The 451,148-nt window shown below is 59.8% G+C and carries 431 protein-coding genes, 2 tRNA genes, 2 other RNA genes, 2 pseudogenes and 2 riboswitches (2 of these 439 running past the window's edge); of the genes and pseudogenes, 247 read left to right on the top strand and 190 right to left on the bottom strand.

Annotated elements, in window-relative coordinates:
- A protein-coding gene (locus ACXHXG_RS09675; RefSeq protein WP_104823793.1) for a formate--tetrahydrofolate ligase crosses the window boundary here: on the top strand, positions 1–678 show its end. It extends 1,002 nt beyond the left edge of the window; only the last 678 of its 1,680 coding nucleotides appear in the window; the start codon falls outside the window, past its left edge; its stop codon occupies positions 676–678.
- A 56-nt stretch (positions 679–734) separates the two neighbouring features.
- Here the strand turns inward: ACXHXG_RS09675 and ACXHXG_RS09670 are convergent, their stop codons facing one another.
- Entirely contained in the window at positions 735–1,571 is an 837-nt protein-coding gene (locus ACXHXG_RS09670; RefSeq protein ID WP_457899149.1) for an extensin-like domain-containing protein, read from the bottom strand.
- Positions 1,572–1,850: 279 nt separating this feature from the next.
- On the opposite strand from ACXHXG_RS09670, the gene ACXHXG_RS09665 reads away from it, so the two are divergent.
- Positions 1,851–4,073, top strand: coding sequence for a TonB-dependent hemoglobin/transferrin/lactoferrin family receptor (locus ACXHXG_RS09665; RefSeq protein WP_457899148.1), 2,223 nt, complete (start codon positions 1,851–1,853; stop codon positions 4,071–4,073).
- Between the two features lie 94 nt (positions 4,074–4,167).
- Here ACXHXG_RS09665 and ACXHXG_RS09660 read toward each other — a convergent pair whose 3' ends face one another.
- A complete protein-coding gene (locus tag ACXHXG_RS09660) occupies positions 4,168–4,995 on the bottom strand; it encodes a helix-turn-helix transcriptional regulator (RefSeq protein WP_283046711.1) in 828 nt (275 codons plus the stop codon).
- Positions 4,996–5,093: 98 nt separating this feature from the next.
- Between ACXHXG_RS09660 and ACXHXG_RS09655 the strand changes: the two genes are divergently transcribed.
- The 4 genes from ACXHXG_RS09655 (at position 5,094) to ACXHXG_RS09640 (ending at position 11,164) form a co-directional block, all read left to right on the top strand.
- The gene (locus tag ACXHXG_RS09655) at positions 5,094–5,990 is read left to right on the top strand and encodes an SDR family oxidoreductase (protein WP_457899147.1); all 897 of its coding nucleotides are present in this window, start codon (positions 5,094–5,096) and stop codon (positions 5,988–5,990) included.
- Between the two features lie 374 nt (positions 5,991–6,364).
- On the top strand, positions 6,365–7,888 hold the full coding sequence (locus ACXHXG_RS09650; protein WP_457899146.1) for an ABC-F family ATP-binding cassette domain-containing protein: 1,524 nt from the start codon (positions 6,365–6,367) through the stop codon (positions 7,886–7,888).
- Between the two features lie 252 nt (positions 7,889–8,140).
- Complete coding sequence (locus tag ACXHXG_RS09645) at positions 8,141–10,330, top strand: anthranilate synthase (RefSeq protein ID WP_260303081.1); 2,190 nt, start codon at positions 8,141–8,143, stop codon at positions 10,328–10,330.
- A 129-nt stretch (positions 10,331–10,459) separates the two neighbouring features.
- Positions 10,460–11,164 (top strand): TIGR02117 family protein, encoded by a 705-nt coding sequence (locus ACXHXG_RS09640; protein ID WP_457899145.1) that lies wholly within the window; start codon positions 10,460–10,462, stop codon positions 11,162–11,164.
- Positions 11,165–11,170: 6 nt separating this feature from the next.
- Here the strand turns inward: ACXHXG_RS09640 and bluB are convergent, their stop codons facing one another.
- A complete protein-coding gene (gene bluB / locus ACXHXG_RS09635) occupies positions 11,171–11,929 on the bottom strand; it encodes a 5,6-dimethylbenzimidazole synthase (protein ID WP_283046705.1) in 759 nt (252 codons plus the stop codon).
- A 363-nt stretch (positions 11,930–12,292) separates the two neighbouring features.
- Between bluB and ACXHXG_RS09630 the strand changes: the two genes are divergently transcribed.
- Positions 12,293–13,207, top strand: coding sequence for a cation diffusion facilitator family transporter (locus tag ACXHXG_RS09630; protein WP_457899144.1), 915 nt, complete (start codon positions 12,293–12,295; stop codon positions 13,205–13,207).
- 1 nt (position 13,208) lies between these two features.
- Entirely contained in the window at positions 13,209–13,673 is a 465-nt protein-coding gene (queF, locus tag ACXHXG_RS09625; protein ID WP_104823784.1) for a preQ(1) synthase, read from the top strand.
- Between the two features lie 58 nt (positions 13,674–13,731).
- Here the strand turns inward: queF and ACXHXG_RS09620 are convergent, their stop codons facing one another.
- Positions 13,732–14,517 carry a DUF2076 domain-containing protein gene (locus ACXHXG_RS09620; protein WP_457899143.1) on the bottom strand — a complete coding sequence of 262 codons (786 nt, stop codon included), beginning with the start codon at positions 14,515–14,517 and terminating at the stop codon, positions 13,732–13,734.
- A 231-nt stretch (positions 14,518–14,748) separates the two neighbouring features.
- Here ACXHXG_RS09620 and ACXHXG_RS09615 point away from each other — a divergent pair, with 231 nt between their 5' ends.
- Positions 14,749–15,336 (top strand): ATP-dependent Clp protease proteolytic subunit, encoded by a 588-nt coding sequence (locus ACXHXG_RS09615; protein WP_104823783.1) that lies wholly within the window; start codon positions 14,749–14,751, stop codon positions 15,334–15,336.
- 72 nt (positions 15,337–15,408) lie between these two features.
- On the opposite strand, the gene ACXHXG_RS09610 is transcribed toward ACXHXG_RS09615, so the two are convergent.
- On the bottom strand, positions 15,409–15,792 hold the full coding sequence (locus ACXHXG_RS09610) for a YciI family protein (RefSeq protein ID WP_457899142.1): 384 nt from the start codon (positions 15,790–15,792) through the stop codon (positions 15,409–15,411).
- Between the two features lie 305 nt (positions 15,793–16,097).
- Here ACXHXG_RS09610 and ACXHXG_RS09605 point away from each other — a divergent pair, with 305 nt between their 5' ends.
- From ACXHXG_RS09605 to ACXHXG_RS09590, 4 genes are all read left to right on the top strand, one after another.
- A complete protein-coding gene (locus tag ACXHXG_RS09605) occupies positions 16,098–17,282 on the top strand; it encodes a benzoate/H(+) symporter BenE family transporter (RefSeq protein WP_457899141.1) in 1,185 nt (394 codons plus the stop codon).
- Positions 17,283–17,611: 329 nt separating this feature from the next.
- A complete protein-coding gene (leuA, locus tag ACXHXG_RS09600) occupies positions 17,612–19,324 on the top strand; it encodes a 2-isopropylmalate synthase (protein ID WP_104823779.1) in 1,713 nt (570 codons plus the stop codon).
- Positions 19,325–19,628: 304 nt separating this feature from the next.
- The gene (locus tag ACXHXG_RS09595) at positions 19,629–20,345 is read left to right on the top strand and encodes a nitroreductase (protein WP_457899140.1); all 717 of its coding nucleotides are present in this window, start codon (positions 19,629–19,631) and stop codon (positions 20,343–20,345) included.
- Between the two features lie 105 nt (positions 20,346–20,450).
- Positions 20,451–20,855, top strand: a complete 405-nt coding sequence (locus ACXHXG_RS09590; protein WP_457899503.1) for a cupin domain-containing protein — start codon at positions 20,451–20,453, stop codon at positions 20,853–20,855.
- A gap of 135 nt (positions 20,856–20,990) precedes the next feature.
- Here the strand turns inward: ACXHXG_RS09590 and ACXHXG_RS09585 are convergent, their stop codons facing one another.
- Complete coding sequence (locus ACXHXG_RS09585) at positions 20,991–22,823, bottom strand: ABC transporter ATP-binding protein (protein WP_457899139.1); 1,833 nt, start codon at positions 22,821–22,823, stop codon at positions 20,991–20,993.
- A 308-nt stretch (positions 22,824–23,131) separates the two neighbouring features.
- Here ACXHXG_RS09585 and ACXHXG_RS09580 point away from each other — a divergent pair, with 308 nt between their 5' ends.
- Positions 23,132–23,536 (top strand): hypothetical protein, encoded by a 405-nt coding sequence (locus tag ACXHXG_RS09580; RefSeq protein WP_283046689.1) that lies wholly within the window; start codon positions 23,132–23,134, stop codon positions 23,534–23,536.
- Between the two features lie 51 nt (positions 23,537–23,587).
- Here ACXHXG_RS09580 and ACXHXG_RS09575 read toward each other — a convergent pair whose 3' ends face one another.
- The 5 genes from ACXHXG_RS09575 to ACXHXG_RS09555 all read right to left on the bottom strand — a co-directional run bounded on the left by ACXHXG_RS09575 (position 23,588) and on the right by ACXHXG_RS09555 (position 27,044).
- Positions 23,588–23,791, bottom strand: coding sequence for a hypothetical protein (locus ACXHXG_RS09575; protein ID WP_104823775.1), 204 nt, complete (start codon positions 23,789–23,791; stop codon positions 23,588–23,590).
- A 107-nt stretch (positions 23,792–23,898) separates the two neighbouring features.
- Positions 23,899–24,717 (bottom strand): anti-sigma factor family protein, encoded by an 819-nt coding sequence (locus tag ACXHXG_RS09570; protein WP_457899138.1) that lies wholly within the window; start codon positions 24,715–24,717, stop codon positions 23,899–23,901.
- 20 nt (positions 24,718–24,737) lie between these two features.
- On the bottom strand, positions 24,738–25,253 hold the full coding sequence (locus tag ACXHXG_RS09565) for an RNA polymerase sigma factor (RefSeq protein WP_457899137.1): 516 nt from the start codon (positions 25,251–25,253) through the stop codon (positions 24,738–24,740).
- Positions 25,254–25,462: 209 nt separating this feature from the next.
- Positions 25,463–26,029, bottom strand: coding sequence for a tetratricopeptide repeat protein (locus ACXHXG_RS09560; RefSeq protein ID WP_104823772.1), 567 nt, complete (start codon positions 26,027–26,029; stop codon positions 25,463–25,465).
- 97 nt (positions 26,030–26,126) lie between these two features.
- On the bottom strand, positions 26,127–27,044 hold the full coding sequence (locus ACXHXG_RS09555) for a metallophosphoesterase family protein (protein ID WP_245463868.1): 918 nt from the start codon (positions 27,042–27,044) through the stop codon (positions 26,127–26,129).
- 68 nt (positions 27,045–27,112) lie between these two features.
- On the opposite strand from ACXHXG_RS09555, the gene ACXHXG_RS09550 reads away from it, so the two are divergent.
- Positions 27,113–27,604, top strand: coding sequence for an NUDIX domain-containing protein (locus tag ACXHXG_RS09550; protein WP_457899136.1), 492 nt, complete (start codon positions 27,113–27,115; stop codon positions 27,602–27,604).
- A 7-nt stretch (positions 27,605–27,611) separates the two neighbouring features.
- On the opposite strand, the gene ACXHXG_RS09545 is transcribed toward ACXHXG_RS09550, so the two are convergent.
- Complete coding sequence (locus tag ACXHXG_RS09545; RefSeq protein WP_457899135.1) at positions 27,612–28,601, bottom strand: glutathione S-transferase family protein; 990 nt, start codon at positions 28,599–28,601, stop codon at positions 27,612–27,614.
- Positions 28,602–28,931: 330 nt separating this feature from the next.
- Here ACXHXG_RS09545 and ACXHXG_RS09540 point away from each other — a divergent pair, with 330 nt between their 5' ends.
- Entirely contained in the window at positions 28,932–29,504 is a 573-nt protein-coding gene (locus ACXHXG_RS09540; protein WP_457899502.1) for a GNAT family N-acetyltransferase, read from the top strand.
- Positions 29,505–29,540: 36 nt separating this feature from the next.
- Here the strand turns inward: ACXHXG_RS09540 and ACXHXG_RS09535 are convergent, their stop codons facing one another.
- Genes ACXHXG_RS09535 through ACXHXG_RS09515 form a run of 5 tightly spaced genes read right to left on the bottom strand, consistent with a single transcriptional unit; the run spans position 29,541 to position 36,829 of the window.
- On the bottom strand, positions 29,541–29,966 hold the full coding sequence (locus ACXHXG_RS09535; protein WP_457899134.1) for a GNAT family N-acetyltransferase: 426 nt from the start codon (positions 29,964–29,966) through the stop codon (positions 29,541–29,543).
- 6 nt (positions 29,967–29,972) lie between these two features.
- Positions 29,973–32,045 (bottom strand): hypothetical protein, encoded by a 2,073-nt coding sequence (locus tag ACXHXG_RS09530; protein ID WP_457899133.1) that lies wholly within the window; start codon positions 32,043–32,045, stop codon positions 29,973–29,975.
- A 1-nt stretch (position 32,046) separates the two neighbouring features.
- The gene (locus ACXHXG_RS09525; RefSeq protein WP_457899132.1) at positions 32,047–34,872 is read right to left on the bottom strand and encodes a DUF4159 domain-containing protein; all 2,826 of its coding nucleotides are present in this window, start codon (positions 34,870–34,872) and stop codon (positions 32,047–32,049) included.
- Positions 34,869–35,789: a DUF58 domain-containing protein gene (locus ACXHXG_RS09520; protein ID WP_457899131.1), complete on the bottom strand. Its 921-nt coding sequence runs from the start codon at positions 35,787–35,789 to the stop codon at positions 34,869–34,871. The genes ACXHXG_RS09525 and ACXHXG_RS09520 overlap by 4 nt, the downstream gene beginning before the upstream one ends.
- A 26-nt stretch (positions 35,790–35,815) precedes the next feature.
- Positions 35,816–36,829, bottom strand: a complete 1,014-nt coding sequence (locus ACXHXG_RS09515) for an AAA family ATPase (RefSeq protein WP_457899130.1) — start codon at positions 36,827–36,829, stop codon at positions 35,816–35,818.
- Positions 36,830–36,997: 168 nt separating this feature from the next.
- On the opposite strand from ACXHXG_RS09515, the gene ACXHXG_RS09510 reads away from it, so the two are divergent.
- From ACXHXG_RS09510 to ACXHXG_RS09500, 3 genes are read left to right on the top strand one after another with little or no spacing between them, the layout of a single operon-like run.
- The gene (locus tag ACXHXG_RS09510; RefSeq protein WP_104823764.1) at positions 36,998–37,621 is read left to right on the top strand and encodes a DUF1285 domain-containing protein; all 624 of its coding nucleotides are present in this window, start codon (positions 36,998–37,000) and stop codon (positions 37,619–37,621) included.
- Positions 37,618–38,253: an NUDIX hydrolase gene (locus ACXHXG_RS09505; protein ID WP_285167858.1), complete on the top strand. Its 636-nt coding sequence runs from the start codon at positions 37,618–37,620 to the stop codon at positions 38,251–38,253. The genes ACXHXG_RS09510 and ACXHXG_RS09505 overlap by 4 nt, the downstream gene beginning before the upstream one ends.
- Positions 38,250–39,506, top strand: a complete 1,257-nt coding sequence (locus ACXHXG_RS09500) for a CCA tRNA nucleotidyltransferase (protein WP_457899129.1) — start codon at positions 38,250–38,252, stop codon at positions 39,504–39,506. The genes ACXHXG_RS09505 and ACXHXG_RS09500 overlap by 4 nt, the downstream gene beginning before the upstream one ends.
- Before the next feature lie 10 nt (positions 39,507–39,516).
- Here ACXHXG_RS09500 and ACXHXG_RS09495 read toward each other — a convergent pair whose 3' ends face one another.
- From ACXHXG_RS09495 to hemF, 3 genes are all read right to left on the bottom strand, one after another.
- Positions 39,517–39,702, bottom strand: a complete 186-nt coding sequence (locus tag ACXHXG_RS09495; protein WP_104825157.1) for a DUF1059 domain-containing protein — start codon at positions 39,700–39,702, stop codon at positions 39,517–39,519.
- A gap of 136 nt (positions 39,703–39,838) precedes the next feature.
- Positions 39,839–40,117, bottom strand: coding sequence for a hypothetical protein (locus tag ACXHXG_RS09490; RefSeq protein WP_104823761.1), 279 nt, complete (start codon positions 40,115–40,117; stop codon positions 39,839–39,841).
- A gap of 89 nt (positions 40,118–40,206) precedes the next feature.
- Entirely contained in the window at positions 40,207–41,118 is a 912-nt protein-coding gene (gene hemF, locus ACXHXG_RS09485; protein WP_457899128.1) for an oxygen-dependent coproporphyrinogen oxidase, read from the bottom strand.
- Positions 41,119–41,289: 171 nt separating this feature from the next.
- Here hemF and ACXHXG_RS09480 point away from each other — a divergent pair, with 171 nt between their 5' ends.
- Positions 41,290–41,547: a hypothetical protein gene (locus tag ACXHXG_RS09480; protein WP_104823759.1), complete on the top strand. Its 258-nt coding sequence runs from the start codon at positions 41,290–41,292 to the stop codon at positions 41,545–41,547.
- A gap of 2 nt (positions 41,548–41,549) precedes the next feature.
- On the opposite strand, the gene ACXHXG_RS09475 is transcribed toward ACXHXG_RS09480, so the two are convergent.
- The 4 genes from ACXHXG_RS09475 to ACXHXG_RS09460 all read right to left on the bottom strand — a co-directional run bounded on the left by ACXHXG_RS09475 (position 41,550) and on the right by ACXHXG_RS09460 (position 45,718).
- The gene (locus tag ACXHXG_RS09475; protein WP_457899127.1) at positions 41,550–41,960 is read right to left on the bottom strand and encodes a VOC family protein; all 411 of its coding nucleotides are present in this window, start codon (positions 41,958–41,960) and stop codon (positions 41,550–41,552) included.
- Positions 41,961–42,118: 158 nt separating this feature from the next.
- Positions 42,119–43,762 carry a Na/Pi cotransporter family protein gene (locus tag ACXHXG_RS09470; protein ID WP_457899126.1) on the bottom strand — a complete coding sequence of 548 codons (1,644 nt, stop codon included), beginning with the start codon at positions 43,760–43,762 and terminating at the stop codon, positions 42,119–42,121.
- A gap of 211 nt (positions 43,763–43,973) precedes the next feature.
- Entirely contained in the window at positions 43,974–45,140 is a 1,167-nt protein-coding gene (locus ACXHXG_RS09465) for a hypothetical protein (protein ID WP_457899125.1), read from the bottom strand.
- Between the two features lie 116 nt (positions 45,141–45,256).
- Positions 45,257–45,718, bottom strand: a complete 462-nt coding sequence (locus ACXHXG_RS09460) for a tRNA (cytidine(34)-2'-O)-methyltransferase (protein ID WP_457899501.1) — start codon at positions 45,716–45,718, stop codon at positions 45,257–45,259.
- Between the two features lie 397 nt (positions 45,719–46,115).
- Between ACXHXG_RS09460 and ACXHXG_RS09455 the strand changes: the two genes are divergently transcribed.
- Positions 46,116–47,969 (top strand): ABC transporter ATP-binding protein, encoded by a 1,854-nt coding sequence (locus ACXHXG_RS09455; RefSeq protein ID WP_104823754.1) that lies wholly within the window; start codon positions 46,116–46,118, stop codon positions 47,967–47,969.
- Positions 47,970–48,422: 453 nt separating this feature from the next.
- A complete protein-coding gene (locus ACXHXG_RS09450; RefSeq protein WP_285167863.1) occupies positions 48,423–50,285 on the top strand; it encodes an ABC transporter ATP-binding protein in 1,863 nt (620 codons plus the stop codon).
- Between the two features lie 55 nt (positions 50,286–50,340).
- On the opposite strand, the gene ACXHXG_RS09445 is transcribed toward ACXHXG_RS09450, so the two are convergent.
- Positions 50,341–51,288, bottom strand: coding sequence for an endonuclease/exonuclease/phosphatase family protein (locus ACXHXG_RS09445; protein WP_104825156.1), 948 nt, complete (start codon positions 51,286–51,288; stop codon positions 50,341–50,343).
- 469 nt (positions 51,289–51,757) lie between these two features.
- Here ACXHXG_RS09445 and petA point away from each other — a divergent pair, with 469 nt between their 5' ends.
- The 4 genes from petA (at position 51,758) to ACXHXG_RS09425 (ending at position 55,179) form a co-directional block, all read left to right on the top strand.
- On the top strand, positions 51,758–52,336 hold the full coding sequence (petA, locus tag ACXHXG_RS09440) for a ubiquinol-cytochrome c reductase iron-sulfur subunit (RefSeq protein ID WP_104823752.1): 579 nt from the start codon (positions 51,758–51,760) through the stop codon (positions 52,334–52,336).
- Positions 52,337–52,350: 14 nt separating this feature from the next.
- A complete protein-coding gene (locus ACXHXG_RS09435) occupies positions 52,351–53,625 on the top strand; it encodes a cytochrome b (protein ID WP_104823751.1) in 1,275 nt (424 codons plus the stop codon).
- Positions 53,626–53,650: 25 nt separating this feature from the next.
- Entirely contained in the window at positions 53,651–54,517 is an 867-nt protein-coding gene (locus ACXHXG_RS09430) for a cytochrome c1 (protein ID WP_104823750.1), read from the top strand.
- Between the two features lie 119 nt (positions 54,518–54,636).
- Positions 54,637–55,179, top strand: coding sequence for an adenine phosphoribosyltransferase (locus tag ACXHXG_RS09425; protein WP_104823749.1), 543 nt, complete (start codon positions 54,637–54,639; stop codon positions 55,177–55,179).
- A gap of 40 nt (positions 55,180–55,219) precedes the next feature.
- Here ACXHXG_RS09425 and ACXHXG_RS09420 read toward each other — a convergent pair whose 3' ends face one another.
- Entirely contained in the window at positions 55,220–55,687 is a 468-nt protein-coding gene (locus ACXHXG_RS09420; protein WP_457899124.1) for a MaoC family dehydratase, read from the bottom strand.
- Entirely contained in the window at positions 55,684–56,148 is a 465-nt protein-coding gene (locus ACXHXG_RS09415) for a MaoC family dehydratase (protein WP_457899123.1), read from the bottom strand. The genes ACXHXG_RS09420 and ACXHXG_RS09415 overlap by 4 nt, the downstream gene beginning before the upstream one ends.
- 177 nt (positions 56,149–56,325) lie before the next feature.
- On the opposite strand from ACXHXG_RS09415, the gene ACXHXG_RS09410 reads away from it, so the two are divergent.
- Complete coding sequence (locus tag ACXHXG_RS09410; RefSeq protein ID WP_457899122.1) at positions 56,326–57,450, top strand: hypothetical protein; 1,125 nt, start codon at positions 56,326–56,328, stop codon at positions 57,448–57,450.
- A gap of 21 nt (positions 57,451–57,471) precedes the next feature.
- On the opposite strand, the gene ychF is transcribed toward ACXHXG_RS09410, so the two are convergent.
- Positions 57,472–58,575, bottom strand: a complete 1,104-nt coding sequence (gene ychF, locus ACXHXG_RS09405) for a redox-regulated ATPase YchF (protein ID WP_285167865.1) — start codon at positions 58,573–58,575, stop codon at positions 57,472–57,474.
- 293 nt (positions 58,576–58,868) lie between these two features.
- Between ychF and clpS the strand changes: the two genes are divergently transcribed.
- On the top strand, positions 58,869–59,180 hold the full coding sequence (gene clpS, locus ACXHXG_RS09400; RefSeq protein ID WP_104823745.1) for an ATP-dependent Clp protease adapter ClpS: 312 nt from the start codon (positions 58,869–58,871) through the stop codon (positions 59,178–59,180).
- Positions 59,181–59,195: 15 nt separating this feature from the next.
- Here the strand turns inward: clpS and ACXHXG_RS09395 are convergent, their stop codons facing one another.
- The 5 genes from ACXHXG_RS09395 to ACXHXG_RS09375 all read right to left on the bottom strand — a co-directional run bounded on the left by ACXHXG_RS09395 (position 59,196) and on the right by ACXHXG_RS09375 (position 64,445).
- Entirely contained in the window at positions 59,196–59,675 is a 480-nt protein-coding gene (locus ACXHXG_RS09395) for a GNAT family N-acetyltransferase (protein WP_104823744.1), read from the bottom strand.
- Position 59,676: 1 nt separating this feature from the next.
- Positions 59,677–60,393 carry an aminoacyl-tRNA hydrolase gene (gene pth, locus ACXHXG_RS09390; RefSeq protein WP_457899121.1) on the bottom strand — a complete coding sequence of 239 codons (717 nt, stop codon included), beginning with the start codon at positions 60,391–60,393 and terminating at the stop codon, positions 59,677–59,679.
- A gap of 75 nt (positions 60,394–60,468) precedes the next feature.
- Positions 60,469–61,200: a substrate-binding periplasmic protein gene (locus tag ACXHXG_RS09385; protein ID WP_457899120.1), complete on the bottom strand. Its 732-nt coding sequence runs from the start codon at positions 61,198–61,200 to the stop codon at positions 60,469–60,471.
- Between the two features lie 15 nt (positions 61,201–61,215).
- The gene (locus tag ACXHXG_RS09380) at positions 61,216–63,582 is read right to left on the bottom strand and encodes an EAL domain-containing protein (RefSeq protein ID WP_104823741.1); all 2,367 of its coding nucleotides are present in this window, start codon (positions 63,580–63,582) and stop codon (positions 61,216–61,218) included.
- A gap of 245 nt (positions 63,583–63,827) precedes the next feature.
- On the bottom strand, positions 63,828–64,445 hold the full coding sequence (locus ACXHXG_RS09375; protein ID WP_283046637.1) for a 50S ribosomal protein L25/general stress protein Ctc: 618 nt from the start codon (positions 64,443–64,445) through the stop codon (positions 63,828–63,830).
- Between the two features lie 295 nt (positions 64,446–64,740).
- Between ACXHXG_RS09375 and ACXHXG_RS09370 the strand changes: the two genes are divergently transcribed.
- The 3 genes from ACXHXG_RS09370 (at position 64,741) to ACXHXG_RS09360 (ending at position 69,012) form a co-directional block, all read left to right on the top strand.
- Positions 64,741–66,183 (top strand): hypothetical protein, encoded by a 1,443-nt coding sequence (locus ACXHXG_RS09370; RefSeq protein WP_457899119.1) that lies wholly within the window; start codon positions 64,741–64,743, stop codon positions 66,181–66,183.
- Between the two features lie 113 nt (positions 66,184–66,296).
- Entirely contained in the window at positions 66,297–67,751 is a 1,455-nt protein-coding gene (locus ACXHXG_RS09365; protein ID WP_457899118.1) for a hypothetical protein, read from the top strand.
- Between the two features lie 25 nt (positions 67,752–67,776).
- Positions 67,777–69,012, top strand: coding sequence for an MFS transporter (locus tag ACXHXG_RS09360; protein WP_457899117.1), 1,236 nt, complete (start codon positions 67,777–67,779; stop codon positions 69,010–69,012).
- A gap of 120 nt (positions 69,013–69,132) precedes the next feature.
- Here ACXHXG_RS09360 and ACXHXG_RS09355 read toward each other — a convergent pair whose 3' ends face one another.
- The 6 genes from ACXHXG_RS09355 to lgt all read right to left on the bottom strand — a co-directional run bounded on the left by ACXHXG_RS09355 (position 69,133) and on the right by lgt (position 75,248).
- A complete protein-coding gene (locus ACXHXG_RS09355; protein WP_104823736.1) occupies positions 69,133–70,065 on the bottom strand; it encodes a ribose-phosphate pyrophosphokinase in 933 nt (310 codons plus the stop codon).
- A gap of 105 nt (positions 70,066–70,170) precedes the next feature.
- Positions 70,171–71,067 carry a hypothetical protein gene (locus ACXHXG_RS09350; protein WP_457899116.1) on the bottom strand — a complete coding sequence of 299 codons (897 nt, stop codon included), beginning with the start codon at positions 71,065–71,067 and terminating at the stop codon, positions 70,171–70,173.
- A gap of 55 nt (positions 71,068–71,122) precedes the next feature.
- On the bottom strand, positions 71,123–72,274 hold the full coding sequence (locus ACXHXG_RS09345; RefSeq protein ID WP_104823734.1) for a M24 family metallopeptidase: 1,152 nt from the start codon (positions 72,272–72,274) through the stop codon (positions 71,123–71,125).
- Position 72,275: 1 nt separating this feature from the next.
- Positions 72,276–73,058 (bottom strand): peptidoglycan editing factor PgeF, encoded by a 783-nt coding sequence (pgeF, locus tag ACXHXG_RS09340; protein ID WP_457899115.1) that lies wholly within the window; start codon positions 73,056–73,058, stop codon positions 72,276–72,278.
- 126 nt (positions 73,059–73,184) lie between these two features.
- Positions 73,185–74,282 carry a class I SAM-dependent methyltransferase gene (locus ACXHXG_RS09335; RefSeq protein WP_457899114.1) on the bottom strand — a complete coding sequence of 366 codons (1,098 nt, stop codon included), beginning with the start codon at positions 74,280–74,282 and terminating at the stop codon, positions 73,185–73,187.
- 78 nt (positions 74,283–74,360) lie between these two features.
- The gene (gene lgt / locus ACXHXG_RS09330; protein ID WP_104823732.1) at positions 74,361–75,248 is read right to left on the bottom strand and encodes a prolipoprotein diacylglyceryl transferase; all 888 of its coding nucleotides are present in this window, start codon (positions 75,246–75,248) and stop codon (positions 74,361–74,363) included.
- Between the two features lie 264 nt (positions 75,249–75,512).
- Between lgt and ACXHXG_RS09325 the strand changes: the two genes are divergently transcribed.
- The 4 genes from ACXHXG_RS09325 (at position 75,513) to ACXHXG_RS09310 (ending at position 77,868) form a co-directional block, all read left to right on the top strand.
- Positions 75,513–75,773, top strand: a complete 261-nt coding sequence (locus ACXHXG_RS09325; RefSeq protein ID WP_104825153.1) for an accessory factor UbiK family protein — start codon at positions 75,513–75,515, stop codon at positions 75,771–75,773.
- 391 nt (positions 75,774–76,164) lie between these two features.
- Positions 76,165–76,665: a type III secretion system chaperone family protein gene (locus tag ACXHXG_RS09320; protein WP_104823731.1), complete on the top strand. Its 501-nt coding sequence runs from the start codon at positions 76,165–76,167 to the stop codon at positions 76,663–76,665.
- A gap of 1 nt (position 76,666) precedes the next feature.
- Positions 76,667–77,506: a pyrroline-5-carboxylate reductase gene (gene proC, locus ACXHXG_RS09315; RefSeq protein WP_104823730.1), complete on the top strand. Its 840-nt coding sequence runs from the start codon at positions 76,667–76,669 to the stop codon at positions 77,504–77,506.
- Between the two features lie 20 nt (positions 77,507–77,526).
- On the top strand, positions 77,527–77,868 hold the full coding sequence (locus ACXHXG_RS09310) for a tRNA-binding protein (RefSeq protein WP_457899113.1): 342 nt from the start codon (positions 77,527–77,529) through the stop codon (positions 77,866–77,868).
- 35 nt (positions 77,869–77,903) lie between these two features.
- On the opposite strand, the gene ACXHXG_RS09305 is transcribed toward ACXHXG_RS09310, so the two are convergent.
- From ACXHXG_RS09305 to ACXHXG_RS09290, 4 genes are all read right to left on the bottom strand, one after another.
- On the bottom strand, positions 77,904–78,485 hold the full coding sequence (locus ACXHXG_RS09305) for a DUF1349 domain-containing protein (protein ID WP_104823729.1): 582 nt from the start codon (positions 78,483–78,485) through the stop codon (positions 77,904–77,906).
- Between the two features lie 21 nt (positions 78,486–78,506).
- The gene (locus tag ACXHXG_RS09300; RefSeq protein WP_104823728.1) at positions 78,507–79,886 is read right to left on the bottom strand and encodes an ATP-binding protein; all 1,380 of its coding nucleotides are present in this window, start codon (positions 79,884–79,886) and stop codon (positions 78,507–78,509) included.
- A gap of 25 nt (positions 79,887–79,911) precedes the next feature.
- Entirely contained in the window at positions 79,912–80,613 is a 702-nt protein-coding gene (locus ACXHXG_RS09295) for a response regulator (protein ID WP_104823727.1), read from the bottom strand.
- Between the two features lie 89 nt (positions 80,614–80,702).
- Positions 80,703–81,179: a MarR family winged helix-turn-helix transcriptional regulator gene (locus ACXHXG_RS09290; RefSeq protein WP_104823726.1), complete on the bottom strand. Its 477-nt coding sequence runs from the start codon at positions 81,177–81,179 to the stop codon at positions 80,703–80,705.
- 257 nt (positions 81,180–81,436) lie between these two features.
- Between ACXHXG_RS09290 and ACXHXG_RS09285 the strand changes: the two genes are divergently transcribed.
- Positions 81,437–82,327, top strand: coding sequence for a branched-chain amino acid aminotransferase (locus tag ACXHXG_RS09285; RefSeq protein ID WP_104823725.1), 891 nt, complete (start codon positions 81,437–81,439; stop codon positions 82,325–82,327).
- Between the two features lie 72 nt (positions 82,328–82,399).
- On the opposite strand, the gene ACXHXG_RS09280 is transcribed toward ACXHXG_RS09285, so the two are convergent.
- Together ACXHXG_RS09280 and ACXHXG_RS09275 are read right to left on the bottom strand one after the other, a co-directional pair.
- On the bottom strand, positions 82,400–82,660 hold the full coding sequence (locus tag ACXHXG_RS09280; protein ID WP_104823724.1) for a hypothetical protein: 261 nt from the start codon (positions 82,658–82,660) through the stop codon (positions 82,400–82,402).
- Positions 82,661–82,905: 245 nt separating this feature from the next.
- Positions 82,906–83,523 carry a DUF1236 domain-containing protein gene (locus ACXHXG_RS09275; RefSeq protein WP_457899112.1) on the bottom strand — a complete coding sequence of 206 codons (618 nt, stop codon included), beginning with the start codon at positions 83,521–83,523 and terminating at the stop codon, positions 82,906–82,908.
- A gap of 174 nt (positions 83,524–83,697) precedes the next feature.
- Between ACXHXG_RS09275 and ACXHXG_RS09270 the strand changes: the two genes are divergently transcribed.
- On the top strand, positions 83,698–84,336 hold the full coding sequence (locus tag ACXHXG_RS09270) for an MBL fold metallo-hydrolase (protein ID WP_457899500.1): 639 nt from the start codon (positions 83,698–83,700) through the stop codon (positions 84,334–84,336).
- Positions 84,337–84,399: 63 nt separating this feature from the next.
- Here ACXHXG_RS09270 and ACXHXG_RS09265 read toward each other — a convergent pair whose 3' ends face one another.
- The 6 genes from ACXHXG_RS09265 to ACXHXG_RS09240 form a co-directional block, all read right to left on the bottom strand.
- Positions 84,400–84,831, bottom strand: a complete 432-nt coding sequence (locus tag ACXHXG_RS09265; RefSeq protein ID WP_104823722.1) for a BA14K family protein — start codon at positions 84,829–84,831, stop codon at positions 84,400–84,402.
- A gap of 146 nt (positions 84,832–84,977) precedes the next feature.
- Entirely contained in the window at positions 84,978–85,193 is a 216-nt protein-coding gene (locus ACXHXG_RS09260; protein ID WP_004116423.1) for a cold-shock protein, read from the bottom strand.
- 499 nt (positions 85,194–85,692) lie between these two features.
- Positions 85,693–86,583, bottom strand: coding sequence for a DMT family transporter (locus ACXHXG_RS09255; RefSeq protein WP_457899111.1), 891 nt, complete (start codon positions 86,581–86,583; stop codon positions 85,693–85,695).
- Between the two features lie 94 nt (positions 86,584–86,677).
- Entirely contained in the window at positions 86,678–87,769 is a 1,092-nt protein-coding gene (locus ACXHXG_RS09250; RefSeq protein WP_457899499.1) for a PQQ-dependent sugar dehydrogenase, read from the bottom strand.
- 123 nt (positions 87,770–87,892) lie between these two features.
- Positions 87,893–88,567: a class GN sortase gene (locus ACXHXG_RS09245; RefSeq protein ID WP_457899110.1), complete on the bottom strand. Its 675-nt coding sequence runs from the start codon at positions 88,565–88,567 to the stop codon at positions 87,893–87,895.
- 4 nt (positions 88,568–88,571) lie between these two features.
- Positions 88,572–90,974, bottom strand: a complete 2,403-nt coding sequence (locus tag ACXHXG_RS09240) for a marine proteobacterial sortase target protein (protein WP_457899109.1) — start codon at positions 90,972–90,974, stop codon at positions 88,572–88,574.
- 457 nt (positions 90,975–91,431) lie between these two features.
- On the opposite strand from ACXHXG_RS09240, the gene ACXHXG_RS09235 reads away from it, so the two are divergent.
- Positions 91,432–92,634: a pyridoxal phosphate-dependent aminotransferase gene (locus tag ACXHXG_RS09235; RefSeq protein ID WP_457899108.1), complete on the top strand. Its 1,203-nt coding sequence runs from the start codon at positions 91,432–91,434 to the stop codon at positions 92,632–92,634.
- Positions 92,635–92,774: 140 nt separating this feature from the next.
- On the opposite strand, the gene ACXHXG_RS09230 is transcribed toward ACXHXG_RS09235, so the two are convergent.
- On the bottom strand, positions 92,775–93,872 hold the full coding sequence (locus ACXHXG_RS09230; protein WP_457899107.1) for a calcium:cation antiporter: 1,098 nt from the start codon (positions 93,870–93,872) through the stop codon (positions 92,775–92,777).
- 231 nt (positions 93,873–94,103) lie between these two features.
- Here ACXHXG_RS09230 and ACXHXG_RS09225 point away from each other — a divergent pair, with 231 nt between their 5' ends.
- Positions 94,104–94,385 (top strand): DUF2188 domain-containing protein, encoded by a 282-nt coding sequence (locus ACXHXG_RS09225; protein ID WP_104823716.1) that lies wholly within the window; start codon positions 94,104–94,106, stop codon positions 94,383–94,385.
- A gap of 71 nt (positions 94,386–94,456) precedes the next feature.
- Here the strand turns inward: ACXHXG_RS09225 and ACXHXG_RS09220 are convergent.
- A pseudogene (locus ACXHXG_RS09220) lies at positions 94,457–95,369 on the bottom strand (LysR family transcriptional regulator).
- Positions 95,370–95,459: 90 nt separating this feature from the next.
- Between ACXHXG_RS09220 and ACXHXG_RS09215 the strand changes: the two are divergent.
- The gene (locus ACXHXG_RS09215; RefSeq protein ID WP_457899106.1) at positions 95,460–96,434 is read left to right on the top strand and encodes an NAD-dependent epimerase/dehydratase family protein; all 975 of its coding nucleotides are present in this window, start codon (positions 95,460–95,462) and stop codon (positions 96,432–96,434) included.
- A gap of 9 nt (positions 96,435–96,443) precedes the next feature.
- On the opposite strand, the gene ACXHXG_RS09210 is transcribed toward ACXHXG_RS09215, so the two are convergent.
- The 6 genes from ACXHXG_RS09210 to trxB all read right to left on the bottom strand — a co-directional run bounded on the left by ACXHXG_RS09210 (position 96,444) and on the right by trxB (position 102,403).
- Entirely contained in the window at positions 96,444–97,244 is an 801-nt protein-coding gene (locus ACXHXG_RS09210; RefSeq protein WP_457899105.1) for an aminoglycoside phosphotransferase family protein, read from the bottom strand.
- Between the two features lie 80 nt (positions 97,245–97,324).
- On the bottom strand, positions 97,325–98,437 hold the full coding sequence (locus tag ACXHXG_RS09205; RefSeq protein ID WP_457899104.1) for an alkene reductase: 1,113 nt from the start codon (positions 98,435–98,437) through the stop codon (positions 97,325–97,327).
- Positions 98,438–98,483: 46 nt separating this feature from the next.
- Positions 98,484–99,650 (bottom strand): MFS transporter, encoded by a 1,167-nt coding sequence (locus ACXHXG_RS09200; protein WP_457899103.1) that lies wholly within the window; start codon positions 99,648–99,650, stop codon positions 98,484–98,486.
- 1 nt (position 99,651) lies between these two features.
- Entirely contained in the window at positions 99,652–99,945 is a 294-nt protein-coding gene (locus ACXHXG_RS09195) for an ArsR/SmtB family transcription factor (RefSeq protein WP_104823710.1), read from the bottom strand.
- 563 nt (positions 99,946–100,508) lie between these two features.
- Positions 100,509–101,405 (bottom strand): LysR family transcriptional regulator VtlR, encoded by an 897-nt coding sequence (locus ACXHXG_RS09190; RefSeq protein ID WP_104823709.1) that lies wholly within the window; start codon positions 101,403–101,405, stop codon positions 100,509–100,511.
- 23 nt (positions 101,406–101,428) lie between these two features.
- A complete protein-coding gene (gene trxB / locus ACXHXG_RS09185) occupies positions 101,429–102,403 on the bottom strand; it encodes a thioredoxin-disulfide reductase (RefSeq protein ID WP_283046558.1) in 975 nt (324 codons plus the stop codon).
- A gap of 241 nt (positions 102,404–102,644) precedes the next feature.
- Here trxB and ACXHXG_RS09180 point away from each other — a divergent pair, with 241 nt between their 5' ends.
- Genes ACXHXG_RS09180 through ACXHXG_RS09170 form a run of 3 tightly spaced genes read left to right on the top strand, consistent with a single transcriptional unit; the run spans position 102,645 to position 104,957 of the window.
- Complete coding sequence (locus tag ACXHXG_RS09180; RefSeq protein ID WP_104823707.1) at positions 102,645–103,112, top strand: Lrp/AsnC family transcriptional regulator; 468 nt, start codon at positions 102,645–102,647, stop codon at positions 103,110–103,112.
- Between the two features lie 3 nt (positions 103,113–103,115).
- Positions 103,116–104,024, top strand: coding sequence for a glycosyl transferase (locus ACXHXG_RS09175; protein WP_457899102.1), 909 nt, complete (start codon positions 103,116–103,118; stop codon positions 104,022–104,024).
- 18 nt (positions 104,025–104,042) lie between these two features.
- On the top strand, positions 104,043–104,957 hold the full coding sequence (locus tag ACXHXG_RS09170; RefSeq protein WP_457899101.1) for a glycosyltransferase family 92 protein: 915 nt from the start codon (positions 104,043–104,045) through the stop codon (positions 104,955–104,957).
- Between the two features lie 9 nt (positions 104,958–104,966).
- Here the strand turns inward: ACXHXG_RS09170 and ACXHXG_RS09165 are convergent, their stop codons facing one another.
- From ACXHXG_RS09165 to ACXHXG_RS09145, 5 genes are all read right to left on the bottom strand, one after another.
- On the bottom strand, positions 104,967–106,046 hold the full coding sequence (locus tag ACXHXG_RS09165; RefSeq protein WP_457899100.1) for a glycosyltransferase family 4 protein: 1,080 nt from the start codon (positions 106,044–106,046) through the stop codon (positions 104,967–104,969).
- A gap of 6 nt (positions 106,047–106,052) precedes the next feature.
- The gene (greA, locus tag ACXHXG_RS09160) at positions 106,053–106,529 is read right to left on the bottom strand and encodes a transcription elongation factor GreA (RefSeq protein WP_028751624.1); all 477 of its coding nucleotides are present in this window, start codon (positions 106,527–106,529) and stop codon (positions 106,053–106,055) included.
- A 417-nt stretch (positions 106,530–106,946) separates the two neighbouring features.
- A complete protein-coding gene (gene carB, locus ACXHXG_RS09155) occupies positions 106,947–110,432 on the bottom strand; it encodes a carbamoyl-phosphate synthase large subunit (protein WP_104823703.1) in 3,486 nt (1,161 codons plus the stop codon).
- Positions 110,433–110,666: 234 nt separating this feature from the next.
- Entirely contained in the window at positions 110,667–111,836 is a 1,170-nt protein-coding gene (locus ACXHXG_RS09150; RefSeq protein ID WP_457899099.1) for a glutathionylspermidine synthase family protein, read from the bottom strand.
- A gap of 12 nt (positions 111,837–111,848) precedes the next feature.
- Positions 111,849–112,439 (bottom strand): DUF1190 domain-containing protein, encoded by a 591-nt coding sequence (locus ACXHXG_RS09145; RefSeq protein ID WP_158704479.1) that lies wholly within the window; start codon positions 112,437–112,439, stop codon positions 111,849–111,851.
- Between the two features lie 346 nt (positions 112,440–112,785).
- On the opposite strand from ACXHXG_RS09145, the gene ypfJ reads away from it, so the two are divergent.
- Positions 112,786–113,706, top strand: a complete 921-nt coding sequence (gene ypfJ, locus ACXHXG_RS09140; protein WP_104823700.1) for a KPN_02809 family neutral zinc metallopeptidase — start codon at positions 112,786–112,788, stop codon at positions 113,704–113,706.
- A gap of 40 nt (positions 113,707–113,746) precedes the next feature.
- Here ypfJ and ACXHXG_RS09135 read toward each other — a convergent pair whose 3' ends face one another.
- Positions 113,747–114,739, bottom strand: a complete 993-nt coding sequence (locus ACXHXG_RS09135; RefSeq protein WP_457899098.1) for an aldo/keto reductase — start codon at positions 114,737–114,739, stop codon at positions 113,747–113,749.
- Positions 114,740–114,854: 115 nt separating this feature from the next.
- Between ACXHXG_RS09135 and ACXHXG_RS09130 the strand changes: the two genes are divergently transcribed.
- The 4 genes from ACXHXG_RS09130 to ACXHXG_RS09115 all read left to right on the top strand — a co-directional run bounded on the left by ACXHXG_RS09130 (position 114,855) and on the right by ACXHXG_RS09115 (position 119,399).
- Positions 114,855–115,766 carry a LysR family transcriptional regulator gene (locus ACXHXG_RS09130; RefSeq protein ID WP_457899097.1) on the top strand — a complete coding sequence of 304 codons (912 nt, stop codon included), beginning with the start codon at positions 114,855–114,857 and terminating at the stop codon, positions 115,764–115,766.
- A 164-nt stretch (positions 115,767–115,930) separates the two neighbouring features.
- Entirely contained in the window at positions 115,931–117,187 is a 1,257-nt protein-coding gene (locus ACXHXG_RS09125; RefSeq protein ID WP_457899096.1) for a TCR/Tet family MFS transporter, read from the top strand.
- 145 nt (positions 117,188–117,332) lie between these two features.
- The gene (locus tag ACXHXG_RS09120; RefSeq protein ID WP_457899095.1) at positions 117,333–118,730 is read left to right on the top strand and encodes an MATE family efflux transporter; all 1,398 of its coding nucleotides are present in this window, start codon (positions 117,333–117,335) and stop codon (positions 118,728–118,730) included.
- A 96-nt stretch (positions 118,731–118,826) separates the two neighbouring features.
- Positions 118,827–119,399, top strand: coding sequence for an EVE domain-containing protein (locus tag ACXHXG_RS09115; RefSeq protein ID WP_104823695.1), 573 nt, complete (start codon positions 118,827–118,829; stop codon positions 119,397–119,399).
- Positions 119,400–119,501: 102 nt separating this feature from the next.
- Here the strand turns inward: ACXHXG_RS09115 and carA are convergent, their stop codons facing one another.
- Positions 119,502–120,710 (bottom strand): glutamine-hydrolyzing carbamoyl-phosphate synthase small subunit, encoded by a 1,209-nt coding sequence (carA, locus tag ACXHXG_RS09110; RefSeq protein WP_457899094.1) that lies wholly within the window; start codon positions 120,708–120,710, stop codon positions 119,502–119,504.
- Positions 120,711–121,018: 308 nt separating this feature from the next.
- On the opposite strand from carA, the gene ACXHXG_RS09105 reads away from it, so the two are divergent.
- The gene (locus tag ACXHXG_RS09105) at positions 121,019–121,471 is read left to right on the top strand and encodes a GatB/YqeY domain-containing protein (RefSeq protein ID WP_457899093.1); all 453 of its coding nucleotides are present in this window, start codon (positions 121,019–121,021) and stop codon (positions 121,469–121,471) included.
- Here ACXHXG_RS09105 and ACXHXG_RS09100 read toward each other — a convergent pair.
- Both ACXHXG_RS09100 and ACXHXG_RS09095 read right to left on the bottom strand, forming a co-directional pair.
- Positions 121,452–122,354, bottom strand: a complete 903-nt coding sequence (locus tag ACXHXG_RS09100) for a hypothetical protein (protein WP_457899092.1) — start codon at positions 122,352–122,354, stop codon at positions 121,452–121,454. The genes ACXHXG_RS09105 and ACXHXG_RS09100 overlap by 20 nt on opposite strands.
- Before the next feature lie 347 nt (positions 122,355–122,701).
- Positions 122,702–122,944: a hypothetical protein gene (locus ACXHXG_RS09095; RefSeq protein WP_457899091.1), complete on the bottom strand. Its 243-nt coding sequence runs from the start codon at positions 122,942–122,944 to the stop codon at positions 122,702–122,704.
- A 571-nt stretch (positions 122,945–123,515) separates the two neighbouring features.
- Here ACXHXG_RS09095 and dnaG point away from each other — a divergent pair.
- Both dnaG and recQ read left to right on the top strand, forming a co-directional pair.
- On the top strand, positions 123,516–125,507 hold the full coding sequence (gene dnaG / locus ACXHXG_RS09090; protein ID WP_457899090.1) for a DNA primase: 1,992 nt from the start codon (positions 123,516–123,518) through the stop codon (positions 125,505–125,507).
- Positions 125,508–125,514: 7 nt separating this feature from the next.
- Positions 125,515–127,395, top strand: a complete 1,881-nt coding sequence (recQ, locus tag ACXHXG_RS09085) for a DNA helicase RecQ (RefSeq protein ID WP_457899089.1) — start codon at positions 125,515–125,517, stop codon at positions 127,393–127,395.
- A 20-nt stretch (positions 127,396–127,415) separates the two neighbouring features.
- Here the strand turns inward: recQ and ACXHXG_RS09080 are convergent, their stop codons facing one another.
- Complete coding sequence (locus ACXHXG_RS09080; RefSeq protein ID WP_457899088.1) at positions 127,416–128,186, bottom strand: SDR family oxidoreductase; 771 nt, start codon at positions 128,184–128,186, stop codon at positions 127,416–127,418.
- A gap of 221 nt (positions 128,187–128,407) precedes the next feature.
- Between ACXHXG_RS09080 and ACXHXG_RS09075 the strand changes: the two genes are divergently transcribed.
- From ACXHXG_RS09075 to ACXHXG_RS09025, 11 genes are all read left to right on the top strand, one after another.
- A complete protein-coding gene (locus ACXHXG_RS09075) occupies positions 128,408–129,595 on the top strand; it encodes a glycine C-acetyltransferase (protein ID WP_457899087.1) in 1,188 nt (395 codons plus the stop codon).
- Positions 129,596–129,616: 21 nt separating this feature from the next.
- Positions 129,617–130,654, top strand: coding sequence for an L-threonine 3-dehydrogenase (gene tdh / locus ACXHXG_RS09070; RefSeq protein WP_457899086.1), 1,038 nt, complete (start codon positions 129,617–129,619; stop codon positions 130,652–130,654).
- 446 nt (positions 130,655–131,100) lie between these two features.
- Entirely contained in the window at positions 131,101–133,164 is a 2,064-nt protein-coding gene (gene rpoD / locus ACXHXG_RS09065; protein ID WP_104823686.1) for an RNA polymerase sigma factor RpoD, read from the top strand.
- A gap of 375 nt (positions 133,165–133,539) precedes the next feature.
- Positions 133,540–135,186, top strand: a complete 1,647-nt coding sequence (locus ACXHXG_RS09060; RefSeq protein WP_457899085.1) for a DUF930 domain-containing protein — start codon at positions 133,540–133,542, stop codon at positions 135,184–135,186.
- Between the two features lie 123 nt (positions 135,187–135,309).
- Entirely contained in the window at positions 135,310–136,293 is a 984-nt protein-coding gene (locus tag ACXHXG_RS09055; protein WP_457899084.1) for a DMT family transporter, read from the top strand.
- A gap of 257 nt (positions 136,294–136,550) precedes the next feature.
- Complete coding sequence (locus tag ACXHXG_RS09050) at positions 136,551–136,844, top strand: GYD domain-containing protein (RefSeq protein WP_104823683.1); 294 nt, start codon at positions 136,551–136,553, stop codon at positions 136,842–136,844.
- A gap of 167 nt (positions 136,845–137,011) precedes the next feature.
- Positions 137,012–137,668, top strand: coding sequence for a glutathione S-transferase family protein (locus tag ACXHXG_RS09045; RefSeq protein ID WP_457899083.1), 657 nt, complete (start codon positions 137,012–137,014; stop codon positions 137,666–137,668).
- Complete coding sequence (locus tag ACXHXG_RS09040; RefSeq protein ID WP_457899082.1) at positions 137,665–138,474, top strand: AraC family transcriptional regulator; 810 nt, start codon at positions 137,665–137,667, stop codon at positions 138,472–138,474. The genes ACXHXG_RS09045 and ACXHXG_RS09040 overlap by 4 nt, the downstream gene beginning before the upstream one ends.
- 84 nt (positions 138,475–138,558) lie before the next feature.
- Positions 138,559–139,251: a B3/B4 domain-containing protein gene (locus ACXHXG_RS09035; RefSeq protein ID WP_104823680.1), complete on the top strand. Its 693-nt coding sequence runs from the start codon at positions 138,559–138,561 to the stop codon at positions 139,249–139,251.
- Positions 139,252–139,396: 145 nt separating this feature from the next.
- Positions 139,397–140,626 carry an MFS transporter gene (locus ACXHXG_RS09030; protein ID WP_457899081.1) on the top strand — a complete coding sequence of 410 codons (1,230 nt, stop codon included), beginning with the start codon at positions 139,397–139,399 and terminating at the stop codon, positions 140,624–140,626.
- 345 nt (positions 140,627–140,971) lie between these two features.
- Positions 140,972–141,898: a LysR substrate-binding domain-containing protein gene (locus ACXHXG_RS09025; RefSeq protein WP_457899080.1), complete on the top strand. Its 927-nt coding sequence runs from the start codon at positions 140,972–140,974 to the stop codon at positions 141,896–141,898.
- 12 nt (positions 141,899–141,910) lie between these two features.
- Here ACXHXG_RS09025 and ACXHXG_RS09020 read toward each other — a convergent pair whose 3' ends face one another.
- A complete protein-coding gene (locus ACXHXG_RS09020; RefSeq protein WP_457899079.1) occupies positions 141,911–142,303 on the bottom strand; it encodes a GNAT family N-acetyltransferase in 393 nt (130 codons plus the stop codon).
- Between the two features lie 180 nt (positions 142,304–142,483).
- Here ACXHXG_RS09020 and ACXHXG_RS09015 point away from each other — a divergent pair, with 180 nt between their 5' ends.
- The 4 genes from ACXHXG_RS09015 to ACXHXG_RS09000 all read left to right on the top strand — a co-directional run bounded on the left by ACXHXG_RS09015 (position 142,484) and on the right by ACXHXG_RS09000 (position 144,423).
- Entirely contained in the window at positions 142,484–142,837 is a 354-nt protein-coding gene (locus ACXHXG_RS09015) for a DUF1428 domain-containing protein (RefSeq protein ID WP_457899078.1), read from the top strand.
- A gap of 87 nt (positions 142,838–142,924) precedes the next feature.
- Positions 142,925–143,362 carry a secondary thiamine-phosphate synthase enzyme YjbQ gene (locus ACXHXG_RS09010; RefSeq protein ID WP_457899077.1) on the top strand — a complete coding sequence of 146 codons (438 nt, stop codon included), beginning with the start codon at positions 142,925–142,927 and terminating at the stop codon, positions 143,360–143,362.
- A gap of 165 nt (positions 143,363–143,527) precedes the next feature.
- The gene (locus tag ACXHXG_RS09005) at positions 143,528–143,821 is read left to right on the top strand and encodes a hypothetical protein (RefSeq protein ID WP_457899076.1); all 294 of its coding nucleotides are present in this window, start codon (positions 143,528–143,530) and stop codon (positions 143,819–143,821) included.
- 263 nt (positions 143,822–144,084) lie between these two features.
- Complete coding sequence (locus tag ACXHXG_RS09000; RefSeq protein WP_283051171.1) at positions 144,085–144,423, top strand: hypothetical protein; 339 nt, start codon at positions 144,085–144,087, stop codon at positions 144,421–144,423.
- Between the two features lie 127 nt (positions 144,424–144,550).
- Here ACXHXG_RS09000 and ACXHXG_RS08995 read toward each other — a convergent pair whose 3' ends face one another.
- On the bottom strand, positions 144,551–145,291 hold the full coding sequence (locus ACXHXG_RS08995; protein ID WP_457899075.1) for an SIMPL domain-containing protein: 741 nt from the start codon (positions 145,289–145,291) through the stop codon (positions 144,551–144,553).
- A 165-nt stretch (positions 145,292–145,456) separates the two neighbouring features.
- Here ACXHXG_RS08995 and ACXHXG_RS08990 point away from each other — a divergent pair.
- A tRNA-Ile gene (locus ACXHXG_RS08990) sits at positions 145,457–145,532 on the top strand.
- 1,231 nt (positions 145,533–146,763) lie between these two features.
- Here ACXHXG_RS08990 and ACXHXG_RS08985 read toward each other — a convergent pair.
- From ACXHXG_RS08985 to ACXHXG_RS08975, 3 genes are all read right to left on the bottom strand, one after another.
- Positions 146,764–147,669: an MBL fold metallo-hydrolase gene (locus tag ACXHXG_RS08985; protein ID WP_457899074.1), complete on the bottom strand. Its 906-nt coding sequence runs from the start codon at positions 147,667–147,669 to the stop codon at positions 146,764–146,766.
- A gap of 127 nt (positions 147,670–147,796) precedes the next feature.
- Positions 147,797–148,405 carry an NAD(P)-dependent oxidoreductase gene (locus tag ACXHXG_RS08980; RefSeq protein ID WP_457899073.1) on the bottom strand — a complete coding sequence of 203 codons (609 nt, stop codon included), beginning with the start codon at positions 148,403–148,405 and terminating at the stop codon, positions 147,797–147,799.
- Between the two features lie 27 nt (positions 148,406–148,432).
- A complete protein-coding gene (locus ACXHXG_RS08975) occupies positions 148,433–149,101 on the bottom strand; it encodes a DsbA family protein (protein ID WP_457899072.1) in 669 nt (222 codons plus the stop codon).
- A 94-nt stretch (positions 149,102–149,195) separates the two neighbouring features.
- On the opposite strand from ACXHXG_RS08975, the gene ACXHXG_RS08970 reads away from it, so the two are divergent.
- The 5 genes from ACXHXG_RS08970 (at position 149,196) to ACXHXG_RS08950 (ending at position 154,747) form a co-directional block, all read left to right on the top strand.
- Positions 149,196–150,104: a LysR family transcriptional regulator gene (locus tag ACXHXG_RS08970; protein ID WP_457899071.1), complete on the top strand. Its 909-nt coding sequence runs from the start codon at positions 149,196–149,198 to the stop codon at positions 150,102–150,104.
- A gap of 851 nt (positions 150,105–150,955) precedes the next feature.
- Positions 150,956–152,563: a bifunctional AfsR/SARP family transcriptional regulator/alpha/beta hydrolase gene (locus tag ACXHXG_RS08965; RefSeq protein ID WP_457899070.1), complete on the top strand. Its 1,608-nt coding sequence runs from the start codon at positions 150,956–150,958 to the stop codon at positions 152,561–152,563.
- A gap of 178 nt (positions 152,564–152,741) precedes the next feature.
- Positions 152,742–153,581 (top strand): alpha/beta fold hydrolase, encoded by an 840-nt coding sequence (locus ACXHXG_RS08960; protein WP_457899069.1) that lies wholly within the window; start codon positions 152,742–152,744, stop codon positions 153,579–153,581.
- 84 nt (positions 153,582–153,665) lie between these two features.
- A complete protein-coding gene (locus ACXHXG_RS08955; RefSeq protein WP_457899068.1) occupies positions 153,666–154,064 on the top strand; it encodes a hypothetical protein in 399 nt (132 codons plus the stop codon).
- Between the two features lie 212 nt (positions 154,065–154,276).
- On the top strand, positions 154,277–154,747 hold the full coding sequence (locus ACXHXG_RS08950; protein WP_457899067.1) for an MEKHLA domain-containing protein: 471 nt from the start codon (positions 154,277–154,279) through the stop codon (positions 154,745–154,747).
- Positions 154,748–154,797: 50 nt separating this feature from the next.
- On the opposite strand, the gene ACXHXG_RS08945 is transcribed toward ACXHXG_RS08950, so the two are convergent.
- From ACXHXG_RS08945 to ACXHXG_RS08935, 3 genes are all read right to left on the bottom strand, one after another.
- On the bottom strand, positions 154,798–155,178 hold the full coding sequence (locus ACXHXG_RS08945; RefSeq protein WP_457899066.1) for a hypothetical protein: 381 nt from the start codon (positions 155,176–155,178) through the stop codon (positions 154,798–154,800).
- Between the two features lie 2 nt (positions 155,179–155,180).
- Positions 155,181–155,513: a hypothetical protein gene (locus tag ACXHXG_RS08940; protein ID WP_457899065.1), complete on the bottom strand. Its 333-nt coding sequence runs from the start codon at positions 155,511–155,513 to the stop codon at positions 155,181–155,183.
- Positions 155,514–155,803: 290 nt separating this feature from the next.
- A complete protein-coding gene (locus ACXHXG_RS08935; RefSeq protein ID WP_283051153.1) occupies positions 155,804–156,595 on the bottom strand; it encodes a S24 family peptidase in 792 nt (263 codons plus the stop codon).
- Between the two features lie 162 nt (positions 156,596–156,757).
- Here ACXHXG_RS08935 and ACXHXG_RS08930 point away from each other — a divergent pair, with 162 nt between their 5' ends.
- The 5 genes from ACXHXG_RS08930 to ACXHXG_RS08910 all read left to right on the top strand — a co-directional run bounded on the left by ACXHXG_RS08930 (position 156,758) and on the right by ACXHXG_RS08910 (position 159,790).
- Positions 156,758–156,961 carry a hypothetical protein gene (locus ACXHXG_RS08930; protein ID WP_457899498.1) on the top strand — a complete coding sequence of 68 codons (204 nt, stop codon included), beginning with the start codon at positions 156,758–156,760 and terminating at the stop codon, positions 156,959–156,961.
- Positions 156,958–157,206 carry a hypothetical protein gene (locus tag ACXHXG_RS08925; RefSeq protein ID WP_457899064.1) on the top strand — a complete coding sequence of 83 codons (249 nt, stop codon included), beginning with the start codon at positions 156,958–156,960 and terminating at the stop codon, positions 157,204–157,206. The genes ACXHXG_RS08930 and ACXHXG_RS08925 overlap by 4 nt, the downstream gene beginning before the upstream one ends.
- 88 nt (positions 157,207–157,294) lie before the next feature.
- The gene (locus ACXHXG_RS08920) at positions 157,295–157,459 is read left to right on the top strand and encodes a hypothetical protein (protein WP_457899063.1); all 165 of its coding nucleotides are present in this window, start codon (positions 157,295–157,297) and stop codon (positions 157,457–157,459) included.
- Positions 157,460–157,764: 305 nt separating this feature from the next.
- Positions 157,765–158,853, top strand: a complete 1,089-nt coding sequence (locus tag ACXHXG_RS08915) for an NAD(P)H-dependent flavin oxidoreductase (RefSeq protein WP_104823623.1) — start codon at positions 157,765–157,767, stop codon at positions 158,851–158,853.
- Between the two features lie 76 nt (positions 158,854–158,929).
- Positions 158,930–159,790 (top strand): sugar phosphate isomerase/epimerase family protein, encoded by an 861-nt coding sequence (locus ACXHXG_RS08910; protein WP_457899062.1) that lies wholly within the window; start codon positions 158,930–158,932, stop codon positions 159,788–159,790.
- 141 nt (positions 159,791–159,931) lie between these two features.
- Here ACXHXG_RS08910 and ACXHXG_RS08905 read toward each other — a convergent pair whose 3' ends face one another.
- From ACXHXG_RS08905 to ACXHXG_RS08895, 3 genes are all read right to left on the bottom strand, one after another.
- Entirely contained in the window at positions 159,932–160,138 is a 207-nt protein-coding gene (locus tag ACXHXG_RS08905) for a hypothetical protein (RefSeq protein WP_104823621.1), read from the bottom strand.
- Positions 160,139–160,440: 302 nt separating this feature from the next.
- Positions 160,441–160,737, bottom strand: coding sequence for a hypothetical protein (locus ACXHXG_RS08900; RefSeq protein ID WP_104823620.1), 297 nt, complete (start codon positions 160,735–160,737; stop codon positions 160,441–160,443).
- A gap of 134 nt (positions 160,738–160,871) precedes the next feature.
- Positions 160,872–161,843: a polysaccharide lyase family 20 protein gene (locus ACXHXG_RS08895; protein ID WP_104823619.1), complete on the bottom strand. Its 972-nt coding sequence runs from the start codon at positions 161,841–161,843 to the stop codon at positions 160,872–160,874.
- Between the two features lie 220 nt (positions 161,844–162,063).
- Here ACXHXG_RS08895 and ACXHXG_RS08890 point away from each other — a divergent pair, with 220 nt between their 5' ends.
- Positions 162,064–162,552: a heme-degrading domain-containing protein gene (locus ACXHXG_RS08890; protein ID WP_457899061.1), complete on the top strand. Its 489-nt coding sequence runs from the start codon at positions 162,064–162,066 to the stop codon at positions 162,550–162,552.
- Positions 162,553–162,595: 43 nt separating this feature from the next.
- On the opposite strand, the gene ACXHXG_RS08885 is transcribed toward ACXHXG_RS08890, so the two are convergent.
- Complete coding sequence (locus tag ACXHXG_RS08885; RefSeq protein WP_457899060.1) at positions 162,596–163,852, bottom strand: AGE family epimerase/isomerase; 1,257 nt, start codon at positions 163,850–163,852, stop codon at positions 162,596–162,598.
- A gap of 267 nt (positions 163,853–164,119) precedes the next feature.
- On the opposite strand from ACXHXG_RS08885, the gene metH reads away from it, so the two are divergent.
- Positions 164,120–167,896: a methionine synthase gene (gene metH / locus ACXHXG_RS08880; RefSeq protein WP_457899059.1), complete on the top strand. Its 3,777-nt coding sequence runs from the start codon at positions 164,120–164,122 to the stop codon at positions 167,894–167,896.
- A 58-nt stretch (positions 167,897–167,954) separates the two neighbouring features.
- Here metH and ACXHXG_RS08875 read toward each other — a convergent pair whose 3' ends face one another.
- Both ACXHXG_RS08875 and ACXHXG_RS08870 read right to left on the bottom strand, forming a co-directional pair.
- Positions 167,955–168,719 (bottom strand): GntR family transcriptional regulator, encoded by a 765-nt coding sequence (locus ACXHXG_RS08875; RefSeq protein WP_457899058.1) that lies wholly within the window; start codon positions 168,717–168,719, stop codon positions 167,955–167,957.
- Positions 168,716–169,600, bottom strand: coding sequence for a glucosamine kinase nucleotide-binding domain-containing protein (locus ACXHXG_RS08870; protein WP_457899057.1), 885 nt, complete (start codon positions 169,598–169,600; stop codon positions 168,716–168,718). The genes ACXHXG_RS08875 and ACXHXG_RS08870 overlap by 4 nt, the downstream gene beginning before the upstream one ends.
- A gap of 551 nt (positions 169,601–170,151) precedes the next feature.
- On the opposite strand from ACXHXG_RS08870, the gene ACXHXG_RS08865 reads away from it, so the two are divergent.
- From ACXHXG_RS08865 to phnF, 7 genes are all read left to right on the top strand, one after another.
- Positions 170,152–171,411, top strand: coding sequence for an ABC transporter substrate-binding protein (locus ACXHXG_RS08865; RefSeq protein ID WP_104823613.1), 1,260 nt, complete (start codon positions 170,152–170,154; stop codon positions 171,409–171,411).
- Positions 171,412–171,715: 304 nt separating this feature from the next.
- A complete protein-coding gene (locus ACXHXG_RS08860) occupies positions 171,716–172,669 on the top strand; it encodes a carbohydrate ABC transporter permease (protein ID WP_104823612.1) in 954 nt (317 codons plus the stop codon).
- 12 nt (positions 172,670–172,681) lie between these two features.
- Entirely contained in the window at positions 172,682–173,521 is an 840-nt protein-coding gene (locus tag ACXHXG_RS08855; protein WP_104823611.1) for a carbohydrate ABC transporter permease, read from the top strand.
- Positions 173,518–174,582, top strand: coding sequence for a Gfo/Idh/MocA family protein (locus tag ACXHXG_RS08850; RefSeq protein WP_457899056.1), 1,065 nt, complete (start codon positions 173,518–173,520; stop codon positions 174,580–174,582). The genes ACXHXG_RS08855 and ACXHXG_RS08850 overlap by 4 nt, the downstream gene beginning before the upstream one ends.
- Positions 174,583–174,595: 13 nt before the next feature.
- Entirely contained in the window at positions 174,596–175,600 is a 1,005-nt protein-coding gene (locus ACXHXG_RS08845; RefSeq protein WP_283051099.1) for an ABC transporter ATP-binding protein, read from the top strand.
- A gap of 163 nt (positions 175,601–175,763) precedes the next feature.
- Positions 175,764–176,450: a class I SAM-dependent methyltransferase gene (locus tag ACXHXG_RS08840; protein ID WP_457899055.1), complete on the top strand. Its 687-nt coding sequence runs from the start codon at positions 175,764–175,766 to the stop codon at positions 176,448–176,450.
- A gap of 1 nt (position 176,451) precedes the next feature.
- Positions 176,452–177,180 carry a phosphonate metabolism transcriptional regulator PhnF gene (phnF, locus tag ACXHXG_RS08835; RefSeq protein ID WP_457899054.1) on the top strand — a complete coding sequence of 243 codons (729 nt, stop codon included), beginning with the start codon at positions 176,452–176,454 and terminating at the stop codon, positions 177,178–177,180.
- A gap of 5 nt (positions 177,181–177,185) precedes the next feature.
- Here the strand turns inward: phnF and ACXHXG_RS08830 are convergent, their stop codons facing one another.
- The 7 genes from ACXHXG_RS08830 to ACXHXG_RS08800 all read right to left on the bottom strand — a co-directional run bounded on the left by ACXHXG_RS08830 (position 177,186) and on the right by ACXHXG_RS08800 (position 183,382).
- On the bottom strand, positions 177,186–177,536 hold the full coding sequence (locus ACXHXG_RS08830; protein WP_104825143.1) for a VOC family protein: 351 nt from the start codon (positions 177,534–177,536) through the stop codon (positions 177,186–177,188).
- 57 nt (positions 177,537–177,593) lie between these two features.
- On the bottom strand, positions 177,594–178,070 hold the full coding sequence (locus ACXHXG_RS08825; RefSeq protein WP_104823606.1) for a 6,7-dimethyl-8-ribityllumazine synthase: 477 nt from the start codon (positions 178,068–178,070) through the stop codon (positions 177,594–177,596).
- A 90-nt stretch (positions 178,071–178,160) separates the two neighbouring features.
- Positions 178,161–178,308: riboswitch (FMN riboswitch) on the bottom strand.
- Between the two features lie 90 nt (positions 178,309–178,398).
- Positions 178,399–179,460 (bottom strand): ABC transporter ATP-binding protein, encoded by a 1,062-nt coding sequence (locus tag ACXHXG_RS08820; RefSeq protein ID WP_104823605.1) that lies wholly within the window; start codon positions 179,458–179,460, stop codon positions 178,399–178,401.
- 11 nt (positions 179,461–179,471) lie between these two features.
- On the bottom strand, positions 179,472–180,260 hold the full coding sequence (locus ACXHXG_RS08815; RefSeq protein WP_104823604.1) for an ABC transporter permease: 789 nt from the start codon (positions 180,258–180,260) through the stop codon (positions 179,472–179,474).
- Complete coding sequence (locus ACXHXG_RS08810; RefSeq protein WP_104823603.1) at positions 180,257–181,150, bottom strand: ABC transporter permease; 894 nt, start codon at positions 181,148–181,150, stop codon at positions 180,257–180,259. The genes ACXHXG_RS08815 and ACXHXG_RS08810 overlap by 4 nt, the downstream gene beginning before the upstream one ends.
- A 71-nt stretch (positions 181,151–181,221) precedes the next feature.
- Positions 181,222–182,325, bottom strand: coding sequence for an ABC transporter substrate-binding protein (locus ACXHXG_RS08805; RefSeq protein WP_104823602.1), 1,104 nt, complete (start codon positions 182,323–182,325; stop codon positions 181,222–181,224).
- Positions 182,326–182,509: 184 nt separating this feature from the next.
- Positions 182,510–183,382, bottom strand: coding sequence for a MurR/RpiR family transcriptional regulator (locus ACXHXG_RS08800; protein ID WP_283051089.1), 873 nt, complete (start codon positions 183,380–183,382; stop codon positions 182,510–182,512).
- Between the two features lie 176 nt (positions 183,383–183,558).
- Between ACXHXG_RS08800 and ACXHXG_RS08795 the strand changes: the two genes are divergently transcribed.
- The 6 genes from ACXHXG_RS08795 to ACXHXG_RS08770 all read left to right on the top strand — a co-directional run bounded on the left by ACXHXG_RS08795 (position 183,559) and on the right by ACXHXG_RS08770 (position 191,235).
- Complete coding sequence (locus ACXHXG_RS08795) at positions 183,559–184,329, top strand: N-formylglutamate amidohydrolase (RefSeq protein ID WP_457899053.1); 771 nt, start codon at positions 183,559–183,561, stop codon at positions 184,327–184,329.
- A 130-nt stretch (positions 184,330–184,459) separates the two neighbouring features.
- Positions 184,460–186,031: an amino acid permease gene (locus ACXHXG_RS08790; protein ID WP_104823599.1), complete on the top strand. Its 1,572-nt coding sequence runs from the start codon at positions 184,460–184,462 to the stop codon at positions 186,029–186,031.
- 149 nt (positions 186,032–186,180) lie between these two features.
- A complete protein-coding gene (locus tag ACXHXG_RS08785) occupies positions 186,181–187,551 on the top strand; it encodes a glutamine synthetase family protein (RefSeq protein WP_457899052.1) in 1,371 nt (456 codons plus the stop codon).
- Between the two features lie 161 nt (positions 187,552–187,712).
- Positions 187,713–189,098, top strand: a complete 1,386-nt coding sequence (locus ACXHXG_RS08780; RefSeq protein WP_457899051.1) for an aldehyde dehydrogenase family protein — start codon at positions 187,713–187,715, stop codon at positions 189,096–189,098.
- Entirely contained in the window at positions 189,095–190,243 is a 1,149-nt protein-coding gene (locus tag ACXHXG_RS08775) for an iron-containing alcohol dehydrogenase (RefSeq protein WP_104823596.1), read from the top strand. The genes ACXHXG_RS08780 and ACXHXG_RS08775 overlap by 4 nt, the downstream gene beginning before the upstream one ends.
- Positions 190,244–190,521: 278 nt before the next feature.
- A complete protein-coding gene (locus ACXHXG_RS08770; RefSeq protein WP_457899050.1) occupies positions 190,522–191,235 on the top strand; it encodes an AAA family ATPase in 714 nt (237 codons plus the stop codon).
- A 67-nt stretch (positions 191,236–191,302) separates the two neighbouring features.
- Here ACXHXG_RS08770 and ACXHXG_RS08765 read toward each other — a convergent pair whose 3' ends face one another.
- Complete coding sequence (locus tag ACXHXG_RS08765) at positions 191,303–192,754, bottom strand: L,D-transpeptidase (RefSeq protein WP_260303960.1); 1,452 nt, start codon at positions 192,752–192,754, stop codon at positions 191,303–191,305.
- Positions 192,755–192,977: 223 nt separating this feature from the next.
- Between ACXHXG_RS08765 and ACXHXG_RS08760 the strand changes: the two genes are divergently transcribed.
- The 3 genes from ACXHXG_RS08760 to ACXHXG_RS08750 all read left to right on the top strand — a co-directional run bounded on the left by ACXHXG_RS08760 (position 192,978) and on the right by ACXHXG_RS08750 (position 194,667).
- Positions 192,978–193,817 (top strand): DUF4432 family protein, encoded by an 840-nt coding sequence (locus ACXHXG_RS08760; protein ID WP_457899049.1) that lies wholly within the window; start codon positions 192,978–192,980, stop codon positions 193,815–193,817.
- 73 nt (positions 193,818–193,890) lie between these two features.
- Positions 193,891–194,229 (top strand): protein tyrosine phosphatase family protein, encoded by a 339-nt coding sequence (locus ACXHXG_RS08755; RefSeq protein ID WP_457899048.1) that lies wholly within the window; start codon positions 193,891–193,893, stop codon positions 194,227–194,229.
- A gap of 93 nt (positions 194,230–194,322) precedes the next feature.
- Positions 194,323–194,667 (top strand): RidA family protein, encoded by a 345-nt coding sequence (locus ACXHXG_RS08750; protein ID WP_104823592.1) that lies wholly within the window; start codon positions 194,323–194,325, stop codon positions 194,665–194,667.
- A gap of 41 nt (positions 194,668–194,708) precedes the next feature.
- Here the strand turns inward: ACXHXG_RS08750 and ACXHXG_RS08745 are convergent, their stop codons facing one another.
- The 3 genes from ACXHXG_RS08745 to ACXHXG_RS08735 form a co-directional block, all read right to left on the bottom strand.
- Positions 194,709–196,367, bottom strand: coding sequence for a thiamine pyrophosphate-binding protein (locus ACXHXG_RS08745; RefSeq protein WP_457899047.1), 1,659 nt, complete (start codon positions 196,365–196,367; stop codon positions 194,709–194,711).
- Positions 196,364–197,566 carry a succinate--glutarate CoA-transferase gene (gene caiB, locus ACXHXG_RS08740; RefSeq protein ID WP_457899046.1) on the bottom strand — a complete coding sequence of 401 codons (1,203 nt, stop codon included), beginning with the start codon at positions 197,564–197,566 and terminating at the stop codon, positions 196,364–196,366. The genes ACXHXG_RS08745 and caiB overlap by 4 nt, the downstream gene beginning before the upstream one ends.
- Before the next feature lie 161 nt (positions 197,567–197,727).
- Entirely contained in the window at positions 197,728–198,660 is a 933-nt protein-coding gene (locus tag ACXHXG_RS08735) for an alpha/beta hydrolase (protein ID WP_457899497.1), read from the bottom strand.
- A 170-nt stretch (positions 198,661–198,830) separates the two neighbouring features.
- Here ACXHXG_RS08735 and ACXHXG_RS08730 point away from each other — a divergent pair, with 170 nt between their 5' ends.
- The 5 genes from ACXHXG_RS08730 to ACXHXG_RS08710 all read left to right on the top strand — a co-directional run bounded on the left by ACXHXG_RS08730 (position 198,831) and on the right by ACXHXG_RS08710 (position 204,842).
- Positions 198,831–199,580, top strand: a complete 750-nt coding sequence (locus ACXHXG_RS08730) for a ribonuclease T2 family protein (protein WP_104823589.1) — start codon at positions 198,831–198,833, stop codon at positions 199,578–199,580.
- A 124-nt stretch (positions 199,581–199,704) separates the two neighbouring features.
- The gene (gene ettA, locus ACXHXG_RS08725) at positions 199,705–201,354 is read left to right on the top strand and encodes an energy-dependent translational throttle protein EttA (protein WP_104823588.1); all 1,650 of its coding nucleotides are present in this window, start codon (positions 199,705–199,707) and stop codon (positions 201,352–201,354) included.
- Between the two features lie 193 nt (positions 201,355–201,547).
- The gene (locus ACXHXG_RS08720; RefSeq protein WP_457899045.1) at positions 201,548–202,573 is read left to right on the top strand and encodes an ArsR/SmtB family transcription factor; all 1,026 of its coding nucleotides are present in this window, start codon (positions 201,548–201,550) and stop codon (positions 202,571–202,573) included.
- A gap of 1 nt (position 202,574) precedes the next feature.
- Complete coding sequence (metF, locus tag ACXHXG_RS08715; RefSeq protein ID WP_283051048.1) at positions 202,575–203,477, top strand: methylenetetrahydrofolate reductase [NAD(P)H]; 903 nt, start codon at positions 202,575–202,577, stop codon at positions 203,475–203,477.
- 474 nt (positions 203,478–203,951) lie between these two features.
- A complete protein-coding gene (locus ACXHXG_RS08710) occupies positions 203,952–204,842 on the top strand; it encodes a hypothetical protein (protein WP_457899044.1) in 891 nt (296 codons plus the stop codon).
- Here the strand turns inward: ACXHXG_RS08710 and ACXHXG_RS08705 are convergent.
- From ACXHXG_RS08705 to ACXHXG_RS08685, 5 genes are all read right to left on the bottom strand, one after another.
- Positions 204,837–205,763, bottom strand: a complete 927-nt coding sequence (locus ACXHXG_RS08705; protein WP_283051044.1) for a DMT family transporter — start codon at positions 205,761–205,763, stop codon at positions 204,837–204,839. The genes ACXHXG_RS08710 and ACXHXG_RS08705 overlap by 6 nt on opposite strands.
- A gap of 165 nt (positions 205,764–205,928) precedes the next feature.
- Entirely contained in the window at positions 205,929–207,173 is a 1,245-nt protein-coding gene (locus ACXHXG_RS08700) for a lytic murein transglycosylase (RefSeq protein WP_104823584.1), read from the bottom strand.
- 79 nt (positions 207,174–207,252) lie between these two features.
- Positions 207,253–208,044, bottom strand: coding sequence for a glycoside hydrolase family 25 protein (locus ACXHXG_RS08695; RefSeq protein ID WP_104823583.1), 792 nt, complete (start codon positions 208,042–208,044; stop codon positions 207,253–207,255).
- 219 nt (positions 208,045–208,263) lie between these two features.
- Positions 208,264–208,938, bottom strand: a complete 675-nt coding sequence (locus tag ACXHXG_RS08690) for a class I SAM-dependent methyltransferase (protein WP_457899043.1) — start codon at positions 208,936–208,938, stop codon at positions 208,264–208,266.
- Positions 208,935–210,182 (bottom strand): BtaA family protein, encoded by a 1,248-nt coding sequence (locus tag ACXHXG_RS08685; protein WP_457899042.1) that lies wholly within the window; start codon positions 210,180–210,182, stop codon positions 208,935–208,937. Before ACXHXG_RS08685 ends, ACXHXG_RS08690 begins: the two co-directional genes overlap by 4 nt.
- 191 nt (positions 210,183–210,373) lie before the next feature.
- Here ACXHXG_RS08685 and ACXHXG_RS08680 point away from each other — a divergent pair, with 191 nt between their 5' ends.
- Complete coding sequence (locus ACXHXG_RS08680) at positions 210,374–211,786, top strand: serine hydrolase domain-containing protein (protein ID WP_457899041.1); 1,413 nt, start codon at positions 210,374–210,376, stop codon at positions 211,784–211,786.
- Between the two features lie 10 nt (positions 211,787–211,796).
- Here the strand turns inward: ACXHXG_RS08680 and ACXHXG_RS08675 are convergent, their stop codons facing one another.
- The 3 genes from ACXHXG_RS08675 to ACXHXG_RS08665 form a co-directional block, all read right to left on the bottom strand.
- Positions 211,797–212,954 carry a transglycosylase SLT domain-containing protein gene (locus ACXHXG_RS08675; RefSeq protein WP_457899040.1) on the bottom strand — a complete coding sequence of 386 codons (1,158 nt, stop codon included), beginning with the start codon at positions 212,952–212,954 and terminating at the stop codon, positions 211,797–211,799.
- A 114-nt stretch (positions 212,955–213,068) separates the two neighbouring features.
- Positions 213,069–213,704 carry a LysE family translocator gene (locus ACXHXG_RS08670; protein ID WP_457899039.1) on the bottom strand — a complete coding sequence of 212 codons (636 nt, stop codon included), beginning with the start codon at positions 213,702–213,704 and terminating at the stop codon, positions 213,069–213,071.
- A 59-nt stretch (positions 213,705–213,763) separates the two neighbouring features.
- Positions 213,764–214,975, bottom strand: a complete 1,212-nt coding sequence (locus tag ACXHXG_RS08665) for a pyrophosphate--fructose-6-phosphate 1-phosphotransferase (protein WP_283051031.1) — start codon at positions 214,973–214,975, stop codon at positions 213,764–213,766.
- Between the two features lie 284 nt (positions 214,976–215,259).
- Between ACXHXG_RS08665 and ACXHXG_RS08660 the strand changes: the two genes are divergently transcribed.
- From ACXHXG_RS08660 to murB, 17 genes are all read left to right on the top strand, one after another.
- The gene (locus tag ACXHXG_RS08660) at positions 215,260–215,970 is read left to right on the top strand and encodes a J domain-containing protein (protein WP_283051029.1); all 711 of its coding nucleotides are present in this window, start codon (positions 215,260–215,262) and stop codon (positions 215,968–215,970) included.
- The gene (locus tag ACXHXG_RS08655) at positions 215,967–216,728 is read left to right on the top strand and encodes an N-acetylmuramoyl-L-alanine amidase (RefSeq protein WP_104823575.1); all 762 of its coding nucleotides are present in this window, start codon (positions 215,967–215,969) and stop codon (positions 216,726–216,728) included. Before ACXHXG_RS08660 ends, ACXHXG_RS08655 begins: the two co-directional genes overlap by 4 nt.
- 266 nt (positions 216,729–216,994) lie before the next feature.
- Complete coding sequence (locus ACXHXG_RS08650) at positions 216,995–217,552, top strand: lytic transglycosylase domain-containing protein (RefSeq protein WP_283051026.1); 558 nt, start codon at positions 216,995–216,997, stop codon at positions 217,550–217,552.
- Between the two features lie 82 nt (positions 217,553–217,634).
- Positions 217,635–218,828, top strand: a complete 1,194-nt coding sequence (locus tag ACXHXG_RS08645; protein WP_457899038.1) for an NAD(P)/FAD-dependent oxidoreductase — start codon at positions 217,635–217,637, stop codon at positions 218,826–218,828.
- Between the two features lie 67 nt (positions 218,829–218,895).
- Positions 218,896–219,295: RNase P RNA component class A (gene rnpB, locus ACXHXG_RS08640), an RNA gene on the top strand.
- Positions 219,296–219,727: 432 nt separating this feature from the next.
- Complete coding sequence (mraZ, locus tag ACXHXG_RS08635) at positions 219,728–220,168, top strand: division/cell wall cluster transcriptional repressor MraZ (RefSeq protein ID WP_457899037.1); 441 nt, start codon at positions 219,728–219,730, stop codon at positions 220,166–220,168.
- Positions 220,169–220,182: 14 nt separating this feature from the next.
- Positions 220,183–221,208 (top strand): 16S rRNA (cytosine(1402)-N(4))-methyltransferase RsmH, encoded by a 1,026-nt coding sequence (rsmH, locus tag ACXHXG_RS08630; RefSeq protein ID WP_457899036.1) that lies wholly within the window; start codon positions 220,183–220,185, stop codon positions 221,206–221,208.
- Position 221,209: 1 nt separating this feature from the next.
- Positions 221,210–221,755, top strand: coding sequence for a cell division protein FtsL (gene ftsL / locus ACXHXG_RS08625; protein ID WP_457899035.1), 546 nt, complete (start codon positions 221,210–221,212; stop codon positions 221,753–221,755).
- Positions 221,755–223,506, top strand: coding sequence for a peptidoglycan D,D-transpeptidase FtsI family protein (locus tag ACXHXG_RS08620; protein WP_104823569.1), 1,752 nt, complete (start codon positions 221,755–221,757; stop codon positions 223,504–223,506). Before ftsL ends, ACXHXG_RS08620 begins: the two co-directional genes overlap by 1 nt.
- A gap of 64 nt (positions 223,507–223,570) precedes the next feature.
- Positions 223,571–225,034 (top strand): UDP-N-acetylmuramoyl-L-alanyl-D-glutamate--2,6-diaminopimelate ligase, encoded by a 1,464-nt coding sequence (locus ACXHXG_RS08615; protein WP_457899034.1) that lies wholly within the window; start codon positions 223,571–223,573, stop codon positions 225,032–225,034.
- Positions 225,031–226,491, top strand: a complete 1,461-nt coding sequence (locus ACXHXG_RS08610; RefSeq protein WP_104823567.1) for a UDP-N-acetylmuramoylalanyl-D-glutamyl-2,6-diaminopimelate--D-alanyl-D-alanine ligase — start codon at positions 225,031–225,033, stop codon at positions 226,489–226,491. Before ACXHXG_RS08615 ends, ACXHXG_RS08610 begins: the two co-directional genes overlap by 4 nt.
- A gap of 11 nt (positions 226,492–226,502) precedes the next feature.
- Positions 226,503–227,624, top strand: a complete 1,122-nt coding sequence (gene mraY / locus ACXHXG_RS08605) for a phospho-N-acetylmuramoyl-pentapeptide-transferase (protein ID WP_104823566.1) — start codon at positions 226,503–226,505, stop codon at positions 227,622–227,624.
- Positions 227,625–227,631: 7 nt separating this feature from the next.
- Positions 227,632–229,044: a UDP-N-acetylmuramoyl-L-alanine--D-glutamate ligase gene (gene murD, locus ACXHXG_RS08600; RefSeq protein WP_457899033.1), complete on the top strand. Its 1,413-nt coding sequence runs from the start codon at positions 227,632–227,634 to the stop codon at positions 229,042–229,044.
- 1 nt (position 229,045) lies between these two features.
- On the top strand, positions 229,046–230,200 hold the full coding sequence (gene ftsW / locus ACXHXG_RS08595) for a putative lipid II flippase FtsW (RefSeq protein ID WP_457899032.1): 1,155 nt from the start codon (positions 229,046–229,048) through the stop codon (positions 230,198–230,200).
- Positions 230,201–230,378: 178 nt separating this feature from the next.
- Positions 230,379–231,503, top strand: coding sequence for an undecaprenyldiphospho-muramoylpentapeptide beta-N-acetylglucosaminyltransferase (gene murG / locus ACXHXG_RS08590; protein WP_457899031.1), 1,125 nt, complete (start codon positions 230,379–230,381; stop codon positions 231,501–231,503).
- A complete protein-coding gene (murC, locus tag ACXHXG_RS08585; RefSeq protein WP_104823562.1) occupies positions 231,500–232,915 on the top strand; it encodes a UDP-N-acetylmuramate--L-alanine ligase in 1,416 nt (471 codons plus the stop codon). The genes murG and murC overlap by 4 nt, the downstream gene beginning before the upstream one ends.
- Positions 232,912–233,886 (top strand): UDP-N-acetylmuramate dehydrogenase, encoded by a 975-nt coding sequence (murB, locus tag ACXHXG_RS08580; RefSeq protein ID WP_104823561.1) that lies wholly within the window; start codon positions 232,912–232,914, stop codon positions 233,884–233,886. The genes murC and murB overlap by 4 nt, the downstream gene beginning before the upstream one ends.
- 89 nt (positions 233,887–233,975) lie before the next feature.
- Here the strand turns inward: murB and ACXHXG_RS08575 are convergent, their stop codons facing one another.
- Complete coding sequence (locus ACXHXG_RS08575) at positions 233,976–235,301, bottom strand: MFS transporter (protein ID WP_104823560.1); 1,326 nt, start codon at positions 235,299–235,301, stop codon at positions 233,976–233,978.
- Positions 235,302–235,548: 247 nt separating this feature from the next.
- On the opposite strand from ACXHXG_RS08575, the gene aqpZ reads away from it, so the two are divergent.
- The 8 genes from aqpZ (at position 235,549) to recN (ending at position 245,704) form a co-directional block, all read left to right on the top strand.
- Positions 235,549–236,235, top strand: a complete 687-nt coding sequence (aqpZ, locus tag ACXHXG_RS08570; RefSeq protein WP_104823559.1) for an aquaporin Z — start codon at positions 235,549–235,551, stop codon at positions 236,233–236,235.
- Positions 236,236–236,533: 298 nt separating this feature from the next.
- Complete coding sequence (locus ACXHXG_RS08565; protein WP_285167442.1) at positions 236,534–237,460, top strand: D-alanine--D-alanine ligase; 927 nt, start codon at positions 236,534–236,536, stop codon at positions 237,458–237,460.
- Positions 237,448–238,380, top strand: coding sequence for a cell division protein FtsQ/DivIB (locus ACXHXG_RS08560; RefSeq protein ID WP_104823557.1), 933 nt, complete (start codon positions 237,448–237,450; stop codon positions 238,378–238,380). Before ACXHXG_RS08565 ends, ACXHXG_RS08560 begins: the two co-directional genes overlap by 13 nt.
- Entirely contained in the window at positions 238,377–239,708 is a 1,332-nt protein-coding gene (ftsA, locus tag ACXHXG_RS08555) for a cell division protein FtsA (RefSeq protein ID WP_104823556.1), read from the top strand. Before ACXHXG_RS08560 ends, ftsA begins: the two co-directional genes overlap by 4 nt.
- Before the next feature lie 109 nt (positions 239,709–239,817).
- On the top strand, positions 239,818–241,572 hold the full coding sequence (gene ftsZ / locus ACXHXG_RS08550) for a cell division protein FtsZ (protein ID WP_457899030.1): 1,755 nt from the start codon (positions 239,818–239,820) through the stop codon (positions 241,570–241,572).
- 329 nt (positions 241,573–241,901) lie between these two features.
- A complete protein-coding gene (gene lpxC, locus ACXHXG_RS08545) occupies positions 241,902–242,858 on the top strand; it encodes a UDP-3-O-acyl-N-acetylglucosamine deacetylase (protein ID WP_104823554.1) in 957 nt (318 codons plus the stop codon).
- Positions 242,859–243,148: 290 nt separating this feature from the next.
- The gene (locus ACXHXG_RS08540) at positions 243,149–244,018 is read left to right on the top strand and encodes an outer membrane protein assembly factor BamD (RefSeq protein ID WP_199773476.1); all 870 of its coding nucleotides are present in this window, start codon (positions 243,149–243,151) and stop codon (positions 244,016–244,018) included.
- A gap of 12 nt (positions 244,019–244,030) precedes the next feature.
- Positions 244,031–245,704 (top strand): DNA repair protein RecN, encoded by a 1,674-nt coding sequence (gene recN, locus ACXHXG_RS08535; protein WP_457899029.1) that lies wholly within the window; start codon positions 244,031–244,033, stop codon positions 245,702–245,704.
- Between the two features lie 105 nt (positions 245,705–245,809).
- On the opposite strand, the gene ACXHXG_RS08530 is transcribed toward recN, so the two are convergent.
- Positions 245,810–246,577: a CDP-diacylglycerol diphosphatase gene (locus tag ACXHXG_RS08530; RefSeq protein WP_457899028.1), complete on the bottom strand. Its 768-nt coding sequence runs from the start codon at positions 246,575–246,577 to the stop codon at positions 245,810–245,812.
- Between the two features lie 364 nt (positions 246,578–246,941).
- Between ACXHXG_RS08530 and ligA the strand changes: the two genes are divergently transcribed.
- Positions 246,942–249,095, top strand: coding sequence for an NAD-dependent DNA ligase LigA (gene ligA, locus ACXHXG_RS08525; RefSeq protein WP_457899027.1), 2,154 nt, complete (start codon positions 246,942–246,944; stop codon positions 249,093–249,095).
- 39 nt (positions 249,096–249,134) lie between these two features.
- On the opposite strand, the gene ACXHXG_RS08520 is transcribed toward ligA, so the two are convergent.
- Positions 249,135–249,671, bottom strand: coding sequence for a GNAT family N-acetyltransferase (locus ACXHXG_RS08520; protein ID WP_457899026.1), 537 nt, complete (start codon positions 249,669–249,671; stop codon positions 249,135–249,137).
- A 387-nt stretch (positions 249,672–250,058) separates the two neighbouring features.
- Here ACXHXG_RS08520 and ACXHXG_RS08515 point away from each other — a divergent pair, with 387 nt between their 5' ends.
- The 5 genes from ACXHXG_RS08515 to ACXHXG_RS08495 all read left to right on the top strand — a co-directional run bounded on the left by ACXHXG_RS08515 (position 250,059) and on the right by ACXHXG_RS08495 (position 253,814).
- Positions 250,059–251,270: a glycosyltransferase family 4 protein gene (locus ACXHXG_RS08515; RefSeq protein WP_457899025.1), complete on the top strand. Its 1,212-nt coding sequence runs from the start codon at positions 250,059–250,061 to the stop codon at positions 251,268–251,270.
- A gap of 15 nt (positions 251,271–251,285) precedes the next feature.
- Entirely contained in the window at positions 251,286–252,275 is a 990-nt protein-coding gene (locus tag ACXHXG_RS08510) for an NAD-dependent epimerase/dehydratase family protein (protein ID WP_457899024.1), read from the top strand.
- A gap of 120 nt (positions 252,276–252,395) precedes the next feature.
- Positions 252,396–252,719 (top strand): ArsR/SmtB family transcription factor, encoded by a 324-nt coding sequence (locus ACXHXG_RS08505; protein WP_104823547.1) that lies wholly within the window; start codon positions 252,396–252,398, stop codon positions 252,717–252,719.
- A 52-nt stretch (positions 252,720–252,771) separates the two neighbouring features.
- A complete protein-coding gene (locus ACXHXG_RS08500) occupies positions 252,772–253,215 on the top strand; it encodes an SRPBCC family protein (protein WP_283050982.1) in 444 nt (147 codons plus the stop codon).
- A 107-nt stretch (positions 253,216–253,322) separates the two neighbouring features.
- A complete protein-coding gene (locus ACXHXG_RS08495; RefSeq protein WP_104823545.1) occupies positions 253,323–253,814 on the top strand; it encodes a CreA family protein in 492 nt (163 codons plus the stop codon).
- Between the two features lie 435 nt (positions 253,815–254,249).
- Here the strand turns inward: ACXHXG_RS08495 and ACXHXG_RS08490 are convergent, their stop codons facing one another.
- Positions 254,250–254,714, bottom strand: a complete 465-nt coding sequence (locus tag ACXHXG_RS08490; protein ID WP_104823544.1) for a chemotaxis protein CheW — start codon at positions 254,712–254,714, stop codon at positions 254,250–254,252.
- A gap of 423 nt (positions 254,715–255,137) precedes the next feature.
- Between ACXHXG_RS08490 and ACXHXG_RS08485 the strand changes: the two genes are divergently transcribed.
- From ACXHXG_RS08485 to ACXHXG_RS08475, 3 genes are read left to right on the top strand one after another with little or no spacing between them, the layout of a single operon-like run.
- Positions 255,138–255,740 (top strand): SCO family protein, encoded by a 603-nt coding sequence (locus tag ACXHXG_RS08485; RefSeq protein WP_457899023.1) that lies wholly within the window; start codon positions 255,138–255,140, stop codon positions 255,738–255,740.
- A gap of 8 nt (positions 255,741–255,748) precedes the next feature.
- On the top strand, positions 255,749–256,897 hold the full coding sequence (locus tag ACXHXG_RS08480) for an FAD-dependent oxidoreductase (RefSeq protein WP_457899022.1): 1,149 nt from the start codon (positions 255,749–255,751) through the stop codon (positions 256,895–256,897).
- Positions 256,898–256,917: 20 nt separating this feature from the next.
- Positions 256,918–257,796, top strand: a complete 879-nt coding sequence (locus ACXHXG_RS08475) for a 50S ribosomal protein L11 methyltransferase (RefSeq protein ID WP_104823541.1) — start codon at positions 256,918–256,920, stop codon at positions 257,794–257,796.
- Positions 257,797–258,030: 234 nt separating this feature from the next.
- Here the strand turns inward: ACXHXG_RS08475 and ACXHXG_RS08470 are convergent, their stop codons facing one another.
- Entirely contained in the window at positions 258,031–258,171 is a 141-nt protein-coding gene (locus ACXHXG_RS08470; protein ID WP_181316075.1) for a hypothetical protein, read from the bottom strand.
- A 341-nt stretch (positions 258,172–258,512) separates the two neighbouring features.
- On the opposite strand from ACXHXG_RS08470, the gene ACXHXG_RS08465 reads away from it, so the two are divergent.
- Positions 258,513–260,348 carry an aminopeptidase P family protein gene (locus ACXHXG_RS08465; RefSeq protein ID WP_457899021.1) on the top strand — a complete coding sequence of 612 codons (1,836 nt, stop codon included), beginning with the start codon at positions 258,513–258,515 and terminating at the stop codon, positions 260,346–260,348.
- Between the two features lie 53 nt (positions 260,349–260,401).
- Here ACXHXG_RS08465 and ACXHXG_RS08460 read toward each other — a convergent pair whose 3' ends face one another.
- Together ACXHXG_RS08460 and ACXHXG_RS08455 are read right to left on the bottom strand one after the other, a co-directional pair.
- The gene (locus ACXHXG_RS08460; protein ID WP_457899020.1) at positions 260,402–260,713 is read right to left on the bottom strand and encodes an AzlD family protein; all 312 of its coding nucleotides are present in this window, start codon (positions 260,711–260,713) and stop codon (positions 260,402–260,404) included.
- Between the two features lie 2 nt (positions 260,714–260,715).
- Positions 260,716–261,438, bottom strand: a complete 723-nt coding sequence (locus ACXHXG_RS08455; RefSeq protein WP_104823538.1) for an AzlC family ABC transporter permease — start codon at positions 261,436–261,438, stop codon at positions 260,716–260,718.
- A gap of 140 nt (positions 261,439–261,578) precedes the next feature.
- Between ACXHXG_RS08455 and ACXHXG_RS08450 the strand changes: the two genes are divergently transcribed.
- On the top strand, positions 261,579–261,848 hold the full coding sequence (locus tag ACXHXG_RS08450) for a DUF2164 domain-containing protein (protein ID WP_104823537.1): 270 nt from the start codon (positions 261,579–261,581) through the stop codon (positions 261,846–261,848).
- Between the two features lie 58 nt (positions 261,849–261,906).
- On the opposite strand, the gene panB is transcribed toward ACXHXG_RS08450, so the two are convergent.
- Both panB and panC read right to left on the bottom strand, forming a co-directional pair.
- Positions 261,907–262,728 (bottom strand): 3-methyl-2-oxobutanoate hydroxymethyltransferase, encoded by an 822-nt coding sequence (gene panB, locus ACXHXG_RS08445; RefSeq protein ID WP_104823536.1) that lies wholly within the window; start codon positions 262,726–262,728, stop codon positions 261,907–261,909.
- A gap of 1 nt (position 262,729) precedes the next feature.
- Positions 262,730–263,605, bottom strand: coding sequence for a pantoate--beta-alanine ligase (gene panC, locus ACXHXG_RS08440; protein WP_457899019.1), 876 nt, complete (start codon positions 263,603–263,605; stop codon positions 262,730–262,732).
- Between the two features lie 219 nt (positions 263,606–263,824).
- On the opposite strand from panC, the gene ACXHXG_RS08435 reads away from it, so the two are divergent.
- Both ACXHXG_RS08435 and ACXHXG_RS08430 read left to right on the top strand, forming a co-directional pair.
- The gene (locus tag ACXHXG_RS08435) at positions 263,825–264,373 is read left to right on the top strand and encodes a DUF805 domain-containing protein (protein WP_457899018.1); all 549 of its coding nucleotides are present in this window, start codon (positions 263,825–263,827) and stop codon (positions 264,371–264,373) included.
- A 159-nt stretch (positions 264,374–264,532) separates the two neighbouring features.
- A complete protein-coding gene (locus tag ACXHXG_RS08430; RefSeq protein ID WP_457899017.1) occupies positions 264,533–265,930 on the top strand; it encodes a polysaccharide biosynthesis protein in 1,398 nt (465 codons plus the stop codon).
- A gap of 104 nt (positions 265,931–266,034) precedes the next feature.
- Here ACXHXG_RS08430 and ACXHXG_RS08425 read toward each other — a convergent pair whose 3' ends face one another.
- The gene (locus tag ACXHXG_RS08425; RefSeq protein WP_457899016.1) at positions 266,035–267,120 is read right to left on the bottom strand and encodes a glycosyltransferase family 4 protein; all 1,086 of its coding nucleotides are present in this window, start codon (positions 267,118–267,120) and stop codon (positions 266,035–266,037) included.
- Positions 267,121–267,201: 81 nt separating this feature from the next.
- Positions 267,202–267,825 (bottom strand): bifunctional nicotinamidase/pyrazinamidase, encoded by a 624-nt coding sequence (gene pncA / locus ACXHXG_RS08420; RefSeq protein WP_457899015.1) that lies wholly within the window; start codon positions 267,823–267,825, stop codon positions 267,202–267,204.
- A gap of 412 nt (positions 267,826–268,237) precedes the next feature.
- On the opposite strand from pncA, the gene ACXHXG_RS08415 reads away from it, so the two are divergent.
- The gene (locus ACXHXG_RS08415) at positions 268,238–269,107 is read left to right on the top strand and encodes an amino acid ABC transporter substrate-binding protein (protein ID WP_283050961.1); all 870 of its coding nucleotides are present in this window, start codon (positions 268,238–268,240) and stop codon (positions 269,105–269,107) included.
- A 66-nt stretch (positions 269,108–269,173) separates the two neighbouring features.
- Here the strand turns inward: ACXHXG_RS08415 and ACXHXG_RS08410 are convergent, their stop codons facing one another.
- Positions 269,174–271,636, bottom strand: coding sequence for an ATP-dependent helicase (locus tag ACXHXG_RS08410; RefSeq protein WP_457899014.1), 2,463 nt, complete (start codon positions 271,634–271,636; stop codon positions 269,174–269,176).
- Positions 271,637–272,091: 455 nt separating this feature from the next.
- Here ACXHXG_RS08410 and ACXHXG_RS08405 point away from each other — a divergent pair, with 455 nt between their 5' ends.
- Complete coding sequence (locus ACXHXG_RS08405) at positions 272,092–273,105, top strand: flagellin N-terminal helical domain-containing protein (RefSeq protein ID WP_245463848.1); 1,014 nt, start codon at positions 272,092–272,094, stop codon at positions 273,103–273,105.
- A 195-nt stretch (positions 273,106–273,300) separates the two neighbouring features.
- Positions 273,301–273,969 carry a YiaD family glycine zipper/OmpA-like lipoprotein gene (locus ACXHXG_RS08400; protein ID WP_104825136.1) on the top strand — a complete coding sequence of 223 codons (669 nt, stop codon included), beginning with the start codon at positions 273,301–273,303 and terminating at the stop codon, positions 273,967–273,969.
- A 70-nt stretch (positions 273,970–274,039) separates the two neighbouring features.
- Here the strand turns inward: ACXHXG_RS08400 and ACXHXG_RS08395 are convergent, their stop codons facing one another.
- Positions 274,040–274,447, bottom strand: coding sequence for a DUF2000 family protein (locus tag ACXHXG_RS08395; RefSeq protein ID WP_104823530.1), 408 nt, complete (start codon positions 274,445–274,447; stop codon positions 274,040–274,042).
- A gap of 14 nt (positions 274,448–274,461) precedes the next feature.
- On the opposite strand from ACXHXG_RS08395, the gene ACXHXG_RS08390 reads away from it, so the two are divergent.
- Positions 274,462–275,364 carry an AraC family transcriptional regulator gene (locus ACXHXG_RS08390; RefSeq protein ID WP_445945000.1) on the top strand — a complete coding sequence of 301 codons (903 nt, stop codon included), beginning with the start codon at positions 274,462–274,464 and terminating at the stop codon, positions 275,362–275,364.
- Between the two features lie 17 nt (positions 275,365–275,381).
- On the opposite strand, the gene ACXHXG_RS08385 is transcribed toward ACXHXG_RS08390, so the two are convergent.
- The 4 genes from ACXHXG_RS08385 to ACXHXG_RS08370 all read right to left on the bottom strand — a co-directional run bounded on the left by ACXHXG_RS08385 (position 275,382) and on the right by ACXHXG_RS08370 (position 278,250).
- A complete protein-coding gene (locus ACXHXG_RS08385) occupies positions 275,382–276,107 on the bottom strand; it encodes an amino acid ABC transporter ATP-binding protein (RefSeq protein ID WP_457899013.1) in 726 nt (241 codons plus the stop codon).
- Positions 276,085–276,744 (bottom strand): amino acid ABC transporter permease, encoded by a 660-nt coding sequence (locus tag ACXHXG_RS08380; RefSeq protein ID WP_104823527.1) that lies wholly within the window; start codon positions 276,742–276,744, stop codon positions 276,085–276,087. The genes ACXHXG_RS08385 and ACXHXG_RS08380 overlap by 23 nt, the downstream gene beginning before the upstream one ends.
- Positions 276,741–277,412, bottom strand: coding sequence for an amino acid ABC transporter permease (locus tag ACXHXG_RS08375; RefSeq protein WP_457899012.1), 672 nt, complete (start codon positions 277,410–277,412; stop codon positions 276,741–276,743). Before ACXHXG_RS08375 ends, ACXHXG_RS08380 begins: the two co-directional genes overlap by 4 nt.
- A 64-nt stretch (positions 277,413–277,476) precedes the next feature.
- Positions 277,477–278,250 (bottom strand): transporter substrate-binding domain-containing protein, encoded by a 774-nt coding sequence (locus tag ACXHXG_RS08370; RefSeq protein ID WP_245463983.1) that lies wholly within the window; start codon positions 278,248–278,250, stop codon positions 277,477–277,479.
- A gap of 528 nt (positions 278,251–278,778) precedes the next feature.
- Between ACXHXG_RS08370 and ACXHXG_RS08365 the strand changes: the two genes are divergently transcribed.
- Positions 278,779–280,191 carry an FAD-binding oxidoreductase gene (locus ACXHXG_RS08365; protein ID WP_457899011.1) on the top strand — a complete coding sequence of 471 codons (1,413 nt, stop codon included), beginning with the start codon at positions 278,779–278,781 and terminating at the stop codon, positions 280,189–280,191.
- A gap of 249 nt (positions 280,192–280,440) precedes the next feature.
- Positions 280,441–284,148 (top strand): AsmA family protein, encoded by a 3,708-nt coding sequence (locus tag ACXHXG_RS08360; protein WP_457899010.1) that lies wholly within the window; start codon positions 280,441–280,443, stop codon positions 284,146–284,148.
- A 108-nt stretch (positions 284,149–284,256) separates the two neighbouring features.
- On the opposite strand, the gene ACXHXG_RS08355 is transcribed toward ACXHXG_RS08360, so the two are convergent.
- The 4 genes from ACXHXG_RS08355 to ssrA all read right to left on the bottom strand — a co-directional run bounded on the left by ACXHXG_RS08355 (position 284,257) and on the right by ssrA (position 285,813).
- A complete protein-coding gene (locus ACXHXG_RS08355; RefSeq protein ID WP_283050948.1) occupies positions 284,257–284,469 on the bottom strand; it encodes a ribbon-helix-helix domain-containing protein in 213 nt (70 codons plus the stop codon).
- Between the two features lie 109 nt (positions 284,470–284,578).
- A complete protein-coding gene (locus ACXHXG_RS08350; RefSeq protein ID WP_283050946.1) occupies positions 284,579–284,773 on the bottom strand; it encodes a DUF4169 family protein in 195 nt (64 codons plus the stop codon).
- Positions 284,774–284,826: 53 nt separating this feature from the next.
- Positions 284,827–285,333: an SspB family protein gene (locus ACXHXG_RS08345; RefSeq protein WP_283051280.1), complete on the bottom strand. Its 507-nt coding sequence runs from the start codon at positions 285,331–285,333 to the stop codon at positions 284,827–284,829.
- A 119-nt stretch (positions 285,334–285,452) separates the two neighbouring features.
- Positions 285,453–285,813: a transfer-messenger RNA gene (gene ssrA, locus ACXHXG_RS08340) on the bottom strand.
- A 147-nt stretch (positions 285,814–285,960) separates the two neighbouring features.
- Between ssrA and ACXHXG_RS08335 the strand changes: the two genes are divergently transcribed.
- The 5 genes from ACXHXG_RS08335 to ACXHXG_RS08315 all read left to right on the top strand — a co-directional run bounded on the left by ACXHXG_RS08335 (position 285,961) and on the right by ACXHXG_RS08315 (position 291,762).
- Positions 285,961–286,755, top strand: a complete 795-nt coding sequence (locus tag ACXHXG_RS08335; RefSeq protein WP_283051278.1) for a thymidylate synthase — start codon at positions 285,961–285,963, stop codon at positions 286,753–286,755.
- Positions 286,756–286,765: 10 nt separating this feature from the next.
- A complete protein-coding gene (locus ACXHXG_RS08330; protein WP_457899009.1) occupies positions 286,766–287,284 on the top strand; it encodes a dihydrofolate reductase in 519 nt (172 codons plus the stop codon).
- Between the two features lie 161 nt (positions 287,285–287,445).
- Complete coding sequence (gene hflK, locus ACXHXG_RS08325; RefSeq protein ID WP_104823519.1) at positions 287,446–288,567, top strand: FtsH protease activity modulator HflK; 1,122 nt, start codon at positions 287,446–287,448, stop codon at positions 288,565–288,567.
- Positions 288,567–289,511, top strand: coding sequence for a protease modulator HflC (hflC, locus tag ACXHXG_RS08320; RefSeq protein WP_457899008.1), 945 nt, complete (start codon positions 288,567–288,569; stop codon positions 289,509–289,511). The genes hflK and hflC overlap by 1 nt, the downstream gene beginning before the upstream one ends.
- 196 nt (positions 289,512–289,707) lie before the next feature.
- Positions 289,708–291,762 (top strand): DegQ family serine endoprotease, encoded by a 2,055-nt coding sequence (locus tag ACXHXG_RS08315; RefSeq protein ID WP_457899007.1) that lies wholly within the window; start codon positions 289,708–289,710, stop codon positions 291,760–291,762.
- A 6-nt stretch (positions 291,763–291,768) separates the two neighbouring features.
- On the opposite strand, the gene ACXHXG_RS08310 is transcribed toward ACXHXG_RS08315, so the two are convergent.
- Genes ACXHXG_RS08310 through serB form a run of 3 tightly spaced genes read right to left on the bottom strand, consistent with a single transcriptional unit; the run spans position 291,769 to position 293,828 of the window.
- Entirely contained in the window at positions 291,769–292,347 is a 579-nt protein-coding gene (locus tag ACXHXG_RS08310; protein ID WP_457899006.1) for a GNAT family N-acetyltransferase, read from the bottom strand.
- Positions 292,344–292,907 (bottom strand): GNAT family N-acetyltransferase, encoded by a 564-nt coding sequence (locus ACXHXG_RS08305; RefSeq protein ID WP_104823516.1) that lies wholly within the window; start codon positions 292,905–292,907, stop codon positions 292,344–292,346. The genes ACXHXG_RS08310 and ACXHXG_RS08305 overlap by 4 nt, the downstream gene beginning before the upstream one ends.
- 30 nt (positions 292,908–292,937) lie before the next feature.
- The gene (gene serB, locus ACXHXG_RS08300) at positions 292,938–293,828 is read right to left on the bottom strand and encodes a phosphoserine phosphatase SerB (RefSeq protein ID WP_457899005.1); all 891 of its coding nucleotides are present in this window, start codon (positions 293,826–293,828) and stop codon (positions 292,938–292,940) included.
- On the opposite strand from serB, the gene miaA reads away from it, so the two are divergent.
- Positions 293,827–294,723 (top strand): tRNA (adenosine(37)-N6)-dimethylallyltransferase MiaA, encoded by an 897-nt coding sequence (miaA, locus tag ACXHXG_RS08295; protein WP_457899004.1) that lies wholly within the window; start codon positions 293,827–293,829, stop codon positions 294,721–294,723. The two genes, serB and miaA, sit on opposite strands and share 2 nt — an antisense overlap.
- A gap of 6 nt (positions 294,724–294,729) precedes the next feature.
- Here the strand turns inward: miaA and ACXHXG_RS08290 are convergent, their stop codons facing one another.
- On the bottom strand, positions 294,730–296,778 hold the full coding sequence (locus ACXHXG_RS08290; protein WP_104823513.1) for an ATP-binding protein: 2,049 nt from the start codon (positions 296,776–296,778) through the stop codon (positions 294,730–294,732).
- A 325-nt stretch (positions 296,779–297,103) separates the two neighbouring features.
- Here ACXHXG_RS08290 and ACXHXG_RS08285 point away from each other — a divergent pair, with 325 nt between their 5' ends.
- From ACXHXG_RS08285 to ACXHXG_RS08275, 3 genes are all read left to right on the top strand, one after another.
- A complete protein-coding gene (locus ACXHXG_RS08285; RefSeq protein ID WP_457899003.1) occupies positions 297,104–298,897 on the top strand; it encodes an acetolactate synthase 3 large subunit in 1,794 nt (597 codons plus the stop codon).
- 119 nt (positions 298,898–299,016) lie between these two features.
- Complete coding sequence (gene ilvN / locus ACXHXG_RS08280; protein WP_283050926.1) at positions 299,017–299,589, top strand: acetolactate synthase small subunit; 573 nt, start codon at positions 299,017–299,019, stop codon at positions 299,587–299,589.
- Between the two features lie 159 nt (positions 299,590–299,748).
- Positions 299,749–300,729: a capsular polysaccharide export protein, LipB/KpsS family gene (locus ACXHXG_RS08275; protein ID WP_457899496.1), complete on the top strand. Its 981-nt coding sequence runs from the start codon at positions 299,749–299,751 to the stop codon at positions 300,727–300,729.
- Here the strand turns inward: ACXHXG_RS08275 and ACXHXG_RS08270 are convergent.
- The gene (locus tag ACXHXG_RS08270) at positions 300,726–301,571 is read right to left on the bottom strand and encodes an aldo/keto reductase (protein ID WP_457899002.1); all 846 of its coding nucleotides are present in this window, start codon (positions 301,569–301,571) and stop codon (positions 300,726–300,728) included. The genes ACXHXG_RS08275 and ACXHXG_RS08270 overlap by 4 nt on opposite strands.
- A gap of 201 nt (positions 301,572–301,772) precedes the next feature.
- Between ACXHXG_RS08270 and ACXHXG_RS08265 the strand changes: the two genes are divergently transcribed.
- On the top strand, positions 301,773–302,366 hold the full coding sequence (locus ACXHXG_RS08265; protein WP_104823509.1) for a LysE family translocator: 594 nt from the start codon (positions 301,773–301,775) through the stop codon (positions 302,364–302,366).
- On the opposite strand, the gene ACXHXG_RS08260 is transcribed toward ACXHXG_RS08265, so the two are convergent.
- Together ACXHXG_RS08260 and ACXHXG_RS08255 are read right to left on the bottom strand one after the other, a co-directional pair.
- Complete coding sequence (locus ACXHXG_RS08260) at positions 302,358–302,834, bottom strand: DUF2269 family protein (RefSeq protein WP_283051275.1); 477 nt, start codon at positions 302,832–302,834, stop codon at positions 302,358–302,360. The genes ACXHXG_RS08265 and ACXHXG_RS08260 overlap by 9 nt on opposite strands.
- A gap of 2 nt (positions 302,835–302,836) precedes the next feature.
- Positions 302,837–304,126, bottom strand: coding sequence for an SDR family oxidoreductase (locus ACXHXG_RS08255; RefSeq protein WP_457899001.1), 1,290 nt, complete (start codon positions 304,124–304,126; stop codon positions 302,837–302,839).
- A gap of 137 nt (positions 304,127–304,263) precedes the next feature.
- Between ACXHXG_RS08255 and nthA the strand changes: the two genes are divergently transcribed.
- Genes nthA through ACXHXG_RS08240 form a run of 3 tightly spaced genes read left to right on the top strand, consistent with a single transcriptional unit; the run spans position 304,264 to position 305,907 of the window.
- Complete coding sequence (gene nthA / locus ACXHXG_RS08250; RefSeq protein ID WP_457899000.1) at positions 304,264–304,893, top strand: nitrile hydratase subunit alpha; 630 nt, start codon at positions 304,264–304,266, stop codon at positions 304,891–304,893.
- Positions 304,890–305,549 (top strand): nitrile hydratase subunit beta, encoded by a 660-nt coding sequence (gene nthB / locus ACXHXG_RS08245; RefSeq protein ID WP_457898999.1) that lies wholly within the window; start codon positions 304,890–304,892, stop codon positions 305,547–305,549. Before nthA ends, nthB begins: the two co-directional genes overlap by 4 nt.
- Entirely contained in the window at positions 305,536–305,907 is a 372-nt protein-coding gene (locus ACXHXG_RS08240) for a nitrile hydratase accessory protein (RefSeq protein WP_457898998.1), read from the top strand. Before nthB ends, ACXHXG_RS08240 begins: the two co-directional genes overlap by 14 nt.
- Positions 305,908–305,912: 5 nt before the next feature.
- On the opposite strand, the gene ACXHXG_RS08235 is transcribed toward ACXHXG_RS08240, so the two are convergent.
- From ACXHXG_RS08235 to ACXHXG_RS08225, 3 genes are read right to left on the bottom strand one after another with little or no spacing between them, the layout of a single operon-like run.
- Complete coding sequence (locus ACXHXG_RS08235) at positions 305,913–306,713, bottom strand: anti-sigma factor family protein (protein ID WP_457898997.1); 801 nt, start codon at positions 306,711–306,713, stop codon at positions 305,913–305,915.
- A complete protein-coding gene (locus tag ACXHXG_RS08230) occupies positions 306,710–307,264 on the bottom strand; it encodes an RNA polymerase sigma factor (protein WP_457898996.1) in 555 nt (184 codons plus the stop codon). The genes ACXHXG_RS08235 and ACXHXG_RS08230 overlap by 4 nt, the downstream gene beginning before the upstream one ends.
- Positions 307,248–307,628 carry a COG4315 family predicted lipoprotein gene (locus ACXHXG_RS08225; RefSeq protein ID WP_457898995.1) on the bottom strand — a complete coding sequence of 127 codons (381 nt, stop codon included), beginning with the start codon at positions 307,626–307,628 and terminating at the stop codon, positions 307,248–307,250. The genes ACXHXG_RS08230 and ACXHXG_RS08225 overlap by 17 nt, the downstream gene beginning before the upstream one ends.
- A 149-nt stretch (positions 307,629–307,777) precedes the next feature.
- Here ACXHXG_RS08225 and ACXHXG_RS08220 point away from each other — a divergent pair, with 149 nt between their 5' ends.
- Positions 307,778–308,905, top strand: a complete 1,128-nt coding sequence (locus ACXHXG_RS08220) for an ATP-dependent DNA helicase (protein ID WP_104823501.1) — start codon at positions 307,778–307,780, stop codon at positions 308,903–308,905.
- A gap of 86 nt (positions 308,906–308,991) precedes the next feature.
- On the opposite strand, the pseudogene ACXHXG_RS08215 reads toward ACXHXG_RS08220, so the two are convergent.
- Positions 308,992–309,462 (bottom strand): annotated as a pseudogene (locus ACXHXG_RS08215) (MerR family transcriptional regulator); the annotation flags it as partial.
- Between the two features lie 422 nt (positions 309,463–309,884).
- Between ACXHXG_RS08215 and ACXHXG_RS08210 the strand changes: the two are divergent.
- On the top strand, positions 309,885–310,637 hold the full coding sequence (locus tag ACXHXG_RS08210; protein ID WP_457898994.1) for a pyridoxine 5'-phosphate synthase: 753 nt from the start codon (positions 309,885–309,887) through the stop codon (positions 310,635–310,637).
- A gap of 215 nt (positions 310,638–310,852) precedes the next feature.
- Here the strand turns inward: ACXHXG_RS08210 and ACXHXG_RS08205 are convergent, their stop codons facing one another.
- Positions 310,853–311,740: an SDR family oxidoreductase gene (locus tag ACXHXG_RS08205; RefSeq protein ID WP_457898993.1), complete on the bottom strand. Its 888-nt coding sequence runs from the start codon at positions 311,738–311,740 to the stop codon at positions 310,853–310,855.
- 142 nt (positions 311,741–311,882) lie between these two features.
- On the opposite strand from ACXHXG_RS08205, the gene ACXHXG_RS08200 reads away from it, so the two are divergent.
- Entirely contained in the window at positions 311,883–312,299 is a 417-nt protein-coding gene (locus ACXHXG_RS08200) for a winged helix-turn-helix transcriptional regulator (protein ID WP_104823498.1), read from the top strand.
- A gap of 9 nt (positions 312,300–312,308) precedes the next feature.
- The gene (locus ACXHXG_RS08195; RefSeq protein WP_457898992.1) at positions 312,309–313,556 is read left to right on the top strand and encodes an FAD-dependent oxidoreductase; all 1,248 of its coding nucleotides are present in this window, start codon (positions 312,309–312,311) and stop codon (positions 313,554–313,556) included.
- Here the strand turns inward: ACXHXG_RS08195 and ACXHXG_RS08190 are convergent, their stop codons facing one another.
- The 4 genes from ACXHXG_RS08190 to ACXHXG_RS08175 form a co-directional block, all read right to left on the bottom strand.
- Positions 313,557–314,771, bottom strand: a complete 1,215-nt coding sequence (locus tag ACXHXG_RS08190) for an MFS transporter (protein ID WP_457898991.1) — start codon at positions 314,769–314,771, stop codon at positions 313,557–313,559.
- A 56-nt stretch (positions 314,772–314,827) separates the two neighbouring features.
- Positions 314,828–315,445, bottom strand: coding sequence for a TetR/AcrR family transcriptional regulator (locus tag ACXHXG_RS08185; RefSeq protein ID WP_457898990.1), 618 nt, complete (start codon positions 315,443–315,445; stop codon positions 314,828–314,830).
- 80 nt (positions 315,446–315,525) lie between these two features.
- A complete protein-coding gene (locus ACXHXG_RS08180; RefSeq protein WP_457898989.1) occupies positions 315,526–316,455 on the bottom strand; it encodes a bifunctional helix-turn-helix transcriptional regulator/GNAT family N-acetyltransferase in 930 nt (309 codons plus the stop codon).
- 74 nt (positions 316,456–316,529) lie between these two features.
- On the bottom strand, positions 316,530–317,249 hold the full coding sequence (locus tag ACXHXG_RS08175; protein ID WP_457898988.1) for an aspartate/glutamate racemase family protein: 720 nt from the start codon (positions 317,247–317,249) through the stop codon (positions 316,530–316,532).
- A gap of 160 nt (positions 317,250–317,409) precedes the next feature.
- Between ACXHXG_RS08175 and ACXHXG_RS08170 the strand changes: the two genes are divergently transcribed.
- The 3 genes from ACXHXG_RS08170 to ACXHXG_RS08160 all read left to right on the top strand — a co-directional run bounded on the left by ACXHXG_RS08170 (position 317,410) and on the right by ACXHXG_RS08160 (position 319,923).
- Positions 317,410–317,874 carry an Lrp/AsnC family transcriptional regulator gene (locus ACXHXG_RS08170; protein WP_457898987.1) on the top strand — a complete coding sequence of 155 codons (465 nt, stop codon included), beginning with the start codon at positions 317,410–317,412 and terminating at the stop codon, positions 317,872–317,874.
- A gap of 116 nt (positions 317,875–317,990) precedes the next feature.
- Complete coding sequence (locus ACXHXG_RS08165; protein ID WP_457898986.1) at positions 317,991–318,551, top strand: PH domain-containing protein; 561 nt, start codon at positions 317,991–317,993, stop codon at positions 318,549–318,551.
- Between the two features lie 109 nt (positions 318,552–318,660).
- Positions 318,661–319,923: an NAD(P)/FAD-dependent oxidoreductase gene (locus ACXHXG_RS08160; RefSeq protein ID WP_457898985.1), complete on the top strand. Its 1,263-nt coding sequence runs from the start codon at positions 318,661–318,663 to the stop codon at positions 319,921–319,923.
- 36 nt (positions 319,924–319,959) lie between these two features.
- Here ACXHXG_RS08160 and ACXHXG_RS08155 read toward each other — a convergent pair whose 3' ends face one another.
- Positions 319,960–321,003 carry an NAD(P)-dependent alcohol dehydrogenase gene (locus ACXHXG_RS08155; protein ID WP_457898984.1) on the bottom strand — a complete coding sequence of 348 codons (1,044 nt, stop codon included), beginning with the start codon at positions 321,001–321,003 and terminating at the stop codon, positions 319,960–319,962.
- 190 nt (positions 321,004–321,193) lie between these two features.
- Between ACXHXG_RS08155 and ACXHXG_RS08150 the strand changes: the two genes are divergently transcribed.
- The 3 genes from ACXHXG_RS08150 (at position 321,194) to ilvC (ending at position 323,929) form a co-directional block, all read left to right on the top strand.
- Positions 321,194–322,102 (top strand): AraC family transcriptional regulator, encoded by a 909-nt coding sequence (locus ACXHXG_RS08150; RefSeq protein WP_283050900.1) that lies wholly within the window; start codon positions 321,194–321,196, stop codon positions 322,100–322,102.
- Between the two features lie 112 nt (positions 322,103–322,214).
- On the top strand, positions 322,215–322,865 hold the full coding sequence (locus tag ACXHXG_RS08145; protein ID WP_457898983.1) for a TetR/AcrR family transcriptional regulator C-terminal domain-containing protein: 651 nt from the start codon (positions 322,215–322,217) through the stop codon (positions 322,863–322,865).
- Positions 322,866–322,909: 44 nt separating this feature from the next.
- Positions 322,910–323,929 carry a ketol-acid reductoisomerase gene (gene ilvC / locus ACXHXG_RS08140; protein ID WP_104823487.1) on the top strand — a complete coding sequence of 340 codons (1,020 nt, stop codon included), beginning with the start codon at positions 322,910–322,912 and terminating at the stop codon, positions 323,927–323,929.
- 95 nt (positions 323,930–324,024) lie between these two features.
- On the opposite strand, the gene ACXHXG_RS08135 is transcribed toward ilvC, so the two are convergent.
- Positions 324,025–324,621, bottom strand: a complete 597-nt coding sequence (locus ACXHXG_RS08135; RefSeq protein ID WP_457898982.1) for a class I SAM-dependent DNA methyltransferase — start codon at positions 324,619–324,621, stop codon at positions 324,025–324,027.
- Between the two features lie 119 nt (positions 324,622–324,740).
- On the opposite strand from ACXHXG_RS08135, the gene ACXHXG_RS08130 reads away from it, so the two are divergent.
- From ACXHXG_RS08130 to ACXHXG_RS08120, 3 genes are all read left to right on the top strand, one after another.
- Complete coding sequence (locus ACXHXG_RS08130) at positions 324,741–325,001, top strand: type II toxin-antitoxin system Phd/YefM family antitoxin (RefSeq protein WP_104823485.1); 261 nt, start codon at positions 324,741–324,743, stop codon at positions 324,999–325,001.
- Between the two features lie 3 nt (positions 325,002–325,004).
- The gene (locus tag ACXHXG_RS08125; protein WP_457898981.1) at positions 325,005–325,418 is read left to right on the top strand and encodes a type II toxin-antitoxin system VapC family toxin; all 414 of its coding nucleotides are present in this window, start codon (positions 325,005–325,007) and stop codon (positions 325,416–325,418) included.
- Between the two features lie 97 nt (positions 325,419–325,515).
- The gene (locus ACXHXG_RS08120; RefSeq protein ID WP_457898980.1) at positions 325,516–326,745 is read left to right on the top strand and encodes an aminotransferase-like domain-containing protein; all 1,230 of its coding nucleotides are present in this window, start codon (positions 325,516–325,518) and stop codon (positions 326,743–326,745) included.
- A gap of 208 nt (positions 326,746–326,953) precedes the next feature.
- Here ACXHXG_RS08120 and ACXHXG_RS08115 read toward each other — a convergent pair whose 3' ends face one another.
- Positions 326,954–328,012, bottom strand: coding sequence for an aldo/keto reductase (locus tag ACXHXG_RS08115; RefSeq protein WP_457898979.1), 1,059 nt, complete (start codon positions 328,010–328,012; stop codon positions 326,954–326,956).
- Positions 328,013–328,184: 172 nt separating this feature from the next.
- On the opposite strand from ACXHXG_RS08115, the gene ACXHXG_RS08110 reads away from it, so the two are divergent.
- The 8 genes from ACXHXG_RS08110 to ACXHXG_RS08075 all read left to right on the top strand — a co-directional run bounded on the left by ACXHXG_RS08110 (position 328,185) and on the right by ACXHXG_RS08075 (position 336,078).
- Positions 328,185–329,165, top strand: a complete 981-nt coding sequence (locus tag ACXHXG_RS08110) for an ABC transporter substrate-binding protein (protein WP_457898978.1) — start codon at positions 328,185–328,187, stop codon at positions 329,163–329,165.
- 17 nt (positions 329,166–329,182) lie between these two features.
- The gene (locus tag ACXHXG_RS08105) at positions 329,183–330,877 is read left to right on the top strand and encodes an ABC transporter permease (protein ID WP_457898977.1); all 1,695 of its coding nucleotides are present in this window, start codon (positions 329,183–329,185) and stop codon (positions 330,875–330,877) included.
- The gene (locus tag ACXHXG_RS08100) at positions 330,865–331,896 is read left to right on the top strand and encodes an ABC transporter ATP-binding protein (protein ID WP_457898976.1); all 1,032 of its coding nucleotides are present in this window, start codon (positions 330,865–330,867) and stop codon (positions 331,894–331,896) included. The genes ACXHXG_RS08105 and ACXHXG_RS08100 overlap by 13 nt, the downstream gene beginning before the upstream one ends.
- An 87-nt stretch (positions 331,897–331,983) precedes the next feature.
- Positions 331,984–332,979 (top strand): isopenicillin N synthase family dioxygenase, encoded by a 996-nt coding sequence (locus ACXHXG_RS08095; protein ID WP_457898975.1) that lies wholly within the window; start codon positions 331,984–331,986, stop codon positions 332,977–332,979.
- Between the two features lie 42 nt (positions 332,980–333,021).
- Entirely contained in the window at positions 333,022–334,134 is a 1,113-nt protein-coding gene (locus tag ACXHXG_RS08090) for an endonuclease/exonuclease/phosphatase family protein (protein WP_457898974.1), read from the top strand.
- Entirely contained in the window at positions 334,131–334,877 is a 747-nt protein-coding gene (locus ACXHXG_RS08085) for an NUDIX hydrolase (RefSeq protein ID WP_457898973.1), read from the top strand. Before ACXHXG_RS08090 ends, ACXHXG_RS08085 begins: the two co-directional genes overlap by 4 nt.
- A gap of 82 nt (positions 334,878–334,959) precedes the next feature.
- Positions 334,960–335,877, top strand: coding sequence for a PhzF family phenazine biosynthesis protein (locus ACXHXG_RS08080; RefSeq protein WP_283050878.1), 918 nt, complete (start codon positions 334,960–334,962; stop codon positions 335,875–335,877).
- 125 nt (positions 335,878–336,002) lie between these two features.
- A tRNA-Lys gene (locus ACXHXG_RS08075) sits at positions 336,003–336,078 on the top strand.
- Positions 336,079–336,496: 418 nt separating this feature from the next.
- Here the strand turns inward: ACXHXG_RS08075 and ACXHXG_RS08070 are convergent.
- A complete protein-coding gene (locus tag ACXHXG_RS08070) occupies positions 336,497–336,736 on the bottom strand; it encodes a hypothetical protein (protein WP_104823422.1) in 240 nt (79 codons plus the stop codon).
- A 621-nt stretch (positions 336,737–337,357) separates the two neighbouring features.
- On the opposite strand from ACXHXG_RS08070, the gene ACXHXG_RS08065 reads away from it, so the two are divergent.
- Both ACXHXG_RS08065 and ACXHXG_RS08060 read left to right on the top strand, forming a co-directional pair.
- Positions 337,358–338,833, top strand: a complete 1,476-nt coding sequence (locus ACXHXG_RS08065; protein WP_457898972.1) for an FAD/NAD(P)-binding protein — start codon at positions 337,358–337,360, stop codon at positions 338,831–338,833.
- Between the two features lie 206 nt (positions 338,834–339,039).
- Positions 339,040–339,510 carry an RrF2 family transcriptional regulator gene (locus ACXHXG_RS08060; RefSeq protein WP_104823420.1) on the top strand — a complete coding sequence of 157 codons (471 nt, stop codon included), beginning with the start codon at positions 339,040–339,042 and terminating at the stop codon, positions 339,508–339,510.
- Positions 339,511–339,532: 22 nt separating this feature from the next.
- On the opposite strand, the gene ACXHXG_RS08055 is transcribed toward ACXHXG_RS08060, so the two are convergent.
- The gene (locus tag ACXHXG_RS08055; protein WP_285167371.1) at positions 339,533–340,381 is read right to left on the bottom strand and encodes a protein-L-isoaspartate O-methyltransferase family protein; all 849 of its coding nucleotides are present in this window, start codon (positions 340,379–340,381) and stop codon (positions 339,533–339,535) included.
- A gap of 31 nt (positions 340,382–340,412) precedes the next feature.
- Positions 340,413–341,630: an SfnB family sulfur acquisition oxidoreductase gene (locus ACXHXG_RS08050; protein ID WP_457898971.1), complete on the bottom strand. Its 1,218-nt coding sequence runs from the start codon at positions 341,628–341,630 to the stop codon at positions 340,413–340,415.
- Positions 341,631–341,823: 193 nt separating this feature from the next.
- On the opposite strand from ACXHXG_RS08050, the gene ACXHXG_RS08045 reads away from it, so the two are divergent.
- The 10 genes from ACXHXG_RS08045 to ACXHXG_RS08000 all read left to right on the top strand — a co-directional run bounded on the left by ACXHXG_RS08045 (position 341,824) and on the right by ACXHXG_RS08000 (position 353,988).
- Positions 341,824–342,423, top strand: a complete 600-nt coding sequence (locus tag ACXHXG_RS08045; RefSeq protein WP_283050872.1) for an RBBP9/YdeN family alpha/beta hydrolase — start codon at positions 341,824–341,826, stop codon at positions 342,421–342,423.
- A 367-nt stretch (positions 342,424–342,790) separates the two neighbouring features.
- Positions 342,791–344,206, top strand: a complete 1,416-nt coding sequence (locus ACXHXG_RS08040) for an FAD/NAD(P)-binding protein (protein ID WP_457898970.1) — start codon at positions 342,791–342,793, stop codon at positions 344,204–344,206.
- Positions 344,207–344,425: 219 nt separating this feature from the next.
- Positions 344,426–344,642, top strand: a riboswitch (cobalamin riboswitch).
- 108 nt (positions 344,643–344,750) lie between these two features.
- Positions 344,751–345,164, top strand: coding sequence for a DUF1636 family protein (locus ACXHXG_RS08035; RefSeq protein ID WP_104823415.1), 414 nt, complete (start codon positions 344,751–344,753; stop codon positions 345,162–345,164).
- A gap of 10 nt (positions 345,165–345,174) precedes the next feature.
- The gene (locus ACXHXG_RS08030; protein WP_457898969.1) at positions 345,175–345,954 is read left to right on the top strand and encodes an ABC transporter ATP-binding protein; all 780 of its coding nucleotides are present in this window, start codon (positions 345,175–345,177) and stop codon (positions 345,952–345,954) included.
- A gap of 13 nt (positions 345,955–345,967) precedes the next feature.
- Complete coding sequence (locus ACXHXG_RS08025) at positions 345,968–346,927, top strand: ABC transporter substrate-binding protein (RefSeq protein ID WP_457898968.1); 960 nt, start codon at positions 345,968–345,970, stop codon at positions 346,925–346,927.
- A gap of 60 nt (positions 346,928–346,987) precedes the next feature.
- Positions 346,988–347,998 carry a FecCD family ABC transporter permease gene (locus tag ACXHXG_RS08020; RefSeq protein ID WP_457899495.1) on the top strand — a complete coding sequence of 337 codons (1,011 nt, stop codon included), beginning with the start codon at positions 346,988–346,990 and terminating at the stop codon, positions 347,996–347,998.
- A 75-nt stretch (positions 347,999–348,073) separates the two neighbouring features.
- Entirely contained in the window at positions 348,074–348,634 is a 561-nt protein-coding gene (locus ACXHXG_RS08015; protein ID WP_457898967.1) for a DUF924 family protein, read from the top strand.
- 170 nt (positions 348,635–348,804) lie between these two features.
- Positions 348,805–351,432 carry a mechanosensitive ion channel family protein gene (locus tag ACXHXG_RS08010; RefSeq protein ID WP_457898966.1) on the top strand — a complete coding sequence of 876 codons (2,628 nt, stop codon included), beginning with the start codon at positions 348,805–348,807 and terminating at the stop codon, positions 351,430–351,432.
- A 192-nt stretch (positions 351,433–351,624) separates the two neighbouring features.
- Positions 351,625–352,455 carry a response regulator gene (locus ACXHXG_RS08005; protein ID WP_104823409.1) on the top strand — a complete coding sequence of 277 codons (831 nt, stop codon included), beginning with the start codon at positions 351,625–351,627 and terminating at the stop codon, positions 352,453–352,455.
- A gap of 204 nt (positions 352,456–352,659) precedes the next feature.
- A complete protein-coding gene (locus ACXHXG_RS08000; RefSeq protein ID WP_104823408.1) occupies positions 352,660–353,988 on the top strand; it encodes a diguanylate cyclase in 1,329 nt (442 codons plus the stop codon).
- 19 nt (positions 353,989–354,007) lie between these two features.
- Here the strand turns inward: ACXHXG_RS08000 and ACXHXG_RS07995 are convergent, their stop codons facing one another.
- From ACXHXG_RS07995 to ACXHXG_RS07985, 3 genes are all read right to left on the bottom strand, one after another.
- Positions 354,008–355,027, bottom strand: coding sequence for a GlxA family transcriptional regulator (locus ACXHXG_RS07995; RefSeq protein WP_348632693.1), 1,020 nt, complete (start codon positions 355,025–355,027; stop codon positions 354,008–354,010).
- Between the two features lie 301 nt (positions 355,028–355,328).
- Positions 355,329–355,535, bottom strand: a complete 207-nt coding sequence (locus tag ACXHXG_RS07990; RefSeq protein ID WP_457898965.1) for a DUF1127 domain-containing protein — start codon at positions 355,533–355,535, stop codon at positions 355,329–355,331.
- Between the two features lie 74 nt (positions 355,536–355,609).
- Positions 355,610–355,855, bottom strand: coding sequence for a hypothetical protein (locus ACXHXG_RS07985; RefSeq protein WP_104823405.1), 246 nt, complete (start codon positions 355,853–355,855; stop codon positions 355,610–355,612).
- A gap of 77 nt (positions 355,856–355,932) precedes the next feature.
- Between ACXHXG_RS07985 and ACXHXG_RS07980 the strand changes: the two genes are divergently transcribed.
- Positions 355,933–356,874 carry a LysR family transcriptional regulator gene (locus tag ACXHXG_RS07980; protein ID WP_457898964.1) on the top strand — a complete coding sequence of 314 codons (942 nt, stop codon included), beginning with the start codon at positions 355,933–355,935 and terminating at the stop codon, positions 356,872–356,874.
- Positions 356,875–356,891: 17 nt separating this feature from the next.
- Here the strand turns inward: ACXHXG_RS07980 and ACXHXG_RS07975 are convergent, their stop codons facing one another.
- The 7 genes from ACXHXG_RS07975 to ACXHXG_RS07945 all read right to left on the bottom strand — a co-directional run bounded on the left by ACXHXG_RS07975 (position 356,892) and on the right by ACXHXG_RS07945 (position 363,215).
- Positions 356,892–358,895 (bottom strand): ASKHA domain-containing protein, encoded by a 2,004-nt coding sequence (locus ACXHXG_RS07975; RefSeq protein ID WP_457899494.1) that lies wholly within the window; start codon positions 358,893–358,895, stop codon positions 356,892–356,894.
- A gap of 45 nt (positions 358,896–358,940) precedes the next feature.
- Entirely contained in the window at positions 358,941–359,201 is a 261-nt protein-coding gene (locus tag ACXHXG_RS07970; RefSeq protein WP_245463841.1) for a hypothetical protein, read from the bottom strand.
- A 92-nt stretch (positions 359,202–359,293) separates the two neighbouring features.
- On the bottom strand, positions 359,294–360,259 hold the full coding sequence (locus tag ACXHXG_RS07965; RefSeq protein WP_104823402.1) for a methyltetrahydrofolate cobalamin methyltransferase: 966 nt from the start codon (positions 360,257–360,259) through the stop codon (positions 359,294–359,296).
- A 105-nt stretch (positions 360,260–360,364) separates the two neighbouring features.
- Positions 360,365–361,471 carry a methylenetetrahydrofolate reductase gene (locus ACXHXG_RS07960; RefSeq protein ID WP_283050849.1) on the bottom strand — a complete coding sequence of 369 codons (1,107 nt, stop codon included), beginning with the start codon at positions 361,469–361,471 and terminating at the stop codon, positions 360,365–360,367.
- Positions 361,472–361,474: 3 nt separating this feature from the next.
- Positions 361,475–362,053: a methylenetetrahydrofolate reductase C-terminal domain-containing protein gene (locus ACXHXG_RS07955; RefSeq protein ID WP_104823400.1), complete on the bottom strand. Its 579-nt coding sequence runs from the start codon at positions 362,051–362,053 to the stop codon at positions 361,475–361,477.
- Entirely contained in the window at positions 362,046–362,348 is a 303-nt protein-coding gene (locus tag ACXHXG_RS07950; protein ID WP_457898963.1) for a virulence factor, read from the bottom strand. Before ACXHXG_RS07950 ends, ACXHXG_RS07955 begins: the two co-directional genes overlap by 8 nt.
- A 228-nt stretch (positions 362,349–362,576) precedes the next feature.
- Positions 362,577–363,215, bottom strand: coding sequence for a DUF1638 domain-containing protein (locus tag ACXHXG_RS07945; protein WP_457898962.1), 639 nt, complete (start codon positions 363,213–363,215; stop codon positions 362,577–362,579).
- Between the two features lie 20 nt (positions 363,216–363,235).
- Here ACXHXG_RS07945 and ACXHXG_RS07940 point away from each other — a divergent pair, with 20 nt between their 5' ends.
- Positions 363,236–363,394 (top strand): entericidin domain-containing protein, encoded by a 159-nt coding sequence (locus ACXHXG_RS07940; RefSeq protein WP_283050846.1) that lies wholly within the window; start codon positions 363,236–363,238, stop codon positions 363,392–363,394.
- A gap of 63 nt (positions 363,395–363,457) precedes the next feature.
- Here the strand turns inward: ACXHXG_RS07940 and ACXHXG_RS07935 are convergent, their stop codons facing one another.
- A complete protein-coding gene (locus ACXHXG_RS07935; RefSeq protein ID WP_104825124.1) occupies positions 363,458–364,159 on the bottom strand; it encodes a corrinoid protein in 702 nt (233 codons plus the stop codon).
- A gap of 262 nt (positions 364,160–364,421) precedes the next feature.
- Between ACXHXG_RS07935 and ACXHXG_RS07930 the strand changes: the two genes are divergently transcribed.
- The 3 genes from ACXHXG_RS07930 (at position 364,422) to ACXHXG_RS07920 (ending at position 367,609) form a co-directional block, all read left to right on the top strand.
- Positions 364,422–366,002: a trimethylamine methyltransferase family protein gene (locus tag ACXHXG_RS07930; RefSeq protein ID WP_104823396.1), complete on the top strand. Its 1,581-nt coding sequence runs from the start codon at positions 364,422–364,424 to the stop codon at positions 366,000–366,002.
- 119 nt (positions 366,003–366,121) lie between these two features.
- Positions 366,122–366,790, top strand: a complete 669-nt coding sequence (locus ACXHXG_RS07925) for a ferredoxin (RefSeq protein WP_457898961.1) — start codon at positions 366,122–366,124, stop codon at positions 366,788–366,790.
- A 78-nt stretch (positions 366,791–366,868) separates the two neighbouring features.
- Entirely contained in the window at positions 366,869–367,609 is a 741-nt protein-coding gene (locus ACXHXG_RS07920; RefSeq protein WP_457898960.1) for a phosphodiester glycosidase family protein, read from the top strand.
- 7 nt (positions 367,610–367,616) lie between these two features.
- Here the strand turns inward: ACXHXG_RS07920 and ACXHXG_RS07915 are convergent, their stop codons facing one another.
- On the bottom strand, positions 367,617–368,828 hold the full coding sequence (locus ACXHXG_RS07915) for a glycosyltransferase family 2 protein (protein ID WP_457898959.1): 1,212 nt from the start codon (positions 368,826–368,828) through the stop codon (positions 367,617–367,619).
- Positions 368,829–369,041: 213 nt separating this feature from the next.
- Here ACXHXG_RS07915 and ACXHXG_RS07910 point away from each other — a divergent pair, with 213 nt between their 5' ends.
- The 3 genes from ACXHXG_RS07910 (at position 369,042) to glf (ending at position 373,792) form a co-directional block, all read left to right on the top strand.
- Positions 369,042–371,330 (top strand): capsular polysaccharide export protein, LipB/KpsS family, encoded by a 2,289-nt coding sequence (locus tag ACXHXG_RS07910; RefSeq protein WP_158704460.1) that lies wholly within the window; start codon positions 369,042–369,044, stop codon positions 371,328–371,330.
- A 60-nt stretch (positions 371,331–371,390) separates the two neighbouring features.
- Entirely contained in the window at positions 371,391–372,530 is a 1,140-nt protein-coding gene (locus tag ACXHXG_RS07905; protein ID WP_104823391.1) for a DUF707 domain-containing protein, read from the top strand.
- Positions 372,531–372,616: 86 nt separating this feature from the next.
- Positions 372,617–373,792 carry a UDP-galactopyranose mutase gene (gene glf / locus ACXHXG_RS07900; protein ID WP_104823390.1) on the top strand — a complete coding sequence of 392 codons (1,176 nt, stop codon included), beginning with the start codon at positions 372,617–372,619 and terminating at the stop codon, positions 373,790–373,792.
- Positions 373,793–373,899: 107 nt separating this feature from the next.
- Here glf and bmt read toward each other — a convergent pair whose 3' ends face one another.
- The 5 genes from bmt to ACXHXG_RS07875 all read right to left on the bottom strand — a co-directional run bounded on the left by bmt (position 373,900) and on the right by ACXHXG_RS07875 (position 379,241).
- Positions 373,900–374,913, bottom strand: a complete 1,014-nt coding sequence (bmt, locus tag ACXHXG_RS07895) for a betaine--homocysteine S-methyltransferase (RefSeq protein WP_104823389.1) — start codon at positions 374,911–374,913, stop codon at positions 373,900–373,902.
- A gap of 166 nt (positions 374,914–375,079) precedes the next feature.
- A complete protein-coding gene (locus ACXHXG_RS07890) occupies positions 375,080–376,132 on the bottom strand; it encodes a quaternary amine ABC transporter ATP-binding protein (RefSeq protein ID WP_104823388.1) in 1,053 nt (350 codons plus the stop codon).
- The gene (locus ACXHXG_RS07885) at positions 376,125–377,036 is read right to left on the bottom strand and encodes an ABC transporter permease (protein WP_104823387.1); all 912 of its coding nucleotides are present in this window, start codon (positions 377,034–377,036) and stop codon (positions 376,125–376,127) included. Before ACXHXG_RS07885 ends, ACXHXG_RS07890 begins: the two co-directional genes overlap by 8 nt.
- 244 nt (positions 377,037–377,280) lie before the next feature.
- Positions 377,281–378,279, bottom strand: a complete 999-nt coding sequence (locus tag ACXHXG_RS07880; protein WP_104823386.1) for an ABC transporter substrate-binding protein — start codon at positions 378,277–378,279, stop codon at positions 377,281–377,283.
- An 818-nt stretch (positions 378,280–379,097) separates the two neighbouring features.
- Positions 379,098–379,241: a hypothetical protein gene (locus ACXHXG_RS07875; protein WP_162950158.1), complete on the bottom strand. Its 144-nt coding sequence runs from the start codon at positions 379,239–379,241 to the stop codon at positions 379,098–379,100.
- A gap of 233 nt (positions 379,242–379,474) precedes the next feature.
- Here ACXHXG_RS07875 and ACXHXG_RS07870 point away from each other — a divergent pair, with 233 nt between their 5' ends.
- Complete coding sequence (locus tag ACXHXG_RS07870; protein WP_457898958.1) at positions 379,475–380,929, top strand: cobyric acid synthase; 1,455 nt, start codon at positions 379,475–379,477, stop codon at positions 380,927–380,929.
- Here the strand turns inward: ACXHXG_RS07870 and ACXHXG_RS07865 are convergent.
- On the bottom strand, positions 380,926–382,722 hold the full coding sequence (locus ACXHXG_RS07865; protein ID WP_457898957.1) for a chloride channel protein: 1,797 nt from the start codon (positions 382,720–382,722) through the stop codon (positions 380,926–380,928). The genes ACXHXG_RS07870 and ACXHXG_RS07865 overlap by 4 nt on opposite strands.
- 720 nt (positions 382,723–383,442) lie before the next feature.
- Between ACXHXG_RS07865 and cobU the strand changes: the two genes are divergently transcribed.
- Genes cobU through cobO form a run of 7 tightly spaced genes read left to right on the top strand, consistent with a single transcriptional unit; the run spans position 383,443 to position 390,707 of the window.
- Entirely contained in the window at positions 383,443–383,970 is a 528-nt protein-coding gene (gene cobU / locus ACXHXG_RS07860; protein WP_283050825.1) for a bifunctional adenosylcobinamide kinase/adenosylcobinamide-phosphate guanylyltransferase, read from the top strand.
- A 5-nt stretch (positions 383,971–383,975) separates the two neighbouring features.
- On the top strand, positions 383,976–385,025 hold the full coding sequence (gene cobW / locus ACXHXG_RS07855) for a cobalamin biosynthesis protein CobW (protein WP_457898956.1): 1,050 nt from the start codon (positions 383,976–383,978) through the stop codon (positions 385,023–385,025).
- Positions 385,026–385,082: 57 nt separating this feature from the next.
- Positions 385,083–385,364 (top strand): type II toxin-antitoxin system RelE/ParE family toxin, encoded by a 282-nt coding sequence (locus ACXHXG_RS07850; protein WP_457898955.1) that lies wholly within the window; start codon positions 385,083–385,085, stop codon positions 385,362–385,364.
- A gap of 11 nt (positions 385,365–385,375) precedes the next feature.
- Positions 385,376–385,675, top strand: a complete 300-nt coding sequence (locus ACXHXG_RS07845) for a HigA family addiction module antitoxin (protein WP_457898954.1) — start codon at positions 385,376–385,378, stop codon at positions 385,673–385,675.
- A gap of 24 nt (positions 385,676–385,699) precedes the next feature.
- Positions 385,700–389,470 carry a cobaltochelatase subunit CobN gene (gene cobN, locus ACXHXG_RS07840; RefSeq protein ID WP_457898953.1) on the top strand — a complete coding sequence of 1,257 codons (3,771 nt, stop codon included), beginning with the start codon at positions 385,700–385,702 and terminating at the stop codon, positions 389,468–389,470.
- The gene (locus ACXHXG_RS07835) at positions 389,467–390,066 is read left to right on the top strand and encodes a dimethylsulfonioproprionate lyase family protein (protein ID WP_457898952.1); all 600 of its coding nucleotides are present in this window, start codon (positions 389,467–389,469) and stop codon (positions 390,064–390,066) included. The genes cobN and ACXHXG_RS07835 overlap by 4 nt, the downstream gene beginning before the upstream one ends.
- The gene (gene cobO, locus ACXHXG_RS07830; protein WP_104823379.1) at positions 390,063–390,707 is read left to right on the top strand and encodes a cob(I)yrinic acid a,c-diamide adenosyltransferase; all 645 of its coding nucleotides are present in this window, start codon (positions 390,063–390,065) and stop codon (positions 390,705–390,707) included. The genes ACXHXG_RS07835 and cobO overlap by 4 nt, the downstream gene beginning before the upstream one ends.
- 4 nt (positions 390,708–390,711) lie before the next feature.
- On the opposite strand, the gene ACXHXG_RS07825 is transcribed toward cobO, so the two are convergent.
- Positions 390,712–391,446 carry a helix-turn-helix transcriptional regulator gene (locus ACXHXG_RS07825; protein ID WP_104823378.1) on the bottom strand — a complete coding sequence of 245 codons (735 nt, stop codon included), beginning with the start codon at positions 391,444–391,446 and terminating at the stop codon, positions 390,712–390,714.
- Positions 391,447–391,518: 72 nt separating this feature from the next.
- Between ACXHXG_RS07825 and ACXHXG_RS07820 the strand changes: the two genes are divergently transcribed.
- Both ACXHXG_RS07820 and ACXHXG_RS07815 read left to right on the top strand, forming a co-directional pair.
- A complete protein-coding gene (locus ACXHXG_RS07820) occupies positions 391,519–391,836 on the top strand; it encodes an antibiotic biosynthesis monooxygenase family protein (protein ID WP_283050810.1) in 318 nt (105 codons plus the stop codon).
- A gap of 9 nt (positions 391,837–391,845) precedes the next feature.
- Positions 391,846–392,958, top strand: coding sequence for a DNA alkylation repair protein (locus ACXHXG_RS07815; RefSeq protein WP_457898951.1), 1,113 nt, complete (start codon positions 391,846–391,848; stop codon positions 392,956–392,958).
- Positions 392,959–392,979: 21 nt separating this feature from the next.
- Here the strand turns inward: ACXHXG_RS07815 and ACXHXG_RS07810 are convergent, their stop codons facing one another.
- The gene (locus tag ACXHXG_RS07810) at positions 392,980–393,765 is read right to left on the bottom strand and encodes a TSUP family transporter (RefSeq protein ID WP_457898950.1); all 786 of its coding nucleotides are present in this window, start codon (positions 393,763–393,765) and stop codon (positions 392,980–392,982) included.
- Between the two features lie 166 nt (positions 393,766–393,931).
- On the opposite strand from ACXHXG_RS07810, the gene ACXHXG_RS07805 reads away from it, so the two are divergent.
- The 14 genes from ACXHXG_RS07805 (at position 393,932) to ACXHXG_RS07740 (ending at position 407,191) form a co-directional block, all read left to right on the top strand.
- Positions 393,932–394,336, top strand: a complete 405-nt coding sequence (locus ACXHXG_RS07805) for a cobalamin biosynthesis protein (protein WP_104823374.1) — start codon at positions 393,932–393,934, stop codon at positions 394,334–394,336.
- A gap of 214 nt (positions 394,337–394,550) precedes the next feature.
- Complete coding sequence (locus tag ACXHXG_RS07800; protein WP_457898949.1) at positions 394,551–395,501, top strand: nucleoside hydrolase; 951 nt, start codon at positions 394,551–394,553, stop codon at positions 395,499–395,501.
- A gap of 312 nt (positions 395,502–395,813) precedes the next feature.
- Entirely contained in the window at positions 395,814–396,662 is an 849-nt protein-coding gene (cobA, locus tag ACXHXG_RS07795) for a uroporphyrinogen-III C-methyltransferase (protein ID WP_457898948.1), read from the top strand.
- Positions 396,659–397,966: a cobyrinic acid a,c-diamide synthase CobB gene (locus tag ACXHXG_RS07790; RefSeq protein ID WP_457898947.1), complete on the top strand. Its 1,308-nt coding sequence runs from the start codon at positions 396,659–396,661 to the stop codon at positions 397,964–397,966. The genes cobA and ACXHXG_RS07790 overlap by 4 nt, the downstream gene beginning before the upstream one ends.
- On the top strand, positions 397,963–398,961 hold the full coding sequence (cobD, locus tag ACXHXG_RS07785) for a threonine-phosphate decarboxylase CobD (protein ID WP_457898946.1): 999 nt from the start codon (positions 397,963–397,965) through the stop codon (positions 398,959–398,961). Before ACXHXG_RS07790 ends, cobD begins: the two co-directional genes overlap by 4 nt.
- Positions 398,958–399,938, top strand: a complete 981-nt coding sequence (gene cbiB / locus ACXHXG_RS07780) for an adenosylcobinamide-phosphate synthase CbiB (protein ID WP_104823369.1) — start codon at positions 398,958–398,960, stop codon at positions 399,936–399,938. The genes cobD and cbiB overlap by 4 nt, the downstream gene beginning before the upstream one ends.
- A 121-nt stretch (positions 399,939–400,059) precedes the next feature.
- Entirely contained in the window at positions 400,060–400,488 is a 429-nt protein-coding gene (locus ACXHXG_RS07775) for a L,D-transpeptidase (RefSeq protein WP_104823368.1), read from the top strand.
- Positions 400,489–400,735: 247 nt separating this feature from the next.
- Complete coding sequence (locus ACXHXG_RS07770; protein WP_003495848.1) at positions 400,736–401,020, top strand: acyl carrier protein; 285 nt, start codon at positions 400,736–400,738, stop codon at positions 401,018–401,020.
- Between the two features lie 123 nt (positions 401,021–401,143).
- Positions 401,144–401,617 carry a 3-hydroxyacyl-ACP dehydratase FabZ family protein gene (locus ACXHXG_RS07765; RefSeq protein ID WP_104823367.1) on the top strand — a complete coding sequence of 158 codons (474 nt, stop codon included), beginning with the start codon at positions 401,144–401,146 and terminating at the stop codon, positions 401,615–401,617.
- Between the two features lie 43 nt (positions 401,618–401,660).
- Positions 401,661–402,866, top strand: a complete 1,206-nt coding sequence (locus ACXHXG_RS07760; RefSeq protein WP_104823366.1) for a beta-ketoacyl-ACP synthase — start codon at positions 401,661–401,663, stop codon at positions 402,864–402,866.
- Between the two features lie 12 nt (positions 402,867–402,878).
- The gene (locus tag ACXHXG_RS07755; protein ID WP_457898945.1) at positions 402,879–404,165 is read left to right on the top strand and encodes a beta-ketoacyl-ACP synthase; all 1,287 of its coding nucleotides are present in this window, start codon (positions 402,879–402,881) and stop codon (positions 404,163–404,165) included.
- A 54-nt stretch (positions 404,166–404,219) separates the two neighbouring features.
- Complete coding sequence (locus ACXHXG_RS07750; RefSeq protein ID WP_457898944.1) at positions 404,220–405,248, top strand: zinc-binding dehydrogenase; 1,029 nt, start codon at positions 404,220–404,222, stop codon at positions 405,246–405,248.
- Positions 405,249–405,253: 5 nt separating this feature from the next.
- Positions 405,254–406,186 (top strand): lipid A biosynthesis lauroyl acyltransferase, encoded by a 933-nt coding sequence (locus tag ACXHXG_RS07745; protein ID WP_457898943.1) that lies wholly within the window; start codon positions 405,254–405,256, stop codon positions 406,184–406,186.
- Between the two features lie 270 nt (positions 406,187–406,456).
- A complete protein-coding gene (locus ACXHXG_RS07740) occupies positions 406,457–407,191 on the top strand; it encodes a PAS domain-containing protein (RefSeq protein ID WP_104823363.1) in 735 nt (244 codons plus the stop codon).
- A gap of 137 nt (positions 407,192–407,328) precedes the next feature.
- On the opposite strand, the gene ACXHXG_RS07735 is transcribed toward ACXHXG_RS07740, so the two are convergent.
- On the bottom strand, positions 407,329–408,279 hold the full coding sequence (locus ACXHXG_RS07735; RefSeq protein WP_457898942.1) for a zinc ABC transporter substrate-binding protein: 951 nt from the start codon (positions 408,277–408,279) through the stop codon (positions 407,329–407,331).
- A 100-nt stretch (positions 408,280–408,379) separates the two neighbouring features.
- On the opposite strand from ACXHXG_RS07735, the gene ACXHXG_RS07730 reads away from it, so the two are divergent.
- The 3 genes from ACXHXG_RS07730 to ACXHXG_RS07720 are packed head-to-tail and all read left to right on the top strand — an operon-like array spanning position 408,380 to position 410,482.
- Positions 408,380–409,267, top strand: a complete 888-nt coding sequence (locus tag ACXHXG_RS07730) for an ATP-binding cassette domain-containing protein (RefSeq protein ID WP_457898941.1) — start codon at positions 408,380–408,382, stop codon at positions 409,265–409,267.
- On the top strand, positions 409,260–410,087 hold the full coding sequence (gene znuB / locus ACXHXG_RS07725; RefSeq protein WP_104823360.1) for a zinc ABC transporter permease subunit ZnuB: 828 nt from the start codon (positions 409,260–409,262) through the stop codon (positions 410,085–410,087). Before ACXHXG_RS07730 ends, znuB begins: the two co-directional genes overlap by 8 nt.
- Complete coding sequence (locus tag ACXHXG_RS07720) at positions 410,084–410,482, top strand: Fur family transcriptional regulator (protein WP_104823359.1); 399 nt, start codon at positions 410,084–410,086, stop codon at positions 410,480–410,482. The genes znuB and ACXHXG_RS07720 overlap by 4 nt, the downstream gene beginning before the upstream one ends.
- Before the next feature lie 51 nt (positions 410,483–410,533).
- Here ACXHXG_RS07720 and ACXHXG_RS07715 read toward each other — a convergent pair whose 3' ends face one another.
- Entirely contained in the window at positions 410,534–411,064 is a 531-nt protein-coding gene (locus tag ACXHXG_RS07715) for a gamma carbonic anhydrase family protein (RefSeq protein ID WP_104823358.1), read from the bottom strand.
- A 15-nt stretch (positions 411,065–411,079) separates the two neighbouring features.
- Positions 411,080–411,775, bottom strand: a complete 696-nt coding sequence (locus tag ACXHXG_RS07710; protein WP_457898940.1) for a fumarylacetoacetate hydrolase family protein — start codon at positions 411,773–411,775, stop codon at positions 411,080–411,082.
- Positions 411,776–412,014: 239 nt separating this feature from the next.
- Between ACXHXG_RS07710 and ACXHXG_RS07705 the strand changes: the two genes are divergently transcribed.
- On the top strand, positions 412,015–412,986 hold the full coding sequence (locus ACXHXG_RS07705; RefSeq protein ID WP_457898939.1) for a DMT family transporter: 972 nt from the start codon (positions 412,015–412,017) through the stop codon (positions 412,984–412,986).
- Between the two features lie 223 nt (positions 412,987–413,209).
- The gene (gene dusA / locus ACXHXG_RS07700; RefSeq protein ID WP_457898938.1) at positions 413,210–414,250 is read left to right on the top strand and encodes a tRNA dihydrouridine(20/20a) synthase DusA; all 1,041 of its coding nucleotides are present in this window, start codon (positions 413,210–413,212) and stop codon (positions 414,248–414,250) included.
- A gap of 246 nt (positions 414,251–414,496) precedes the next feature.
- Here dusA and ACXHXG_RS07695 read toward each other — a convergent pair whose 3' ends face one another.
- The 3 genes from ACXHXG_RS07695 to ACXHXG_RS07685 all read right to left on the bottom strand — a co-directional run bounded on the left by ACXHXG_RS07695 (position 414,497) and on the right by ACXHXG_RS07685 (position 418,244).
- The gene (locus ACXHXG_RS07695) at positions 414,497–414,709 is read right to left on the bottom strand and encodes a cold-shock protein (RefSeq protein ID WP_028752932.1); all 213 of its coding nucleotides are present in this window, start codon (positions 414,707–414,709) and stop codon (positions 414,497–414,499) included.
- Positions 414,710–415,144: 435 nt separating this feature from the next.
- Positions 415,145–415,684 (bottom strand): P-loop NTPase family protein, encoded by a 540-nt coding sequence (locus ACXHXG_RS07690; RefSeq protein WP_457898937.1) that lies wholly within the window; start codon positions 415,682–415,684, stop codon positions 415,145–415,147.
- A gap of 151 nt (positions 415,685–415,835) precedes the next feature.
- Positions 415,836–418,244: a glucan 1,4-alpha-glucosidase gene (locus ACXHXG_RS07685; protein WP_457898936.1), complete on the bottom strand. Its 2,409-nt coding sequence runs from the start codon at positions 418,242–418,244 to the stop codon at positions 415,836–415,838.
- A gap of 261 nt (positions 418,245–418,505) precedes the next feature.
- Here ACXHXG_RS07685 and ACXHXG_RS07680 point away from each other — a divergent pair, with 261 nt between their 5' ends.
- A complete protein-coding gene (locus ACXHXG_RS07680; RefSeq protein ID WP_457898935.1) occupies positions 418,506–419,249 on the top strand; it encodes an ROK family protein in 744 nt (247 codons plus the stop codon).
- Between the two features lie 51 nt (positions 419,250–419,300).
- Here ACXHXG_RS07680 and ACXHXG_RS07675 read toward each other — a convergent pair whose 3' ends face one another.
- From ACXHXG_RS07675 to ACXHXG_RS07660, 4 genes are all read right to left on the bottom strand, one after another.
- Positions 419,301–420,746, bottom strand: a complete 1,446-nt coding sequence (locus ACXHXG_RS07675) for an adenylate/guanylate cyclase domain-containing protein (RefSeq protein WP_457898934.1) — start codon at positions 420,744–420,746, stop codon at positions 419,301–419,303.
- Between the two features lie 181 nt (positions 420,747–420,927).
- Positions 420,928–421,356: an arsenate reductase (glutaredoxin) gene (gene arsC, locus ACXHXG_RS07670; protein ID WP_457898933.1), complete on the bottom strand. Its 429-nt coding sequence runs from the start codon at positions 421,354–421,356 to the stop codon at positions 420,928–420,930.
- Positions 421,353–422,054 (bottom strand): aquaporin, encoded by a 702-nt coding sequence (locus tag ACXHXG_RS07665; RefSeq protein WP_457898932.1) that lies wholly within the window; start codon positions 422,052–422,054, stop codon positions 421,353–421,355. Before ACXHXG_RS07665 ends, arsC begins: the two co-directional genes overlap by 4 nt.
- A 30-nt stretch (positions 422,055–422,084) precedes the next feature.
- On the bottom strand, positions 422,085–422,438 hold the full coding sequence (locus ACXHXG_RS07660; RefSeq protein ID WP_457898931.1) for an ArsR/SmtB family transcription factor: 354 nt from the start codon (positions 422,436–422,438) through the stop codon (positions 422,085–422,087).
- A 42-nt stretch (positions 422,439–422,480) separates the two neighbouring features.
- Here ACXHXG_RS07660 and ACXHXG_RS07655 point away from each other — a divergent pair, with 42 nt between their 5' ends.
- Positions 422,481–422,993: a DUF6428 family protein gene (locus ACXHXG_RS07655; RefSeq protein WP_457898930.1), complete on the top strand. Its 513-nt coding sequence runs from the start codon at positions 422,481–422,483 to the stop codon at positions 422,991–422,993.
- A 54-nt stretch (positions 422,994–423,047) separates the two neighbouring features.
- Here the strand turns inward: ACXHXG_RS07655 and uvrB are convergent, their stop codons facing one another.
- A complete protein-coding gene (gene uvrB / locus ACXHXG_RS07650; RefSeq protein WP_457898929.1) occupies positions 423,048–426,038 on the bottom strand; it encodes an excinuclease ABC subunit UvrB in 2,991 nt (996 codons plus the stop codon).
- A gap of 284 nt (positions 426,039–426,322) precedes the next feature.
- On the opposite strand from uvrB, the gene ACXHXG_RS07645 reads away from it, so the two are divergent.
- Complete coding sequence (locus ACXHXG_RS07645) at positions 426,323–427,573, top strand: MFS transporter (RefSeq protein ID WP_457898928.1); 1,251 nt, start codon at positions 426,323–426,325, stop codon at positions 427,571–427,573.
- A 54-nt stretch (positions 427,574–427,627) separates the two neighbouring features.
- Here ACXHXG_RS07645 and ACXHXG_RS07640 read toward each other — a convergent pair whose 3' ends face one another.
- On the bottom strand, positions 427,628–428,140 hold the full coding sequence (locus ACXHXG_RS07640) for a hypothetical protein (RefSeq protein WP_457898927.1): 513 nt from the start codon (positions 428,138–428,140) through the stop codon (positions 427,628–427,630).
- 234 nt (positions 428,141–428,374) lie between these two features.
- On the opposite strand from ACXHXG_RS07640, the gene ACXHXG_RS07635 reads away from it, so the two are divergent.
- Together ACXHXG_RS07635 and ACXHXG_RS07630 are read left to right on the top strand one after the other, a co-directional pair.
- Positions 428,375–428,728 (top strand): DMT family protein, encoded by a 354-nt coding sequence (locus tag ACXHXG_RS07635; RefSeq protein WP_104825119.1) that lies wholly within the window; start codon positions 428,375–428,377, stop codon positions 428,726–428,728.
- Positions 428,729–428,837: 109 nt separating this feature from the next.
- The gene (locus ACXHXG_RS07630; RefSeq protein WP_104823341.1) at positions 428,838–429,773 is read left to right on the top strand and encodes a phytanoyl-CoA dioxygenase family protein; all 936 of its coding nucleotides are present in this window, start codon (positions 428,838–428,840) and stop codon (positions 429,771–429,773) included.
- Positions 429,774–429,789: 16 nt separating this feature from the next.
- Here the strand turns inward: ACXHXG_RS07630 and ACXHXG_RS07625 are convergent, their stop codons facing one another.
- The 5 genes from ACXHXG_RS07625 to ACXHXG_RS07605 all read right to left on the bottom strand — a co-directional run bounded on the left by ACXHXG_RS07625 (position 429,790) and on the right by ACXHXG_RS07605 (position 434,312).
- Entirely contained in the window at positions 429,790–430,188 is a 399-nt protein-coding gene (locus tag ACXHXG_RS07625; RefSeq protein ID WP_104823340.1) for a tetratricopeptide repeat protein, read from the bottom strand.
- An 84-nt stretch (positions 430,189–430,272) separates the two neighbouring features.
- On the bottom strand, positions 430,273–431,454 hold the full coding sequence (locus ACXHXG_RS07620; RefSeq protein WP_283050715.1) for an SEL1-like repeat protein: 1,182 nt from the start codon (positions 431,452–431,454) through the stop codon (positions 430,273–430,275).
- A 92-nt stretch (positions 431,455–431,546) separates the two neighbouring features.
- The gene (locus ACXHXG_RS07615; RefSeq protein ID WP_457898926.1) at positions 431,547–433,139 is read right to left on the bottom strand and encodes an SEL1-like repeat protein; all 1,593 of its coding nucleotides are present in this window, start codon (positions 433,137–433,139) and stop codon (positions 431,547–431,549) included.
- 188 nt (positions 433,140–433,327) lie between these two features.
- Complete coding sequence (locus ACXHXG_RS07610; RefSeq protein WP_457898925.1) at positions 433,328–433,918, bottom strand: hypothetical protein; 591 nt, start codon at positions 433,916–433,918, stop codon at positions 433,328–433,330.
- Between the two features lie 4 nt (positions 433,919–433,922).
- Positions 433,923–434,312, bottom strand: a complete 390-nt coding sequence (locus tag ACXHXG_RS07605; protein ID WP_104823336.1) for an acyl-CoA thioesterase — start codon at positions 434,310–434,312, stop codon at positions 433,923–433,925.
- A 254-nt stretch (positions 434,313–434,566) separates the two neighbouring features.
- Here ACXHXG_RS07605 and ACXHXG_RS07600 point away from each other — a divergent pair, with 254 nt between their 5' ends.
- The 9 genes from ACXHXG_RS07600 to ACXHXG_RS07560 all read left to right on the top strand — a co-directional run bounded on the left by ACXHXG_RS07600 (position 434,567) and on the right by ACXHXG_RS07560 (position 441,355).
- Complete coding sequence (locus tag ACXHXG_RS07600; protein WP_457898924.1) at positions 434,567–435,826, top strand: extensin-like domain-containing protein; 1,260 nt, start codon at positions 434,567–434,569, stop codon at positions 435,824–435,826.
- A 103-nt stretch (positions 435,827–435,929) separates the two neighbouring features.
- Positions 435,930–436,397: a DUF1801 domain-containing protein gene (locus ACXHXG_RS07595; RefSeq protein WP_457898923.1), complete on the top strand. Its 468-nt coding sequence runs from the start codon at positions 435,930–435,932 to the stop codon at positions 436,395–436,397.
- Positions 436,398–436,442: 45 nt separating this feature from the next.
- Positions 436,443–436,877 carry a DUF1801 domain-containing protein gene (locus tag ACXHXG_RS07590; RefSeq protein ID WP_457898922.1) on the top strand — a complete coding sequence of 145 codons (435 nt, stop codon included), beginning with the start codon at positions 436,443–436,445 and terminating at the stop codon, positions 436,875–436,877.
- 149 nt (positions 436,878–437,026) lie between these two features.
- On the top strand, positions 437,027–437,251 hold the full coding sequence (locus tag ACXHXG_RS07585; protein WP_445944994.1) for a hypothetical protein: 225 nt from the start codon (positions 437,027–437,029) through the stop codon (positions 437,249–437,251).
- Between the two features lie 11 nt (positions 437,252–437,262).
- Positions 437,263–437,589, top strand: a complete 327-nt coding sequence (locus ACXHXG_RS07580) for a hypothetical protein (protein WP_457898921.1) — start codon at positions 437,263–437,265, stop codon at positions 437,587–437,589.
- A 48-nt stretch (positions 437,590–437,637) separates the two neighbouring features.
- Complete coding sequence (locus ACXHXG_RS07575) at positions 437,638–438,564, top strand: ABC transporter ATP-binding protein (protein ID WP_104823331.1); 927 nt, start codon at positions 437,638–437,640, stop codon at positions 438,562–438,564.
- Positions 438,561–439,322 carry an ABC transporter permease gene (locus ACXHXG_RS07570; RefSeq protein WP_283050704.1) on the top strand — a complete coding sequence of 254 codons (762 nt, stop codon included), beginning with the start codon at positions 438,561–438,563 and terminating at the stop codon, positions 439,320–439,322. The genes ACXHXG_RS07575 and ACXHXG_RS07570 overlap by 4 nt, the downstream gene beginning before the upstream one ends.
- A gap of 173 nt (positions 439,323–439,495) precedes the next feature.
- Positions 439,496–440,824, top strand: coding sequence for a bifunctional folylpolyglutamate synthase/dihydrofolate synthase (locus ACXHXG_RS07565; protein ID WP_283050702.1), 1,329 nt, complete (start codon positions 439,496–439,498; stop codon positions 440,822–440,824).
- 6 nt (positions 440,825–440,830) lie between these two features.
- A complete protein-coding gene (locus ACXHXG_RS07560) occupies positions 440,831–441,355 on the top strand; it encodes a GNAT family N-acetyltransferase (RefSeq protein ID WP_283050700.1) in 525 nt (174 codons plus the stop codon).
- 5 nt (positions 441,356–441,360) lie between these two features.
- Here ACXHXG_RS07560 and ACXHXG_RS07555 read toward each other — a convergent pair whose 3' ends face one another.
- The 3 genes from ACXHXG_RS07555 to ACXHXG_RS07545 are packed head-to-tail and all read right to left on the bottom strand — an operon-like array spanning position 441,361 to position 443,084.
- Positions 441,361–442,062, bottom strand: a complete 702-nt coding sequence (locus ACXHXG_RS07555; RefSeq protein WP_283050698.1) for a TIGR02281 family clan AA aspartic protease — start codon at positions 442,060–442,062, stop codon at positions 441,361–441,363.
- A complete protein-coding gene (locus ACXHXG_RS07550) occupies positions 442,059–442,280 on the bottom strand; it encodes a DUF1289 domain-containing protein (RefSeq protein WP_457898920.1) in 222 nt (73 codons plus the stop codon). Before ACXHXG_RS07550 ends, ACXHXG_RS07555 begins: the two co-directional genes overlap by 4 nt.
- Before the next feature lie 21 nt (positions 442,281–442,301).
- Positions 442,302–443,084 carry an adenosylcobinamide-GDP ribazoletransferase gene (locus ACXHXG_RS07545; RefSeq protein WP_457898919.1) on the bottom strand — a complete coding sequence of 261 codons (783 nt, stop codon included), beginning with the start codon at positions 443,082–443,084 and terminating at the stop codon, positions 442,302–442,304.
- Between the two features lie 123 nt (positions 443,085–443,207).
- Here ACXHXG_RS07545 and cobT point away from each other — a divergent pair, with 123 nt between their 5' ends.
- Together cobT and ACXHXG_RS07535 are read left to right on the top strand one after the other, a co-directional pair.
- Positions 443,208–444,224: a nicotinate-nucleotide--dimethylbenzimidazole phosphoribosyltransferase gene (cobT, locus tag ACXHXG_RS07540; RefSeq protein WP_104823324.1), complete on the top strand. Its 1,017-nt coding sequence runs from the start codon at positions 443,208–443,210 to the stop codon at positions 444,222–444,224.
- A 186-nt stretch (positions 444,225–444,410) separates the two neighbouring features.
- Complete coding sequence (locus tag ACXHXG_RS07535) at positions 444,411–444,803, top strand: diacylglycerol kinase (protein ID WP_104823323.1); 393 nt, start codon at positions 444,411–444,413, stop codon at positions 444,801–444,803.
- 20 nt (positions 444,804–444,823) lie between these two features.
- On the opposite strand, the gene ACXHXG_RS07530 is transcribed toward ACXHXG_RS07535, so the two are convergent.
- Positions 444,824–446,353 (bottom strand): sensor histidine kinase, encoded by a 1,530-nt coding sequence (locus tag ACXHXG_RS07530; protein WP_457898918.1) that lies wholly within the window; start codon positions 446,351–446,353, stop codon positions 444,824–444,826.
- Between the two features lie 123 nt (positions 446,354–446,476).
- Between ACXHXG_RS07530 and ACXHXG_RS07525 the strand changes: the two genes are divergently transcribed.
- The 3 genes from ACXHXG_RS07525 (at position 446,477) to ACXHXG_RS07515 (ending at position 448,230) form a co-directional block, all read left to right on the top strand.
- On the top strand, positions 446,477–447,043 hold the full coding sequence (locus ACXHXG_RS07525) for a thermonuclease family protein (protein WP_457898917.1): 567 nt from the start codon (positions 446,477–446,479) through the stop codon (positions 447,041–447,043).
- Positions 447,043–447,675, top strand: coding sequence for a uracil-DNA glycosylase family protein (locus tag ACXHXG_RS07520; protein ID WP_457898916.1), 633 nt, complete (start codon positions 447,043–447,045; stop codon positions 447,673–447,675). Before ACXHXG_RS07525 ends, ACXHXG_RS07520 begins: the two co-directional genes overlap by 1 nt.
- Before the next feature lie 66 nt (positions 447,676–447,741).
- Positions 447,742–448,230, top strand: a complete 489-nt coding sequence (locus tag ACXHXG_RS07515; protein WP_104823319.1) for an Lrp/AsnC family transcriptional regulator — start codon at positions 447,742–447,744, stop codon at positions 448,228–448,230.
- A 77-nt stretch (positions 448,231–448,307) separates the two neighbouring features.
- Here the strand turns inward: ACXHXG_RS07515 and ACXHXG_RS07510 are convergent, their stop codons facing one another.
- From ACXHXG_RS07510 to ACXHXG_RS07495, 4 genes are all read right to left on the bottom strand, one after another.
- Positions 448,308–448,853 carry a YbhB/YbcL family Raf kinase inhibitor-like protein gene (locus ACXHXG_RS07510; RefSeq protein ID WP_104823318.1) on the bottom strand — a complete coding sequence of 182 codons (546 nt, stop codon included), beginning with the start codon at positions 448,851–448,853 and terminating at the stop codon, positions 448,308–448,310.
- Between the two features lie 51 nt (positions 448,854–448,904).
- Positions 448,905–449,726, bottom strand: a complete 822-nt coding sequence (locus ACXHXG_RS07505; protein ID WP_457898915.1) for a helix-turn-helix transcriptional regulator — start codon at positions 449,724–449,726, stop codon at positions 448,905–448,907.
- 242 nt (positions 449,727–449,968) lie between these two features.
- Entirely contained in the window at positions 449,969–450,841 is an 873-nt protein-coding gene (locus tag ACXHXG_RS07500) for an NAD(P)-dependent oxidoreductase (RefSeq protein WP_457898914.1), read from the bottom strand.
- Positions 450,842–450,978: 137 nt separating this feature from the next.
- Positions 450,979–451,148: the 3' portion of an SRPBCC family protein gene (locus ACXHXG_RS07495; protein ID WP_457898913.1), read on the bottom strand. It continues 307 nt past the right edge of the window; only the last 170 of its 477 coding nucleotides appear in the window; its start codon lies off the right edge, out of view — the gene reads right to left on this strand; it ends in the stop codon at positions 450,979–450,981.

The raw sequence follows: 451,148 nt of genomic DNA, 5'->3' as shown, positions 1-451,148 counted from the left end.
CGGGCACTGAAAATGAATGGCGGTGTCAAGAGGGACGATCTCGGGCAGGAGAATGTCGCAGCCCTGGTGAAGGGCTGCGCCAATCTCGGCCGGCACGTCGCCAATGTCCGCAAATTCGGCGTGCCGGTCGTTGTTGCCATCAATCACTTCATCTCGGATACGGATGCGGAGATCGAGGCGCTGAAGAATTATGTGGCGCGTCTCGGCGCCGAGGCTATCCTCTGCCGCCACTGGGCCGAGGGATCGGCGGGGATCGAAGAGCTTGCCTATAAGGTGGTCGAGCTTGCCGAATCCGGCCAGGCGAAATTCCAGCCCCTCTATCCCGACAATCTCTCCCTGCTTGAAAAGATCGAGATCGTCGCCTCGAAGATCTATCACGCCGGCGAGGTGACCGCCGACAAGGCCGTGCGCGACCAACTGCGCTCCTGGGAGGATCAGGGCTACGGCCATCTGCCCGTCTGTATGGCGAAGACGCAATATTCCTTCTCCACGGACCCGAACGTCCGCGGCGCGCCGGAAGGTCATATTGTGCCCGTCCGCGAAGTGCGTCTCTCCGCCGGCGCCGGCTTCGTCGTCGTTATCACCGGCGAGATCATGACGATGCCGGGCCTGCCGAAATCACCGGCAGCAGAACGGATTTTCCTCAATGATCAGGGGTATATCGAGGGATTGTTTTAAGTTCTGATTCCAGTGCAACTGCGTCTGCGAATCCGCGGCCGGCTCAAGTCTGAGATTTAGTGGCAATATCTGAACTCGCCGTTCCTTTTCAGCACGTCCAGATGGAAATGGGTCTCGTGCGCGGCATCGCTGTCCGGGTCCAGAACGGTTCTGAAGTAGAGGCAGGCGGAGGCGCTGGCGCTGCGCTGGAACGCACCTGTCAGCGTCGGGTCTTCGTGGCGAGGCTCGATGCCGACGGTCTTGCCGTTTTCGAAAGTGAAGCTGGCAATGTCGATGGCATTGCCGCGGGCATGTTCCGAAATCTTGCCGGTGGTGGCGTTGTTGCGCAGGCGGCAGATATAGGTCGAGGCCTGGTTGATCTCGGTAATCCGGCCATTGTCCTTCAGCGCGGTTGCGGCAGCGGGGATCACGCTTTCCTTCATCCAGTGGGCTAGTGCTAGGGCGGCCTCGCAGCGCAGCGTGCCTTCCGGTTTCATCTTGATGCCTGGCAATGGTTCCGAGAGAGCAATCGGTTTGTCGATGCCGCAGCCGTTGCCATCGTCGATGCGGGGAATGTCCTTGAATACCGCACCCATGGCACTCAATTCTCCAAGACAGGCCTGATGCTCTTCGTCCGATTCCGCTGCGATGGTCAGCGGTGGCTTTGGCGGCCCCTGCATTTCCCTGGCGGGTGGTTCGGTCTCGGAAGCCTCTGGTTTCGGTGCCGGCACCGGAAGATCGCTGGGCGGTTCCGTCTCGGAGGCCTCCGGTTTTTGAGCCGGTATCGGCAGGTCGCTGGGCGCCTGGGTTTGTTCGCTATCCGGCTTGGGCTGCGGCATCGGGCCGGTCTCGGGGAGGGAGGCGGCCGTCAACATGGCGACGGCGGTGGTGACGGAGATGATCCGGAATAGCATCAAGTATTTCACCCATTTCTAATAGCGACGCCGGGAGAAACGCTCGATGCAGCGATTTCGTTGCAATTCAGCAACTTTATTGGCTTGCCTTAAAACATGATAATTTTATTCATGATTATTCTGGCTGAATATATTGACAATTATAGTCATGTTTTTTATGCGGCAGAAAGAAGGCGGAAATTGCTCCGCTTCGTTAACTAAAATGAACCCAGCCAGCCCCTTGCGTGCGTCAGAAGCACCAACCAGCCAGCCCGGTGAAGCAATTCGAAAGGAATGGTTATGGTTGTCCGGCGATCCCGCTCGGTTCTCTTGGCATGCACGGCGTTTCTCGCCTTTGGGCTCGGCACGGCCTCTTATGCGCAGACGGCAAATCAAAATGATACGACCTCGGGCGAAGCGGCGGCGAAGAGCGATCGCGGAACGGAGTTGAAGCCGATCGTGGTCAAGGGGAAAGCGTCGAAAGATGTGCTCGCCGACTCGCCGACGACCACCGAGACGACAGCTCAGGAGATCGACGACAATCAGATCACCCGTATCGAGGACCTCGGCCGCAGTACTGAGGTCGGCGTCGGCTTCGACCGCACCAGCGGCAGCATCAATATTCGCGGCCTGGAAGACGACCGCGTGTTGACGACGATCGACGGCATCGAAGTCCCGTTCCTGCTCGACGGCGCGCGTGATGCGGATGGCGGCGTCAACAGTTTCGACTTCAACACGCTTTCGACGGTCGACATCGTACGGGGCTCCGATTCCAGCCGCGCTGGTTCCGGTGCCCTTGGCGGCGCTTTCGTGCTGCGCACGCTGGAGCCGGAAGACCTGATCGGCGCCAACGCCACCTGGGGCGGCGTCTTCAAACTCGGCTATAATGGCGACGACCGCAGCCTCGGCGGGTCAGCCGCCGTTGCCAAGCACATCGACAATACCGCTGTCCTTTTCGAGGCCGGATATACGCACGGACATGAGCTGGAAAACAACGGCGACGTTGGCGGCTATTCCACCAAGCGCACCGAAGCCGATCCGGCCGACTACAACCAGCGCAACGGCCTCTTCAAGATCCGCCAATACACCGATGTCGGCACCTTCGGCATCACGGCGGAGCATTTCAATAAGGACACAGACACCGATTGGCGCAGCAAGCAGAGCCCGACCGGCAACTTCCGCCCCGGCAACTATGATGAGACCGACAATATCGAACGCAATCGCGTTTCGCTCGACTACAAATACGAAGCTGACAGCAAGGATTCTCTGATCGATACCGCCAATGCGGTTTTCTACTGGCAGAATTTGCTGCGCGAAAACGGCGCCGAAGGGTATCGCTATACCTCCGTCATTGGCGATTATTGGCGCCGCAACGAGGTCGAGGATCGCAGCATCGGCTTCAACGGCAATGCCTCGAAGGCTTTCGACACCGGCAGCCTGCATCACAACGTCACCTTCGGCCTCGACGTCGCCTTCACCAAGACGCATCAGTATTCGGCCGGTGGCGATAGCTGCAATCTTCCCCGTTGGCGCGCTACTTGCGCATTCCTGCACACCAACCAGTCTGATATGCCGGATGTTGACGGCAAGCGCGTCGGCGCCTTCGTCGACGACAAGATCGAGATCGGGCCCAGTGGTTTCTCTTTGACGCCGGGCCTGCGCTTCGACTGGTACGACTATTCGCCAAAGAATACCGACGCATATCGCGACAGCGCCAACTATACCAGCCTGCCATCCGGACAGTCCGATACCCGCTTCTCGCCGAAGCTGCGTGCGGCGTACCAGCCGCAAGACAATGTCGAGCTTTATGCGCAATGGGCCATGGGTTTCCGTGCGCCGAATGTTAGCGAACTCTACCTGAACTATGGCGTCCCCGGCGGCTATGTCAGCTACGGTAATCCCGATCTGAAGCCGGAAACCAGCAATGGCGTCGAAATCGGCGCGAATCTCGGCGACGACGATTTCGGCGGCCATATCGGCGGGTTCTACAACAAATACAAGAACTTCATCGACAGCGAGAACTCCGTCGATCCGACAGGCACTTATCCGCTGGGGATCACCGAGTACTTCAACCGCGCCAATGTCCGTATCTTCGGCATCGAGGTCAATGCGCACAAGAAGTTCGACAACGGCATCCATATCAAGGGTGCGCTCGCCTATGCCAATGGTAAGGACTCCGACACTGGCGAATGGCTCGACTCCGTCGCTCCGGCCAAGGCTGCTTTCACCGTCGGCTATGCCACGGAGATCTGGGGAACCGACCTGACCTTCATCACGGCGACGAGCGAACCGAAGAAGGATGGCGACAGCTTCCGCACGCCGGGCTACGGCATCTTCGACCTGACGGGATGGTGGGAGCCGGAGCAGGTGAAGGGTCTGACGCTGCGCGCTGGCGTCTACAACATCTTCAACAAGACCTATTACGACGCACTCAATGTCGCCTCGACCAGCTTGACCCAACCGCACGAATTCTATTCGGAGCCGGGCCGGACCTTCAAGCTGACGCTGACGCAGAAGTTCTAAGCGAGCTCATCGTGATGGCAGAAAGGGCGGTGCTTCGGCATCGCCCTTTTCCTATTTTCTGGCCTTCGTGCTGTCCGTATTGCCGGTCGACTGGTCAGGCCTGATCCGCGAGCAGCGCTCTTACCTTGTCTACATCCGACGATGTAGCGGGATTGTAGACCACCATGCCGAGATCGGGCCTGCCGTCGACCGTAAAACTTGAATATTCGAGGGCGATCGGACCGGCGGTCGGATGATGCAGATGCTTGGTGCCCTCGCCATAGCTGCGCACGTCATTGTCGCGCCACATCGCCTCGAATTCGGGGCTTCGGCGGCTGAGATCCTCGACCAGGCCTTTGACGTTTTCGGCGGCTCCGGCCCGGGCCACTTCAGTGCGGAACGCTGCCACGATGAAGCGGGCATCGGCCTCCCATTCCGGCATGGCGTTGCGCACACGGGAGCTGGAGAAAACGAGACGCAGAATGTTGCGTTCTTCCGGCGGGATATCGCCATAGTTGGCGAGCACGACCGAAGCGGCACGGTTCCAGGCGATGATGTCCCAGGTGGAATTCTTCACAAGCGCCGGGCTGAGCTCCAGCGAGTCCAGCACGCGTTGAAGCCGTGGCGTCACACCTTCTGCCGGCTGATAGCGCACTTCGGGCGGCCGGCCGAGGGCAAGGAGGAAGAGGTGCTCGCGCTCGACATTCGTCAGCATCAGGGCGCGGGTGATCCGGTCCAGTACATCGGCCGAGGGGGCGCCGCCGCGGCCCTGTTCGAGCCATGTGTACCATGTCGCGCTGATATTGGCGCGCTGTGCCACTTCCTCGCGCCGCAGCCCGGCCGTTCGCCTGCGTCCCGGCGGAAGGCCAAAAGCGGTCGGATCGAGCTTGGTGCGGCGATCCCGGAGGTAGGTTCCAAGCGGGTTGTGGTCTGCGGCCGGCATGTTCGTCCTATTAGTCATTATACCCGTATATGGTCACTACTTTACCCTGATAATTGATCCGTGGATAGTGTTCTCAGTTTGAACCTGGAGAACTTCCCATGCGTGTTTTTGTTACCGGCGCGACCGGTTTCGTAGGGTCCGCTGTTGTTGCTGAATTGATCGATGCCGGCCATCGGGTACTCGGTCTCACCCGCTCTGAGGCCGGTGCCAAATCTCTTGTCGCCGCAGGTGCCGAGGTGCATCGAGGCGATCTTGAAGATCTGGAAAGCCTGCGTAGTGGCGCGGCCGCTTCGGATGGCGTGATCCATACCGGTTTCAATCACGACTTCTCGAAAATTGCGGAAAATTGCGAGATGGACAGGCGCGTCATCGAGGCACTCGGCTCGGCGCTGGCGGGTTCCGACCGCCGCCTGATCGTTACCTCCGGGACCGGGCTGCTTTCGCCGGGTCGTCTCGCGACCGAAGACCAGATTCCGGAATTCGGTCCCGCTTCGTTTCCTCGCGTCGCTTCCGAACAGGCGGTTTTGTCGATTGCCGCGAAAGGGGTGCGCGCATCGGCATTGCGGCTTCCTCCCTCGGTCCACGGCGTCGGCGATCATGGTTTCGTTCCGATCCTCATCCGCATCGCCCGCGAGAAGGGTGTTTCCGCCTATATCGGCGAAGGGCAGAACCTCTGGCCGGCAGTGCATCGGCTCGACGCCGCCCGTCTCTACCGGCTCGCGATCGAGACGGAGTCCGGGGCCGCCCGATACCACGGCATCGCCGAAGAGGGCGTGCCGTTCCGAGAGATCGCCGGCGTCATCGGCCGCCGCCTGAACCTGCCGGTCGTCAGCAAGACGCAGGAGGAGGCCGCAGAGCACTTCGGCTGGTTCGCCCATTTTGCCGGGCTCGATTGCCCGGCCTCCAGCCAAAGGACACGGGATTTGCTGGGATGGCAGCCGGAGCAGCCCGGCCTCCTTCAGGACATCGATCGCGACGAATATTTCGCAGCCTGAGCAATTGGACGAAGCCGGGCGCATGCTCAGCTTCGTCGTCCCGAACATCGGATTGCCCGTAAACGCCGCGCGATTGTCTATCACAGCGTTCAATGCTATCAAGGCAGCGCAACCTATTGAGAGAGGAGGACCGCATGATGACGTTTGTCTGGCGTAATCGCCAGTTCGGTCCGACTCATGCCCTGCAAATGCGTTTGCAGGGCTGATCAGAGGCTGTCTCTCACTCATTTCCTCCTGGTCTGCCCCTGTTGGGTAATGCGACGCTGAACTTTTGCGTTCAAGCGGCTGTATCACGACATCTACCGAGTAACTTCAGCATCGCACGGCGATAAGGCGCCTGTTGCTGGCTTGCTTGGTCGGACCGGAAGAAAACCATGACTCTGATCAATCTCCGCAATTTCGGCATCACCCTGGGTGTGCCGCTTATCTCCAATCTGAATTTCACCGTCAGCGCCGGCGACCGCATCGGCCTCGTTGCCGCAAATGGCCGGGGGAAATCCACGCTGCTCAATTGCATCGCCGGCAGGCTGGAGCCAACGGTGGGCGACATTACCCGTTCGCGCGGCCTTCGGGTTGGATATGTCGAACAGAATGTGCCCGCCGCTCTGGCTGACATGTCTTTCCACGATGCGGTACTTCGCGCTCTGCCGGCCGAACAAGCCGAGAGCGAGGGCTGGCGCGTCGACGTCGTTCTGGATTCGCTCGACGTCCCGCAGGCGCTGCGGGAGAGGGCGCTTGCCAATCTCAGCGGTGGTTGGCAGCGGCTTGCCATGCTCGCCCGTGTCTGGGTAACCGAACCGGACGCCCTGCTGCTGGACGAGCCGACCAACCATCTCGATCTCGCCAAGATCGCACTCCTCGAAGAGTGGTTGAACGCTCTGCCGCGCGACGTGCCGGTTCTGATATCGAGCCACGACCGCGCCTTTCTCGATGCCGTCACCAACCGCACACTGTTCCTGCGTCAGGAACAATCGGCGGCCTATGCCTTGCCCTATGGCCCGGCACGGGCAGTGTTGGACGAGACCGACGCCTCGGATGAGCGGCGTTACCAGAAGGACATGAAGACGGCGCAGCAACTGCGCAAGCAGGCGGCCAAGCTCAACAATCTCGGCATCAATTCCGGCAGCGATCTGTTGACGGTGAAGACGAAGCAGCTCAAGGCACGCGCCGAGCGGCTGGAGGATGCGGCACGGCCGGGCCATCAGGAGCGTTCGTCCGGTGCAATCAAGCTCGCCAATCGCGGCATTCAGGCCAAGATATTGGTGACGCTGGACGATGCGTCCGTCGAGACGCCGGATGGCACATTGCTGTTCAAGACCGGCAAACGTTGGATCTGCCAGGGCGATCGCATCGTCCTGCTTGGCCACAATGGGGCGGGAAAGACCCGGCTCATCGAGAAGATCCGCAAGGCCATTGCCGATCAGAGCGCACCGGGGGCGATCAAGGCAACACCTTCGCTGGCGCTAGGCTACAGCGATCAGGCGCTCTCCAATCTCGATCCGGACGATACGCCGCTCGGGGTCATCACGCGACTGTTCGAACTCGGCGAACAGCGGGCGCGAACGCTGCTCGCCGGCGCCGGCATGGGGGTCGACATGCAGGGCCGTGCCATCGGCAGGCTTTCGGGCGGCCAGAAGGCGCGCTTGTCCATACTGGTGCTCCGGCTAACCAATCCGAACTTCTACCTGCTCGATGAGCCGACCAACCATCTCGATATCGATGGGCAGGAAGCGCTGGAAGGTGAGCTGATGGCGCAGGAGGCAAGTTGCCTGCTTGTTTCTCACGATCGCAGCTTCGTGCGCGCCGTCGGCAATCGCTTTTGGCTTATAGACCGAAAACGGTTGATCGAAGTCGATGGACCGGAGGAGTTTTTCGCAGCGGCTGGGCGGCAGATTTAAAAGGCGAGGGCAGAGGCGAACATCGTTTCTGCCCGTTCCCTAAGATTGCGGCTTGCGCATCACCTCATCTCACGCTAACAATTCCCGCCATGAACATGTCCTTGAACAACATTGCAGTTTGGTGGTGGGCACGCTGAAGCGGCCTCGACCAATCGTGTTCAAAGACGACGAGTGAGCCGCCCGAAAATTCGAGGCGGCTTTTTTGTTATAAAGGCCGCCTGTCATCCGGGCCCGACAACGGAGTGAGGAACAATGGTAACGATCCTTCGGGATGATGGTGCGGAAATCTACGAGACGAAGGGCGGGATCACCGTCACCCGGCAGCGCCGGCCGACGCCTTATGCGGATGCGGTTTCGTCCTATATCGACAAGCTCGACGAGCGCCGCGGCGCGGTGTTTTCGTCGAACTACGAATATCCCGGCCGCTACACCCGTTGGGATACCGCCATCGTCGATCCGCCGCTTGGTCTTTCCTGCAATGGGCGCAATGTCTGGATCGAAGCTTATAACGAGCGTGGCGAGGTCATTCTCGGCTTCATCGCGGAGAAGCTGAAGACCGTTTCCGAGGTCGTGCTTGGTGCCTCAACGCCGCGCCGGCTCGATCTGGCGGTAAAGATGCCGGATCGTGTCTTCACTGAGGAAGAGCGCTCGAAGATGCCGACCGTCTTCACGGTGCTGCGCGCCGTGACCGATCTCTTCTACTCGCAGGCCGACGCCAGCATCGGCTTCTACGGCGCCTTCGGCTACGATCTCGCTTTCCAGTTTGATGCGATCGATCTGAAGCTCAAGCGTCCCGACGATCAGCGCGACATGGTGCTTTATCTGCCGGACGAAATCCTGGTGGTCGACAACTACTCCGCCAAGGCCTGGATCGATCGTTACGATTTCGCCAAGGGCGGCGTCTCCACCGAAGGCAAGTCCGGCGACATCGCTGCCGAGCCGTTCCGTCAGACGAGCACCATTCCCCCGAAGAGCGATCATCGCCCCGGCGAATATGCCGAGCTGGTGGTCAAGGCGAAGGAAAGTTTCCGCAAGGGCGATCTCTTCGAAGTCGTTCCGGGCCAGAAGTTCATGGAACGCTGCGAGAGCAAGCCCTCCGATATCTCCAAGCGGCTGAAGGCGATCAATCCGTCGCCCTATTCCTTCTTCATCAATCTCGGCAATCAGGAATATCTCGTCGGCGCTTCGCCGGAAATGTTCGTCCGCGTCTCAGGCCGCCGCATCGAAACCTGCCCGATCTCCGGCACGATCAAGCGCGGCGACGATCCGATCGCCGACAGCGAGCAGATCCTGAAGCTTTTGAATTCCAAGAAGGACGAGTCCGAGCTGACCATGTGCTCGGACGTCGACCGTAACGACAAGAGCCGCGTCTGCGAGCCAGGCTCGGTGAAGGTCATCGGCCGCCGGCAGATCGAGATGTATTCGCGGTTGATCCACACGGTCGACCATATCGAGGGCCGCCTGCGCGACGATATGGATGCTTTTGACGGGTTCCTCAGCCACGCCTGGGCCGTCACCGTCACCGGCGCACCGAAGCTATGGGCAATGCGCTTTATCGAGAACCATGAAAAGAGCCCGCGCGCATGGTATGGCGGCGCGATCGGCATGGTCGGCTTCAACGGCGACATGAATACCGGCCTGACACTGCGCACCGTGCGCATCAAGGACGGCATTGCCGAGGTTCGCGCTGGCGCTACATTGCTGAACGACTCGATCCCGGAAGAAGAAGAAGCAGAAACCGAACTGAAGGCCTCCGCCATGTTGTCCGCTATCCGTGATGCCAAGGCTGCGAATTCCGGCAAGCAGCAGCGCGACGTCGCCTCGGTCGGCAAGGGCGTGAAGATCCTGCTCGTAGACCATGAAGACAGTTTCGTGCACACGCTGGCCAATTACTTCCGCCAGACCGGTGCGACGGTTTCGACCGTGCGTACGCCCGTGCCGGAAGAGGTCTTCGACCGGCTGGATCCGGATTTGGTCGTGCTGTCGCCAGGTCCCGGCAACCCGAAAGATTTCGATTGCAAGGCGACCATCAAAAAGGCGAGGGCGCGCAACCTGCCGATCTTCGGCGTCTGCCTGGGCTTGCAGGCGCTTGCCGAAGCCTATGGCGGCGAGTTGCGCCATCTGGCGATCCCGATGCATGGCAAGCCCTCACGCATCCGCGTGTTGGAGCCCGGTCTGGTTTTCTCTGGCCTTGGCCGCGAGGTGACCGTCGGGCGCTATCATTCGATCTTTGCCGATCCGTCCAGCCTGCCGCGTGACTTCATGATCACGGCCGAAAGCGAGGACGGCACGATCATGGGCATCGAGCATGTGAAGGAGCCGATCGCGGCCGTGCAGTTCCATCCGGAATCGATCATGACGCTCGGCGGCGATGCCGGCATGCGGATGATCGAGAACGTCGTCGCTCATCTGGCGCGGCGGGCAAAAACCAAGGCTGCGTGACGCAAAATCGTAGCCACTGATGCTTGAACAAACCCCATGCACACGAAAAAAGTGCATGGGGATGTTTTTTGCCTTGAAAGAGGCCAACAAGCCCTGAAGACATTCAATGTCGGTAGGGGCTTACGATCGGTGATTTCAAAAATATTCAAACGCGTTCTGATCGCGATACTTGCGCTTGTCGTGATCGTCGGCCTCGGCATCCTGGTGCCGCGTCCACTCCGGCATGATGGGCCGGCGGTGCCGGAGCGCTCGCATCGCATCCTCGTGCTCAGCAATCCCATCCACACGGATATCGCCATCCCCGTCGATGCCGATCTCTTGAGCCGCTTTGCGTTTCTGCGGACAGCCGGGCTTGATCTCGACAACCCGAACCTGCACTACCTCATTTTCGGCTGGGGCGGCAGGAGTTTCTATACCGAGACGCGGACCTGGGCGGATCTGAAGACAGGGCCGGTGCTGAAGAGCTTTACCTTGGATCGGTCTGTCATTCATGCGGAACTGGCGGGTGAGATACCCGAAAGTGCGCCCGGTGTGACCGTGCTCAACATCGATGACGGCGGGCTTAAGCGATTGCAGCAATTTATCCTGGGCAGTCTCGTGCAGGCGGATAGCGGGCCGGTGTCCTTGCCGGGTAGCAACTACAGCGAGAATGATGCATTCTTCGAGGCGCGGGGATATTTCAATGCGCTGATGGGGTGCAATACGTGGACGGCGGCGGGGTTGAGGCAAGCGGGATTAACCTCGGGCCTATGGACGGCGCTGCCCTGGATGTTGCGGCTGTCGCTCAGCCTGCATAATGATCGCGATCGTTTCGCGTCCACTAAGATGGATTAGCGCTGATCAAGGCTGCTCGGAAGTGTCCTGATCGTCCCGCCAGCACTCCTCGAAAATCAACTTTTCGAGCGGCAGGCGGTCGCGCCATCCCTTCACCGCAAGCTCAGGCATGTCGTAGAGTTCGTCGACGTAACCGATGCACAGCCATGCGACGATTTTGACGTGCTCCGGTATGTTCAGGATGTTCTTGATCGCGTTCTCGTGAAAAATGCTAACCCAGCCGACCCCGACACCTTCGGCGCGGGCGGCAAGCCAGAGATTTTGAACCGCGCAGACCGTCGAATAGACATCCGTTGCGGGATTATGCGTCCGCCCGAGCACAACGGGGCCGCCGCGCCGCGTATCGCAGGTGATACAGATACTGAGCGGCGCCTTGCGGATGCCTTCGAGTTTCAGCCGCTGATATTGCGCGCGGCGATCGCCTTCGAACATCCGGCAGGCTTCTTCGTTCGCCTGGTTGAAAGCCCGCCACACGCGGTCCCGCGTCTCCGGCTGCCGGATCAGGATGAAGTTCCACGGCTGCATGAAACCGACGGACGGCGCGCGATGGGCTGCCTCGAGCAGCCGTCTCACTAGATCTTCGGGCAGGGGATCAGACCGGAACTGATCGCGGACGTCGCGGCGGGTTTCGATGGCGCGGTAGACGGCGGCGCGTTCCTCCTCCGAAAATGCGCAAGCCGCTATCAGATGATCCGCTTCCTTTGGCGACACATCGGCGAGCGAAGCGGCGTTGTGCGAATGAGAGGGTTCATCAAGAGCGGGCATGTTCCACCGTGGATTTGGAGGGAGCGGCGACGTTTCGTGGCGGAATGCCGTTCGCTGGGGCTTAATGGGTTGCTGTATAGCTCAGTGCGCGCTCGCACGGGAAGGTGCCATCATGATTTTCACAGGCAAGCATAGGATCGGCCGGCAATCGCCCTTGCCGTTCGACTTTGTTTAAGCGGGCCATTTGGGATAAATTGTGATGCGCGAGGCCCGAGCCGTCCTTTGACAAATGGTGTATTCTGCATCATATGAGCCTCAATAAGCCGCCTGCGCGATTTTCGCGCGGGCGGCTTTGCATTTGAATGGCGCGGTTCTTGCAATTCGTTCGCATATGCAGGGCGCGCATCCGCATTGGAGAAACGCATGAACGGACAGGGCAATCAGACGATAAAGCGGCTGGCCCTCTGGGGCATTCCGCTATCGCTAGGCGTCATGGCGCTGAAGATGGTCGCCTGGTGGGTGACGGGCTCCGTCGCGCTGCTGTCGGACGGTCTGGAGTCCTTCGTCAATGTCGTGGCCGCTTTCATCGCTTTCTTCGTCATCCGCTATGCGCAGAAGCCGGCGGATCATGACCATCCCTTCGGCCACCATAAGGCGGAATATCTCTCGGCCGTCACCGAGGGTGCGATGATCGTCGTCGCTGCGCTGATGATCGTGCAGGAGGCGGTGGGGCATTTGAGCAATCCGCAACCGCTGCAGGCGCCTGCCCTCGGTCTTGCCGTCAACTTTGCCGCCGGTATCATCAATGCCCTGTGGGCACTGACTTTGATCCGCGCCGGGCACGAACACCGCTCGCCGGCGCTGACGGCGGATGGGCAGCACATCATGTCCGATGTCTATACTTCGGTTGGTGTGCTCATCGGCCTGCTGCTGGCGCTTGGCACCGGCTACCCGATCTTCGACCCGGTGCTTGCAATTCTCGTCGCCGTCAACATTCTCTATCAAGGCTGGAAAGTCATCTCCAATTCCATCGACGGGCTGATGGACAAGGCCGTCCTGCCCGAAGAGGAAGCGGTGATCAAGGAGGCGATCGCGACGCATGCCAACGGCTCTCTCGGCGTGCATGATCTGAAGACGCGCCGGGCGGGTGCCGTCACTTTCGTCGACTTCCACCTAGTCGTGCCAGCGGCGATGCCGGTCCGCGAGGCCCATCGCATTTGCGACCGCCTTGAAGACGCCATACGGGCGATCCATGCGGGCGCAGAAATAACCATTCACGTGGAGCCCGAGGGCGAGAAGGCCCATGGCATCCGCGTTAAAGTGATCAAGGAGACCTAAGATGCCTACAACGGATGTTTCCGGCCTGTCGATGCTCGGCAGCCAGACCGAAACGGCCGCGAACCCCGAAGCTGCCGTTCTCGAAAAAGTGCCGTCCGGCCATGCTGGCACGGATTATGTCGTGCGTTTCACCGCACCGGAATTCACCTCGCTCTGCCCGATGACCGGACAGCCGGATTTTGCTCATATCGTCATCGACTATGTGCCCAACGAATGGCTGGTGGAATCGAAGTCGCTGAAGCTCTTCCTGCATTCCTTCCGCAACCACGGCGCCTTCCATGAGGATTGCTCGATCTACATCGCCAAGCGGCTGGTCGAATTGCTGGAGCCGAAGTGGCTGCGCATCGGTGCCTACTGGTATCCCCGAGGCGGTATCCCGATCGATGTATTCTGGCAGACGGGCAAGCCGCCCGAGGGCGTGTGGCTACCGGATCAGGGCGTGCAACCCTATCGCGGGCGTGGCTGAAATTGAAAAAGCCGCCCTCCGAAGGCAGGGCGGCTTTTGTCATTAGAGGCGATCGGTATTACGCGAACGAGCTGTCGTCGCCGCCATTATCGGACGAATCATCGTAGTCGTCGTCCTGATCGTTCGAGGCGTAGTCGACATTGGTCTGATCATTGTCGTTCTGATCGTTCTTGTCGTCGTTGCCGAAATAGTTGTTGTTGATGATCGTTTCCTGAACCGGCTGTTCGGCTGCGTTGGCGGAAGTCCCGCCGAAAAGGCCGCCAAGGCCCGAGCCTGCGGCGGTGCCGCCGAGATGCGGGCTGAACAGGCTGGAGAGCGATTCCGCCAGCATCACGCCGCCGGCCACACCGGCAGCCGTGCCAAGGGCGCCGCGCAGGAAGCTGCCGCCCGCGGAGGGAGCGCCGGCCTGCGGATTCCAGGGGCCGGTCGGCTGTTGCTGGCCGCCCCATGGGCCCGGCTGCGGAGCGTTGCGGGCATAATCGTCATAGAGACGGCCCTGCTGCTGCGGGGCTTGCGGGGCAGCGGCGCGCTGCTGCTGGTTGCCGCCGAACAGCGAGCCGAGGCCGCCGAGGAAGCTGCTGCCGCTCTGGGCCTGCGGGTGAGTGTCGGCGCCCTGCTGTTCCAGCTCGTGCACGCGTGCTTCGAGCTGCTGGATGCGGTCGGCCGCTGCCTTCATGCCCTGTTCCTGTATGAGCACGGCTTGCGCAAGGAAATAGGGCGCATAGGGCTGCTCGCGAACCGATTGATTGATGAAGGCTTCCGCATCGGCATCGCGCTGGGTGCTCGCCGTAGTGCGGACGCGATCGAAGAGGGAAGCGAGCATTTGACGTTCTTCAGGCGACATGATGGCCTCCTTGGCGATCTGTTGCTGCAAATTCCGGGCGCGATTCTCGTCGCGCCCACCTGACGTAGGATGGAATTCCGGCTTTTCAAAGCCTCTTCAAGTTACAATTCGGTAATCCGCAACCATAACGCCATGCTTTCCCTGGCTATTCACGCCTTGCCTTTTTCCGGCATTGTTTTACGCATGGAGTCGCATTATGTGCGGTAGGATACATCTGCTGGAGACTTGCGAATGAACGACGAAGACGAACAGGAAGAAAAGACGAAAGAGCTGCCCTTGGGCAAGGACGCGGAGGCGAATCTTTTCAAATCGCGCTCGATCTTCATCTATGGCGGCATTACGCAGGAACTGGCGCAGAAGGTCTGCTCGCAGCTCGTGGCACTCGCGGCCGCCAGCGATGAGGATATCCGTATCTACGTGAATTCGCCCGGCGGCCACGTCGAATCCGGCGATTCCATTCACGATATGATCAAGTTCATCAAGCCGAAGGTCTGGATGATCGGCTCCGGCTGGGTCGCTTCCGCGGGTGCACTGATTTACGTCGCCGCCCCCAAGGAGCGCCGCATCTGCCTGCCGAACACCCGCTTCCTGCTGCACCAACCGTCCGGCGGTACCCGCGGCATGGCCTCCGACATCGAAATTCAGGCTCGCGAGATCATCAAGATGAACGAACGCCTGAACAAGATCTTCTCGGAAGCCACCGGCCAGCCGGTCGAGCGCATCGCCAAGGACACGGACCGCGACTACTGGCTGTCTGCGGAAGAGGCTAAGGCTTACGGCCTGGTTTCGCGGATCGTGACGTCGCAGGCCGAGATTTGATCTGACGGCTCTTTGCTCAGTCAAAGCGCCCTCGTTTGCCCAAAGGCAGGCGAGGGCGCTTTTGTGTTGGCGCTATTCCTCATCCCGCGATACCAGCGGCGCGCCGGGCAGATAAAGCGAAATCGGCCTGATCTCATAGACTGCCGTCGGATTGACGCGTCGGAGGTCGCGCGCGGCTGCGACCGCTGCCTCTAGCGTTGGAAAATCCACGACATAGAAGCCCAGCAATTGCTCCTTGGTTTCAGCAAAGGGGCCGTCCGTGACGATGCCGGCACCCTTGCCCCGCAGCGTCACCGCGCGTTCGGTCGGGCCAAGCCGCGCGGCCGGCCCCAGAGACTTTTCCTGAACGAGGCGATCATTCACCTGCAGGAGTTCGGTCATCAACGCCGCATCCTCCTCCTCGGTCCAGGATTCGACCACTCTCTCTTCGTGATAGGCCAGGATAGCGTAATACATGAATCGTTCCCCCTTTACGCATCTATCGATTTCAGCCGACTGAAATTCAGAAACCTAGATGCGTTTGACTACACAAGTTTGATGTTTCGTGCGCAATACCTATTCAAGCTCTTCTGCCAATCGAGGGGCGCTCTCTGGCCCGGATTGCCCTGGCGAAAATCGCCGCAGTCCGTCCGCTCGAAATGCGGCTGCCCCCGTGCGTTGCCTGACACGGCTGCATTCTTTCGTCAAACTGCACTTGCACGACCGCCGCTTGTGATGCTCCATGCGCTTTCCACCGCATCCACGAGTCTCCAGCGGCCGCCATGCTCAAAGATTTTTCCGTCCAAAGCCTGTTCATGGGCTGCCTTACCGCCTTTGTCGGCTTTGCCAGTTCCTTCGCGGTCGTGCTGCATGGGTTGCAGGCGGTCGGCGCCACGGATGCGCAGGCCGCGTCCGGGTTGACGGCCCTGTCGATCGCGATGGGGCTCTGCGCCATCGTGCTCAGCCTGGCAACAAGGCTGCCGGTCAGCATTGCCTGGTCGACGCCGGGGGCAGCACTTCTGGCGAGTGCGGGCGCCATCGAGGGCGGCTTTCCGGTGGCGGTCGGCGCCTTTTTGATCTGTGCGGTGCTGATCGTGATTGCCGGCCTGTTCCGGCCGCTCGGGCGCGCCGTCGCAGCTATTCCGGCGGCGCTGGCGAACGCCATGCTGGCCGGCGTCCTGCTCGGGCTTTGCTTTGCGCCTGTGAAGGCCATCGCCTTCGATCCAGTGCTTGGCCTGCCCATCATCACCGCCTGGATCGTGGTTGGGGCCTTCAAACGGCTTTGGGCCGTTCCGGCGGCGCTTGCCGCTTTTGCGCTGGTGCTGGCTTTCGGCGTGAAGGTGCCCGATGGAGCGCTGGCATCGCTTGAGCATTCGCTGATGCCGAGCCTCGAACTGGTGAAGCCGACCTTCACGGTCGCCGGCCTCGTCTCCATCGCGCTGCCGCTTTTCATCGTCACCATGGCGTCGCAGAATATTCCGGGCATCGCGGTGCTGAAGGTCCACCACTATGATCCGAAGCCCGGCCCGCTCTTTGCCGTGACCGGCCTGTTTTCGCTGTTGAGCGCACCCTTCGGCGGCCATGCCGTCAATCTTGCCGCGATCACCGCCGCCATGTGCGCCGGGCAGGACGCCCATGCCGATCCAAAGCGGCGCTATTGGGCGGCAATCACCGCGGGTGTCGTCTACATCATCCTCGGATTGCTGGCAGGCGCCGTTACCGCCTTCGTGGCACTGGCGCCGCCGATCCTGATCGAAGCTGTCGCCGGCCTGGCGCTGGTCGGCGCTTTGTCCAACTCTGCCATGAATGCTTTTCAAAAGGCGGAATCGCGCGAGGCGGCCGCGATCACCTTCCTCGTCACGGCATCAGGCGTTTCCTTCGGGGGCATCTCGGGCGCCTTCTGGGGGCTGATCGCCGGCGGATTGATGATGGCGCTGTCGCATGGGGTGCAAGTGCTCAAACGGTGAGCAAGGGGTTGCTTCTTTTTTATGGCGCGGCTATAAGCGCGGCCATGAAGACGACTGGCGCGAAGATTTCCGAACAGATTGCACGTGGACGCGTTGCCCTGCGTGACAATACGCGCGCCCTTACTTCGCTTCTTCTTCTCGGCCTTACGCGCGGTTGCCGGGTCCTTTGAGGAGCGCTCGGCGGCCGTAGAGCCCGCCCGGCCATCGCTCCTCGCGACATATCCCCAAAATCGACAGTATACCCCGTAGCGGGTCCGTATTTGTCATCGCCAAGCCGCGTACGATCGGCTAAGACGCGGGGCAAATGACGGGAAAGGAAGAGACGAAACATGGACGCGAACAGCCATTCCCCCAAAGGCATGCCCGAGGCAGCGGTGAAATACCGCGCTTACCCGCAGATCAATATTCCCGACCGAACCTGGCCTTCGAAAACCATCACCAAGGCGCCGATCTGGTGCTCCGTCGATTTGCGCGACGGCAACCAGGCGCTGGTCGACCCGATGGGCCACGACCGCAAGGCCCGCATGTTCCATCTGTTGCTGGAGATGGGATTCAAGGAAATCGAGATCGGTTTCCCGTCGGCATCGCAGACCGATTTTGATTTCGCCCGCTGGTGCATCGAGCACGGCAATGTGCCGGCCGACGTGTCGCTGCAGGTTCTCGTGCAGTGCCGCCCGGAGCTGATCACCCGCACCTTCGAGGCGCTGGAAGGCGCCAATAAGCCGATCGTGCATTTCTACAATTCTACCAGCGAATTGCAGCGCCGCGTGGTGTTCGCCAAGGATGTGAAGGGCATCAAGGAGATCGCCGTCGACGCGGCCAAGATGATCACCGACATGGCGGCCAAAGCGGGCGGGGGCTATCGCTTCGAATATTCACCGGAAAGCTTTACCGGCACCGAACTGGAGGTGGCGCTGGAAATTTGCAACGCCGTCATCGAGGTGGTGAAGCCGACGCCGGACAACAAGCTGATTATCAACCTGCCGTCGACCGTCGAAATGGCAACACCGAACATCTATGCCGACCAGATCGAGTGGATGTGCCGCAATCTCGACAATCGCGAAAACCTGATCATTTCGCTGCATCCGCACAATGACCGCGGCACCGGTATTGCCGCTGCCGAACTGGCCTTGATGGCCGGCGCCGACCGTGTTGAAGGTACGCTGTTCGGCAATGGCGAGCGCACCGGCAATGTCGATGTCGTCACCATGGCGCTGAACATGTTCACGCAGGGCGTCGATCCCGAGCTCGATTGCTCGAACATCGAGCGCATGAAGGAAGTCTTCGAATATTCCAATCAGATGGCGATCAGCGAGCGTCACCCTTATGTCGGCGAGCTGGTCTACACCGCCTTTTCCGGCTCGCACCAGGATGCGATCAACAAGGGCATGAAGGCGGCGAAGGTCGCCAACCATCCGGTTTGGGAAGTGCCGTATCTGCCGATTGATCCGCAGGATGTCGGCCGTACCTACGAGGCGATTATCCGCATCAACTCGCAGTCGGGCAAGGGCGGCATCGCCTATATCCTGCAACAGGATTACGGGCTCAACCTGCCGCGCAATCTGCAGGTGGAATATCGCGAGGAGATCCAGCGCATCACCGATGAAGAGGGCAAGGAGCTGCCGTCGAGGCGCATCTACGATCACTTCATCGAACGTTACGTGACGCAGTCCGACGCTCGCATCCGCTTCGTCGATCACCACACCTTCGCCGATCCCGCGCATAAGGGCGAGCGTATCGTCGCGGCGGAGATCACCGACAATGGCGAGGTGAAGCGCATCGAAGGCCGCGGCAACGGCCCGATCGACGGCTTCATCAATGCCCTCTCGATCTATCTCGGCATTCCGATGTCGGTCGAGGATTATTCCGAGCATTCGCTGCAGCACGGCTCCAATGCCGCGGCAATCTCCTATGTCGAGACCTCCTATCCCGGCGGCAAGCTCTTCGGTGCAGGGATCAATACCAACATCGTCGCCGCTTCTCTCGAGGCGATCGTCTCGGCGGCGAACCGCGTGCTCGATATTCAGGCGAAAAAGGGCTGACTTTCAGCCGTTAGTAAGCGCCGTGAAGACAAAATCCCCTCGATATGGTCGAGGGGATTTTTTGTTTTGTCGTTCAGCGGGCTGGCCGCTGCAAACGCCGAGCTGGCCGCTATCCAGGCGCGCGCCCGAACCTAGCCACTGAGTACGAAATAGTCAGAGCGTCGATAGGACTTAGCCTAGCCATTGGTATGGCTTCGTCTAACCAAATGCAGTGCGCGGACAAACACTGCGCAGAATTGGCCGGCTCATCTCGAATTGGTACCTCTTGGTTATTGGGAACCTGACAACTAGAAGGTGAACGATCATGGACGTATATGAGGCGGTCAAGAGTCGACGGGCGGTGCGCAAGTTCACCGACCGGGATATCCCGAAGGCGGTGCTGGAGCGTGTGCTGCTTGCCGCGGCTTGGGCTCCTTCCGGATCGAACATCCAGCCATGGAACACCTACGTAATGACCGGAGAGCCGCTTGCCGAGCTCAAGAAGCGCGCGGGGAAACGCGTGGCGGCAGGCGACCCCTGGGACGAGCGGGAATACGAAATGTACCCGCACACACTGAAGTCTCCGTACCGCGAGCGTCGCTCTGCCTTCGGCCATGAACGCTACCATGCGCTCGGCATTGCGGACGGCGACTGGGAGGCAAGTCAGAGAGCTGCTTCCGCAAATTGGAATTGTTTCGGCGCGCCCGCCGCCCTGTTCTGCTACATCGACCGCGACCTGGGTGTACCCCAATGGGCCGATGTCGGCATGTATCTTCAGACCGTCATGCTGTTGCTGCGCGCCGAAGGGTTGCACAGTTGCACCCAAATGGCGTGGTCGGTGTACCGCAAGACCGTCGCGGAGATCCTGTCACCGCGCGAAGGGCTCATCCTGTTCTGCGGCATGTCGATTGGGTACGAGGACGTCACTGAGCCTTACGCCCGCACCGGCCGGGCGCCGCTCGATGAGACCGTCACGTTCGTCGATTCGACTTCGCAACGATGGGCGCAAACAGTGCGAGACGATGCATTGCTGGGTGTATGAAACGATGCCCGCAACTCTGCGAAGGCTTTTGCCCGAAGCATTCGAAGTCGAAACGAAATCATGCCAACGCGCATCTACGCTTCAACAACCAAGGGGATTACGACGATGAAGTCAATTTTTCTAGGACTATTTGTGTCGGCTACGGTTTGCCTCCTCGGCACGATGTCGGCTGCGGCTGACAACACTGCACACGTCACATCGCTCATGAAAAAGGACCTTCCAAATTATCCTGGCAAGGAGGGGCTGATGATATCAGTCGAATACGGGCCAGGAGGTTCCGATCCTATTCACAAACATGACGCAAATGCATTCGTCTATGTTCTGGAGGGCTCGATCGTGATGCAGGTCAAGGGGGGAAAAGAAGTCACCTTGTCGCCAGGAGAAACCTTCTACGAAGGTCCGTCCGACATTCACGTGGTCAGCCGCAACGCAAGCAAGACCAAACCCGCAAAATTCATCGTTGTGCTTTTGAAGAACAAGGATGCTCCGACTGTCATACCCGTGAAATGATATCGGGTACCGTAGCGAAGATCCAACGCCGCCTCAAAGGGTGGGCATGAGGCGACCATTGTTGATGGTCGCCTCCGCATTTTGGGTGTCGGACGGAGGCTACGGTGCGTCGACCGGCTACCCGGCATGATCCAATTAGACATCGTCGCCGATGAAGCCGCCGGATTGGTGTGCCCACAATGCGGCATAGATGCCGTTTTGCGCGAGCAGATCGTCGTGGCTACCGTCTTCGACGATCCGCCCTTCATCGAGGACGACGATGCGATCCATGCGGGCGATGGTCGACAGGCGGTGGGCGATCGCGATGACAGTTTTGCCCTCCATGACGCCATAGAGCGTATCCTGGATGGCGGCCTCCACCTCCGAGTCGAGAGCCGACGTCGCCTCGTCGAGCACCAGGATCGGCGCGTCCTTCAGGATGGCGCGGGCAAGCGCGATGCGTTGCCTCTGTCCGCCCGATAGCTGGACGCCGCGCTCGCCGACATGGGCGTCGTAGCCGGTGCGGCCTTCGTGATCCCGGAGAGTTGCGATGAAGCCGCTTGCGGCCGCCTTGTCCGCCGCCGCTGCGATCGCGCTGTCGGAGAAGCGGGGGTCGCCATGGGCGATGTTGTCGCGAACCGAGCGGTGGAGCAGGGCAGCGTCCTGGGTCACCATGCCGATCTGTCTGCGCAGGCTCTCCTGGGCGATCCCGCGGATATTCTGTCCGTCGATCTCGATGGAGCCTGCTTCCGGATCGAAGAACCGCAGCAGCAAGTTGACGAGCGTCGACTTGCCAGTGCCGGAGCGGCCGACAAGGCCGACCTTTTCGCCGGGTGCGATCTGCAGCGAAACGCCGTCCAGACCGCCATTGCCCTTGCCGTAATGATGCGTCACGGACTTGAAGGTGATGGCGCCGCCGTTGACTATGAGCTGGCGGGCATCGGGTTCATCCGTAATGGCGAGCGGCTGTGCCACAGTCAGCAGCGATTGCCGCATAGCGCCGAGATGGCCGAACAGCGACGAGACGGCGTCGAGCATCCATTCCGCCATGCCGGTGATGCGGAAGCTCAAGGCGAGCGAAGCAGCAATCAGGCCGAGCGGCGCGCTGCCGGCCTGCCAAAGGATGACGGCATAGCCGACCAGGCCGACGATAAGAAAGCTGCCCAGGAACAGCATGCTCGAATTCACCATGACTTCGAGCTTTTGCACGCGCACAAACGTCCTGCGGGCAGCGGCGAAGCGCTCCCGCCCTTCACGGTCGTCTTCGGCCGCATTGGCAAAGAGCTTTATGACATCGATATTGGCGTAGGTATCGACCAGCATGCCCGTCAGGGAGGCATAGGCGCCTTGAAACTCCTCGGACGCCCGGCGGAGCCGCGGTATGACAAATGCCATCAGACCCAGGTAGCAGCAGATCCAGACGAGCAATGGCCAGATGAGACGCAGATCGATCGAGGCCATGAGCCACAGCGAGCCGGCGACATAGATCGTGACGAAGGATAGCGTGTGCAGCACCGCATAAGCCGCTCCGGTCGCGGAATTGCCGATGTCGCGCACCTGGCTGGCGATGCGTCCGGAAAAGTCCTGGCGGAACCAGCCGACGGATTGCCGCAGGACATGGCGATGTGCCCGCCAGCGGAACAGGGTCTCAGCATTCGGCCGAAACGCGATGTCGTCGAGGCTTTCCCTGATATAGCCGGCGAGCGGCCGCCCGATCAGCACAAGGGCGGCGGCGGCCAGCAATTCGGCGCCGTGGGACGCCCAAAGTTGATCCGGGCGAGCGGCCGCGAGAATGTCCACGAGCTGGCTGGTATAGCCGATGAGCCAGATCTCGATCGCCGCACCGATGACGGTCAGGGCAAGGCTCATTCCCATGACGAAGCGGAACGGGCGCAGGTTGCTTTTAAGATACCGCCATGAATCCGACGGCGGGTTCAGATCATCATAATACTGGAATGGATCGACGAGCTTTTCAAAGCGACGAAACATGAGTGCCCTCCAGGGGCTGGAGACAACAATTTGATGGACGGGCCGAATAAGCAGCCCTTCACGGCACTGCTTTTCAGCGGTGGTTTCCTGTGCCGTGAGTTCTCATCAAACGCTCTCCTTTGAAGTCGCTTGGCGGTTCTATAACGCATGATGGTGCTGATGTCAGCAGAAATGGCGGAGAAATCCATACGGGCGCTTCTCCGTGAAACTCGCGAAGCAGTTGACCCGCTATTGTCCATTAAGCTGAATTTCGGGGAGGCTGATTGACGTGATATTTTAGACGATCGGCAATCCTATCGGGGGAAGTCATGCCACGTCTTGCCAATCTTTATTTCAAGACAGCCATCATCTTTTTGATCATCGGAATTGGAATAGGCCTGAAAATGGCAATCACCGAGGATCACAGCGTCATCGGCGCTCATGCGCATGCCAACCTTCTCGGCTGGGTGACCATGGCGCTCTTCGGCGGCTACCACGCACTGAACCCGCAAAAGGCGGAAAGACGGCTGGCGATGATCCAATATTACATCTACACGGCCGGCGTCGCAGTCCTTGTGCCGGCACTGTATCTCATGCTTCTTGGCAATATGGCGATGGAGCCGATCGTTGCAGCAGCGTCGATCGTGATCTTCATTGGCGTTCTGTTGTTCGCCTTCATCATCTTTTCAAGCGAGCAAGCCACCAGGACGATTTCGCCGGCGCCGTCTCGCTGATCTCGCGAACGAGAGACGGCAGGGGAAATCAGCGCCGCCGTCTCTTCGCCGTCAGGATTTTTGCCCGGAAAGTTCCTCGCGCCGCTTCAACAGGCGTTCGAGCTCCTCTTCCTGTTCGGCAATGCGCTCCGATGCGAGCTCCTCGTCCGCTGCGCCGGAATATGCGGCGGCCTGTTCGATCAACTCGCGAAGATTTTCTCTTATTGCCGCGATGCGCTCGTCAATCTCCGGGATGGTCAGCAGAATGTCGGACATGATCGATCTCCAGAATGCGCCCCATCGGACGAAGCCTCCGGGTACGATTGGCGGATGGATTGTATTCCCGGCTGAACGGAAGTCGCAAGCAGCGCCAGCGGATCAGCTCAAATTTCCGACGATACCCGGTCAGCGATCTGGTCGAGCATCGCGTCGGAGGAGGGGCCTACGACGGCATAAGCGGTACCGCTGCGATGCCAGGATACGATGCTCACGTCATCCTTGATGGTCTCGTCAAAATTGCCGTCGCCGGCGACGCCTTCATCCTTCATGAAACAGATGGCGACGACATCGCCGTCGAGGTCTTTATAGATCAACTGGCCGACCGGTTTGCCGTTGGCAATGAACATGCGTGCGCCTTGGAAGACCAACCCGTCGGCGGCAAGATCCGGTATATTGAATTTCACGCCCACAGTGCCCGTCAGCCATTTGCTGATCTCGTCGACCTCGGTTGCCTGTACTTCGACGATATGGCGGGGTTGATGCGCATAGATGCGGTGATAGGCGGCGATATCGTCGAGCCATGTGCGGTTCGGCGCTGGTGAGGCCGGGGCCGCAGCGGGTGTGCCGGACGGCTGCATGCCGATGAGATAGCCGATGCCGCCGCCGACCACGAAGAGGATAAGGGCTGCGGCAAGCGCCTGGCGGCCGGTCGGAGCAAGCTTCAGGGATGGCCGGGAAAGGCGAGGGGCGGGCTCACGCGCCTTCGGCGCCTGCGCGCTTTTGATGGAGCGTACCAGCGCTAGCGGCACCGGCTCCTTCAGCACCTCGTCGAAAGCCTTGCGGCCGACATCGGAACCGTGCTTCAGCTCATCGAAAATCCGCCGCGCTTCCGGATCGGAGGCGATGAGCCGCTCCAGCTCCTCCTTCTCCTCGCGACTCGTCTCGCCGTCCATAAAGGCGGACAGGCGAGTTTCGAGCGGCATTTTTTTCATATCCTGCAATGCTAAAACCTTCGCGGCGAGCGGCTGTGACCTTGAGTAGCGAGGCGAAGGCGGGCACCGGAAAGCCGGGACGCTACCGTCGACACGGAAATGCCAAGAATATCGGCCGTCTGCTTGTAGCTATGCCCTTCGACATCGACGAGCAGGAAGACACTGGCAAGTCCTTCGGGCAAAGATGTGACCATCTGATGCGCTTCGCTTGCTTCGACCGGATTGGCGCGCATGCCCGGCGCTGCCAGTTCGCCTTGTTCCAGCGCGCCACCCTTGGTGGCAGACCGCAGCCGATGGCGTCGGGCCTCATCCACCCATTGATGGCGGGCCATGGTGTAGAGCCAGCTTTCGAGCCGGCCGTCATTGTTCCACAGATGGAATTTCGCAATGCCGCGCTGGCAAACGCCCTGCACGAGTTCGTCGGCGTCGGTCAGATCGCCGGCCAATGTCAAGGCGAAGCGCCGGAGCTTCGGCAGAAGGCCTACCAGATCTCGTCTGATGTCAATGGCGGCTACCGGCGTAGGCATTGTCTTTCCACGGAGACGTTGGGGGTTGGAGAGCTGCAGGCGTCCTCCGGCAAAAGACGGCTTTTCTTCCGAAAAAAGCTAACTGAGCCGAAGGATCGTTCTGTGTTGGTATGAACCATTTTCGTGCCGTTTCGCAAGTCTTCAAAAAGTGGTTGTGCGCTTCATCTCCACTTCTCACGCGATCTTGAGGAATGGAGTGTGCGCACCTCTCAATAGCTGATTTGACCATTCAGCGATTGCAGCAGCGAGCGATAGGCCCAGGTGTTCTCACCGCCGCGATCGCGGATTTCAACAAGTTGCACGCGTGCCGCCTGAACATCGCCCTGCTCGAGCAGCGCCTGGCCCATGTAGGAGCGCGCGAGGATGTAATTCTCATCGCGCTGCAGGGCCTTGCGATAATACGTCATGCCGAGCTCCATGCGGCCGGCCTTGCGGTTGGAATAACCGAGATAGTTGAGAATGCGGGGATCGTCCTGGTTCTTGGCAAGCTTCAGGACGGTGATGGCGTTGTCATACTGGCCGGCATAGGCGAACTCGCGTGCTGCCTGGAAAAGCTGATCGTCGTTAAAACCGCTTTTCTGCGGTTTCACGCATTCCTTTTTATCCTTGTCCCAGACTTTGCCATCCGTGCATTTGGTCGTGGTTTTGGTCTTCGGCGGCGGTGCTGTCTCGTCGCTCTCTGAGCCGGCGGCGAGGGCCTGCAGGCTGGCGCCAAACAGAAATCCCACGGCAAGCGCCGTCACGGCGGAACTCTTCATCGCTACACCAAAGCCCATCATATCCCTCCCGAAATTCGATGAGAGAATTGTAGCTCCGGATATTCGAAAACGCCACCGAAACGACAAAGTGGCATTCACAAAATGCCACAGATTATCACGCCAGGATATTGACGCCTTGGTCCTCTACATCGTCACCCCGGCCATTGAGACTGAAGCGCTCGGCCTTGAGCTCCCAGGCGCCAGGATGGCCATCAATGGTGAAGAGATTGTAGGCAGCGGCCGGCTTCAGCCCGCCAGGACCTTGCGAGGCCGATGCAATGCCGACGACCGGCACCGGGCCGGTTTGCCCCCTCAGCCAATGCAGCGTATTGAGATGCGTGTGGCCGTGCAGGACCAGTTCGGCGCCCCCTGTCGAGACGACGGCGGCAAAACGGCGGATGCCGATCATGCGCTTATAGAAGCTGGTGGCGCCGCGGATCGGCGGGTGGTGGATCATCACCACGCGAAAAAGGCCGGCCTCGCCGGCGGCGCGCAGCATATTCACCGTTTCGCGCGCCTGCCGGGCCGAATAGAAGCCGCTGGCCGCAAAGGGAGGCGTTGCCACTGCCGTCGAGCAGCCGATCAACGCGACACGGTCGCGAATACGCAAATAGGGGAAAATGCGCCGGTCTTCCTGCCATTCGGCAGGCGCATGGTCGCCCTGGACATAAGGATACCAGGCGCGCATGGCCTTTTCGTAGGAGCCGGGCACATAGGCATCGTGGTTGCCGGGCACGACGGAGGTGAAGGCAGGATCACCAAGCGTCTTCAGCCATTCCGCGGCGGTGCGGATCTCGATGCCGCTGGCGAGATTGACGAGATCGCCGGTCACGGCAAGATGATCGGCTTGCTTCGACTTGATGTCCTCGAGCAGAAGATCGAGCGTCCCGCCAAAAAGATGCTTGCGCCGGTTCCGGTGCCAGTTCACAAATCCGGTAATGCGTTTGGAGGCCAGTTCTCTGATCGAAAGCCGTGGCAAGGGGCCCAGGTGAACGTCGGAAATATGCGCGAGCTTGAACATGAGATGAGACATAGCTCAGTCTATTGTCAAAACAAATACATCGGTTTTTCGGTGGTGGATCGCAACGCCGGAGCCGGGGCATGAAGGACAGCACTGCTCCCGACGAAGCTCGCAATTGGCGGGCCAAGCTGTTCGGCAGAATGCTGCACAGCTATTTCGTGCTCACCCGCAGCATGACCATGGGCGTGCGTGCGGCCTGTTTCGACAGGGAGGGACGGATTTTCCTGGTGCGGCATTCCTATGTCGCCGGCTGGCACATGCCGGGCGGCGGTGTCGAGCGCCACGAGACAGTGGAGCAGGCGCTGGCCAAGGAATTGCGGGAAGAGGGCAATCTGGTGATATCGGGCCGGCCCCAGCTCTTCCACGTCTATTTCAACAACCACATCAGCAAGCGCGATCACGTCGTCTTCTACCGTGTAGAGGTCGAGCAGACCGTGCCGCGCAAGCCGAATCTCGAGATCGTCGAAAGCGGCTTCTTCTCGCTCGACGCCTTGCCGCCGGAGACGACCAAGGCAACCTATCGGCGGCTGAAGGAGCTGGAGGGCGACGCGCCGCCCTCGAACTATTGGTAGCCTTGCCTCAAGCCGCCTTTGCCAACCGTTCGCGTGCATGCGGGCGGTCGAGATCGAGGTCGGGACCTACGGGGACGATTCCGGTGGGGTTGATCGCCCTGTGGCTGCGATAATAGTGGGTCTTGATGTGCGCAAGATTGGTCGTCTCGGCGACGCCGGGGACCTGGTAGAGGTCACGCAGATAGCCCGAGAGATTGCGATAATCCTCGATGCGGCGAATATTGCATTTGAAGTGGCCGACATAGACGGCGTCGAAGCGGGCGAGCGTGGTGAACAGCCGCCAGTCGGCCTCGGTCGGCCGGTCGCCGAAGAGGTAGCGGCTTCCTTCTAAGCGCTTGTCGAGCATGTCGAGGGTTTCGAACAGGCGTCGGACATTTTCCTCGTAGGCTTCCTGTGTGGTGGCGAAACCAGATTTGTAGACGCCGTTGTTGACCGTGTCGTAGACGATATCGTTCAAAGCATCGATGTCGCTGCGAAGATCCATCGGATAGAAATCACTCTTCGAGCCCGTCAATCCATCGAAGGCGCTGTTGAACATGCGGATGATTTCGGCGGATTCGTTGTTGACGATCGTGCCGGTCTGCTTATCCCAAAGGACGGGAACGGTAACACGGCCGGAATAATGCGGATCGGCCTTGACGTAGACTTCCCAGAGCGCCTTTGCGCCGAGGAGGTGATCGACAGTCCCACCATCCCGGCCTTTGAACTCCCAGCCGTTTTCCAGCATTAGCGGGTCGACGATGGAAACAGAGATCAGGTTTTCGAGCTTCTTCAGCTTGCGGAAGATCAAGGTGCGGTGCGCCCATGGGCAGGCGAGCGACACATAGAGATGATAGCGGCCCGCTTCGGCCTTGAAGCCGCCCGTGCCGCTCGGACCGGGCGCGCCATCTGCGGTGACCCAGTTGCGAAACTGCGAAGCTGCGCGCTTGAAATGACCCTTGGTTTCCTTGGTGTCGTACCAGATGTCATGCCAGACGCCGTCAACCAACATGCCCATTTACTCTATCCTTTCGGAGATCCTTTCGAAGAACTTGATCCGGAAGATACGGTATGGCCGCGGAATTTCGAGACGGCAAACGATGAACAGTGCGTTACAGACATGATGCGGAGAGTGCGAAGCGGCTTTCGGATAAGATCATGCGTCAATATCCAGGCGCTCGCATTTTGCATTGGACGAGGCGGGCATTTCCTGCTATCGGGCTTGTCACACTTTGAGGACCACTTGCCATGGAAGCAATCAGAAGCCTGCGACGACGCCGATGATCCCGAACGCTCGACAAGCGTTTTCGAGAACCATCCCGTATGTCCATCTGGTTTCTTTGGTCTAATGCACAAGCACGAACTGGTCTACCTCACTGAGGACGCGTCGCATGACGCTGTCATCGAACACATCAACGAAGAAGCATTCGGTCCCGGCCGGTTCACCCGCGCCGCAGCGCGGATTCGCGAGCAGGGGCCGCATGACCGCTCGCTCTCCTTCATCTGCACCGATGACGGCGAGACGATCGCTTCCGTCCGGATGACGCCGGTGCTGGCCGGTTCGGTCAAAGGGCATCTGCTGGGACCGCTCGCCGTCCGGCCCTCGCACAAGAACCAGGGTATCGGCCGCGAACTCGTGCGGATCGCCGTCGAAGCCGCCAAACGCAAGGGGTCGGAAGCCGTGATCCTGGTGGGCGATCCGCCCTATTACGGTCCGCTCGGCTTCGAGAAGGTCGCTTACAATGCGCTCGCCTTTCCGGGGCCGGTCGATCCCAACCGGGTTCTCGTCGTACCGATCGCCGCCGATACGCATGCGCGACTGGCGGGCACGATCGCCTGGCGTGAGGCGGATATCCCGGTTGCTGTCTCCGATGAGATGGATGACGACGAAGATTTGCCGCTGACGGCAATGGCGGTTTAAGCTTTTACAAAAACAAAGCCTACCGCCTCGCTTCCATCAGCGGGGCGATAGTTTTTTCTGCAGAAAGTAACGGCTGCGGCCGATAGGAAATTCCGGCAGTTCGCCGAAGATGGCGTAGCCCTGCCGCTGATAAGCCCGTAGCGCTTGCGGATTGAAGGTGTCGATCCAGGCGCCTTGGCAGCCGCGGGCGATCGCCTCCGTCTCCGCTGCTTCCAGCAACTTTCCCGCCATGCCTTGCCCGCGCAGTGTTTCCGGCACGAACAGCCAGGCCGTGAATAGCCAGCCCCAGGCCGTATAGCCCGAAATGCCGCCGATGGTCTTGCCGCTATCATCGCGGATCAGAACGGCGAGCGCGCGGCGCCTGGATGGGCCGACATCGGCGGCGTTGAAGGCCGTCAATCCTTCGCCGATCGCCGTAAGTTCGCTTTCTGACGGGGTATCGGTCACATCGAGTTGCGGCATCTATATTCACCGTCCTTCGCGCCACCACATGGCGGAGAAGGCGAAGAGGAGGGCGGAAAGACCAACGAAGCCCGCAAAGAGCGGCAGGTTATTGACGCCCTTCAAGACGGTTTCATCGGTCATGCGGATGGTCAGGCGTTGGTTATCGGCTATGCGGACGGCGCCGCGCACCGGCAGAATCGGCGGCACCGTGACGCCGCCTCCGGTGCTCGCAACCCGGGCGACAAGCCCCTTGGTCTTTTCCGCCAAGGGCTTCAACGTTTCCGTGGTCGAGATCATCGCCTTGAATTCCGGCGCGTCGACAGCGCCGACATGCACCAGCGTGGAGAGATTGCCGCTGGTGATCTGATAGAGGCCGATTTCGTCCATGTGCTTCTGGGCCTGATAGAGACCCGGCTGCGCCTGTTTCAACTGCAGGGTCTGCGTCTTGCCGGAGGGTGCTTTGACGGTGACTGGGCCGGGATCGTCGCCGATCGTCTGGCGGGTAACTTCCAGCGCACGGCCGGCGGCGCTTGCCGTCAGGGCCTCTTCCTCCAGAGCCGGTTCCTTCAGCAGCCAATGGGCGATGCGGCGATAGAGCGACACATGCGGTCCGCCACCTTCGTAGCCGCGGGCCCAGAGCCAGCCTTCATCGGAGAGCAGCATGGCGACGCGGCCCTGGCCGACGCGGTTCAGAACCAGCAGCGGGTGGTTGTCGGCGCCGACCATCACGGTCTGGCCCTGTGGCTTCTCGACATCGACGCTGCGGAACCAGCGCCCCCAATGCGGCGGCTCGGTGTCCGATCCATCCAGACCGCGCGTGACCGGGTGCTTGCGGCCCTGTTCCGACAGGCGCGGATAGAAAGGCTTCTCGATCATCTGGCCGGTCGGCTCGGCCGGGAGCACGGAGGACAGCGGTGTGAGCGCGATCGAATTGCCGGCTGCATGCTCGGGACCGGCAGCAACCAGCAACGCGCCGCCGTTTTCGACATATTGAGCCATGTAGTCGTAATAGATCGTCGGCAGGACGTTGGGGCGGTCCTGGTAACGGTCGAAGATGATCAGGTCGAAAGAGGTGATCTTGTCGACGAAGAGTTCACGCGTCGGGAAAGCAATCAGCGACAACTCGTTGATCGGCGTGCCATCCTGCTTATCCGGCGGACGCAGAATGGTGAAATGGACGAGGTCGACGGAGGCATCCGACTTCAGGAGATTGCGCCAGGCGCGCTCGCCGGCATGCGGTTCGCCGGAGACGAGCAGCACGCGCATGTTCTGGCGGATGCCCTCGATCAGTTGAACGGTGCGGTTGTTGATGGGCGTCACTTCGCCCGGCACTTCGGCGACGGCGAATTCCAGCACATTGTTACCGGCGCGCGGCACCTTGAAGCTAAAGGGCGTGTCCTGGCCGGGCGTCGCCTGCAGCGTGGCGATCTCGTCGCCGTTCATTCTCACGGTGACGGCCGCGGTGCCGCCGGGGCTCTTGCCATCATCGACGACACGCAGCACGAGCTGCTGCTCGTCGTTGACGATGCCGAAGCGAGGCGCGCGCACCACCTCTATGCGCCGATCGAATTCATCCGGCTTGCCGGTGATCAGCCCGTGGATCGGCGCGTCGAAGCCGAGTGCCTGATTGACGCCGGGGATATCGTGGATCTGACCGTCGGTCAGGAAAATAGCGCCGCCCACGCGTGCGGGTGGCACATCGGCGATTGCCGAGGAGAGCGCCGCGAAAAGACGGGTCGAAGGCGACTCGGATTCGGCCGGTTCACGCACCTCGACAATACGAGGCTCGATGCGCGGGAATTGCGCCAGCCGGTCTTTCAGTGCCTCCAGAGCATCGTCGGTCATCTTGATGCGCTCAGGCGTTTCCTGGCTCGGACTGCGGTCCACGATGACGGGGACGATGGTGGAGAGCTGGTCGCGATCCTCCTGCATCAGCACGGGATTGGCAAGGGCGGCCAGCAGGGCGAATGCCGCCAGCGCGCGGATCCAACTGCCGCGCATGCGCCGATAGATCGCGAGTGCGGCGATGCCAAGCGTCAGCACCGCAAGGGCGGCGAGAACGGGCCAGGGCAGGAAGGGGGCGAAACCAATATTCATCTTACTGCCCCAACCGTTCCAGAATGTCCGGGATGTGCACCTGATCGGACTTATAGTTTCCGGTCAGCATGTACATCATGATGTTGACGCCGGTGCGGTAGGCATATTCGCGCTGTGTCTCGTCCGGCGGCACGGTCGGCAGCAATGGAATGCCGTTGTCGTCGGTTGCCCAGGCGCCGGCAAAGTCGTTGCCGGTGATCATGATCGGGGTCACTCCGTCCGAGGAGGAGACCGCATTGCCATCGCCGCGCGTATCCTGCCGCGCCTCGATCCAGAGCGGGCTGTCGGCATAGCGGCCAGGAAAGCTGGACAGCAGATAGAAGGATTTGGTGAGCACGTGACCGGCCGGCACCGGCTCCAGCGCCGGAATGTCGAGATTGGCGAGAATCGCCTGCAGCCGCTGGCCATTCGGGCTCGGCGTCGTGTTGTCGCCCATCGTGTCGATGGCGTCGCGCGTGTCGAAAAGCACGGTGCCGCCATTGCGCATATAGGCGTCGATACGATTGATGGCGTCGTTGGACGGCATCGGCGCGGTGGCGGAAATCGGCCAATAGATGATGGGATAGAAGGCGAGCTCGTCCTTGGCGAGATCCAGGCCGACCGGCGGTCCCGGCTCCAGAGTCGTGCGGTAGGTGAGGAAATCGGAGAGGCCGGCAAGTCCGCGCTCGGATGTATGATCGACGTCGGATTCGCCGGTGACGACATAGGCAAGATGGGTCTTGTCGAGCCGCGAATAGATGGTCTCGTCGCCGGGTTTGGAATCGTCGGCCCAGGAATTCGTTGGATGCAGGAAGGCGGCGGCCGAGATTGCCAGCAACAGCACGGCGGCACCGCCGGCGATCGTCTTCGGTGATTTCCGAAGGCGCGGGAAGGCACCGTTCATGAAGAGCACGATGAGGCTGTCAGCCAGAAGCACCAGGAAAGCGATGGTGAAGAGGATCGGCTTGGCCGACCAAGCCTCGCCGCCAATCAGCCCCTCACGCGCCACGGATACGCTCGGGCCGGAGGCATCCAGCGGCCGGAGTTCTGCGCCGTCGGGCAGGACGTTGAGCGCGGTAAAGCCTTCCTCCGAACCGTAGAGGCCGGGCGGGTTGTCGAAGTTGGCAGCGATTGCGCCTTTGTTGTTCGGATCGAGCGGGCGGGCGTTGCCGGTCTCGCTGGTCAGTACGCCCTTGGCGGTCAGCAGCCGGAATGGCGGCAGGGCTTCGCTGGTCTTCGGCGCGCTTTCGGTCGAGGTGACGCCGCCGGAGCGCGAAAGCTGCACGATGCGACGCAGCATCTCGACGAAATCGCCGGAGATCGGCAGATCGGACCATTGCGGTTCGGCGCTGACATGGAAGAGGACGACGCGGCCGGCCTGCATCTGCTTTTCGGTCACCAGCGGCGTACCGTCGGCGAGGCTTGCCCAGGTGCGTTCGGCAAGATCGGGTGTCGGCTCGGCCAGCACCTGCCGCTTGATGAGGACGTTGGTCGGCTTCGGCATGCCGGCGAAGGGGCCGAAGGAGGGGAAGTCGGCAAGGGGCTGCGGTTCGGCCCAGGAGAGTGCGCCGCCGAAGGTGCGTTCGCCCTGGCGCAACGTCACCGGCACCAGCGGGTCCTCGGCGGGAGCGGCGGCAAGGCGCGGTCCGGCGAAGCGCACCAGCGTGCCGCCATTCTGGATCCATCGCTGCAATGGCGCGTAGCTTTCCTGAGGCAGGCGGCCGACATCGGCCATGATCATGACGGAGGGATTGCCGGCAAGCAGCTCGGGGATCGATTTTGCCACATCCGCGCTGTTCGGCTGGATCAGATCGGCATAGGGCTGCAGGGCGCGCTGGATGTAATAAAGCGGCGACAGGATCGGCTGGAATTCATCGGCGGCCTGCCCGGACAGAAGCGCCACGCGGCGGCGCTTGAAACCATCGTCGAGCAGATGCACGGCGCCGGCGCTTGCGTGGCGGTCGATGCTGATGCGGGCGAAATCGTTGCGCATTTCGAAGGGGGCGGCGATGGTGCCGGTCGCGACCGTCTGGCCACCGGCGAAATTCAGCGAACCGGCCGCGATCGGCCGTCCCTGATTGTCGAGTGCGCTGAGCCCCAGCCGGAGCGGGCTGCTGCCGTTCAGCCGCGTTGCGGTGATGGTCATATTGTCGGCGGCGTTGGTGGCGCCGGTGATGGCCAGCACTTCGCTGCCATCGCCTTCGATGAGGCGCAATTCGCTGGGCTCCAGGGCGGCGAGCTGGTTGACAATATCGTCCTTGTTCTTGCTTTCGGCGCCGTCGGAAAGGAAGGCGATCGTGCCCGGCTTGGTGCCGTTCAAAGCGGCTTTGATCGCCTGGGCGACGCGTTGGCGATCCGGCACCAGCGGCCTTGCATTGGCCGCGTGCAGCTTGTCACGGGCGGCGCCAGCAGCGCCGGGCGTCGTGTCGTTGCTCTTGTCTGCGGTGAAGGCGATGGAGACGGGGATGCCTTTGGCGTCGGCGTCGTCGATCAACGCGTCGGCCGTCTGCACACGGCGCTCCCAATCGGCAGCGCTCGCCCAGCTATTGTCGATGACCAATACCAACGGTCCGTCGCTCGACAGCGTATTGGTGCGCGGATTGAACATCGGATTGGCGATGGCGAGGATGACCAGAGTGGCAAGCACCATACGCAGCAGGGTCAACCACCAGGGGCTACGCGCCGGCGTTTCCTCGCGCTTCAGGATCGTTGCCAGAATACGCAGCGGCGGAAAGACTTCCGCTCTCGGATGCGGCGGCGTCAGGCGCAGCAGCCACCAGATCGCCGGAAGCAGGATCAAAGCGCCAAGGATAGCCGGGGAGGCAAAGGCAAAGGAGAGCGCGCTCATGGCTGCCCCCCAAGCGTCGCCTTGGCGGGCATGCCGGAGAGATACATATGCACGGCGACCAGCGCTTCCGATGTCAGTCGGTCGGTGCGGTGGCTGACGAAAGTCCAACCGAGATGGCGCAGTGATTGGCCGAGATTTTCGCGGCGAGCGAGATAGGCGCGCTGGTAATCTTCCCGCAGGTTTTCCGCCCGGCCCGCCACTAGCTTCGTGCCGTTTTCCGGGTCGGTGAATTCGGTGCGGCCGCTATAGGGGAAGACCTCTTCGGCCGGGTCGGCGACCTCGACCACATGGCCGCGCAATCCGCGGCGAGCCAGAGGCCCGATCCGACCCATGACGGTGTCGGCATCGTCCAGAAAATCGCCGATCAGGACGATATCGCTCCAGCCACGGATCATGCTGGTCTGCGGCAGACCGCCTTCGAGCGGGGTGTGCATCAGGGCCGCTGCCAGGCGCTCGGCGGCGTTGCGGGTCGCAACCGGCTCCATGATGCCGGGGCAGCCGATGCGTTCGCCGGAACGGGAAAGAATTTCCGCCAGCGCCAGCATGAGGACGAGCGCACGGCCTTCCTTCGAGGCATGGCCGTAGGTCGATTTATACATCATGGAAGGCGAGAGATCGGCCCAGAGCCAGATCGTGTGAGCGGCCTCCCATTCATGATCGCGGATATAGGTATGATCGTCGCGGGCCGAGCGGCGCCAGTCGATACGAGACAGGCTCTCGCCCTCGGTATAGGGGCGGAACTGCCAGAAATTTTCGCCGATGCCGCGCTTGCGCCGGCCATGCCAGCCGGCAATCACGGTATTGGCGATGCGCTTGGCTTCGACAAGGCAATCCGGCACGAGGGCAGCACGGCTGCGGGCTCGGGAGAGGGCATCATTGCCTGGGGTCGGGCTGACGATCTGTCCGATGGATGCCACGCGCTATACTCTCCTCGACACCCTGGTTACGATCTCGACCGCTTGACCAGGCCTGCAATCACATCCCGCACCGACATGCCTTCCGCACGGGCGGCGAAGGTCAGAGCCATGCGATGTTCCAGCACAGGCTCGGCCAGGGCATGCACGTCGTCGAGCGACGGCGCAAGCCGGCCTTCATACAGCGCGCGGGCGCGGGCGCAGAGCATCATTGCCTGGCCGGCGCGCGGGCCAGGGCCCCAGGCGACGTGCTTGTCAGTCGTTTCATTGCCTTGGCCGGGGCGCGCGGAACGCACCAGCGACAGGATGGCATCGACGACGCCGTCGCTGACCGGCATCTGGCGGATCAATTTCTGGATTTCCATCAAGCGCGTGGCATCGATCACGGCACGCGGCGTCGCTTCGCTGAGGCCGGTGGTTTCGAGCAGGATCTTGCGTTCGTCGGCAAGCTCCGGATAATCGACATCGACCTGCAGCAGGAAGCGGTCGAGCTGTGCTTCCGGCAGCGGATAGGTGCCTTCCTGCTCCAGCGGGTTCTGGGTTGCGAGAACGTGGAACGGCGCAGGCAAATCGTAACGCTGCCCGGCGATGGTGACATGATACTCCTGCATCGACTGCAGCAGCGCCGATTGCGTGCGCGGCGAAGCGCGATTGATCTCGTCAGCCATCAGCAATTGCGCGAAAACCGGGCCCTTGACGAAGCGGAAGGAGCGGCGGCCGGTCTCATCCTGGTCCATGACTTCCGAACCGAGAATATCCGATGGCATCAGGTCCGGCGTAAACTGGACGCGATTGGCGGCAAGGCCGAGAACGGCACCGAGCGTGGTCACCAGCTTGGTCTTGGCGAGGCCCGGCACGCCGACGAGCAGCGCATGGCCGCCGGCCAGCACGGCAAGCAGCGTATTTTCCACAACGTTCTCCTGGCCGAAGATGACCTTGGAGACTTCGGCACGGATGGAGGCGATATCTTTCAGCGCCTGTTCGGCGGATGCGATGATGGCCTGGTCGTCGAGGCTCGTTTCGGTCGATTTGATCATGCCCATTTGCATCTCCAACGGCAGAAAAACGGTACGCGCGATTCGCAGACCTTACACATTTGCCCCATAATCAATAGAACCTATCGTTATGAAGACGGCTGACAAGCGCGTTTCGAATGACTATCTCGTGAGAGAGGGCCGTATTCGTAACTAAGCACAAACCGGGACGGAAGAATGGCAACCGAGGAAATCAGAGGGGCGAGCGATGCGGCAAGTCTGGCTGCGCTGATTTCGCGCGCGGCCGGCGATGCCGGCGCACGCAAGAAGAGCCTGCCGCCCGTCGATCGCTGGGAGCCCCCGTTTTGCGGCGATATCGACATGGAAATCCGTGGCGACGGCACCTGGTTCTATATGGGAACGCCGATCGGCCGTGCGCCGCTGGTCCGGCTGTTTTCAACGGTGCTGCGCAAGGATGCGGATGAAAAGACCTATCTCGTCACGCCTGTGGAAAAGGTGGGTATCCGCGTCGTCGATGCGCCGTTCATCGCTGTCGAAATGAGCGTGACCGAGCGCGAAGGCAAGCGGGTACTGACATTTCGAACCAATGTCGGCGACGTTGTCGAGGCGGGCAGGGAACATCCGATCCGTTTCGTCATCCGTGGCGAGAACGACGAATTGAAGCCCTATCTGCACGTCCGCGGGCGGCTGGAGGCGCTGGTGACGCGCGCGGTGATGTATGATCTCGTCGAACTCGGCGAGACCGTTGTGATCGCCGGGCGCGAGATGTTCTGCGTGCGCTCGGGCGGTACGATCTTCCCGGTCATGCCGGTTGCCGAACTGGATGCCTTAACGCGATGAGCGAATTTCCGCTTTATTCCGCCGCCGAATTCCGGCGCCGCGCGCTCAATCAGAGCGGCGGTCCGGTCGAGCTCGCCTGGCGCGACCATGGCGACCACGCGCTCAATCCGGATACTACCTTGCAAGTCGAAGGCCTGAAGCTGCGCGACGCTGCGGTGCTGGTGCCCGTGGTGGACGATGGCGACGACGCCAGCGTCATCTTCACGCTGCGCACCTCGACATTGCGCAAGCATTCCGGCCAGATCGCCTTTCCCGGTGGCGCCATCGATCCGGAGGATGCGTCGCCGGAAATGGCGGCGGTTCGTGAGGCAGGTGAAGAGATCGGATTGGCGGACGTCTTCATCGAGCCCGTCGCCCGATTGCCGCATTATCTGGCTGCGACCGGTTTCCGCATCACGCCAATCCTCGCCGTGGTCAAGCCTGGCTTCGAACTGGCGCTCAATCCCACAGAGGTGGAGGATGCTTTCGAAGTCCCGCTCTCCTTCCTTATGAATCCCGGCCATCACGTGACCGACAGCATGGTCTGGCAGGGGATGGAGCGGCATTTCTATCGCATGCCCTATGGTCCGCGCATGATCTGGGGCATTACCGCCGGCATTGTCCGCACGCTTTACGAAAGGCTTTATTCATGACCTCCATTGCCGGCGAGGCCTGGTTCCAGGACGGAGCGCTGCAGCGGGTGCTGGCGTTGTTGAACGGCGATGGCGGCGAGGGGCGTGTCGTCGGCGGGGCAGTGCGCAACAGCCTGCTCGGGCTGCCCGTTGCAGACATCGATATCGCCACGACGCTGTTGCCCGAGGCTGTCGTCGAGAGGGCTGTTGCCGCTGGCATCAAGGCAGTGCCGACGGGCATCGCACATGGGACGGTGACGCTGGTCGTCGATGGAAAGCCTTTCGAAATCACGACGTTGCGGCGCGACGTTGAAACGGACGGCCGGCGTGCCCGGGTGGCGTTCAGCGATGATTGGCAGGCCGATGCCGAGCGGCGCGATCTCACGATCAACGCGCTCTATGCTTCGGCAGATGGCGCGGTTGTCGATATGGTTGGCGGGCTCATCGATCTGGAGCGCCGTAATATCCGTTTCATCGGGGATGCGGCGACGCGGATTGCCGAGGATCATTTGCGGATCCTGCGTTTCTTCCGCTTTTTCGCGCATTACGGCAGTGGAAGACCGGATGCGGACGGACTGCGCGCCTGTGCGGCCGCGCGGTCGAAGATCGCGACGCTTTCGGCCGAGCGTGTCTGGTCAGAGATGAAAAAGCTGCTTGCGGCCAAGGATCCGGGCCGGGCGCTGCTCTGGATGCGGCAGGTCGGGGTGTTGACCGAGGTGCTGCCGGAGACCGAGAAGTGGGGTATCGATGCCATTCCCGCACTCGTCACCACGGAACAGGCACTCGACTGGGCGCTCGATCCGCTGCTGCGGTTGGCAGCCATCGTGCCGCCGGATGCCGCGCGGCTGGCAAAGCTTGGCGAACGACTGCGGCTGTCGAAGGCGGAAGCGGCCTATTTGCAGGACTGGGCGAATGCGCCCGGCATCAAGGACGATGTATCCGAAGCGGCCTTCGATCGCCTGCTCTACCGCCACGATGCATCCGGCATTGCCACCCGGCTGAAGCTGGCGCTTGCAGTTGCACGGGGCAAGGCGGAAGGCGATTTCGGGGAGATGGCGCGCGCCGCACGGCTCGGCAAGTTGCTGGAGCGGACGGCCCGGTGGAAGAAGCCGGTCTTTCCGGTCAATGGCGGGGATGCGCTGGCCGCAGGCGTGAGCGCAGGGCCTCGGGTCGGCGAGATCCTGGGTAAACTTGAGCAACAATGGCTCGACGGCAATTTCGCCATGAACCGGGCGGCTCTTCTCGCCCGGCTCAAGGAATTGACCGAGTCCTGATGTCAGTTGATCAGGCGGCGCTCGCCTCGTCGCGAATGCGGGCCTTGATGTTGTCGACCATATTTTCGCGGATGATCGTCTCGCCATGGGCGTTGCGCATGTGCTCGACAGCGCGGCGAACCACTTCGGCATCGTCATTGGCGCGCGTGTGCCAGTCGCAGCCAGGTACAAGTGTACCACATTCGAACAGTCGCATATCTGCCTCCTGATATTTTGACGCCATGAAAGACTTCCAGCCGAACGGCGGCTTGAAGGTCAAAACGCAAAAGGTGGGGAAAGGTTTCGGACGTCCGGCAGGGCCTCCACCCTGCCGGACGATTACTTCCCGGATATCAATCCGGCATGGCCCAGGATTTGAAGCAATCCGAAGATTGATACTTCGGAACGGGCGCTTGCTTTGCTGGGCGGTCGGATACGATGCGTGCCACATCGCTCGGCGACTTGCCAGCCAACTGCATTCTGACCTGCTCGATGAAGCAGGAGAGTGGCAGATCCGACCCGCTTCTAACCCTCATGTCCTCAGCCAGCCGGACGACGAAATCCGGCGTATCGACTGTGCGCGAAAGCTTTTGTTCCTTCGCGGCTTCTGCCACTTGATTCTGTACTGCCATTACAACCTCCTCCGATTGAAACGAGCATTACCTAACCTCGGTACTCCTCCGAACTAATTCAAGATTTTTCTGATTTAGCATTTGCCATTCTATGGCCAGCGCACGACGGGTGGCAAGGACGATAAGATCGACTCCACGTTGCCTCCTGTCTTTAGCCCGAATATTGTACCCCTATCGTAAAGTAAATTGAACTCCACATAGCGCCCGCGACGAATTAATTGTTCGTCACGATCTTCTTCGGACCACACGTCATTGAAATTCGAGCGCACGATCCGTGGGTAGACCATGGAAAATGCGCGCCCGACATCCCGCGTGAAGGCGAAATCCGCGTCCCAACCGCCTGCCTCCTCCCCAGAGTGCAGCCAGTCAAAGAAAATGCCGCCGATGCCGCGCGGTTCATTGCGATGCTTCAAATAGAAGTAATCGTCGCACCAAGTCTTGTATCGCGGGTAGTCTGCAACCGTATGACGGTCGCAAACAATCTGCATGGCGCGATGGAAGAGGACGCTGTCGGGGTCTTCCTGTGTGCGCCGCCGGTTGAGCACGGGCGTCAGGTCGGCGCCGCCGCCAAACCAATGGCTGGTCGTCACCACCATGCGCGTGTTCATGTGCACGGTAGGTACGTTCGGGTTGACGGGGTGGGCGATCAGCGACAGGCCGGAGGCCCAGAAGCGCGGATCTTCCTCGGCGCCCGGAATCTGGCTGCGGAAATCGGGCGAGAATTCGCCATAGACGGTGGACGTATGAACGCCGACCTTTTCGAAGACGCGGCCCTCCATGATCGACATACGTCCGCCGCCGCCTTCGCCGTTCTCTCTCAGCCAGTCCTTGGCGACGAAACGCCCCGGCTCCTGGTCCGAGAGGGGGCCGGCAAGCTCGTCCTCCAACTGTTCGAATTGCGCGCAGATCGCGTCCCGCAGGCTTTCAAACCAGCCCTTGGCCGCTTCTTTCTTGTCTTCGATGTCTTCGGGTAGTCCTTTGGGAAGTTCCGGTCGTTCCATGTATGCTCTCCGGCGGGGCGGGCCGCTAGGGCCCGCGATTCACGTAATGTCGATTCCCGGTCTGAATATCAGCATCATCGCATCGTCACCAGCACACCGGGCTCGCCGGAGAATCGACTCGCAAATTGCCAAATGCGGTATTATCTTCCCTCTCAAAGGCGAGGTTTCACGATGAAAATACCCGGACCGCCGCCCCTTGACGGGTTGAGACGCAGGATTTCACGTTACCGGCAGGAAAAGCCTACCGGCGGAAAAGGTGATTTTGTCCGCGAGACTTTTTGTCTCAGTCGCCCGGAAGCGCGGGCCAAGGCCCGCGAGTGGTTCGATGAATTTCCGAAAGCCGCCTATTGGACCGAAGTCGAAAGCTGGCGGCAGGTGGAAGGCGATCGCATCGAATTCACCATGCGGCGCCTCCCGTCAGCCGATTGATATCAGGCAGTCGAACGCTGGCAATTGATCATCCACGGCACGCCGAACTTGTCGACCAGCATGCCGAAGCGCTCCGCCCAGAAGGTTTCATCGATCGGCATGGTAACCGTGCCGCCCTCTTGCAACGCTGCGAACAGCTTCTCCGCTTCTTCCGCCCTGTCGATTTGAACGGAGACCGAGAAACCGTATTTCTTGCCGGTTTCACCCGGCCTGCCGTCCGAAGCCATCAAGACAGCGTCGCCGACCGTCAGCCGCGCATGCATGACTTTATCGCGCCAGTGCTCCGGCGTTTGGCTCGCCACATTCGGATGGCTGTAGTCCATGACGGTGAGCTCGCCGCCAAGGCATCGATGGTAGAATTCGAGAGCTTGCCGGCAATCGCCGTCAAAGATCAGATAGGCATCCAGACGCATGACGTTTCCTCCATGTGTCATTTGCGAATGTTCTACAGCATAGGCTTCTAAAGTGGCGATAATGCAATGACGAGAAATTTTCTGTATTGTTGAACGAAATCAAAGCATAAGGGACGGCTTTTTCTTCCGTTTTCGATCTTCGCATTCGCCGCAATCGTCTACTGCGTGTTTCGCAACCGGCTCTCGATCAGCAGCCCGCTTTCATCCAGGATCGGATGCGCTACCGAGACGATGTGGGCGTTGATGCGCTTCAGGTCGCGCAGCATGTCGAGATGCAGCGAGCTGGTCTGCAGGCTGTCAACACGACCGTCGCGCAGGCGTTCGAGATGCCGCTCGGAGGATTGTTTCTCCAGCCGGCGGACGTCGACCTTCACTTCCATGAGCTGGCGGGCGAGGTTGAAATCGCGTGTGACGAAGATCGTCTGGGCGATACGCAGATTATCGATCGTCAGGTTGAGGAGGCTCTGCAGCTCCTGATAGCCATCGCCAGAGAAGGTCAGGCCCTTGCCAATCTTCTTGGCAACCTGTTCGGCGAGACCCTTCTCGATGATATCGCCGATATGTTCGAGGTTGATGGCATAGTCGATGATGACGATCGAGCGGCGGCCGTTTTCGTCGTCCAATCCCTCGCGCCCGAGCTTGGAGAGGTAGATCTTTACCTCTTGCTGGATCCGGTCGACGCGCTTTTCCAGAACCGCGATTTCCTTCAGCGGAGTAAGATCGTTGTTGTTGAGCGCGTTTTCGGTGCGGATCAGCATGCGTTCGATGAGGTCGCCGACACCCAGAACCTCGCGCGTTGCGCTGGCGAGCGCGATGACCGGCGTGTTCAGGGCGTGCTGATCGAGAAATTTCGGGCCGTCGTCGGCTCGCGGATCGTCGGCCACAATCCGCCGCATCATCTTCGACAAGAAGGACGAGAAAGGCCAGGCGCAGATCGCGAGGGCGATGTTGAAGAGCAGGTGAATGTCGACCGGTAGCTTGGCAGGCGAAAAATGCAGGGCCTGCATCCACGCGCCGATATAGCCAGCAAAGGGCAAGACGAGGAGGCAGCCGATGGTGCGCACGATCAGATTGCCGAGCGTCACCCGCCGCGCAGTGGCGGGACCGGAGAGGGTGGCCATGACCGGCGGAACCGCGCCGCCGAGATTGGCTCCAAGAACGAGAGCGACGGTCAGGGCCGGGGAGAGAATGCCGGTCGAAGCGAGAGACAGGATCAGCACGACCACGGCAAGACTAGACGACGAGAGGAAGGCGAGCACGGCCGAAAAGATCAATGCCACGGGCAGAGCGCCGTCCAGCAGGCCGATAAAGGCGCCAAGCGCCGGCGATTGCCGCATCGGTGCCGTGGCGAGGCTCAGCAATTGCAGCGACAGCAGCATCAGGCCGATGCCGATCAGTGCCGCACCCGCGCCCTGTTTGGTGGTGGATGAGCGGCGATAAAGCACGATGCCGATGAGAATGATCAGCGGCGACAGCCATTCGATGCCGGTCGCGACGATCCAGGCTGTCACCGCGGTACCGACATTGGCGCCGAGCAGCACGATCTGCGCCATGCTCGGCAAGACGAGTTCGCGCTCAACGAAAGAGGCAATCATCAGCGCCGTTGCGGTCGAGCTCTGCAGCGCGACCGTTGCCACGAAGCCGGCGGTGAAGGAACGAAGCCCGCCGCGCGTGCTGCTGGCAAGGCCGGTTCTGAGCTTGGCGCCAAAGGCGCGTGAAACACCATCCTTCACCTGTGCGAGGCCGAACAGCAGCAAAGCAACGGCCCCGAACAAATTGATCATCACGACGGTGGATTCCATTTCGCCTTTTTATGTCTTTCTCATGCCGTCATGTTTTCAATGATTGTCGGAAGTCGGACGGAAGCTACTGAAAAGGCATGAATTTCAGTGCCTGGGAACGACTGGTGAGCAGCAGCAATTTTGCTTGCCGGCTAATGATTATATGTCTCCGGTGGCTCGCGGTTCAACACTGCGAACGACATATCTGACAATATTTGCGGGGCGCCTGATTTTAATGCGGCTTCGGCGGCTGCATTTCACCGGATCGGTCGGCTTGCCTCGGCGGGATGTCGGGCAACGTTCTTTCAGAGAAGGCTTCCTTCACCTTCTTGATCGTTGCCGGCTTGCGTGCCGGACGCTCCGAGGGCCGTGGGACGGCGGTTTCGGTTGTCGAGGCATTCGATGCCTCCCGCTCAGCCACGACATGCAGGGCCGGCGCTGCTTGAGCCTCTTCCGAAATCGCGGTCGTGGCTAAAATCTCTTTGAGCACGGCGGTGACAGGCAAATGGCCGGCCAGATCCGTGTTGGTGTGGTGCCAGGCATGCGGAATGCGCTGATCGGCCGGAATGAATGGCCTGGAGTTCATCTCGCCGAACCAGTCCCATTCGCCGATGACATCGACGACGTCGGAAAAGATCGGCGGCATGGCGATGCGGGCGCCGATGGTGACGATCTTCAATCTCTGTGCCAATGTCGCGGCCCTGGCCTCATCCTGTTTGCAGAGATCGTGAAGGGCGGCCGAAATCACCAGATTGCCTTTCGAGTGGCCGGCCAGGAGGCGGAAGGAGAAGCGAGGATCGGCAAGAAGCGCACGCACGGTCCGGGTGTCGAGGCTGGTGCGCGAGGCTGTTTCGTCGTCATTCTTGTCGGCGACCCCGAATTTGGGCCGTCCGGCAAAATCGTCCAGCATTTGGAAGACGGGCCGCAGACCTTTCATATGGCCAAAGAAGAAGTGGCCGCCAAAGGCCTCAGTGACAATGTCGGCCAGACCATATCCGGAGACGACGATGGCGACCGGCGCGCCGATCGCGTCGGCGACATTGCGGGCGAAGGCGGCCGCACCAAGGGCGGAGCCCCCGATGCCAGCAACGGCCAGCGCCTGGGCGTCGGTACCGCCCCGAAGCGCGAACTCCTCAATCGTTTCGCAGAGAGTTATCGCAGCACCGCCGCTCGGCGGCACGATCATGATCGAGCCTTCGGCTGCAAGCGAACCGCTGATGTAGAAGGCCTCTTCCGGGGTGATGACCTTGACGTCATAAAACAGGGCATCGAGCGCAGTGTTGCGCTGGCGCAAGGCTTCCAGAGTGAGATTGCGTAGCGGCGAGCGCTGCAGCCGTTCAGGGAGACTGAGAGTGCGCGCGAATTGAGTAAGGGTGAGGGTGAATGCCGTCTGGAACATGGGTCACCTCGCCAGAGCTGCCGTTAGGTAAAGCACTTCCAGGAGAAAGCTTCTCACACTTTACCCGACGTGCCAACGGCAATTGGCCACTGCAGCGTTCAGATTTGCCGCGACATTTATGACCAGTTTGTCTGCCGCAGTGCCTCGCCCGAAATCATCGCTGCAGACATGGCGACATTGATGGAGCGCTGTCCAGCGACCATCGGGATCAGGATGCGACCATCGGCCTTTTCGTGCACATGATCGGGCACACCGGCGCTCTCGCGGCCGAAGAGCAGGATGTCGTCTTCCCGAAAGGTGAAATCCGTATAGCGTTCGGCCGCCTTGGTGGAGGCGAGCACCAGACGCCGCCCGCTTTCCGCCCGCCAATCCTCGAAACGTTCCCAATTGACATGTCGCGTCAGCGTGACAGCGGCGAGGTAATCCATGCCGGCGCGCTTGAGATTGCGATCCGATATGTCGAAACCGGCTGGCTCGATGATGTCGACGCCAAGGCCGAGGCAAGCGGCGAGTCGAAGGATCGTGCCGGTGTTGCCGGGAATGTCGGGCTGGTAGAGGGCGATGCGCAGCGAAGTCATAATCTGCAACTAACGAAATTGCCGGGCGTTGTCTTCGCCTTTTGTCGAATCCCTTGTTTCTGTGATGTCTTCATCAGCAGAATTGAAGATTTCAGGCGCGTTTTTGGGCACATTTCGCTTTCCAAAGCGATTAATGCACGGTAAAAGAGAACCGCTCTACAACTTGCGACATAGGAGGCTCAGATGAATATTTTGTTTGTGATGATGCGCCTCCGAGCCGTGGCCGCGCGGCCATGATGCGGGCGCTTTAAAGCGCGTTTTTGCAAGTTTCCCCTTTTTTGATTCATTGCGCGGCCGATATGGCCTCGTTCTTTCATCACCCGGCCACCATATCAGTCCGCGATCCCTTTTAGACGCGGAAGCGGTGGCCGAAGGGCCTGAGTCTTTGGAGCATTTCATGTTTGGCTGGTTCGAACAGCGACTAAACCCTTTTCCAAGCGAAGTGCCGCACGTTCCGCCGCGGGGTCTTTTTGCCTTCTGCTGGCATTATACCAAGCCGGCCGCGCCCTGGCTGATCGCCATGGCCGTTCTCACCATGCTGATCGCGGTCGGCGAAGTGGCTTTGTTCCAATTCCTGGGCGATATCGTCGACTGGCTGTCGCATGCGGACAAGGCGACATTCCTGCAGACGGAGTGGCATAAGCTCTTCTGGATGGGCGCGATGGTGCTGGTCGGTCTGCCGCTCGCGGCGGTGCTCGACTCCATCATCATGCATCAGGTGCTGCTCGGAAACTATCCGATGATCGCCCGCTGGCAGATGCATCGCTTCCTGCTGCGCCACAGCATGACCTTCTTCGCCAACGAGTTCGCCGGCCGCGTCGCCACCAAAGTGATGCAGACCTCGCTTGCCGTGCGCGAAGCGGTGATGAAGATCCTCGATGTCTTCGTCTATGTCGTCACCTATTTCCTGTCGATGATCTTGGTCATCGCTGCGGCGGACTGGCGGCTGATGCTGCCGATCCTCGCATGGCTCCTGATCTATATCGGCATCGTCAGCTATTTCGTGCCGCGACTGCGCAAGATCGCAGCCGCTCAGGCGGATGCACGCTCGACGATGACGGGACGGGTGGTCGACAGCTATACGAACATCGCGACGGTGAAGCTGTTTTCGCATGCAGGCCGCGAAGAGGGCTACGCCAAAGCAGGCATGAGCGAATTCCTGCAGACCGTCTACGGGCAGATGCGCAAGGTGACGCTGTTCTACATCGCGGTCTACGTCAACAACTGCGTGGCCTTGTTCGTCATTTCGGCGCTGTCGATCTGGTTCTGGCTGAGCGGCTCGATCTCGATCGGCGCGATCGCCATCGCCATCGGGCTTGCCATGCGCGTCAACGGCATGTCGCAATGGATCATGTGGGAAGTCTCGGCACTGTTCGAGAACATCGGCACGATCTATGACGGCATCGAGATGCTGACGAAGCCGCATGACATCGTCGACGTGCCGGCCGCACCCGCGATCACGGCCAAGCAGGGCGCGATCCATTTCGATCATGTCCGCTTCCACTACGGCAAGGCCAATGGTGTCATCGAAAACCTGACCTTCGATATCCATGCGGGTGAGAAGGTGGGTCTCGTCGGCCGCTCCGGCGCCGGCAAGACGACGCTGATGAACCTGCTGCTTCGTTTCTACGATCTCGAAAGCGGGCGCATCACCATCGATGGCCAGGATATCGCCAAGGTGAGCCAGGACAGCCTGCGTTCGCTGATCGGTGTGGTGACGCAGGATACGTCGCTGCTGCACCGCTCGATCCGCGACAACATCGCCTATGGTCAACCGGAGGCGACCGATGCGGAGGTGATCGAGGCGGCCAAGCGCGCCAATGCCTGGGAGTTCATCGAAGGGCTGACGGATATGCAGGGTCGCAAGGGGCTCGACGCTCAGGTCGGTGAGCGCGGCGTCAAGCTCTCCGGCGGCCAGCGGCAGCGCATCGCGATTGCCCGCGTCTTCCTGAAGGACGCGCCGATCCTGGTGTTGGACGAAGCGACCTCGGCGCTCGATTCCGAAGTGGAAGCGGCGATCCAGGAAAACCTCTTCGCGCTGATGCAGGGCAAGACGGTGATCGCCATCGCGCACCGTCTGTCGACATTGACCGAGATGGACCGCCTCATCGTCCTCGACAAGGGCCGCATCATCGAGACGGGCACGCATCACGATCTGGTCCAGCACGGCGGCATCTACGCTGACCTCTGGAGCCGGCAGTCCGGTGGGTTCCTGGCGGACCACGAAGAGGCCGAGGCGGCGGCGGAATGAAAAGAGGGCGGGCTTCGGGCTCGCCCTTTTTGTTTCGGCTAGCTCATGTCGCTGCGTGGAACTGCCTTATTCGATCTTTGTTGTTTCTTATCTATTGAGAACAATTAGGAGGTTATGATGGCCTTATCCAGCGGTCCGCGAATGCTTATCAGTTGCTGCACAATCGCCATTGACTGGATCGCCTCGCCATTTCGACAACCCGGATATCGATGGTCTGAGATCGCGTACAGTATTGGGTTTCGAGACAATTCGCGTTTATTACCTTGTCCGAGGTGAAACCCTCGTCGTCGTACGCGTCTTGAATGGGCGGCGTGACTTGCAAAGCATTCTGGATGTCGACGACAGGGCGTCGTGAATCGTAGCGCTTTCCCTACGTCAAACATGACAAAAATATAAGATTCCATCACGCCTACTTTCCTTTGCACCCCAGGCGAAACCACCTATATCGCTGGGATGCTGATCCGTTCCGTCTATCGCCTGTTCGAAACCTGGATTGATCCCTATTACCGCACTGGCGACCTGCGTCCGCCGCGGTCGCTTTGGGCTTTCATCTGGTACTATGTCGGTCAGGCGAAGGGGCCGTTTCTGGCGATGGCGGCGCTCGGTGGTGCAGTGGCGGTGCTGGAGGCGGCGCTGTTCTGGTTCGTTGGCCATCTGGTCGATATCCTAGACAAGGTGCAGCCGGGAGCGGGCTGGGCAGGGTTGCTTTCCGGCCATGGCGGCGCGCTGCTTGGCATGGTTTTCGTCGTGCTGGTCGTCCGCTTCGTGGTGGTCAGCCTCGGGGCGCTGGTCGAGGAGCAGGTCGTCGTACCCGGCTTCCTCAATCTCGTGCGCTGGCAGGCCTATGTGCATGTCGCGCGCCAGTCGGTGAGTTTCTTCCAGAATGATTTTTCCGGCCGCATCGTCACCAAGGTCTGGTCGGCGGGGCAATCGACCGGCGATCTCGTCGTCTCGCTGCTGCAGGTGGTCTGGTTCATCATCATCTATGCCGCCTCGACCATAGCGCTGGTCGGCGGGCTTGATTGGCGCCTGGCGCTGGTGATCGCGATCTGGATCTGCATATTTTCGCTGCTTGCCCGCTATTTCGTGCCGCGCATCCGGCGACACGCGCGCAACGCTGCCGAGGCATCTTCGATGCTGAACGGCCGCATGGTCGATGCCTATGCCAATATCCAGACGTTGAAGCTCTTCGGCCGCGAAGAGCAGAACGATGATTATATTCGCAACGGCTTCGATCGCTTCCAGGCCGCCGTCATGCCTTTCACGCGGCTTCTGACCGGCGTGCGCTCGTCGCTGGCCCTCCTGTCAGGCGTGATGATCACGACGATCGCGGCGCTTGCCATCCATCTTTGGCTTGCGGGCGAGATTTCCACCGGCGGCGTCGCCTTCACGCTCAGCATGGTATTGCGGCTCAACATGCTCTTCGGCCGCATGATGGCGCAGTTCAATGCGATCATGCGCAATCTCGGCACGATCCAGAATTCCGCCGAGATGGTCTCGGAGCCGATCGGCCTGGTCGATCGGCCGGGCGCCAGGGATCTGCAGATCGTCCATCCGGAAATTCGCTTCGAGCACGTGACCTTCCACTACGGTCGCGGCAGTGGCGTCATAGACAATTTTTCATTGACCGTTCGTGCCGGCGAGAAAGTCGGCATCGTTGGTCGCTCCGGTGCCGGCAAGACGACACTCGTCAATCTGCTGCTGCGCTTCTACGATCTCGAAGGCGGACGCATCCTGATCGATGGACAGGACATCGCCGCGGTCCGGCAGGAATCGCTGCGCGGCGAGATTGGCATGGTGACGCAGGATACCGCGCTGCTCAATCGTTCCATCCGCGACAATATCCTCTTTGGTCGTCCGGAGGCGAGCGAGGAGCAGATGGCGCAGGCGACACGGCGGGCGGAGGCGGATACGTTCATCGCGACGCTGGAGGACCAGAAGGGCCGCACGGGCTATGCCGCCCATGTCGGTGAGCGCGGCGTCAAATTGTCAGGCGGCCAGCGCCAGCGTATCGCGATTGCCCGCGTCATGCTGAAGGACGCGCCGATCCTGGTGTTGGATGAGGCGACCTCGGCGCTGGATTCCGAGGTCGAGGCCGCGCTGCAGTCCAATCTGGAAGCATTGATGGAAGGCAAGACGGTGCTTGCGATCGCGCATCGCCTGTCCACCATTGCCAAGCTCGACCGGCTGATCGTCGTCGACAAAGGCAGGATCATCGAAGAGGGTACCCATGACGAGCTGATTGCCCGCGGCGGCCTCTATTCCGAACTCTGGGCGCGCCAGTCGGGCGGCTTCATAGCAGCCGAGGCCGAGTAGGCTGTCACCAAAATGTCAGACAGCTTTCCGGATAAGCTTGAGCAAAATCAAAGAGCTATTTTGAAACGCTGAACTCCGTCATCAAACCGAAATGGTTCGATCCCATGGCGTCTGTTATCTGTTGCACGGATTTCAGCCGCAGCGGCGGGCGCGCGAAGACATGGTCGATGGAAATGCCATAGGCGCCGGCCATGATCGGCCAGGTGGCGGGTTCTGGAAAGGTGTGACGCAGACCGGTGTCGTTCAGGAAGCCTCGCATATCGGGCGCAATGACCGAAGCGTTGAAATCGCCGGCGACGATCAACGGCCCTTGAATATCTTTCAGGATCGGGCCGAGTATATCCAACTCTATTCCATGAAACTCGTCGAAATAGGGTTTGCTGAGGTGGGCTGAGACAAAGTTAACCGGCTGACCATCCATGTCGATGGTCGCGAGAACGAAGCGATTGTCCCAAAGGCTGCCGAGGCTGTGCATGACCTGCGTCTGGAATGGGCGCTTCGATAGCAGCAGGGAATCGCAATCGCTCGTCATGATGCCGCAGCCGATGCGGTTGGGATAGACGGCGGTTATTCGCTTCATCTCCGATTGGATCGGGCCTGCTTCGAAAATCTCCACGACATCAGCCTTCGAATTGACAATGAGGTCAGCGATCCGTGTGCCGTTTTCGAAATTGCTGTCTTCGATGTTGAAGGAGAGCAGGGTGAAGCTCTTGCTCGCATCGGCCGCTGCCGGCGGGTTGAGCGGAGGGGAGGCAGCATATTCGCGCAGCATCACCACTGAATGAACCGCAAGCCCGGCACCGACAGCCACCAGGAAAACCGCATACCAATGCCGCTTGAAGAGGAGGGCGAGGAGGGCGAGCCCGATGCCGAAAAGGCTGATATGGGTCTGAAGGCTTTCGAAAAAGGCGAGCAGCCATACATCGGTAACATAACGCGCCGCAAGGATGGCCAGTGCCAGTGTAGCAAGGACGCATAGAACGCAGTAGATCGTGTGTCTCATGGTCATGTCCTCAGCCATATCTCCAATGGCTCATAGAGCGGCGGCGCAGCATAAAGGCGCATAAGTCGCTCCTTAAATCCATTCGGATTTAAGGAGTAGGAAGTAGAGCTTAGTATAGATCGGCGGTCAGCCTCATGCTGACCGGGGTGCATTGCAGCATTAAAATCACTGTTTATTTTGCGCTGCGATACGAAAATCTATAGGGCGAATCTCGCGATTTTTCATGCGCTTACGTCTATTTGACCGGCGGTGGGGATTTTAAGCTCGGCACTCACGGCCAAATAGCGCAGTTTTCCCGCGACATTGTGCCCGCACCCCTTGCCAAGACTGGACATAATTTGCGATCAAGCTTAGAACGCGGCGGGTTACGGAGGAATCTATGGCGGAATTATGGTCGCGTTGATTCGCCGGCAGTGAGGGGGTACCGCAGCGTCAAGCTGCGGGTTTTGCGGATGAGGATGGTCCAGCCTTGAGCGAGCACATTACGACGAATGAAACTACGGGCGAGCCTACTCGCCGAGATTTCCTTTATCTGACGACGGGCATGGCCGGCGCAGTGGGCGCAGTCGCCGTTGCCTGGCCGTTTATCGATCAGATGCGGCCGGATGCCTCGGCGCTCGCTCTTGCTTCTATCGAAGTCGATGTCTCGAGCCTGGAGCCCGGCATGTCGATGACGGTGAAATGGCGTGGTAAGCCGGTTTTCATCCGCAACCGCACGCAGAAGGAAATCGATGACGCGAAGGGTGCGCAGATCTCCGATCTGAAGGATCCGAACGCCCGCAATGCCAATTTGCCGGCGGATGCGCAAGCGACCGATGTCGCGCGTTCGGCCGGTGATGGGAAGGAAAACTGGCTTGTCATGATCGGCGTCTGCACGCATCTCGGCTGCATACCGCTTGGTCAGGCGGGAGAATACGGCGGTTGGTTCTGTCCCTGCCATGGTTCGGTCTATGATACCGCTGGTCGCATCCGCCATGGGCCCGCGCCGCAGAACCTCGCTATTCCGGTATATGCGTTTACCGCAGAAAAAAAGATCAAGGTCGGTTGAGGGGGAGCTGAATCATGAGTGGTCATTCGTCTTACGAGCCATCAACGGGGCTCGAAAAATGGGTCGACGCGCGGCTGCCGCTGCCGCGTATGGTCTATGACAGTTTCATCGCCTATCCGGTCCCGCGCAATCTGAACTATGCCTACACGTTCGGCGCCATGCTGGCCGTCATGCTCGTTCTGCAAATCCTGACCGGCGTCGTTCTTGCCATGCACTATGCGGCGGATACGACAATCGCCTTCAATTCGGTCGAAAAGATCGTTCGCGACGTCAATCATGGCTGGCTGCTGCGCTACATGCATGCCAACGGCGCGTCCTTCTTCTTCGTGGCGGTCTATCTCCACATTGCCCGCGGCCTTTACTACGGTTCCTATAAGGCGCCTCGCGAAATCCTCTGGATCCTCGGCGTGATCATCTATCTCCTGATGATGGCGACGGCTTTCATGGGCTACGTTCTGCCCTGGGGTCAGATGTCCTTCTGGGGCGCGACCGTTATCACCGGCTTCTTCTCGGCCTTTCCCTGGGTCGGCGACTGGATCCAGACCTTCCTGCTCGGCGGCTTCGCCGTTGACGATCCGACGCTCAACCGCTTCTTCTCGCTGCACTACCTGCTGCCGTTCATGATCGCGGGCGTGGTTGTCCTGCACATCTGGGCGCTGCATGTGACCGGCCAGACGAACCCGACCGGCGTCGAAGTCAAGTCGAAGACCGACACCGTGGCCTTCACACCCTATGCGACGCTGAAGGATGCGCTCGGCGTGTCTATCTTCCTGCTGGTGTTCGCCTATTTCGTCTTCTACCTGCCGAACTTCCTCGGCCATGCCGACAACTACATTCCGGCCAATCCGCTGAAGACGCCGGCCCACATCGTTCCGGAGTGGTACTTCCTGCCGTTCTACGCGATGCTGCGTTCGATCACCTTCAACATCGGCCCGATCGACTCCAAGCTGGGCGGCGTTCTGACGATGTTCGGCGCGATCATCGTGCTGTTCTTTCTGCCTTGGCTCGATACCTCCAAGATTCGCTCGGCGGTCTATCGTCCTTGGTACAAGCTGTTCTTCTGGCTGTTCATCGCTGATGCCATCCTGCTCGGCTGGCTCGGCTCGCAGCCGGCGGAAGGCATCTACACGACGGCTGCGCAGTTCGCGACGCTGTTCTACTTCCTGTTCTTCCTCGTCGCCATGCCGGTCCTCGGCCTGGTGGAAACACCGAGACGCATTCCGAATTCGATTACGGAAGCGGTTCTTGAAAAGCAGAACGGCAAAACAGCCGCTCCGGTTGAAGCATAACCGGCGACGATAGAGGAAGAGAACAATGAAAAAGCTTGTTGCCGGCCTTCTGTCGATCGCCCTCATCGGTGGCTTCGCGACCGTTGCCGCCGTTGCCGCGGAGACCAAGCCCGCCGCCGAAGCTGCGACGCCGCACTATCCGCTCAAGGAGCCGAGGGAGCAGCACTGGACCTTCTCCGGTCCCTTCGGCTACTACGACAAGGGGCAGCTTCAGCGCGGCCTGAAGGTCTATACGGAAGTCTGCTCCGCCTGTCATTCGATGAAGCTGGTTCCTTTCCGCACGCTGGAAGAACTCGGCTATTCGGAAGCGCAGGTCAAAACCTTCGCGGCCAATTATGAAGTACAGGACGGTCCGAACGCCCAGGGTGAGATGTTTACCCGCAAGGCGGTTCCATCTGACCACTTCCCGCCGCCGTTCCCGAACGATGAAGCGGCTGCGGCCTCGAACAATGGCGCGGTGCCGCCGGACATGTCGCTGCTTGCCAAGGCGCGTGAAGTCGAACGCGGTTTCCCGCAGTTCATCTTCGATATCTTCACGCAGTATCAGGAAGGCGGGCCGGATTATATCTACTCGCTGCTGACGGGTTATGAAGAGCCTCCGGCTGGCTTCACGGTTCCGCAGAACTCGCACTACAACCCGTATTTCGATGCTGCCGCGACCTTCGCCATGCCGAAGCCGCTCTCCGACGGCCAGGTCACCTATGACGATGGCTCGCCGCAGACGGTCGATCAATATGCAAGGGACGTCTCATCGTTCCTGATGTGGGCTTCGGAACCGCATCTCGAAGCCCGCAAGCAAACCGGCTTCATGGTCATCGTATTCCTGCTGATCTTCTCGGTGCTGATCTATCTCACCAAGCGGTCGGTCTACGCCAAGGCCGGCGCCCACTAAGCGGCTCGGCCGTATAATCAGAGAAGGGCGGTCGTCAGAGGCCGCCTTTTTTGTTGGTATCGTGCACGGGTCTTGATAGGGTGCGGCCGGCCCCATCATAGCCTGAGAGTACATATTTCATGAACACTATCGCTTCGGAGCTTGCCGCCAGCATCCGCTCCATTCCGGATTATCCAAAACCCGGCATCATCTTCCGTGACATCACCACGATGCTCGGCGATGCCAGGGCGTTTCGCCGTGCCGTGGATGCTCTCGTGCATCCCTATGCCGGCACCAAGATCGACAAGGTCGCCGGCATGGAAGCACGCGGTTTCATTCTGGGCGGCGCGGTGGCGCATCAGTTGTCGGCCGGCTTCGTGCCGATCCGCAAGAAGGGCAAGCTGCCGCACGATATCGTGCGCATCGCCTATAGCCTCGAATATGGGGTCGACGAGATGGAGATGCACCGCGATGCGGTCAATCCCGGCGAGAAGGTGATCCTGGTCGACGACCTCATCGCCACTGGCGGCACCGCCGTCGGCGCCACCCAATTGTTGCGCCAGATCGGCGCCCAGGTCGTCGCCGCCTGCTTCGTCATCGACCTGCCGGATCTCGGCGGCCGCAAGAAGCTGGAAGCGCTCGATGTGCCGGTTCACACCCTGGTGGAATTCGCCGGACATTGAGGAACAGCATGCTTTCGCCTCTAAAAGAGGGCGAGGGCGTTTATTCGAACTCCAGCACGGTGCTCTCGAATCGCAACACCGCCGTGCCGTGCTGGTTGGTTCCCTCGCAGAGGATGGTGTTGAGCGTCCAGCCGGGGCGTGAGTTTAGTGGGCGGCTGGCGAGCAAGGTCACTCCGTAGGTGACCGTGTCGCCGGCAAAGACCGGGCGAAGCCATTGCAGCTTCTGGAAACCGGGCGAAGGGCCGAGATTCGGCGGTTTTCTGCCTTCGGCGTGGAGGCGGGCGGTTTCGCTTTTCCAATAGTCGACGAAGGTGCGCATCCAGACCGAGCAGGTGTGCCAACCGGATGCGCAGAGCCCGCCGAACAGCGTGTGTTTGGCCGCTTCCGCATCCATGTGGAAAATCTGAGGATCGAAGCGCGAGGCGAAACGGACGATGTTTTCGGCCGTGAACGTATGGCTGCCGATCTCGGCGCGTGCACCGATCGGATAAAGCTCCGTCATCTTCATGCTGAAGCCTCCGCGGGCAAGCGCATGCGGATCATCGTCGCATTTTCGCCGAGGCAAACCAGCTCGCCACGCTGATTTTCCACCTCATGGCGGAATTTGACGATGCCGATGCCGGGGCGGGAGCGCATGGCGCGGGATTCGAGCACGATCGACCGGCCCGAAAGCGTATCGCCCGCCAGCACCGGCTTCTTCCAGTCCATGAAGTCGATACCCGGCGCGCCTTCGGCCTCGGTGTTGAGCAGATAGCTGTCGGTCATCATGCGCATGAACATTGCCGAGGTGTGCCAGCCGGAGGCGGCGAGCCCGCCCAGGATGCTGGCGCGGCCGGCGGCTTCCTCGAGATGCATCGGTTGCGGATCGAATTCGCGTGCAAACTCGACGATCTCTTCCGCCGTCACATGTTTCGGGCCGAGCGGAAACATTTGTCCGGCCTGAAAATCCTCATATGTCAGTTTTGCCATATTCGTCACCGACTTCTTCATTCCGTCCGTGCGCAATCGCATGGCAACCGGCAATGGCGCAAGCATTTTCATGGCCGCGATGGAAAAGGGGTGCGGCGAATGGTGTGCTTCGCAGCCCTTGATTGTGTAGAGACGATGTGATGAGGCTTGGCACAGGAACACCACGCAGGAACAGACATGAGCGATCTCAAGAACGCGCTGGAAGGCGCCGCCGGCGAGGGGATCATCTCCTCGGATCAGGCCATCAGGCTTTTGCCTTATCTGGCCGAGCGAAATATCGGCGTCAAAGCGGCTGCCGTCAGGAACGATCTTTCGCAGCCTCGCGAAGACGATGTTGCCAATCCGCTGGAGGACAGCGAAGCGCCGCGTTTCATCCGCGGCTTTCATGACGTGCTGATCACCATTGGCATCATCGTCCTGCTTGTCGGCTTATGGGGACTCACCGGTTATTACGGGCCGCTTCCGGCCATCATCATCCTGGCCGAAATCTTGGTCCGTCGCCAACGTCTGGCACTGCCCGCCGTCGTGCTGACGATCGCGTTGATCCATTGGACCTTCTCGGTAACCGTGATGTATTTCGGCATGCAAAATGCCGGCAGCCCGAGCCTCATGACCTCTTGGATCATGATCGCCTTACCATTCCCGCCGCTGCTTGCGCTCTATTATTGGCGCTATCGCGTGCCGCTGTCGCTGGCGATGCTGCTCTTCTCGCTGTTCGTGCTCATGCTCGCCGGCGTTTTCTATCTGATCGGTCTTGCTACCGGCGTATCGAATGTCGTCTTGAATTATCCGCTGCAGTCGTTCGTCATCATGTTTACGGCCGCGCTCGGGGCATTTGCCGTGGCGATGCGCTTCGATCTTAGCGATCCCGGCCGCAGGACGCGTCGCTCGGATGTGGCTTTCTGGCTGCATCTCGCGACGGCCCCGGCGTTACTTTACACGGCGATCTTGCTGGTATTTCAGTTTGAGGCAGGCAATAGCGGCACGTTCTTCTTTGCCGGCATGGAGCATGGCGGCTATGTGCAGGCGCTGACCATCGTCGCCATTGTGGTGGTCATGATGCTGATCGGCCTGATCATCGACAGACGTGCTTTCGTGACCGCAGGGTTGATGTCACTCGGCGTCGCGATCGGCGCCATTCTGCGGCAGAATAATGCCGGGCTCGACAAGGTCAGCTTCATCGTGCTGATGATCGTTGGCTTGATCGTGCTGGTGATCGGCGTCGGCTGGCCGCATCTGCGCCGCGCTGTCGTCCGGCTGCTGCCGGCATCGGTCCAGGGAAAATTGCCGGCGCTCCGGTGAGGCCGGCAATCCCGTCATGCCTTACGTGTTGAAGCGGAAATGGATGACGTCGCCGTCCTGGACGATATATTCCTTGCCTTCGTCGCGCGCCTTGCCGGCTTCCTTGGCGCCTGTTTCGCCGTTGTAGGCGATGTAGTCGTCAAAGGCGATGGTATTGGCACGGATGAAGCCGCGTTCGAAATCCGAATGGATGACGCCGGCGGCCTGTGGAGCCTTGGTGCCCACTTCGATCGTCCAGGCGCGCGTTTCCTTGGGGCCGACGGTGAAATAGGTGATGAGGTGCAGCAGCTTGTAGCCGGCGCGGATCAGCCGGTCGAGACCGGCTTCGTCGAGGCCGAGGGCGGAGAGGAATTCCTTGGATTCGTCTTCCGGCAACTGCGCGACTTCCGCTTCGATGGCGGCGGAAATGATCACCACTTCGGAATTCTGTTCCTTCGCCATGGCGGCGACGGCGGCTGTATGCTCATTGCCGGTTGCGGCGTCGGCCTCGGCGACGTTGCAGACATAGAGGACCGGGTGAGAGGTCAGAAGGTTCAAGCCCTTGAGGATGCGGGTTTCCTCAGCGTCGAGCTTCGACAGCAGGGTGCGCACCGGCTTGCCTTCGTTCAGCAGTTGGAGCGAGGCTTCCATGATCGGCAGCATCGCCATGGATTCCTTGTCCTTGCCGGTGGCGCGCTTGCGCGTCTGCTCGGTGCGGCGCTCCAGGCTCTCGAGATCGGCAAGCATCAGCTCCGTCTCGATCGTCTCGGCGTCGGCGACCGGATTGATGCGGCCTTCGACATGGGTGATGTCGCTGTCTTCGAAGCAGCGCAGCACGTGCACGATGGCGTCAACTTCGCGGATATTGGCGAGGAACTGGTTGCCCAGGCCTTCGCCCTTCGATGCGCCGCGCACCAGGCCGGCGATGTCGACGAAAGAGATGCGCGTCGGGATCAGCTCTTTCGACTTGGCAATGTCGGCAAGCTTGCGCATGCGCGGATCGGGGACCGCCACTTCACCCGTGTTCGGTTCGATCGTGCAGAAGGGATAATTCGCTGCCTGCGCCGCCGCGGTCTTGGTCAGCGCATTGAACAGAGTGGACTTGCCGACATTTGGCAATCCGACGATACCGCATTTGAAACCCATGGCACCTTGTCCATATCTTGAAAAACTTTGCTGTGCGTATGGGCGAAGGGCCGTTGCGGGTCAAGCCTTGCACGGCGGATGCGCTGTTTTTCTGTAGAGAAGGATGGTCAGAGGAGCCCAGCGATTGCGGTGGAGTCTTTATGTTTGCGGGCAATGGGCGAAGCTGCTGCTCACGGTCGATTGATCTGACCGCCCTCCCGAAAACGTTGTTTTCCTTGAATGCTTGGTTGCGGTGCAGTATAAATTGCCCATCAGCCACAAATTTCTTTTCCCTGTCATCAACGGTGAGCCCGATGAGTGACAATGATGTCATCCTAAAACCCAAGACTAAGACGAAGCCGAAGCTCGATCGGCCGAAGCTTTATAAGATCATTCTCGTCAATGACGACTACACCCCGCGTGAATTCGTCATCATGGTGCTGAAGGCCGTGTTCCGTATGAGCGAGGAGACCGGCTATCGCGTCATGATGACCGCGCATAAGCTTGGCACCTGCGTCGTCATGGTCTGCGCCAGGGATATTGCTGAGACCAAGGCGCAGGAAGCGATCGATCTGGCGAAAAGCGCCGGCTTCCCACTGATGTTCACCACGGAACCGGAAGAATAGGCGCGGGCGGCGATATCAGCCGGCGGCAGAACGCCGGATCTGGAAGCCTGTCTTGTCCTGTGAAAAGCCGCAATTGGCGTAGAAGCGCAGCGTCGCCGGATCCTTGGAGCCCGTGAGCAACATTACCTTATAGCAATTCTTCTCCCAGGCCGTCGCGACCGCCGTTTCGATCAACGCCCGAGCATGGCCGCGTTGGCGGTGATCGGCATGGGTGACGACGTTTTCGATCAGCGCATAGGAAGCGCCGCTACGCGTCAGGTTGGGGATAACGACCAGGGTGACGGAGGAAATGGCGAGTTCGCCTTCGAAGCCGACGAAAATTGTCATGCCCGGATGGGCAGAGATCGCGGCGAACCGATCCTCCGCAAATCCGGAATCCATATCGGGATCGTCGTGGTTGAGATGGCGGTAGAGAGCTAGCAGCGGCGGCAGGTCGCCGGCTGTGGCCGGGCGGATGACAATACCCGCGGCCCCGTCTCCCGCTGCCTCAGCCATTTCAATCGTCCTTCTTGCCGAACATTCTCTTCAGCATCTCGGCCATCGGGCCGCTCTCAGGCATTCGTGGCTGGTTGTGACTGCGGGCCTGATGGATGTGCGATTTGGCCACGGCCTTCTTTTCCGGCTTCGGCGTCTCTTCTTCCGCCTTACCGCCGAGGGCAAGGGCGATCTTGTTCATGAGCTGCGAATCTTCGCCGCGCACCAACATGTCGGCATTGTCGGCGAGCGCGTCGAATAGAGGCTCGAGCCAGCTCCGGTCTGCCTTGGCGAAATCGCCGAGCACATGATTGTGCACCAGCTCCTTGACGCCGGGATGACCGATGCCGAGACGCAGCCGCCGGTATTCTCGGCCGCAATGGGCGTCAATCGATTTGATGCCGTTATGGCCGCCGTGGCCGCCGCCGGTCTTCAGCCGCGCCTTGCCGGCCGGCAGATCGAGTTCGTCATAGATCGCCACTAGGTCGGAAGGCTCCAGCTTGTAGAAGCGCATGGCCTCGCCGACGGATTCGCCGGAAAGGTTCATGAAGGTCTGCGGCTTGATCAGCAGAACTTTCTGGCCGCCGAGTTCGCCTTCGGCAATTTCCGCCCTGAATTTTTTCGACCAGGGCGAAAAGCTGTGGCGGCGGTGGATCGCGTCCACGGCCATGAAGCCGATATTGTGACGGTTGCCCTGATATTTGGCGCCGGGATTGCCGAGACCCGCGATAAGAAGCATTGCGCTTCACCCCTTGGAAAATGCTGATGCCCTTCACCACAGGGAATTGGCGGCAAAGTCAAGGCGGCAACCTCGTCAGTTGCCGAGGTTCAGGCCGTACTTCAGGAATATCTGCTTCTGCGTTCCGCCGGCGATCAGCTTGTCGAGCGCAGCCTGCATCTTCGTCAGAAGATCGTCCGGAAAATCCTTCTGGCAGGCGATGCCCATCGGCTGTTCGGAGAGGACGGTGACCTGTTCGACCGCGTCGCCTTCCTTTTTCAGCTTGTCAAAATAGAGGACGGAGATCGGCATCAGGTCGATACGGTCACTCATAAGCTTTTTCAGCGTCGCGCGGAAATCGGCGCCGACATCGATCCGCGGAAAGTTGGCTTGCCGCAACACAGTCTCGGTGTAATCGCCCCGCCATGTGCCGACGAGATAGTTGTGGGCTTCATCGAGCGTGTCGGCGGTTACGGGGGATCCGGTATGCTTGATCAGGACATTGCGATCGATCAGCAATGGCTGAACCCATTTGAACAGCTTGTCGCGCGCGTCATTGTGAGCGGTGACAAATACGCAGGTCATCGGTACCGTCAGTGCCTGATTGTAGGCGCGCGCCCAGGGCAACACATCGATCGAATAGTCGACGCCGATGTCGGTCATAATCTTCTCCACCTGCTCGACGGCCGCGCCCATGGGAGTCTTGCCTTCGCGATAGTTGAAAGGCGGATATTCCTCGGTGGTAAAATTGACGGTTGCGGCTTTAGCCGTGTGATGAAGGCTGAGAGAGGACAGGCTGAAAAATACCAGAAGAAGCAGTTTTCGCATGTAGTTCCTCTTTCTCTATGATGCTTGCGCTACGGGGGTGAGGTAGTCAGCCTGCGGTCCCGCAAGCGCCTTCATGAGATCGTTCGGATGCTGCGGCCGGTGGAACAGGTAGCCCTGGCCATAGTCGAGCCCCATGGCGCGCAGGGTTGCGCACTCTTCCTCGGTCTCGATGCCTTCCGCAATAACGGTGCAGTTCATCTTGTGCGACAACGTCGTGATGCTTTCGACCAGCATGCGGCTCTTAAGGCTGACATCGGAGGCAGTATCGTTGATTGCGCGGACGAAGGATTGGTCGATCTTGATGATGTCGACCGGGAAGCGGTTGATATAGCTCAGCGACGAGTAGCCAGTGCCGAAGTCGTCCAGCGCGATGCGGCAGCCATAGCGGCAGATCTCGTTGATGACCGTGCGCGTCTCTGGATTGTCGTCCATCAGCACGGCTTCGGTGATTTCGACGACGATACGTTCCGGGCGGATATCGTGGCGGGAGAGCAGGGCCGCGATGCGCATCGGCAGGCCAGACTCGAATTGCAGCGGCGAGAAATTGATGGCGAGGTAGGTATTCTGCATGCCGTCGAGGCGTGAGAGACGGGCGAAGTGGGAAATTGCCTTTTCCATGATGCGGTTGCCGATGCGTATGATCGAGCCGGTCTCCTCGGCAACGTCGATGATCCGGGCCGGCGGCAGGATACCCTTCTGCGGATGATGCAGCCGCATCAGCGCCTCGAAGCCAGCGATGGAGCGGTCATCGATATTGACGATCGGCTGCAGGTGCGCTTCGAACCAGTCGTCGCTCAGGCCGCTTTCGATATGGCTCTCCAGCTCGGCACGGCGGCGGGAATCGTCCAGCATGCTGTTGTCGAAGATCTGCGCGCCGTTCTTGCCGTCGCGCTTTTTGGCATACATCGCTATATCGGATTTCAACAGCAGTTCTGCGGCGTTGGCGGCCTGGCGTGGGTAGATGGCAATCCCGATGCTGGCGCTGAGGCGCGCATCGCCGCCGAAAGGCGTCTCGAAGACTTCGGCGATGCGGGCCGCCATGTCGAATGCTCTTTTCTCGGCATCTTCCGCAAGCAGCAGGATGGCGAATTCATCGCCGCCGAGACGGGCGGCGATGTCGCCTGGGGTCAATCTTGCCTGCATGCGCGAAACCAGTTCGCGCAGCGCCGCGTCACCGGCGGCATGGCCCATGTTGTCGTTGATCCATTTGAAGCGGTCGAGATCGACGAAGAGGCAGGCGAGCTCGCGCTTGCGCAGATCCGCCTCGTTGATCTTGGCATCAAGCGCCGTCTCGAAACCTTGGCGGTTCAAAAGGCCGGTCAGATGGTCGGTGATCGCCTGGCGCAGGTTGCGGTCTTCGGACTGCTTTAGGTCGGTGACGTCGGTCATGACCGAGAGCGTAAGGCCATCCTGGATGGCCGTCGTTTCGAGGATCAGCACGTCCATGACCCGGTCATCCCGGCACTGGAATTTCACCGTGACGTCGAGACGGGCAGCGCTGTCGAGACGGCTGCTCTTGCGTTCGGTGTATTCCTCGCGCGATTCCGGCAGGACCAGGCTTGCAAATTTACGTCCCAGCACATCGGCCCGACCATAGCCGGTGGCGGCGAGCCAATAGTCGCTGACGGCGGCGATGCAATCGTCATCGTCGAGCGAAAACAGCATGGCCGGCGTCAGATTGTAGGTGTCGGTGGCGCGGCGGTGGGCAAGCTTCAGTTCGGTTTCTTCACGCTCCAGCTTGCTCTGCATGTCGTTGAAGCTGCGGGCGAGGCGTCCCATCTCGTCGTTCGACTGCCAATCGACGTGGTGGCGCGAGCCGAGCCGCCGGGTCGCCTCGACTGCGTGGGTCAGCCGCATCAGCGGCTGGATGATGAAGATGCGGTTGCCGATGAGGGCGGCGCCGAAGACGGTCAGGACGGCGAAGATGAAGATCGAGATGAAAACGATCTCCTCGTTCTTCAAGCCGTCGAAGAGACCGAGAGCTGGGTAGTAGACGGTGATGGTGCCGAGATTTTTCGCGCCGTCCACGCCGTTGTAGATGATCGGGCGGGCGATGGATTCCAAGAGGCCCTTGTAGGACCTCGGGATGGTGGATTGGGTAACGTCGAGCTGGCCGGAGACATCGCGGACATTGACCTTGACGACCGCGCCCTCGGCGACCGTCGTCGCGCTGATCTGGGTGACGCTGTCCTCATCGAGGTCCCATAGTGGCTTGGCCAGCGCCTGGGCATTGGCGACGAGCAGGACGGAGATATGGTCTTTGATTTCCTTTTCGGCGCGTTCGGACGAAAGGAAAAGGAACAACACGAAGAGCGGCGCGACGAAAACCAGCAGCGCGCCGCAGACGATCGCGAAAAACCTGTTCTCGACGGAATGGCTCATAGTTCCGCTTGCTCCCCAGTCGTAGACCGGCTGATCTTAGGGCTGGGCCTTTCTCTACAACTCTTTCGCGTAAACTTTCACGAATTTGTTAAATGTTGCTGAAACCGCGGGGTTAATGGATTTAAATAGAGTATTGATTTCAAAAATTATTAGATTTCTTATTTCTTTTATTAGAATCTATACATGAAAAACCCGCCGTCCCCAAAGGGGAGGCGGGTCTGAATGTGTCGCGATAAAGAGGCCGATTAAGCGTTGGCTTCTTCTTCGCCGCCTTCTTCTTCGTCGGCAAGACCGGCAGCCGGAGCGGCGATCGTTGCGATCGTGAAGTCGCGGTCGGTGATGACCGGGGATACATTCTTCGGCAGGGTGATATCCGAGATGTGGATGCTGGCACCAGCCTTGTGACCGGACAGATCAACAGTGAAGAATTCCGGGATCGCATCGGCCGGGCAGTGGACTTCGACTTCGTGGCGAACGATGTTTAGCACGCCGCCAGCCTTGAGGCCCGGAGACTTTTCGTGGTTTTCGAAGTGAACCGGGATTTCAACGGTCACCTGGGTGTTGCCGGAGACGCGCAGGAAATCGACGTGGACCGTGAAGTCGCGGACGGGATCGAGCTGGTAGTCCTTCGGCAGAACCTTGATCTTCTTGCCGTCGACGTCGATCGTCGCGATCGTGGTGAGGAAACCACCGGCATGGATACGCTTCGTCACCTCATTGGTGTTGAGAGCGATCGAAATGGGGGCCTGCTTGTCACCATAGATGACAGCGGGAATGAAACCGTTGCGGCGAAGTTCACGGGCGGACCCCTTACCAACCCGTTCGCGCGCCTCGGCCTTGAGCTCGTAGCTTTCCTGGCTCATGGCTATTCCTTTCGAGGTTATTTGGAGAGTTCATCCGTTCATCGGAATCGGGTGAACTGGAGGAGGGCGAGCCCTGCCTCATCCGCGTTGCCTCCAAGGGTGTCTACGCGGACGCGTGGCGTATAATACAAAGAGGCCGGCGGTGCAAGCATCTCTGGAGAAAGCGCATCTGTGATGACATTGCAACTCATGATAAAGAGCCGGCGATGCTATTTCTATCAATGGCTTGACATATACCCTCGGCCTCTTCAACAGTCGAATCCAATCGATCAGCGTCAAAGGGAAAGGTCGGGTTATGCGCCCCAAGGCTATCGCCGCCGCCGCAGTTTTTTCCATCGGTCTCGCGGCCGTTTCGCAGGCGGCCGACGTCAATGAGCAGGGCGCGAAGGAGCTGCGCAATATCCTGACGCATTCGCTCTCGCGCGATCTCGCCCGCAGCGGTTTTGTCGCCGTAAAACCGGCCGGCGATCAATATGAGATTACCTACGATCTCGCGAAATTCTTCGACAAGGTCAATTCCGGCGCGTTTTCCGTCACCGGCTTGAAGCCGCTCTCGCTGTTCGCGCAGCCGCTCGATCAGGGCAGATGGCATCTGAAGGGCGACAACAGCGTTGATATCTCGGTTCATTCGCCTGCGTCCGACCTCACCTATTCGGTTGCGTCCAGCTCCGTCGAAGGCATTTTCGATCCGGCGATCGAGATGATGCGCTCGATGCAGGTGAAGAGCAGCGGCGCCAAGTTCTCCAGTATCGGCAGCGGCAAAAATGCCGGACGTAAGGTGGATGCCACCATCGAGAGCGCATCGTTCACCCATGCGGTGACCGACAGTACCGAGGCCGGCAAAGTGGACCTGCAATCGCAGGGTATGCTGCAGCATTTCAGCGAACAAACTGCTGCACCCGGCGCGCCATCCGTTAACCTCAGCGCTGACAGCATCGACGTCAAAGTGACCGCGACGAGCTTGCCGGTGAAGGAGTTGCGTGAGCTCATTCGCTTCTTCGTCCAGCACATCAAGGCGAAACAGTTATCGGAGAGCGGCAGCAAGAAGTTCGAGGAACTGGTGCGCCGCGCCTTACCGGTATTCGGCTCGCTGAATGAGACGGTGACGCTGAACAATGCGCTGTTTGCGACCGATAAAGGGAAGGTCGGCGTCAAGAGCTTGGACTATAGTTTCAAGATGGATGGTCTGACAAAGGCCTCCAACATTAATTTCGGTGTGCGGGCGGAACATTTCACGCCGGACGCCGATCTTATTCCGCCAGCTTATGCGGCTTTCCTGCCCGAGACGGTCGATGTGCAGCTCGGAATTCCCAACATCAACTTCGATGGTCTCGTCGACACGGTTCTGGAAGCCGTGGCGGAACGCGCCACGCCGATTTCGGGCGAAGCATTGAAGCGCACCATGTTCCCGAGCGGCTATGGGACCCTCGAATTCCCGAGGATCAGCGCGACTTCCGGTGTTTATGACGTTGAGATCTCCGGTGCGTTGAAGGGCTCCACGAAGCACCATGCAAGCTATTCGCTGCAGGCGACCATTCTTGCACGCAATTTCGACGGGACCGTTGCCGCCATTCAAAATGCTGCAAAGACGGACCCGCAACTAAACAGCGTTTCCTTCAGCCTGCTGGCCGCCAAGGGCTTTGCCAAGACCGATCCGGATGGCCGTCTGCGCTGGGACGTCACGATGGATGAAAATCGGACCGTCACGGTGAACGGGCAGGTGATGAAGGCTCCCTGAGGCCACGTCCAGCTTGCAAGCCGGGGGGCGGGCAGCGTCATCATTCAATTGAGAATCACGTTTAGGGTTTTCCCGCTTTCAAATTGTTTTTCCTAGCATCACGGGGGTGAATTATGCGTTTTAGAACAGTTGCCGCTGCGGCAATTTTCGCCGTTGGTCTGGCCGGCGCCTCGCAGGCAGCCGACGTCAACGAGCAGGAAGCAAAGGACCTCCTCGGCAACCTGACGCATTTCCTGCCCGACGATCTCGTTAAGAGCGGCTTTATTGCTGTGACGCCGACGAGCGGTCACTATGAAATCACCTATGACCTGCAGAAATTCTTCGACAAATTGAACGTCACCGGTTTCGACATTACCGGGCTGAAGCCGTTGATCGCCCTTGCGACACCGCTGGACAGCGGCCTGTGGAACATCGAGGGGAACAATGCGATCGACGTGACGGCGCGTTCGAAGCCGGGCAGCAGCCCGGATGCAGAATTCCGTTATGGGGTGGCATCGTCCAGTTTCACGGGCGTCTTCGACCCTGCTATCCACTATGTTCGCTCGATGGACGTGAAGGGCAGCGGCATCACGCTCGCCACCAAGATGACTGACAATGGTGTGGAGAAAAACGATATCACGATCGATGGTATCAACTACGCGCTCTCGTCATCCAGCAGCGGCGAGCCGGATAAGCTCGACCTCCAGATGATCGGAGGCCTGCAATCCTTCCAAGACAAGGTTTCTTCCGATTCTGCGACGCTTGGCGAATTCAAAATCGGGGCGATCGATTTCAAGGCCAGTGCGACCAAGCTGCCGTTGAAGGCGCTGAACGAGATTTTGCGCTTCGTCTCCGACCACAAGGACACAAAAACCCTGTCCGACAGTGAAAGCGCGGCGCTCAAGGCATTGCTGCGGAACGCGATGCCGATTGCCGACTCGTTCGAAGAGTCGGTCTCCGCCAAGGATATTTCCGTGACGACCCCGCTCGGCAATGGCGGGCTGCAGCAGGTGGGTTATTCGTTCAAGATGGCCGGGCCGGCCAACGCGGTGAATGCCGATTTCGGTATGCGTGCCGAAAAGCTGACCCTGGCCTCCGGCCTGGTGCCCGAGGACTATGTCGCCTTTATTCCCGATGCCGCCGAATTGCAGATGCAAGTTCCCAACTTGAATTTTACCGCGCTGTTGGATGTCCTGCAGCAGGCCGATTTCAGCAATCCCGAGGGCACGCCCTCCGTGGATGAAAAGTTGCAGCAGGCCATGTTCCCGGACGGAACGATGACGATCAATTTTCCGAAAATCAGCGCAGCTTCGGGCCTTTACGACATTGAGGCTTCCGGCAGCATGCGCGGTTGGTTGAACGAAAAGGACCGTGTCGCCTTGAAGATGACGGTGCTTGCCCGCGATCTCGACAAGACCATTTCTGCCGTTCAAGACGCCGCGAAGACGGAACCGGACCTCAATCAATTGTCCTTCGGTCTGATGATGGCCAAGGGGTTTGCAAAGACCGATCCCGACGGTCGCTCGCGTTGGGAGGTCAACATCGCCGAAGACGAGTCCGTGACGATCAACGGACAAGTCATCAAATAAGGCGCCCGAATTTCAGAATGCGACCATGTTTGTCTTAAAGCCGCTGGCCCAACGCTCGATTTCGCTTCTGTGGGCCGGCCAGGTGTTGGCGGCAACCGGCTCCGAGTTCTACATGGTCGCCGTCGTCTGGATTGCGGCGGATTTCATCGGTCGTGACGCGGGTTATGTTTCTGCCTTGCAGTCAGGCGCGCTTCTCTTCGGCAGCCTGTTTGGTGGCATTCTGACGGATCGCTGGCGGCACAGCACGACGATGATCTCGGCCGACGTCCTGCGTGCGGTTCTCTTGTTGGTGCTGTCCGTTGCCGGTCTCATGCATTTTATGAGCCTGCCGCTGTTGATGGTGCTCGCCGGATGCATTGCCTTGCTGACCTCCGCCTTCGATCCGTCGTTGCAGGCAACGCTTCCGACCATCGCGGTCGATCCGGACATTCGTCATGCGACCAACGGATTGTTCGACGCGACGAGGCGCATGGCCCGGATCCTCGGACCCAGCATGATTGCACTGGTCAATGGTTTTCTGCCGAAATCGCAGTTCTTCACGGTGACGGCGGCGACCTTCCTGCTTTCTGCTCTCGCCGTTTGGATGGCCGTCGCCAAATTGCCGGCGGCGCCCCGGCGGCGCGAATTCTCGGGGACGGCGGCGGTCATCGACGGCGTCTTGGGCGGGTGGCGGATGGCGCGCGGCCATGCCGCCATACTCTATGGCCTGTTCACGAACCTGATGGGCAATATCGCCTGGGCGATGGGCATTCTGCTCGGAATGATCCTGCATCTGCGCGAGACCAGCGCCGATCCCTTGACTGACTACAGCCTGATGATGACGGCCTACGGCGTCGGCAACGTGACGACCAATCTCATCCTCAGCAACATAAAGCCGCGCAGACCGGTCGTTTGGATCATCGCGGCAAAGCTGATTTTTGGCGCCGGTGTGTTCCTGCTGCCGCTGATGCATGATCGCTTATGGCTGATGGTCGTCGCGTGCCTCGCTGCCATCAACGGCCCGTTCGAGAATCTTGCCATGCTGCACCTGATGCAGACGCGCAGCGAACCCCATCGCCTGGCGCAGGCCTACCGCTTGCTGATGTGCGCGATCTTCCTCGGTCTTTTCCTGGCCTATCTCATGTCGCCCAGCCTATTTGCCTGGTTCGGCATCGGCCCATCGATCATGGGCGCCGGTGCGGCTGTCTTTGTCGCCGGGCTTGTTGGCATAGGGCTGCTTGTCTGGAGGCAAAGCCATCCGGTCGATGCGAAACCCGCATGAGAAGAGCCGGCCGGCCTTAGACCGGCGTGCGTTCATTTGAGCGCACAAAGGTCGCTCTAGTCTTTTGAATCCAGAGCATCCTATCCGCCCCAAGGTGATTCCACCTGAAAGCGGGATGCGCTAGTCGAACAGGCTCGAAACCGATTCTTCCTGGCTGGTGCGATTGATCGCTTCGCCGATGAGGCCCGCCGTGGAGACCACGCGGATATTGTGGGCCGAGAGAACGGCCGTCGTCGGCTGGATCGAGTCGGTGATGACAAGCTCGCGCAGTTTCGACGAGGTGATGCGGGTGACGGCGCCGCCGGAGAGGACACCATGGGTGATATAGGCGGTGACGCTTGCCGCTCCGCGTGCGAGCAGGGCATCGGCCGCATTGCAGAGCGTGCCGCCGGAATCGACGATATCGTCGATCAGCAGGCAGTCTTTTCCTTCCACGTCGCCGATGATGTTCATCACTTCGGACTCACCTGGGCGATCACGGCGCTTGTCCACGATCGCCAGCAGACAGTCGAGACGTTTAGCGAGTGCACGGGCGCGCACGACACCACCGACGTCGGGGGAGACGACCATGACGTTGCCGATATCATAGTTCGCCTTGATATCGCGCGTCAGGATCGGCAGTGCATAGAGATTGTCTGTGGGTATATCGAAGAAACCCTGGATCTGGCCGGCATGGAGATCGAGCGTGAGAACGCGGTCTGCGCCAGACTCGGTGATCAGATTTGCCACCAACTTGGCCGAGATCGGCGTGCGCCCGGAGGCGCGGCGATCCTGGCGGGCATAGCCGAAATAGGGAAGAACGGCCGTGATGCGCCGCGCCGACGAGCGGCGCATCGCATCGATCATGATCAGCAGTTCCATCAGATGATCGTTTGTCGGAAACGAGGTAGGCTGGACGACGAAAACATCCTCGCCGCGCACGTTTTCCTGGATTTCAACGAAGATTTCCTGGTCCGCGAAACGCCGGACGCTGGCCTTGCCCAAGGGAACGTTGAGATAATTGCAGATCGCTTCGGCGAGATGCCGGTTCGAATTGCCTGCGAAAACCTTCATTGTGGCCCGCCTGTTACCAACTTGATAGCCGCGCTTTTAACCGCCTCGCTCTCGAATGCAAGGGGCTACAGCGCAATAGCTTTCATATTTCTGAAAAGCTTGTGGCTATCCACCGCGGGAGTCGCGCCAGGAATTGAAATCCGACATGGTTTCCGTGGCGATTTTTTGCATGACGGAGGGCGGGATGGCGGCCCACGGATCACCGCGTTTCAGTGGCGCACTTTCCGATCCCTGGATTCGGTGCAGGCGGGCGCCGCTGTTGTCGAGAACATCCCAGACATAGGTGACGGAAATCTGCGGTCCGTCCTCGAAGGCGGATAGATAGCCCTTCAGGATATAGCTGGCACTGGAATCGCTGGAGCTCTTGATCGTCAGGCCGAGCGCGCGGGCCTCGGCCCCGAGCTGGCGCGACAGCGGTGTAACGGCCTGAACCGGCGCGCCAATGATCGGCAGGAAGCGGACGCTGTTTCTGTCCGTCGCCGCGGCCGGGGGAAGCGAGGCTTGCTGTTGTTGCTGTTGTTCAGGCTGCTGCTGATCATCCTGCGGGTCTTCAGCCGCTTGTTGCCGCTGCGGCTGCAGTTGTGGATCGTCGGAGAGGCGGCGATCGGCCTCGCGCTGCTCGTCTGCGTCCGAAGCCTGCGAATCCTGTGACTGGATGGAGGCGGTCCGCGAGCCGTCGAGCGGGCGGGAGGCATAGGGATTGCGACCGCCACTTCTTAGCGCGGCCGCCTGATCGTCGAGCGAGCCACCACCGCCATAGTTTTGCGACTGATATGCCTGCTGCTGATAGCCCTGCCGCTGGTAGCTATAGCTGTCCTGCGCGGTCTCATAATTCTGCTGGCGTTGCGGCGCGGCTGCCATGCGCTCGACGTCGCGTTGGGTGACGGGGCTGGAGCCGGCATCGCCGATGCTTTCGGGCGGGGTCAGGGCATCCGTCGTGTTGCAGGCGGCGAGCGCGAAGCAGAAGCCAACGGAAACAAACGTTGTCCTGACCAGTCCCATTTGCGCGATCCCTTCCTTAGACGGTCACCCCGTTCAGGATCGCTATTTTACGCCGCTAACGGTTAAGAAATTCGAGCTGGTGACGCGACAAAGATTTTGGAGCCTGAGAGGTCGTCAGATAGGTCTGGCCGAGCGTCATCGCGGTGCCGGTGTCGGAGTCCATGATGATCATGTGCACGAAGAGCGACATGCCTTCTTCGATCTCCTGCGGATTGCCGATATGGAACATCTGATGCTCCATCCAAGAGGGCGAGAAGCGGGCGCCGAGCGAGTAGCCGCAGGCGTTCAGCCGGTGTCGGGCAAGGCCGCGCTCGTCCATGATCTTGGCATGCATATCGAAGACGTCGCCGAAGGTGTGCCCGGGCTTCAGCACGGTTTCGATCGCCTGGATGGTCTCGAGGCACGCATTGTAGAGTTCGCGGTGGCGGTGAGTCGGATCGCCGATGACGACCGTACGCATCATGGCGGCGTGGTAATGCGCATAGGTGCCGGCCCATTCGAGGGTCAATTGGTCGTTGGCATCCAGCTTGCGGCGGCCAGCCTTGTAGCGGCAAAGCAGGGCCTCGGCGCCGGAGCCGATGATGAACTCATTGGCGGGATAATCGCCGCCGCCGGAAAAGATCGCGCCCTGCATGGCGGCAAGGATGTCAGCTTCGTCGGCACCGGGCTTGATCAGGGCAAGTGCTGCGTCCAGCGCATCGTCGGCAAGCGCAGCAGCGCGCTCGACATAGGCGATTTCCGTCGGGCTTTTGACGAGGCGCAGACGACTGACGAGATAGGAAGCGTCGATGATCTGGCCGAAGGTGGCTATCTGGTTGTCGAGCAGGCGCGCGACGCGGCCGGTCATGCCATGAGTATCGTATTCCACGCCGATACGGGCGCCGAGGAGATCGAGCTCCACCAGCAATTCCTTGAGATCGAGAGTCGGATCGGCGTTCACGCGGTCGACCCAGATGCGGATGTCGGAGATGACCGATGTGAGCTGCGCCTGGCGAAGATCGGCCGAGCGGGTGAGCAGCACCATCGTACCATCAGCCTTGACCACCAGCGTCTGGAAGAAGCAGTAGCCGAAGGTGTCGTAACCCGTCAGCCAGAACATGCTCTCTTGCGCGAAGAGCAGCATGGCGTCGATCTTCTCTTCCTGCATTTTCGCGAGAAGGCGGGCACGGCGGGCGTCGAATTCACTGCGTTCGAAATGCAGGGCCATTTTAGAACGTCTCCTCGATGGCAATAGCGGAAATCTGTCGACCGTAATCCGATTCCTTCGCATGCGTGGTGCGGCGATAGGAGAAGAAGCGGTCGGGATCGGGATAGGTGCAGAGATTGAGGTTTTCGGCGGTCACGCCGGCCTTGCGCAGGCGGTCGATCGTCAGACCCGGCAGGTCGAACATCGCGTGACCGGCCTGCTCGGACGGAATGAAGTATTTGGCATAGCCCGGGTCGTAGGTAACGAAACGATCCACGAATTCCGGGCCGACTTCGTAGCTTGCCTGGCTGATCGAGGGGCCGAGGCAGGCGGTGATCAGCCCCCGCTTGGCGCCGAGCGCGACCATGGCTTCGATGGTGTTTTCCAGAACGCCGGTCAGTGCGCCCTTCCAGCCGGCATGGGCAGCTCCAATCACCCGGTTTTCAGGATCAGCGAAGAGGATTGGGCCGCAATCGGCGGCGAGCACGCCGAGCACGATCCCTGGCGTCGCCGTCACCATGGCATCGGCTTGCGGGCGCGTGCCGTCGTAGTTTGCGTCGACGGCGATCACGTCGGGCGAATGGATCTGATGAACGGTCGCGAGCCGTTCCAGCGGCAGGCCGAACCAGGCAGCGACGCGACGGCGATTTTCCTGGACATGCTCCCGATTGTCGTTGGAGCCGAGGCCGACATTCAATCCGCGATAAAGGCCCTCAGAAACGCCGCCGTCACGGGTGAAATAGCCGTGGCGGATGCCGGCGCTCTTGGCGGCGCTCAGCAGCGTGCTTTCGATCGGAGTCGGCAATGCGGCGTCCCTTGATATGTTCTTTCGTGCTGGAAATAACGCTTCCGTGGCGAAGCGGTTCGATTTGAGCGGGATGTTGGCCCAGCGATGCGCGTTCTGTCAATCCGCAGAGATCACTAGCGTTGATCAGCGGACTGGACGAAAGGGCAAAAGATCGATCGCCGGACTGGAGACGGCCAGTACCTTGAAAAGCTCGCCCATCTTGCCTTCGCCGGCGCCGGCGAGCCGTTCGACGGCGGTACGGACATTGTCTTGCGTCGCGGCATCGTGGTCGCGGCCAAGCGCCGCAGCCCGCTCCAAAAGCCCAAGGCCGATGAGAAAATCACCCTGATGGCAGCATCCATTGATATGCAGGCCGGAAGCAAGAGCGGTTTCGGCCAGATGTTGGAAATCGACATGGCTGGTGAGGTCCGCTTCGCCGGGATGATCCAGCGGCGGGTCGTATTCATGCATGCGCACGGCCTGCAGCGTATCGCCGAAGCCCGTCGCCATATGGCCGTAATCGATGGCGAGCGCAGTGCCGCCATGGGCGGCGAGCCTGTCGCAGATCGTCGTCATCACCGCTTGGCGGGCAGGGGCGATTTCGAAGATCGTGCCGACCGGCGGAAGCGGCCCGGTGGGAAGAAGCGCAGGGTCGAGGCTTGCGACGCCGGCGGTGAAAGTCAGCTCGTCATTAACGTCGAGCCCGACCGTGCGCTCACGAAAACCGTTGGCGGTGCGGATGAACTGGCGAATGGGGATGGCGTCGAACAGTTCGTTCGCGGCAAGAAGGGTGAAGCCGGCCGGCACCTCGTCGAAGTCCGAATGCCAGGAAACCTTGTCACCGTGAGTGTCGAGCGTCTGGCGCTGAAAACCCTGCAGCCGCTCGCTGGTTTCGACCAGATGCACGCTCATCGCATCGAAGAGCGGCGGCGCAAGCTTGGCGATGACGCGCAGCATGTCGGCCATCATCGTGCCGCGACCGGGGCCGATTTCGACGAGGCGGACATTGGCCGGCGTGCCGTGGCGCTGCCAGGCGTGCACCATGAAGACGCCGATCATCTCGCCGAAGAGCTGGCTGACCTCGGGTGCCGTGACGAAATCGCCGATGCGGCCGAAGGGCTCGCGCGTCTTATAGTAGCCGTGCTGCGGGTCAGCGAGGCAAAGCGAGAAATAGTCGGTGATGCTGACCGGTCCGTTGGCACGGATAATGGCCTTGATTTTTTCCCCGAGCGCGGTCGTCATCGTTTGGTCTCGCAAAAGCATGGTCCCGAAAAATATGAAGCGGCTTTCGGGCGGATCATGCGACATTAAACCCAGAGTTCAAGCCGTCTGCCTGGCTGCAACGTGGCGGGCGCGGATAACGGCCCACAGGCCGATCGCGACCATTGGCAGGGAGAGCACCATGCCCATGGTCAGCCAGTTCGTGCCAAGCAGATAGCCGAGCTGCTCATCAGGCTGGCGGAAGAATTCGACGAAAATGCGCGAGAAGGCGTAACCGATGACGAAGACGCCGCTGACGGTGCCGGGCTTCTTCAGCGCCAACACCCAGCGCGTGAGGATGAAGAGGACGGTGAAGAGCACGATGCCCTCGATGCCGGCTTCATAGAGCTGGCTGGGGTGGCGCGGATCAGGGCCGGCAGGGCAGACGCCCTGGTGAGCGGCTATGATATGCGGGCTGCAGAAAACCATCGCCCAGGGCACATCGGTGGTCCGGCCCCAGAGCTCGCCGTTGATGAAATTGGCGATACGGCCGAAGAAAAGACCGATCGGGGCAACGGCGGCGACGATATCGAACAGGCTCCAAACCGGAATCTTGTTGCGATTGGCAAACAAAATCATGGCGATGGTCGTGCCAATCAATCCACCGTGGAAAGACATGCCGCCATTCCAGACCTCGATGGCGCGGATCGGATTGGCGAGCACCGGATCGAGGTCGTAGAACAGGATATAGCCGATGCGTCCGCCGAGCACGATGCCGAAGGCGACCCACAGGATGAAGTCGTCCAGATGCGCACGCGTCATCGGCGCTGTGTCGTTCAGCCAGAGCTTGCCATTGTCGACCAGTCGTCTCGCATAAAACCAGCCGAGCAGGATGCCAGCGACATAGGCGAGGCCGTACCAGTGGATCGACAGCGGCCCGAGCGAAAAGGCGATCGGATCGATATCCGGAAACGGCAGGATGGCGGCGAGGTAGGCGGATGTCAGCAAGATTGTCGGGTCCGTTAGAGCATGATTCCCAAAGCTATGACGCAGCTATTGGATAAGAGCATGCTAAATCCAATGTGCGCGGAACATGGCGTTCGCTACTGAAACGGTCAAGTCGATTATTCGTGTGTCCCGCACCACGGCACCGGTTGTCCCGCTCTATCTCAATTTGCTTGCATCGAACCCTCGGAAATCTTACCTCAGATCTATCTGGCCCCATCTATGATGCCGTCCATTTTCGGGGCCGACGGCCGTAAGGAGATCACTATGAGCACTGGACCGAACCGTATCTTGGATGAATTCGCCAAGCTGATGACCGATGCCGCCGGTGCTGCCCAGGGCGTGCGCCGCGAGATCGAAACGGCGTTCAATGCCCAGGCCGAGCGTTGGCTGAACAGCCTGGATATCGTCAAGCGCGAGGAGTTCGAAGCCGTTCGCGAAATGGCAATCAAGGCGCGCGACGAAAACGAAGCGCTGCTTGCAAGAATCGAAGCGCTGGAAGCGCGTCTTTCCTCCGAAGGCAAGTAATCGCAATTAATTTTGCGAGAAATCGGCGCGGCACGCGTCTGCCGCGCATTTTTCCTCTAAAATTTTCGACAGTTTTTCCACCTGTGGACACTGGCAAAAAAGCCAATCGTCAGAGTCAGTTATGACTCCCTTCTGAATAGACATCGGAAGAGCTGTCCACAGCGCCCTTCGCCAAAATCTCCGATGAGGGGCTGGCATGCCGGGCATGCCGTTATACACTGATTTTAAATGATGATTCGAAACGGACTTGGTAAGCTCCGGGCAGGGTGGATGCGTTAGTCTGGCGGCCGTTCAACATCATCCCGAGTATGTTTCCGGAGTAAAACTGTTTGCGTTTTTTCAGTGTTCGAGCACGGGGAAGCTGCATTCATTCCGGTCAAGAAGGTGCTGCATGAGCCTTATGGAAATGGAAGTCGAACGACAGTCGAATCCGGTCGATATGATCGAGTTCGTGGCCGCCAATAATGACTGGTCGTTCGAGCGGTCCGGCGAGGATGAAATCGCCATGACCGTCGAAGGCCGGTGGACCGATTATCATGTCTCCTTCTCCTGGATGGAGGAGTTCGAGGCGCTGCACATTGCCTGCGCTTTCGACATCAAAGTTCCCGATCCGCGCGTCAACGAGGTCATCAAGCTGCTGTCCTGCATCAACGGCCAGGTGCTGATGGGACATTTCGATCTCTGGCGGCAGGAGGATATCGTGATCTTCCGGCAGTCGCTGCTGCTTTCCGGCGGCGCCGAGCCGACCAACCGGCAGGTGGAAGTGTTGCTGTCCAATGCTCTTGACACCTGCGAAGCTTACTATCAGGCTTTCCAATTTGTAGTGTGGTCCGGCCTTGACGCAAACCGCGCCATGGAAGCCGTGCTTTTCGAAACCGTGGGCGAAGCCTGATATGGCAACTGAGGCATCATCGAGCGCTTTCGCATCCTCCGATCCGATCATCCTGATCGGGGCCGGCAACATGGGCGGCGCTCTGTTGACGGGTTGGCTGAAGAACGGCGTGCCGGGTTCCTCGGTGACCGTCGTGGATCCCAAGCCGTCCGAGGCGATGCTGAAGTTGATCGCCGATGCCGGTGCGAGCCATGTTACCAGCGTTCCCGCAGGTGTGACCGCCGGCGTTCTCTTCATCGCCGTCAAGCCGCAGGTCATGGAAGATGTATTGCCGCCATTCAAGGCGTCGATCGGGCCGAATACGGTGGTGGTGTCGATTGCTGCCGGTAAGACATTGGCTTTTCTTGAAAATCATCTCGGTGAAGCGGCGATGGTGCGCGCAATGCCGAACACGCCGGCCATGGTTGGCCGCGGCGTTACCGGTGCGTTTGCCAATGCCAAAGTCGGCGAGCGCCAGCGCCAGTTGGTGCAAAATCTCTTGAAGGTGTCCGGTCCGGTCGAGTGGGTGCCAGCGGAGGCCGATATCGATTCGGTAACGGCCGTTTCCGGCAGCGGACCGGCTTATGTCTTTTATCTCGTCGAGTGCATGGCGGAGGCGGGCCGGAAGCTCGGCCTGCAGGCGGACCTCGCCATGCGTCTCGCACGGGAAACTGTCGCGGGGGCTGGTGAATTGTTGCATCAGTCCCCCGATGACGCTTCGCGACTGCGTCAGAACGTGACGTCTCCCGGCGGAACGACTGCCGCAGCCCTTGCCGTTCTGATGGCGGAAGATGGCATGCAGCCTCTCTTCGATGAGGCGCTGGAGGCAGCGCGCAAGCGCGCGCAGGAATTGGCCGGTTAAATTTTCCAGAGGGTGTGCCTATGGCGGAAGAGATCACCTATGGCGATTTCGAGCGCGTGGATATTCGTGTCGGGACGATCATCGAGGCGGAGCCTTTTCCCGAAGCACGCAAGCCGGCCTTCAAATTGAAGATCGATTTCGGACAGGAGATCGGCATCAAGCGTTCCTCGGCGCAGATCACCGTGCATTACACGCCGGAATCCCTCATCGGCCGCCAGGTCCTCGGCGTTGTCAACTTTCCGCCGCGCCAGATCGGTCCCGTCCGCTCCGAAGTGCTGACCCTTGGCTTTGAGGACGAAGCCGGCGCGATCGTGCTTGCGGCCGTGACCCAGCCGGTGCCGAATGGCAGGAAGATGATGTGATCTTACCTTCTCTCCGCTTGGGAGAAGGTCTTACGTTAATGAATATCCCGCGACACCGGCTCCGATACAATGAAATCCAGAAACTCGGCTTCGAAACCATCGCGTTGCGGTGAGCAGAAGACGGGGCCGATGGCGACGTCTTCCAGCGTAGGGTCGAACCAGGCGAGGCGGGCCATGCGCCACTCGTTCATCTTGTCGGTGCGGTATTGAACGAAAAGCGCGTCGCCGTTGCGCGTCACCCGCGCCGACATGGCGTCAAACTCATGATCGAGCCGGAAGGCAGACCAATCGGAATTGCCGTCTGTGACCACAACGCTGAAATGCTTGGCGTCGTCGGTATATTCGATCCCGCATTTCATCCAGTGCATGTCGTCATGGCGGACCATGAGGCCGGCCTGGTCGTAGAGTTCGCGATAGTGGCCGATGAAAGTGATCTCGGCGGTGAAGTCGCCATGCCAATGTCGACCGAGGAAATGGCCGTCGTCGCGGTGGAAGCCGTAATAGGTTCCCTGCCAGAAATCCGTCTTGTCGCCGGAGCGGACGATGAGCCGGCCGTTATTCATTTCCCAGGCCGGCGGCAGATTGAGCCAATGCATGTCGTTGATGTCGATCGGCATGCAATGTCCTCTCTTGGGTCCTCAAGCGGGAATGCGGATGGTGGCGCGCAGGCCACCCAACGGGCTGTCGCCGAGCGTGACATTGCCACCGTGGCTGCGAGCGATATCGCGGGCAATGGCAAGGCCGAGGCCGGTGCCGGAATTGTCGAGATTGCGCGCCTCGTCCAGCCGGAAGAACGGCTTGAACACATCCTCTCGCGCATTGACGGGAATGCCGGGGCCGTCGTCGTCGAAATTAATCGTCAGCCATTTGGGGCTGTGCTTAGCTTCGATACGTAGCGTGTGTGCATAGCGGCGCGCATTGGAGGCGAGGTTTGTCACCAGCCGTGTGAAGGCATTCGGACGGACGGAGATTTCATTGTCGCCATCGATGGAAAAGCTCATGGATTTGCCGTGCAGCGAGAAGTCCTGTTCGACCTTGTCGAGGATATCGCTGAGCCGCAGCTTGCCTACATCCTCTTCCGCCTCGCCCCGGGCGAAGGCCATATAGCCTTCCAGCATGCTCTGCATGTCCTCGACGTCCTCGCTGAGGCCGACAAGATCGGGATTGTCGCCGACAAGGGCGAGTTGCAGTTTGAAGCGCGTGAGCACGGTGCGCAGGTCATGGCTGACGCCGGACAGCATCGCCGTGCGCTGTTCGATCTGCCGTTCGATGCGCTCGCGCATCAGGATGAAGGCGAGACCGGCGCGGCGCACTTCGTCGGCGCCGCGCGGCGAATAGTTCTCCAGCCGCTGGCCCTTGCCGAAACTCTCGGCGGCCTGCGTCAGCGCCAGGATCGGCCGGATCTGGCCGCGCAGGAACAAGACGGCAATGCCGATCAGCACCAGCGATGTGCCGACCATCCAAAGAATGAAGATATGCGTATTCGAGGCGTAGGTCTGGCTCCGCTTGGCAAAGACGCGCAGCACCTTGTCCGGCAGTTTGATGCGGATTTCGACGAGGCTCGAATTGCCGACCGTGTCGACCCAGTAGGGGAGATTGATCTGGTCGCGGATTTCGTCGCTCAAGATGCCATCGAGAATCGAAAAGAACGGCTTCTCGCGCGGCGGCGGCAGTTCGCCGCCCGGCTCGATGGAGATGGCGAGGTCGAGCTTTTGCCGGGCCATCTGCGCGACCTGGGAATAGTCGGCATCCTGCGGATAGGTTTGGATGATGTCGATGACGGCGGCGATGTCGCGGGTGGTGGCCATCGACAGGCGTTGCGTCACCATCTGCCAGTGGCGCTCCATGAAGACGATGGTGACGACCGCCTGCAGGATGATCATGGGCAGGATGAAGATCAGCAGCGTACGCGCATAAAGGCCGGTCGGCAGTCGTCGCCGCCACCAGCGCGAAAGCCAGCGCATGCCATTGGAGGGCATGTGCTCTTGGTCGCGTCTGATCGAGTCGAATGTCACCATCGCCGCTGATCCCAGGGAATTGAAATTAATCTATGCTCAGCCGATAGCCGATGCCGCGCACCGTCTGCAGCCAGATGGGGTTGGCCGGATCGTCCTCGATCTTGCGGCGCAGGCGGTTGATCTGCACGTCTATGGTGCGCTCGCCGACTTCGGCGTCGCTGCCGATCAGTTCGTGGCGGGGAATCGTGTCGCCGGCGCGCTTGGCAAAAAGCAGCATGATTTCCTGCTCCCGGTCGGTCAGGCGGATGAGCTCGGAGGCCTTTTTCAGCTCCTTGCGGGTCAGCGAGAAGGTATAGGGGCCGAACATTACCTGTTCGATCTTCGGCGCATCGGCCGGCGCGTTGCGGCGCAGGATATTGTTGATGCGCAGCACGAGTTCGCGCGGATCGAAAGGCTTTGGCAGATAATCGTCGGCGCCGGCTTCCAGTCCGGCGATCCGGGCTTCGGACTCGGCAAGGGCGGTGAGCATGATGATCGGAATGCTCTTGATGGCGCGCAGGCTTGCCGTCAGCGAGATTCCGGATTCGCCGGGCATCATCACGTCCATGATGATCAGGTCGAAATCGAGCCCTTCGAGCTTACGGCGGGCCTCTGCGCCATCGGCGGCGGCCGTCACCCGGAATCCCTTTTCCATGAGATAACGGTTGAGAAGGGCGCGGATACGCGTGTCGTCATCCACGACCAGGAGGTGCGCTGCATCGTCCGAAATTGCTGTTTTTGTTGTCATTCAATCCGTCTCGATCTTGTTCTATCCGTTTGATTGAGATGGTCTTATCCAAAACCCCGCTTTGCGGCTCTTCGGTTCGAGACCATGGCTCAGTCCTGCATTCCCCTCAGGAACCTTTTGACGCTTTCGCGCGTCGCATCGGACGCGCCTTCGAATGCCCGTTCAATACGGCGCGATTGCGGCTCGGCCAGCGCCAGTGCCAAATCGCGGCCGGCTTGTGTCGGATAGAGCTTGCGCTGCCGACGATCCTCAGGCCCGGCCACCTGATGAATATACCCTGAATCGATCAATTGTTTGAGAACCCGCGCCAAACTCTGTTTGGTGATCTTCAATGTTTCCAACAGGTCCGCAACCGTCATGCCGGGTTCGCGGTTAACGAAATGGACGACGCGGTGATGGGCGCGACCGAATCCGCTCTTGTCCAGAATCTGGTCGGGATCGGACACGAAGTCCCGATAGGCAAAGAAAAGCAGCTCGATAATCTCGAAATCGATGATCCCCGCATTCTCCATCGGCGTCGCCAGCAGCTCCGGTTTTACTGCTTTTGGGCTCGTCAGTCGTGGCACCTTGGCATTTCCTTTCCTATTTTGGGGCAATCGGGAAACTTACGCAAAAATATGTCAGCTTTATTGACGTATTTTTGCGCCGCTGCTAGTTTTCGCCGATCTTGCGCCGCCCGGACGGATATGGCCATATTTGGAAACTAAGCCCGGCTGCGCAAAACTCCAACACGTCTCATATTTTCCCCACTTCCATCGTGGATAATGCGTAATGGGGACAACAATCAACAGTCATGGCGTCCGGGCGCCGGAGGAGAAGCAAGATGGCATCGGTTCCTTTTGATCAACTGGATGGGGAGATCTGGTTCAACGGCGCATTCGTGCCCTGGAAGGACGCTAAGATTCATGTGCTGACCCATGGTCTGCATTATGCGAGCGCAGTTTTCGAAGGCGAGCGCGCCTATGGCGGCCGGGTCTTCAAGCTGACGGAGCACAATCAGCGTCTTCACAAGTCCGCCGACATTCTCGGTTTCAAAATTCCCTACAGCGTCGCCGAGTTGGATGCGGCGACAATCGAACTGCTGAAACGGCAGGGCTTTTCCGAGGCCTATGTGCGGCCGATCGCCTGGCGCGGCAGCGAGATGATGGGCGTTTCCGCCCAGAACAACCGCATCAATGTCGCGATCGCGATCTGGCAATGGGGCAGCTATTTCAATCCGGCCGAAAAGCTGAAGGGTATCCGCCTCGACATCGCCGAGTATCGCCGCCCCGATCCGAAGACCGCACCTTGCGCCTCCAAGGCCGCCGGCCTCTACATGATCTGCACCATCTCCAAACATGCGGCCGAAGCCAAGGGTTATGCCGACGCGATGATGCTTGATTATCGCGGCCAGGTGGCGGAAGCGACGGGCGCCAATATCTTCTTCGTCAAAGACGGCGTCATCCATACGCCGACGCCGGATTGCTTCCTGAACGGCATTACGCGCCAGACGGTGATCGAGCTTGCCAAACGTCGCGGATTGCAGGTTATCGAACGGGCGATCATGCCGGAAGAGTTGCCCGATTTCAGCGAATGTTTTCTGACGGGCTCGGCGGCGGAAGTGACGCCGGTCTCGGAAATCGGCCCCTATCGGTTCACGCCGGCATCGATCAGCGAAACGCTGATGAACGATTACATGAAGGAAGTGTATCCGACCGCGGCTGCCGCCGCATAAGACCTTAGAATAGCCCGTAAAAGCCGGGTGTGGCTGGTCCGCCCCGGCTCCTGTTCTATCCGACACCTCGTCTTATTTCCGGCCGAGAACTGCGCCGACGATCGCCGAGAGCACACCACCGGCGATGAGCGCGGAGATGCCCTGTGCGATAATGCCCGTCAGCGCTTCGCTGCCGATCAGGTTGAGGATGAGGCCGCCGCCCAGACCGCCGACGGCGCCGGCAATCGTCCTAGCGACGAGATTGATCCCTTCCTGCTTCAGGGCGGCGCTGGCCGCGTTACCGCCGATTGCGCCGGCGATCAGTTGTGTGATGATTGGCCCCAGACTTTCCATGATTACCTTCTCCCCCTTGTCCCGGAAGCCCTTTCCGGAATGCCCTCTGCCACATCCCTGCTCATGCCTGGGGAGTGGCGGTAATCCTCGTCGATATTAGGAATACATCATGTATCGGCCGGTGAAAACAGGAAGGCAACTCATACGGGAGAATTCTGCAATAATCGGCGGGAAAGTCCGCGCAAAAAGAGCGGCGGCCCTTTGGCCGCCGGCGATTTTGAGGAATGTCGATTAGTGGCCGTGAATCATTGATACACGTAGACGATGCGGCGGGTATTCGGATCGACCAGCACTGGCTGGCGGTTCACTTCCACGTAGCTGTATTGATAATCCGGGATACGGTGGATGACGACGCTTTGCGGCAAGGTGGCGCCGACCACGACGTTGCCGCGCAGGCGCACGGTGTTGACCCGGTTCTGGGTAATGTAGGTGCGGACTTCCGCCGGCGGGGCGACGGCATCGACCTCACTGACCGGGCCGATCAGCTCGTCGTCCGGTGAGGGGGAAACACTGCCCGTCGTCGCCTGATCAGTTTCGGTATAGGTAATCGTCGGTACGCCGAGCTGACTGTAGTGCTCCTCTACGACCACCGGATTGCCGTTCTGCTCAACGCTCAGGGCCTCGGCGTCCACCCAGCCGCGCATGCCATTGACATCGATGCGGCACCAGCTACTGCCTTGGATGCAGCCGTCGAGGGTCGCTTCAGAGCCGCGGGTTGCCATGCCGACACTCGGGTACTGCGGACCAGGGCCGGTGCGCACGTTGAGATCGGTCGCAGTTGTCGCCGACATCTGCGCTTGCGCGAGCCCGGCACTGCCCAGGAGCACAAGGCCCGTCAGCAGCAAGTTTCTCTTTGCGAACATTGGTTTTCTCCTCTGCTTTGGCAGCCTACCTGTGCAAACGCTCGCAGGGGCGGAGGGTTCCGCTGCGCTGTTTTGCAGTCTCGGCATTTTCCGGGGAGGAGGGGCTGTTTTGCCCGGTGTTTGGGATTATATCGGCGGGATATGCATTCAACAGACGAGGCGCTTCCCATGGGCATGCTCCAGGCCGGCATCATTCCGGTGACACCCTTCGAACAGAACTGCACCATCTTGTTCGATCCGGAAACGAAGGAGGGAGTCGTGGTGGATCCCGGCGGTGACGTCGATGTTATCCTGCAGACGGTGCGCGAAAATGGCATCGTGCTGAAGGCGATCTGGCTGACGCATGGTCACATCGACCACGCCGGCGGCGCCGACGAACTTCGGGAAGCGCTGGGTCTGGAGGTCATCGGCCCGCATGAGGATGATCGCCCGCTGCTGCAGGATATCGAGGCGAAGAGCAAGATGTTCAACATCGAGGGCGTTCGCAACGTCGTGCCGGATCGTTTCCTGAAGGACGGTGACAAGGTTTCCTTCGGCGAACATGAGTTTGAGGTCTTCCATTGTCCCGGCCATGCCCCGGGCCATGTCATCTATTTCAACAGAACGCAGAAATTCACCCATGTCGGCGACGTGCTGTTTCACGGCTCGATCGGCCGTACCGACTTGCAGGGCGGCAATCACCAGCAGCTCTTGGAGTCGATCCGCGACAAAGTGTTTCCGCTGGGTGACGATGTTGGCTTCATCTGCGGCCACGGCCCCGGCGGCCAGATCGGCGAAGAGCGGCGCACCAATCCCTTCCTGCGGGGGCTTTGACGCCAAAACAAAAGCGCCGCTCGATGGCGGCGCTTCCTTTCGAGACATCAGCTTGCACAGGGATTAATTGGCTGTGCAGAAATGCCGCATGCCGTCATAGCCGAGATAGGTACCGCTGCGGCCGTCGAAGCTGCTGTAGCGGTCGTAGCAATAACGCATCCATTGGGACGACCAGGGGCGCAGGCCGACGGGCTGCGGTGCGTAATAGCCGACATCACGCTCGACATAGACGCGGCGCGGTGGCGCGCGATAGTAATAGGGCGCGGGCGCCGCATAGTCGGGATCGACGTAGACCGGATCAGGTTCGACATAACGTGGTTGGCTGGCAATTGCGGAGCCGACGATGAGGCCGGTGGCGAGACCTGCCGCGCCAATTGCCCAACCTTCCCCGTTGTGATGATGCCAACGGTCATCGGCCGAAGCGGTAGACATGGATGTCAGCGTCAGGGCTGCAGCCATGGCGGACATAAGGAGGGATTTGCCGAGCATGTTCATGAGTCTGTCCTCTAAGGGGAACCGGAAGACCGTAGTTCCCAATCTTTATGGAGGACACACTAGACACGGCAAGCTGAATGCAGACTGAATGATAAAACCCGGCATCACTGCCGGGCTTCAACTCGAATGACAGCCGTAAGGCGCTCTCAGCCGGCAATCTGAAGATTGACAGCCTTCGGTCCCTTGCCGCGGCGATCCGGTTCCGTGTCGAAGCTTACCTTCTGATTTTCTGACAGTCCTGCCAGACCAGAAGCCTGTACTGCGGAAATGTGCACAAAGATGTCCGCGCCACCCTTGTCCGGTTTAATGAAACCGAAGCCCTTATCGGTATTGAAAAACTTTACAGTGCCAGTCTCGGCCATGCCTCAGGTCCTTTTCTCTCTGCCCACCATCCACACGGGCAGCATTGCTGTATTGCCCTTGCGGGCGCTTGCAGGCAGTTCTCGCAATTTGAAGGAAAAGGTCCCCTATACCTCGGCGTGGTTTCGAAGCGAATTCGCGCATCGTTTCTCAACCAAGCTGACCGGAATAATTTAGCGTTTCCGGCGCGCAACTTTATTAAGGACTTCCCATGCTCTAAAAATGCCCGAACAGCGCTGAGAGTGCTGTGTTTATCGGGAATTGGCAAGCAAAAGTTTTTTAACGTGTTCCGGAGAGCACACTGCCGTAATGCAAGTGTGTTAGCGCGAATCGCAAATTTTCCCACGCCGACAACTAGTTTCTAAGGTTTTTGTATCGTTTGCGATATAATTTTGGCGAAATTTTCCCAAATGATATAGCCAAAATCCATCTTTCGGATCATTCGAAAAAAATTCATTAAGGGCGGCGCAGAACAGCCATAACGCGTATTTTCAACAATTTTCACGCTGCGATGCTACGCCGCCGGACGAGTTCCGGCACCAACTCCACCGCAAGCATGGCGATGAACATCAGGGTGCAGCCGGCATAGCCCAGGGGTCCCATGGTTTCGCCGAGCAGCAGGCTGCCCAGCGAGGCGCCGAACAGGGCCTCGGAGGAGAGGAAGATCGCAGCCTGGGGCGCGGTTGTATAACGCTGGCCGATAAGCTGCAGCGCGAAGGCAAGACCGGACGAGAAGATGCCGACATAGAGGATTTCGCCCAGTGCTGCTTGGATGGCGGCGAAGCTGATCGGCTCGGCAATTACGGCGACCGCAAGGGCTGCGATCGCGGTAACCGCAAATTGCATGGCGGAGATTCCGAGCGGGCGGCCGGTTTCGCTGACGGAGGAGCCGGCGAGGGTGATCTGCGCTGCCCAGAAGAGGGCGCAGATGACGGTCAGGAAATCGCCGACCGTCAGCCGTGAAAAGGAGCCGCCGGACAACAGATATATCCCGCCGAGCGCTGTCAGCGCCGCCGGCCAGACGATCCAATGCGGCGGCCGGCGCAGGAAGACGACGGCGATCAGCGGCACGAAAACGACGTAGAGGCCGGTGATGAAGCTGGAATTGGTGACGGTCGTCGTCAAAAGCCCGATCTGCTGCGTTGCCGCTCCGCCGAAGAGCGCAACGCCGATGAGGAAGAAGGAAAGCCAGTTCCGGCGCGTCAGCGGTTTTTTGGCCTTGCGGTTTTCCATCCAGACAAAGGGCAGGACAACGATGGTGGCAACGGCGAAGCGCAGGCCGATGAACCAGAACGGCCCGATGGCTTTCATCGCCGTCGACTGCGCGACGAAGCCGCCGCCCCAGATGGCGGCAGCCAACAACAACACCAAATTCGCCTGTATGCGAGTCATCTGCATCCTACGGGAGGGGGAGGAAAGGGGAGACCGACCGTTAGCAGTTGCTTTTCCTCAGGGCAAGCACGAAGGCCATTAGCGGCGGCCTGCATTATTCCGCGGCCCTGGAAACACGCAGCAACGCGCCATCGTCTTCGTCCGTCGTGAGCAACAGCGCTCCGTCCGGCGCGACCACGACATCGCGCAACCGGCCGAATTCTCCGTCGAATATGCGTTCGCGTTCGGTCACTTTGCCGCTACTGTTGCGATCGAGACGGGACAGCAGCTCGAATTTCAGCGCTGCGACGAGGAAATCGCCTTTCCATTCTGGGAACATTTTGCCGCGATAGACGGCGATGGCGCCGGGCGCGATCGACGGGTCCCAATAGAAAAGCGGCTGTTCCATGCCTTTCTTTGCCGTACCGACGCCGATCTTGGTGCCGGTATAGTTGCGTCCATAGGAGATCACCGGCCAGCCATAATTCTTGCCCGCCTCCGGTGTGTTGATCTCATCGCCGCCTCTGGCGCCGTGTTCAGCCGTATAGAGCTTGCCATCGGCAGCATCGAAGGTAATGCCTTCGGGATTGCGATGCCCCTTGGACCAGATTTCCGGCAGGGCCTTTGCGCCATCCTTGAACGGATTGTCGGCGGGAATGCTGCCGTCAGCTCCGATATGGATGATCGAACCGGCATCGTCTTGGAAATCCTGGGCTCGGTCCTGTTCACCGCGGTCGCCGAGGCTGACGAACAGGCTGCCGTCCTTGGCGATTGCAATGCGCGAGCCATATTGGATGCTACCGCGCGACATCTTGTTCATCACAAAAATGCGCTTCACGTCGGTCAGGCGCCGTTCGTCCGGCGATAAGACCGCGCGGAAGACTGCCGTGCCGCTGCCGCCGCCGGCGGCGATGGAAGCGGTGAAATAGATGGTACGGTTGCCGGCGAATTTTGGATCGAGGGCGACGTCAAGCAAGCCGCCTTGGCCGCGGGCATAGACATCCGGCACGCCGGCGATCGGAGCCGACGTCTTGCCATCACGGATGACGCGCATCCGGCCCGGTCGCTCCGTCACGAGGTAGGCGCCATCCGGCAGCACTTCGACGGCCCAAGGATGGTCGAGGCCGCTCGCGATCGTCTCGATCTTCACCTTGACCTTCTGCGTGCCGATCGTCTTGACCGGATCGGCAAGGGCGGCGTTCGCCATCAGCAGCGCGGAAGCCGCAAGGACAGTGCAATATCCCGTTCTGTGAAGGCGCTTCAATCCGTCTCCTCCCTTCGATGAACTGTTTATGCAACGTGGGACGAGCGGATTGCTGTTCAAGGCGCGTTACGGCGAGGGTAACGTCTTTGTGTCCAGTAAAGCCGTTTGTTTGGCGGTGTCCACTAACTCGGCATCAAGGATATAACGCAGCGGCCCGCGCGTGACGGCGCCGAATGGCCAGCAGGTGGCGAGTGCCAGGTGACGACCGGGCGTGGCGGGATCGATGCCGTTCCGGTCCCATGGTGCGACACGGCCCTGACCGGCCCGGAAGGTGAGTACCCTACCGTCGCGGCGGGTGACTTCGATCAGATCGCCCGGTTTGATATCCTTCAGCCAGCGGAAATGTGTATCGCGATGGGCGGCAATGACGGCGGTGCCTTCTTCGCCCGGCTGTGGCGTATTCGTCAGCCAGCCAGGCCCGAAAGCTAGCGCTTGGCCGCTGGCGCCGGCAAGCACGATCGCTTCCGCCCCGATCCGGGGCGCGCGGACCTCGGCCTCGGTGGTGAAATCCGCCCAGGGCCACGGCTTTGCATCCTCGCCACGAAGCTCGGCGGCGAAGGCGCGTTTCAGCAGGATCTGCGCAAGCTCGGCTTTGGCTTTCATATAGAGGCCGTTGCCGAGGAAGGTCAGGCCTGTCACGGCAAGGGCGGCGATGCAGGCGAGGGCGAGCTTTTCGAGGCGTGTAAATGCCTTCTTCCCGAGGGGAGAAGAAGGGGAAAATGCAGTGCTTTCCCCTCCCATCACATCACCATCCAAAGACTCGGCGGCGCAGCAGCATCAGCCCCGCCGCGATCGCCGCGAAAACAAGTAAGGTCAGGCCGATCAGGATGTTCCGCTCGGCCGGTGTCGCAGTTTGCGGCAGGTTGACACTCGATGTGGCCTGGCGGGCGATCATGCCGGCGGTTGCGGGTGTCGGCGCGGCGGCAATCTGGCTTGCCAGCGCGGACTGTCGCCTTGCTGAGCCGTTCTTGGGAAGCATGGCGCCGTTAATATCGGCCTGATCTGCTTCAGCCTGTTCATCGGTCGTGCCGATCGGCTCGACCGAGGCCTTGCGTTCGCCGCTGGGCGCAGTGACCGGAGCTTCGCCTTCGCCGAAGACCTTGTCGAAATCCCAGCCGGCGGGCAAGTTGAGCGGCAGCTTGGCGGAACCAAGCGGCTGGTCGGTGGGGCGGGAGGGCGTGACGTCGACGGCGACCAAGCTGGTGACGCGTGAGACGAGGTGGTGGGCGAGTGCCACCGCTTCGACCTGCTTGTCCAGCGCTCCTTGATCCTGAATCTCATAGGCGCGAGCCTCGATATCGTCGATCTTGCGGCGCGCCCAAAGCTGCGAAATGCCTTTGCCTTCGGCGGCATTGGCGATGTCCATTTCGACGCGCCAGGGCTGGGCGCCGGTCTTGCCTGATATCTGCAGCTTGCCGTTCGGCTGTGCGTCGGAGAGCTCGGCTGTCAGCACCACCGGTTCACCGGTATAGAGGTCGGGCATCGGATTGGGTGTGATATCGTCAGCCTTGGCATTGTCGAAGCTGGCGGCAATGTCGGTCATCGCCGGATTTTCGAGCTTGGTGAACAATGCGCCCATGCGCTCGGCCACCTGATCCTGCGAACCGATTGCGGTATAGGTGCCGCGACCGACTTCGGCGGCCTTGGTCATGAAGTAGGTGTTCGGTGCGGAGCCGATGCCGACGGTGAAGACGCGGGCTTCGGCGCGGTTCTGGCTGATCGCCTGAAAGAGTTGCTGCTCGTTGCCGATCGCGCCATCGGTCAGAAAGACGACCTGGCGGAGCGCGCCATTGGCGATCGGTCCCTGATTGCGGAGTGCATCCGACAGGGCCGGGAGCATTTCCGTGCCACCAGCGGCGGTCAGGCCATCGACACAGGCGATCGCCTTTTCCCGGTTATCCGGTGTGGCGGCGACGAGACCGTGGAAATAGTCGGTCATCGTGTCGTCGAAGCGGATGACATTGAAGCGGTCGCCGGGTTGCAGCTTGGAGATCGCAAGCGCCAGGCTGGCGCGGGCTTGTTCGATCGACTGGCCGGACATGGAGCCTGAATTGTCGATGACGAAAACCACCTCGCGTTTCGGCCGCTCCGTCGTCGCATCCGGTGCCGTCGGGGGCGTGACGAAGGCGAGCAGATAGGTCTTGCCGTCCTTCATTTCCCGGAAGAGGCCGGCGCTCGGCGTCTTGCCTGGAGCCGCCTTCCAGCTCAGCTCGAAATCGCGATCGGCAGGCACGGAGTCGCCTTTCAGCGAAATCGCACGGTTCTGTTCGCCGTTCTCAGTGATATTGATCTCGTGGAAGGCGGACTTTACCTCGCCGAGCGGGAAGCCGGCCTTGAGGTTGACGGTCAGCGATACCGGATTGATCTTGGCATTTTCACGCGGATCGAGAACTGGAGCTTCGATCTTCTCTCTGTTCGGCACCGGGTCCTGCGGCACGGCAAAGCCGGTGCCATTGTTGAACTCGACGCTCTGAACGATCGGCTGCGGGTTATAGCGCGGCGCGACGACCATCGGGAAGCGCAGCGAGAATTCGCCGGACGACTGATGGACGCTCTGTTGGTACTCGATCTGCATGACGACGGTTTCGCCGGGGCCGATATTGGCAACCTGATTGGTGAAGATGTTCGGCCGCTGCTGTTCGAGCAGGGCCGTCTTCTTGCCCTGGGCTTTGGCATCCTCATAAATCTGCCGGGCCTCCTGGCGCGGCTTGATCTGGCCTTCGATGAAGCGGTCGCCGATCTGCATGCGCAGCGTGTCGACGGCTGCATTGTCCGGCAGCGGGAAAACATAGGTGCCTTCGACCCAGCCCTTGCTCGGGTTCTGGAACCGCTGTGTAACCTTGACGCGGGAAACCGGGCCGGTGACGTCGATCTCGACATCCGTCTTCAGGCGCGGTGCCTCGACATAATAGCCAGGCTCCTTGGATGGGAAGAGCAGCGAGCCGCTGTTGACGTCGTTCGGGCGAACGAGGCCGGCGAGCTGCTGGCCGGATTGGCCGGCCTGGCCGGCGACTTCGGCGCGTGCGGTGGTGATGAGACTCAGCATCACGACCGCCAATGCGGCCAATGTTGTCATTGCGATCGAGAAGGAAGAGATGAGATTGCGCGCCCTAAGGCGCTCGGTTGTGCATTCGTCACCCAGAAACATGGCTACCCCCTGCGTTACTGGTTCCGATTGCACGATAAAAGTGTGAGAGGTGGGCTCCTTCAGGACCGAATTGCGGCGCCGTAAAGCATTTGTTAAGGCTAATTTGTGGCAATCAAGATGTATGACGATCTGTATGATTTTCGTGAAGAATTTCCGATGACTTGAGAGCTTGAATCAGCCGCTTCACAAAATGATTCAACCGCCGGGCAGAGCGTTCGCATCTGTCCGCCTTTCATTCGCTCCATTCAGCCGGAGCGTGTGGGTGAGCTTCGTTTCGGAAAATGGCGGGCGTATGGCAGCCCAACGATGACGTGTGGCGCGCCGTCTACGGCTTTCGAAATAACGTCACTGTGACGCCTTTGTGCTTGAAACAGCGGGCTACATTCGACATAGAGCTTAGCGCAGAAATCTGGTCCACAGGCTTTCTGCCCACTTCAACCGATTAGGACCGATCATCATGGCCTTTCTTGCCGACGCTCTTTCCCGTGTAAAGCCTTCTGCCACCATCGCCGTTTCCCAAAAAGCGCGCGAGCTGAAAGCAAAAGGCCGCGACGTGATCGGCCTCGGCGCCGGCGAGCCGGATTTTGATACGCCGGACAATATCAAGAAAGCCGCCATCGACGCGATCAACCGCGGCGAGACGAAGTACACGCCGGTCTCCGGCATCCCCGAGCTGCGCAAGGCGATCGCCGCCAAGTTCAAGCGCGAGAACAATCTCGACTATACCTGGGAGCAGACGATCGTCGGCACCGGCGGCAAGCAGATCCTGTTCAACGCCTTCATGGCGACGCTGAACGCCGGCGATGAGGTCATCATCCCGACGCCTTACTGGGTATCCTACCCGGAAATGGTGGCGCTTTGCGGCGGCACTCCGGTTTTCGTCGCAACGACGCAGGCGAACAACTTCAAGCTTCAGCCTGCCGACCTTGAGAAGGCGATCACGCCGAAGACCAAGTGGTTCATGTTCAACTCACCGTCCAACCCGTCGGGTGCTGCCTATACGCATGCCGAGCTGAAGGCGCTGACGGACGTGCTGGTCAAGCATCCGCATGTCTGGATTCTGACCGACGACATGTATGAGCACCTGACCTATGGCGAGTTCAAGTTCGCCACGCCGGTCGAGGTCGAGCCCAGCCTCTACGACCGCACGCTGACGATGAACGGCGTCTCGAAGGCCTATGCGATGACCGGCTGGCGTATCGGCTATGCTGCCGGCCCGCTGCAGCTCATCAAGGCGATGGACATGATCCAGGGTCAGCAGACCTCGGGTGCGACCTCGATTGCGCAGTGGGCTGCCGTCGAAGCGCTGAACGGTCCGCAGGACTTCATTCCGCGCAACCAGAAGATCTTCGAAGGCCGCCGCGATCTCGTCGTGTCGATGCTGAACCAGGCGAAGGGCATTTCGTGCCCGGTTCCGGAAGGCGCCTTCTACGTCTATCCGTCCTGCGCCGGCCTGATCGGCAAGACCTCGCCGACCGGCAAGGTCATGGAAACCGATGAAGACTTCGTCTCGGAACTCCTGGAATCGGAAGGCGTAGCCGTCGTCCACGGTTCGGCCTTCGGCCTCGGCCCGAACTTCCGCATTTCCTACGCGACTTCGGAAGACCTTCTCGAAGAAGCTTGCCGCCGCATCCAGCGCTTCTGCGCGGCCTGCAAGTAAGCAGTCGAAGATAAGTCAAATGAAAGCCCGCCAAAGATGGCGGGCTTTTTACGTTCAGGCCGATGGCTTCGGGTTCATCAACTGATTCAAGTGCTTCGCAATTTGAGTCCGCCCGTCGGTGCAAGTCATTGAAATTATAGTCAAAGCCCCAATCCCGTCAGCATGATGAAGGTGGCGAAGAGGATGAAGTGGGTCATGCCTTCGATGGCATTGGTCTCGCCATCGTTGAGATTGATCGCGGCGGCAATCAGGGTGATCATGATCATCACAGTCTGTACCGGCGACATGGCCATGATGAAGGGCTGGCCGGTATAGAGCGCGATCGCCTCCATGACCGGCACGGTCAGGATGACGGTCGAGAGCGAGGCGCCCATGGCGATGTTGATGGTCGCCTGCATGCGGTTTCGTAGTGCCGCGCGCAGTGCGGTCAGGATTTCGGGGGCGGCGGAAATGGCGGCGACCACAATGGCGGCAATCGCCGGCGGCGCGCCACTATCCCTTAGACCGACATCCATGAAAGCTGACATGAACTCGGCAAGCCCGCCGATCAGCACGACGCCGATCAGGATCGTGACGATGGAGGTCGCGGTGGCATCTTCGCCATGATGATCCTCCTGCGCGCCATGTTTCTTCTCGGCGCGCGGATAGCTGTAGCTGAAGAAATAGCTGTGCTGACCGACCTGCATGCGCAGGAAGAGGCCGTAGAGCGCGATCATCGCCACGATGGTGAAGGCGGAGTAATAGTGCCATTTCACATCGGGGATGAACTCCGGCACGATCATCGAAATGCCCATGGCCGTTAGGATCATGACGCCGTAGGTCTTGCCGGAATCGTCGTTATAGGGCTGCTCGCCGTGCTTCAGGCCGCCGATCAGCGCCGCAAGGCCAAGGATGCCGTTGATGTCGAGCATGACGGCGGAATAGATCGTATCGCGCACCAGCGTCGGCGAGCTTTCGCCGCCCATCAGGATTGCCAGCATGATCACTTCGACGGCGACGGCCGACAGCGTCAGGATCATCGTGCCATAAGGATCGCCGACTTTCGTCGCCAGAATCTCGGCGTGGTGGGCAACGCGCATCGAGACAAGTACGATGGTTGCAATCAATGCGGCGGTGGCCAACAGGGATGCGACCCGCCCCATTTCTAGCAACGTATGCTCACCGAGATAGGCGATTACAGCGATTGCAAACGCGATGATCAGGAACTTTTCCTGCTTCAGCCAGCTCGATATTGCCAAGTCCTCACCTTTCGCACGGATTCACTTTCTCAGTCTAAATCAATGATTTCGCACATCAAGCATGCGCGGAGATGACAAGATTTGCAGTCCGCGCCGTTTAATGGAATACTGTCTCGATCGGTCTGCCCAACCCAATATCGCGGCATCCTTGCAAATCGTCTCAGATGGACCGCGGTCCTGCCGGGTAGTACTCGGATCCGAAGGTCTTGGCAGATGAGAAGGAGGCTGTGAATGGTCAAGGTCACTTACGAAATTGTGCCACATGATGGAGGATGGGCATATCGTTTCGGCGACGTCTATTCCGAGGCATTTCCGACTCATTCCGAAGCAGTGGAGGCGGCCAGGATCGTGGCGGCCGAGCAGCAGGTCGGCGGCGATTCGGCCGAGATCAGTTGGCAGGACGAGCGTGGTAAATGGCACGAAGAATATACCGATGGCGGCGACCGACCGGAAACTGAGGTTGTCGACGGTAAGGTCCGTTTCCCGCCTGTCGATACGGCTCCCGGCGCCTAAACGTTATGGCCTGCGTGAAGCTGCCGGCCAATCGGGATCACACAGCACGAGTTCAACCGGATTGCTCGTCGTCATGATCTTTTCTGCTCTGTGTCGGTTTTGACGTAGTCCAGCAATCCGCTCACCAGTGCATCGAACGTCACGCGGCAGCGCGGTGACGTCTTCAGATTCTCATGCATGGCTACCCAGGTGTCGAGCGGTAACTCGATTTCGGGCAGCAGCCGGACAAGATCCTCATCCCTTTTCGCAAGCGGCATTTGGTAGAAGCTGATGCCGATGCCGGCGCGCAACGCGTTGTGCAGAGCGATGCTGTTATCCGACTTGAAGGCAAAAGAGATGCCGTCCAGCATGGGATAGCGCTTCAACATCGTGCGGATGTAAGCGGTCTGTCGGTCGAAACCGATGAGCTTGTGCTGGCGCAATTCCGCGATGCTTTTGGGTTCGCCGTATAGTTCCAGGTATTTGCGATGCGCAAACAAACCGAGGGAGATGGTGCTGATACGGCGGGCCAACAAGGCATCCTGCGTGGGCGCGACCATGCGTACGGCGATATCCGCTTCTCGCAGCAACAAGTCCTCCACCGCATCCGAGGCGGAGAGCTCGATAACAAGGTCAGAATGCGCGGCCTGCAGCGCCGCCAGGATCGGCGGTAATACTTCCACGCCGATGACCTCGCTGGCGCTGATGCGCACGGTGCCGCTGACCCTATCGTGTGCACCGGAAGCGACGCGGAGTAGGGCGGCGGTCGTGCTGGCCAACGTTTCCGCATAGGGGTCGGAGGGCGAGGGCAGCGTCCGTCGGAAGAAGGCCTTGTTGCGAGCGCGTGAAAAGCTCGGCGCCGACGGTTTCTTCCAGCGCGTCGATATGACGGCCGATGGTCGGCTGGGTCAGACCGAGATCCCGGGCGGCAGCCGAAAGCGAGCCGTGGCGGAGTACGGCGAGGAAGGTGCGATAGAAATCCCAGCTTGGTTCCGATGTCGTCATATATTTTTGTATATCATATCCAGATTTTTCGGCAATTTCGTTTATCGAAGCGTCGCGGCATAGTCACGTCATCAACCGATGGAGATGACGATGACTGAGCAGATGAACAATGGAAAGACCGCTCTGATATTGGGTGCCACCGGCGGCATTGGCGGCGCCGTCGCTCGCGGCCTTGCCGCCCGCGGCTGGCGCATCCGGGCGCTGAACCGCGACGCAGCCGCGGCTGCACGCCGGGAGCCCGGCTTCGATTGGGTGCAAGGCGATGCGATGCAGGCGAGCGATGTGTTGAAGGCGGCGACGGGTGTCGAGCTGATCGTGCATGCCGTCAACCCGCCCGGCTATCGCAATTGGGGGCAACTGGTCCTGCCGATGCTCGATGGCACGATCGCAGCGGCGAAGGCAGTCGGCGCGCGGATCGTCCTGCCGGGCACGGTCTACAATTTTGGGCCGGATGTCCTTCCCGATGTGACCGAGGACAGCCCGCAGCATCCGCAGACACGCAAGGGTGCGATCCGCGTCGAAATGGAGCGGCGGCTGAAGGTCGCGGCGGAGGCCGGCACGCCGGTCATCATTCTCCGCGCCGGGGATTTCTTCGGTGGGCATGGCACCAATAGCTGGTTCTCGCAGGGCATTGTCAAACCCGGCAAACCAGTGACATCGGTGACCAACCCGGGAAGGGCGGGCATCGGCCATCAATGGGCCTATCTGCCCGATGTCGCGGAAACGATGATCCGCCTGATCGAGAGAGGCGATGCGCTTCCGGCCTTCGCTGTCTATCACATGCGCGGCCATTGGGATGGTGACGGCCGGCAGATGATCGGCTCGGTCGAGCGGGCAGTCGGACATAAAGTGAAAGCGAAATCCTTTCCTTGGTGGATACTGCCGCTTGCCGCTCCTTTCGTGCCGCTGATGAAGGAGTTGCGTGAAATGCGCTATCTCTGGAAAGTGCCGCTGCAGATGAGGAATGACAGGCTGCTGGCTGTGCTCGGCGAGGAGCCGCATACTCCGATCGACGAGGCGGTGAAGACGAGCCTCATGGCACTCGGCTGTCTGCCGGCACGATGAGAAACGTTGTCAGGTCCGGAGTTCGGCCAACGCTATCCTGGCGACGATAAAATCCGACTCGGCATTCCTGCTATCGCCGTCGCTGAGGAACCAGGCGGCGGAGAGGCCGGCATAGGCGACGATCCATTGCAGCATCCGCTTCGGTTCCAGTCTTGCTTCGGTGCAGACGATCGGCAATTGCCGCTGCAGGCGACCGGGAGCGGTGACGATGGGGAGTTCCGGATTGCAGAAGGTATTGGCGAAATCGTAACCGCGTTCGCCATGAACACGCTTCGGGTCGATGGCGAGCCAGCCGCGAGGACCGAAATCCATGATATTCTCGTGGTGGATGTCGCCGTGCAGCACGGTGAGATCGCGTTGATCGGCAAGCAGGTGACGGGCAATCTCGGCGCAGGTGGCAAGAAGACCGCCATGGGCACGGGCCGCCGGCTCCAACTCGCGGAACCAGAGATCCAGCGGGACAAGATCCGGCAACGGTGTCGCGCGCGGTGCGTGAAGCTTTGCGGCCGTGCGGCAGATGATCCGGCTTGCTTCGTCATCACCGCCTTCCATTGCCATCGTCAGCAGCGAGCCCGGTCCGGTCGACCGTTCCAAAAGCGCAGCGTCGCTGTCGTGTTCATAGACATGCGCGGCGCCGTCGCCGTCCCACCAGCGCAGGACCTGGCTGCCGGGCTTCTCGTCAATATCGAGGGCGACCTTCAGCATGGCGGGCAGGCCGCGCCAGAGGACCGGCAGGAGATGGCTGGAACGGGTGATGATCGCGTCGCCATCCGGCGTGAGCGACCAACGGTTGAGATAGGGATCAAACATACGGGTACTCTAACGGCTGTCGCCAAAAAGAAAATCCCGCCTCGCAGCGGGATTTTCCGTCATGATCGGAGCGGCGGAAGTTAAGCCACTTCGTCCAGTGTCGGGTAGTCGGCGTAGCCGTTTGCGCCGCCGCCATAGAGCGTTGCCTGGTTCAGCGCGGTGAGGGGGGCGTTTTCCTTCAGCCGGCGAACGAGGTCCGGGTTGGAGATGAACGGCTTGCCGAAGGCAACGACGTCGGCCTTGCCGCTTTCGATGGCTTCGATCGCCATGTCGCGATTGTAGCCGTTGTTGAGCATCCAGGCAGACTTGCCGCCTGCAGCCTTATAGGCAGCGTGCAGCGCCTCATAGTCGAAGGGCAGGAAGTCACGCGCGCCGCCGGTCTGGCCTTCGACGACGTGGATATAGGCGAGATCATACTTCGCCAGGCCTTCGATGACGTAGGTAAAGAGCGCCTGCGGGTGGGGATCGCTGGCATCGCCCGACGGCGTTACCGGCGAGACGCGGATCGCAGTGCGTCCGGCGCCGACTTCCTTGGTCACGGCATCCACGACTTCGAAGAGGAAACGGGCGCGGTTTTCGATCGAGCCGCCATACTGGTCGGTACGATCGTTCACATCGGCACGCAGGAACTGGTCGATGAGATAGCCGTTGGCGCCGTGGATTTCAACACCGTCAAAACCGGCTTCGATCGCGGCGCGGGCGGCCTTGCGATAATCCTCGATGATTCCCGGAATTTCCGAGGCCTCAAGGGCGCGGGGTTCGGAGACATCGGTAAATCCGCCGCTGCCGTCGCTGTTGACCAGATAGGTCTTGGCATTGTTGGCGCGCTTGGAGGTGGAGGAGACGGGCTTGCCGCCGTTCGGCTGCAGCGTGGTATGGGAGATACGGCCGACGTGCCACATCTGCACGACGATCTTGCCGCCGTTTGCATGCACGGCGTCGGTCACTTTCTTCCAGCCGTCGAGGGCTTCCCGGGTGTAGAGACCGGGCACGTCGGCATAACCCTGGCCCTGATGGGTGATGGCGGTCGCTTCGGTGATGATGAGGCCGGCTGTGGCGCGCTGGGCGTAGTATTTGACGTTCAAATCGTTCGGCACCGCATTCGGAGAACGATTGCGCGTTAGCGGCGCCATGACGATGCGGTTGGCGAGGGAGATATCGCCAAGCTTAGTCGGTTCAAAGAGTTTGGCCATGGGAGGTCCTTTCTTGTTGTCCGGGGTGAAGTGTTGAAAGAAAAGCTTAGGAGGAGGCGGGTGCGGCGCTCTTCGCTCTGACCGTCGCGAAGATCAACGCCACGGTGGCAAGGCCGAGGAGAGCCATCGCGGCACCGGCCAGCGGCACATGCGACAGCGAGAAGCCGGTATCGATGACGACGCCACCGACCCAAGCCCCGAGTGCATTGCCGGTATTGAAGGCGCCGATATTGATGGTCGACACCAGGTTCGGCGCATCCTTGCCGAAACCGACGACGTTGATCTGCAGCGCCGGCACTGCGGCGAAGTTTGCCGCAGCCCAGAGGAAGAGGGTGATCTCGGCTGGGACGAAGGAATGGCTGGTGATGCTGAATATGGCCGAGGTCAGCGCGATTGCCGCGAAGGTGCCGGCAAGCGTGGTGCCCAGACGCCAGTCCGCGAGCTTGCCGCCGATGAGATTGCCGATGGTCAGGCCGATGCCCATCCATAGCAGCGTCAAAGATACCCATCGCGGCGAAACGCCGGTGATTTGGCGCAGCAGCGGCGCAATATACGTGAACAGGGTGAACATGGCTGCGGCGAAAAACACCGTTGTCAGCAGCGACAGCCATAGGCCGAGACCGCGTAGCGCCAAGAGTTCGCGGGCAAGACTGTCCTGGCGGACTTCTTCTCCTTTTGGCAGGACAAGCACCAGGCCGATAAGCGAGGCGACGCCCAGCAGGGTGATTATCCAGAAGGGCGCATGCCAGCCGAGAGCGTGGCCTAACGCGGTACCGAGCGGCACACCGAGCACATTGGCAAGCGTCAGACCGGTGAACATCAATGCGAGGGCGCGAGCCTTGCGGTCCTCGGTGACGAGGCTTGCGGCAACAACCGAACCGATGCCGAAGAAGGCACCATGGCAAAGCGCGGTAACGATGCGGGCGATCATCAGGACCCAATAGCCGGGTGCGATGGCACAGAGCAGGTTGCCGAGGATGAAGAAGCCCATCAACATGATCAACGTTGAGCGGCGGCGCAGATGCGCCGTGGCGATGGCCATGATCGGCGCACCGATCGCCACCGCCAGCGCATAGCCGGTCACCAGCCAGCCGGCTTGCGGGATGCTGATGGACAGATCAGTGGCAACTTCGGGCAGCAGGCCCATGATGACGAATTCAGTCGTTCCGATGGCAAAGGAGCTCAACGCCAGGACAAGGAGGGCGAGCGGCATCTCAAAGTTCCTTCTGCAGAGTGGCAAGGAATTCGGCGATGGTTTCTTCGTTGCGCTTATAAAAAATCCACTGGCCGAGGCGCTTGGTGGTCACCAAGCCAGCGCGATGCAATGTGCCGAGATGGGCGGAAACGGTGGATTGCGATAGGCCACAGCGCTCGAACTGGCTGGCGCAGACACCCAGCTCCAGCGGATGTTCCTGGGTCGGAAAATGGGCGTGCGGATCTTTGAGCTGATTGAGGATTTCGAGCCTGGCGGGATGGGCCAAGGCCTTTAGTATCTCAGTTCTATCCATGACGTCACCGGCTTAATATCGAAAATTAACGATTCATGTATCGTCGATTTTCGATATATCAAGATGCGGCGCAGCAAATTATTTTATGCAATGCGCTTCGTGGGCATGCTTAGAATTTGGGCAAAAAAAGAGGGCCACCGGAATAACCAGGGCCCTATAGGTGTGAAGGTCAAAAACCTCCAGAGGGGAACAGCTGCTGCGGTGGAACTGGGAGGAAAAGCCACCATGTGCATCAGCTATGTGCGGTATGATGCTAATTTGTGCAGTGCGCAATGCTTTTTTGTGCATGGCAGTTATGCGTTTGCGGCCTCTGCTGAAAAAGGGCAAAAAAAAGGGCCACCGGTAACAACCAGGGCCCTATAGGTATGAAGGTTAAAAACCTCCAGAGGGGAACAGCCAATGCGGTGGAACTGGGAGGAAAAGCCACCATATGCATCAGCTATGTGCGATATGGTAGTTAATTGGGCAGGCTTCAACTCTGTTTTGTGCATATCAGCCATGCGTCATACGCGTGACAGATATATTACGGCAAAAAACGCTTGTAACACAGAGTCTTAGCTCAACTAAAAGTTCCAGTTCCGTGCCTTGGCGACGATGAAATCCCGAAAAACCTTGAGCTTGGCGGCGTTTTTCATTTCGTCGGGATAGCAGAAATAGGTGTCGAAGGACGGCACGTCGGCATTGATCGCAAGCTGAATAAGGCCCGGATCGCGGCCGACGATGTAGTCCGGCAGTACGGCGATGCCGATACCGAGCAGGCAGGCGCGCTTGATCGACGTCTGGCTGTTGATCTGCAGATGTGGAACGCGCTTGTTGTCCGACGAGCGGCCGGCAATCTCCAGCCAATTGACGTCGAGCAAATAGTTCGGCGCCGGTTCGCCGAAACTGATGATGCGATGCTCGTCCAGAGCCTCCACCGACTGCGGTTCGCCATAGCGGTTGATGTAGGAGGGGGCGGCGTAGACATGCATATGGACGGTGAAGAGCTTGCGCTGGATCAAGTCCGATTGCTGCGGCTGGCGCAGTCGGATGGCGCAGTCCGCATGGCGCATGTTCACGTCCAGCTCCTCATTGTCGAGGATGAGCTGGATCGACATGTCGGGATAAAGCTGCAGGAATTCCTGGATCTTGTCGGTCAGCCAGCCCTGGCCGAGGCCGACGGTCGTCGTCACGCGCAGCTTGCCGCTCGGCTTGTCGGTCGTCTCGGTCAATTGCATCTTGACCGTTTCGAGCTTCAAGAGAACGTCATGCGCGGTGCGATACAGCAATTCGCCCTGTTCGGTCAGGATCAGGCCGCGGGCGTGGCGGTGGAACAGCTTGATGCCGACGTCCTGCTCGAGCGCGCTGACCTGGCGGCTGATGGCGGATTGGGACAGATGCAATTTATCCGCCGCGTGCGTGAACGAGCCCGCTTCGGCAGCCGCGTGAAAGATACGCAGCTTGTCCCAATCCAATGGCATGCCGTTTCCCCTCATCGGCTGCATCACTCCGCAGCTACGGCGACGGGCATATGCCCGGTCAAGTAGCGTTCCGCCTCAAGCGCCGCCATGCAGCCCATCCCTGCTGCCGTGATCGCCTGTCGGAACGTATCGTCGGTCACATCACCGGCGGCATAGATGCCTTCGACGTTGGTCGCAGTCGAATCGGGTGCAGTCCAGAGATAGCCATTGTCCTTGAGCTTCAATTTGCCCTTGAAGAGTTCCGTTGCCGGTGCGTGGCCGATGGCGACAAACACGCCGTCGATCGTCACGTCGGTGACGACGCCCGTGCGGGTGTCGCGCAGGCGCGCGCCGGAAACCGACGGCGGCATCGGCGGCTTGGCCGGCGTGCCGGTGATTTCGGCAACCTCGGTATTCCAGAGGACCTTGACGTTCTCCTTGGCGAACAGGCGCTCCTGCAGGATCTTTTCGGCGCGGAACGAATCGCGGCGATGCACGACGGTGACCGACTTGGCGATATTGGAGAGATAGAGCGCTTCCTCGACGGCGCTGTTGCCGCCGCCGACCACGATCACATCCTTATTACGATAGAAGAAGCCGTCGCAGGTGGCGCAGGCGGAAACGCCAAAGCCCTGGAAATGCTGTTCGCTCTCGATGCCCAGCCATTTGGCCTTGGCGCCGGTCGCGATGATCAGTGTGTCGGCGGTCCAGACCTGACCGCTGTCGGTGCGCGCCACGAAGGGGCGCTTGGTGGTATCGACTTCGGTAACGAGATCGTTGACGATTTCCGCGCCAACATGCTGGGCCTGCAGCAGCATCTGCTCCATCAGCCACGGGCCTTGAATCGGATCGGCGAAGCCCGGATAGTTTTCGACATCCGTGGTGATCATAAGCTGGCCGCCCTGTTCGAGGCCGGCGATCAGAACCGGCTTCAGCATGGCGCGCGCGGCATAGACGGCGGCCGTATAGCCGGCAGGGCCGGAACCGATGATGAGCACCTTGGTGTGGCGGGCAGGCATATGTAGTCCTTTCAATCTAAGCGCTTCGGGAAGCCGCGGCTTCAAACGGGCAAAAGCAGGCGATTTCACGATCCGCCGCCTCATTTATGATTGTCGCATGCATTTATTCAAGGGCAGCCTTGCATTACTAACAGAGCAAATCTGCTTTGTGTAAGATTCGGTCACGCGCGGGAAACTTTCTTGCGTATTTTCGCGCTTTATATAGAAGCTGCCGGTTGGGAATTAAAGAAAGGCAAGAAAAGTGCTGCGGGCTGAACTCGACGCCATCGATATCAAGATCTTGCGGGAACTCCAGCGCGACGGGCGCATGACCAATGTCGAACTCGCCGATCGCGTCGGCATCTCCGCGCCGCCCTGTCTGCGCCGGGTGCGCAAGCTGGAGGAGGCCGGCGTCATCGAGGGCTACCATGCGATGCTGAACAGCCCAAAGCTCGGCTTCGATCTCGTTGCCTTCTGCATGGTTGGTCTCAAGCATCAGTCGGAGGCCAATCTCAAAGCCTTCGCCGCTGTGACAGCCGAGTGGCCGCTCGTGCGGCAGGCATGGATGGTTTCCGGCGACAGCGATTTCCTGCTGCATTGCGTCGCCGAAAACCTCACCCGGTTCCAGGATTTCGTCATCGAGGTGCTGACGGCGAACGAGCATGTCGATACGGTGCGCACCATGCTGACCATCCGGCAGGTGAAGAAACTCGGGCTGGTGGAGCTCTAGGATATGGCGGACCGCCCCTGGCACCGATCGTTGATCAAGACGGGTGCGCGCTTGCTGCTCGGCGGTTCGCGCGCCCATGCGCAGGACTGGTTTCCAGGGCTCAACATAGTGCGGGCAAACGGGGTAGGCGAGGTCTATTACCGACGTGCCAAGGTCGCGGCCCTTTCTCCCATCGACCGGCTGCGCGAACAGTCCGGTCAAATCATCCATATCGTCGGCTCCGGTCCATCGATCCGCGACTGCGATCTGACCGGGCTTGAGAAGGGCAGCGCGATCCTGCTGAACGGTGCTATCGGGTTGATCGGTGAGCAGATTGCCGCGCCGCTTGCCATCGCCGTTGAGGACGAGCGTTTCGTCTGGCGGCATTCCGAGATGATGCGGCGCAGGATCACGTCCGATACGATTTGCCTGTTTTCGGTCGCGGTGCTGCGGGCGATCTCGGAACTCGACAGCCGTTGGCTGGCGGACAAGACGGTCATCCTCATCGACGATATCCGCAAGCCTTACGGCGTGCGCCGTCGCTCTATCGATGACATCAGAAGGCTCGATTTCGTGCGGCTCAACGCAACGGGCTCCGCCGGATTTTCCTTCGCGCCGGATCGCGGTGTCTTCCAGGGTGGCTCGGTCGCGGTATCGGCGCTGCAGTTCGCGCTTTATTGCTCGCCTCGAACGATCGGCTTCCTCGGTATCGACATTTCCAATGCCGGTGAGCCCCGGTTTTATGAGACCAGCGATGAGACTGCCTTTTCTGGCATCGCCCAGGCCGAAGACCGCATTCTTGAGCATTTTGTTCTGGCAAAGGAAATCGCGTCGGAGCGAGGCGTGACGTTTGTCAATTATTCGCCGGTTTCGGCGCTATTGAAGCATGGATTTGGCTACGATGCGCGGTTTGCCGCGGTATCGACGATCTGAGTTGCGGGGAACGGACGCATGGGTTGGTTGAAGCCCAAGATATCGGATGCGAAGCGGCTTACAATCGATCCGCCGAAGCCGCAGGAGGGCCGGCACGGCATCGCGATTGCAGTTTGCGTCAAGGATGAGGCGCGCTATATCGAGGAATGGATACGCTTCCACCAAGCTGTCGGCATTCGTCACTTCTATATCTATGACAATGGCTCGACGGACGAGACCCTCGCTATTCTACGTGGCCTCCTCGATGCCGACACGCTGACGATCATCCCTTGGATCGGACGTATGACCGATGCAACCACGGGGGCGCCCCTGAACGGTCAGGTCATCGTCTTCGCCCACGCCATCCTCAATTTCGGCGGCGCATATCGCTGGATGGCCTTCATCGATGTCGACGAATTCCTGTTGCCGAAGGAAGGGCGAACGGTCGAGGAGGCGCTAGCGGCAGTCGGCGATTTTCCAAATGTCTCGTTGCCATGGCATATGTTCGCGACGAGCGGTCACGAGAAGCGGCCCGACGGTCCGCTGGCGCTGAACTACACGATGCGCGGTGCCGATCCGATGACGAACAAGGAAAATGTCAGCAATTTCAAATGCATCGTTGATCCCTGCGAGGTGACGGAAGTCACGGTGCATCAGTTTCAGACGCGATCATTCGGCGATCTGACGGCGAACGATGCCGGAAAACGTTTCACGCGCCGCGCACGGAAGTCGCCGGATTTCTATTCGAACCGGTTTCTGCAGCTCAATCACTACTACACCAAATCCCGTGAAGAGCTGATAGCCAAGCTGGCGCGCGGATGGACCTACGATGCCTCGCCGACCAAGTACCGGGACAAGGTCTTGTCGATCGTCAAAAGCATTGAGGAAGATCTGGTCGAGGACCGGGCGATGATCGATTTCGTCGAGCGCAACCGCATCGATCTCGGCCGATAGGCCCTCGTTTCAGCGGGCGCCGCCGAGCAGTTGCCGATAGATGTCGCTGATCGCTGTCGCTTCCTTTTCCAAGGCGAACTCGCTACGTACGTGACGCACTGCGTTTTCACCCTGGCTGAGCGCTTCTTCGGGATTGGCGAGATAGAAGTCGATCGCTTTCGTCAGCGCTTCGCCATCGCCGGCGGGTACGATCGCGCCGGTTTCTCCGGGTACGATCAATTCGGCATAAGCGCCCGCGTCGGAGGCGACGACGGCGGTGCGTGAGGCCATGGCCTCCAGCGGCGTCAGGCCGAAGCCTTCATTGCGGGAAGGGGCGACATACAGCGTCGCGCGTCGATACCAGGGCCTGATATCGTCGACTTCACCGAGAAAGTGGATGCGATCGGTGAGGCCGGCGGCGGCTACCATCTTCACCAATTCGTCGCCGAAGCCGCGATGCTCCGCAGTTACCCGGCCACAGACGACGGCGGTCCAGTCCGGATAGCGCGGCAGAAGCTCGATCATCGCCTTGACGAAGAGATCCGTCCCCTTCTGGTGGCGAACGCGGCCGAAGCAGCCGATCAGATAGGTGCCGGGCAGACCAGTGGAGGCCATGCGATCATGCGGCACTTCCGGCGGATGAAACATCTTCAGGTCGATGCCGTGCTGGATGACCGTGTGCGGCACCTGCAGAAAACTGCCGGAGCGCGCGCTGGTGGCGATCACGGCGTCCATGCGGCGGATTAGCCAGCGCGTGTAGGCAGTGTGGCGGCGTTGAGCTGCCGAGGTGAAGACCAGCTTCAGCGGCATGCGCAGCACGGAGCGCAACAACAGCCCGACCAGCATCTCGTTGTTGCGGCGGGCATGCCAGACGCGAACACGGTGGCGGCGCGGCTTCATCCAGAGGCCGGGTATCCGCGCCCAGCCAAGCTTCGGCAGGTCTTCCGGCAGCCCTGGCCCGAGCGTGGCGATATGGCAGCCGAGTTCGAGCTGTTTCGGGATCAATTGCACGATCGTCGAGGTAACGCCGGAGAGCCGGCGTTTGAAGTTCGTCGCGATGACCTCGATTTCGCTGAGATCGCTTGAATGCGATGCGTCGCGATCGCGCACGGGCGATCAACCCCAGGAGACGGAGAGGATTTCGTAGGCCTTGGCGCCGCCGGGCGCGTTAACCTCGATCGAATCGCCAACCTCCTTACCGATCAGCGCACGGGCGATCGGGGAGGAGATGGAGATGCGGCCGGCCTTCACATCGGCTTCCTGGTCGCCAACGATCTGGTAGATCTTCTCTTCTTCGGTGTCCTCGTCGACGAGCTTCACCTTGGCGCCGAACTTGATCTTCGAACCGGACATCTTGGTGAGGTCGATGACTTCGGCGCGCGCCGTCAGGTCTTCAAGCTCGGTGATGCGGCCCTCGTTGTGGCTTTGGGCCTCCTTGGCGGCATGGTACTCGGCATTTTCGGAGAGGTCGCCATGGGCACGTGCTTCCGAAATTGCCTCGATGATTCGCGGGCGCTCTTCCTGCTGACGCCAGCGCAGTTCTTCCTGCAGCTTGACGAACCCGTTCTGCGTCATCGGTACCTTTTCAACCATTTTTCTTGTCCTTCACTCCCTGCGTTGCTCTGTCGCAGACACAAAAAGAAAACAGGTCCCGAAGCGGTACTTCGGAACCATACAGAGCCATTATTCTGTCATCTATAGCAGATTGCGAAGGCCGATTTCCAGAAAATTCGGTGACTTATGGCAAGGCTGGTCTTGGCCGATACTTGCGGAAGCCTGATTTCAGGCACCCATCGACCGGCAGTTTGGCGGCGACGGACGACGCCAACCGCAGCCGTGGATTTAGGTTGTACCGTTGGAAATAATAGGCGGTTGTCCCAACGCCTGGCTCGGCGCGGCAGTCTTTCTTGAAGCTAAAGCCATAGCGTGCGTCTCCTCACTGACGAGGGGAGCGTGCGTTAAACAAAGATGACGAAGCCGTTATTCTGGCTCCGTCATCCCGAGCAGTTCTCAGAAATAATTCTGCAGAGGCCGGACTTCGAGGTTGCCGGCCTTCAGTGCCTTGATCGCCATGGCGGCGGCTTCCGCACCGGCCATGGTGGTGTAATAGGGCACCTTCTGCATCAGCGTCGCGCGGCGAAGCGACTTCGAGTCCGAGATCGCCTTGTTGCTGTCGGTCGTGTTGATGACGAGCTGGACCTGGCGGTTGCGGATGGCATCCTCGATATGCGGACGGCCTTCCAGAACCTTGTTGATCTTCGTCGCCTCGATGCCGTTTTCGGCCAGGTAACGCTGCGTGCCGCCGGTTGCGAGCACCTTGAAGCCCAGCTCGGTCAACATGCGGATGGCTGGCAGGACACGCGGCTTGTCGTCGTCGCGGACAGAAACGAAGACCGTTCCGTCGCGCGGCAACTCGACACCGGCGCCAAGCTGCGACTTGGCGAAAGCCAGCGCGAAATCCGTATCCAGGCCGATGACTTCGCCGGTCGAGCGCATTTCCGGGCCCAGCAGGGTGTCGACGCCCGGGAAGCGGGCAAAGGGGAAGACGGCTTCCTTGACGGCGATGTGCTTCAGCTTGCGCGGATCGGGCTTTTCGCCATAGGCGGCGAAGGTCGCATCCAGCTTTTCGCCGGCCATGACGCGGGCGGCGATCTTGGCGATCGGCGCGCCGATGGTCTTGGCGACGAAAGGCACGGTGCGCGAAGCGCGCGGGTTGACTTCGAGTACGTAGACGGTGTCGTCCTTGATGGCGAACTGCACGTTCATCAAGCCGCCGACGTTCAGCGCCTTGGCCATGGCCTTCGCCTGGCGCTCCAGCTCATCAATCATGGCAGGTGATAGCGTGCGCGGCGGCAGCGAGCAGGCCGAGTCGCCCGAATGGATGCCGGCCTCTTCGATATGCTCCATGATCCCGGCAATGTAGGCGTCGGTGCCGTCGGACAGGCAGTCGACGTCGACTTCGATGGCGTTGGTGAGATAGCTGTCGAACAGCAGCGGGTTCTTGCCGAGCAGGGTGTTGATCTGGCCGGTCTTGTCGTTCGGATAGCGCGCCTTGATATCTTCCGGCACCAGTTCCGGCACGGTGTCGAGAAGGTAGGTCTGCAGCATGCTTTCGGAATGAATGATCTGCATGGCGCGGCCGCCGAGCACGTAGGATGGACGCACGACAAGCGGGAAGCCGATTTCGCCGGCAACGAGGCGAGCCTGCTCGACGGAGTAGGCGATGCCATTGTTCGGCTGGTTGAGATCGAGCTTCATCAGCAGCTTCTGGAAGCGGTCGCGGTCTTCGGCAAGGTCGATCGCGTCCGGCGCAGTGCCGAGGATCGGGATGCCGTTCTTTTCCAGCGCTTCAGCGAGCTTCAACGGCGTCTGACCACCGAACTGGACGATGACGCCGACCAGCTCGCCATTTTCCTGCTCCGCCTTCAGGATCTCGATCACGTCTTCGGCGGTCAGCGGCTCGAAATAGAGCCGGTCCGACGTATCGTAGTCGGTCGAGACAGTTTCCGGGTTGCAGTTGATCATGATCGCTTCATAGCCGGCATCCTTCAGGGCGAAGGCGGCGTGGCAGCAGCAATAGTCGAATTCGATCCCCTGGCCGATGCGGTTCGGACCGCCGCCGAGGATGACGACCTTCTTGCGATCGGAAACCTGCGCTTCCGTGCGGGCAGCACCGACGAAGGGCGTCTCATAGGTCGAATACATATAAGCGGTCGGCGAGGCGAACTCGGCGGCGCAGGTGTCGATGCGCTTGAAGACCGGACGGACGTTCAAGCCGTTGCGCAGTTCGGCAACTTCCTTCGGGCGTTTGCCTGTCAGCGTCGCGAGGCGCGCGTCCGAGAAGCCCATGGCCTTCAGCATGCGCAGGTTGGCAGCATCTTCCGGCAGGCCATGTTCGCGGATGCGGGCTTCCATGTCGACGATCGCCTTGAATTGGGCGATGAACCACGGGTCGATCTTGCAGCCTTCGTGTACTTCTTCCGGGCTCATGCCGAGGCGCAGTGCCTGGGCGACCATGCGAAGGCGGTCGGGAGTGGGGGTGCCGATGGCGGCGCGAATGGCGTTCTGGCTGCCTTCACCCTCTTCGGTGCCAGGAATTTCGATCTCATCGAGACCGGTGAGGCCTGTTTCCAGGCCGCGAAGCGCCTTTTGCAGCGATTCCGCGAAGGTGCGGCCGATCGCCATGACTTCGCCGACCGATTTCATCGCGGTGGTCAGCACCGGCGAGGCACCCGGGAATTTCTCGAAGGCGAAACGCGGAATTTTCGTGACGACGTAATCGATCGAGGGTTCGAAGGATGCCGGCGTCGCGCCGCCGGTGATGTCGTTTTCAAGTTCGTCCAGCGTATAGCCGATCGCCAGCTTGGCCGCGACCTTGGCGATCGGGAAGCCGGTGGCCTTCGATGCGAGGGCGGAGGAGCGCGACACGCGCGGGTTCATTTCGATGACGACGAGGCGGCCGTCCTTCGGATTGACTGCGAACTGCACGTTCGAGCCGCCGGTCTCGACGCCGATCTCGCGCAGAACCGCGATCGAGGCGTTGCGCATGATCTGGTATTCTTTGTCCGTCAACGTCAGTGCCGGGGCGACGGTGATCGAATCGCCGGTATGGACGCCCATCGGATCGATGTTTTCGATCGAGCAGATAATGATGCAGTTGTCCGCCTTGTCGCGGACCACTTCCATCTCGAATTCTTTCCAGCCGAGCACCGATTCTTCGATCAGCACTTCCGTGGTCGGCGAAGCATCGAGACCACCGCCGACGATCTCGAAGAATTCCGAGCGGTTATAGGCAATGCCGCCGCCGGTGCCGCCGAGGGTGAAGGAAGGGCGGATGATGGCGGGCAGGCCGACATGATCAAGCGCCTGGGCGGCGACCGCCATGGCGTGGTTCATATAGCGCTGCTTGCGGTCGCTTTCGCCGAGGTTCCACTGGTTTTCCAGCTCGTCCAGCGCTTTGTCGAGCTCACCGCCGGAAAGCTGCGCCTTCAGCTTGGTGCGCTCAGCCTCATGCGTCTTGCGGTCAGCATCCTTGATGTCGGTGGCATTCGCCAGCATCGAGCGCGGGGTTTCGAGGCCGATGCGGGCCATGGCTTCGCGGAAGAGGGCGCGGTCTTCGGCCATATCGATGGCGGCGGGCTTGGCGCCGATCATCTCGACATTGTAGCGGTCGAGCACGCCCATGCGCTTCAGCGAAAGCGCCGTATTGAGCGCCGTCTGGCCGCCCATGGTCGGCAGCAGCGCATCCGGGCGCTCCTTGGCGATGATCTTGGCAACCACTTCCGGCGTGATCGGCTCGACATAGGTCGCGTCCGCCAGGCCCGGATCGGTCATGATCGTTGCCGGGTTGGAGTTGACGAGGATGACGCGGTAGCCTTCCTCCCTAAGCGCCTTGCAGGCCTGTGTGCCGGAATAATCGAACTCACAAGCCTGGCCAATGACAATCGGTCCTGCACCGATAATGAGGATCGATTTGATATCTTGGCGCTTCGGCATGGGCTCACATCCGTTTTTTGTTGCGCGAAAAACCGGCCAGGGTGGGAGATCACCGGCCGGGGCGCATGGGCATGTCTTTTCAGGCTAGAAGCGGCTTATAGGCAAATGTATTTGTAAACGGAACCCCATAAATCGCGGAATCGACAGGAATCGCGAGGAGAGGGTCGTTGCAGCGTTTAGCGCTATCGATGCCGGTCTTGACCGCCGGAACTCCGTCGCCCTCGCGAATATCCATCAATCCAATATATAGTGTGGTACAAAGCGCGAGGTGTCGCGTGTGACCGGTGTGTCGTCTTCGCGGATGCCGATGCCGGCCGGTTGTCCGGCGATGATCCAGGAACCGATGACGGTCCAATCGTTGCCGAAGCGGGGAAGGAGCCGCAGCGCCTGCCTGATATAGCCTTCCGCGCCATAGGGGCCGTCGACCCGATAATTGCCTCCGTCCGCCTGATGGTTGACCAGCGTCACATTCGCGCCCTCGCGGGAGAGCAGCGGCTTGCGGACATATGTCTCGCCAAGGGTTTCGGCGCGGGGATCGTCATCGAAATAGGCGGGAAGCAGATTTTCATGATTGGGGAACATGTCCCATAGAACCGGCAACAGTCCCTTGTTCGAAAGCGTCAATTTCCACAGAGGCTCGATCACCCTGGTCGGCGTCGCCGGTAGATGGCGACCGAAGGGCTCGCGCACCATGTCTTCCAGCGGATAAAGCTTGAACAGGCAATCGACGCGCCGATCCTGCAAGTCGGTCAGCCAATGTTTGGCATCGACGCCGATATCCGCCATGCCGAGCAGCGTCGTCTCGCACCCTGCCTGGGCGGCGCAGTCGACGAGGTAGTTCAGCGTCACCAAATCCTCTTCCGATTCCAGAACGCCGGCGAAATGCATTCGTCCGGATGGGCCGGCGAGAAACCGCAGGGCATCGATCAGTCGCTCATGGATCGAGTTGAATTGGTCGGCGGTCCGCGGGATTTCTCCGCGCGCCTTCATGTCCTCGAGCCATTGCCACTGGAAGACGGCGCTTTCGAACAGGCTCGTGGGGGTGTCGGCGTTGAATTCCAAAAGTTTCGCTGGTCCGTTGCCGCCGTAAGCGAGGTCGAAGCGGCCATAGAGATCGTGCTCCCGGTTGCGCCACGACCGGGCGACTGCGTCATGATATTCCGGCGGGATCGCCATGCGGGACATCAGACCGGCATCGGCAACGATCCGGTCGACCGCGCCGTAGCACATCTGCAGGAGCGTGGCGGACGGGTCCTCGAGCTTGGTTTCGATCTCGTCCAGTGTGAAGACGTAGGCATGGCGCTCGTCCCAATAGCGCTCGCCGTACATGGAGTGGATGGAAAAGCCGCAGGCCTCGGCATCGGCCTGCCAATCTGGTCTTTCGCTGACGACCACACGTTTCATTGACGGATTTCCTCAACTCGAAAGGTGAAAACCGCGGAAGCCCCAGCCGCCGCGTTCCGCCGTTGTCGTCGAACTGGCCGAACGTTCAGAAAACCAGCGTCCGGATCCACCGCCGCCGCCCCCGCCACCGCCGGATGACGAAGAATAGGAGGGCTGGGTGTCGTCATCCTTCTTTCTCGGCGCATAATCGCGATTTGTGATCGGCGTGCTGTTGGCGAGGCTTCGCCCGGCGGCGGTTCTGAAATCGCTACTGCCGCGCGGTTGGTATAGTGCATTGGCATTGTAGGTCTGTGCGGTGTTGCCGACGACGTAGCCGGCCATGAAAGGAATAAAATGGCCCAAGCCGGCACGGTGAGCGTCTGTCGTAGGCTGGCAATCGTTGACGCCATAGTCCTTTTCACATGCGGCGGCCGTCTCGTAGGCCGGCGCATTCTGAAGACGCTCTTTTTCCGCTGCGGCAAAATCGGATCGACATCTCTCCGCCGTAAAGATGTCGTCGGCGATGCAGGCATCGACGTCCTTGTAAATTTTGGCGGTGTTACTGTCCTTCTGGCCACAGCCCGTCAGCGCCGCCGTTCCCATCAGCAGCAGTGACACACTCATCGATCGTTTCATCAAACCCTCGGCGCATAGCGCATATGTTCACGCGCCTTTACACTTCAATTATGACGTGCATGTACTTACTCAACCGCAATGTACCGCGAAACGCGGAATTGCGGTTGTCCACATGGTTATAAAATGCAACGTAAAGAATATTGGCGCGTCCAAAGACGTAGGTGGGCGCCTGAGATATTTAAAGAATATCCGCCCAGTTTTTGTTGCTGTCTAAGGCCCGAAAGACACGATGGTGAAAATTTTCTTTCCGCTTTTCATAATTTAAAGTGGCACGATATATCTCAGAATGCGTTAGAGTCTTTTGTTAGGGACCTGCATCGCCGGGAGGTGCAATATGGATTGGAAGGGGCGTCGGCAATCCGACAATATCGAGGATGAGCGTGGCTCATCGCCGATGAGCGGCGGCACGGGTGGCGGCGGCTTCCGATTCCCCGGCGGAGGTATCGGCGGCGGCGGTTTGAGTTTCCGCACCATTATCGTACTCGTCGTGATTTTCCTGATCCTGAGGGCGATGGGCGTCGACGTTATCGGCCTGCTACAGCAAAGCGGCATGTTGGAAGGTGGTGGATCTGGTTACGAGCAGAGCGATTCCCGTGGCGGCAATGCTCCGCCCGCCAATGACGAGATGAAGCAGTTCGTCGCAACGGTGCTCGCCGACACAGAAGACACCTGGACCGGCATCTTCAAGTCGATGGGCCAGACCTATACGGATCCGAAGCTGGTGCTGTTCTCCGGCAGTTTCCCCTCGGCTTGCGGGCAAGCTTCGGCGGCCACCGGCCCCTTCTATTGCCCGAGCGATCAGAAGGTCTATCTCGACATGGCCTTCTTCAAGCAGATGAAGGACCAGTTCGGCGCAGCCGGCGATTTCGCCCAGGCCTATGTCATTGCGCATGAAGTCGGCCATCATGTTCAGGACCAGCTCGGCATTCTGCCGAAGTTCAATCAGGCCCGCCAAACCATGAGCGAGGCAGATGCCAACAAGTTGTCAGTGCGGATCGAGCTTCAAGCCGATTGCCTTGCCGGCATCTGGGGCAAGTTCACGCAGCAGAAAGGCATTCTGCAGGAAGGCGACCTCGAAGAGGCGCTGAATGCCGCGCAGCAGATCGGCGACGATACGCTGCAGAAGCGCAGCCAGGGTTATGTTGTTCCGGATAGTTTCAACCACGGCACCTCGGCCCAGCGTGTGAAATGGTTCAAGCAGGGCTTCGACTCCGGCAAGCTCAGCAACTGCGATACGCTGAACAATCCGGTTTAAACGGAAATACCTTCTCCCGGCGGGGAGAAGGTGACGTTTCCTACTTCTCGCTATCCATATGCGCCAACTGCGCTTCCGGATAGCGACCGCCGGCGGCGGCGTCCTTCGGGACTGCGCGTTCGATCGCTGAGAAATCCGCTTCGGACAATTGGACGGATAACGAGCCGAGAGCCTCGGTCAGGCGATCGCGGCGGCGGGCACCAATGAGCGGGATGATGTCCGCGCCTTGGGCGTCGACCCAGGCGATGGCGATCTGGGCGACGCTAACGCCCTTGGCATCTGCGATCTGGCGCAGTGCTTCCACCAATTCCAGGTTCTTATCGACATTGCCCGCCTGGAAGCGCGGGCTCAAGGCGCGGAAGTCGCCTTTCTGCACCGCATCCTTCTGCCAGTGACCGCTGATCAGGCCGCGGGAGAGGACGCCGTAGGCGGTGATGCCGATGCCGAGTTCGCGGCAGGTGGGCAGGATCTGATCCTCGATGCCGCGCGAGATCAGCGAATATTCGATTTGCAGATCTGCGATCGGATGCACGGCCGCAGCACGGCGGATCGTATCGGCGCCGACCTCGGAGAGGCCGATATGCCTGATATAACCGGCCTTGATCAGATCGGCCATGGCGCCGACCTGCTCTTCGATCGGGACGTTCGGATCGAGGCGGGCAGGGCGGTAGATATCGATATGGTCAACGCCGAGGCGCTGCAGCGTATAGGCGAGAAAGTTGCGGATTGCGGCCGGACGGGCATCATAACCCAACCAGGCACCGGCGGGATCGCGCAAGGCGCCGAACTTGACGCTGAGCAGGAAATTGTCGCGCTTCAGACCTTTGATCGCTTCGCCGATCAACATTTCATTGTGGCCCATCCCATAGAAATCGCCGGTATCGAGTAGGTTGATGCCGGCGTCGAGGGCGGCGTGGATGGTGGCAATGCTCTCGGCGCGATCGGATGGTCCGTACATGCCGGACATGCCCATGCAGCCGAGGCCGATGGCGGACACTTCGGGGCCGGTCTTACCCAATTGACGCATCTGCATTTCAGGTCTCCTTCATCAGCGGCGCTCCAAGGGCGTCTTCGAGATTGGTTTTACTGCATTGGCTGTTGTGCGATAATCCGTGTAAATCGAAACAGGTTGTTTGGAATTTTGCATAATGAACGATTTGCCGCTTGCCGATCTCGATGCCTTTGCCGCTGTCACGCGCGAACGCAGTTTTCGTGAGGCGGCGCGGAAACGCCGTGTCTCCGCATCATCATTGAGCGAGGCGCTGCGGCGGCTCGAGGAGCGGCTCGGCGTGCGTCTGCTCAACCGTACCACCCGCAGCGTCACACCAACAGAGGCCGGCGAACGGCTCATCGAGCGGCTGGGACCGGCGATGGGCGAGATCGCCACCGCGCTTGACGATATCAACACATTTCGTGACAGTCCTGGCGGCACTCTGCGGCTCAATGTGCCGACCGTGGCAGCCATGGTCATCATGCCGGGCATCATCAACCGTTTCCTGAAAGCCTATCCGGGTATCTCGGTAGAAATCGTCGCCGAGGACAGTTTTATCGACGTGCTGGCGGCGGGCTATGATGCCGGTATTCGTTACGATGAGCGGCTGGAGCGCGACATGATCGCCGTTCCGATCGGGCCACGGGAGCAATGCTATGTCACCGCCGCGTCGCCGGCCTACCTTGTGGCAAATGGTACGCCCCAGCACCCGCGCGACATTCTCGACCATCGCTGTATCCGCCATCGTTTCCTCGGCAGCTCTGCCTTTCCCTGGGAGTTCGAAAGGGAGGGCGAGAGGATCGTCATTTCGCCGCCCATGGTTCTCGCCACCAACTCCGTCGATATCGAGCGCAGCGCCGCCTTGGAGGGACTTGGTATCATCCGAACCTTCAGGGAGTTCGTCGCGCCGCAGATTGCAAGCGGTGACCTCATACCGATTCTCGAAGACTGGGATACTGCTTTTCCCGGGCCATTTCTCTATTATGCCAGCCGCCGCCATATGCCGGCACCGCTTCGAGCCTTCGTCGATTTTCTCAAATTGGAGCAGCGGCGGATGAACGAGGGGTAGGGCGTCATCCTCATGTCAAAGATCAAAAAAATCGGTCGGTGAATCAGGAAGATTGAAGCGTTCACGCATTGTTTCCGGCAAAATCTTTAGGTAAGGGGGACGCTGCGGTTTTTCGTTCACGTTCTGTCTCTTCATGGAGATGGGGCCACCAATAGGCAAACTCCATGATCGATCAGAAATTCGTCCGTCGCGGCCTTTTCCTCGTCTTCGTCACCCTCTTCCTCGACGTCATCGGCATCGCCATCATCATGCCGGTCATGCCGAAATATCTGGAGGAACTGACGGGCGCTTCAGTCAGCGAGGCGGCAACCGATGGCGGCTGGCTATTGCTTGCCTATGCGGCCATGCAATTCCTGTTTTCGCCGCTGATCGGCAATTTGAGCGATCGTTTCGGTCGCCGCCCGATCTTGCTTGCCTCCGTGTTGACCTTCGCGATCGACAATTTCATCTGCGCCATTGCCGGCAGCTACTGGATATTGTTCGCCGGTCGCATCCTGGCCGGTGTCAGCGGAGCGAGTTTCTCGACATGCTCCGCCTATATCGCCGACATCAGCAATGACGAGAACCGGGCTAAGAATTTCGGCCTGATCGGCATGGCCTTCGGCGTGGGTTTTGTCCTTGGACCTGTGATCGGCGGTTTCCTTGGGGAATTCGGCCCGCGCGCGCCCTTTTACGGTGCAGCGGCGGTGGCCTTCATAAACTTTATCGGTGCCTATTTCCTCCTGCCGGAAACGCTGGAAGCGAGGAACCGCCGCCGTTTCGAATTTTGGCGCGCCAGTCCGCTCGGCGCATTGCGGCAAGTGGGCCGCTATCAGGGCCTTGGCTGGGTCTTCGTTGTCATGTTCTTCAACTGGCTGGCGCATGGCGTGTTTCCGGCGGTCTGGTCCTTCGTCAGCTCCTATCGTTATGAATGGACCTCGTTGGAAATCGGCCTTTCGCTCGGCACCTACGGCATCGGCATGGCGCTGGTGATGGGGCTGGCTCTGCCTCGCATCGTTTCGGTGCTCGGCGAATGGAAGACTGTGGTGTTCGGGCTTACCTTTTCCGGCATCGGCTTGCTGGGATATGCTTTCGCCTGGCAGGGCTGGATGGTCTATGCCGTGATCGTCGTCACCGTGATCGAAAACGTCTCGGACGCGCCGCTGCGCTCCATTGCTGCAAGCAAGGTGCCACCATCGGCGCAGGGCGAACTGCAAGGCGCTCTCGGCAGCTTGACCAGCATCACCGCCATCATAGGGCCGGTGCTGTTTCCCTACCTGTTCCGTTATTTTACCGACCCGTCCGCGCCGGTCGTTTTCGCCGGCGCCCCTTTCATCATGTCGGCGATCCTGATCGCGGCCGCGGTGATCGTCTTTGTCGCCAGGGTGCAGAAGAGTGAACCGAAAGCCGCGGCAGAGCCGGCTGTTCAGGAAGTGGCCTAAATATTCATCAGATATTTTGATGATACGATGAATTCTTCAGCATCGAGGCCTTGCCGGCTGGCTTTTCACGCAAAGTTGCGCTAAGCCGACAATCTTGCGCACCCTTGGGTAGGTGGTCTGCGCGTTCTTAAACCGAGTTTTCGAGATGGATATGCCGGTAGCTGCGCGCCTGTCCGCGCACGACAACAATAATTCGTGGTTTGCGCATCTCCGCGCCACCCTGGCGCTTGGCATCCCGCTGATCGGCGCGCAACTGGCGCAGCTTGGCATCAATACGACCGATGTCATGATCATCGGTCGTCTCGGTGCCGAGCAACTGGCCGCCATGGTGCTTGCTGGCCAGTTCCTGTTTACGATTCTGCTCTTCGGTTCCGGTTTCGCCATTGCCGTCGTGCCGTTGGTGGCGCAGGCCTTTGGTCAGGGTGATGTCACGTCGATCCGGCGGGCGCTGCGCATGGGCCTCTGGGCCGTCACCATCTATTGGCTGATTGCGCAGCCGGCCTTTCTTTATTCTGACCAGATCCTATTGGCGGCCGGACAGAAGCCCGACGTGGCGAAGCTTGCGAGCGATTATATTGCCATCGGCCATTTCGCGGTGTTGCCGGGCTTGCTCTACAACGTCATCCGGGCCTTGGTCAGCGCCATGGGTCGGGCAGGCGTCATCCTTTATGTCACCCTCACCATGCTGGTGATGAACGCCGTGCTTGCCTATTGCCTGGTGCTCGGCCATTTCGGCATGCCGGCGCTCGGGCTGCGTGGTGCCGCCATGGTGTCGGTCGCGGTGCAGACGGCGGGCTTTCTATTCATCGTCGGCTATGTGCAGAGCCGCCAGGACACACGACGCTATGAAATCTTCGTCCGTCTTTGGCGGCCGGATTGGCATGCGTTGTGGGAAGTCGTTCGCCTTGGTTTTCCGATCAGCATCACGGTTTTGGCTGAAGTCAGCCTGTTCACGGCCGCTTCGCTGCTGATGGGTCAAATCGGCACGATCGAGCTTGCCGCGCATGGTATCGCACTGCAATGGGCGTCGATCGCCTTCATGATCCCGCTCGGCCTCAGCCAGGCGGCGACCGTGCGGGTCGGTGTCGCGCATGGACAGGGCGATCACTTCGGGCTGAAGCGGGCAGCCATCGTGGTGCTCATCGTTTCGAGTTGTATTGCGTTCTGCGGCAGCATCCTGTTCGCGACAGCACCATCCTGGCTCGGAAGCTGGTTCCTTGACGTCAAGTCGGTCGACGCGCCGCAGGTGCTCGCCTATGCGGCGCCGCTGATCGTCGTGGCTGGCCTGTTCCAACTCGTCGACGGCCTGCAGGTGGTCGCCAGTGGTCTGCTGCGTGGCCTGAAGGATGCGCGCGTACCGATGATCATGGCGCTGATCGCCTATTGGCCGATCGGTTTCTTCCTGGCATGGCTGCTGGCCTTCCCGCTTGGCTTCGGCGGGATCGGCATCTGGATCGGCTTTTTGCTCGGCCTTGGCTCGGCCGCGACCATGCTCTGCGCGCGATTCTATATCCTGATGCGCTCCGAGAAATTGGCCGGCTGAAGCCCGGCCAATTTTGATATCTGGCGGCGAGACTGCTGACAAAAATTGACAGCATGTTCGTCTATAGTCATCTCATACCAACGACGGGAGATGACCATGACATTCAAAGCAAGCGATCATATTGATGCCGCGCTTTTCCCGCGGGAAGATTCCTCTGATCAGGGCAAGATGGTTCGCCTCTTCCCGCACGCCAACGCGTCCGGCCGGCGGCCCGAGCCGGTGCAGAAATCCTATTGGCTCGCCGTTGCCAGCGCGGAACATGTTCGCCATGGGAAAGAGCAGGGCTTCATGCAGGTTTGCCACGGCAAACCGGGGCCGCTGAAGCGCATCAAGCCCGGTGACGGTATCATCTATTATTCTCCATCGATAACGATGGGAGGCAAGGACGGTTTCCAGAGCTTCACAGCCATTGGCTATGTCCGTGAGGGCGAGCCGTATCCGGCGCAGATGGATTGTGGAAAGGCCTATCGCCGCGATGTCGACTGGCTCGATGCGCCCGAACAGCCGCTCCGTCCATTGCTGGGCTGGCTGGATTTTACCCAAGACAAGAACTGGGGCTACAAACTGAGGTTCGGGCTTGTCGCCTTTGGCGCGTCCGATTTTGAATTCCTGCAGGAGATCATGACGAGCGAGTTGGAAGTCGTGAAGCAGCGTCGCCTGCAGGCGTAAGCCGATGTGAAGACATATTCCTCCCAAGTCGACACACAAAAAAAGCCTCGGATTGTTTGCCAATCCGAGGCTTCTTTTTATGGATTCGGGCAGTCGGTGTGCTCAGGCGCGCTCGGCCAAAGCCGGTTCGCCCTTCTTCTCGCGCACGAGATTGACGAAGCGGCGGAAGAGGTAGTGGCTGTCCTGCGGGCCCGGGGAAGCTTCCGGGTGGTGCTGCACGGAGAAGACCGGCTTGCCGGCAACGCGCAGGCCGCAATTGCTGCCGTCGAAAAGAGAAATGTGAGTCTCTTCAACGCCTTCCGGAAGGCTGTTCGAGTCGACTGCGAAGCCGTGATTCATCGAGACGATCTCGACCTTGCCCGTGGTGTGATCCTTGACCGGGTGGTTGGCGCCATGATGGCCCTGATGCATCTTCGCCGTCTTGGCGCCGAGCGCGAGGCCGAGCATCTGGTGACCGAGGCAGATGCCGAACAACGGGATTTCCGTCTTCAGCAGGTCCTTGATGACAGGCACGGCATATTCGCCGGTTGCCGCGGGGTCGCCGGGACCGTTCGACAGGAAAATGCCGTCGGGCTTCAGCGCCAGCACGTCATCGGTGGATGCGGTTGCCGGCAATACGGTGACCTTGCAGTCGAGGCCGGAGAAGAGGCGCAGGATGTTGCGCTTGACGCCGTAGTCGAGGCAGACGACGTGATATTTGGCGTCGTCGGCATTGAGTGCGCCATAGCCTTCGTTCCAGATCCAGGGCGTCTGCGCCCATTGCGACGATTGGCCTGAAGTGGCGACCTTTGCGAGATCTAGGCCTTCCAAGCCGCTCCAAGCCTTCGCATCCGCCTTCAACTGCTCGATGTCGAAGACGCCGTTCGGGTCATGGGCGATGACGCCGTTCGGCATGCCGTTTTCGCGGATCCAGGCGGTCAGCGCGCGGGTGTCGATGCCGCACATGCCGATGATACCGCGAGCCTTCAGCCACTGGTCGAGATGCTTTGCGGCGCGATAGTTCGAAGGATCGGTGATATCGGCCTTGAAGATGACGCCGACGGCGCCGTGGCGGGCGGCATGCGTCAGATCTTCGATGTCTTCGTCGTTGGTGCCGACATTGCCGATGTGGGGAAAGGTGAAGGTAACGATCTGACCGAGATAGGAGGGGTCGGTCAGAATTTCCTCGTAACCTGTCAGCGCCGTATTGAAGCAGACTTCGGCCTGGACCTTGCCGGTCGCGCCGATGCCCTTGCCTTCGATCACGGTGCCGTCAGCGAGAACGAGCAGAGCACTCGGCTTTTCAGTTGTCCATGGGGCTGTCGCGGTCATTATCATCCCGTTTCCGGCGTCGTGCGCGGCCTTGAAAAGACCGGGGGCTTCCGCCATGTTTGTCGCAGATTGCAGCCGGCGACGTGCGTCGCGGCTTGAGACCTTCATATCGATCTAATGTGCAGGTGCTGGACATAGCCAAACAAGGCGTGTCGGTCAATGCGCCCCGTTCGTTTCCTGCCAAGGAATTCGCCAGCTTTCGATCGCCCGGACGTAATTGCATTGATCGCCGCTCATGGTCTATGAGACTGGCAACATGAAATGAGAGGCTGGGCGATCGTCGCCGGCCTGCTTAGGGAGTTTAAGACATGATCCGCGAAACGCTTTCCACCGCCCAGAAGGGTGCCATGAGGGCCAAGGACGCGGCGAGGCTTTCGACCGTGCGCCTCATCCTCGCCGCGATTAAGGACAAGGACATCGCCAATCGTGGTCTCGGCAAGGAACAGGCGAGTGACGACGAGATTTTGCAGTTGCTCGCCAAGATGATCAAGCAGCGCGAAGAGTCGGTGAAGATCTACATCGATGGTGGCCGCCCGGAACTGGCCGACAAGGAGCGCGAGGAAATCGCTGTTATCCAGGGCTTCATGCCCGAGCAGCTTTCCGACGAGAAGGTGCGCGAGATCTGCGTCGCTGTCGTCGCCGAGCTCGGTGCGCAAGGCCTGAAGGACATGGGCAAGTGCGTCGCTGCCCTGCGCGAGCGCTATGCCGGGCAGATGGATTTCGCCAAGGCTTCGGGGATTCTCAAAGAGCTGCTGAAGTAAGTATTGGTGGCTCCGTCGGCGCTGGCTCGGGCTGCGCGCCGAAGGCCTCTTCCCAGACGGCGCCGATGATGGCGAATTTTTCCGTCTGGTAATCCCAATATTCCTGAATGAAGCCGCGCGAGAGCCAGAAGTGGCTCTTGCCCGGACTACCGGTCCAGCCCACGCTTCCCATACTCGATGCCTTGCTCATCAGCCGCTTCACATGCGTTCTTGAGATTAGGAATCGGTCGCAGATTTCGGTGAACGAAATCGGGCCGATGACCATTCTTGCCGCTGTCGGATCGATCGTTGCGATGCGGGACATCAGGTAGTCCATCACCACGCCGCCGGAATTTGCCCAAGTGAAGAGATCGAAGGTCTCGCCGGGATGACGCACCCGGTCGTTGGCAATGATTCTTGCTGCGATTGCCGGCTGCAGCGCCGCAATGATCTCCGGTCGCTCGACAAAAGTTGCTATCCGGTTGCCGCCATCCAGGCTGTCGAGCACCATCAGATGGATATAAAACCATTTCGATAGATGTTCCACCGCCGCTTCGGTCGGCTCTATTGGTCGCAGACGCTTGATTGGTGGATCGGCCAGATAACGCAAAAAGCGGTAGGTCAACATTTCCTGGATGAAGCTCAGCGCCGTATTGTGGCTGGCGATCTCATGTTTGAGAACGTAATCGACAAAGCGGCGGGCATACAAGCCCGGCTGCTCTCCATCGATTCCGCCGTAATACAGTCCGAGGCCAGCTTGGGCCATCAGCCAGCGCTGCTGCGAAGCAAAAATTGAGCTTGCGCGTGGATTGTCAGCGTAGGCGGCAACCATCTCCCGCGCGCAGCCGAGAACAGCTGTGAAGAAACCAAGGTCAGAGGTAAGCTCTTCCGCAGCGAACGACATATAGTGATTTCCGATGAATTAGGGAATTCATTGGCATCGCAGTATCAATTGTCAATTGAATTTGGATGCTGTGGCGTAAAATTGAAAGTTTCTAATATACTTGCGGCGGCTACAGATTTGACGAGCTGACGGCGGCGGACGAAAGCGACACCAAGCTTTGCGCGTCTCTCATCAGCCTTGACCGCAAATAAAGAAGGCAGGAGCTGGGGGAGCTCCTGCCTTCTTGCGCTTTGCAGCCGTTTGATAACGCAGGGTGGGGCCCAAAAATCAAACGTCTATTGCAAAGGCACCCAGGTGAGGCGGCGCCGGGGGTAGGGATGGTGCCTCACCTGGGTATGGGGTGAACTTTACCTGATGATCCTGACTTGCTGGGGCAAATCCATGCCTTGCGACTCCAGCCAGGATACTTGAATTTTGATGCCGGCCTTGAGAGCCGGAACTTTCATATCAACAGGCAGCTGGTAGCCGGCATCGGTATAAAGCACGTTGCCAGTAGCCGCAGGAGCCACACCGTCCGTCATCGTAGCCGAGCCATAGGTGGCCGTGGCGAAGAGGGCGGCGGCAGCAAAGGGTACGAGCAAAACGCGCATTTGAATTCTCCTAAACAGAAAACCTGTACCTTAGGTTTCCAGTCCAGCGGGACGTCTAGGCATGTCGCGTCGCGAAGCATTTTCTTCGCCGGCTTGTCTCGCCCCGTGAGAAGAACGCTATTGCGGCGCACACCAACAATCAAATTACAAAAAAATAATGTTTGGCTTACGAACTATGCCCCAAATGCGCCACCAGCGCGCAGGATCGCGCGCCTTTCGATCTTCGATAATGATTGCGCCTGCGTCGTCGTACGCTCTTGGTTATTCACCCTGATAATCAGTAACTCTTTGCTTTTTCAGATTTTTTTTGCGCGGCCAGGCTGTGTAGCCGCGTTTCCGTGATGCACATACAAGCTGCAAAGCTTTCCTTGGGCCCTGCCTCAGACGATGCCAAAACCGCCATCCAAGCAAGCGCGCGAACATGAATTGAGCCGAGGTTTTCACGGAGTTGTGATCGGAAAGGTTGAATTCGACCGCCGCATGAAGAGGGCTGTGAATAGCGGGCGTGGCGGAGGGTTCTCGTGGCAATGCGCTCGGTTCCTGATTATATGGGGGCAGGCCAGAGGTAGTCATGCGATTTTCCAATACGTTTCTCGATGAGATTCGCGACCGCGTTCCCATTTCGGACGTGATCGGTCGACGTGTGACCTGGGACCGGCGCAAGACCAATGTGCCGCGGGGTGACTATTGGGCCTGCTGCCCGTTCCATGGCGAAAAATCACCGAGCTTCCACTGTGAAGACCGCAAGGGCCGTTACCATTGCTTCGGCTGCGGCGTCACGGGCGATCATTTCCGTTTCCTGACCGAACTCGAGGGGCTTAGTTTTCCCGAAGCGGTGCAGCTGATCGCCGACATGGCAGGCGTTGCCATGCCGGTCGCCGATCCCATGGAAGCAAAGCGCGAAAAGGAACGCACGTCGCTGCTCGACGTCATGGAAATGGCGACGCAGTTCTTTCAGGATCAGCTCCAGACGGCAAACGGTGCCAGGGCACGCGCCTATCTGCGCGACCGCGGCCTGACCGGTCGCACCATTGAGACCTTCCGCCTTGGCTACTCGCCGGACAGCCGTAATGCGCTCAAGGAGTTTTTAGCCGGCAAAGGCGTATTGAAAGAACAGATGGAAGCCTGTGGCTTGGTCGTGCATGAGAATGTGCCGGTCTCCTACGACCGTTTTCGCGATCGCATCATGTTCCCGATCCTATCTTCGCGCGAAAAGGTGATCGCCTTCGGCGGCCGCGCCATGTCGCCGGATGCGCCGGCGAAATATCTCAATTCCAATGAGACGGAACTCTTTCACAAGGGCAATGTACTCTACAATTTCACGCGCGCGCGCCGTGCCGCCCAGGGGAATGACGGCGCGGGAACGATCATCGCCGTCGAAGGCTATATGGATGTCATCGCGCTGCATCAGGCCGGGATCGAGAATGCCGTCGCGCCGCTCGGCACGGCGCTGACGGAAAACCAGCTCGAACTTCTATGGAAGATGACGCCCCAGCCGGTGCTCTGCTTCGATGGAGACGGCGCCGGCATTCGCGCCGCCAATCGCGCTGCCGATCTGGCGCTGCCGCATATCAAACCAGGCCGCACCGTCCGTTTCGCGCTTTTGCCGGATGGAAAGGACCCGGATGATCTTGTCCGCCATGAAGGCCGCGCGCCTTTCGACAAGGTGATGGCACAGGCAAAGCCGCTGGCGGAAATGATCTGGAGCCGCGAAGCAGGCAGCGGCGCCTTCGATACGCCGGAGGCGCGCGCCGAACTTGAGGCGCGACTGAAACAGATGGTTTCGGTCATATCAGACGAGAACGTCCGCCGGCACTATCAGCAGGACATGCGCGATCGGCTGAACGGCCTGTTTCAGCCGCAGTTTCAGCGCGGCGGCAATCAGCAGGGACGCGGCTTTTCCCGCGACGGCAATGGCCGCAATTTCGGCGGTCGCGGCGGGCCGGGCCGGGATCGGCAGCCGGCCAACAATGTGACGGCGTCTGATCGCTTGACGCGTTCGGGCATGATCAAGGGTCATCAGGACATACCAGGGCTGCGCGAGAGCGTATTGGCGTTGACCATCGTCAATCATCCGCTGCTGCTGCAGGACGAATATGATGAGATCGCCGCGATCGACTACGAAAGTCGCGAATTGCAGCGTCTGTGGTCCGCCTTGTTGGGTACGGCAGCAGCAATGGCCGGCCCGCAGCTCAATCGCGAACGGCTGCTCGAACAGTTGGAAGAGCAGGGTTTTGCCGCATTGCTGAAGAGCCTCGACCAGCAGGTGCGCAATGCCCGCCTCTGGACGGCGACTGAGGAAGCCGCGACGGAAGATGCGCGGGAGGGCTATCGTCAGGCGCTTGCGCTTCACAAGCGCTCGAAAGCATTGCGTTGGCACAAGATCGAGCTGCAAAGCGCAATTGCCGAGGCAACGGAAGACGGCGATGGCGACCTCATCGAACAGCTCATGCGCGCTTTGCAGGAAGTGCAGCTCGAAGCTTTGCGCCTGGAAAACCAGGAAGCGATCATCGATGGGTTTGGCGTGCTTTCCGGCCGCATCAAAGGGTCCGCGGGGAAATAGGGGATAGATGTCACAGCCAGATCGACAGGAGCAGCGATTTTCCGCCGACGATGCGCTGTTCGGCAACCGCGGCTTCGGAGCCGCGCCGCTCGATATCCTCAAGCGGGTCTATGGCTATTCCGCCTTTCGCGGCAAGCAGCAGCAGGTGGTCGACCATGTGGTTTCCGGCGGCGACGCGGTCGTGCTGTTTCCGACCGGCGCCGGCAAATCGCTGTGTTTCCAGATTCCGGCCTTGTGCCGCCAAGGCGTCGGCATCGTCGTTTCGCCATTGATCGCCCTGATGCGCGACCAGGTCGAGGCGATGAAGCAGCTCGGTATCCGCGCGGCGGCGTTGAACTCGTCCTTGTCGCGGGAAGAGGCAAGCGATGTCTATCGCGCTATCTCCAGCGGAACGCTCGATCTGCTCTACGTCACACCGGAACGCATTTTGACGGATGGCTTCAGCCAGATGATCGCCAAGGCGAAGATTGCCTTGTTCGCCATCGACGAGGCGCATTGCGTCTCGCAATGGGGACATGATTTTCGCCCGGAATACCGTGATCTCGGCAGGCTTGCGGAGCTCTTTCCCGATGTGCCGCGCATCGCGTTGACGGCGACGGCCGATCCGCATACGCGCGACGACATCATCGAGAGGCTGGCGCTCGATAATGCCAAGGTTTTCACCACCAGCTTCGACCGGCCGAACATCACCTATGAGATCGTCGAGCGCGATCAGCCGCGCCAACAATTGCTGCGTTTCCTCGATGGTCATCGTGGCGATAGCGGGATTGTCTATTGCCTGTCGCGGGCCAAGGTCGAGGATACCGCGGAGTGGCTGAACGGGCAGGGCATTCGCGCGCTTGCCTATCACGCCGGCATGGATCGATCGGTCCGCGACGCCAACCAGGATGCCTTCCTGAAGGAAGAGGATCTTTGCCTGGTGGCAACGGTCGCCTTCGGCATGGGCATCGACAAGCCGAATGTCCGCTATGTCGCCCATCTCGATCTTCCCGGCTCCGTCGAGGCCTATTATCAGGAGACGGGACGCGCGGGCCGCGACGGCTTGCCGTCCGAAGTCTGGATGGCTTACGGCATGGCCGACGTCATCCAGCGGCGGCGGATGATCGACGAGGGCAATGCAGCGGAAGAGATCAAGCGCGTCGAGCGCGCGAAGCTGAACGCATTGCTCGCGATCTGCGAGACGGCCGGCTGCCGACGCCAGGCAATCCTTGCGCATTTCGGCGAACCTCACGCCGGCGGTTGCGGCAATTGTGATACTTGCCTGAAACCGGTCGAAACCTGGGACGGCACCGAGGCGGCGATCAAGGCGCTCGCTGCCGTCTACCGGACCGGCGAACGTTTCGGCACCGGCCATGTCATCGATGTGTTGATGGGGACGGTCAATGAGAAGACCGAGCGTTTCGGCCATGTGAACATGCCGGTCTTCGGGGCGGGTAAGGATATTCCCTCGCGCATCTGGCAGTCCGTCTTCCGACAACTGCTGGCGAGTGGCTTTGTCAGCATCGATCATACTGCTTTCGGCGCGATGAAGCTGGAGCCGGAGGCGCGGGCGGTCTTCAAACGCGAGCGTCAGGTTTTCTTCCGCAAGGATCGGCCGGAGACGGGCCGGCGCACCAAGAAGGCAGGGCGGATCGAGAAGCGGCAGTCAAGCCTGTCGAGCGAGGCGCAGCCATTGTTCGAAGCGTTGAGAAGCGAGCGCGCGAGGATCGCCAAGGCGCTCGGCGTGCCGCCCTATGTCGTGTTCCCGGATACAACACTGATTGCTTTTGCTACGGAGCGACCGACGAGCCGCGATGCGCTCCTGGGCATTTCGGGCGTGGGGCAGGCGAAGCTGGAGCGCTATGGGGATGCGTTCTTGAAGGCGATAGAGAATTTCACCGATCGGTGACACCTTCTCGCCAGGCGCACTCACATCCTGACGGTCATGCCGCCGTCGACGGTCAGCACATGACCGTTGACAAAGGAGGCGGCGTCGCTGGCGAGAAACAGTGCGGCGCCGGCGATCTCGTCAGGACGGCCCCAGCGTTGAACGGGAATGCGCTGGCGCACGAAGGGCATAAGCTCTTCGTTCGCCGCCATCGCGGCGTTCGTTTCCGTCGCGAACCAACCCGGTGCGATGGCATTGCTTGTGATGCCGTGCGGGCCAAATTCCACGGCCATGCCGCGCATAAGGCCAGTGAGCCCTTGTTTGGCCGCAGGGTAGACGCAGTCTCCCGGCATGGCGACATGGCCGCTGATCGAGGTTACCGAGATCAACCGTCCATGACCATGACGTTTCATCAGGCGTGCAGCGTTGCGCGAGAGCGTGATCGAGGCAGCCAGATCCGTGTTGAGGAGGGCAAGGATCGCTTCGTCGTCGAAGTCGGCCAGCGGGCGTCTGTCACGGGCGCCGACATTGTTGATCAGTATGTCGAGCCGGCCGTGGTTCCTTTCGATATCCGCCATTGTCGCACGCTGCGCCTCGTGATCGGCGATGTCGAAAGCGGCGGCTTCGGCGGTGCCGCCTGCCGCACGAATGGTTTCCACGGCGCTGTCTAGCGTCGCAGCCGTACGTCCGTTGATGACGACATGCGCTCCTGCGCCGGCAAGCGCCTTCGCCATCTCCAGACCGAGACCGCGACCACTACCGGTGACGAGCGCGACCCGACCCTCGAGCGAAAACCTATGGAATATGCTCATCACATCCTCACCAGACAGAACTGGCATTATGTTTGCAGGCAAATAGTGGACTCAGTCAAATAATTTTTGCAATAGTTACGAGCAATACCGTGTCGTTCACTGCTATATCGTATGAGCGTCAATGCCTCGCGTATTTTTGCCGCTGCTGAATGCAGCAAGAAACCAAATCCTGTGTTATTTCTCGGGCCGTCTCCGCCCACGACCAGCATCGGAATGCGACGATGACCTCTGAATTCATATCCCATTTGCGTACAGAACTTGCCGGTCTGAAGGATGCAGGCCTCTATAAATCCGAGCGCGTCATCACCTCCAAGCAGGCAGGCGAGATTGCCGTCGTGGGCGGCGAGCGGGTTCTGAATTTCTGCGCCAACAACTATCTTGGCCTCGCCGACAACGAGGAGCTGGCCGAAGCGGCGAAGAAGGCGCTCGATCGCTATGGCTACGGCATGGCCTCGGTGCGCTTCATCTGCGGAACGCAGGAAGAGCACAAGCAGCTTGAGGCACGGATATCGGCCTTTCTCGGCATGGAAGACACGATCCTTTATTCCTCCTGTTTCGATGCCAATGGCGGGTTGTTCGAGACGCTGCTGTCGGAGGAGGATGCGATCATCTCCGATGCGCTCAACCACGCCTCGATCATCGACGGTGTGCGCCTCTCCAAGGCGAAGCGCTTTCGTTACGCCAATAACGACATGGCGGCCCTGGAAGAGGAGCTGAAGAAGGCCGAGGGCAGCCGTTTCAAGCTGATTGCCACCGACGGTGTTTTCTCCATGGATGGCATCATCGCCAATCTCGAGGGCGTCTGCGATCTTGCCGAACAATATGGTGCGATGGTCATGGTCGATGACAGCCATGCCGTCGGCTTCGTCGGCGATCATGGTCGCGGTTCGCCGGAACATTGCGGCGTCGAGGGCAGGGTCGACATCATCACCGGTACGCTTGGCAAGGCGCTCGGTGGGGCATCGGGTGGATATACCTCCGCAAAAGCCGAGATTATCGATTGGCTGCGGCAGCGTTCGCGCCCCTATCTCTTCTCAAACACGCTGGCTCCGGTCATCGCGGCTGCTTCGCTGAAAGTCTTTGATCTGATCGAAAACGGCAGCGATCTGCGCGACCGGCTCCGTGGCAATGCCAAGTTCTTCCGCAGCGAAATGACCAAGCTCGGTTTCACGCTGGCCGGCGCCGATCACCCGATCATCCCCGTCATGCTCGGCGATGCCAAGCTAGCGCAGGAGATGGCGGCGCTGATGCTGAAAAAGGGCGTTTACGTCATCGGCTTCTCCTTCCCGGTCGTGCCGAAGGGTCAGGCGCGCATCCGCACGCAAATGTCGGCGGCGCATTCGAAGGCCGATGTCGAGCGCGCGATTGCAGCTTTTGCCGAGGCGGGACGCGAACTCGGAATCATTTGAATCGGATGGAGACGGCAGCTCATGTCGAACATGATGAAGGCGTTGGTCAAATCGAAGCCGGAAGTCGGGCTGTGGATGGAGAATGTGCCGGTTCCCGAGGTCGGGCCGAACGATGTGCTGATCCGGGTCAGGAAATCGGCGATCTGCGGCACGGATGTGCATATTTGGAACTGGGACCAGTGGGCGCAGAAGACCATTCCGGTGCCGATGGTCGTCGGTCACGAATTCTGCGGCGAGATTGCGGAGATCGGCTCGGCGGTGACGAAATATCATGTCGGCGAGCGTGTCTCCGGCGAAGGACATATCGTTTGCGGTAAGTGCCGCAACTGCCGGGCGGGCAGGGGACATCTCTGCCGCAATACGCTGGGCGTCGGGGTCAATCGCCCGGGCTCCTTCGGCGAATTCGTCTGCATTCCGGAAAGCAACGTCGTGCAGATCCCTGACGATATCCCGGATGAAGTGGCGGCGATCTTCGATCCCTTCGGCAATGCCGTGCACACCGCGCTTTCCTTCGATCTGGTGGGCGAGGATGTGCTGGTTACCGGCGCGGGGCCGATCGGCATCATGGGCGCCATGGTCGCCAGGCGTTCGGGCGCACGCAAGGTGGTCATCACCGATATCAATCCGAATCGGCTGGCGCTCGCCCGCAAGCTCGGTATCGAGTATGTCGTCGACGCCTCGAAGGAAAACTTGGCCGATGTAATGAAGTCTATCGGTATGACCGAAGGTTTCGATGTCGGTCTGGAAATGTCGGGTGCCGCGCCCGCTTTCCGCGACATGATCGACAAGATGAACAATGGCGGCAAGATCGCCATTCTCGGCATCGCGCCGGCCGGCTTCGAGATCGACTGGAACAAGGTGATTTTCAAGATGCTCAATCTGAAGGGCATCTATGGCCGCGAGATGTTCGAGACCTGGTACAAGATGATCGCCTTCGTTCAAGGCGGGCTCGACGTCTCGCCGGTCATTACCCATCGCATCCACATCGATGATTTCCGCGATGGCTTTGAAGCCATGCGTTCTGGTAATTCCGGCAAGGTGGTAATGGACTGGATTTGACCAAATTCGTGGCCCGGCCGCATCAGCATTGCCGCGAACTGCGGAAATGCGGGTGGTTTCATGGGCCTGCCCTTGTCAACGCGCGGGGACTTCCTAAATACGGGAAGCAATTGTTTCTGGGCGTGTTGGGCCTGTGGATAAGGCTTTTTCACGATTTTAACAGGCTTTTTTGCTGGAAAAGCTTGACGAGAGCAAAAATTGTAGGAATCACCGTTTGTCCTCGGAAAAACGGTGAAGTGGGTCAGGCGGATCACGTATACCATGGCCGGAATTCCAAACGCAATCCAGCTTTGCTGTTGGGAGCCGGTGATCGTGGTTAATCAGGCATTAAAGGTCATTCCGTTAGGTGTTTGTCGGTGATTCGGGGCTGGCGCGAGGCGTGCCGGGCCAGAGCGGTCAGTCACCGCGTGTAAGTTTCAAGCGTCAGGGAAAGCGACGATATAGAGATGGCAACCAAGGTCAAAGAGAACGAAGAAGCTGAAGTCGAACGCGACGGCGCCTCGGATGGCCCGCTTCTCGATCTTTCCGACGACGCGGTCAAGAAGATGATCAAGGCCGCGAAAAAACGCGGCTACGTGACGATGGACGAGCTCAACGCCGTTCTGCCGTCCGAAGAAGTGACGTCCGAGCAGATCGAAGATACGATGGCTATGCTCTCCGATATGGGCATCAACGTCATTGAAGACGAGGATGTCGAAGAGGCGGGCGCGGCAGCCAGTGGCGGCGACGACGACGATTCCAGCGGCGACGAGGATGGTGAAGGCGGCGAGCTTGCGCCTTCCGGCGGCTCGGCGCTTGCAACGACCAAGAAGAAAGAGCCTACCGATCGCACCGACGATCCGGTGCGCATGTATCTGCGCGAAATGGGCTCTGTCGAGCTGCTGTCGCGCGAAGGCGAAATCGCGATCGCCAAGCGCATCGAGGCCGGCCGCGAAACCATGATCGGTGGCCTCTGTGAGAGCCCGTTGACGTTCCAGGCGCTGATCATCTGGCGCGACGAACTCAACGAAGGCACCACGCTGCTGCGCGAAATCATCGATCTCGAAACGACCTATTCCGGTCCCGAGGCCAAGGCTGCGCCGCAGTTCCAGAGCCCGGAAAAGATCGAGGCCGACCGCAAGGCGGCCGAAGAGAAGGAAAAGGCCCGCGGCCGCCGTTCCTCCGGGGATGACGACATCACCGACGTCGGCGGCGAAGGCATGCCGATCGAGGAGGAGGAAGAGGACGAGGACGAATCCAGCCTCTCGCTCGCCGCGATGGAAGCAGAGCTTCGCCCGCAGGTCATGCTGACGCTCGACACGATCGCCGAAACCTACAAGAAGCTGCGCAAGCTGCAGGACCAGCAGGTCGAGCAGCGCCTGTCGGCTTCGGGTACGCTGTCGTCCGCACAGGAGCGCCGCTACAAGGAGCTGAAGGACGAGCTGGTCAAGTCGGTCAAGTCGCTGTCGCTGAACCAGAACCGCATCGACGCTTTGGTCGAGCAGCTCTACGACATCAACAAGCGCCTCGTGCAGAACGAAGGCCGCCTGCTGCGTCTTGCCGAATCCTATGGCGTCAAGCGCGATAGCTTCCTGGAACAGTATCAGGGTGCTGAGCTCGATCCGAACTGGATGAAGTCGATCGGCAATCTTGCCGCCCGCGGCTGGAAGGAATTCGCCAAGAGCGAAAACACCACGATCCGCGACATCCGCCAGGAAATTCAGAACCTTGCGACCGAAACCGGCATTTCGATCTCGGAATTCCGCCGCATCGTTCATATGGTGCAGAAGGGCGAACGCGAAGCGCGTATCGCCAAGAAGGAAATGGTCGAAGCGAACCTGCGCCTCGTCATCTCCATCGCCAAGAAATACACAAACCGCGGCCTACAGTTCCTCGACCTCATTCAGGAAGGCAATATCGGCCTGATGAAGGCGGTCGATAAGTTCGAATATCGTCGCGGTTACAAGTTCTCGACCTACGCTACATGGTGGATCCGTCAGGCGATCACCCGTTCGATCGCCGACCAGGCCCGCACCATCCGCATTCCGGTGCACATGATCGAAACGATCAACAAGATCGTTCGTACGTCGCGCCAGATGCTGCATGAAATCGGCCGTGAGCCGACGCCGGAAGAATTGGCCGAAAAGCTTGCCATGCCACTCGAAAAAGTGCGCAAGGTGCTGAAGATCGCCAAGGAGCCGATCTCGCTCGAAACCCCGGTGGGTGACGAAGAGGATTCGCATCTCGGCGATTTCATCGAGGACAAGAACGCGCTGCTGCCGATCGATGCCGCCATTCAGGCCAACCTGCGCGAGACGACGACCCGCGTGCTGGCTTCGCTGACGCCGCGCGAAGAGCGCGTGCTGCGCATGCGCTTCGGTATCGGCATGAACACCGACCATACGCTCGAAGAAGTCGGCCAGCAGTTCTCGGTTACGCGCGAACGTATCCGTCAGATCGAAGCCAAGGCGTTGCGCAAGCTGAAGCATCCGAGCCGCTCCAGAAAGCTGCGCTCGTTCCTTGATAGCTGAGCAGGTTGCTTTGTTGCTATGAAATTAGAACCCGGTTCGTACAAGCGAGCCGGGTTTTTCGTTTTGTCAGATGTGCCTGCACTGCACGCTTCGCGACAGGTCCTTCTAACGGTGCAACGTTATGTGCTACGGTGTTGGCGAGGGTTTTCCGCCAGACTTTGCTTGGGATCACGCAGGTTTGTTTTCCGGGCACTGCGGAGCTGTGATCAGACTAACAGTCTGCAATTTTCCGGCTGCCTCTTTCTGGCCTTGATGTTTAACACCATATGTCGGGAATCTAGGCGTCGTCGGATGTCGTTTGTCGGTAAGGTTTGGATGAAATTGTTGAGCGCTTTTCCGTCTGTCCTGCGTCGTCAGCCTTGCGGCCGCTGACCGATGGAGCGCGTCGCCGAACAGCGGAAACCGGATGAGCGTCGATGGGGACTGATCCCTTCCATTCTGGTGCACATCCTGTTTTTCGCTGCGCTTTTCCTGCTGCCGGTGGTGGCTATGCCGATACCGCAGCCGGAAGACAGCATCAATGTCGAGATGGTGCCGCAGCCCAAGGAGGAGGCAAAGAACGCCGCAAAGCCGTCGGAGCGCGCCGGGCGCGTGCCGACGCCGACACCCAGGCCCGATGAAAAGCAGCCTTCGAAGGAACCGAAGGCGGCGTCCACCGACAAGACTGAGGGCGAGCAGACCGCTGACAAGCTGAGCGACGAGAGCAAGACGAAGGCTGAGAAGGGGCCTGACCCGAACTCTAAGGATCAGGACGCGAAGTCACAGGAGCCCGCGCAGGCCGATAAGCCTGCCGATGTGAAGACCGATCAGCCATCGCCGGCCACCGAGCAGGCCGACGCGCAGCCGCAGCCGGGTGACGCGCAGTCGCCGACGCCGGCCGATGATCAAGCGAAGCCGCAAGATCAGACGCCGACGACCGACGATCCGGCACAAGCAAAGCAGGACCAGCCGCCAGCCAGTTCCGATCCGGCGACGCAGCCGCAGCAACAAACTGCGGATCAATCGATGCCGCTCGCTGACAATCCACCACAACAGCCGCCTGCACAGCAGGCTGCAGCAGGGGCCAATACGCAGCCGCAGGCGAACCAGACGCCGCCGGCAAGCGATGCCACTCCGCAGCAGCAACAGGCGCACGCCGAGGAGGCAGCGAAGACCGACACGGAAGCCAAGGCCGTCAAGCCTGACGCCGCAGCGTCTGCAACCGATCCGAATTCCAGTGATCCCGCATCGACGCCGACGCCGGAAGAGCTGGCGACGGACCAGCCGTCTGACACCCAGATCGCCGAGCCGAACATGCCTGCTACCGATGCAGCAGGCACGCAGGCGGATCAAAAGGACGGAGCGGCGTCCGATCCCATAGCGGGACTAGCGAAGACTGCCGAAGGGCAGGTAGACCAGCAGCAGGCCGCGGCCGATCCAAAGGTTGCGCCGGATGTCGCAGTTCCGACGACCGGAGGAGCGCAGCCACAGCAGCAATCGCAGGATCAACCGGTCTCCGGCGACCCAAGTGACCCGACGGCCGGAACCACCTTCGTCCCCGCGCCTCAACCTCGGCCGCAGCAGCAGGCGTCAGCGGACAGCACGCAAGACGCATCGAAAACCGATCCGTCGCAGGCTCAGCAAAAGGTCGGTGGCCAGCAGGGCAAATTCATCCAGGCCAAGCGCTTCTACTCCGGTACAGAGATGGCGCGCATGTCGAAGGACGAATTGGACACTTGGAAAAAGCTGCCGCGGCGTGAACGTGTGCGGCAGCTTTGCAATAACGAGCAAAAGCTGCAGTACTGGCATGATTTAAATGCCTACGGTCTCAATTTCATCAATTCTGCGCTCTCACCTAATATGTACATCTACACCGGCATCTACGGCGATGGCGTTGCAGTTGAGACGCCCAAAGGATGGCAACAGGTCCAATTCAAATGCCAGGTTGATGACGATGCCTTGAAGGTTGTCGCTTTCTCCTATGCCGTCAAAGGTCGCATTCCCGCCAGTCGGCTAGAGAAACTGGGCGCCCCCAGCAATTGAGGGCACATCTCACCCTGAAACAATAGTTTATTCCCAACGCCGATAGAAAATCGGCCCATTTCATCATACGATTGCGTCTGACAACGTCTGATTCATTCCCTCCCTTCGCATCGCCCAATTCCAATGACATCGATCACAGCCCATTCCAATTCGATGGCCGCCGGCCATTCCACGCCTCGTGGCGTCCTCTTGGCATTCGCATCCTATGCCGTCTTTGCGTTCAGTGACGCGTCGATCAAGATATTGCATGGGACGCTGCCGTCCTATCAGGTGGCCTTCATCGGCTCGCTGTTCGGTTTTGCGGCGATCCCGTTTCTGAAGACGCGCGGAGATGAGTGGCTGGATGTCGTCAGGACGACGAACCGGCCGCTGTGGATGCTTCGTTTCGCCTGTGGCGCGATCGGCGCCATCTGCTCGATCGTGGCTTTCACCAAGCTGACGATGGCAGAGGCTTTCGCGCTGCTCTTTCTGCTGCCGTCCTTCGTCACCATTCTGTCCGTCGTGTTCCTCAAGGAGGACGTGCGCTGGCAAAGATGGACGGCGGTGATCATCGGTTTCGTCGGCGTGCTGGTCGTGCTGCGGCCGGGTTTTCGTGAGCTTTCGATCGGCCACCTCTGCGCAGCGATCGGGGGCTTAAGCGGGGCCGTCTCGATCGTTATCAATCGCGCGCTTGGCTCGAAGGAGAAGCGCATCTCGCTTTATGGGGCGGTGTTGTTCGGCACGCTGATCGTCAGCGGTTTGCTGATGCTGCCGGAGATGACATGGCCGACGGCTTGGCAATGGATGTTCCTCGCCAGCTACGGCCTTCTCGGCGCTGCCGGCACCGTCCTCTTGATGAGCGCAGCGAAGTTGGCGCCCGCCAATCTCGTCGCGCCGCCGCAATATAGCCAAATGATTTGGGCGATCGGTTTCGGCTATCTGCTGTTCAATGACAGCATAGATCTGCCGATGGCGCTCGGCATCGTCCTTATTGTCTTTTCCGGCCTGCTGACGCTGGCACGCGAGCGCAAACGCGGCACACCCTTGCCGGCGGCGGTTGTGGCTGCGGACACACGGGCATCGTTCGCGACAGCGCAGGAGTCGCAGGCCAAGACACCAAATCGGTGAAATGCTTCGCCGGCGGTCCCTTTATCTCGTCACCCGAATGAATGGGGATTAGGTTTATTGTCGCCGCAAGGTGACAAGCCTATTGTGTTACTCGGGGCGAACCCATCTTCACGGGAAGGGACCCCAAACACTGGATGGCGGTGCGTAATTCCGAAAACCATGATGGTTTTCGAGGGGCTTACGCGTGGATCAAACCGTTACTGCGTCATCTGCCCGCCCGTCTCAACGGGCATGCGGCGCAGCGGAGGAGGTGTGAGATGACCACTTATATCGTTCTGCTCAATTGGACCGACCAGGGTGTGCGTAGCGTAAAGGAGTCTCCGCGGCGGCTGGATGTCGCCAAGAAGCAGTTGGAAGAGATGGGCGGTTCCTTCAAACAATTTTTCCTGACTATGGGCGAACACGACATGGTCGCTGTCTGCGAGGCACCCGATGATGCGGTGATGGCTCGCTTTGCCTTGGCGCTTGGTTCGAACGGCAATGTGCGCTCGCGCACGCTGAAGGCCTTCCCCGAGGCCGCTTATCGCGAGATCATCGCCTCCCTGGGATAATATTGAGGCGACCTTGCCACGTTGACTGTTGATTCCCCGGCCAGTGGCGCTTGGCCGGGAGATGGAACGCCGTGATGTGGGCGCGGGAAGCTTGGACGATGCAGCCCACCATTGACCGCAACGGCCGACTTCGAAAAGATGTCGGATGAACGAAATGGCGTTGAGATATGGAACAGCCTTGCCTTTTTGGCGCGGACTATAGCGTCTACGTGCGAATTGCGCGCCTTGCGCTCATCGAGAAAGGCGTCGAGCACCAGAGGGTGCCGATCGACATTTTCGCTGAGGGCGGGCCGCCGGCATCCTATCTGGAGCGGCATCCATTCGGCCGGATTCCGGCTTTCGAACACGGCGATTTTCGGCTCTACGAGACGACTGCGATCACGCGCTATGTCGATGAGGCATTCGAGGGGCCGCGCCTGCAGCCTATGGCGCCTCGGCAGCGCGCGCGGATGAACCAGATCGTCAGCATTGCCGACGCATATCTCTATCCGCATCTGGTGTGGGGTATCTACGTGGAGCGGGTCTCAAAGCCGGCAGAGGGCATTGCCGCCGACGAGGAACGAATAGCCACGAGCCTTTCCAAGGCCGCAATCGGCCTTGCCGCTCTTTCAGATCTTATGGAAGATACGCAGTGGCTCTGCGGTCCGGACCTGACACTGGCCGATCTCTACGTGGCGCCGATGTTCGACTATTTTCTCATGGCGCCGGAGGGGCGGGAAATGATCGAGCATCATCCCAAGCTGGCGTCGTGGTGGTCGCGTATTGCAGCCCGGCCAAGTGTCGAGATGACGGCTTTCAGCAAACTGGAAGAGCCGGGCGCATGAAGCCAGGCCAGTTCAGGATGTTTCGCTCCTCCATTGCCGGCGTCGAAGCCGTGGCGGCGGAGACAGGATATAGTTTTCCCAAGCATACCCATGATCAGTTCGGCATCGGCGTCATCGAGCGCGGCGCGCAGGTGTCGCTGAGCGGGCGTGGCGTGGTGCGGGCTGAGACCGGCGACGTCATCACTCTCAATCCGAACGAAGTGCATGATGGCATGCCAATTGGGGAGAGCCGTGTTTGGTCGATGCTCTATTTCGACCCACGGCTGATGACGGATCTTCTGGGCGATATCGGTGAGGGCGGCACCGGCGAGGGGGAACTTCCTTCTCCCGTCATTCGAAACGGACAGATCGCCGCGCGATTCAGAACACTGTTTTCGACGGTAACTCGTCAGGATGGTCAGGACGCTGCGCTGCGGCGAGACGGACTGTTGTTATCGCTTGTTGCGGACGTGATGCGTGAGCAGGGGCACGCGGAAGCGGGTGCCAATGCGCCCGCCGCGATCATGCGTGCTCGCGACCTCATCGATGATGATCCGGCAGCATCGGTGACGCTCGCCGATCTCGCCGGAGTGAGCGGGCTCAGCCGTTTCCAGCTCCTACGCGGTTTCGCCAAGGTGACCGGATTGACACCGCACGCCTATCTGCTTCAGCGTCGCATCCAGCGAGCGCGGCGGCTGATTGCCGGCGGCATGCCGCTGGCCGAGGCGGCCTTTGCCAGCGGCTTTGCCGATCAAAGCCATATGACTCGGATTTTCGTGCGCAATTTTGGTGTGTCGCCGCGCATCTATGCCGACACGACGCGCTGAGGCATCTGCAATTTCGTTCAAGACCGGCTGCCCGCATCGAGGTCTTCTGCTGTTCCAAATCAGAACCGCGCAGAAGGAAAAGCCATGTATTTCCGCCATTCGAATGAGATGTGGAGCGAATTCCCCGATCTGGTCCCCGGCGTCCTCTTCGTGGAAGGAATCACCGCCGATGTGGCCGTCAGCGATCGTCTCGCGAAGTTCCATGCAATCGCCGAGGAGCGGCTGGCGGGTAGTGCGGAAGGCGAGATGCCGGAGATCCAGGCCTGGCGTCGGACCTTTTCGAAAATGGGCCTGAAGCCGACGCAATATCGCTGCGCTTCCGAGGCTTTGCTCAGACGATTCCGCCAGGAAAAATCGCTGCCGCAACTGCATCCGCTCGTCGATCTGTGCAACGCCATCTCGATCGCCTTCGCCATTCCCGTCGCCGTCTTCGATCTTGCGAAGATTTCCGGCGATCTCGAAGTCAGGCACGCGACCGGCAGAGAGAGCTATCTCACCTTCGCTGGCGAAACGGAGCATCCGGAGCCGCGCGAAGTGATCTTTGCCGATAGTGCCGACCGGGCGCATGCGCGGCGCTGGACCAATCGTCAAAGCGGCCTTTCCGCCGTTCGCGAGGATACGCGATCGCTGCTGATCGTCGCCGAGGCCATGCATGAGGCGGCCGGAAATGATGTGCCGAGATTGATCGCAACCCTTGCCGCTGAACTTGCCGGCGTGTGGTCGGTCGACACAAAGACTGGGATGCTCAGTCGCTCTTCACCACGATTTGATCTCTAGGCTCGCGCGCTTTGGCGGCAATTTGCCGATCTAGCCAAAAACGCGGTTGACAAGTGCGGCGTTCGGGCAGAGCAGGGGACTTAGATAAATATTTCATATTGCTCATAAAGTTGTTCCGGGCACGACCGGAACAGAAGAAAGACATATGGACACCCTGCATAGTCACGATCGGGTCAGCGCGCTCGGTCATCCCGGATATCGTTCCTTCGCCGCCTCCCGCGTCTTTTCCTCCATCGGTTTCCAGTCGGTCACCGTTGCCATGGGCTGGATGATCTACGATCAGACCCATAGCGCCTTCTTCCTTGGCCTGGTCGGTTTCTGCCAGTTCCTGCCGATGGTGATCCTGACCTTCATTGTCGGTCATGTTGCCGACCGGTTCGATCGCCGGCGCATCGGCCTGGTCTGCCAGTTGATCGAAGCCTTGACAGCGCTAGCCCTTGCCGTCGCAGTCTGGCAGCACTGGATCGGCCCGGCCGGCATCCTCGCCGCAGTCGCCGTCATGGGGGCGGCAACTGCCTTCGAGCGTCCGACCATGGCCGCTCTATTGCCGAATATCGTGCCGCCGTCGATGTTGCAGATAGCGATCGCTACCTCCACATCGATGATGCAGACCGCTTTCATCATCGGTCCGTCGCTCGGCGGCCTGCTCTATGGCGTCAGTCCGATTGCGCCTTTCGCGGTGTCTGCCGTGCTGTATGTCATTGCGAGCCTCAACGTCATTTCGATCCGCACCGAACGACAGCAGCCGTCGTCGCGGGAGCCGGTGACTCTGAGCTCGGTCTTTGCCGGCGTCTCCTTCATCAGGAGCAGGCCGGTGATGATGGGCACGATCTCGCTCGATCTCTTTGCCGTGCTGCTCGGCGGCGCCACGGCGCTGCTGCCGATGTTCGCGCGCGATATCCTGCATGCCGGCCCCTGGGGCCTCGGACTGCTGCGCGCCGCGCCCGCAATCGGTGCTTTGGTCATGTCGATCTGGCTGGCACGCCGACCGCTGCAAACGGATGTTGGCAAGAAGATGCTGCTTGCCGTTTTCGTGTTCGGCATCGCCACCGTCGTCTTTGCGCTCTCGAGCAACATCATCCTCTCCGTCACGGCATTGCTTGTCGTCGGGGCGTCAGATACGGTCAGCGTTGTGGTGCGCAGTTCGCTGGTGCAGCTCCTGACGCCGGACAACATGCGCGGCCGCGTCAATGCCGTGAATTCCCTGTTCATCGGCACGTCCAACCAGCTCGGCGAATTCGAATCCGGCATGCTCGCCAGCGCGCTTGGCCCGGTTCTCACCGGCATCGTCGGCGGCGTCGGCACCATCGCCGTCGTGCTGCTTTGGATGCGGATCTTTCCGGATTTGACCAAGGTCAAGACGCTCAGGGGATGAGGCGACCCTCGGCCAGACCGGTGATACGATCCGGCAAACGGCTTCGCGCTCAGGTCTGTAGGCTCATGGATGGTGCGGAATATCGTCCAGCCCGGCATCTCGCCTCAGGTGGCCGTTGACTGAGAGGATATTTTCGCGTCTCGCCTTCTTTTCGGCACGCCGTTTTTGGACGCAAGCAAACGCACGGAGCAGCCGGGTGATCCGCTTTTCGACGCTACGCCTCAGAATGAATCCATGAATGTTTCTCATCTGTCATAAGCCTGATGGTCTTATGACTTAGAGGAATGCGCCAGTATGCTTCTCATGTATAATGAAGCTTTCATCGCCTATGCATGAAGGATTTTCATGGGAAAAAGACCGCTTCCGCCACTGGCCGTCTTGCAAGCATTTTGCGCCATCGTCGAAACCGGCGGTTTTGGCCGAGCGGCTGAGAGGATGGGGCTGACGCAGACTGCCGTCAGTCATCAGCTTTCGCAGCTTGAAGGCTGGATCGGCGGCAGGCTTTTCGATCGCGGCCGGTCGGGCGCAAGGTTGACGCCGCTCGGGGCGCGGCTCCACCCGGCGATTGTGGAGACGATTTCTCAATTGGAGACGGCGTTGTATCACGCGCGGGCGAGTGTGTCGGTTCGCACGCTGACGCTGTCGGTGACGCCGGAATTTTCCAGCCAATGGCTGGCGTCTCGATTTGGTGATTTCTGCCAGCGCCACCCCGACATCGAGCTGAAGATGATTGTCGGCTATCAGCGACCCGATTTCGGGCCTGAGGGCGTCGATCTTGCAATCTGGCTCGGGCGAGCCGAAGCCGGCCTCGTCCAGGAAGAGTTGCTGACGGATGAGGAGTTTGTCGTCAGTTCACCGACGCTGTCCGAGCTGTTGCCGAAGCGCAATGCCATAAAGGAAGCGCCGCTGCTGCGTTACACCGGCATGCGCCATACCGTAGTGGATTGGCAGCGCTGGTACGAACAGGTGATTGGCGACGGCAATGACGGCGGAATGGCCGATTTCAATATTGGCCAGGCGGCGGAGAACGGACCTCTATTCGAATCCTTTGCCGACATGCTCGGAGCATGTCGGGACGGTCTCGGCTTTGCGCTGGTTCGCAGCTCCCTTGTCGCGAAGGATCTCGCGGAGGGGCAGTTGGTGCGTTGTTTTGTCGAAGTTCAGCCGGCAGCCGTCAGTTACAATCTGATCTATCCGTCGAATGCCTTGCAAAACCCATCGGCTGCGTTGTTCCGCACCTGGTTGATATCTCGGGTCAATGCCGTTGCTTGATCAGGCTCGCTGTCAATCGCCCAGCCTGATCAAGCCGGCCTCTGTCGCCGCAAAGCCCAGGTTCCGATAGAGGCCGGCGAGATGAGGTTCGAAATCGACATGCAGCCACTCTGCGCCGCGTTCGCGCGCAACGTTCGTTGCCATTTCGACAAGCTTGGTTGCTATTCCCTGTCGACGGAATTCGGGTGCGACGGTGGTATCAAGGATAAAGGCATGTATGCCACCATCCGAGGCGACGTTGACGAATCCTATCAGGCGCACTCCATGGAAGGCGCCGATATGGGCGAGGCTTCTCGGCAGGATAGATGAGAAATCGCGTGGGGTACTCTCGTTCCAAGCCGTTGCCCACAGGGCGTTGAGTGCTTGGTTGTCAGGATAGGGATCGATCCTGAATTCGATCGTCATGACCATCATCTCGTCATTGATGAAACCGCAATGGCAAGCTTATCCGCAGGGAGAATGGATGCAACGGGCGCGTAGGGCAGGCCGATATCAAGGCGATTGGAATGGAAAAGTGCATCCCATCTCGGATCGCGCTATGATCGATCTTCCTTTGCGTGTGGAAACAGAACAGAGGAGGTTGTTATGGGCTATGTGGATGGTTTTGTTATTGCCGTTCCGAAAGACAAGCTGGAGATTTACAAGATGTTGGCGGGGAAGTCCGGCGATATCTGGAAAGAATATGGTGCGCTTAGCTACGTGGAGTCTGTTGGGGACGATGTGCCCTATGGCCAGTTGACGTCCTTTCCGCGCTCCGTTCAGGCGAAGGAAGACGAGGTGGTGATCTTTTCCTGGATTACTTACGAATCTCGCCAGCATCGCGATACCGTGATGGAAAAGGTCATGGCCGATCCGCGGCTGAAAGACGAGATGGCAAATATGCCTTTTGATGGCAAACGCATGATCTATGGCGGCTTCGAGATTTTCTTGCAGCTCTGATCGGCCTTGGCGGCAGCGGCTGGGCTTGACTTTCCGCCCGTTGCGACCGACCTCAAGCGGATCGCTGCGATCAATACCGGAGATGCCATGCCGCAGACCGTCATCACACTGTCGACCCATGGCCAAGGACTTTATGAGTTCACAGACCAGGCAGCGGAATTCGTCCGTGCAGGGACTTCGGCAGGCTCCACATCGAGCGACGCGCTGCTGACGATCTTCGTCCGCCATACCTCCTGTTCGCTGCTGATCCAGGAGAACGCCGATCCTGACGTGCAGACGGATCTCAACGCCTTCTTCCGCCGGCTCGTGCCACCGTCTTCCGACCCTTCGATGCGCTGGATCGTCCATACGACCGAGGGGCCGGACGATATGCCGGCGCATATCAAGACAGCGCTCACGCAGGTGTCGATCGGCATCCCCGTGATGCGCGGACGCCTGACACTTGGCACATGGCAGGGCATCTATCTTTTCGAGCACCGCGACCGCCCGCACCGGCGCGAAATCGTGCTGCATCTTTCGGTCTGATTCAGGAAAATTCGCGTCAACCGATCGTCCATTGCGCTGAATACAATCTGAATGAGTAATTCGTCTTCAGTGCAGCTTGGCTGGCCTAATGTTGCTTCAATCCTGAGGCATTTGGCCAAATCAGGATTGCAACGATCCGTAGCAGGACTTGAAGGAGAAATACCCATGATCGGCATTTTCGCCAAGGCTGGCATTGCAGCTCTCATCACGCTCGGCGCCGTTTCTGCCGCCTCGGCCAACGACCTTTCACCGAGTATTCATCAGGTGCGCCACGATCCCCATCGCGGTCGCATCTGCTCGCCGATAGCAGCCGTTCAGAAGGCTCGCGCCATGGGCCTGCGCCGCGCTCGAATCCAGAATATCACGCCGCGCCGTGTCGTCGTTGAAGGCTTTGGCCGGCACGGTCCGGATCGTGTCGTTTTCGCCAACGTGCCGGGTTGCCCGTTGATCCGCCGCTGATATCGCGTGGCCGTTTATGGCCATGATCGCGCTGCCGCAGCGATGTTTTAAGATGAGTGAAGTCGTCCTCATAAAGGAGGGCGGCTTTTATTTTCTGCTGTGCAGTGAGTCCGCCTCTGGTCTCGCTTTTGCTTTCATTGTACCTGAATGGCGTATGAACGGTTGATTCTGGACTTGTTCAGTATCGCGCCGTTACTCCCGAGGCATTCGCTCAGGAGATGCGGTAAGCACATGAGAGAAGCCTTTCGCTCCATGGAGGACAGATGAGAGAATTACTGGCAAAGTTGGGGATCGCAGCCGCGATCACTGTTACTGCGCTGTCGGGCACCGCGGAATATGCTTCCGCCCAGGGCGTCGACATTTATATTGGCCCGGGCCGGCATCGGCCGCCACCGCCGGATTACGATATCCCGCCGCCGCGCTACGAACGTCGTGGCTGTGATCCGCGCGAGGCCATGGATGTTGCTCGCGGCTACGGCCTGCACCGCGCTCGCGTGGTGGACGTGACGCCGCGCCGCGTTATCGTCGATGGTTTCGGCCGCCGTGGTCCGGATACGATGATGTTTGCCAATGTTCGCGGTTGCCCGTTGATCGGCCGCTAATATCATCTGCGGACGCGCATTGTGTCCGATGGCCACAGCTTGACGCTTTCGCTTTATGGCGGGGGCCACGAAACCGCCCTCTGCTCGGTCCTTTGAGACTTGAGCGAAGGGCGGTTTTGTTTTGTGGCTATTGCTGGATTGCGTAGGTGATGCTGACCAAGGCGTTATAGGTGTTTTCGCCGCTCGCCACCGGCACCGCCTTGTCGGCAGCCATGGCCATGGATTGGCGCATATATGGCTGCGGCGGCGTGACGATGGCGCCCTCGTTGATCGAAATGACGTGGCCAAGCTTGACCCCCGCCGCATCGGTCAAAGTTTTTGCTTTTGCCGCAGCATCGGCTACAGCGTTCTTTCGGGCCTCTTCCAGCGCTGCGTCCGGCTTGTCGTTGGTAAACTGAATATCGCCGCCCTGGTTGATACCGAGATTGACCGCCTGATCGAGGAGGGCCCCGAGCTTGGAGAGATCCCGCACGCGCACCGTCAGTCCGTTGGTCACCTGATAGCCGGTGAGGGTCGGCGGCACCGGATGGCCATCTTTGTCGTTCTGATAGTCATATTGCGGCTGGATAGAGAAGCCGGACGTCTGAAGATCGCGCTCCGCAATACCTCTGTCCTTTAGCGTCGCCAGCACCGCGCCCATCGCCTTATTGTTCTGATCGAGCGCGTCCTGGGCGGCTTTTGCCTGCTTGACGACCGAGAGCGTGACAACCGCCATATCCGGCGCGATTGCGGAATGTCCCTCTCCAGTGACCGTGATGATCGCCTCGCGCGGTTTTGCATCCTCGGCGAAACTATGGGTGGCGGGCACGAGGAGAGTCGCGCCGAGAAGAGCAGCAAAAACAAAATCTCTGGTTTTCATCTGTGGCATGGCTCATTCCTTGGTTGGTGTTTCCTTGGGATTCGCTTTTGCGGATTGATTGTGAAGGTATTGCGGCAGTCCCTTGTGGGAAAAGACGAATTGGGCTAGAGCCAAATCGGCTCCCGGGGAACCATTGCCCCGGCGCTGCGTGCACGCTGATTTTTTAGTCGTGCCGGGCCTGTAGCTCAATGGTTAGAGCCGGCGGCTCATAACCGCTTGGTTGGGGGTTCGAGTCCCTCCGGGCCCACCAATTTTTTGTATTCCAATAACTTAGCTGCTGGTTTTATGTACCAGTCCATGGGCAGCCACAATGCCGACGCCGATAGAGTCGGGTCCGCTTTCGCCCCATCGCGGACGGGTCGTGAGGGATATCAGTAAATTTAACGGCTGCGGCAACCGTTTCGAATAAGTTTTATAATATTAGCGGCGGCAGTTTAGGTTGCTCGAAACCCGAAACGATATTTGGACGACCTGCAGATGCGAGACCAACAACGACACGACGAAGCTTGGAAGGTCGAACGGCCATCGCGGGCACGTGCGGCGCTAAAATTTGTCAAAGAAAATAAATTGGTATCCTTGGTAACCGCAATGATTGTCTATGCGGCTGTTTTCGATAGCGGACATCGGCCTCTCCGCATGCAGGGGTTATATGACTTATTGGGTCCTACCGCCTTCGCTTGGGTCTCGCGCGCGATAGCCGCGCTATGGGTCCTCGCCGTCTACCTCCTGATGCGCGATAGATATAGAACCGATCGGCGCATAGAGCGCTTTGTCGACGCCAGAGCGATGTTGGAACCCGAGAGAAAAGTTTTAAAACCCGAGGAGCGGTGAGAACGCTACTGAGGCGGAAAAGTGGACGGCTGACCAATGATGATTAGCCAACGCCTCTCGTCTATTCTCGGTCCCAGCTTCGGCTGAAATGGAACGGTGAATAGTTTGTAGTTCGAATCTCATGCCTTCCCCCTCAAGCAGACTGGCGGCAAATCGAAGACGCTCCTCCATCGCCGACGTCTCTCTCCACAGCATCAACACCTCCCGCCAAAGCGGAAAGTGTTACCCATGTCTCCGATACAATACGTCACCTATCTCTCAGGTCGTGCATTCAACGATCATTGAAAAGATTGACTTATTTCGCGATAATTGGCCCACTTTTTTCCGACCACCGAATGCGGTGGGACAATCTTGTCCTGTTTCTGTTCCAGAACGAGGTGCTTGATGCCTGCCTCCGCGGGGCGCCTATGATTGGCTCTCGCCGTGTAGACTGTGGTCTACTGTTTTGTCGTCCGCGATGTCCCGGTGGCACCTTGACCAAGATGCTTTAGACAGTTCGAAGGCTGCCGTCATGACGGCGACGGCAGCTTCGCGCCATTAGTGGTCGTTCGGGTGATCAGTGAATCTCGATAACGCGATGAAAGACCTTGTCCGCTTGCAATTATCTATACGCATGGAAGGGCGCGGCGAATACGCCGCGCTCAGCCTCTTCAGTTTCCCCAGGTCATTTCGCCCTTTGCGACCTTCGCTCCAATTTCCAGCGAAATCGGCATCGCATCGTTCGGATAGAGCTTCTTCATCGCCTCGATGAGTGCCTTGGAATCCTTGGCCTTCGCGGCTTCGGCCTCGAACGCGACGAGGTAGTCGCGAGTATAGGTCACGCTGGAAGCATCAGTCGGCCACGCTTGAGTGGTGTGACCAGGCACGACGACCTTGGGGTGGCGGGCAAGGATGTCTTCAAGCGCGGCCTTCCATGCCGTGCGTTCTTCGGCGGTCGGCATGTCCGCGACCCAGGGGTACATGCCCCCGAACACCGCCACGCCCCCGAACACGGCGCTCAGCGAGGGAACCCAGATGTAGCGGCCACGGTCCTTGACGCCCGGCGCAGTGACGATTTCCAGCTTTTCGCCGTCGACCGACAGGGAGGTGATGTCGCTGACTTCAGGGAAGATGAGGTCCGCAACGGCCTTAGGACCATTATCACCCAGAACCGGCGACCATGCCTTAATCTTGCCTTCAGCCTTCGTGCGCATCAAGGCTACGGTATCAGCGGCAGCAAGAATGCGGGCGTCCGGAAACGCCTGGTGAACAGGTGCGAGGCCGAAGTAGTAGTCGGGATCGTTGGTCGTGATGTAGATCGTGGTCAGGCGCTTGCCGCTAGCCTTGATGGCGTCCGCAACGGCCTTGCCGTCCGAGAAGCTGAAGCTCGAGTCGATAAGAACCGCTTCGCTCTTTCCGGTGATGAGAACCGGGGCGCGCAGAAAGCCGGCTTCGGTGGTCTTGAAAGCCTTCCACGACAGAGCAGGCTGCTCCTGCGCGGTTGCGAACGAGGCGATAGCGATCATTACAGCGGCGGCGGCCGCGATCGACTTGAGGGTATTGCGACGGTTGGGCATTGATTTAGTTCCTGATGGAGGTGGAAGAGAGGTCCGGAGCCTACCAAGGAGGCAAGCGGATCCGGGCGCAGCCGCCACCTCATTGATGAGCGGCTGCGCTAAAGCGAATGGTGCTGAAAACTGGTGGTTAGTAGCCGACGGTGAAGCGCTGCTTCACGTGCGTTGGTGCTTCGATTTCGTTGACGAGCGCGACGGCGAAGTCTTCAAACGAAATGCTGCTGCCGTTTTCGTTGGTCAGGAGCCGGTCCTTGCCGAGGCGGAAGTTACCTGTACGCTCGCCCGGCACGAAGGCAGCGGAGGGCGACAGGAAGGTCCAGTCGAGGCCGTCCTCGGCCTTGAGCTGTTTGAGATAGTCAACGCCACCCTGGGCTTCGGCCTTATACATCGCCGGGAATTCGGGTGTGTTGACGAGAAGGACGCCCGGCGCGACTTCAAGGCTGCCGGCGCCGCCGACCACATAGTAGCGGCGAACGCCTGAGGCCTTGACGGCGCCGATCAGCTTGTCGGGATTGGCGGCGGAAAAATGGACCGAGCTGATGACGGCGTCATGTCCGGCCAGGACGTTTGCTAGAGCGTCCGGAACGTCAATGTCACCCGCCTCGGCGGTGACGTTCGGCAGGGCGCCGACCTTGGAGGGGTCGCGGGCGATGGCGGTAACGGTATGGCCGCGCGAGGACAGTTCGGCAAGGATGCGGGAACCGGCCTGACCGGAAGCGCCGATGAGTGCGATTTTCATGATGATCTTCCTTTTGGGTTGTGGTTTTCAAGGAGCTGCTGGCAGCCTGGAAAGTGCTGCGACGAGATGCTGCGGGCCGCGGTAGAGGGCTTCGCCGCTCAGAACGTGCGACGTCCCGTTGACGACTGCGACGAGCTGCGGAACGCCGCGAATGCCGAGGGTGTTCATCCGAACATGTGTTTCTTCCATTCGCTCCATAGTCCGCTCACGCAGATCCACATCATTCCGGAGTCGGTCGGCGAAAGCCTCGATCGCCAGTTCGGAGCCGTGGTCGGCGGCCACCCGGACGGCAACCTCGGTCACCTCGTCGATGCTGGATGTGTCGCGCCCCTCGACATAACGGGCGATCTGCACGGCATGCAGGAAGCGGGGTTCAAGGCGAGCATCCTGCTCGCCAAGAGCGGTCAGGGCCAGTGTTGCTGACCGGGAATCGAAGACGCCGTTCGGCGCCAGCAGGACGTTATGGCGGTAGGCTTCCGAAAACGGCTGGCCCGTCAGGCTCTGGATACGCTGGTCGTTGCGCCAGGCATGGTCAGCGATGGACGAGATCGGCCGTCCGCCTACGAAAAGGCCGGAGGGCAGCATCTTGAGCTTGTCGCCGTATTTGTCGGCCAGGCCCGCCAGCGCCGGCGCACTTGCATAGCACCAGCCGCAGAGTGGGTCGAAGAAGTATTGAAGTTCGATGTCGGCGGTCATGTCGATCTCCTTTGTTGGGAGACAATGTAGTGTTGCAAAAATCAAGGATATACAGCACTATGCGATACAGAATGTTGCATGGATCGAGCAAATTATGGATCGAATCACCGCGGCGGTAGTCCTGTTGAAAACAGTCGAACGTGGCAGTGCGTCGGCTGCCGCTGAAGAACTCGGGATGTCGCGTGCGATGGCCTCGCGGTATATTGCGTCGATCGAGGAATGGTCGGGAACAAGGCTTCTTCATCGCACGACACGGCGGCTCAGTCTGACTTCAGCCGGCGAGCGCGTTCTGGAGCTGTGTAGGGAGATGGTTCGCGTCGCCGACGCCGTGACCGAGGTGGCGGTTCATTCCGATACTCCACATGGTCTTCTGAGAGTAACCGCCCCAAGTATTCTCGCCGAGGCGCAGCTCATACCTCACTTCTCGGAATTCGCGACCAGATATCCCAGGATCAAGATCGATCTGCAGATCTCGGACAGATCTGTCGACCTCGTTCAGGACCGCATCGATATTGCAATCCGTATCGCGAACCATCTCGATCCATCCCTGACGGCGAAACGTCTGGGGCATTGCCCATCTCGCCTGTATGCCTCTAAGGACTACCTGGCAGCGTGCGGCGAGCCTGCTTCACCGGAAAACCTAATAGCCCATCGGTGCCTGACCTATGCGCACCTGGGCGGCTCAGAATGGCTGCTGAACAAGGACGAGGGTGAGGTTACAGTAGCTGTGTCGGGAGGGTTTCAGACGAACGACGCTCTGGCTTTGCAACGTGCCGCTCTTTCAGGTCTCGGCATCGCCATGCTGCCTTGCTTCGCGGCGGATGAGGAAGTCCGCGCCGGGAAACTCGCGGTCGTCCTGCCGGATTGGAAGCCTCGGTCCCTCGGCATTCATGCTCTCTACGTTTCCCGCAAGCATCTCCCGACGGCTGCGCGGGCTTTGATCGACTTCCTTTCCGAAAAGCTCGGCGGTTCCCCCCGTTTGGGATCGGCAATCACCTCGTAAGGTCCGGGGCGTCCACCGCCTTCATACCAATAAAGAAGTTGAGTAAGCGTCGAACCAACCTTTTGCGCTTCATCAGGCCAAAGTCCGGATTTGATCAGGACTTAGGTCCGTGTTCAGAAGCAGCGCTCATGACGTATTAACATCCCAGTTGTGAGACACAGCCTTGCAAATGAGGGTGTGCAAATCGGGATGGGAAGAACACATGAAAATGATCGCAATCGCAGCACTGGCGTTTGCAACGGCGTTACCAACGTCGCCGGCATTCTCTCAGATCTACTTTGAGTACGGGACCGGTCCTCGCTACTACGATGATCGGCCACCACCGCGATACTATCACCGGCCACGCTATGCATACGATGGCTACTATGACGGCCCGAGATATGACTATGGTCGCCGGTGCTGGACAGAAAAATATTACAGGTACAGCTATCACCATCGGGTGAAGCTATACAGGACCGTTTGCGACTAGCGCTCGACACCCCCGGGCGTACTGCATCACTGTGGGTGGGCAAATTTGCCTACCCACAGTGATCGACGATCATTGCGGCATATCACCTTGTCCTCCGGATGGCTTGCCTCATTGTGCAGTATCCTAAAGCCCCTCAACGTGGGAACGGCAAAAGCCAAAATCCGAAGTAACAGGCGTAGTAGACGTTAAAAACGGGCCATATACTCCCTCATCATTTCGCCATTCATCCACCTTCTTGCATGGGTCAACGCAACGAAGGGTCGCTAGCCAAGCGAATGGGCCGATCACCCAAGGTGTTAGCCTCACGGTAACCGCAGCCGATTTCATCTTGGGCTACATTGCTTTAAGCTGTCGGCTGAACACTTCCGCGAGTCAGTGTGCCATGGTCGGCCAGCTAACCATCAAGCTATTGGGCGAACTCGAGGTCAAGCAGCAGGGAATACTTCTGTCTCTGCCGCAGTCGAAGAAAACCCGCGCTCTTCTTGCCTATTTGGCCGTCATTGGAAGACCCCAGCGTCGCGATCATCTTTGCAAGATGTTCTGGGAAGTTCCAGACGACCCTCGGGCTTCGTTGAGGTGGAGCCTCCATAAACTCAGGCCGATCGTGAATACTGACGGTCATGTGCGTTTGCATGCTGACCACAATTCCGTTCTCCTCAGCCCGCAGATGATCGACGTGGATTTCAAGCGCATGTCGTCTCTCCGACCTGCTGACGTCGACGCCTTGGATACGGAGACATTGGAGTTGCTTGCCACAACGTTTCGCGGCGAATTTCTTGAAGACCTCTGCCTGCCGCACTGCCCAAACTTTGAAGCGTGGCGGCTATGTCACCGGGATATGGCGCTTCGGTTGCACATGGCAATTCTGCGCGTCCTCCTTCGACGCCTTCAAGACAGTCCTGAGCGAGTAAACGTTTATTCTCTGGTGCTTGACCGTCTTACCAAAGAGATTGCCACTGTCGATCTCCCCGAGCAATGGTCGGAGCTTTCAGTCTCCGGGGCTGGGCTGGGCAAGGGGGCTCGCGATGCCCTTAACCAATCACCGCGACTTTCACGGCCTGGATCAGGTCTCGTCTCCCGGACTTTTGAAACGGATGTTCCGTCGCCACCGGTAACACCGAGCAAGAGATCGCAGGACATTCGCTTCTGCAAAACCGCAGACGGGGTAACAATTGCTTACGCGGTGTGTGGACAGGGATCGCCGATCGTGCGAGCCGCACATTGGATGTCGCATCTCCAGTATGATTGGGAAAGTCCGGTGTGGAGGCATTGGATCGATGCCCTTTCGGAGAAGGCGAAGCTGATACGCTATGACGAACGCGGCAATGGCCTTTCGGACTGGATTGCCGAGGATATTTCGTTTGCGGCGATGATTGCGGACCTGGAGAGTGTGGTCGACGCGGCAAGCCTCGACCGGTTCACGCTTCTGGGTGTATCGCAAAGCTGCGCCGTCTCCGTTGCTTATGCCGTCCGACACCCTGAACGGGTTTCGGGGCTCATCCTATATGGCGGATTTGTAAAAGGCTGGCGCAAGCGAAGTGACAGCCATGAGGTCGCCACGCATGAGGCGATGACCGCATTGATCCGGGAGGGGTGGGGTCAGAACAATCCGGTATTTCGGCATCTGTTCACTGCGATGTTCATTCCAGGGGCAGACCAGGTGCAGATGGATTGGTTTGACGAACTGCAGCGCATTTCTGTGTCGCCCAGCAACGCAGGTCGCCTGCACGAAGCATTCGGAGAGATCGACGTTTCGGATGTCCTGTCGCAGGTGACGATTCCGACCCTCGTCCTGCACGCAAGAAAAGATGCAGTCGTTCCCTTTCAGTCCGGAAGAGAGTTTGCAGCCGGCATCCCTGGAGCTCGATTTGTCGATCTCGACAGCGCCAATCACATTCTCCTTGCCAACGAACCCGCCTTTGAGCAGTTTGTTCGTGAACTCACGCGCTTCGTCGCCGAAACAACGCAGCCTCGAGTTATCGCGCCTTGACGCGGACCTGACCGCCTTAGAGAAGCCATCAACTGAGCGGGATGTGCTCGCGCCTCGACTGCGGCGGCAATTTTCAACGATTGGCCCGGCACTTTCAACGGTTTCTCCTACATTCTTTCTCATGCGCGCGGAATAGAATGCCTGCTGCGGTTTTGGAGGATGACAAGGAGGCACGGCGATGAAGGTTCACACCGTAACTGGCGGCGAGGGATTGCGATTGCATGTTCGCGAGTGGGGAAGAGAGGACGCGCCGTCGATCCTCTTCATCCATGGGTGGTCACAGAACCATCTCTGCTGGAAAAACCAGTATGAAAGCACGCTTGCAGAGGATTTTCGTCTTGTAGCCCTGGACCTGCGCGGTCACGGCATGTCGGACGCTCCCCTTGAAGCGGAGTATTACAATGAACCGCAGCTTTGGGCAGACGATATCGCCGCCGTAATAGATCAACTGAACCTCGGCAAGCCGGTTCTTGTGGGCTGGTCCTATGCCGGCTTCATTATTTGCGACTATCTGCACGCCCATGGAACTGCCCATGTTGCGGGCATCAACTTTGTGGGCGCGGCGACCACGCTAAACAAGGCGGCGCTCGGCACCTTGATTGGCCCGGGCTTCCTCGACCATGTCATTGGCGCCACGAGCGACGATTTGCCCGGGAACATCGCAGCGATCCGCAATTTCGTGCGCGCGTGCACCTATTCGCAGCTACCTTCCGAGATATTCGAAACGGCCATTTGCTGGAATATGGCCGTGCCAGCGAAGGTCCGGGCTGCGTTGCTGGCCCGTGAGATCGATTCCGACGACGTACTGACAGCACTTGCTGTGCCTGTCCTTGTAACCCACGGCCAAGAGGACACTGTGGTCCTGCCGGCGATGGGGCGGCATCTTCTAGCATTGTGCCCGGGAGCGACCGCATCGTGGTATGCCGCAACAGGGCACGCACCTTTTCTGGAGGACCCTGGTCGGTTCAACAATGAGCTATACCGCTTTGCACATCATGGTGATCTTCGGAGTATCTAGCTATGTGAGCTCAAATTTTCGTACATCCTGGCAACCATCCTCAAGTTCGCGTGTTCTTTACACAGTCTCGAGGAGGACCAGGGAATGAAAACGATTCTATCTATCGCTGCGCTGACCCTATCGCTTTCTGCTGGCGTCAGTTTCGCCCAGCAAGCTCCGAATACAACGGCGCCGACGCCGCCGGCCCAACAGCCCACCCAGACAGAAACAGCGCCGCCGGCAAACTCGCCGCAACCACCAGCAATGGGCCAGCACCGACCTGATGACGATGCAATGCGAGGCGGTTGGCATAGGGGTTCAATGAACCGTCGTCCGTTCTTTTCCAAGGCGGCTCGTTTCCGCATCGAGAACGGCGATGTCAAAATAGACATCAAATGTGCCGAAGATGAACCCATGAAGGCATGTGCGGACGAGCTAAACCAAATTCTGGACAGGCTCGAGGGGCGGCGGTCCTCGTCGCGTTACGACGATGATGATCAATAGCCGAATGGGCGATCGGGATTGATTGTGGAAGGTTTTCCGATCCCGCTTTGGTCTAAATCATTGATTTTTGGTGGCTATGGCTTGCCCTCCCGGCACGCCACCTTTGAATTTATGCGCAGGACCAATTACAAGTGCCAGCGAGATGTTCTATTTGGTTTCCGGCATTTCCGGCCTTAAAGAAAAAACCGGACATGCTCGCAGGAAAGATATCCATGGCCATTAGTTCAGAACGCAACAGCTCCGATTTGTCGGTTGATCGCGAGTTTTTCGATCTGCTCACCGGAAGTTATGCCCGTATCGTCGGAACGCCTCTTGTCGACGAGGGGCTCGGACCGAGTTGGCTCTATAACGATGCTCCGTTCGTGGTCGTCGCGCATAATACCGATGCCGATCCGCGCTTCATTTATGCCAACAAGGCCGGCCAGGCTTGTTTCGAATATCCCTGGGACGAATTCATCACTTTGCCGTCGCGTCTCTCGGCGGAGCTTCCGAACCGTGCCGAACGTCAGCAATTGTTGGATGCGGTTACACGCGACGGCTTTATCTCGGGTTATCGCGGGTTGCGGTTCACGAAGTCGGGACGGCGCTTCTGGATGGAAGACGGCATCGTCTGGCAACTCATCGACCGCGACGGAAATCGGCGTGGGCAGGCGGCGACCTTTTCGAAGTGGAAAGACGTGTAGATCGGATCGGCCATAGCCTCGGTCTGTCGCAATCTGATGCTGGAGGATAATCATGCCACCGGCTCCAATATCGTTTCCCGTTCGATTTCGCGAAATAAGTCGTAATCGGTCTCCTTAGACTGTTCATACTCGATGGCGAACAGCTCGGCGGCGTGGCCGCCGGCGGGTGTCCTGTCGTTTTCGATCACGGCGGCAATGCGGCGGAACAGTTCGGCCTCAAAGCCGTCGGCATTGCCGAGGGGATGCGGCCGCGCCAATCGCGCGCCGCCATCCAGCCGGATCGCGGAGACATAAAACTCGCCATCATAGTCATCTCCCGCCGATGTCAGTTCGGCGCGACCATACAGGAGCAAGCCGGTCTCCCAACGGTCGCAGAGATTGATGGTGAGTTCATCGAATGGATATTCGCAGGAGAAAACTTCGCTGGGCATCATCACGCGGCCATTTGTGCAACCGACACGAGCGATTTTTCTGACAGGTGATGGATCTCTTCCATCAGCATCGCTCGATCCCTGGCAATCGACATTCCGAATGGCCGGGCATCGATGCGCAGCAATTCCAGTCTCAGATTTGCAATTCGCTCAGTGAGGCTCTGGTCTTCGGTTTTGGTCGCATCGGTTGCTTGCTGGCGTGCCCATGTCCAAGCCGTCGAGAGTGCACGGGCGAACCATTGGCGCCTGGCGGCCGCGGTCGAAGGCCGGCGCAGCCGCGTGTCACGGCGATAAAGCGTCCAAGCGGTGGTCATGACTTCGGATCTTGCATGCATGGATGGCGTTTTCCCTTCTGCATCCCGCGGGCTGCATTCAGCCGATTGCCGATCCGGTTTCGCTGGCTTCGCGCAAGATTTCTGGACTTGCGCGGGCTCATTCCGTCTCGGCCGATCGGCTCGTGAAAGGCAAACTTTCATATGGCACGATATATGTCAACATAATTTGTGTCTATTGATTGCAAAAAACACTATAAATGTTTAAGGCTTGTCTAGGAATAAGCGTCCGGCTCCGCTTCTAGTTAGTCGGAAGCGGATGACTGATGGGGCAGGGGAGAATCGGTTACGACCTATTTCCTGGCAATGTGTCCGCAAATGCGCCCGATAATCGTCAGCCGCGCCAATTCCACCGTAAAGGTTTCCAGTGCTGGATTGTCGGAGATGATCTTCACCTGGCTTGGCTGGGTGAAGGGAACGCGCTGGAGGCGTTTGATCTGCGGTTCGGAATAGCCGTCGCTGATCGCATAGACCGTATCGGTCGCCATCTGATTCTGCGAGAGATCAACGACGACGCGGTCGCCGGGCATGTAGGTGGGCTGCATGGAATCGCCGATCACTTCCATGATGATGGTGTGGTTCGGCGATGCCTTTGCCTCGTTGCGCAAATAGCCTGAGGGAATCAGCCATTCCGCCACGATCTTATGGCCGGCAACATTGCCTGCGCCGACCGGCAGATTGATAACCTCGCCGACAATGCCGCTGCCGGCGCCGAGTTTGACGTCCACCTCCGGCGTCGCGCCTTCGATCTTCGGCTGCCAATGTTCCCGACTGTAGCTGAGGTCATCGCCGCCTTCGGCAAATCCTTCATTGTATTGCTCATCGGGATCGAAGGAGGTGACCACCATGCGTGGCCCTGGCCGCTCCACCTTCCTTGGCCCTTCGCCCGTTAAAAGATAGCCGGCGGTGGTGCCGAACTTCTTGGCGTAGCGATCGGCGATCTCGGGGCCGAATTCGTTCTGGCCGTTTTCATGCGCACGATAGGTTGACAGGCCAATGCCAAGTGCCTCCGCCGCCTTCGTCGCCGAGGGATAGTTTGCGGCTTCGCGCGCCGCCTTTAGTCGTTCGCCCATGGATTTTTGCATGATCCAACACTCGCAAAATAATTAACATAAATCATGTTGACATCGACATTAATAACAACATATTTTGTGTCCATCAAGATACCGGCGGTTAAATTCGCTGCAGGCCGAAGTGCTGAGGCGAACGGCGCCTAGCGGAGGATGGTTTTGGGGAGTGATCGGATGATGTCAATTAGGAGGGACACAAAGGTGGGTTCGAGCTCACGCTATTTCGACTTCTTCTGGGGTTGCCCCGGCTGTGGCCGGGCATTGTCGATCGCGGAGGTGATCGAGCGGCACTGTGAAACTTGCGACGAGCATGTCGAGCCAACGGAAATGTCTGATCCCGGTTCGGTCGGGAGCGAGCCTGCTACGGAGAAAGCGATATGAGCGAGATCATTCAGGGTTTTCTCGCCTGCGTCGGCGCTGCTCTTTTCTTCCTTTGTGTTCTTGCCGCTCTGGAGCCGATTATTTCGTCTTCGAGGTCTGCTGGTCAGGATGATGCCAGCGGCGCGCCGGAGGGAGATCTGGTCCATTTTCGCATGATTGATGATGAGTTTCAGTCAGAGGCCAATCGAAGCGAGCTTCTAGGGCTTTGGTCACTCTGGTTGCGCTCCAGATTCCGCCCCCGATGACATGGCGCTGACAGCCTGCCGCTCGGCATTTGAACCATTTTCAAAACTTAATTCGAAGACCTGGTCTAGGCGACCAGAGGAGGTTTCCATGAATGAATTTCATCTGCGCGCCATCAATTGGCCGCTACCGGAAAAGGACGCCGCGGCCATGAACGCGACGGCGTTCGTGGTTGGTGTCTGCGCCATGTGGATCGCTGATCTGATTTTCGATTCGATTTCCCGATGGATTAGAGGTGGAAGGGCCGCACCCTGACTGCCACCGCTATATGCCGTATTGTCGCGTTGATTTCAGTTTTCTCCAATGCATTCGTCGGTTTTACTGTGCCGACCATTTCCCTATCTCGCCCTCTCCTTAACGGGAGAGGCCCCCTTTTGCGTTTGTGGTTTTTGTAATCGTTCCAGGCATTGCTTTTGCTGAGGCAAGTTTATTCCGGTCGTCAGCATGAGATCTTCATTCCATCGACAACCGCTATGGATACATCTGCACTAATCATTACCGCCACCGTTACTAGGCTGATAATGATGGCAGGCGGACTTTGGAGATGAAAGGCGCTTGTGATGAGCCAATGGCCAGATACCCGGATCCTTGACCTATTCGATATCGACATTCCCATTATCCAGGCTCCCATGGCAGGCGCGACGACGCCAGAAATGGTAATTGCAGTAAGCGAGGCTGGCGGTCTCGGATCCCTGCCGAGCGCTCAATACAATCCGGAGCAACTCCGCGCGGCTCTGGATATGATAAGAGCGGCAACGAAAAAGCCAATCAATGTGAACTTCTTCGCTCACACCATGCCTGAAGACGATCCTGCGCGGCACATGGCATGGCGAGCACGGCTTGCCCTCTACTATGTCGAAGCAGGGCTTGATCCTGCCGCACCGGTTCCGGCTGGCGGACGCGCGCCATTCGATACCTCCTTCTGTGAAATCGTAGAGGCCTACCGGCCTGAGGTCGTCAGCTTTCATTTTGGACTACCGGATGCGGATCTGGTCCGACGAGTGCGGGCAACCGGAGTAAAGATAATTTCGTCAGCGACTACGGTAGCGGAGGCGCGGTGGCTTGCCGAACGTGATGTCGACGCCATCATCGCCATGGGTTTCGAGGCTGGCGGCCATCGCGGCAATTTCCTGACGCAAGATATGGCGACGCAGGTCGGCACGATGGCGCTGGTGCCGCAGATTGCCGATGCTGTCACGGTCCCCGTCATTGCCGCCGGCGGAATTGCAGATGGGCGGGGGATTGCGGCAGCTTTCGCACTTGGCGCCTCCGCCGCGCAGATCGGCACGAGCTATCTGTTTACGCCCGAGGCGAAAATTCCCGCGGTCCATCGCGCGGCACTGGAGCATGCAGGCGACGATAATACGGCGTTGACCAATGTCTTCACCGGACGGCCGGCGAGGGGTGTGATGAACCGCATCATGCGAGAGGTGGGGCCACTCTCTCATCTGGTGCCCGCGTTTCCGACGGCCGGCGGTGCCTTGGCGCCACTGCGCGCCAAGGCCGAAGCGGCTGGTTCCGGTGATTTCACCAATCTTTGGTCCGGCCAAGCCGCCAAACTGGCGCAGTCACTCCCGTCGGCTGAGTTAACCGCGGTTTTGGCGAATGATGCGATCACCGTTATGAGACGGTTGGCAGGGCGTGGCTAACCAAGTAAATAAGGCTGGCCGCTAAACTCGCTGGGCGCGCTTTTGCTCGTCGCGGGCAAAAGAGGGGGAGACATCAATGGCTTTCTCGGCTGATCTGGCAGATCGTTTTGCCGTTTCTACATGGTCGCTGCACCGCGCGCTCGGCAGCACTTATCCTTACAAGCCCGGCGGCACGGATGCCCCAGCGCGGCAACCGACTTATGGGGAAGGCTCGATCGCTCTGATCGATCTCCCGAGACAGTTTGCCGAACGCGGCATCTTCCGGATGGAAATCTGCTCGTTTCATTTGCCGAGCCGTTTGACTGCTTACATCGCCGATCTGCGGAATGCCTTCGACAAGGCAGGCGTCAAAGTGCAGACGCTGTTGGTTGAAGACGGCGATCTCAGTAATCCTGAGACGGCGGAGCGTGACGCTGAATGGATGGCGAGCTGGATCGAGGTCGCCATGGCGCTCGGCGCCGAGAATATGCGCGTGATTGCCGGTAAGGCGCAGCCGACTGACGAAGCGCTGAGCCGGGCAGAAAAACATCTTCGTTGGCTGGCCGAGCGGATTGCCGGAACCGGTATCCGACTTGTTATCGAAAACTGGTTCTCGCTGCTGCCGGGGCCGGTCGAGGTCAACCGTGTGCTTGACGCGCTTGACGGCAAGCTTGGTCTCAACGGCGATTTCGGCAATTGGAGCGGCGCGGGCAAATATGGCGATCTCGCCAAGATCATCGGTCGCGCCGAACTCTGCCATGCCAAAGCGCATTATTCGGAAACAGGCCTCGATACCGAGGATTATGTTCGCTGCGTCGAACTCTCCAATGCTGCGGGCTACAAAGGCCCGTTCACGCTGATCTACGACTCCTCGTTTTATGAGGACGAATGGTCGGGGATTTTGGAGGAGCGGGATTGTATCGCGGGCGTGTTGCGGAAGGCCACAACGGCGGCATGACGGCGCCATGATTGCTGCGGAGATCCAGCTCTGCCGCGATTATGCTTCGCGCATGGGCAAATCCCGCGCTTCCGATTTATCCACGAATTGCGGCGAGGCGCGCCTTCTGCCGATGAGGCCGCAGCACAGGCGCTATGAATTTCAGTGAAATTCGTAATCGTGAAGGGCGCCGAGCAGTCGATCCTGTGTCTGATAGCCAGCGTCATAGAGGCTGATCGCGACGTTGGCCGCGGACAGGCCTTCCTGGCTTTGCAGTTTGATGCTGCGTTCGGCACACCAGGCGTAGAGCGCGCCAGCAAGGATATCGACATCATCGGGATATAGGGGCGAGTTGACCATCATAGACATTCGCTACACCGTGGTTGGAAGCTCGAACTTGAGCGGAAGCGGAGCAAAGACTGCTTTGATTCCAAAAGTTTGCAATCGGCTTCTCTTGCCGGCGTTAACGCCTGCCTGATTTGATACAGATACAGTTTCGTATCGGCACAGGTGCTTGCTCGAAGGAGACTATTGCGGTGTCTGGTCCGGCGCGTGCGGTGCTGGATTTTCGATCTGTTCCCTGCCGTTATGCGGTACAACGAACAGCAGGACACCCAGCGCAAGGGCGAGTGCCACCATGATCAAAAGGATAAGTCTCGGCCGCGAAGGCATCATTGATGAACCGGCTGCGACGCCTCGACCGCTGCTTCGATCAATTCCTCGGCATAAGATAGGGCGGAGGCTGTGTCCTCGCCATCGAGTTTCAGTTCCCGGCATTTGCGGTGCATGGCCCTGCGAATGTCTGCAAGCAGGGTCGCGTCGACATCGACATGCCCCTCGAAGAAAACATGAGTCAGAGCAGATTGGGCTACGACTTCGAGTACTGCGACACGTCCCTCGATTTCGCCAAGCGAAGGAATGGCGTTTTTCTCCACATGGTGTTTGCAATCGCGATGAGTGGTGAGCATTTCAGTGGTCTCCTCTGCTGAGGCAGATAACCAATGAGAGGCAAAAAGGTTCACTGAGATTTTACGAAAATCTGGGCCGGTGGCAACTGGCTTTTCGCCGCGATGTCATTGCCGGGAAGGCGTACGGAAACGGGTCATTTCATAGGGCAGAGGTTCGCATCCGACAGGACATCGGCGCAGCGAGGCGAGCGGCGAAAATCGTCGTAATAGAGTGTCCATTCCGTCGTGTCGGCGGCGCGATAGGGGCCGAACTTGAAATACTGATTTTTGCCTAAACCCTTGTCGGCATGACCGATATGTCCCTTGACGGTGACAATCCATTTATCGTTGGCGAAGATCTCGATATGGCCGGTACCGTCAGGGCCAGGCTTGCTGTAGATCGCAAAGTCGATCCAGCCGGATTCCGGTGTCGGTAATTTATTGCCATGGTCGGTGATGGTGATGGCACTGGTGCAGCCGGTGAATTCCTTGCCATCCTCCTTACCCCAACTGCTGTCGGTGGCGACAAGGGCTCGCATCTGATTGGTGTCCGAGCGGAACCAGACCGGCGTCTGATTGTCAGCACACTTCTTTGTTGCGTCGCTGACCTCGGTTGTCGGTGGAGCGACATAGTTGGTCTCGACTGTGGCGAAGAGCTTGCCGTTGTTCAGTCGCAGCGCCAGGAAAGGACTGAAATCTCCCTTTGCCTTCGGTCCGATCTCGCGCTTCCACTGCGCAATGAGATAGCGATGATCACCGGAGGGAATAGGGTCGGCGAATTTGACCGCAAAGCCATACCAGACGCCTTGGTTATAGGGGACGCGATATTTGGTGCGTTCCCAGATTTCTGCTCGTTCACTGCAGTTCGTCTTGTCCGGTTGGCAGAGCGGCTTGACGCTGAGCTTCAGCGCGCCGGTGCCGGTGCGCTTTACTTCCGATTGGAATTCGATCTTGCCAGCTTTCTGTTCGGAATTGTCACGATAATAGAGATGGCCTGAAGGGGAGAAGTCGGTACCATCGAAACCATCGCGCAGAACCAATTGAGCTGGATTCTCGGCCATAGCGGGAGTCATGGCGCAGGTGCAAGTGCAGGCCAGGATAGCGGGCAGTGCATATTTTGCGTTCATGACAGCAGGCTCCTTCAGCGGATGATCGTGGAATACTATCAATGACCTGTTCGTCTTCGAGGGGCAAGAGGAGGCGACTTTGGGTAAGTGATCAGCGGCAGATGTCGATCTTGTGCTCGGCCAGAAGTGGCGGCTCGGTTTCGACATACCGAAGAGATAAGTAGACAAATCATCTCGTTCGCGTTTGATAAGCCGGCCAATTCTGGAGGAAGGATTTTCCATGACGATCGAACACGACCTCAGCCGCATCGCCCTGCAAGAGGAGACGCTGCGCTTCGATGCTTTCGATCTTTCGACCGCGTGGGTGCTTGGCAAGTTGCTGCATGACCTTGCCAGCGAACGCAATTTGGGTGTCGCGATCGACATCACATTGCATTCCATGCCGGTCTTCTACATCGCGCTGCCTGGCTCGACGCCGGACAATTCCAACTGGATCCGCCGTAAGCGCAATATGGTGTTGCGCTATTTCCGCAGCAGTTATGCCAGCACTCTGCGACTGGAGCAGCAGGGCAAGACAATCGAGCACAACGGCCTTTCAAGCGCCGACTATGCTGCATCCGGCGGCAGCTTTCCGATCTTCGTCCACGGCACGGGTTGCATCGGCGCAGTCACCGTATCGGGACTTCCGCAGCGTGAAGACCACAATCTCGTCGTTGAGGCTCTGGCGCTCACGCTTGGCCACGAACTGCATAATCTCAGCCTGTCATAAAAGAGGATCGCGGCGTCCGACTTAGCGGACGCCGCCCTTCATCTCAGATTTTGCCGCCAGCCTCGGCGATGACTTTGGTCAGGCTGCCTGTTGCCGGGAAGAGGGGGATGAGGCAGGCCTGGAGGGCGTGATAAATATCGCCCTTGCCGGGGAAAATCGTATGGGCGGGAACCAAGTCTTCCGTGAGTTCCTCATGCCACCCACCATTCTTATTGTCGATGAAGAAGCGGCCGATGGTGCCCCAGATCTTTCGATAGCTCTCCTCGTGGAAATCGCTCGGCACATGTTCGTTGAGATAGTGCGCGGCACCGGCGCCTTCGCATGCCGGCCACCAGAGCTTGTTGCGTTTGGCCGGCGTATCAGCCCAATCGAGCGTATAGAAGAAGCCGCCTTTGTTGCTGTCCCAACCCAGTGACATCGATTGAGAGAACAGACCCTTGGCGGCATCCGGCATCCAGTCGTGCTGCTTGCCGCCGAGAGACCAGAGCTGCAGGACGAGGCGCGCCCATTCCAACCAATGGCCGGGCGTCGTGCCCGAGGGGCGGAACATTTCGTTGCCGCGATACTCCTTGTCGAGTTCCCAGTCGGTATTGAAATGTTCGGCGACGCGCCAGCCGACGGAACCGGCGGAGCGGCGAATGACGAGATCGGCGATGCTTTCGGCTTTGTCGAGGTATGTTTTATTTTCGGTCGCTTCGAAGGCTGCCATCAGCGCTTCCGTCAGGTGCATATTGGAATTCTGGCCGCGATAGGCGCCGCCATCGATCGGCGACCAATCCTGGTTGAACTCCTCGGCGATGGCGCCGTGTTTTGCCTCCCAGAATTTCGCGTTCAGAATTTCGGTGACATCGGCAAGCATGCCGTCAGCAAGCGGATGACCAATGGTCTTGGCGGAGGAGGCGGCGAGCAGCACAAAAGCGTGGCCATAGCCTTGCTTGGTAGCATCGACGGGGCCATCATTGTTGAGCGACCAGACATATCCGCCATGGGTGGCATCACGGTGATGCTTCCAGAGATAGTTCATGCCATGATCGACAATATCCTCGGAGCCGGGGCGACCGAGCAGCGAACCGATCGAGAAGCAATGAACCATACGCGCGGTCGAATGAATGCCCCGCACAGGGTTGGCTGCATCGAGCGGCCTGCCGGCATCATCCATATCGTAGAATCCACCCTTAGGATTGATGCAGCGATATTGGAAGAAATCGAAAAGCCCGCTTGCCTGATCAAGCAACCAACGGCGGTGATAGGCCCGCGAGCTCCAATTGCCGAGTGCTGCCGTTTCACGCTGTATGCCCATGCTATCCTCCCAAGACTCTTTTGCCACAAGCCGTATAGCGCTGCCTGAAAGCACTGTCATGGCTTTAACCAATGAAACTGTGTCGGCTGCCTCGCGTTGTCCATGCCTATAGGGGTTGGCGGGCGATCGCATCGATATTTTTTGGACACGCGGCAAACTGGAGCAGCATTATTCTTGCGCCGCGCTTCTCCAAGGCATAGATATGTTGACATAAAGATATCTTTATGTGATCTGGATGCGTCGCAATCAGGCCAGTGGAGTTCGCATATGTTTGACAATCTTTTTGGCTCGGAAACAGCGAAACGCGATGGCAGTGAAGTCTTCTCGGCCCTGAAGCGGGCAGCGAGCGAGCGAATCCTTGTGCTTGACGGCGCCATGGGGACACAAATCCAAGGGCTCGGCTTCGACGAGGATCATTTCCGCGGCGATCGCTTTATTGGCTGCGCCTGTCATCAAAAGGGCAATAACGACCTTCTGATTCTCACTCAGCCTGATGCTATCGAGGAAATCCATTACCGCTATGCCAAGGCCGGCGCGGATATTCTGGAGACCAATACGTTCTCTTCGACCCGCATTGCCCAGGCCGATTATCAGATGGAAGGCGCGGTTTACGACCTCAACAAGGAGGGTGCGGCAGTTGCCCGCCGGGCGGCGATCCGTGCCGAACGCGAGGACGGCAGGCGCCGTTTTGTCGCTGGCGCCATCGGCCCGACCAACCGCACCGCTTCGATTTCCCCTGATGTCAACAATCCCGGTTATCGTGCGGTAAGCTTCGACGATCTGCGACTGGCCTATGGCGAGCAGATCGACGGCCTGATTGATGGCGGTGCCGATATCATCCTGATCGAAACAATCTTCGATACGCTGAACGCCAAGGCGGCGATTTTTGCCTGCGAGGAGCGTTTCGAGGCTAAGGGCGTCCGCTTGCCGGTGATGATCTCGGGGACGATCACCGATCTTTCCGGCCGGACGCTCTCCGGCCAGACGCCGTCGGCCTTCTGGAATTCGGTGCGCCATGCCAGCCCCTTCACCATCGGCCTCAATTGTGCACTTGGCGCGAATGCCATGCGGCCGCATCTGCAGGAACTTTCGGCCATTGCCGATACCTTCGTCTGCGCCTATCCCAATGCCGGCCTGCCGAACGAATTCGGCCAATATGACGAAACGCCTGAGATGATGGCGGCGCAGGTTGAAGCTTTTGCGCGAGACGGCCTTGTCAACATTGTCGGCGGCTGCTGCGGCTCGACGCCGGAACATATCGCCGCAATCGCTCAGGCGGTTTCGAAATACCAGCCGCGCCAGCTTGCGGCGCACCGCCCATTTATGTCGCTCTCCGGCCTGGAGCCCTTCGAGCTGACCAAAGACATTCCGTTCGTCAATGTCGGCGAGCGGACCAACGTTACCGGCTCGGCAAAATTCCGCAAACTGATCACCAATGCCGACTACACGGCAGCGTTGGCCGTTGCTCGCGACCAGGTCGAAAACGGTGCGCAGGTGATCGATATCAACATGGATGAGGGTCTGATCGATTCCGAAAAGGCGATGGTCGAGTTCCTCAACCTGATCGCCGCCGAGCCGGATATCGCCCGTGTGCCCGTCATGATCGACAGCTCGAAATTCTCAATCATCGAAGCCGGTCTAAAATGTGTGCAGGGCAAACCGATCGTCAACTCTATCTCGTTGAAAGAGGGCGAGGAGAATTTCCTTAAGCAAGCCCGGCTGCTGCGCAATTATGGCGCTGCCGTCGTCGTCATGGCGTTCGACGAGCAGGGGCAGGCCGACAGCTATCAGCGCAAGGTCGAGATCTGTGCGCGCGCCTACAAGCTTCTGACTGAAGAGGCGGGGCTGCCGCCGGAAGACATTATCTTCGATCCGAATATCTTCGCGGTCGCGACCGGCATCGAGGAGCACAACAATTACGGCGTCGATTTCATCGAGGCGACGCGAACGATCCGCCAGACCATGCCTTTGGTCCATATCTCAGGTGGCGTTTCAAATCTTTCCTTCTCCTTCCGCGGCAACGAACCGGTGCGCGAGGCGATGCATGCCGTATTTCTCTACCATGCCATTCAGGCGGGCATGGACATGGGCATCGTCAATGCCGGCCAGCTCGCAGTTTATGACAACATCGATCCCGAGCTGCGCGACGCCTGCGAGGATGTCGTTCTTAACCGCCGGCCCGACGGCACCGAGCGGCTGCTCGAAATAGCCGAGCGTTTTCGCGGTGCCGGTAACCGGGAATCAAAGGTACAGGATCTCGCCTGGCGGGACTGGCCGGTCGAGAAGCGGCTCGAGCACGCGCTGGTCAACGGTATCACTGAATATATCGAAGCGGATACCGAAGAGGCGCGGCAAAAGGCCGAGCGACCGCTGCACGTAATCGAAGGTCCGTTAATGGCTGGCATGAATGTCGTCGGCGACCTCTTCGGTTCGGGTAAGATGTTCCTGCCGCAGGTAGTAAAGTCGGCCCGCGTCATGAAACAGGCCGTTGCCGTGCTGCTGCCTTATATGGAGGCGGAAAAGCTCGCCAATGGCGGCAACAGCGAACGCCAGGCGGCGGGCAAGGTGCTGATGGCGACCGTCAAGGGCGATGTGCATGATATCGGCAAGAACATCGTCGGCGTCGTGCTTGCCTGCAACAATTACGAAATCATCGATCTCGGCGTCATGGTGCCGGCGACGAAGATCCTGGAAACGGCAATCGCCGAGAAGGTCGATATCATCGGCCTCTCCGGCCTGATCACCCCGTCCCTGGACGAGATGGTGCATGTTGCTTCGGAAATGGAGCGGCAGGGGTTCGACATTCCACTGCTGATCGGCGGTGCAACCACCAGCCGCGTGCACACCGCCGTGAAGATCCATCCACGCTATGAGAAGGGCCAAACTGTCTATGTCACCGATGCCAGCCGTGCCGTAGGTGTCGTCTCGGCGCTATTGTCGCCGGAGGCTAAGCAGGGCTATGTCGATACCGTTCGCGCGGAATATGCCAAGGTTGTCGCTGCGCATGCCCGCAGCGAGGCGGAGAAGGTGCGGCTGCCGCTCGCAAGGGCGCGTGAGAATGCGGAGAAGGTTGATTGGGCGAATTACAAGCCTGTGACGCCGCAGTTCTTTGGAACGAAGGTGTTCGAGAATTACGATCTGGCAGAGCTTGCCACATACATTGACTGGACGCCGTTCTTCCAGACCTGGGAGTTGAAGGGCCGTTTCCCGGCCATCCTCGAAGACGAGAAACAGGGTGAGGCGGCGCGGCAGCTTTATGCCGATGCACAGGCCATGCTCGAAAAGATCATCGCGGAGAACTGGTTCCGCCCGCGCGCCGTTGTAGGCTTCTGGCCGGCAGGCACGGTCGGCGATGATATCAGATTGTTCACCGATGAGGGCCGCACCGACGAACTCGCGACCTTCTATACACTGCGCCAGCAATTGTCGAAGCGGGATGGCCGCCCGAACGTGGCGCTATCGGATTTCGTAGCGCCCGTTTCGAGTGGCGTCGGCGACTATGTCGGCGGTTTCGTCGTCACGGCCGGGATCGAGGAAATCGCCATCGCCGAGCGTTTTGAGCGCGCCAATGACGATTATTCTTCGATCCTCGTTAAGGCGCTCGCCGATCGCTTCGCCGAGGCTTTTGCCGAACGGATGCATGAGCGGGTACGGCGCGAGTTCTGGGGCTATGCCAAGGATGAAAACCTCGACGGCGACGAGCTGCTGGCGGAGGCCTATGCCGGCATCCGCCCTGCGCCGGGCTATCCTGCCCAGCCCGACCACACCGAAAAAGAAACTCTGTTCCGTCTGCTCGATGCGGAAGCTGCAACCGGTGTGAAGCTCACCGAAAGCTACGCCATGTGGCCCGGTTCCTCCGTCTCCGGACTCTATATCGGCCATCCCGACTCCTATTATTTCGGTGTAGCCAAGGTCGAGCGAGATCAGGTGGAAGACTACGCGGCCCGCAAGGACATGCCGATTGCGGAGGTGGAACGCTGGCTGGGACCGGTGCTCAACTATGTGCCGGAAAGCCGCGATACCGCAGTGGATGACGCGGCATGATGATCTGATTTGACGGTGGAGTGGAAAATGCGAGTGAGGGATGCTCGTTAACTCAACCCTACGTCGCTCCGATCGTCAGCTCCGCAACAAAGTCATAAGCGTCTCCTCGATAGAGCGAGCGGGTAAATTCCACGGCGCGACCGGAGCCGAGGTAGGAGATGCGTTCGATCGACAGGCCTGCAGCCCCGACGGGAACGCCTAGCAGGCCGGCGTCGGCCTCTTTCATGTTGGTCGCGGAGATACGTTGGACGGCACGGACCGGGCGGACCTGGCGCTTTTCGAGCTCGGCATAAAGCGACGCGGTCACTGTGGATGGGTCCGGCAGGAACTCGCCGGAGACGCTGGCATGTTCGATGGCCAGCGGCTGGTCGTCGGCGATGCGCAGACGGCTGAGGCGGGAAACCTTGGTGCCGGCGGCAAGGCCGAGGATCATCATTTCATCGGGCGAGGGGGTGTGCACGCCCTTATGCAGCCATTCGGAGCGTGCTGTCATGCCCCGCCGTGCCATGTCTTCAGTGAAGGACGTTAGCTGCGACAGGCGCTGTTCGACTTTGGAGACCGGCTTGGCGACGAACGTGCCGGAGCCATGGCGACGGACAAGGATGCCCTCCGCCACGAGATCGTCGATCGCCTTGCGTACCGTCACGCGGCTGACGGCTGCATATTCGGCTATATCGCGTTCCGGCGGCAAGGCATCGCCATGTTTCAGCGTGCCAGCCTTGACGGCGTCTTCGAGCGTGCGGCGCAGCTTGACATAAAGCGGGCCGGTGCCGCCGGCGAGAAGGCGTTCCGGCGAGAAGATATGGCTTAAATCCTCGGTCATGGCGTGCTCCCCATGTCTTTTTGCAGGAGCTTGGCCGCCAGTTCGACCGCGCCGCGCAATACGTCGCCTTTCGGTTCCGCGAGAAGCGCCTTGTGTCGCGAAGCGAGCCAGGGATGATATGCCTTCGAGAGACCGCCCAGTAGGCAGATCGCCGGGCATTCGGGCCAAAGCAGCGTGTCGAGGCTTTCGGCGATAGCGTTCACCGCTGTCTTGACGATGCCGATAGCGACCACATCGTCCCTTTCGGCATGTTCAAAGACCATCGGCGCGTAACGCGCAAAATCTTTCGGTTTGGAAGCATGCGCGAATTCGACGATGCGTTCGGGATCGCCGCCGAATTCAGCCATGATCTTTTCGGTGATTGGCGAGGGTGGCTGCACCTTGTCGTGCGCCAGAAGTGAGCGCTCCAGCAGATCGCGGCCGAGACGCGCACCACTGGCCTGGTCGCCAACGACAAAGCCCCAGCCACCGATGCCCCAAATCTTGCCGTCGCGTCGAGCATTGTAGACGGAACCGGTGCCGAATGCGCCGATTATCCCATCGGCATCGCCGAGCGCACCCTGAAGCGCTATCGTCGCGTCGGTGACGACATGGCTGTTTGCAAAGGGCAGCGCTTTTTCGATGCGCTTGCCATAGTCACCGACGTTGGCGCCGGCCGTGCCGACAACGGCGGGCAGTGTATGGACCAACTCCGGATCGAGTCCGGCGTCGCTGAGGGCTTCTCGGGCGGATGCGACGATGTTGACCAAAGAGTTTTCGAGATCGGAAAGGATATTGGCTGCCCCCGCCTTGCCGTTACCGAGGACTTTACCCAGCCTGTCTGTCACAGCAGCGCGGCAGCTTGTTCCCCCGCCGTCGATACCGATCGCAAACTCCGTCATCACACCCTCCGGATAACCACCCGTTCCCCATTTTTTCCTACAATACCAAAAAAATACCATTTACCAATAGGCAATGCGTCGCTTTTTGTGTTTCTGTATCATATTGAAAAATATCGATAAAATTTTTTATCGGCTTTTCCGACTCAGAAAAGTTAAATTTCGGCTGGACAATTGGTATTTTTTTGGCCTTAATTCTTGCAAGGGAACAGTTCGAACAGGCATCGGCAGAACCGGCAGAATAACAATAGCCGGAACGCCAAGCAGAAGGTGGCGGACCTCTGCCGTTGTCAGGAGCCGCGTAGATCAAACAGGGTCTGCGCGACGGCGTTCGTCACGAATTTCCCGTGTGTTGAGTTTCTTGTGTCCTTGTCCGGTCGTCCGGCGGGTCACGATTGATCGGGCCGATCAGGCACAGTGCCTTGCGCCCTTGTGCATTTGGGGCCGGCAATGTTGGCGGTCCTTGTGGAGCGTTGGCTGTTTCCTCGGATATGCCAACGGATTTTCAGATCGAGAACGGTGCCTTATTCCGGGCGCTTAAACAGGAGAGGGAAATGAAAAACAATGTTCTGAAAGGCTTACTCCTCGCATCCAGCCTGCTGACCTCGGTTGGCTTCGCGCATGCGGCGGACGTGACGCTGACGGTTGAAAGCTGGCGCAACGACGACCTGCAGATTTGGCAGGAAAAGATCATCCCGGCATTCGAAGCCAAGAATCCTGGCATCAAGATCGTCTTCTCGCCGACGGCTCCGACCGAGTACAACGCATCGCTGAACGCCAAGCTTGAAGCTGGTTCCGCCGGCGACATCATCACTTGCCGTCCGTTCGACGCTTCGCTGGACCTCTTCAACAAGAAGCAGTTGTCCGACCTGACATCGCTGAAGGGTATGGATAACTTCTCGCCGGTCGCCAAGGCTGCCTGGACCACGGACGACGGCAAGTCGACCTTCTGCGTGCCGATGGCTTCGGTCATCCACGGCTTCATCTACAACAAGGATGCCTTCGACAAGCTCGGCCTCAAGGTTCCGGCGACCCGCGACGAATTCTTCGCAGTGCTGGACAAGCTCAAGGCTGACGGCACCTACATTCCGATGGCCATGGGCACAAAGGATCTGTGGGAAGCTGCAACCATGGGCTATCAGAACATCGGCCCGAACTACTGGAAGGGCGAAGACGGCCGCCTGGCTCTGATTTCCGGCAAGGAAAAGCTGACGGATGCTCCGTGGGTCGATCCTTACAAGGAACTCGCCAAGTGGAAGCCTTACCTCGGCGACGGCTTCGAAGCCCAGAGCTATTCTGACAGCCAGAACCTCTTTACGCTCGGTAAGGCTGCCATCTACCCGGCCGGTTCGTGGGAAATCGCGCTGTTCAACACGCAGGCTCAGTTCAAGATGGGTGCCTTCCCGCCGCCGGTCGCAAAGGCTGGCGACACGGCTTACATCTCCGACCATCCGGATATCGGCGTCGGTCTGAATGCCAAGAGCAAGCATGCGGAAGAGGCCAAGAAGTTCTTGAGTTGGGTCGCCTCGGACGAGTTCGCCAACATCTACGCCAACGCGCTCCCGGGCTTCTTCAGCCTGAACTCGCATCCGGTGAAGATGACCGATCCGCTCGCTCAGGAATTCGTTTCCTGGCGTGACAATCACAAGTCGACGGTTCGTTCGACGTACCAGATCCTGTCGCGCGGCACGCCGAACCTGGAAAACGAAACCTGGACGGAATCCGCCAACGTGATCAACGGTACGGACGCGCCGGACGCTGCTGCCAAGAAGCTGCAAGCCGGCCTCGACAAGTGGTACAAGCCGGCCAAGTAAGCCTGCTTTGACGTAAGTCGGGTGAGGGGCCTCGTGCTCCTCACCTTGTTCTACCGCCTGTGCATGCGGATAGAAGGACAGAGGTCATCGGTTGCTGCTTTCCCGCTTTTGATGGGTAAGTGCATGACGCGCCTTCATTATTTGTATGCCGATATGAGCCGCCGGACCCGCGGCTGTCGCGACACCACATCGAGCCGCGCCCGATATTGTTTCTCCATGTTTGGCCGGAGAGCCGGAACAGTGGGCGAATTGAACATTTGCGCTGCCGTCCCGATGCGTAGCCAATAAAAGCAGGCAGAAAGCCATGAGCAAAGCCAGTATATCAGCCGCTTTTGATGCGGTCCCGATCAAGCGCCAGAAGCGTTGGCATATCTTCGTTTTCCTTCTTCCGGCCTTCATCGTCTACACGGCGGTGATGATCCTGCCTCTGATCGAGACATTGCGGCTGTCGCTGTACAACGTCGTCGACAACCAATCGACCTTCGTGGGTCTCAACAATTTCAAAGTGTTGTTCGGGGATGATCGCTGGTCGCATGATTTCTGGAATGCGCTGCGCAACAATTTGATCTTCTTTGCCATCCACATGTGCGTGCAGAACCCGATCGGTGTCGCGCTTGCGGCGCTGCTGTCGCTGCCGAAGCTGCGGTTCGTCGCCTTCTATCGCACCGCCATGTTTCTGCCGACGCTGCTTTCCTTCGTCATCGTCGGTTTCATCTGGAAGCTTATTCTGTCGCCGCTCTGGGGTGTGGCGCCCGATTTGATGGGCATGGTCGGCCTTAAGTCGTTCTTTGCTCCCTGGCTCGGCAAGCCGGGCACGGCTCTCGTCACCGTCGCGCTGATCTCGGTCTGGCAATATGTCGGCATCCCGATGATGCTGATCTATGCCGCGCTACTGAACATCCCTGAAGAGGTGATCGAGGCGGCCGAGTGCGATGGCATCACCGGTTGGAGCCAGTTCTGGAAGATCAAGCTGCCACTGGTGCTGCCGGCGATCGGCATCATCTCGATCCTGACCTTCGTCGGCAATTTCAATGCTTTCGACCTTGTCTACACCGTGCAGGGCGCGCTGGCGGGGCCGGATGGTTCCACCGATATCCTTGGCACGTTGCTCTACCGCGTCTTCTTCGGCTTCCAGCTACAGCTCGGCGACCGCTCGATGGGCGCGACCATCGCCACGGTAATGTTCCTGATCATTCTCGCCGGCGTCTCATTCTATCTTTTCATCGTCCAGCGGCGCATCCGCCGCTACCAGTTCTGAGGAGAGGCGACGATGTCCAAGGCACGCACTTCCCTTGTCCGCTCCGGCCTCGTGCATCTGGCGTTGATCGCCTACACGTTGCTTGCCATCTTTCCGGTGTTTCTGACGATCATCAATTCCTTCAAGGACCGCGCCTCGATCTTCCGCGCGCCCCTGAGCATCCCAACGCCATCCAGCTTTAGTCTGATCGGTTATCAGACCGTTCTAAAGCAGGGGGACTTCCTGACTTATTTCGAGAACAGCTTCATCGTGACGATCGTCTCGATCGTCTTGACCCTGCTGTTCGGCGCCATGGCCGCCTTCGCGCTGTCGGAATACCGCTTCCGCGGCAATACGATCATGGGGCTTTATCTTGCGATCGGCATCATGATCCCGATCCGCCTCGGTACGGTCGCCATCCTGCAGGGCATGGTCGCAGCCGGCTTGGTCAATACGCTGACTTCACTGATCCTCGTCTACACGGCGCAGGGCCTGCCGCTCGCTATCTTCATCCTGTCCGAATTCATGCGAACCGTCTCGGATGACTTGAAGAATGCCGGTCGCATCGATGGGCTCAGCGAATACGCGATCTTCTTCCGTCTTGTGCTCCCGCTGGTTCGTCCGGCCATGGCGACGGTCGCCGTCTTCACCATGATCCCGATCTGGAATGACCTGTGGTTCCCGCTGATCCTGGCGCCGAGCGAGGCGACCAAGACGGTGACGCTGGGCTCGCAGATCTTCATTGGCCAATTCGTTACCAACTGGAACGCGGTTCTGGCGGCGCTGACGCTCGCCATCCTGCCCATCCTCATCCTCTACGTCCTCTTCTCACGCCAACTCATTCGCGGCATTACATCCGGAGCAGTCAAGTGAGCTCATCTCATAAGCCGATCCGCGTGTTGGTCGCCGGCCTTGGCAATATGGGCCGCAGCCATGCGCTTGCCTATCACAACAATCCCGGTTTCGAGATCGTTGGCCTCGTCAATCGCTCGAAGCCGAAGCTGGCTGATGAGCTGCAGGCTTATACGATCCATCCGGATTTCGAGACGGCGCTGAAGGAGCTGAAGCCCGATCTCTGCTCGATCAACACCTATTCAGACAGCCACGCGGATTATGCCGTCATGGCTTTCGAGGCCGGCTGCGACGTATTCGTGGAAAAGCCGCTGGCGACGACCGTTGAAGATGCGGAGCGCGTTGTGGCCGCAGCCGAGAAAGCTGGCCGCAAGTTGGTGATCGGCTATATCCTGCGTCACCATCCGTCCTGGATGCGATTGATTGCCGAGGCGCGCAAGCTCGGCGGTCCTTATGTCTTCCGCATGAACCTGAACCAACAGTCGAGCGGACCGACCTGGGAGACGCATAAGGCGCTGATGCGCACCACGTCGCCGATCGTCGACTGCGGCGTGCATTATGTCGACGTCATGTGCCAGATCACGGACGCCAAGCCGGTCGAGGTGCGCGGCATGGGTCTGCGCATGTCGGACGAGATCGCGCCGGATATGTACAATTACGGCCATCTGCAGGTGATCTACGAAGACGGTTCGGTCGGTTGGTACGAGGCCGGCTGGGGGCCGATGATTTCCGAAACGGCTTTCTTCGTGAAGGATGTGATGTCGCCGAATGGCGCGGTCTCAATCGTTATGGACCCCAACGCCAAGTCGGACGACATCGACACGCACACCAAGACCTCCGTCATCCGGCTGCATACGGCCGAGACCGGTCCGAACGGCAAGTTCATCCTTCCGGATCAGGATCTGCGCATGGACGGCGAGCCGGGTCACCAGGAGCTGTGCGATCGCGAACAGGCCTTCATGCTGAAGGCCATCCGCGAGGATATCGACCTTAGCCGCCATATAGCCGACGCTGTTCAATCGCTACGCATTTGCCTCGCCGCCGACGAGAGCGTGCGCACCGGCAAGCCCGTTTATTTGTAAGGGATAAGAGACTGTGGGATCGCTTCAACTGAAATCCATCCGCAAGGCCTATGGTACCCATGATGTGCTGAAGGGCATTGACCTCGAGGTGAAGGATGGCGAGTTCGTCATTTTCGTCGGCCCTTCCGGTTGCGGTAAGTCGACTCTTCTGCGCAGCATCGCCGGCCTGGAGGACGTGACCTCGGGAGCTGTTTTGATCAATGGCAAGGATGTGACGGTTACGCCGCCCGCCAAGCGCGGCATTTCCATGGTGTTCCAGTCCTATGCGCTCTATCCGCATCTGACGGTGAAAGACAATATGGGCCTCGGCCTGAAGCAGGCTGGCACCGCCAAAGATGAGATCGAAGGTCGTGTGGAGAAGGCGTCGAGCATGCTTTCCCTTGCCCCCTATCTCGCCCGTCGTCCCGCCGAACTCTCCGGCGGCCAACGTCAGCGCGTCGCCATTGGCCGCGCCATCGTGCGCGAACCGGAGCTCTTTCTGTTCGACGAGCCGCTGTCGAACCTCGATGCGGCATTGCGCGTTCAGACCCGGCTTGAAATCGCCCGCCTGCATCGCAGCCTGAAGGCAACGATGATCTATGTCACCCACGATCAGGTCGAAGCCATGACGCTGGCCGACAAGATCGTCGTGATGAACGCCGGCGCGATCGAGCAGATCGGTTCGCCGATGGAGCTCTATAACCGGCCCGCGAACATCTTCGTCGCCGGCTTCATCGGTTCGCCGCAGATGAACTTCATTCCGGCGGAGAAGCTCGAGCAGAGCGGTGCCAAGACCATCGGCATCCGTCCGGAGCATATCACTTTGTCGCGCGACCACGGCACCTGGGCCGCCAAGGTCATCCATGTCGAACATCTCGGCGCCGATACGATCATCTATCTCGAATCCAACCAAACCGGCCTTCTGACCGCGCGTCTTTTCGGTGAACACAAATATGAGCCGGACGAAACGGTCTATGCGACGCCGGAGACCAGACATATGCATCGCTTCGACGCAAACGATCGGGCCATTCGCGCGTAGGCGTCGGCATTTGGCATATTGAAGAGGGGTCTGCTTTGGCAGGGCCCTCTTTTTATTTGTCCAGCGATTGGCCCTAAAGTGATCCAGTCGTCCGGACGAATTTATGTGCCTGTCACAGAGGTGCGCTATCACTCGCTCAGTCAACACCAACAGCGAGCGCATCATGACAAATGCAGCAACCACTTATGCAACTTGGCATACCGAACCGAATGGCGACATTGCGATGGCGGAATCGCACAGCCCCTATTGGCGGCATTTCATCGAGAGCGTGCCGGAGCGGGATTTTTCGTCGAAAACGGTGCTGGATTTTGGCTGCAATCGCGGCGGCTTTCTGCGGCTGCTTCATGCGATGCGGCCGTTCCGTCGCGGCGTCGGCATCGACATTGCTTCGGAATCGGTTGCGGCGGCTGTGGCGGCCAAGGGCAACATGCCGCTGCAGTTTCAAGTCACCACCGATCTTTCGCCTTTTGCCGATAGCTTCGATGTCGCATTCAGCTATGAGGTCGTTTACCTGCTGCCGGAGTTGAAGCGGCATGCCGAGCAGATGTTCGAGGTCATGTGCAATGGCGGTGTCTATTACGCCGTCACCGGTTGCCACAACGAAATGCCGCTTTGGCCGAAGTGGCGCGAATTGATCGGCGGCAACAGCAATGCGCCGGTGCAGGATCGCTCTCCGCAGGACTATATCGATGCCTTCGCAGCCGTCGGCTTCGATGTTTCCGTTCGGCGTTTCGGCTACAACGGCTTCGTTAGCGGATCGAAGGATCGCAAATATTATCCGAGCGTTCTCGACGCGCTGAGCTATCCTGCTGAATACAAGCTCCTGTTCCGGCTCGAAAAGCGCATCTGATATGGAAACGATCGATCGCAAGAGCGGCAGTGCTCTCTGGCATCAGATCGGCGAAATCCTGGCGGCGGATATCGCCACCGGGACCTTTGCTCCGGGCGCCAAATTGCCGACCGAACCTGAACTCATGCAACGTTTCGGTGTTAGCCGTTTCACTGTCCGCCAGGCGCTCGGCCATTTGGAGCAGCGGGGATTGGTGCGCGCGGAGCAGGGGCGAGGGACCTTCGTTCACAGAGGGGCCCTCGACTATAGGCTCTCGAAGAAGACGCGGTTCTCCCAGAATTTGATCGAGCAAGGTTTCGAGCCTGGCGGCGAATTATTGATCCACGAGGTCGTCCCGGCATCCGAGCGTGTCGCGGCGCGGCTGAGGCTTGCGCTTGGCGCGCCGGTCATCCATCGCCGCGGTGTCATGACGGCGGATGGGGTGCCCGTCGAACTTGGCGACACCTACTATCCGGCTGACCGATTTCCGGATTTCGACAAGGCGAGGCTGCAATATCAGACCATTACCGCAGCACTCGCGAGCTACGGAGTCCACGACTATGTGCGCCTATCGACCGAGATCGAGGCGCGCATGCCGAATGCCGAGGAGGCGCGGTTGTTGCGGCAGCCGAAGTCAACACCGGTATTGGTCGTTCTCAAAGTGGATGTCGATAACGATGGTGCGCCCATTACCTATTCCGAGACTTTATGGTCGGCGGAGCGGGTGACCTTCAACGTCGATTTGGGATGAACGGCCTATCGATGGGACAGAATATTCACGATCTTGCCGAAGGGATCGCGGACGTAGAAACGCCGGACTCCCCAGGGTTCGTCGTTCAGATCGTAGACGATGTCGAGCTGCATCGACCGGGCGCGCTGATAGACCTGATCGACATCGTCGACCTCAATCGAAAGATCGGGCACGGTCGCGCCTGAGCCGCCTTCGCTGGCTATGCTGATCTGCGGCACAGTCTGCGCCTTCGAGGCAAAGGTGATGATCCAGCCGTGGTCCATAACGATATCCAAGCCGAGCAGGTCGCCATAGAAGGCGCGAGCGCTGGCGGGATCGGCCGCATGCAGATTGGGGACAATTCGCAGGACGGTCATGCGATGCTCCTTGCCGGAGGAATGGAGGCGGGCCTTTGCCGCCTCCACCATCTTAACTCAGACAGTCACCGATGGCAGCAGCTTGGCGCGTTCGCTGAGGATCTGCCGGCAGGCATTTGCCACTTCCTGACCCTTGATGACGAAATGCTGCTTGAAGAAATGAATATGCGCTTCCGTCTCCTGGAAATGATGCGGCGTCAGCACGGTCGAAAGAATCGGAACGCCGGTATCCAATTGCACGCGCATCATTGCATCGAGAACGGTGTCGGCAACGAAGTCGTGGCGATAGATGCCGCCGTCGACGACGAAAGCGGTCGCGATGATGGCGCTATAGCGGCCGTTGCGGGCGAGCGTCTGCGCATGCAACGGGATTTCCAGGGCGCCGGGTACATCGAAAATGTCGATGGGGGAGGCGCCTTCGGTCTTCTGCCATTCGGCGATGAAGGCATCGACGCACTGATCGACGATATCGGCATGCCAGCGTGCCCGGATCAACGCTATGCGGCCCGGCTGCGTAGAAATGGAAATGGTCATGAACTCTGCCTTTCAAGGGTTTAACTCAATATCCCTTGGGCGAACACGCAAGGCCGCAGAAGCCCCTTGCGCGAAGGAGCCGTCGACCCGGCTTGCTCTCTTCCATCCGGACTATACCGTCGGCTCCGGCCTCTCACCGGATCTGCTGACCCTTCCAGCGAACCGGAAGGCGCTCGCGGGCTCGGAGATCAGCCTCCATACCGCCGGTGGGGAATTGCACCCCGCCCTGAGAACGCCTGGACTATAATTGCGGTGCAACAGAAATCAAAGAAAAACGCCGGGCGATTTGCCCGGCGCTTGCGAAAAATCTGTCCAATTGCGCTGCTTATCAATCCTGGATGACCAGCAGATCGGAGGAGGCGAAGCGTAGCGTGACTTTCTCGCCGACGCTCGGAGGCATCATTCCGGGGCTGTTGAACATGTCGAAGGAAATGGTGTTGCCGCCGACATTCATGCGCGTGCGGATGACCGAACCCAGGAAGTGGGCCGAGGAGACTTCGCCGGTCAGAGCAGTGTCGCCCTTCGCCGATTCTGCCAGCGAGCCGGCTTCTGGGCGCAGCGCCAGCGATACGGTGTCGCCGGGCTTGTAGGCGGTGACCGACTGCTTCAGTGTCACACCCTGATCGCCGATCATGATGCGGTTGCTGTCCGGATCGACGACCTTGCCTTCGATGAGGTTCAGCGTGCCGACGAAGGAGGCGACGAAGCGGGTGGCCGGCGTGTTGTAGATTTCGAAGGGCGTGCCGATCTGGTCGGCGCGGCCGGCGTTCATGACGACGATGCGATCGGAGATCGACAGAGCTTCTTCCTGGTCATGCGTCACGAAAACGGTGGTGATGCCGAGCTGCTGCTGGATGGCGCGAATTTCTTCACGCAGCGATACGCGGATCTTGGCATCAAGCGCCGAGAGCGGTTCGTCGAGCAGGAGGACCTGCGGCTTGACGGCGATAGCGCGGGCGAGCGCCACGCGCTGCTGCTGGCCGCCGGACATTTGGAACGGATAACGACCGGCAAGATGATCAAGCTTGATCAGGCCGAGCATTTCCTTGACGCGCTTGTCGATGTCAGGCTTGGCAACGCCGGCGACCTTGAGGCCGAAGGCGACGTTGTCATGCACGGTCATGTTCGGAAACAGTGCGTAAGCCTGGAACACCATGCCGATGTTGCGCTGGTTCGGCTTCAGGGGACGCTGATCTTTGCCGTTGATCGTCAGCATGCCGGCGGTCGGCGTTTCGAAACCGGCGATCATGCGCAGAACGGTCGTCTTGCCGCAGCCGGACGGTCCGAGGAAGGAGACGAATTCTCCTTTCTCGATATGCATGGTGAAGTCATGGACGACCTTGGTTTCGCCGAAGGACTTCTTGATGTTGGTAAGTTCGAGAAAAGCCATGGTGTGAAGCCTCACGCCTTAATCGGAGCGGATCTGGAGAAACGGGAAACGAGCTGGAGAAGGCCCATGCTGAGCCAGGTTACAGCGAGTGCGATGATCGCCAGCGCCGAAGACTGATAGGCCTGATTGGCGCCGACGAGCTGCATATAGGGGCCGAAGGCCGGACGATTGAGCAGCGAAGCCATGGTGAATTCGCCCATGACGATCGCCAGCGTGATGAAGGCACCAGACAGAACGCCGCTCATGACATTGGGAAAAATGCAGCGGAACATGATGGTGGTCCACTTCGCGCCGAGGCTTTCTGCGGCTTCCGTCAGGGTACCTACATCGATCGTGCGCATCGCCGTATCCACCGAACGATACATATAGGGGAGCGCCAAGACAATATAGGAGCAGACGAGCAGAAAGTTCGTCGATTGCTCGAAGCCCGTCAGCGGCAGGATCGACGATGAATTGTAGAGACGCAGGTAGCCGAAGACGATCACGATCGCAGGAATGACCAGCGGCATCAGCGTAATGAATTCGACGACCGGGCGTAACTGTGGCAAGCGAAGCCGCACCCAATAGGCCGTCGGGACAACGAGCAGCATGCCGACGACAATGGTCAGCGCGGCCATGAGCATGGAATAGCCGAACGCATAAAGGAAGTGCGCATCGGAAAAGACCGATGCATAGGCATCGAAACTATAGGCATCGCGGCGCATGCGCAGCGAGAATTCCAGCGTGCCGATAAGCGGAACGATGAAATAGAAGGCGCCGATGACGACCGCGATCCAGGCGAAGAATTTTTGCAGCTTCATTTCTGCCACCGTTCTGCGCGCATGCGCATGATGATGTAGATGACGTTGGAAATGCCGGTGATGACGATCATGCCGAGAGCCATCGCATAGCCGAGGTTGGCGTTGTGCAGCACGTCGCCGCGGATCTGGGCATAGAGCTGGATCGGTATGATGTTCAGCGAGCTGCCAGTCAGGGCGATTGCGGTCGCAATGGCGCCGAAGGCATTGGCGAACAGCAGCAGCGTCGTGCCAAGCAGGCTCGGCCACAGGATGGGGAGTGCCACCATCAGCCAATACTGCCCATTGGTCGCCCCAAGGATCGAGGCCGCCTCGCGCCATTCCTTCTTCATACCGTCCAGGGCTGGCGTGATGATCAGAACCATCAGCGGAATCTGGAAGTACATGTAGGTGATCGTCAGGCCGACGAAGCTGTAGAGATTGAAGCCTGCATGAAAAATGTCGAAGCCAAGCCAGTTTTTCAGCAGCAGCGTGACGAGGCCCAGGCGACCGATCGTGGCGATGAATGCAAAAGCCAGAGGCACACCGGCGAAATTTGAAGCGACGCCGGAAAAAGTCAGGAAGGCATGGCGCACCCAGGCCGGAAGTCCACCCATGACCAGGGCCCAGGCCAGATAAAAGCCGATTAGTGCGCCGCCGAGCGCCGAGGCGACAGACACTCTGATGCTGATCCAGTACGAGTCCAAGATGGATTTTGTGAAAAGATCGCCGATGTTCTTCAACGTTAGGCTGCCGTCGGGCGTCAGAAACGCACCTGCGACCAGATAGATCGTTGGGAGTATGAGAAACAGAAGCGCGAAGATCAGGAAGGGCGCAATGCCCAGCCAATCGACAACCACGCGCTTATTGATCATGGGGGCGGTACTGATCGTTGATGTCGTGACGATGCTCATGATTGGCCCATTCCGCGGCGTCAAAAAAGGAAAACCTCCCCGCCGAAGCGGGGAGGTCATATTAGCTGAAATTACTGTACGTTCGAACCGACGACAGAATCCCACTTGGTAGTGATGGCGGTCTTGCCGGCAGCCTGTTCATCGAGCGTCGGGAAAACGGCCTTTTCATAGGCTGCTGCCGGCGGCAGCTTGTCGAGAAGTTCCTGCGGAACCTTCTTGTTCTTCGCCAGGTCGTTGAAGCGGATCGGGTGGCAATAGCCCTTCAGCCAGCCGATCTGGCCTTCGTCGGAATAGAGGAATTCCATCCAGAGCTTGGCAGCGTTCGGGTGCGGAGCGAAAGCCGAGATCGCCTGAACGTAAACGCCAGCGACAACGCCCGAAGCCGGAACCGTAACGTCAACCGGCGGGTTGCCGTTCAGGCTGTCGCGCCATGCGAGGCCGTTGTAGTCCCAGGCGACGACGATCGGGGTTGCGCCCTGAGCGAGCGAAGCGGACTTGCCGATGACCGGAACGAAGTTGCCAGCCTTGTTCAGCTTTGCGAAGTAGTCGAGACCAGCAGCGCCGACCTTGGCGGCATCCTTTTCGCCGGCAGCCAGGCCAGCGGCGTAAACAGCCTGTACGGCCTGGTTGGAGGTGCGCGGGTCGCCAGCGAGCGATACGGTGTTGGCGTATTCCGGCTTCTGCAGGTCAGCCCAGTCCTTCGGCGGGTTCTTCACGACGTCTTTGTTGGTGACGAAGGAGAGAACGCCGTAGTAGTCGCCATACCAGAAGCCGTCGGCATCCTTGGCGCTGTCCGGAATCGAGTCCCAGGTGGAGACCTTGTAAGGCTGCAGCAGGCCGTCCTTCTTGGCGGTCGGGCCGAAGGAGAGACCAACGTCGATTACGTCGGGAGCCTGCGGGCCGGTGTTGCCCTTGTTGGCGCGGATTGCTTCAACTTCATCGCCCGACCCGGCGTCCGGGTTCAGTTCGTTGACATCGATGCTGTACTTCGCCTTGAAAGCAGCGATGAGGTCGCCATAACCGCACCAGTTGTGGGGCAGGGCGATGGTGGTCAGCGTGCCTTCCTTCTTGGCGGCAGCGATAAGGTCTGCGCTCGGTTCAGCAGCAGCAATGGCGGTCGTAGCGACGAGCATTGCAGTGGAGAGCGTCAGAAGACGATGAATTTTCGAGGTCACTGGTATTCCTCCTTTTGGGTTTTCAGTGTCTGGCGTTGCTGTTAATGACGTTGCATGAAGGTTGTGTGACGGATTTCAATGGGTTGCGCTTCCTGAACATCGGAGATTTACTTTTATTCGCTAACGTTGACAGGCTTGTCTTGCCGGCCGATCCTTAGGTTGTAATTTTATACTTTCCTCCTTGCTAACCTAGCTTGCGGAACAGCCTTGTTTGCTCGAACAGGCCTTCAAGCGTTTTCATGCGCTCACTCGTCTCGTCCCAGGTTGAGCTTTGTACGGCTTCGATCAGCGCTTCGACGATGAAAAGGGTGACGACGGAGGAATCCCAGGCCGAAGGCGCTTCGATCTGCACGCGGAATGTGTGCTTTGCATATTTGACGGCAGGGGTCGCCCATTGGTCGGTGAAGACGATGATCTCGGCTCCGCAACGCCGGGCGGCGGCGGCGAGGCTGACCATTTCCTGCTCGTAGCGCCTGATATCGAAGATCACCAGCAAGTCGCCGGGATTCATGTTCAAAACATATTGCGGCCAGGAACTGGAGTTGGAGGAGAGCAAGGTCGTGTTGGGGCGGATGACCTGCATGTGAGTAAAGAAATATTCGGCAAGCGCGCCAGTGATGCGTCCACCGACGAAATAAAGCCCGCGTTTGTGCTCCGATAGCAGCGCAGCGACGTTATCGAAGGTGGCTGCATCGATATCCGTCAGGGTCTGGCGGAGATTGCCCATGATGGCGTCAGCAAAGCGGTTGAGGATGTGCGTACCGGGAGCATTGGACGCCCAACGGTCGTGTTTGGTGAGCGGATTCGAGATGGTCGCTTCCACCTCCTGATGGAGGCGAGACTGAAAGTCCGGATAGCCCTTGAAGCCGAGTTTCTGCACCATGCGCGCCACTGTCGGCGTGGAAACCCGCGCATTTTCGGCAACTGTCGTAATGCTGCCCAACCCCGAAACTGGGTAGTTGTCGAGCAGGCTCTTGGCGAGCTGCTTTTCGGCGCGCGTCAGCGCGTCGAATTGGGCATTGATTACGTCCGAAACTGTTTTCGACGCATTGCTCACTCTATTTTTGCTCCCCGGGACGGTCTTATGCCGGTCTCCTGGAAGGAATATAACTACGCTGTCACATTTCGAGTCAATGTCACAAATGAAGAAATAATTTCAGTTTCCAGTTGACAGTCGCCGAAACCTGAAGAATTCTTTTCTTATAAAGATTTTATTAAGAGGGTAGGACGCCTTTGATGCTTGCCGGGCAAGGCATTCTGACGGAAGCGGATGGCGATTGCGTCGCGGTCGAACGGCCGGACGGAAAAAGCGCGGTTTTCATCATCTGCGAACATGCTTCACGCACGTTGCCCAAATATTTCGGCGATCTGGGCCTTTCGACCGAAGCGCTGTCCAGCCACATCGCCTGGGATCCGGGTGCGCTAGCGGTCGCCACGAAGATGTCCGGCAGCCTCGATGCTACGCTGGTTTATCAACGCTTCTCGCGGCTGATTTACGACTGCAACCGTCCGCCCGAAAGCGCGGGCGCGATGCCGGAGGTCAGCGAGATCTACACGATCCCCGGCAACCAGCACCTGCAAACCTCCGACCGGCAAGCGCGCACCAACGCTCTTTATATACCGTTCCATGACCGCATTCGCGCGCTCCTGAAAGAGCGCGCGGCGAGGGAACAAAACACCGTGATCGTCACGGTTCACAGCTTCACGCCTGTTTACAATGGCAGGCAGCGGGCAGTGGAGCTCGGCATTCTGCACGATGAAGACCGCTGGCTGGCGGATCGCATGCTCGATGCTGCTGTAGAGGCGCCGCTCTACCGCACCGAACGCAACGAGCCTTACGGGCCAGAAGATGGCGTCACCCATACGCTTAAACTGCATGGGCTCGCCAACGGTTTGCATAACGTTATGATCGAGGTCCGCAACGACCTCATCGGAGATGACGTCGGCCAAGGGGTCGTGGCCGACTATCTAACAGGGCTTATCCAGAGCAGTCTGGAAGCCTGAGCATAGAAGAAAAGACCCCGGGGAGCAGTTCAACTGCGATCGGGCCGTATGGCAAAAAGCCAGCGGCGCAAGTGGCACAATGGTGGCCCGCAATTCCGTGGGCGACCGGGTTTTAGGGGGAATGACATACATGTCTGATTACACAGAGTTGGACAAGAAGCAGGACGTGCATATTCTGCACTCCATGGGCTATGCCCAGGAGTTGGAACGGCGCATGAGTTCGTTCTCGAACTTTGCCGTATCCTTTTCCATCATTTGCATTCTTTCGGGCGGCATCAATTCGCTCGCCCAGGCGACTTCTGGCGCAGGCGGTGCCGCGATCGGCATCGGCTGGCCGGTCGGATGCTTCATTTCGCTGGTCTTTGCCGTGGCGATGGCGCAGATCAGCTCAGCCTATCCGACTGCGGGCGGGCTCTATCACTGGGGCTCGATCCTCGGCAACCGCTTCACCGGCTGGCTGACCGCATGGTTTAACCTGCTCGGCCTCGTCACCGTTCTCGGCGCCATCAATGTCGGCACCTATTATTTCTTCATCGGTGCTTTCGGCGGCTATTTCGGTATGGTCGATACGACATTGGTTCGTATCGTGTTCCTAGTGGTCATTACCGGCCTTCAGGCGCTCGTGAACCATATGGGTATCGGGCTGACCGCGAAGCTCACCGACTTCTCCGGCTATCTGATCTTCGCAACCTCGATCGCACTTGCGGTCGTGTGCCTGATCGCCGCACCATCCTATGATTTCGCGCGGCTGTTCACTTTCACGAATTACTCGGGTGTGGCAACGATTGCCGCCGATGGTTCGGCAACCGGAGCACCGGTCTGGCCGCAGGTTTCCACCTTCTGGGTCTTTGCGCTCGGCCTCCTGCTGCCGATCTACACGATCACCGGCTACGACGCCTCGGCGCATACATCGGAGGAAACGGTCAAGGCAGCGCATTCCGTTCCGCGCGGCATGGTAGCCTCCGTGCTTTGGTCGGCCTTGTTCGGCTATATCATGCTGTGTGCATTCGTTCTGATGATCCCGAATATGGACGACGCCGCAAAGCAGGGCTGGAACGTGTTCTTCTGGGCGATGGATGCTCAAGTGAACCCCATCGTCAAGGATATCCTGTATCTCCTGATCTTCATCAGCCAGTGGCTGTGCGGCCTTGCAACGGTCACCTCTGTATCGCGCATGATCTTTGCGTTCTCGCGTGACGGCGGTCTTCCTGCATCGAAGGCACTTTCCAAGGTCAGCCCGACACACCGCACGCCGGTTTCCGCGATCTGGACCGGCTCGATTCTTTCGGTGCTGTTCGTCTGGGGTTCGTCGCTGGTGTCGATCGGCGATACACCGGTTTACACCATCGTCGTTTCGTGCACCGTCATCTTCCTCTTCTTCTCCTTCGCGATCCCGATCACGCTCGGTCTGTTTGCCTGGGGTACGTCGAAGTGGGACAAGATGGGCCCGTGGAACCTCGGTGAAGGGTTGTTCAAGCTTTTTGCCGTGCTGTCGATCATCGCGATGATCGTGATCTTTGTTCTCGGCATTCAGCCGCCGAATGACTGGGCAGGCATCATCACCGTCGGCTTCTTTGTCCTGACTGCGATCGTCTGGTTCGGCTTCGAGCGGCGGCGCTTCAAGGGACCGCCGATCGGCGACGCGATCGCCAAGCGCAAGGCCGAAATCGCAGCGGCAGAAGCGGCCGTCGGCGAAAGCTAAGCATCGGAGCTGCATTTCTCGAACGGCGGGGCCGCCTGCGTGCGGCCCCTTCACCGGTATAAACGAAACGCACGGCGCCGGGTTGCTCCCAGCTACGAGCCGGGGTTCCGTTGTCCGACACCCCAATTCATTGTTCAGGCGGATCACTCATGAGCACTAGCTATACGTTCGACGACCTCAAGAAAGATGTGGCCGAGGGGCGCATCGATACGGTTCTGGCATGTCAGGTGGACATGCAGGGTCGCTTGATGGGCAAACGTTTCCAGGCGGAATTCTTCGTGGAGAGCGCCTGGAAGGAAACGCATAGCTGCAACTATCTCCAGGCGACCGACCTCGAGATGGAGACCGTCTCGGGTTACAAGTCGACGAGCTGGGAAAAGGGCTACGGCGACTATACGATGAAGCCCGATCTCGCCACGCTTCGCCGCATTCCCTGGCTTGAGGGCACGGCGCTGGTGCTTTGCGACGTGCTCGATCATCACACCCATGAAGAGGTGGCGCATTCGCCGCGCGCCATCCTGAAGAAGCAGGTCAGGCGGCTTGAAGCAATGGGCATGAAGGCCTTCATGGCATCCGAACTGGAATTCTTCCTGTTCGATCAGAGCTATGACAGCGCCCGCGAGTCTGGTTATCGCAACCTGCATCTCGCCAGTGGCTATAATGAAGACTACCATATCTTCCAGACCACCAAGGAAGAAGGGGTGATGCGGGCGATCCGCATTGGCCTGCAGGGAGCCGACATTCCGGTCGAAAATTCCAAGGGGGAGGCTTCGGCGGGGCAGGAGGAAATCAACGTCCGCTATGCCGATGCGCTGACCATGGCGGATCGCCATGCAATCATCAAAAATGGCTGCAAGGAGATCGCCTGGTCGAAGGGCAAGGCCATCACCTTCCTGGCGAAGTGGAACTACAATTCCGCCGGCAGCTCGTCGCATATTCATCAGTCGCTATGGAGCGCTGACGGCAAGACGCCGCTGTTCTTCGACAAGGAACAAGAACATGGCATGACGCCGCTGATGAAGCATTATGTCGCCGGTCTTTTGACGCATGCCAGCGAGATCACCTATTTCCTCGCGCCCTATATCAATTCCTACAAGCGTTTTGTCGCCGGCACCTTTGCGCCGACCAAGGCGATCTGGAGCACTGACAACCGCACTGCGGGCTATCGTCTCTGCGGCGCCGAGACCAAGGGAATCCGCATCGAATGCCGTGTCGGCGGCTCCGACCTCAATCCCTATCTCGCCTTTGCCGCGCTGATCGCCGCCGGCCTGGATGGCATCGAGAACAAGCTTGAACTAGAGGCACCCTTCGTGGGGGACGCCTATGGTGCCCGCGAGGTTCGCGAAATTCCGCGCACGCTGCGAGACGCTGCGGTGGCGCTGAGCGGCTCTCAGATGCTGCGCGCCGCTTTCGGCGACGATGTCATCGATCACTACACCCGTGCTGCCGAATGGGAGCAGGAGGAATATGATCGCCGCATCACCGACTGGGAGGTGGCGAGAGGATTCGAAAGAGCGTAAGCCTTCCTGTGATTTTTGATTTCCGCCCGATTTTCGTCGTCAGGCGCGGGCAGGGAAGGTGGCTGCGGTAAATCGCTTCTTTCGGCGATGTAAGCTCTTGGGGTAGTTTCTCGGTGATTAGCCGAGACCATATTCGTGACTATAGAAACAGGATTTCGATCATGACCATGATCACATGCGTGTCCCCGGTAAATGGGGAGATTTATGCGGAGCGTCCGGCGCTGTCGCTGGATGCGGCCAAGGAAGCGGTCGCCCGCGCCCGCAAGGCTCAGAAGGACTGGGCGCGCCGCCCGCTGGAAGACCGCGTTCAACTGGTGCTGAAGGGTGCTGCGCGCCTCAACGAAATGGCCGATGTCGTCGTGCCGGAGCTCGCATGGCAGATGGGCCGCCCGATCAAATACGGCGGCGAATATCGCGGTTTCAACGAGCGCTCGAATTATGTTGCGTCGATCGCAGCCGATGCGCTGTCGCCGATGGTGGTGGAAGACAGCGCGAATTTCGCCCGTCGTATCGAGCGCGAACCGCATGGCGTCGTGTTCGTCATCGCGCCATGGAACTATCCCTATATGACCGCGATCAACACGATCGCGCCGGCGCTGATGGCCGGCAATACTGTTATTCTGAAGCATGCCAGCCAGACGCTGCTGGTCGGCGAGCGGCTGGTTCAAGCCTTCGTCGAAGCGGGCGTTCCAGCCGATGTCTTCCAGAACGTCTTCCTCGATCATGAAACGACGTCGGCGCTGATCGCCGCCGGCAGCTTCAACTTTGTCAACTTCACCGGTTCGGTCGAAGGCGGGCGGTCGATCGAACGCGCTGCCGCCGGCGCCTTCACCAGCCTTGGCCTCGAACTTGGCGGCAAGGATCCGGGCTATGTCATGGAAGATGCCGACCTCGAGGCGGCCGTCGACACGCTGATGGATGGTGCCACCTACAATTCCGGCCAATGCTGCTGCGGCATCGAGCGAATCTATGTGCATGAATCGCTTTATGACGCCTTCGTCGAGAAGTCGGTCGCCTGGGTGTCGAACTACAAGCTCGGCAATCCGCTGGAGCCGGAAACTACGCTTGGCCCGATGGCGAACAAGCGTTTCGCCAAGGTGGTCCGCGAGCAGATCGCCGATGCCGTCGCCAAGGGCGCCAAGGCGCTGGTCGACCCCAAGCTTTTCCCGGCCGATGACGGCGGCGCCTATCTCGCGCCGCAGATCCTCGTCGATGTCAATCATTCCATGGCCTTTATGCGCGAAGAGACCTTCGGCCCCGCCGTCGGCATCATGAAGGTGAAGAGCGATGCGGAAGCGCTGGAATTGATGAATGACAGCCCTTACGGCTTGACGGCGTCGCTCTGGACCAAGGATGTCGAGCGCGCTTCGAGCATCGGCCGCGATATCGAAACCGGCACCGTCTTCATGAACCGCGCCGATTATCTCGATCCGGCACTGTGCTGGACCGGCGTCAAGGAAACAGGCCGTGGCGGCTCGCTTTCAGTGTTCGGTTTCCATAACCTGACGCGCCCGAAATCCTACCATTTGAAGAAGGTAACAGCATGAGCAATATCTCAGCCAATTGGAGCTATCCCACCGCCGTCAAGCTCGGCCGCGGCCGGATCACGGAACTGGCGGATGCCTGCAAAAGCCTGGGGATCAAGAAGCCGCTCCTGATCACCGACCGAGGGCTCGCCTCGATGGCGATCACCAAGACGGCGCTGGATATTCTCGAAGACGCCGGCCTCGGCCGTGCCATCTTCGCCGACGTCGATCCGAACCCGAACGAGAAGAATCTCGAGGCCGGCGTCAAGGCCTTCAAGGATGGCGGTCATGATGGCGTCGTCGCCTTCGGTGGCGGCTCGGGCCTCGATCTCGGCAAATGCGTTGCCTTCATGGCTGGCCAGACACGACCGGTCTGGGATTTCGAGGACATCGGCGACTGGTGGACCCGCGCCAATGTCGAGGGCATTGCTCCGATCGTCGCTGTTCCAACGACCGCCGGCACCGGCTCCGAGGTCGGCCGCGCCAGCGTCATCACCAATTCTGTAACGCATGTGAAGAAGATCATCTTCCATCCGAAGTTCCTGCCGGGCGTCGTGATCTCCGATCCTGAACTGACCGTCGGCATGCCGAAGATCATCACCGCCGGCACCGGCATGGATGCCTTCGCCCATTGCCTGGAAGCCTATTCCTCGCCGTTCTATCATCCGATGTCGGCCGGTATCGCGCTGGAAGGCATGCGGCTCGTCAAGGAATTCCTGCCGCGCGCCTATCGGGAAGGTACCGATCTCGAAGCCCGCGCCAATATGATGAGCGCCGCCGCCATGGGTGCTGTCGCCTTCCAGAAAGGGCTAGGCGCCATTCACGCGCTGTCGCATCCGATCGGCGCCGTCTACAACACGCATCACGGCATGACCAATGCCGTCGTCATGCCGGCCGTCCTGCGCTTTAACCGCAAGGCAATCGAAGAAAAGATCGCCCGTGCTGCCGCCTATCTCGGCATTTCCGGTGGTTTCGACGGTTTCTATGACTATGTGTTGAAGCTGCGGGCCGAACTCGGCGTTCCGGAAAGCCTCTCGGCTATGGGCATTGCGCCCGATCGCATCGACGAGCTTTCGGCCATGGCGATCGAAGATCCAAGCGCCGGTGGCAATCCGGTGCCGATGACGCTGGAGAACACCAAGGCGCTGTTCCACGACTGCTTCTAAGGCAATGTCGGCTTTAATTTTCAGTCGTGCCGCGAGATGATTGCGGCACGATTTTTTGTGCCTATCTGGCAGGTTGACGATCGCAATCTTCACCGGCAAGTGGCGTGCCGATGGTGTAGCCTGCTAGGCCCTCGCCGACGCGATATCTTAATGCGCGACAAGCGCCATTAGGGCTTTGTTAACCATATTTCGAAACAATACGTTAATCGCACCAATGACTCAGATGGTGCTGAAATGAGCGATGTTCGTGCTCACCGCCATCTTGCCGGAGACCGACAATGCCAGTTATCACATTTGCAAATACGAAGGGTGGCGCAGGGAAGACGACGGCGGTTTTGCTGTTGTCCACGGAACTGGCGCGACGCGGTTATCGCGTCACCATTCTTGACGCTGATCCGCAGCACTGGATTTCGCACTGGTATGAAATCTCCGGCCGTGTTCCCAATATTTCCGTCATCGATTTCGTGACGAGCGCGTCCCTGCCGATACATCTTTCCGAGAACAGTGCGACGGATTACTTCATCCTGGATCTGCCGGGTGCCCGCACGCCGCTGCTGGCAACGGCGCTCGGTCTCTCCGATCATGTGCTCATTCCGATCCAAGGCTGTGCGATGGATGCGCGGGGCGGCGCGCAGGTGCTGGAGCTACTGCAATATATGGAACAGAAAGCCGGCATTCACATCAATCATTCGGTCGTTCTGACCCGCGTGAATTCGATGGTGACGACCAGAGCGCTGCAGGTGGTGAAAGCGCTGTTGTCTCAGCGCAGTGTTACGGTTTTAGAAACGCCGATCATCGAACGCTCCGCTTTCCGCGATATCTTCGATTGCGGCGGCACGCTCTATACCATGGATCCGAACCGGGTCAGCAATCTCGACAAGGCTCAGGAAAATGCCCGCTCCTTCGCCGAGGAAATGATGCGGCTTTTGCCGACCCGGCTGACGGCTTCGGCCCGCAGCGCTGTCCATGAGGCGATCCGCACCGCGGCCTAGCAAGCTTTCACAATAGAAAGGCCGCCGGATGGCTCATCCGGCGGCCTTATCATTTGCTCAAATGCGATCAATCGACGAATTCGACGACTACGCCGGGCTTGACCATCTTGGCAAGTTCGGTCGCATCCCAGTTGGTCAGGCGCACGCAGCCGTGGCTCTGCGACTTACCGATCTTGGAAGGGTCCGGAGTGCCGTGAATGCCGTAGGTCGGTTTCGATAGCGCCATCCAAACAAGACCGACCGGGCCGTTCGGGCCGGGCGGAATGTCGAGGATCTTGTCGTTGGCGCCCTGCTTGAAGTTGATCTTCGGATTGTACGTGTAGCCCGGATTGAAAGCGACGCGCTCGACCGTGACCGTGCCGGAGGGCGACGGCGTGTCGGTCGAGCCAATGCTGGCGGGGTAGGCGGCAATCAGAGCGCCGCTGGCGTCATAGGCGAAAACCTGCTTGCGGCCCTTGTCGGCCAGAATCTTGGCAACGGTGCCGGTCTTGCCCGGGCCGGTGTTGACGACTTTGATCGTGGTGCCGGGAACCGTGAAGTCGACGCCGGGATTGAGTTCCTTCAGATAGCCTTCATCCATATGGAAACGTTCGGCCAGCATTTCCGTGGTCGACGTATAGCCGAGCGACTGCATCTGCGACTTCGCGGCATAGTCTTCAGGGATCGATGCGACATAGGGGCCAGCGGCATCGGCAGGCGTGATCGTATAGTTGATGATCGGCATGCCGCCCGATAAGCGCAGTTGTTCGAGGATCGAATCCGTGTCGTTCGGGTTCAGCGTCTGACCGGTCATCTGCTGGTAGGCGTAGACCGCCTTGGTGACATTGGCGCCCATGCGGCCATCGATCGCGCCCGGCGAAATGCCCTGGCGAGAGAGGAAGACCTCCAGCGCGGTGATCTCCATCTTCGACTTGCCCTTCAGCGTGATGACGGGCTCAGCAGGCGGCTTGCGTTCGATAGCAGGTGCCTGTTCCTGCGGATCGATCGACGCGTAGTCGGCGCCATTCGGATTCTGTGTGGCTTGTCCGCCCGGCAGCGATTGATTGTCGAGCGGCTCGCTCTGGATTTCGCCGTCGCGCGGAATGCCGCTGGTGACGACACCGCGATCCTGTTGATCATAGCCATTGTCGACATAGCCACCATCATCGCCGCGATACTGGCGATAGTCGCGGTAGCCGCCATTGTTGGAAAGCTGCGTGTCGCCATATCGGTTGCCGTCGCCATAGCCATCGTCATTGTAGGCGTCGCGGCGAGGCGCGCGGGGGTAATAAGTGCTGGCGCGCATCTCGGTAGCGACGACGTTGCCGTAGCGATCGATCAGCACGCGATGGCCGCGCCCGTCGCGGGCGACGGTTACGCTGCCTTGGTTCGGATATTGATCAAGGATTCGTCCGTCAGGGGTCACAAGAACCACGTCGTTCCCGCCGTGATAATATTGTGCCTGCGCATTGTTCAGCGCGAGGGCAGAGGTCGCGGCAGTCAGAGCCAAAGTAAGGCTGAATTTCAGGAACCGGTTCACGTCTGTGGAATCCTCGGGTGATGGCTGAGCCGACACACACATGGCAATTTTGACGCCAGTGTGGAATTTAAGATTATCATGCTGAATAAAAGATAAAAATTTGTGTGATCAAGGCGTCAAGTTAACGTTCGGTAAGACAAACCACCGCTAAATCTGGATTTGTCCCATTTTGGAGCCATTTTTGATGGGATGGCCGGGGAGCCGATAGGGAGGATTGCAGGAGATGATAGATTTCGCCGCAGCCAAGGGACCGAAGCTGACGCTGGATGAGAACTCCGTGCTGGACATCGGCGCCTGCATCGTCGACGGCAACAATCTTGCGCCCGGCCGCGCCATTCCGGATGATGGCGACCCGCGCATCGATCATTCGCTGGAAGGCTTTCTCTTTACCTGCGGTCCGGATCATATCCGCCATCCGGAGCCAATGTCTGACGCTTTCGAGGGCAAGCGCTATCCGCTGCACGGCTCCATTTCCTCGCACCCCGCCAAGATCCTGTGGACCCGATCCGAGAACGGCGATGCGGAGTGCCGCGCCGATATCGATATCGTCACCGCCGAACGCCGCACGGCACGGCTGGAGCGTCATTGGCGCATCGACGGCGCGACCGGCGAGGTTTCGCTTAACGACCGTGTCGTCAACACCAGCATCGAGGCGATGCCGGTCTTCCTGATGTATCACATGAATATTGGTGGCAAGTGGTTCGATGACGGCGTGCGCCTCTCCGGCCAGATGCTGGAGAACGGCGGTTTCCCATGGGCCTTCGGCGAGGAAAAGGGCGGTCTTTTCTGCGTGCCGGCGACGGCGAAGGGCGAGGATTGGTCGGAAGTGTGCCTCGGGCCGATCGCCGCCATTGGCGGCAAATCGCTGCGGGTTCGATTCGGCACGGATACGCTGCCATTCCTGCAGGTCTGGCGCAACCAGCGCGCGCCTGTGCACGTTCTCGGAATCGAGCCCGTTTCGCATCGCCTGGCATCGCGCGGCGAGCTGGAGGAGGCGGGTGAATTCAATATTCTTCAGCCCGGGGAAGCCAGGAGTTTCGCACTCAACTTTGCCTTCGTCTGAAGGGCTTGAGCGGTTGACGCTTGCTCTATGGCGGCGTAGACCATGGCCCTCGGTTTCACAGAGGAAATGAACCATGGATATCCGCCCGATCGATGACGAATACTCGGTTTCCGGCCAGATCACCCTGGAGGATCTCGATCAGATCAAGGCCATGGGTTTCAACTCGATCGTCTGCCATCGTCCGAACAATGAGAGCCCGGATCAGACGCCGTTTTCTGTCATTGAAGCCCGCGCCAAGGAGCTTGGCCTTGAAATCGCGCATGTGCCCGTTGGGCCGATGGGCGTAACCGAAGAAGCCGTGCAGGGCATGGTCGACGCGCTCGACGAATTCCCGCGGCCGATGCTCGGCTATTGCCGTTCCGGCGCGCGCTCGACCGCGATCTATCAGAAGACGCATCATATCCGCGGCTGAGCGGCCACCGCCAAACATGCAAGAGATTGAGGGCGTTGCCGATGGGCAGCGCCCGGTTTGTTACCCGTCACTGCACAACATCAGGAGAGAAGCATGAGCATCAAGCGTATCGACGCCGGAGCCCGCATGAGCGGCGCTGTTATTCACGGCAACACCGTTTACCTCGCCGGCCAGGTTGGTGAAGGCGAAAGCGTCACGGATCAGTGCAAGTCGGCGCTGGCCGAAGTCGACCGCCTGCTGGCCGCCGCCGGAAGCAACAAGTCGAAGATTCTGCAGACGATCATCTACCTCTCCGACATCGCCTATTTCGCTGAAATGAACGCCGCCTGGGAAGCCTGGGTCGATCCGGCAAACACGCCAGCCCGCGCCACGAGCGAAGCTAAGCTGGCTGCGCCGAAGTATAAGGTTGAGTTCATCGTCACCGCTGCGATCGACTGATCCGAGCTTCGACGCACTTTTGAAAAGCCGGTGAAGCACTCTCACCGGCTTTTTGTTTGCGAAATTTCCGTCAGGGTCCGTGAGGGCGTGATCGCCTCGGGGTCGAGCACGATCTCAATGATCGCCGGCTTGCCGCTGGCGCGCGCCCGTTCAAAGGCGGGGGCGAATTCTTCGCTGGTCTTCACCGTTTCGCCATGGCCGCCGTAGGCGCGGGCAAAGGCTGCGAAATCCGGATTGTTCAAAGCTGTGGCGCTGACGCGGCCGGGATATTCCCGCTCTTGATGCATGCGGATGGTGCCGTACATGCCGTTGTTGATGACCAGCGCAATCAAGGGCAGGTGATATTGCACGGCAGTCGCGAATTCCTGCCCGTGCATCATGAAACAGCCGTCACCTGCAAAGCAGATCACCTCGCGCTCAGGGAAGAGCTGCTTGGCGGCAACCGCGGCGGGCAGGCCATAACCCATCGAACCCGAAGTCGGGGCCGCCTGTGTGTTGAAGCGGCGAAAACGATGGAAGCGGTGCAGCCAGGTGGCGTAATTGCCGGCACCATTGGTGAAGACCGTATCGGGCGCGGTATTGGCCTCGATCCAATCCATGATCCGGCCCATATGCACGGCACCGGGGCTCTTTTCCGGCGTTTTCGACCAGGCGAGATAAGCCGCGTGCATGCGCTCCGTCCGCTCTGCCCAACGCGGTTCCGCCGGTGCTTCGAGATCGGCGAGTGCCACCACGAAGTCGGCGGGGCTTGCGCAGATCGCCAGATCCGGACGATAGACCCGGCCGAGCTCCGACGGATCGGGATGGATGTGGACGAGTTGTTGGTGCGGGTAGGGGATATCGACCAGTGTGTAGCCGGACGATGGCATCTCGGAAAGGCGTCCGCCGAGAAGGATCAGCAGATCCGCTTCCTTGATCTCCTTCGCCAGCGCGGGGTTGATGCCGATGCCGACGTCGCCGGCATAATTCGGATGCAGATGATCGAACAGCATTTGCCGACGGAAGGAGCAGCCGACGGGCAGCTTGAAGCGTTCGGCGAAGCTCCGGAGATTAGCGACCGCCTCCTCGCCCCAGCGCGTGCCGCCGAGGATAACCATTGGACGTTCCGCTGCGATCAGGCGCAAATGGAGATCATCGATCTGGCTGCGGCCGGGATGGGCAGCGACCGGCATGTAGCGCTTGGTATGTGGGGCTTCGACCTCGTCGCGCAGCATATCTTCAGGCAGGGTCAGCACGACGGGGCCGGGCCGGCCCGAAGTGGCCACCGCGAAGGCGCGGGTGACGAATTCCGGAATACGGGCGGCATCGTCGATCTCGCCGACCCATTTGGCGAATTCGGTGAAGGCGCGGCGGAACTCCACCTCCTGAAAGGCCTCGCGCTCGCGGGCATCGCGCTGCACCTGGCCGATGAAGAGGATCAGCGGGATGGAATCCTGCCGTGCAATATGCAGGCCGGCCGAGGCATTGGTCGCCCCCGGACCGCGGGTGACCATGCAGATGCCGGGCTCACCGGTCAGCCGGCCCCACGCATCCGCCATCATCGCCGCGCCACCCTCCTGGCGGCAGACCAGCACGCCGATGTCGCTGTCATGCAGCGCATCGAGCACGGCCAGAAAGCTTTCGCCGGGAACGCAGGAGATGCGCTGGACGCCATTTGCCTTGAGGGCTTCGACGATAAGCTGACCGCCGGTGCGTTTCATGGTTTTGCCCTTCCTTCCAGTTCCGCCAATTCGGCGAGAACCTCCTCCTGATGTTCACCAAGGCGCGGGCTTGGCCGCGTATAGGTCAGCGGCGTTTCCGACAAGACGACCGGTGTGCGCACGCTCGGAATGACGGTGCCTGCGGCATCCTCAAGATCGATCCGCAGGCCGCGAGCCTCAATCTGCGGGTCGGCGAACATGTCTTCGATCGTATTGATCGCGCCGGCCGGCACGGCATTGTCCTCGCAGGCTTTCAGCAGATCCGCCTTCTTCCAGGAAAGCGTTTTCGCCGAGATGAAAGCGCGGACGTCGTGGCGATGGGCGACGCGCGCCTTGTTGGTTGCGTAGCGCTCATCATTTGCCTGCTCGTCGATGCCGAGAATCGTGCAGAGGCGGCGGAACTGCCCGTCATTGCCGACAGCAAGGATCAGGTAACCATCGGCCGTCGGCACGACCTCATAGGGCGAGATATTGGGATGGGCATTGCCAAGGCGGGTGGGAGCCTTGCCGGAGATCAGGTAGTTCATGTTCTGATTGGCAAGCACGGCGGATTGCACGTCGAGCAGCGCCATGTCGACAAGCTGACCTTCGCCGGTCTTAAGCGCGTGGATCAGGGCTGCTTCGATCGCGGAGACGGCATAGATGCCGGTAAAGATATCGGCGATCGCGACACCCGCCTTCATCGGCTGCCCATCCGGCTCACCGGTGATCGACATGAAGCCGGACATGCCCTGGACGATATAGTCATAGCCTGCGAGACCGGCATAGGGACCGGTCTGGCCGAAGCCGGTGATCGAGCAATAGACCAGTTTTGGATTGATCTTCCGCAGGCTCTCGTAGTCGAGTCCATATTTGACGAGGCCGCCCAGCTTGAAATTCTCGATCAGCACATCGGCGGTCATGACCAGCCGCCGAACAAGGGCCTGGCCCTCTTCGGTCCTGAGATCAGCGACAACGGAACGTTTGCCGCGATTGGCGGAGTGGTAATAGGCGGCGGAAAGGTTTTCCCCATCCTTGCCTTCGACGAAAGGCGGACCCCATTGGCGCGTATCGTCGCCTCCATCCGGGTTCTCGACCTTAACGACGTCAGCGCCCAGATCGGCCAGCATCTGCCCTGCCCAGGGGCCGGCAAGAACGCGGGCGAGTTCGATGACACGAATGCCGGAAAGGGGTGGTTTCTTGGTTTTATTATCGGTCATATCGGTCCCGATGGGCGGCTACGGCACGAAAGTGTTCTCAGATGTATCGGATACCGGCCCGGAAGCAAAGCGCCGCTCGCGCCAGAGAATATGGAGGCTTCGGTTGATGCAAACGGGGCAGGGAACCGCCGGTGGCATTTATTCAAACATTCCTTTGGGAATCAGTCCTTTGCCGTCACTTGCTGACACCAGTCGGCAAAATCCGAAATGGTTGCGGCCGCACCGATCTCGTTCAGAGTCTCATGCCGCATGTCCTGATAGATGGTCATGGTGGTATGCGAGAAGCCGGCCTTTTTCAAATGATCTGACAGCCAGGAAATTGCTTTTCCATTGTTCGTCGCCGGGTCATGCCTGCCGCCGATAAGATGGATCGGCATGTCGCGCCGAAGCCGATCGAGGTGATCCCTTTGTGGTGCACGGAAGGTCAGTTCGAAAATATCCAGCCACAGCGACACCGAGGCATTGAAGCCGCAGAGCGGGTCGGCAATGTACTTATCCACCTCTTCGGGAATACGGGATAGCCAATCGAATTCGGTGCGGCGGTTGGCGATCGATTGGCCCCAGGCGCCGAAGGTCAGCTTCGGCAACAGGCCGCTCGGCACATCGGACCCCTTCAGCATGCGTTCCGCCTTCAGGATGACCTGCGCTGCGCGCCCGGCGAGACCAGGGTTGAAATTTGAGTTCCAAACGGTGACGGCGTCGAACTTGTCGGGATGCGTCACGGCCACGTTGAGGCTGATCAGCCCGCCCATGGAGTGGCCGAAGAGAATGATCGGCAGGCCGGGATGGGCGGTTGCGGCAAGCTCTCGGATCGCCAGCACATCGGCAATGACCGCATCGACACCGTTGCGCCTTGCGAAGCGGCCGAGTGGCGCATCGACAGCTTTTGTCTCGCCGTGGCCGCGATGATCGTGAGCATAGACATGAAAGCCGCGTGCTGCCATCGCTGCGGCGAAGCGTTCATAGCGACGGGAATGTTCGGCAAGACCGTGGCTGACGAGAAGCACGCCACGCGCGGCGCCCTCTGCCGGCGCATGATGATAGGCGAGCGTCGCGCCCGTCGGACTATGCAAATGCCTCGTTTCGGCAAACATCATGCGTGTTTCCTCCCCATGTGGGACGAAAGGTCATCGCCGGCGGGATTGCAATGGACGGCGAGGGAAGCTCACAGAAATAAATCTTCGTGGTTTTTGCGATTCAGGGTTGCGTGCGGCAAATCAAACTGCTTATTTGTTCTCATATTGTTCTATTTTGGAGGTATGAAATGAAGCCTTGGCTTCAAAGGTTTGCAGTTGCGGTTCTGACTGCGGTGGTGATGGCGACGAGTGCCGTGGCTGAGGAGAATAGCCATGGACGGACGCGCTTTATTCTGGCGGCGAGTTGGGAACCCGCGTTCTGCGCGACGAACCAAAAGAAGGCGGAATGCCGAAATCAATCAGCGAATAATTTTGACGCCAAGAACTTTTCACTACACGGCCTCTGGCCGATGCGGCAGGAATATTGCGACGTTTCCGATGATCTGAAGCAGTCCGATCGCGGCCGGGACTGGAAAGACCTGCCGGCTGTTCAACTCTCGGCGGAAACCAAGGCCGCGCTGGACAAAGTCATGCCCGGCACGCAATCCGGTCTGGAGCGGCATGAGTGGATCAAACACGGCAGTTGCACCAAGCTCAGCGCCGATGATTATTTCGGGACTGCGGTGGGGTTGATCAATGAACTCAATGCGTCCGCTGTGCGCGATCTTTTCGCGCAGAATATCGGCAAGACGCTCGATGCCGAAACCATCAAGGCTGCTTTCGACAAAAGTTTTGGCGAGGGCGCCAGTGGCCGCGTGAAGATGAGCTGCCGCCAAGTCGGCAAGGTGCGGGTGATCTCGGAACTGACGATCGGCTTGTCGGAAGACGCTATTCAGCCGTCGGAAGGAAACGAGCCGCGACTTGAGCAATTGATCCAGGGCGCTGGCAGCACATCGTTCGGCTGCGATCAGGGCGTGGTGGACGCAGCGGGTTTCTGACACCCAGCAGGCGGCTCGGCGCGATAAATGCCCTCGGACAAGGTTTCTCCGTTGCCCGAGGGCGGGGTTTCGCCTACATAGCGGCACAATTCGCAATGTATCCGCCCGTGGAGTAACCCAAGCTATGGCACGTCAGTTCATCTATCATATGGCCGGTCTAAATAAGGCCTATGGCGCCAAGAAGATCCTCGAAAATATTCATCTCTCTTTTTATCCCGACGCCAAGATCGGTATTCTCGGCCCGAATGGTGCCGGTAAGTCGACCGTGCTGCGCATCATGGCCGGCCTCGACAAGGAATATACCGGCGAAGCCTGGTTGGCCGAAGGCGCCACTATCGGCTACCTGGCGCAGGAGCCTCAGCTCGATCCCAACAAGACGGTGTTCGAAAACGTCATGGAAGGCGTTGCCAAGAAAACCGAAATCCTCAATCGCTACAACGAATTGATGATGAACTATTCCGACGAGACGGCGGACGAGGGCGCCAAACTCCAGGATATCATCGACAGCCAGAATCTCTGGGATCTGGAAAGCCAGGTCGAGATGGCGATGGAAGCATTGTGCTGCCCGCCGCGCGATGCCGAAGTCACCAGCCTTTCCGGCGGTGAGCGCCGCCGTATCGCGCTTTGCCGCTTGCTTCTCTCGCAGCCGGACCTGCTGCTGCTCGACGAACCGACCAACCATCTCGACGCCGAGACCATCGCCTGGCTGGAAAAGCACCTGCGCGACTATCCGGGTGCCGTGATGATGATCACCCACGACCGCTACTTCCTCGACAATGTTACCGGCTGGATTCTCGAACTCGACCGCGGCCGTGGCATTCCCTACGAAGGCAACTATTCCGCCTATCTGCAGGCCAAGGCCAAGCGCATGCTGCAGGAAGCCCGCGAAGAAGCTGGCCGTCAGAAGGCAATCAGCCGCGAACAGGAATGGATCGCCTCCAGCCCCAAGGCCCGTCAAGCCAAGTCCAAGGCGCGTATCAACGCTTACGAACAGCTAGTCGATGCTGCCGAAAATCAGCGCCCCGGTGATGCGCAGATCATCATTCCGGTCAGCGAGCGTCTCGGCCAGGTGGTGATCGAGATGGAGGGCATCACCAAGGGCTTCGAAGGTCGCACGCTGGTCAACGATCTGTCGATCAAGCTGCCGCCGGGCGGCATCGTCGGCATCATCGGCCCGAACGGCGCCGGCAAGACGACCCTGTTCAAGATGATTACCGGGCAGGAAAAGCCGGATTCCGGCTCGATCCGCATCGGCGAGACAGTGCATCTCAGCTATGTCGACCAGAGCCGCGACGCGCTTGACGGCAATAAGACCGTATGGGAGGAAATCTCCGGCGGCGCCGAAATCATCAAGCTCGGCAAGTTCGACATGAACTCGCGCGCCTATTGCGGTGCCTTCAACTTCAAGGGCGGCGACCAGCAGCAGAAGGTCGGTAATCTCTCCGGCGGTCAGCGCAACCGCGTTCACCTAGCCAAGATGCTGAAGGCTGGCGGCAACGTGCTTCTGCTCGACGAACCGACCAACGACCTCGATACGGAAACGCTGGGGGCGCTGGAAAGCGCGCTCGAAAACTTCGCTGGCTGCGCCATCATCATCAGCCATGATCGCATGTTCCTCGACCGCCTGGCCACGCATATTCTGGCCTTTGAAGGCGAAGGCCATGTTGAATGGTTCGAAGGCAATTTCGAAGATTACGAGCAAGACAAGATCCGCCGCCTCGGCCCCGATGCTCTCAATCCGGGCAGCCAGGCGCACAAGCGCCTGACACGATAAGTTTGCTGTCTTTCTGTCATGGAGAGCCCCGGCAAGTCCGGGGTTTTTCTTTGCCGTAGGTCAGGAAGCGCATATTCCCCGGCCGACAAAAACTAACGGATTTCCGACGTCGAATTCTCCCAGCCAGCAATTGGGTCTTGCAGATCGCATGCAAATCACATAAAGATATCTTTATATCTTGATTGGGTGCTGGATGACGGATCTCGTGAAATTCGGTTTGGATGATCTGGTGGACATACTGAAGGCGGCCGGCGAGCCGACGCGGTTACGTCTGCTGGCGCTTCTTGCGGCTGGCGATCTCACCGTGACGGATCTTACCGAAATTCTCGGCCAGTCGCAGCCCCGCATTTCCCGCCATCTGAAGCTGCTCGGCGAGGCCGGCCTGATCGACCGCTATCAGGAGGGTGCCTGGGCCTATTTCCGTCTGAAGCAGGAAGGCAAGGCGGTCGTCCTCGTGCGCACGCTTCTCCGCCACGCGGCTGAAAACGATCCGGTGTTGCTGCGGGATGGCGAGCGGCTTTCTGCCGTCAAGCGTGTCCGTGCGGAACGGGCGCAGGCCTATTTCAGCCGCAATGCTGCGGAATGGGATGAGCTTCGCCGACTGCATGTGGCCGACGAGGATGTCGACAAGGCGCTGATCGACTTGATCGGGCCGCAGCAGATCGACTCTTTCCTGGATCTCGGCACCGGCACGGGCCGTATGCTGCAATTGTTGGCGGGTCATTATCGCCGCGCAGTCGGCATCGACGCCAGCCGTGACATGCTGGCCGTGGCGCGCGCCAATCTGGACCGATCGAACATCACCGCCGCTTCCGTGCGACATGGCGACATTTTCAACCTGCCGCTCGAGGCGCAGGATTTCGACCTGATTACCATCCATCAGGTGCTGCATTTCCTCGACCAGCCGGAGATTGCCATTAACGAGGCGGCGCGAATGCTCAGGCCCGGCGGCCGGCTGGTGATCATCGATCTTGCGCCGCACGGGCTGGAATATCTACGCGACGAACATGCGCATCTGAGACTCGGTTTCTCGCATCAGACCATATCGGAATGGTTGAAAATGGCAGGGCTTGATGTCGAACAGGTGCAGGACCTTCATTCGGGGAAGGAAGGCGGTCAAGCGCTGACGGTCACGATCTGGCTGGCGCGCGACCCGCGGCTGCTGATCGCCGCCGGGCAGGATCGCCAATCGTCCCCCATTCTTGCCGGGAGAGCTTGATATGCCTTCAAAGACTGAAAACGGCCAGCGTGGCATTCGTATTTCCTTCGAATTCTTCCCGCCGAAATCGGAAGAAGCCGAGACGCAATTGTGGAACACGGTGGCTGATCTGGCCGAATGGGACGCGGATTTTGTCTCGGTTACCTATGGCGCGGGTGGTTCGACCAAGGCGCCGACATTGTCTGCCGTGCGCCGGATGATCCACGAGACGCCGTTCTCGACTGCTTCGCATCTGACCTGCGTGGGGGCAACGCGCGAGGAAACGCATCGTGTCATCGACGATTTGCTCGCCGCCGGCACCCGCCGTTTCGTGGCGTTGCGTGGCGACCCGCCGGGCGGCGTCGGCTCCGCCTACCAGCCGCATCCGGGCGGCTACGCCAATGCGGCCGAGCTGGTATTGGCACTACGCGAGCGCGGCGATTTCGATATTTCCGTCTCCGCCTATCCGGAGAAACATCCGGAGAGCCGTGATACAGCAGCCGATATCGACATGCTGAAGCGCAAGGCCGATAATGGCGCCAACAGGGCGCTGACCCAGTTCTTCTTCGACAATGACGCGTTTGAACGTTATCACGACCGCGTCCGTGCCGCCGGTATCAAGATTCCCGTCGTGCCGGGTATCATGCCGATCCAGAACTTGACGCAATTAAAGCGGTTTGCCGGCGCCTGCGGCACCAACATTCCTTCCTGGCTGGACGAGCGTTTTGACGGCTTGGACGAGCAGGCCGACAAGCGGGCCAATGTCGCGGCTGATGTCGCCGCGGAGCAGATCGAGGACCTGGTTCGTCGCGGCTTTCATGAGTTTCATCTCTATACGATGAACCGCTCGCCGCTGGTCTCGGCCGTTCTTGACCGGTTGGGCATACAGCGCAGGGCAGATGCACGCGCCGGCGCCGCCGCCTGACAAGATCTGGGGTGTGAACATGAAAAAGCGCATGTCGGTTTCCGGCATGCGCTTTTTAAATGAAATAGGTGTTTTGTTCGCTTTCAGGAGTTCGGTTTCCTGCACTGTCGCTACTTCGTCAGATGAAAAGCATCGTCAAAACGAATAGGAACGCTGCACTGACCACTAGGACGTTGATGGATCGCGTCAATCCCATGTCTTCCTCCTTAGTCAACTGTTAGAGCCTATGTCAAAAATGTGTCGCTTGGAAAGCGAATTCGATGCTGCGACGCGGTAGGTTGCGCAGGTTTTGAATCGAGATATCGTGGCAAGTGATTGTTTTTAATGCGAAAACTATAGAGGTGTGGCGTTCACGAAATTTAATGCATCATTAATTTAGCTGTGAACAAGATTAAGGCGGATGTCTTTTGCTGAGGCATGAATCGGTTAATCTGGGATATTCGCCGGCAGTGGAAAGGGTGGGAGAAGTGCGTCATGAGCGATGAGATAAATCGGTCGCGAGCGCACGATATCGGTCTTTTCCTCGTTCTTGTCGTATTGGCCGGCTTGCTTCTTCCGGCGCGAAACGGCGCGCTGAGCTTGACCGGCACATTTTATCTGGCGCTGTTCATCCATATCGGTTTTTCGATCTATATCGGCGATTTCTCAGCCTGGCGGAAAGTGTCGTGGGTCCTGCTGATCGGCGTTTGGGTGATGTCGGAACTGGTACCCTTCCTCTCCTTTCTGGTGCCTTGGGGACAGTTGGAGTTCTGGCTGGCGCAATTCCCGTTGATCGGCAACATCATGGCTGCCTGGTCCGTGACGGGCTATGATTTCAAGATCGTGTTGTCGCTTGCGATCCTGATCGTCGATCTGGGCGTCATGCATCATGCGACCTGGCAAAGGCACTCCTGGCGTCGGATCGTGATTTTCCTTGCCGTGGTTGGCGTCGCGGCGGTGGTCTCCGGCATTGCTTTCGGTCTGACGACGAACCGTCTGTTCAGCCTTCCCGATTTGCCGACGGAAGATACGTTTCAGATCGTGTCGCCCTGGTATCTTCTCCCGTTCTATGCGTTGTTGCGCGCGACGGAGAATAAGCTTGGTGGTTTGCTGTTGATGTTTGGCGCCATGCTCGCTCCGGCAATCGCGCCCTTCATGCGCGCCGAAAGGCTGCGACAGGGGCATCTGTGGCGTCTCTGGCTGTTCGCTTGTCTGGCTCTGGCCATCATCTGGGCCGCCCTCGGCTATCTCGGCAGTCTTTCTCCAGACGAGAGTGCCGTCGTCTATTTGGTGCCGGTGCTGACCACCCTTTATTTCGCGTTTTTCCTGATCGTGCCGTCAGTGCTTGGCAGATTGGTCCGGCGGGCCGTTGCGGCCGAATTATAGGTCACCCGTTCCCGCGTTCGGTCGCAGGCGTGCGAAAAGCCGCCCGTCGAGAATGAGCAGGCCTGTGCCGATCAGCAGCATGCCGGCAATTTCCGTCAGTCCCAGGCGTTCGCCGAGGAAGAGAAAGCCGAGGAGAATGGCGCTTGGCGGTACGAGCAGGGTCACCAGCGAGGCGTTGGTGGCGCCGGCGAGCGCCATGATGCGGAAATAGAGGATATAGGCGAAGGCCGTCGACAACAGCGCCATGCCGAGAATGGCGGCGAGGGCGCTGGCGGGCGGTGTGGCCAGCGTCCAAGGTTGATCCAGCAAAAGAGCCACCGGCAGTATGAGCGCTGCGGAGCAGGTCAGTTGACCTGCTGCGATAACGGGCGGCGCCATGCCTTTGAAACGCTTGGCATAGATCGCGGCGAAACCGTAGGAGATCGCGGCAAGGATTGGCAGCAGCAGCGCCCAGAGCGGAACTGCGGCTCCACTCGCCACGCTTGGGCCGAGCAGCACGATCGTGCCGGCGAGCCCTGTCAGGCAGCCGGCGAGCTTGGCGGAGGTCAGCCGCTCGTCGGTGGTGAAGTGATTGCCGATCAATACGGTCCAGATCGGCGTCGTTGCGTTCAGAATGGATGCGAGCCCCGCACCCATCTGGGTTTGACCGACGAAGATCAGCGCATGCGGCACGGCGTTGTTGATCAAGCCCAGCAATAGGAACTGCCGCCAATGGGTTCGCAGCAAATCATAGATTGCGAAACGACCGGCAATGTAGGCATGCAGCGCTATTGCCGCGAGCGACAAGCGAAGGAAGACCAGCGTAAACGGCGGCACATAATGGACGGCGATGCGGGCGAAGAAGAATGAACCGCCCCAGATCAAGCCGAGCGCCAACAGCAGGCTCCAGGTCAGTGCGTTCATGCCATTGCTGGTGTTCATCCGCTGCACCTCCGCCATTTTGAGTTTATTTTGACGAAATCAGAGGCGCTTTCTACCCGTTTCTTGCCGAGCCTCGATCGGATACCCGGAAAATCATCTGATAGTTGCAGGTGCAAAAACGAAAAAGGCGGCCAGCGGCCGCCTTCCATGGCAAGGCAATCGCCCTTAAAGCGCGTTCAGCAATGATTGTGTCGCCCAGCCGTCAGCGGGAAGGCCGAGGCGAAACTGTTCTTTTTGAACGGCGACGCGCGTGCCCGAGCCGAGAATACCGTCTATCTTGCCGACATCGTAGCCGCGTGCCGAAAGCTTGGTTTGAAGCGCTTTCATATCGACATCGTTCAGGCCCGCTTCCGGTGTGCCTTTGTTATAGGTTGGAGCGCCAGCAAAACGTGTGGCGAAATAGGCTGCGGACGTCGTGTAGATGAACGACTGGTTCCATTCCAGATAGGCGTTGTAGTTCGGATAGGTCAGGAAAGCCGGGCCTTTGCGGCCCTGCGGCAGGATGAGGGCGGCCGCCAGGGAACCGAAATTGGTGTTACCGTCGCGCGGCTTGACGCCGAGCTGGAACCAGTCGGCGGCCGTGAGTGGGCCGCCCAGGCCGGATTTCTCCCAAGGCAGATTATCCGGCACCGTGACTTCCTGCAGCCAGGGCTGGCCGCGCTGGAAGCCCAGGCTTTGGATGTATCGGGCCGTCGTCAGAATGACGTCGGGCGCGCTTGTCTTCAAATTGACGTGGCCGTCGCCATCGCCATCAACACCGAAAGCAATGATCGAGGGCGGCAGCATCTGCGTCTGGCCGATTTCGCCAGCCCATGCACCGGTCGTGGTTTCCGGATCGGCATCGCCATGCTGCACCATTTCAATGAATGCGATCAGACGAGGGCGGAAAAACTCGGGGCGCCGGCAGTCGTGCGAGAGAGTAACGAGCGCGTTGCGGGTGTTGAAATTGCCCTGAACGGCGCCAAAATCGGTTTCCATCGCCCAATAGGCGGTGATGACGCCGGGCGGCACGCCGTAGTCCTGCTCGGCCTTGGCGAAGACGTCGGCATACTGCTTTATCTTCTGGCGGCCGATGTCGAGGCGGGCCTGGCTGACAGTGCGCTGCGAGAATTCGAGGAAGGTCTGGCGGAATACGCCCTGGCTACGATCCATAGCGAGGACCTTCTGGTCGATCTGCGCGCCGGCCAGTGTCTTGTCCGCGGCCGCAGCATCCGCGCCAGCCGCGGTGGCCTCGGCCTTGACGCCGGCCAGGAAGGAAGAGAGATCACCGCCGCAAGCCACCTGCGGGGCATTGGTTCCACCTGCATTCGCCGCCGCGGTCGGGGTCGCGTTCTGCGCCATTGCCACACTTGCCATGGCTGAAGCGAAGACAAACGCGAGTGCGCTGCGTCGAATGGTATAGGGGTCCATAGGCGATCCTCTTTGCTGATAGAATAGGGTCGCTTTCACAGAAGATTGTGACAGAAGCAAGAGAGAAATTCAGGTAGTCTCAAGAATTTCCTTGCTTCTCTACTGCCGCCACCCAGTTGTGCCAATTCTGTTCGGAACCGGCAAAAACATTGATGTCCGTTGGCCCCTTGATGCCCGGAATTACGCCTGTCGACGTGTATTGCCAGAATGCCCAGGAGCGATCGGCATAGGTCGCCGTCGGATGCTTTGCGACCGAGCGGACCCAGAAGTGATAATCCTTGAAATAGCCGGCAAGATTGTCGCGATGGAAGTCGACCGACGTATAGATGATCGGGCGCTTGCCGTAATAAGCCTCCAGGCGGTCCATGAACCGCTTGATCTCTGTGCGCACCGTCTGCGGATCCGGCCGGGTGCGGCAGGTCTTGGATTCGGCGTTCCACTCGACGTCGAGCACCGGCGGCAGCATCATTGCATTCTTCGGCACATTGTTGATGAACCAGTCGGCCTGGTCGTCCGCTGTCGAGCAGAAATAGTAGAAGTGATAGGGGGCGTACGGAATGCCGGCGCTATTGGCTTCCTGCCAATATTCGTTGAAGCGGGGATCGACCCTATCCTTGCCTTCGGTCGCCTTGATGAAGGCGAAGGCGACGCCGGAACTCTTCACCGTCCGCCAGTCGATATCGCCTTGCCATTTCGAGATGTCGATGCCGTGAATGGGGTGGCGCTCCGGATGGTCGCGACCGAAATCCTGCGGCTTCGTATCCTTGAAACGCGTCTTCGGTATCGACGCGGTCTGGAAGCTGTCATAACCCATGGTGCAGCTATTCAGCAGGAGGGCGAGCGGCAGTAAGCATGACAGAAGCCTGCGCATGGATATCCCGTTATGGCGCGAGTAATCTTGCTGCCCCAAGACTTGGCTTCCGTGATGTGTGGTCCCCAAAATCCAAAAGAGGCAAAGGACCAAGCTGTTTGTCAGCCGGCCCTTGCCACTTTTTCACCATATCAACGTAAAAAATGCGTTATCTTCAAGTAAATTCTTATACTTGGAATGCCGCATGAGCGGATTTCGTGCCGAATTCCACTTTTTTTGCTAGGCGGCCGGCTTTATGACGACAGCTCTCCATGCATAACCCCGGCCGATTTCTTCGAATACCAGCTTCGCGCCGTGCGCCGCGACTCGCTCTTCGAGCACGGCGCGGAGGTCGGCGCGGGGGGTGACGTGGAACTTTGTCAGCCAGCCTTTCAGCATGGTGCGGAACCAACCAGGCAGGCGCTCCTGTTGGCCGAAATCGACGATGTGCAGTTCGCCGCCGGGAATGACCGCGTTCAGCGAAGCATCGATTGCGCTCTTCCAGTCCGGGATCATCGAGAGTGCGTAGGAAATCATGACACGATCGAAACCGTCGACACCGAAATCACCAGCCGAGAAGGCAGTGGCGTCGGCGACGCGGAAATCCGGTACTTGTTTCAGCCCGCGAAAATTATTGCGGGCCGAAATTAGCATCTCTTGGGAGATGTCGAGGCCATAGAGTCTCGCCGAGGGAAAGCGACGATGAGCCAGCAACATGTTGCGGCCGGTGCCGCAACCCACTTCCAGTAGGGAGCCGCTCAAAGGCACGTTGAGGTGCGCAATGGTGCGATCGCGGCCGAAGAGGTAATATTTGCGGGTCAGGTCGTAGATGTGCCGCTGGTAACGGTACATGCCGTCCATCAGTCCGGCATGGTTCTTCGAGCTTGTCTGAAGACCTGTATCCGCCTGGCTCACGCTTTTTTCCCGTAGATGTGGAAGCCGCCGTAGATCGCCGAGCGGTCGCGGACGTTAAGCTCCTGCGAGCGCTCTTCGAAATAGACCCACTGATCGCGAATGGCGGGGGAGAGGCGACCTTCGATGATGCTCTTTTCGGCGGCGGTGCGGAAAATGACGCGGGCGCCTTCGCGGGCCGTGCGGGTAATTTCAGCCCAGAGGTCGTTGAGCTGTTCGTCGGTCATCCAGTCCTGGGCGTCGAGCAGGATATAGCGGTCGCGCGAAGCGGCGGGCTTGGAGGCCAGAAGCTCCGTGAAGTTGGCATGATGCACATCGACGCGGTCGGCATTGGCGCGGATTGCGGCGTAGTGCTCAGGCCGCAGATAGGTCGGCAACGGGCCTTGGTGTTGGGAGGCATAGCGCCGCGCAAAGGCCTGCCACGCGAAATAATTGTCCCGGATCGGAAAGTGGCAGGCCAGCTTTTCCAGGCGGTGCTTCAGGACGCCAGATATGGAATCGTCACCTGCGAGGCTCGCAAGTTCGTCATATTGTTGCGGCGGGATGCCGAGGCCGAAGAGCGAGCTCTTGCGGCCGAGCAGCCAGCGGACCATCGGCTTGTCGAAGATCGGCGCAATTTCGTTGTCGAAGAACTGCCGCTGTTCGCGGACCGTGCGGGCTTCCGTCATCTTGCCGAGGCGGACGCCGTGCAGGCGGGCCAGCACATGGGCGGCGCCGATGAAGCGGCCGAGCAGGCCGGTCTTATAGATGTTGCGGTTGAACACCGTGACGCGGCGGCGGCCATACATGTCGCGGCCATCCCAGTAAGCGGCGGTCGCCGGATCGAGACGCGGCGCGATGAACTGATCGTATGCCTGGCTATTGGCGCTAACGTCCGGCGTGCCGAAGAAGCGCACGAGATCGGCATGTCCGGGTAGCAGCCGGAAGGCGGCGAGCTTGAGCTTGTTCAGCGCGATGTGGTGACGATTGAGGTCGACGACATCGATGGAAGCCGGGTTCTGCGAAAGATAGGCGAGCATGTTGCAGCCGCCCGAGCCGATTGTGACGATGCGGTGGTGCGGCTGCAGCTCCATCGCCTCCATGTCGATATCCGGATCCTCCCAGATCTGCGGATAGACAAGGCCGGAAAACAACATGCCGAACAGGCGCTCCGAAAAGCCGGCCTTCGACAGAGCCTTGTGTTGCAGCAGAGCGTCCTTGAGTTTCCGATTCTTATGGAGACCGGCATCCGGGGCAAATTCCGTCATCTGAGTCTTGTCACCGATTTGTCAGGTTCAGCGCGTGTAACCCGGCAATGCTACAGTCTGATGACGTGGACTGTTGGCAGACCCGGCCGGTAGGGTCGTCACGGTGATATTTGCAAGGCTGTGGCGACGATAGGTCTTTCACATTCCTGCATTTCCTGATTGTCTCCGCATTCCTTCGGAGGGTGTGTGATATGCGTTTAATATCGAGAGTGGTCGGGGCTCTTGTTTTTTTGCTGCTGATCATTGTCGCGGGCGGTGCGGTCTGGCTTTCGGTCTGGCCACCGGAATTGTTGAGGGTCGGGGACGGCTATGCCGCCAAGATCGTCTGCTCGAATACCTTTATCGCCAAGCGCGATCCCGAGCGGATATTGGCGGATGACGTGCAGGCGCCGGGCAATCCGGCGCTGAAGCTCGTTCGGGTTTCGGTCAATCGAGAGGAAGGCGTGGTAACCGCCCGCTTCCTCGGCATGTTTGCACCAAACTATGCGCTCTACCGCGGCGCGCTCGGCTGCACGACGGTGCCGGACGGCGATCTGCCGGCGGCGCGCAGCGCGGCGTTCCTCAATAAGATCAAAGCGGCCAAAAGCGATTCTCCTTGGCCGGATGGCGATAAGGTCGTGCTGGGCCAGGACGACACCGGCCTCGCGCTCTCCAAGCTCCTTGCCAATCCGGACTTTGCCGGTCCCGCCATGCGCGCCATCGTCGTCGTCAAGAACGGCCGCATCATCGCGGAGACCTATGGCGAGGGGTTTGACAAGGGCACGCCTTTGATCGGCTGGTCGATGACGAAGACCGTCAATGCCGCCATCATCGGCCGCCTCATGCTTTCCGGCCGCATGTCCTTCGACGATCAGAATCTTTTGCCGCAATGGAGCGCTGATGCCCGCAAGAACATCAAGCTCAGCGATCTCCTCAGCATGGAGAGCGGCCTAGCCTTCAATGAGGGATATGGCGCAGTCTCAGACGTGACGCGCATGCTCTATCTCGATCCGGATTCGACCAGGGTTGCCTCGAGTGCGCCTCAGGAGGCGGCGGCAGGCGAACGATTCAGCTATTCCAGCGGTACGGCGACGCTGCTCTCTAGGATTTGGATGAACAAACTTCCCAATGAGAGTGCGGCGATCACCTATCCGCGTGAAGCGCTGTTTGCGCCGCTCGGCATGTCCAGCGCTGTGTTGGAAGCCGACGAGCGCGGTACTTATGTCGGCAGTTCCTATCTTTATGCGACGCCGCGCGACTGGGCGCGCTTTGGCCAATTCCTGCTGCAGGATGGTGTCTGGAAGGGCCAGCGCCTGTTGCCGGAAGGCTTTGTTGGCGCGATGCGCACTCCGACGACGGCATCGGAAGGCATCTACACGCAGGTTCAAGCCTGGCTTGCCGGTCCCGGTGGTTCGGATGCGCAGTTCGGCCTGCCGACGGATACGTTCTGGATGCTCGGACATGATGGCCAGAGCGTCGCCATTGTGCCGTCAGCCAATCTCGTGCTGGTGCGCATGGGGCTGACGCCGGGCTGGCTGGACTATAAGCCGCAAATTCTACTGAAGAGGATACTGGATATAATCAACGCCGGTCAGGACATGGCCCAACCGGCGCTGGCGAAATGATCCGGGATAATCAGTAATTGCCTTGCGCGACGTCCGGCAGGCCCTTGCGCTTGGCATCATAATAATAGCCGCGCGCATAGAGCTGAACGGCATTGGCTTCTTTGGCCTCGGCCTTGTTGTCGGCCACCATCCATGCGCCGCGCAGATATTTCGCGGCATATTTGATGTTGGTCTCGGCATCGAGTAGGCCTGCAGGCGGACCGTCGTAGCCCATGGACTTGGCCGTGTTGTATCTAATCTGCATCAGGCCAAAGTAACCGCCGCGGTTATATGCCTTCGGATTGTAGCGGCTCTCGCGATGAACGACGCGATGGATCAAAGATTCCGGAATTTCATAAAGCTTGGCATATTTCTGGATGAGCTTCGAAACGTAGCTCTTCTCCTCCGCCGGCACGTCGGAATCGTAATTCTGAGGGGTCAGTACCGCCGAAACGACCGTCGGGCCGCTAGCATCGAAGTTGAAATCATAATGCATGCGGGTGTCTGCATAACCCATGCCCGCGATCTGCATCGGCGCGGCATAAGCGACTTCGGCAGGCGCCATGATCGGTGCATCTTCGCCCGGGCGGGGCGTCGGAACAACGGACTGAATGGCCGCCATGTCCGACGTCATCGGAATGGTCGCCTGACCCTGGGCCGCGGAACCTGACACCGGCAACAGCGCGGTATCGCCCGGACGTGCCGGGTTCGGGATCGGGATGGCGACGACGGTGGGAACCATGGGTTCGTCGGAGGCCGCATAAGCGGCGGCTGCGGATGTACCCGCTGCGGGCGCGCCGGTTACGGCGGCTATCGCGACAGTACCCTGGTTCGCTGCATTCGGCGCATTTGCCACCGGACCAGCCATGCGGTCCTGGGCTGCCTGAATCTGATTCGGAGCCACCGAACCGGCGCCAACCCGGTCCGACTTCATCAATGCTGCCTGCTGCTGAGGCTGAATCTGCTGGCCTGTAGCTGGTGTGGTGGAAGCCACCGCTACGCCGCCTGTGGTCGACGCAGCACCGACCGGAGCCGGGTTTGTATTCGGATGCGGCACGTTGGTTTGTGCCGACGGGAATTCTGCCTGGGACGTCTGCTGCTGAGTGCTTGCACACCCTGCGAGGACGCCGCACATCATTGCCGAAAAGGCAACGCTGCGCTTTAGGCTGGGAAATCCGATCGCTACCATTCTGTCACTTTCGAAAAAACCAAACCGCCCTGCGGTGCAAATCAGCCACAGGGTTGATAAATTTATGAATCCCCCATTAACCTATCCGTGATCGCCCCGCAACCCTGGACAGCATCAAGCGGCCAACCGGCGATATCCGGCGGTCACTGCGCCGGCGGCTATCAACAGGGTTCCGCCCGTCCGGTTGACGGCGCGTTGCACGCTTGCCTTGCGAATAAAACCGCGCGCCATATCGGCGATGAAAACGTAGAGCAGGGAGTTCAGTGCTGCCAGAGTGAGGAATGTCGCCTCCAAAATAACGGTTTGCTGAAGGAAGGGCTTCGACAGGTCGAGAAATTGCGGCACGAAGGCGATGAAGAAGACGATGCTCTTCGGGTTCAAGGCGGTCACAACGTAGGCGTGCAGTAAAATCTTCAGCGGCTTTTCTTCCGGAAGATTGTCATTGTCGCCCATCGGGCCGGTCACAATCGGGGCGCGCCAGAGCTTGATTCCCAGAAACATGAGGTAGGCTGCGCCGATCAGCTTGAGAAGCATGAACAGAGTGGCCGAGGTGGCGAGAAGGGCGCCGAGACCAGCGAGCGAGGCAGTCATCGCCGTGAAATCGCCAAGCGTTACGCCGGTCACCGTTGCCAGCGCCGTCTTACGACCGTGGCCGAGTGCATATGAGATCACAAGGAGAATGGTCGGACCGGGTATTGCCAGCATAATGCAGGATGCGGCGGCGAACGCGAGCCAGGTTTCGATGGACATGGAATCCTCCTCTATTCCTATTCGCCGCCAGCAAAGACATTGGATTTGCGATCCGTCAATTAGGATTGCGCGTATTTTTGCCCGATGTGATCCATGACTTCGGCGAACCATGGCAGGGACAGATCGAAGGGCTTGCCACCCTTGATGCGCGGGAATTCGATGGTGCGCAGCTTGCCGCCCTGGCCTTCGTCATGGCCGGTGACGCCCGAGACCTTATTCAATGCGCTTTCGACCGCGAGATCGACCATGCCCTGAATCAGGCGCAGGTCGTCGCCGTTGGCGGGCGCCGAGCGGGCAAAATAGCCGGATTTCTGCACCAGGGAGCGCTCTGCGCCGAGCAGGGTGGCGAATTGCTTCTGGAACCAGTTGCCGACATTGATAGTGTCGATTTTCACATGACCGAAGGCATCGCGCTTGATGGTTTCACCGGCAGCTTCCCGCTCGGCCACGATGGCCTCGAGGGCGGCGCCTTCCGAAACGAACAGCGTCACCTGGCCAGTCTTGTCCATAACGGCCTTCAGGCGCTCGGCTTCCGCTTCGATGTCGAAGGCCATTTCCGGGAGATAGAGGCCGTCGATGCTCTTCATGGCGGCATTCATCATGAAGCCATCCACATATTCATTGGCACTGGTCTTCTGAATATAGGCGCGGGCTGTCGCCGCCGTCAGCCAGCCGCAGCTTCTGCCCATGACTTCATGGATGACGAGGGTGCGCGGAGCGGCGGTCTGTTCGTTGCTGACATTGTCGAAGAAATGCGCACCGACTTCGGCCGCCGTCCAGGCGCCGAGGGACTGGCGGATCGGCACGACATCATTGTCCACCGTCTTCGGCAGGCCGACCACGGTCAAGTTATAGCCGTTGGCGCCGAGGTAGGCGGCAAGATCGGCTGCGGTCGTGTTGGTGTCGTCACCGCCAATTGTATGGAGAATGGTGACGCCGTCGGAGGCGAGGCGCTCGGCGGCCACGCGCAGCGGATTTTCGCCTTCCTTGACGAGACCGCGTTTGACGCAGTCGGCGGCGTTGGTGAGCTTGACGCGGCTGTTGCCGATCGGCGAGCCGCCGTAGCGGTGCAATAGATGTGCACGCTCGCGCATGCCAGGCGTCACCTCGATGCGGTCACCCAGCAGAACGCCCTGATAGCCGGAGCGATAGGCTATAATGTCGAGATCGGGCGCAACGTCGCTGTAGCGCTGGATCAGGCCGCCGACCGCAGAGGAGAGACAGGGCGCCAATCCGCCGGCGGTTAGCATTGCGACTTTCTGTTTGGCCATGGGTATCCTCCTCGCAGCCGGGCTGCCTCATTTCGGTGATTGCCTCGGAATGGATGCGACAGGCGGGCATAGCTGTAAAGTAAAGAATTTAAGAAATGCGTGCTTGCTTTTTCATCCGGGCAATGAATTGCCCGATCCGGCGGCATCGCAAATCACGACTTCGGACACGCCATCATTACCGAATTGTGAAAAGTGTTTTCGGCTGTGCGACCAATGGACTCCTTGCAATCGCAACCATTATTTGATCAACGTGTTTCTATTCAGAAGGGGTAATTGAGACCATCATGTCGTTTTGGGAAAAATTGCTGAATGCTGTTGGTGGCACCGCTGGCAATGCCCTGTCGGCCGTGGTCGAAGCCATTCGTACGCTGTTCGAAGGCGATCCGGAGACCCGCCGCAAGGTGGCCTTTTCCGTCGCCATCATCGCGCTTTCCGCCAAGATGGCGAAGGCCGATGGTGTGGTGACCGAAAACGAGGTCAACGCCTTCCGCGAGATCTTCGAATTTCCGCAGGATCAGGCGAAGAACGTCGCACGTCTCTATAATCTGGCACGCCAGGACGTTGCCGGCTACGAGGCCTATGCCGAAAAACTGTCGTCGCTCTGCGTCACCTGCGCGAAGAACTGCCCGGTGCTGGAAGACGTGCTTGACGGTCTCTTCCATATCGCCAAGGCTGATGGCTTGATCCACGAGAAGGAAATGGCCTTCCTGCAGCATATTGCTCAGATCTTCCATATGAGCGAGCAGCGGTTCGAGCAGATCATGGCGCGCCATGTCAGCGCTGGCGGCCGCGATCCCTACAAGGTGCTCGGCGTATCGCCCCAGGACGATTTCACGACCATCCGTCGCCGCTATCATGGCCTGGTCTATGAGAATCACCCTGACCGCCTCGTCTCGCGCGGCGTGCCGGAAGAATTCCACCTCATCGCCAATGAGCGCATGGCGGCGCTCAATGCAGCCTACGCGGAAATCGAGAAAGAACGCCGCGCTGCATGAGTTCCTTTGCGGCAGATTTTTCCGGTGCCAGCGTGCAGCCGTCGCCGAACCATGGCGAGCGGCGGGATGGGCGCAAGCCAGACATGATCCTGCTGCACTATACCGGCATGGGCACGGCCGAAGGCGCGCTTGATTGGCTCTGTCGCGACGAGAGCCAGGTGTCGAGCCATTACTTCGTCTTCGAGGATGGGCGGGTGATCCAGCTCGTGCCGGAGGAACGTCGTGCCTGGCATGCCGGCAAGAGCGTCTGGCATAACGAGGCCGACATCAATTCGCTGTCGATCGGCATCGAAATCGCCAATGCCGGTCATCCCGGCGGGCTGCCGGATTTTCCCGATGCACAGATCGAGGCGGTCATCGAACTGTGTCGTGATTGCGGCCATCGCTGGGCAATTTCACCTGAGCGTGTGCTTGCACACTCCGATGTCGCTCCTGTTCGCAAGGTCGATCCGGGCGAAAAATTTCCGTGGGCGCGACTGGCCGAAGCGGGCGTCGGCCACTGGGTCGAACCGACGCCGATCACCGGCGGGCGGTTCTTTCAGAGGGGCGATGTCGGGCAGCCGATCGAGGCTTTGCAATCCATGCTCTCGCTCTATGGTTATGAAACGGAAATTACAGGCGAATTCTCCACAAAACTGGCGGGAGACGTCGAGGCTTTCCAGCGCCATTTTCGCCAGGAGCGAGTGGATGGGATCGCCGATTTTTCGACCATCGATACACTTCATCGTTTGCTGTCCGCGCTGCCTCGCTTCTCCTAAGGGTAGGTGGGCCTCGTTTTTACGGTGGAATAGACGCCGCAACGCTCAAAATGCGTAACGTGCTTCAGCGCCACATCATTTCCCTATTATCTCCGCATTGGGCTGGTCTAACGGCGCCCGCTTGAACGGCGGTCGCGCAAGTTAGTTTGTGTGTCGCGCGGCCGTAAAGAATAACGGGGACCGTGAACTCCGGCGGCTCTTTTTGCCTCCCGCCGGACTGATGGCTTGTGCTGTCCACGGTTCCGCGCTCGGAGACAAAAGACTAAATGAAAAATCTGATTGTTGCGGCGGCAGCGTGCGTGAGCGTGCTGCTGACAGGATATGATTGCGCCTATGCCGACCCCCACGGCGAGAAAACCCAGACCGTCCCCCTGCAGATCATTACGCGTACGGTCGGCTATCCAATGCCGAGTGTCCCCGCCGAATTGCGGGATGCGGAAAATTCCTTCACGACGCAAAATCCCTATTCGGCGCTGATTGCCAAATACGCCAAGCAGAACGGCGTGCCGGTCGAATTGGCGACCGCGGTCATTCAGATCGAAAGCAATTTCAATCCAAAACGGCGCGGTAGTGCCGGCGAGATCGGCCTGATGCAGATCAAGCCCACGACCGCAAAGCTGATGGGCTATTCGGGCAGTGCCAAGGGACTTTACGATCCCGAGACGAACATCAAGTTCGGCATGAAATACCTCGCCGCGGCACAGCAACTTGGCGGTGGACCAACCTGCAACACCATCCTCAAATACAATGCCGGTCATGCAGCAACGCGCATGAATCCGGTCTCGCAGAAATATTGCGGTAAGGTGCTGGCGCTCCTCGATTAATCGCCGCTTTTAAGAGGATCGCGGGTGGGGCGGAATCGCTTTCCATGTTATCGAATTTGCGATCATTTGCGAGGGACATAACATGGCAGCGGATTTCAGGTTCATCGTCGTCGGTCGAGGAATGATGGGGGCTGCTGCCGCGCGCCATCTGGCCAAACAGACAGACGGCATAGCCGTCATCGGCCCGGACGAGCCCGAAGACCGCGCGAACCACCAGGGCGTTTTCGGCAGTCACTATGACGAAGGCCGGATCACCCGCACCATCGATCCCGACGCCGACTGGGCGCGGCTCGCCAACCGTTCGATCGGCCGCTATGCTGAGATCGAGCGCGACAGCGGCATTCAATTCTACGCCCCGGTCGGCTGCCTTGTGGTGGGGTCCAAGCGTGGCGGCGCCCATGACTACGTCAGCAATGTCGTCGATGCGGCAGCTCGGCTCGGTGTCCGGACGGAGCTTCTGGACGACGCTGCGCTGAAGGCGAAATTTCCGTTCTTCTCCTTCGCGGAAGGCAGCGAGGGCGTCTACGAGCCGAAAGGCGCGGGACATATCAGCCCGCGGCGGCTGGTGAAGGCACAGTCGTTGCTGGCGGAGAAGGCGGGGGCTCGCGTCATCAAGCAGACGGTTGTCTCGATCCGCGACGAGGACGGTCTGGTGGTCGTCACAACGGCGGAAGGCGAGACGTTCCGGGCGGAGAGAGTCCTGCTTGCCGCCGGCAGTTTCTCCATTGCCGAGAATCTGTTGCCGCAGCCGGTTGAAGTGAAGGTTTATGGTCGCACTGTGGCTTTCTTCGAGGTGGGCGAGGCGGAGGCCGAGGCGCTTTCGGCCATGCCGTCGCTGATATCTTCGAGGCCTGACCATACCGACAGCATCTACCTGCTGCCGCCGATCCGCTATCCTGACGGGAAATACTACATCAAGATCGGCGGCGATCCGGACGATCTCCAATTCGAAAACGAGCCGGATTTGCGTAAGTGGTTTCGAACCGCCGGTCGCGACAAGGCACGCGATCACCTGACGCGGATCATCCACGAGCTGGTTCCGAGCGTGACAGGGGCACCGACATTCACCAATTCCTGTGCCGTTTCCTATTCGCCGACCGGCTATCCCATGATCGGTTACACGTCGTCACCACGCGTAGCGGTGCTGACCGGCGGTTGTGGTACGGCGGCGAAGAGTTCGGACGAGATCGGCAGGCTTGGCGCGGAACTGCTGCTCGAAGGTCGAATCAAGGACGACGGCTACCGCACGGATTTCTCTGCACATTTCCGCGCTTAGGCCCGAATGCAGATAAAGCCGCATATTTCGATGGCAATTGCCGGCGCTCTCGGCTAATGGAGCCCTGCCAGTTGGCCGGGCAGCCGCGCCTCACCAATGCCGAAAGGCGGTGGGGTGAGGAAAGTCCGGGCTCCACGGAAACACGGTGCCGGATAACGTCCGGCGGGGGCAACCTCAGGGAAAGTGCCACAGAAAGCAAACCGCCTGGTCTTCGGATCGGGTAAGGGTGAAAGGGTGGGGTAAGAGCCCACCGCGTCTCTGGCAACAGCGGCGGCACGGTAAACCCCACCGGGAGCAAAACCGAATAGGGATGACGCGGATCGCGAAAGCGGTCCAGCCCGTTTCCGGGCCGGTCATCCGGGTGGGTTGCACGAGGCGGCGCGCAAGCGTCGTCCCAGATGAATGGCTGCCACGTTCCGGCCTCGGCCGGAGCCATACAGAACCCGGCTTACAGGCCAACTGGCAAATCATATTTTCGACCGGCGTCGATGCTCGTCATTGCCCTGTGGAAACAATTTCTCAAGGCGCCCAAAAGCATTGGTCTGTCGGTCTTCCGACCATGTCGGCGGAGGGGTTTTCGTCTGTGAAAACAATCCGTTTTGGCTCATCGGTTCAGGGCGATCATAACCTTTCGTTAAACTTAACGGGTTATGAATATTCAGGCTGTGGCCACGTCTCTGTGGCTTCATCCCATTGACGCCCATATGGTCCCATGGTATCCCAAAAGCACACTGCACAAGGGCAAATCATCGCCCATTCATCGCAAAGCCATGATCCCTCCTTTCTTGGGGGTGTCGGAAGAGTATCCTCTCTTTCGGCTTGCGAAGCTGTGTCCGATTTTGGCTATGTCTGCGGGCGAATGATCGCCCGTATGTCATGGGAAACGGGTGTTTCGCGTCATGAACCGCTTCCTATCGAATGCGACCAACAGGATCGATGCCAAGGGCCGGGTATCCGTGCCGGCGGCATTTCGTTCCGTGCTGGCGGAGCGCAATATCCAGGAGCTGTATTGTTTCCAGGATTTTGTGTTTCCGGCGATCAGCGTCGGCGGTCTCGATCTGCTCGATCGGTTCGAGCGGCAGATTGCGGCGGACGATCCTTTTTCGCCGGCGGCGAACCAGATGTCGCTCCTCATTCACGGGGGCGGGGTCTTTATGAAGCTCGATGCGGAAGGGCGGCTGATGGTCACGGATTTTATCCGCGGCTTCACCGGTATCGCCAACGAGGTGACCTTCGTCGGTCGGGCGGATCATTTTCAACTGTGGCAGCCGGAGGCTTTTCAGGTCTTGCAGGCGCAGGCACGAGAGGAGCGCAAGCTGGCGGGCAGGCGCTCAGAATAGAACGGGGAAACGGAATGGCGGCGAATCCTGGCGGAGGCTCGACTGATGCTGGTGGCGGACCGGTTCGTCACATTCCGGTTCTTCTTGCTGAGGTGCTTGAGGCGCTGGCACCGGCCGCCGGCAAGGTCATTCTCGACGGCACGTTCGGTGCTGGTGGCTATACCTCTGCTATTCTGTCTGGTGGTGCCGATGTGATCGCGCTCGATCGTGATCCGACGGCGATCGCGGCGGGGCAGGCGATGGTTGTCGCTCATGCGGGCCATCTTTCTCTCATTCATTCGCAGTTTTCGCGGCTTGCCGATCATGCGCCGCAGGGTGGGCTCGATGGTGTCGTGCTCGATATCGGTGTCTCTTCCATGCAGCTCGACGAGGCCGAGCGCGGCTTCTCGTTCAACAAGAACGGCCCGCTCGACATGCGCATGTCGGCAAGTGGCGTATCGGCGGCCGATGTCGTCAACCGCGCCAAGCTCGCCGATCTCATCCGCATCTTCGCCTTTCTTGGCGAAGAAAAGCAGGCGCCGCGCATTGCCCATGCGATCGAAAAGCGGCGGGCGGAAACACCGTTCGTCACCACTCGCGATCTCGCCGGTCTGATCGAGATCGTCACGCCGCGAAAGGCTAAGGACAAGATCCATCCGGCGACCCGTGTTTTTCAGGCGCTGCGCATTTTCGTCAACGACGAGCTTGGCGAATTGGCGCAGGCGCTGTTTGCGGCCGAGCGCGTGCTGAAGCCCGGCGGGCGTCTGGTTGTCGTTACCTTTCATTCGCTGGAAGACCGGATCGTCAAGAAGTTCTTCGCCGATCGCTCCGGCCGTGCCACCGGTTCTCGTCATATGCCCATGGTTCATGAGCGGCTCGCGACCTTCGATCCGATCGGCAAGTCGATGGTTTCGGCAAGCGATGCGGAAGCGGAGGCCAATCCGCGGGCGCGTTCGGCCAAGTTGCGCGCGGGTCTTCGCACCGCTGCGCCCGCCGAGGCTGCCGATCTCTCGATCTTCGATCTGCCCAATCTCGCCAGTCTCGGAAAGCTCGGAGGTTGATATGCTGAAGACTTTTGACATCGTTCTGATTGGCGTCATGACAGCGATGGCCACCGTCACCTACACGATCAAGCATCGTGCCGAGCTGAAACTCGAGGAGGTTCATCGCCTCGAATCGGAAATCAAGCTGGAGAAGGACACGATCGAGCTTCTGAAGGCGGATTGGGCGCTGGTTGTACAGCCAAATCGCCTGGAGCGATTGGTCAACAACTACAGCAGCGAACTCAAATTGCAGCCGACGCTGTCGACGGCGATTGTCCAGCCGAGCGAATTGCCGATGCTCCGCTCGCAGGTTCCGCCGGAAACCGTCGCCGATGCCAAGGATGCTGCCACGCCTGACAAGACGACCAAGGCCGGAAATGCGAAACCCCACGCGAGCGCCAGCGCAGCATCGAAGAGTGGCGACACGACGGATGCCGAGATCAGGAAGGCGATCGCCGATGTCGCCGCCGCTCCCGCGCCGCGTCCTGTCGCCAAGGCGCCGTCGCTGCTGAAGCGCAAAAAACAAGAAGTCGACAATATCGCAACGGGATCGGTGGACGAGTGATGTCTTTTCTTTCGCGCATCATGGTCTTGAAAAGCAAGGCACATTTCTCCACCGACGGCAATAACCGCCCGAATGACGGCTTTGGCCGTTCGACCTTCGAAGGTGCCCGTAAGCGCAAGTCTAATCAGGCCAAAAGCCGCGTCATTCTGTTGGTTGCGAGCTTTGCCGTTGTCTACTGCATCATCGGTGGCCGTCTTGCCCAGTTCGCCATGACGCCGCCGGATACGACGTCGAGCATCCTGCCACCGGACCGGCTGATGGCATCGCGCCCCGATATCGTCGACCGCAACGGCGCACTGCTTGCGACCGATATCCGCACGGTGTCGCTGTTTGCCGAACCGAACAAGATCATCGATCCCGATGAAGCGGTCGAGCAATTGCGCACCGTGCTGCCCGATCTCGACACCAAGGGCACCTATAAAAAGCTGGCCGTCAAAACCTCGCATTTCGCCTGGCTTCGCCGCCAGTTGACGCCGAAACAGCAGAGCCAGATCCTGGCGCTCGGCATTCCCGGCATCGGTTTCCGTCCGGAAAAACGCCGCTTCTATCCCGGCGGTTCGACCGCTGCCCATATTCTCGGCTACGTCAATATCGACAACCGCGGCGTCACCGGTATGGAGAAATATATCGACGACCAGGGGCTTGCCGATCTCGCGGCTGCCGGCATGACCACCGACCAGCCGCTGCAGCCGGTGAAGCTGTCGATCGATCTTCGCGTGCAGGACATCGTGCATGACGCCGTCGTCAATGCCGTCAATAATTTCCAGGCAAAGGGTGCCGGTGCCGCGGTGCTCGACGCCCGCACCGGCGAAGTGCTGGCCATGGCGTCGGCACCCGATTTCGATCCGAATTATCCGAACGAAGGCGCTGCGGAAGGCTGGCTGAACCGTATGACGAACGGCACGTTCGAAATGGGATCGACGTTCAAGACCTTCACCATGGCGATGGCGCTTGATGCTGGCAAGGTGACGCTACGCGATGCCTTCGACGCCACCAATCCGATCCGCATCGGCGGCTTCACCATTCACGACTTCCACGGTCAGCATCGTGTGCTGACGGTTCCGGAAATCTTCCAGTATTCGTCCAACATCGGCACGGCAAAGATTGCCGATATAGTCGGGATCGACGCGCACAAGGAATTCCTGACGCGGATGGGGCTGCTCACCAAATTGAACACCGAGCTGCCGGAAGTGAAGATGCCGACGCAGCCGCGTGTGTGGAAGAAGATCAACTCGATTACAATTTCCTTCGGCCACGGCGTCTCCACCACGCCGCTGCAGACGGCGGTTGCCGGTGCGGCTCTCGTCAATGGCGGCAAGCTAATCGAGCCGACCTTCCTGCCGCGGACCCGCGAACAGGCCGACGCGATCGCCAAGACTGTCGTCAAGAAGAGCACGAGCGACGACATCCGCTTCCTGCTCGATTTCAACGGCTCCAAGGGTTCCGGCCGCGCCGCTCGCGTGCCCGGCTACGATGTTGGCAGTAAAACCGGCACGGCCGACAAGGTCGTCAACGGCCACTATTCGCATACGCTGAACTTCAACACCTTCCTGGCTGCCTTCCCGATCGACAATCCGCAATATGTCATCATGACCTTCTGCGACGAGCCGAAGACCGGTGAACATGGCGGCACGATCTCGGCATACACGGCGGCGCCGATCGCTCGCGATATCATCGCCCGGGCAGCGCCGATCCTCGGAATCCAACCGAGTTTCGGAAACGGTAACTCCGCCTTGCTGGTGTCTTATTAAGCGTGAAAGAATACACGGGTCGATTCGCGAGGGGCGGACTGATCAAGAACGAAAAGTATATTCGATGAACTTGCGGGATATTGCCGGAAATGCGTTTCCGGAACTCAATGAACAAATTGGCGGGACACTTGGCGATCTTGAGATAACAGGCCTTTCCGCCGATAGCCGTAGGGTTGCGCCCGGCATGGCTTTCATAGCTGTCGCCGGCACGAAGGCCGATGGCGCAAGTTTCATTGCTGATGCCGTTTTGCGTGGTGCATCTGTCATTGTTGCCGGCCAGGGTGCGGTCGCCGCTGGTGCGCCGCTGTTGACCGTTGCGGAGCCGCGGCGTTTCCTCGCCGTTGCTGCTTCCCGCTTTTACGACAGGCAACCGGAGACGATGGTCGCCGTTACCGGCACCGCCGGCAAGACCTCCGTCGCTTCTTTCACTCGGCAGATATGGGCGCATGCGGGCCATCCGGCGGCAATGATTGGAACGACCGGTGTTATATCACCGACGCGTAACGATTACGGTTCGCTGACGACACCCGATCCGGTGTCGCTGCATCAGTTGCTTGCCGAGCTTTCGGATGAGGGCGTCACCCATGCGGCGATGGAAGCCTCCAGCCATGGCCTCGACCAATTCCGCCTCGATGGCGTCAGGCTTGCTGCTGCCGCCTTCACCAATCTCGGCCGCGACCATATGGACTATCACCCGACCGTCGAGGATTACCTGGCCGCCAAGATGCGGCTGTTCAGGGATCTGCTGCCGAAAGGCTCGCCGGCCGTGATCTTTGCCGACGATGCGTGGTCGGAACAGGCGATTGCCGCTGCGCGCAACGCGGGGCAGGATATGCGCACTGTCGGCCGCAAGGGCGATTTCCTGGCGTTGAAGCGTGTCGAGCATTTCCGTCATAAGCAGATCGCGGAAGTGCATCTGGGTGACGATATTTTCGAGGTTCACATCCCGCTCGCCGGCGATTTCCAGGTGGCCAATGCGCTCGTTGCCGCCGGTCTTGCCATTTCCACCGGCGTTGCCGCGCCGGTTGCCATGGCGGGGCTGGAAAAGCTCTCCGGCGCTTCCGGGCGGTTGGAACTCGTTGGCCATACCCATGATGGCGCGCTTGCCTATGTCGACTATGCGCACAAGCCGGATGCCTTGGAAAATGTGCTGAATTCGGTACGGCCGTTCACCACTGGCCGCGTCATCGTCGTCTTCGGCTGCGGCGGCGACCGCGATCGTGGCAAGCGGCCGATCATGGGCGAAATCGCTTGCCGTCTCGCCGATGTGGTTGTCGTCACCGACGACAATCCGCGCTCGGAAGAGCCGGCAGCTATCCGCGCCGAGATAATGGCTGCGGCACCCTGCGCCACCGAGATCGGCGATCGCGCCAAGGCGATCCGCGAGGCAGTCGGCATGCTGAAATCCGGCGATACGCTGATCGTCGCGGGCAAGGGGCATGAGGAAGGTCAGACGATCGGCAGCGTGACGCTGCCTTTCTCCGACCATGCCGAACTGCGCAAAGCACTGGAGGAGGTAAAGTCTTGAGCTGGCTATGGACAACTGAAGACATGATCGCCGCCATTGCGGGCCGCTCCTTCGGAGTGCTGCCTGAGGGCGTTACGGGGATTTCCATCGACAGCCGTTCGATCAAGCCGGGCGAAGCTTTCTTCGCCATCAAGGGCGATCGCGTCGATGGCCATGACTACGCCAACTTGGCGATGGCGAACGGCGCGGCGTTGATCGTGATCAGCGAGGCGCGGTTGCCGGCGATGGGCCGGCTGACCGTGCCGAAGATCGTTGTCGACGACGTATTGGCTGGGCTCGCCAGGCTTGGCGTTGCCGCCCGTCAGCGTACGCAGGCGAGCATCATCGCTGTGACTGGCTCGGTCGGCAAAACCACCACAAAGGAGATGCTGCGCCGGACATTGTCGCCCTCGGGCAAGGTGCATGCCTCCGTCGCCTCCTTCAACAATCATTGGGGCGTGCCGCTGAGTTTGGCGCGCATGCCTCAAGATACGGATTTCGGCGTTTTCGAGATCGGCATGAACCATCCGGAGGAGATCCGGCCGCTGACGAGAATGGTGCAGCCGCATGTGGCGATCATCACCACGATTGCGCCGGCCCATCTCGGCAATTTCAAGAACATCACCGAGATTGCCGCTGCCAAGGCGGAGATTTTCGACGGCGTCGTGCCGGGCGGTCACGTCATCCTCAACCGGGACAACGATCAGTTCGATTTCCTGGAGCGCGCTGCGTTGGCCGCTGGCGTCGAGCATGTGCACAGTTTCGGCCAGCATGCCAAGGCAGACGTGCGGCTCGCGGAATTCAACGCCTCGGAAGAGAATTCGACGCTGTGGCTGACAATCGGCGGCGAGACGATGGAAGTGGCGATCGGTGCGCCAGGGCGGCATATCGCGGAAAACGCGCTGGCCGTCCTCGGTGCTGTGATGCTCGTCGAGGCCGATCTCGACAAGGCGGTCGATGCGCTGGCGACGCTGCAGGCGGAAAAGGGCAGGGGGCAGCGCCATAAGCGCGCAATCGCCAATGGCTACTTCACGCTGATTGATGAAAGCTACAACGCCAACCCTGCATCCATGCGCGCGGCCATCGCGCTGCTGGCGACATCTTCGCCGGATGCCAATGTCGGCGCTAGAGCGGGCAGGCGGATCGCCATCCTCGGCGATATGTTGGAAATGGGGGATTATGCCCAGAGAGTGCATGCCAATCTTGCCGGTCCGCTGCTGGCGGCAGGCATCGAGCATGTCTGGCTGGCAGGTCCGGAGATGGCGGCGTTGAGGGATGCGCTGCCGGAAAGTGTTCATGTCGAATATCGTGAGACGACGGAGGAGCTCTCGGAATTCGTGATCAACTCGGTCGCCCCTGGCGACGTTTTGATGGTGAAATCGTCGCTGGGGATAGGATTCGGGAAGATCGTGGCAGCTTTGCTTGACAAGTTTCCAGCATTTGCCGACACGGAGCCCCACTCCCATCAGGGGCTTTAGAAAGGGCTCTTATGCTGATCTGGCTTGCCGAACTGTCGGACCACGTTCATTTTTTCAGTACTCATTTCAGATTTCTCAATCTGTTCAGATACATCACGTTCCGCACCGGCGGCGCTTTGTTCACTTCGGCGTTGATCGTCTTCCTCTTCGGGCCGCGAATCATCTCTTCCCTGCGCGTACGCCAGGGTAAGGGCCAGCCGATTCGCGCCGACGGTCCGCAGACTCATTTCAAGAAGGCAGGTACGCCGACCATGGGCGGGCTGATGATTTTGGCCGGCATCGTCGTGTCGTCAATGCTTTGGGCCGATCTTGCCAACGTCTATGTGGTCGCGACGCTGCTGGTGACATTGGGCTTCGGTGCCATCGGCTTCTATGACGATTATCTCAAGGTAACGAAGCAGAGCGATAAGGGCTTTTCCGGCCGCGCCCGCCTCGGCATCGAATTCGTCATCGCCGCCATTGCCGTCTATTTCATGATGAGTACGGCATTGTCCTCCGGTACCGCCGGTTCGACCTTCGGTTCGTCGATCGCGTTCCCGTTCTTCAAGAATTTCATGCTCAATCTCGGCATGTTCTTCGTGCTGTTCGGTGCTTTCGTCATCGTTTCCGCCGGTAACGCTGTCAACCTGACCGACGGTCTCGACGGGCTTGCCATCGTGCCGGTCATGATTGCCGCCGCCTCTTTCGGCGTTATCGCCTATCTCGCCGGCAACTATGTCTTCGCCGACTATCTGGCGATCAACTTCGTGCCCGGTACCGGCGAATTGGCCGTGGTGTTAGGCGCAGTTATCGGCGCCGGCCTCGGCTTTCTCTGGTTCAATGCGCCGCCGGCGGCCATTTTCATGGGCGACACCGGTTCTCTTGCGCTGGGCGGCATGATCGGTTCGGTGGCAGTTGCTACCAAGCATGAGATCGTCATGGCGATCATCGGCGGCCTCTTCGTACTGGAGGCGCTTTCGGTCATTATCCAGGTCGGTTTCTTCAAGATGACCGGCCGGCGCGTCTTCCTGATGGCGCCGATCCACCATCACTTCGAGAAGAAGGGCTGGACGGAAAGCCAAGTGGTCGTGCGCTTCTGGATCGTTGCGGTCATCCTGGCGATGATCGGCCTCTCGACCTTGAAGCTTCGGTGAGGCGGCGATGATCCCTGTCACCACGCTCAAGGGGAAAAAGGTCGCATTGTTCGGCCTCGGCGGCTCGGGTTTTGCCACCGCGCGGGCGCTTGTCGCCGGTGGTGCCGAGGTGACTGCCTGGGACGACAACCCCGACAGCGTGGCGAAGGCGGCTGCCGAGGGTATCCCGGCCGCCGATCTCAGAACGATCGACTGGAGCGGGCTTTCGGCCTTCGTGCTATCGCCCGGCGTGCCGCTGACGCATCCGAGGCCGCACTGGACCGTCGATCTCGCTCACGCAGCCGGTGTCGAGATCATCGGCGACGTCGAGCTCTTCGTCCGCGAGCGGCGGGCGCATGCGCCGGAGTGCCCCTTCATCGCTATCACCGGCACCAACGGCAAGTCGACGACGACGGCATTGATTGCCCATATCCTGCAATCGAGCGGCCGCGATACGCAGCTCGGCGGCAATATCGGTACGGCCATCCTGACGTTGGAGCCGCCGAAGGCGGAGCGCTACTACGTCGTCGAATGCTCTTCCTATCAGATCGATCTCGCCCCGACCCTCAATCCTTCCGCCGGCATTCTACTCAATCTGACGCCCGATCATCTCGATCGGCACGGCACGATGCAGCATTATGCCGATATCAAGGAACGGCTGGTGGCCGGCAGCGGCGTTGCCGTCATCGGCGTCGACGACAGCTATTCTTCGCTGATTGCCGATCGCGTCGAACGGGCGGGCGGCAAGGTTACCCGCATCTCGCGCCGGCATGCGTTGGCTGACGGGCTTTATGCCGAAGGCAGCCGCATCGTCCAGGCATCGACTGGGGCAACCTCGGACATTGCCGATCTCGACGGCATCCAGACGCTGCGCGGCGGTCACAATGCGCAGAATGCCGCGGCGGCGATAGCCGCATGTCTGGCTGTCGGTGTTTCCGCTGACGATATCCGCGCCGGGCTCAAATCCTTTCCTGGCCTCAAGCATCGCATGCAGCCGGTCGGCCGGCGTGGCCGCGTCGTGTTCGTCAATGATTCCAAGGCGACCAATGCGGATGCCGCCGCACCTGCGCTCTCGAGCTACGATCATATCTACTGGATCGCCGGCGGCCTGCCGAAAGAAGGCGGTATCACGACGCTGGCGCCGCTCTTCCCGCGCATAGCCAAGGCCTACCTGATCGGTGAAGCGGCACCGGCCTTCGCGGCGACGCTCGGCGAGCAGGTGCCCTACGAAATATCCGGCACTTTGGAGCGCGCTGTCGCCCATGCCGCAGCCGATGCCGACAGGGACGAACACGAGATGGCGGCGGTGATGTTGTCACCGGCTTGCGCAAGCTTCGATCAGTACAAGAATTTCGAGGTCAGGGGTGATGCCTTCGTCAGCCACGTGGCTGCGGTCGAAGGTGTCACCATGCTGGTCGGGTCAGCAACAGGAGGCGATTGATATGGTAAGCCGCGTTGAGCGTGGGGCCTTGGCCGAATGGTTCTGGACCATCGACCGTATTTTCCTGGCATTGTTCATCCTGCTGATCGGCATCGGCTTCATGCTCTCCTTCGCGGCGTCGCCCGCCGTCGCCGAGCGCATCGGGCTCGAACCCTTCCATTTCGTCAAGCGCCACGCCCTGTTTTTGGTGCCGGCGATCGCGACAATGATCGGTATCTCCTTCATGACGCCCCGGCAGGTACGCCGCACAGCGGTCATTCTGCTGATCGTCTCGCTGGCGATGATGCTGTTCGCCTTGTTCTTCGGTATCGAGGTCAAGGGATCGCGGCGCTGGGTCAACATCGCAGCGCTCTCCATCCAGCCGTCGGAATTCATGAAGCCGGCCTTCGTCGTCGTCTGCGCCTGGCTGTTTGCCGAGCATGCGCGCCAGCCGGAAATTCCGGGCAATCTCTTCGCCATCATCCTCTTCGGCATCGTCGCCGCACTCCTCGTTGCTCAGCCCGACCTTGGGCAGACGATCCTTACCACCGCCGTCTGGGGTGGCATGTTCTTCATGGCCGGCATGCCCTGGCTGTGGATCGGGGTGCTCGGCGGCCTCGGCGTTGGCGGCTTCGTGACGGCCTATTACGTCTTTCCCCACGTAGCACTTCGCGTCGACAAGTTCTTGACCGGCGAAGGCGACACGTTCCAGGTCGATACCGCCAAGGAAGCGATCATTCACGGCAATTGGTTCGGTGTGGGGCCGGGTGAAGGCATCGTCAAGCGCATCATTCCGGACGCCCATACCGACTTCATCTTCTCGGTGGCTGCCGAGGAATTCGGTGTCGTCTTCTGCATGGTGCTCGTCTGCATCTTCGCCTTTCTGGTGCTGCGCGGCCTGTCGCATGCTTATAAGGAAAAGAATGATTTCAACCGCTTTGCCGTCGCGGGCCTGGTGCTGCAGATCGGTATCCAGTCGATCATCAATGTCGGCGTGAACTTGCAGCTACTGCCCGCCAAGGGCATGACTCTGCCGCTGATCTCCTATGGCGGTTCGTCGATGACCGCCATCTGCGTGACGGCGGGCTTCATCCTGGCCTTGACGCGCCATCGGCCGGAAAAGAGGGCGCAGGATCGCAGCCTCTTTCGTGTGACGCATGGATTGCCGGCGGAGTGATCGCATTGGCCCCGTCTGCGCTTTATCCCCATCTCCCGGATCATGCCTATTCTTCGGTCGCTTTCGCGAAGGTGGGAGTCTATGAAGGAGGTTTGAAGCGCTTCAGTGACGCGGGCATGGCGGCTTCCTATATTAGGGAGATGCCCTCGCGCAGGGGGTATTCGCGGGAGCGAAGATCATGAGTAAAGGTATTATCCTGCTTGCCGCCGGCGGAACCGGCGGCCACGTCTTTCCGGCCGAGGCATTGGCCCACAAGCTGAAGGAGCGCGGTTATTCCGTGCACCTCGTCACCGACAGTCGCGCGGAACGCTATGCCGGCAAGTTTCCGGCTGATGAGATTCATGTGGTGCCGTCGGCAACGATCGGTTCGAAGAATCCCATCAAGGTCGCAAAGTCGCTTTGGACGCTGTGGACCGGCATGCGCGCCGCACGCAAGCTGATCCGCAATATCAGGCCGCTCTGCGTTGTCGGCTTCGGCGGTTATCCGACCATACCGCCGTTGCTTGCTGCGACCCGCATGGGCGTGCCGGCGATGATTCATGAGCAAAACGCTGTGATGGGACGCGCGAACAAGGCGCTCGCCGCCCGTGTCCAGGCGATTGCTGGCGGCTTCCTGCCGGAAAAGGGCGGCGCGTTTCCGGAGAAGACGGTGACGACAGGCAATCCCGTGCGGCCGGCCGTGATCGAAGCGGCGAAGCAGCCCTATGTGCCGTCCGGCCCGGATGATCCTTTCAATCTGGTCGTCTTCGGCGGCAGCCAGGGTGCGCAATACTTCTCCAAGGCAATGCCGACGGCGATCAGCCTGTTGGAGGAGCCGCTGCGCAAGCGCCTGCGCATCACGCAGCAGGTGCGTCCCGAGGATATGGAGACGGTCAATAGCTGCACCAGGCGGCTGGAGATGGGCGCCGAAGTCGCGCCGTTCTTCACCGATATGGCTGAGCGCATCGGCGCCGCCCATCTCGTCATCTGCCGGTCCGGCGCTTCCACTGTATCGGAACTCGCCGTCATCGGTCGTCCGGCGATCCTTGTGCCCTATCCCTATGCTCTGGACCACGACCAGGCAGCCAATGCGGCTGCGCTTGCGGCCACGGGTGGCGTGAAGGTCATTGCGCAAGCCGAGCTGACGCCGGAGAAGCTCTCGACGATCCTGCGCGGCGCGATGACGATGCCGGAGAAACTTGCGAAGATGGCGGCTGCGGCCAAACAGGCCGGCAAACCGGATGCGGCGAGCTTGCTCGCCGATATGGTTGAGGCTATTGCCGCAAAACGTTCAATTCAGGAATTCAAGGGGGCGGGCGTATGAAGCTGCCGAAGGCTATCGGCCTTGTGCATTTTATCGGTATCGGCGGTATCGGGATGAGCGGGATTGCGGAAGTGCTGCATAATCTCGGCCATCGCGTGCAGGGGTCAGACCAGTCGGAAAGCGCCAACGTGCAGCGGCTGCGCGACAAGGGCATCACGGTCCATATCGGTCACAAGGCGGAGAATCTCGGCGACGCGGAAGTCGTGGTCGTCTCCACCGCCATCAAGAAGAGCAATCCCGAACTCACCGCCGCGCGCGAAAAGTTGCTGCCGGTCGTGCGCCGCGCTGAGATGCTGGCCGAGCTGATGCGCTTCCGCAACTCCATCGCCATCGGCGGCACGCACGGCAAGACGACGACCACCTCGCTGGTCGCGACCCTGCTCGAAGCCGGCGGACTTGACCCGACGGTCATCAATGGCGGCATCATCAATGCCTATGGCACCAATGCTCGCATGGGCGAGGGCGAATGGATGGTGGTGGAGGCCGATGAATCGGATGGAACCTTCCTGAAGCTGCCGGCCGATGTCGCCGTCGTCACCAATATCGATCCGGAGCATCTGGATCACTACGGCAATTTCGACGCCGTGCGTGCCGCGTTCCGGCAGTTCGTCGAGAATGTGCCGTTCTACGGCTTCGGCGTCATGTGTCTCGACCATCCGGAAGTGCAGTCGCTGGTCGGCCGCATCGAGGACCGCAAGGTCATCACCTACGGCGAAAATCCTCAGGCCGATGTGCGCTTCATGAATGTGCGCATCGACGGGACGCGCTCGCTGTTCGACATCGAAATTCGCCGGCGCCGCACGGGGAAGGTCATCGAGATCAAGGATCTCGTCATGCCGATGCCCGGCCGTCACAACATTTCCAATGCCACCGCGGCGATCGCAGTCGCCAACCGGCTCGGCATCTCCAATGTGGCGATCGCCAAGGGGCTGGCCTCCTTCGGCGGCGTCAAGCGTCGCTTCACGCTGACGGGCGAATGGAACGGCGTGAAGATTTTCGACGATTACGGCCATCATCCGGTCGAGATCAAGGCCGTGCTGAAGGCGGCGCGCGAAGCCTGCAAGGGCCGCATCATCGCTGTTCACCAGCCGCATCGCTATACGCGCCTGTCGAGCCTGTTCGAAGAGTTTGCCGCCTGTTTCAACGATGCTGACAGCATTTTCCTGGCACCCGTCTATGCCGCCGGCGAAGACCTGATCGAAGGTGCGGATTCGCAAGCTCTGGTGTCGCGCATCAAGGCAGGCGGCCATCGCGATGCGCGCTATCTGCCGTCCCAGGAAGAGCTTGCCCGCATGGTCGCGGAGATTGCGCGACCGGGTGATTTTGTGGTTCTCTTGGGGGCTGGTAGCATCACTTATTGGGCAGCTTCATTGCCAAAGGAATTGGAAGGCCTCTCGGGTAAGTCCGCATGAAACAGGTAAATGGGGAAAAGCTTCTGGCGTCGCTCGGCGACAGCGTAAAGGATATTCGCGGCCGGTTGACGCCGGACGCGCCGATGGATCGCGTCACATGGTTTCGCGCCGGCGGGCTGGCGGAGCTAATGTTCCAGCCGCATGATACGGACGATCTGATCGCTTTCCTGAAGGTGCTGCCGGCCGAAGTGCCGTTGACGGTGGTCGGCGTCGGTTCGAACATCCTGGTGCGCGACGGGGGTATACCGGGTGTCGTTCTGCGCCTCTCGGCGAAGGGCTTCGGTTCGGTCGAGCTCGCCGGTGAGAACCGTATCCTGGCCGGCGCTATTTGCCCGGATAAGCACGTTGCCGCCATGGCCATGGACAACGGTATCGGCGGCTTTCATTTCTATTACGGCATTCCAGGCGGCATCGGTGGCGCGGCGCGTATGAATGCCGGCGCCAACGGCTCCGAGACGCGCGATCGCGTCGTCGAGGTGCATGCAGTTGACCGCAAGGGCAAGAAGCATGTGCTAACCAATGCCGAGATGGGCTACACCTATCGCCATTCGACGGCATCGGACGATCTGATCTTTACGCATGTTCTTTTCGAGGGGTATCCCGAGGATCGGGCCAAGATTCGAGCCGAGATGGATGCTGTGCGGGCGCATCGCGAGACCGTGCAGCCGATTCGGGAAAAAACCGGTGGTTCGACATTCAAGAACCCGGAGGGACATTCTGCCTGGAAGCTGATCGACGAAGCCGGCTGTCGCGGCCTCGTCATCGGCGGCGCGCAGATGTCATCGCTGCACTGCAATTTCATGATCAACATGGGGCAGGCGACCGGCTACGATCTCGAATATCTCGGTGAGCAGGTCCGTCGCGAGGTCTTCGAAAATTCCGGTATCAAGCTGGAATGGGAAATCAAGCGTCTCGGCTGCTTCATGCCCGGCCGCGAGGTCCGGCCGTTCCAGGGTGTGACGACGGAATAACGGGCTCAGATCTGTCTGCAGTTCATAAACTGATTCAACAAAAAGGCCGGGTTTTTGCCCGGCCTTTTCAATTGGTTATGGCGAAGTTCTCAGACTTCGTCGTTGCCTGACAGCAGAATGCCGATCAGCGAAAGAACGGCTGCAATCGTCAGATAGTAACCGACATAGGCGAGGCTGTAATTCGAGGCCAGCCAGGTGGCGATGAAGGGCGCCAGCGAGGCGCCAATAATGCCGCCAAGATTGAAGGTCATCGACGCGCCGGTGTAGCGAACGGCTGTCGGGAACGGAGCAGCAAGCGCAGCACCGATCGGGCCGTAAGTGAAGCCCATCAAGCCGAGACCGATGATCGAGCAAGCGAATGCGCCGCCGAGACCGGCGGTCAGCAGTGTCGAGTAGAACAGGCCGAAGATCAGGATGCCGATCGTCGTCAGGATCAGAACTAGCCGGCGCGAATAGCGATCGGACAAAAGGCCAGAAAGCGGGATCATCAGGCCGAAGAAGACCACGCCAACGAGCTGGACGACCAAGAACTGCTGCTGCGAATAACCGAGACCTGCCGGTGTGGCCGTGAGCGGCCTGGTACCCCAGCTCAGCGTGAATGCCGTCATCAGATAGAACAGCACGAAAGTCGCGACCGCGATGATCGTGCCGAGGATGAGACTGCGCAGATGCGAACGGAAAATAACGGCGATCGGAACGGAAACGCGCTCTTCCTTATCGATTGCGCGCTGGAATTCCGGGGTTTCAGTGATCTTCAGGCGCACATAGAGGCCGACTGCAACAAGCGCCAGGCTGATGAGGAACGGAATGCGCCAGCCATAATTCAGGAAGTCCACATCACTCATGCTTTCGCGCAGGATGAGAAAAAGGCCGGCCGAGAAGATGAAGCCGATGGGAGCACCGAGTTGCGGGAACATCGCGTACCAGCTCCGCTTGCCTTCCGGAGCGTTTTCGGTTGCGAGCAACACCGCGCCGCCCCATTCGCCGCCGAGGCCGAGGCCCTGGCCGAGGCGGCAAAGCGCCAGCAGTACCGGCGCGAGAACGCCGATCGACTCATAGGTCGGCAGCATACCGATCACAACTGTCGAGAGGCCCATGGTCATCAGCGCTGCGACAAGCGTCGCCTTGCGGCCGACCCTGTCACCAAAATGCCCGAAGATCATCGCGCCGATCGGACGGGCGAAGAAGGCGATCGAGAATGTTGCGAAAGACTGTAAAGTCGCCGCAGTCGGATCGGCAGCCGGGAAAAACAGCTTTGGGAAGACGATAACCGCCGCCGTCGCATAAACGTAAAAGTCGAAAAATTCGATCGTCGTGCCGATAAGACTCGCGATCAGAACGCGTGCCTTGGAATTCGCAACAACGCTGTTCGATGACGAGGGGGTCGGCGATAAAGGAGATATCGCGTCTGTCATGGTCCCACCAATTTAGATGATGCTAAGGTTATCTTAGCGGTAAGACGTGTCCTTAGCGCAATTTTTGTTCAGCGCAAACGTCTAAGACGCAAGAAACCGGCAACCCTGCCGCAATCGCTGATTTGAGGGCGAATGAGGTCGCATTTGCAATTTAAGCTAGCGTTTATCCAGCAAAGTCTTGACCAGAATCTCGTTCTCGTAAATGTCTTACTTTCGCTCTGGTTGAGGGCTGAGGAGAATAGATTTCATGCAGAAAAAATTAATTGCGGAGTTTCTTGGAACATTTTGGCTGGTGTTTGGTGGCTGCGGAAGCGCAATCTTTGCGGCAGCTTTTCCGAGCCTCGGTATTGGCTTTCTCGGTGTTTCTTTCGCCTTTGGGTTGACCGTGCTCACCATGGCCTTTGCGGTCGGCGGTATATCGGGCGGCCATTTCAATCCGGCGGTGTCGGTCGGTCTTACCGTTGCCGGCCGCTTGCCCGGTTCGCAGCTCATTCCCTACATCATCGCTCAGGTCGTCGGCGCGATCGCTGCCGCGGCTGTGCTTTACCTGATCGCAAGCGGCAAGGTTGATTTCCAGCTCGGCGGTTTTGCGGCCAATGGTTATGGCGAGCATTCTCCGGGCGGCTATTCGCTGGTATCGGCGCTGGTTGCCGAAATCGTGCTGACTCTCTTCTTCCTGATCGTGATTCTCGGTTCGACCAGCAGCAGGGTGCCGGCTGGGTTCGCACCGATTGCCATTGGCCTTGCACTGACGCTGATCCATCTGATCTCGATCCCGATCACCAATACGTCGGTCAATCCGGCCCGTTCCACCGGTCAGGCTCTGTTCGTCGGCGGCTGGGCGCTGCAGCAGCTTTGGCTGTTCTGGGTGGCCCCGATCGTCGGTGGCGCGCTGGGCGGACTCATCTGGAAACTGATCGACGATCGTGACTGATTCAGGGTTGCAATAAGCCTTATGAAGGCCCGCGCCGGAGACCTCGGCGCGGGCCTATTTGTTTAAAAATTTCTAAAAGTGGATATTCAAACATAGCAACTCCATGATTCTAATGGCAGAATTCTTCAACTCGATTTGATTCGGAAAAATTGACTTCGGCGAAAGCGGTCGAAAGTTAACGAAAGTAAACGCTTCATTAACCTTAATGTTGTTCTAATGGAGCATGCAAAGACGTCGCGAGAATCGCTGCTCGGCGCATCGAGCAAACGTCGATTGAAGGTGTGAATTGGGGGTATTAATGGGTGGCAAGCATGTGGCTGTCCTTTTGGGCGGATTTTCCTCGGAGAGGCCGGTTAGCCTGTCTTCGGGAAAAGCATGCGCTGACGCCCTCGAGTTGGAAGGCTTTCAAGTCACGCGTGTTGATGTGGAGCGCGATGTGTCCGCGCGCCTTGCAGATCTGAAGCCCGATGTCGTTTTCAATGCTTTGCATGGCCCGTTCGGCGAGGACGGCACCATTCAGGGTATCCTTGAATATCTGCAGATCCCTTACACGCATTCCGGCGTGCTGGCCTCGGCGCTCGCCATGGACAAGTCGCGCGCCAAGAAGGTGGCTGATGGCGCCGGCATTCCTGTGGCCGATTCGCGTGTGATGAACCGTTTCGCCATTACCGGCGAGCATCCGATGAGGCCGCCCTACGTTGTGAAGCCGGTGCGTGAAGGTTCGAGCTTCGGTGTCGTGATCGTCAAGGAAGATCAAACGCATCCACCGCAGATCATTACCTCTTCCGAGTGGCGTTACGGCGACGAAGTGTTGGTCGAGCGCTACATCTACGGCCGGGAGCTGACGTGCGGCGTCATGGGCGATACGGCGCTCGGCGTCACTGAGATCGTGCCGCAGGGCCATAGCTTCTACGACTACGATTCCAAGTATGCGGAGGGTGGATCAAAACACGTCATCCCCGCCAGAATTTCACCGAATCTTTACCAAAAGATACAAACATTATCGTTAAGGGCGCATCAAGCTATCGGCTGCCGTGGCGTCAGTCGATCTGACTTCCGTTATGACGATCGCTTTTCCGAAGAGGGCGAGCTTATCTGGCTGGAAATCAATACCCAGCCGGGCATGACGCCTACCTCGCTGGTGCCCGAAATGGCCGCTCACGCCGGCTACTCTTTTGGTGAATTTCTTCGGTGGATGGTGGAGGACGCGTCTTGTTTGCGCTGACGGTCAAAAATATGAGGCGGTCCCGCCATCGCGTCCCGCTCGCGATCGACGATGTCGAGGATGCGTTTGTGTTGCCGCGCCCGCTGCGTCGTGCCGTGCGTTTCCTCGTGAGCCTTGGTTCCGGACGCGTCAATATTCCGGCTCATACGGGCACGGTTTCCGCTCTCGCTCTGTTCGCTGCGACCGGCCTCTATGGCATGTCGATCGGTGGCCATACGCAGGATGTTGCCCAGGCGACGACGTCGGCTGCCGGCTTTGCCATCGAAGATGTGAAGGTTTCCGGCAACGATCAGACTTCGGAAATCGAAATCCTGCAGCTTCTCGGTCTCGACGGCACGACGTCGCTGGTGGCGCTCAATGTCGATGCGGCTCGTCAGAAGATTGCGAGCCTGCCTTGGGTGCAGGGCGTCGAAGTCCGTAAGGTCTATCCGAAGACGGTCGAAGTGAAGCTCACGGAGCGCAAGGCTTATGCCATCTGGCAGCACGGCTCTGAGTTGTCGCTGATCCAGAAGGACGGCAGCGTGATTGCCCCGCTGCGCGATAACAAGTTCGCCAAGTTGCCGCTTTTCGTCGGTCGCGATGCCGAAACGGCTGCGGCGTCCATCGATGACGAGTTTGCCAACTGGCCGGATGTTCGCAGCCATGTGAAGGCATTCGTGCGCGTCGCCGGTCGCCGTTGGGATCTCTACCTCGACAATGGCGTGATCATCAAATTGCCGGAAGACAATATCGATGGTGCGCTCGCTCGGCTCACCAAGCTCGACAAGGACGAGAGCCTTCTGCAGCGCGATATCGCAGCCGTCGACCTTCGACTTGACGACCGCACCGCCATTGAATTGACCCCGGACGCAGCACTTCGCCGCCAGGCGGCGTTGGATGTCAGAACCAAGGCTTTGAAGAAAGCAGGGCAGGATACATGAGCTTATTCAGTTCGTCCCATTTCGGTCTGCCGCGCCTGAAGCCGCTGTCCTCTAAGCGGTCGCATATCGTATCCGTCCTCGACATCGGCTCGACGAAGGTAGTCTGCATGATCGGCCGGCTGACGCCGCGCGAGGAAAGCCAGGTTCTGCCGAACCGCACGCATAATATCGAGATCATTGGCATCGGCCATCAGCGTTCGCGCGGCATCAAGACCGGTGTCATCGCCGATCTCGATGCGCTGGAAAATGTCGTCCGTCTCTCGGTCGATGCCGCCGAGCGCATGGCCGGGCTGACCGTAGACAGCCTGATCGTCAATGTTTCGGCCGGTCGTCTCGGCAGCGACATCTACACCGCCACCATCGATCTGGGCGGCCAGGAAGTCGAAGCAAACGATCTGAAGAAGGTGCTTGCAGCCGCCTGCCAGCAATCGCTTCGTCAGGAGCGCGCCGTGCTGCATTCGCTGGCAACCGGCTACTCGCTCGACGGCGAACGCGGTATCCGCGATCCGCTGGCGATGTTCGGCGATGCCTTGGGCGTCGACATGCATGTGGTCACGGCGGAGCGCGCAGCGCTTCGCAACCTCGAACTCTGCATCAACCGGGCGCATCTTTCTGTCGAGGGCATGGTGGCAACACCCTATGCCAGCGGTCTTGCCGCTCTCGTCGATGATGAAGTCGAGCTCGGTTGCGCCGCGATCGACATGGGCGGCGGCACGACGACGATCTCGGTCTTTGCTGAAGGCAAGCTGGTGCACACCGACGCCGTCAGCCTCGGCGGCCATCATGTCACCACCGACCTTGCCCGCGGTCTTTCGACCCGTATCGAGGATGCCGAGCGGCTGAAGGTGGTTCATGCTTCCGCGCTCGCGAATTCTTCGGAAGAGCGCGAACTGATTTCCATCCCGCCGATCGGCGAGGATGAACGCGACCAGCCGACGCAGGTGCCGAAGGCGCTGGTGTCGCGCATCGTCAAGGCGCGCATCGAGGAGACGCTGGAACTGATCCGCGATCGTATCCAGCGCTCCGGTTTCAGCCCGATCGTTGGCAAGCGTGTCGTACTCACGGGCGGAGCCAGCCAGTTGACCGGCTTGCCGGATGTGGCGCGCCGCATTCTTGCCCGCAATGTCCGCATCGGCCGCCCGATGGGCGTATCCGGCCTGCCGACAGCGGCCAAGGGGCCTGCCTTTTCGACGGCGGTAGGACTGATGATCTATCCGCAGGTTGCGGACATGGAGACACATGCGGCGGGCAGCGGTCTGCTCTCGTCGCTTGGGGGTAACAACAGCCGTATCGGCCGCGTTGGCCAATGGCTGAAGGAGAGTTTTTGAGTGCCTGATCCCGGATCGCGGCAAGCGCTTTCCGGGCAGGGTCAGGCAAGTGAAATATAGTGAATTGGCCGGCGTGGCGATGCGGCCATAAAGAGAAGGAACGGGTACCATGACTATCAAGCTGCATAAGCCAGATATCACCGAGCTGAAGCCGCGGATCACCGTGTTCGGTGTCGGTGGTGGTGGCGGCAATGCCGTCAACAACATGATCACGGCAGGCTTGCAGGGCGTCGATTTCGTCGTCGCCAATACGGACGCGCAGGCTTTGACGATGACGAAGGCGGAGCGGATCATCCAGCTCGGCGTCAATGTCACCGAAGGCCTCGGCGCCGGTTCGCAGCCGGAAGTCGGCCGCGCGGCTGCTGAAGAGTGCATCGACGAGATCATCGATCACCTGAACGGTACCCACATGTGCTTCGTCACCGCCGGCATGGGCGGCGGCACTGGCACGGGTGCTGCGCCGGTCGTCGCACAGGCCGCCCGCAACAAGGGCATTCTGACCGTCGGCGTCGTCACCAAGCCGTTCCATTTCGAAGGCGGCCGCCGCATGCGGCTTGCTGAAATGGGCATCCAGGAACTGCAGAAGTCGGTCGACACGCTGATCGTCATTCCGAACCAGAACCTGTTCCGTATCGCCAACGACAAGACGACCTTCGCGGACGCGTTCTCGATGGCCGACCAGGTTCTCTATTCGGGCGTTGCCTGCATCACCGACCTGATGGTGAAGGAAGGTCTCATCAACCTCGACTTCGCCGACGTCCGTTCGGTCATGCGCGAAATGGGCCGCGCCATGATGGGCACCGGCGAGGCTTCCGGCCAGGGCCGTGCGATGCAGGCTGCAGAAGCTGCCATTGCCAACCCGCTGCTCGACGAAACCTCGATGAAGGGTGCGCAGGGCCTGCTGATCTCCATCACCGGCGGCCGCGACCTTACCCTATTCGAAGTCGACGAAGCTGCGACCCGCATCCGCGAAGAAGTCGATCCGGACGCCAACATCATCCTCGGCGCCACGTTCGATGAATCGCTAGAAGGCATCATCCGCGTTTCCGTCGTTGCGACCGGCATCGATCGCGCGATGAACGAAGCCGCCGACAAGGCCATGGAATTCCGTCCGGTCGCAAAGCCGGCTGTCCGTCCCTCCGCGGCCGTTGCTCCGGCAGCGGCCGCAGCTCAGCCTGCCCATGTCGCGCAGGCACCGAAGGCCGCCGTCGATCCGATCGCGCAGACCATCCGTATGGCGGAAGCCGAAATGGAGCGTGAACTGGAAATCCAGATGAGCCGCCAGCAGCAGCCGGTAATGCAGCAGCAGCCGGTCGCTCAGGAGGAGAGCTTCCGTCCTCAGAGCCGCATCTTCGCAGCACCGGAGGCACAGCCCGTCCGTCAGGCTCCGCTTCAGCAGCAGTCGGCCCCGGCCATGCATCAGCAGCCTGCGATGCAGCATCAGCCGGCCCCCATGCAGATGCAGCAGCCGGTACGCCAGGAGCCGATCATCCGGCAGGCTCCGGAGCAGGTCCGCATGCCGAAAGTCGAGGATTTCCCTCCGGTCGTTAAGGCCGAGATGGAGCATCGTGCTCAGCCGGTCGCCGCTCAGGCTACCGAGGAGCGCGGCCCGATGGGCTTGCTGAAGCGAATCACCAATTCGCTCGGCCGCCGCGACGAGGACCCGGCTTTCAACGATATGACGGCTTCGGCTCCGAGTGCCGCTTCGCAGCAGCGCCGTCCTCTGTCGCCGGAAGCAAGCCTCTATGCTCCGCGCCGTGGCCAGCTCGACGAACAGGGCCGCCAGGTTCCGCAGGCGCGGATGGCAAGCCAGGAAGACGACCAGCTCGAAATCCCGGCCTTCCTGCGCCGGCAATCGAACTGATCCGGTGTAGGGCATCCTTTTAATAGGATACTAACCATGTTTATCGAATCCGGGGCTCACGAGCCCCGGATTTCTTTATTTTCGGCCTCTCTTTAATTCTAAAATTACCTAGCAAATTCAATCGTCTGGTTTCGTAACAAAGCGAAAGAAACAGTGATTTGGAATGCGGTGCCCTCGCGCGTATTTAGGTAGCAAGCGAGCCAGCGGAATCGCATCCAGCAATGATTGCATGTGAATTCGCGGAATAGGTAACAGACTGAACCAGCGATGAGGGCAGGATCCAAAGATGACCGCCCGGTCTGGGACAGATAGACGAAGGCAGATTTTATATGGCAATCGGATTGCTGGGTTTTCAGACCACCATTGCAAGCCCTGTGACACTTTCGGGTATCGGCGTTCATTCCGGCGCCAATGTGTCGATTACGCTCTATCCAGCCGAAGCCGGTACCGGCGTCATCTTCCAGCGCATGCATGACAATGGCGATGTGACAGAGCTGCGCGCCGTTTCCTCGCAGGTTGGCAACACCGATCTTTGCACAGTTCTCGGCTTCTCGCCGGCGCGTTCCGTCGCGACGGTCGAGCACGTCATGGCGGCGATCTATGCGATCGGCCTCGACAATGTCATCGTCGAAGTTTCCGGTGCGGAAATGCCGATTATGGATGGCAGCTCCTATCCCTTCATCGAAGCGATCGAGCAGGTTGGTATCGTCTCGCTCGGCGTCAAGCGCCGCTATATTCGTGTGACCAAGCCGGTGCGAATCGAAGCCGGCGGTTCCTGGTGCGAGTTCCGGCCTTATGACGGCACGCGCTTCGAAGTCGAGATCGATTTCGAATGCCCGTTGATCGGCCGGCAGAAGTGGGAAGGCGATCTGACCGCTAAGACCTTCAAGGCCGAACTGTCCCGTGCCCGCACCTTCGGCTTCATGCGCGATGTCGAGCGTCTCTGGGCTTCGGGCCATGCGCTCGGCTCCTCGCTGGAAAATTCCGTCGTCATCTCCGACGACAACACGGTGATCAATGTCGAAGGCTTGCGCTACGCCAAGGACGAATTCGTTCGTCACAAGGCTCTGGATGCCGTCGGCGATTTGGCGCTGGCCGGCGCCCAGTTCATCGGCTGCTACCGCTCCTATCGAGGCGGCCATCGCATGAATGCCAATGCGCTGAAGGCATTGCTCAGCGATCCCACGGCTTACGATGTCGTCGAGACTTCCGCACCGCGTCAGCGCGCGCATAGCCGCGAATTCGTTGCCGTCAATGCTCCCGAATTCGCCCCCTGGTCTGCGTGACCTCCAGGAACCCAGGTGGCAGAGTCGCCGCTCCCGAAAGGGGGCGGCTCTTTTTTTGACGCGAGATTCGTCAGGGATGCTTTCAAAGCCGATCAGAGCGTTGCGTTCGGACAGTCAGAAAGCGGAATCTCTTGTCAATACAGCAGTTAAAGCCTGCCATCGCGCAGTCTTTGCCACAAAAATGCGTTAATGCATCATCATTGCGTTGCCCTGATGGTGCTTTTGCGGCTAGAAACGCCAGCGAGAGAGAACGCCGTTTCCGCAACAACGGCTAGTGGGACAGTCATCCGATGGGTTTTGCAGGGTCTGAAAGCATGAAGATTACAGCACGGGCTCTGCTCGTATCGCTTCTCCTGGCCGGTACCGGTGCGGTGGTAACGGGTTGTAACACGGACAAGGACATCGACATCACCAAGCTCGGTGTCGAGAGCGATCCGCCGGAAGCTCTCTACAATCAGGGCCTAGCCAATATCAAAGCCGGCAATATGACGGAAGCCGGCAAGAAATTCGACGCCATCAACAAGCAGCAGCCCTTCTCCGAATGGGCGCGCAAGGCGCTGGTAATGAGCACCTTCGTCAAATATCGCACCGGCCAATATGATGACGCCGTCCAGACGGGCAACAGCTACCTAAAGCAGTATCCCGGCTCCGAGGATGCCGACTATGTTCAGTATCTCGTCGGTGCGTCCTATGCCAAGCAGATCGTCGACGTGACGCAGGATCAGCGCGCCGCGCAGCAGACGATCGAGGCGATGTCCAAGCTCGTCAGCACCTATCCCAACTCGCAATATGTCAGCGACGCACAGGCGAAGATCCGCTTTGCCCGTGACCAGCTCGCCGGCAAGGAAATGCAGGTCGGCCGCTACTATCTCGAGCGTAAGGACTACCTCGCAGCCATCGCGCGCTTCCGTATCGTCGTTGAGCAATATCCGACGACGAACCAGATCGAAGAGGCGCTGGCGCGCCTGGTCGAAGCCTACTACGCCATGGGCATCGTTCCGGAAGCGCAGACAGCAGCCGCCGTTCTCGGCCACAACTATCCGGACAGCCGCTGGTACGCAGATTCCTACAAGCTTCTGAAGACCAGTGGCGTCGAGCCGCGTGAAAGCGAAGGCTCCTGGATTTCAAGGGCCGGCAAGAAACTTCTTCTTGGGACGTGAGATTGAGCGCACATGCTGGTCCAGCTTTCGATCCGCGATATCGTTCTGATCGAGCGGCTGGATCTCGCCTTCGAGACCGGGCTTTCGGTGTTAACCGGCGAGACGGGCGCGGGCAAATCCATTCTGCTTGACAGTCTGTCGCTGGCCCTTGGCGGGCGCGGCGATGGTGATCTCGTGCGTCATGGCGAGGATCGCGGCCAGGTGACGGCGGTATTCGACGTCGGCATGCAGCACGCTGCCCGCAAGCTTTTGCGCGAAAATGGCATCGATGATGACGGCGACCTGATTTTCCGCCGTGTCCAGTCCGCCGACGGCCGCACCAAGGCCTTCGTCAACGACCAGGCGCTTAGTGTTCAGTTGATGCGCCAAGTGGGGCAGCTTCTCGTCGAAATTCATGGACAGCATGATGATCGCGCTCTGGTCGATACCGACGCGCACCGCATGCTGCTCGACGCCTTCGCGGGCATTGCCGAGGAAACCCAAGCTGTCGGGCGGCTCTACAAGATCTGGCGCGATACCGAGCGAACGCTGAGGAAACAGCGGGAGCAGGTGGAAAATGCGGCACGCGAAGCCGATTATCTGCGTGCTTCCGTCGAGGAGCTGGAGAAGCTGGCGCCTCAGGATGGTGAAGAGGACGAGCTGGCTGAGCGTCGCTCGCGGATGATGAAGGCGGAGCGCATTGCCGGCGACATCTCCGAAGCGTCCGAGTTCCTGAATGGCAATGCCTCGCCCGTGCCGCATATCGCCTCGCTGGTGCGGCGGTTGGAACGCAAGAGCCACGAGGCGCCAGGCTTGTTGGAAGACACGGTGGCGCTGCTCGACGCGGCGCTGGATCAGCTCTCCAATGCGCAGATGGAAGTGGAAGCAGCACTCCGCAAGACCGAGTACGATCCAAGGGAGCTGGAGCGCGTCGAAGAGCGGCTGTTTGCGCTGCGTGCTGCCTCGCGCAAATATTCCGTACCGGTGACCGGCTTGCCGGCGCTGGCTGAGAAGATGATCGCCGAGCTTGCCGATCTTGATGCCGGCGAAGAGAGGCTGGCGCGGCTGGATGCGGAGCTCGCCGTTGCCAAGACTGATTATGATGCTGCCGCGCTCAGCCTTTCGGCCAAGCGCCATCACGCCGGCGAGGCGCTTGCCGCCGCTGTCATGGCTGAGCTGCCGGCGCTCAAGCTGGAGCGGGCGCGCTTCATGGTGGAAATCACCACCGATGCCGATGAGGCGACGGCCGAGGGCATCGATATCATCGAATTCCATGTGCAGACCAATCCGGGGACGCGGCCGGGACCGATCATGAAGGTGGCCTCCGGTGGCGAGCTTTCTCGTTTTCTGCTCGCGCTGAAGGTGGCGCTTGCCGATCGCGGCTCGGCGCCGACCCTAGTCTTTGACGAAATCGACACCGGTGTCGGCGGCGCAGTGGCGGATGCCATCGGTCAGCGGCTGAAGCGCCTTTCGGAGCGTGTGCAGGTGCTCTCCGTCACCCATGCGCCTCAGGTCGCGGCGCGCGCCGCAACGCATCTTTTGATCTCCAAGGGTCCGGTCTCCGACGGTTCGGAGAAAATCTCCACCCGTGTCGCCACCATGGCTCCCAAAGACCGCACCGAGGAAATCGCCCGTATGCTCGCCGGCGCCTCGGTGACGGAGGAGGCGAGGGCGGCCGCCAAACGGTTGTTGGCTGGCAATGGCTGATCGCTGAACGCAAACCGTCGTCGGGTTTTCCGGTCTTATCTAGCAGATGCCCGGGATGCCTTTTTTGGCCTGAAGCGGACGATGGGGAGCACGAGGCTCAATCAGCTAGCCCGTGCCATTGCGCAAAAGCGGGACTTGGCACTTAGGATCAATCATATCCTCTGCGGATCCGAGGGATTTGTTTGCTCCGATTATTCTCGCCAGAATATAGAAGCCATGTTGCCCGTCCGGTAATGTGGCGCCAAAGACGCCAACGACCACGTTTTTCATATTCGAGCGGGCTCCCTCAACACCGTCCGCGACAAGCTGCAAGGGGTTCAAATTTGAGAGGTCATCGGCCGTATGGAACGTTGCCCACCAACCGGCGTTGGTCCTCAATTTTGTAAACCGGCTGCTTCCTATTTCTATGGCGTGGGTCTTCAGCAGGGCACGAAAGCGCGGTGTCTCGCACCCCATGTGGATATGAAACCGATCTTGCGTGCGCCAACTGGCGGCGTTTATCGCTAGCGCAAAATCCTGTGGCGAAACCTTTGATGTGCGCAGGCCGATCGCGGCTGATCGCTCTCTCCATGCCGCGTCGAAATAGTTCGGCGCTCCCGCGGTCAGAAGGCGGGGGTCTTCGATGCCGGGCACATCGGCGAGGGGCGCAAGAATGGTTCGCTCTTTTTCGGTCGGCTCGCGAAGAACGGCGTAGGAAGATAGCGGATCCTGCGCCTGGACTATTTTAAGGCACGGATACGGCGATCCTGTCAGGACGGAGTTAACTTCGCAGGCTCTAACGACCAACCCCAAAGCAGAGCGGCTGACGAATGAGCTCATGATGATGACTGCGATAATGAGAGAAATAGAGAGAGCGACAGGACGAAGGTTCACGCGTGATTCCGAATATTTGCTAACGAGCCCATCATTTCCGAAGATCTGGCTCTCATAATTCCTTACCTTAAATCGCCTGCGACAGACGCGGAAGAACCACTTACCTCAATAATTCGGCGCAGATTTCCGTTACGGCTGTCGGACACTGATATATTTTCAGAATCTTTGTCTGGCAAAGCCGGAAATAGGGAATTTGTAACACCGCGAATGACCGCTTGTCGCGGAAAGTTGTCGTGAACGCCACTTTCGCGGTTGTCGGCTTCCAGATTTTTCTCTTTGTTCTTACGTGTTCCGAACGGAAAACCGCTTCGCACTTTTCCGGGAAGTGCTCTAAAACATCTCCGAAATCGGGGAGTGCGAATCCATGAGCAGCGAACAAAAGCCCGTCGAAGATTTGACCGAAGAAGAGGCGGCCGCTGCGCTTGCCTATCTGGCTGCCGAAATAGCGCGCAATGACGCGCTTTACCACGGCCAGGATGCGCCGGAGATTTCGGATGCGGAATATGATGGGCTGAAGCGGCGCAACGATGCCATCGAAATACGTTTCCCAGCACTAATTCGCGCTGACAGCCCATCGCGGCGGGTGGGTGCTGCGCCATCGGAAACCTTTGCGCCTGTCGTGCATGCAAGACCGATGCTCTCGCTCGACAACACCTTCTCTCAGGAAGACGTGCAGGATTTCGTCGCCGGCGTCTATCGCTTCCTCGGCAGGCTGCCCGATCAGTCGATCGCCTTTACCGCCGAGCCGAAGATCGACGGGCTTTCCATGTCGATTCGCTATGAGAACGGCCGGATGGTGAACGCTGCGACGCGTGGCGACGGGACGACCGGCGAAAATGTCACCGCCAATATCCGCACCATCAAGGAAATCCCGCAAACCTTGCCGGCCGGCGCGCCCGCGATCGTCGAAGTGCGCGGCGAAGTCTATATGGCCAAGAGCGATTTCCTGGCGCTGAACGCGCAGATGGAAGCGGAGGGGAAACAGACCTATGTCAATCCGCGCAATACCGCCGCCGGCTCGCTGCGCCAGCTCGACCCGAAGATCACGGCCAGCCGCAAGCTGAAATTCTTCGCCTATGCCTGGGGAGAGATATCGGACATGCCGGCCGATACGCAATTCGGCATGGTGCAGACATTCGCGAAATGGGGTTTTCCGGTCAATCCGCTGATGAAGCGGCTGAATTCGGTCGCCGATATCCTCATGCATTATGATGAGATCGGCCTTCAGCGTCCGGACCTCGATTATGATATTGACGGCGTTGTCTATAAGGTTGACAGCCTGGAGTTGCAGGCTCGCCTCGGATTCCGCTCGCGCTCGCCACGTTGGGCGACGGCGCATAAGTTCCCGGCGGAGCAGGCCTTCACCCGACTGATGGGCATCGACATACAGGTCGGCCGCACGGGAGCATTGACGCCAGTTGCGCGACTGGAGCCCATCACCGTCGGCGGCGTCGTGGTGACCAATGCGACGCTGCACAATGCCGATTACATCAAGGGCATCGGCAACAAGGGCGAGCCGATTCGCGATGGCCGCGACATCCGCGTCGGCGACATGGTGATCGTGCAGCGCGCCGGCGATGTCATTCCGCAGATCGTCGACGTCGTGATGGAGAAGCGGGAAGCGTCGAGCGCTCCTTACGAATTTCCCAAAGTGTGTCCGGTCTGCGGCAGCCATGCGGTGCGCGACATCAATGAGAAAACCGGCAAGGTCGATGCGGTGACGCGCTGCACCGGCGGCTTCATCTGCCGGGCTCAGGCCACGGAGCATTTGAAGCATTTCGTGTCGCGCAATGCCTTCGACATCGAGGGCTTGGGTTCGAAGCAGATCGATTTCTTCTTCGAGAACGAGGATCCGGCGCTGCAGGTGCGCACCGCGCCTGATATCTTTACATTGGAAAGGCGCCAGCAGTCTTCGCTTACCAAGCTGGAGAATATCGAAGGCTTCGGTAAGGTCAGCGTTTCCAAGCTCTATGCGGCCATCAACGAGCGGCGGGATATCGCTCTGCACCGCTTCATCTTCGCGCTCGGCATTCGCCATGTCGGCGAGACGACGGCGAAGCTTCTGGCACGCTCCTATGGCACCTACGAAGCCTTCGAAGTAGCGATGAAGGAGGCGGCGCCCCTTGCGGGAGACGCCTGGAACGACCTCAACAATATCGAGGGGATCGGCGAAGTTTTGGCCCGCGCCATCGTCGAATTCTACAAGGAACCGCGCAACATCGCGGTGATATCGCGGCTGCTTGAAGAGGTGCGGCCGCAAGAGGCGGAACGGCCGACCACATCGGGCAGCCCCGTCGTCGGCAAGACGGTGGTCTTTACCGGTTCTCTCGAGAAGTTCACCCGCGACGAAGCCAAGGCCAAGGCTGAAAGTCTCGGCGCCAAGGTTTCCGGCTCGGTTTCGAAAAAGACCGACATCGTCGTCGCCGGACCGGGCGCTGGTTCGAAGCTGGACAAGGCGCGAGAATTCAATGTGCAGGTCATGACCGAGGATGAGTGGCTGGGGTTGATCGGGGGGTGATCGACGGCGGCGGATCAAAGGATCGCCGCCCGTCGCCATCTATATCCTCACACGCGCCATCGTGAATGCATCCACATATTCGCCGTTACGAAACGCAAAGGCCCTGAGCCGCCCCTCGGTCTTGAAACCGAATTTCTCGTAAAGCCGAATAGCCGGTCCGTTGTCGATATAGACCGTTAATTCCAGGCGTTTGATCGCCAGCCAATTATCGGCGGCGTCGACGAGGGCGGCGAGCAGCGCCGAACCGATGCCCCGGCCGGTAAAATCGTCATGGACGCCCATGCCGAGATGGCCGGTGTGAATCTGCCGGCCGGAATGGCGGCGCATGCCGGCGTTGCCGACGACCTGCCCGTCGAGCACGGCGACGAGATTGATCGATGCGGGCGCGGGCTTTTCCAGCCATTGCCGCGTTTCTTCCACGCTCTGAAAGGGCAGGCGTAGCGTGCCGGCGCGATAGCCGGGCAGATTGGCGATGAAGGCTACGGCTTCGGCGTCGGATGGCCGCGCGGCGCGGATTTCCACTCCGCCTGGTTCTCGGCGTCGTCGCTCGTCTGGATCTTGCTGTCCGGAATTCATGTTGCTCTCCTTGAGGTTCAAGAGGGAGCAAAGCTTTCGAACCCTGCTCGCCTCGGCAGGGTTGAAAGGGATCGCAGTCAGCTTAACGCAACGCTGCTCCCACTCTCCCTGCAAGGGATGAGGTGGTGAGAGTATGCATCACGGTTGTGCGGTTTGCGATCATGCGCGCAGCTTCCAGCGGTTTTTTTCAGAAGTCAACTCCCCCAGCAAAAGCAACCGCGTTGTTAAATTTACTCGCGCATACCGTGCGGCCACTCGCCTTAGTACCAAAGGATGAATTGAACTAACCACGGAACAGGCCGCTGAATACCGTCGGGGGCATGATGTAAAAGGCGAATCCCTTTCGTCCGGTCCCAATCAATATGGGTGGGGTGAGTGCCGGGTTCCATGCGTCTCATACTTGTCAATGACGTCTCAACCATTCGCGGCGGTGCGACTAAAGTGGCGCTGCAATGCGTCGATGCGAGCAGGCAAGCAGGGCTGAATTGCGCCATCCTGGTCGGCGATGACGGCGAAGGACTGAAGCCGCGCTTTGCGGGCATCCGCACGGTTGCGCTTGGCGAACGCCCCCTTCGCGACGGCCCCACGTTCACCGACGTCTTCGAAAAGCATTATAACAAGCGGGCCTACGAAGCGTTGGACGGTCTGCTGAAGGAAACGGACGAGGAGACCGTCGTGCATGTGCATGGCTGGTCGCAGATTCTCTCGCCGTCGATCTTCTACGCGCTCGCCAAACACAAGGCCAAGGTCATCATCACAGCGCATGATTTCTTTCTGAGTTGTCCCAACGGAGGGTTGATCAATTTCCAGAGCGGAACGGTCTGCGATGTCCGCCCGCTGTCGGCAGCATGTCTTGCGACCAATTGCGACAAGCGAAACTATCTCCACAAGCTCTGGCGCTTTCGCCGCACGCTGACACAACGCGGCGTCGGCGAGGAGTTCTGGAGCCGCGTCGGCATCGTACTGGCGCATGAAAGCATGGAGGCCTATCTGCACTCGGGGCCGCTGCAGCATTTTCTGACCTTGCGCACGCCGACCGAGCCGTTGACGCCGACGCCCGTGGAGGCTTGGCGCAATCACCGCACCGTCTTCTTGGGACGGATGTGTTGGGAAAAGGGCGTCCGAACGCTCGCCGACGCGTTAAACAAGACCGGGCGAACGGCGACGCTGATCGGCCGCGGACCGCTGCTCGACGAAATGCAGCGGGCATTGCCGCATTGTTGGGTTCCGGGCTGGCTGGCCGACGAGGAGGTGACGGCGCTCGCGGGTGAGGCGCGCGTCTTCGTCATGCCCTCCCGCATGCCCGAACCCTATGGACTGGTAGCCGCCGAGGCGCTGATGTCGGGCATTCCTGTCATTGTCAGCAGCAATGCGCTGATAGCCGCCGAGGTAGAGCGGAACGGCGCGGGGCTGGTCTTCAAAAGCGGCGATGCCGGTTCACTGGCGGAACGCTTGGCGAGCACCGATGACGACCGGCTGATGCAGAGTCTTTGCGAAGGGGCGCGCGCGCTTGGCCAGCGGATTGCGCCCAGCAAGGCGGAATGGGGACGGCGCATGGTCGATATTTATACAGGCAGGAGCGGCTTCTTCGCTCAATAAAAAAGGATCAGTCACATGACGCGGGCTTTGGTAACGGGAGGCTGTGGTTTTGTCGGAAGGCATCTCATCAGGCGGCTTTTGGCCGAAGGGTTGGATGTCGTCTGCGTCGATCAACTGGTGGAAGGGACGGGGGCACGGCATCCCGATCTCTGGCAGCGCTTTCCCGGATCGCGCTTTACCTTTTTCGAGGAGGATTGCCGGACCTTCTTTTTCCGTCCGCTGGAACGCTTCGACTATGTTTTCCACCTAGCAGCATTGGTCGGCGGCCGCGTGACGCTGGAGGCGCGCTCGCTCGACGTTGCCGAGGATTTGGCGGTGGATACGGAATTGTGGAAATGGGCGGCACGCGCCAAACCCGGCTGTGTCGTGTTCTTCAGCTCCAGCGCAGCTTATCCCGTCTCGCTGCAGACGGCCGCCAACCATCGGCTGCTTTCGGAGGATATGATTTCCTTCGAGGCCGCCATCGGCGTGCCCGATCTCAGCTATGGTTGGGCGAAACTGACCGGCGAATATCTAATGAAGCTCTATGTCGAGCGTTACGGCAACCGCGCGGTCGCTTACCGGCCGTTCAGCGGCTATGGCGAGGATCAGGATCTTGCCTACCCGTTCCCTGCCATCTGCCGGCGCTTGCTTGACGAAAGAGGCGCTGCGGAAGTTTTCGTCTGGGGTTCCGGCCGGCAATGCCGGGACTTCATCCATATTGATGATTGCGTCGATTTCATCTGGCAAACCAAGGAATTATTGCCGGATGGCGCCAGCCTCAACCTTTCGACCGGCAGGGCTACCTCCTTTATGGAGCTGGCGGAAACCATCGCCCGGCAAATCGGCTGGAATCCTGTCGTAAAAGGCCTCTGCGATCGCCCTGAAGGCGTCTTTTATCGCTGCGGCGATACGGCCCTTCAGCGCTCCTACGGGCTTGCACCGCACATCAGCCTGGAGGAGGGAATTGCGCGGATGCTCGATCATCTGCGCATGGAGCAGGAGCAATACGCCATCGCCATCTGACGCGCGACGTTTTCCCTTCCTCGGACTTTCTGCCGTACCCTCCGCTCATGTCACTTGACATGCAACCAAATAGTTGCCTATAAGATCATTAATAGGCAACTAAATGGTTCCGTGTTTGGTATGAACGACGATGCGGTTTTTCGAGCTCTGGCGGACGCAAGCCGGCGGCAATTGCTGGACCGTCTATATGAGCAGAACGGCCAGACGCTCGGCGAACTCTGCCAGGGGCTGGAGATGACGCGCCAGGCGGTGGCGAAACACCTTGCCATCCTGGAAGAGGCGAACCTGGTATCCGCACAGCGGCAGGGCCGGGAGAAGCTGCATTTCATCAATCCCGTTCCGATCAATCACATCGCCGAACGTTGGATAAACAAATTCGAGCGCCGCCAATTGAGCGCTCTTTCCGCTCTCAAGAAGGCTTTGGAGGGCGATGGCGGCCAATAGTTGCCGCCAGATCACCGTGCGCAGCAAATCACCTTACGCGAGGAGAAATGTCATGACCGGAAGCAGCTTCGTTTATGTCACCTACATCCGCACCACGCCCGACAAGCTCTGGACGGCGCTGACGACGCCGGAGTTCATCAAGAAATATTGGTTCAACATCCAGCATGAGACCGATTGGAAGGTCGGCTCGCCATGGAAGATGACTTACCCCGACGGGCGGGTCACCGACACCGGCGAGATCGAGGCCTTCGATCCGCCGAAGCGACTGGCCATCAAATGGCGAAACGAATTCATGCCCGAATTGAAGGCCGAAGGCTGGTCGCTATGCGTGATGGACATCGAGCCGATTGGGGATTCGGTCAAGTTCACCGTCACCCATACGATGGAACTGGAAAACGCCAAGTTCATCGGCGCCGTTTCCGGCGGTTGGCCGAAGATTCTCTCCAACCTCAAATCGCTTCTGGAGACCGGCGAGGTCGTGTTGAAAGAAAAATGAGGAACAACAGGCGCTTCTATGGCGCCCGGCGTCCCTTGCATCCACAGACCGCCACCTTACCTTAGCGGGGCCGCGGTTCGACCGGCGGCGATGTTGGAGGATGTTCGATGACGTCACTGAAATTGCATGCCGCTATTGCCGCGTCGTTCCTGGCTCTGGCGCCCGTTTCCGCTTCGGCTGAAATTGTCGGCAAGGTTGGGGTGGATTGGACCGGCAATGACATTCTGGTCGATGCCGTGCCGGATCCGGAAGTGTCCGGCGTCACCTGCCACGTCACCTATTTCGACCGCAGCGTCATCGACCGGCTGAGGAAGGGCAATTGGTTCGAGGACCCCTCCAACAACTCCATCGCCTGCCGCCAGACGGGGCCGATCGAGATCGGCAACATCAGCCTGTCGGAGGGCGGCGAGGAGGTCTTTCGTGCCGGCTTGTCGCTGATCTGGAAGAAGCTAGTGGTTGACCGGATCTACGACAAGAAGAACGATACGCTGATCTATCTCGTCCATTCGCGCGAATTGACCAACGGGTCGGCGAAAATGGCGATCTCGACCATTCCGCTGTTCGGCCAGAATGTCACTTGGAAGAACGGCAAACCCTAAAGCATCCCGCTTTCAGGTGGTATAGGGCTGCCAGGGAGAGACCGGTTTGCATCGGGCGAGCTTTCTTAGTGATGCCCATTCGGCATCCCAAGAATCACTGAAATATCGATAAGCTCAGCGTTTCGCGCAGCGACGGAATGAGCAAACTGTTGAAAGTTCACGGCTGGCAAGACTACCGGGATACCGCATTAACAACCGTCAAGGGGTTTGTACCAAAAAAAGTCCTGCTCTTTGATCGCTGAAGACGTCTCGGTCGCTTTCGGATTGCGCCGTTTTGGTGCAGTTCTAGGGCGAACGTGGAAGTGCCACTTCCATCTGTTCACGGCCTGCGCGACCGGCGCACCGGCAACACCCCTGCCGACGACGGTCCCACAAACACAATCGCCCTGAAGCTTTTGCTCCAGGGCGATTTTCTTTTGCGGTTTTGTCTGGAAATCAAGCTGCCTGGGCCAGCTCGTCGGCAATCACCGTGTCGAGGTTCAGGAAGCAGACCATGGTCTTTTCCAGCGCGACGATGCCGCGGCAGAAGGCGCGCTGCATTTCCGGAATGATTTCCGGCGCCGGCTGCAGATCTTCGCTCTTGATGCTCATCATGTCGGAGACCTGTTCGACGAGCAGGCCGACGAGCTTGCCGGCGATATCGGTCACGATGATGGCGGAGCGTTCTGACGGTTCGGTCATCTTCATGCCGAGGCGGCAGGCCATGTCGATGACCGGGATCACTGCGCCACGCAAATTGATGAGGCCAAGCACGTAAGGTGGCGTGTGCGGCATCGGCGTCACCGGCGCCCAGCCGCGGATTTCGCGGATGGCCATGATATCAATGCAGAATTCCTGATCGCCGAGGTGGAAGGAGACGATCTCCAGATAGGCGCCCGATTGTTTGATGGCATTCGTCATGGTTGAGAACTTCCCGTTTTGCGCCGGCGGCAGGCGGCGGTAGCGATTGAAAAGGGATCGGCTGGAGCGGCTGAAGGCTGCGGCAGCATCCGGTGGCTTTGGCGCTTAAAAAACGCTTCGCTGCTCCGGCGGGCGTCATGCCCTTCTAAAAGAAGATCGGTTTGCCGCGTATCCGGCGGCTGGCGAGTCGGACTTCGCCTCTTTTTCGATGTTGGCGCGGAGTGGTTAGAATTGGTTTAACGGCAGGGTGGATTCTGCATCTTTGCGCCGATACAGAACTGTAAGGCCGTGACGCCTTGATCTCCGAACGCCCGAAAACATCTTGTTGAATTGCGTCCTCCACTTCAACCCGCTAAACCCTCGAAATGATCGCCGGCGCGTCCCACATATCGAGCCGCGGATGGCGTGGTGAGGAAAACAGCGATGAAGACGATGCGGATTGTTGTCTGGGTAGCCGTGGTGATTGTGGCCGGGCTTTTGGGCTGGTTGAGCTTTGGCATCACCAAGTCCCCGGAAGCTGCGGGTGAGGGGCCGTACGGGGTGCCGTTCACGCTGGTTGCGCAGAATAGTCAATCGATCAGCGATCAGGCGTTTCGCGGAAAGCCGACGGCGCTTTTCTTCGGCTATACGCATTGTCCCGATGTCTGCCCGACAACCTTGTTCGAGCTGGATGGCTGGATGAAGCAGGTCGATCCGGATGGGACGAAGCTCAACGCCTATTTCGTGACCGTTGATCCGGAGCGCGATACGCCGGCGATCATGAACCAGTATGTATCCAACGTCTCGACCCGCATCACCGGCATCTCGGGTGATGCCGACAAGGTGATGGACATGGTCAAGGGCTTCAGGGTCTTTGCCAAGAAAGTGCCGCTCGACGCGAAAGATCCAAATGGCGATTATACCATGGATCATACCGCTTCGGTCTTCCTGCTCGATTCCGCCGGCCGCTTTGCAGGCACGATCTCCTATAACGAAAACGCGGATATAGCCGTCAAGAAGCTGCAGAACCTGATCAAGAAAGGGTAGGAGCGCCGATGGCGGACGGAGCCGGGGGAGACAGGAAATCCAGATCCGTCCTGATTGCGGGCGCAGGTCCGGTCGGCCTGACTGCGGCCCTGGAGCTTGCCCGCCGCGGCTTCGTCCCGCGCATTATCGATGACGGTCAAGGGCCGGCGCCTCTGGAAGAGAGCCGGGCTCTCGGCATCAATGCCCGCACGCTGACACTGCTTTCGCCCTCCGGCCTCACCGAACGCATCGTTGCGACCGCTCAGCCCATTGCGCATTTCCGTATCCGCTCTGGAGCGAAGATCCTTGCCGATGTCGATACCAGGCGCTTGCCGGGTCGTTTCGGTGCGGTTCATGCTCTGGCGCAAGGGATGACCGAGCGATTGCTGATCGAGGCGCTGGCTGCGCACGGCATTGCGCCGGAGTGGCAGACCGCGGTCGTGGCGGAAACGATCGCCGATCTTCAGAAGCCGGAAGTGACGCTGCGGCAAGCGGATGGGGCCACGGAGACGGTTCGTCCCGACATCCTGATTGGTGCCGACGGCGCGCATTCGGCCGTTCGCAAAGCGCTTGGCGCGGGCTTTCCCGGCGAAGCACTGGAGGCTTATTTCTATCTCGCCGATTTTCGGTATGTGAGACCGGTGGATGCGCATTTCGCCGAGATCACGCTTTGCGATCCCGGCATGGTCGGGCGTTTGCCCGTCTCCGCCGATGTGCTGCGCTACATCTCGACATTGGAGGATTTCGAAAGCCGCATCGTTCATCCCGAGGCGGTTGCCGAAAAGACCTGGGTCTCGCAATTCCGTATCAATTTCCGCCATGTCGAGCCGATGGCCAAGGGTAACGTGTTCCTGGCGGGCGATGCTGCCCATATTCACTCGCCCGCTGGCGCTCGCGGTATGAATCTCGGCATAGAGGATGCCTGCTGGCTTGCCTGGCTCATTGCGGAAGGCCGCGAAGAGGAGTATTCGGCGCTCAGAATTCCAGCCGTGAAACAGGTGCTGAAGCAGACTTATGGTCTGACCCGCCTGATCACTATGAAAAATCCGCTGGCGATTGCCGCACGCAATCTGCTCGCGCCGCTGCTTCTGCGTTTCGGACCGGCGCGGCGTGGACTGCTTCATAGTGTGGCCGGCTATGACACGCCGAAGCCGCCGTGGATCGACTGGGCCGAATAAGAGCAAGAGAGAACGAAGACTTGAGTGAAATCCGCCTTTACGTAACGACGACCGAAAAAAAGGCCGAACAGATTCTCGATCTGATGACGCCGGTATTCGAAGACGAAGAATTGCCGATCGCCACCACCGAGATCGATGAGAAAAAGGATATTTGGGAAGCTTCGATCTATCTCTATGCAGACGACGAAGAAGAGGTCCACGCCCGTTTTGCGAGCGTGCTGAAGCCGGCGTTTCCGGAACTCGTCATCGAAAGGGAAGTCATTCCCGATGTCGATTGGATCGCAAAGTCGCTGGAGGGGCTTAAGCCGGTTCGGGCAGGGCGCTTCCTAGTGCACGGTTCGCATGATCGCGACAAGGTGGGGTCAGGCGATATCGCCATCGAGATCGATGCCGGCCAGGCCTTTGGTACGGGGCATCACGGCACGACAGCCGGCTGTCTGGAGACGATCGAAAAAGTGCTCGCCAGCCGGCGGGTGCGCAATGCGCTCGATCTCGGCACGGGCAGCGGGGTGCTGGCGATCGGCGTGCGCAAGCTGCGCAATATTCCGGTTCTCGCCACCGATATTGATCCGGTTGCGGTTCGTGTTGCCCGCGAAAACGTTCGCCGCAACGGTATAGCCTCCGGTATCGCGCTGGAGACGGCGCCGGGCTTTCATTCCACGGCCTTTTCCCGCCATGGGCCTTTCGACCTGATCATCGCCAATATTCTCGCGCGGCCGCTGATCAGAATGGCGCCGCAACTGGTCGCCCATCTTGCGCCCGGCGGTTCGGTGATTCTTTCCGGCATCCTCGCCGAGCAACGCTGGAAAGTGCTGGCCGCCTACAACGGCGCGAGGATGCGCCATGTGCGCACGATCTGGCGCAACGGCTGGGTCACCATCCATCTCGACCGGCCTTAGAATCCTTCGCCCCTCGCTCTGACCCTTTCCCGCTCAGGGAGAGGGGACTTAACCGTGGAGCTAAAATGCAAAAGGCGGTGCCGAGGCACCGCCTTGCAGATCGGTATTTGGCCGATCTTGCCCGCGAGCGTGTGGAGGAGTGCTCAAGCAGGCTCTACCGTTCTGGTCTCGATCCGGGTAGGGAGGAGGAGTTCCGGACCGCGATCCAAATACGAACGCGTAGTCTTGTAACTGTTAGTGGCGACCGCCACGGTTTGCGCCGATTGCCTTCGACGTTTCGACTTCGAGCTGACGAAGCGCGCCGATGGAGTGGCGTACGGTGCGACGCTCGCCTGCCAGCGCCGGGCTAACATATACGGAGCGAGAGATTGGCATTTTCATAGTCCTTGTTCGAGTGGGTTCCTCGTGAACCCCGTTTGATGCGCTCCATATAATGACTCGCCCTTTCGCGCGGCAGTGGGGGTCCTTCATGGGAGCTATGCAGTCTCTGCATATTGCTCGTCGCGATGATGTCACAATCTATTCGCTCTGCTCACGAAATGGGCGGATTCGTTAACCCACGACTCCCCTTGTTTGAATGTCCATCAGTCGGGAGTTTCTGCCTGTTCAACAGCACGCGATCTGACCCGAAAATCGTTTCGCACTTCTTGGGATCATGCTCTAACATGCTGGCACCACTCAGTTTCGCGGATTCTCGATCAATTTCGGATTAAGCCATGTTCCAGTCTTTCGACGTCACCTCCACCCCGCAATTCGGCCGCGAGCGCGTCACCGGTCTGCGGGCCGCCTTCAGCGATCTTGGTATTGACGGCTTCCTCGTACCCCGTGCCGATGAGTATCAGGGTGAGTATGTGCCCAGATGCTCAGAGCGTCTGGCCTGGCTGACGGGCTTCACTGGCTCGGCGGGTGTTGCGCTGGTGACACAGTCACAGGCCGTGGTTTTCGTCGACGGCCGCTATGTGACGCAGCTTGCCGAGCAGGTGGACAGATCGGTCTTCACCGGCGGCGATCTGGTGGACGAGCCGCCGCATGTCTGGCTGCCCCGCAACGCGCCGAAGGGTTTCCGGCTCGGCATCGATCCGTGGCTGCACACCGGCGCGGAGGTTCGGCGGTTGGAAAAGGCGCTGGCGGGGATAGGAGGCAAGCTTGTCTTCCTGCCGCATAATCCGCTCGACAAGCTTTGGAGCGACCGGCCGGCCGAGCCGCTCGGCGGCGTCATTATCCAGGATATCGCGCAGGCTGGTGTCCTTGCCAAAGACAAGCTGACGGCCATTGCGGCCGATCTGAAGGCCAAGAATCTCAGGGCAGCGCTTATCACCGATCCGTCTTCGGTCGCCTGGATCTTCAATATTCGCGGCAACGACGTGCCGCATACGCCGCACCCTTTGGCCCGCGCCATCATCTATGCCGAGGGTGAAGCGGAGCTTTTCCTCGACAAGCGCAAGACTAAGGTCGAGGCAGAGGCCTATCTAGCGCAGATCTGCAAACAATTGCCGCCGGCCGATCTCGTCGAGCATCTGGCTGCCGCCTCTGCTAATGGCCGCCGCATTCTCGTCGATCCCGATCTCGCCTCCTATGCGCTGACCGACATCATCCGCCGTGAGGGCGGCGAGGTGGTGGAGGGCACCGATCCGGCCCGGCTGCCGCGAGCGCGCAAGAATTCCGCGGAAATCAACGGCTCGGCCGCCGCTCATCTGCAGGACGGGGCCGCCATGGTGGAATTCCTTTACTGGCTGGACAATAGCAAGCCCGGCACGGTGACGGAAATCGCCGCCGCCGAGCGGCTGGAGGCAAGTCGTGCGCGCGTCGGCCAGAGCATGCAGAACCCGCTGAAGGACATCTCCTTCGACACCATCGCGGGTGCGGGTGAACACGCGGCGATCATGCACTACCGCGTCACGACGGCGAGCGATCGGCTGATCCAGGCCGGCGAGCTGTTTCTGATTGATTCCGGCGCTCAATATATCAATGGCACAACCGACATCACCCGCACGGTGGGCATCGGTGCTGTTTCCGAGGAGCAGAAGCGTCTGTTTACGCTGGTGTTGAAAGGCATGATCGCCATCAGCACGGCGCGTTTCCCCAAGGGCTCGCGCGGCTGCGATCTCGATCCGCTGGCGCGCATCGCGCTCTGGAAAGCCGGTGCGGACTTCGCTCACGGCACCGGCCATGGCGTCGGCTCGTATCTTTCCGTGCATGAGGGCCCGCAGCGCATCTCGCGGCTATCGACGCAGGAGCTGCTGCCCGGCATGATCCTGTCGAACGAGCCCGGTTACTACCGTCCCGGCCATTTCGGCATCCGCATCGAGAACCTGATCTACATTCGCGATCCCGAGGAGATCGAGGGCGGTGACATGCCGATGCTCGGCTTTGAAACGCTGACCTTCTGCCCGATCGACCGCAGCCTCGTTCTGCCGGAACTGCTGACCCGCGATGAATTGCACTGGCTGAACGACTATCACGCCAGAACCCGTGAAGCGCTGATGCCGCTGATCCATGACAAGGATATCCGCGTCTGGCTGGAGAAAGCGACTTTGGCTCTAAGTCACTGAGGGGTGGCCTATTCCGCCCGTCAAGGGCAGGGCAGGCATCGCATTTGTCGGTGCTAGACGCCGGCGAGATGTCTCCAAACCATCACGACGATCCAGCCGGCGATCAGCATGAACGTCGGCGAGAAGCGCAAGCCCACCACGAGCGCTGCGGCCATCGCCACCTTCGTATCCCAGCCGCCGATGAAGAAGGCTGGTGCAACAAGCGTGGTGAGGACGGCAGCCGGCACTGCATTTAACGCCGCTTCGACGCGCGGTGGAATGCGGGTCATCTTGGTAATGAGGATGTAGCCGCCAATGCGTGTGAGGTAGGTCACGACGGCGGCGGCGAGGATCAGCAGAACCATATGCGGATCGAAATCGGTCATGGTCAAACCTCGTGATTTTCAGTCGCGAGGTCGGGCTTGCGGTTCGACCGGACCGGCGGAAGCATGGCTGCTAGGGCCACGCCGGCAAAGGCGCCGATGCTGACGTGCCACGGCGAACCGACATAGCGATAGGCGATGGCCGAGGCGGCGGTGCTTGCAATCACCACGGGCAGGAAATTGTCGCGTTTGCGGAAACCGATGACGATGCCGAGGAAATAGATCGGCAGCAAAATATCGAGGCCGATCGTCTTGGGATCGCCGACGAGGCTGCCAAGCATGCCGCCGATGAGGCTGATCACCACCCAGGGAACGTAGATCATCGCTGCGAAACCGAAGTACCAGGCAAAGGTGACCGGCTTGCCGCTCTCGGCGCGCTTGATCGTTTCGGCAAATTGCGGATCGACCAGCAGGAAGAAAGTTAAGAATTTTTCAATGGGCGAGAAACGCCTGATGTAACGGGCGATCGCGGCCGAGTAGAGCACATGGCGGAAATTGACCGCCAGGATCGACAGAACGATCAGCCACGCCTGGACATTGTGGCCGAATAGCTCAATGCCCACCATCTGGCTGGCGCCGGCATAGACGGTGCCGCTCATCAGGGTGAGTTCACCGAGCGACATGCCCTGATCGCGCGCCAAGGCCCCGAACAACGCGCCGAACGGCGCCGCAGCAAGGCCGATGGGAATACCACCCTTCAACCCCTCAAAAAAATCCGCGCGACCCATCGCCCGCTTTGTCCTTTATGGAAAACTTTTCGAGCTGTAAGCTGCGGGGGGAGCCTCGGCAATTCAATTTCCTTGATGGGACAATTGATTTCTTTGAACTAGCCGATTGGATTTGCTTCTAAAACGCTGGAGCGCAATGAATGAAAAAGATTACCTTCCCGAAAGAGGAAAAAGCCGCGATCGTCGCCCGCCTTCAGCAATATTTCGCCGATGAGCTCGACCAGACGATCGGCGCATTGCCGGCAGAATTCCTGCTGGATTTCTTCGCCACGGAAATCGGTCCGCATTTCTACAATCAGGGCCTGCGCGACGCCCATGCGGCGCTGATGACCAAGATGGAGGATTTTGGCGAGGCGATCTATCTGCTGGAGAGGGAAGCGGAAAACCATTCACGTCAGGCGAAGCGCTAAGCGACATCGGCGCAATCAAGCGCTTTACCTTCAGTCATTCGCAGCAAACCATCGTCCGCTACTTTTTCACTTGGAATGTATGTTCCTGCCCCGGGAATGTCCGTGCCTTCACCTCTTCCGCATAGGCTTCCGCCGCCTTTGAAACCACTGGCGCCAGCTCCGCAAAATGCTTTACGAAGCGAGGCTTGAAGTCGCTGAAGAGGCCAAACATATCGTCGGAGACGAGGATCTGGCCATCGCAGGCTGGCGAGGCGCCGATGCCGATGGTCGGGATGCTGATCGAGGCGGTAATTTCGCGGGCGAGCGGTTCGACCGTGCCCTCTATGAGAAGCGCGAAAGCACCGGCTTCGGTGATCACCCTGGCGTCGTGCCGGATCTTTTCCGCTTCCTTGTCAGAGCGGCCGAGCGAGCGATAGCCGCCACTCGTGTTGATCTTTTGCGGCATCAGGCCGACATGTCCGAAGACCGGGACGCCGCGATTGGTCAGGAATGCGACGGTCTCGGCCATCTCCTCGCCGCCCTCCAGCTTGACGCCGTTACAGCCAGTTTCTTTCAAAATGCGGGCCGCATTGCGGAAGGCCTGTTCCTTCGATTCTTGATAGGAGCCGAAGGGCAGGTCGACGATGACGCAGGCCTTTTGGGCACCGCGCATGACGCCTTGGCCATGGGCGATCATCATTTCCAGCGTCACGCCAACCGTCGATTCCATACCGTAGAGCACCATGCCGAGGGAGTCGCCGACCAGAAGCAGGTCGCAATGCGGATCGAGCAGGCGGGCGATCGGCGTCGTATAGGCCGTCAGGCTGACGATCGGGCGCGTGCCCTTCATCGCCTCGATCTGGGCGGGCGTGGTGCGTTTGATTTGTCCGATCGTGCTCATCTCAGGCGGCCTTGTTATTGGTGGCCTGCTTGAGGCCAATGACGCGGTTGTCGAGCAGGCGGGTGGTGCCGATGCGGACAAAAAGGGCGACGAGGATAGGCTGGCCCTGCAGTTTCGTCAGCGGCTCCAAGGTGTCGGGATGGCGAACAGCGGCGACTTCGGATGTTGCCAGCGGCTCGCTGGCGATGAATGCGCGCAGTGCCGCCTCGAAAGCGATGGGATCGTCGGCGCCCTCAGCATAGAGCCGTTCGGCCTCGGCCAGGGCTTGTGGTACGATGACGGCGGCGGCGCGTTCTTCTTTCGAGAGGTAGACATTGCGCGACGACAGCGCCAGGCCATCGGCATCGCGCACGGTCGGCACCGGCACGACGCGAACGGGCTGGGCCAGATCGTCCACCATGCGGCGGATGATCGCCACCTGCTGATAGTCTTTCTCGCCGAAATAGGCGCTGTCGGGCTGGACGATGTTGAAAAGCTTGGTGACGACGGTGGCAACACCAGAGAAATGGCCGGGGCGAACGGCACCCTCCAATTCCATCCCGAGCTTCGGCACATCGACGAGCGTCTCCATCGGCCGCGGATACATGTCGGCGACACCAGGCGCGAAGAGGATATCGACCTTGCCATCGCGCAGCATGGCGCTATCGCGCTCGAGATCGCGCGGATATTTCGCAAGGTCCTCGTTGGCGCCGAATTGCAGCGGATTGACGAAGATCGACACGACAACGATATCGTTTTCCGCCCTGGCGCGGGCAACCAGTTCCATGTGGCCGGCGTGCAGATAGCCCATGGTCGGCACCAGGCCGATGTTTTTGCCAGCCTTGCGATGTTCGCCGAGCTGCACACGCAGGGTGGCAATCGTGGTGATGGTTTCCATAATGGCGCTCCTCCGCTGACAACGCCTTCCCACGTCGCCTGCTTCCATCCCTAAAATTGCGGGGTCTTCTAACGTGTGCAGTGCAAAAAAGCAATTCAACGAGATTGGTCTGTTGCGATCCGGAGGGCGTTCGTCAGCTAAAATTTGAGAAGTATCTTTCAGGGAGGCGAAGGATCTCCGTGCTGTATTGCCGTCGGTCAACGCTTCGTGGGGGATCGCGTGATTGATATTCTTTTCGGCTTCCGGGGAACCCTGGGGAGACGGCAGTATTTTTGGTGGCATATTGGCATCGGTAGCCTGGCTGGTATCTTACTTGCTCTCCTGCTCGACGTTATGGCTTTCACCGGCAACGGCAAACCAACGATCCTTAGTCCCTGGGCATTGCTGCCCTTCGGACTCTTCCTTGCTCCGTTTATCTGGATGGATTTGAGTATCCAGTCGGCAAGAATGCGCGACATTGGAGTGCCGCCGCTCCGTGTCTTTCTGGCGTTTGTTTTGATTTTTCTTGTTACGACTGCTGTCTCGATTTTTATGCATGATGGGTCGATAGAGAAGATATTCAATATACTGTATCGCGGCATTGGAGTGGTCTATTCTGCCCTGCTTCTATTCGCTCCTAGTGGATGCCTCTCACATTGGATGTCGCCCGATCCCGAAGACACGGATCAAAATGGACGACCAGCACCGGTCGCCTATGTTGCTCCGAAAAGTCCTGCGACCGGTGGCAACAGGACCAGTTTTGGTCAGCGTGGCTTGAACCGGAGCTAGTCTCGTACATCGCCCTTGACGCGCCTGCGAAGATGCTGTTGCCGGCTTTGATGCGGTCTGATGGCAAAGTGCATCGCGATCGGCTCTATTTACCGATGGGCACGGAATCGCTCGGTCCGAATTAGCGCTTTTCTCAGCTTTTTGCTGTTAGCTGCCGCCATGGCAAAGATCATAGCATTGGCTGCATATTTCTATCAGGCGGCGGTGGCTTTCGGGTTGCTGATCGCGGTCGCGCATCTGCTGTCGCCGGCGGATTATGCGGCCTATTCGCTGTTCATCTCCATCAGCCAATTCGCGGCGATCTTCTGCTTCGAATGGGTGCGCTTTGCGTGCAGCCGCTTCTATCCCGGGCAGGTGCCAGGCAGCGAGGCAGCGGAGCGCATGGCATTGAGCGTCGAATTCGCCGCTTGCTCCGTGATCTGCATTCTGGCCGCGGTTGCTTCGACCTTCTTCGCCGTGCCGAAGGAGATCGCGGTGCTTGGCGGTCTGGTGGCGATTTTTCAGGGCGGCAGCGATCTGCATCTGACGATGCTGCGCTTCCGCCAGGAGTTCCGCGCCTTCTCGCGGCTGCAGGGTTCGCGGGCCACCGTTCTGGCGGTCGGCACGCTGGGCGGCGCGGCGATCATGCCGAGCTTCGCGTATACGGTCGCTGGTCTGCTTGCCGGTTACGTCGCCTATAGTGCGCTGGCAATGTTCCTGACCCGCAACAGCCTGCGGGAGGCGGCCGGTCTCCAACTGCCGCTGGTGCGAAAGCACTTTGTCTATGGCAGCGTCGCGGCGGGTGCCTCGGTCATCGGCCTCCTGGCACCGCTTGGGTTGAAATCGATCCTGACAGCGGCATTGGGCGCAGGCGGGGCAGCGGGCGCGCTGCTGGCGCTCGACCTGCTGCAGCGGCCTTTCGTGCTGATTGTCTCGGCTCTTCAGGCCATTCAATATCCCGATGTGGTCGCGACTTACGACCGCGAGGGCGCCACAGCGGCGTTTCGGCGGCAGCTCGGCGGCTATTATTCGCTGCTCACGGGTTTCACCTTGATGACGGCGGCAGGGATTTTTGCGCTGCTGCAGCCGGTCGGCCATTTCGTCATCACCCAAGGCCTGCGCGATGGCTTTTTGAGTGCGGCGCCGTTCGTCACCGGCCTGTCGGTCTGCCGTGCCTTGACGCTCAACATGCTGCCGACGCCGGCGCATTTGCGCCATCGGCTGCTGGCGATCTTTTTGCTGGCGGTCGTGGATTGCGCCCTGCTCAATGCCGGCGCTTTGGCGGGCGGCTATCTCGGTTCCTTCAGCGACGGCGCGCTGATGGCCGGAGCCACGGTCGGGGCGCTGATCGCGATGGTGATCGGCGTGAAAGTGCTGATGGCGCTGCCCTTCGATTTCATCTGGCAGCCGGTCGTGCTTTCCGCTGCCGGGTTTGCGGTGCCGGTGCTGGCGACAGCCGGATTCGACTATTCGCTCTGGATATCGGTCGGCACAGGAATGGCCGGCGGCGCGGCCTTCTGCCTGCTGGGTCTCTACAGTTATTTCGTCAAGATGATCCGCCGGCAGGCTATATCCTAAAGCATGTCGCGCAAAAGTGCGCTGCGGTTTTGCGATAACGACATGCGCAAAATCGAGGGCTAAAGCGCAAGAAGCGAATCTGAAAGATCGCGACGCGCTTTAGATCAGAGATCTTCCAGCATGCTCAGGACCCGGTCGGCGCTACGGTCCCAGGAGAAACGGGCGACATTCTCGCGGCCCCTTTGGCGCAGGTCCGCGCGCAATGTTTCATCGCCGGCAATCCGGCGCATGGCGGCGACCAATTCATCCTGCCTTGTTGGATCGAAATAGATCGCGGCGGTGCCGGAGGCTTCGCGTACCGCGGGGATATCGGCGGCGAGCACCGGGCAGCCCTGAGTCATCGCTTCCAGGGGCGGAATGCCGAAACCTTCGTAGAGGCTCGGGAAGACGAAAGCGGTGGCGTGACGTTCGAGAGCGGCAACTTCCGCATCGCTCAGCCGGCCGGGAAAGAGCATGTGATCGTTTGATTCGGGACCATCCGACTTGAACACAGTCGGCGCGGTGCCGCCGACGACCACCAGTTTTTGATCGGGATCGCCCAGAGCTTCGAAAGCCCGGATGGCGAAATCGAGGTTCTTGTTCGGCTTCATCGTGCCGACCAGCAGGAAGAACCCGTTCGTTTTGAGGCCCAGGCGCTCGATGATCGTCTCATCCGGCTCGATGGCGGCGAAATGATCGACGGCGTTGTAGACCACATCGATATTGTCGGAGGGGACATGGAAGACGGAGGCCAGTTCCTTGCGCGAGAATTCCGATACGGTGCCGATCTTCGCGGTGCGGGTCAGCACCGAGCCGAGCGCGCCGTGCAGCAGGCGATAGCTGCGCTTGAAGGATTGGGGATGACGGAAGATCGTCACGTCATGAATGACCACGGCCTGGCGGCGATGCAATAGTGGACCGCTGCCGCCGAAACCGATCAGCCGGCCGCCGCGGGAATGCGCAAGCAGCGCCGTCTGTTCCCAGACATGGCCGGGACCGGAGCTGAAGGCATCGACCGATATGGCCGAGAGGCCGATATCAACAGGCGTATCGCGCGGCACGGCTAGCCGCCAGTTGATACCCTTCAAGGCCGCGGGTACGGCGCCGGCGGCGATCTTACGGTCCAGCGCCAGGGTCAGCTCACGGGCGAAACGTTGCACGCCCGACAAAGGTTGGCTGAGGAAACGGCCGTTGATGGTGATCGACTGCACGCGAAATGTCCCAATATCTTCAATACCGGGAACAGCTTGCGCTATTTTCTTTAGGGAAGGTTTAGCCTGATAGGAGGAATTTTAGGCAAGCACTTCTTTGCTGTCGATAATGGCGACGCCACGCGCCCGCATTTCGTTGATCGCGGCCTCGACGCCGTTCGGATCGATGCCGCGGCTGGCGTCCTCGATGAAGCGGACCTTTACACCCGGCAGCATCTCCACGGCGTCCAGAGCCGAGAATTTCACGCAGTAATCGGTCGCGAGCCCGCAGAGGTCGAGTTGGGAAATACCCTCGGCGCGCAGATGCGCAGCAAGACCGGTGAGAGCCGCGTGATCATTGTCGCGGAAGGCGGAATAGCTGTCGACAGTCGGATTCTGACCCTTCTGCTGGATGAAGTCGATACCGTCGAGGTTCAGTTCAGGATGAAGCATGGCGTCTTCGGTGTTCTGCACGCAATGGTCCGGCCACATCATCTGCGGCTTGCCGGAGAGCATGCCCATTTCGAAGGGCTTCTTGCCGGGATGGGCGGAAGCGAAGCTGCCGTGGCCGGGGGGATGCCAATCCTGGGAGGCAAGAACCAAATCGTATTTGCCACTGTCTATCAGCCTGTTGGCGACAGGCGCCACCTGATCTCCATCCGGCACCGGCAGATTGCCGCCGGGGCAGAAGCCATTCTGGATATCGATCAGCAGCAGCGCCTTCATGGCTTCTCCTTCCATCTCTGTTGCACTGCACGATGCCAAGCGTTGCGCGTTGGATCAAGCTTTTAATGCTCAGACTGAATATAAGGTAGAGCGCGATAGTTTTCGAGGGGGCGCGCGGGCTTATGCTAGGGCAGTCCAAGGGAATGCTTGAAGTGCGCCGGACATTTGGGGCGGCATGTCGCAACGCACGCTGTTGAGACTGCTGACGGGTCGCGGTGACGTGCCGGATATTGAAGATACCTGGTGAATCTCAGGAAACAGAAGTGTCTTGCCAACCAGCGTCGTTGAGGTGTCCGCGATTGACAAATGAACGCGAAGCCATAATCTGCTTTTCAGCCCTTGCGATCATCCGTTTTTCGGAGACGAGGATAATGCTGGTGCCGTTGCCCCGCATACAGGTCTGGCCAAGCGCATGAGACGGTTGCTGCTGACGGGCCTTGCCGTTTTCTTTTCGATCTGCGGAGCGAGCGCCGGGACGCTCGACACGCTTCACCAGCATACAACCCTGCGCATCGGCTACATCGCCGACGAGGCACCGTTTTCATCCAGCAAGCCGAATGAAAAACCGACGGGATATGCCATCGACCTCTGCGGCAAGGTCGCGGACGAAATCGAGCATGCGGTTCCGCAGTTGAAGCGCGAATATGTAGAAATGACGCTGGCCAATGGTTTCGACGCTGTCAAGAACGGTCAGATCGACCTGCTTTGCGGGGCTATCACAGTCAATCTGGAGAGGCGGAAACTCGTCGATTTCTCACAGCCGATCTTCCTGACCGGAGCGAGCGCCCTGCTGCGCAAGGATTCGCCCGACTATCTGCACGCGCTTTTTCTTGATACGCCCACCGTTCGTTCCGTTAGCCAGCGTGCTCCATCCACCAGCGTCATCGGCGTGCGCGCAAACACCACGACGGACGCAATATTGCGCGAGGCACGCAGCATCGAGACCTCGAAAACTCGGATTGCCGATTTCGACACGCACGAAGACGGACTTAAGGCGCTGGAGGAACATAAGATCGACGCCTATTTCGCCGATCGGGTGCTACTCATGAGCTTGGCCCAGCGCGCGCACGATCCGTCCTTGCTTGAAGTCGGCGATCGCCTGTTCACGCATGAACCATATGCAATCGCCCTGAGGCGCGACGATGCCGACTTCCGCCTAGTGGTCGACCGCGCGCTCACGGATTTTTATCTATCGGACGATTTTCTGCCGCTACTGAAGACTTACTTCGGAAGCGAAGCGCCGATGCTGCACACGCAAATCATGATGGAGCATGTGCCCTAGCTCCGGGGCAAAGGGCATTGCGTTGGCAAAGCAGATGATCGATGCGGCAGATGCCCACCGCAACCGTCAAACCCTCTCCACAAACCCATCCAACACCCTTTTCTGCCCCGCCCGATCGAAATCGATCGTCAGCTTGTTCCCTTCGATCTCGGAAACATTGCCGTTCCCAAACTTTATGTGGAAGACGCGGTCGCCGATCGCGAATTTAGAGGGTTCGGTGGAGGTGGATTTGGCGACGAGTTCGCCGTCGATGGTGCGGGTTTTGGGGCCGCTTTCGCCGTAGCCGATGCGTTCGACGGCGTGGCCGGAGCGGGAGCCCCAATTGTCGCGGGTGGCGTCGGTCTTGTTGGCCTGGGCGCGTTTCCAGCCGGGAGTGGAATAGGAGTTGGCGAAAGGGTCGGCCTTGTCGAAGCGTGACTGGCCATAGCCGCCGCGGCCGTAACCACCGTAAGATTGCTCCATCTCGGCCACTTCGACATGGGTTTCCGGCAGTTCGTCGAGAAAGCGAGACGGGATGGTCGATTGCCAGAGGCCGTGGATGCGACGGTTGGAGACGAACCAGATGTGGCAGCGGCGCTTAGCGCGGGTGAGGCCGACATAGGCGAGGCGGCGTTCTTCCTCCAAACCGGCGCGGCCGCTTTCGTCGAGCGAGCGCTGGTGTGGAAACAGGCCTTCCTCCCAGCCAGGCAGGAAGACGGTGTCGAATTCCAAGCCCTTGGCGGAGTGCAGCGTCATGATCGAGACTGCGTCCAGATCCTCGTTCTGCTCGGCGTCCATGACGAGGGCTACGTGTTCGAGGAAGCCGCGCATGGATTCGAAGCTTTCCATCGAGCGGATGAGTTCCTTCAGGTTTTCCAGCCGTCCGGGTGCTTCCGCCGATTTGTCATTCTTCCACATGTCGGTATAGCCGGACTCTTCGAGAATCTGCTCGGCAAGCTCGGTATGCGGGGTGTTTTCAAGCAATCCCTGCCAACGGCGGAAGGATTGCACGACGTCGAACAGCGCCTTGCGCGCCTTCGGCTTCATCTCGTCCGTTTCGATAATATCGGCGGCCGCCGCCAGCATCGGAATGTCGCGGACGCGGGCGTAATCGTGCAGGGCGCGCACGGTGGTGTCGCCGAGGCCGCGCTTCGGCGTATTGATGATGCGCTCGAAGGCGAGGTCGTCGGCCGGCTGGCAGACGAGGCGGAAATAGGCCATGGCATCGCGGATTTCGAGGCGTTCGTAGAAGCGAGGGCCGCCAACGACGCGGTAGTTCAGGCCGAGCGTAACGAAGCGGTCTTCGAATTCACGCATCTGGAATGAGGCGCGCACGAGGATCGCCATGTCGTTGAGATTGTGTTTGCCGCGCTGAAGCTGCTCGATCTCTTCGCCGATCGCGCGCGCTTCCTCCTCGGAATCCCAGGAGGCGTGCACCTGCACCTTGATATCGTCGGGATCGGAGCGGTCGGTGAACAGCGTCTTGCCGAGCCGGCCCTCATTATGGGCAATCAGATGCGCGGCCGCGCCGAGAATATGCTCGGTAGAGCGGTAATTGCGCTCCAGTTTGATGACCTTGGCGCCTGGAAAATCCTTTTCGAAACGCAGGATGTTGTCCACCTCAGCGCCGCGCCAGCCGTAGATCGACTGGTCGTCGTCACCGACGCAGCAGACATTCTGCAGCTCGCCCTTTTGCCGCTGCGCCAGTAGACGCAGCCACATATATTGAGCGGTGTTGGTGTCCTGATATTCGTCGACGAGGATGTAGCGGAACCGCTGGTGATAATCCTTCAATATATCAGGATTCTGGCGGAACATATTGATCGGATGCAGCAAAAGGTCGCCGAAGTCGCAGGCGTTCAGCGTCTTCAGGCGGGCCTGATACGCGGTATAGAGGTCGCGTCCCTTGCCATTGGCGAAGGCGCGCGCATCGCCTTCCGGAATATCGGCCGGGCCGAGGCCCTTGTTCTTCCAGGTGTCGATCATCCCCGCAAATTGCTTGGCGGGCCAACGCTTGTCATCCAGCCCTTCTGCTTGGATCAATTGCTTGATCAGGCGCACGACATCGTCGGTGTCGAGAATGGTGAAGCTCGAGGAGAGGCCGACCAGCTCGGAATGACGGCGCAGCAGCTTGACGCCGATCGAATGGAAAGTGCCGAGCCAGGGCATGCCTTCGACCGCGCCGCCGACGAGGAGGGCGATACGCTCCTTCATCTCGCGCGCGGCCTTGTTGGTGAAGGTGACGGCGAGGATCTGAGATGGGAAAGCACGATTGGTGGAAAGGATGTGGGCGATGCGGGTCGTCAGCACCCGCGTCTTGCCGGTGCCGGCGCCGGCGAGCACCAGTACGGGCCCATCCAGCGTCTCGACCGCTTCCGCCTGTTCCGGATTGAGGCCAGCGAGATAGTCAGGGCGGCGGCCGCTGTCGCGCGCCGCCATGGCGCGGGCCGCAATACCGCCACCGGCGCTGGGGGCAGGGGCAGGCCGACGCGGCGCCGCGTCCTCCGGCTCCTCGTCAAAGAAGGGAATGTCGTCATGTCCGATGGTCATGCGGCTCAATGTAATGATTCTGCCCTGAAAGGCAAAAGAAACGGCCGGGAAATAGAACAAAAAGTGCACATTTCTTGGGTTGTAAGCCTTTCAAGGGACTGTCTCGCAGTTCCTGCGGCTTGTTGTTCAACGGAGCGGCGGCTGCATGAAGAGATGTAGGAAGCGGCATTGCGTGCGAAGGCGGCCAGGCTCCGGGCGGTGGAATGATCGCAACCTGAACGCGATAACGATTTTCTGATCGAGGGCGATTTATGGTAAATTGCTAGTTTCCATTATAGCTTTCTTAAGCATGATTGCTAATCATAGCGCCTGTAACCGCTCGAGTTTCAGGCGCTGTTTTTTTGCCGGACTCCACCTTCGCCGACTTCGGTTGGCCCGCGCGCATGAGCGCCCGCGGCATGGTTCCAATGTCTTCTTGTATCTGTTGTGTATCGTTGCGTCCGGAGTCCTGTGTCGTGAGTATTTTTTCGACCTTCATAAGGGTAAGTTCCCCTGTCAAAACAGCCCTTGAAGTCCTTCGAAACACACAGGCGGATCTGAATGTTGCACAGCGTCAGATGTCATCCGGTCTGCGTGTGCAGACCGCTAAGGACAACGCCACTTACTGGACGATCTCGACATTGACGCGCACCGATATTGGCGCCGTCTCGGCCGTGCAGGATGCGCTGGGGCTTGCTGCTGCCACGGTCAGCACCGCCTCCACGGGCATCACCAGCGCAATCGATATCGTCACTCAGATCCGATCGAAGCTGGTGACTGGCTATGAGGGCAGTGTCGATAAGACCAAGCTCAACGACGAAATCTCCGAACTTAAGGACCAGCTTCGCAGCGTCGGCGAGTCGACGAGCTTCAACGGCGTCAACTGGGTCGTGCTGCAGAACGGTGACGATCCGACCGAGCCACACGAGATCCCGGGCTCCCTCATCCGCCACACCGATGGCACGGTTTCGATCGGCATGCTGAACTATGAGGGTGTCGGCTCGACCAGCGGCCCCATCGTATCGACGGATGCACGATATCTGATCGACGATCAGTCAAGCGGCACGGGCGGCTATGGCGTGCTCACCTCCACGGCTTTTGCAACGGAAGCGGGGGCAGCCGAGAACTATGTGCTGATCGGCAGTAAAAATGGCGATACCAGCGGGCAGGTGGAAATCTCGCTCGACGCCAATACGACACAGGGCGCCGTGACCGACATGGTCAACACCGTCACCGCCATGCTGCACCAACTGAACACGATAGGATCGGCCTTCGGCTCGTTGGAAACGCGCGTCAGTCTGCAAAACCAATTTGCCAGCAATCTCAGCGATTCGCTGACGAGTGGCGTCGGCAAGCTGGTCGATGCCGACATGGAGAGGCAATCAAGCAGGGTATTGGCGCTGCAGACGCAGCAGCAACTGGGATTGCAATCATTGTCGATTGCCAATGCCAGCTACGATACGGTGAGACAACTCTTCCAAAACCTCTGACGGCGGAAGCCTGGATTTCAAGGGGAATAGATCGGCGGAGCGGATCCAATCTCCTTGAACTGGTTAGTTTGGAAGAAAACGCTCCAGAATAGTGGCCGGGCAGCCCGGCCGCGGGTGGACGAAAATTATATTTCATCATATTGCCGCAATGCTTCATATCTGCTGCGGACCATCGAACCGGAGAGCGACGATTCTATGATCAAGAAATTTGCCATCCTTGCCGTCTCGGCAGCCTTTCTCAATGCATGTACGACAACCGATCCCTATACGGGAGAGCAGAAAGTATCCAACACGGCGGGAGGCGCCGCGATCGGTGCCGGCGTTGGTGCGGTTGCCGGTCTTCTCATCGGCCACTCGCCGGCATCGCGCCGCAATGCTGCGCTGATCGGCGCCGGCGTCGGTGCGCTTGCGGGTGCCGGCATCGGCAATTACATGGACCAGCAGGAATCCGAGCTGCGCGCGCAGTTGCAGGGTACTGGCGTCTCCGTAACGCGCGTCGGCGACCGCATCATCCTCAATATGCCGTCGGCCATTACCTTCGACATCGACCAGGATGCGATCAAGCCGGAATTCGATCCGACGCTGAATTCGGTCGCGATCGTGCTTCGCAAGTTCAACCGCACGCTGATCGACGTCAACGGCCATACGGATTCGACCGGCAGCCTGCAGCATAACCAGGAACTGTCCGAACGCCGCGCCGATTCGGTTGCCAGCTATCTCGGCAGCCAGGGCATCGACCAGCGCCGCATGTCTGCCGTCGGCTTCGGCCCGAGCCAGCCGGTCGCCACCAACGCCAGCGAAGCCGGCCGTGCGCAGAACCGTCGCGTCGAAATCCAGATCGCGCCCATTACCCAAAACGGCTGATCTGACGTAGACCTTCAAACAAGGACGGCCGGGTTTTGCGACCCGGCCGTTTTGTTTGACCGCTGCCCGTTCACGAGTGCATCGTCGCGCCTTTGGTGATCTTGTCGACGATCTTCTTGTCCGCGCGCAGCGCGATGCCAACCACCTTGGCGTCCTCAGGCGTAAATTCGGAGAAGACGGCGCGATTGGCGACATCGTGGCCGGTTGAGAACATTTCCTCGATGAAGATCGAGGAGGTGACGTTGCGCTCCAGCGAGCGGCGATGAATCGTGCTCATGGTTTCTTCGTTGGCCGACAATACGATCATCGGCTGGATCGATAGCGCGTTGTAGAGGTTGCCGGCGCGATCGCGATAGGGTTCGCCGATCATGTCAGGAAATTGCCCGGCAATGCCGGTCGCCAGGAAAGCAGTCACGTTCAGTTTCTGCCAGGATTCAAGATTGCTTCGCAGAACGATCGCGATTTTGGTATTGAACATGGGTGATCTCTCTTATGCAGTCTGGGAATGAGCCTTTGCGCGAGGATGTTGCCGGCCATATCTTCGAAGGTCTTGAACGTTCGTGCACGATGCCGGAAGCAAACCGCATCGTCTCCGCACCCGCTTACCCCGGTATCGAGCGTATTCAGGCGCAATTCCATGGTGATGCGTTCGAGCCGCACCGGCACGATACCTATGCGCTCGGCGTCACCATCCGCGGCGTGCAGACCTTCAGCTATCGCGGCGAACGGCGCTACAGCCTGCCGGGAAGGGTGATCGTCCTCCATCCGGACGAGCTGCACGACGGCGGCGCTGCGACCGACGACGGCTTGCTCTACCGCATGCTTTATCTCGAACCGTCGATGCTGATGCAGTGCCTGGAAGCCGCGCGCATTGGCCTGCCCTTTGTCGAGGACCCGGTGGTCGAGGACGATCGTCTGGCCGGCTTGCTGCTGGCCGCCCTCGGCGAGCTCGACCGCGAGCTGGATGAACTCTTTGTCGATGATTTTGTCTCACGGGTGGCTGCGGGGCTCGCTTCGCATGCACATCTGCCGCAGAAGCCGCTGGGCAGCGTGGCCTGGGGCCAGGTGAAGACGGCGCGCGATTATCTAGAGGCGCATGCCATGCGCGGCGTCCGCTCGCAGGAGCTGGAACGAATCACCGGCCTCGATCGCTTTGCGCTCTCACGGCATTTCCGCGCCGCTTTTGCCACCAGCCCGCATCGCTTCCTGCTGATGCGGCGGCTGCAACGGGCGAAAGGAATGATCGCCGATGGCGAGCCGATCGCCGAAGTCGCTGCGGCCACTGGGTTTGCGGATCAAAGCCATCTGACACGGCATTTCAAGAAGGCGTTCGGCATGGCGCCGGGCGCCTGGGTCGGCATGCTGGGAACTGCTGGGGCACCGGTTCGAGGTTAACCGGCGGCTGAGAGCTCTCAGTGCAGGCCGAGAAACTGTTTGAGTTCCGGGGTCTGCGGATTGGCGAATACATCGCCCGGCGGACCGATTTCGTGGACGCGACCCTGGTGCATGAAGACGACGCGCGAGCAGACGTCACGAGCGAACTTCATTTCGTGTGTCACCATCAGTAGCGTCATGCCTTCGCTGGCAAGTTCGCGGACGACTGCGAGAACCTCCGCTACCAGCTCGGGATCGAGCGCGGAGGTGATCTCATCGCAAAGGAGTGCGATCGGCTGCATGGCAAGCGCGCGGGCGATGGCAACGCGCTGCTGCTGTCCGCCGGAAAGTTCGTCGGGATAGGCGTCGAATTTGTGCCCGAGGCCGACGCGATCGAGCATGCGCCGCGCCATTGCCTCGGCATCGGCCTTGGAGGCCTTCTTGACGACCATCTGCGACAGCATGACGTTCCGCCCGGCGCTCAGATGCGGAAAGAGATTGAACTGCTGGAAGATCATGCCAACCTTCAGCCGCAAGGCCTTCAAATGCAGATCATCGGGCAGGAGCTGTGCGCCGGCGACCGAGATTGCGCCGTCATCGATCGTTTCCAGCCCGTTGATGCAGCGCAGCAGCGTCGATTTGCCCGAGCCGCTCTTGCCGATGATGGCGATCACTTCGCCGGGCGCGACATCGAGGTTGATGCCTTTCAGCACTTCGTTTGCGCCGAAACTCTTGCGGACTTCAGTGACCTCGATGAGCGACATTGAGCTTCCTCTCCAGGATCTGGCTGCTCTTCGACAGCGGCCAGCACAGGGCGAAATAGATGAGGGCGACGAAACCGTAGACGGTGAACGGCTGGAACGTCGCGTTGGTGATGACCGTGCCGGCTTTCGAGAGTTCGACAAAGCCGATGATCGAGGTCAGAGCCGTGCCCTTGACCACCTGCACGGAGAAACCGACTGTGGGCGGCACGGCGATGCGAAGCGCCTGCGGCAGGATGACGTAGCGCATCTGCTGGAGGTAGCCCATGCCAAGGCTGGCAGAGGCTTCCCATTGGCCCTTTGCCACGGCCTCGACGCAGCCACGCCAGATTTCGGTGAGAAAAGCGGCTGACCAAAGGATCAGAGCAACGCCGGCCGCCAGCCATGCCGGTACGTCGATGCCGAAGAGCCCAAGGCCGAAGAAGGCCAGGAAAAGCTGCATCAGCAGCGGCGTGCCTTGAAAGAGCTCGACGAAATATTTGACCATAGTGCGCGCGGCCCGGTTTTTGCCAATGCGCAGAAATAGCAAGATTGCGCCGACAGCACCGCCGCCGGCGAAAGAAATGAGCGAGAGCAGAACTGTCCAGCGTGTGGCCAGAAGCAGACCGCGCAGAATGTCCCAGGTGGAGAATTGAATCATCGGCGAACCCTGCGCGGGAAAATCAGGCCGCCCACAACGGCAAGTAACTGCCGCAGGATGACGGCCAGACCCAGATAGATTGCGGTGGAAACGAAATAGGCCTCGAAAGCGCGGAAGGAGCGCGACTGAATGAAATTCGCCGCAAAAGTCAGGTCCTCCGCGGCGATCTGCGAGACGACCGAGGAGCCGAGCATGACAATGACGACCTGCGACGACAATGCGGGCCAGATGCGCTGGAGTGAGGGCACTAGGATGACGTGGCGGAAGGTCTCGAACGGCGTCATTGCGAGGCTGGCGCCGGCCTCGAACTGGCCGCGTGGCGTCGCCTGGATGCCGGCACGAATGATCTCGCAGCTATAGGCGCCGAGATTGATGACCATGGCAAGGTTGGCGGCAGCGATCTCGTTCATGTGAATGCCGGCGGCGGGCAGACCGAAGAAGATGAAGAAAAGCTGGATCAGGAACGGCGTATTGCGGATCAACTCGACATAGGCCGCGACAAAAGGCTTGAGCCAGCGAGGACCCAGCGCCCGCGCCCAGGCGCAGGCAATACCAAGAGCGATACCGACCGCAGAGCCAACGAAAGTCAGCTCCATGGTGACGAGAATCCCCTTGATCAGAACGGGATAATAATCGGCAAGCCAGCCGAAATCGAAGTGATAGCGCATGAGAAGGTGTCTCGCTCGGCCCGGACCGCGCCATCGGAAGATGGCACGGCCGATGCTCTTTTGATCAGAAGCCGGCGGGGAGGGCCGCGCCCAGCCATTTCTGCGATATCTTGGTCAGCGTTCCATCGGCCTTGGCGGCGGCGATAATGTCGTTGACCTTTTTCTGCAGGGCGGGCTCGTTCTTGTTCAGGCCTATGAAGCAGGGCGAATTGGTGATGAGGAACTTCATCTCCGGCTTCTTCGGCGGGTTCTTGGCGAGAATGGCCGCTGCAACCACGTTGCCAGTGGCGATGAGATCGACCTGACCCGAGAGGAAGGCGGAGATGGTGCCGTTGTTGTCTTCATAGCGCTTGATCGTCGCGTCCTGCGGCGCGACCTTCGTCAGCGCGAGATCCTCGATGGCGCCGCGGGTTACACCGATCGTCTTGCCGGAAAGATCCTCGGGCTTGGCGGCCGCAACATCGGCAGAACCGAAGACGCCGTTGAAGAAGGGTGCGTAGGCGTCGGTGAAGTCGATGACGGCCTGGCGCTCGGCATTTTTGCCCAGGCTCGAAATCACCAGGTCGACCTTGTTCGTCTGGAGATAGGGGATGCGGTTGGCGCTGGTCACCGGCACCAGCTCGGTCTTCACGCCGAGCTTTTCGGCGATCAAGTTTGCCATGTCGATATCATAGCCCATGGGTGCCATGTCCGCCCCGACGCTGCCGAAGGGAGGAAAGTCCTGGGGAACGGCGACGCGGAGCGTGCCCTTCGCGGTAATATCGCTCAAGGCGTCCGCCCGGGCTGCGTGTGGGCTCGAAAGCGCCCCCATCGTCAGCATCGCCATACCGAGTGCCATGAGCAATTGTCTACGCTTCATCGAATGTCCTTCCAATCGTGGCTATGTCAAAGCTGCGGGGTAAAACGCAAGACATGTGCCAGTCGCGGGACGGCATAGTTTCCCGTCAAGCGCGTGCTTTTTGCGAGAGCTTTGTGCGGTGTAAATCGAATTCTGCCCAAAAAAATTGCAGATTTTGCATTTCGCGTCGTTTGCCATCGCTTATGAACGACAACGTGCGGCCGTATTGGTTTCCTTCGATAGCGCTGGCTGGACAGGCCGGTTCCTATTGCCCATACAACCCATGCAGGCGAGGGAGATCGGTCCGATGGCTTTGATGGGTGCTATGGCGGGCAGGGGCGTGTGGCCGCTATCGTACCAATGATTTTTCGTGCCGGTCCGCGGCCGCGCCGAATGCTTGCCGTCACCGTGTCTCGCGCAGGCAAACCACAGGCTATTTTCGTGACTGGACAGCGTCGCGCTGATGTCTCATAGAACCGCGAAAAGGGTTAACATTTCCTTTTTTGATTGTGATGGGAGATCGGAACGATGGCTCTGACTGATACGAAGGCGGGGATACGCAACGAGGCGGGCATTGCTGCCGTTCTCGGCATCCTGAAGCAGGCCTTCGGCGAGCGTTTCCAGACCGGCGAGAGCTTTCGGGCCCAGCATGCCCACACGACCACCTATATCCCGGCGCAACTTCCGGACGGGGTGGTTTTTGCCGAGACGAGCGCGGACGTGCAAACGGTCGTCAAAGCCTGCGCCGAGCACAAGGTTCCGGTTATCGCCTTCGGCACGGGTTCTTCGCTCGAAGGGCAGGTGAATGCGCCGCAGGGCGGAATATCGATCGATTTCAGCCGGATGAATCGGGTGCTTGAAGTGAATGCTGAGGATCTCGACTGCACGGTCGAGCCTGGCGTTACCCGGGAACAGCTCAACAATTATCTGCGCGATACCGGCCTATTCTTTCCGATCGATCCTGGCGCCAATGCCTCGATCGGCGGCATGGCTTCGACGCGTGCTTCCGGCACCAATGCGGTGCGCTACGGGACGATGAAGGACAACGTGCTCGCCGTGACCGCAGTCACCGCCAATGGCGAGGAGATCCGCACCGCCCGCCGCGCCAGGAAATCGTCCGCCGGCTATGACCTGACCCGGCTCTTCGTCGGTGCTGAGGGAACGCTCGGCGTCCTGACGTCGGTGACGCTGCGGCTGCAAGGCATTCCGCAGAAGATCGCCGGCGGCGCCTGCGCCTTTCCGAATGTGAAGGCAGCTTGCGACGCGGTCATCATGACCATCCAGATGGGCGTTCCGGTTGCTCGCATCGAACTGCTGGACGCCGTCCAGATGCGGGCCTGCAATCGCTATTCCAGCTTGACCTATGACGAGCGGCCCACCTTGTTCCTGGAATTTCACGGTACGGACGAGACGGTCGCGCTGCAATCGGCGCAATTCGCTGAGATTGCAAGCGAATGCGGCGGCGGGGAATTCCTCTGGACCAGCAACCTCGAAGAGCGCAACAAACTCTGGAAAGCGCGTCACGATGCCTATTGGGCATCGCGGGCTCTGGCACCGGAACTGGCGGCCCTATCGACGGATGTCTGCGTGCCAATCTCGAAACTTGCCGAATGCGTTGCAGCGACCCAGGCCGATATCGAGGAGCATGGATTGCTGGCGCCGATCGTCGGTCACGCCGGCGACGGCAATTTCCACGTCCTGGTGCTGTTCGATGACAAGACGCCGGAAGGTATCGCCGTCGTCGAGGCCTTCGTTGCGCGGCTGAACGGGCGAGCGCTCGCAATGGAGGGTACCTGCACGGGCGAGCATGGCATCGGGCAGGGCAAGATGTCGTTTCTCGAACAGGAGCTTGGCGGCGCCGTCGATCTGATGCGCCAAGTCAAGCAGGCGCTCGACCCCAACGCGATTTTCAACCCCGGCAAGATATTCCATAGTCATTGAAAAATGGAATATTGCCAAGATCTTGGCTTGCCCCCGGCGTGAATGGCGTTAGGCTAGATCATCCCGTTTTCATATGACGTCATGGAAAGCGGTGGAGATGCCCTAGATTTGCAGCATGGTCCAGGAATTGCGATGCGGTTCTGGATAGAAAGCAGGCTTAAGCCGAAGATCTGGGATGTCTTTTGCATGTCCGCTTCGCTATGTGACGCTTGATATCGTAATTGGAATGCAGAATGGAGACGGTGTGCATTGTTAGGTAAGGTCCTGGTTTTTCTGGGGGGAGTGCTCGTAGTGGTGCTGTTCGTGGCGCTGCTCGCTCCGCTCTTCATAGACTGGACCGATTTTCGCAAGAATTTCGAGGATCAGGCGAGTCGGATCATCGGAAAGAAGGTGACCGTTCACGGCACCGTTGACGCCCGCCTTCTGCCTTTTCCTTCCGTGACATTGCATGACGTCCGCGTCGGACAGGAAGCCGACGGGACGCCATTGGTGCAGATCGCCCAATTCTCCATGGACGCCGAACTGGCGCCGTTCCTGTCCGGCGAAGCGCTGATTTTCGACATGCGCGTTTCCGAGCCGAAAGTGCGTCTGCGGCTGTTGAAGGACGGGACGCTCGACTGGATGCGCGGCAGCCAGCCGGAAATCCCTGCCAAGTCGGTGGTGCTCGAGGGCGTGCATGTCGATGGCGGCGATATCCAGTTCATCGACGAGCAATCTGGCCGCACCCGGCACATAACCGGTCTCAACGCGCAAATGTCCGCCCGGTCGCTGGCGGGACCCTGGCGAATCGATGGCGATGCGGCGCTCGACGGCGAGCACGGCAATTTCAGCATTTCCAGCAGCCAGCCTGACGATAATGGCGTCTTGCGCGTCCGCACCCGGCTCTTGCCGGACCGCCATCCGCTCAATGTCGACCTCGACGGCGAATTGAAGCTGGTCAACAGCAAGCCGGATTATATCGGCATGTTTACGGCGGGGATTGAGGACAAGCAGACACATAAACCTGCCGACGAACAGGTTCAGCCCCGTGTCAAAGGTCGATTCGAGCTTACCAACGAGCGCATACGGGTTTCGGAATATCGTCTCGAAGTGGGTACCGCGGACGATCCCTATGTGGTGACGGGGGAGGCGACGCTGGACACCGGCACCAAGCCGGAATTCCTGCTGACGGCCGACGGCCAGCAGATCGACGTCAACCGCCTCGGCAACACGCAGGGCACGAGCGGCAAGACCAACCGCAATCCCACCATTTCGGCGCGCCAGCGACTAAACAGCCTGATTGCCATTGCCGCCGAAATTCCGGTGCCGCAGGTGCCGGGCAAGGCGACTTTCCGCCTGCCGGCGATCGTTGCCGGCGATACGACCATCCGCGACGTACAGCTTGATCTGGAGCCTGCCGGAACCGGCTGGAAGATCGATCACGCCATCGGCATGCTCCCTGGGCGCACCCAGGTGGAGGCCAAGGGCAATTTGATGCTGCAGGGCGATCCGAATTTCATCGGTAATCTCGTGGTCGCCTCCAACCAGCCATCCGGTCTGGCATCCTGGCTGGTGGGTTCGGTCGATCCGGCGATCCGGCAGTTGCGACAGGCCGGTTTTTCCGCCGATGTCAGCCTGCGTCACGAGGAGCAGCGCTTCGAGAATCTTGAAATCGCCGTCGGCTCGGCGACGCTCAAGGGCCAGCTCGACCGGCAGGCGCCGGCAAACGACCAGGCGCCGAGGCTTGCCGTCGATCTCAGCGGCGATGCGCTCGATCTCGATGCGCTGAGGGCGCTGACAGGGCTGTTCACCGGTCAGGATGCCGGCGAGACCTTGCTCGATCACCGGATTACGGCCCATCTGAAAGCGGACAAATTCGCCGCGTTCGGCGTGCAGGCCGACAATGTCGAAACGTCGTTTTCGATCGCCGATGGCGCACTCACGCTCGACAAGCTTGCCGTGCGCGATGTCGCCGGTGCCGAGCTTACCGCAACCGGCCGTGCCAATGGTTCGCTGCTGGACTACAAGGGGTCGGGCGAAATCACCTTCAAGGCGGCCGATCCCGGTCCCTTCTTCGATATGCTGAGCCAGCATCTGCCGCATCATCCGGCGATGGACCGGCTGGTGCGAAACGCTGCATGGTATGGAAATACCGCGCTTCGCGGCGCGCTGACGCTGGGCGGCGACCAGGGCGATGGGCTGGCGGTAACGCTTGCCGGCGTCTCCAACGGCAGCCGCGTCAATCTCGATTACCGCATGTCCGACCTGTTGGCGCTGACCGGCAAAGGGACGACGACGCTTGAAGCAACGCTCGAAAATTCCGTGACCTCGATCCTGTTTGGGCAGGCGGGCCTCGATCCGCTGCCCGTCGAAGCGGATGCCAATGGCCGTCTGACGCTGAAGGTGACAGCAAACGGCACCGATCCGGCGGATGCGGCACTCACCTTCGCCACCGACAAGACCTCGTTCACCGCAAACGGCAAGGTCGACGTGCGTCCCGCAACCTTCCTCAATGGCAAAATCGCGCTATCGCTCGAGAGTGCCGATCTTGATCCCTATTTCGTCATGAACGGCATCGGCGTACCGCAGATGGGCACGGGCTTGCCGGTCAAATTCCAGGCGAATGCCGCGCTCGATGCCGGCAAGATCGTATTCTCCGATATGAAGGGCCTGCTTGCCGACAACAATGTTTCGGGCGCGCTCACCTTCGACCGCAAGGCGCCGAACATCAAGGCTACCGGCCAATTGACGCTCGACAAGGCCGATCTCGGCTGGTTGGGCGAAGCAATCTACGGGCCGGTGACGGATGCGACGACGGGCAACCTCACCAAGGCCAAGCTGGGGCTGCCGATGTTCAGCGGGCTTGATCTCAACGTCAAGCTTTCGGCCAAGCAGTTGTGGCCGGGCATCTTCGGCCCGATCTCGGATTTCAGTACGAACGCTGCCTATAAGGGCGAGGAGCTGCGGCTGAACGACATCGCCGGCGCTTGGAACGGCGGTACGCTTAGCGGCAATTTGATGTTTGCGAACTCGGACGGCACCGGGCTGATGCAAACGAAACTCAACCTCGCCAATGGCGACCTTGCCGCGGTTGCCTGGCAGCGCGATGGCGCGCCGCTCGCCAATGGCCGCTTCGGTTTGGGACTGAGCATGGAAGCGAGCGGCAAGAGCCTGGGGGAACTGGCTGCCAACGCCAGCGGCTCGGGCGAGATCAAGCTTGGCGACACGCATGTCCGCGGCCTCAACCTCTCCGTTTTGCCGCCGCTGTTGTCGGCGACGGACCAGATCCAAGGTGAGATCACAGCCGATAAGGTGCTGCCGATCGTCCAGACATTGCTCAACAATGGCGAGGCGGCATTGCCGGCCATCAACATACCGTTCAATATTTCGACCGGCGTCATCCGTGCTGCCAATATCAGTGCCGGCAATGACCTGGCGAAGCTTTCGGGCAATGCCGAGATCAGCCTGCCGGATGAGCGCATCCGTGGCTCCATGGGCATCGATTTCAATGCCGGCAACGAGGCGCTGAGCGGCGCCGAGCCGGCATTGCGCCTCGATTTCGCCGGTCCGTTGGCGACGCCGGGTCGGACGATGGACGTTACCGACATTACCAGCTTCCTGTCGCTGCGCGCCTTCGAACGCGAGCGCCAGCGCGTCGAGCGGCTTCAGGCAAGCGTATTGGAAAAGCAGCGGCTGCGGCGCGAGGTGGCGCTCTACAAGTACACTGCCGTCGCACGCGAAGCCCAGCGTCAGCGCGATGCGGCAGTCGAGCAGCAGCGTAGCGCCGAAGAGAAGCGCTTGAGGGAACTGGCGCGCAAGGCCGAGGCAGAAAAGCAGGCGGAAGCCGCAGCCAGGGCGAAGGCGAGTGCGGAAGCCCGAGCGAAGGCGGAAGCGCAGCAATTGCCTGCTCTCAACGGACAGGTGCCGCAGACAGGGGCGCCGCTGAACTTTAACAATCTTCCCGGCATCGCCCGATAGATCATTCTCCATCGACCATGCGAAATCCGCCGCTTTCGTCGCTGGGAGCGGGGATGCTATTGAGTAGAGAATGAAGTGACTAAGCGCCCTCGTTCAAGGCGGGGCGTTTCAGGTGCGATCCTTCAGCCATTTCAGAACATAGAGCCGAAGCGCCGAGGAAAGGTTGCTTGCCGGATCGCGGCCGTCGTCGATCTCTGAGATCAGAGCCGCAAGCGACGTCCCGCGCGCATTGGCGATCGCCTTCAGTTCGGCCCAGAAGGCGTCTTCGAGGGAAAAGCTGGTGCGATGGCCATGCAGCGTGGCGGAATGTTTGCGGATCATCGGCGGATCGATCAAAAGTTCGGAAACGGAAGAGGTAATTCTAAAAATGATTCAAAATGCTGGGGTAAGCGATTGATTTCGGAGGGCTATAGACTTTCAGCTCGGTATTTCAATCGTCTGTTTTGGATGGCTCGATATGGCCGGCCTCGTGTGTTTTCGCGGCCTTTTCATTGAGCGCCTTGGTCAACTGCTTCTCCGCCTTGGTGCGGCCGAAGGTAACACGGTTCTGCTCCGCCTGCTTTTCTTTTTCCAAGCGTGTCTGTTTCTTGCGGAACTGGCGCAGATTGACGATTTCGGCACTCATCGATGGTTCCTCACGGCCGATGTGAAAAGGGGAAGCGCCTGCTTCCCCGGATGCTATTGCTTCTTGCGGAATGCGTCGAGGGAGACGACCGATCCCGGCTTCTTCTCCTCGCCGTCCTTGGCGGCCGCGGGCTCCTCGCTGCCCTCGGCCGATACCGGATAGGCGGTGATCTCGCCGGACGGCACTTCCTCGTCCTCGGCGAGCGGCACGTCGAATTCCAGCTCGAAATTCACGGACGGATCGTAGAAGCCCCGGATGGCATTGAACGGGATGACCAGCTTTTCCGGAACGTCGGAGAACGAAAGACCAATCTCGAACTGGCTCTCGGTAACCTTCAGGTCCCAGAACTGATGCTGGATGACGATGGTCATCTGCTCGGGATATTTCGACTTCAGGTGCTGCGAAATGCGCACGCCGGCCGCACCCGTCAGAAAGGTGATGAAGAAATGATGGTCACCGGGCAGACGGCCGGTGGTGCCGACCTCGGTCAACACCTTGCGGATGACCCCACGCAGGGCGTCCTGTGCCAAAATGTCGTAGCGGATATGATCCTGCCCCATACTTTCCTGTCTTTCGTTGGCCATGTTTTTTCTAAGGCTTATGCCACGCCCTGCGCCGACGGGAAACCCCCGTGCGCGAGTCAACGCCTGATCATACATAATATCGAAGAGAGGGAGAAGGTGAAGGCTTCTGTTGCCAGGTGCCTTCGAACCCCGCCTAAGAGTGCGACCCCTTAGGACTTTATTTGAAGTGCCACACTGCGATTAAGCAGCGAGACGAGCTTCCGCATAGTTGTCGTTTGCAACTACAATTTTAGCCCGATAACGGTGGTACAATGCCGAGCGAAAAGTCGATCTTTACACCCTTGTCGATCCTGTTTCGCCCCCATCAAAAGCCGGTCTTGCCCGACCAGTTTTTGGTGGAGGCGCCGGGTACCGCCCCCGGGTCCAATAGGTTTATTACACCGCTCATTTATCGCCATAGCCGGCCCGAAGACCCGCATGGCTGATATAGTGTTTTCCTCAGGCGAATGGAAGGGGATTTGTCATAAATGCTTCGCCGAAACACAGGTTTGCCATAACAAACGACGGCCGGATGGGAGAATTCCAGGGATTGTGCTTGCCCGCAGTTGGTTTCGTGGCGACTTGCCATTAAATTGAGGAGGAATGGAATCGGCGGCGGGTGCGATGAAGCAATATCTCGATCTTTTGAAGCATGTGATGGACACCGGCATCGACCGCGGCGACCGTACCGGCAAAGGCACGCGCTCGGTCTTCGGTTACCAGATGCGCTTTGACCTTTCCGAAGGTTTTCCGGTACTCACCACCAAGAAGCTGCATCTGCGCTCGATCATCCACGAGCTGCTGTGGTTCCTGAAGGGCGAGACGAATATTCGGTATCTCAAGGAGAATGGCGTTTCTATCTGGGATGAATGGGCCGACGAAAACGGCGATCTCGGCCCGGTCTACGGCCATCAATGGCGTTCCTGGCCAGCTCCGGACGGCCGCCATATCGATCAGATCGCCAATCTGATCGAAGGGCTGAAGACCAACCCGAATTCCCGCCGCCATATCGTTTCGGCCTGGAATCCGGCTGAGGTGGACGAAATGGCGCTGCCGCCGTGCCACTGCCTCTTCCAGTTCTACGTCGCCGACGGCAAGCTTTCCTGCCAGCTTTACCAGCGCTCCGGTGACACCTTCCTCGGCGTGCCCTTCAACATCGCCTCATATGCGCTGCTGACGTTGATGGTAGCGCAGGTCACGGGGCTGAAGCCTGGCGACTTCGTGCACACGCTGGGTGATACGCACATCTATTCCGACCATTTCGAGCAAGCCAGGCTGCAACTGACCCGCACCCCGAAAAAACTGCCGACCATGCGCCTTAATCCGGCGGTGAAGAACATCTTCGATTTCAAGTTCGAGGATTTCACGTTGGAAGGCTATGAGGCCGACGCCAATATCAAGGCGCCGATCGCCGTCTGAGGGGGTAGGGATGGCCGAACCGGTAAAAACCATTCTCGTCGCCGTCTCGCGCAACGGCATCATCGGCCGCGACGGGGATATGCCGTGGCGGCTGTCGTCCGATCTCAAGCGGTTCAAGGCCATGACGCTCGGCAAGCCCGTCATCATGGGACGCAAGACGTTTCAGTCCATCGGCAAGCCGCTGCCGGGCCGGCCCAACGTGGTGATCAGCCGCGATCTCGGCTTTTCCGCCGAGGGCGCGCAGATGGCGCATTCGCTGGATGAAGCTATCGATATTGCAAGCCGCCTTGCGGCAGAGAGCGGAGTTGACGAGATCTGCATCCTCGGTGGCGGTCAAATATATCGGCAGGCGATCGACCTTGCCGATCGGTTGCTGATCACGCATGTGGAAGCCGAGGTGGATGGCGACACGTCCTTTCCGGCGATTGATCCGGCCCTATGGCAGGTCGAAAGCGAGCTTGCCATACCGGCCGGCGAAAAGGACAATTATCCGACGCGTTTCGTCAGCTATTTCAGGCGAAAAGCATAAAAGCTGCCCGCGAAAATCAACTATTTTCCAATAAATCCGACGAACTTCCTGAAGTTGCGTTGAAAGCAGATGCGCCGATACCTATAACGGGAGACAATCGCCGCCGCCTGCGAATTTCAAAGTCTGCGCGATACTGGGAGTCCACAAACAAAGAGGTTTTGATGCCCTGGAGCAATCAGAATGGCGGCGGCGGCCCGTGGGGCGGCGGTGGCGGCGGAAATAATCAGGGGCCTTGGGGGCAGGGACCGAACCGGCCGCGGGGAAGCGGCAGCGGTGGCCCACCGGATCTTGAAGACATTATTCGCCGTGGCCAGGACCGTCTGAAGGGGCTCGTCCCCGGCGGCTTCAACGGCGGCGCCTTTGTCATCGTCGCGGCGGTCATCGTCGTTTTCTGGCTTATCCAGTGCGTCTATACGGTTCAGCCGGACGAGCGCGGCGTCGAATTGCGTTTTGGCGAGCCTCGCCCGGAAGTATCCATGCCCGGCCTGCATTTCCATTTCTGGCCGATGGATCGCATCGAGATCGTCAAGGTTACCGAACAGCAGCGCAATATCGGCGGCCGTTCGAGCTCGAGTTCGAATGCCGGCCTGATGCTGACGGGCGATCAGAACATCGTCAACGTGCAGTTCTCGGTGCTCTACACAGTCACGAACCCGCAATCCTACCTCTTCAACCTCGAAACTCCCGACGAGACGCTGCAGCAGGTTGCCGAAAGCGCCATGCGCGAGGTGGTTGGCCGCCGTCCGGCCCAGGATATCTATCGCGACAATCGCCAGCAAATCGCGATCGAGGTAAGAAACATCATTCAGGATACGATGGACCGATATGGCTCGGGCATTTCCATCAACGCCATACCGATCGAGGATGTGTCGCCGCCGCGCGAAGTGGCCGATGCCTTCGACGAGGTGCAGCGCGCCGAGCAGAACGAAGACCAGCAAGTTCAAGAGGCCAATCAATACGCCAATCAGAAGCTCGGTCAGGCTCGTGGTCGTGCGGCGCAAATCCGTGAAGACGCGGCTGCTTACAAGGACCGTGTCGTCAAGGAAGCCCAGGGTGAAGCGCAGCGCTTCGTCTCCATCTATGACGAATACGTGAAAGCGCCGGAAGTGACCCGCAAGCGGCTGTTCCTCGAAACCATGGAGTCCGTTATCGGCAATTCCAACAGCATCATCATCGACGACAAGCAGGGCGTCGTGCCCTACCTGCCGCTGAACGACCTCGGCAAGCAATCCACGACGCAGTCGGGTAAGCCCGCGACCGCACCTCAGCCGGAGGCCAAATAATGACGTCCAGCCGTTTGCCAGCCATTCTCATCGCGCTCGCGGTGGTGCTGCTGATCGTTTATTCCTCGGTTTTCGTGGTCAATGCCCGCGAACAGGCGATCGTTCTGCGCTTCGGCCAGATCCGTGCCGTCAAGACGGAGCCGGGCCTCTACTTCAAGCTGCCCTTCGCCTTCATGGATGCCGATCGGGTGCAGTATATACAGGACCAGGAGCTGCGCTTCGATCTGGACAATATCCGTGTCCAGGTTTCGGGCGGCAAGTTCTATGAGGTCGATGCTTTTGTCGTCTACAGGATCACCGATGCGCGGAAGTTCCGCGAGACGGTGTCGGGTGATCGCGATGCGGCGGAATCGCGCCTCAGGACCCGCCTCGATGCATCGCTGCGCCGGGTCTACGGTCTGCGCGGTTTCGAAGCTGCCCTATCGAACGAACGCGCTTCGATGATGACGGAAGTGCGCGACGACCTGCACCGCGATGCAGAGTCCCTCGGGCTGAATATCGAGGATGTGCGCATCCGCCGTACCGACCTGACCCAAGAGGTGTCGCAGCAGACCTACGACCGCATGAAGGCCGAACGCCTGGCGGAAGCGGAGCTGATCCGCGCCAGAGGTAACGAAGAAGGCCAACGCCGCCGCGCCATTGCCGATCGTCAAGTGGTCGAGATCGTGGCGGACGCACAGAAGGATTCGGAGGTCCTGCGCGGTCAGGGCGAGGCCGAGCGCAACGGCATCTTCGCCGATGCCTCCTCGCGCGATCCGAGCTTCTACGAGTTCTATCGCTCGATGGCCGCCTATCGCACGTCGCTTGCTTCAGGGGGCAAGACGTTGGTGCTGCCGCCGAACCAGTCGGAATTCTTCAAGTATTTCGATAGTTCGGTCGGTTCGGCTCCTGCAGCGGGTGCCCCGGCGCTGGCTGCGCCGTCCACGACGACGCCTGCGAAATGATGTGAGGCGACTTGCCGAAATCCAAGGGGCTGCCTGTCGGCGGCCCCTTGTCTTATGTTTGATGGCATCAATCTTACCTTGAATAAAAAGGCCGGATGGACGTTCGGAGATTTCGCAAAAAGGTGATTTCACGCTTCATCATTCCGCCTTATGTTGATGCTTATACAAGACTTCCCTTTCTCGATGAGGATGCCTGATGGCTTTGACCAATCGCCTGCCTTTCAGACGTTCGTTCGCTCTTCTGGCCAGTGTGGCGCTGATTGCCGGTCCCACCCTTGCAGGCGTCGATCGGGCGTATGCGCAGACGACACAGACGCCTTCGACGGATACGACGACGCCGAATAGCGGCGCGGCTCCAGGCGCACAGGCTCCGGCCAACTCCACCCCCACGACCGACGCGCCCGCGTCAGGCTCGGGTACGGCGCCGGCGACCGGTTCGTCGGCTGCGCCAAGCGGCGAGACGAGGACCGACACACAAGCGCCAGCCAATTCCGGGACGACAGCGCCGGCAACAACCGGCGAGACGGGTCAGGCTCCAGCCACGGGCTCTGCCAGCGCACCCAACGGCAATGCCGTGTCCGGCACGCAGCCGCCCGCGACCTCCAACGGCCAGACCCCAGCCACGGCGACCAATCCGGCGCAGGCTCCGTTGGGCGGCTCGACGGCAACGACGACCGAAAATCCAGCCGTCGTGCCCAACACGCCGCCGCCGGTCACGGGCAATCCGGCAATGAATGCCGGCCCGGCTTCGGTTGCGGATCTGGCATCCGGTCTGCTGGACGCAGTGGTCAACATTTCCACCTCCCAAAAGGTCAAGGATGAGGGCGATGGCCCGGCGACACCCAAGGTGCCGGACAACTCGCCATTCCAGGAATTCTTCAACGACTTCTTCAAGAACCGGAACAACGAAAACAGCAACCGCAAGGTCAGTTCTCTCGGTTCCGGCTTCGTCATTGATCCATCCGGCTATATCGTCACCAACAACCACGTCATCGAGGGCGCCGACGATATCGAAGCGATCTTCCCGAACGGCACCAAGCTGAAGGCGAGGTTGATCGGCACCGACACCAAGACCGATCTTTCCGTGCTCAAGGTGGAACCGAAGCATCCGCTGATAGCAGTGAAATTCGGCGATTCCAGCAAGATGCGGATCGGCGACTGGGTGATGGCGATCGGCAATCCATTCGGCCTGGGCGGCTCGGTGACCGTGGGTATCGTGTCGGCCCGTGGCCGCAATATCAATGCCGGTCCCTATGATAATTTCATCCAGACGGATGCGGCGATCAACAAGGGCAATTCCGGCGGGCCGCTCTTCAACATGAAGGGTGAGGTGATCGGCATCAACACGGCGATCATTTCGCCGAGCGGCGGCTCGATCGGCATCGGCTTCGCCGTGCCGTCCGAACTGGCCGAAGGTGTCGTCAAGCAGCTCATGGATTTCGGCGAAACCCGTCGCGGCTGGCTCGGCGTGCGCATCCAGCCGGTTACCGACGATGTTGCCAACAGCCTCGGGCTCGACAGCGCCAAAGGCGCGCTGGTGGCGGGCGTCATCAAGGGCGGACCGGTCGATAACGGCTCGATCAAGGCCGGCGATGTCATCCTGAAGTTCGATGGCAAGGATGTTGACGAGATGCGCGACCTGCCGCGCGTTGTCGCCGAAAGCCCCGTCGGCAAGGAAGTCGATGTCGTCATCATACGCGACGGCAAGCAGCAGACCGTCAAGGTTACGCTTGGCCGGCTCGAGGACAGCGACCAGGCAGCCGCAGCCAGTGCCGGCGACAGCAATCAGGGCGACAAGGGCGGCGGCGACAAGGCACCCCAGCTTGCGCCCAATGATCATGGCGGTCGCGACGGCGTCATCAATCCCGACGAGGGGGATGAAGACGATGACGGAGCGGACGGCCAGGACCAGGACAACGATCAGCAGCAGCAAGCGCCGCAGCCGCAGGCTACCCAGGACGTGCTCGGCATGAGGCTTGCGACCCTCAATGCCGAAAACCGCAAAAGCTTCGGCATTGCCGACAGCGTCGACGGCGTGGTGATCACCCAAGTCACTCCGGGTTCGGCCGCAGCGGACAAGGGGCTGAAGCCCGGCGAAGTCGTCGTCGAAGTGGCGCAGGAATTCGTGCAGACGCCGACGGCTGCCTCGGAAAAGGTCGCAGCGTTGAAGCGGGAAGGTCGCCGCAATGCGCAGATGATGATCGCCTCTCCGAATGGCGATTTGCGTTTCATCGCGGTAGCGCTGGAATAGGCTGCTTCAACGTTCCGTAGCCTGCATCTGCCGCTGGCGCCATTCTGCAGCGCCGAGGCGATAGAGCGCATGGCGCTTCAATTGCGGCTGGGTGGCGGGAATGTCGGGGTGGTCGAACGTGCCGGCCGGATCCGGGCGCATGCCGATCCTTTGCATGACGGCCAAGGCGCGGTGATTGTTGTGCACGGCGATGGACACGATTTCATCGAGTTTCAGCGTCTCGAAACCATGGCGCAAGAAGGCGAGGCCTGCCTCGCTGGCATAGCCCTGACGCCAATGCCCTGCTGAAAGTCGCCAGCCGATTTCGACGGCATTTTCGGGAAGGAACGGTTCAAGTTTCGGCCTTGAAAGGCTGCTGAGGCCGATCGGCTCGCCGCTCTGTTTCAATGTCAGCGCGAGAAGATCGAAACCGTCTTCCGGCGTCAGTCCGCTGATCATGTCGAAGACGGCATCAGCGTCTTTACGGCTGCGGCGGAAGGGAAAGAATTCGAGGACATCGGGATCGGAACTCAGTTCATAGAAGAGTTCGCGGTCGCTTTCCCGGCACGGGCGCAGGATGAACCGCGGCGTCTCGATGATCGTCATTGCAGGGCGCGCCACTCGGCTGCGGTGAGGCGATAGAGCACGTGACGCTGCAGGTGAGGGTAGGTATCGGGAACGCCGGGGTGGTCGAAATCCCCGCCTTCGACCCGATGCATGCCGATCCGCTCCATTACCGATGTCGAGCGGATATTATTATGAACCGCGAAGGATACGATCTGGTCGAAATCAAGCGTTTCGAAGCCGTGGGCAAGCAATGCCCGCGCCGCCTCGCTGACAAATCCCTTGCCCCAATATCGCGCCGCAAGCCGCCAGCCGATCTCGACGGTACCCGCCGGCACGAACGGTTCCAGATGATTCGTCTGCGCCAGTCCGCAAAAGCCAAGCGCCTCACCACTTGCCTTGAGCTCCAGGGCATAGAAGCCAAGCCCGGTCTCAGCGATCATGGATTGGACGCGCTCGAAAAAGGCGTTGGCTTCCTCACGATTGCGGCGGAATGGAAAGAACTCCATGACGGCCTCGTCGGAGTTGATCTCGTAGGCGAGTTCGCGATCCGCCTCGCGCCAGTTCCGGATGATGAGTCGGTCGGTTTCGGTGATGATCATCTGAGCCCCGATCCCGGCGATTGCGCCGTTCTATGGTTTGATGAAATCCGTTTTCCGGTAGCCCTGGATGTAGAGCAGGGCGGTCAGGTCGCCGTGGTCGATGCGCATCTTGGCCTGGGCAGCCACGGTCGGTTTGGCGTGCAGGGCGACGCCGGAGCCGGCGAGTTGCAGCATGCCGAGATCGTTGGCGCCATCGCCGACTGCCATCGCGTCATCCGGGGAGATACCGAGCTTTTCGGCAATAGCGTTGAGTGCGTCAACCTTGGCTTGCATGCCGAGAATGGGTTCGGCGACAAGGCCGGTCAGCACGCCATCATCTTCCAGCAGGACGTTGGCGTGGTTCTCGTCGAAATCCAAGGCGGCCGCGATGCGGCTCGTAAAGATGGTGAAGCCACCGGAGACGAGGGCGCTGTAATAGCCCTTGGCTTTCATGGTGGCGATCAGTTCCGCCCCGCCGGGAGTGAGGGTGATGCGTTTGGCGATGACGTCATCAACGACGGAGAGCGGCAGGCCCTTCAGCAGGGCCACGCGCTCACGCAAAGCCGGCTCGAAGGCGATCTCACCATTCATGGCGCGCGCGGTGATGTCGGCGACCTTTTCCTTCAATCCGACCTCGGCGGCCAGTTCGTCGATGCATTCCTGGCCGATCATGGTGGAGTCCATGTCGGCGATCAGCAATTTCTTCCGGCGCGTCTCCGCCTCCTGGATGACCAGGTCGATCGGCGCGCCGGCAATGACGGCGAGAATGTTGGCTTCCGCTGCCCGCAGGTCGGCGTCGTCGCGCAGCGCAATATCGCAGGCGATGCCGTCAGCCAGCCAATAAAGTCCCAGCGCCTTGACGGCGTCCGCCGCCGGCTCGGCGATTGCCGGAACGAGAACGGGGTTTGACGGATTGGCAATAAGCGTGGCAACGAAGGCCATGAGCAGAAACCTTATAAGCGATATCGACGCGATCCTGATAACCGGGCCGACCGCCAGCGGCAAGTCCGCGCTTGCCGTGGAATTGGCGCGCGCGCATGACGGCGTGGTCGTCAATGCCGACAGCATGCAGGTCTACGACACATTGCGCGTGCTGACGGCCCGGCCGTCCGAAGCAGAGATGCAAGGCATTCCTCACCATCTTTATGGTCATGTGCCGGCAGGGAAAGTCTACTCCACCGGCGCCTGGCTGCGCGAGGCTGCCGCGTTGGTGGCGCAATTGCGCGATGAGAAACGGCTGCCCGTTTTTGTCGGCGGCACCGGGCTCTATTTCAAGGCTCTGACCGGCGGGCTTTCCGACATGCCTGAGATCCGCGGAGAGATTCGCAACCACCTGCGGGAGCGGTTGTTGATGGAGGGAGCCGAGGCGCTGCATCGGGAGCTTGTTATTCGCGATCCAGCCGTAGCGGAAAGTCTCAATTCTCAGGATGGCCAGCGCATCGTGCGTGCCCTGGAAGTGATCGAGGCGACGGGACAATCCATCGCCGCTTTTCAGGGCAAGACCGGTCCCGTTATCGTCGATGCCGATCGTGCGCGAAAGATCATCGTGCTGCCGGATCGCGCGGTCTTGCATCAGCGCATCAACGGCCGTTTCGAAAAGATGCTCGCCATGGGTGCTGAAGATGAAGTGCGGGCCTTGCTGGCATTGAAACTGCCGGACGAGATGCCCGTCATGAAGGCGATCGGCGTCACGCAGATTGCTGCGATGCTACGCGGCGAGATGACGCGTGAGGAGGTTCTTGAAACCGGTGCTGCCGCGACGCGGCAATATGCCAAGCGGCAGATGACCTGGTTTCGCAATCAGATGGATGAAAGCTGGGAGCGGATTAGTCCGTAGTCCGCGTCAGTCCTTGTTATAGAGGCTGCTCAGCGGCTTCTTCAGGATACTGTCGCGCAACGAGAGGCCGCCTTCGCGCCGCACAGACGGAGCGGGCTCCTTCTCCGAAGGGGATGGACTGCTTGTGTTGTCGCCGCCTCGGAACTCTCGGCGCAGCTCGGCAAGTCTGCTATCGATCGACGTCTGGGGAGCTGCGCTAAAAGCCGAAGCCGCCGTGGCGCGCGGCAGCATGTCGGGCCGATAAGGCTCTATCGGTGGCGGATCAATTCGCACCGGCTGGGGCTCGGATATTGCGGCAGGCTGATCGAAATCGTCATCGCCAATGTCCTCGTCCATATAAGCGGCCGGCTCGCTTGAGGCCTTATAGCTCTGCTGAAAGGCAGAGATGTCGGGACCGGAGATCGAGCGCATGCGGCCGACGATGGTGCGCAAGTCGACGGTATCGGGTGATTCCTCGCTCGTTCTTGCGATGCTACCGCTGGCCTTCGGCAGTAGGTTTTCTTCGACGCGGGAAAAGCGCATGCGCATGGGGACTGCAATGGCTTCGCCGAAGGCGATGGCTTCGCCGTTGCCGATCGAAGACAGGAAGCTTGTCGTCGAAATTGAGGAGTTCGGGATTGCCGACCGTATGATGTCCTGGTCGCGGTCGTTTGCGAGGCGCATGGCGAACAGCGTCGAGCATTGCGACAGGATCGTCTGATCGAGTTCGCCCGGACGCTGCGTGATGATGCCGAGCGACACACCGTATTTGCGGCCCTCCTTGGCGATGCGGGCAATCGCCTGCCGCGTCGGAAAGAAGCCGAGGTTCGGGTCGGCGGGGATATAGCGATGCGCTTCTTCGCAGACGACCAGCATATGGATCGCCCCTTCGCTCCAAAGCGCAAGCTCGAAGGCCATGCGGCAGAGAACGGAGGCGACGGAATTGACTACTTCGGAGGGAATGCCGGCGAGCTGGAAGGTACAGATCGGCTTGTCATCACCGGGAATACGAAAGATCTGCGCGATCGTCTCCATGATCGTGTCGCTGATCGTATTGTTGGAGAACATGAAATGATAACGCGGATCGTTGATCGCCGAGATGACGCGCATCTTCAGGGAGCGCAAATGCGGTTTTTCCTGCCGGCCTTCGAGGCGGCCGATGCGCTCGTCGATCAGGGCCAGCAGATCGGCCATGCGATAGGGAACCGGCGTATCTGCTGTCACCGAGCTTTTTTCCGTCTGACGGCGCATCAGCGGCGAGTCGCTACCGCGAAAGGCGCGTTTCGCTTCGGGAATAATATCGCGCAGCATATCCAGTTCGTCGGGGATCGGCGGCCGGCCCCGGAAGACAACCTCGGCAAACTCGTCGAGCCGCATCAGCCAGAAGGGAAGGTCGAGCGTATCGGTATCGACGACAACGGAGTGCTTGGGAAAGGCGGCGGCGAATTCGTTGTGCGGATCGAGGATCAGCACGCGCAGTTTGGGATCGGAGACGATTGCCTTGTGCAGCAGCAAGGAGACAGCGGTCGATTTGCCGACGCCGGTGGAGCCGACCACGGCGAAATGCTTGGCCAGCATCGAAGGGATATGAATGGCGGCGTCGATGCTTTCATCCTGCGTCAGCTTGCCGATGACGCAACTGCTGTCCTTGCCGGCATCGAAAATGCGCATGAGATCGGCTGCGCGGATACGGTGAGCGATGGCGCCGAGATGGGGATAGGCGGAAATGCCGCTGGAAAACTCCTCGCGGCCGTTTGATCCGACGCGGACTTCGCCCAGCAATTCCACTTCGATGCGGAAAAGATTGTCCTGTCCTTCGCCCCAGCCGGTATTGCCGGTGTTCATGGCGTAGACGAGAGCTGCGACGCGATTGGAGCCTACGCTGATCGAGATCAGTTTGCCGACGGACCAAAGCTCGGTCAGATCGGTACCGCCATCCTCGGCGACTGCGGCGATGGTTGCCCTGGAACCGGTGCACGCGACGACACGGCCGAGGAAGCGATTTCCCGGCTTCAGATTGTCGCGGCGATCAAGGTCCCCAGCTTTGCCGGACGTCTGCAAATCATTATTGAGCAAACGGCTACTCCCAGCGTTAAGACATGGAACATAGGGAAGGTGGCTTAACAAAACCCTTAGCGCCGCTCGACATTTTAAGAGGATCGGTAAAGGTCGCGATTTTTTATTGCTGAATGCGTTGACGCTTGGAAATTTTCTGTCTATCAATTCCGCCCATGAAAAACTCGACGGCTCTTATCGTGGTGGGAAAGCGCATGGGCAGGATGGTGTAACCATCCGGCGATAGCCACCCATGCGCTAGACGACAGGCTCCACAGGAGCCTTTTTTTATGCCCGAAATCGAGATTTCACTTTCCAAACCCTCAGCAGATAGCGGAACAAACGTATGACCGGCAAAGATAATCAGACGAGCGGCAATCAGATGACAGGCGCGGAGATCGTGTTGCAGGCGCTCAAGGACAATGGCGTCGAACACATCTTCGGTTATCCGGGCGGCGCGGTTTTGCCGATCTATGACGAAATTTTCCAACAGGACGATATCCAGCATATCCTCGTGCGCCATGAGCAGGGCGCCGGCCATGCGGCGGAAGGTTATGCCCGCTCGACCGGCAAGGTCGGCGTTATGCTGGTCACCTCCGGTCCGGGCGCGACGAATGCCGTCACGCCGCTGCAGGACGCCTTGATGGATTCGATCCCGCTGGTTTGCCTGAGCGGCCAGGTTCCCACATCACTGATTGGCTCGGACGCGTTCCAGGAATGCGACACGGTCGGCATTACGCGTCCCTGCACCAAGCACAATTGGCTGGTCAAGGATGTCAACAAGCTCGCCGCGGTCATCCACGAAGCTTTCCGCATCGCCCAGTCCGGCCGTCCGGGTCCCGTCGTCGTGGACATTCCGAAGGATGTTCAGTTCGCCACCGGCACTTATACACCGCCGGAAGCGCACGATGTCCAGAAGAGCTACCAGCCCAAGGTTCAGGGCGATCTCAACAGGATCACGCAGGCTATCGAGCTGATGGCGAGCGCACGCCGGCCGATCATCTATTCCGGTGGCGGCGTCGTCAATTCCGGTCTGGAAGCCTCGAAGCTGTTGCGCGAACTCGTCGAGCTGACGGGCTTCCCGATCACCTCCACGCTGATGGGCCTCGGCGCCTATCCGGCATCCGGCAAGAACTGGCTCGGGATGCTCGGCATGCATGGTTCCTACGAAGCCAATATGGCGATGCATGATTGCGACGTCATGGTCTGCATCGGCGCGCGTTTCGACGACCGCATTACCGGCCGTCTGAATGCCTTTTCACCGAATTCGAAGAAGATCCACATCGACATCGATCCGTCGTCGATCAACAAGAACGTTCGCGTCGATATCGGCATCCTTGGCGATGTCGGCAATGTTCTGGAAGATATGGTTCGCCTGTGGCGCGCACTGCCGCACAAGCCGGCAGCAGATCGCCTCGGCGATTGGTGGGCGAATATCACGCGTTGGCGTGCGCGCAATTCCTTCGCCTACAAGCCGCACGACGATGTCATCATGCCGCAATATGCGATCCAGCGTCTCTACGAGCTGACCAAGGATCGTGACACCTACATCACCACCGAAGTCGGCCAGCACCAGATGTGGGCGGCGCAGTTCTATGGCTTCGAGCAACCGAACCGCTGGATGACCTCCGGCGGCCTCGGCACCATGGGTTACGGCCTGCCGGCCGCTCTCGGCGTACAGATCGCCCATCCGGAAAGCTTGGTCATCGACATTGCCGGCGATGCCTCGATCCAGATGTGCATTCAGGAAATGTCGGCGGCTATCCAGCACGATGCGCCGATCAAGATCTTCATCCTGAACAACCAATATATGGGCATGGTGCGCCAATGGCAGCAGTTGCTGCACGGCAACCGCTTGTCGCACTCCTATACCGAGGCGATGCCCGATTTCGTCAAGCTGGCGGAAGCCTACGGTGCCGTCGGCCTGCGCTGCGAAAAGCCCGGCGATCTCGATGCCGCGATCCAGGAAATGATCGACGTCAAGAAGCCCGTCATTTTCGATTGCCGCGTTGCCAATCTCGCCAACTGCTTCCCGATGATTCCCTCGGGCAAGGCGCATAACGAGATGCTGCTGCCGGACGAAGCCACCGACGAAGCCGTCGCCAACGCCATCGACGCCAAGGGCCGGCAGCTCGTTTGATCGGAAAGCCGGGACGCGGTAGGCTTGCCGTGTCCCCCTGGCCGCTGGACCAATCACCATTCAAATCAGGATCGAGCTGGCATCCTGATCATAAGAACCGAGGAAACGGAACAAGGACAATGACCGCACACCTTCAACCCACGGGCTCCGCCTATTTCATCTCGCCGGAAACCGCGGCGGCCGAGAGCCATACGCTTTCGGTGCTGGTCGACAACGAGCCCGGCGTTCTCGCCCGCGTCATCGGCCTCTTCTCCGGCCGGGGTTACAACATCGAAAGCCTCACCGTTTCCGAGACCGAGCATCAGGCGCATCTGTCGCGCATCACCATCGTCACGCGCGGCACGCCGCAGGTGCTGGAGCAGATCAAGGCGCAGCTTGAGCGCATTGTGCCGGTCCATCGTGTCGTCGACCTGACGGTACGCGCCCGCGATCTCGGCCAGGAGCGGCCGATCGAGCGCGAAGTGGCGCTGCTGAAGGTGATCGGAAGCGGCGAGACCCGCGCTGAAACGCTGCGGCTGGCCGATGCCTTCCATGCCAAGGTGGTGGACGCGACCGTCGAGCATTTCATTCTCGAGATCACCGGCAAGTCCTCGAAGATCGATCAGTTCATCGCCATCATCAAGCCGCTCGGCCTGATCGAAGTCTGCCGCACCGGCATCGCCGCGATGAACCGCGGCCCGCAGGGAATGTGAAGAACGCCTGTCGTTGACCGGCTTATCGGCGTCGCGTAGCTTGCGCGGCGCTTGGGCGTGCAAGGTAGGCCCCAACTTACGCAGGTGGCATGATTGGGGCTTTCGACCGAAAAGTATACGCCCGATATCGGCGAGAAAAGCTGGCATCCTCCGGCAGGAATGCGTCTCGGCGCTACCTTCTATGTGCGGCAGGCTTTCCCCTGGCTTGGCCAGTATTTCGGGTCGCAGAAGATCGCGTCGACCCTCTCGCCGGCCATCGGTGGTATCGTATCCTGGGGCGGGCGCATGCCGGCAAAGACGGCAGCGGCGATCTCGCGGTTGCGGGGATTGCCGAATTGGAACCTTGAAGACGGTTTTCTGCGCTCGGTCGGCCTTGGAAAGGCTGGCGCAGTGCCGCTCTCCATCGTCGTCGATGATCTCGGTCTGCCGGTGGATGCGAACCGGCCGTCGCGTCTCGAGCGGCTGATCCAAGGGGCTGATGGGGTGCAGATTGGCGAACTTGGCAAGGCAATTCGCGAACAGATCGTTCGGAACAAGCTCTCCAAATACAATCATCTGCCGCACAAGGCGCCCACGATCGAGCGGACAACGAAACGCCGTATCCTGCTGGTCGATCAGGTCGTCGGCGATATCTCCATTGGCAAGGCACTCGGTTCACGCGCCTCGTTCGAACGGATGCTTGCCGATGCGCAGGCCAGCGGCGCGCAGTGTGTGATCCGGACGCATCCGGATGTCATGGCCGGCCACCGCAAGGGATATCTGACCACAGAAATTGCCGGCAAGAGCGACGGGATATTACTCAATGATGCGGTGTCGGTAGCATCGGTCCTGGACGTTGTGGATGAGGTCTGGACGGTCTCCAGCCAGTTCGGCTTCGACGCGCTGCTGCGCGGCATTCCGGTACGCTGCTATGCCGCGCCGTTTTATGCCGGATGGGGTGTGACGGAAGATCAATTCGGCGTCTACACGAAAGCAGTCCTTGCCGACAGACGAACAAGGCGGCGTACCGTCGACCAGATCGCCGCGGCTGCCTTTTCGCTTTATCCGACCTATCGCGATCCGGCCGACTGGCGGCAGATCGATGTTTTCCAGGCAATCGAGCTGATCGTCACGCAGCAGCGCGCGGAGGCCCGCAATTAGAGCATCTCCAGCGGCTTCTTTCGCGCCGGTGGCGGAAAGACGGCGTCGAGGGTGGCCCAATCCTCGTCGGTGATGTCGAGCGAGACGGCGTCGCGGTTTTCCGTAACCCGTTGCGGATTGGAGGTCTTGGGAATGGCAATCACGCCGTCGCGCTCCAGCAGAAAGGCAAGCGCCACCTGAGCCGGCGTTGCCTGATAGGTCTTCGCGATGTGGATCAGATCCGGATGATGCGCCAGGCGACCCTGCTCGATCGGCGAATAGGCCATGATCGGAATGTTGCGCTCCTGGCACCACGGCAGCAGATCATATTCGATGCCGCGTCGGCCTAGATTGTAGAGCACTTGATTGGCGGCGACCTTGCCGCCATCGGGAACGGCCAGCAGTTCCTCCATGTCGTCAACATCGAAGTTCGAGACACCCCAGGCGCCGATCTTGCCTGCGGCTTTCAGGGCTTCGAAGGCCGCCACTGTTTCAGCCAGCGGATACTCTCCGCGCCAATGCAGCAGATAGAGGTCGATGCGGTCGATTTTCATCCGTTTGAGGCTGCGTTCGCAAGCTTCGATCGCGCCCTTGCGGCTGGCGTTCATGGGATAGACCTTGCTGACGACGAATACCTCGTCGCGCCGCCCCTTGATCGCCTTGCCGACGATTTCCTCCGCGCCGCCGTCGCCATACATTTCGGCGGTGTCGATCAGCGTCATGCCGAGATCGAGCCCGCCCTTCAGGCTGGCGATCTCGTCCTCAGCCCGAGCGGCCGTTTCGCCCATGTTCCATGTCCCCTGGCCAAGAGCGGGGACCATAATGCCGGAAGGGAGAGTGACGGTAGGAATGGGGTCGCGCATGGCCTGTCCTCGCTGCTTGAGAAGTGAAGGATAAGTGCATTCATCGGGATTTCAATCGAGGCCATTCATGTCACCGTGACAATCATCTCATGGCATTCGATTCCAAGGCGAATTAGGGTTGCGCGGCGCCGTTGTGACAGACGCGCATCGCGAGGAATGGACGCTTCCGTTGACCAAAAGAGCTGCGTCCGGGGAGGCTTTATGGCGCCGGATACATTTTTGGCTCTTCTGTTGTTTGCGTTCACGACATCGATCACGCCAGGGCCTAACAATATGATGCTGTTCGCATCGGGCGTGAATTTCGGTTTTCGTCGCACGATCCCGCATATGCTCGGCATCGGCGCCGGCTTTCTGTCGTTGCTGCTGGGCGTCGGGCTGGGGCTTGGCGCACTGCTGCATACCGTACCGCTGCTCTACACTGCCCTGAAATTCGCTGGCGGAGCCTATCTCGTCTGGATCGCCTGGAAGATCGCGACTTCCCGCAGCCTCAGCGAGAAGGAGAGCGGTGTCGAGCCGATGAGTTTCCTGAGTGCCGCCGCCTTTCAATGGGTCAATCCCAAGGCCTGGGTCATGGCTGTCACTGCCATGGCAACCTACACCAATCCGCAGCTCTACCTCATCAGCGTATTACTCGTCGGCCTTGCCTTTGCGGCGGTCAATGTTCCCAGCGTTTCGACCTGGGCCGGTTTCGGCTCGGCCCTGCGCGATTGGCTGTCCGACCCCGTTCGCCTCAAATGGTTCAACATCACCATGGCGGTCCTGCTGGTGCTCAGCCTCTGGCCGATGCTAAAATAGCGATATGGATGGCTTGTTGAGCATCAGCCAGAGAATGCCAATGACCGCGAAAAAGGCTGGGAAGCCGCAAGCAAACCAGATGCGATAGAGGCGATGATAGGCTGACGGCAGCGGCGTGCCGGTCGCGGATGCCGTCCGGGCGAGATCCCGCAGGCGGATTTGTATCCAAACCACCGGCAGCCAGAAAACGCCGGTCAGCACATAGAGCAGCAAGGACAGGGCGATCCATCCTTCTTCGAGCGGCCAGCCGATCGATTGTGCGAGCAGATAGCCGGTCACCGGCTGAAAGACGACGGCCGTTGCCGTAAAGATGGTATCGGCGATGACGACCGTTGCGGCGACATGTGCGATCAGCTTGGGGTCGCCGGTACGATGCGCCATGACCATGAAGAAGGCGATACCCGCACCGGTGCCGAAAAGCACTGTGGCGCCGACGACATGAACAAGCCGAAGAAGCTCCTCTGTCAGCATCAGCGCTCCTCCAATACCGCAAATGTGGCAAGCGTCAGGAGGATCGCCGGCAGTGCTTTGACAAATGGCCCGAGTGGATCGAACCAAAGCGACGGTTCGAGCAACGTGCCGCCGGCAAGATAGCCGAGCGTGACGGCGAGCATTCCGAACAAGGCCGATCGCGCGAAGGGCCGCACCAGGACAAAGGCGCCAAGGGCTATGTCAAGGAGACAGGTGGTCAGCGTCAAAGCCATTGCCATGCCGTCCGGCATGAAGGGTAGGAAGTGCCGGCTTGCGGCCGTCGGGGCTAGCATCGGAATGATGCCCGACAGCATCCAGAAGAGCGCCAGCCCGGCGATCATCAGCGGCTTTAACAGGTAGAGGCGGGCAAACCACAAATCCTGAACGCCGGAGGGATTGGCGTCCAGCGTTTCGACGGCCGTCGCCAAACGTTGCGTTGGGAGGTGCCCCACATTCCTTCGGCTGAGAACGCCTTCGGACATCACCGCCATCGCAGTCGACCGGAGCGGCGAGCGCCATCCAAGCCTGCCGGCGATGTCGGCCGCCGAGCTTACCACCTTTGCCAAACCGGCCGGTATCGGCATGACCCGTGTCGGCAGCAGGCCGAGCCAGTTTCGATGAAGGATGACGAGTTCGCGCAGCGTCAGTGCTTCGCCGGCAGCAAGATCGATGTCGGCGCCGGATTCGAATTCGCCGGCAACCGCCGCCGAGACGATCGCGGCGACATCATCGACCGAGACCGTCTCGACCGGGCTTTGCGCATGGGTGAGAGGCAGGACAAAAGGTATGGCCGCAAGCGCGCGCAGCAATGCCGTACCGCCATGGGCGTTGCGGCCAAGGACGAGCGCTGGCCTCAGAATAATGTGGTTGAGACCACTTGCCGCCAGCGCCTTGTCGGCATTGCGCTTTGTCGCCAGGAACGGCTGCTCTTGGCCTCCACCTTCCGTGCAGGCGGAAATCTGCACGACGAGCTCGATTGCCGATTGTGCTGCTGCAGCATAGAGCGCCAGCATTGCCTTTTCCTGCGTGGCGGCGAGATCATCGGAAAGCCCGTCCTGAAGGGCGCCGGCGCAATTAACGACAAGCTGATGGTCGTTCAGCACGGCATGCCAGTCTGAGGGGTCGATCATTTCGGCCAGATCGGCTTTGATCCAGGCAATCGAAGGGTGTTTTATCCGCGCCCGGCTAGGATTACGGGCAAGACCGGTGATCATATGCCCGTCCTTGCGCAATCGCGCCGCGATTACAGATCCGATGAAACCAGTTGCGCCGAGAATCAAAATCTTCATGCTGGGCAGACTAGCTAAACGCGCTAACAATGCGAGGGGTTGCGGCATCTGATCGCGGTTGCAACCTATGAAGAAGGCGCTTGGCGGCTGTATGGCAAAGGCTTAGAACTGAGGCCTGTTCGACGGGGAGATTTATTATGCACGATCATGACGACCATCATCACCATGATCATGACAACCACTATTCCGATATGCAGGCGCACGTGAAGGCGCTGGAGACGCTGCTGACGGAAAAGGGGCTTATCGATCCGGCGGCAATCGATATCATCGTCGAGACCTATGAGACGAAGGTTGGGCCGCGCAACGGGGCGCAGGTGGTGGCGAAAGCCTGGAGCGATCCGGAGTTTGCCGACTGGCTGAAGCGTGATGCAACGGCAGCGATTGCCAGCCTCGGCTTTACCGGCCGGCAAGGCGAGCATATGCGCGCCGTGTTCAATACGCCGGAAACGCATAATCTCATCGTTTGCACGCTCTGCTCCTGCTATCCCTGGTCGGTGCTCGGCCTGCCGCCGGTCTGGTACAAGGCGCCAGCCTATCGCTCTCGCGCCGTCATTGATCCACGCGGCGTGTTGGCCGAATTCGGCCTGACGCTGCCTGAGCGCAAGAAGATTCGCGTCTGGGATTCGACGGCCGAGCTGCGCTATCTCGTTATCCCGGAACGTCCTGATGGCACCGAGGGCATGAATGAGGCGGCTCTCGCCGATCTCGTCAACCGTGACGCCATGATCGGTACGGCGGTCGCCAAGGCTCCGGAGGTGACGATATGAACGGGCCGCACGATCTTGGCGGGCAGATGGGTTTTGGTCCGGTCGCGCCGGAGCCGAACGAACCGGTCTTCCATGCGGAATGGGAAAAGCGGGCGCTCGGCCTCACGCTCTCCTGCGGCGCGTTCGGCGCCTGGAGCATCGATGAAAGCCGGCATGCGCGTGAAAATATCCCTCCGGCTGCATACCTAGCCGCCAGTTATTATGAGATCTGGACGCGTGGGGTCGAAGTGCTGCTGCAACGGCATGGTTTTGTAACGCACGACGAGTTGCGAACCGGCCATTCGTCGCAGCAAGGTGTGGTGCCGAAGCGTATCTTGAAGGCCGATATGGTCACCGGCGCTCTTGCCAAGGGCGGCCCCTGCGATCGGCCGGTCAATACGGCGCCGCTTTTTGCGGTCGGCGATCACGTGCGGACGAAGAACATCAATCCGACGGGACATACGCGTTTGCCCCGCTATGCGCGAGCCAAGACGGGTGTGGTGGAAGCCGTTCAGGGCTCGTTCGTTTTCCCCGACGACAATGCTCATGGCAAGGGCGAGAATCCGCAATGGATTTACACCGTCGTTTTCGATGCGCCGGAAATCTGGGGTGAGGGCGCCGATCCGTCGCTAACCGTCTCCATCGACGCCTGGGAGAGCTATCTTGAGTGCGTCTGAGACCTCGTCGCTCCTGGCGCAATCGCCGCAACTGCCAAAATCCGCCGATGGTGAGCCGGTCTTCCCCGAGCCCTGGGCGGCGGAAGCTTTTGCCATGACCGTGCATCTGCATGAGAAGGGACTGTTTAGCTGGGGCGAGTGGGCAGAGCAGCTTTCTGCCGAATTGCACAAGCCTGGCCGGGCCAAAGACGGCAGCGATTATTTCGACTGTTGGGTGGCCGCACTCTCCAGCATGTTGATCAGCCGCGGCATTGCCGATGCGAGCGCGATCCTCGACCTGCAGAAAAGCTGGCAGCGCGCGGCGGAAGCGACGCCGCACGGCAAGCCGATCTTGCTGGAGAACGATCCCGAACGCTGAGCGTCTTACGATGAGAACTGCTTATAGCATTCATCCGCCACCCGCCTCAGCATGTCGCGCGAGATCTCGCCGGTCACGGCATAGCCGAGCTTGCCGTCGATCCAGTAGAAGGTCTCGACCGTACCGGCACTGGTGAAGCGGAAGCTGGTCGTCGTATTGTCCTTGTTGCTGCCGACGAGCACGGTCAAGCGTTGGCCGCTGGCGTTCTCATACATGAAGAGTGCGCCGGGCGTGCCATTGATCGGCAGCAGCCGGCCGCCGACAAGCTGGAAGCCGAGCGCGCTGAGGCTCGGTACCTTGAGGCCGGCGACATTCATGCGCTTGCCGAGCCAGGTGGCAAGATGCGCTTCCTGATCCGCGCCGACCTCGACCGGGTGGCGGACATCGCTCGCATAGACGACGAAGGCCGATTGCGCCTGCCGCGGCAGGGCTTCAATACCCGTCAGGCGAAGGTCCGGCTGTGTCAGAAGCGGCGGGCCGAAATGGCCGGTGGCAGCGCCGACCAGGAAGATCGCCAGGGAGGCCGCGGCCATCGGCAGCCAGCGAAGCCGACGTGACGCTGCGGCAGGCACAGACGACGCCGGGATGCGCAATACCAGCTCACGGTCGCCTTCCTTCGACATTTCATACGGCGCAAACAGCGCCTTGATGCTGGCGTTTTGCGCCTGCCATGCGGAGATCTGGTCCGCTTGTTCGGAGTTTTCGACAAGCCAGGCTTTCAATCGGGCGTGATCGTCCGCCGGCAGCAATCCGTCCGCAAAGGCGTGGAGATCCGCTTCGGTCACGGTCGGGTTACGTTCGCTCATTTCGGTCTCCGAAGCGTAATGATATTCTCGGCACTCATCAGATCGGTCATTTTCCGGCGCGCTCGAGACAGGCGCGACATGACGGTGCCGATCGGAATATCCAGTGTGGTTGCGACGTCCTGATAGCTGTAGCCTTCGACCACTACCAGCATCAGCACTGCGCGGTAATCCTCCCCGAGGCTGTTCAGCGCCGCTTCCAATCGCGAGCGCTCCAAAGGGTCGCTACCCGTCTCGACGGCCGGCAGATCAGCGCTGTTGTCAAGATCGACGAAGCTGCGGCCACCCTGCTGGCGCAGGCCGTTGCGGTAGAGATTGGTCATGATGGTGAGCACCCAGCCGCGCAGGTTCAGCCCACGCCACTGGCTGCGCCGCACCAGCACCTTTTCCACGCAATCCTGCAGAAGGTCTTCGCCGTCGGCGTCGGACCGGGTGAGGCTGCGCGAATAGCGCCGTAACGAGGGGAGGAGCGCCAGCACCTCCGCCTCGAAGCTGTCGGGTGCGGGGGAGGCTCCCCCCGCATCCCGGCCGGTCCGATCAGGGCCGTGCGGCATCCCAGACACCCTTGAAGCCATCGCCGGCAACTTCACCGGCCTTGGTATCCTTCATAAAGAAATAGAGCGGCATGCCGTCCTTCGCCCATTGCTTCTTCCCGTCTTTGCGGGTGATGATCGAATATGCGCCTTCTGCCTTGGCTTTGCTATCGGCCATTAGCGGCGGCCATGCCTTGGCGCAATCGTCGTTGCAATTGGAGACACCCTTCTTGTCATTCTTGAAGGTGTAGAGTGTCATGCCGTTTTCGCCTGTGAGAACCTTGCCCTTGGCGCTTTCGCCGGTTTTTACCGGGGCGGCGGCAAAGGCCGACGTCGCTACGGCCGATGCCACGACCAGGATCGGCAAGAATTTCGCGGCTTTCATGATGTTTCTCCTCGGAATGGTAGACCTATGGTCTAGGCCCCACGTTTTGCGTTGCCGGACATGAGACGCGAATTGCCACGATTTTATTCCCAACAATTCTGGGTTTTTTACTGCTTGCTTCTGCCGGGCGAATCCTGCCAAGTCGGCCCATGCAATTCGCACCACAACAAGACGAAGCGCTCAAGGCCGTTGCCAAATGGCTGAAGGAACGGCGCTCGCCGCTGTTTCGCCTGTTCGGCTATGCCGGTACGGGCAAGACGACGCTTGCGCGGCATTTTGCCGAGCATGTCGATGGCGAAGTCCTGTTTGCCGCCTTTACCGGCAAGGCGGCGCAGGTGCTGCGTTCACGAGGCGCCAGCAATGCCAAGACCATCCATTCGCTGATCTACCGTCCGCGCGGCGAAGAAGCCGTCGAGGACGAAGAGACCGGCAAGACGTCGATCGCTCCGATGTTCACCATCAACCGGCAGAGCCCGGTCGCCAAAGCGGCGCTGATCATTGTTGACGAATGTTCGATGGTGGACGAAGCACTCGGCAAGGACCTGATGAGTTTCGGCACGCCGATCCTTGTCCTCGGCGACCCCGGACAGTTGCCGCCGGTTTCGGGCGGTGGGTTCTTCACCAACGAAGAGCCGGACTATCTGCTGACGGACATTCACCGTCAGGCCCGAGACAATCCGATCATCCAACTCGCCATGCATGTACGCGAGGGCAGGGAGATCATGCACGGCGACTATGGCACGGCGCAGGTGATTTCGAAGAATGAAGTGACGCAGCCGCTGGTGCTCGAGGCGGATCAGGTGTTGGTGGGCACCAACCGGACCCGCCGGCGGTACAATCAGCGACTGCGCGAGCTCAAGGGTTTTACGGCCGAATATCCGCAATCCGGCGACAAGCTGGTCTGCCTGCGCAACGACCCCGCCAAGGGCCTGCTCAACGGTTCGCTCTGGCAGGTGATGACCTCTTCCAGGGAAACCACGAAGCCCGGCATCAATCTGCTTGTTCGGCCGGAAGATGACGACATGGATCGGGGTGCCGCGAAGATCAAGCTGCTGAAGCAGGCCTTCGAGGATGTCGAGGGCGAAATCCCCTGGTCGACCCGCAAGCGCTATGACGAATTCGATTACGGCTATGCGCTGACCGTGCATAAAGCGCAGGGTTCGCAGTGGAACAATGTGGTGTTGTTCGATGAAAGCTGGGCATTTCGCGATACGCGCGAGCGCTGGCTTTATACGGCGATTACGCGTGCCGCCGAGACGCTGACGATCGTCCGCTGAAGTTTACTTGCTCGCCTTACGACGCCGATCAGGTGGCCTCAACCCCATGCTGAAACGGTCTATCAGATGTCCCCACCATGAGAATGAGGGCGCTCTGCGGTGCTATCATAATCAAGGAGATCGGTGACTTTCTGCATCTGCCGATTCAATTCGGACATCTCGATGATGAGTTCGCGCTTGCGGTGGTTGAGGGCCGTGCGGAAGATGGTCTCGGCATCGTCTGATGTTTCCGCATCATCGAGCTTTTCCATGATCTCCTGAATGGCGGCGATGGACATGCCGATTTCGCGGCAGACCGTAATGACGGCCATGCGCAGCACATCGTCGGTGCCGTAGATGCGCATCAGCCCGTGGCGATCGGCTGAGATCAGCCGCTTTTCCTCGTAAAAATGCAGCGTCCTGTGTGTCACCCCGAAAGCGCTGGCCATATCGGCAATGGCGACTGCCCCCTCCGGCAGGTCAGAAGGAAGTGCGGTCTCAGGCAGGAACCGGTACTTGGCACGCGCCCGCGAAACAAGGTTGGCGGCAGCAAACGGACGTTTGGAACCGTCAGACATGAGTACCTCCATATTTCCATCCCCTTTTGTCGCGGCGCCCCACGCCACGATTGAGTGCCTATTTTTTTGTCTGACGGAGGAGGCCGCAGCTACGCCCAACTCGCTTTCACAATGACGCGACTAACAAACGCAGATGTCGCCGATGAAAATTCTTAGGTTTCATAAGGACAAATTTACTGTGGGTGAGCTTGAGCTCCCTCGTTCCCGGACGAATCAAATCAGGCGCCCGATACAACGACGCTATCGGGTTTCGGCGAAATTATAAGTTGCCCGAAGGGGGTATCGTCGGACGGGCGAGACGGCAAAAGAGGGGAAGACCATCAATCTTTTGCATGAATCGATATTCGAATCTCGTTGGTCTTGCGGCGTGCAATCGCATAAAACGGATGTATTATCCTCTTTATAAATCATGGATTTCGATCATGCCCGCCAAGCTCTCCGTGAACCTCAACGCCATCGCGATGCTGCGTAACCGGCGCGATCTTCCCTGGCCAAGTGTCACGGGCTTGGGACGCATCGCGCTTGCCGCCGGCGCCAGCGGTCTGACCGTGCATCCGCGGCCCGATCAGCGGCACATCCGCTTCTCTGATCTGCCCGAAATCCGGGCGCTGATCGACGATGAATTTCCGGAAGCGGAGTTCAATATCGAAGGCTATCCGACAGACGAGTTCTTCGATCTCTGTGCATCCGTAGAGCCGGAGCAGGTGACGCTGGTACCCGACGATCCCTCACAGGCGACATCCGACCACGGCTGGGATTTCCGCAAGAGCCGCGAGCTGCTGGTCGACGTCGTCGCCAAATACAAGAAGATCGGCTGCCGCGTTTCGCTGTTTGCCGACGGCGACGCCGATGCCGACGCGGTGAAGATCGCCAAGGAGGTCGGTGCCGACCGCATCGAGCTTTACACCGGCCCCTATGGTGGCTGCTATGACGCACCGGAGCGGGCTGCCGTCATTCTCGAAGCGCTTGGCAAGACGGCTGATGCTGCATTCGCCAACGGCCTTGACGTCAATGCCGGTCACGATTTGACGGTCGCCAATCTGCCAGCGTTGCTTAAGCGTATTCCGAAGCTTGCAGAGACTTCGATCGGCCATGGGCTGACTGCCGATGCGCTGGAATATGGCATGGCCGAAACGGTGCGGCGCTTCCGCCGGGCTTGTGGTCAGGCGGTTTGAGTAGCGGCTGGTCAGGCGCGTTCGGCTTTGCCGCGTGCTTTTGCCTAGCCCCTCATCCTGGCCTTCTCCCCGCATTGCGGGGAGAAAGGACGACGGAGCAAGCCGTTGGTTACATCACCGAAAACTCCCTCTCCCCGCGTGCGGGGAGAGGGCTTGGGTGAGGGGCCGTGCGTGAAGGTGCGGCAAAGGTAATCTCGCCTGACCTTCCCCAAAACTCAGCCCGCCAACGCGGCCTTGTGTTCCTCGGCGAAGCTGCGCAGTGTCTGCGTCTCCTTGCCGGTCAGCTTGTTGAAGTCGTTCGTGAGGATGTTGAAATTGCCGGCGCGGATGTTGGCGTCGAAGGAGACGAGCATGTCGACCACGAATTTCGGCAGGCCGGCGCCGTTGAGGCCAGCGGCGAGTTGTTCGTCGTTGACCTGTACGACTTCCAGCGGACGGTCGGTGATCCTGCTGACGACGCTTGCAATCTCATCGATGGTAACGGCGGTCGAGCCCGTCAGAGTGTAGGTAGCATTTTCCGTCGCATCGGAAGCCAAGGCGGCGGCGATGGCGAGCGCGCAATCTTCGCGGCTGATGTTGCTGACGCGGCCGCCGCCGGTCGCGGTGTACCACTTGCCGGTTTCGAGGCTATGCGGCAGACCCATCAGATAGTTGTCGAAATACCAGGCGTCGCGCAGGATGGTGTAGCCGATGCCGCTTGCCTTGATGGCGTTTTCCGTGCCGAGATGGTCAGGCGCGAAGCTGACGAGCGAACCTTCCGGGGCCGGCATGGAGGTGTAGAGAATGTGCTTCACGCCAGCGGCCTTCGCGGCTTCAACGGCAGCCGTATGCTGCTTCAGGCGCTGACCGGGAACGGCGAGCGAGTCGGTGCTGATGATAAGCAGGCGGTCGACGCCGGCAAAGGCGGCGGACAGGCTGGCGGCATCATCAAAATCGGCCTTGCGGGTGACGACGCCCTTGGCGGCGAGGTCGGCAAGCTTCTCCGGGCTGCGGGTGGCGGCAATGATGCGGCTGGGCGCGACCCTGTATGTCTCCAGCAGGTGATGAATGACGCGCTGACCAAGCTGACCCGCGGCGCCGGTGACGAGAAGAGTGCTGCTCATATGTTTTTCCTTGTTTGACCGCCGCGGACTTGCAGAGGTTTTCCGCTCTCAAAAAGAGACTAGCGCTAGAATAGGAATTGACTTCGGGCTGTAAAGGAGGCAGTTTTTCAGCCCTACGTTACCAAAAGGGAACCAGCCCGATATGAGCGCCAGCACCGTCGTCAACTTGCGCAGCACAGAGGAACCGCTGCGTGTCTTCGATGTCAGCAAACTCGATTTTACGAATTGCCCGGTGCGGGACCTGATCTCGCAGATCGGCGGCAAGTGGTCGGTGTTGCTGCTGGAAGCCTTGGCGCAGCGGCCGTATCGTTTCGGCGAGCTGCGGCGCATGGTGCCGGATATTTCACAGCGCATGTTGACCCAGACGCTGCGGGACCTCCAGCGCGATGGCTATATCGGCCGCGAGGTGTTTCCAACCAAGCCGCCGAGTGTCGAATATCGCATGACCGATCTCGGCCGCTCGCTGTATGTGCCTTTGGCGCAACTCTTGAATTGGGCCGAGGCCAACCATGATGCTGTGCGCGCTGCACGCGTCCGTTTCGATCAATCGCAGGACTGAGCGCGGCCAGTGAAATCCCTGAAAATTGCGATCGTCGGTGCCGGACCTGCGGGCCTTGCGGCTGCCCTGTTTCTATCACGTGCCGATCATACGACGGAAATTATCGAGCGGTTCGATAGTCCTTCGCCGGTCGGATCCGCGCTGATGCTGCAGCCAACCGGCCTGACCGTGCTGGAATCGCTCGGCCTCGGTCCTGCCATTCACACCGCCGGCAATCGCATCGATAGGCTGTTCGGCACCGAGGCGAAACGTGGCTGCATCGTTCTTGACGTGCGCTATGACACGCTGGCCGGCGGGCGCTATGGGCTGGCGGTTCATCGCGCCGCGCTGTTCGATACGCTCTATGAGGAAGTCTCCGCACGGCGACACCTTGTCCTCACCGGACGGCGGGTAACTGGCGTGCTGGAAGAGGGTAGTCACAGCTATCTCATCATCGAGGGTGGAGAGCGGCTCGGGCCGTATGATCTTGTCGTCGACGCGAGCGGCGCGCGTTCTGAGTTGGTCGCTGCCTGCCCGGTCGCACCACGGGTGCGCAATCTCGCCTATGGCGCCTTCTGGGCGACTCTGGATTGTCCCGATGGATTGGTGGATGAGAGGGCACTGACGCAGCGCTACGACCAGGCGAAAGTGATGATCGGCGTGTTGCCGATCGGACAGCGTAAGCCGGATCTGCCGAAGCAGGCGGCGTTGTTCTGGAGCTTGAAGATAGCGGATGCCGACGAGGTGCGCCTGCAGGGGCTCGAGCGCTGGAAGTCGGCGATCCGCGGCTATTGGCCGGAATGCCAGCCGGTGCTTGATCAAATTATCGATTGGGAACAGTTGACGCTGGCGCGCTACGCCCATCGAACCGTGGCCATTCCCTATAGCGGCCGCACGGTTTTCGTCGGCGACTCCGCACATTCGACCAGCCCGCAACTCGGGCAGGGCGCCAATATGGCACTGCTGGATGTAGCGGCGCTTGCGCATGCATTGGCGGGCAACGACGATATCAGCGCGGCGCTTGCGGCTTACGCCAAAGCGCGGCGCATGCATGTGCGGCTGTTCCAGTTGCTATCGCTGACGTTTACGCCGTTCTACCAGTCGGATTCGGCAGCATTGGCCTGGATCCGGGATCGACTGGTTGCCATGATCGCCAGGGTACCGCCGGGGCCGCAGATCTTGGCGTCTATTGTCTCCGGCACCTTGATCGACCCATTTGCCGCTGCCGGCCTCAGTGAATGCGACTGGCTGCGGACCATCGTTCCGCAGCCGTCTTGATCATTTCTGCCGCTCGGTCAGGAAAATGAGCAGCGCCACGACCGGGAAGCAGACGCCGATCCAAGAGGCGAGGTTCCAGCCGCCGGTGGCATAGGCCCAGCCGCCGATCGCCGAGCCGAGGGCGCCGCCGGCAAAGAATGTCGCCATGTAGAGACCGTTCAGGCGGCTGCGATGTTCGGCGCTCAGCGCAAAGATGGCGCGCTGGCCGAGCACAAGATTGGTCTGTACGCCGAAATCGAGCAGGATGCCGGAGAGCGTCAATGTCGCCAGCGCCAGTAGCGAACCGCTGCCGGACGCATGGCCAATGAGGAGGGCGATAATGGCGAGCACCAGCGCGAAGGTGGTGGCAAGCTTCGTCCAGCCGCGGTCGGCGACACGGCCGGCAATCGGCGAAGCGACCGCGCCCGCAGCACCGGCCAACGCGAAGAGGGCAATGCCATTCTGCGTCAGGCCGAACGCAGGGCTTGCAAGCAGCAGCGGCGTCGTCGTCCAGAACAGGCTGAAGGCGCCGAACATGCAGGCCTGATAGAGCGCGCGGCGCTGTAGCACCGGCGTATGCAGCGCGAGATGGCCCATCGAAGAAAGCAGTTGGCCGTAATGCAGCTTGGTATGCGGAACACGGGTCGGCAGGACGACGCGAAGGATGATGGCAAGTCCGATCATGACGCCGGCGGAGAGGATATAGACCGCATGCCAGGAGAAGAGTTCCGACAGGAAGCTTGCCGCGGGCCGGGCGAGCATGATGCCGCAAAGCAGGCCACTCATGACATTGCCCACAACCGCGCCGCGGCTAGCATCCGGCGCCATATGGGCGGCGAAAGGCACCAGCACCTGGACAGCGACGGAGGCGAGGCCGATGCAAAGCGAGGCGAGCAGGAAGAGCGACGGCGACCACGCAAAGGCGGCGCCGACGAGCGCTATAGCCGAAAGGCCGATCAGCGTCAGTACCAGCCTGCGATTTTCCAGGAGATCGCCGAGCGGCACGATCAATAGCAGGCCGAGGCCATAGCCGATCTGCGTCAGCGTCACGATCAGACCGGTTGCCGCCGGCGTAAAGCCGAGCGCCTGGCTGATCGGACCTGCCAGCGGCTGGCCGTAATAGAGATTGGCGGCCACCAGCCCGCAGGCGGCAGCGAACATGAATGTCAACAGCGGTGAAATGGTCTTCTCGGGGAGCGGTGTGCTCTCCCGTCTGGCAGCGGAAGTTGCGGGCATGTTTTATCCTCGATGCGGGCGAGGGAGCGTGCTCCCCGAAAATTCGTGTGAAAAAATCAGTTCAGCAGTTTCATGGCCGTCTCGGCGACGGCGAGCATATGTTCGGTTTTCCGGCCGGTCTTTCCGATCACGCGCATGCCTTTCGTTAGGGCAAGCAAGGCGCAGGCGGTGCTTTCAGGGTCGATATGCTTTGCCACGGATCCATCCGCCTGACCCAGAAGGATGAGATCCCGAATACGCCGCTCGTCGAAATCGAAAGCGACGCTGACACGGCTGGCGACCTCCTTGTCGAAAAGCGCAAGCTCGGTCGCGCTGCCGACCACGAGACAGCCTCTGCGGCCGATCTCACCGCACGAAGCTTCGGCAAAGAACGCCACCAAAATACGCAGTTTCTCATACGCGTTCGGGCCCTTCGCAAGAGCCTCATCGATCAGTTGCTGGCGCATACGGCGATACCGATCGAAAGCGGCCAGGAACACGCCGCGCTTGTCGCCGAACGCCTTGTAAACGCTGCCCGCAGTCAGCCCCATGGCCTCGGTCAGTTCGCTGATAGAGGCGGCATAATAACCGCGCTCGGAAAAGACCCGCAGTGCCTCGTCGAGCGCTGCGTCCATATCGAATTCCCTTGGGCGACCGCGAAGCTTTGGGGAGAAGTCTTGTGTGTCTGTCGTCATGCAGACTGTTTAGGAAATGATCGTTTCCAAATCAAGCGGAATTTTGCGGCGCAACATAATCGTGATGGCGCGTTATTTGATTAGAGGTCCAGCACCCATGTCTGGCCGTTCAATTCGGGGCCGAACATACGGTGTTTTTCTTCCGAGAGGAGTCGGAATCCAGCCTGGACATAGATGGCTCGGGCAGTATCGAGGATGTCGTTTGTCCAGAGCGAAAGCTGACGATAGCCGGCGTTGCGGGCAAAACGGATGCATTCACCGACCAGCAGCTTGCCGAGGCCGAGGCCTCGTGCCGTCTTGTCGACATAGAGCAGCCGGAGCTTTGCGATGCCGTCGCCGCCATCGGCGACCATGACGGAACCGATGTTCAGTCCGCCCCGCTCGACGATCCAGCATTGGTCCTTCTGCGGATTGAAGTTGGAGAGGAATTTTCCGGCGACCTCGGCGATCAGGCCTTCGAAACGCAGATCCCAGCCGAATTCCTCGCAATAGAAGCGGGCCTGGCTCTGGACGATCCAGCCGATATCGCCGGCGCGGTGAGTGCGGATGACGGCGGGAGGCGTGACATTGGCACTTGAGTTGAGGACGGTCTGGATCGTTCGCATCGCGTCCACGACACGTTCGGGCTCACCGATGGCCAGCGCATCGAAATGCCCGGCGATCTCGGCGCGGGAGCGGCGGACAAACTCGTGGAACTGCGCTTGTCCCTTGTGGGTGACTGTAATGATCTGGCTGCGCAGATCGTCCGGATCTGGCTTGGTTTCGATCAAGCCGTCTTCGCGAAAGCGTTTCAGAATGCGGCTGAGATAGGCGGGATCGAGATGCAGATCCCGTGTCAGTGTCGAAGCGGCGACGCCACCACGCGAGCCGACTTCGAACAGCACGCGGACGTCAGTCAGCGCATAGGGGCTGTCGAGATAGGCTTTGTTCAGAACGCCAAGGAAACTGGTATAGAAGCGATTGAAGTCGCGGACTGCATCGATGGTCGCGAGTTCCGTAGTCACAAGCATGGGCATCGTCTCCCTATAGCATAGGAGACGATGTCCATCATTTATTTGACTCAGTCAAGTAAATTTGGCTTGATTTACGCGGCTTGGCTTGCTCTTGCCTTTTCATTGCCGACAGCGAAATCGACAGCTTTCTGTGCGTGAATCGCCGTGGTGTCGAAGCCCGGCAGAGTAAGCGCGTTCGGATCGAGGATCAGGCAGATCTCAGTGCAGCCAAGAATGACGCTGTCAGCGCCTTCGGCTTTGGCGCGCTCGATGATGGCCATTAGCTTCCGGCGCGACTCGTCCTTGACCACGCCGGCGCAGAGTTCATTGAAGATGATGTCGTGGGTCGTGGTGCGATCTTCAGCGCCGGGGACCATGACGGAAACGCCATTGCGGGCCATGCGGTCGGCATAGAAGCCGTGTTCCATCGTGTAGCGCGTGGCAAGCAGTAGCGGCTTAACGCGGCCGGCGGCCTTCAGCGCGGCAGCGGTCTCGTCGATGATATGGATCAGGGGGATCGAGATACGCGCGGCAACTTCCGGGGCAATCAGATGCATGGTGTTGGTGCAGATCAACACGCATTCGGCACCGGCGATCTGCAGGCGAAGCGCGGCATCCCCGAGACGGGCAGCGGCATCGTCCCAACGCCCGGCCTTCTGCATGGCGACGATCTCTTCGAAATTGACGGAATACATCAGCACCTCGGCCGAGGCGAGGCCGCCCAGTCTGTCGCGAACCATCTCATTGATAAGACGATAATAAACTGCCGAACTCTCGAAACTCATGCCGCCGATCAGGCCGATAGTGCGCATACTGCCGCTCTCCGTTCTCGAATGTGAATAGCAGAATATTGAGACATTTCACGCGCCTCGTGTTTGCAATCTTTGTCGTCTATGCGATCTTCACTGCAAGATTTTGCGCAAGAATGATATTATGCGCAAAATTACAGCGCCATTATGGAGATCGTTGCATATGCTCGACGAGCGAGACAGAAAGATTCTCGATCTTTTGCAGACCGATGCCGGCATTTCGGTGACCGATCTTGCCGACCGCGTGGCGCTGTCGGTCTCCGCCTGTTCCCGTCGCATTCAGCGGCTGGAGGAGAGTGGCCACATCGCCAGACGTATTGTCGTGCTCAACCGCGAGAAGATGGGTGTGCCCACCACGCTCTACGCGCTGATCAAGACCGCACATCATGCCGACGAATGGATCGAGACCTTTCGCAAGGCGATCAGCGACATTCCGGAGATTGTCGAGGCGCACCGGCTGACCGGCAATCACGACTACATCCTGAAAATCGTGCTGCCGCGTGTCGAGCACTATGATGTCATCTACAAGATGCTCGTACGCAAGATCGAGCTCTTCGATGTCTCGGCCTCCATTTCCATGGAGGAGTTGAAAAGCGGCACATCCATCCCCGTCGGCTATGCACATTGAGCTCACTACGGTCGCGTGCTGATTCTGCATATCACCTCAGCAAAGCTGTCATGAAAATCGCCAGTTTTTAAGTTGTAGAGTCGCTGTCGCAATTATCGCTTTAGGGGCAATATGCCATGCGCAATTCTGACATTCAAAACTACTTCCTGCCTGGTGAAAAATTATTGTGGTTGGGCCAGCCGAAGCAAGGGCTCATGTTTAATAAGAAAGATCTACTGCAAGTGCCTTTTTCGTTGTTGTGGGGCGGCTTTGCGATCTTCTGGGAAAATTCGGTGATACGCCAGATCAATGCGCCAGTCGTTTTCAGGTTATGGGGCGTGCCTTTCGTATTGATCGGTCTCTATCTTATCGTTGGTCGTTTTGCGGTCGATGCGTTCGTTCGCGCAAGGACACAGTATGCGGTCAGTGACCAGCGCATCATAATTTTACGCGAAGGCTGGTTTTCCAAGATTCTTACCGTATCGCTGGAACGGTTGCCGGCTCTGGATCTGGATCAGCGCGGTGATGGAACAGGGACGATCAGCTTCGGAACCGATACCCAAGTCGGCTATGGCCGTTTCGGCGGTATGGGTGCCTGGACTCCAGCGCTTTCCAACGTTCCACAATTTCTCGGTGTCAAGGACGTCCGCGACGTATTCAATCTGATCTTGCGCGCGCAATCGGCGAAAGCATCTTAGCCGCTATGGCAAGGTGGCAGATGCAGGGGTGCCATGCGTAAAAGACGGTTGCTGGCCATCATCCTCAACCCTACGTTTGCGAAGACAAAATAGGGTGCGGGGTGTCGTCATGCAGGATCATCACGTTGTCGTCGTGGGGGGTGGATTTGGCGGCTTGCAGCTCGTCAACGATCTCAAGGGAGCTCCGGTCCGGATCACGCTGATTGACCGGCGCAACCATCATCTGTTCCAGCCGCTGCTCTATCAAGTCGCCACTACGTTGCTCGCCACGTCCGAGATCGCCTGGCCAATCCGAAGCTTTTTCCGCGATCGGCCGGAAGTGACGACATTGCTGGCGGAGGTCGTCGGCGTCGACAGCCAGGCACATGAGGTGACGCTGAAGGGTGGCACCACGATCGCCTATGATACGCTCGTGCTGGCGACGGGTGCGACGCATGCCTATTTCGGGCATGACGAATGGGAACCGGTGGCGCCGGGCCTTAAGACGCTGGAGGATGCGACGACGATCCGCCGCCGCGTTCTTTTGGCCTTCGAGCAGGCGGAGCTGGAAACCGATCCCGCCGTCTGCGACGCTTTGCTGACTTTTACCATCGTCGGCGCCGGGCCGACCGGCGTCGAGCTTGCCGGCATTATTGCCGAGCTGGCCAGAACGACACTCCCGAAGGAATTCCGCAACATAGACACCACCAAGGCCAGGATCATTCTTGTCGAAGCCGGGCCGCGCGTTCTCCCAAGTTTTGACGAGGGGCTGTCTTCTTATGCCCACAAGGCGCTGGAAAAGTCGGGCGTCGAAGTTCGCACGGGAAAACCCGTTACATCGTGCACCGCGGAGGGTGTCACGATCGGGGAGACCTTCGTGCCGAGCCGGACGATCGTCTGGGCCGCTGGCGTGCAGGCTTCGCCGGCGGCGAAATGGCTCGCCGTTTCGGCCGACCGCGCCGGCCGCGTCGTGGTTGACAAGGAACTGAGAGCGCCTGGCGAGGCGGATATCTTTGTCATCGGCGACACGGCGGCGGTCATGCGCGGGGATGGCAGTCCCGTGCCGGGCATCGCGCCGGCCGCCAAGCAGCAGGGCTCTTACGTCGCCAAGATGATACGGGCCAAGCTATCGGGCCAGCCGGCACCAGGGCCATTTCACTATCATCATCAGGGAAGTCTCGCGACGATCGGCAAAAGTGCTGCGATCATCGATTTCGGCTGGATCAAGCTCAGGGGATGGATCGCCTGGTGGGTCTGGGGCCTTGCCCACATCTACTTCCTGATCGGCGTGCGCTGGCGCATTGCGGTCGCCTGGAGCTGGCTGTGGATCTATATCAGCCGGCAGCACAGCGCCCGGCTGATCACGCAAAGGGAAACCATGCGCGAAGATTAAAGAAGGCGGCGCCCGTTTCGGACGCCGCCCTTTTTCTTAAGCCAGCGAAGCGATATCGATGACGAAGCGATAGCGAACGTCGCTCTTCAGAACGCGCTCATAGGCTTCGTTGATCTCTTGGATGTTGATCTTCTCGATCTCGGCGACGATGCTGTGCTCGCCGCAGAAGTCGAGCATTTCCTGGGTTTCCTTGATCGAGCCGATCATGGAGCCGGAAAGGCTGCGGCGGCCGGGGATCAGCGAGAAGGCGTGAACCGGAACGGCATGTTCGGGAACGCCGACCAGCACCATGCTGCCGTCATACTTCAGCAGATTGAGATAGGCATTCCAGTCGATGGCGGTGCCGACCGTGTTGATAATCAGGTCAAACGTGCCTGCGAGCTTGGTGAAGGTCTCGGCATCGCTGGTGGCGTAATAATCCTTGGCGCCCAGCTTGAAGCCGTCTTCCTTCTTCGACAGCGTCTGGCTGAGAACCGTCACGTCGGCGCCCATGGCATGCGCCAGCTTGACGCCCATGTGGCCGAGACCCCCCATGCCGACGATGGCGACTTTCTTACCCGGGCCTGCCTTCCAGTGGCGCAGCGGCGAGTAGAGCGTGATGCCGGCGCAAAGCAGCGGCGCGCCCGAATCCAGCGGAATATTGTCGGGGAAGGAGAGGACATAGCCCTCCTTGACGACGATCGAGTCGGAATAGCCGCCGTAGGTCGGCGTCTCGCCGTCGGCTTCCACGTCGTTGTAGGTCTGGACCAGGCCCGGCAGGAAGTGTTCGTAGTCCAAATCGCGCGTCGCGCAGGTCGTGCAGGAATTGACAAAGCAGCCGACGCCGACGCGGTCGCCGACCTTGAACTTCGTCACCTTCGAACCGACGGCCGTGACGAGGCCGGCAACTTCATGGCCAGGCACCATCGGATACTTCGAGCCGCCCCATTCGTTGCGAGCCTGATGAATGTCGGAATGGCAAACGCCACAATATTTGACGGAGATGACGACGTCGTCTTCATTCGGCTCGCGACGTTCGAAGGTGAAGGGAGTGAGCGGCTTGGACGCGTCGGTGGCGGCATAACCCTTTGCAATTGCCATGAGAGACTTCCTTTTGTTAGGATTGGCTTTGGGGTGGCCGACTTATGGACCGGAACCGGGTGAGAGCGTTAGAGCGATCCTGCAAGCTTTATGTACGATCCTGCGAATCTAAATTGGCAGCGGCTCTTTTTCAGCGACGAGGGGTCACCTAGATAAGCTGCGACAAGCCCTCGAAAACAGTTGGTTGCGCATGACACTGCCATTCAATCCCAACCAGGAACTCGCCTCCATCGTTGCCCGTTTCGCCACGGGGGATGGAGAACATCGCACACCGATCGACGGTCTCAATCTATACCGGCAGTCGGCGGTGACCGTATGGCAGCATGGGGCCTATCGACCTTCCTATGCCGTCGTTGTCCAGGGACGCAAAAGCCTGACGGTCGGTGCCGACACGTACCATTACGGTGTCGGCGAGTATATTCTGACCGCCCTCGATCTGCCTGTGTCGACACAGGTAACCAATGTCCACAGTGAAACCCCCTACCTCTGTTTTGCCATGGTGCTCGACAGCGAACGGCTGAATGAGCTGTTATCGCGCGTCAACATTCCGCGCCAAGCGATGACATCGGAACCTATGCGTGGGCTTGCGGTCAATGCGGCATCGCCGGAACTGCTCGACGCCTCGTTGCGGCTACTTAGATTGCTCGACCGGCCGGAGGATATTCCTGCCATGGCGCCATTGATCGAGCAGGAAATCCTCTACCGTCTGTTGACGGGCCCGAACGGTCCTCGACTGCTGCAAGTCGCGATGGCGGAGAGCCAGAGCAACAGAGTGGCGCGCGCGGTTGCCTGGATTCGCGGCAATTTCGTCCAGCCGCTGCGCATCGAGGAACTGGCGGAACGCGTCGGCATGAGCGTCTCCTCGCTGCACCATCATTTCAAGGCGGTGACTGCGATGTCGCCGATGCAATACCAAAAGCAGCTCCGGCTCCACGAAGCGCGGCGGCTGATGATCGTCGAGCAGCTCGATGTCGGATCGGCCGGCCACCGCGTCGGCTATCAAAGCCCTTCGCAGTTCAGCCGCGAATATAGCCGCCTCTATGGCCTTCCGCCGCTGAAGGATGTCGAGGCCATGCGGAGCCCGGTTGCCGCGGAATAATTTCCTTCGTTTTTGACGCGTTGCAGCAACGATTTGCGCTTGACGCTGGCTGCTCCCTCAGTCATAACGACGGCGAACCGTACCGTACGGTACGTATTTGGGGGTGGCCATCGTGCTGAGCGAAGCAGGACAGTCGAGCGAGTTTTCGCCGCGCCAGAACGCCGTTCTGGAACAGGCGCTGCGTCTGCTCGTCGACGGCGGCGAAAAGGCGCTGACGACCTCAGGCGTCGCGCGCGCTGCCAATTGCTCCAAGGAAAGTCTTTATAAATGGTTCGGCGATCGCGACGGTCTGCTGTCGGCGATGATTGCCTATCAGGCGAGCAAGGTGCGCACCTTCGAGCGCAACGGCGAACGGTTGACCGTGGCGAGCCTGCATGACCATCTCGTCATTTTCGCCCGCGATCTTCTGGAAGTCCTGGCAGGCGACGTGTCGCTCGCACTGAACCGCCTGGCGATCGGTCAATCCAACCGCGACGGCTCCAAGCTCGGCAAGCTTCTGCTGGAGCGCGGGCGCCGCCAGATCGATCGGCGCGCCAGCGGGCTGATCGATGCCGGCAAGCGGGCAGGGCTGCTACGCTTCATGGACGCCGGCGAGGCTTACCATACGTTTTACGGGCTTATCGTTTCCGATCTGCATGTGCGCATGCTGCTCGGCGAGCCCGGTTTGAAGGACACCAGCCGTCAAGCGGAGAAGGCGGTCAGCGCCTTCCTCCGGCTTTACGGCACGGAAAAAGTATTGGCGGAAGCGGCAGCGACCGTCTGACAATTTAAAATCTGCACCCAGACAAGCAAAGGGAAGGACAAACAATGCGCGTCTATTACGATCGTGATGCCGATCTCAACCTCATCAAGTCGAAGAAGGTCGCCGTCATTGGCTACGGTTCCCAGGGCCGCGCCCATGCGCTGAACCTGAAGGATAGCGGTGCGCAGAACCTTGCGATCGCGCTCAAGGCCGGCTCGGCAACCGCCAAGAAGGCCGAAGCCGACGGCTTCAAGGTCATGACCGTTGCCGAAGCTGCTGCCTGGGCCGACCTGATGATGATGGCGACCCCGGACGAACTGCAGGCCGACATCTACAAGTCCGAAATCGCTCCGAACATCCGTGATGGCGCTGCGATCGCTTTCGCGCACGGCCTCAACGTTCACTTCGGCCTCATCGAGCCGAAGGCTTCGGTCGACGTCGTCATGATCGCTCCGAAGGGCCCAGGCCACACGGTTCGCGGCGAATATCAGAAGGGCGGCGGCGTTCCCTGCCTCGTTGCCGTTCATCAGAACGCTTCCGGCAATGCGCTTGAACTCGCTCTCTCCTACGCTTGCGGCGTCGGCGGCGGCCGTTCCGGCATCATCGAAACCAATTTCCGCGAAGAGTGCGAAACCGATCTCTTCGGCGAACAGGTCGTTCTTTGCGGCGGTCTCGTCGAGCTCATCCGCGCCGGCTTCGAAACGCTGGTTGAAGCTGGCTACGCTCCGGAAATGGCCTACTTCGAGTGCCTGCATGAAGTGAAGCTGATCGTCGACCTGATCTATGAAGGCGGTATCGCCAACATGAACTACTCGATCTCGAACACGGCCGAGTGGGGCGAATACGTCACCGGTCCGCGCATCATCACCGAAGAGACCAAGGCTGAGATGAAGCGTGTCCTGAAGGACATCCAGACCGGCAAGTTCACCTCCGAGTGGATGCAGGAATACCGTTCTGGCGCTGCCCGCTTCAAGGGTATCCGCCGCAACAACGACAGCCACCAGATCGAAGAAGTCGGCGCCAAGCTGCGCGGCATGATGCCCTGGATCGGCAAGAACAAGCTGGTCGACAAGAGCGTCAACTAAGCTTCTTCAGCTTTACACCGCAATGAAAAGGGCCGGGGAGGGAGACTTCCCCGGCCCTGAACGTTTCAAGACGTATTTACGGCTTACATAGCCGATCAAATGCTTTTCCTGGCTCTCATCCGCAGCCACCTCGTCGGTTTGCCATCGTAGCCGCCGCCATCGGTTTCGTTGAGGGAAATGTCCTTCCAGCCGGTCGAAATGAGCAGATCGTTAAGCCAGTTGGCCGAGAGATAATTGTAATATCGGCCGAAGCTGTCGTGCCCCTCGGCTTCTCCCGCTTTGAAACTGGCGTGAAATATGCCGCCGTTCTTCAGGGCCTTGTGGATGCGGTTGAAAATCCCTGGAAGATCGGGTCGCCGCACATGCAATAGGGATGCTTCGGCCCAGATGCCGTCATAGAGTTGGTCGTCGTCCAGCTCTTCGAACCTCAGAACGATGACCGGCTTTCCGATCAACTTTTCGGCCTGCTTGGCTATTTCCGGCGAACCATCTGTGGGCGTGACGTTGAAGCCGCGCGAGATCATGTAGGCTGCATCCTGGCCGCCGCCGCAGCCTAATTCGAGAATCGGTGCACCGGCGGGAAGGGTATTCAGGAAGGCATCGAGCCGACGCTGTGGCAGGCTGCGATCGCGCCTGACATAGACGGCGGCGTTGTCGTCGTAGAAGGAGGAGGTGGGGTTGTCGTTTGTCATGCGTGTTCCAATTCGGTCATCAACTTTGAGTATCGGAGCGGGATCGCTGTTTCGCAAGTTTGATCTTGAATTGCGGGCGGGAAGTAACTAGTCTTTTAACTAGTCAGATGGAGGGTGTCATGCGCCAGTGGCCTGTTCAGGACGCCAAAGCGAAATTTAGTGAAATGCTTGATGCCTCGCTGGAGGAAGGGCCGCAGCTTGTTTCAAAAAGAGGCGAACCTAAAGCCGTGCTTGTTTCCGTGTCTGAGTGGGAAGCGCTGAACAAGCGGGCCAAGCCCTCCGCCAAGGACGTGCTTCTCGCGCCGGAGCCAAGATTCGATCTCGATATCCCGTCTCGTAAGGAATGGGTCTGGCGGGACGTCAATCTGAGTGAGGATTGACGCTTGTATTTGCTTGATACGAATGTGATATCGGAATTGCGTAGGGTAAAGCCGCATGGCGCGGTACTGGCCTGGATAAATAGTGTCAGGAGTGACGACCTTGCGATTTCGGCCATCACGATCGGCGAGATCCAGCGCGGTATTGAGTTGACTGGAGAAACCGATCCGCAAAAGGCAAAAGAGCTCATGCGTTGGCTGGACAGTTTGCAGCTTGGGATTCGGGTCATTCCCCTGGATGCGGAGTGCATGATCCGATGGGCGCAATTCATGCATCGCAAATCGCCGACGCTGATTGCCGACGCGATGATAGCCGCGACTGCATCCGTTCATAATCTCACGATCGTTACGCGCGATATCGTCGATTTTTCGGCCTTTCCCGCTCCTGTTCTCAACCCCTTTGACTACAAATCTCCTTGAGAATGTCACCGTCACAAACAAAATAGGTCAGCATTATTGACTTATCTTTTGTTGCGTGATCTTGTGGCACAAAGACCAAAAATTACGAGGAAACCCCATGCTGAATTGGGAAAATATCTTTGCGACGCGCTCAAGCCGTATGCGCGCCTCCGAAATCCGCGAGTTGCTGAAGCTGCTGGAGCGTCCGGACATCATCTCGTTTGCGGGCGGCATTCCCGATCCGGCGCTGTTTCCGGATCAGGAATTCAAGCAGGCTTATGCGGACATCTTTTCCGGCCCGGCTGTCAACGCGGCGCTGCAATATTCGGTCAGCGAAGGCTACAAGCCGCTGCGCGAATGGCTCGTCGGCCAGATGGCGGCGATTGGGGTTCCCTGCGAGCTTGAAAACGTCTTTATCGTTTCCGGTTCGCAACAGGGTCTCGATTACCTGGGCAAGCTGTTCCTGTCGCCGAAGGATACGGCGTTGGTCACCGCGCCGACCTATCTCGGTGCGTTGCAGGCCTTCAATGCCTATGAGCCGACTTACGATCAGCTCACGCCGAACGGCAATCGCACGCCGGCTTCCTACCGCGCGACTGCCGAGCAGGCGGGTGGCAAGGTGAAGTTCGCCTATCTCTCCGCCGATTTCTCCAATCCGACCGGCGAAACGGTCGATCTCGCTTCCCGCGAAAAGCTGATCGATCTCGGCGACGAACTGGATATCGCCATCATCGAAGATGCCGCCTATCAGTCGCTGCGTTATGACGGCGAGGCGATCCCGCCAATCCTGGCGCTGGAGATAGCCCGCAAAGGCAATATCAACGATACGCGGACGATCTATTGCGGCAGCTTTTCCAAGACCTTGGCGCCGGGTCTTCGCGTTGGTTTCGTCGTTGCCAACGCGCCAGTCATTCGCAAATTGGTGCTGATGAAGCAGGCGGCTGATCTGCATTCCTCGACCATCAACCAGATTGCCATCCATCAAGTCGCCGAACGCGGCTTCGATGCGCAGGTCGCCAAGGTCCGCAAGACTTATAGCCACCGACGCGACTGCATGCTGGCGGCGCTTGCGAAATATATGCCTGAGGGTACGAGCTGGACGAAACCCGAGGGCGGGATGTTCGTCTGGGTTACCCTGCCGAAGGGCATGGATGGGGCCAAGCTGCTGGCAAAATCGCTGGAGACTGCGAAAGTGGCCTTCGTGCCCGGCCAGGCCTTCTTCGCCGATGGCTCCGGCCCGAACACCTTCCGCGTCAGCTTCTCCTGCGCCAATGACGAGATGATCGATGAGGGGATCTCGCGGCTCGGTAAGCTGATTGCCAGCGAAATCGGGGCGATGGCGGCGTAGCTTTTACTTCAATTTTTACCTTCTCCCCGGTGGGAGAAGGTCGAGCGAAGCTCGGGTTGAGGGGGCGTTGCACCGTAAGGATTGCCTTTCGCTTGCCGCCGAAGGCGCTCGCCGCGATGCGACGAGTTCCCCCCTCAACCGGCCAATCACTGCGTTCAGCAGTTCTTGTCCACCTTCTCTCCGGGGAGAGAAGGTTTTGGGCTTTCCATCAGTTCGCGAGATGCGGTGCAATCAGCGAGAGGTCGGCATCGCTCAGCCTGTCGGTTGCTGTATTGCGCTGGTGCCAGTAGGGATACAGTAAAGGCAACAGACTGACGTCGTCGAGGCGCTTGCGCTCTTCTTCCGTCAGCTTCAGCTCGGCGCTGGCGAGATTGTCCTTGAATTGCGCGTCCGTGCGACCGCCGATGATGACAGACGTTACGCCCTTGCGGCCGATCAGCCAGGCGAGAGCAACCTGTGCGGCCGAGACGCCACGGCCATCGGCGATCTCTACCAGCGTATCGACGATATTCCACAGGCGGTTTTCGTCGCGGATCGGCGGTTCCGTCCAGCCCGCGAATTGGCGCGTGCCTTCAGGTGTTACCTGATTGCGGCGATGCTTGCCGGAGAGGAGGCCGCCGGCGATCGGGCTCCAGACGAGGACGCCGAGGCCCTGGTCGATGCTGACTGGCAGCAGCTCATATTCGGCATCTCGCGCTTCCAGCGTATAGTGGATCTGCTGGCTGACGAAACGTTCGCGCTTGTCGCGCTCGCTGACGCCGAGTGCTTTCATGATGTGCCAGCCGGAAAAATTCGAGCAGCCGATGTAGCGCACCTTGCCTTGACGGATGAGCGTATCGAGCGCTTCCATCGTTTCTTCGAGCGGCGTCTGGCCGTCCCATTCATGCAACTGATAGAGATCGATGACATCAGTCTTCATGCGCTTCAGGCTGGCTTCGCAAGCCTGGATCAGGTGCTGGCGTGAGGAGCCGGCGTGGTTGACGCCCTGGCCCATCGGGAAACGGGCCTTGGTGGCGATCAATACGCCGTTCTTGCGCGGGCCGCCGATGATCTCGCCGAGAATCTCTTCGGAAGCCCCCTGCGAGTAGACATCGGCCGTGTCGATCAAGTTGACGCCGGCATCGAGGCACATATCGACAAGTCGTTTCGCCTCGCTGACGCCGAGATCACCGACGGTCTTCGCCCAGCCGACGCCACCGAAGGTCATCGTGCCCATGGTGATGGTCGAAACTTTGAGGCCGGAGCGGCCAAGCAGACGGTATTCCATAGATTATCCTCCAAAACCAAAGCTGAAACTCGCGCGCTAGGAGATAGTGCAGGGCGTTTATGGTCAAGGTCGAATGATAGTATGAACGGCCGGTCTGCGGTTGCAGATTGTCACAATCATGTTAACCGCCGCCGCTAAGGAACCCTTCTCATCACCCAGCCGAGGACGCTTCATGAAGACGTTTGTTTCCGCTCTCGCCGGCCTGCTGGCCATTGCTCTTTTCTCTGGTTCTGCCGCCGCCGCCGATCTCGTCCTCTACACCAGCCAACCGAATGCCGATGCGCAGGCAACCGTCGATGGCTTCATGGCTGCCAATCCCGGCATCAAGGTCGACTGGGTTCGCGACGGCACGCCGCAGATCATCGCCAAGCTGCAGGCGGAAATCCAGGCCGGCGCTCCTGTTGCCGACGTTCTGCTGATCGCCGATACGGTTACGCTGGAGCGCCTGAAGGAAGCCGGCAAACTATTGGCCTATAAGTCGCCGGAAGCCGCAAACTACGATCCGGCGCTCTATGACGCCGACGGCTACTACTATTCCACCAAGCTGATCACCACCGGCATCGTCTACAACACCGCCGCTGCGATGAAGCCGGCGAGCTGGCAGGACCTGACCAAGCCGGAAGCCAAGGGCCTCGTGGCTATGCCTAGCCCGCTTGCTTCGGGTGCCGCTCTCATTCACGCGCAGACGCTTGCCGGCGTCAGCAGCCTCGGCTGGGATTTCTACAAGAATCTCGCCACTAACGGCGCAATCGCTTCCGGCGGCAATGGTGCGGTGCTGAAGGCGGTTGCTTCTGGCGAAAAGGCTTACGGAATGATCGTCGACTATATGCCCATCCGCGAAAAGGCCAAAGGCGCACCGCTGGAATTCGTTTTCCCGACCGAAGGCGTTTCAGCCGTGACCGAACCGGTCGGCATCCTCGCCAGTACCAAGCATGTCGACGCCGCCAAGAAGTTCGTCGACTACGCTCTGTCGGAAAAGGGCCAGCAAGGCTTCCTGAACCTCGGCTATATCCCTGCCCGCAACGGCATGCCGCTGCCCGCCGGTTTCCCGGCGCGTGACAGCATCAAGGTTTTGCCGTTGAATGCGGCCGAAGCTCTGAAGAACACCGACCAGGATCTGAAGACCTTCTCTTCCTACTACGGATCGAAGTGATCCAATCTGGACGGTCGATGTACGGATATGTGCGTAAGGGAAGCAGCCAGCCAACCTGGCTGTTTCCTTTTGTCGTTACGATCGTGATGCTCTTGAGCGTGCTGCCACTGGCGCGGCTGGCGGCGGCTGGCATCGAGGCGTTGCTGCGCGGCGGGGCCTACGAGCTGATCACCGATCCCTCTCTCTGGCGTTCGGCCTGGTATACGATCGAGACCGCTGTGTTCGGCACGGTCATCTCCGTGTTGCTCGGCAGCCTCTTTGCCTTCCTGCTCACCTTGACCGACATTCCGGGCCGGGGACCTCTTAGTTTTCTTTTCGTCCTGCCGATGATGATCCCGCCCCAGGTCACCGCGCTTGCCTGGGTGCAGATGTCCGGCCCATCGAGCCCCTTGTTGAAGGCGCTGCACATCGCGCCGCCGCTCGGCTCGCCGCAGCCGCTTTATTCTGTCGGCGGCATTGCGCTGCTCTATGGCGTGCAGCACGCGCCGTTGGTCTATCTTGCGCTCCGGGCTGGCCTGATGGCGTTGCCGCGTGACGGCGTCGAGGCGGCAAGGCTCTCTGGTGCTTCGGGATTTCGTGTGTCCCGCGACATCATCCTGCCGCTGTCACTGCCCGGTGTCATCGCCGGCGCCGCCATTGCCTTCGTCTCTTCGATCGGCAATTTCGGCATCCCGGCTATCCTCGGGATACCCGCTTCAATCTTCACCTTGTCGACGTTGATCTTCACCAAATTCTCCACCTTTGGCCCACGCACCTTCGGTGACATCGCCGTGCTGTCGGCGATGATCGCGGTGATTTCGGTTGCCGGCCTTACGGTACAGGACAAGGCGCTGAAAGGGCGGGATTATCGCGTCATCGGCCTTTCCGGCGCCTCTGCCGCCCTGGCGCTCGGCCGTTGGCGTCTTGGGGCGGTGCCGCTGCTGTGGGCGATCCTGTTCATCATGCTGGTCGCGCCGTTCTTCGCTCTGGTCGCCGGCGCGCTGGTGCCGGCCTATGGCGTGCCGTTGACCTTCAAGACGGCGTCGTTGCACGCCTTCACCGAAATTCTGTTTCGGCAGACGGTGACGCGCGTCGCTTTTTCCAATTCCCTATTCCTCTCCGGGATGACGGCACTTGGTCTCCTGGTGGTGACTGTCCTGGCCGCTTACTCCCTGACGCGACGCAAGGATATGCTGAGCCGGATCGTCGGCGGATTGATCGAGATTCCCTATTCGCTGCCGGGGATCATCGTCGCCGTCTCTTTCATCCTGGTTTTCGCGGCACCATTGCCCGTCCTCAATATCACGCTTTACGGCACGATCTGGATCATTCTGCTCGCCTATTTCTCGGCCTATTTCGCTGTCAGCCTCAAGCCGGTGATGAGCGCCTTTCTGCAGCTCGATCCGGCGCTGGAGGAGGCTGCGCGTCTCTCGGGCGCCGGTTTCTTCCGTCGTCTTGCCGATATCATTGTGCCACTGATCGCGCCGGCAGCGGGCGCTTCGGTGATCCTGGTTTTTCTCATCGCCTGCAACGAGCTTACCGTTTCCGCTTTGCTCTGGGCGGCGGGCACGCAGACGCTCGGCGTCGTCATCTACAATCTCGATGATGGCGGCAGCGCCGATCTCGCCTCCGCCATGTCCGTCATCGTCGTCGCCATGGTGGTCACCATGATGTTGTTGCTGGAAATTCTGGCCAAGCACCTGCCGAAGGGAGTGGTGCCGTGGCGAAGCTGATCCTCAATCACGTCAGCAAGGATTTCGGCACGGGCGGTCGTCCGGCGGTCAAGGCGCTGTCGCTGGAAGTCCGTGAAGGTGGTTTCCTGGCGTTGCTCGGCCCCTCCGGCTGCGGCAAGACGACGGTGCTGAGGATGATAGCCGGCTTCGAGCAGCCGACGGATGGTTCGATCCATCTCGGCGAACGTCTGCTTGCCGATGCCGCCCATACCTTGCCGCCGGAGCGGCGCAATATGGCGATGGTGTTCCAATCCTACGCCCTTTGGCCGCATATGAACGTTGCCGACAACGTTGGCTATCCGCTGAAGGTGCGCGGCATTTCCGGCGAGCGTTACCGTCAGAAGGTGCGTGAGGCGCTGTCGACCGTGCGGCTGGAAGACTACGCGGAACGGCGGCCTGCGGATCTTTCCGGCGGCCAGCGTCAGCGTGTGGCGCTGGCGCGCTGCCTTGTGACATCGCCCGATGTCGTGCTGCTGGACGAGCCTCTCGCCAATCTCGATCGTCATCTCAAGAAGGAGATGGAGGAGACCTTCCGCGAATTCCATCAGCGCTCGGGCGCCACCATGGTTTATGTCACCCACGACCAGAGCGAGGCCATGGCGCTCGCGACCGATGTCGCAGTCATGTCCGAGGGACGGCTATTGCAGGTGGCGGCGCCGGCGGAAATCTATGCGCGACCGGAGGGACGGCTGGTCGGCGGATTGGTGGGGCAGGGCGCGATCCTGTCGCTCGCCATTCCGGATGGTAAGCCGCGGCTTATCGATTGGTCGGCGCTGAAGACGATTTGGAGAGAGCAGGGGGACGGGAACCCACGCGCCGATATCCTCGTTCGGCCCGAGGACGTGGTCGCCGATGCCGATGGTATCTCTTGCAGGGTGGACGCCGTCCTTTACGAGGGCGAGCGCTATGCCTTGCGGCTGTCGCTGCCGGATGGTCAGATATTGAGAGCCTATAGCCGCGAAGCGGTGAAAACGGGCGATGTCTACGCGGTCGCCGTTCGCTCGGCGTGGCGGCTGTGATCGATGCGGCGGGCGGGGAGACAAGACGGTTGTTCACGGTCCCCACCTGTGCTTGAGTTGCCCGATGTCACGAATGGGAGTCGCGCCATGTCCGATCAAAACTTCCCGATTTTCGATCTCGGCGCCTTCGAGGCGGCCGACGAAGGGGAGAAGAGGCGGCTTGGTGCTGAGGTCGACGAAATCTGCCGTTCGACCGGCTTTCTGGCGATTGCCAACCATGGTGTCGACGAGGCTGTAATCCAGGCCGTATGGGCAAAGACGCACGCTTTTTTTGATCGGCCCGCCGATGTCAAGCAACGGGCAAAAGCGCCGTATCCCGGCTATCCCTATGGCTATCTCGGCCCGGGCACCGAGGCGCTGTCGAAATCGCGCAACATCGACACACCGCCCGACCTCAAGGAAAGTTTCAACGGTGGCCCGCTTGCTGTGCCGGCCGGCATGACCGATCCGGAAGCGCTCGGCTTCTGCTATGCCGCCACAATCTGGCCGGATGGCCCGGAAGGCTTTGCGGATGCCTGGAAGGCCTATTACCGTTCGATGGAGGATTTGGCGGCGCGGATCATGCGCGTCTTTGCCACCGCGCTCGGTCTCGACGAGCATTTTTTCGACAGCTACGTCGACGCACCGATCAGCGCGCTCCGGGCGCTGAATTATCCCGAGCAGCGTGTCGCGCCGCAACCGGGCCAGTTGCGCGCCGGGGCGCATACCGATTATGGCAGCCTGACGATCCTGCTGCCACAGCCGGGCTCCAAGGGTCTGGAGATCATTACGCCCGACGGCCAATGGACGCCGGTGCCGCCGGTACCTGGCGCCTTCATCATTAATATCGGTGACCTGATGGCGCTTTGGACCAATGATCGCTGGGTCTCGACGGTGCATCGTGTCGTCAATCCGCCACCGGAAGAGGGAGGAATGCAACGACGGCAGTCGCTGGCGTTCTTTCACCAGCCGAACTGGTTTGCCGAGATCGCCTGCCTGCCGTCCTGTCTTTCTCCGGGCGAGGAGCCGAAATATGCCCCTGTTCTCTCCGGCCCCTATCTCATGGGCAAGTTCAAATCGACCGTAACAGCCAAGCCCAATTGATTTGGGCGAGCCGGCCCATATCTCCACAAACCGGAATGCCAGATGTCCCTGCGCCTTGCCACCTTCAATGTCGAAAACCTGCTGACCCGTTTCGATTACACCGGTTTCCGTAATCAGTTGCGCCAGGACCGTGTGTTGAAGCTGTTCGACGTGCAGAACGAAGCCATTTACAAGCAGCTCGAAGCGGCGCGCGTGGTCGCTGCCACCGACGACACGCGGCAGATGACGGCGCTTGCGATCGCCGATGCAGATGCCGACATCATTTGCCTGCAGGAAGTCGACAGCATGGCGGCATTGCAGGCTTTCGAGTACGGCTATCTCTACCGCATGGTCGGCAATGGCTACCGGCAGAAGTTCCTGATCGAGGGCAATGACGGCAGGGGTATCGATGTTGCCGTGATGATGCGCGAGGAGACGCGTGACGGGCAGCCGATCCTGTTGAAGGACATCAGAAGTCACGCCATGGTGACTTATCGCGATTTCGGTCTTTTCAACGATGAACTGGCCGCACTTGATCTTCATCTGGACGACAAGGTCTTCAAGCGTGATTGTCTTGAGCTTGATTTGACCATTGGTGGTGTGCCGTTCTCGCTGTATGTCGTGCATCTGAAATCGATGGGGCCGGCGCGGGAAGGGGGCGATGGCCGCCATTCGACCATGCCGATCCGCCATGCCGAGACGCTTGCCGTGCGCCGTATCATCGAGAACCGTTTTGGCGCCGGTCATACGGCGACGAAGAATTTCGCTATTTGCGGCGATATGAATGATTATCAGGAGCGCGTCGATGTCATCGGCACGCGCCACACCGGCTATCGTTTCAAACATCGGGATGAAGAGAGCCCGGCACTCGATGTCTTCAGCAAGGACGGTTTCGTTGAAAACGTTATGCGCCGGCGCGATGTGCTGGACCGCTGGACGTTGTATCACGCTCGCGGGCCGCAGGAGCAGTGGCTTTGCCAGCTCGATTATATCTGGCTGTCTCCGGCCTTGGCGCGCGCCAATGCGCAGCGGATGCCCGACGTCATCCGCTCCGGTCAGCCCTTTCGCACCATATTTCCGCCCGGACAGGAAGTAGAACGTTATCCACGTACCGGTTGGGACAGGCCGAAGGCCTCCGATCATTGCCCCGTCGTCATGACATTGGACCTACTATGACTCACGCTTTCAAACTACGAAACGACACGGCCGCCTGGCCGCCGGAAAATACTGTATTCCCGGTGGCCCGCATCGATCTTGCGGTTATCGCCGGCGATCACCCTTTTCATCTCAGCAACGCCGAGGCAGCGCAGGAAAACTGGAAGAAGGAGATTGCCGCCAATCCGGCACTTTTCGATGGGCGGATGATCTTTCAGCATCGCTTGTCGGTCAGCGAGCAGGCTGTAGAGGGCGAGGCATATGTGACGCCGTTCTCCACATTCATGTGGTGGCGCAAACAGAGGGAGCGCGGCGGCGGCTTTCATGTCTTTGCCTTTCCGGTCGCCGTCTCTTCCGACGGCGCGATCATTGCCATTCGCATGGCTGAGCACACCGCCAATCCCGGCCAGGTCTATTGTGCCGCGGGTTCGATGGATGAAAACGATATCGTCGATGGGCACTGCGATGTCGAGGGCAACATGCGTCGCGAAGTCATGGAGGAAACAGGCCTCGACCTGTGGGATGCGGTCGCGGAGCCGGGCTATTACGCCACGCATTCGAACCTTTCCGTTACCCTCTTCCGCATCTTCCGCTTCCCCTGGACAGCCGAGGAGATGTTGGAGCGGATCCGGGCGCATATGCTGGTAGACCACGAAAAGGAGATCGACGACGCGGTTGCCATTCGCTCGGCCGACCCTGCTGCGCATCATTATAGTTCGGCGATGCCGCCTATTCTCGCGTGGTTCTTCGGTCGTCGGGAATAGCTTTAGCTTGCGCTCAAATGTGTTGCCGTTATGTATGGTTGAGCAGGCGTCTACAGTCTAGAATCATGTAATGGAGGCAGGGGTGGCCCGCAGCTTCAGTGTCTATGATGTATTCACCGACAGAAAACTTGCGGGCAATCCGCTAGCCGTCATCTTCGATGCCGAGGGATTGGACGACGAGGCGATGCAGGCGATCGCGAAGGAGATGAATCTCTCCGAGACGGTGTTCGTTCTGCCGCCGCAGAACCCGGCGCATACCGCAAGCTTGCGCATCTTCACGCCCGCCCGCGAGCTGCCTTTCGCCGGCCACCCAACCGTTGGCACGGCGATCGCGCTGGCTGAGCGGGCGCATGCCCGCCATGGCGGCGACGTCGATCTCGTTTCGGTGCTGGACGAGCGGGTGGGGCCGGTGCGCTGCGCCGTCCGGCTCAGGCAGGAAAGGGCGGGTTTTGCCGAATTCGACCTGCCGCGGAAATCACAGCAAATCATGTTGCCGCTCGACCGTGCCGATATCGCCAATGCGCTCAGCCTGAAGATCACCGAGATCGGTTTCGAGAATCACGTGCCGTCGATCTGGAGCGCCGGCGTGCCGTTCCTGCTGGTGCCGGTGCACGATGTCGGGGCCGCCGAACGGATGGAATTCGATCCGCAACTCTGGGAGAAGACCGTACCCTTCGTCGACGGTGCGCTCGCCTCGGCCTTCATCTATTGCCGCGGCGCGCTCAATCACACGGCCAAGTTCCATGCCCGGGTATTCCCCGTCGGGATGGGCATTGTCGAGGACCCGGCAACGGGTGCGGCAGTGGCTGCGCTTTCCGGCGCGATAAACTATTTCGACCGGCTGCCGGATGGCCACCATCCCGTCATCGTCGAGCAGGGTGTCGAGATGGGCCGCCCATCCTTTATCCACCTTCACATCGACATCGACGGCGGCGATATCGCCAACGCCCGCATTGGCGGTCAGGCCGTACGCGTGGCGACGGGAATTCTTGAGCTTTGATTTTGTAAGGTTTTTGCGGCTCTTCGAAATTTTTTTGACGATTAACCAAAGAAAATTCATCTGGCCGCTGGACAATCAAACCGATCCTATTTATATGCCCGGTCACACCGCGAGCGAGCGGTTACGGGTGATTAGCTCAGTTGGTAGAGCAGCTGACTCTTAATCAGCGGGTCGTAGGTTCGAGCCCTACATCACCCACCAAAATTTCTTCTGAGAATTACCGCAAAGCCTTGAAAATAAAGGTTGTTGCGGTTTTTTGTTTCCGGAGCCCGGCGTTTGGCCACAAGGTCGCTATGCACGCATCATGCGGCGACATGGGCGCGCGACTTCATTGCGCATGATTGATTGCATAAGGTGATGCGGGAAGGCGGTTCGAGTAATCGGGATCCGGCGCAATCAGCGTTGCGAGAATCAGGATGCATCCCATCGCGACTACGGTGCCTGCATAAAGAATGAACGCAAGGTGACTTTGCATGGCCATGCCAAACCCAAAGTTCTCTGAATCTAACCGTTGGCGTTCAGGTAAGTTCCCATGATTGGAATTTACTGTGATCTCGCTTTGCCTGCTGCCGAATGACTCAAGAAATGCCGTCCTGACGACTGCGGCAGCATTTGGGGATTACCACCAGTGATGTGAGCGCTCGCTTTCCGCGGCGTTTCTTCCCATCAGATAGCCCAATCCAAAAATAATTGCGCCAATTGCGACGATCGTTGCGGTCGTTGTTTGGTGTTCCTGAGCGCCTATAGCTACGGCTTGCGCCTCGCGCTTGGCCATGGATGTTGCCGACTTTACTGCCCTTTTCACTCCTTCGGGCTGCTCTACCGGCGTTCCCGTGAAACCTGCATTCAATTTTGGCATCGCGTTCTCCTTCTACAAAAAAGGTAACTGCGGAAAAACGGAACTGTTCCTTCGGCCGCGTTCTACTCCTGACGCGATCTACAGATCGCTTTCATTCGAAGCGGGATCAAAATCATAAATTTTGCTGGAGGATGCACGGCGAAAACACACGCCAAACCTTCAATTCGCCATCGCTCGGCTTTGGGGAGATTACGCTATTCGGCTGGGGCTAACTAATGCCTCTTATGCCCGCCGCCTTCCATCACGCTGAATACGAAAATGGCTGCGAGAACCAGAACCAGCATATAATCGAAGGGGGTGAGCAGGTGCAACAGTTCCATGATGTTTCTCCTCCCAGAGAACATGTATCAGAACAATCGGCAGTATGTGCCTTTGTTCCGTGTATGCCAAGGTTTTCACATCCTGCGGTGCGATAACGCTGTTGTGCGGGGCACAAAGAAGTCCTTATTTGCATGGATGTGTCGGCGGTCACGGATGGTCAGCAGCCGGTTGGAACCATCGCGCTGCCATCGGCATTCTATTGTCAATAAAATTTATAGAGTATATTCCTATGCCGTAGGCATTTTCGGTTGCCGCCGGCGAAGTGTTCGGCGCAATCGATCGATCTGGAAGGATTTGGCGATGACCACTTGTTCTGACGATCAATCGCGTGATCGGCCCGTCATCGCAATCATCGGCGGCGGCATTTCGGGGGCGGCGGTTGCTTTTCACTTGCTGCAATCGGAAGCGCTGCAGCCCGGTCAACTCTTCATTTTCGAACCGCGCGCCAGGCTCGGGGCGGGGCTTGCCTATGATACCCGCGACCCCGCGCATCGCATCAATGTGCCGGCAGCTAAGATGAGCCTGTTTCCTGACGATCTCGAACATTTCCAGCGCTGGCTTCAAGACAATAATGCGCTGGAAGGCGACCAGACGGCGGTCGCGGCGAATGGCAGCCTGTTTCCGCGGCGCGGGCTTTTTGGTCGTTATATCAATGCCATGGTGCAGCCTTTTATCGATGGCGGTGCCATCACCCATGTCGCGGAAAGGGTTGCGGATGTCCGGCGGCTGGATGACCGATGGGTGATCACGGGCGAGGCAGGGCGGCGCTTGGAGGCGGATATTCTCGTCATCGCCACAAGCCATCCGTCGCCTCTGCCGCCGCGGTCATTGCAAAATGCGCTTGCCGGTCATCCGCGTTTCGTCGCGGACCCGACGCGGCCGGATGCGCTCGATGCCATCCGCCCCGGCGATCGGGTGTTGGTGGTCGGTAACGGCCTGACCTCCGCCGACGTCTTCGCCTCGCTGGAGCTGCGTGGTCATAAAGGACCGATCACCGCAATTTCCCGACGCGGGCTGCGATCGCGCGGGCATGCGCCGGTGAAGCAGGAGTTGTTCGGCGATTTCGTCAGTCAGCCGTCACGGACAGCGCTTGATCTTCTGAGGCGCGTGCGCGCCGCTATTCGTAAGGCAGAAGGCGAGGGATGGACCTGGCATGCGGTGATCGATCAGGTGCGCGCGCAGGGAGGGGATTTATGGCAGGCAATGCCGCTCAACGAGCGTCGTCGTGTGGTGCGGCATTTGCGGCCCTTTTGGGATGTGCATCGCTTCCGTGTCGCGCCGCAGGTTGAGGCCGTCAGTGAGGAGGCGATCAGCACCGGCAGGCTCGATGTACTCGCGGCTTCCGTCGCGTCCGTAGAGGCGAAGGGCGAGGTGATCGACTGTACGCTTCGGCTCAGCCGCTCGGGCAAGAGCCTCGATCGTCAATTCGATGCGGTCGTCGTGACGACCGGGCCGGGCCATCGCGGCATTCTGGGCTCGCAAGGCTGGATCGGCGCCCTTGCGGATGCGGGCTATCTCGCCATCGATGCCACAGGGCTCGGCCTTGCCTGCAATACGGCATCGCTGGCGCTCGGCGCTGATGGTAAGACGGCACCGTCGCTGCTCATTTCCGGACCTTTGGCGCGGGGCACTTTCGGCGAACTTATGGGCCTGCCCGAAGTGGTCGAGCATGCCGTTTTCGTCGCCGAACAGGTGGCGTCGGCGATTGCCCAAAATGCTCCCGACCACACCCAGCGCAAGCATAACAAGCCAAAAGTCGATAGCAGCTCGGCGTAAAGGTAGAAAAAAGTGCAAAAACGTTGCTTGAGCGATACATTTGCCCAAATTTACTCATATAAACTATACAATTTGTGAGTTATTATCTTGTTCGCACGGGGCGGCAGCGTTACTTCCGAGGTCAATGACGAACAGGACAAGCCGGTTGAGTCTCGATCGAATCGTGCCGGGCTTACAACAATCGACTTTGCAGTAAGTGGATAGCGATGCTCACGAAAAAAGGAAAATACGGGTTGAAGGCGCTGGTGGACCTGGCACGCCTCGGGCCGGGCGAAACTGCGTTTATCAACGACATCGCGTCCCGCAATAATATCCCGAAGAAATTCCTCGACACCATCCTGTTGGAACTGCGTAATGCCGGCGTGCTGCGCTCGAAGAAGGGGCCAGGCGGCGGCTATTCGCTATCGCGCCCTGCCTCCGATATCCGCATCGGCCATGTCATCCGCACGCTCGACGGTCCGCTCGCGCCGATCCGCTGCGCCAGCCGCACGGCCTATGAAGCCTGCGACGATTGCGCCGATCCGGAGCGCTGTCATGTGCGCCGTTCCATGACGGAAGTCCGCGACGCGATCGCGGCGATTCTCGACAATATGACGCTCGAACAGTTCGTCGCCGGCGGCGGGCCTGGAATCGAAATCGAAGAGCAGGAAGATTATCGCGCTTCGAATATCGGCTGACCCATTGAGTTCCCGAACAAGCTTAGTGTTCGCCGTCAGTGGCTTTTGAGAACCAAAGATCCCTGTAGATCGCGGCGGCGGATTCATCGGGCGCGCGATCCTCGGTCAGCCAAACCTTCCGGATCGACCAAGCGTCGTCACGGCTCGGAGACTTGCTGCATTGGTCCACATCCGAGGCGCCGACGCAGGGAATGAACCACGATGGCATCAAAGGCCGTGCTGCGTAGCCAGTTTCCGTGCGGGTGATCAGGACAGCAAGCCCTGCCTTCTTGTTGGCTTGCCACGGAAAGATGATCCGGCCTCCGGGCCGCAATGCTTTAAGCCATGATGCCGGTGGGGCGACTACGCCGGCATTTACGTAGATGAGATCGGCATTCGGCAGCGCCAGAGTGGTCGCATCGCCGTGGACGAGGGAAATTCCCTCGAATGGCTCCAGATTTGCGCGTGCACGGTTGGCCAAGTCCTTTTCGATTTCGAACGCATGAACATGGCCGTTTGGCAGGACCAGCATCGACAGGAGCGCCGTATAGTACCCCGTCCCCGCACCAATATGGATTACGGTGTCGCCGGACTTCGGGGCGGCAACGCCGATCCAGGCCGCATGCAGGAACGGTTCGCCATTATTGATGCCCTTTGTTCTGTCCAGAGCGACGAGCGCATTCTGATAAAGAATGGAAGGATCGGCGCCGGGCGTTTCAATGTAGCGCCGATTGACCTTTATCTGCCAAGGCCCAGGACCCAGGAACGCTTCGCGCGGTACAAGCTCGAAAATCCGTTCAAGCCTTTCATCATGGGAATTGCTGGCGGCAGCCATCATTTTCGCGTGAAAGGCCCGTATCTCTTCCAAACTGGCACGGCGATTTGCAGTCACGGTCTCTCTCCACCTTCCGATACAAAATTCGTCAGAGCGTCCAGTTCTTCGGCGGTGTTACGCCGTTGAGATGATAGTTGCCGACGATGTGATATTTCCAGCGAACCGGGTCGTGCAGCGTGTGGGTGCGGGCATTGCGCCAATGACGGTCGAGATTGAGGCCGATGCGGGTCGAAGAGGTGCCAGCGAGCTCAAACAGTGTATTCGAGGCTTCGATGGCTATTTCCGTCGTCAGGGTTTTCGCGGCAGCCACAGCAAGTGTGGCCTCGATCACATCATCTTCCGTTGGATTGATCTGAGCAACATCGATCTTCCTGCCGGCGCGTTCCAGCATGGCTGCGGCTGCCTCGATGCGAATGGCGATCTGGCCGATCCTGGCGATGGTCAGCGGATCATCGGCCGCTCGCTCGACGCCGCTGTCCATCCAGGGGCGGGCGTGCGTTTTCACAAACTCCACGGTCTCGGTGAAAGCGGCGCGGGCAATGCCGAGATCGATGCCGGCATGGATAATTTGGCCGACCGAACCGATGGTCGTCGCCCGCTCGAAGCCCTTGTGATGCGCGACGACAGCGTCGGCGTTAACGTAGACATTATGCAGAATGGTGGTGCCGCTGCCGGATGTGCGCTGACCGAAACCGTCCCAATCATCCATGATCTGGATGCCTTCAGCGCCACGCGGGACAAGTGCCAGGGTGAGTTCGTCGTCTGCGTTCAGCGCAAAAATACCGATCCAGTCGGCGAAAACTACGCCGGTGGAATAGAATTTGCGGCCGTTGACGCGATAGCCCAACCCGTCCGATGTCAGGCGCGTGTTGTATTGACCGGCCGTTCCGGTGCCGACTTCGGAAAATGCATTGCCGAAGCGGTCACCGGCCAGCGCCCTGGTAAAGAAGAAATTCTTCTGTTCCTCGCTGCCATCGACGCGAAGCGCTTCCAGAATGTAGAAATGGCTCTGCGGAATCTGGGCGATCGAAGGATCGGCTTCGGCCAGAATGGCTATGATTTCGGCAAGAACGGAGTTGGAAATATCGATGCCGTCATATTCGGACGGAGTGGTGATGCCGAGCAGGCCGGATTGCGACAGGGCCTCCAGCTCCTCGTAGGGCAACACCCGGTTGATGTCGCGGTCGCTTGCCTGCTGTGCAAATTGGATGGCCAGCGATCGCGCGATTTCCAGCGCTTCCTCGTCGCTTTGAATGCGGTGTGCGAGCGGTCTGGTGCGCTCGTGCAACTGTGAAACAGTTCCCATTCATAACCCCATCAACGATGGCATATCAGTGACTTAGCTGGCGAAAGCGCTATGATCGTAATTTCTATAGATCTACTATACAATAGATTTTCTTTGCTTATCCAGATTTCGCTATCCGCCATAATAGGCACCGAATGGAGAAATTGTAAGCGGGCGGCTCAATGCAGCCATCGCTCGCATCCAGGAGAGCGCCGTGGTCGCGACACTGATCCTTCCGGGTTTAAACGGCTCCGCCGAGGGGCATTGGCAGCGCCATTGGGCGCGCGATAAGACCTCTGCGGCCATCGTCCGTCAGGCTTCATGGTCGAGGCCGGTGCTGGAACACTGGTTGGCGGCGCTGGAGAGAGAGTTGGAGCGGGTGGAAGAAGCCTGGCTCGTCACGCATAGTCTCGGATGCCTGCTTGCCGCAAATCTCGCAGATCACCCCGCCGCCCGGCATGTGAAAGGCGCTTTTCTTGTGGCTCCCTGTGATCTCGACCGGACGGAGAGGCTGCATCCCGGCGCCATCGATTTCGGCACAATGCCGACTAAAGCTCTGCCATTTCCGAGCTTTGTCGTTGGCAGCCGCGATGATCCGTACATGGATTTCGTCGAGCTTCGGCATCATGCCGCGCGATGGGATAGTGAGCTTCATGATCTCGGCCATGCCGGCCACATCAATATCGCCAGCGGTTTTGGCCGATGGGAGCAGGGCTTCCAACTCTTTTCCGCGTTCACGAAGGGGGTCGAGGATCGGCAATTCAGGCGGGCAAGACCACCGTTGCACGACGTCCTGTGCGGGGCCATGCCATAAGCGTCGTCTTCCATGAAAAATGCGGTCGCAAGAAAGCGCTTGCTACCGGCGCATTTTCGCGCTTTCATATACGACTAAATAAGTAGACAATAGCGACAATGACATTTGTCGAGCCGTCAATGGCTCGATGTGTGTCCAGGTTGACGAAGGCAACGGGCTTCCTAGCTTGAATGGGAGCCCGCCCAGAGCATCCCGTCAGGTAGAGGGATGCCCTGGATTCAAGAACCAGAGCGTCCAATGCGTTTACGACGCGCGGCGCTCTAGCGGCCGAGCGTTTGATGGCCGCGAGCTGTGTGCGGGTCACAGGCAAAGTATCAGCGTGCCCTCAGAAAAGCATGATCGACCACCTCTTGCCCCAGGAGTTGATATGACGGTTCAGGGACTTTTTTCTGCCAGGGCAAATGCCTCGGCGCAGGCCTATGCGATGCCGCGCATCGCTGTCATCGGCCGCGGCTTTTCCGGCATGATGACGGCGATCGCCTTGATGAAGACGGTGCGGACGCCTTTTCATCTGCAGCTCTTCGACCCCAATTCCAGCGTCAGCGGCGGTCAGGCGTTGGCTTCCGGCCATAGCAGCGAAATCCTGAACAGCCGTGTGCGCGATCTCTCGGTTTCCGCTGGCGATCCCGATGATTTCAACGATTGGCTCTGTAGCAATGCCGCGTTCCGCAGTGCCGTGCCGGCGGCCATACCGGGCTTTTTGCAGATATTCGTCCCCAAAAGCATTTTCAGCGACTATGTGTACCAGCGCTTTTCCGAGGCATTGTCCTCGCGGCGGGATATTGCGGTGCAGGTCAGCGGCGAGACGGTGATCGGCCTTCGCCGCAGCCATGGCGACCGCTTTTTGGTGGAGAGCGCCGGCGCCGTCTATCCCCCGTTCGACACCGTGGTCCTGGCGACTGGTTACGGCATTGCCGATCACGAGCCGCAGAGCGGCGAACCGGTGGCGACGCCGACGACGGTCCGCGCCCGCCGCCTAGTGTCGCGCCCGCATACGGTCTTGCTCGGTAGCGGTCTGCGCGTCGTGGACCGGCTGCTGCAGATGCGCGACAACGGCTATGATGGGCAGATCACCATCGTTTCGAGACACGGCTTTCTGCCGCAGAGCCACACCCGCAGCAATGCCGATCCGGTCTTTCCTGCAGAAGCAATGCCCGGCAGTCTCAGCGAGATTGTGCGTTCTATTCGGCGGGCTTGCGAGAATGCGGAGGCGAGCGGGCAAAGCTGGCAATCCGTCATGAACGGCCTGCGCAAACATGCGCGCTCCCTTTGGCGCTCGCTGCCGGCCGGACAGAAGCAGCAATTCAACCGCCATCTGCGCGCCCTTTACGACAGCCATAGAAACCGTCTGCCGGAGGCTCTGTATGTCCGGCTGAGGCAGGAGCTGGCGGAGGGCAATACGCTGTCGCGTCGCGGGCAATTTCTACGGCGCACGCCGACCGGATTGATGCTGAAGCCGGCCGGTCAGCAGGGCGTGGAGCAGATCTATGCCGACGAGGTGATCGATTGCCGCTGCCGGGAGCCCGATCTCGATACGCCATTGATGCGGAGCCTGATCAACGCGGGCCTCGCCACACCGGATGAACTCGGTCTTGGCCTTGCTGTCGAAGCAACGGGCGCGCTTTCCACAGATGGCCGCATAATCGAGGGACTTTTCGCCATCGGCCCGCTGGGGCTCGGCAGCCTGCCGGACATCGATCTCGTGCCCGAGATCGTCACGCAGGCCTATGCGGCCGCCGAAGGCGTGGCGGCCCGGTTCTATCCGCAGTGCAAGGCGGTGTGATTGGGATTTTTGTCGCTCGCCTAAGCTCGGAGGCGAGGTCATTTGCCATGTTCAACAGCCCTTATGAATACGAGCTTCGGCCTCATCGCCATGCCTTATTTTTTGATTGAAATTAGTAACGTAATAACATAACAAATGCGCTTGCCATTCACGCCAGCCGGAATTCGGGGACAAGTGCAGACCTCAATGACACTACCATTGCTCGCTTCGATTTTCTGTGAGATGAACCATACCGATGGTGCTGCCGCCGGAATCATCCGGAGGGCGGCTGAAAAGGGAACACGGTGCGGATTACCCATCAGGGGCCAAAACCGTGGCTGCCCCCGCAACTGTAAGCGGAGAGCGCGTTCGCGACATGCCACTGGCTTCATGCCGGGAAGGTGCGAACGGGCTGTGACCCGCGAGCCAGGAGACCTGCCATCGATGACGTCAACCGCAACGGACGGGGTGTTCCGATGGAAATTCAGTGGTTGGGCGAGGGCGCGTTTGTGTCCGCAGGCCCTATCTTGACTTTGCCTCCGGCGAGATCTCCGGGAGGCTTTTCATGGATACAGCGAGAGAGCAGACGCATCGGATCACCGTATGCACGAATTGCCGTCACGTCGGCGCGCCATGCCGTCCCGGTCTTGATTTGCTGAAGCATCTACAGGCCGCCATTACCCAGGCTGGCGCGGCACTTTCCGACGATTTCAGTCTGGAGGGCAGCGTTTGCATGGCCGGCTGCGATCGGCCATGCACCGTCGCCTTCCAGGCAACGGCAAAGGCGACCTACCTCTTCGGCGACATCGCGGGCGAGGCGGATATCGGGGCACTCGTCTCCTTCGCCGAGCTTTACCGCGATCGGCCCGATGGCCTGACACGGGAAGGCGAACGCCCGAAAATGCTGGGCGGCAAGACATTGGCGCGCATTCCGGCTGCGATCGTTTCGGCCGAACGCCAAGCAACGCTCTTGCAGTAGGAGCGGGGTCATGCTGGAAAAATGCTTGCGACTGGAAGCTGACGGCGTCACCTGGGGCCCGCATAAGGGTAAACCGATCATCCGGGACATCAGCCTGTCCGTCAAAGCTGGTGATCGGCTGGCAATCATCGGCCCGAACGGGGCGGGTAAATCGACCCTGCTGCGCTGCCTCTATCGTGGTATCCGGCCGCAACGGGGTTGCGTGCATCTCGACGGCATCGATCTCTGGTCGATCGGCCCGCGCGAGGCGGCGCAGCGTATCGCCGTCGTCCTGCAGGAGACGCCGGGCGATTTTCCCTTCAGCGTCCGCAATGTGGTGATGATGGGCCGCATTCCCCATCGCAAGGGCATGGCGCGTTGGAGCGAGGAGGATCATGCGGCGACTGCGGCAGCACTTGTCCGCCTGGAGCTCAAGGATCTGTCGCTCCGGCAATTCGCGTCGCTTTCGGGCGGCGAAAAGCAGCGGGTATTGATTGCCCGCGCGCTGGCGCAAGAGCCGGAGCTGATCATCCTCGACGAGCCAACCAACCATCTCGATATCCGCCATCAGCTCGAAATACTGGAGCTGCTGAAAGGGATTGGTCTGACGATCATCACGACCTTGCACGACATTAATCTTGCCGCCGATTTCGCCACCCATGTCGCAGTGCTCGATTCCGGCTGTTTGACAGGCCACGGCTCGGCAACCGAGGTTCTGACCGCCGAGCGCATCTCATCCGCATTCCGTGTCGAAGCGAGCCGTCAGGTCGTGGGCGACACATCCCATCGTTTTACGTTTTCTCTTCGATAATTTGGAGCCATCCATGTCTTTCCGCATGTCCTTGTCCGCTACCGCCTTGCTGCTCGGCACGCTCTTTGCCGGTGCTGCTTTGGCCGAGCCCGTCACCGTGCGTAGCTGCAATCGCGATGTCACTTTCGACAAGGCGCCGGAGCGCGCCGTTTCCAACGATGTCAACCTCACGGAAATGATGCTGGCGCTGAAGCTAAGGGATCGCATGGTCGGCTACACCGGGGTTTCCGGCTGGAAGACGCTGGATGAGAAGCTGCGAGACGGCATCAAGGAAATGCCGGAGCTGTCGCCGAAATATCCAACCAAGGAAGTGTTGCTCGGAGCCAATGCCGACTTTTATTTCGCCGGCTGGAACTACGGCATGAAAGTGGGCGGCGAAGTGACACCGCAGACTTTGGCGCCCTTCGGCATCAAGGTCTATGAGCTCACCGAATCCTGCATCTTCGTCATGCAGAAGAACAAGCCGACCATGGACGACATGTTCGTCGACCTGCTCAATCTCGGCAGGATTTTCCGTGTCGAGGATAGGGCTGAAGCCTTAGTGGCCGACTATCGCAAGCAGCTCGGCGCTATCCAGGCGAAGATCAGCCATGCCGACGAGCCGACCCGCGTCTTCGTCTATGATTCCGGTGAGGAGAAGCCCTTCACCTCGGGCCGGTACGGCATCCCGACGGCAATGATCGAAGCGGCCGGCGGCACCAATGTCATGGACAATGTCGAAAAGAGCTGGACGGAGGTCTCCTGGGAGCCGGTGATCGAGAAAAACCCCGAGGTCATCGTCATCGTCGACTACGGCGAAGTCACGGCGGCCCAGAAGATCGCATTTCTGAAGAACAATCCGGCTTTCAAGACCATCGACGCGGTGAAGAACGACCGTTTCGTCGTGCTTCCCTATGTCGAGGCCACGCCGGGACCGCGCAATATCGAGGCCATCGCAACGCTAGCGAAGGCTTTTCACCCGGAAGCGATGTAACGAACGACAATGCCGATCCGTCCAGTCGATCACTGGACGGATCGCTTCCTGGATTTTCGCATGCGTATTGGCCTTCCCATTCTGATCCCTCTCCTGGTCGCTCTCCTCGCCATGTCGATCACGGCGGGCGTTTCCTTCGGTGCGGCACCGATCCCGTTTGCGACTGTCTGGTCGATCGTCGGCAACAAGCTGCATGCCGATTTGCTCCCCGTCACCTGGTCAGGCGGACAGGAAAGTATTGTTTGGGATGTCCGTTTTCCGCGCGTCATCCTGGCGTTGCTCGTGGGGGCCGGGCTTGCGGTCACCGGAGCGGTGCTGCAGGCTTTAACGCGAAATCCGCTGGCCGATCCGCATCTTCTCGGTGTTTCCTCAGGTGCCGCTTTCGGTGCTATCCTGGCACTGCTGCACACGGGGCTCATCCTCGGGCTATTGACCGTACCCTTGTTCTCCTTCGCCGGCGCGCTGCTGGCGATCGCAGCGGTGGCGCTGGTGACCCGGCTGACGCGTTCGCATTCGGCCGACCGGCTGGTGTTGTCGGGTGTCGCCGTCGCCTTTGTCTTTACCGCGCTCGGCAATCTCCTGATTTTTCTCGGCGACCCCAGGGCGGCCAATACCGTTGTCTTCTGGATGCTCGGTGGTTTGGGGCTGGCGCAGTGGCAGCATCTGATCTATCCGGCCGGCGTGCTGCTTGTCTGCCTTGCCGTGCTGATGCTGAAATCACGGGAGCTCAACGCGCTTGCCATGGGCGACGAGACGGCAGCGACGCTCGGCATTGCCGTCTCGCAATTCCGCTTCATGCTGTTTGTTGTCACGGCGCTGCTGACGGGCGTCATGGTTGCCTTTTCAGGGGCGATCGGCTTTGTCGGACTGATGGTGCCGCATTTCGTCCGGCTGCTCGCCGGCGGCGACAACGTCCTTGTCGTGCCGCTTAGCGCCGCCTTCGGGGCACTGACATTGGTCTGGGCTGATATTGCCGCGCGGCTTGTCATGGCGCCAGAGGACATGCCGATCGGCATCGTCACCGGTCTGGTCGGCGGCATCGCCTTCATTCTGATCCTGCGAAAAAGGTGACCAACGAGCGGCATTCACCATTGCCGCCCGCCGCTCGTGGACCTATCTCCCGACGGGCATGCCGGGAGGAAGGGAATGGCCGCAGATCCGATTGTTTGTACGCCAGAGGAAGTGCTGAGCTTCTGGTTCGAGGAGTGCACGAGCGAGGATTGGTTCCGCTCCACCGTTGCTCTTGACGAAGAGATGCGCCGTCGGTTTCGCGACACGCATCTGGCATTGGCGGCCGGCGTGCCGGATCTGTGGCGCGTAACGCCCGAAAGCCGGCTGGCAGCGGTCATCGTCCTCGATCAGTTCGCCCGCAACATCTATCGCGGCACACCGCTTGCGTTTGCGACGGATGGTTTGGCTTTGCAGGAGGCGAAAGAGGCTTTGGAGGTCGGTGCGGATCGAGGGATGCCGGCGGAACGACGGATATTCTTCTACTTGCCTTTCGAGCATGCCGAAGACCTGGCCGAACAGGGCCGGTCCGTGGCACTTTTCCGTTCGCTCGGCCTTGAAGAGCAGATCGATTATGCGGTTCGCCATCGCGCCATCATCGCCGCCTACGGCCGCTTCCCGCATCGCAATGTCTTCCTTGGCCGGGTGTCGACAGAGGCTGAGAAAGACTATCTCGCCGAGCCTGGAGCAGGATTCTGAGGGAATAAAGGTGTAAATGCCTTTGTGTCGCCTTTCTTTGCCTTACAAGGCGTAGGCCAAGGGAATATGAAATTCGCAATCACAGTTTAGGAAGATCCGATCTTCCGTTTTTTCGTGCGGCGAATCCGTTTACTCGCCGCCGGCGACTTTACTGCGACGAGGAGCTTTGCTTGCGCCCGCTGAAACACCGTCTCCGTTTTTTGCCCGTGCTGCTTATGGGGCTGAGCGCAGCCATTGTTGCCGGCCCTTTGATGGGCGGGCAGGCTTTTGCGCAAAGCCAGCAGCAGGCACAACCGACGCAGCCGGAACAGCAGCCCGCAGGCCAAGCGCCGCAGTCGGCGCAGCTCGCCAATGGTTTGCTGGAGACTGCCGTTGCCGATCTCGCCAAGGCTAAGAAGGACTTCGCCTCGATCGAAGGTGACTCCAAGGAAGAGGGCGCTGATGACAATGCGCTGGTCGCCCTTTCCGGCCGGGCGGACGAGCTCAATCGCTCCGTAGCGGCGATTTCGGCGCGGCTGAAGCCGCGCACTACCGAGATCGATGCGCGCCTGACACAGCTCGGTGCGCCGCCCAAGGAGGGGCAGCCGCCGGAAGCCGCGATCGTTACCCAGGAGCGCGACCGTCTCAACGCCGAACGTTCGCAGATCAGCGCCGTGACTGTCGACGCCGACAATCTCGTTGCTGCGAGTAACCGGCTTGTGATGCAACTTGTCGAAGTGCGCCGCAAGCTGTTTGCCGAGACGCTGTTCAAGCGTACTGGCGTTTCCGCCACCACATTCGAGGATGCTGGAACGGCCTTTGTCAACGAGGGCGTAGAGTTCAGCACTGCCGTAACAAGCTGGATCGGCTTTGTCGTGAAGGCGAAGCTTGGGTCGCTTATGGCTGCCCTCTTCCTGTCGCTTGGTGCGGCGTTGATTTTTCTGTCCGGAGGCTACCGGTTGTTCCGCAGATATTATGTGCGGGACGAAAACATTGAAAATCCGCCCTATATTAGCCGCCTCTCGGTCGCCTTCTGGTCAACGCTGATCCGCACGCTGTCGCTGGTCGCATTCCTCGTTACGTCCTTTTTCTTCCTGTCGAATTTCAACGTGCTGCGGCCGGATATCGCGCCTGTCCTGGCCGCTCTCTTCGGCTTCATCGGGCTGGTCTATTTCGTCGGCCGCCTGGCCAATGCCGTTTTTGCGCCCTTCAGGCCGCATTGGCGGCTCGTCAAGCTGTCCAACAAAGGTGCCCGCTCGCTGAGCTGGTGCATGCAGGCCATGGCCGTCGTCAACGGTCTTGATTATGTTTTCGACCGCATCAGCGAATCCATGGGATCGCCGGTTGTCGTCACGGTGGCGAAGAGCTTCTTTGCGGCTCTGTTGATCGGTCTTATCCTGATTGCCGCCTCCTTCGGTTCGCCGATCCTTGCAAAGAACGGCAATCCCGATGCTCCAGGCCGTCGTTGGCCGCATGGCATGGCGATCATCCTTCGGGTGCTCGGTACATTGCTGATCTTCACGGCTTTTATCGGCTATGTCGGCCTGGCGCGCTTCATTGCAACGCAGTTGATCGTCACCAGCGCCGTTCTGGCGACCATGTATCTCGGCTTCCAGCTCGGCAAGTCGGTGTCGAGGCAGGGCGTTTTTGCCGAGACGATCATTGGACGTTTCCTCGAAAGCCGTTTCGCGCTCGGCGACGTTGCGCTCGATCAGGCTGGTCTCGGGGCCGGCCTTGCGACCTACGCTGTCGCGCTCATGACCGGCATACCACTGATCCTGTTGTCCTGGGGATTCCATATCCAGGATCTGGAGCTGATTGCCTATCGTCTGTTCACCGAAATCCGCATCGGCAACATGTCGATTTCGCTGGTCGGCATTTTCGCTGGCGTTCTGCTCTTTGCCGGCGGTTATCTCGTGACGCGTTGGTTCCAGCGCTGGCTGGACAGCAACGTCATGGCGCGCGGCCAGGTGGACTTGGGTGTCCGCAACTCTGTGAAGACCGGCATCGGCTATCTCGGCGTAGCGGTGGCGTCTATCATCGCCATTTCGGCTGCCGGCATCGACCTGTCGAGTCTGGCGCTCGTCGCCAGCGCGCTCTCGGTCGGTATCGGTTTCGGCCTGCAGAATATCGTGTCGAACTTTGTCTCGGGCCTGATCCTGTTGGTCGAGCGGCCCTTCAAGGTCGGCGACTGGATCGTCTCGGGTACCTCGGAAGGCATCGTCAAGCGCATCTCGGTACGCGCCACTGAGATCGAAACCTTCCGCAAGCAGTCGATCATTGTGCCGAATTCGGAGCTGATCAACGGCTCCGTCGGCAACTGGACGCACCGCAACCGCTTGGCGCGCTCTGAAATCCCGGTTTCCGTCAGCTTCGATGCCGATCCGCAGAGGGTGATGGACATTCTGCTGGAGCTGGTGCGCGACATCCCGAAGGTACTCAGAAATCCCGAGCCGCATGTCGAATTCCTGCGCATCGGTCCGTCCTCGCTCGATTTCGAAATGCGCTTCTATCTCTCCGATCTCTCCGACGGCATGGAAATCCGCAACAATCTGCGCATCGATATTCTGAAACGGTTTCGGGCGGAGGGGATTGCTATTCCCTATCCGCATCAGGAGCTGCACATCGTCCGCGACAGCAAGCGCGGCAGGCAGACCGATCTGCTGGCGACCACCAATCTGGCCGACTCCGCAGATGGGCCGGAAGTCGTCAATGAAGATGTCGTGAAAGACATCGCTCCGCAGGTCGAAGAGGAACTGCCGGAGCCGCTGGAGGTCAGGAGCGGCACTCGTCGTCGCGGCAAGGCATCTGCCCAGTGATGTGATCGGACGGCGTGGCAGCGGGCGAGGGCGGTTGACCTTGTCCGAGCGGCAACGTCCAGAGTGTAGTATATGAGAAGGCGGCCGGCGGTCGTCTTTTTCATTTATGGGAAACCAGTCGACTTAATAAATATTCAAGTGCTTTGCTGTAGAAGTTTCGAATGGGGCCGATTTCTATTAGCAGGTTTAATCATGCCATTTTTGGGTATTTCGGGAATGCAGTATTCCGGCGGCTCTCTTGCTGGAGCGCGCATTCTTCTCGCTGAGGACTCGAATGTCTTTACGTCGATGATCAGCACGAAGCTGAAGGAACTCTTCGATATCGACATCGAAATCTGCAGGAATTTCGAAGAGTTGCAGTTTGCTTACGACAAGTCGTCGGAGCCGATCCGGTTGGCGATCTCCAACATCAATCTGCCGGGGGCAGAAAAGGGCGAGGCGCTGGAATATCTGATCGATCTCAGCATCCCGACGATCGTTTTCACCGGCACGTTCCAGGAAGGCATGCGCGACGAACTGATTGCGAAGGATATTGTCGACTATATTCTCAAGGACAACATCTTCGCCGTCGATCTGCTGGCCGAGTCGATCTGCCGATTCCTGACCAATCATCGTCATCACGTGCTGATCGTCGACGACAGCGCCACGGCGCGTGCGCTGCTGTCCAGCCGTCTGAAGCGCTATAATTTCCGTGTCAGCGTCGCCGAGAACGGCACAAAGGCGCTGGAGATCCTGAAAGCCAATCGCGACATCGGCCTGATGGTTACCGACTACAACATGCCGGATATTGACGGTTTCGAACTGACGCGTCGCATTCGAGCCAGTATCGGTTCGCACGAGCTGCGCATCATCGGCGTTTCATCCTCTACCAATCGGCTCCTATCGGCGCGTTTTCTCAAGGCCGGCGGCAATGATTTCATCCTGCGGCCGTTCATCGACGAAGAATTCTATTGCCGCGTGAACCAAAACCTCGACACGCTGCTGCAGATCCAATCAATGCAGCAGGTAAAGTTGAGGGCCTGACATGGAGGAAGTAGGAACCGGGTGATGTTCAGAAATACAAAATATGAGGATAATTCATCTTCTTTGCAAGATTTCTGCAATCTCTGGTTCCAATTTCTTCACGAATCCTGTTCACGATGGAGTTGAGGGGCGGGCGTTCATCTCGCTCGCGATAGGCAGATGCGACCAGCGACTGCCGGGTAGTCTGGGAGGACGTGAAGGCAAATGGTGTTCCGCGTGGATTTCCTCAGCGATGGCCGTGGTCATCGCCGCGGCAGCCAGAAGATACTTCTGGTTGAAGATTCGCGCATGTTTTCTTCTGTCCTGTCCCACCGGTTCCAAACCGAACTCGGCCTCAGCGTTACCCATTGCGGCTCGCTGAAGGCACTGAATGAAGCGCTGGCGGAGGGGCACGGCTTCACTATGGCTGTGGTCGACCTCAATCTGCCGGATGCACCCCATGGCGAGGCACTGGATGTCGCTATCGCTCATCATATTCCGACCGTGGTTTTCACCGCGTCCTTCGACATGGACATGCGCAACCGCATCATGGAGCGCAGCATTGTCGATTATGTTCTGAAGAACAATGAATTCGCGCTCGACAATCTCGTTTCCACCGTACGGCGCGCCATCTCCAATCGCGGCACGCGGGTGCTGGTGGTAGATGATGTCCCATCGGCGCGGCGCGTGCTGGTGGAGCTTCTGGAGGCGCAGCAGTTCAAGGTGGCCGAAGCCGGTACTGGCGTCGAAGCCTTGGCAATGCTTGACGACTATGGCGACATCGAAGTGGTGGTGACCGACCATCACATGCCAGATATGGATGGTTACGAGCTGACCCGGCGTATTCGCCACCGCTACGGTTCGGATCGGATGCGGGTCGTCGGCATCTCCTCTTCAAACGACCGTCTGTTGTCGGCGATGTTCCTGAAGGCCGGCGCCAGCGATTTCATCTATCGTCCGTTTGTGGCCGAGGAGCTGCAATGCCGCATCGCGCACAATGTCGAAACGCTGATGCAGCTCAAGCAATTGCGCGCCGCCGCCGCAAGCGATTATCTGACAGGGCTCTATAACAGACGCTATTTCTACGATCACGGCCCGCGGATCGTCAACGAGTGCCTGCGCCATCATCGGCCGACCTCGGTCGCGATCCTCGACATCGATCATTTCAAGCATCTGAACGACACCTATGGCCATGAGATCGGCGACCAGGTGTTGAAGGCCGTCGCCGGCCGGCTTCATTCCCTGTTCGAAGGCAGCGAGAACCTGCTGTCGCGTCTCGGCGGCGAGGAATTCGCTATCCTGTTCACCGAGATGGATTCACGCGCTGCAACGGCTCTTTGCGACGAGGTGCGCGTCAATCTCTCCAATTTGAAGGTGAATGCGGACGACGAGGAATTGTCGGTGACCGTGTCGATCGGAGTGGCCGAGATTGCGGGCCATGAGGCGTTCGAGAACTATCTCAACGCCGCGGACCAGTTTCTCTATATGGCCAAGCACAAGGGCCGCAATCAGGTCTATTCTGACGCCAAGATGACGGAGGAAGCGGCGGAATAGCCGCCTCCGCCGGCCAAGCTCAGACGACGACGCCGGTGCGGTTGCTCGACATGGTGAGCTTGCGCTCGGCGCGCTCCTGCTGTGGCGAGCGGTTGTAGAGTTCGCGATAACACTTGGAGAAGTGCGAGGCGGAAACGAAACCGCAGGCAACCGCCACTTCCACGACCGGCATGGAGGACTGCACCAGCAGGTGACGTGCACGGTCGAGCCGGATTTCCAGATAGTAGCGCGCGGGAGAGCGGCCCATTTCCTGGCGGAAGAGGCGTTCGATCTGACGGCGCGAAAGGCCGGCATCGTCGGCGATCTCCAGCAGAGACAGGGGCTCGGCGAGATTGCTTTCCATCAGCTCGATGATCGACAGCACCTTGGCATTCTGGACACCCAGGCGCGCGCGCAGCGGCAGACGCTGGCGGTCGTGCGGGCTGCGGACACGGTCGGTAAGCTGCTGCTCACAGACGCGGTTGACAAGGTTTTCGCCGAAATCCTGGCCGATCAGGTTGAGCATCATGTCGAGCGAAGCGGTACCGCCGGCGCAGGTATAGAGATTGCTGTCGACCTCATAGAGGTCGGCATAGACTTCCGCCTGGGGGAAGCTTTCGGCAAAGCCGGGGAGATTTTCCCAGTGAATGGCGCAGCGCTTGCCGTTCAGGAGGCCGGCCTGGGCCAGTACATGAGCGCCCGTACAGAGGCTGCCGACGGCAACGCCGCGATTATACGTCTCGCGCAGCCAGGCATTGACCGACTTATTGTGGAACTCCTCGACATAAATGCCCGAACAGACGAGCACCATGTTGGGCCGGTTTTCACCGCCAAGATTGCGGCGCTCGTCGGCAAGCGACGAATTGACCTCGAGGCCGATGCCGCTGGAGGAATAAACCTTCTGGCCATCTGTCGAGGCCAGTCGCCACGTATAGGCGGGGTAACCGAGCATGCGGTTTGCAATCCGCAGCGTCTCGACCGCAGCGGAAAACGGCAGCATGGTAAAATGGGGAACGAGGAAGAAAACCAGGGAACGCGTCTTAATCGGAGTCTTGCTCATATCAGGAAAATCCATGCTCCACGACCATGCCGTATTCCTTGCGTCAAATGCGTCGGCTCGATGGTCCAATAGCGACATTGGCATGGAAAATAGCGGCCGCAAAGAGATATTTGTGCAAGCTCACTAAAATTGACGCTTTAAATAAAGCGGGCGAGGCGGGTAAGCAATTTCCTTAAACAACCAAATATATATTTCGACAATAATCAAAATAAAACCAAATACGCGTTTAGATGCATAAATGTTCGAAAGGCGACACCCGGCGTGGTTGAGCGTCGCCTTCAGAATTCAAAGCATATTGCGATCATCGCTGGACCTTGGAATTTTTGGCCTCATTGATGGCCGGCCAGCCAATGTCCTTGCGTATGTCGTCCGAAAGGGACTCGAGCTCGCGCTCGGAACGCCATTGCTGCCAGCGATCGACGATCCGCGTGATGAGCGGTACAAAAGTGGCGCTCGGCGGAAGCGAGCTATGCGTCCTGTCGGTGTGTCTATAGGTTATCGTGGTCATTTCAAGGTTCCTTCGGTTCTCAGATGCCCGAAAGGTCGCGACCTTTGCGAGCCAATATGGGGTTGCTTCACCTATCAATCAAGCGAATAGATTTTATAGCTGCCATTAGCATTCTTGAACGATCGCACGTTCGCGGGCTTCCGTTCGATGGCCGAAACTATGCGATCCGGCGGTAGGCCGCGGGCGTTGACATCGTCAATCAGATGCGCCGGGAAACGCGTTGCGATGTCATCGAGCGTGTGCTGCGCGGTGCGTTGAATTTCGCGGGCGCGCATGAGGTTGAACAAGCGAGAAGCCTCGCGAAGTGCTGTGCCAGCCATGGTCTTGCTCCTTTCGGCTGCCTCTATCAATTCCGTTAGACCTAATATGGTGCTTCGTTGACATTCAGACAAATGAAATGATATGGTGCTTAAAATCAGAAAAATTGAAGGATGCCGTTATGACCGTACCGTTTCGCCGGCCCATACCGTTGCTCGACAATGAAGTTCTGCGCACCTTCGTCGCCATTGCCGAAACCGGCAATTTTTCGACCGCCGCCGATGCGGTCTATCGCACGCCGTCCGCCGTCTCGATGCAGATCAAGAAGCTGGAAGAGCAGCTCGGCGTGACGTTGTTCCTGCGCGACGCACGCTCCGTCAGCCTGACGCAGCATGGCGAAATGCTGCTTTCCTATGCTCGCAACATCTTGGCTCTATCCAACGAGGCCGTGTCGCGCTTCATCATGCCGGAGCTTAGCGGCGTCGTGCGGCTCGGCGCGCCCGACGATATCGGTGAGCGCCTGCTGCCGAGCATTTTGAGGAGTTTTTCGGAGAGCTATCCGGGCATCATGGTCGATGTTACCGTCGACATGAGTCTTCAGTTGAAGAAGCGCATCGAGGAGCAGCGGCTGGATTTGGCCCTGATCAACTGCGCGACGCGGCCTTTCCCGACCGAGGGCGAGGTTATCTATACCGAGCGCTTGGTCTGGGCCGGCGCAAAATGCGGTACGGCTTACCGCCGCGATCCATTGCCGATCTCGATTTGGGAAGACGGCTGCATCTGGCGATCGGAGGCCTTGGCGCAGCTTGAGCGGCAGAAGCGGCCATATCGTGTTTCCTACCTCAGCGCCCATACGATGGCGCAGCGCGCCGCCGTGGTTTCGGACTTGGCGGTGGCGCCGTTCCCGCGCTCGTACGTCACGGAGGATATGGAAATCCTTGGACCGAACGAAGGACTGCCGGAGCTCACATCCTTCGACATTCGCCTGCTGACGGCATCGCAGATGACAGGGCCGATGAAGGCGGTGGCCGACAGCATCCGGCAGGCGTTCATAGAGATCGGGCGGAAAATGGCCGCATAACTGCTGCCGGTCGCGTATTACTCGCGGCTGCGGCGGCGTCTGCGGCCGCCGCCTTCGCCGCTGGCATCATCAGCAAGTTGCTTGCGTTCCGGCAATGTCACGACCTTCGACAGTTCCGGAAAGGCGTCGACCTTGTTCGGCAAGGCCATGGCGTGGACGAAATGCTCCTGAAACTTTGATTCAAGCGCCGTCTCTATCTTTTCGATCTTGCTGACGGTTTCCTCGATTTCGCGGCGGTGGCCGCGGTTGAGGAGCGCCATGCGCGCGCCAGTGCCGGCGGCGTTGCCGACGGCCTTCACCTTGTCGAGGACGCAGTCCGGGATCAAGCCGAGCACCATTGCGTATTTCGGGTCGATGAAGGTGCCGAAGGCGCCGGCAAGGCCGATGCGGTCGACATGGTCGACGCCCTGCTTGTCCATCAGCAGCTTGACGCCGGCATAAAGGGCGGCCTTGGCGAGCTGAATGGCGCGGATATCGTTCTGCGTCACCGTGATGCGGGGTTCGCCGTCGCGCACGAGATAGGAGAAGGTGCGGCCGTTCTGCAGGATGCGCGGCGAGCGTGCCGTCATGCTGCCGTCGACGACGCCATCTTCGGAGATGATGCCGGTCAGGAACATCTCGGCGACCACCTCGATGATGGCCGAGCCGCAAATGCCGGTGACCCCGACTGTGGCGGCGGCCTCCGCAAAACCGGGTTCGTCCGACCATGATTCGATGCCGATGACACGGTAGCGCGGCTCCAGCGTGATGGGATCGATCCGAACGCGCTCGATGGCGCCGGGAGCGGCGCGTTGGCCGCTGGAAATCTCGGCGCCTTCGAAGGCTGGGCCGGTCGGTGAGGAGGCTGCGACGACACGATTGCTGTTGCCGAGCACGATTTCAGCGTTCGTGCCGATATCGACCAGCAGCATCATTTCGTCCTGCCGGTGCGGCCCCTCGGCCAGCGTTGCCGCTGCAGCATCGGCGCCAACATGGCCGGCGATGCAGGGCAACATATAGACGCGTGTGCCGGCATTCATCGGCAGGCCGACGTCCGTCGCGGTCAGATGCACGGCGCCGGAGACGGCGAGGGCGAAGGGCGCGCCGCCGAGCTCTGTCGGATCGATGCCGAGGAAAAGGTGGTGCATGATCGGATTGCCGACGAAGACCGCGTCCAGAATGTCCTGGCGCGATACGCCGCCATCGGCGCAGACTTTGTCGATCAGTCCGTTCAGCGCTTCGCGCACGGCGTTGGTCATGGCGCCGCGCCCGTCCGGATTCATCATCACATACGAAACGCGGCTCATAAGATCTTCGCCAAAGCGGATCTGCGGGTTGGACGCGCCCGCGGATGCCACCGTTCGGCCCGACAACAGCGAAGAGAGATGCATGGCGATCGTCGTCGAGCCGATGTCGCAGGCAATCCCGTAGGCTTCATTCTTCAGTCCTGGATAAAGCGCGATCAGGCGCGGATGGTCGCCCTCCTGATCCCGGTGGATCGCGGCCGTAACCTTCCACTCGCCCTTGCGCAGGGTCGATTGCACCTGCGGGATGATATGGAAATCGACTTCGAGATTGTCGTATTTCCAGTCGGCGGCCAATGCGGCTTTCAGCCGGTCGAGATCGCCGGATGGTTTGTGCATGTCCGGTTCTTCGACCTCGACATAGCACATATGCACGGCCGTATCGCGGGCAATGACGCGTTCGTCGGCGGCCTTGCGGACCACCTGCGCGTTGATCACCGTATCCTGCGGTACGTCTATGACCAGATCGCCCTGGATCAGGGCCGAACAGGAGAGGCGGCGCCCATCCGGCAAGTCGCGGACTTCGGCGTAGCGCCTTTCCTTGGGGCCGATCGGCGAAAGATGGTCGTTGGCGGAGACGATCTTGTGCTTGGCGAAATTGCCTTCCTGCACGGACACCTGGCAGCGTCCGCATGTCGCGCGGCCGCCGCAGACGCTCTCGACATAGACACCAAGCTGCCGTGCTGCCTCCAGCACCGGTGTGCCGACCGCAAAACGGCCACGCTTGCCGGAGGGCATGAAGAGAACGAGGGGATTCGTGCTGTCGCTGGCTTGGGCCACGGATCAGTCTTTCTGTCTGGTGAGGCGGCGCACGTTCGAGCGAACGCGCGCGCTGTAAGGCTTGACGGCGGCTTGGGCCACCGCATCGGCAGCGCGACGCGATGAGGCGCTGCCGCCCTTTGCCATTGCTGTTATCGCCATGACGCTCTGTTGGGTGATGGCTATGTTGGCGGCGACGGCGCTTTCCGCCGCCGCCATCATCTTTTCCGAGATCATCCGGTTGAATTCCGCGGTGTTCAAAGTACCGCCGGTCATCGCTGCCATCCATATTTGCTGCGTGCGCATTGCAATTACGATGGGCGCCTGGAGCCACAACGTCGCAAGATCGTTGGAAAGCCGGCTGCTCGGATACATCGTTATTCCCTCGCTGCGCTTGCCCCAGCGCGGGCCGCGCGTCCACCACGCCGACCGCCGCCCGCTGCCGGCGCCGCCGTGGCGGCTGCTGCCGCGCCACCCTCTGCCGGCTTATAGTCGCGATAGGTCATGATCCAGTTGGTGCAATTCGCGTCGGTGCCGTTCAGCACGTTGGCGGCGCGCACGGCTTCCATTTCCTGCGGGCGGCACGGGTTCATGATCGCCGAGGTCATGCCAGCACCGATCACCATCGGGATGAAGCCGGCGTTGATGCCATGGCGGTGCGGCAGGCCGAAGGAAATGTTGGAGAGGCCGCAGGTGGTGTTGACCTTCAGCTCGTTGCGCAGGCGGTGTAGCAGCGCGAAGACCTGACGGCCGGCGTCGCCCAGCGCACCGATCGGCATGACGAGCGGATCGACGACGATGTCATGCGGCTTGATGCCGTGATCCATGGCGCGTTCGACGATCTTCTTGGCGACGGCGAAGCGAACATCGGGGTCCATGGAAATGCCGGTCTCGTCATTGGAAATGGCGACGACGGGCACGTCGTACTTTTTCACCAGCGGCAGGATGGCTTCAAGCTTTTCCTCCTCGCCGGTCACGGAGTTGACCAGCGGCCGGCCCTTGGCGACTTTCAGCGCCGCTTCGATAGCGGCCGTCACCGAGCTATCGATCGACAGCGGCACGTCGACGAGGCCCTGAACGATTTCCAGCGTCTGCACCAGCAGGCCCGGCTCGGTCTCGTTCGGATTGACCGAAGTGACGCCGGCGTTGACGTCGAGCATGGTCGCGCCAGCGGCTACCTGTTCCAGCGCGTCCTTGATGACCGTATCGAAATTGCCCTCGATCATCTCGGCGGCCAGCTTTTTGCGCCCCGTCGGGTTGATGCGTTCGCCAATCACGCAAAAGGGTTGGTCGAAACCGATGATGATTTCGCGAGTGGCTGAAGCAACGATGGTGCGCGTCATGTCTGATCCTTTGGTCAGTTGGCCCGATAGAGGTGGTCTATCGTGCGATGATTTCGGTTACAAGCCAGGCCGGCTCCTCCGCGGGCCTGTTGCGAATATTCTCGTTCAATGCGTCTGGTGCGGCGGATGATGGGCGGCGGCTTCGGCCATTTGCTGCTGGTTCTCCTCCATGCCGCCGCGGATATGCTCCAGCCGCTCGGCGACGAGGTCATCGGTGCGGCTTGCCTCGTGCTTCCAAGGCTGGCGACCTTTCAGGACGCCTGATTCATGCACCATCTCGGCGACATATTCTTCCTGGCGATAGGCCATGACGTGGATGCCGGAAACGCCCGCAATCTCCTTCACCTCATTGATGATGTCGATGCAGAGCTGCTTGCCTTCCTTCTTCTGATCCTGAGCACCTTCGAGGCGCTTGATCACGGCGTCCGGAATATGCACGCCCGGCACGTTCGAGCGCATCCAACGCGCGGTTTTGGCGGAGGCCAGTGGTCCGACACCGACGAGGATGAAGCATTTCTCATCCAGACCGAGATCCCTGACCTTGTTCATATAGTCGCGGAACATCGGCACGTCGTAGCAATACTGGCTTTGGACGAACTGCGCGCCGGCCTCGATTTTCTTCGCCAGGCGATAGGGCCGAAAGTCGTAGGGCGGCGCAAAGGGATTGATAGCTGCGCCGAGAAAGACTTTCGGCGGAGACGTCAGCTTACGGCCTGAGAGGAACTTGGCGTTGTCGCGCATGATGCGCACGGTTTCGAGCAGCGACATGCAGTCGAGATCGAAAACCGGTTTGGCGCCCGGCTGGTCGCCGGCCTGCACGCCGTCGCCGGTCAGGCACATGATGTTGCAGACGCCCATGGCGGCAGCGCCCAGCACGTCGCCTTGAATGGCGATGCGGTTCTTGTCGCGGCAGGCGATCTGCATGATCGGCGCATAGCCCATGCGCGTCAGCAGCGCGCAGATGCCGACCGAGGACATGTGGCAATTGGCGCCGGAGGCATCGACCGCGTTGATCCCGTCCACCCAGCCATCGAAGATCGAGGCGCGTTCGTAGACGTCTTCGGGGTTGGCGCTGTCGGGCGGGTTCAGCTCTGCCGTGACGGCGAACTCGCCGCGACGCAACACGCGCTCCAGTCGCCCAAGCGAGGAATGGCCGGGCAGGGGATCGAGCGGCAGATGCGCGCCAAGCGGATTTTCATCAATATGCGCCATCGATCAGGCTTCCTTCTTCGTCGCTTCGCGCGCTGCCGCAGCTTCCGCCGTCACGCGCAGCCACGAGGATGTTTCGCGCAGCGACTGGTTCACCGGCTTCTGCACATTCAAGATCGCGTCCCCATTGACCATGTTGCGCGAGCCGTTCCAGGCCTGCACCCAGACGCAGGGCATGTCGGGCTCGACTTCGCAATTGCCATTGGCGCGCACGCCGCCACAAGGTCCGTTGCGCAACTGCTTCGGACAGTTCATCGGACAGGACATGCCGGTCGACGACAATGCGCATTGGCCGCACATGCGGCAATCGAAGAGAAAACCTTTCACATTGCGCTCGATCACGGTGATCGGCCGTTCGACGCGCCCATAGCCGATCGCCTTCCAGAGCGGATGCAGCAGGAGGAAGGCGTCGGCGAAGCGATGATAAAACCACTCGAGGAAGCGCGAATGACGCACGGCCCAGAGACGGACGGTGTATTTGCGACGGGCGCGGCGGTTCGGCGAAACACCTGATGGCGTATAGGCGCCGCTGGCTGCCTTCGCACCCGCTGCGGCATTGCCGGGTTTCTGGACAGCATCAGCCATTGTCACGGCCTCCGGCCTTCACCAATGCCACCAGGCGCTCACGATCATAGGCGGCTTCGAGTTCGCTTGCGGCGCTGTTGGCCTCTGCCTCCAGATCGTCGGAAACCGGCACGGGATCGGCCTTGCGCCATTCGGCCAGATAATCGTCGGTCTCGGCAGCGCCGGTGCGCATGGCGCACATGTCGATCGCTTCAGTGAAGCGCAGTGACAATTCGCGCTTCGCCGTTTGCCGTCCTTTCTTGATGATGACCTGGGCGGGAATGTCCCGCCAGTAGACGACAATGCGATCTGCCATGCAAAATTCTCCTCTTTGTACAAGAATGCACGTCCGCCGGTCTGGGGACTGCGCTTGCGGCGACGCGGCCCATGCCAAAAAACGACGCGGTGTCGAAACCGTCTTCGCAACCGCAACCTCTAGTCACCTCTAGGTGACATCGTCTTGTTTTTCGGTGGGATTTGAAGCTTTCAGCATGAGCGCGTCCCGGGGCCGCCGCAAGTGGGGAGGCGGAAAACAATGTCGTAATCAGACCGCCAGCAATTCGCGGGCGAGGTCGCCATAGCCGGTGAAGCGGTATTCGTAGTCGAGGCCGAGATAGGCTGCCGCCGCCTTCGCCTTTTCCTGCAGCGCCGGATCCTCTTCCTGCGAGAGATAGACGACCTTCCGGTAATTGCCGAAATACATTTCCTTCAGCTCCGGATGGCGGTCGAGACCGAGCGGCACTATGACGAAGGCTTCGAACTGGCGGGCCAGAAAATCGGTAAGGAAAAACGAGGTGATGTCGTCATCGCGAACGGCAAAAGCGTCGTTGCCGCTGAAGAAGGAATAGCAGTGCGGGCCGGAGAGGCGCTCGATACCTTCGCGCTCGCAGATCCTGTCGATATCGCCACCCGTGCCGCAATCGGCATAGCCGATGAAAATCTTCTCGAAGCCGCGCGAGCGGGCATCCGCAATCGCGTCTTTAAGCGCGGGTGCGATCTTCTGTGGATAGGAGTGATAGATGGCGGGAAGACAGTGCAGGTCGATATGATCGAGGCTATTAATTCTGGCGATCGCCAATATTTCGCGCGCGATTGCACCGCACGCGATCACATGAACCTTTTGAGCGATTGTGCGTTTATCTCGCGGAGTCGTTGTCTCCGCCTTTTGTCGATCAATATCCATTTCCGAAAGGGCTTCCGATCATGACTACACCGACACTGACCAAAATCGCCGCCGCCTGCGCGATCCTCATGGCGCTCGCTTCATGCGCCAACACAATTCGCGGCATGGGCAGAGATACCGCCAACGCCGTCAACGCGACCCAGGATGCCGGCCATAAGGTCAAGAAGGCGGCTCAATAACTGATTTGGTGTGCCGATCGGCCGGCGGCAACCCTGTGGATGCCGCCGCCTTAGCATTCGTGATTAGGCGCTGGCAGCGTGGCTGTTGTGCTTGCGCTTCATAAAGTCCTTGGCGGTTTCGACCGCGACGGCCGCGTCACGGCAGTAGGCATCGGCACCGACAGCCTTGCCGAACTCTTCGTTCAACGGCGCACCGCCGACGAGGACCACGTAATCGTCCCGCATGCCCTTTTCCTTGAGCGTGTCGATGACAACCTTCATGTAGGGCATCGTCGTCGTCAGCAGCGCCGACATGCCGAGAATATCGGGCTGTTCACGCTCGATGGCGTCGAGATAGTTTTCGACCGGATTGTTGATGCCGAGGTCGATGACATCGAAACCAGCGCCTTCCATCATCATGCCGACGAGGTTCTTGCCGATGTCGTGAATGTCGCCCTTGACGGTGCCGATCACCATCTTGCCGAGCTTCGGCGCACCGGTCTCGGCCAGAAGCGGCCGCAGGATCGACATGCCGGCCTTCATCGCATTGGCGGAAAGCAGCACTTCGGGAACGAAGAGAATGCCATCGCGAAAGTCGATGCCGACGATGCGCATGCCTTCGACAAGCGCCTGGGTCAGGATATCGTAAGGCGTCCAGCCACGTTCGAGGAGGATATTGGTCGCTTCCTCGATTTCCTCCTTCAGTCCGTCATAGAGGTCATCGTGCATCTGCTGCACGAGTTCCTCGTCCGAAAGTTCCGCGAGAATGATTTCATCGTCAGACATGCGCTCCATCCCGTTTTCGTGCGATGCATCAGGGGTTTGTATAAAACACTGCTATCATTACCGATAGACCCGAAGCCTAACAAAACCCTTTTCGAAAGCGACGTAGTGCAGATAAATCGCGACGGATGGACATGAAGCAATTTCGCCCCACCCATGTCTGTCCTATGCTAGTCGCTGGCGCATAAAGGAATGTCCGTGCGACGGAATCGGGTAGCATGGGGCAATGTACAGACGCATTCATGCGCAAGAGTGAGGAAGCATCATGGACGATATGATTGAGCAACCGGCCGCAGGCGGCGATGGTGGCGGACGGCGTTCGCGCGGCGAGGGAAGAGGTGCGGCCGCGCGGCGCGCATCGCGCAGCGGCGGCGGGCCAGGTCCGTCGCTTCCATATATTACCCGCAAGATCGGCGTCTACGAAGTATTGGACGAAGAGGGCCTGCAGCTTATCGAGCGCAATGCCGATAAGGTGCTCGAGGAAATCGGCATTGAGTTTCGCGACGATGCGGAAGCGTTGGCGCTCTGGAAGGAAGCCGGCGCCGACGTCAAGGGGCAGCGGGTCCATTTCCCCAAGGGGCTTTGCCGCGAACTCTTGAAGACCGCGCCGAAGGAGTTCACCTGGAACGCGCGCAACAGCGCCCGCAACGCCCATGTCGGCGGCAAGGGGACGATTTTCGCGCCGGTCTACGGACCGCCCTTCGTCCGCGATCTCGAAGGCAATCGCCGTTACGCGACGATCGAGGATTTCCGCAATTTCGTGAAGCTCGCCTATATGGCGCCGTCGATCCATTCGTCGGGCGGCACGGTCTGCGAGCCGGTCGACATTCCCGTCAACAAGCGCCATCTCGATATGGTCTACAGCCATATCAAATATTCCGATAAGCCGTTCATGGGCTCGGTCACCGCGCCGGAACGCGCCGAAGACACGGTCGCCATGGCGAAGATCGTCTTCGGCGATGATTTCGTCGAAAACAATTGCGTCACGCTGAACCTGATCAACGCCAACTCGCCGATGGTGTTCGACGAGACCATGCTCGGCGCATTGAAGGTCTATGCACGGCACAACCAGGCTTCTGTCGTTTCGCCCTTCATCCTCTCCGGAGCGATGAGCCCGGTGACGGTTGCCGGCACGCTGACGCAGATCCTGGCCGAAGTTCTGGCCGGCGCTTCCTTCACGCAGTTGATCCGTAAGGGATCGCCGGTGCTCTACGGCACCTTCGCTGCGTCCATCTCCATGCAGTCGGGCGCGCCGACCTTCGGCACGCCGGAACCATCGCTGGTTTCCTACGGTTCGGCCCAGCTTGCCCGCCGTCTCGGCCTGCCGTTCCGTACCGGCGGTTCGCTCTGCGCCTCCAAGGTGCCGGATGCGCAGGCGGCGCATGAATCGGCCAACACGCTGAACATGACGCTGCTTGCCGGCACGAATTTCGTGCTGCATGCCGCCGGCTGGCTCGAAGGCGGCCTCGTCTCGTCCTACGAGAAGTTCATGATCGACCAGGACCAGCTCGGCATGATGCAGAAAATGGCCGAGGGCGTCGATCTTTCGGAAAATGGCCAGGCGCTGGATGCGATCCGCGAAGTCGGTCCCGGCAGCCACTATCTCGGCTGCGGCCATACGCAGGCCAATTTCCAGACGGCCTTCTACCGTTCGGCACTGGCTGACAATAACTCCTTCGAGCAGTGGGAAATTGAGGGCCAGAAGCGCGTCGAGGAACGTGCCAATGCGCTTTGCCGCTCCTGGCTCGACCACTACGAAGCACCGCCGCTGGATCCTGCGATCGATGAGGCGCTGCTGGCCTACATCCAGAAGCGTAAGGATTCGATGCCGGACGCTTTCACCTGAAGAGAGCCCGAGGCCGCCAGGGAGCAAGGCGGCGCGGTACGCGTCGCCGATCTGATTCAGAAAGAGGTCTGGCGGCCGCACTATCAATATAAGGGGCCGCGATGAGCGGCGGCTCCGTCATGGTTGATGAACTCCGTGCGGCGCTTGCTCCGCACGGAGTTTTTGTTCGCGGGACGGTTACCTTCGGCGAAGGTGAGGGGCCGCTACTAGCCGATGGGATGCCGGCACGGAGCGTGATCCTGCTCGGCAATATCGGCGGCTCGATCTGGGAGCCGTTTTCCCGGTGGCGGCAATCGTCCGAAAGTGCCGACCGCAACGATCCGCTGGACGAGTGGTCGAAGGCAGTCATACGGCCTATCGCCGCAGCATTCGAGGCGACAGCCTATTTCCCCTCCGATCCGCCGTGGCAGCCCTTTCAGCGATGGGCAATGCAGGCGGAGGGCTTGAAGGCATCGCCGCTCGGCATCCTGATCCATCCGGACTATGGCCTATGGCACGGCTATCGCGGTGCGCTCGGGTTTGCCGCTGTGATTGAAGGGGCAGGGATGGCCGTTACGCATCCCTGCGACCATTGTGCCGAAAAGCCGTGCCTGACCGCCTGTCCCGTCGACGCCGTTGCGTCCACCGGCTTCGATGTTGCGGCCTGTCGGTCGCATCTCCGCACGGACACAGGGAAAACCGGCTGCATGGCAGGTGGTTGCCTGGCGCGCAATGCCTGTCCGGTGGGCTCGGCCTACCGCTATTCGCAGGCGCAGCGCGCCTTTCACATGGCGGCACTTAAGCCCTAAAAAGACGAGCAATTTCCTTCTTTTGCCGCATTTCCGTTGCGCTCTAATGTTTGAGAAATTCGCTGCGGAGTTGTGCGCTTGATCCGATTGCTGATAGCCCTTGCCCTGCTCGCCTGCGCCACCACGGCTTTTGCCGATGAGGCCTGCCGCAAGGTCCTGCATCTCGGCGACAGCTACACGGTCTGCACCTTCGATCCTTCAATCGACGGCATCCGGCTCTATCAGAACGACCGTAGCGGCAAGCCCTATGGTTCGTTCCGGGCGCTGGAAGACGATCTGCGCCAGGACCGCATTTATGTTCGATTTGCCATGAATGGCGGCATGTACCGGGACGATCAGTCGCCGGTGGGCCTCTATATCGAAGAAGGTAGGCAGCAGAGAGCGATCAACGTCAACAAGGGATGGGGCAATTTTCATCTGCTGCCGAACGGCGTGTTCTACATTCAGCCGGGCCATGCCGGCATCATGGAGAGCAAGGCCTTCGTGGCTTCCGGCATCAAGCCGTTCTACGCAACGCAATCCGGCCCGATGCTCGTGATCGACGGCAAGCTGCATCCGTCGTTCCTGGCAGACAGCACCAGTTTCAAGACACGCAACGGCGTCGGCGTTTCGGCGGACGGCAAGGTGATCTTCGCCGTGTCCGACGGCGCCGTCCGCTTCCACGATTTCGCGACCTTGTTCCGTGATGATCTCGGCTGCGCCAATGCTCTCTTCCTCGACGGCAGCATCTCCAGCCTCGATATACCGGAATGGCAGAGACGGGACGAATTATTCCCGCTCGGCCCGATTATCGCGGTCACGGCGTTGCTGCCGGACTGAGGAAGCCTCAAACGAACTGTTCGATATAGGTGAGGATATCGAACAACCCATCCTTGGGACCGGGATTGGCCGGAAAGTTCTGGGTGAAGCGAAGGAAAGCCCTTGGCTTGTCGGACCTATCGAGTTGCGGAGCTTCCCGGCTTAAGCGTTCCCGGATCGATGGCGGCAGAAGATTGATCGTCGTGTCGTCGACGATCGGCTCGACAATCACTGGTTCGCCATTGAATGCGATTGCTTCCGTTGCGGCGGTCGCGATGCCGGCGAGCTTGCGGATCTGATCGTAGGATTCCGGCGGCAGCGGCGCGGGGTGATAGGCCGCCATGCGATGATACATGATGTAAGCCTCGACCCAATTTTGCGCGTTGACATGCAGGCGCATCGCAACCGCCTGACGCTGTAGCATGAATTGCGTGATGCGCTGCATCAGGGACGTCCGGTACTCGGCGGGAAGCCGGCCGTCGCGAAGGGCTTGCGAGGCAAGATATTCCAGGCCGCCCCTATAGCTATCCCATTGGAACATGCATTCCTTGTTGCCCTGCTGCAGGCGCGGGTCATCGGAAACTGCCGTCACGCGCGCGAAGGGTTCCGGCATGAAGAGGATGTCGGCCTTGTCGAGCGCGCGGGTCGTATAGAGAAATGCCCAGAAGATGAAAGGCGTCGGGCTGGAGATGGCCTTGGCCAGAACATCGCGCCTGATGATCATGAACTCTGGGAAGACGTGCCGCTCCAGAATGAATTCCAGCATCGAATGGAAATCGCCCTTCGCGTGACGCGTCGGGTAGGGCAGGTGATAAAAGGGTTGCATGTCTCCGCCACCCGGCCGGCCGTCGACGAGCATCCACGGCGCCTGCACCACGCCGATCCGCTGGTCGTCCGTCATCAAGCGGATATATTCGACGACCTTTTCCGGAATGAGCAGGTCATCGTCGCCAAGGAAAACCGCGTACTGGCCGCGGGCGCGCTGCATAGCGAAGGCATAATTGCTGAGAAAACCGGCATTGCTTGCGCGCCGGTAGGCGTTGATTTCCGGATGATGCGAGATGGATTGCACATAGGCAGCGGTATTGTCGGTGGAGCAGTCGTCGACGATCACGATCTCGAAGGGAATGCCGAGCCGGCGAAAGGCCTCCAGGTGGAAGCTTACATTGCGCTCAAGCATGAACTGCCGATTGTAGGTCGGAACGCAGATCGAAAGGACGGGGGATTCAATAGAGGACATCGACTTCTCCAGGGGCATCGGCGCGATTCGGAGCGCAAGCTTCGCCGTTGGATAGGAGAGATTGCTTTCGTGGGGCTGTCCTTGTCCGCCCTTGACCCCCTTAAGCCGTGCCGCACGGGGGCATCGATCCAACCACGACATCTCTCAGACAGCCTGACGCAAGCCATGGCTGGAATCCTGTGCGCAGTGGGTGGGGTCAAGGAAGGACTTCTTATGCAAATCAACTCGGGCTGGAATCTCGCTGTGTCCGGCGAACAACTGATGCCTCTGGGAGCGCCGGAAGGATCGGCTGCCGCAGGTCAGGGGCGCATCGCCGTCGATCTCGAAGTTCCAGTGACATGGTTTCCAATCGCCCAGGACGGAGACCGCCATCGCTGGATGTTCGTGCGCCTGTGTTCCGTTCTTGCGCAGCGTCCGGTTTCGGTGAACATGTCGCTTGTCATGGGTGGCGTCCACCACATGCCACGCAATGCACCCGAGGGCGGCATCGTGCTTTCGTACCATTCGGTGGGCGACGAGCCGAATGTATGGCGCATCAAGGAGACGCCTATTGCCGGATGGTATTCCTTCGATGCCAACGGTTTCTCGGGCTGGAGTTCGCTTGCTCGCTTTCCGCAGAATCATGCCCCCGCAATCGACCGCATGGACACCCATGCCGCGCGTCAGCGTATCGGAGCGTTGCGCGACGAGCTGCGCAAACGCAATTTGTCCAAATACAATCAGTCCTCGGAAAGTTTCGACGTCTCTCGTCCCTATGTCTATTTTCCGTTGCAGAAGGTGGATGACCCGGTCGCGGAATTCTGCCGGCTGAATACGCTTGAGGTCCTTTATCGCGCGGCGGAGCTGGCGGATCAGACCGACACCTTGCTGGTCGTGAAGCGTCACCCTCTTTGCGAGAGCATTGTCATCGGGCAAACGCTGGACGATCTGCGTCGGAAGTTCAGGAACGTTATTGTCTCCAACGCCTCGATTCACCGCCATCTCGAAGGCTGCAATTCCGTTATCGTCGCCAATTCGGGCGTCGGCATGGAAGCGCTCCTTTACGGAAAGCCGGTCTTTTCTTTCGCGGCGAGCGAATATGAGCTGGCAACGACCGCGGTCTCGTCTCTCGATGAGCTTCACAAGGCATTCTCAGCCGTCTTGCCCGCCGATGATGGTCGCGCGGCGAGGTTTCTCGCATATTATCTCGATCACTGCTGCTTCTCGATCTACGATATCTCCACCATCGAGCAGCGCGTGGACCACGCGCTTTCGAAGATTTCCCGCCCGGCCGGAATCATGCCGCACGACGATCGCAAGGAGCTCTTCCGGGCATACGGCCAGGTCGAAGACTTCAGGCGCATGTTCACCAAGTCTCAGGCGGAACTCGCCAATGTGCAGAGAATCGCCCGCCAGGCCGTCGAGCTTGCCGACCGTCTAGCCGCCGAAAAGAATGAAGCTGTCCGCCCGGCCGGACATGCGGCGGATGCCGATGTCATGCTGGAAGCGGCAACCCAGGCGGCTATCACCCTGCATCAGGCTGCCCTTGCGGCAAGTATCGGCGAAATGGTCGTCGGCAACACCTCGCGCGAAGCATTCATACGCTATGCGGAGCTTGCCGTGAAAATGCGTGGGAATCCGCTCGCCGAGGCTGCCATCGATGCCGAATTGCTGCGCAGCGGCTACGCATCGGGGTTGGATCCCGCCGTCGCCCACCGGAACACCACGGCAAACGACTATCAGCGCCTGCATGACACCGCCAAAGGCTATCAGGAAAACAACTGGCTGGTCGATCACTGCGATATCATCAACATGGCATCTCCGAGAGTGGTCGTAGAGGTTGGTTGCGGCAATGGCCGGTTCCTGCACGAGATCGCGCGCCGCGTAGAGACTGTCATCGGGCTCGATTGGGCTCGATCAGCGCAGATGGGAGAACTTCCGGCCAACGTCATGTTCCGGACGACGAATGTCCTCGTCGACAATCTCCCGCAGGGTGATGTCTGCTGCTCGGCCGACGTTCTTGAACATTTCGAGCCGCGTGTGCTGCCGCAGCTCCTGCGCAAGATGCACGGCAGTGCGCGAATCAACTATCACGTTATCGCCTGCTACGATGACGGACACAGCCATTGCGCGGTTCTCCATCCCGGACAATGGCTTGGCCTGTTTAAAAGCATCGACCCGGCCTACGAGCTTGCCGCCGTGGTGACGCGGCCATCCCGTCCCGATCGTCTGGTTTGCGTGATCACCAACCTGAAGCAGGCCCCGGACCAGTTTCCGAATCTCGGTCGCATAGTGGGCACCTGGGCGACCAATACGGGTCAGCAGGTGACGTTCCTGAACGATTTCACCGTCCGCGTCGGCGGGCAGGCTGTCGCGACCTGGTTCCCCATGGCGGACGGATCCGCTGCTATGAACTGGACCAATTCGAAGATGATCGATCTGCTGCGGCCTGCTCCGGATGGCCGGGTCATGCAGATCAACAATCTGAACGGCGAGGCGTACGAGGTACATCGCGTCAATTGAGTGTCGTCCCGCCAGGGCAGCCGGACGAAAATCAGACAGGCCGAGGAATAGGGGCAATCCATGACATCATTTGCCGCGAGTAATCTGCAAACTCTTTCGCATGCGGAGCGTGTGGCAATTGCAGAACAATGGGCTGATGCTCCGCCTTTGCAGGCAGAGATGCTTTCAGGCACATTCTGGCAATTGAGCGATCTGAACGGGCGGCAGTTGTTGCCGTTCGTCGTGCTTGCCCCCGAGGGAATTGTCGGCAACGCCTTTCACGGATCGCTGGATCACTGGTACGTGGCCAATGGTAAACTTTGCATCCTCGACAGCCAGGGGATGCCGACGATCGTATTCACCGCGGCTCGTGTCGTGAATTCGGTGGTCGTGGCGCTTGCCGGCCACGCCGTCCTTGGCGGCGTCGAAGCGATCTACATTCTGAACCTCGTCGATCATCCGCCGCATCCGGTATCGCCGACATCGCCTCATATCGCGCGTCGGGCGATGTTCCTCAAGCAGCCGCCGGCGGCTGCGCGCCGGGCAAATCTCGTTGTCGTCCGCGCCAACGGTTCATCCCTGCATCCGCGCTGGTTCGACGGGCTCGACGACAATACGCGCACCTGGGATCTCTGCGTAAGCTGGTACGGCGACGAAACCCCCGACGCATCGGTTTCGCCGGAATACCTGACCCATGCGCCGAACCAACGGAAATTCAAACCGATCTTCGATCTGTTTTACGAAGGCAGCCCGCTTTGGGATTACGATCGCATCTGGTTGCCCGATGACGATCTGCTATGCAGCGGATCGGATTTGAACAAGATGTTCCATTTGTCGCGCAAATACGGGCTCGATCTGGCTCAGCCATCGCTTCGCCAGGAGCCCGGTTGCCACATCAATCATCCGATAACCGCTCAGCGCCAAGGGGGCGACGTCCGCTTCGAACCCTTCGTCGAGATCATGTGCCCGCTCTTTTCGCGCCGCGCACTGCGCATTTGCGTCGGCAGCATCAAGGATGCGGTTTCGGGCTATGGCCTGGATCATTTGTGGCCTTCATTCCTTGGCCGGCCCGCGGCGCGCATGGGCATCATCGATGCGGTCGGTATCGTTCATACCCGGCCGATCGGCGCGAGCTATGACGTCCGGTCTGCAATTGCCGAGCAGGCGGCGCTCTGGAATGCCTATGGGTTTACCTACACGAGAATTCCAGGCGTGAACTGATGCGCCCAGCTGTGTGGCCATGTGTCGTGGGCGCAGCCGAGCCAGCAAGCTGATTTCCTTTCCAATCCTGGGGACCTGAAAGTTTCATGATCGATTTTTCCAACATTGACCTGCTGATCGTCGGCGCAGGTTTCTATGGCGCGACGATTGCCGAGCGGGTTGCGAACCAACTGCAAAAGAATGTTCTTCTGATCGATCGCCGCAGTCATATCGGCGGTAATGCCTATAGCGAATTCGACAGCGAGACCGGGATTGAGGTTCACCGTTACGGTGCGCATCTTTTCCATACGCCGAACGAAACGGTCTGGACCTATCTGAATAGGTTCACCGGATTTACCGATTACAAGCATCGGGTCTATTCGACCTATCGGGATCAGGTTTATTCGATGCCGATCAATCTCGGCACCATCTCCCAGTTCTTCAACCGGCGTCTTTCTCCGGCCGAAGCGCGGACGCTGATCGCGGACCAAGCGGCCGAGATGGCAGGGCGCAACCCGGCGAATCTGGAAGAGAAGGCGATTTCCCTGATCGGTCGGCCCTTATACGAGGCGTTCATCCGCGGCTACACCGCAAAGCAGTGGCAGACCGACCCCCGCGATCTGCCGGAGCATATCATCACGCGGCTGCCGGTCCGCTACACCTACGACAACAGATATTTCAACGACAAATACGAGGGTCTGCCGGTCGACGGATATACGGCGATCTTCGAGCGGATGCTGAAGCATCCCAAGATCAATATCGCCCTTGGTGTTGATTTCTTTTCGCTGAAATCCTCGCTGCCGCCGAATCTACCGATCGTCTATACAGGGCCGATCGATCGGTATTTCGACTATTCGGAAGGGGAATTGGGCTGGCGCACGATCGATTTCGAACAGGAGACCGTCAACACCGGCGATTTCCAGGGCATGGCGGTCATGAACTATGCCGATGAGACCATCCCCTATACGCGCATCCTCGAGTTCCGCCACTTCAATCCCGAAAGAAGCTATCAGACGGAAAAGACCATCATCGTAAGGGAATATTCGCGCTCGGCGCAGCGAAAGGATGAGCCCTATTATCCGATCGACACCCGGCAGGATAAGGATGTCTTCCTGCGATACCGGGCACGCGCGGAAGCGGAAACCAACGTCCATTTCGGGGGACGGCTCGGCACCTACCGATATCTCGACATGCACCAGGCAATCGGCGCGGCCCTGAAGGCGTTCGAGAGCCGCGTCGTTCCGCATTTCACCGAGGGCCGTATCCTCGGCGGCGAAAAATAGGCTTTGAGCTGAACTCAGAGGATCAGCATGTACATCGTTTTCGGACGATGCCATCATTCGAGATGTGGGCGGAATGACCATCTAAAGGACATTCCGCCCGATTGTTTTTATCCCCGGCGACGGCGCTCGCGCGTCGGGGCGGCGCCACCTTCGTTGGCGGTCTTGTTGCGCAACGGGCCGATCCGCTCGACGATTGTTTCCAGCGTCGGGCGCGGACCGGGCGTATAGCTGTCGAGCGCCTCGCGCATGGCGGCGAGGTGGCCGCAGGAGGTGCCGCAGCAGCCGCCGATGATCTTTGCGCCGGCATCGCGGGCGAGGCGGGCGTAATCGGCCATCAGCGGCGGCGTGCCGGAATAGTGGATCTCGGCGCCGCGATATTCCGGAATGCCGCAATTGCCCTTGACGATCACGGCCGCAGCAGGATCGGCATCGGTCATGTCGAGCAGGCTCGAGAGGATATCCGATGCGCCGACGCCACAATTGGCGCCGACGGCGAGCGGGCCTTCGCCAACATCATTGGCGACACCGTGAATATCCTTCGGATGCAGGCCCATCATCGTCTTGCCGGCGGTGTCGAAGGAGCCGGTATAGGTGTAGGGCAGGCCGACCTTGACGGCGGCTTCGGCGGCGGCGCGGATTTCCTCCGGCGACGACATGGTCTCGATCCAGGCGACATCGACGCCGCCGGCCTTCAGGCCTTCGATCTGCTCGGCGAAGGCGGCAACGGCGTCCTCATAGGTCAGCGCACCAAGCGGCATCAACAATTCGCCGGTCGGGCCGACGGAGCCGGCGACGATGACCTTGCGGTTAGCCTTGTCGGCGACGGCGCGGGCGATCTCGGCTGCCTGCTTGTTCAAGCTGTGAACGCGGTCCTGCGCATGGTGCAGCTTCAGCCGGTGGCGGGTACCGCCGAAGGTGTTGGTGAGAATGATGTCGGCGCCAGCGTCGACGAAATCCTGGTGCAGTTTGGTGATCCGCTCGGGATGCTGCTCGTTCCAGAGTTCCGGCGCTTCACCGGCCTCCAGGCCCATGGCGAAAAGATTGGTACCGGTCGCGCCATCAGCGAGCAGCACGCCCTTTTCGGCAAGAAGATCGGTCAAGGGATTGGCTGTGACGGTCATGGCGTCTCCTCGAATGCGTCGGATAAATCGGATTGAAATGCAGATATAAACATTTCTTTATATGATTACAATGCCGGGATAAAGGCAGAGGTTACCCGATAATGCGATGGACAAGAAAAAAGCGCCCAGGGTAGGGCGCTTTTTCGCTTCACGATGGAGGTTCGTTTCAGGCGGCTGCCATCTGCGCCGCTTCATGTGTCGTCGGCGTCACCATGGCGGCAATGATGGTTTGCAGGTCGATTGCGCCGATCGGCCGGCCGCCGGCATCGGTGACGACGGCAGCGGTCTGTCCGCCGTCGGTCATCTGTTTGGCCGCCATTTCCAGCGTCATGTCGCCGGATATGCGTACGCCGTGCGCCTCGCCAACAATCGGCTTCATGATCGTCTGAGCCTGAATAACGCGGCCGCGATTCACTTCCTTGACGAAGGCGGTGATGTAGTCGTCGGCAGGTTTCAGCACGATTTCCTGGCCGCTGCCCTGCTGCACGACCTTGCCGTCCCTAAGAATGGCGATCTTGTCGCCGAGGCGCAGTGCTTCGTCGAGATCGTGGGTGATGAAGACGACGGTTTTCTTCAACTCCTTCTGCAAGTCGAGAAGCACGGTCTGCATGTCGACACGGATCAGCGGGTCAAGTGCTGAATAGGCTTCATCCATCAACAGGATGTCGGCATCGTTGGTGAGCGCGCGGGCAAGGCCGACGCGCTGCTGCATGCCGCCGGAAAGCTGGTTCGGATAGTGGTTCTCGAACCCCTTCAGGCCGACGCGCTCGATCCAGTATTGGCCTTTCTTCTGGCTTTCTGTCCGGGCCACGCCCTGGATGTCCAGGCCGTAGATGGTGTTTTCGATCACCGTGCGGTGCGGCAGCAGGGCGAATTTCTGGAACACCATCGCCGTCTTGTGACGGCGGAACTCGCGAAGGGAATTTTCGCCCATCTTGCAGACGTCGACGCCGTCATAGAGGACTTCGCCGGCGGTCGGTTCGATCAGCCTGTTGATATGGCGGATCAGCGTCGATTTGCCGGAGCCGGAGAGACCCATGACGACCGTAATGGCGCCGGCCGGCATATCGATATTGATATCCTGCAGGCCGAGGACATGGCCATGCGTCTCGTTGAGCTCGGCCTTGCCGATGCCGTTTTTCACCGCATCCACATAGTCGCGCCCGCGTGGGCCGAAGATCTTGTAGAGGCTTTTGATCTGGATCGCATGACTAGCCATGGATGACCTCCGAGTGCTTCTGGAGCCGTCTGCCGTAGGCCTGGCTCGTGCGGTCAAAAATAATGGCGATCGCGACCAGGGCGAAGCCGTTGAGGAAGCCGACTGTGAAGAACTGATTGTTGATCGCCTGCAGCGTGTTCTTGCCAAGCCCGCCGACGCCGACCATCGAGGCGACGACGACCATGGCGAGCGACATCATGATGGTCTGATTGATGCCGGCCATGATGGTGGGCAGCGCCAACGGAATCTGCACGTTGAACAGCTTCTGCCGGTGCGACGAGCCGAAGGCGTCGGCTGCCTCAAGCACTTCCTTGTCAACGAGGCGGATGCCGAGATTGGTTAGCCGGATCATCGGCGGAACGGCATAGATGACGACAGCGATCAGGCCAGGGACCTTGCCGATGCCGAAAATAACGACGACGGGGATGAGATAGACGAAACTTGGCATCGTCTGCATCACGTCGAGGGTAGGGTTGATGATCGATTGCAGCCGATCGGAACGTGCCATCAATATGCCGATCGGCAGGCCGATGACGATCGCGATCAGGGTGCAGACGGTCACCATGGCAAGGGTCACCATCGTGTCGCCCCAGAGGCCACAGACGCCGATCAGGATCATGGAAATGGCGGTGCCGGCGACGATCTTGAGATTACGGCTGGCGGCGTAGACGACGGCCATCATGACGAAGAGCACAATGAACCAAGGCGTATTGGTGAAAAGCCATTCCAGATAGTTCAGAAACCATTGCAGCGGCTGAACCACGGCATCGATGACATTGCCATAAGCCCGCACTATTCCTCTGAAGCCATCATCGATATTCTTGCGCGCGGCGCGAATGAGAGTGTCGTCGATCGCCGGAAAATTACATAGAACATCCGGCAAAAAACTACATTGTATAGCCATGAAATTCCCCTTCTTGTCCGGTTTTGACCAGCCCGTGCGTGTGGCCTTCACGTGCGGATGGTGGGCAGCGCTGCGACCGGTTCGTCAGACTGCTGTTTATTTTTTTACACCATTTGAAGGCGCCATCCTGCGCTTGTTGCGACCTAAGGCCGCGTTACTCCGTCGATATGGGCGTCGACGCCGCGGCTGCGAATATGGAACTGGCGGCCGACGCAGTGCCGGCCGCCAGTCCAGGCGTTTCATGTCAAAGCGAAGCCTTCACCTTGGTGGCTACTTCTGGAGATACCCACTTGGTCCACATGTCGGGGTAGGTCTTCAGGAAGTATTTTGCGCCGTCTTCGTTGGTGCCCTGATTGTCCGTCATCCAGGCCAGAACCTTGCCGACCGTGCCGTTGTCCCATTTGCGGGTCTTGACGTAATCCATGGCAATACCTGCCTTGGAGGCAAAGGCCTTGGTCACGACGGTATAGACGTCGGAAACCGGATAGGAGTTGACCTTCGGATTGGCGCAATCCTGGATGGCCGTGCAAGCATCCCATTCCTTCTTGTCATGCGGCACGTTGAAGCTCAGGCGCACCATCTCGTACTTGCCGAGGATCGCGGTCGGAGCCCAGTAGTAGCCGAGCCAGCCGGTCTTCTTTTCGAAGGCGTTGGCGATCGAGCCGTCGAGACCAGCGGCCGAGCCGGTGTCCACCAGCGTGAAGCCGAGCTTCTCGGCGCCAAGCGCCTTATAGAGATTGGCCGTGGAAATCTGGCAGTTCCAGCCCGACGGGCAATTGTAGACTGCGCCCTTTGAGGAATCTTCCGGGGCGGGGAAAAGTTCCGGATGCTTCAGCGCGTCCTGAACGGTCTTGATATCCGGATGGGCGTCGGCCATGAATTTCGGAATCCACCAGCCTTCGACGCCGCCGTCGCTGAGAAGGGGGGCGGCCTCGATCAGGCGGCCTTCGGAAACGGCCTTGTCGAGCGCGGTGCGCACGGCATTGACCCAGAGTTCGGGCGCGACATCGGGCTCGCCCTTCTCGTCCATGGAGGCGAAGGTCGGCTGCGTGTCGCCGGTGACCAGCGTCACGTTGCAGCCATAGCCGTTCTGCAGGATGATCTTGTCGACCTGCGCGGCGACGCCGGCGGACGCCCAGTTCATTTCAGCAATTGACACGTCGCCGCATTCCGCAGCCTGCGCCGAGCCAGCCAAAGCATAGGCACCAAATGCAAAGATGGCGGAAGCAATGAGCTTCTTCATTGGATAATGTCTCCCAGTTCTCGTTAAGTTACGGGAATCGACTCCAGCAGACATGATGCCTGCCGATCCCCCGTCAGCGTGGTCGCACCACAACCGTTCACTCGCCGCTGACGACGTCTGTCCGGTCCCCTGTTTTTCAGTCGTGCGCTTGCTCTTTATGCGGCTACGAACCATGTCGCGACCGTGCTCTTTTTCGCATCGACAGGATGCAGCCTAAGGATTTGAGTGAAGAAATCAACCTGCCGTCGACCGTGCGGGCTTACCACGCCTTGTCGAAAAGCTTATATAAGCGCTTGAATTAGCCTGTTTTCTGCTATTCATGGCTGTAAAATGGTTATGGAAGAGGCAAGCGAACCCGTAGCGATTAAACATCGCTAAAATATCGCGCCCGGCAAAGACCTTTTTTATTCCATTCGCGCCGTTTTCAGTCTGTCGAGGCAAGCCGAAAAAAATTCAAAAAATTTTCGGATTCATCCTTATTTAAGCTCTTAATAACCCTCCGGTAACGATGTCCGGCTATCAATCTGGACGTGGCGGGGGACAAACCTGCCTCTCCGGATCAGGTAGTGCGTACCGGAGGAAGCGAGCCTTGCAGTGTGAAATGCAAGCGAGCCGGCGTTTTTGGCAAACCGCGTCGATCTGGAGATCGCGCGGTTTTCGCGTTTTGGGCTTAGGCTAACGGTCTCAGGCAGAATCGATATAGGATATTCCCGAGGTGCGGACGGACCACGGCGCACCTGAATGGCGGAAACAGCAAAGCCGCCTATGCTCTCGCATGGCGGCTTGATGTGCGGTCGGTTGGCGGCCTTGACGGCCTATCAACCGACGCTGTAGGTGCGGATGAAACCGATCGGGCCGAAGCGGGTATCGAGCTGCTGCAGGCGGCTCTCGGGGCGGCGCGACGGCAGTTTCGAATTCCAGGCGATCTGGATGGAATTCTTGTTGTTGAAGATGAAGAGCATCGGGGTTTCCTCGGGCCGGACCGACCGGCATTCGTTGTTTGATTGGCGATGGAGATAATCCTCTTCAGTGCGCCGAACAATGGATGAAGTCGTCATCGAATGTCGCAAATAGAGTATGTGAGGACGTGATGCTTTTTTGCCTCGCAGATCCGGCTTTTCGCTGTTAATCATCGCGGCAGAATCAAGGCGAAACCAGGGTTTTCGGTCGTAGTGCCATATCGGAGCGATAACGGATGACGAAGGCGATCATGCTGCAGGGGACCGGCTCCGATGTCGGAAAAACGGTATTGGTCGCCGGACTCTGCCGGCTGTTTGCCAACAGGGGCGTTCGGGTGCGCCCTTTCAAGCCCCAGAACATGTCGAACAATGCCGCGGTTGCCGAGGACGGCGGCGAAATTGGCCGGGCGCAATGGCTGCAATCGCTGGCCGCGCGCGTGCCGTCATCGGTGCATATGAACCCGGTGCTGCTGAAGCCGCAATCGGAGACCGGCAGCCAGATCATCGTGCAGGGCAAGGTCTGGGGGCAGGCAAAGGGCAGGGATTACCAGGCGCTGAAGCCGCAATTGCTCGGCGCTGTGCTGCAAAGCTTTGCGACCATGCGCGCCGGCACCGATCTGGTGATCGTCGAGGGTGCCGGTTCGCCGGCTGAGATCAATCTCAGGAAAGGCGATATCGCCAATATGGGTTTTGCCACCCGCGCCAATGTCCCGGTCGTGCTCGTCGGCGATATCGATCGCGGGGGCGTGATCGCTTCGCTGGTTGGCACCCATCATATCCTGCCCGAGGAAGACCGGCGGATGATCCGTGGCTACCTGATCAACAAGTTTCGCGGCGATATCTCGCTGTTCGGCGAAGGGGTGGATGCCATTGGGGGCTTCACTGGCTGGCCTTGCTATGGCGTCGTGCCCTGGCTGAAGGCGGCGGGCCGGCTGCCGGCCGAGGATTCGGTCGTGCTGGAGCGGCTGGCGCGCGGCTCGGATGGCGCGTTGAAGATCGCAGTGCCTGTCTTGCCGCGCATCGCCAATTTCGACGATCTCGATCCGCTGCGCGCCGAGCCCGATGTCGATCTCGTCTTCGTGCGCCCTGGCGAGCGGTTGCCCGCGGACGCAGGACTCGTAATCCTGCCGGGCTCGAAATCGACCATCGGCGACCTGATGGATTTGCGGGCGCAGGGGTGGGATCAGGATATAGCTGATCATGTCCGCTGCGGGGGCCGCGTCATCGGCATTTGCGGCGGTTACCAGATGCTCGGCCGCATGGTGCATGATCCGCTCGGCATAGAGGGATCGGTGACGGAGATACCGGGGCTTGGCCTGCTCGATGTCGAGACCGAGATGGCGCCGGAAAAGACATTGCGCAACAGCGTGGCTTTTTCCAGGGAATACGACGCACCGCTCTCGGGCTATGAAATCCATCTCGGCGTGACTCGCGGCACCGATTGCGACCGGCCCTCGACGATGATCGACGGCCGGCCGGATGGTGCGCTTTCCAGCGACGGCCTGATCATGGGCACCTATCTGCACGGGCTTTTCACCAGCGATGCCTACCGGGCAAAGCTGCTTGCAAGCTTCGGCCTGACCGGCGAGCGGATGGATTACCGCGCCGGCGTCGAGGCGGCTCTGGACCAGATTGCAACGGAGCTGGAAGCGGTGCTTGATCCGGCCTGGCTCGACAGCCTCGTGTACTAAATTTCGCCCGACACTTCGCGGCGGCGGCGGTCGAGTTCTTCGCTGTAGCGGCGCAGTGTATAGCTTTCGGTGAGCAGGCCAATCACCTTGCGTTCGATCAGGTCGTTGATCACCACCAATGCGTCACTTTGGGTCTGGTCGAACAGGGCGGCGGCCTGCTTGGCGTTCATCTGCGGCTGCAGGAAATCGTTGCGATGACGGATGAAATCGGCGAGGCCATGTTCCTCGTCGTCCTTCTCGACCGGGCTCGCATAAATGTCCGGCATCAGCACCATGCCGGCATATTTCTCGTCCTTGTCGATAAGAATGACGCGCTGCGCCGAGCCGATCGGAAAGCGGTGACGAAATTCCTCGATGCTCGTGTTGACATCAGCCGTGTGGACGTCCGGGCGCATCATGCGGACGACCGTCAGATTGCGGATCCAGCCGACATCATGGGCGCTGCGGATGCTTTCGCCGCGCAGATGGAAGCGCCATGTTGCGAAGGAATAGCCGAAGGTGGTGCGCACGACGAGCGACGAGGTAATGACGGCGGCGAGCACTAGGGCGGTGATCGGAAAATCGCCGGTGATCTCCAGCGCCAGGAAGGTCATGGTCAAAGGGCCGCCGATGATGGCGACGGCAAGCGAGCTCATGCCGACCACGGCATAGACGGCCGGCGTCAGCGTGGCATGATCGAAATAGGGGCCGCAATAGGCGAAGATTTTGCCGAGCAGCGCGCCCATGAACAGCGACGCAAAGAACAAGCCGCCTCTAAAGCCGGAGCCGATCGACACGGCGGAGGCCAGGGATTTCAGGATGAAAAGTCCGGCCAATGCGCTGAGGGTCACATTTGTCGACAGGTTGAGATGCAGTGCGCCGTGGCCGGCCGACAGAACCTGCGGCGAGATCAGCGCCAACAGGCCGACGACAAGGCCGCCGAGCGCCGGACGGAAGGGCGGCGCGATGGAGCTCTTGCGCGCAAACTCTTCGACCCAGGCGACGCCTTGCATGATCAGGATGCCTATACCGGCGCAGAAAGCACCGAGCAGGACAGCCGGAAGATAGTCGGCAGGGACGATCGCACCGAAATGATCGATGTCGATGGCGAAGTCGTCACCGGCGAGCAATCTTGCGATCATGGTCGATATCAGCGCTGAGACGACGACCGGCGTCAGGGTGAGGATGGAATAACTTCCGATAATCAGCTCGAAAGCGTAGAAGGCGCCGGTGAGCGGCGCATTGAACGCGGCGGCGATGGCGCCGGCAGCGCCGCAACCGACGAGCATGCGCAGGTCGGCGCGGCGCATCTGCATCTTATAGCCGAATTTCGACGCAATGCCGGCGGCAAGCTGCGTGTAGCCAGCTTCAAGCCCGACCGACGCGCCGAAACCGTTCGAGATCAGGTTTTGCACCGCAACGAGGATACTATCGGTGAGCGACATACGGCCACCGTGCAGCGCATTGGCTTCGATCGGGTCGACCATCGGCTTCTTGCGCGTGCGGGACAATATATAGAGCAAGATGCCGAGGATGATGCCGCCGGCTATGGGCGCGATCAGAAGCACCGACTTGTCTGGTATAGCTACCGCTGCCGAACTCAGGCGCTCATAGTCGGTGATCCCATAGATGGCGCTGTGAAGCTTGCGCGAGACAAAGCTCATCGCTGTTACGGCGCAACCGGAGACTATTCCCGCCAGGGCGCCGGCGAAAACCAGCCCCAATTCGCCACGACGCAGCAATGCCCTGAACCGACCAAGTTCGAATAGGGCGGAGAAGACGCCGAGGCGGCGCGGTTGGAATTTCTGCAACATGGGGAACAGACGACAGTTTTTTGCTCAAAGCTACGTGCTTGGCTTCTATAAACTCCTAACATCAAAGAAATACGGCAAAAAGAGCGCCAACCGCTGCGACTTTTATGCATATTTCGCCGTTAGGACAGCCGATGTCGTATCGGCCGGCCTTGATTGACTTGCCGGGACCGAAAGCCTAATTATTGCGGCATAACGAATGGTTCCCGAGCGGCGATCTGTCGCATGGGATGAAAAGGGAATGTGAAGGGGTGGACCCAACTCGGGCGTTCTCATCACAGCCGACCCCGCGACTGTAGAGCGGTCAGGGTCTTTCATTCGGTTTGGGGGTATTCTGCTGATGGTCCGCGTGGTGCGGGCAGGTGAAAGCAGCTTCGAGCCGGAAAAGCCACTGGCGTGGCATCATGATCAACCAGGGCTGGACGCCTCTAATTCTACGAATCGTCCGCCTTTTCATGATGTTTGCCGGGAAGGCGAGGGAGATCCGCTGGTGCAGGAGCGGAGGCGACCGATTTCGGTTTGCCCCGCTTGCTGCGCCTCATCCGCGAGCCAGGAGACCTGCCATACGTGCCGGGCACAAGGCCCACCCCAGGGACGGATGTCTCGGCTGCCAGCACGGAGGTTGTCATGGCGCGAAATGAATTTTGGGCGCGCAGGCGCCTGCTTTGCGGCTTTGGCGGCATCGCGCCCGCGGTCGCCTTTGTGTCGGGGCGGAAATAGCCGATGCTATCCTCACCGTCCCGCGCCGTTCTTGTTCTCGGCGGCGCACGCTCCGGTAAATCCCGATTCGCCGAATCGCTGATCTCGGATACCGGCCTCGATCGTCATTACGTGGCGACGGGCCAGGCCTGGGACGACGAAATGCGCGATCGCATCGCACAACATCGCGCCGAACGGGGTGATCTTCTCTGGACGACGCATGAGGAGCCGCTCGATCTTACGGCGCGGCTGGCGGCGATCGACGGCGAGGACCGCGCTGTTCTCGTCGATTGCCTGACGCTTTGGGTCACCAACCTGATGATGGCCGAGCGCAACATCGCCGCGGAATTTTCCGCTCTCACCGAATTTCTACCGGGCGCAAAGTCACGCCTCGTCCTCGTTTCCAATGAGGTCGGGCTCGGCATCGTGCCTGAAAACCGTATGGCGCGCGAGTTTCGCGATCATGCCGGCCGGTTGCACCAGATGATCGCGGCGGCGAGCGCCGAAGTCTATTTTATCGCGGCGGGGCTGCCGCTGAAAATGAAGGGTTGATCCGCATGAACCAGGAAAAAATTCCCGCCACCGTCATCACCGGCTTCCTTGGCGCCGGCAAGACGACGATGATCCGAAACCTCCTGCAGAACACCGGCGGGAAGAAGATCGCCCTGATCATCAACGAGTTCGGCGATCTCGGCGTCGATGGCGACGTGCTGAAGGGCTGCGGCGCGGAAAACTGCACCGAGGACGACATTATCGAGCTGACCAACGGCTGCATCTGCTGCACGGTCGCAGACGATTTCATCCCGACCATGACCAAGCTTTTGGAGCGTGATGCGCGTCCCGATCATATTGTCATCGAAACCTCCGGTCTGGCGTTGCCGCAGCCCCTCGTCGCTGCGTTCAACTGGCCGGATATCCGCACCCAGGTCACCGTCGACGGCGTCATCACCGTGGTCGATAGCGCCGCTGTCGCCGCTGGCCGTTTTGCCGATGATCACGATGCTGTCGAAGCCCGTCGTGTAGAGGACGAATCGCTCGATCACGAAAGCCCGATCGAGGAGCTGTTCGAGGATCAATTGACCTGCGCCGATCTCATCGTCCTCAACAAGACCGACCTGATCGATGTCGCCGGCCTTGGTCGCGTCCGCACCGAAGTTGCCTCTCGCACCGCCCGCAAGCCGACGATCATCGAAGCGAAAAATGGTGAGGTTCCGGCCGCCATCCTCCTCGGCCTCGGCATCGGCACCGAAGGCGATATCGCCAACCGCAAATCACATCACGAGCTGGAACACGAGGACGGCGCACCGCATGATCATGACGAATTCGACAGCTTCATCGTCGAGCTCGGCCCGATCGCCGATCCGCTTGCCTTTATCGAGAACTTGAAGGGCGTGATTGCCGAACACGATGTCCTGCGCCTCAAGGGTTTTGTCGATGTGCCCGGCAAGCCGATGCGCTTGCAGATCCAGGCCGTCGGCAGCCGCATCGACCATTATTTCGACCGCGCCTGGACGCCGGGCGAAGAGCGCCAGACGCGGCTTGTGGTGATTGGATTGCATGAGATGGATGAGGAGATCGTGCGCAAGGCGATCGTGCAGTTAGCTTGATTTTGTATCGGGTCGTGATACATTGCATATACTGCTTAGGCGGAAGTTGAGATAGCGGTGATCGTTTCATACAAGGGGAAGTTCGCCGAAGCTCTTGCATCAGGCGTCGTGCCAAAGGGCTTTCCAGCCGACCTCGTTCGTTCCGCGCAACGCAAGCTGACAATATTGAACTATGCGGTTGCGCTGGACGACCTGCAGTCGCCGCCCGGCAATCGGCTGGAGCGTTTGCAAGGTGATCGTTCTGGCCAGTATTCGATCAGAATCAACGATCAATGGCGCATTTGCTTCCTATGGACCGAAGCTGGACCGCGTGATGTCGAGATCGTGGATTATCACTGATGGAGCGTAACATGACCGAGACCAAACTTCCGCCGATCCATCCGGGTGAAATCTTGCGGGAGGAGTATCTGAAGCCATTGACGATGAGCGCCGGTGCTTTGGCGAAACATCTTAACGTGCCTCGAACGCGCATTGAGAGGCTGGTTTCGGAGGAGACCGGGGTCACGCCGGATACGGCACTTCGGCTCGCGCGGTTTTTCAGCACGACGCCAGATTTCTGGATGGCGATGCAAACGGGTTATGATCTCGCGATCGCGCAAGCGGAAAAGAGCGATGTATTCGCGGCCATCAAGCCGCTTGAAGCGGCTTAAATCAATGAAACGAATTGGGGCGGCATGCATCTCCTCCTAGCCCAAAAGGGAACGATCAGCGACGGTGAGGAGGCGATTGATCTTGGCCAGTCGCCGGGCGATATCCTGTTTCTGTCGGCCGCCGATACGGAGCTTGCGGCGATCGCTGCCGCCTATGGGCAGGGGGAAGCCGCCCATTCGTTGCGGCTTGCGAGCTTGATGAGCCTCAAGCATCCGATGTCCGTCGATACCTATATCGAACGGACGGCTCGGCATGCGAAGCTGATTATCGTCAGGGCGCTTGGCGGTGCCAGCTATTTCCACTATGCGCTCGAGGCGTTGCATGCCTGCGCCGTACGCGGCGGTGCGCTTATCGCGGTACTTCCGGGAGATTCCAAGCCTGATCCCGGGCTGACGCCGTTCTCCAATGTTGCGCTCGAGGACCTCAACGCGCTTTGGTCCTATCTGATCGAAGGCGGCGATGCGAATTCTCGTGACTTTCTCGGCTACGCCGGGGCGTTGCTGTCGGGCGCCGAAAAACCGGCGCCGGCCGCTCCGTTGATGAAGGCGGGGATCTGGTGGCCCGGCAGGGGCGTGATTGGGACCGAGGAGTGGAGAAATATCTCAGCATCTTCGATGGTAGCGGAAGAGGGATTTGACCCCCCGATCGTCGCTATTTCGTTCTATCGTGCCCTCGTGCAGAGCGGTGAAACCAAGCCGGTCGAAGCCATGATAGAGGCGCTGATCACCGAGGGCATGCGGCCATTGCCGGTCTTTGCCTATAGCCTCAAGGATCCGGTTTCTGTCGGTATTCTCGAAAGCGTTTTCGGCGAGCTGAAGCCCGATGTCGTGATCAACACGACCGGTTTTGCCGTTTCGGCGCCGGGCGCGGATCGGCAGCCGACCGTATTGGAGGCGAGTGACGCCGTCGTGCTGCAGGCGATCTTTTCGGCTTCATCGCGAGAGGCTTGGGATGCTTCGTCACAAGGGCTTTCCGCACGTGATCTCGGCATGAATGTCGCGCTACCGGAGGTGGATGGGCGCGTGCTGGCCCGCGCCGTCTCATTCAAGGCGGCGGCGCGTTATGACGATCGTGTCGAGGCCAACATCGTTGCCAGCGAGCCGGCAGCCGACCGCATGCGCTATACTGCCCGATTGGCGGCCAATTGGGCGGGATTGCGCAAAACGCGCCCGCAAGATCGGCGGGTGGCGCTCGTCATGGCGAACTATCCGAACCGCGACGGACGGCTTGGTAACGGCGTCGGGCTCGATACGCCGGCGGGCACGATGGAAGTGCTGAAAGCGATGCAGGCGGCGGAGTATCCGGTTGCCGATCTGCCTGCCGATGGCGATGCGCTCATGCGGCACCTGATGGACGGGCCGACCAATTCCGGCCACGACGGCAAGGTCGTACGCGAGACCATTTCTATAAGCGAATACAAGAATTTCCTCTCCTCTCTTCCTATTCAGATTCAGGACGAGATTACTGCGCGTTGGGGCGATCCGGAGAGCGATCCCTATGTTCGCGAAGGCGCCTTTGCACTGCCCTTCACCCGCTTCGGCGACGTGCTGGTGGGTATCCAGCCAGCACGCGGCTACAATATCGATCCGAAGGAAAGCTATCATTCGCCGGACCTCGTGCCGCCGCATGGCTATCTCGCTTTCTATGCATTCCTGCGCCGGTCTTTCGGCGCGCATGCCGTCATTCATATGGGCAAGCATGGCAATCTCGAATGGCTGCCGGGGAAAGCCCTGGCGCTGTCAGAAACCTGCTATCCCGAAGCGATTCTCGGGCCGTTGCCGCATCTCTATCCGTTCATCGTCAATGATCCGGGCGAGGGGACGCAGGCCAAGCGCCGCGCGAGCGCCGTGATCATCGACCACCTGACCCCACCTTTGACCCGCGCCGAAAGCTATGGTCCGCTCAAGGACCTCGAGGCGCTGGTGGACGAATACTATGAGGCTTCCGGCGGCGATCCCCGCCGTATTCGGCTGCTGCGCAAACAGATTCTCGATCTGGTCACCGATATCGGCCTGGATCAGGATGCCGGCATTGCCAAAGGCGAAGGTGAGGATGAGGCGCTGAAGAAGCTCGACGCCTATCTCTGCGACCTCAAGGAAATGCAGATTCGTGACGGACTGCATGTTTTCGGCGTTTCGCCATCCGGAAGGCTGCTCACGGATTTGACGGTGGCCCTGGCGCGCGTGCCGCGGGGATTGGGCGAGGGCGGCGATCAGAGTTTGCAGCGGGCGATCGCGCGGGATGCGTTGGTGCAGCCTACGTCGTTCGATCCTCTGGATTGCGATATGGCGGACGAATGGCTCGGCCCGCGCCCATCTATCCTGCAAGACGCCTCCGATGCGCCCTGGCGCACGCAAGGCGACACTGTCGAACGTATCGAGCTGCTGGCCGCTCAACTCGTTTCACGCGGGATGGTCTGTCCAGAGAGATGGGTAAACACCCACATGGTTCTTGAGGGGATTTTCTCGCAACTGCAGCCGTCCATTCTCGCGTGCGGCGATGCGGAGATTGCCGCCTTGATAAAAGGCCTCGACGGCCGGTTCGTGCCGCCCGGCCCCTCAGGGGCGCCGACACGCGGTAGGCCGGATGTTTTGCCGACGGGTCGGAATTTCTATTCCGTCGACAGCCGCGCCGTGCCGACGCCGGCGGCCTATGAGCTGGGCAAGAAGTCGGCCGAGCTGTTAGTCCGCCGCTACGTGCAGGATCACGGTGAGTGGCCGGTTTCCTTCGGGCTGACGGCCTGGGGCACGTCGAATATGCGCACCGGCGGTGACGATATTGCCCAGGCGCTGGCCTTGATCGGTGTCAGGCCCGTCTGGGACATGACCTCGCGGCGGGTTACCGGCTATGAGATCATTGCGCCGGCAAAGCTCGGGCGGCCGCGTGTCGATGTGACGTTGCGAATTTCCGGCTTCTTCCGCGATGCCTTTCCGGAGCAGATCGCGCTGTTCGACAAGGCGGTCCGCGCGGTCGGGGCATTGGATGAGGATGCCGTAGACAATCCCATCGCGGCACGCATGCGCGGCGAGATTAGGCGGCTGGAGGCGGCAGGGCTGGACGAGGCTTCGGCGAGCCGGCGAGCCGGTTACCGTATCTTCGGTTCCAAGCCCGGCGCCTATGGAGCCGGACTGCAGGCATTGATCGACGAGAAGGGCTGGGAGCGTCGCGCCGATCTGGCGGAGGCCTATCTCGTCTGGGGCAGCTATGCCTATGGCGCAGGCGAGGACGGGAAAGCCGAGCGCGGCGTGTTCGAGGAGCGGTTGCGCTCGATTCAGGCAGTCGTACAGAATCAAGACAATCGAGAGCACGACCTGCTGGACAGCGACGATCACTACCAGTTTGAAGGTGGTATGGCGGCTGCTGCGGAGCAACTCGCGGGCGCTCGTCCGTCGATCTATCACAACGACCATTCCCGCCCGGAAAAGCCGGTTATTCGCTCGCTGGAAGAGGAGATCGGCCGTGTCGTGCGCGGCCGTGTCGTCAATCCGAAGTGGATCGATGGCGTGATGCGCCATGGTTATAAGGGCGCCTTCGAGATTTCAGCCACGGTCGACTACCTCTTCGCTTTCGCCGCAACCACGGGCGCCGTGCGCAACCATCATTTCGAGGCGGTCTATCAGGCTTTTGTCGTCGATCCCCTGGTGCGCGATTTCATGGCGGAGAAGAATCCGGCGGCCTTACGGGAGATGCAAGAGCGTCTGCTCGAAGCGATCGATCGCCAACTCTGGACGCCACGCAGCAATTCGGCACGGTTCGATCTGGAGACTTTGACTGACAAGGAGGTCGTAGCTTGAGTGCGGTCGACGATCTTCTTCAAGCCTTCCAGCGCTATGTCGCTTCGCGGAGCGATCCCATATTGAGGCGTTTCATTGCAGGCTTTGATTGGCGGATGGGCGGGCGGTTACTTGCGGCACGTAGTCTGCCGGTCGTGAGTTATCTGAACGATCTCCACCGGCCAGCCGATGTCGCGGAAAGTGAATTGTTTTCCAGCCTCGTAGGTGCGGCAGACGCATTGCACTGGGCGCAGACCTATAACATCGCTGATTTCGGCGCCGATTTTCTGCAGAGATACGGTTGGGTCGAGCTTTTCGGCACGCGCGGCCACTTTGTCAGCGATGAAATGGCCGGCGGCTTTCTGCTGCTTGGACCGGACGTGCATTATCCGGATCACCATCACCTCGCCGAGGAAATCTATATTCCGCTGACCGACGGTTCGCTGTGGAGCAAGGACAGTCAAGTCTTCCTGCCGCGCTGGACAGGCGAAATCATTCATCATCCCTCGGATATTCGCCATGCGATGCGAACCGAGAGGACACCGCTGGCGGCGCTTTACCTTTGGCGTGGCGGGCCACTAGCGCAGAAATCGACAATTGCAGGGAGAGTAGAATGAGCGAAGAACCAACCGAAACGGGCACTGAAGCACCGAAGAACGATGACGCACGCCATGCCGACAAGATGGCCAAGAAAAAGGCCGCGCGCGACAAGATCATGGCAACGAAGACGGACGAGAAGGGACTGATCATCGTCCATACCGGCAAGGGCAAAGGCAAGTCGTCGTCCGCGTTCGGCATGATTTTCCGTCACATCGCTCACAGGAAGCCGTGCGCGGTGGTGCAGTTCATCAAGGGCGCGATGTGGACCGGCGAGCGGGATCTGATAGAAAAGCATTTCTCCGATATCTGCCAGTTTCATACCATGGGCGAAGGGTTCACCTGGGAGACACAGGATCGTGCCCGCGACGTGGCGGCCGCTGCCGCAGCCTGGGAGAAGGCCAAGGATTTGATTCGCGACGAGCGCAATTCGATGGTGCTTCTCGATGAGATTAACATCGCGCTCCGCTATGATTATCTCGATATCAACGACGTCCTCGACTTCCTGAAAACGGAGAAGCCGTACATGACGCATGTCGTTTTGACTGGCCGCAACGCCAAGGAAGAGCTGATCGAGATCGCCGACCTCGTCACCGAGATGGAGCTGATCAAGCATCCGTTCCGCTCCGGCATCAAGGGACAGCCGGGCGTCGAATTCTGAGGAATTAGAGAAGCGAGGCGCTTCGGTCCGCGGCGGCGATGTAGATCTTCGGATCGCCGATGCGAAAGGTTGCCGGCTGGAGTTCTGCCGCGCGGATGCGATCGACGCGGAAGGTTCTGATGTCATCCCGCAGGTGATCCCAGGTGATGAGATACCAGACGGGCGCATTCAAATAGAGGAATTGCGGCTCGATCCGGCGGCTGGTGACAACGCCGTCGCCGGCCTCGTAATCGATGATCACCTGCCGCTGCTCGAAGAAGGCTTGGGATATCAGCGCAAGATTGGCCCGGCTCGGCGGCACATAGCTGTTGACGACATTGAGCGTTGCCGGCGCACCGACGATGATGCGCCGGCGCAGGTCGCGGATGCGGCCCTGATAGCCTTCGGTGAAGGCGGCGGAGACCTTGCGCTTGATCGACGTCAGATGCTGCAACAGCAAGGGCGAGCCGACTTTTTCTGCGATAGTGATGCTGAGCAGCAGGTCGATCGTTTCGAGATGATCGAGATGCAGCCGGCCGAGCGACCAGCTACGATGCAATTGCATGCCACCGCCACGGCCGCGGTCGGCATCGATCGGCAGGCCACTTTGGCGCAGTAGCGCAATGTCGCGGTTGAGGGTGCGCAGGCTGACGCCCATCTCGGCAGCGAGCTCGGCGGCTGTCGCGTGCTCACGTTCGCGAAGCAGCCCTTTCAGCTCTTCCAGCCTGTTCAGCCTTGTTCCATCTGCCGTGCGCGCCATCGCTGAAATATGTCGTTATCTGTCCTATTAAGCAATAAGCAACGGGCATTTGACTGAACCCGAGGAAAGACGATGACGGGAAAAGTTATGGAATGGGCGCCGTTCAAGCTCCGCGCCAATGTATCCGAAGGCGCACTTCTGGAAGCGGCTGCGAGAATGCAGGATCGTTTTCTGATGCAACAGCCGGGCTATCTCAACCGCGAACTGGTGCGCGGCTGTGACGGCAGCTATGTCGATGTCATCTGGTGGCGCTCTCATGCTGATGCGGTGGCCGCTCTGCCGAAAGTGCATGCGAGCAAGGATTGCCTCAACTATTTCGATCATATGCAGATCGATGCCGCCAATGCCGGCACCAGCGTGCTGCATTTCGAACAACTGCGAAGCTTTTGAGGGGATGGCATGGCTGAACGCCTGAAGGATCGCTTCGGTGCCGAGGTGCCGGCCCGTATCGCCGAAATGATCGGTGCGGTGCATCCGGCATTCGACCGGAAAGGCTTCGTTGCGGCGACGCTTGGTGGATACGAGCCGCTGGAACTGATGGATCGTGGGCGAGCGATAGCGCGCACGCTCAAGGTGTTTTTGCCGGGAGATTATCCTGAGGCGATCGATATTCTCGTTCGCTCGCTGGGTCCGGAAATGAATGGCAGCGACAATTTCGGCATGACGCCGTTTCTTTATCTGCCACACACGATCTTCGTTGCCGACAACGGCATCGATCACTTCGAGCCGTCCATGCGGGCGCAATATGAGCTGACGAAGCGCTTTACCGCTGAATTCTCGGTCCGCACCTTCCTCGACAAGAGGCAGGAGGAGACGTTGGAGCGGCTGCGTATGTGGGCCAGCGACGCCAATGTGCACGTCCGGCGGCTGGTGTCGGAAGGTACGCGGCCACGTCTTCCATGGGCACAACGGCTCCGCGCCTTTCAGGCTGATCCGGCGCCGGTGCTTGAGCTATTGGAGTTGCTAAAGGATGATCCGGAGCTTTATGTCCGCCGCTCCGTCGCCAACAATCTCAACGACATCGGTAAGGATCATCCCGGCCTTCTCATAGAGACGGTGCGCCGCTGGAGCATTGATGCGCCTGGGGAGCGTCAGCGCCTCATCCGTCATGCGCTGCGCTCTGCCGTCAAGCGCGGCGAGGCCGATGCGATCGGGGCCATGGGTTATTCCGCCGCCGAAGGCATTCGCGTCGGCAGTGCGGAGATAATGCCGGCGAAGGCGCAGATGGGTGACATCGTCCGCATCGGCTTTTCCCTCGTCAACGAGGGAGAAGCTGCGCAGTCTCTGCTCGTCGATTTTGCCGTGCACTTCGTCAAGGCAAACGGCATGGCAAGGCCAAAGGTCTTCAAGCTGACATCAGTATCCTTGGCGCCCGGTGAAACGGCACAATTCTCCAAGGCATTGCGCCTGGATGACCTGACGACGCGCAAACATTATCCTGGTCTCCATCGGATCGATGCAATGGTGAATGGCGTGGCGATGCAAGTCGGGGAGTTCGTGTTGGGCCAGTAAGCGCCTCAAAGCCGCCTGATACTAGAACCCCAGCCAGACGCGAACAGGATTGGTCGGGTCGGCCAGGAGCTTGATGGCGAAGGCGATGCAGACGATGACCAGCAGGGGCTTGATCAGCCTTGCGCCGATGCGCATGGCGAGTCGTGAGCCGGCCTGAGCGCCGAGGAACTGGCCGAGACCCATGGTGAGGCCGACCTTCCAGAGGATGACGCCGGAGAAGATGAAGACGATCAAGCTGCCGAGGTTTGAGCCGAAATTCAAAAGCTTCGTATGAGCCGTCGCTTTCAGCATGCCGAAGCCGACGAGCGTGACGAAAGCGAGCATGAAGAACGAGCCGGTGCCAGGGCCGAAGGCGCCGTCATAGAAGCCGATCAGCGGCACGAAGGTGAACCCGAAGAGCGTTGCGCTCATGCGGCCGTGTTTTTCGATATCGTTGAGATTGGGCTTGAAGGCGAAATAAAGCGCGATGGCGATCAACAGGAACGGCAAGATGATGCGCAGGACATCGCCGGGCATGATCGTCGCCAGCGCAGCGCCCAGCATGCCACCGATGACAGCCATTAGCGCCATCGGCAATTGCGTGCGAAGCCGCACATGACCCTGGCGGGCATAGGCAATAGTCGCCGAGGCGGCACCGAAGATCGATTGCACCTTGTTGGTGCCGAGCGTCTGCAATGGCGGAATGCCGGCAAGCAGCATGGCTGGTACGGTGATAAGTCCGCCCCCGCCGGCAATGGAATCGACAAAACCGGCAAAGAAGGAAGCGGCGAAGAGCAGAAGCAGCAGGTGAAGGGTGATGTCTTGCAAGGGCGGGGAACTCGACGGCGTGAAGTTGAGACGTCTTCTGGCACTGCAAACACGTCAGGGCAATTGCTATAGGGACACACCGGGCGAAATTGACGGGCAGGGGGATGGACACGAAGGCGCGACAAAGGAGACTATGCCCAATCATAACCGCCGTCGCTGAGGCCCCATGACGACTCTTGATCCTTTCACCCGCCGCTACATCCTCGGTCTCGGCTGCGAGCGCGGTACGGACTGGAACGATGTGCGCCTGCTTGCCGAACGGGCCTTGCGGGAGGGTGGGATAGAGGTCGCTCAAGTCGTCGCGATCGCCTCCATCGATACGCGAAGCAACGAGCCCGCAATCGTAGAAACGGCCGCTCATCTTCAATTGCCGCTGCATTTTTTCGACGCGGCCACCCTGGAGCGCGAGACGCCTCGTCTGAAGAACCCGTCCGAACTCGTCTTTGCGCGTGTGGGCTGCCACGGTGTCGCCGAGGCGGCCGCACTGGCGGCGGCCGGACCCGTTGCGGAGCTTGTTCTTCCGAAAATCAAATCCGATTTTGCTACCGCCGCAATTGCGAAAATCGGCTGAATTTTCGGCTGATTGGCATCGATTTGCCGCAATCTGTGGCGAATTCGCACGAGATTGTATCCGATATTGCAGAAATGGCGTCTGCGGCTATGGTGAGGCATTTCGCTGAGCACGGCTCTCGTGCGCCCCGGTGATTTCGGAGCATGATCCCCAAAAACTGCGGCGCAGCCTTTGGACAAGATCAAGCTGGTCAAAAGGATAACAAGGAAAAATCATGCACAAGGTCATTTACGACACGGACCCTGGCGTCGACGACGCCATGGCGCTTCTCTTCCTGCATCGCCATCCGGATATCGATCTTCTCGGCATCACCACCGTGTTCGGCAATGCTTCCGTCGACACGACGACGCGCAACGCGCTGTTTCTGAAGCGCGAATGGAACATTCCGTGCCCGGTCGCCCGCGGCGCCAGCGTCACGTTCGATCCGTCGCGAAAGGAGCGGGATTGGCCTACCTTCGTGCATGGGCATAATGGTCTCGGCGATATCGAGGTGCCTGAAACGATCGATCTGGCGACCGATCCGCGTCCGGCGCATCAATTCATCATCGATACAGTCCGCGCCAATCCGGGCGAGGTGACCCTTGTCGCCGTCGGCCGAATGACCAATCTGGCGATGGCCCTGAAGCATGATCCGGAGATCGCCAAGCTGGTGAAAGACGTCGTCATCATGGGCGGCAATTTCTATGTTCCGGGCAACGTCACGCCGGTGGCGGAAGCCAATATTCACGGCGACCCGGAAGCCGCCGATGCCGTCATGACAGCAGCCTGGAAGGTCGTAGTCGTCGGCCTCGACGTGACCGCGATCACGACGATGAGCCGCAGCTATCTCGCCGACATGGCAAAGGCGGGGGGGCCGTCCGTGCAGTTGCTGGCCGACCTGTCTCAATCCTATATCGATTTCTACAGCCATGCGGTCGACGACGGCATGATGGTGCATGATAGCTGCGCCTGCGTCTATGTCGTGGCGCCGGAGCTGTTCGATACGATCGAAGGTTCTGTACGTGTCGTCTGCGGCGGCATTGCCGACGGCCAGACGATCGTCAAACCGAACGGGCGCCATTTTCCGCCGAACGAATGGGACAATCTGCCGAGCCAGATCGTTTGCACCGGCATCCGTTCACAAGCGGTGATCGATCTGATCCGCGATGTGATTCTCGGCAAGTGAACCGCTGAGGACAGAGGGAGAGGACGGCTGTGCTGCCCTCTCCGAAAGCGTCTTATTCGCAAGATTTTTTATTTTATAATATTATCAGATCGTTGTGCCGACGCCCTGACAGTTCGAGTCAGAGATTTCAAGCGACACATTGGCTTCTTTCCGGTGTCTTCGTCGTCTTGGGAAAAGCGAATAGCGCAGCATCGCCGCTGCTGAGACCCGATTTATCCTATCATTCCACGAGGGAAATGAGAGTCGAGCCGGAGCGGTCTTATCCCATTCCCAAGATTGCAATTTTGCCCATCCGGGCATAGGACAGGTGGGATGAACGATACCGCATTTTCCAATCTGCCGGCGCTGGAGCCGGGCTCCGTCTGGCTTGTTGGCGCCGGGCCGGGTGATCCCGGGCTTTTGACCCTGCTGGCGGCCAAGGGACTGGCGGAGGCCGACATCATCGTCCACGACGCGCTCGTCAACGAGGACTGCCTGAAACTCGCCCATCCCGGTGCGATACTGGAATATGCGGGCAAACGCGGTGGCAAGCCGTCTGCCAAGCAGCGGGACATTTCCCTGCGTCTTGTCGAGCTGGCCCGTGCGGGCAAGCGCGTGTTGCGGCTGAAGGGCGGCGATCCCTTCGTATTCGGGCGTGGTGGCGAAGAAGCGCTAATGCTGGTCGAACACGGGATCCCGTTCCGCATCGTGCCGGGTATTACCGCCGGCATCGGCGGTCTCGCCTATGCTGGCATTCCCGTAACCCACCGCGACGTCAATCATGCCGTCACTTTCCTAACAGGCCACGATTCCTCAGGCGTCGTCCCGGACGGGATCAATTGGGAAGCGATCGGCAAGGGCTCGCCCGTCATTGTCATGTATATGGCGATGAAGCATATCGCGCAGATCAGCGCCAATCTCGTTGCCGCTGGCCGTTCGGCCGACGAGCCCGTCGCCTTCGTTTGCAATGCCGCGACGCCGGCGCAGCAGGTGTTGGAGACGACGCTCGGGCAAGCCGAAGCCGATGTCGCCGCTTCCGGCCTGGAGCCGCCGGCAATCGTCGTGGTCGGCAATGTGGTCAAGCTGCGGCCTTCCCTCGACTGGCTGGGCGCTCTATCCGGCCGCAAGCTCCTGCCGGAGACGGAGGTGCGGGCGGGAACCGGTCATAAGGTGCCGGCATGAGCGGCTTGCTGATCGCCGCGCCAGCCTCGGGTTCGGGCAAGACCACGGTCACGCTCGGCCTCCTGCGAGCGCTGCGGAAAAGGGGGATTGCGGTGGCTCCGGGCAAAGCCGGTCCCGACTATATCGACCCCGCCTTCCTTGCGGCCGCCAGCGGTTCGCCCTGCCTCAATTTCGATCCCTGGGCCATGCGCCGCGAATTGATTTCGGCCAATTCGGCGCTTCATCGTGGCGGCGGGCGGATGCTGGTCATCGAAGCGATGATGGGATTGTTCGACGGGGCGGCGGATGGCTCGGGCACACCGGCCGATCTCGCCGCTTTCCTTGGGCTCTCCGTCGTGTTCGTGGTCGACGCCTCGCGGATGTCGCAGTCGATTGCTGCGCTCGTCAGCGGCTTTGCCAATTTCCGGGCCGATGTCCGTATCGCCGGCGTCGTCCTTAACCGCGTCGGCAGCGACCGGCATGAAGCGATGCTGCGCCGCGCCTTGGAAGCCGTGCGCATTCCCGTAGCCGCCGTCATTCGCGGCGACAAGGGACTGACCTTGCCAGAGCGGCATCTCGGGCTCGTGCAGGCGGGAGAACATGCAGGCCTGGAGGCGTTCATCGAGCACGCGGCGGATACGGTCTCCAAGGCATGCGATTTCGGGCTGCTGCTGCGCGCCGCACACCAGAATCTCGTTCGGCCATCGGCCGCCAACATTGCCCGGCTGATGCCGTTTGGGCAGCGCATCGCCGTGGCGCGCGATATCGCTTTTGCCTTCTGCTACGAGCATATGCTGCTCGGCTGGCGCCGGCGCGGGGCGGAGATTTCGTTTTTCTCGCCGCTTGCCGATGAAGCGCCGGCTGATGATGCCGACGCCATCTATTTGCCCGGCGGCTATCCGGAATTGCATGCGGGCAGGCTCGCGACCGCATCCCGCTTTCAAGGGGCAATGAAGGCAGCCGCAGCGCGGGGTGCGCGAATCTATGGCGAATGCGGTGGCTACATGGTGCTTGGCGAAGGATTGGTGGATGCTACCGGCATGCGTCATGAGATGCTCGGGCTGCTGCCTGTCGTCACCAGCTATGAAAAGCGCCAGCGGCATCTCGGCTACCGGCGCGTGGTGCCGCTTGACGGTTCTTTCTTCGACCGACCGATGACGGCGCATGAATTCCATTATTCGACCATTGTCTCGGAAGGTACGGCGGATCGGCTGTTCGCTGTCAAAGACGCGCTGGGGGACGATCTTGGTACGGCCGGGCTGCAGCGCGGCAATGTCGCCGGTTCCTATATGCACCTGATCGATCTTGCCGGTGACGCCGCATGACGAACAGGATCTTACACGGCGGCGGCATCACTGCGGCGGCTCGTCTTTACGGCGGGCAACCGGAGGACTGGCTCGACCTATCGACCGGCATCAACCCCAATCCTGTTGCCTTGCCGGAAATTTCCGTTTCGGCCTGGCATCGGCTGCCGGATCAGCATCTGGTGGAACAGGCGAGGGCGGCGGCGAGAGTCTATTATCGCAGCGGGGATATCCTGCCGTTGCCTGTCCCAGGTACGCAGTCGGTGATTCAGCTACTGCCGCGACTTGCATCGGCAAGCGGTGTGGCCATCCTGTCGCCAACTTATGGGGAATATGCCCGCGCCTTTGCGCTGGCGGGTCTGCCCGTCTGCAAGATTACGGGGATCGATGATCTCACTCCCGAACAGAAGCTGGTCATCGTCGTCAATCCCAACAATCCGGATGGCCGAACTCTGTCCGTCGACCGGCTACGGGAATTGCACGACCGGCTGCAGCCGCGCGGCGGCATGCTGGTGGTCGACGAAGCATTTGGGGACATGGAGCCGGAAAGCAGCCTGGCGCCTTATGCTTCCTCCATGCCGAATCTCATCATTTTCCGTTCCTTCGGCAAATTCTTCGGGTTGGCTGGTCTGCGCCTCGGTTTCGTTATCGCGCAATCCTCGATCCTGGAGCGTTTCGAGGATTGGCTCGGCCCGTGGGCCGTTTCCGGACCGGCGCTTTCATTGGCCGCCTCGTTGATGACCGGTGACACAACCTCCATCCGCAACCGCATTCTCGATCGCAGATCGGCGCTGGATGCGGTCCTTCGCCAAGCCAGGCTTCAGGTCGCCGGCGGCACGGGGCTGTTCGCGCTGGTTGCCGATGATCGCGCAAGCGACATATATACGCATCTCTGCCGCCATCATATTCTTGTCCGCAAGTTCGACTATGCGCCGAATTGGCTGCGCTTTGGTCTTGCCCCAGGCGAGGTGACCGATCGCAGGCTTGCCGGGGCGCTCGAGGCTTATTCGATATGACGATCGACGAACATCTGCTCATCCTCGTTCTGGCATTGCTGTTGGACCGCCTCATCGGCGATCCGGACTGGCTATGGCAGCGCATGCCGCATCCCGTCGCGCTGTTCGGCAAGGCGATTTCCTTTTTCGACGGTCATTTCAACATCAAGGGCCTGCCTGGTCTGGTGCGACGCCGCAATGGCGTGATGTCGATTGTCGCGCTGCTTTTCGGCGCGGTCATAGCCGGCCTCGCCGTGCACGGGCTGCTCGCCTTCTTCGGCTGGCTCGGCATCCTGGCCGAAGCAGGCCTTGTGGCGATCTTCCTGGCACAGAAGAGCCTGGCCGATCATGTCGGCGAGGTATCGAAGGCGTTGCGTAGCGAGGGGCTCGACGGTGGACGCCGCGCCGTATCGCGCATTGTCGGTCGTGATCCCGAAACGCTGGACGAACCCGGCGTTTGCCGCGCCGCGATCGAGAGCCTTGCCGAGAATTTTTCCGACGGCGTGGTGGCGCCGGCGCTCTGGTATGCCGTGTTCGGCCTGCCGGGCCTGTTTCTCTACAAGATGCTGAATACGGCCGATTCGATGATCGGCCATAAATCCGAGACCTATATCGATTTCGGCTGGGCTGCGGCCCGGCTGGACGACATCGCCAACTGGCCGGCCGCGCGGCTGTCGATCCTGTTCATTGCCGCCGGTGCGCTTGCCAAGAAGGGGATTTCGGCACTCGGCAATACGATCCGCGTTGCGGTTCGTGATGGCGGGCTGCACCGCTCGCCGAATTCCGGCCGGCCGGAGGCGGCGATGGCAGGCGCTTTGGATATTCAGCTTGCCGGGCCGCGCGTCTACGGCGGCGAGGTCGTGCGCGAACCGATGATCAATGGTTCCGGCCGCGATATCGCCACCGTCAGCGATGTCGACAGCGGCATCTCGATCTTCTATTCGGCATGCACGATGCTGACGCTTATCGCCTTCGCGGCATTCCTGTTGTTGTTGTGATTGGCCACGCTTGCGTTAACGAATTGGTCACTATCTGTATTAATTTAGTATAATCAGAGAGCTGGTAGTTATTCCCTCCATCGGAATTGTTTCAAAAAGAAGCAAACGGTGGAGGGGCGAAATGAAGCGAATAACGGCGGCCGCTGCCGCATGTCTATGCATGCAGTTTCATGTTACAACAGCGCAGGCTGGAACTGTTCTCGCCAGTGTTGATCTTCGGTCGCAGACGATGACCGTTTCCGAAGACGGCGTTTTCAAGTATCGCTGGAAAGTATCAACGGCCCGCAGAGGTTATGTAACCCCTACCGGCTCCTATACTGCGAAGTGGTTGTCGCGCGATCATCGCTCGAAGAAATACGACAATGCGCCGATGCCCTATGCGGTCTTCTTCAACGGCGGCTACGCGGTGCACGGCACCTATGAGCTGAAGCATCTCGGCCGGCCGGCGTCGCATGGCTGTGTCCGTCTGGAACCGCGAAACGCCGCGACCTTCTTCTCGATGGCATCGCAGGTGGGGCTGAGCAACACGCGCATTATCATCAACCAGTGACCACGGTTTGCTCATTGCACCCGCGATCTGGCTGAGACTGCAACTAATTTGCTTGGCTTTGCCACTAAGCCGCAATGCTGCCGTATCTTGCTCGCATGCCGGCCGCTGTTCCGGCAATTGCGCACCGGAAGTATCTTTGCTGTTTAGGCAACAGTGCTTCGCCAAATTACCGGGGTCTCGGGTGGAAACCATTGGCTTTTGGAATGGATTTCCCTATGAGGAGGGTTGAATTATCATTTCAAGAGGTATGGGCGTGACTGCTACATTCGACAAAGTTGCCGACATCATCGCTGAGACAAGCGAAATCGACCGTGAAACGATCACGCCAGAGAGCCACACGATCGACGACCTCGGCATCGACAGCCTCGACTTCCTGGACATCGTCTTCGCCATCGACAAGGAATTCGGCATCAAGATTCCGCTGGAACAGTGGACGCAGGAAGTCAACGAGGGCAAGGTCTCGACCGAGGAATATTTCGTCCTCAAGAACCTCTGTGCCAAGATCGACGAATTGCGCGCCGCCAAGGGCTGAGCAACGTCCTTGCTTTTTTTGACGCCCAGCCGCCCTTGAAATATGGCGGCCGGGCGGTTTCATTCTTAACTATCGTATCCTGCCCGGGCCAAACCGCGTCACCGGGTCGGATCGGAGGCGTTAATGCTGCTGGAATATTTCCAGATGATTGACCGGGTCGAGTCGGTCGATCTCACCAAGGGCCTTTTGAAGGCGCATTCGGTCGTTCCGGCCAAGAGCCCCGTTTTCGAAGGTCACTTTCCGGGCATGCCGCTCGTTCCCGGCGTCCTTCTGATCGAGACCATGGCGCAGGCGTCGGGCATGCTGGTGCTCGCGGCAACGAAATTCGCCTATATGCCGTTCCTGATGTCGGTCGACGGCGCCAAGATGCGTACCTTCGTCGAGCCAGAAGCAAAGCTCGACATCGAGGCGGAACTGGAGCATGACGGCTCGGGCTTTGCGGTGACAAAGGCGCGGATCACGATTGCCGGCAAGAAGATCTGCGATGCGCAGTTGAAGCTGCGCACCATGCCGTTTAATGAGGTGCCGCTCGCCGACATCGTGCGCAAGCGGGCAGGCGAGGTCGGGCTTCTCGACGCTATCGCCGCCAATGGCTGACGTTTCCGGCTTGCATGGCGCCGCATTCTAAGAGGATTGATGAATGAGCAAGGCTCAGAATGATGTGGTGATCACGGGTATCGGCATCGTCACCTGTCAGGGTGTCGGCAAGGATGCGCATGTCGCCCTGCTGACATCGGACAAGGTGCCGCCGACCATCGTCGAGACCGAGAAATTCAAACCCTATCCCGTGCATCCGCTGCCGGAGATTGACTGGTCGCAGCAGATCCCAAAGCGTGGTGATCAGCGCCAGATGGAAAACTGGCAACGCATCGGCGTCTTCACCGCCGGCCTTGCGCTGGATGATGCCGGCTTCAAGGACGATCTGGACGCTTGCGGCAGCATGGACATGATCGTTGCGGCTGGCGGCGGCGAGCGCGACATCAATGTCGATACATTGATCGTCAACGAAGGTCTGAAGCGCAACGACCGCGAATTGCTTCTGAACGAGAAGCTGACGACCGAGCTGCGTCCGACGCTGTTCCTCGCCCAGCTTTCCAATCTGCTCGCTGGCAATATCTCCATCGTCCACAAGGTCACGGGTTCGTCGCGCACCTTCATGGGCGAGGAGGCTTCCGGCATCTCGGCCATTGAAACTGCTTTCCATCGCATCAGGTCGGGCGAATCGAGCCATGCATTGGTCGGCGGTGCGTTTTCGGCTGAGCGTCAGGACATGATACTGCTGATCGAATCAGTGAACGCGCATGCGATCGGCGACTGGCATCCGCTTTGGTCCCGCAAGCCTGAAGACGGCGGCGGTATGATCATGGGTTCGCTCAGCGCTTTCCTCGTGCTCGAATCGCGCGCGCATGCCGAAGGCCGTGGCGCGCGCATCTACGCAACCATCGACGCCATCGAAGGCGATCGCGGCAGCCGCGATAGCGGCAAGTTCGAGGCCCGGTTGGAGCACTTGCTCGCGCCCGCCAAGGACGCGCAAGGAGACAGCACGGTCGTCTTCTGCGGCACGACTGCGATCCCAGATCTCGCGACGCGCGAGAAGGCCGTTCTGGAAGCGCAGTTGCCCGGATCGGCCATTCGGGGCTATGCCGGGGTTTCCGGCCACGGGCTTGAAAGCCAGTTTCCGCTTGGGCTCGCCTTTGCCGCTCTGGCGGTCGCCAACAAGGCCAAAGTACCGCCTTTCGATGCCACGCATGAAAAGCCGATGACTGCCGGCGCGCAGAAAGCGGTCGTCACGACCGTTGGGCATGTACGCGGTGAAGGCGTCGCCGTACTTTCCGCCGAAGCGTGAGGAGTTAGGATCATGACCGCATCCGCCTACAAGGATCATCTCGGCCGCCCGATTGTCGCCGTTACCGGCATGGGCATCATCACGTCGCTCGGCCAAGGGCTGCAGGACAATTGGAATGCGCTTTCCTCGGGCACGTCCGGCATCCACGGGATCACCCGCTTCCCGACCGACGGCCTTTCGACGCGCATTGCCGGCACCGTGGATTTCATCGATATTCCGGTACCGAACGCGGTCGAGCGCTCCTATGCCTTCGCTCGTGAGACCACGATCGAGGCGCTCGCCCAGGCAGGCATTTCGGGTGATTTCAACGCGCCGCTTTTCCTCGCCGCACCGCCGATCGAGCCGGAATGGAGCGCACGCTTCGAGCTGGCCGACCGCTCGCCGCCGGCCGATCATCCGGCAGATGCCTATGAGCGCTTCCTCGCGGCAATGCGTGAGCGTCCCGATCCGGCTTTCCACGAGGCAGCCCTGTTCGGCGCCATTTCAGAGCGTCTTGCCGACCGTTTCGGTACACGCGGCCTGCCGGTGACCCTGTCGACCGCCTGTGCATCGGGCGTTACCGCGATCCAGCTCGGCATCGAGGCAATCCGCCAGGGTCGCACCACGCGGGCGCTGACAGTCGCGACGGATGGTTCGCTCAGTGCCGAAGCGCTGATCCGCTTTTCACTGCTTTCGGCATTGTCGACGCAGAATGACCCGCCGACCAAGGCGTCCAAGCCGTTCAGCAAGGACCGCGACGGCTTCGTTATCGCGGAAGGTGCTGCAACGCTGGTGTTGGAATCGCTGGAATCTGCTGTTGCCCGCGGCGCCAAGATCCTTGGCATCATGAAGGGCGCCGGCGACAAGGCGGATTCCTTCCATCGCACCCGCTCGTCGCCGGACGGCGGCCCGGCGATCGCGACGATCCGAGCTGCTCTTGCCGATGCGGGAATGGCTGAAACCGATATCGGCTATATCAACGCGCACGGCACGTCGACGCCGGAAAACGACAAGATGGAGTACGGATCCATGTCCGCCGTCTTCGGCGAGCGGCTTCCGTCCATTCCGGTCTCGTCGAACAAGTCGATGATCGGCCATACGTTGACGGCCGCCGGCGCGGTCGAAGCGGTGTTCTCGCTGCAGACCATGCTGACCGGCACGCTGCCGCCGACCATCAATTACAACAATCCCGATCCGTCGATCATTCTCGACGTCGTGCCGAACAAGAAGCGCGAAAAGCAGGTGGGCGCCATTCTTTCGAACTCCTTCGGGTTCGGCGGACAGAACGCCAGCCTTGTCATGGCGCTTGAACCGGCTTAATCGGACCTTTGAACAAAAAGACATTACTGCGCCCGAGAGGCGGGGGATTTTGCCATGCGCGCTTTGCAATTGATCGACGACCGCAAACTTGAGATCACCGATCTACCGGAGCCTGAAGCTCCGGGCGCGGGTGAGGTTACCCTGCGCGTGAAGGCAGTCGCCCTCAACCATATCGACGTATGGGGCTGGCGTGGGATGGCGTTTGCCAAGCGCAAGATGCCGCTGGTGATCGGCGCGGAAGCGGCCGGTATCGTCGAGGCGATCGGACCGGGTGTTGCCAACGTACTGCCCGGCCAGCTCGTGTCGATCTACGGTGCCCGCACCTGCGGTCTCTGCCGCCACTGCCGCGAAGGCCGCGACAATCTCTGCGAACATGTCGGCGGCGTGCATGGCTTCCATCTCGATGGCTTCGCGCAGGAGAAGGTCAACCTGCCGGCGCGTCTGCTGGTTCCGGCGCCTCCCGGCGTCGATGCGATTGGCGCTGCTTTGGCACCCGTCACCTTCGGCACAGTCGAGCATATGCTGTTCGACAATGCCAAGCTGGAGCCCGGCGAGACGATTCTTGTCCACGCCGGCGGCTCCGGCATCGGCACGGCGGCAATCCAGCTTGCCAAGAAGATCGGCTGCACCGTCATCACCACCGTCGGTTCCGACGACAAGATCGAGAAGGCCAAGGCGCTCGGCGCCGATCACGTCATCAACTATCGCACCGACCGTTTTGAAGGCGTGGTGCGCAAGCTGACGAAGAAGAAGGGCGTCGACGTCGTCTTCGAACATGTCGGCAAGGATACCTGGGCCGGCTCGATGCTGTGCATGAAGCGTGGCGGGCGTCTCGTCACCTGCGGCTCGACCTCGGGCGTCTCCACCGACATGAACCTGATGATGCTGTTCCAGCAGCAGCTAAAGCTGCTCGGCTCCTTCGGCTGCCGCATGGAGAACATGGCGAACGCCATGCAGAAGATGGCGCGCGGGCTGGTATATCCGGTCATCGACACTGAAGTGAGCTTTGGCGATATCGACCGGGCGCTGGAGCGAATGGAATCGCGCCAGATCTTCGGCAAGATCATCCTCAAGATGGATTGAGCGGCGTGAAGCTCGTCCTCACCCGGATCGTGCTTGCCGTCAGGCATTTCCGCCAATGGCTGATTGCGCAGATCATCTTCGGCTTCCTAAATTTCCTGAAGCTGTTCCCCGCCGATGGCGGCATCAACTTCGCCGACTGGCTGACCCGGAAAATCGGGCCGCACACGACCCGGCACAAGCTGATGCTGACCAATCTGCGCAACGCTTTTCCTGAGAAGAGCGAGGCGGAGATCGCGGAGATTGCCCTGGCGAGCTGGGGCAATATGGGAAGGCTGGCGGCGGAGTATGTCTTCCTCGACCGGCTATTCGATTTCGATCCGTTCAGCGAGAAGCCGGGCCGTATCGAGGTATCCGGCATCCCGATCTTCCTCGACCTCAGGGACAATCCGCGGCCGTTCATCGTCTTTACCGGACATACGGCAAATTTCGAATTGCTGCCGGTTGCAGGCGCTGCCTTCGGGCTGAAGGTCACCGTGCTCTTCCGTCCGCCGAATAACCCCTATGTGGCAGACAAGGTTTTTGACTTTCGTGCCAAGCGCATGGGCAATCTCGTGCCCTCGCATGCGGGATCGTCTTTCACCTTGGCCAGGCAATTGGAAGCCGGCGGCGGGGTTGGCGTGCTGGTCGATCAGAAGTTCCGAAAGGGACTGAAGACGCTGTTCTTCGGTCGCGACGTCAAAACCAATCCGCTGCTGCCGAAGCTGGTTCGTCAGTTTAATTGCGAAGTTTATCCGGCTCGTTGCATACGGCTGCCCGATAATCGCTATCGGCTGGAGATCGAACCGAGACTGGAGATGCCGCGCGATGCTCGCGGTAATCTGGATCTGCCTGCGACGGCGCAGCTTCTGAACGACAAGGTAGAGAGCTGGGTGAGGGAATATCCCGAGCAATGGCTGTGGTATCACGACCGCTGGAATATCAAAAAGACTCTTTTCTAAGTAATTACTTAAATAAAACAATTCGTAGCAGAATGAACCATCTTAAGCCCTCTTAGGCTCAAAATTAGACCTTCGGTAAGTCCTGCCTTTCGAAAAATTCGCCTTTACCGAGAACTTCATTTCACCCGGATTGAATGTGAGGGTAAGTCATGTTATTGCATTTGCAAGAAAGCTTGGTGAGATAGCGGGCGCCAGGCTGAATATCCTTGTTTATGGTAGCGTCGGGAATGAGGCCCGAAGCTGAACCATGGGCAAGGACAGGAGGGCAATTTGCTGGCACTCTTTCATGCCTTCTCCATGAAATGCACCCAGATTCAAAGGGCGATCAAGCTGGGTGACGATGAACTTGTCGGTTCGCTCGATCGCGAGTTGGAGCCGCTCGTTACAGCGATCCTGGCTTATAAAGCCACCAGCCTTCTCGAAATGTATATGCAATTGCAATTTATGAGCAATCTCATCCGCGAGGAATCGGATGACCGCTCACGAGTAATGCGCAATTCCGCGTCGCTATCGTCACTGATCGATCGCTATTTCGGCGGCGCCAGCGAGGCCGCGGCGGAGGTGCTGATGGCATTTTCCACAGGAAAGAACCAGCACGAAGCCGAGGTCGCCGGCTTCGACGAGGACAATGTTCTGAACGATGTCATCCTCGACAGTCTGCCGGACCGTGTCGCGGTGATTACGCGCGACTATCGCTATCTCTATAGCAACGCGGCCAATTCCGAATTTCTGGGGTCAAAGCCGATCGAGCTGGTCGGCCGGCATATTGCAGAATTCACCGGTTCCGAATTGTTTGAAAGCACCTTTAAGACCAAGCTGGATGCCTGCTTTGCCGGCGAGACGGTCGATTGCCTCTACCCGGCCTATCGTCCGAAGGAGGCCAACAAGACCTTGCACTGCCGAATGACGCCGCTACGCGCCACCAAGTCGAGAGGCGAAGTAATCGGCGCGCTGGTGGTGGTGCATGAAGTCAGCGTCGTTCCGGCGAACATGCTGGTGGCCTGATCGGCCGTTTTGTTTCCAGACGACAATTTTTCGATAACGCCCGCACTGTGCGGGCGTAATTCGTTTGTCTTTTCCGGTTCATCGAAAGCAGTGAAAGCGCAAGCAACAGCTCGCTCTCTCTTCGATGTCTTGCTCACTCAGGAGAGGCAGGTCTTCAGGGAGTTGGCGATGCTGCGCATCAGGTCGAAATAGAGATCCGGTCCTTGCGTCAGCGTCGCCGCTTCCGGATCGAGCACGCCCGATTTGGCGGATGTGCCCTCGATGACGACATTGACCAGCTTTGGTTCGAATTGCGGCTCGGCGAAGACGCAGGTTGCGCCGAGATCGGCGACCTTGCCGTGGATTTCCGCCACCCGCTCCGCGCCGGGGATGCTTTCCGGGCTGACCGTGATCGAGCCCGCGACATGCACGCCGTAGCGGCGCTCGAAATATTGATAGGCATCGTGGAAGACGATGAAGGGCTTGTTCTTTACTGGCGCGATGGTCGAGGCGATTTCCGAGTCGAGCGCGTCCAGCTTGTCGTCCAGCGCCTTCTGGTTCGCCTCGTAGGTTAACGCATTGGCGGGATCGGCCGCGACCAATGTGGTGGTGATCTCGGCCGTCATTGCCTTGGCATTGTGCGGATCGAGCCAGAGATGCGTATCGAACGCGCCGTGATCGTGTGTATCACCTGCGGTCGCTGCCGGTTCGTCGCCGTCGTCATCCGCTTCGAAAGCGCCGCCCTGGCGGAATTTCAGTTTAGTGATGCCAGGCGCCTTGTCGAGTTCGACCACGAGAGCGTTCGAGCCGAGCGCCGAGAGCGGCTTTTCCAGGAAAGCCTCCATACCCGGACCGACCCAGAAGACCACTTTGGCGCCTTCCAGCGCCCGCGCATTCGAAGGCTTCAGCGCATAGGTGTGCGGCGAAGCCGCGCCTTCGACAATCAAATCCGGCGTGCCGACGCCTTGCATGATTGCGGCGACGAGGGAATGAACCGGCTTGATCGATACCACCACTTCCGGCGGATCGCCCGCGAATGCCGGGGCGGCGAAGAGCCCAGAGATTAATAAGGAACCGGCGAGGGGGAGAAGGGTCTTTGGCAGGATCATGCGATATTGCCCTTGAATGGGTTCTGTTATGTTATTACATCAATTGCGTTATGCTATAACGTGTGCGATAGCAGGACGCAACAGCGCAAATGGAAATTTCATGCTTTCTTCCGTGGACAATAAGAGCCGGCCCCTCGTGTCGCTCCATGATGTCGGCGTCCGCCGTGGTGGCCGTTGGCTGGTGCGCGGCGTCGATTTTTCGGTGAGCCGCGGCGAAATCGTCACCCTGATCGGCCCGAACGGTTCCGGCAAATCCACCAGTGCCAAGACCGCCATCGGCGTGTTGAAGCCGGATGAGGGCAGCGTCGATCGCATCGCCGGGCTCAAGGTCGGTTACGTCCCGCAGAAGCTTGCCATCGACTGGACGCTTCCGCTGAGCGTGCATCGTTTGATGACATTGACCGGACCCTTGCCGGAAGCGGAGTTGAAGGCGGCTTTGGAGGCGGTTGGGATCGCCCATCTCGCCAAGGCTGAGGTACAGCATCTCTCCGGCGGTGAATTCCAGCGGGCCTTGCTGGCGCGTGCGATTGCCCGCAAGCCGGACCTGCTGGTGCTGGACGAGCCGGTACAAGGCGTCGATTTCAGTGGCGAGATTGCGCTTTACGATCTCATCAAATCGATCCGCAATTCCGAAGGTTGCGGCATTCTGCTGATCTCGCATGATCTGCATGTCGTCATGGCCGCGACCGACACCGTTGTTTGCCTCAATGGTCATGTCTGCTGCCGCGGTACGCCGCAGGCGGTCACCCAGAGCCCGGAATATGTCAGGCTGTTCGGCACACGGGCGGCGCAATCGCTGGCGATCTACAGCCATCATCACGACCATACGCATCTGCCTGATGGCCGTGTGCAGCATGCCGACGGCTCGATCACCGATGATTGCCGTGCCGATGACAGTCATCACGGTCATGGCCATCACGATCATCACGACCATGATCATGCCCACCACGATCATGATCATAATGCCGCAGGAGAACGCCATGTTTGACGATTTCTTCCTGCGCGCCGTCATCGCGGGCGTCGGGCTGGCGCTGACCACCGGGCCGCTCGGCTGCTTCATCATCTGGCGGCGCATGGCCTATTTCGGCGATACGATCTCACATTCGGCATTGCTCGGCGTGGCGCTGTCATTGCTCTTCCAGCTCAATCTGACGCTCTCCGTTTTCGCTGTCGCTGCGGCCGTTTCGATCCTGCTCCTGTTCCTGCAGCGCCGTCAGGCGCTGTCGGCGGACGCCTTGCTCGGCATTCTGTCGCATGCAACGCTGGCGATCGGCCTGGTGATCGTCGCTTTCATGAGCTGGGTAAGAATCGACCTCATTGCTTTCCTGTTCGGCGACATTCTTGCCGTCAATCGTTCGGATATTGCCCTGATCTGGGGCGGCGGCATTCTGGTGCTGGCGGCCATTGCCTGGCTTTGGCGGCCGCTGCTCGCCTCCACCGTCAATCCGGAGCTGGCCGAGGCGGAGGGATTGCAGCCGGAGCGGGCGAAGCTGTTTTTCATGCTGCTGATGGCCGTCGTTATCGCCATTGCCATGAAGATCGTCGGCATCCTGCTGATCACCGCGCTGCTGATCATCCCGGCCGCCACGGCACGCCGCTTTGCTGCGACGCCGGAGATGATGGCGGTTTTCGCATCGCTGATTGGGGCTGTTGCCGTCGTCGGCGGACTGTTTGGCTCGCTGCGTTACGATACGCCCTCCGGCCCGTCGATCGTAGTGGCGGCGCTCGTTCTGTTTATCATCAGTCTGCTGCCCCTTGCCCGTAGGGCCGGCGCGCCGGCGGCGCAACAAGGAGGACAGGGATCATGACCACTCCGATACTGACCAAGAACCAGTCGCTCGTTTTCGATGTCCTGACCAAGGCGGAGGCGCCCCTCAGCGCCTATACCATTCTCGACAAGCTGCGCGACCATGGTTTCCGCGCACCGCTGCAGGTCTACCGGGCGCTGGACAAGCTCTTGGAATATGGCGTCGTCCATCGCCTTGAGAGCATCAACTCCTTCGTTGCCTGTGCCCATCCGGATGAGAATTGCCATAGCCACGGCCTCGTCGCCTTCGCCATCTGCGAAAGCTGCGGCCAGGTGATCGAATTCCACGATCATGAAGTGGATCACCGGCTGATGGACTGGCTGAAATCGCAGAAGTTCAAGGCCGAGAAGTCGACCATCGAGATTCGCGGTCATTGCGCGAGCTGTGCCGCTTGAATGTCGGCGTGGCGCGATTCTAAAGCCGCGCGCACTTTTGAAAAATGCCGCCTAATCCAGCCTCTTGAGGTCGCGGGCAAAACGCTGCCAATTGGCGACATAGTTGCGGGCCGAACGGCGCAGGCCTTCGATGGCAGCCTCGTCCAGTGTGCGGATTGCCTTTGCGGGAGCGCCGACGATCAAAGAGCCGTCGGGAAATTCCTTGCCCTCTGTCACCAGCGCGTTGGCGCCGACCAGACAATTCTTGCCGATCTTTGCGCCGTTCAACACGGTCGCGCCCATGCCGATCAGCGAATTGTCGCCGATGGTGCAGCCGTGGATGATGGCATGGTGACCGATCGTGCAGCCTTCACCGATCGTGGTCGGGAAGGCAGGATCGGTATGCACCATCGCCCCTTCCTGAATATTGGTGCCTTTGCCGACGACGATTGGCTCATTGTCGCCGCGCAGGACTGCGCCGAACCAGATGCCGACATCCTCGCCGATCTCCACCTTGCCGATCACACTTGCGTCGGGCGCGATCCAATAGCGGCCGGGATCTGGCGTCTTCGGCACCAAGCCGGAAAGGGCATAGAGCGGCATCTCGCTTCTCCTCGATCAAATGACGTTCAGCACCAGCGTCGCGACGCCATCGACGGCGCAGGTGATCCTGTCGCCGCGCGCCACCGGTCCGACGCCGGCCGGCGTGCCGGTCATGATGACATCCCCAGGCGCCAGCGTGAACTGCTTCGAGAGCTCGGCGATGATTTCCGGTACCTTCCAGATCATCTGCGAGAGGTCACCCCTCTGCGCCGACTCGCCGTTGCGCATCAGCCAGATGCCACCCTTGTCGGGATGACCGACCTTAGTTGCCGGGGCGAGAGGGGAAATGGAGGCGGAGTGTTCGAAGGCCTTGCCGACTTCCCAAGGGCGACCGAGCTTCTTGGCTTCGCCCTGTCGGTCGCGGCGAGTGAAATCGATGCCGACGGCATAGCCGTAGATGCAGTCCAGCGCCCTCTCGGCCGGAATGTCGGCGCCGCCGCTTTTCAGCGCGATCACCAGCTCGACCTCATGATGCACATCCGACGACAGCGGCGGATAGGGGAAATCGCCTGATGGTAACAGATTGTCCGGGTTCTTCTGGAAGAAGAAGGGCGGTTCGCGGCTGGGGTCGTGGCCCATCTCAATCGCATGGTCGGCATAGTTGCGGCCGACGCAATAGACGCGGCGCACGGGGAAGAATGCGGTTTCGCCTTCGATCGGCAATAGGACGGGTGCGGGCAGGGGAATGACGGTGGCAAATTGTTCGGTCATGACAATCTCTTCGCAAAATTCGTCTGCTGCCAGAAGAACGCTGTCTTCCGACTCCAGTGTCAGCCTAGCATCAATGGAGCGGAGGGGAAAACCGACCAATGGAAACGTTTTGGTGTAAAGCGTGGGCGGAGGCGTTTTCCGTATTCACCGGCACTCTCGAAAGCGATGCCCGGATATCCGCCGTAAGCCTTAGATTCGCTCATCTGTGCAGGTGATGGGAACTGTGGCATAACTAGGCCATGGCTATAAATGTCTTGGGGGTCCACACCGATCAGGTCAGGACGGAACAGGCGTCGGGCAATTCGCTTGCAGCCGCCTATTCTGTAGCCGTCTTCTGCTGGGTGCTGTCGTCCGGCGTTTATATCGCCGCGAAATGGGTCTCTCACGAAATGCCGCCCTGGGCGCTCTGCTTCTGGCGCGTGCTGATCGCCTGGGCCATCCTGCTGCCGATCGTGCGCGGGCATTTTGGCGCCATGGTTGCGCTTGTGCGGGCTCGTCCGTTGGAATTGCTCTGTATTGGCGGCACCGGGCTTGCGATCTGTCAGGGGCTGCTTTTCATCGGCCTCGAACATGCGGATGCCACGACGGCCGGCATCATCATGGCTCTGATCCCCATTCTCACGATGATCCTTGCCCGCCTGATTTTGGGCGAGCCGATGGGAACCTGGCAGGTGACGGGATCGATCATCGCTTTCCTCGGCATCGTGATCATCGTCGTCAAAGGCAGCCCGGCGGCATTGATGCGCCTCGATATCAATCCAGGGGAGTTGTGGATCGTCGCCGGCTCTTTCTGCTTCAGTCTCTATACCGTCCTGCTCCGCCGCGCGAAATTCGATATAGAGCGCCTTCCGCTTTTGGTGCTGCTTCTTGGCGCCGCGGTGCTTACGGCGCTGCCGTTCTATCTCTGGGAGCTTGCGTCCGACGAGCGCTCGACGCTCAACGGCAACGGGCTGATCGCGCTCGCCTATGTCGCGATCCCCGGCGGGGCCATGACCTATTACCTCTTCAACCGGAGCGTCGAGGCGCTGGGTGCGGCCCGGGCCGGCATGATGCTCTACCTCCAGACAATCTTCACCGCCATACTCGCCTACCTGATTCTCGGCGAACAGTTGCAGTCCTATCACCTCGAAGGCGCTGCGATCATCGTCGTCGGCCTGCTGCTTGTCACCCTGCTGAAGCCGAAGACCAAAACCGTGGCGGCAAAGCCCTGATGCGCTAGTGGCGTTGCCGGTCATCTCAGCGCGATACATTGCGGGACGAAGATTTGCTGCCGCGTTTGAACTTTGACGCCGTCTCGCTTTATTCCTATCTGTGCTGTATATCGCCTCTCGACATCGTGCCCCATTTTGTTGCTGCGCGCCGCTTAAGGTCGCTTAGACGCGGCAATAGACGATTGGAGCGGGCCAGAACAAAGTTAATGCGAGCAGACAAGACATGACAAAATCGGCAGAAAAGCCCGGAGTGCCGGCGGATATCCTCTATAGCCGCAAGCCCGTTTTCGCCGTCGCACCGATGATCGACTGGACGGATCGGCATTGCCGGTATCTGCATCGGCAGATCAGCCGGCATGCGCTGCTCTATACCGAGATGGTGGTGGCGGATGCGATCATCCATGGGCCGCGTGACCGGCTGCTGGGACATGATACCTCCGAGCATCCCGTGGCGCTGCAAGTCGGCGGCTCCGATCCGGCCAAGCTTTCGGAAGCGGTGCGGATTGCCGGGGCTTATGATTATGACGAGATCAATCTGAACGTCGGCTGTCCTTCGGATCGCGTGCAGTCCGGTACGTTCGGCGCCTGCCTGATGCTGACGCCGGAGACGGTGGCGGAATGCGTTGCGGCGATGAAGAGGGTTTCCAAGGCGCCCGTGACGGTGAAATGCCGGATCGGTGTCGATGAGCAGGAGCCGGAGCTGGCGTTGCCGGAGCTGATCACCCGCGTGCTCGAGGCCGGCGCCAATGCGATCTGGATCCATGCCCGCAAGGCCTGGCTGAAGGGCCTGTCGCCGAAAGAAAACCGCGAGATCCCGCCGCTGGATTATGACATCGTCTACCGGATGAAAGAGCGCTGGCCGGATGTTTTCATCGGCATCAACGGTGGCATCCAGACGCTGGATCAGGCCGAAGCGCATCTTGCGCATGTCGACGGCGTCATGCTCGGCCGCGCCGCCTATCAGAACGCTGCTATCCTCGCTGATGTCGACCATCGCTTCTATGGTGAACCGTCCGTCGAGCCGGATTGGAACGACCTGCGCGACCGGATGATGGCCTATACGGAGCGCCACATTGCCAATGGCGGCCGCCTGCAGCATGTCGCCCGCCACATGGTCGGCCTCTTCACCGGCCTACCGGGCTCCCGCCGCTACCGTCAGATTCTCTCCACCGACGCCAACAAGCCGGGGGCGGGGGCGGAGGTGATTGCAGCGGCATTTGCAGCGGTGGATTTTGCCGGCGAGGGTGAACGGGTGAGCGCTTAGCGCCCTGGGAATATGCCAACCCGCCCTCGTCCTTCGGGGGTCGCTTATACTGATCGATTGTGTCTTGCGGCAATTGCAAATTGATCTTGGGAACAATTACGAAGCCTGCTCTACCCTCATCCTGAGGCGCGGAAGCCGTAGGCTGTAGCCTCGAAGGACGAGGGTGGCCCTGTTCTGCTTGCAAACGCAAAACGGCGCGGTTTTCACCGCGCCGTTCGAAACCTTATCCGGCTTATCAACTAAGACTTAGGAAGCCTTGATGTTGACAGCCTTCGGGCCCTTGCCCATGCGATCCGGCTCGGTGTCGAAGGTGACCTGCTGGCCTTCGCGCAGCGACTGGATGCCAGAAGCCTGAAGAGCGGAGATGTGAACGAAAACGTCCTTAGCGCCGCCGTCCGGGGTGATGAAACCAAAACCCTTGTCCTGGTTGAAGAATTTTACGATGCCCTTGGTGGCCATTGGGATAGTCCTTTTCCCTACAGTCTGATGTCTGCCCGAGCTGCCCCGAGCGGTTTAGCCTTTGCCCTACGCAAAGACCAGTCGAGAAGTCACGTACGGGGAAAGAACGTCTACGCAGAGGATAAACCTCTGTAGGCTGCCTCGCGCAGTCGGCATTGCCAAATCAGTCCAGTCACCGGCATGCAAATGCCCGAGCGGGTGTATGGGTGACAGGATTTGCGGCAAAAGGCAAGGGGCAATATTGGGGCGAAGCGGGAATGAGGCCGGATAGGGGGGAGATTTCAAGGGGTTGGGGAGGTGATGCATACGTCGGTGATGGCCGTTATTGTTTCACTTTGACACTACAATACGGCGAAAATTACCCGTATACCGATCAATGGCGTAGCTTCGATGACAACTATTTGCGATGAGTCACTCGAAATGAAATGGCGCGGATTATCGCCGCGCTGGCAAATCCCAAACCCGATAGAGGTTATTGAGCGCATCCGCTGTGCGGCATTCGACGACTGGCAAACCGGATTCCTGGAGAATTTTTGCATATTTGACGCCGTTGTCGCGAGTCTTCACGAGAATCCAGTGAATCATTTCCCATTTGATGCTGTCCTGGGCACCTTCGAGATGTCCCGCGCGGTCCGAGCGGTTGATCAGCGTGCGCTTGAGATAGCGGGAAAAGCGTAGCCAGTGATTGGACGTTATGAGAATAGCGCCGGTAGCGCGGGCCAAACGCTGCGGCATCAGGCGCGAGTAGTTGCCTTCCATAACCCACTGCTCTCCCAGAATTGCCGCATCGTGAAGCGCGGCAAACTCTGCTTCCGGGCGCGGCTGCCAATCCGTATGGGGCAGATGATGAAGTTGATCGAGATGCACGGCCGGAAAACCAAGCTTTTTAGCAAGGGCGACCGCCAACGTCGATTTCCCCGCATTGGAAGGGCCGACAACGACAACGCGCTCGCCAAGGGAGTGCAAAGGCAACATGAGGACACCGGTCGGGAAAATTGAGATGACCTCAACTGGCTGGAAAACGATGAGTTGTCAACGACCGGCGGGCTCGGTCCTGTCGGTCACAATCCCTCAATGGTAGCATCTTCGCCAATTGCGCCGCAGCTTTGCGCACGCCGGGCCGCTCTCAAACCACTTCGATTTTGAAATCCGCGCCTTCCCACCGCTGCGTATCCGTCCAGAAAAGTGTGAAGATGATCGTGCCCGGGCCGAGCGCCTTCGTCGGTATGTCGCAGATGTGCATGCCGAAGTCCGTAGCGTGAGATTGGCTGTCGGTGAAGCTGGACCAGCCGTCGGTGGACCAGTGCACTTGCGCTGGTTCCGGCAGTTCGATGCGCAGGGCGCGGCCTGCCGGCATACGCGCGCGCTTGTTCGTCAAGCGCCAGGCGAAAGGCGCGGGTGCCGGCTTGGCGCCGACATATCGGGCGAAGGTCTGGGGCGGCATATCGAAGACTACGCCGTCACGGATCGAGCGCAGCAGCTTGATGTGTTCCGCGTGGGCCCAGACCAGAGGCATAGCGCTGCCGGAGGGGCGACCGAGAAAAAGCTCGCGTTCGGGCACGTTTTTGCTGTCCCAGATCTGCTCGGGCAGGAGCCCGCCTTCGCTTGCCGAGGCTTCCAGTGCCGCCAGCAGCCGCTTCGCCTCATCCGGCCGCCCGGCGGCGAGCTCATAGTGTGCGCGCTCGCCCGTCAGCAGCGGCCATAGCCGGCCGACACCGCTGCCGGCGAAGGGCGCGCCGCCGGTGCGCTCGCCGTAGCCGTCGTCATTGTAGCGGTACCAGTAGGGTCCGGCGGGAAGGTCGCGCCGCAATTCCGCATCGATCGCGGCGATGGTGCCGAGGATGCGCGGATCGTCGGCGGCCCTGAGGCCGAAGCGCACCAGCGCCAGCGCGTCCGGGCTGATAAGCAGGTCCGCCTCCCAGACTTCGCTCGCGTCATCGCGATTGCGGATTGGGATGAAGTCACGCCTCAGTGACGAGCTGCCATCCGTGACCGAGGCGATGCGCACGTAATAGCCTTCGATGCCGAGGCTGCGCGATAGTTCCGTATCGGTGGCATAGGTCCATTCCTCAATGCGCTCGTTCCAGCCGTCGGCCACCTCGCGCAGATATTGCGCCGCCGCCAGCCGGCCGGCAGCTTCCACCGCATCGGCCGCCGCGAGCAAGCCGGCGATCTCGACGGCGAGCGTGAACGGCGAGTAGCCGGCATCCTCCTCCCAGCGATCCTGCTGGGTGGCGGGGCCGTTTCTGACGATATAGGCGGCCGACGCCTCGATCATCGGCAGGTACCGGCCGCTCTCCGACGCGTCGATCGCGCCGGCGCGCAGCAGCATGTCGTAGAGCAGGATGGGAAAGGCCGTCTCGTCCATCTGGATGCCGTACCAATAGGGCCGGCCATCGAGCCATGCATTCTGCACCCAATGGCCATCCGCCTCTTGGATCGCCGAGAGATAGTCGAGCACGGAGCGCGCGTCGGCCTTGGCGCCGGCGGCAAGCAGCCCGCCGGCCGTTTCCACGAGATCGCGCGTCCAGACCAGATGATAGCCGCCGAGGTCGTCGTCGCTCTTGCTGAAACCCCACGGAATGGACAGGCTGGCGATGATGGCGCCGGAGGCATCGTCGCGGTGAGTGGCAAGCACGCCGGTACTGACGCGGTAGCGGTTTAGCTGGCTGGGGTCGTGGGGTTCGTCCAGGGCAAGCAGGCTGGCCTGCCACTCTCGCCAGCCACTGCGATAATGTTTCAGCGCCGGCTCGACGCCTTGTTCCAAGCTGAGGACAGCGCGGAAGGCAGCTTCTTCCGGCTGCGTGCCGAAGCCGATGGCGATCAGCGCGCGCCCTTCGTTCGCCTGGATGTCGAGCGTCCCCGACAGCGCGATGTTGCCGGATGCGGCGTAGCGGTACTCCTCCTTCAGCCCTTGGCCGCGCGACAACGTCTGCCAACCGTCGGAGAAGCCGACATAGCCTACGGAACGCGCCAGCCAGGGCACCGAGGCGGCGACGGCGAGCACCCGCCCGGAACCCTCGGCGAAGAGCATCGGCCTGCCTTTGAAATCACCGTACCAGCCAGTGTTGTCCGCGCCGCCGTTGACCAGATGCGGCGCCACGAGGGCATGCAGTCGGTAGTCGGAGAGATTGCCGATGAGCGCCTGGAAGTAGATTTTCTGCAGCACCACCTCACGCTCTGGGTCCGAAAATATGGTCTTGGTGATGCGATAGCGACCGTCGCGGGCGGTATTGACGAGGCGGAAAGCCGGAACGCCATCCTCGATCGCCTGCACGCGATGATCGGCATCGCGCTTCTCCTCGGAAAAATAGCCGTCGGCCGTCACGATGAAGCCGAAATCACGGACGCAGGCCATATCGAGCCGCGGCGCGTAGATCTCGTTGAGGATGCCATGGCTCGCCGTGAACCAAACGCTGCTCGCCGTGCTAACGGCAGTGCCGACCGCGCTCTTGTCGCTCGAGGTCCAGCGAGGCTCGATGCCCGGGGCCCCGGGCGGGTCTATGGAACCGGGTGGCAGTGTCGGATAGGCCAACTGTCGATCCTCCGCTCAGTATGCGTTCCTCTTCGGAGCCATCCTGGATTGAATTTAAGCGATCCGCAATACGCCCCGGACTTGACAGCGAGTGCCGATCTTGCGCCCCATAGGCGTGGGAGCGACGAAGGGCAGGGTCTAAAGCGCATCGCGATCTCTGGGATTCGCTCCTTGCGCTTTGGGCCTTTGATTTTGCGCATGTCGTTATCGCAAAACCGCTGTGCGCTTTTGCGCGGCATGCTTTAGGGAGGAGCGCTAGACATGGATGACATGACGGAAGAACCCGCAGCAGAGCAAACACGTCACCACAGCAAGCCGAAGGCGCATGCGGCGCCTGCCAGCCGCACCGTGCTTGCCGTCGATATCGGCGGATCGCATGTGAAGGTGGAACTCAGTAGCGGCGGCGAGCGGCGAGCAGTCGAATCGGGGAACAAAATGACGGCGGCCAAGATGGTGGACGCGCTGCGCGATCTCACATCCGACTGGCACTACGACCTCGTCACCATGGGATACCCCGGACCCGTGGTCGCCCACCGCGCCGCAGCCGATCCGTTCAATCTTGGACCGGGATGGAAGGATTTCGATTTCGAGGCAGCGCTCGGCAAGCCCGTGCGGATGGTCAACGATGCGCTGATGCAGGCGATCGGCAGCTACGAGGCGGGCCGCATGCTCTTCCTCGGTCTCGGCACCGGCCTCGGCTCGGCCATGATCGCCGACAACGTCTGCATGCCGCTGGAACTGGCGCATATGCCCTACCGAAAGGCGACCTTCGAGGACTATGTCGGCGAACGCGGCCTGGAGCGACGGGGCAAGAGCAAGTGGCGAAAATCGGTATTCGACGTCGCCGAGCGCTTGGACAAGGCTCTGCTGCCGAGCTACATCGTCATCGGCGGCGGCAATGTCGAAAAGCTCAAGGAATTGCCCTCGAAGTGCCGGCGCGGCAACAATGACAACGCCTTCCGCGGTGGTTTCCGGGTCTGGCTGGATGACAGTTTGCGGTTTTGAGGGGAGGCGAGACCGGCGGACTTAGGGTATCGGCGGTGCCTCCAGCGATGTCTAATTGGGCATCACGCGGTATACGCATGCAATTCCCTCGACGCCCCGGAGAGGAGCCTCGAAGGCAACCAGTCTTTGACCGGCGAGGAGTTGGCTGACACCCGGCGCCGAAAACAGCGCTTCGGAAATGCATATTTCCCCCGCGTCAGCCAGCGACTGCACGCGTGCGGCAACATTGACGGTCTGGCCGAAATAATCGAGGTTTTCGTTCAAGCTCACGGCGATCGAGGGGCCGCAATGGGCTCCGATCTTCAGGATGAGGCTCGGGTCGCCATGCGCGGCATTGTAGCGCTCGATGACCCCCAGAATGTGCAGCGCAGCCGAGACTGCATCCGCTGGACGAGAGAACGCAGCCATCACGGCGTCGCCGATTGTCTTGACGATCGCGCCTGAATGCTCCTGCACCGTCGCGCCGAGCAATGCGAAATGCTCGCGAACCAGCGCATAGGCATTGAGATCGCCAAGCCGCTCATACATGGCGGTCGACCCCTTGAGGTCCGTGAACAGGAGGGTCACCTGACGGATACCCAGACCTTCCTTCTCGTCGACGTTTTCCGAGCGGAACAGGCGCCGAAATGTCTGTCGGGCAAGCAGCATCCCGCCCGACATGTAAGGATCGAAGTCGAGGACCGGCTTGATTGTCTGCGCCAGGATTTCAGGCGGCCAATTGATCAGCAGCAACGAGCCACGTACGGCACCGGAGTTCTGCACTTCGATGATGACAGGGCCGGGCGGCGCTGCCGGCAGCGAAGCGGAAAACCGTTGCCCGTCATATCCGATCCGCAAGCGCGTCGGCTCCGTTACCGGCTCGCCTACGACCGGCAATGCAAAACTCGCCTGGGTCTGGACATTGATGCCCGCCAGGGCGCCGGGACCGAGCTCCGCCCTCAACGTCGTGACCGAGCCAGGCGGCAGAAAAGAGAGTCCACGAACCAGTCCCTGCAGGACATCGAGAAAGCGGACCTGTTGGCCGGGTATTCGCGCGTCGCTCAGGAATCGCGCCTTCCAGTGAAAATCCTCGACTGAGAGCGAGCCGGGATCATGAAAGGGCAGCCGGCGGAGGTGCGGCGACACCGTGAAGGTGACCTCGATGAAGTCATCTAGGTTGGTTTCGCCGCTGACGTCGCACAGACCGCAGACATAGTGGGTCTTCAACGTTCGCAGCGCGCCGAAACTGTCGAGCACCATGCCGGATTGCGGGCACACCACATCCCAGCTCATCTCGAACAATCCGTTTCGGGTGGCATGGAGAAACAGATCAATACTTTCCGCCTCCGCGATGGCACGGTCGCGAGCGAAGGCCAGGGGATTGATGCGATAGAGGGACAAGTCGTCACCGCTGCGGATCAGCGCTTCTAATTTGGAGATGATCCGCGGACTCCAAGACCGGGCCTGCTCGATCTCGGTGATCTTGCTTTCAAGGAGCCGTTCCTGAACGTCAGTCATGTGGCACCTGCGCTTCAGCTATCGATCAGGTTTGGCCACGTTATGGGACCCGTCTTGGCTATTGGAGACTATAGCAAAGAATGGAGCGCGCGTATGCTTGGGATTAAATGGAAGAGCTCAACCTTCCTGTTGGAAGAGGGCTTGACGGCATCGACGGCGAGCACGGCGGTCAGCAGCACGTTCAGACAAGGCGTTTGCCCTGGGCATCAAGTACCTGCTCGCCGTCTTCCTTGGTGAAGGAGCCTTTGTGGGTGTCGGGCAGGATATCCAGAACGACCTCGGAAGGCCGGGCAAGGCGTGTGCCGATCGGCGTAATGACAAATGGGCGGTTGATCAGGATCGGGTCCTTCAACATGGCATCGAGCAACCGATCGTCGGTCAGGTCCGGATTGTCGAGGCCGAGTTCGGCATAGGGTGTGCCTTTCTCGCGCATTGCCTCGCGGACGCTCAAACCTGCATCCGCAATCATCTTGACGAGTTGTTCGCGGGTCGGCGGATTTTTCAGATATTCGATGACAGTCGGCTCGATGCCCGCATTCTGGATCATCGCCAGCGTGTTGCGCGACGTGCCGCATTGCGGGTTGTGATAGATGGTGACGTCCATGCTCATGGGGCGGGTTCCGTTTCTGTAGGAGTTTGAGGATGGCGGGCTTCCATCAACAGCCAGCTAGCGAGCATCAACGCCAGCAATGCGCCCAGGACTTCCGCAACGATAAAGCCTGGCAGATCGACCGGACGGATGCCCGCAAAGGTGTTTGTCAGCGAGCGGGCGATAGCGACGGCGGGATTGGCGAATGAAGTGGAAGCCGTGAACCAGTACGCGGCCGTGATATAGAGACCGACCAGCCAGGGCACGGTTTCGGACCGAAACCGCAAGCCGGCGAGGATCACGAAGATGAGGCCGAACGTGGCCGTTATTTCAGCAAGCCATTGCGCGCCGTCGGCACGGATGGTGGTCGAGGTTTGAAGCAAGGGCAATTCGAACATGGCATGGGCAAGAATGGTTCCGACAATGCCACCAAGGATTTGCGCGACGATATAGGTCAGAGCCGACATTGCGGTCAGTCCGCGACGGAGCGCGAAAACCAGCGATACGACCGGGTTGAAGTGAGCCCCGGAAACCGGCCCCAGCACGGTAATCAGCACGACAAGGATCGCACCCGTCGCAAGCGTGTTAGCGAGCAATGCAAGCGCCGTATCAGTCGTCAGCCTGTCCGCCATGATGCCCGAACCGACGACGGTCGCAACCAGAAGTGCCGCGCCGAGGGCTTCCGAGGCAAGGCGGCGCGAGAGAGGAAACAAAGTCATAGCTTCAGACCACAGACCAAATCGGGACGTTCATTGAACTTTTTCCTCTGCGGGCGCGCAGCAGGCGGCAACCTTGGCCGTTGGTGCACAAATTTCGGGATTGCCCCCGCAGCAGTCTTCCATCAGGAAACGCACGAGGCCGCTCAGCGCATCGTAATTGGCGGTGTAGATGATGGAGCGAGCCTCACGCTGCTGGTTGACGAGGCCGGCTCGATCCAGTTCCTTAAGATGGAACGAGATGTTCGAAGGCGATACTTCGAGCTTTTCCGCAATTGTTCCTGCCGACATGCCGTCCCGACCGGCAACGACGAGCATGCGGACGATCTGTAATCGGGTCTCCTGAGAGAGCGCACCGAACGAAGCAAGAGCTTGGCGTTCATCCATAATTCAATAATCCTTGAAATATTGAAACGATGGCTATCTCAAATGAATGCGATCGACAAGGTCCAATCTTCGGATATCAACCTTGGCCTTTTGCTCGGGATATTGGCAGCTTCCCGCGATCTGCCCCTTGTATTCCGCTATGAGGGCCGGCCGGTGAAACCGGGCTATCACGTCACCGAAGTCAAGGCGGGGCAGTTTTCAGCGCTGGACTGCGGGGCCAATCCGGAAGCATGGGCAGAGATTTTCGTGCAGCTCTGGGATATCGAGGAAGGTGGCCGTACCTATATGCTTGCGGGCAAGTTCGCTGCCATCATTCGCAAGGTTTCCGAGCATGTTCAGCTTGATGGCTCGGCGAAGCTGACCTTTGAGGTAAGCGATGGTGTGCAGCCGATGCGGCTCTATTGCGCATCGACTCCCGTCATCAGCGATGGTGCGCTATATGTCGAACTCGTTCCCCGTGCGGCGAGTTGTAAGCCGCGTGACCGGTGGCTGGCTGAACAGGCTCAAGTGGCGGCCTGCTGCGGATCGGCGGCTGCTGCCAAGTGCTGCGGGTAGTCCATGCTATGACCGCAATGAGCCGCAAGTTGCCACTGGAAAACTGAAATCCGCTTACCTCCCGGGCCGCCCCGTCTTGCCCTTGGTCCGGCCCTTCCGCTGCTTCTCATCCACCGCATCCTCATAGGAGCCGACGCCCGGCTTCGCGCGGATGATCGGCTTGTCCGGCACCTTGCCGAGGACCGGCTTTTCCGTCCTGCCGACGGTCATTTCGTCGAGGCTATTCCTTCGGAAATAGCCTCGAGTTCTTGCTTGCTCGGATTCGCTATCTTGCCCGGCTGTGCCGGACAAGGCGTCCGAACTGGTGTTTTTGCGGAAGAGGGGCGTGCCGGCGTCGCTGCCGGGGCCCATTTCGTCGAGGGTGGGCTTGGCGAAATAAGAGCGCTGCGCTTCCTCCTCATGGTTCGAGACGGCCCTGCGGGCCTCCTCACCATGAGGGTTGCCTCTACCTCCCGATGCGGCGCCTGCTCCGTCCTCATCCTGAGGTGCGGAGGCTCCTGAGTTTGTCGAAGGGGACCGGGGCCTCGAAGGATTGGGGCGGCCAATTTTGCCGCCTTCAATGTTCCTTGCCTCTTCGCGGGCCATCGGGTCGTCCATGACGGCGAGTTCGGCGGCTTTGAGGCGTTTGATTTCGTCGCGCAGGCGGGCGGCTTTTTCGAAGTCGAGGTCGGCGGCGGCGTCGCGCATCTGTTTTTCCAGCGCGTTGAGATGGGCCTGCAGGTTGTTGCCGACGAGATGGCCGCCATCGGCAAAGCCCTTGCCGGAGGCGCCGCCGATATCGGCGCGGACGTGGTCCTTCTCGTAGACGCTGTCGAGGATGTCGGAAATCTTCGCCTTAACCGATTCCGGCGTGATGCCGTTTTCCTCGTTATAGGCCATCTGCTTTTCGCGGCGGCGGCTGGTTTCCTCCATCGCCCGCTGCATCGAGCCGGTAACGGTGTCGGCATAGAGGATGACCTTGCCGTCGACGTTACGCGCGGCGCGGCCGATCGTCTGGATCAGCGACGTTTCCGAGCGCAGGAAGCCTTCCTTGTCGGCGTCGAGGATAGCGACGAAGCCGCATTCGGGAATGTCGAGGCCTTCACGCAGCAGATTGATGCCGACGAGCACGTCGAAGGCGCCGAGGCGCAGATCGCGGATGATCTCGATGCGCTCCAGCGTGTCAATATCGGAGTGCATGTAGCGGACGCGCACGCCCTGTTCATGCAGATACTCCGTCAGGTCCTCGGCCATGCGCTTGGTCAGCACGGTGCAGAGGGTACGGTAGCCCTTGGCGGCGGTCTCGCGGATTTCGCCGAGCACGTCGTCGACCTGGGTGCGAGCGGAGCGGACTTCGACCGGCGGGTCGATCAGGCCGGTCGGGCGGATGACCTGTTCGGCGAAGACGCCGCCGGATTGCTCCATCTCCCAGCCGCCCGGCGTTGCCGACACCGCGATCGTGTCCGGGCGCATGGCGTCCCATTCCTCGAAGCGCAGCGGGCGGTTGTCCATGCAGGAGGGCAGGCGGAAGCCGTATTCGGCGAGCGTCGCCTTGCGCCGGAAGTCGCCGCGGTACATGCCGCCGATCTGCGGCACGGTGACGTGGCTTTCGTCGATGAAGATGATGGCGTTGTCGGGAATATATTCGAACAGCGTCGGCGGCGGCTCGCCGGGATTGCGGCCGGTGAGATAGCGCGAATAGTTCTCGATGCCCTGGCAGGAGCCGGTGGCTTCCAGCATCTCGACATCGTAGCGGGTGCGCTGCTCCAGGCGCTGCGCTTCCAACAAACGGCCGGCCTTTTCCAGCTCGGCGAGGCGGAGCTTCAACTCTTCCTTGATCGCCTTGATGGCGCCATTCAACGTCGGGCGGGGCGTGACATAGTGCGAATTGGCGTAGATCTTCACCGATTTCAGGTCGCCGGTCTTCTGGCCGGTCAGCGGATCGAATTCGGTGATGGCGTCGATCTCGTCGCCGAACATGGAGATGCGCCAGGCGGCATCCTCCAAGTGGGCCGGGAAGATTTCGATGGTGTCGCCGCGTACGCGGAAGGAGCCGCGGATGAAATCCATGTCGCGGCGCTTGTATTGCTGTGCCACGAGGTCGGCCAGAAGCTGGCGCTGGTCCAGCCGATCGCCGACATTCATCTGGAAGGTCATGGCCGTATAGGTCTCGACCGAGCCGATACCGTAGATGCAGGAGACCGAGGCGACGATGATACAGTCGTCGCGCTCCAGCAGCGAACGCGTCGCCGAGTGGCGCATGCGGTCGATCTGCTCGTTGATCGAGGATTCCTTCTCGATATAGGTGTCCGAGCGCGGCACATAGGCTTCCGGCTGGTAGTAATCGTAGTAGGAGACGAAATACTCGACCGCATTGTCCGGAAAGAAGTTCTTGAACTCGGAATAGAGCTGCGCCGCCAGCGTCTTGTTCGGCGCCAGGATGACGGCCGGGCGCTGGGTCTCCTCGATTACCTTCGCCATGGTGAAGGTCTTGCCGGAGCCGGTGACGCCGAGCAGCACTTGGCTGCGATCGCCGTTTTCCAGGCCCTCGACGAGGTCGCGGATCGCCGTCGGCTGGTCGCCGGCGGGCTGGTATTCCGAGGCCATGCGGATGCTGATGCCGCCTTCGGATTTTTCCGGCCGGGCAGGGCGGTGCGGCGTCCAGATCTTGCCGTTCTTGTGCAGCGGATTACCGCTCTCGATCAGCGCCGACAGCGCTTCGACCGTGGCAGTGACGGCCGTGCCGGCATTGACGGCCTCCTCAAGCGTCGTGTCCATGCCGGCCACGGGATTGAGCCCGGCGGCAGCACGTGTTTTCGGGTCGGTAGAACCGCCCATGGAGGTGCCGCGCGCCGATTTCGACGCGGCGATCTCGACCTTCTTGCGGTGCTTGCCGGCCTTGGAGGCGATCTCGCGCTGGCTCTCGACGCTGCCGGCCTCCGCCTCCGCCTCGAGCTGCTTGACCCAATCGGCGACGCTGCCGCTCAGCGGCGCACCTTCAAACGGTGCCTGCGGCGCCTCTTCGAAACCGGTCGGGGCGGGGGAATTTTTCGGTGATTTTGCCATGGGCGGAATATGGAGGGAGTCAGCGCCGATGTGAAGGGGGAAAGAGTACAAAAGGGAAACAGACGTCGATTTTTCTACTTCCGATCACACAAAATGTGATGGAACCGAAAGGCGACGAAGGCGTTGGCGGGACGCTGCTCCAGACATCCGCCAGCTAATTTCGTAAGCGCTGGAGGAAAAGCCCGCCGCAGCGTCGAACCGCCCGGCCGGTGCCGGGCTCCCCCTTGCTTCGACGGCATCCGGAATTGCCCGCCTCGCCGCCGCCATCCGGTCGGAGGACCATGATGTCAGCATTGGATAGTTTACGCTCTTTATCCCCGCAACAACGCAGCACCGTCATCGCCGCCTATCTCGGCTGGACGCTCGATGCCTTCGATTTCTTCATATTGGTCTTCGTTCTCAAATATATCGCCGAGGAGTTTCATACCGATGTTCCCGCTGTCTCGGTGGCGATCTTCCTGACGCTCGCCATGCGGGCGCTCGGGGCGCTGATCTTCGGGCTTGCCGCCGATCGCTTCGGCCGGCGCGTGACGCTGATGGCGGACGTGCTGCTCTATTCGATCTTCGAGTTCCTGACCGGCTTTTCGACCGGGCTGACGATGTTCCTGATATTGCGGGCACTCTTCGGCATCGCCATGGGCGGTGAATGGGGTGTCGGCGCGTCGTTGACGATGGAGACGGTGCCCGAGGAGTCGCGCGGCATCGTCTCCGGCATTCTGCAGGCGGGCTATCCTTCCGGCTATCTGCTGGCTTCGATCTTGTTCTTCCTGCTCTTCCCGATCATCGGTTGGCGCGGCATGTTCATGGTTGGTGCGCTGCCGGCGCTTTTGGTGCTCTATATCCGCCGCAACGTACAGGAATCGCCGGCCTTCGTGCAGCGGCGGGCGACGCCGCAAAGGCCTTTCGTCACCGTATTGCGCGAGAATATCCCACTGTTCCTGTGGGCGGTGCTGTTGATGACCGCCTTCAACTTCTTCAGCCACGGGACGCAGGATCTCTACCCGACCTTCCTCCAGACACAGCGGCAGTATGACAGCTATACCGTCGGCGCTATCGCTATCGTTTACAATATTGGTGCGATGATTGGCGGCTTGTTTTTCGGGGCCCTGTCGCAGCGCATCGGGCGGCGGCGGGCGATCGTCATCGCTTCGGTGCTGGCAATCCCGGTCGCCCCGTTATGGGTCTATGCGCCCGGACCGGTGCTGCTCGCTGTCGGCGCCTTCCTGATGCAATTCTTCGTGCAGGGCGCCTGGGGCATCGTGCCGGTGCATCTCAACGAGCTGTCGCCCGATGAAGTGCGCGGCACATTCCCCGGCTTCGCCTATCAGCTCGGCAACCTGCTCGCATCCGGTAATGCAACGATTCAGGCGGGTCTGGCGGCGCATTGGAACGGCGACTACGCTTTTGCGTTGTTGATAGTATTGGTGATCGTCGCGGCTGTGGTGGCGCTATTTTCCGGTTTCGGTTTTGAAAAGAAGGATATCCGCTTCGGCGGTAAGGGGACGGAGGAACCCCAGAGCGCGATACCGATCTAATCGCCGCGCCCTCGCCGGAGCACGGCCGGCGGCTCATCGCCGCCGGCCTCCCATCTACTTACCGCAGATCTCGGAAATCTTCGCCTGCGCAAAGCTGCGGGCAAGCTCCTGTATACCGCCGACCGAGGATATTAGGTCGCCGATAGGTCCGCTGACGCTGACATGGGAATCGGTGATTTTGCAGGCGCCCACATCGACCGTCACCGAAGCTTCCAACTGGCCTTTGACCGTCGCCTGGACGATGCCATGCGACTTGCAGGCGAGATCGGCGCGGGCGTTGACCTGCACACCGCCGGCCGCGCTGCAGAGGTCAAGCGACTTGACTTCGAATTTCTCCTTGTGATCGAGGCCCGGCAGTTTCTTGCAGGGATCGGCCTCGTTCACCGACTTCTCGATCTGCGGACCGAACTTGCTCTGCAGCAGCGACCAACAGGAGCCGGGCGCGCTCTGGGCCTGTGCGGATGCCATAGGCAGGGGAGAGAGTGGCAGGGTGAAGGCGATGGCGAATAATCCCATGCGAAGCGACGGAAGGAGCGAGGCGGGCAGTGCAACGGATGTCTTGATCACGGCGGTCGGTTCCTTGGCAGATAGAATAGGAGAATATGCGCGCACTCTTCCATGTCTCCGGCTGGTGAAGCAATCCCCGCAATCATGTGAACGCACGACGCTCCAGCCGGCCTCAATTCGGCCCATTTCCATATTCACGTCACTGCTGCATTTAGGCGCAGCGCTCCGCTCTTGAATTTTCGGGCCTTGAGGGGTCAAAGGTGTGGGCGATTCGTAATGGCCAAAGGATTTACCATGCCCTCCATCCTCAACCCGGCCGCGGTCTGGCCGGTCATCATGCTGTTTGCATCGAATATTTTCATGACCTTCGCCTGGTATGGCCATCTCAAGCACAAGAGCACGGCCATCACGATCGCCGTTCTTGGCAGTTGGGCCATAGCCTTTTTCGAATATTGCCTGGCCGTGCCCGCCAACCGCCTCGGCTCTGGCTATTATTCGACGGCGCAGTTGAAGACCATGCAGGAGGTGATCACGCTGATCGTGTTCTCCGGCTTCTCGGTCTTCTGGCTGGGCGAAAACCTGACCTGGGGCCACGCCATCGGTTTCGCGCTTATCGCTGTCGGCGCCTCCTTCATTTTCCGAGGATGAAGCGGGCATAGGCCGCTAGGCAGCGATCGCCATTCGTCCTATGATTCGCATGCCGGTTCAGTCTTTGAGGAGAGGCTGCCGGCGAGTGGCGTATTTCGGGAGGGCTGAGATGTCGGGTTCGCTGCATTCCGTGCTGGATGAAACGACGCCCGGGCGGGCGCCGCTTGAGGCGAACGGCAAGATTCTGTCGATGGCGCCAGACCGTTTCGGCTATCTCGAACCCACCGATGCCGCGACCGACATTGCGACGCTGCGCGAGCAATATCAGGAGCATGGCTATCTCTGGCTCAAGGGATTTCTGAAGCGCCAGGATGTGCTCGATTTCCGCGCCTGGGTGTTCGCGCATCTGATGGACACCGGGCTTCTGCAGCCCGGCTCGGACCCCATGGTCGGTCTTGCCGCCAAGGCGGAAGCCGACAAGTCGCTGGCCGACCGGCGGTTGATGTCGCTGGTGCGTTCGGTGACCTATGAGGGCTTCTGTACCCAGCCGCGGCTGGCCTCCTTCATGGACGAATTCCTGCAGGGCATCTCCTATCTGCACAAGCGCAAGATCATGCGTTTCACCCGGCCGGGCACCAGCGTCGTCACGCCCGCGCACTATGATCTTGTCTATCTGCGCGGTGGCACGAACCGCATCGTCACTGCCTGGATTCCGATCGGCGATATTCCGGTCGATATGGGCGGCCTCGTCTATCTCGAGGGATCGCACCGGATCGGCGCCGATATGGAGAAGGAGTTCGCGATCAAGAGCGCCTCGCTCTCGCCGGAGGAACGTATCAGCGCCTTCAACAAGAACATGACCGAAGGTGGCTGGGTCTCCAAAGACCTGCCTGACATGGCGGAGCGCTTCAAGACACGCTGGCTCGCCGCTGACTATGAGGCCGGCGATATCATGTTGCACAGTCCCTACATGATCCACGCATCCACGACCAATCGGGATCCGAAGGGCCGTCTGCGTCTGTCGACCGACATCCGGTATCAGAATGTCGAGGACGAAATCGACGTCCGCTGGGGCAATCACTGGAGCTTGGGGGATATGCTCTAAACAGGAGCGCCTCGGCTCACTTCATCTGATCGAGAATGCTCTGTGCCGGCGCATAGCCCTGGGCGGCGGCTTTCCGGAACCAGCCTATCGCCATGTTGCGGTCTCTCGTGACGCCGTCGCCGCGGAGATAAGCATAGCCGAGATGGAATTGCGCCTTGGGCAGGCCTTGATCGGCGGCTTTGGCAAACCAGGCAATGGCCTCGGCGTAATCCTGAGGAACGCCCTTTCCGAGCGCATAGAGGCTGCCGAGGCCATCCTGCGACGCCGCATCGCCTTTGTTCGCCAAAGGCTGCCAATGGGCGAGTGCACCGGCATAATCGCCTTTGTCATAGGCGGCTTGCCCGTCGTCGGCATGTGCCTGAAAGGCGATCGAGAGTGCCAGCGCCAGTCCGAAGCCTATCTGTCTGAGCCGCATCCGGCGATCTCCCATCCGTGATTCCCGTAGGGGCAAGAGCTAAGCTTAGCAGACCGTCGGCGCAAGGCAGAGGCCTCGGTTATCTCAAATCGGGATGGTCTTATTCTGCGGAGGCGTCTCCTCATTATCACCGGGTTCATTGTCGTTGCGGCCCATGGCTTTGGCCTTGCGGAACCATTCGAAGGATTTTGCCCAATCCACCGGCACGCCGTCGCCGTCACGATACATGACGCCAAGGTTGAAGGCAGCGTCGGCATAGTTCTGTGCGGCCGCCTTTTCGAACCAATCGACGGCTTGGCGGCCATCCTTGGCAACGCCTTCACCGTCGCGATACATGACACCGAGATTGTACTCGGCTTCGACGTCATTTTGATCCGCCGCCTTGCGGAACCAGACCATGGCCTCGGCGTCGTCTTCGGCAATTCCGTCGCCGTCCGCATACATGGCGCCGAGATTATATTGTGCCTCGGCATCGCCCTGGTCTGCCGCCTTGCGGAACCATGAGACGGCTTGATTGCCGTCCTTGGGCACACCTTCGCCGTCGCGATACATGACGGCGAGATTGTATTCCGCCTCGATTTTCCCTTGGTCAGCGGACTTGCGATACCAGGCTAAAGCCTGGGCGTCATCTCGGGGCACGCCGTCGCCTTCGTCATACATGATAGCGAGATTGTATTGCGCGTCGGCATTGCCCTGATCGGCGGATTTTCGGTACCAGGCAACAGCCTCGCTCTTGTCCTGATTTACGCCGTCACCGTTGTCGTACATGACCCCGACATTGAACTGCGCATCCGCGTCGCCCTGTTTGGCTGCCTTGCTGTACCAGACGAAAGCTTGCGCGCTGTCCTTCGTCACGCCCTCGCCATTGTCGTACATCAAAGCGAGATTGTATTGCGCATCGCGATAGCCTTGTTCCGCGGCCTTGCGGTACCAGACGGCGGCCTTGGCGTCGTCCGTCGCGACACCTTGGCCTTCGTCATACATGGTGCCGACGTTGAACTCAGCCTCGGCATTACCCTGGTCGGCTGCCTTGCGATACCAGCTCAGCGCCTGCGTGAGATCCTTCGCGACGCCGTCGCCTTCCTCATACATTTCGCCAAGTTTCAGTTGCGCCGCAGCGTCGCCCTTCTTTGCGAGCGGGCGCCAATAGTCGAGCGCCGCCTTGTAGTCGCCTCGGTCGTAGGCGTTCTGCCCGCGATCGGCATGCGCGACGCCGATGGATGCCAACGCAAAAAGCAATCCGACGGCCACCCTCTTGAAACGCACGATCTGCTCCTCAACCTTTGATCTCTTCATGTGTGAATACTAAAAGCGCGACGGGCGAGGGCGCAAGGCGCCTTGCACGTATAAGTTATAAATTATGGCAACAGCGTCGTCAGCAATCGGAGGACAAGCCAGCCCGGCGCTTCGCTCCGGCTGTTCGTCTTGGCGAGTTCTCCACCCTCCGGGCCAACATCCTTGATCAGACCACCGCCGTCGGCTGCCATGTCGCCCAGGCCGTGTTGCGCCTCCGGTAGCCCTTGATCCGCTGCCTTATGGAACCAATCGGAGGCCTGGTTCATATCCTTCGCCACGCCGTAGCCATTGTAATACATATGTCCCAGCCCGTATTGGGCACGGGCGTCGCCTTGCTCGGCGGCCTTGCGGAAAAGGTCAGCGGCTTGGCTATAATCCTGGGGAACACCGTCGCCATTGTAATAGAGGTAGGCAAGGGCATATTGGCCGTCCGCATTGCCCTGGTCAGCGGCTTTGCGGTACCAGGCCACCGCCTCGCTCTTGTCCGGGGCTGTGCCCTGACCATTGTCGTACATATAGCCGAGCGCATATTGCGCATCCGCGCCGCCTTGATCGGCGGACTTGCGGTACCATTGCAAGGCCTTGCCATAATCCTTCGCGAGGCCGCGACCGCCGGCATACATGAAGGCGAGAGCGTATTCGCCTTGGGCGTCGCCTTGATCGGCTGCCTTGCGATACCATTCGACCGCGACGTCATCATTGACCGGAACGCCCTGGCCATTGGCATAGAAGTAGCCGACTGCATATTGCGCATCGGCGCGACCCTGGGAGGCCGATTTGCGGTACCATTGCAGCGCCTGCTTATAGTCCTGGGGAACACCGAGGCCATTGGCGAAGCTGTAACCAAGCGCATATTGCGCGTCGGCGCGGCCTTGCTCGGCGGATTTCTTATACCAGGAATAGGCCTGGGCATCGTCCTGATCGACACCGTGGCCGTTGGCATAGGCATAGCCGAGCGCATATTCGCCCTGGGCATCGCCCTGATCTGCTGATTTTTGATACCACTCTATCGCCTGGCTTTGATCTGCGGCTGTGCCGAGGCCGTTATCAAACATATAGCCGAGCGCATATTGTGCATCGCTGCGTCCCTGATCCGCCGACTTGCGATACCAGGCAAGCGCCATCGTATCGTCCTCGTGAACGCCGATGCCGTGTGCATACATATAGCCGAGGGCATACTGCGCCTGGGGTTGGCCGAGTGCGGCGGATTTCTGGTACCAGCCGGCCGCCTGCTCGTTGTCGACATCCAGCCCGCGGCCGTTGGCGAGGGAATAGCCAATGGCATATTGCGCATCCGCATTGCCCTGTTCGGCGGCTTTGCGGTACCAGGCATTTGCCTGTTGCTGGTCTTTGTCGATGCCGCGGCCATTGGAATACATGTAGGCGAGGGCGTATTCAGCCTTGGCATTCCCCTGTGCCGCCGCCTTCTGGTACCATTCGACCGCCTTCGCATCGTCGTGCTCGACGCCCTGGCCGTTGGCGTAGCGATAGCCGAGGCCATATTGGGCGGCCGGATTGCCATCCCGTGCGTATTGTATCCAATATTTCAGCGCGATCGTGGTATCGCCGGGGCCTGGCGCGGGATCATCGGCATAAGCAAAGGGAGCGAGCGAAAGGGCTAGCGCCAATCCAAATGCAAGGCTGGTGATCTTCAAAAGCGCTCTCTCCCGTCCGCAAGCTAATATTCGGCCGCACTGAACAATGCGGGGTAGTTCTGGTCAAGGGTTGTACAGTATGGAAATGGCAGCCGTTTTACCGACATCGTTCCCGTCGACGCCGTTGCCGTTTTCATGCGTAGTCTGCAGCAAAATATCGGCGTCGCTCCCGGCATGGCTGGTGGTTTCTATCCCGGGAGCACGTCATACAGCCTGAAGATCCAGCTAATCTGATAGATCAACCCGACCGACACGAACGCCGCCTGGAAGCGGCGATTGGCGGTGATGGCGGCGAGGATGCAGAGGACGATGTAAACGACATTGCGGATCGGATATTCCCACCCGAGCGACCTGAAATAGGTCTCGCCCTTCAGCAGCGTATCGATGAGATCGACGGCGTAGGTGACAGCAAGAAGGCCGAAAAACCAGCGCCGACGCGAGATGAAATATTCTTCGAAGCCGCCATAATCCTCGATCGACGGAGGGTTCAGCAGCACGCAGAGGAAATAGAACAGGCAGCAGAAGCAGATGAGGAAAAGATAGACGCCGAAACTGATCTCTGCCACCGACTGCAATCGATATTCCCACCACCAGAAATGAATGATGAAGAGGAACATCGACAGTATCCAGCCGAGATGGACCAGATAGACGCGGTGCTTGCCAGGCGATTGCACGAAGCCGGCGAGGCGCATCAGGAGCTGGGCGAGCGAAAGGCCGATGACCATGCTCATGACCGTCCTGATATAGACGTAAACCTCGGGCGTACGCGCGGCTTCCATCCGATCAGCTTTCCGCTGGAACCGGCTTCGGGGCCCCGGTCTCGTCCAGCGCCACCATGATGAATGTGCCGGCTATGACCTTCTCCAACTTGGCATAGCGAGAACGATGCGCCCATGCTTCGACGATGAGCGTGATCGAGGTACGGCCGACGCGTTCGATATCGGTATAGACGCTCAACGTGTCGCCGATCTTCACGGGCAGCTCGAATGCCATTTCCTTGACGGCGGCAGTGACGACGCGACCGCGGGCCCGCTCGGCGGCGCGAATGCCGCTCGCCAAGTCCATCTGTGCCATGACCCAGCCGCCGAAGATGTCGCCGGCAGGATTGGCGTCGGCGGGCATGGCCAGCGTGCGCAGGGTCAATTCGCCTCTTGGTTTGACGCTGTCGTTCATTCAATCGCTCCAATCGATAAAAGCTTTGATTCCGGCGTTCAGCCTACGCAATCGAATCTCGATGGGAAAGACGTCGTCTGTATTCGACAACAGCTCTGTCGATTGAAGAGGAGCTTTTTAGACATACTTCGCGCCTCTTCAGGCCATTCCGGATGTCCCACTTTCGTGGGGCGGTAAGCATTCATTCACCGTTTTTATTTAAGATTCGTAATAGTTGCCGACCGTGGCTGGGGCAGCAGGAGCGGATCTGGAGTATGGCGTATTTGTCCTTTCTGCGGCGGGCTGTCCTGCTGCTGCTCGTGTCGTCGGCGCTGGTCGCCTGCACGGCTGATAGCCTCATACCACCGTCGAGCATCGACAGCAGCGCCCGCGTCGGTTCGATCAAGCCCCATCGCAGCATGCCGCAGCGGCAGTTCACCTACCAAGGTGATCAAGCGCCCGTTAACTCCGCCTCGGCCAACTACGCCAACAGCTATAATCTCTCGGGCAGCCGGCAGAGCGCCGCGCCGATGCCCGCTTCTGCAGCCGCCAAACAAGGCCGCCTGCCGATGGGCAGCGGCAATGAGGCCGTGACAACCACTGATGTGGAAGAGGGTCTGGCGCAACAGTCTGATATACCCTCTCAGGGCGTCAATATGGACGCGGAACTCGGTGTAGGGCCGAGTGAGGAAGCGCAGTCCGGACCGGTCGTCGGGCTGGCGCAGGAAGAGGGTCAGAACATTGCGGAGGGCGAGACCGATCAGCCCGTTGTCGACGGGATCGGCTCGGACACGCCGGTGCAGGCCAACCGCTCCATCATTCAACGCCCGGCCGCGCAGGCTGAACTCAATCAGTCGCCGATCCGTCGCCAGATGCCGAATACGCAGGTCGCCATGTTGCCACGCGTCGGCAATCCGATGCCGCGGATCGAACAGCAGGAGGAGGCGCCGCAATCGTCGCCTGGTGGCGCCATGCCTGCCTCGGAAATTGCCTGCCGGCAGGAATTGCAGCGTATGGGGGTCGTCTACAACGACAAGCCGCCGATTAATGATGGTCCGGCCTGCCAGGTTCCTTATCCGGTTTCCTTGAGCGGGCTTTCCGGCAACATCGCTGTCAGGCCGGCGGTGACGCTGAACTGCCAGGTGACGCTTGCCTTCGCCAAATGGGTGAAGAACGAATTGGCGCCGGCGGCTCGCACGCGCTATTGGACGGGCGTCGGCACGATCGTGCCGCTCGGGGGCTATTCCTGCCGCCGGATGAACAATAGCCGGCAGCGCTATAATCCGATGTCGGAACATGCCCATGGCAATGCCATCGACGTCGGCACCTTCATCCTAAAGAACGGCCACGTCATCGATGTCCGCAAGAAGGGGCTGTTCTCCTTCCGTGAGGGCCGGCTGCTGAAGGCTGTGCGCAGCGATAGCTGCAATTATTTCGACACAGTGCTTGGCCCGGGCAGCAACGCCGAGCACTGGAACCATTTCCACTTCGACCTCAGGGATCGCAGGGGTGGTCGGCGTTACTGCAGCCTGTGATGCCGAATTTGCCGAGTGCGAATGACGACAATGCATGGTCAGTGGGTTGACACCATAAATCAGCTATTCTGATAGTTGTCCGTCTATCCGTGGAGTGAACGCAATGGCTGAAAAGACGCCCGTCACGTCGCCGAAGGTGGCAAAGAAGGGGGCCAAACCGAGCAATGCAGTCCCAACCCTTCTCGCGGGTGGCAACCCGCAGATCGCGAAGGGCGATGGCGACGCTCCCGTGCAAGCCTACATCGCCGCTATGCCGGGCTGGAAAAGTGACATCGGCCGCCGCCTCGACGCGCTCATCGTGCGCACGGTTCCCGAGGTGCGCAAGGCGGTCAAATGGAACTCGCCGCTCTATGGGATGGAAGGCGAAGGCTGGTTTCTGGGCATCCATTGCTTCACGAAGTACGTCAAGGTGGCCTTCTTTCGCGGCACGTCGCTGAATCCCATTCCCTCCGGCGAGTCCAAAAGCAAGGACACTCGCTATCTCAACATCTATGAGGGTGATCCGCTCGACGAAGCTCAGCTTACCGCCTGGATAAAGCAGGCCAGCCAATTGCCCGGCGAACGAATGTGAAGGCCAGTGCAGCGCAACTATAACCATGAAGAAAGCGACACAAGCATGACCGAGAGTGAGCCGAAGGAAGGGCAGACAGAGGGTTCTGCCTCTCATCTGATAGATGGGAGAATCAAGGAGCTGAACGATTGGCGGGGCCAGACGCTCGCCCGGATCCGAGCTCTAATCCAGCAGGCCGACCCTGAAGTGATCGAGGAGTGGAAGTGGCGAGGAGTTCCGGTCTGGTCGCATGCCGGGATCATCTGCACCGGCGAGACCTACAAGAATGTCGTGAAGATGACCTTCGCCAAGGGCGCCTCGTTGGAGGACCCCTCGGGCCTTTTCAACTCCAGCCTGGAAGGCAACACCAGGCGCGCCATCGATTTCCATGAGGGTGACAACATCGATGAAGAGGCATTGAAGGCACTCATTCGCGCCGCTGTGGCACTCAATACCGCTGCTCGCCCGGCCCGCTCTCAGAAGAAACCAAAGAGCGCGTAAGGAGCGTCGCGGGAATGAATGCAATGGATCATTGCGGAATCGTGTGAGCAAAAAGTTGCATTTACGCGCTTTCTTGTACTTCCCTATAACTGTGCCAGCCAAGGTGGGAGAGCTGTTCAATGGAAGAAGCCCCGAGAAGGAAGAGAGGGTTGGGGAAGGCCCTGGTTGCCGCTCTCGTTGCGATCGTTCTCGTCATCGGCGGGCGTTGGTACGCCTATGTTGCCTATGCCGATGATCCATTCGACGAGGTCGGCATCGGCCTCAACTCGATGATGCCGGGCGCGATCCGTGAAAAGGGTTGTGCGATGCTGAAGGCGCGCTTCGAAAACAAGACGCTGCCGCCGGCAGGCTGCGGCGTCAACGGCAACTGGTAGTTGGGGATCGATTGCCGGCAAAAGAAAAGCCGGCGCGGGGGCCGGCTGGAGTGGCGCACAGCAACGACAGGGGATCTTTGCTGGCCCCAGAAAAGAAACTTCATGTCGCAATGGCACTGCAATATGGATGTGAAGGCAATCAATCTGCAAATATCATCGGCGCCGACGCTGTCGCCAAGAGGCGTTGGGCGGAGTGCGACAGTCGTTGCTCACCTGGGGAAGATATGACCGAGGAAGGTCACGGTTTAATGACAGCCTGCGGTGTGGTTTCTTTCCCTCAGGCGAACACACTGTTTCATTTAGGCTGGGTGGTAAAAGCCGCTGACCAACTATATTAGCGGGCAAACGCCGCAAAACTAATCAGAAAAGCCGGACTTCGCCTCCATATGGCCCCGATCATTTCTATCCGTAATCTCACCAAAACCTATTCCAATGGGTTTCAGGCACTAAAGGGCATTGATCTCGACGTCGAGCAGGGCGAGATTCTGGCGCTGCTCGGGCCGAATGGCGCGGGCAAGACGACGATGATTTCCATCGTTTGCGGAATCACCAATCCGAGCGGGGGTACAGTGACCGTCGGCGGTCATGACGTCGTCAAGGAGTTTCGCGCCACGCGCACCATGATCGGGCTGGTGCCCCAGGAGCTGACGACCGATCAGTTCGAGACCGTGTGGAACACGGTCAGCTTTTCGCGCGGCCTGCACGGCAAGAAACCGAAGCCCGCGCATATCGAGCAGGTGCTGCGGGATCTGTCGCTCTGGGACAAGCGGGACAATATGCTCCGCCAGCTCTCCGGAGGCATGAAGCGGCGCGTGCTGATTGCCAAGGCGCTGTCGCACGAGCCGCAGATCCTCTTCCTGGACGAGCCGACGGCGGGCGTCGACGTGACGTTGCGCAAAGATATGTGGCATGTGGTCGAGCGGCTGCGGGCTTCCGGCGTCACCATCATCCTGACGACGCATTATATCGAAGAGGCCGAGGAAATCGCCGACCGCGTCGGCGTAATCAATGACGGCAAGCTGCTGCTGGTGGAGAAGAAGAAGGCGTTGATGGCCAAGCTCGGCCGCAAACAGCTCATCCTCGACCTGCTGCAGCCGCTGAACGCCGTTCCGCATTCTCTCGACGGCAATGGCCTGTCGTTGGGGCCGAATGGCACGACGTTGATCTACGATTATGACGCCGAGCACGAGCAGTCGAGCATCGCGGCCCTTTTGTCGCGTCTGGCCGCCGAGGGCATTCACTTCAAGGACCTGTCGACGCGGCAGAGCTCGCTCGAAGACATCTTCGTATCGCTGGTAGGAGAAAATAAATGAACTTCGAGGCGATCAAATCCATCTATGCGTTCGAGATGGCGCGTACGCGCCGCACGCTGCTGCAGAGCGTCGTCTCGCCGGTCATTTCCACCTCGCTGTATTTCATCGTCTTCGGCGCCGCCATCGGCTCGCGCATCCAACTGGTGGAAGGCGTTTCCTACGGCGCGTTCATCACGCCGGGCCTGATCATGCTGACGCTGCTTGGGCAGTGCATCAGTAACGGTTCCTTCGGCATCTATTTCCCGAAGTTTACCGGCACGATCTACGAGGTTCTTTCTGCACCCGTCGCCATGACGGAAATCGTTCTCGGCTATGTCGGCGCTGCCGCGACCAAGGGCATGCTGATCGGGCTGATCATCCTGCTGACGGCGAATTTCTTTGTGCATATCACCATCGAACATCCCTTCATGATGATCCTGTTCTTCGTGTTGACGGCGGTGACCTTCAGCTTGTTCGGCTTCATGATCGGCATCTGGGCGGGGAATTTCGAGCAGCTCAACCTCATTCCCATGCTGGTGGTGCCGCCGCTGACCTTCCTTGGTGGCAGCTTCTATTCCATCAACATGTTGCCGCCTTTCTGGCAGGCCGTCAGTCACCTCAATCCGGTCCTTTATCTCGTCAGCGGCTTCCGCTGGAGCTTCTATGGCATCGCCGACGTCAATCCGGCGCTGAGCCTCGCGATGATAACGCTTTTCCTCTTGATCTGCCTTGGGACCCTCGCGTGGATTTTCAAGACCGGGTATCGGTTAAGGAACTGATTGGCGGGCACTTTCCCGCAAATACACCGGTTGCAATCGCTCTCCCTGCGGTTCATACATTCGATGTCCACGCCCCCCGGCCAAGCAAATTGCAAGCCATGGGGAAGCGCGGGTGAGATGACGATCAAGCCGCGCGTCCGGGCGACCGACCCGAGCCTTGTTGCAGGTGTTTCATGCCCACAGTTCCTCAGCCTCGTTCACTGTCCGATGTCCTGTCGCGCCTTGACCTGCTAACCAATTGGGAGCGCAAGCCTCGCGGAGAGATGCGTGTCGGCCTCGATCCGATGCTCGATCTCATGCAGCGGCTCGGCAATCCTCATCGAAGCTTCCGTGTCATCCATGTCGCCGGTACCAAGGGCAAGGGTTCCGTTTCTGCGCTGATCGAAGCGGCCTTGCTGCAGGCGGGGCTGGGGACCGGTCGTTATGGCTCGCCGCATGTCGATCGTGTGAATGAGCGGATCAGCGTTTCAGGCCAAGCGGTCGAAGACGAGGCGCTGGCAAGGGCATTGGAACAGACGCTGGACAGCTACGAGTCGGCAAAGCGAGAGGCGACGGCCGGCGAAGACGCCACCTGGTTCGACGTGATAACCGCTGCTGCCTTTCTTGTATTCCAGCACGCCGGTCTGGACTGGGTGGTTGTGGAAGTCGGGCTTGGCGGCCGACTGGACTCCACGAATGTCGTCTTCGGCGAAGTTGCGGTCGTCACGAATATCGAGCTCGAGCATACAGAGATTCTCGGCAGCACACGCGAGGCTATAGCGGGCGAAAAGGTGGGTATATTGAAGCCCGGCGCGGCTCTCGCGACGACACTTCCGATCTCAGATGCTGCGGGCCGGGTTTTGCAGCAACGCGCGGATGAGCTCGGTTGTCGCGTATTGCGCACCGACTTCCCCGACGATGCTACGATAGCGGACAAGAATGCGGCGCTGGCTGGCTTGGTCCTCGACTATTTGGGACAGCATGGCGAACGTGCGCGCGAGGGTGCTCGATCAGGCGTCGCGATCGGCGCATGGCTGCTTGACCAGGCGGTCAGGGATAGTGCGCATCTGCCGGGACGGATGGAGCGGCTTACCTTCGAACTGCCCGCAGCGCCAAACACGGCTCCGCGAATGGTACCAATGGTGATGGACGGCGCGCATGTTCCGTTCAATATCGAGGCCGTTTTGCGGGATATCAGCCGCGACCGCGAGTTCGACAGCGGGTGTATCGCCATTGTTGCACTGGCGTCCGACAAGGATGCGCTCGGGTTCCTGACGGTGCTGTCTCACTACGCTGTCCATACGCTATTTACGGAAGCGGCTGGCTCCGGCCGGTTTTATCCGGCCGATGAGCTGCAAGCGTTGGCATCATCCATGGGAATGGCCTGTGAAGCCGAACCTGATGTGCAAAAGGCGTTGGACCGTGCCACGGCGATGGCGTCGCAGAATAATGGCTGGGTTTTGGTGACCGGGTCGCTTTATCTTGTCGGAGCGCTGCGGAGCGTCGTGTTGAAAGGCGGCTGATCGAGGATGGACATCAATATTCGATCGGCTCTTCCCGACGATGCGGCGGCCATGGCCAATCTGCATGTTACCGTCTGGCGCGAAACCTATCGGACACTAGCATCCCCGGAAGTTTTTCGCAGCCTCGATGAAGCCCATCGGCAGGCCAGATGGGCGGCGACATTGAAGAAGCCCGGTCGTGATCAATTGGTGCTGCTTGCGGAGCAGGGCGATCGGTTGGTCGGCATCGGCTCGGTCGGTGCGCCATCGCAGCCCGTCTTCGAAGGGCGAGGGGAAATACGATCTCTCTACGTCGATCCCTCGCTCAAACGCCAGGGTCTCGGCCGTCGCCTGATGCGGGAACTGGCGCGCCACCTTGCCGATCTCCACTATCCCGGCGCTGCCCTGGGCGTTGTTGTCGGCAACGATCCGGCAATCGCATTTTACCGGTCGCTGGGCGGACGGATATCAGGACGTTATGTCGATCCCGGCCCGATTTGGCGATCGGACAACATCATCTTCGTTTGGGACGATTTGTCGTTGTTGATGTAAAGTCTTCAATCCCGCAGCCGCAGCTCATCCGTCTGCATCTGCATTGAGCCCAGCGTTTCCAGAAAGCTCATGCCGAGCAGGCTCTGGTCGAGTTTGTCATCTTCGGCGACAGTCGCTTGGACATCGCGGCGCAGGATCGGGCCGATGGCGACGGAGCCGAGTTCGACGGGAGCGGCCCTGGCCCTGCCGTTGGCGGTGATGACCGTCATGGAATAGGTGAGGTTTTCCGGATTGATGCCGACGCGCTCGGCGTCTTTTTGCGACAAAGCGATGGTGCTGGCGCCGGTATCGACGAGCATGTCGATCGGCTGGCCGTTGATCATCACCTGTGCCTCGAAATGGCCGTTCAGCAGCTTGTGGAGAATGACTTCCTGGCCACCTTCGCTTGTCGTGACGACGACGGCGTGTCCGGGCACAAGGCCGGCCATCAACCGGTCGCCAACCTGCTGGGCATCGCGGCGGTAAATGTAGCCAGTCGCCAGCGCCATGATGATGACTAGCCAGATCAGCAGATTGCGCAATGATTGGCTCGCCGTATGGCGGCTCGCCCAAATGCCTGCCGCCATGACCAGTGCGAGCGGCACCAGATAGACGATGCCGGCAAAGTCGTCATTGTCGATTCCGAAGGTCGTGCCGCTGCTATTGTTGAAGACGAGGAGCGCGAGACCGATGCCGATAATGGCGAGGGCGACGTTCAGGCGGTTCATACTGAGCCGCGCTCCCGCGCCAGCCGCTGGCGACGGGTTTCGCGGCGCGGCTTGCGTTCGACGGTGGCGAGGCGCTCCGGCAGAACCTGCATGATCTCGCGGCGCTCATCATCGCTGTAGGACGTCCATGCGCCAATTTCTTCGCGCGTGCGTCCGCAGCCGAAGCAATAGCCGGTATTCATATCAATGGAGCAGACAAGAATGCAGGGTGTTAGCATAAGGGCATATATATCGATGCTTCAAACGCACATGGCAAGGGTACAGAGGGCGGCGATCTCGCAAATCTGCTGCGTCGCACCGATGGTGTCGCCGGTGTGACCGGAAAGCCTTTGGCGCACGCGGCGGGTGAGGAGAAATGCCGCGGCTGCGGTGACAAAGAGGTACAGGATAAAGGCGGGAAGCCTGAGGCCCGGCCAGAGCAGAAGAGCAGAAAGCACCAGCGCGGTGATGAGCGCTATTTGCATTGCGCTGTAATCCGGTTTGCCGGCCGAGGCGGCAACGCCGTCCTGCTTCGCGGGGGGCAGGATATACCAGTGCCAGACCATGGCGCCGCGGCTGAGCGCGGCGGAAGCCGGTAGGGCAAGGGCTGCGGCAAAGGGCGTAAGGCCACGGGCGATGGCGGCAAGCGCTGCGGCGCGTAGTCCGAAAGAGAGGATCAGCGCTACAGCGCCGTAGGTGCCGATGCGGCTATCCTTCATGATCGCGAGCGCCTTGTCGCGATCCTTGCCGCCGCCAAGGCCATCTGTCATGTCGCTCAGACCATCCTCATGCAGAGCGCCTGTCGTCATCGTCTGGACAGCAAGTACCAGCAGCGCCGCCATCAATGGGTCGGCGTGGAAGGCAAGCAGCACGCCGAAGACGATGGCGGCGGGCAGGGCAATCAGCAGGCCGGCGAGGGGGAAGGTACGCGAGACGCGGGCAAGCTTGCCGTCATAGCTCTCAAAGAAGGACGGCGGCACGGGAATGCGGCTCAAGAAAGCAACGGCGCGCGCGGTGTCGCCTGTGTATTCCCGAATATTCATCCTCTCCCCGATATTCCTGCGACAGCATCGGGCGTTTTTGGAGTTGTTCGCGCCTGTGCCGAAGACTAATAGAGTCGCACGCAAAGAACCTGATTTGAGACCAAAAGACAAGGAACGGCATTCATGAGCGTTACCGGCCTGCCATTCGACGATTTCCGCACGCTGCTGCGCGACCTTCCGGGTCCGGATTCCCGAGCGCTTGTCGCCGCTCGCGAGCGTGACGCCCAGCTCACCAAGCCGCCGGGCGCTCTCGGCCGTCTGGAAGAGATTGCCTTCTGGCTCGCCGCCTGGACCGGCCGTCAGCCGGCCGTCAACCGGCCGCTCGTGGCGATCTTTGCCGGCAACCACGGCGTTACCAAGCAGGGCATCACGCCATTTCCGCCGGCCGTGACGCAGCAGATGGTGGAGAATTTCGCCGCCGGCGGCGCTGCGATCAACCAGATTTGTGTAGCCTACGATCTCGGCCTGAAGGTTTTCGATCTGGCATTGGATTTCCCGACCGCCGACATCACCGAAGAGCCGGCTCTCAGCGAACGCGATTGCGCCGCAACCATGGCCTTCGGCATGGAAGCCATTGCCGGCGGGACGGATCTGCTCTGCGTTGGCGAAATGGGTATCGGCAACACGACGATCGCGGCTGCCATCCACTATGCGCTCTATGGCGGCACAGCGGCGGAGTGGGTTGGACCCGGCACAGGTTCGGAAGGCGAGATGCTGCAGCGCAAGATCGCTGCCGTCGAAAAGGCTGTGGCGCTGCATCGCGACCATCTTTCGGATCCGCTGGAAGTGCTGCGCCGCCTCGGCGGCCGTGAGATCGCGGCCATGGCCGGCGCCATCCTCGCCGCCCGTATGGAGCGCATCCCTGTGATTATCGATGGCTATGTCGCAACTGCCGCCGCTTCGATCCTCAAGGCTGCCAACCCCTCCGCTCTCGATCATTGTCTGATCGGTCACGTCTCGGCTGAGCCGGGGCATCTCAAGGCGATCGATAAGCTCGGCAAGACGCCGCTGCTGGCGCTCGGCATGCGGCTCGGCGAAGGCACGGGTGCAGCGCTCGCTGCTGGCATCGTCAAGGCCGCCGCTGCCTGCCATTCCGGCATGGCGACCTTCGAGAGCGCCGGCGTCGCTAACAAGCATTGACGGATAAAACGGCGGAGCGCCGCGATTAAGCGCTCCGCCTTCAAAATTCCGACCGACTTTCGACCTATGTCATAAAACTGTAATGATTTCTTTGGCCGACGCGGTTGTCGGCTTGCCTTGGGAATAGCGAAACGGTATTCGCAAGGCTGCTAATTTTGCGGTTAAGACGTTGCAAGCGGGGCAGGAATGGCCGAGTTTTCGAAATCAGCGGTAACCAAGGAAACGGGGATCCGGCATTTCTTTGCCGCCGCCGGTTATTCCTGGGGTGGCTTTCAACGCCTGCTGCAAGAATCGGCCTTCCGGCAAGAGCTGTTGTTCGCAGCCGCCGGATTGATCCTGCTCGTCGTCGTCGGGGCAACCCTTGCGGAAATCATGATTGCCGTCGTGCTGTTTCTCGGCGTTTTCGCCGTAGAGGCGATGAATACGGCGGTCGAGGAAGTCATTGACCGGATTTCGCCCGAGATTTCCAACGTCGGCAAGCATGCCAAGGATCTCGGCTCCTTCGCTGTCCTCTGCATGCTGGTCGCTTCCGGCCTTTATCTTCTTTATACGATCGCCAGCCATCTGTTTTTCCGCTGAAGCGCCGTATGGCCTGAGCGTCAGGCAAAGCTCTTCTTGCGACGCTCGACCAAGGGCGCGTCCTCGATGGCCGGCAGACTTTGCAGCACGCGTTTGGCCGGCAGGATGGCGATGACTTCCGTTCCCTCGCGCAGCTTGGACTTCAGCATGAACTGGCCGTCATGCTTGGCAAGGATCGCCTGAACGATCGGCAGTCCGAGACCAGTCCCCTGTTCGGCGCTCTTGATGGCGATCGAGCCCTGGCCGAAGGCGGAAAGAACGACGGGTATCTCCTCCTCGGGAATGCCCGGACCATTGTCCTTAATCGCCACATATTGACCACCACCGGCGGTCCAGCCAACCTTGACGGTGATCTCTCCGCCTTGCGGCGTGAACTTTACCGCATTCGAGAGAAGATTGAGGATCACCTGGCGCATGGATTTCTCATCGGCCCAGACCGAAGGAAGCTGTGGCTCGAACTGCGACGAAATGGAGATGTTCTTGCCACGTGCGCGCAACTGCACCATGCCGATGCAATCCTCCGACACATCCAGCAGCGAGATTGCTTCCTCGCTCAGCTCATACTTGCCGGCCTCGATGCGGGATAGATCGAGGATCTCGTTGATCAGGTTGAGGAGGTGTTGCCCGGAGCGGTGGATGTCGGTGGTGTATTCGCGATAGGTGGCGTTGTTCAGCGGCCCCATGACCTCCGCCGACATGACCTCGGAGAAGCCGAGTATGGCGTTGAGCGGCGTTCTGAGCTCATGCGACATCGAGGCCAGGAAGCGCGATTTGGCGAGGTTCGCCTCTTCGGCGCGCCGGCGCGCTTCATCCGACATGGATTTTGCGACTTCCAGCTCGGCGATCAGATCGTCCTTTTCCGACTGGAACGAAAGGATCTTCAGATTCGATTGAAACATGCGGTTGGTAATGAAGGTGAAGAAGACGACCGCCACGGCAACGGTTGCGGTTAAGGCAATATCGACCGGATTGCGCGTCAGCGCCGCTTTGACGGCAAGTGCGACGATTGCCGGCGCGAAGGAGAAGGGTACGGCGCGCGGCAGCATGAAATTCGCCATCGCCGTGACGCAGATCCCCACCAGCAGCGTCGCGCCTTTATAAAGCGCGAAGCCGTCGCCGCCGCAGGTCGTGCAGTTCTGCATCGCGAAGTATGCCCAGCAAAAGCCGATGAGGAGTTGACCGAGCAACAGCATTTGGCGCCATTTTCTGGCGCTTTCGGCGGTCATTTCGCGTTTTTTTGCGCGGCGGCCGAGCAGCATGTTGAGGGCATGTGCCGACAGGGTGGGGATCGCCCAGATGAAGATTTGCGCGTCGCCGGCGAGATAGACGCCGAGCGCTGCGACGATGATGACGAAGATCGGCATGACCGAGGCGCCCTGCAAGAGGCTGTCGACATGCATCATCATGGCTTCACGGTCGAAGCTGCGGCTGTGGCCAGATTGTAGGCGCTCGCGCGTCTGCCGCACCGTCTTCGACACAGCCCGGTTACGGTGACTGCGCGAACGGTCGACGATGATCTTATCTGTCGATGTGCTGACGCCGGTGCTCATAGATACGTTGAAATTTGGCCTGCCGAGGGCTACAGACTAGCGGCCAAACCTTAAGAAGATGCTGCTCAGAAATGATTTGTTTGCCATCTTTGCCAAGGGTTTGTTCTTTAAGGAGGCAAAAGCGTGACGCGGCCCCGCCGCCTTTTTCGTGACGGCGTGACCACATTCGCGTTGCTGGCACTGCTCGGTTTGCTGGCTTTTAAGATGAACAATCGCCCGGAACTCATTCAAACTGGAAACTTTTATGTCGTTGACGGCGATACGCTCGCCCTAAACGGTGATCGTTTGCGCCTGCTTGGCATCGATGCGCCGGAGTATCGGCAGCAATGTCAGCGCGCTCACGTGGATTGGGCCTGCGGCGAAGAGGCGCGCAAGGTTCTTGATAAATTTATGAAGACGGGTCGGGCGGAATGTCGGGGAAGCGAACATGACCGCTACGGTCGGCTGCTGGTGACCTGCAAAGCGGACGGCGTTGACATTAATGGCGCGATGGTGCGCAGCGGCATGGCGGTCTCTTATGGCGGCTATGCGAGCGAAGAGGCGGCCGCGCGTCAGGCGAAGGCAGGGCTTTGGGCGGGTGATTTCGAGCGGCCGCGCGACTATCGGCGCGACGAGCGTATGGCTCGCAGTGATGATCCGCTGGCCGGGCTCGGCGACTATTTGCGACAGCTTGTCGGATGGGATCGCTGATGGCATGGAAGGAAGAGTTGCAGGCGCTGGGCAAGGCCATTGCCGCCTGCCGTATCTGCCGGGACGCGCCGCTGCGTGGGGAGGCGGACCGATTGCCGCATGAGCCGCGGCCGGTTGCCGTGTTATCGGCGACGGCGCGCATCCTGATTGCCGGGCAGGCGCCGGGGCTGCGTGTGCATGAGAGCGGCTTGCCGTTCAACGATGCCTCCGGCGACCGGCTGCGGCAATGGTTGGGTGTCGACCGCGATAGTTTCTACAATCCAGATCATTTCGCCATCGTGCCGATGGGGTTCTGCTTTCCCGGCTACGATGCCGCTGGAAGCGATTTGCCGCCGCGCCGGGAATGCGCGCCGCTCTGGCGGCAAAAGACCATCGACGCGATGCCGCAAATCGAGCTTGTCCTTACCGTCGGGCAATATGCTCAGGCGTGGCATCTCGGGCCGGCGCGTATGGCATCGATGACGGAAACCGTTTCGCAATGGCGGCGTTATCTCCTTACCAATCAGTCGCCGGCCGTCTTGCCGTTACCGCATCCGAGCTGGCGCAACGGCGGCTGGCTGAAGCGCAATCCCTGGTTCGAGATGGAGCTGCTGCCCGTGTTGCGAGAACGTGTGAAAATCCTTGTTTCGTGAAACAAGTTTCTTTTCCTTCGTCAAAAATGCGCTATAGAGAGAATATAATTCGAAAGGGCACTCGAAATGGACCGTCTTGACCGCAAAATCCTGCGCCTTCTGCAGGAGGATTCCACTCTGGCCGTGGCCGATCTCGCCAAAAAGGTCGGACTGTCAACGACACCATGCTGGCGCCGCATCCAGAAGATGGAAGAGGATGGCGTCATTCGCCGTCGTGTTGCCCTGCTCGACCCGGAAAAGGTCAACACCAAGGTCACCGTTTTTGTCTCGATCCGCACCAACAGTCACTCGATCGAATGGCTGAAGCGCTTTTCCGAAGTGATCGCCGATTTCCCGGAAGTGGTTGAATTCTATCGCATGAGCGGCGATGTCGATTACCTGCTGCGCGTCGTCGTGCCGGATATCGCCGCTTATGACGCCTTCTACAAGCGCATGATCGCCAAGATCGAAATCCGCGACGTCTCCTCGGCCTTTGCAATGGAGCAGATCAAGTATTCGACGGAGCTGCCGCTGGATTACATGATCCTGGAAAACGCGAAATCGAGCGACGATTAATCGACAAGCGATATGTTTGGGCAACGCCCGCTGCGTGAACTTCGCAGTAAGGGCGTTGCTTCTTTGTCAGCGCGCCATCATTGGCCGTAAGTTGCGGTGATGGAAGCGGAGGCGAGGGCGTTTGCCTGCGTCATGTAGCCGACGAGCGCCCCGCTGGCATTGCTGTCGAGGCCGAGCTTATCGACTTTCAACGCGGTTACGGTCAGCTTGTAACGATGCGCCGGGCCTGGAGGCGGGCAGGCGCCGCCGAAACCAGAGGTGCCGAAGTCGGTTCTTCCCTGGATGGCTCCGGAAGGCAGACCGGTTCCCCCAGTCGATCCTGCACCCGATGGCAGCGACTTGGCGGATGCCGGAATATCGAACACGGTCCAATGCCACCAGCCGGAGCCTGTGGGCGCATCCGGATCATAGAGCGTTACCACGAAGCTCTTGGTTCCCTCCGGTGCATCTTTCCAGCTTAGCGCGGGAGAGACATTGCCGCCCTTGCAGCCGAATACGTTGGCCACCTGTTCGATCTTGAGCGTGCCGCTGTCCTTCATGTCGGGGCTGGCGAGTTCAAAGGCTGAGGCTTGGCCCGATGCCAGCAACGTGGCAGCCAGGGCCGCGGCGATAGAATATTTCATGACAATCTCCGTTAGAGCGACGCTGTCCGCAGCGTCGACGGCGGGAGATTGTCATTCTGCGGCGATGAGCGCTGCGCTGTTTCGATCAGTCTTTGCGCCGTTTCGATCAACTTCACGCTGATGGCCGCGAATTTCGCTTGGCGCGAAATCGAACCGCGTCCGAAAGCGTGCAGTGAAGCGGGAGGCCGAGTCGTAGCCGACATCCAGAGCGATTTGCGTCACGGACTTCTCGGTCGTTTGCAAAAGGGTGAGTGCCGTCGTCATCCGGATATCAGCCAAAAGCTCAGAAAAGCTCGTTTCCGCCGCTGCCAACTTGCGCCGCAAACTGGCCTCGCTCATGCCGATAGTTTTCGCCAGCTCCGGAGCGCGCCAGGGGTAGGCCGGATCGGAATTGATGATCCGGCGCAGGCGTTCGATCGGGCCAGGGTTCGTGATCGGCGCAAACCGGTGGCCGAGCGCGCCGAGCCACAACAGGATTTCGTTGACGCGAGATGCTGCGATGCTGTCCGGCAGGAGAGGGCCGCTTCGGATCGCCTCGATTGCCTTGCCATAGGCTTCTTCAAAAGCCGGCGGCATGCCAGTAAGAACCTTGACCTCCTGCACCGGTCTGGCATCGCCGACGGCGAAATCAGCGATCAAATTTGGCGCGAACTGCAGGGCGAGCGCCTGATAGCCGTCAGAGCCATCGGGCTCGTTGATGATGTCGGAGGTGGCGCCTTCGGGGATCAGTACGAGATCGCCGGCGCAAGCCTTCATGTCGGCGACCCGATCGAGAATGATCTTCTGACCTTTTTGAACGAGCACCACGCCCGGAGCAGGCGACGCAAGGCGCTTGCAGAGCAGGCGCGTGCTTTGGATGATACACGCCGTCATTCCGGCTCCGTCGCGTCGGACGATATCGCGTTGGGGAAAGGCGGAATAATTATCCGAAATTTGAAACACCAGGCCTCCGCAACTCTTTTACCCGGCTGTTCTTGTCAGCCGGCAGCAAAATGCCACTAAGCGTAGCGAAGGTTGCCGGTTTGTGAAACTGCCTTCGATCATCGTTTGCAGGAAGCAGGCGCCGCCTCGTTTGGCGAGCCGGCGGCGTCCCTCATCGAGCTGGCCAGGACGGATTATTTCCGCTCCAGTCGCGAGAGCAGTGACGACGTGTCCCAGCGATTTCCGCCCATGGCCTGGACGTCGCCGTAGAACTGATCAACCAAGGCGGTCAACGGCAGCTTTGCCTTGTTGCGGCGGGCTTCCGACAATACGATGTCGAGGTCCTTGCGCATCCAATCGACGGCAAAGCCGAAGTCGTATTTTCCGACATTCATGGTCTTGTGGCGGTTTTCCATCTGCCAGGAACCGGCCGCACCCTTGGAGATGACTTCCACCACCTTTTCGATGTCAAGGCCGGCCTGCTTGCCGAAATGGATGCCTTCGGCCAAGCCCTGGACCACACCGGCGATGCAGATCTGGTTGATCATCTTGGTAAGCTGGCCTGCGCCGACGGCACCCATCAGGCCGACCATGCGGGCATAGGCATCGATCACGGGCTTTGCTTTTTCGAACGTGGCCTCATCGCCGCCGCACATGACGGTCAGCACGCCGTTTTCCGCGCCCGCCTGGCCACCGGAGACGGGAGCGTCGATAAAGTCCACGCCTTTTTCCTTGGCTGCGGAATGTAGTTCCCGGGCGACTTCGGCGCTTGCCGTCGTGTTGTCGATCAGGACTGCGCCCGCCTTCATGCCGGCGAGCACGCCGTCATGGCCGATCGTGACTGCGCGCAGGTCGTCGTCATTGCCGACGCAGGTGAAGACGAAATCGGCGCCTTCGGCCGCAGCGGCGGGGGTTGGGGCGAACTTGCCGTCGAACTGTTTGGCCCAGGCTTCGGCCTTGGCGACGGTGCGGTTATAGACGGTGACGTCATGACCGCCCTTGACCTTCAAATGCCCTGCCATGGGATAGCCCATGACGCCCATGCCGATGAAAGCGACCTTTGCCATTCGCGAGACTCCTTCCAAGAATTTGCCTGAAGGCTTAGCGGAAAGGTGAAGGGGGCGAAAGACCGATTTGTCGGCGAGTGGTAGCGCCGGAGCTCAAAGGCTGGTTGCTGGCGGCGATCCTGGGTGGCGACGCGCGGCTAGTTCGGCCTGCTTTCGTCGCCGTCGACATAGAGCCGAAGGTTGTCGAAGCCGATTTCCGTGCCCATCAACCGGGAACCATTGTCGCCATAGCCGTCGAGAAAGACCACTTGCTCGGTAAAGAGCATCGTTGTGCCGCCGGGCTCCGGTGCGAAGGTGACGGTTGCCA

This window comes from Rhizobium sp. LEGMi-198b (genome assembly GCF_054114205.1).
The sequence above is the reverse complement of the archived record's forward strand: the minus strand, read 5'-3'. Positions and strand labels throughout refer to the sequence as shown.

Bases quoted from the DNA above. Each gene is read 5' to 3' on its own strand.
- ACXHXG_RS09670 (WP_457899149.1), bottom strand. From the start codon at position 1,571: ATGCTATTCCGGATCATCTCCGTCACCACCGCCGTCGCCATGTTGACG.
- ACXHXG_RS09665 (WP_457899148.1), top strand. From the start codon at position 1,851: ATGGTTGTCCGGCGATCCCGCTCGGTTCTCTTGGCATGCACGGCGTTT.
- ACXHXG_RS09660 (WP_283046711.1), bottom strand. From the start codon at position 4,995: ATGCCGGCCGCAGACCACAACCCGCTTGGAACCTACCTCCGGGATCGC.
- ACXHXG_RS09655 (WP_457899147.1), top strand. From the start codon at position 5,094: ATGCGTGTTTTTGTTACCGGCGCGACCGGTTTCGTAGGGTCCGCTGTT.
- ACXHXG_RS09650 (WP_457899146.1), top strand. From the start codon at position 6,365: ATGACTCTGATCAATCTCCGCAATTTCGGCATCACCCTGGGTGTGCCG.
- ACXHXG_RS09645 (WP_260303081.1), top strand. From the start codon at position 8,141: ATGGTAACGATCCTTCGGGATGATGGTGCGGAAATCTACGAGACGAAG.
- bluB (WP_283046705.1), bottom strand. From the start codon at position 11,929: ATGCCCGCTCTTGATGAACCCTCTCATTCGCACAACGCCGCTTCGCTC.
- ACXHXG_RS09630 (WP_457899144.1), top strand. From the start codon at position 12,293: ATGAACGGACAGGGCAATCAGACGATAAAGCGGCTGGCCCTCTGGGGC.
- queF (WP_104823784.1), top strand. From the start codon at position 13,209: ATGCCTACAACGGATGTTTCCGGCCTGTCGATGCTCGGCAGCCAGACC.
- ACXHXG_RS09620 (WP_457899143.1), bottom strand. From the start codon at position 14,517: ATGTCGCCTGAAGAACGTCAAATGCTCGCTTCCCTCTTCGATCGCGTC.
- ACXHXG_RS09615 (WP_104823783.1), top strand. From the start codon at position 14,749: ATGAACGACGAAGACGAACAGGAAGAAAAGACGAAAGAGCTGCCCTTG.
- ACXHXG_RS09610 (WP_457899142.1), bottom strand. From the start codon at position 15,792: ATGTATTACGCTATCCTGGCCTATCACGAAGAGAGAGTGGTCGAATCC.
- ACXHXG_RS09605 (WP_457899141.1), top strand. From the start codon at position 16,098: ATGCTCAAAGATTTTTCCGTCCAAAGCCTGTTCATGGGCTGCCTTACC.
- leuA (WP_104823779.1), top strand. From the start codon at position 17,612: ATGGACGCGAACAGCCATTCCCCCAAAGGCATGCCCGAGGCAGCGGTG.
- ACXHXG_RS09595 (WP_457899140.1), top strand. From the start codon at position 19,629: ATGGACGTATATGAGGCGGTCAAGAGTCGACGGGCGGTGCGCAAGTTC.
- ACXHXG_RS09590 (WP_457899503.1), top strand. From the start codon at position 20,451: ATGAAGTCAATTTTTCTAGGACTATTTGTGTCGGCTACGGTTTGCCTC.
- ACXHXG_RS09585 (WP_457899139.1), bottom strand. From the start codon at position 22,823: ATGTTTCGTCGCTTTGAAAAGCTCGTCGATCCATTCCAGTATTATGAT.
- ACXHXG_RS09580 (WP_283046689.1), top strand. From the start codon at position 23,132: ATGCCACGTCTTGCCAATCTTTATTTCAAGACAGCCATCATCTTTTTG.
- ACXHXG_RS09575 (WP_104823775.1), bottom strand. From the start codon at position 23,791: ATGTCCGACATTCTGCTGACCATCCCGGAGATTGACGAGCGCATCGCG.
- ACXHXG_RS09570 (WP_457899138.1), bottom strand. From the start codon at position 24,717: ATGCCGCTCGAAACTCGCCTGTCCGCCTTTATGGACGGCGAGACGAGT.
- ACXHXG_RS09565 (WP_457899137.1), bottom strand. From the start codon at position 25,253: ATGCCTACGCCGGTAGCCGCCATTGACATCAGACGAGATCTGGTAGGC.
- ACXHXG_RS09560 (WP_104823772.1), bottom strand. From the start codon at position 26,029: ATGGGCTTTGGTGTAGCGATGAAGAGTTCCGCCGTGACGGCGCTTGCC.
- ACXHXG_RS09555 (WP_245463868.1), bottom strand. From the start codon at position 27,044: ATGTCTCATCTCATGTTCAAGCTCGCGCATATTTCCGACGTTCACCTG.
- ACXHXG_RS09550 (WP_457899136.1), top strand. From the start codon at position 27,113: ATGAAGGACAGCACTGCTCCCGACGAAGCTCGCAATTGGCGGGCCAAG.
- ACXHXG_RS09545 (WP_457899135.1), bottom strand. From the start codon at position 28,601: ATGGGCATGTTGGTTGACGGCGTCTGGCATGACATCTGGTACGACACC.
- ACXHXG_RS09540 (WP_457899502.1), top strand. From the start codon at position 28,932: ATGCACAAGCACGAACTGGTCTACCTCACTGAGGACGCGTCGCATGAC.
- ACXHXG_RS09535 (WP_457899134.1), bottom strand. From the start codon at position 29,966: ATGCCGCAACTCGATGTGACCGATACCCCGTCAGAAAGCGAACTTACG.
- ACXHXG_RS09530 (WP_457899133.1), bottom strand. From the start codon at position 32,045: ATGAATATTGGTTTCGCCCCCTTCCTGCCCTGGCCCGTTCTCGCCGCC.
- ACXHXG_RS09525 (WP_457899132.1), bottom strand. From the start codon at position 34,872: ATGAGCGCGCTCTCCTTTGCCTTTGCCTCCCCGGCTATCCTTGGCGCT.
- ACXHXG_RS09515 (WP_457899130.1), bottom strand. From the start codon at position 36,829: ATGGGCATGATCAAATCGACCGAAACGAGCCTCGACGACCAGGCCATC.
- ACXHXG_RS09510 (WP_104823764.1), top strand. From the start codon at position 36,998: ATGGCAACCGAGGAAATCAGAGGGGCGAGCGATGCGGCAAGTCTGGCT.
- ACXHXG_RS09505 (WP_285167858.1), top strand. From the start codon at position 37,618: ATGAGCGAATTTCCGCTTTATTCCGCCGCCGAATTCCGGCGCCGCGCG.
- ACXHXG_RS09500 (WP_457899129.1), top strand. From the start codon at position 38,250: ATGACCTCCATTGCCGGCGAGGCCTGGTTCCAGGACGGAGCGCTGCAG.
- ACXHXG_RS09495 (WP_104825157.1), bottom strand. From the start codon at position 39,702: ATGCGACTGTTCGAATGTGGTACACTTGTACCTGGCTGCGACTGGCAC.
- ACXHXG_RS09490 (WP_104823761.1), bottom strand. From the start codon at position 40,117: ATGGCAGTACAGAATCAAGTGGCAGAAGCCGCGAAGGAACAAAAGCTT.
- hemF (WP_457899128.1), bottom strand. From the start codon at position 41,118: ATGGAACGACCGGAACTTCCCAAAGGACTACCCGAAGACATCGAAGAC.
- ACXHXG_RS09480 (WP_104823759.1), top strand. From the start codon at position 41,290: ATGAAAATACCCGGACCGCCGCCCCTTGACGGGTTGAGACGCAGGATT.
- ACXHXG_RS09475 (WP_457899127.1), bottom strand. From the start codon at position 41,960: ATGCGTCTGGATGCCTATCTGATCTTTGACGGCGATTGCCGGCAAGCT.
- ACXHXG_RS09470 (WP_457899126.1), bottom strand. From the start codon at position 43,762: ATGGAATCCACCGTCGTGATGATCAATTTGTTCGGGGCCGTTGCTTTG.
- ACXHXG_RS09465 (WP_457899125.1), bottom strand. From the start codon at position 45,140: ATGTTCCAGACGGCATTCACCCTCACCCTTACTCAATTCGCGCGCACT.
- ACXHXG_RS09460 (WP_457899501.1), bottom strand. From the start codon at position 45,718: ATGACTTCGCTGCGCATCGCCCTCTACCAGCCCGACATTCCCGGCAAC.
- ACXHXG_RS09455 (WP_104823754.1), top strand. From the start codon at position 46,116: ATGTTTGGCTGGTTCGAACAGCGACTAAACCCTTTTCCAAGCGAAGTG.
- ACXHXG_RS09450 (WP_285167863.1), top strand. From the start codon at position 48,423: ATGCTGATCCGTTCCGTCTATCGCCTGTTCGAAACCTGGATTGATCCC.
- ACXHXG_RS09445 (WP_104825156.1), bottom strand. From the start codon at position 51,288: ATGAGACACACGATCTACTGCGTTCTATGCGTCCTTGCTACACTGGCA.
- ACXHXG_RS09435 (WP_104823751.1), top strand. From the start codon at position 52,351: ATGAGTGGTCATTCGTCTTACGAGCCATCAACGGGGCTCGAAAAATGG.
- ACXHXG_RS09430 (WP_104823750.1), top strand. From the start codon at position 53,651: ATGAAAAAGCTTGTTGCCGGCCTTCTGTCGATCGCCCTCATCGGTGGC.
- ACXHXG_RS09425 (WP_104823749.1), top strand. From the start codon at position 54,637: ATGAACACTATCGCTTCGGAGCTTGCCGCCAGCATCCGCTCCATTCCG.
- ACXHXG_RS09420 (WP_457899124.1), bottom strand. From the start codon at position 55,687: ATGAAGATGACGGAGCTTTATCCGATCGGTGCACGCGCCGAGATCGGC.
- ACXHXG_RS09415 (WP_457899123.1), bottom strand. From the start codon at position 56,148: ATGGCAAAACTGACATATGAGGATTTTCAGGCCGGACAAATGTTTCCG.
- ACXHXG_RS09410 (WP_457899122.1), top strand. From the start codon at position 56,326: ATGAGCGATCTCAAGAACGCGCTGGAAGGCGCCGCCGGCGAGGGGATC.
- ychF (WP_285167865.1), bottom strand. From the start codon at position 58,575: ATGGGTTTCAAATGCGGTATCGTCGGATTGCCAAATGTCGGCAAGTCC.
- clpS (WP_104823745.1), top strand. From the start codon at position 58,869: ATGAGTGACAATGATGTCATCCTAAAACCCAAGACTAAGACGAAGCCG.
- ACXHXG_RS09395 (WP_104823744.1), bottom strand. From the start codon at position 59,675: ATGGCTGAGGCAGCGGGAGACGGGGCCGCGGGTATTGTCATCCGCCCG.
- pth (WP_457899121.1), bottom strand. From the start codon at position 60,393: ATGCTTCTTATCGCGGGTCTCGGCAATCCCGGCGCCAAATATCAGGGC.
- ACXHXG_RS09385 (WP_457899120.1), bottom strand. From the start codon at position 61,200: ATGCGAAAACTGCTTCTTCTGGTATTTTTCAGCCTGTCCTCTCTCAGC.
- ACXHXG_RS09380 (WP_104823741.1), bottom strand. From the start codon at position 63,582: ATGAGCCATTCCGTCGAGAACAGGTTTTTCGCGATCGTCTGCGGCGCG.
- ACXHXG_RS09375 (WP_283046637.1), bottom strand. From the start codon at position 64,445: ATGAGCCAGGAAAGCTACGAGCTCAAGGCCGAGGCGCGCGAACGGGTT.
- ACXHXG_RS09370 (WP_457899119.1), top strand. From the start codon at position 64,741: ATGCGCCCCAAGGCTATCGCCGCCGCCGCAGTTTTTTCCATCGGTCTC.
- ACXHXG_RS09365 (WP_457899118.1), top strand. From the start codon at position 66,297: ATGCGTTTTAGAACAGTTGCCGCTGCGGCAATTTTCGCCGTTGGTCTG.
- ACXHXG_RS09360 (WP_457899117.1), top strand. From the start codon at position 67,777: ATGTTTGTCTTAAAGCCGCTGGCCCAACGCTCGATTTCGCTTCTGTGG.
- ACXHXG_RS09355 (WP_104823736.1), bottom strand. From the start codon at position 70,065: ATGAAGGTTTTCGCAGGCAATTCGAACCGGCATCTCGCCGAAGCGATC.
- ACXHXG_RS09350 (WP_457899116.1), bottom strand. From the start codon at position 71,067: ATGGGACTGGTCAGGACAACGTTTGTTTCCGTTGGCTTCTGCTTCGCG.
- ACXHXG_RS09345 (WP_104823734.1), bottom strand. From the start codon at position 72,274: ATGGCCCTGCATTTCGAACGCAGTGAATTCGACGCCCGCCGTGCCCGC.
- ACXHXG_RS09335 (WP_457899114.1), bottom strand. From the start codon at position 74,282: ATGACGACCGCGCTCGGGGAAAAAATCAAGGCCATTATCCGTGCCAAC.
- ACXHXG_RS09325 (WP_104825153.1), top strand. From the start codon at position 75,513: ATGAGCACTGGACCGAACCGTATCTTGGATGAATTCGCCAAGCTGATG.
- ACXHXG_RS09320 (WP_104823731.1), top strand. From the start codon at position 76,165: ATGAGCCTTATGGAAATGGAAGTCGAACGACAGTCGAATCCGGTCGAT.
- proC (WP_104823730.1), top strand. From the start codon at position 76,667: ATGGCAACTGAGGCATCATCGAGCGCTTTCGCATCCTCCGATCCGATC.
- ACXHXG_RS09310 (WP_457899113.1), top strand. From the start codon at position 77,527: ATGGCGGAAGAGATCACCTATGGCGATTTCGAGCGCGTGGATATTCGT.
- ACXHXG_RS09305 (WP_104823729.1), bottom strand. From the start codon at position 78,485: ATGCCGATCGACATCAACGACATGCATTGGCTCAATCTGCCGCCGGCC.
- ACXHXG_RS09300 (WP_104823728.1), bottom strand. From the start codon at position 79,886: ATGGTGACATTCGACTCGATCAGACGCGACCAAGAGCACATGCCCTCC.
- ACXHXG_RS09295 (WP_104823727.1), bottom strand. From the start codon at position 80,613: ATGACAACAAAAACAGCAATTTCGGACGATGCAGCGCACCTCCTGGTC.
- ACXHXG_RS09285 (WP_104823725.1), top strand. From the start codon at position 81,437: ATGGCATCGGTTCCTTTTGATCAACTGGATGGGGAGATCTGGTTCAAC.
- ACXHXG_RS09280 (WP_104823724.1), bottom strand. From the start codon at position 82,660: ATGGAAAGTCTGGGGCCAATCATCACACAACTGATCGCCGGCGCAATC.
- ACXHXG_RS09275 (WP_457899112.1), bottom strand. From the start codon at position 83,523: ATGTTCGCAAAGAGAAACTTGCTGCTGACGGGCCTTGTGCTCCTGGGC.
- ACXHXG_RS09270 (WP_457899500.1), top strand. From the start codon at position 83,698: ATGCTCCAGGCCGGCATCATTCCGGTGACACCCTTCGAACAGAACTGC.
- ACXHXG_RS09265 (WP_104823722.1), bottom strand. From the start codon at position 84,831: ATGAACATGCTCGGCAAATCCCTCCTTATGTCCGCCATGGCTGCAGCC.
- ACXHXG_RS09260 (WP_004116423.1), bottom strand. From the start codon at position 85,193: ATGGCCGAGACTGGCACTGTAAAGTTTTTCAATACCGATAAGGGCTTC.
- ACXHXG_RS09255 (WP_457899111.1), bottom strand. From the start codon at position 86,583: ATGACTCGCATACAGGCGAATTTGGTGTTGTTGTTGGCTGCCGCCATC.
- ACXHXG_RS09250 (WP_457899499.1), bottom strand. From the start codon at position 87,769: ATGGCGAACGCCGCCCTTGCCGATCCGGTCAAGACGATCGGCACGCAG.
- ACXHXG_RS09245 (WP_457899110.1), bottom strand. From the start codon at position 88,567: ATGGGAGGGGAAAGCACTGCATTTTCCCCTTCTTCTCCCCTCGGGAAG.
- ACXHXG_RS09240 (WP_457899109.1), bottom strand. From the start codon at position 90,974: ATGTTTCTGGGTGACGAATGCACAACCGAGCGCCTTAGGGCGCGCAAT.
- ACXHXG_RS09235 (WP_457899108.1), top strand. From the start codon at position 91,432: ATGGCCTTTCTTGCCGACGCTCTTTCCCGTGTAAAGCCTTCTGCCACC.
- ACXHXG_RS09225 (WP_104823716.1), top strand. From the start codon at position 94,104: ATGGTCAAGGTCACTTACGAAATTGTGCCACATGATGGAGGATGGGCA.
- ACXHXG_RS09215 (WP_457899106.1), top strand. From the start codon at position 95,460: ATGACTGAGCAGATGAACAATGGAAAGACCGCTCTGATATTGGGTGCC.
- ACXHXG_RS09210 (WP_457899105.1), bottom strand. From the start codon at position 97,244: ATGTTTGATCCCTATCTCAACCGTTGGTCGCTCACGCCGGATGGCGAC.
- ACXHXG_RS09205 (WP_457899104.1), bottom strand. From the start codon at position 98,437: ATGGCCAAACTCTTTGAACCGACTAAGCTTGGCGATATCTCCCTCGCC.
- ACXHXG_RS09200 (WP_457899103.1), bottom strand. From the start codon at position 99,650: ATGCCGCTCGCCCTCCTTGTCCTGGCGTTGAGCTCCTTTGCCATCGGA.
- ACXHXG_RS09195 (WP_104823710.1), bottom strand. From the start codon at position 99,945: ATGGATAGAACTGAGATACTAAAGGCCTTGGCCCATCCCGCCAGGCTC.
- ACXHXG_RS09190 (WP_104823709.1), bottom strand. From the start codon at position 101,405: ATGCCATTGGATTGGGACAAGCTGCGTATCTTTCACGCGGCTGCCGAA.
- trxB (WP_283046558.1), bottom strand. From the start codon at position 102,403: ATGCCTGCCCGCCACACCAAGGTGCTCATCATCGGTTCCGGCCCTGCC.
- ACXHXG_RS09175 (WP_457899102.1), top strand. From the start codon at position 103,116: ATGGCGGACCGCCCCTGGCACCGATCGTTGATCAAGACGGGTGCGCGC.
- ACXHXG_RS09170 (WP_457899101.1), top strand. From the start codon at position 104,043: ATGGGTTGGTTGAAGCCCAAGATATCGGATGCGAAGCGGCTTACAATC.
- greA (WP_028751624.1), bottom strand. From the start codon at position 106,529: ATGGTTGAAAAGGTACCGATGACGCAGAACGGGTTCGTCAAGCTGCAG.
- carB (WP_104823703.1), bottom strand. From the start codon at position 110,432: ATGCCGAAGCGCCAAGATATCAAATCGATCCTCATTATCGGTGCAGGA.
- ACXHXG_RS09150 (WP_457899099.1), bottom strand. From the start codon at position 111,836: ATGAAACGTGTGGTCGTCAGCGAAAGACCAGATTGGCAGGCCGATGCC.
- ACXHXG_RS09145 (WP_158704479.1), bottom strand. From the start codon at position 112,439: ATGAGTGTGTCACTGCTGCTGATGGGAACGGCGGCGCTGACGGGCTGT.
- ypfJ (WP_104823700.1), top strand. From the start codon at position 112,786: ATGGATTGGAAGGGGCGTCGGCAATCCGACAATATCGAGGATGAGCGT.
- ACXHXG_RS09135 (WP_457899098.1), bottom strand. From the start codon at position 114,739: ATGCAGATGCGTCAATTGGGTAAGACCGGCCCCGAAGTGTCCGCCATC.
- ACXHXG_RS09130 (WP_457899097.1), top strand. From the start codon at position 114,855: ATGAACGATTTGCCGCTTGCCGATCTCGATGCCTTTGCCGCTGTCACG.
- ACXHXG_RS09125 (WP_457899096.1), top strand. From the start codon at position 115,931: ATGATCGATCAGAAATTCGTCCGTCGCGGCCTTTTCCTCGTCTTCGTC.
- ACXHXG_RS09120 (WP_457899095.1), top strand. From the start codon at position 117,333: ATGGATATGCCGGTAGCTGCGCGCCTGTCCGCGCACGACAACAATAAT.
- ACXHXG_RS09115 (WP_104823695.1), top strand. From the start codon at position 118,827: ATGACATTCAAAGCAAGCGATCATATTGATGCCGCGCTTTTCCCGCGG.
- carA (WP_457899094.1), bottom strand. From the start codon at position 120,710: ATGACCGCGACAGCCCCATGGACAACTGAAAAGCCGAGTGCTCTGCTC.
- ACXHXG_RS09105 (WP_457899093.1), top strand. From the start codon at position 121,019: ATGATCCGCGAAACGCTTTCCACCGCCCAGAAGGGTGCCATGAGGGCC.
- ACXHXG_RS09100 (WP_457899092.1), bottom strand. From the start codon at position 122,354: ATGTCGTTCGCTGCGGAAGAGCTTACCTCTGACCTTGGTTTCTTCACA.
- ACXHXG_RS09095 (WP_457899091.1), bottom strand. From the start codon at position 122,944: ATGCGCGTTTTGCTCGTACCCTTTGCTGCCGCCGCCCTCTTCGCCACG.
- dnaG (WP_457899090.1), top strand. From the start codon at position 123,516: ATGCGATTTTCCAATACGTTTCTCGATGAGATTCGCGACCGCGTTCCC.
- recQ (WP_457899089.1), top strand. From the start codon at position 125,515: ATGTCACAGCCAGATCGACAGGAGCAGCGATTTTCCGCCGACGATGCG.
- ACXHXG_RS09080 (WP_457899088.1), bottom strand. From the start codon at position 128,186: ATGAGCATATTCCATAGGTTTTCGCTCGAGGGTCGGGTCGCGCTCGTC.
- ACXHXG_RS09075 (WP_457899087.1), top strand. From the start codon at position 128,408: ATGACCTCTGAATTCATATCCCATTTGCGTACAGAACTTGCCGGTCTG.
- tdh (WP_457899086.1), top strand. From the start codon at position 129,617: ATGTCGAACATGATGAAGGCGTTGGTCAAATCGAAGCCGGAAGTCGGG.
- rpoD (WP_104823686.1), top strand. From the start codon at position 131,101: ATGGCAACCAAGGTCAAAGAGAACGAAGAAGCTGAAGTCGAACGCGAC.
- ACXHXG_RS09060 (WP_457899085.1), top strand. From the start codon at position 133,540: ATGGAGCGCGTCGCCGAACAGCGGAAACCGGATGAGCGTCGATGGGGA.
- ACXHXG_RS09055 (WP_457899084.1), top strand. From the start codon at position 135,310: ATGACATCGATCACAGCCCATTCCAATTCGATGGCCGCCGGCCATTCC.
- ACXHXG_RS09050 (WP_104823683.1), top strand. From the start codon at position 136,551: ATGACCACTTATATCGTTCTGCTCAATTGGACCGACCAGGGTGTGCGT.
- ACXHXG_RS09045 (WP_457899083.1), top strand. From the start codon at position 137,012: ATGGAACAGCCTTGCCTTTTTGGCGCGGACTATAGCGTCTACGTGCGA.
- ACXHXG_RS09040 (WP_457899082.1), top strand. From the start codon at position 137,665: ATGAAGCCAGGCCAGTTCAGGATGTTTCGCTCCTCCATTGCCGGCGTC.
- ACXHXG_RS09035 (WP_104823680.1), top strand. From the start codon at position 138,559: ATGTATTTCCGCCATTCGAATGAGATGTGGAGCGAATTCCCCGATCTG.
- ACXHXG_RS09030 (WP_457899081.1), top strand. From the start codon at position 139,397: ATGGACACCCTGCATAGTCACGATCGGGTCAGCGCGCTCGGTCATCCC.
- ACXHXG_RS09025 (WP_457899080.1), top strand. From the start codon at position 140,972: ATGGGAAAAAGACCGCTTCCGCCACTGGCCGTCTTGCAAGCATTTTGC.
- ACXHXG_RS09020 (WP_457899079.1), bottom strand. From the start codon at position 142,303: ATGACGATCGAATTCAGGATCGATCCCTATCCTGACAACCAAGCACTC.
- ACXHXG_RS09015 (WP_457899078.1), top strand. From the start codon at position 142,484: ATGGGCTATGTGGATGGTTTTGTTATTGCCGTTCCGAAAGACAAGCTG.
- ACXHXG_RS09010 (WP_457899077.1), top strand. From the start codon at position 142,925: ATGCCGCAGACCGTCATCACACTGTCGACCCATGGCCAAGGACTTTAT.
- ACXHXG_RS09005 (WP_457899076.1), top strand. From the start codon at position 143,528: ATGATCGGCATTTTCGCCAAGGCTGGCATTGCAGCTCTCATCACGCTC.
- ACXHXG_RS09000 (WP_283051171.1), top strand. From the start codon at position 144,085: ATGAGAGAATTACTGGCAAAGTTGGGGATCGCAGCCGCGATCACTGTT.
- ACXHXG_RS08995 (WP_457899075.1), bottom strand. From the start codon at position 145,291: ATGCCACAGATGAAAACCAGAGATTTTGTTTTTGCTGCTCTTCTCGGC.
- ACXHXG_RS08985 (WP_457899074.1), bottom strand. From the start codon at position 147,669: ATGCCCAACCGTCGCAATACCCTCAAGTCGATCGCGGCCGCCGCCGCT.
- ACXHXG_RS08980 (WP_457899073.1), bottom strand. From the start codon at position 148,405: ATGAAAATCGCACTCATCGGCGCTTCCGGTCAGGCCGGTTCCCGCATC.
- ACXHXG_RS08975 (WP_457899072.1), bottom strand. From the start codon at position 149,101: ATGACCGCCGACATCGAACTTCAATACTTCTTCGACCCACTCTGCGGC.
- ACXHXG_RS08970 (WP_457899071.1), top strand. From the start codon at position 149,196: ATGGATCGAATCACCGCGGCGGTAGTCCTGTTGAAAACAGTCGAACGT.
- ACXHXG_RS08965 (WP_457899070.1), top strand. From the start codon at position 150,956: ATGGTCGGCCAGCTAACCATCAAGCTATTGGGCGAACTCGAGGTCAAG.
- ACXHXG_RS08960 (WP_457899069.1), top strand. From the start codon at position 152,742: ATGAAGGTTCACACCGTAACTGGCGGCGAGGGATTGCGATTGCATGTT.
- ACXHXG_RS08955 (WP_457899068.1), top strand. From the start codon at position 153,666: ATGAAAACGATTCTATCTATCGCTGCGCTGACCCTATCGCTTTCTGCT.
- ACXHXG_RS08950 (WP_457899067.1), top strand. From the start codon at position 154,277: ATGGCCATTAGTTCAGAACGCAACAGCTCCGATTTGTCGGTTGATCGC.
- ACXHXG_RS08945 (WP_457899066.1), bottom strand. From the start codon at position 155,178: ATGCCCAGCGAAGTTTTCTCCTGCGAATATCCATTCGATGAACTCACC.
- ACXHXG_RS08940 (WP_457899065.1), bottom strand. From the start codon at position 155,513: ATGCATGCAAGATCCGAAGTCATGACCACCGCTTGGACGCTTTATCGC.
- ACXHXG_RS08935 (WP_283051153.1), bottom strand. From the start codon at position 156,595: ATGCAAAAATCCATGGGCGAACGACTAAAGGCGGCGCGCGAAGCCGCA.
- ACXHXG_RS08930 (WP_457899498.1), top strand. From the start codon at position 156,758: ATGTCAATTAGGAGGGACACAAAGGTGGGTTCGAGCTCACGCTATTTC.
- ACXHXG_RS08925 (WP_457899064.1), top strand. From the start codon at position 156,958: ATGAGCGAGATCATTCAGGGTTTTCTCGCCTGCGTCGGCGCTGCTCTT.
- ACXHXG_RS08920 (WP_457899063.1), top strand. From the start codon at position 157,295: ATGAATGAATTTCATCTGCGCGCCATCAATTGGCCGCTACCGGAAAAG.
- ACXHXG_RS08915 (WP_104823623.1), top strand. From the start codon at position 157,765: ATGAGCCAATGGCCAGATACCCGGATCCTTGACCTATTCGATATCGAC.
- ACXHXG_RS08910 (WP_457899062.1), top strand. From the start codon at position 158,930: ATGGCTTTCTCGGCTGATCTGGCAGATCGTTTTGCCGTTTCTACATGG.
- ACXHXG_RS08905 (WP_104823621.1), bottom strand. From the start codon at position 160,138: ATGTCTATGATGGTCAACTCGCCCCTATATCCCGATGATGTCGATATC.
- ACXHXG_RS08900 (WP_104823620.1), bottom strand. From the start codon at position 160,737: ATGCTCACCACTCATCGCGATTGCAAACACCATGTGGAGAAAAACGCC.
- ACXHXG_RS08895 (WP_104823619.1), bottom strand. From the start codon at position 161,843: ATGAACGCAAAATATGCACTGCCCGCTATCCTGGCCTGCACTTGCACC.
- ACXHXG_RS08890 (WP_457899061.1), top strand. From the start codon at position 162,064: ATGACGATCGAACACGACCTCAGCCGCATCGCCCTGCAAGAGGAGACG.
- ACXHXG_RS08885 (WP_457899060.1), bottom strand. From the start codon at position 163,852: ATGGGCATACAGCGTGAAACGGCAGCACTCGGCAATTGGAGCTCGCGG.
- metH (WP_457899059.1), top strand. From the start codon at position 164,120: ATGTTTGACAATCTTTTTGGCTCGGAAACAGCGAAACGCGATGGCAGT.
- ACXHXG_RS08875 (WP_457899058.1), bottom strand. From the start codon at position 168,719: ATGACCGAGGATTTAAGCCATATCTTCTCGCCGGAACGCCTTCTCGCC.
- ACXHXG_RS08870 (WP_457899057.1), bottom strand. From the start codon at position 169,600: ATGACGGAGTTTGCGATCGGTATCGACGGCGGGGGAACAAGCTGCCGC.
- ACXHXG_RS08865 (WP_104823613.1), top strand. From the start codon at position 170,152: ATGAAAAACAATGTTCTGAAAGGCTTACTCCTCGCATCCAGCCTGCTG.
- ACXHXG_RS08860 (WP_104823612.1), top strand. From the start codon at position 171,716: ATGAGCAAAGCCAGTATATCAGCCGCTTTTGATGCGGTCCCGATCAAG.
- ACXHXG_RS08855 (WP_104823611.1), top strand. From the start codon at position 172,682: ATGTCCAAGGCACGCACTTCCCTTGTCCGCTCCGGCCTCGTGCATCTG.
- ACXHXG_RS08840 (WP_457899055.1), top strand. From the start codon at position 175,764: ATGACAAATGCAGCAACCACTTATGCAACTTGGCATACCGAACCGAAT.
- phnF (WP_457899054.1), top strand. From the start codon at position 176,452: ATGGAAACGATCGATCGCAAGAGCGGCAGTGCTCTCTGGCATCAGATC.
- ACXHXG_RS08830 (WP_104825143.1), bottom strand. From the start codon at position 177,536: ATGACCGTCCTGCGAATTGTCCCCAATCTGCATGCGGCCGATCCCGCC.
- ACXHXG_RS08825 (WP_104823606.1), bottom strand. From the start codon at position 178,070: ATGACCATTTCCATTTCTACGCAGCCGGGCCGCATAGCGTTGATCCGG.
- ACXHXG_RS08820 (WP_104823605.1), bottom strand. From the start codon at position 179,460: ATGGCTTTTCTCGAACTTACCAACATCAAGAAGTCCTTCGGCGAAACC.
- ACXHXG_RS08815 (WP_104823604.1), bottom strand. From the start codon at position 180,260: ATGAAGCTGCAAAAATTCTTCGCCTGGATCGCGGTCGTCATCGGCGCC.
- ACXHXG_RS08810 (WP_104823603.1), bottom strand. From the start codon at position 181,150: ATGAGCATCGTCACGACATCAACGATCAGTACCGCCCCCATGATCAAT.
- ACXHXG_RS08790 (WP_104823599.1), top strand. From the start codon at position 184,460: ATGTCTGATTACACAGAGTTGGACAAGAAGCAGGACGTGCATATTCTG.
- ACXHXG_RS08785 (WP_457899052.1), top strand. From the start codon at position 186,181: ATGAGCACTAGCTATACGTTCGACGACCTCAAGAAAGATGTGGCCGAG.
- ACXHXG_RS08780 (WP_457899051.1), top strand. From the start codon at position 187,713: ATGACCATGATCACATGCGTGTCCCCGGTAAATGGGGAGATTTATGCG.
- ACXHXG_RS08775 (WP_104823596.1), top strand. From the start codon at position 189,095: ATGAGCAATATCTCAGCCAATTGGAGCTATCCCACCGCCGTCAAGCTC.
- ACXHXG_RS08770 (WP_457899050.1), top strand. From the start codon at position 190,522: ATGCCAGTTATCACATTTGCAAATACGAAGGGTGGCGCAGGGAAGACG.
- ACXHXG_RS08760 (WP_457899049.1), top strand. From the start codon at position 192,978: ATGATAGATTTCGCCGCAGCCAAGGGACCGAAGCTGACGCTGGATGAG.
- ACXHXG_RS08755 (WP_457899048.1), top strand. From the start codon at position 193,891: ATGGATATCCGCCCGATCGATGACGAATACTCGGTTTCCGGCCAGATC.
- ACXHXG_RS08750 (WP_104823592.1), top strand. From the start codon at position 194,323: ATGAGCATCAAGCGTATCGACGCCGGAGCCCGCATGAGCGGCGCTGTT.
- ACXHXG_RS08745 (WP_457899047.1), bottom strand. From the start codon at position 196,367: ATGAAACGCACCGGCGGTCAGCTTATCGTCGAAGCCCTCAAGGCAAAT.
- caiB (WP_457899046.1), bottom strand. From the start codon at position 197,566: ATGACCGATAATAAAACCAAGAAACCACCCCTTTCCGGCATTCGTGTC.
- ACXHXG_RS08735 (WP_457899497.1), bottom strand. From the start codon at position 198,660: ATGTTTGCCGAAACGAGGCATTTGCATAGTCCGACGGGCGCGACGCTC.
- ACXHXG_RS08730 (WP_104823589.1), top strand. From the start codon at position 198,831: ATGAAGCCTTGGCTTCAAAGGTTTGCAGTTGCGGTTCTGACTGCGGTG.
- ettA (WP_104823588.1), top strand. From the start codon at position 199,705: ATGGCACGTCAGTTCATCTATCATATGGCCGGTCTAAATAAGGCCTAT.
- ACXHXG_RS08720 (WP_457899045.1), top strand. From the start codon at position 201,548: ATGACGGATCTCGTGAAATTCGGTTTGGATGATCTGGTGGACATACTG.
- metF (WP_283051048.1), top strand. From the start codon at position 202,575: ATGCCTTCAAAGACTGAAAACGGCCAGCGTGGCATTCGTATTTCCTTC.
- ACXHXG_RS08710 (WP_457899044.1), top strand. From the start codon at position 203,952: ATGAGCGATGAGATAAATCGGTCGCGAGCGCACGATATCGGTCTTTTC.
- ACXHXG_RS08705 (WP_283051044.1), bottom strand. From the start codon at position 205,763: ATGAACACCAGCAATGGCATGAACGCACTGACCTGGAGCCTGCTGTTG.
- ACXHXG_RS08700 (WP_104823584.1), bottom strand. From the start codon at position 207,173: ATGGACCCCTATACCATTCGACGCAGCGCACTCGCGTTTGTCTTCGCT.
- ACXHXG_RS08695 (WP_104823583.1), bottom strand. From the start codon at position 208,044: ATGCGCAGGCTTCTGTCATGCTTACTGCCGCTCGCCCTCCTGCTGAAT.
- ACXHXG_RS08685 (WP_457899042.1), bottom strand. From the start codon at position 210,182: ATGACGGAATTTGCCCCGGATGCCGGTCTCCATAAGAATCGGAAACTC.
- ACXHXG_RS08680 (WP_457899041.1), top strand. From the start codon at position 210,374: ATGCGTTTAATATCGAGAGTGGTCGGGGCTCTTGTTTTTTTGCTGCTG.
- ACXHXG_RS08675 (WP_457899040.1), bottom strand. From the start codon at position 212,954: ATGGTAGCGATCGGATTTCCCAGCCTAAAGCGCAGCGTTGCCTTTTCG.
- ACXHXG_RS08670 (WP_457899039.1), bottom strand. From the start codon at position 213,704: ATGTCCATCGAAACCTGGCTCGCGTTCGCCGCCGCATCCTGCATTATG.
- ACXHXG_RS08665 (WP_283051031.1), bottom strand. From the start codon at position 214,975: ATGGCCAAACAGAAAGTCGCAATGCTAACCGCCGGCGGATTGGCGCCC.
- ACXHXG_RS08660 (WP_283051029.1), top strand. From the start codon at position 215,260: ATGTCGTTTTGGGAAAAATTGCTGAATGCTGTTGGTGGCACCGCTGGC.
- ACXHXG_RS08655 (WP_104823575.1), top strand. From the start codon at position 215,967: ATGAGTTCCTTTGCGGCAGATTTTTCCGGTGCCAGCGTGCAGCCGTCG.
- ACXHXG_RS08650 (WP_283051026.1), top strand. From the start codon at position 216,995: ATGAAAAATCTGATTGTTGCGGCGGCAGCGTGCGTGAGCGTGCTGCTG.
- ACXHXG_RS08645 (WP_457899038.1), top strand. From the start codon at position 217,635: ATGGCAGCGGATTTCAGGTTCATCGTCGTCGGTCGAGGAATGATGGGG.
- mraZ (WP_457899037.1), top strand. From the start codon at position 219,728: ATGAACCGCTTCCTATCGAATGCGACCAACAGGATCGATGCCAAGGGC.
- rsmH (WP_457899036.1), top strand. From the start codon at position 220,183: ATGGCGGCGAATCCTGGCGGAGGCTCGACTGATGCTGGTGGCGGACCG.
- ftsL (WP_457899035.1), top strand. From the start codon at position 221,210: ATGCTGAAGACTTTTGACATCGTTCTGATTGGCGTCATGACAGCGATG.
- ACXHXG_RS08620 (WP_104823569.1), top strand. From the start codon at position 221,755: ATGTCTTTTCTTTCGCGCATCATGGTCTTGAAAAGCAAGGCACATTTC.
- ACXHXG_RS08615 (WP_457899034.1), top strand. From the start codon at position 223,571: ATGAACTTGCGGGATATTGCCGGAAATGCGTTTCCGGAACTCAATGAA.
- mraY (WP_104823566.1), top strand. From the start codon at position 226,503: ATGCTGATCTGGCTTGCCGAACTGTCGGACCACGTTCATTTTTTCAGT.
- murD (WP_457899033.1), top strand. From the start codon at position 227,632: ATGATCCCTGTCACCACGCTCAAGGGGAAAAAGGTCGCATTGTTCGGC.
- ftsW (WP_457899032.1), top strand. From the start codon at position 229,046: ATGGTAAGCCGCGTTGAGCGTGGGGCCTTGGCCGAATGGTTCTGGACC.
- murG (WP_457899031.1), top strand. From the start codon at position 230,379: ATGAGTAAAGGTATTATCCTGCTTGCCGCCGGCGGAACCGGCGGCCAC.
- murC (WP_104823562.1), top strand. From the start codon at position 231,500: ATGAAGCTGCCGAAGGCTATCGGCCTTGTGCATTTTATCGGTATCGGC.
- murB (WP_104823561.1), top strand. From the start codon at position 232,912: ATGAAACAGGTAAATGGGGAAAAGCTTCTGGCGTCGCTCGGCGACAGC.
- ACXHXG_RS08575 (WP_104823560.1), bottom strand. From the start codon at position 235,301: ATGACAGACGCGATATCTCCTTTATCGCCGACCCCCTCGTCATCGAAC.
- aqpZ (WP_104823559.1), top strand. From the start codon at position 235,549: ATGCAGAAAAAATTAATTGCGGAGTTTCTTGGAACATTTTGGCTGGTG.
- ACXHXG_RS08565 (WP_285167442.1), top strand. From the start codon at position 236,534: ATGGGTGGCAAGCATGTGGCTGTCCTTTTGGGCGGATTTTCCTCGGAG.
- ftsA (WP_104823556.1), top strand. From the start codon at position 238,377: ATGAGCTTATTCAGTTCGTCCCATTTCGGTCTGCCGCGCCTGAAGCCG.
- ftsZ (WP_457899030.1), top strand. From the start codon at position 239,818: ATGACTATCAAGCTGCATAAGCCAGATATCACCGAGCTGAAGCCGCGG.
- lpxC (WP_104823554.1), top strand. From the start codon at position 241,902: ATGGCAATCGGATTGCTGGGTTTTCAGACCACCATTGCAAGCCCTGTG.
- ACXHXG_RS08540 (WP_199773476.1), top strand. From the start codon at position 243,149: ATGGGTTTTGCAGGGTCTGAAAGCATGAAGATTACAGCACGGGCTCTG.
- recN (WP_457899029.1), top strand. From the start codon at position 244,031: ATGCTGGTCCAGCTTTCGATCCGCGATATCGTTCTGATCGAGCGGCTG.
- ligA (WP_457899027.1), top strand. From the start codon at position 246,942: ATGAGCAGCGAACAAAAGCCCGTCGAAGATTTGACCGAAGAAGAGGCG.
- ACXHXG_RS08520 (WP_457899026.1), bottom strand. From the start codon at position 249,671: ATGAATTCCGGACAGCAAGATCCAGACGAGCGACGACGCCGAGAACCA.
- ACXHXG_RS08515 (WP_457899025.1), top strand. From the start codon at position 250,059: ATGCGTCTCATACTTGTCAATGACGTCTCAACCATTCGCGGCGGTGCG.
- ACXHXG_RS08510 (WP_457899024.1), top strand. From the start codon at position 251,286: ATGACGCGGGCTTTGGTAACGGGAGGCTGTGGTTTTGTCGGAAGGCAT.
- ACXHXG_RS08505 (WP_104823547.1), top strand. From the start codon at position 252,396: ATGAACGACGATGCGGTTTTTCGAGCTCTGGCGGACGCAAGCCGGCGG.
- ACXHXG_RS08500 (WP_283050982.1), top strand. From the start codon at position 252,772: ATGACCGGAAGCAGCTTCGTTTATGTCACCTACATCCGCACCACGCCC.
- ACXHXG_RS08495 (WP_104823545.1), top strand. From the start codon at position 253,323: ATGACGTCACTGAAATTGCATGCCGCTATTGCCGCGTCGTTCCTGGCT.
- ACXHXG_RS08490 (WP_104823544.1), bottom strand. From the start codon at position 254,714: ATGACGAATGCCATCAAACAATCGGGCGCCTATCTGGAGATCGTCTCC.
- ACXHXG_RS08485 (WP_457899023.1), top strand. From the start codon at position 255,138: ATGAAGACGATGCGGATTGTTGTCTGGGTAGCCGTGGTGATTGTGGCC.
- ACXHXG_RS08480 (WP_457899022.1), top strand. From the start codon at position 255,749: ATGGCGGACGGAGCCGGGGGAGACAGGAAATCCAGATCCGTCCTGATT.
- ACXHXG_RS08470 (WP_181316075.1), bottom strand. From the start codon at position 258,171: ATGCCAATCTCTCGCTCCGTATATGTTAGCCCGGCGCTGGCAGGCGAG.
- ACXHXG_RS08465 (WP_457899021.1), top strand. From the start codon at position 258,513: ATGTTCCAGTCTTTCGACGTCACCTCCACCCCGCAATTCGGCCGCGAG.
- ACXHXG_RS08460 (WP_457899020.1), bottom strand. From the start codon at position 260,713: ATGACCGATTTCGATCCGCATATGGTTCTGCTGATCCTCGCCGCCGCC.
- ACXHXG_RS08455 (WP_104823538.1), bottom strand. From the start codon at position 261,438: ATGGGTCGCGCGGATTTTTTTGAGGGGTTGAAGGGTGGTATTCCCATC.
- ACXHXG_RS08450 (WP_104823537.1), top strand. From the start codon at position 261,579: ATGAAAAAGATTACCTTCCCGAAAGAGGAAAAAGCCGCGATCGTCGCC.
- panB (WP_104823536.1), bottom strand. From the start codon at position 262,728: ATGAGCACGATCGGACAAATCAAACGCACCACGCCCGCCCAGATCGAG.
- panC (WP_457899019.1), bottom strand. From the start codon at position 263,605: ATGGAAACCATCACCACGATTGCCACCCTGCGTGTGCAGCTCGGCGAA.
- ACXHXG_RS08430 (WP_457899017.1), top strand. From the start codon at position 264,533: ATGGCAAAGATCATAGCATTGGCTGCATATTTCTATCAGGCGGCGGTG.
- pncA (WP_457899015.1), bottom strand. From the start codon at position 267,825: ATGAAGGCGCTGCTGCTGATCGATATCCAGAATGGCTTCTGCCCCGGC.
- ACXHXG_RS08415 (WP_283050961.1), top strand. From the start codon at position 268,238: ATGAGACGGTTGCTGCTGACGGGCCTTGCCGTTTTCTTTTCGATCTGC.
- ACXHXG_RS08410 (WP_457899014.1), bottom strand. From the start codon at position 271,636: ATGACCATCGGACATGACGACATTCCCTTCTTTGACGAGGAGCCGGAG.
- ACXHXG_RS08400 (WP_104825136.1), top strand. From the start codon at position 273,301: ATGATCAAGAAATTTGCCATCCTTGCCGTCTCGGCAGCCTTTCTCAAT.
- ACXHXG_RS08395 (WP_104823530.1), bottom strand. From the start codon at position 274,447: ATGTTCAATACCAAAATCGCGATCGTTCTGCGAAGCAATCTTGAATCC.
- ACXHXG_RS08390 (WP_445945000.1), top strand. From the start codon at position 274,462: ATGCAGTCTGGGAATGAGCCTTTGCGCGAGGATGTTGCCGGCCATATC.
- ACXHXG_RS08385 (WP_457899013.1), bottom strand. From the start codon at position 276,107: ATGTCGCTCATCGAGGTCACTGAAGTCCGCAAGAGTTTCGGCGCAAAC.
- ACXHXG_RS08380 (WP_104823527.1), bottom strand. From the start codon at position 276,744: ATGATTCAATTCTCCACCTGGGACATTCTGCGCGGTCTGCTTCTGGCC.
- ACXHXG_RS08375 (WP_457899012.1), bottom strand. From the start codon at position 277,412: ATGCGCTATCACTTCGATTTCGGCTGGCTTGCCGATTATTATCCCGTT.
- ACXHXG_RS08370 (WP_245463983.1), bottom strand. From the start codon at position 278,250: ATGGCACTCGGTATGGCGATGCTGACGATGGGGGCGCTTTCGAGCCCA.
- ACXHXG_RS08365 (WP_457899011.1), top strand. From the start codon at position 278,779: ATGGCTCTGACTGATACGAAGGCGGGGATACGCAACGAGGCGGGCATT.
- ACXHXG_RS08355 (WP_283050948.1), bottom strand. From the start codon at position 284,469: ATGATCCGCAAACATTCCGCCACGCTGCATGGCCATCGCACCAGCTTT.
- ACXHXG_RS08350 (WP_283050946.1), bottom strand. From the start codon at position 284,773: ATGAGTGCCGAAATCGTCAATCTGCGCCAGTTCCGCAAGAAACAGACA.
- ACXHXG_RS08345 (WP_283051280.1), bottom strand. From the start codon at position 285,333: ATGGGGCAGGATCATATCCGCTACGACATTTTGGCACAGGACGCCCTG.
- ACXHXG_RS08335 (WP_283051278.1), top strand. From the start codon at position 285,961: ATGAAGCAATATCTCGATCTTTTGAAGCATGTGATGGACACCGGCATC.
- ACXHXG_RS08330 (WP_457899009.1), top strand. From the start codon at position 286,766: ATGGCCGAACCGGTAAAAACCATTCTCGTCGCCGTCTCGCGCAACGGC.
- hflK (WP_104823519.1), top strand. From the start codon at position 287,446: ATGCCCTGGAGCAATCAGAATGGCGGCGGCGGCCCGTGGGGCGGCGGT.
- hflC (WP_457899008.1), top strand. From the start codon at position 288,567: ATGACGTCCAGCCGTTTGCCAGCCATTCTCATCGCGCTCGCGGTGGTG.
- ACXHXG_RS08315 (WP_457899007.1), top strand. From the start codon at position 289,708: ATGGCTTTGACCAATCGCCTGCCTTTCAGACGTTCGTTCGCTCTTCTG.
- ACXHXG_RS08310 (WP_457899006.1), bottom strand. From the start codon at position 292,347: ATGACGATCATCGAGACGCCGCGGTTCATCCTGCGCCCGTGCCGGGAA.
- ACXHXG_RS08305 (WP_104823516.1), bottom strand. From the start codon at position 292,907: ATGATCATCACCGAAACCGACCGACTCATCATCCGGAACTGGCGCGAG.
- miaA (WP_457899004.1), top strand. From the start codon at position 293,827: ATGAGCAGAAACCTTATAAGCGATATCGACGCGATCCTGATAACCGGG.
- serB (WP_457899005.1), bottom strand. From the start codon at position 293,828: ATGGCCTTCGTTGCCACGCTTATTGCCAATCCGTCAAACCCCGTTCTC.
- ACXHXG_RS08285 (WP_457899003.1), top strand. From the start codon at position 297,104: ATGACCGGCAAAGATAATCAGACGAGCGGCAATCAGATGACAGGCGCG.
- ilvN (WP_283050926.1), top strand. From the start codon at position 299,017: ATGACCGCACACCTTCAACCCACGGGCTCCGCCTATTTCATCTCGCCG.
- ACXHXG_RS08275 (WP_457899496.1), top strand. From the start codon at position 299,749: ATGCGTCTCGGCGCTACCTTCTATGTGCGGCAGGCTTTCCCCTGGCTT.
- ACXHXG_RS08270 (WP_457899002.1), bottom strand. From the start codon at position 301,571: ATGCGCGACCCCATTCCTACCGTCACTCTCCCTTCCGGCATTATGGTC.
- ACXHXG_RS08265 (WP_104823509.1), top strand. From the start codon at position 301,773: ATGGCGCCGGATACATTTTTGGCTCTTCTGTTGTTTGCGTTCACGACA.
- ACXHXG_RS08255 (WP_457899001.1), bottom strand. From the start codon at position 304,126: ATGAAGATTTTGATTCTCGGCGCAACTGGTTTCATCGGATCTGTAATC.
- nthA (WP_457899000.1), top strand. From the start codon at position 304,264: ATGCACGATCATGACGACCATCATCACCATGATCATGACAACCACTAT.
- nthB (WP_457898999.1), top strand. From the start codon at position 304,890: ATGAACGGGCCGCACGATCTTGGCGGGCAGATGGGTTTTGGTCCGGTC.
- ACXHXG_RS08235 (WP_457898997.1), bottom strand. From the start codon at position 306,713: ATGAGCGAACGTAACCCGACCGTGACCGAAGCGGATCTCCACGCCTTT.
- ACXHXG_RS08230 (WP_457898996.1), bottom strand. From the start codon at position 307,264: ATGCCGCACGGCCCTGATCGGACCGGCCGGGATGCGGGGGGAGCCTCC.
- ACXHXG_RS08225 (WP_457898995.1), bottom strand. From the start codon at position 307,628: ATGAAAGCCGCGAAATTCTTGCCGATCCTGGTCGTGGCATCGGCCGTA.
- ACXHXG_RS08220 (WP_104823501.1), top strand. From the start codon at position 307,778: ATGCAATTCGCACCACAACAAGACGAAGCGCTCAAGGCCGTTGCCAAA.
- ACXHXG_RS08210 (WP_457898994.1), top strand. From the start codon at position 309,885: ATGCCCGCCAAGCTCTCCGTGAACCTCAACGCCATCGCGATGCTGCGT.
- ACXHXG_RS08205 (WP_457898993.1), bottom strand. From the start codon at position 311,740: ATGAGCAGCACTCTTCTCGTCACCGGCGCCGCGGGTCAGCTTGGTCAG.
- ACXHXG_RS08200 (WP_104823498.1), top strand. From the start codon at position 311,883: ATGAGCGCCAGCACCGTCGTCAACTTGCGCAGCACAGAGGAACCGCTG.
- ACXHXG_RS08190 (WP_457898991.1), bottom strand. From the start codon at position 314,771: ATGCCCGCAACTTCCGCTGCCAGACGGGAGAGCACACCGCTCCCCGAG.
- ACXHXG_RS08185 (WP_457898990.1), bottom strand. From the start codon at position 315,445: ATGACGACAGACACACAAGACTTCTCCCCAAAGCTTCGCGGTCGCCCA.
- ACXHXG_RS08180 (WP_457898989.1), bottom strand. From the start codon at position 316,455: ATGCTTGTGACTACGGAACTCGCGACCATCGATGCAGTCCGCGACTTC.
- ACXHXG_RS08175 (WP_457898988.1), bottom strand. From the start codon at position 317,249: ATGCGCACTATCGGCCTGATCGGCGGCATGAGTTTCGAGAGTTCGGCA.
- ACXHXG_RS08170 (WP_457898987.1), top strand. From the start codon at position 317,410: ATGCTCGACGAGCGAGACAGAAAGATTCTCGATCTTTTGCAGACCGAT.
- ACXHXG_RS08165 (WP_457898986.1), top strand. From the start codon at position 317,991: ATGCGCAATTCTGACATTCAAAACTACTTCCTGCCTGGTGAAAAATTA.
- ACXHXG_RS08160 (WP_457898985.1), top strand. From the start codon at position 318,661: ATGCAGGATCATCACGTTGTCGTCGTGGGGGGTGGATTTGGCGGCTTG.
- ACXHXG_RS08155 (WP_457898984.1), bottom strand. From the start codon at position 321,003: ATGGCAATTGCAAAGGGTTATGCCGCCACCGACGCGTCCAAGCCGCTC.
- ACXHXG_RS08150 (WP_283050900.1), top strand. From the start codon at position 321,194: ATGACACTGCCATTCAATCCCAACCAGGAACTCGCCTCCATCGTTGCC.
- ilvC (WP_104823487.1), top strand. From the start codon at position 322,910: ATGCGCGTCTATTACGATCGTGATGCCGATCTCAACCTCATCAAGTCG.
- ACXHXG_RS08135 (WP_457898982.1), bottom strand. From the start codon at position 324,621: ATGACAAACGACAACCCCACCTCCTCCTTCTACGACGACAACGCCGCC.
- ACXHXG_RS08130 (WP_104823485.1), top strand. From the start codon at position 324,741: ATGCGCCAGTGGCCTGTTCAGGACGCCAAAGCGAAATTTAGTGAAATG.
- ACXHXG_RS08120 (WP_457898980.1), top strand. From the start codon at position 325,516: ATGCTGAATTGGGAAAATATCTTTGCGACGCGCTCAAGCCGTATGCGC.
- ACXHXG_RS08115 (WP_457898979.1), bottom strand. From the start codon at position 328,012: ATGGAATACCGTCTGCTTGGCCGCTCCGGCCTCAAAGTTTCGACCATC.
- ACXHXG_RS08110 (WP_457898978.1), top strand. From the start codon at position 328,185: ATGAAGACGTTTGTTTCCGCTCTCGCCGGCCTGCTGGCCATTGCTCTT.
- ACXHXG_RS08105 (WP_457898977.1), top strand. From the start codon at position 329,183: ATGTACGGATATGTGCGTAAGGGAAGCAGCCAGCCAACCTGGCTGTTT.
- ACXHXG_RS08095 (WP_457898975.1), top strand. From the start codon at position 331,984: ATGTCCGATCAAAACTTCCCGATTTTCGATCTCGGCGCCTTCGAGGCG.
- ACXHXG_RS08090 (WP_457898974.1), top strand. From the start codon at position 333,022: ATGTCCCTGCGCCTTGCCACCTTCAATGTCGAAAACCTGCTGACCCGT.
- ACXHXG_RS08085 (WP_457898973.1), top strand. From the start codon at position 334,131: ATGACTCACGCTTTCAAACTACGAAACGACACGGCCGCCTGGCCGCCG.
- ACXHXG_RS08070 (WP_104823422.1), bottom strand. From the start codon at position 336,736: ATGCCAAAATTGAATGCAGGTTTCACGGGAACGCCGGTAGAGCAGCCC.
- ACXHXG_RS08065 (WP_457898972.1), top strand. From the start codon at position 337,358: ATGACCACTTGTTCTGACGATCAATCGCGTGATCGGCCCGTCATCGCA.
- ACXHXG_RS08060 (WP_104823420.1), top strand. From the start codon at position 339,040: ATGCTCACGAAAAAAGGAAAATACGGGTTGAAGGCGCTGGTGGACCTG.
- ACXHXG_RS08050 (WP_457898971.1), bottom strand. From the start codon at position 341,630: ATGGGAACTGTTTCACAGTTGCACGAGCGCACCAGACCGCTCGCACAC.
- ACXHXG_RS08040 (WP_457898970.1), top strand. From the start codon at position 342,791: ATGACGGTTCAGGGACTTTTTTCTGCCAGGGCAAATGCCTCGGCGCAG.
- ACXHXG_RS08035 (WP_104823415.1), top strand. From the start codon at position 344,751: ATGGATACAGCGAGAGAGCAGACGCATCGGATCACCGTATGCACGAAT.
- ACXHXG_RS08030 (WP_457898969.1), top strand. From the start codon at position 345,175: ATGCTGGAAAAATGCTTGCGACTGGAAGCTGACGGCGTCACCTGGGGC.
- ACXHXG_RS08025 (WP_457898968.1), top strand. From the start codon at position 345,968: ATGTCTTTCCGCATGTCCTTGTCCGCTACCGCCTTGCTGCTCGGCACG.
- ACXHXG_RS08020 (WP_457899495.1), top strand. From the start codon at position 346,988: ATGCGTATTGGCCTTCCCATTCTGATCCCTCTCCTGGTCGCTCTCCTC.
- ACXHXG_RS08015 (WP_457898967.1), top strand. From the start codon at position 348,074: ATGGCCGCAGATCCGATTGTTTGTACGCCAGAGGAAGTGCTGAGCTTC.
- ACXHXG_RS08005 (WP_104823409.1), top strand. From the start codon at position 351,625: ATGCCATTTTTGGGTATTTCGGGAATGCAGTATTCCGGCGGCTCTCTT.
- ACXHXG_RS08000 (WP_104823408.1), top strand. From the start codon at position 352,660: ATGGTGTTCCGCGTGGATTTCCTCAGCGATGGCCGTGGTCATCGCCGC.
- ACXHXG_RS07995 (WP_348632693.1), bottom strand. From the start codon at position 355,027: ATGAGCAAGACTCCGATTAAGACGCGTTCCCTGGTTTTCTTCCTCGTT.
- ACXHXG_RS07990 (WP_457898965.1), bottom strand. From the start codon at position 355,535: ATGACCACGATAACCTATAGACACACCGACAGGACGCATAGCTCGCTT.
- ACXHXG_RS07985 (WP_104823405.1), bottom strand. From the start codon at position 355,855: ATGGCTGGCACAGCACTTCGCGAGGCTTCTCGCTTGTTCAACCTCATG.
- ACXHXG_RS07980 (WP_457898964.1), top strand. From the start codon at position 355,933: ATGATATGGTGCTTAAAATCAGAAAAATTGAAGGATGCCGTTATGACC.
- ACXHXG_RS07975 (WP_457899494.1), bottom strand. From the start codon at position 358,895: ATGCCCTCCGGCAAGCGTGGCCGTTTTGCGGTCGGCACACCGGTGCTG.
- ACXHXG_RS07970 (WP_245463841.1), bottom strand. From the start codon at position 359,201: ATGGCAGCGATGACCGGCGGTACTTTGAACACCGCGGAATTCAACCGG.
- ACXHXG_RS07965 (WP_104823402.1), bottom strand. From the start codon at position 360,259: ATGACGCGCACCATCGTTGCTTCAGCCACTCGCGAAATCATCATCGGT.
- ACXHXG_RS07960 (WP_283050849.1), bottom strand. From the start codon at position 361,471: ATGGCGCATATTGATGAAAATCCGCTTGGCGCGCATCTGCCGCTCGAT.
- ACXHXG_RS07955 (WP_104823400.1), bottom strand. From the start codon at position 362,053: ATGGCTGATGCTGTCCAGAAACCCGGCAATGCCGCAGCGGGTGCGAAG.
- ACXHXG_RS07950 (WP_457898963.1), bottom strand. From the start codon at position 362,348: ATGGCAGATCGCATTGTCGTCTACTGGCGGGACATTCCCGCCCAGGTC.
- ACXHXG_RS07945 (WP_457898962.1), bottom strand. From the start codon at position 363,215: ATGGATATTGATCGACAAAAGGCGGAGACAACGACTCCGCGAGATAAA.
- ACXHXG_RS07940 (WP_283050846.1), top strand. From the start codon at position 363,236: ATGACTACACCGACACTGACCAAAATCGCCGCCGCCTGCGCGATCCTC.
- ACXHXG_RS07935 (WP_104825124.1), bottom strand. From the start codon at position 364,159: ATGTCTGACGATGAAATCATTCTCGCGGAACTTTCGGACGAGGAACTC.
- ACXHXG_RS07930 (WP_104823396.1), top strand. From the start codon at position 364,422: ATGGACGATATGATTGAGCAACCGGCCGCAGGCGGCGATGGTGGCGGA.
- ACXHXG_RS07925 (WP_457898961.1), top strand. From the start codon at position 366,122: ATGGTTGATGAACTCCGTGCGGCGCTTGCTCCGCACGGAGTTTTTGTT.
- ACXHXG_RS07915 (WP_457898959.1), bottom strand. From the start codon at position 368,828: ATGTCCTCTATTGAATCCCCCGTCCTTTCGATCTGCGTTCCGACCTAC.
- ACXHXG_RS07910 (WP_158704460.1), top strand. From the start codon at position 369,042: ATGCAAATCAACTCGGGCTGGAATCTCGCTGTGTCCGGCGAACAACTG.
- ACXHXG_RS07905 (WP_104823391.1), top strand. From the start codon at position 371,391: ATGACATCATTTGCCGCGAGTAATCTGCAAACTCTTTCGCATGCGGAG.
- glf (WP_104823390.1), top strand. From the start codon at position 372,617: ATGATCGATTTTTCCAACATTGACCTGCTGATCGTCGGCGCAGGTTTC.
- bmt (WP_104823389.1), bottom strand. From the start codon at position 374,913: ATGACCGTCACAGCCAATCCCTTGACCGATCTTCTTGCCGAAAAGGGC.
- ACXHXG_RS07890 (WP_104823388.1), bottom strand. From the start codon at position 376,132: ATGGCTAGTCATGCGATCCAGATCAAAAGCCTCTACAAGATCTTCGGC.
- ACXHXG_RS07885 (WP_104823387.1), bottom strand. From the start codon at position 377,036: ATGGCTATACAATGTAGTTTTTTGCCGGATGTTCTATGTAATTTTCCG.
- ACXHXG_RS07880 (WP_104823386.1), bottom strand. From the start codon at position 378,279: ATGAAGAAGCTCATTGCTTCCGCCATCTTTGCATTTGGTGCCTATGCT.
- ACXHXG_RS07875 (WP_162950158.1), bottom strand. From the start codon at position 379,241: ATGCTCTTCATCTTCAACAACAAGAATTCCATCCAGATCGCCTGGAAT.
- ACXHXG_RS07870 (WP_457898958.1), top strand. From the start codon at position 379,475: ATGACGAAGGCGATCATGCTGCAGGGGACCGGCTCCGATGTCGGAAAA.
- ACXHXG_RS07865 (WP_457898957.1), bottom strand. From the start codon at position 382,722: ATGTTGCAGAAATTCCAACCGCGCCGCCTCGGCGTCTTCTCCGCCCTA.
- cobU (WP_283050825.1), top strand. From the start codon at position 383,443: ATGCTATCCTCACCGTCCCGCGCCGTTCTTGTTCTCGGCGGCGCACGC.
- cobW (WP_457898956.1), top strand. From the start codon at position 383,976: ATGAACCAGGAAAAAATTCCCGCCACCGTCATCACCGGCTTCCTTGGC.
- ACXHXG_RS07845 (WP_457898954.1), top strand. From the start codon at position 385,376: ATGACCGAGACCAAACTTCCGCCGATCCATCCGGGTGAAATCTTGCGG.
- cobN (WP_457898953.1), top strand. From the start codon at position 385,700: ATGCATCTCCTCCTAGCCCAAAAGGGAACGATCAGCGACGGTGAGGAG.
- cobO (WP_104823379.1), top strand. From the start codon at position 390,063: ATGAGCGAAGAACCAACCGAAACGGGCACTGAAGCACCGAAGAACGAT.
- ACXHXG_RS07825 (WP_104823378.1), bottom strand. From the start codon at position 391,446: ATGGCGCGCACGGCAGATGGAACAAGGCTGAACAGGCTGGAAGAGCTG.
- ACXHXG_RS07820 (WP_283050810.1), top strand. From the start codon at position 391,519: ATGACGGGAAAAGTTATGGAATGGGCGCCGTTCAAGCTCCGCGCCAAT.
- ACXHXG_RS07815 (WP_457898951.1), top strand. From the start codon at position 391,846: ATGGCTGAACGCCTGAAGGATCGCTTCGGTGCCGAGGTGCCGGCCCGT.
- ACXHXG_RS07805 (WP_104823374.1), top strand. From the start codon at position 393,932: ATGACGACTCTTGATCCTTTCACCCGCCGCTACATCCTCGGTCTCGGC.
- ACXHXG_RS07800 (WP_457898949.1), top strand. From the start codon at position 394,551: ATGCACAAGGTCATTTACGACACGGACCCTGGCGTCGACGACGCCATG.
- cobA (WP_457898948.1), top strand. From the start codon at position 395,814: ATGAACGATACCGCATTTTCCAATCTGCCGGCGCTGGAGCCGGGCTCC.
- ACXHXG_RS07790 (WP_457898947.1), top strand. From the start codon at position 396,659: ATGAGCGGCTTGCTGATCGCCGCGCCAGCCTCGGGTTCGGGCAAGACC.
- cobD (WP_457898946.1), top strand. From the start codon at position 397,963: ATGACGAACAGGATCTTACACGGCGGCGGCATCACTGCGGCGGCTCGT.
- cbiB (WP_104823369.1), top strand. From the start codon at position 398,958: ATGACGATCGACGAACATCTGCTCATCCTCGTTCTGGCATTGCTGTTG.
- ACXHXG_RS07775 (WP_104823368.1), top strand. From the start codon at position 400,060: ATGAAGCGAATAACGGCGGCCGCTGCCGCATGTCTATGCATGCAGTTT.
- ACXHXG_RS07770 (WP_003495848.1), top strand. From the start codon at position 400,736: ATGGGCGTGACTGCTACATTCGACAAAGTTGCCGACATCATCGCTGAG.
- ACXHXG_RS07765 (WP_104823367.1), top strand. From the start codon at position 401,144: ATGCTGCTGGAATATTTCCAGATGATTGACCGGGTCGAGTCGGTCGAT.
- ACXHXG_RS07760 (WP_104823366.1), top strand. From the start codon at position 401,661: ATGAGCAAGGCTCAGAATGATGTGGTGATCACGGGTATCGGCATCGTC.
- ACXHXG_RS07755 (WP_457898945.1), top strand. From the start codon at position 402,879: ATGACCGCATCCGCCTACAAGGATCATCTCGGCCGCCCGATTGTCGCC.
- ACXHXG_RS07750 (WP_457898944.1), top strand. From the start codon at position 404,220: ATGCGCGCTTTGCAATTGATCGACGACCGCAAACTTGAGATCACCGAT.
- ACXHXG_RS07735 (WP_457898942.1), bottom strand. From the start codon at position 408,279: ATGATCCTGCCAAAGACCCTTCTCCCCCTCGCCGGTTCCTTATTAATC.
- ACXHXG_RS07730 (WP_457898941.1), top strand. From the start codon at position 408,380: ATGCTTTCTTCCGTGGACAATAAGAGCCGGCCCCTCGTGTCGCTCCAT.
- znuB (WP_104823360.1), top strand. From the start codon at position 409,260: ATGTTTGACGATTTCTTCCTGCGCGCCGTCATCGCGGGCGTCGGGCTG.
- ACXHXG_RS07720 (WP_104823359.1), top strand. From the start codon at position 410,084: ATGACCACTCCGATACTGACCAAGAACCAGTCGCTCGTTTTCGATGTC.
- ACXHXG_RS07715 (WP_104823358.1), bottom strand. From the start codon at position 411,064: ATGCCGCTCTATGCCCTTTCCGGCTTGGTGCCGAAGACGCCAGATCCC.
- ACXHXG_RS07710 (WP_457898940.1), bottom strand. From the start codon at position 411,775: ATGACCGAACAATTTGCCACCGTCATTCCCCTGCCCGCACCCGTCCTA.
- ACXHXG_RS07705 (WP_457898939.1), top strand. From the start codon at position 412,015: ATGGCTATAAATGTCTTGGGGGTCCACACCGATCAGGTCAGGACGGAA.
- dusA (WP_457898938.1), top strand. From the start codon at position 413,210: ATGACAAAATCGGCAGAAAAGCCCGGAGTGCCGGCGGATATCCTCTAT.
- ACXHXG_RS07695 (WP_028752932.1), bottom strand. From the start codon at position 414,709: ATGGCCACCAAGGGCATCGTAAAATTCTTCAACCAGGACAAGGGTTTT.
- ACXHXG_RS07690 (WP_457898937.1), bottom strand. From the start codon at position 415,684: ATGTTGCCTTTGCACTCCCTTGGCGAGCGCGTTGTCGTTGTCGGCCCT.
- ACXHXG_RS07680 (WP_457898935.1), top strand. From the start codon at position 418,506: ATGGATGACATGACGGAAGAACCCGCAGCAGAGCAAACACGTCACCAC.
- ACXHXG_RS07675 (WP_457898934.1), bottom strand. From the start codon at position 420,746: ATGACTGACGTTCAGGAACGGCTCCTTGAAAGCAAGATCACCGAGATC.
- arsC (WP_457898933.1), bottom strand. From the start codon at position 421,356: ATGAGCATGGACGTCACCATCTATCACAACCCGCAATGCGGCACGTCG.
- ACXHXG_RS07665 (WP_457898932.1), bottom strand. From the start codon at position 422,054: ATGACTTTGTTTCCTCTCTCGCGCCGCCTTGCCTCGGAAGCCCTCGGC.
- ACXHXG_RS07660 (WP_457898931.1), bottom strand. From the start codon at position 422,438: ATGGATGAACGCCAAGCTCTTGCTTCGTTCGGTGCGCTCTCTCAGGAG.
- ACXHXG_RS07655 (WP_457898930.1), top strand. From the start codon at position 422,481: ATGAATGCGATCGACAAGGTCCAATCTTCGGATATCAACCTTGGCCTT.
- uvrB (WP_457898929.1), bottom strand. From the start codon at position 426,038: ATGGCAAAATCACCGAAAAATTCCCCCGCCCCGACCGGTTTCGAAGAG.
- ACXHXG_RS07645 (WP_457898928.1), top strand. From the start codon at position 426,323: ATGTCAGCATTGGATAGTTTACGCTCTTTATCCCCGCAACAACGCAGC.
- ACXHXG_RS07635 (WP_104825119.1), top strand. From the start codon at position 428,375: ATGCCCTCCATCCTCAACCCGGCCGCGGTCTGGCCGGTCATCATGCTG.
- ACXHXG_RS07630 (WP_104823341.1), top strand. From the start codon at position 428,838: ATGTCGGGTTCGCTGCATTCCGTGCTGGATGAAACGACGCCCGGGCGG.
- ACXHXG_RS07625 (WP_104823340.1), bottom strand. From the start codon at position 430,188: ATGCGGCTCAGACAGATAGGCTTCGGACTGGCGCTGGCACTCTCGATC.
- ACXHXG_RS07610 (WP_457898925.1), bottom strand. From the start codon at position 433,918: ATGGAAGCCGCGCGTACGCCCGAGGTTTACGTCTATATCAGGACGGTC.
- ACXHXG_RS07605 (WP_104823336.1), bottom strand. From the start codon at position 434,312: ATGAACGACAGCGTCAAACCAAGAGGCGAATTGACCCTGCGCACGCTG.
- ACXHXG_RS07600 (WP_457898924.1), top strand. From the start codon at position 434,567: ATGGCGTATTTGTCCTTTCTGCGGCGGGCTGTCCTGCTGCTGCTCGTG.
- ACXHXG_RS07595 (WP_457898923.1), top strand. From the start codon at position 435,930: ATGGCTGAAAAGACGCCCGTCACGTCGCCGAAGGTGGCAAAGAAGGGG.
- ACXHXG_RS07590 (WP_457898922.1), top strand. From the start codon at position 436,443: ATGACCGAGAGTGAGCCGAAGGAAGGGCAGACAGAGGGTTCTGCCTCT.
- ACXHXG_RS07575 (WP_104823331.1), top strand. From the start codon at position 437,638: ATGGCCCCGATCATTTCTATCCGTAATCTCACCAAAACCTATTCCAAT.
- ACXHXG_RS07570 (WP_283050704.1), top strand. From the start codon at position 438,561: ATGAACTTCGAGGCGATCAAATCCATCTATGCGTTCGAGATGGCGCGT.
- ACXHXG_RS07565 (WP_283050702.1), top strand. From the start codon at position 439,496: ATGCCCACAGTTCCTCAGCCTCGTTCACTGTCCGATGTCCTGTCGCGC.
- ACXHXG_RS07560 (WP_283050700.1), top strand. From the start codon at position 440,831: ATGGACATCAATATTCGATCGGCTCTTCCCGACGATGCGGCGGCCATG.
- ACXHXG_RS07555 (WP_283050698.1), bottom strand. From the start codon at position 442,062: ATGAACCGCCTGAACGTCGCCCTCGCCATTATCGGCATCGGTCTCGCG.
- ACXHXG_RS07550 (WP_457898920.1), bottom strand. From the start codon at position 442,280: ATGCTAACACCCTGCATTCTTGTCTGCTCCATTGATATGAATACCGGC.
- ACXHXG_RS07545 (WP_457898919.1), bottom strand. From the start codon at position 443,084: ATGAATATTCGGGAATACACAGGCGACACCGCGCGCGCCGTTGCTTTC.
- cobT (WP_104823324.1), top strand. From the start codon at position 443,208: ATGAGCGTTACCGGCCTGCCATTCGACGATTTCCGCACGCTGCTGCGC.
- ACXHXG_RS07535 (WP_104823323.1), top strand. From the start codon at position 444,411: ATGGCCGAGTTTTCGAAATCAGCGGTAACCAAGGAAACGGGGATCCGG.
- ACXHXG_RS07530 (WP_457898918.1), bottom strand. From the start codon at position 446,353: ATGAGCACCGGCGTCAGCACATCGACAGATAAGATCATCGTCGACCGT.
- ACXHXG_RS07520 (WP_457898916.1), top strand. From the start codon at position 447,043: ATGGCATGGAAGGAAGAGTTGCAGGCGCTGGGCAAGGCCATTGCCGCC.
- ACXHXG_RS07515 (WP_104823319.1), top strand. From the start codon at position 447,742: ATGGACCGTCTTGACCGCAAAATCCTGCGCCTTCTGCAGGAGGATTCC.
- ACXHXG_RS07510 (WP_104823318.1), bottom strand. From the start codon at position 448,853: ATGAAATATTCTATCGCCGCGGCCCTGGCTGCCACGTTGCTGGCATCG.
- ACXHXG_RS07505 (WP_457898915.1), bottom strand. From the start codon at position 449,726: ATGACGGCGTGTATCATCCAAAGCACGCGCCTGCTCTGCAAGCGCCTT.
- ACXHXG_RS07500 (WP_457898914.1), bottom strand. From the start codon at position 450,841: ATGGCAAAGGTCGCTTTCATCGGCATGGGCGTCATGGGCTATCCCATG.